At 66.5% G+C, this 367,927-nt stretch carries 314 protein-coding genes, 2 tRNA genes, 2 rRNA genes, 1 pseudogene and 1 riboswitch; of the genes and pseudogenes, 193 read left to right on the plus strand and 126 right to left on the minus strand.

What is annotated here, in order from left to right; genetic code table 11:
* The first annotated feature begins 52 nt into the window (after positions 1–52).
* Positions 53–167: ribosomal RNA gene (rrf, locus tag ACVOMC_RS05050) — 5S ribosomal RNA — on the plus strand.
* 129 nt (positions 168–296) lie between these two features.
* Positions 297–411, plus strand: a 5S ribosomal RNA gene (gene rrf / locus ACVOMC_RS05055).
* 243 nt (positions 412–654) lie between these two features.
* On the opposite strand, the gene ACVOMC_RS05060 is transcribed toward rrf (ACVOMC_RS05055), so the two are convergent.
* The 3 genes from ACVOMC_RS05060 to ACVOMC_RS05070 all read right to left on the minus strand — a co-directional run bounded on the left by ACVOMC_RS05060 (position 655) and on the right by ACVOMC_RS05070 (position 3,726).
* Positions 655–1,119 carry a PepSY domain-containing protein gene (locus ACVOMC_RS05060; protein ID WP_054660427.1) on the minus strand — a complete coding sequence of 155 codons (465 nt, stop codon included), beginning with the start codon at positions 1,117–1,119 and terminating at the stop codon, positions 655–657.
* A gap of 188 nt (positions 1,120–1,307) precedes the next feature.
* The gene (locus ACVOMC_RS05065) at positions 1,308–3,014 is read right to left on the minus strand and encodes a M28 family metallopeptidase (protein WP_481523070.1); all 1,707 of its coding nucleotides are present in this window, start codon (positions 3,012–3,014) and stop codon (positions 1,308–1,310) included.
* A gap of 58 nt (positions 3,015–3,072) precedes the next feature.
* The gene (locus ACVOMC_RS05070) at positions 3,073–3,726 is read right to left on the minus strand and encodes a DUF4097 family beta strand repeat-containing protein (RefSeq protein ID WP_481523071.1); all 654 of its coding nucleotides are present in this window, start codon (positions 3,724–3,726) and stop codon (positions 3,073–3,075) included.
* Positions 3,727–3,835: 109 nt separating this feature from the next.
* Between ACVOMC_RS05070 and ACVOMC_RS05075 the strand changes: the two genes are divergently transcribed.
* Positions 3,836–5,116, plus strand: coding sequence for a murein hydrolase activator EnvC family protein (locus tag ACVOMC_RS05075; RefSeq protein ID WP_481523072.1), 1,281 nt, complete (start codon positions 3,836–3,838; stop codon positions 5,114–5,116).
* 109 nt (positions 5,117–5,225) lie between these two features.
* The gene (locus ACVOMC_RS05080) at positions 5,226–6,644 is read left to right on the plus strand and encodes a S41 family peptidase (protein WP_481523073.1); all 1,419 of its coding nucleotides are present in this window, start codon (positions 5,226–5,228) and stop codon (positions 6,642–6,644) included.
* A gap of 45 nt (positions 6,645–6,689) precedes the next feature.
* Here the strand turns inward: ACVOMC_RS05080 and ACVOMC_RS05085 are convergent, their stop codons facing one another.
* Positions 6,690–7,013, minus strand: a complete 324-nt coding sequence (locus tag ACVOMC_RS05085) for a DUF1820 family protein (RefSeq protein ID WP_481523074.1) — start codon at positions 7,011–7,013, stop codon at positions 6,690–6,692.
* A gap of 35 nt (positions 7,014–7,048) precedes the next feature.
* Complete coding sequence (locus ACVOMC_RS05090) at positions 7,049–7,741, minus strand: rhomboid family intramembrane serine protease (protein WP_054660552.1); 693 nt, start codon at positions 7,739–7,741, stop codon at positions 7,049–7,051.
* Positions 7,742–7,957: 216 nt separating this feature from the next.
* Between ACVOMC_RS05090 and ACVOMC_RS05095 the strand changes: the two genes are divergently transcribed.
* Positions 7,958–9,409 (plus strand): outer membrane protein transport protein, encoded by a 1,452-nt coding sequence (locus tag ACVOMC_RS05095; RefSeq protein WP_057506601.1) that lies wholly within the window; start codon positions 7,958–7,960, stop codon positions 9,407–9,409.
* An 880-nt stretch (positions 9,410–10,289) separates the two neighbouring features.
* Here the strand turns inward: ACVOMC_RS05095 and putA are convergent.
* Complete coding sequence (gene putA / locus ACVOMC_RS05100) at positions 10,290–13,508, minus strand: bifunctional proline dehydrogenase/L-glutamate gamma-semialdehyde dehydrogenase PutA (RefSeq protein WP_481523075.1); 3,219 nt, start codon at positions 13,506–13,508, stop codon at positions 10,290–10,292.
* A gap of 293 nt (positions 13,509–13,801) precedes the next feature.
* Here putA and ACVOMC_RS05105 point away from each other — a divergent pair, with 293 nt between their 5' ends.
* The 6 genes from ACVOMC_RS05105 (at position 13,802) to ACVOMC_RS05130 (ending at position 18,523) form a co-directional block, all read left to right on the plus strand.
* Positions 13,802–14,275 (plus strand): DUF2244 domain-containing protein, encoded by a 474-nt coding sequence (locus tag ACVOMC_RS05105; RefSeq protein WP_054660081.1) that lies wholly within the window; start codon positions 13,802–13,804, stop codon positions 14,273–14,275.
* Between the two features lie 17 nt (positions 14,276–14,292).
* Positions 14,293–15,216: a cytochrome c oxidase subunit II gene (gene coxB, locus ACVOMC_RS05110; RefSeq protein ID WP_481523076.1), complete on the plus strand. Its 924-nt coding sequence runs from the start codon at positions 14,293–14,295 to the stop codon at positions 15,214–15,216.
* A gap of 65 nt (positions 15,217–15,281) precedes the next feature.
* Entirely contained in the window at positions 15,282–16,892 is a 1,611-nt protein-coding gene (gene ctaD / locus ACVOMC_RS05115; protein WP_481523077.1) for a cytochrome c oxidase subunit I, read from the plus strand.
* 14 nt (positions 16,893–16,906) lie between these two features.
* On the plus strand, positions 16,907–17,041 hold the full coding sequence (locus ACVOMC_RS05120) for a hypothetical protein (protein WP_275043996.1): 135 nt from the start codon (positions 16,907–16,909) through the stop codon (positions 17,039–17,041).
* Positions 17,038–17,625 (plus strand): cytochrome c oxidase assembly protein, encoded by a 588-nt coding sequence (locus ACVOMC_RS05125; protein WP_481523078.1) that lies wholly within the window; start codon positions 17,038–17,040, stop codon positions 17,623–17,625. The genes ACVOMC_RS05120 and ACVOMC_RS05125 overlap by 4 nt, the downstream gene beginning before the upstream one ends.
* Positions 17,626–17,647: 22 nt before the next feature.
* Positions 17,648–18,523, plus strand: a complete 876-nt coding sequence (locus ACVOMC_RS05130; protein ID WP_054659888.1) for a cytochrome c oxidase subunit 3 — start codon at positions 17,648–17,650, stop codon at positions 18,521–18,523.
* A 47-nt stretch (positions 18,524–18,570) separates the two neighbouring features.
* Here the strand turns inward: ACVOMC_RS05130 and ACVOMC_RS05135 are convergent, their stop codons facing one another.
* Positions 18,571–18,789 (minus strand): twin transmembrane helix small protein, encoded by a 219-nt coding sequence (locus ACVOMC_RS05135; RefSeq protein ID WP_054659890.1) that lies wholly within the window; start codon positions 18,787–18,789, stop codon positions 18,571–18,573.
* A 57-nt stretch (positions 18,790–18,846) separates the two neighbouring features.
* On the opposite strand from ACVOMC_RS05135, the gene ACVOMC_RS05140 reads away from it, so the two are divergent.
* The 5 genes from ACVOMC_RS05140 to ACVOMC_RS05160 all read left to right on the plus strand — a co-directional run bounded on the left by ACVOMC_RS05140 (position 18,847) and on the right by ACVOMC_RS05160 (position 23,210).
* Positions 18,847–19,569: an SURF1 family protein gene (locus ACVOMC_RS05140; protein WP_481523079.1), complete on the plus strand. Its 723-nt coding sequence runs from the start codon at positions 18,847–18,849 to the stop codon at positions 19,567–19,569.
* Positions 19,570–19,596: 27 nt separating this feature from the next.
* The gene (locus tag ACVOMC_RS05145) at positions 19,597–20,172 is read left to right on the plus strand and encodes a hypothetical protein (protein ID WP_481523080.1); all 576 of its coding nucleotides are present in this window, start codon (positions 19,597–19,599) and stop codon (positions 20,170–20,172) included.
* A gap of 10 nt (positions 20,173–20,182) precedes the next feature.
* Positions 20,183–21,346, plus strand: coding sequence for a COX15/CtaA family protein (locus tag ACVOMC_RS05150; protein ID WP_481523081.1), 1,164 nt, complete (start codon positions 20,183–20,185; stop codon positions 21,344–21,346).
* 4 nt (positions 21,347–21,350) lie between these two features.
* On the plus strand, positions 21,351–22,244 hold the full coding sequence (cyoE, locus tag ACVOMC_RS05155; RefSeq protein ID WP_054659329.1) for a heme o synthase: 894 nt from the start codon (positions 21,351–21,353) through the stop codon (positions 22,242–22,244).
* A gap of 156 nt (positions 22,245–22,400) precedes the next feature.
* Entirely contained in the window at positions 22,401–23,210 is an 810-nt protein-coding gene (locus ACVOMC_RS05160) for a calcium-binding protein (RefSeq protein WP_481523082.1), read from the plus strand.
* Between the two features lie 34 nt (positions 23,211–23,244).
* Here the strand turns inward: ACVOMC_RS05160 and ACVOMC_RS05165 are convergent, their stop codons facing one another.
* From ACVOMC_RS05165 to rpsU, 6 genes are all read right to left on the minus strand, one after another.
* Positions 23,245–24,219 carry a bile acid:sodium symporter family protein gene (locus ACVOMC_RS05165; RefSeq protein ID WP_481523083.1) on the minus strand — a complete coding sequence of 325 codons (975 nt, stop codon included), beginning with the start codon at positions 24,217–24,219 and terminating at the stop codon, positions 23,245–23,247.
* Positions 24,220–24,272: 53 nt separating this feature from the next.
* Positions 24,273–24,770 (minus strand): protein tyrosine phosphatase family protein, encoded by a 498-nt coding sequence (locus ACVOMC_RS05170; protein WP_481523084.1) that lies wholly within the window; start codon positions 24,768–24,770, stop codon positions 24,273–24,275.
* Positions 24,771–24,791: 21 nt separating this feature from the next.
* A complete protein-coding gene (gene dnaG, locus ACVOMC_RS05175; protein ID WP_481523085.1) occupies positions 24,792–26,525 on the minus strand; it encodes a DNA primase in 1,734 nt (577 codons plus the stop codon).
* 57 nt (positions 26,526–26,582) lie between these two features.
* On the minus strand, positions 26,583–27,479 hold the full coding sequence (locus tag ACVOMC_RS05180; RefSeq protein WP_481523086.1) for a YihY/virulence factor BrkB family protein: 897 nt from the start codon (positions 27,477–27,479) through the stop codon (positions 26,583–26,585).
* A gap of 253 nt (positions 27,480–27,732) precedes the next feature.
* The gene (locus ACVOMC_RS05185; protein ID WP_481523087.1) at positions 27,733–28,179 is read right to left on the minus strand and encodes a GatB/YqeY domain-containing protein; all 447 of its coding nucleotides are present in this window, start codon (positions 28,177–28,179) and stop codon (positions 27,733–27,735) included.
* 146 nt (positions 28,180–28,325) lie between these two features.
* The gene (gene rpsU, locus ACVOMC_RS05190; RefSeq protein WP_002808376.1) at positions 28,326–28,541 is read right to left on the minus strand and encodes a 30S ribosomal protein S21; all 216 of its coding nucleotides are present in this window, start codon (positions 28,539–28,541) and stop codon (positions 28,326–28,328) included.
* A gap of 198 nt (positions 28,542–28,739) precedes the next feature.
* Between rpsU and tsaD the strand changes: the two genes are divergently transcribed.
* From tsaD to ACVOMC_RS05210, 4 genes are all read left to right on the plus strand, one after another.
* Positions 28,740–29,777, plus strand: coding sequence for a tRNA (adenosine(37)-N6)-threonylcarbamoyltransferase complex transferase subunit TsaD (gene tsaD / locus ACVOMC_RS05195; RefSeq protein WP_057506608.1), 1,038 nt, complete (start codon positions 28,740–28,742; stop codon positions 29,775–29,777).
* 147 nt (positions 29,778–29,924) lie between these two features.
* Complete coding sequence (gene folB / locus ACVOMC_RS05200; RefSeq protein ID WP_054660366.1) at positions 29,925–30,284, plus strand: dihydroneopterin aldolase; 360 nt, start codon at positions 29,925–29,927, stop codon at positions 30,282–30,284.
* A 148-nt stretch (positions 30,285–30,432) separates the two neighbouring features.
* Entirely contained in the window at positions 30,433–31,695 is a 1,263-nt protein-coding gene (locus ACVOMC_RS05205) for a mechanosensitive ion channel family protein (RefSeq protein WP_481523088.1), read from the plus strand.
* 115 nt (positions 31,696–31,810) lie between these two features.
* Complete coding sequence (locus ACVOMC_RS05210) at positions 31,811–33,988, plus strand: glycoside hydrolase family 3 N-terminal domain-containing protein (RefSeq protein WP_481523323.1); 2,178 nt, start codon at positions 31,811–31,813, stop codon at positions 33,986–33,988.
* A gap of 59 nt (positions 33,989–34,047) precedes the next feature.
* Here ACVOMC_RS05210 and ACVOMC_RS05215 read toward each other — a convergent pair whose 3' ends face one another.
* From ACVOMC_RS05215 to ACVOMC_RS05240, 6 genes are all read right to left on the minus strand, one after another.
* Entirely contained in the window at positions 34,048–35,211 is a 1,164-nt protein-coding gene (locus tag ACVOMC_RS05215; protein ID WP_481523089.1) for a PQQ-dependent sugar dehydrogenase, read from the minus strand.
* Positions 35,212–35,292: 81 nt separating this feature from the next.
* The gene (locus ACVOMC_RS05220; RefSeq protein ID WP_481523090.1) at positions 35,293–36,573 is read right to left on the minus strand and encodes a dicarboxylate/amino acid:cation symporter; all 1,281 of its coding nucleotides are present in this window, start codon (positions 36,571–36,573) and stop codon (positions 35,293–35,295) included.
* Entirely contained in the window at positions 36,570–37,343 is a 774-nt protein-coding gene (locus ACVOMC_RS05225; RefSeq protein ID WP_481523091.1) for a L,D-transpeptidase family protein, read from the minus strand. Before ACVOMC_RS05225 ends, ACVOMC_RS05220 begins: the two co-directional genes overlap by 4 nt.
* 17 nt (positions 37,344–37,360) lie before the next feature.
* Complete coding sequence (locus ACVOMC_RS05230; RefSeq protein WP_057506610.1) at positions 37,361–38,209, minus strand: MurR/RpiR family transcriptional regulator; 849 nt, start codon at positions 38,207–38,209, stop codon at positions 37,361–37,363.
* 151 nt (positions 38,210–38,360) lie between these two features.
* The gene (locus tag ACVOMC_RS05235; RefSeq protein ID WP_054659146.1) at positions 38,361–39,458 is read right to left on the minus strand and encodes a dipeptide epimerase; all 1,098 of its coding nucleotides are present in this window, start codon (positions 39,456–39,458) and stop codon (positions 38,361–38,363) included.
* Entirely contained in the window at positions 39,455–40,915 is a 1,461-nt protein-coding gene (locus tag ACVOMC_RS05240; RefSeq protein ID WP_481523092.1) for a C40 family peptidase, read from the minus strand. Before ACVOMC_RS05240 ends, ACVOMC_RS05235 begins: the two co-directional genes overlap by 4 nt.
* 407 nt (positions 40,916–41,322) lie before the next feature.
* On the opposite strand from ACVOMC_RS05240, the gene ACVOMC_RS05245 reads away from it, so the two are divergent.
* The 13 genes from ACVOMC_RS05245 (at position 41,323) to hglS (ending at position 59,075) form a co-directional block, all read left to right on the plus strand.
* Entirely contained in the window at positions 41,323–44,319 is a 2,997-nt protein-coding gene (locus tag ACVOMC_RS05245) for a TonB-dependent receptor (RefSeq protein ID WP_481523093.1), read from the plus strand.
* A 105-nt stretch (positions 44,320–44,424) separates the two neighbouring features.
* On the plus strand, positions 44,425–45,687 hold the full coding sequence (lysA, locus tag ACVOMC_RS05250) for a diaminopimelate decarboxylase (RefSeq protein ID WP_481523094.1): 1,263 nt from the start codon (positions 44,425–44,427) through the stop codon (positions 45,685–45,687).
* Positions 45,684–46,463, plus strand: a complete 780-nt coding sequence (locus tag ACVOMC_RS05255; RefSeq protein ID WP_481523095.1) for an N-acetylmuramoyl-L-alanine amidase — start codon at positions 45,684–45,686, stop codon at positions 46,461–46,463. Before lysA ends, ACVOMC_RS05255 begins: the two co-directional genes overlap by 4 nt.
* Before the next feature lie 23 nt (positions 46,464–46,486).
* Positions 46,487–48,058, plus strand: coding sequence for a serine hydrolase domain-containing protein (locus ACVOMC_RS05260; RefSeq protein WP_481523096.1), 1,572 nt, complete (start codon positions 46,487–46,489; stop codon positions 48,056–48,058).
* Between the two features lie 474 nt (positions 48,059–48,532).
* Positions 48,533–51,424, plus strand: a complete 2,892-nt coding sequence (locus tag ACVOMC_RS05265) for a TonB-dependent receptor (protein WP_481523097.1) — start codon at positions 48,533–48,535, stop codon at positions 51,422–51,424.
* A 141-nt stretch (positions 51,425–51,565) separates the two neighbouring features.
* A complete protein-coding gene (locus ACVOMC_RS05270; RefSeq protein WP_481523098.1) occupies positions 51,566–52,312 on the plus strand; it encodes an N-acetylmuramoyl-L-alanine amidase in 747 nt (248 codons plus the stop codon).
* Between the two features lie 57 nt (positions 52,313–52,369).
* Entirely contained in the window at positions 52,370–54,454 is a 2,085-nt protein-coding gene (locus tag ACVOMC_RS05275; RefSeq protein ID WP_481523099.1) for a hypothetical protein, read from the plus strand.
* A gap of 11 nt (positions 54,455–54,465) precedes the next feature.
* Positions 54,466–55,167, plus strand: a complete 702-nt coding sequence (locus ACVOMC_RS05280) for a M15 family metallopeptidase (protein ID WP_481523100.1) — start codon at positions 54,466–54,468, stop codon at positions 55,165–55,167.
* Between the two features lie 55 nt (positions 55,168–55,222).
* On the plus strand, positions 55,223–55,603 hold the full coding sequence (locus tag ACVOMC_RS05285; protein ID WP_481523101.1) for a hypothetical protein: 381 nt from the start codon (positions 55,223–55,225) through the stop codon (positions 55,601–55,603).
* A gap of 222 nt (positions 55,604–55,825) precedes the next feature.
* A complete protein-coding gene (locus ACVOMC_RS05290; RefSeq protein ID WP_481523102.1) occupies positions 55,826–56,206 on the plus strand; it encodes an EF-hand domain-containing protein in 381 nt (126 codons plus the stop codon).
* A gap of 82 nt (positions 56,207–56,288) precedes the next feature.
* Positions 56,289–57,035, plus strand: coding sequence for an HAD family hydrolase (locus ACVOMC_RS05295; protein ID WP_057506616.1), 747 nt, complete (start codon positions 56,289–56,291; stop codon positions 57,033–57,035).
* Between the two features lie 2 nt (positions 57,036–57,037).
* Positions 57,038–57,622, plus strand: a complete 585-nt coding sequence (locus ACVOMC_RS05300; protein ID WP_481523103.1) for a hypothetical protein — start codon at positions 57,038–57,040, stop codon at positions 57,620–57,622.
* Between the two features lie 94 nt (positions 57,623–57,716).
* Complete coding sequence (gene hglS / locus ACVOMC_RS05305; RefSeq protein WP_481523104.1) at positions 57,717–59,075, plus strand: 2-oxoadipate dioxygenase/decarboxylase HglS; 1,359 nt, start codon at positions 57,717–57,719, stop codon at positions 59,073–59,075.
* A 335-nt stretch (positions 59,076–59,410) separates the two neighbouring features.
* Here the strand turns inward: hglS and ACVOMC_RS05310 are convergent, their stop codons facing one another.
* The 8 genes from ACVOMC_RS05310 to ACVOMC_RS05345 form a co-directional block, all read right to left on the minus strand.
* Positions 59,411–60,661 (minus strand): ABC transporter permease, encoded by a 1,251-nt coding sequence (locus ACVOMC_RS05310; protein WP_481523105.1) that lies wholly within the window; start codon positions 60,659–60,661, stop codon positions 59,411–59,413.
* A complete protein-coding gene (locus ACVOMC_RS05315; protein WP_481523106.1) occupies positions 60,658–61,917 on the minus strand; it encodes an efflux RND transporter periplasmic adaptor subunit in 1,260 nt (419 codons plus the stop codon). The genes ACVOMC_RS05310 and ACVOMC_RS05315 overlap by 4 nt, the downstream gene beginning before the upstream one ends.
* Positions 61,914–62,900 carry an HlyD family secretion protein gene (locus ACVOMC_RS05320; RefSeq protein ID WP_481523107.1) on the minus strand — a complete coding sequence of 329 codons (987 nt, stop codon included), beginning with the start codon at positions 62,898–62,900 and terminating at the stop codon, positions 61,914–61,916. Before ACVOMC_RS05320 ends, ACVOMC_RS05315 begins: the two co-directional genes overlap by 4 nt.
* Positions 62,897–63,883 (minus strand): HlyD family secretion protein, encoded by a 987-nt coding sequence (locus tag ACVOMC_RS05325; protein ID WP_481523108.1) that lies wholly within the window; start codon positions 63,881–63,883, stop codon positions 62,897–62,899. Before ACVOMC_RS05325 ends, ACVOMC_RS05320 begins: the two co-directional genes overlap by 4 nt.
* The gene (locus ACVOMC_RS05330; RefSeq protein ID WP_481523109.1) at positions 63,864–64,541 is read right to left on the minus strand and encodes an ABC transporter ATP-binding protein; all 678 of its coding nucleotides are present in this window, start codon (positions 64,539–64,541) and stop codon (positions 63,864–63,866) included. The genes ACVOMC_RS05325 and ACVOMC_RS05330 overlap by 20 nt, the downstream gene beginning before the upstream one ends.
* 860 nt (positions 64,542–65,401) lie before the next feature.
* Entirely contained in the window at positions 65,402–68,521 is a 3,120-nt protein-coding gene (locus ACVOMC_RS05335) for an efflux RND transporter permease subunit (protein ID WP_481523110.1), read from the minus strand.
* A 6-nt stretch (positions 68,522–68,527) separates the two neighbouring features.
* On the minus strand, positions 68,528–71,752 hold the full coding sequence (locus tag ACVOMC_RS05340; RefSeq protein ID WP_481523111.1) for an efflux RND transporter permease subunit: 3,225 nt from the start codon (positions 71,750–71,752) through the stop codon (positions 68,528–68,530).
* Between the two features lie 47 nt (positions 71,753–71,799).
* On the minus strand, positions 71,800–73,041 hold the full coding sequence (locus ACVOMC_RS05345; RefSeq protein WP_481523112.1) for an efflux RND transporter periplasmic adaptor subunit: 1,242 nt from the start codon (positions 73,039–73,041) through the stop codon (positions 71,800–71,802).
* A 210-nt stretch (positions 73,042–73,251) separates the two neighbouring features.
* On the opposite strand from ACVOMC_RS05345, the gene ACVOMC_RS05350 reads away from it, so the two are divergent.
* The 7 genes from ACVOMC_RS05350 (at position 73,252) to ACVOMC_RS05380 (ending at position 82,017) form a co-directional block, all read left to right on the plus strand.
* Complete coding sequence (locus tag ACVOMC_RS05350) at positions 73,252–74,574, plus strand: amidohydrolase (protein ID WP_481523113.1); 1,323 nt, start codon at positions 73,252–73,254, stop codon at positions 74,572–74,574.
* Positions 74,575–74,722: 148 nt separating this feature from the next.
* Positions 74,723–75,541, plus strand: a complete 819-nt coding sequence (queF, locus tag ACVOMC_RS05355; protein ID WP_481523114.1) for an NADPH-dependent 7-cyano-7-deazaguanine reductase QueF — start codon at positions 74,723–74,725, stop codon at positions 75,539–75,541.
* A gap of 95 nt (positions 75,542–75,636) precedes the next feature.
* Positions 75,637–75,936 (plus strand): LysM peptidoglycan-binding domain-containing protein, encoded by a 300-nt coding sequence (locus tag ACVOMC_RS05360; RefSeq protein ID WP_481523115.1) that lies wholly within the window; start codon positions 75,637–75,639, stop codon positions 75,934–75,936.
* Between the two features lie 50 nt (positions 75,937–75,986).
* Positions 75,987–76,469 (plus strand): hypothetical protein, encoded by a 483-nt coding sequence (locus tag ACVOMC_RS05365; RefSeq protein WP_481523116.1) that lies wholly within the window; start codon positions 75,987–75,989, stop codon positions 76,467–76,469.
* Positions 76,470–76,874: 405 nt separating this feature from the next.
* The gene (locus ACVOMC_RS05370) at positions 76,875–79,106 is read left to right on the plus strand and encodes an NADP-dependent isocitrate dehydrogenase (protein WP_481523117.1); all 2,232 of its coding nucleotides are present in this window, start codon (positions 76,875–76,877) and stop codon (positions 79,104–79,106) included.
* A gap of 235 nt (positions 79,107–79,341) precedes the next feature.
* Positions 79,342–81,072: a bifunctional isocitrate dehydrogenase kinase/phosphatase gene (gene aceK / locus ACVOMC_RS05375; RefSeq protein WP_481523118.1), complete on the plus strand. Its 1,731-nt coding sequence runs from the start codon at positions 79,342–79,344 to the stop codon at positions 81,070–81,072.
* Between the two features lie 60 nt (positions 81,073–81,132).
* Positions 81,133–82,017: an energy transducer TonB gene (locus tag ACVOMC_RS05380; protein ID WP_481523119.1), complete on the plus strand. Its 885-nt coding sequence runs from the start codon at positions 81,133–81,135 to the stop codon at positions 82,015–82,017.
* Positions 82,018–82,130: 113 nt separating this feature from the next.
* Here ACVOMC_RS05380 and rho read toward each other — a convergent pair whose 3' ends face one another.
* Complete coding sequence (gene rho, locus ACVOMC_RS05385) at positions 82,131–83,810, minus strand: transcription termination factor Rho (RefSeq protein WP_481523324.1); 1,680 nt, start codon at positions 83,808–83,810, stop codon at positions 82,131–82,133.
* Between the two features lie 288 nt (positions 83,811–84,098).
* A complete protein-coding gene (gene trxA / locus ACVOMC_RS05390) occupies positions 84,099–84,428 on the minus strand; it encodes a thioredoxin TrxA (RefSeq protein WP_057506258.1) in 330 nt (109 codons plus the stop codon).
* A gap of 198 nt (positions 84,429–84,626) precedes the next feature.
* Here trxA and rhlB point away from each other — a divergent pair, with 198 nt between their 5' ends.
* The 6 genes from rhlB (at position 84,627) to rpoH (ending at position 90,625) form a co-directional block, all read left to right on the plus strand.
* Entirely contained in the window at positions 84,627–86,279 is a 1,653-nt protein-coding gene (rhlB, locus tag ACVOMC_RS05395) for an ATP-dependent RNA helicase RhlB (RefSeq protein ID WP_481523120.1), read from the plus strand.
* A 69-nt stretch (positions 86,280–86,348) separates the two neighbouring features.
* Positions 86,349–87,035, plus strand: a complete 687-nt coding sequence (gene ftsE / locus ACVOMC_RS05400) for a cell division ATP-binding protein FtsE (RefSeq protein WP_054659484.1) — start codon at positions 86,349–86,351, stop codon at positions 87,033–87,035.
* Complete coding sequence (gene ftsX / locus ACVOMC_RS05405; RefSeq protein ID WP_481523121.1) at positions 87,032–87,994, plus strand: permease-like cell division protein FtsX; 963 nt, start codon at positions 87,032–87,034, stop codon at positions 87,992–87,994. The genes ftsE and ftsX overlap by 4 nt, the downstream gene beginning before the upstream one ends.
* A 7-nt stretch (positions 87,995–88,001) precedes the next feature.
* The gene (locus tag ACVOMC_RS05410) at positions 88,002–88,844 is read left to right on the plus strand and encodes a response regulator (RefSeq protein ID WP_481523122.1); all 843 of its coding nucleotides are present in this window, start codon (positions 88,002–88,004) and stop codon (positions 88,842–88,844) included.
* The gene (gene ung, locus ACVOMC_RS05415) at positions 88,841–89,569 is read left to right on the plus strand and encodes a uracil-DNA glycosylase (protein ID WP_481523123.1); all 729 of its coding nucleotides are present in this window, start codon (positions 88,841–88,843) and stop codon (positions 89,567–89,569) included. The genes ACVOMC_RS05410 and ung overlap by 4 nt, the downstream gene beginning before the upstream one ends.
* A 180-nt stretch (positions 89,570–89,749) precedes the next feature.
* Positions 89,750–90,625 (plus strand): RNA polymerase sigma factor RpoH, encoded by an 876-nt coding sequence (rpoH, locus tag ACVOMC_RS05420; protein ID WP_481523124.1) that lies wholly within the window; start codon positions 89,750–89,752, stop codon positions 90,623–90,625.
* Between the two features lie 93 nt (positions 90,626–90,718).
* Here rpoH and ACVOMC_RS05425 read toward each other — a convergent pair whose 3' ends face one another.
* Positions 90,719–92,050: an NAD(P)/FAD-dependent oxidoreductase gene (locus ACVOMC_RS05425; protein WP_481523125.1), complete on the minus strand. Its 1,332-nt coding sequence runs from the start codon at positions 92,048–92,050 to the stop codon at positions 90,719–90,721.
* Between the two features lie 129 nt (positions 92,051–92,179).
* Here ACVOMC_RS05425 and ACVOMC_RS05430 point away from each other — a divergent pair, with 129 nt between their 5' ends.
* Together ACVOMC_RS05430 and ACVOMC_RS05435 are read left to right on the plus strand one after the other, a co-directional pair.
* Positions 92,180–92,971 (plus strand): NYN domain-containing protein, encoded by a 792-nt coding sequence (locus ACVOMC_RS05430; RefSeq protein ID WP_481523126.1) that lies wholly within the window; start codon positions 92,180–92,182, stop codon positions 92,969–92,971.
* 43 nt (positions 92,972–93,014) lie between these two features.
* Positions 93,015–93,635 (plus strand): glutathione S-transferase family protein, encoded by a 621-nt coding sequence (locus tag ACVOMC_RS05435; protein WP_481523127.1) that lies wholly within the window; start codon positions 93,015–93,017, stop codon positions 93,633–93,635.
* 130 nt (positions 93,636–93,765) lie between these two features.
* On the opposite strand, the gene ACVOMC_RS05440 is transcribed toward ACVOMC_RS05435, so the two are convergent.
* A complete protein-coding gene (locus tag ACVOMC_RS05440; RefSeq protein ID WP_481523128.1) occupies positions 93,766–96,885 on the minus strand; it encodes a TonB-dependent receptor in 3,120 nt (1,039 codons plus the stop codon).
* Between the two features lie 723 nt (positions 96,886–97,608).
* Between ACVOMC_RS05440 and ACVOMC_RS05445 the strand changes: the two genes are divergently transcribed.
* The 6 genes from ACVOMC_RS05445 (at position 97,609) to ACVOMC_RS05470 (ending at position 107,521) form a co-directional block, all read left to right on the plus strand.
* Positions 97,609–100,071, plus strand: coding sequence for a GH92 family glycosyl hydrolase (locus tag ACVOMC_RS05445; protein ID WP_481523129.1), 2,463 nt, complete (start codon positions 97,609–97,611; stop codon positions 100,069–100,071).
* Between the two features lie 98 nt (positions 100,072–100,169).
* The gene (locus ACVOMC_RS05450) at positions 100,170–101,231 is read left to right on the plus strand and encodes a LacI family DNA-binding transcriptional regulator (protein WP_054659882.1); all 1,062 of its coding nucleotides are present in this window, start codon (positions 100,170–100,172) and stop codon (positions 101,229–101,231) included.
* 106 nt (positions 101,232–101,337) lie between these two features.
* Positions 101,338–102,582: an L-fucose:H+ symporter permease gene (gene fucP / locus ACVOMC_RS05455; RefSeq protein WP_481523325.1), complete on the plus strand. Its 1,245-nt coding sequence runs from the start codon at positions 101,338–101,340 to the stop codon at positions 102,580–102,582.
* A 6-nt stretch (positions 102,583–102,588) separates the two neighbouring features.
* Positions 102,589–103,584 (plus strand): carbohydrate kinase family protein, encoded by a 996-nt coding sequence (locus ACVOMC_RS05460; RefSeq protein ID WP_481523130.1) that lies wholly within the window; start codon positions 102,589–102,591, stop codon positions 103,582–103,584.
* The gene (locus tag ACVOMC_RS05465; protein ID WP_481523131.1) at positions 103,581–104,822 is read left to right on the plus strand and encodes an AGE family epimerase/isomerase; all 1,242 of its coding nucleotides are present in this window, start codon (positions 103,581–103,583) and stop codon (positions 104,820–104,822) included. The genes ACVOMC_RS05460 and ACVOMC_RS05465 overlap by 4 nt, the downstream gene beginning before the upstream one ends.
* Before the next feature lie 35 nt (positions 104,823–104,857).
* Positions 104,858–107,521: a beta-mannosidase gene (locus tag ACVOMC_RS05470; protein ID WP_481523132.1), complete on the plus strand. Its 2,664-nt coding sequence runs from the start codon at positions 104,858–104,860 to the stop codon at positions 107,519–107,521.
* Between the two features lie 213 nt (positions 107,522–107,734).
* Here ACVOMC_RS05470 and ACVOMC_RS05475 read toward each other — a convergent pair whose 3' ends face one another.
* Complete coding sequence (locus tag ACVOMC_RS05475) at positions 107,735–109,930, minus strand: primosomal protein N' (RefSeq protein WP_481523133.1); 2,196 nt, start codon at positions 109,928–109,930, stop codon at positions 107,735–107,737.
* Between the two features lie 422 nt (positions 109,931–110,352).
* Here ACVOMC_RS05475 and ACVOMC_RS05480 point away from each other — a divergent pair, with 422 nt between their 5' ends.
* The 4 genes from ACVOMC_RS05480 (at position 110,353) to sppA (ending at position 115,392) form a co-directional block, all read left to right on the plus strand.
* Positions 110,353–111,351, plus strand: coding sequence for a hypothetical protein (locus ACVOMC_RS05480; protein WP_481523134.1), 999 nt, complete (start codon positions 110,353–110,355; stop codon positions 111,349–111,351).
* Positions 111,338–111,904 carry a DUF3106 domain-containing protein gene (locus ACVOMC_RS05485; RefSeq protein ID WP_481523135.1) on the plus strand — a complete coding sequence of 189 codons (567 nt, stop codon included), beginning with the start codon at positions 111,338–111,340 and terminating at the stop codon, positions 111,902–111,904. Before ACVOMC_RS05480 ends, ACVOMC_RS05485 begins: the two co-directional genes overlap by 14 nt.
* Positions 111,905–112,050: 146 nt before the next feature.
* Positions 112,051–113,415, plus strand: a complete 1,365-nt coding sequence (locus ACVOMC_RS05490; RefSeq protein WP_481523136.1) for an MATE family efflux transporter — start codon at positions 112,051–112,053, stop codon at positions 113,413–113,415.
* 69 nt (positions 113,416–113,484) lie between these two features.
* Positions 113,485–115,392 (plus strand): signal peptide peptidase SppA, encoded by a 1,908-nt coding sequence (gene sppA / locus ACVOMC_RS05495; RefSeq protein ID WP_481523137.1) that lies wholly within the window; start codon positions 113,485–113,487, stop codon positions 115,390–115,392.
* Positions 115,393–115,468: 76 nt separating this feature from the next.
* On the opposite strand, the gene ACVOMC_RS05500 is transcribed toward sppA, so the two are convergent.
* Positions 115,469–115,699: a hypothetical protein gene (locus tag ACVOMC_RS05500; RefSeq protein WP_481523138.1), complete on the minus strand. Its 231-nt coding sequence runs from the start codon at positions 115,697–115,699 to the stop codon at positions 115,469–115,471.
* Between the two features lie 92 nt (positions 115,700–115,791).
* Here ACVOMC_RS05500 and ACVOMC_RS05505 point away from each other — a divergent pair, with 92 nt between their 5' ends.
* Positions 115,792–116,568 (plus strand): SDR family oxidoreductase, encoded by a 777-nt coding sequence (locus ACVOMC_RS05505; RefSeq protein ID WP_481523139.1) that lies wholly within the window; start codon positions 115,792–115,794, stop codon positions 116,566–116,568.
* On the opposite strand, the gene ACVOMC_RS05510 is transcribed toward ACVOMC_RS05505, so the two are convergent.
* The 9 genes from ACVOMC_RS05510 to ACVOMC_RS05550 form a co-directional block, all read right to left on the minus strand.
* A complete protein-coding gene (locus ACVOMC_RS05510) occupies positions 116,556–117,185 on the minus strand; it encodes a DUF4124 domain-containing protein (RefSeq protein ID WP_481523140.1) in 630 nt (209 codons plus the stop codon). The genes ACVOMC_RS05505 and ACVOMC_RS05510 overlap by 13 nt on opposite strands.
* Positions 117,182–117,853: a DUF4124 domain-containing protein gene (locus ACVOMC_RS05515; protein ID WP_481523141.1), complete on the minus strand. Its 672-nt coding sequence runs from the start codon at positions 117,851–117,853 to the stop codon at positions 117,182–117,184. Before ACVOMC_RS05515 ends, ACVOMC_RS05510 begins: the two co-directional genes overlap by 4 nt.
* Positions 117,854–117,905: 52 nt before the next feature.
* Positions 117,906–118,466 carry an L-threonylcarbamoyladenylate synthase type 1 TsaC gene (gene tsaC / locus ACVOMC_RS05520; RefSeq protein ID WP_481523142.1) on the minus strand — a complete coding sequence of 187 codons (561 nt, stop codon included), beginning with the start codon at positions 118,464–118,466 and terminating at the stop codon, positions 117,906–117,908.
* Between the two features lie 135 nt (positions 118,467–118,601).
* Positions 118,602–121,106 carry a DNA topoisomerase I gene (locus ACVOMC_RS05525; RefSeq protein ID WP_054659378.1) on the minus strand — a complete coding sequence of 835 codons (2,505 nt, stop codon included), beginning with the start codon at positions 121,104–121,106 and terminating at the stop codon, positions 118,602–118,604.
* Positions 121,107–121,298: 192 nt separating this feature from the next.
* Positions 121,299–122,228, minus strand: a complete 930-nt coding sequence (locus ACVOMC_RS05530) for an RDD family protein (RefSeq protein ID WP_481523143.1) — start codon at positions 122,226–122,228, stop codon at positions 121,299–121,301.
* Positions 122,229–122,258: 30 nt separating this feature from the next.
* Entirely contained in the window at positions 122,259–122,978 is a 720-nt protein-coding gene (locus ACVOMC_RS05535; RefSeq protein ID WP_481523144.1) for a pilin, read from the minus strand.
* A gap of 36 nt (positions 122,979–123,014) precedes the next feature.
* The gene (locus ACVOMC_RS05540) at positions 123,015–123,488 is read right to left on the minus strand and encodes a DUF494 family protein (RefSeq protein ID WP_481523145.1); all 474 of its coding nucleotides are present in this window, start codon (positions 123,486–123,488) and stop codon (positions 123,015–123,017) included.
* Between the two features lie 44 nt (positions 123,489–123,532).
* The gene (gene dprA, locus ACVOMC_RS05545) at positions 123,533–124,678 is read right to left on the minus strand and encodes a DNA-processing protein DprA (protein WP_481523146.1); all 1,146 of its coding nucleotides are present in this window, start codon (positions 124,676–124,678) and stop codon (positions 123,533–123,535) included.
* Between the two features lie 72 nt (positions 124,679–124,750).
* On the minus strand, positions 124,751–125,878 hold the full coding sequence (locus tag ACVOMC_RS05550) for a LysM peptidoglycan-binding domain-containing protein (RefSeq protein ID WP_054660421.1): 1,128 nt from the start codon (positions 125,876–125,878) through the stop codon (positions 124,751–124,753).
* A 131-nt stretch (positions 125,879–126,009) separates the two neighbouring features.
* On the opposite strand from ACVOMC_RS05550, the gene def reads away from it, so the two are divergent.
* The 5 genes from def (at position 126,010) to ACVOMC_RS05575 (ending at position 132,050) form a co-directional block, all read left to right on the plus strand.
* Positions 126,010–126,525, plus strand: coding sequence for a peptide deformylase (def, locus tag ACVOMC_RS05555; RefSeq protein ID WP_054660419.1), 516 nt, complete (start codon positions 126,010–126,012; stop codon positions 126,523–126,525).
* A gap of 114 nt (positions 126,526–126,639) precedes the next feature.
* Complete coding sequence (gene fmt / locus ACVOMC_RS05560; RefSeq protein WP_481523147.1) at positions 126,640–127,563, plus strand: methionyl-tRNA formyltransferase; 924 nt, start codon at positions 126,640–126,642, stop codon at positions 127,561–127,563.
* 4 nt (positions 127,564–127,567) lie between these two features.
* On the plus strand, positions 127,568–128,914 hold the full coding sequence (gene rsmB, locus ACVOMC_RS05565; RefSeq protein ID WP_481523148.1) for a 16S rRNA (cytosine(967)-C(5))-methyltransferase RsmB: 1,347 nt from the start codon (positions 127,568–127,570) through the stop codon (positions 128,912–128,914).
* Positions 128,915–128,934: 20 nt separating this feature from the next.
* Complete coding sequence (locus tag ACVOMC_RS05570; RefSeq protein ID WP_481523149.1) at positions 128,935–130,650, plus strand: ArnT family glycosyltransferase; 1,716 nt, start codon at positions 128,935–128,937, stop codon at positions 130,648–130,650.
* Positions 130,651–130,745: 95 nt separating this feature from the next.
* Positions 130,746–132,050, plus strand: coding sequence for an O-antigen ligase family protein (locus tag ACVOMC_RS05575; RefSeq protein ID WP_481523326.1), 1,305 nt, complete (start codon positions 130,746–130,748; stop codon positions 132,048–132,050).
* Positions 132,051–132,239: 189 nt separating this feature from the next.
* Here ACVOMC_RS05575 and ACVOMC_RS05580 read toward each other — a convergent pair whose 3' ends face one another.
* Together ACVOMC_RS05580 and ACVOMC_RS05585 are read right to left on the minus strand one after the other, a co-directional pair.
* Complete coding sequence (locus ACVOMC_RS05580) at positions 132,240–133,151, minus strand: glycosyltransferase family 2 protein (protein ID WP_481523150.1); 912 nt, start codon at positions 133,149–133,151, stop codon at positions 132,240–132,242.
* Positions 133,152–133,414: 263 nt separating this feature from the next.
* Positions 133,415–134,209: a glycosyltransferase family 2 protein gene (locus ACVOMC_RS05585; protein ID WP_481523151.1), complete on the minus strand. Its 795-nt coding sequence runs from the start codon at positions 134,207–134,209 to the stop codon at positions 133,415–133,417.
* A 104-nt stretch (positions 134,210–134,313) separates the two neighbouring features.
* On the opposite strand from ACVOMC_RS05585, the gene ACVOMC_RS05590 reads away from it, so the two are divergent.
* Positions 134,314–135,345, plus strand: coding sequence for a CDP-glycerol glycerophosphotransferase family protein (locus tag ACVOMC_RS05590; protein ID WP_481523152.1), 1,032 nt, complete (start codon positions 134,314–134,316; stop codon positions 135,343–135,345).
* A gap of 252 nt (positions 135,346–135,597) precedes the next feature.
* On the opposite strand, the gene ACVOMC_RS05595 is transcribed toward ACVOMC_RS05590, so the two are convergent.
* The 4 genes from ACVOMC_RS05595 to ACVOMC_RS05610 all read right to left on the minus strand — a co-directional run bounded on the left by ACVOMC_RS05595 (position 135,598) and on the right by ACVOMC_RS05610 (position 139,796).
* Positions 135,598–137,082 carry a PH domain-containing protein gene (locus ACVOMC_RS05595; protein ID WP_481523327.1) on the minus strand — a complete coding sequence of 495 codons (1,485 nt, stop codon included), beginning with the start codon at positions 137,080–137,082 and terminating at the stop codon, positions 135,598–135,600.
* 11 nt (positions 137,083–137,093) lie between these two features.
* Positions 137,094–137,648, minus strand: a complete 555-nt coding sequence (locus ACVOMC_RS05600; RefSeq protein WP_481523153.1) for a PH domain-containing protein — start codon at positions 137,646–137,648, stop codon at positions 137,094–137,096.
* Between the two features lie 25 nt (positions 137,649–137,673).
* Positions 137,674–138,801 carry a GTP cyclohydrolase II RibA gene (gene ribA, locus ACVOMC_RS05605; protein WP_481523154.1) on the minus strand — a complete coding sequence of 376 codons (1,128 nt, stop codon included), beginning with the start codon at positions 138,799–138,801 and terminating at the stop codon, positions 137,674–137,676.
* 74 nt (positions 138,802–138,875) lie between these two features.
* Complete coding sequence (locus ACVOMC_RS05610) at positions 138,876–139,796, minus strand: lauroyl acyltransferase (RefSeq protein ID WP_481523155.1); 921 nt, start codon at positions 139,794–139,796, stop codon at positions 138,876–138,878.
* Positions 139,797–139,859: 63 nt separating this feature from the next.
* Here ACVOMC_RS05610 and dtd point away from each other — a divergent pair, with 63 nt between their 5' ends.
* The 7 genes from dtd to ACVOMC_RS05645 all read left to right on the plus strand — a co-directional run bounded on the left by dtd (position 139,860) and on the right by ACVOMC_RS05645 (position 144,566).
* Positions 139,860–140,300, plus strand: a complete 441-nt coding sequence (gene dtd / locus ACVOMC_RS05615; protein ID WP_481523156.1) for a D-aminoacyl-tRNA deacylase — start codon at positions 139,860–139,862, stop codon at positions 140,298–140,300.
* A 90-nt stretch (positions 140,301–140,390) separates the two neighbouring features.
* Positions 140,391–142,238, plus strand: a complete 1,848-nt coding sequence (gene rpoD / locus ACVOMC_RS05620) for an RNA polymerase sigma factor RpoD (RefSeq protein WP_481523157.1) — start codon at positions 140,391–140,393, stop codon at positions 142,236–142,238.
* 171 nt (positions 142,239–142,409) lie between these two features.
* A tRNA-Ile gene (locus ACVOMC_RS05625) sits at positions 142,410–142,546 on the plus strand.
* A gap of 191 nt (positions 142,547–142,737) precedes the next feature.
* Entirely contained in the window at positions 142,738–143,217 is a 480-nt protein-coding gene (locus tag ACVOMC_RS05630; RefSeq protein ID WP_481523158.1) for a Panacea domain-containing protein, read from the plus strand.
* Between the two features lie 20 nt (positions 143,218–143,237).
* The gene (locus ACVOMC_RS05635; RefSeq protein ID WP_481523159.1) at positions 143,238–143,741 is read left to right on the plus strand and encodes a hypothetical protein; all 504 of its coding nucleotides are present in this window, start codon (positions 143,238–143,240) and stop codon (positions 143,739–143,741) included.
* 222 nt (positions 143,742–143,963) lie between these two features.
* Positions 143,964–144,125, plus strand: a complete 162-nt coding sequence (locus ACVOMC_RS05640) for a YodC family protein (protein ID WP_481523160.1) — start codon at positions 143,964–143,966, stop codon at positions 144,123–144,125.
* A gap of 141 nt (positions 144,126–144,266) precedes the next feature.
* On the plus strand, positions 144,267–144,566 hold the full coding sequence (locus ACVOMC_RS05645) for a hypothetical protein (protein ID WP_481523161.1): 300 nt from the start codon (positions 144,267–144,269) through the stop codon (positions 144,564–144,566).
* Here the strand turns inward: ACVOMC_RS05645 and ACVOMC_RS05650 are convergent.
* The 5 genes from ACVOMC_RS05650 to ACVOMC_RS05670 all read right to left on the minus strand — a co-directional run bounded on the left by ACVOMC_RS05650 (position 144,547) and on the right by ACVOMC_RS05670 (position 149,660).
* On the minus strand, positions 144,547–145,155 hold the full coding sequence (locus tag ACVOMC_RS05650) for a hypothetical protein (RefSeq protein WP_481523162.1): 609 nt from the start codon (positions 145,153–145,155) through the stop codon (positions 144,547–144,549). The genes ACVOMC_RS05645 and ACVOMC_RS05650 overlap by 20 nt on opposite strands.
* 342 nt (positions 145,156–145,497) lie before the next feature.
* Complete coding sequence (locus ACVOMC_RS05655; protein WP_481523163.1) at positions 145,498–146,886, minus strand: phage major capsid protein; 1,389 nt, start codon at positions 146,884–146,886, stop codon at positions 145,498–145,500.
* Between the two features lie 518 nt (positions 146,887–147,404).
* Positions 147,405–148,151, minus strand: coding sequence for a hypothetical protein (locus ACVOMC_RS05660; RefSeq protein ID WP_481523164.1), 747 nt, complete (start codon positions 148,149–148,151; stop codon positions 147,405–147,407).
* A 797-nt stretch (positions 148,152–148,948) separates the two neighbouring features.
* Positions 148,949–149,362 carry a S24 family peptidase gene (locus ACVOMC_RS05665; protein ID WP_481523165.1) on the minus strand — a complete coding sequence of 138 codons (414 nt, stop codon included), beginning with the start codon at positions 149,360–149,362 and terminating at the stop codon, positions 148,949–148,951.
* A 76-nt stretch (positions 149,363–149,438) separates the two neighbouring features.
* Positions 149,439–149,660 (minus strand): helix-turn-helix transcriptional regulator, encoded by a 222-nt coding sequence (locus tag ACVOMC_RS05670; RefSeq protein ID WP_481523166.1) that lies wholly within the window; start codon positions 149,658–149,660, stop codon positions 149,439–149,441.
* A gap of 111 nt (positions 149,661–149,771) precedes the next feature.
* On the opposite strand from ACVOMC_RS05670, the gene ACVOMC_RS05675 reads away from it, so the two are divergent.
* The 4 genes from ACVOMC_RS05675 (at position 149,772) to ACVOMC_RS05690 (ending at position 152,846) form a co-directional block, all read left to right on the plus strand.
* Positions 149,772–150,194, plus strand: a complete 423-nt coding sequence (locus ACVOMC_RS05675; protein ID WP_481523167.1) for an Arc family DNA-binding protein — start codon at positions 149,772–149,774, stop codon at positions 150,192–150,194.
* Between the two features lies 1 nt (position 150,195).
* Positions 150,196–151,359, plus strand: coding sequence for a tyrosine-type recombinase/integrase (locus ACVOMC_RS05680; protein ID WP_481523168.1), 1,164 nt, complete (start codon positions 150,196–150,198; stop codon positions 151,357–151,359).
* Between the two features lie 10 nt (positions 151,360–151,369).
* Positions 151,370–151,445: transfer RNA gene (locus tag ACVOMC_RS05685), tRNA-Ile, on the plus strand.
* 300 nt (positions 151,446–151,745) lie between these two features.
* The gene (locus tag ACVOMC_RS05690) at positions 151,746–152,846 is read left to right on the plus strand and encodes an NAD(P)-dependent alcohol dehydrogenase (protein ID WP_481523169.1); all 1,101 of its coding nucleotides are present in this window, start codon (positions 151,746–151,748) and stop codon (positions 152,844–152,846) included.
* Between the two features lie 42 nt (positions 152,847–152,888).
* Here the strand turns inward: ACVOMC_RS05690 and ACVOMC_RS05695 are convergent, their stop codons facing one another.
* On the minus strand, positions 152,889–153,731 hold the full coding sequence (locus ACVOMC_RS05695; RefSeq protein WP_054659063.1) for a class I SAM-dependent methyltransferase: 843 nt from the start codon (positions 153,729–153,731) through the stop codon (positions 152,889–152,891).
* A gap of 257 nt (positions 153,732–153,988) precedes the next feature.
* On the opposite strand from ACVOMC_RS05695, the gene ACVOMC_RS05700 reads away from it, so the two are divergent.
* Positions 153,989–155,482, plus strand: a complete 1,494-nt coding sequence (locus ACVOMC_RS05700; protein ID WP_481523170.1) for a SulP family inorganic anion transporter — start codon at positions 153,989–153,991, stop codon at positions 155,480–155,482.
* A gap of 32 nt (positions 155,483–155,514) precedes the next feature.
* On the opposite strand, the gene ACVOMC_RS05705 is transcribed toward ACVOMC_RS05700, so the two are convergent.
* Positions 155,515–155,979 carry a hypothetical protein gene (locus ACVOMC_RS05705; RefSeq protein ID WP_481523171.1) on the minus strand — a complete coding sequence of 155 codons (465 nt, stop codon included), beginning with the start codon at positions 155,977–155,979 and terminating at the stop codon, positions 155,515–155,517.
* Between the two features lie 239 nt (positions 155,980–156,218).
* Between ACVOMC_RS05705 and ACVOMC_RS05710 the strand changes: the two genes are divergently transcribed.
* Complete coding sequence (locus ACVOMC_RS05710; protein ID WP_054659069.1) at positions 156,219–156,614, plus strand: host attachment family protein; 396 nt, start codon at positions 156,219–156,221, stop codon at positions 156,612–156,614.
* 63 nt (positions 156,615–156,677) lie between these two features.
* Here the strand turns inward: ACVOMC_RS05710 and ACVOMC_RS05715 are convergent, their stop codons facing one another.
* The gene (locus ACVOMC_RS05715; RefSeq protein WP_481523172.1) at positions 156,678–158,426 is read right to left on the minus strand and encodes an acyl-CoA dehydrogenase family protein; all 1,749 of its coding nucleotides are present in this window, start codon (positions 158,424–158,426) and stop codon (positions 156,678–156,680) included.
* 181 nt (positions 158,427–158,607) lie between these two features.
* Between ACVOMC_RS05715 and ACVOMC_RS05720 the strand changes: the two genes are divergently transcribed.
* Both ACVOMC_RS05720 and ACVOMC_RS05725 read left to right on the plus strand, forming a co-directional pair.
* A complete protein-coding gene (locus tag ACVOMC_RS05720) occupies positions 158,608–159,534 on the plus strand; it encodes a hypothetical protein (RefSeq protein WP_481523173.1) in 927 nt (308 codons plus the stop codon).
* Positions 159,535–159,724: 190 nt separating this feature from the next.
* Complete coding sequence (locus tag ACVOMC_RS05725; protein ID WP_481523174.1) at positions 159,725–160,825, plus strand: chitinase; 1,101 nt, start codon at positions 159,725–159,727, stop codon at positions 160,823–160,825.
* 54 nt (positions 160,826–160,879) lie between these two features.
* Here ACVOMC_RS05725 and ACVOMC_RS05730 read toward each other — a convergent pair whose 3' ends face one another.
* Positions 160,880–161,197 carry an ASCH domain-containing protein gene (locus ACVOMC_RS05730; protein ID WP_481523175.1) on the minus strand — a complete coding sequence of 106 codons (318 nt, stop codon included), beginning with the start codon at positions 161,195–161,197 and terminating at the stop codon, positions 160,880–160,882.
* 116 nt (positions 161,198–161,313) lie between these two features.
* Here ACVOMC_RS05730 and ACVOMC_RS05735 point away from each other — a divergent pair, with 116 nt between their 5' ends.
* Positions 161,314–162,081: a lytic transglycosylase domain-containing protein gene (locus ACVOMC_RS05735; protein WP_481523176.1), complete on the plus strand. Its 768-nt coding sequence runs from the start codon at positions 161,314–161,316 to the stop codon at positions 162,079–162,081.
* Positions 162,082–162,110: 29 nt separating this feature from the next.
* Here ACVOMC_RS05735 and ACVOMC_RS05740 read toward each other — a convergent pair whose 3' ends face one another.
* The gene (locus ACVOMC_RS05740) at positions 162,111–162,596 is read right to left on the minus strand and encodes a hypothetical protein (RefSeq protein ID WP_481523177.1); all 486 of its coding nucleotides are present in this window, start codon (positions 162,594–162,596) and stop codon (positions 162,111–162,113) included.
* 63 nt (positions 162,597–162,659) lie between these two features.
* Between ACVOMC_RS05740 and ACVOMC_RS05745 the strand changes: the two genes are divergently transcribed.
* Entirely contained in the window at positions 162,660–164,747 is a 2,088-nt protein-coding gene (locus ACVOMC_RS05745) for an NHL repeat-containing protein (RefSeq protein WP_481523178.1), read from the plus strand.
* A 120-nt stretch (positions 164,748–164,867) separates the two neighbouring features.
* Here ACVOMC_RS05745 and ACVOMC_RS05750 read toward each other — a convergent pair whose 3' ends face one another.
* Entirely contained in the window at positions 164,868–167,972 is a 3,105-nt protein-coding gene (locus ACVOMC_RS05750) for a TonB-dependent receptor (protein ID WP_481523179.1), read from the minus strand.
* Between the two features lie 586 nt (positions 167,973–168,558).
* Here ACVOMC_RS05750 and ACVOMC_RS05755 point away from each other — a divergent pair.
* The 10 genes from ACVOMC_RS05755 (at position 168,559) to ACVOMC_RS05800 (ending at position 178,908) form a co-directional block, all read left to right on the plus strand.
* Positions 168,559–168,996, plus strand: coding sequence for a VOC family protein (locus ACVOMC_RS05755; RefSeq protein ID WP_481523180.1), 438 nt, complete (start codon positions 168,559–168,561; stop codon positions 168,994–168,996).
* Positions 168,996–169,403, plus strand: a complete 408-nt coding sequence (locus ACVOMC_RS05760; RefSeq protein WP_481523181.1) for a VOC family protein — start codon at positions 168,996–168,998, stop codon at positions 169,401–169,403. The genes ACVOMC_RS05755 and ACVOMC_RS05760 overlap by 1 nt, the downstream gene beginning before the upstream one ends.
* A gap of 328 nt (positions 169,404–169,731) precedes the next feature.
* Positions 169,732–170,877, plus strand: a complete 1,146-nt coding sequence (locus ACVOMC_RS05765) for a hypothetical protein (RefSeq protein ID WP_481523182.1) — start codon at positions 169,732–169,734, stop codon at positions 170,875–170,877.
* Positions 170,868–171,968, plus strand: a complete 1,101-nt coding sequence (locus ACVOMC_RS05770) for a hypothetical protein (protein ID WP_481523183.1) — start codon at positions 170,868–170,870, stop codon at positions 171,966–171,968. The genes ACVOMC_RS05765 and ACVOMC_RS05770 overlap by 10 nt, the downstream gene beginning before the upstream one ends.
* Positions 171,969–172,073: 105 nt before the next feature.
* The gene (locus tag ACVOMC_RS05775; RefSeq protein ID WP_481523184.1) at positions 172,074–172,745 is read left to right on the plus strand and encodes a hypothetical protein; all 672 of its coding nucleotides are present in this window, start codon (positions 172,074–172,076) and stop codon (positions 172,743–172,745) included.
* Positions 172,746–172,761: 16 nt separating this feature from the next.
* Positions 172,762–174,396: a CsgG/HfaB family protein gene (locus ACVOMC_RS05780; RefSeq protein ID WP_481523185.1), complete on the plus strand. Its 1,635-nt coding sequence runs from the start codon at positions 172,762–172,764 to the stop codon at positions 174,394–174,396.
* A gap of 177 nt (positions 174,397–174,573) precedes the next feature.
* Positions 174,574–176,193 carry a M28 family metallopeptidase gene (locus ACVOMC_RS05785; protein WP_481523328.1) on the plus strand — a complete coding sequence of 540 codons (1,620 nt, stop codon included), beginning with the start codon at positions 174,574–174,576 and terminating at the stop codon, positions 176,191–176,193.
* 296 nt (positions 176,194–176,489) lie between these two features.
* Positions 176,490–177,788: a histidine kinase gene (locus ACVOMC_RS05790; RefSeq protein WP_481523186.1), complete on the plus strand. Its 1,299-nt coding sequence runs from the start codon at positions 176,490–176,492 to the stop codon at positions 177,786–177,788.
* Positions 177,778–178,551 carry a LytR/AlgR family response regulator transcription factor gene (locus ACVOMC_RS05795; RefSeq protein WP_481523187.1) on the plus strand — a complete coding sequence of 258 codons (774 nt, stop codon included), beginning with the start codon at positions 177,778–177,780 and terminating at the stop codon, positions 178,549–178,551. The genes ACVOMC_RS05790 and ACVOMC_RS05795 overlap by 11 nt, the downstream gene beginning before the upstream one ends.
* A 27-nt stretch (positions 178,552–178,578) precedes the next feature.
* Positions 178,579–178,908: a hypothetical protein gene (locus ACVOMC_RS05800; RefSeq protein ID WP_481523188.1), complete on the plus strand. Its 330-nt coding sequence runs from the start codon at positions 178,579–178,581 to the stop codon at positions 178,906–178,908.
* A 45-nt stretch (positions 178,909–178,953) separates the two neighbouring features.
* Here ACVOMC_RS05800 and ACVOMC_RS05805 read toward each other — a convergent pair whose 3' ends face one another.
* Entirely contained in the window at positions 178,954–179,556 is a 603-nt protein-coding gene (locus ACVOMC_RS05805) for a hypothetical protein (RefSeq protein WP_054660481.1), read from the minus strand.
* A 319-nt stretch (positions 179,557–179,875) separates the two neighbouring features.
* Between ACVOMC_RS05805 and ACVOMC_RS05810 the strand changes: the two genes are divergently transcribed.
* Entirely contained in the window at positions 179,876–180,796 is a 921-nt protein-coding gene (locus ACVOMC_RS05810; protein WP_481523189.1) for an oxygenase MpaB family protein, read from the plus strand.
* Between the two features lie 419 nt (positions 180,797–181,215).
* Complete coding sequence (locus ACVOMC_RS05815; RefSeq protein WP_481523190.1) at positions 181,216–184,155, plus strand: bifunctional diguanylate cyclase/phosphodiesterase; 2,940 nt, start codon at positions 181,216–181,218, stop codon at positions 184,153–184,155.
* On the opposite strand, the gene ACVOMC_RS05820 is transcribed toward ACVOMC_RS05815, so the two are convergent.
* Positions 184,147–185,049, minus strand: coding sequence for a LysR family transcriptional regulator (locus tag ACVOMC_RS05820; RefSeq protein WP_481523191.1), 903 nt, complete (start codon positions 185,047–185,049; stop codon positions 184,147–184,149). The two genes, ACVOMC_RS05815 and ACVOMC_RS05820, sit on opposite strands and share 9 nt — an antisense overlap.
* Positions 185,050–185,194: 145 nt before the next feature.
* Here ACVOMC_RS05820 and ACVOMC_RS05825 point away from each other — a divergent pair, with 145 nt between their 5' ends.
* Both ACVOMC_RS05825 and ACVOMC_RS05830 read left to right on the plus strand, forming a co-directional pair.
* Complete coding sequence (locus tag ACVOMC_RS05825) at positions 185,195–185,944, plus strand: DODA-type extradiol aromatic ring-opening family dioxygenase (protein WP_481523329.1); 750 nt, start codon at positions 185,195–185,197, stop codon at positions 185,942–185,944.
* A gap of 138 nt (positions 185,945–186,082) precedes the next feature.
* Entirely contained in the window at positions 186,083–187,726 is a 1,644-nt protein-coding gene (locus tag ACVOMC_RS05830; RefSeq protein ID WP_481523192.1) for a Na+/H+ antiporter, read from the plus strand.
* Between the two features lie 18 nt (positions 187,727–187,744).
* On the opposite strand, the gene ACVOMC_RS05835 is transcribed toward ACVOMC_RS05830, so the two are convergent.
* Entirely contained in the window at positions 187,745–187,993 is a 249-nt protein-coding gene (locus tag ACVOMC_RS05835) for a DUF3297 family protein (protein ID WP_054660762.1), read from the minus strand.
* 143 nt (positions 187,994–188,136) lie between these two features.
* On the opposite strand from ACVOMC_RS05835, the gene ACVOMC_RS05840 reads away from it, so the two are divergent.
* Positions 188,137–188,679, plus strand: coding sequence for a DUF6630 family protein (locus ACVOMC_RS05840; protein ID WP_054660758.1), 543 nt, complete (start codon positions 188,137–188,139; stop codon positions 188,677–188,679).
* 60 nt (positions 188,680–188,739) lie between these two features.
* On the opposite strand, the gene ACVOMC_RS05845 is transcribed toward ACVOMC_RS05840, so the two are convergent.
* The 5 genes from ACVOMC_RS05845 to msrB form a co-directional block, all read right to left on the minus strand.
* Entirely contained in the window at positions 188,740–189,018 is a 279-nt protein-coding gene (locus ACVOMC_RS05845; RefSeq protein ID WP_481523193.1) for a DUF4031 domain-containing protein, read from the minus strand.
* A gap of 27 nt (positions 189,019–189,045) precedes the next feature.
* Positions 189,046–189,528: a hypothetical protein gene (locus ACVOMC_RS05850; RefSeq protein ID WP_481523194.1), complete on the minus strand. Its 483-nt coding sequence runs from the start codon at positions 189,526–189,528 to the stop codon at positions 189,046–189,048.
* 39 nt (positions 189,529–189,567) lie between these two features.
* The gene (gene motB / locus ACVOMC_RS05855) at positions 189,568–190,509 is read right to left on the minus strand and encodes a flagellar motor protein MotB (RefSeq protein ID WP_481523195.1); all 942 of its coding nucleotides are present in this window, start codon (positions 190,507–190,509) and stop codon (positions 189,568–189,570) included.
* Between the two features lie 10 nt (positions 190,510–190,519).
* Entirely contained in the window at positions 190,520–191,374 is an 855-nt protein-coding gene (gene motA / locus ACVOMC_RS05860) for a flagellar motor stator protein MotA (protein ID WP_481523196.1), read from the minus strand.
* Between the two features lie 63 nt (positions 191,375–191,437).
* Positions 191,438–191,905 carry a peptide-methionine (R)-S-oxide reductase MsrB gene (gene msrB / locus ACVOMC_RS05865; RefSeq protein ID WP_481523197.1) on the minus strand — a complete coding sequence of 156 codons (468 nt, stop codon included), beginning with the start codon at positions 191,903–191,905 and terminating at the stop codon, positions 191,438–191,440.
* A 125-nt stretch (positions 191,906–192,030) separates the two neighbouring features.
* On the opposite strand from msrB, the gene ACVOMC_RS05870 reads away from it, so the two are divergent.
* Entirely contained in the window at positions 192,031–192,435 is a 405-nt protein-coding gene (locus tag ACVOMC_RS05870; RefSeq protein ID WP_481523198.1) for a classical arabinogalactan protein 4, read from the plus strand.
* Between the two features lie 13 nt (positions 192,436–192,448).
* On the opposite strand, the gene ACVOMC_RS05875 is transcribed toward ACVOMC_RS05870, so the two are convergent.
* Positions 192,449–192,928 (minus strand): winged helix-turn-helix transcriptional regulator, encoded by a 480-nt coding sequence (locus ACVOMC_RS05875; protein WP_054659526.1) that lies wholly within the window; start codon positions 192,926–192,928, stop codon positions 192,449–192,451.
* 150 nt (positions 192,929–193,078) lie between these two features.
* Between ACVOMC_RS05875 and ACVOMC_RS05880 the strand changes: the two genes are divergently transcribed.
* Positions 193,079–194,344 (plus strand): D-amino acid dehydrogenase, encoded by a 1,266-nt coding sequence (locus ACVOMC_RS05880; RefSeq protein ID WP_481523199.1) that lies wholly within the window; start codon positions 193,079–193,081, stop codon positions 194,342–194,344.
* Positions 194,344–195,420, plus strand: a complete 1,077-nt coding sequence (gene alr / locus ACVOMC_RS05885) for an alanine racemase (protein ID WP_481523200.1) — start codon at positions 194,344–194,346, stop codon at positions 195,418–195,420. The genes ACVOMC_RS05880 and alr overlap by 1 nt, the downstream gene beginning before the upstream one ends.
* Positions 195,421–195,506: 86 nt before the next feature.
* On the opposite strand, the gene ACVOMC_RS05890 is transcribed toward alr, so the two are convergent.
* Positions 195,507–196,073: a DUF3016 domain-containing protein gene (locus tag ACVOMC_RS05890; RefSeq protein WP_481523201.1), complete on the minus strand. Its 567-nt coding sequence runs from the start codon at positions 196,071–196,073 to the stop codon at positions 195,507–195,509.
* A gap of 180 nt (positions 196,074–196,253) precedes the next feature.
* On the opposite strand from ACVOMC_RS05890, the gene ACVOMC_RS05895 reads away from it, so the two are divergent.
* The 5 genes from ACVOMC_RS05895 to ACVOMC_RS05915 all read left to right on the plus strand — a co-directional run bounded on the left by ACVOMC_RS05895 (position 196,254) and on the right by ACVOMC_RS05915 (position 201,150).
* A complete protein-coding gene (locus ACVOMC_RS05895; protein ID WP_481523202.1) occupies positions 196,254–198,269 on the plus strand; it encodes a hybrid sensor histidine kinase/response regulator in 2,016 nt (671 codons plus the stop codon).
* A gap of 63 nt (positions 198,270–198,332) precedes the next feature.
* Complete coding sequence (locus ACVOMC_RS05900; protein ID WP_481523203.1) at positions 198,333–198,626, plus strand: DUF3247 family protein; 294 nt, start codon at positions 198,333–198,335, stop codon at positions 198,624–198,626.
* 60 nt (positions 198,627–198,686) lie between these two features.
* Positions 198,687–199,748 carry a class I SAM-dependent methyltransferase gene (locus ACVOMC_RS05905; protein WP_481523204.1) on the plus strand — a complete coding sequence of 354 codons (1,062 nt, stop codon included), beginning with the start codon at positions 198,687–198,689 and terminating at the stop codon, positions 199,746–199,748.
* A complete protein-coding gene (locus ACVOMC_RS05910) occupies positions 199,745–200,452 on the plus strand; it encodes a pseudouridine synthase (RefSeq protein WP_481523205.1) in 708 nt (235 codons plus the stop codon). Before ACVOMC_RS05905 ends, ACVOMC_RS05910 begins: the two co-directional genes overlap by 4 nt.
* Positions 200,449–201,150, plus strand: coding sequence for an HAD family hydrolase (locus tag ACVOMC_RS05915; RefSeq protein ID WP_481523330.1), 702 nt, complete (start codon positions 200,449–200,451; stop codon positions 201,148–201,150). The genes ACVOMC_RS05910 and ACVOMC_RS05915 overlap by 4 nt, the downstream gene beginning before the upstream one ends.
* Before the next feature lie 85 nt (positions 201,151–201,235).
* On the opposite strand, the gene ACVOMC_RS05920 is transcribed toward ACVOMC_RS05915, so the two are convergent.
* A complete protein-coding gene (locus ACVOMC_RS05920; protein WP_481523206.1) occupies positions 201,236–201,784 on the minus strand; it encodes a DUF1415 domain-containing protein in 549 nt (182 codons plus the stop codon).
* 217 nt (positions 201,785–202,001) lie between these two features.
* Positions 202,002–202,487, minus strand: a complete 486-nt coding sequence (locus ACVOMC_RS05925) for a YajQ family cyclic di-GMP-binding protein (RefSeq protein WP_054660300.1) — start codon at positions 202,485–202,487, stop codon at positions 202,002–202,004.
* Between the two features lie 214 nt (positions 202,488–202,701).
* Between ACVOMC_RS05925 and ACVOMC_RS05930 the strand changes: the two genes are divergently transcribed.
* The 6 genes from ACVOMC_RS05930 (at position 202,702) to ACVOMC_RS05955 (ending at position 207,996) form a co-directional block, all read left to right on the plus strand.
* On the plus strand, positions 202,702–203,598 hold the full coding sequence (locus ACVOMC_RS05930; protein ID WP_054660302.1) for a DMT family transporter: 897 nt from the start codon (positions 202,702–202,704) through the stop codon (positions 203,596–203,598).
* Between the two features lie 127 nt (positions 203,599–203,725).
* A complete protein-coding gene (locus tag ACVOMC_RS05935) occupies positions 203,726–204,733 on the plus strand; it encodes a methionine ABC transporter ATP-binding protein (protein WP_481523207.1) in 1,008 nt (335 codons plus the stop codon).
* Positions 204,730–205,419, plus strand: coding sequence for a methionine ABC transporter permease (locus tag ACVOMC_RS05940; protein WP_481523208.1), 690 nt, complete (start codon positions 204,730–204,732; stop codon positions 205,417–205,419). Before ACVOMC_RS05935 ends, ACVOMC_RS05940 begins: the two co-directional genes overlap by 4 nt.
* 85 nt (positions 205,420–205,504) lie before the next feature.
* On the plus strand, positions 205,505–206,299 hold the full coding sequence (locus ACVOMC_RS05945) for a MetQ/NlpA family ABC transporter substrate-binding protein (RefSeq protein ID WP_481523209.1): 795 nt from the start codon (positions 205,505–205,507) through the stop codon (positions 206,297–206,299).
* A gap of 106 nt (positions 206,300–206,405) precedes the next feature.
* Positions 206,406–206,969 (plus strand): CcdC protein domain-containing protein, encoded by a 564-nt coding sequence (locus tag ACVOMC_RS05950; protein WP_481523210.1) that lies wholly within the window; start codon positions 206,406–206,408, stop codon positions 206,967–206,969.
* Between the two features lie 67 nt (positions 206,970–207,036).
* Positions 207,037–207,996 carry a YiiX/YebB-like N1pC/P60 family cysteine hydrolase gene (locus tag ACVOMC_RS05955; RefSeq protein ID WP_481523211.1) on the plus strand — a complete coding sequence of 320 codons (960 nt, stop codon included), beginning with the start codon at positions 207,037–207,039 and terminating at the stop codon, positions 207,994–207,996.
* Here the strand turns inward: ACVOMC_RS05955 and ACVOMC_RS05960 are convergent.
* Positions 207,894–208,532 carry an OmpW/AlkL family protein gene (locus ACVOMC_RS05960; RefSeq protein WP_481523212.1) on the minus strand — a complete coding sequence of 213 codons (639 nt, stop codon included), beginning with the start codon at positions 208,530–208,532 and terminating at the stop codon, positions 207,894–207,896. The two genes, ACVOMC_RS05955 and ACVOMC_RS05960, sit on opposite strands and share 103 nt — an antisense overlap.
* 204 nt (positions 208,533–208,736) lie before the next feature.
* Between ACVOMC_RS05960 and ACVOMC_RS05965 the strand changes: the two genes are divergently transcribed.
* The 5 genes from ACVOMC_RS05965 to ACVOMC_RS05985 all read left to right on the plus strand — a co-directional run bounded on the left by ACVOMC_RS05965 (position 208,737) and on the right by ACVOMC_RS05985 (position 214,307).
* The gene (locus ACVOMC_RS05965; RefSeq protein ID WP_481523213.1) at positions 208,737–209,309 is read left to right on the plus strand and encodes a DNA-deoxyinosine glycosylase; all 573 of its coding nucleotides are present in this window, start codon (positions 208,737–208,739) and stop codon (positions 209,307–209,309) included.
* Positions 209,310–209,480: 171 nt separating this feature from the next.
* The gene (aceF, locus tag ACVOMC_RS05970) at positions 209,481–210,857 is read left to right on the plus strand and encodes a dihydrolipoyllysine-residue acetyltransferase (protein ID WP_481523214.1); all 1,377 of its coding nucleotides are present in this window, start codon (positions 209,481–209,483) and stop codon (positions 210,855–210,857) included.
* The gene (locus ACVOMC_RS05975; RefSeq protein WP_057506210.1) at positions 210,854–211,510 is read left to right on the plus strand and encodes a hypothetical protein; all 657 of its coding nucleotides are present in this window, start codon (positions 210,854–210,856) and stop codon (positions 211,508–211,510) included. Before aceF ends, ACVOMC_RS05975 begins: the two co-directional genes overlap by 4 nt.
* A gap of 17 nt (positions 211,511–211,527) precedes the next feature.
* Positions 211,528–213,690, plus strand: a complete 2,163-nt coding sequence (gene lpdA / locus ACVOMC_RS05980) for a dihydrolipoyl dehydrogenase (RefSeq protein ID WP_481523215.1) — start codon at positions 211,528–211,530, stop codon at positions 213,688–213,690.
* Positions 213,690–214,307, plus strand: coding sequence for a DUF6624 domain-containing protein (locus ACVOMC_RS05985; RefSeq protein WP_481523216.1), 618 nt, complete (start codon positions 213,690–213,692; stop codon positions 214,305–214,307). The genes lpdA and ACVOMC_RS05985 overlap by 1 nt, the downstream gene beginning before the upstream one ends.
* Positions 214,308–214,841: 534 nt before the next feature.
* Here ACVOMC_RS05985 and ACVOMC_RS05990 read toward each other — a convergent pair.
* Positions 214,842–215,618, minus strand: a complete 777-nt coding sequence (locus ACVOMC_RS05990; protein ID WP_481523331.1) for a hypothetical protein — start codon at positions 215,616–215,618, stop codon at positions 214,842–214,844.
* A gap of 612 nt (positions 215,619–216,230) precedes the next feature.
* On the opposite strand from ACVOMC_RS05990, the gene ACVOMC_RS05995 reads away from it, so the two are divergent.
* From ACVOMC_RS05995 to ACVOMC_RS06035, 9 genes are all read left to right on the plus strand, one after another.
* Positions 216,231–216,596, plus strand: a complete 366-nt coding sequence (locus tag ACVOMC_RS05995; protein WP_481523217.1) for a hypothetical protein — start codon at positions 216,231–216,233, stop codon at positions 216,594–216,596.
* Between the two features lie 25 nt (positions 216,597–216,621).
* Positions 216,622–217,419: a F0F1 ATP synthase subunit A gene (gene atpB, locus ACVOMC_RS06000; protein WP_054660223.1), complete on the plus strand. Its 798-nt coding sequence runs from the start codon at positions 216,622–216,624 to the stop codon at positions 217,417–217,419.
* 73 nt (positions 217,420–217,492) lie between these two features.
* Positions 217,493–217,795: a F0F1 ATP synthase subunit C gene (atpE, locus tag ACVOMC_RS06005; RefSeq protein ID WP_054660225.1), complete on the plus strand. Its 303-nt coding sequence runs from the start codon at positions 217,493–217,495 to the stop codon at positions 217,793–217,795.
* Between the two features lie 112 nt (positions 217,796–217,907).
* The gene (locus tag ACVOMC_RS06010) at positions 217,908–218,378 is read left to right on the plus strand and encodes a F0F1 ATP synthase subunit B (RefSeq protein WP_054660227.1); all 471 of its coding nucleotides are present in this window, start codon (positions 217,908–217,910) and stop codon (positions 218,376–218,378) included.
* A gap of 1 nt (position 218,379) precedes the next feature.
* A complete protein-coding gene (locus ACVOMC_RS06015) occupies positions 218,380–218,907 on the plus strand; it encodes a F0F1 ATP synthase subunit delta (RefSeq protein ID WP_054660229.1) in 528 nt (175 codons plus the stop codon).
* A gap of 45 nt (positions 218,908–218,952) precedes the next feature.
* Complete coding sequence (gene atpA / locus ACVOMC_RS06020; protein WP_057506213.1) at positions 218,953–220,500, plus strand: F0F1 ATP synthase subunit alpha; 1,548 nt, start codon at positions 218,953–218,955, stop codon at positions 220,498–220,500.
* A gap of 72 nt (positions 220,501–220,572) precedes the next feature.
* Positions 220,573–221,436: a F0F1 ATP synthase subunit gamma gene (atpG, locus tag ACVOMC_RS06025; RefSeq protein ID WP_054659456.1), complete on the plus strand. Its 864-nt coding sequence runs from the start codon at positions 220,573–220,575 to the stop codon at positions 221,434–221,436.
* 38 nt (positions 221,437–221,474) lie between these two features.
* A complete protein-coding gene (gene atpD / locus ACVOMC_RS06030) occupies positions 221,475–222,881 on the plus strand; it encodes a F0F1 ATP synthase subunit beta (protein WP_054659458.1) in 1,407 nt (468 codons plus the stop codon).
* Between the two features lie 80 nt (positions 222,882–222,961).
* Positions 222,962–223,384, plus strand: coding sequence for a F0F1 ATP synthase subunit epsilon (locus ACVOMC_RS06035; protein WP_054659460.1), 423 nt, complete (start codon positions 222,962–222,964; stop codon positions 223,382–223,384).
* Positions 223,385–223,606: 222 nt separating this feature from the next.
* Here the strand turns inward: ACVOMC_RS06035 and ACVOMC_RS06040 are convergent, their stop codons facing one another.
* Complete coding sequence (locus ACVOMC_RS06040; protein ID WP_481523218.1) at positions 223,607–223,990, minus strand: GtrA family protein; 384 nt, start codon at positions 223,988–223,990, stop codon at positions 223,607–223,609.
* 81 nt (positions 223,991–224,071) lie between these two features.
* Here ACVOMC_RS06040 and glmU point away from each other — a divergent pair, with 81 nt between their 5' ends.
* Positions 224,072–225,439: a bifunctional UDP-N-acetylglucosamine diphosphorylase/glucosamine-1-phosphate N-acetyltransferase GlmU gene (glmU, locus tag ACVOMC_RS06045; protein WP_481523219.1), complete on the plus strand. Its 1,368-nt coding sequence runs from the start codon at positions 224,072–224,074 to the stop codon at positions 225,437–225,439.
* Between the two features lie 150 nt (positions 225,440–225,589).
* Here the strand turns inward: glmU and ACVOMC_RS06050 are convergent, their stop codons facing one another.
* The 9 genes from ACVOMC_RS06050 to ACVOMC_RS06090 all read right to left on the minus strand — a co-directional run bounded on the left by ACVOMC_RS06050 (position 225,590) and on the right by ACVOMC_RS06090 (position 236,036).
* A complete protein-coding gene (locus ACVOMC_RS06050) occupies positions 225,590–226,936 on the minus strand; it encodes a sensor histidine kinase (RefSeq protein WP_481523332.1) in 1,347 nt (448 codons plus the stop codon).
* 10 nt (positions 226,937–226,946) lie between these two features.
* The gene (locus tag ACVOMC_RS06055; protein WP_481523220.1) at positions 226,947–228,287 is read right to left on the minus strand and encodes a sigma-54-dependent transcriptional regulator; all 1,341 of its coding nucleotides are present in this window, start codon (positions 228,285–228,287) and stop codon (positions 226,947–226,949) included.
* A gap of 39 nt (positions 228,288–228,326) precedes the next feature.
* Entirely contained in the window at positions 228,327–229,550 is a 1,224-nt protein-coding gene (locus ACVOMC_RS06060; RefSeq protein WP_481523221.1) for an ABC transporter permease, read from the minus strand.
* 13 nt (positions 229,551–229,563) lie between these two features.
* Complete coding sequence (locus ACVOMC_RS06065; RefSeq protein WP_481523222.1) at positions 229,564–230,895, minus strand: ABC transporter permease; 1,332 nt, start codon at positions 230,893–230,895, stop codon at positions 229,564–229,566.
* Entirely contained in the window at positions 230,892–231,419 is a 528-nt protein-coding gene (locus ACVOMC_RS06070) for a nuclear transport factor 2 family protein (protein WP_481523223.1), read from the minus strand. Before ACVOMC_RS06070 ends, ACVOMC_RS06065 begins: the two co-directional genes overlap by 4 nt.
* Positions 231,416–232,639: an ABC transporter permease gene (locus ACVOMC_RS06075; protein ID WP_481523224.1), complete on the minus strand. Its 1,224-nt coding sequence runs from the start codon at positions 232,637–232,639 to the stop codon at positions 231,416–231,418. Before ACVOMC_RS06075 ends, ACVOMC_RS06070 begins: the two co-directional genes overlap by 4 nt.
* A gap of 65 nt (positions 232,640–232,704) precedes the next feature.
* The gene (locus tag ACVOMC_RS06080; RefSeq protein ID WP_481523225.1) at positions 232,705–234,009 is read right to left on the minus strand and encodes an ABC transporter permease; all 1,305 of its coding nucleotides are present in this window, start codon (positions 234,007–234,009) and stop codon (positions 232,705–232,707) included.
* 10 nt (positions 234,010–234,019) lie between these two features.
* Positions 234,020–234,733, minus strand: coding sequence for an ABC transporter ATP-binding protein (locus tag ACVOMC_RS06085; RefSeq protein WP_057506350.1), 714 nt, complete (start codon positions 234,731–234,733; stop codon positions 234,020–234,022).
* A gap of 34 nt (positions 234,734–234,767) precedes the next feature.
* A complete protein-coding gene (locus tag ACVOMC_RS06090) occupies positions 234,768–236,036 on the minus strand; it encodes an efflux RND transporter periplasmic adaptor subunit (protein ID WP_481523226.1) in 1,269 nt (422 codons plus the stop codon).
* Positions 236,037–236,251: 215 nt separating this feature from the next.
* Here ACVOMC_RS06090 and glmS point away from each other — a divergent pair, with 215 nt between their 5' ends.
* Positions 236,252–238,084, plus strand: a complete 1,833-nt coding sequence (gene glmS / locus ACVOMC_RS06095; RefSeq protein WP_481523227.1) for a glutamine--fructose-6-phosphate transaminase (isomerizing) — start codon at positions 236,252–236,254, stop codon at positions 238,082–238,084.
* A gap of 363 nt (positions 238,085–238,447) precedes the next feature.
* Positions 238,448–238,777: a hypothetical protein gene (locus ACVOMC_RS06100; protein ID WP_481523228.1), complete on the plus strand. Its 330-nt coding sequence runs from the start codon at positions 238,448–238,450 to the stop codon at positions 238,775–238,777.
* A 74-nt stretch (positions 238,778–238,851) separates the two neighbouring features.
* Here ACVOMC_RS06100 and ACVOMC_RS06105 read toward each other — a convergent pair whose 3' ends face one another.
* Positions 238,852–239,013, minus strand: coding sequence for a hypothetical protein (locus ACVOMC_RS06105; RefSeq protein ID WP_481523229.1), 162 nt, complete (start codon positions 239,011–239,013; stop codon positions 238,852–238,854).
* 229 nt (positions 239,014–239,242) lie between these two features.
* Positions 239,243–239,683 (minus strand): hypothetical protein, encoded by a 441-nt coding sequence (locus ACVOMC_RS06110; RefSeq protein ID WP_481523230.1) that lies wholly within the window; start codon positions 239,681–239,683, stop codon positions 239,243–239,245.
* Between the two features lie 519 nt (positions 239,684–240,202).
* On the opposite strand from ACVOMC_RS06110, the gene ACVOMC_RS06115 reads away from it, so the two are divergent.
* Together ACVOMC_RS06115 and ACVOMC_RS06120 are read left to right on the plus strand one after the other, a co-directional pair.
* The gene (locus tag ACVOMC_RS06115) at positions 240,203–240,802 is read left to right on the plus strand and encodes a tyrosine-type recombinase/integrase (protein WP_481523231.1); all 600 of its coding nucleotides are present in this window, start codon (positions 240,203–240,205) and stop codon (positions 240,800–240,802) included.
* Between the two features lie 12 nt (positions 240,803–240,814).
* Positions 240,815–243,067, plus strand: coding sequence for a DNA-methyltransferase (locus ACVOMC_RS06120; protein ID WP_481523232.1), 2,253 nt, complete (start codon positions 240,815–240,817; stop codon positions 243,065–243,067).
* Here ACVOMC_RS06120 and ACVOMC_RS06125 read toward each other — a convergent pair.
* Entirely contained in the window at positions 243,064–243,840 is a 777-nt protein-coding gene (locus ACVOMC_RS06125; protein WP_481523233.1) for an HNH endonuclease, read from the minus strand. The genes ACVOMC_RS06120 and ACVOMC_RS06125 overlap by 4 nt on opposite strands.
* Positions 243,841–244,212: 372 nt before the next feature.
* Between ACVOMC_RS06125 and ACVOMC_RS06130 the strand changes: the two genes are divergently transcribed.
* From ACVOMC_RS06130 to ACVOMC_RS06190, 13 genes are all read left to right on the plus strand, one after another.
* Positions 244,213–244,878 carry a recombinase family protein gene (locus tag ACVOMC_RS06130; RefSeq protein ID WP_481523234.1) on the plus strand — a complete coding sequence of 222 codons (666 nt, stop codon included), beginning with the start codon at positions 244,213–244,215 and terminating at the stop codon, positions 244,876–244,878.
* Positions 244,865–246,556 (plus strand): recombinase family protein, encoded by a 1,692-nt coding sequence (locus ACVOMC_RS06135; protein ID WP_481523235.1) that lies wholly within the window; start codon positions 244,865–244,867, stop codon positions 246,554–246,556. Before ACVOMC_RS06130 ends, ACVOMC_RS06135 begins: the two co-directional genes overlap by 14 nt.
* 279 nt (positions 246,557–246,835) lie before the next feature.
* Positions 246,836–248,296: a Wadjet anti-phage system protein JetA family protein gene (locus tag ACVOMC_RS06140; RefSeq protein WP_481523236.1), complete on the plus strand. Its 1,461-nt coding sequence runs from the start codon at positions 246,836–246,838 to the stop codon at positions 248,294–248,296.
* Entirely contained in the window at positions 248,293–248,916 is a 624-nt protein-coding gene (locus tag ACVOMC_RS06145) for a DUF4194 domain-containing protein (RefSeq protein ID WP_481523237.1), read from the plus strand. The genes ACVOMC_RS06140 and ACVOMC_RS06145 overlap by 4 nt, the downstream gene beginning before the upstream one ends.
* Positions 248,903–252,334, plus strand: a complete 3,432-nt coding sequence (locus ACVOMC_RS06150; protein ID WP_481523238.1) for an SbcC/MukB-like Walker B domain-containing protein — start codon at positions 248,903–248,905, stop codon at positions 252,332–252,334. Before ACVOMC_RS06145 ends, ACVOMC_RS06150 begins: the two co-directional genes overlap by 14 nt.
* Positions 252,335–252,339: 5 nt before the next feature.
* Positions 252,340–253,581 (plus strand): Wadjet anti-phage system protein JetD domain-containing protein, encoded by a 1,242-nt coding sequence (locus ACVOMC_RS06155; protein WP_481523333.1) that lies wholly within the window; start codon positions 252,340–252,342, stop codon positions 253,579–253,581.
* A gap of 169 nt (positions 253,582–253,750) precedes the next feature.
* Positions 253,751–254,269, plus strand: a complete 519-nt coding sequence (locus ACVOMC_RS06160) for an RNA polymerase sigma factor (RefSeq protein ID WP_481523239.1) — start codon at positions 253,751–253,753, stop codon at positions 254,267–254,269.
* A gap of 42 nt (positions 254,270–254,311) precedes the next feature.
* On the plus strand, positions 254,312–255,466 hold the full coding sequence (locus ACVOMC_RS06165; protein WP_481523240.1) for a FecR family protein: 1,155 nt from the start codon (positions 254,312–254,314) through the stop codon (positions 255,464–255,466).
* A 161-nt stretch (positions 255,467–255,627) separates the two neighbouring features.
* Positions 255,628–258,798 (plus strand): TonB-dependent receptor, encoded by a 3,171-nt coding sequence (locus ACVOMC_RS06170; RefSeq protein WP_481523241.1) that lies wholly within the window; start codon positions 255,628–255,630, stop codon positions 258,796–258,798.
* A 101-nt stretch (positions 258,799–258,899) separates the two neighbouring features.
* Positions 258,900–260,144 (plus strand): redoxin domain-containing protein, encoded by a 1,245-nt coding sequence (locus tag ACVOMC_RS06175; RefSeq protein ID WP_481523242.1) that lies wholly within the window; start codon positions 258,900–258,902, stop codon positions 260,142–260,144.
* Positions 260,128–262,245, plus strand: a complete 2,118-nt coding sequence (locus ACVOMC_RS06180) for a protein-disulfide reductase DsbD family protein (RefSeq protein WP_481523243.1) — start codon at positions 260,128–260,130, stop codon at positions 262,243–262,245. The genes ACVOMC_RS06175 and ACVOMC_RS06180 overlap by 17 nt, the downstream gene beginning before the upstream one ends.
* 57 nt (positions 262,246–262,302) lie before the next feature.
* Complete coding sequence (locus ACVOMC_RS06185) at positions 262,303–263,667, plus strand: M16 family metallopeptidase (protein ID WP_481523244.1); 1,365 nt, start codon at positions 262,303–262,305, stop codon at positions 263,665–263,667.
* Positions 263,664–265,007, plus strand: a complete 1,344-nt coding sequence (locus ACVOMC_RS06190; protein ID WP_481523245.1) for a M16 family metallopeptidase — start codon at positions 263,664–263,666, stop codon at positions 265,005–265,007. Before ACVOMC_RS06185 ends, ACVOMC_RS06190 begins: the two co-directional genes overlap by 4 nt.
* 70 nt (positions 265,008–265,077) lie before the next feature.
* Here ACVOMC_RS06190 and gloA read toward each other — a convergent pair whose 3' ends face one another.
* The 5 genes from gloA to ACVOMC_RS06215 all read right to left on the minus strand — a co-directional run bounded on the left by gloA (position 265,078) and on the right by ACVOMC_RS06215 (position 269,800).
* The gene (gloA, locus tag ACVOMC_RS06195; RefSeq protein ID WP_481523246.1) at positions 265,078–265,605 is read right to left on the minus strand and encodes a lactoylglutathione lyase; all 528 of its coding nucleotides are present in this window, start codon (positions 265,603–265,605) and stop codon (positions 265,078–265,080) included.
* A gap of 104 nt (positions 265,606–265,709) precedes the next feature.
* Positions 265,710–266,234, minus strand: a complete 525-nt coding sequence (locus ACVOMC_RS06200; RefSeq protein WP_481523247.1) for a DUF411 domain-containing protein — start codon at positions 266,232–266,234, stop codon at positions 265,710–265,712.
* A 126-nt stretch (positions 266,235–266,360) separates the two neighbouring features.
* Positions 266,361–267,527 (minus strand): copper resistance protein B, encoded by a 1,167-nt coding sequence (locus ACVOMC_RS06205; RefSeq protein ID WP_481523248.1) that lies wholly within the window; start codon positions 267,525–267,527, stop codon positions 266,361–266,363.
* Positions 267,524–269,329 carry a copper resistance system multicopper oxidase gene (locus ACVOMC_RS06210; protein WP_481523249.1) on the minus strand — a complete coding sequence of 602 codons (1,806 nt, stop codon included), beginning with the start codon at positions 269,327–269,329 and terminating at the stop codon, positions 267,524–267,526. The genes ACVOMC_RS06205 and ACVOMC_RS06210 overlap by 4 nt, the downstream gene beginning before the upstream one ends.
* A 120-nt stretch (positions 269,330–269,449) precedes the next feature.
* The gene (locus ACVOMC_RS06215; RefSeq protein WP_481523250.1) at positions 269,450–269,800 is read right to left on the minus strand and encodes a CopL family metal-binding regulatory protein; all 351 of its coding nucleotides are present in this window, start codon (positions 269,798–269,800) and stop codon (positions 269,450–269,452) included.
* 121 nt (positions 269,801–269,921) lie between these two features.
* Here ACVOMC_RS06215 and ACVOMC_RS06220 point away from each other — a divergent pair, with 121 nt between their 5' ends.
* The 3 genes from ACVOMC_RS06220 to ACVOMC_RS06230 all read left to right on the plus strand — a co-directional run bounded on the left by ACVOMC_RS06220 (position 269,922) and on the right by ACVOMC_RS06230 (position 273,554).
* Positions 269,922–271,043: a PLP-dependent cysteine synthase family protein gene (locus tag ACVOMC_RS06220; protein WP_481523251.1), complete on the plus strand. Its 1,122-nt coding sequence runs from the start codon at positions 269,922–269,924 to the stop codon at positions 271,041–271,043.
* Between the two features lie 38 nt (positions 271,044–271,081).
* Complete coding sequence (locus ACVOMC_RS06225; RefSeq protein WP_481523252.1) at positions 271,082–273,106, plus strand: M3 family metallopeptidase; 2,025 nt, start codon at positions 271,082–271,084, stop codon at positions 273,104–273,106.
* A 100-nt stretch (positions 273,107–273,206) separates the two neighbouring features.
* Entirely contained in the window at positions 273,207–273,554 is a 348-nt protein-coding gene (locus ACVOMC_RS06230; protein ID WP_481523253.1) for an SH3 domain-containing protein, read from the plus strand.
* A gap of 120 nt (positions 273,555–273,674) precedes the next feature.
* On the opposite strand, the gene fabB is transcribed toward ACVOMC_RS06230, so the two are convergent.
* Both fabB and fabA read right to left on the minus strand, forming a co-directional pair.
* Positions 273,675–274,883: a beta-ketoacyl-ACP synthase I gene (gene fabB, locus ACVOMC_RS06235; protein ID WP_481523254.1), complete on the minus strand. Its 1,209-nt coding sequence runs from the start codon at positions 274,881–274,883 to the stop codon at positions 273,675–273,677.
* A complete protein-coding gene (gene fabA / locus ACVOMC_RS06240) occupies positions 274,883–275,398 on the minus strand; it encodes a 3-hydroxyacyl-[acyl-carrier-protein] dehydratase FabA (protein ID WP_481523255.1) in 516 nt (171 codons plus the stop codon). Before fabA ends, fabB begins: the two co-directional genes overlap by 1 nt.
* 210 nt (positions 275,399–275,608) lie before the next feature.
* On the opposite strand from fabA, the gene dinB reads away from it, so the two are divergent.
* Together dinB and gph are read left to right on the plus strand one after the other, a co-directional pair.
* Positions 275,609–276,694, plus strand: coding sequence for a DNA polymerase IV (dinB, locus tag ACVOMC_RS06245; RefSeq protein WP_481523256.1), 1,086 nt, complete (start codon positions 275,609–275,611; stop codon positions 276,692–276,694).
* A gap of 49 nt (positions 276,695–276,743) precedes the next feature.
* A complete protein-coding gene (gene gph, locus ACVOMC_RS06250) occupies positions 276,744–277,409 on the plus strand; it encodes a phosphoglycolate phosphatase (protein ID WP_481523257.1) in 666 nt (221 codons plus the stop codon).
* Positions 277,410–277,508: 99 nt separating this feature from the next.
* Here the strand turns inward: gph and btuB are convergent, their stop codons facing one another.
* Positions 277,509–279,386: a TonB-dependent vitamin B12 receptor gene (gene btuB, locus ACVOMC_RS06255; protein ID WP_481523258.1), complete on the minus strand. Its 1,878-nt coding sequence runs from the start codon at positions 279,384–279,386 to the stop codon at positions 277,509–277,511.
* Positions 279,387–279,502: 116 nt separating this feature from the next.
* Positions 279,503–279,740: riboswitch (cobalamin riboswitch) on the minus strand.
* Positions 279,741–279,828: 88 nt separating this feature from the next.
* Between btuB and cobT the strand changes: the two genes are divergently transcribed.
* The 3 genes from cobT to cobS are packed head-to-tail and all read left to right on the plus strand — an operon-like array spanning position 279,829 to position 282,226.
* On the plus strand, positions 279,829–280,899 hold the full coding sequence (gene cobT, locus ACVOMC_RS06260) for a nicotinate-nucleotide--dimethylbenzimidazole phosphoribosyltransferase (protein WP_481523259.1): 1,071 nt from the start codon (positions 279,829–279,831) through the stop codon (positions 280,897–280,899).
* Positions 280,896–281,483 carry a histidine phosphatase family protein gene (locus tag ACVOMC_RS06265; RefSeq protein ID WP_057506364.1) on the plus strand — a complete coding sequence of 196 codons (588 nt, stop codon included), beginning with the start codon at positions 280,896–280,898 and terminating at the stop codon, positions 281,481–281,483. Before cobT ends, ACVOMC_RS06265 begins: the two co-directional genes overlap by 4 nt.
* On the plus strand, positions 281,480–282,226 hold the full coding sequence (gene cobS, locus ACVOMC_RS06270) for an adenosylcobinamide-GDP ribazoletransferase (RefSeq protein WP_481523260.1): 747 nt from the start codon (positions 281,480–281,482) through the stop codon (positions 282,224–282,226). Before ACVOMC_RS06265 ends, cobS begins: the two co-directional genes overlap by 4 nt.
* A 4-nt stretch (positions 282,227–282,230) precedes the next feature.
* Here the strand turns inward: cobS and ACVOMC_RS06275 are convergent, their stop codons facing one another.
* From ACVOMC_RS06275 to ACVOMC_RS06290, 4 genes are all read right to left on the minus strand, one after another.
* The gene (locus ACVOMC_RS06275) at positions 282,231–282,605 is read right to left on the minus strand and encodes a TfoX/Sxy family protein (RefSeq protein ID WP_481523261.1); all 375 of its coding nucleotides are present in this window, start codon (positions 282,603–282,605) and stop codon (positions 282,231–282,233) included.
* Positions 282,602–283,084 carry a GAF domain-containing protein gene (locus ACVOMC_RS06280; RefSeq protein ID WP_481523262.1) on the minus strand — a complete coding sequence of 161 codons (483 nt, stop codon included), beginning with the start codon at positions 283,082–283,084 and terminating at the stop codon, positions 282,602–282,604. Before ACVOMC_RS06280 ends, ACVOMC_RS06275 begins: the two co-directional genes overlap by 4 nt.
* A 399-nt stretch (positions 283,085–283,483) precedes the next feature.
* On the minus strand, positions 283,484–283,840 hold the full coding sequence (gene queD / locus ACVOMC_RS06285; RefSeq protein WP_481523263.1) for a 6-carboxytetrahydropterin synthase QueD: 357 nt from the start codon (positions 283,838–283,840) through the stop codon (positions 283,484–283,486).
* A 103-nt stretch (positions 283,841–283,943) separates the two neighbouring features.
* Complete coding sequence (locus ACVOMC_RS06290; RefSeq protein WP_481523264.1) at positions 283,944–285,347, minus strand: DEAD/DEAH box helicase; 1,404 nt, start codon at positions 285,345–285,347, stop codon at positions 283,944–283,946.
* A gap of 371 nt (positions 285,348–285,718) precedes the next feature.
* Between ACVOMC_RS06290 and ACVOMC_RS06295 the strand changes: the two genes are divergently transcribed.
* Both ACVOMC_RS06295 and maiA read left to right on the plus strand, forming a co-directional pair.
* Positions 285,719–286,708: a fumarylacetoacetate hydrolase family protein gene (locus tag ACVOMC_RS06295; protein ID WP_481523265.1), complete on the plus strand. Its 990-nt coding sequence runs from the start codon at positions 285,719–285,721 to the stop codon at positions 286,706–286,708.
* 89 nt (positions 286,709–286,797) lie between these two features.
* Positions 286,798–287,454, plus strand: coding sequence for a maleylacetoacetate isomerase (maiA, locus tag ACVOMC_RS06300; protein WP_481523266.1), 657 nt, complete (start codon positions 286,798–286,800; stop codon positions 287,452–287,454).
* Between the two features lie 83 nt (positions 287,455–287,537).
* On the opposite strand, the gene ACVOMC_RS06305 is transcribed toward maiA, so the two are convergent.
* Positions 287,538–288,671, minus strand: a complete 1,134-nt coding sequence (locus ACVOMC_RS06305) for a PilT/PilU family type 4a pilus ATPase (protein WP_481523267.1) — start codon at positions 288,669–288,671, stop codon at positions 287,538–287,540.
* 98 nt (positions 288,672–288,769) lie between these two features.
* On the opposite strand from ACVOMC_RS06305, the gene ACVOMC_RS06310 reads away from it, so the two are divergent.
* The 12 genes from ACVOMC_RS06310 (at position 288,770) to ACVOMC_RS06365 (ending at position 303,295) form a co-directional block, all read left to right on the plus strand.
* Positions 288,770–289,156 (plus strand): DUF4398 domain-containing protein, encoded by a 387-nt coding sequence (locus ACVOMC_RS06310; protein ID WP_057506367.1) that lies wholly within the window; start codon positions 288,770–288,772, stop codon positions 289,154–289,156.
* A complete protein-coding gene (locus tag ACVOMC_RS06315; RefSeq protein ID WP_481523268.1) occupies positions 289,156–290,037 on the plus strand; it encodes an OmpA family protein in 882 nt (293 codons plus the stop codon). The genes ACVOMC_RS06310 and ACVOMC_RS06315 overlap by 1 nt, the downstream gene beginning before the upstream one ends.
* Positions 290,038–290,365: 328 nt before the next feature.
* The gene (locus ACVOMC_RS06320) at positions 290,366–290,584 is read left to right on the plus strand and encodes an HP1242/YdcH family protein (protein WP_054658314.1); all 219 of its coding nucleotides are present in this window, start codon (positions 290,366–290,368) and stop codon (positions 290,582–290,584) included.
* 177 nt (positions 290,585–290,761) lie between these two features.
* Entirely contained in the window at positions 290,762–292,132 is a 1,371-nt protein-coding gene (locus tag ACVOMC_RS06325) for a pyridoxal-phosphate dependent enzyme (RefSeq protein WP_481523269.1), read from the plus strand.
* Between the two features lie 96 nt (positions 292,133–292,228).
* Positions 292,229–293,425 (plus strand): cystathionine gamma-synthase, encoded by a 1,197-nt coding sequence (locus tag ACVOMC_RS06330; protein WP_481523270.1) that lies wholly within the window; start codon positions 292,229–292,231, stop codon positions 293,423–293,425.
* 3 nt (positions 293,426–293,428) lie between these two features.
* Positions 293,429–294,211 (plus strand): ABC transporter permease, encoded by a 783-nt coding sequence (locus ACVOMC_RS06335; protein WP_481523271.1) that lies wholly within the window; start codon positions 293,429–293,431, stop codon positions 294,209–294,211.
* 101 nt (positions 294,212–294,312) lie between these two features.
* Complete coding sequence (locus ACVOMC_RS06340) at positions 294,313–295,437, plus strand: ABC transporter ATP-binding protein (protein WP_481523334.1); 1,125 nt, start codon at positions 294,313–294,315, stop codon at positions 295,435–295,437.
* On the plus strand, positions 295,418–296,839 hold the full coding sequence (locus ACVOMC_RS06345) for a class I SAM-dependent methyltransferase (RefSeq protein ID WP_481523272.1): 1,422 nt from the start codon (positions 295,418–295,420) through the stop codon (positions 296,837–296,839). Before ACVOMC_RS06340 ends, ACVOMC_RS06345 begins: the two co-directional genes overlap by 20 nt.
* A 52-nt stretch (positions 296,840–296,891) precedes the next feature.
* Positions 296,892–298,727: a glycosyltransferase family 2 protein gene (locus ACVOMC_RS06350; protein WP_481523273.1), complete on the plus strand. Its 1,836-nt coding sequence runs from the start codon at positions 296,892–296,894 to the stop codon at positions 298,725–298,727.
* Positions 298,724–299,977: a rhamnosyltransferase WsaF family glycosyltransferase gene (locus ACVOMC_RS06355; protein WP_481523274.1), complete on the plus strand. Its 1,254-nt coding sequence runs from the start codon at positions 298,724–298,726 to the stop codon at positions 299,975–299,977. Before ACVOMC_RS06350 ends, ACVOMC_RS06355 begins: the two co-directional genes overlap by 4 nt.
* Positions 299,978–299,981: 4 nt before the next feature.
* Positions 299,982–302,258 (plus strand): hypothetical protein, encoded by a 2,277-nt coding sequence (locus ACVOMC_RS06360; RefSeq protein ID WP_481523275.1) that lies wholly within the window; start codon positions 299,982–299,984, stop codon positions 302,256–302,258.
* Positions 302,255–303,295: a glycosyltransferase family 2 protein gene (locus ACVOMC_RS06365; protein WP_481523276.1), complete on the plus strand. Its 1,041-nt coding sequence runs from the start codon at positions 302,255–302,257 to the stop codon at positions 303,293–303,295. The genes ACVOMC_RS06360 and ACVOMC_RS06365 overlap by 4 nt, the downstream gene beginning before the upstream one ends.
* On the opposite strand, the gene ACVOMC_RS06370 is transcribed toward ACVOMC_RS06365, so the two are convergent.
* The 12 genes from ACVOMC_RS06370 to ACVOMC_RS06425 all read right to left on the minus strand — a co-directional run bounded on the left by ACVOMC_RS06370 (position 303,260) and on the right by ACVOMC_RS06425 (position 315,267).
* Positions 303,260–305,383, minus strand: a complete 2,124-nt coding sequence (locus ACVOMC_RS06370; protein ID WP_481523277.1) for a hypothetical protein — start codon at positions 305,381–305,383, stop codon at positions 303,260–303,262. The two genes, ACVOMC_RS06365 and ACVOMC_RS06370, sit on opposite strands and share 36 nt — an antisense overlap.
* Positions 305,380–306,504 (minus strand): dTDP-4-amino-4,6-dideoxygalactose transaminase, encoded by a 1,125-nt coding sequence (gene rffA / locus ACVOMC_RS06375; protein WP_279919831.1) that lies wholly within the window; start codon positions 306,502–306,504, stop codon positions 305,380–305,382. The genes ACVOMC_RS06370 and rffA overlap by 4 nt, the downstream gene beginning before the upstream one ends.
* A gap of 33 nt (positions 306,505–306,537) precedes the next feature.
* The gene (locus tag ACVOMC_RS06380; protein WP_481523278.1) at positions 306,538–306,903 is read right to left on the minus strand and encodes an EamA family transporter; all 366 of its coding nucleotides are present in this window, start codon (positions 306,901–306,903) and stop codon (positions 306,538–306,540) included.
* A 4-nt stretch (positions 306,904–306,907) separates the two neighbouring features.
* Positions 306,908–308,134, minus strand: coding sequence for an acyl-CoA reductase (locus ACVOMC_RS06385; protein ID WP_481523279.1), 1,227 nt, complete (start codon positions 308,132–308,134; stop codon positions 306,908–306,910).
* Positions 308,131–309,234 carry a LuxE/PaaK family acyltransferase gene (locus ACVOMC_RS06390; RefSeq protein ID WP_481523280.1) on the minus strand — a complete coding sequence of 368 codons (1,104 nt, stop codon included), beginning with the start codon at positions 309,232–309,234 and terminating at the stop codon, positions 308,131–308,133. The genes ACVOMC_RS06385 and ACVOMC_RS06390 overlap by 4 nt, the downstream gene beginning before the upstream one ends.
* Entirely contained in the window at positions 309,231–310,628 is a 1,398-nt protein-coding gene (locus tag ACVOMC_RS06395; RefSeq protein ID WP_481523281.1) for an AMP-binding protein, read from the minus strand. The genes ACVOMC_RS06390 and ACVOMC_RS06395 overlap by 4 nt, the downstream gene beginning before the upstream one ends.
* Positions 310,629–311,372 carry an SDR family NAD(P)-dependent oxidoreductase gene (locus ACVOMC_RS06400; RefSeq protein ID WP_481523282.1) on the minus strand — a complete coding sequence of 248 codons (744 nt, stop codon included), beginning with the start codon at positions 311,370–311,372 and terminating at the stop codon, positions 310,629–310,631. It lies immediately after the preceding gene.
* A 2-nt stretch (positions 311,373–311,374) separates the two neighbouring features.
* A complete protein-coding gene (locus ACVOMC_RS06405; protein ID WP_481523283.1) occupies positions 311,375–311,623 on the minus strand; it encodes an acyl carrier protein in 249 nt (82 codons plus the stop codon).
* Entirely contained in the window at positions 311,620–312,378 is a 759-nt protein-coding gene (locus tag ACVOMC_RS06410; protein ID WP_481523284.1) for a GNAT family N-acetyltransferase, read from the minus strand. Before ACVOMC_RS06410 ends, ACVOMC_RS06405 begins: the two co-directional genes overlap by 4 nt.
* Positions 312,375–313,358: a glycosyltransferase family 2 protein gene (locus ACVOMC_RS06415; protein ID WP_481523285.1), complete on the minus strand. Its 984-nt coding sequence runs from the start codon at positions 313,356–313,358 to the stop codon at positions 312,375–312,377. The genes ACVOMC_RS06410 and ACVOMC_RS06415 overlap by 4 nt, the downstream gene beginning before the upstream one ends.
* Before the next feature lie 227 nt (positions 313,359–313,585).
* Positions 313,586–314,521 (minus strand): electron transfer flavoprotein subunit alpha/FixB family protein, encoded by a 936-nt coding sequence (locus ACVOMC_RS06420; RefSeq protein ID WP_481523286.1) that lies wholly within the window; start codon positions 314,519–314,521, stop codon positions 313,586–313,588.
* On the minus strand, positions 314,521–315,267 hold the full coding sequence (locus ACVOMC_RS06425; protein WP_481523287.1) for an electron transfer flavoprotein subunit beta/FixA family protein: 747 nt from the start codon (positions 315,265–315,267) through the stop codon (positions 314,521–314,523). The genes ACVOMC_RS06420 and ACVOMC_RS06425 overlap by 1 nt, the downstream gene beginning before the upstream one ends.
* Before the next feature lie 265 nt (positions 315,268–315,532).
* Between ACVOMC_RS06425 and rfbB the strand changes: the two genes are divergently transcribed.
* The 4 genes from rfbB to rfbD all read left to right on the plus strand — a co-directional run bounded on the left by rfbB (position 315,533) and on the right by rfbD (position 319,013).
* Positions 315,533–316,588 carry a dTDP-glucose 4,6-dehydratase gene (gene rfbB / locus ACVOMC_RS06430; RefSeq protein ID WP_481523288.1) on the plus strand — a complete coding sequence of 352 codons (1,056 nt, stop codon included), beginning with the start codon at positions 315,533–315,535 and terminating at the stop codon, positions 316,586–316,588.
* 84 nt (positions 316,589–316,672) lie between these two features.
* Positions 316,673–317,560: a glucose-1-phosphate thymidylyltransferase RfbA gene (gene rfbA / locus ACVOMC_RS06435; protein WP_481523289.1), complete on the plus strand. Its 888-nt coding sequence runs from the start codon at positions 316,673–316,675 to the stop codon at positions 317,558–317,560.
* Positions 317,557–318,114 (plus strand): dTDP-4-dehydrorhamnose 3,5-epimerase, encoded by a 558-nt coding sequence (gene rfbC, locus ACVOMC_RS06440; RefSeq protein ID WP_481523290.1) that lies wholly within the window; start codon positions 317,557–317,559, stop codon positions 318,112–318,114. The genes rfbA and rfbC overlap by 4 nt, the downstream gene beginning before the upstream one ends.
* Positions 318,111–319,013 carry a dTDP-4-dehydrorhamnose reductase gene (rfbD, locus tag ACVOMC_RS06445; RefSeq protein WP_481523291.1) on the plus strand — a complete coding sequence of 301 codons (903 nt, stop codon included), beginning with the start codon at positions 318,111–318,113 and terminating at the stop codon, positions 319,011–319,013. The genes rfbC and rfbD overlap by 4 nt, the downstream gene beginning before the upstream one ends.
* A gap of 60 nt (positions 319,014–319,073) precedes the next feature.
* On the opposite strand, the gene ACVOMC_RS06450 is transcribed toward rfbD, so the two are convergent.
* Positions 319,074–320,477, minus strand: a complete 1,404-nt coding sequence (locus ACVOMC_RS06450) for a mannose-1-phosphate guanylyltransferase/mannose-6-phosphate isomerase (RefSeq protein WP_481523292.1) — start codon at positions 320,475–320,477, stop codon at positions 319,074–319,076.
* Between the two features lie 8 nt (positions 320,478–320,485).
* The gene (locus ACVOMC_RS06455) at positions 320,486–321,832 is read right to left on the minus strand and encodes a phosphohexomutase domain-containing protein (protein ID WP_481523293.1); all 1,347 of its coding nucleotides are present in this window, start codon (positions 321,830–321,832) and stop codon (positions 320,486–320,488) included.
* Positions 321,833–321,976: 144 nt separating this feature from the next.
* Here ACVOMC_RS06455 and ACVOMC_RS06460 point away from each other — a divergent pair, with 144 nt between their 5' ends.
* Both ACVOMC_RS06460 and ACVOMC_RS06465 read left to right on the plus strand, forming a co-directional pair.
* Positions 321,977–322,711 carry a CoA transferase subunit A gene (locus tag ACVOMC_RS06460; RefSeq protein WP_057506110.1) on the plus strand — a complete coding sequence of 245 codons (735 nt, stop codon included), beginning with the start codon at positions 321,977–321,979 and terminating at the stop codon, positions 322,709–322,711.
* Position 322,712: 1 nt separating this feature from the next.
* On the plus strand, positions 322,713–323,345 hold the full coding sequence (locus ACVOMC_RS06465) for a CoA transferase subunit B (RefSeq protein ID WP_481523294.1): 633 nt from the start codon (positions 322,713–322,715) through the stop codon (positions 323,343–323,345).
* Between the two features lie 50 nt (positions 323,346–323,395).
* Here ACVOMC_RS06465 and ACVOMC_RS06470 read toward each other — a convergent pair whose 3' ends face one another.
* On the minus strand, positions 323,396–325,543 hold the full coding sequence (locus tag ACVOMC_RS06470; protein ID WP_481523295.1) for a glycoside hydrolase family 99-like domain-containing protein: 2,148 nt from the start codon (positions 325,541–325,543) through the stop codon (positions 323,396–323,398).
* A gap of 54 nt (positions 325,544–325,597) precedes the next feature.
* Between ACVOMC_RS06470 and ACVOMC_RS06475 the strand changes: the two genes are divergently transcribed.
* The gene (locus tag ACVOMC_RS06475; RefSeq protein ID WP_481523296.1) at positions 325,598–326,212 is read left to right on the plus strand and encodes an alpha-ketoglutarate-dependent dioxygenase AlkB family protein; all 615 of its coding nucleotides are present in this window, start codon (positions 325,598–325,600) and stop codon (positions 326,210–326,212) included.
* Here ACVOMC_RS06475 and ACVOMC_RS06480 read toward each other — a convergent pair.
* The 4 genes from ACVOMC_RS06480 to ACVOMC_RS06495 are packed head-to-tail and all read right to left on the minus strand — an operon-like array spanning position 326,157 to position 329,662.
* A complete protein-coding gene (locus ACVOMC_RS06480) occupies positions 326,157–326,813 on the minus strand; it encodes an ABC-type transport auxiliary lipoprotein family protein (protein ID WP_481523297.1) in 657 nt (218 codons plus the stop codon). The genes ACVOMC_RS06475 and ACVOMC_RS06480 overlap by 56 nt on opposite strands.
* Positions 326,810–327,736, minus strand: coding sequence for an MlaD family protein (locus tag ACVOMC_RS06485; protein WP_054657500.1), 927 nt, complete (start codon positions 327,734–327,736; stop codon positions 326,810–326,812). Before ACVOMC_RS06485 ends, ACVOMC_RS06480 begins: the two co-directional genes overlap by 4 nt.
* Before the next feature lies 1 nt (position 327,737).
* Positions 327,738–328,550: an ABC transporter ATP-binding protein gene (locus ACVOMC_RS06490; protein WP_481523298.1), complete on the minus strand. Its 813-nt coding sequence runs from the start codon at positions 328,548–328,550 to the stop codon at positions 327,738–327,740.
* On the minus strand, positions 328,550–329,662 hold the full coding sequence (locus ACVOMC_RS06495; protein WP_481523299.1) for an ABC transporter permease: 1,113 nt from the start codon (positions 329,660–329,662) through the stop codon (positions 328,550–328,552). Before ACVOMC_RS06495 ends, ACVOMC_RS06490 begins: the two co-directional genes overlap by 1 nt.
* Positions 329,663–329,746: 84 nt before the next feature.
* Here ACVOMC_RS06495 and ACVOMC_RS06500 point away from each other — a divergent pair, with 84 nt between their 5' ends.
* Positions 329,747–331,006: a threonine/serine exporter family protein gene (locus ACVOMC_RS06500; RefSeq protein WP_054657506.1), complete on the plus strand. Its 1,260-nt coding sequence runs from the start codon at positions 329,747–329,749 to the stop codon at positions 331,004–331,006.
* Positions 331,007–331,080: 74 nt separating this feature from the next.
* Here ACVOMC_RS06500 and ACVOMC_RS06505 read toward each other — a convergent pair.
* The 3 genes and pseudogenes from ACVOMC_RS06505 to ACVOMC_RS06515 form a co-directional block, all read right to left on the minus strand.
* Positions 331,081–331,455 (minus strand): annotated as a pseudogene (locus ACVOMC_RS06505) (H-NS histone family protein); the annotation flags it as partial.
* 155 nt (positions 331,456–331,610) lie between these two features.
* Positions 331,611–333,305, minus strand: a complete 1,695-nt coding sequence (locus ACVOMC_RS06510; RefSeq protein WP_481523300.1) for a proline--tRNA ligase — start codon at positions 333,303–333,305, stop codon at positions 331,611–331,613.
* Between the two features lie 96 nt (positions 333,306–333,401).
* On the minus strand, positions 333,402–333,791 hold the full coding sequence (locus ACVOMC_RS06515; RefSeq protein ID WP_481523301.1) for a DUF4124 domain-containing protein: 390 nt from the start codon (positions 333,789–333,791) through the stop codon (positions 333,402–333,404).
* An 85-nt stretch (positions 333,792–333,876) separates the two neighbouring features.
* On the opposite strand from ACVOMC_RS06515, the gene pssA reads away from it, so the two are divergent.
* Genes pssA through rimI form a run of 3 tightly spaced genes read left to right on the plus strand, consistent with a single transcriptional unit; the run spans position 333,877 to position 335,599 of the window.
* A complete protein-coding gene (pssA, locus tag ACVOMC_RS06520) occupies positions 333,877–334,656 on the plus strand; it encodes a CDP-diacylglycerol--serine O-phosphatidyltransferase (protein ID WP_054657512.1) in 780 nt (259 codons plus the stop codon).
* Entirely contained in the window at positions 334,653–335,105 is a 453-nt protein-coding gene (locus ACVOMC_RS06525) for an alanine acetyltransferase (RefSeq protein ID WP_481523302.1), read from the plus strand. Before pssA ends, ACVOMC_RS06525 begins: the two co-directional genes overlap by 4 nt.
* Entirely contained in the window at positions 335,102–335,599 is a 498-nt protein-coding gene (gene rimI / locus ACVOMC_RS06530; RefSeq protein ID WP_481523303.1) for a ribosomal protein S18-alanine N-acetyltransferase, read from the plus strand. Before ACVOMC_RS06525 ends, rimI begins: the two co-directional genes overlap by 4 nt.
* Before the next feature lie 267 nt (positions 335,600–335,866).
* Here rimI and ACVOMC_RS06535 read toward each other — a convergent pair whose 3' ends face one another.
* The 4 genes from ACVOMC_RS06535 to ACVOMC_RS06550 all read right to left on the minus strand — a co-directional run bounded on the left by ACVOMC_RS06535 (position 335,867) and on the right by ACVOMC_RS06550 (position 341,077).
* Complete coding sequence (locus tag ACVOMC_RS06535) at positions 335,867–338,866, minus strand: valine--tRNA ligase (RefSeq protein WP_481523304.1); 3,000 nt, start codon at positions 338,864–338,866, stop codon at positions 335,867–335,869.
* A gap of 34 nt (positions 338,867–338,900) precedes the next feature.
* Positions 338,901–339,089, minus strand: coding sequence for a YqaE/Pmp3 family membrane protein (locus ACVOMC_RS06540; RefSeq protein WP_054658451.1), 189 nt, complete (start codon positions 339,087–339,089; stop codon positions 338,901–338,903).
* Positions 339,090–339,099: 10 nt separating this feature from the next.
* Positions 339,100–339,525: a DNA polymerase III subunit chi gene (locus ACVOMC_RS06545; RefSeq protein WP_481523305.1), complete on the minus strand. Its 426-nt coding sequence runs from the start codon at positions 339,523–339,525 to the stop codon at positions 339,100–339,102.
* Positions 339,526–339,604: 79 nt separating this feature from the next.
* Positions 339,605–341,077, minus strand: a complete 1,473-nt coding sequence (locus tag ACVOMC_RS06550) for a leucyl aminopeptidase (RefSeq protein ID WP_481523306.1) — start codon at positions 341,075–341,077, stop codon at positions 339,605–339,607.
* A gap of 105 nt (positions 341,078–341,182) precedes the next feature.
* Between ACVOMC_RS06550 and lptF the strand changes: the two genes are divergently transcribed.
* Positions 341,183–342,265: an LPS export ABC transporter permease LptF gene (gene lptF, locus ACVOMC_RS06555; RefSeq protein ID WP_481523307.1), complete on the plus strand. Its 1,083-nt coding sequence runs from the start codon at positions 341,183–341,185 to the stop codon at positions 342,263–342,265.
* Positions 342,262–343,365 carry an LPS export ABC transporter permease LptG gene (lptG, locus tag ACVOMC_RS06560; RefSeq protein WP_481523308.1) on the plus strand — a complete coding sequence of 368 codons (1,104 nt, stop codon included), beginning with the start codon at positions 342,262–342,264 and terminating at the stop codon, positions 343,363–343,365. Before lptF ends, lptG begins: the two co-directional genes overlap by 4 nt.
* A gap of 57 nt (positions 343,366–343,422) precedes the next feature.
* Here the strand turns inward: lptG and ACVOMC_RS06565 are convergent, their stop codons facing one another.
* Entirely contained in the window at positions 343,423–343,893 is a 471-nt protein-coding gene (locus tag ACVOMC_RS06565; RefSeq protein ID WP_481523309.1) for an RDD family protein, read from the minus strand.
* Positions 343,894–343,965: 72 nt separating this feature from the next.
* Between ACVOMC_RS06565 and xerD the strand changes: the two genes are divergently transcribed.
* The 15 genes from xerD to ACVOMC_RS06640 form a co-directional block, all read left to right on the plus strand.
* Positions 343,966–344,943, plus strand: a complete 978-nt coding sequence (gene xerD, locus ACVOMC_RS06570) for a site-specific tyrosine recombinase XerD (protein ID WP_481523310.1) — start codon at positions 343,966–343,968, stop codon at positions 344,941–344,943.
* A gap of 61 nt (positions 344,944–345,004) precedes the next feature.
* Positions 345,005–345,784 carry a DsbC family protein gene (locus ACVOMC_RS06575; RefSeq protein ID WP_481523311.1) on the plus strand — a complete coding sequence of 260 codons (780 nt, stop codon included), beginning with the start codon at positions 345,005–345,007 and terminating at the stop codon, positions 345,782–345,784.
* Between the two features lie 97 nt (positions 345,785–345,881).
* Complete coding sequence (gene purL, locus ACVOMC_RS06580; protein WP_481523312.1) at positions 345,882–349,763, plus strand: phosphoribosylformylglycinamidine synthase; 3,882 nt, start codon at positions 345,882–345,884, stop codon at positions 349,761–349,763.
* Positions 349,764–350,175: 412 nt separating this feature from the next.
* Positions 350,176–357,630 carry an ESPR-type extended signal peptide-containing protein gene (locus ACVOMC_RS06585; RefSeq protein WP_481523313.1) on the plus strand — a complete coding sequence of 2,485 codons (7,455 nt, stop codon included), beginning with the start codon at positions 350,176–350,178 and terminating at the stop codon, positions 357,628–357,630.
* A 159-nt stretch (positions 357,631–357,789) separates the two neighbouring features.
* Positions 357,790–359,655: a S8 family peptidase gene (locus tag ACVOMC_RS06590; protein ID WP_481523314.1), complete on the plus strand. Its 1,866-nt coding sequence runs from the start codon at positions 357,790–357,792 to the stop codon at positions 359,653–359,655.
* Between the two features lie 126 nt (positions 359,656–359,781).
* The gene (gene gspE, locus ACVOMC_RS06595) at positions 359,782–361,503 is read left to right on the plus strand and encodes a type II secretion system ATPase GspE (RefSeq protein WP_481523315.1); all 1,722 of its coding nucleotides are present in this window, start codon (positions 359,782–359,784) and stop codon (positions 361,501–361,503) included.
* A gap of 40 nt (positions 361,504–361,543) precedes the next feature.
* The gene (gene xpsF / locus ACVOMC_RS06600; RefSeq protein ID WP_481523335.1) at positions 361,544–362,761 is read left to right on the plus strand and encodes a type II secretion system protein XpsF; all 1,218 of its coding nucleotides are present in this window, start codon (positions 361,544–361,546) and stop codon (positions 362,759–362,761) included.
* 32 nt (positions 362,762–362,793) lie between these two features.
* Positions 362,794–363,222, plus strand: a complete 429-nt coding sequence (gene gspG / locus ACVOMC_RS06605; protein WP_481523316.1) for a type II secretion system major pseudopilin GspG — start codon at positions 362,794–362,796, stop codon at positions 363,220–363,222.
* Between the two features lie 80 nt (positions 363,223–363,302).
* The gene (gene xpsH, locus ACVOMC_RS06610; RefSeq protein ID WP_241772707.1) at positions 363,303–363,743 is read left to right on the plus strand and encodes a type II secretion system protein XpsH; all 441 of its coding nucleotides are present in this window, start codon (positions 363,303–363,305) and stop codon (positions 363,741–363,743) included.
* Positions 363,740–364,138, plus strand: a complete 399-nt coding sequence (xpsI, locus tag ACVOMC_RS06615; protein WP_481523317.1) for a type II secretion system protein XpsI — start codon at positions 363,740–363,742, stop codon at positions 364,136–364,138. The genes xpsH and xpsI overlap by 4 nt, the downstream gene beginning before the upstream one ends.
* Positions 364,135–364,782, plus strand: coding sequence for a type II secretion system protein J (locus tag ACVOMC_RS06620; RefSeq protein WP_481523318.1), 648 nt, complete (start codon positions 364,135–364,137; stop codon positions 364,780–364,782). Before xpsI ends, ACVOMC_RS06620 begins: the two co-directional genes overlap by 4 nt.
* Positions 364,779–365,636, plus strand: coding sequence for a type II secretion system minor pseudopilin (locus ACVOMC_RS06625; RefSeq protein ID WP_481523319.1), 858 nt, complete (start codon positions 364,779–364,781; stop codon positions 365,634–365,636). Before ACVOMC_RS06620 ends, ACVOMC_RS06625 begins: the two co-directional genes overlap by 4 nt.
* Positions 365,633–366,754, plus strand: a complete 1,122-nt coding sequence (locus ACVOMC_RS06630; protein WP_481523320.1) for a PilN domain-containing protein — start codon at positions 365,633–365,635, stop codon at positions 366,752–366,754. The genes ACVOMC_RS06625 and ACVOMC_RS06630 overlap by 4 nt, the downstream gene beginning before the upstream one ends.
* On the plus strand, positions 366,729–367,349 hold the full coding sequence (gspM, locus tag ACVOMC_RS06635) for a type II secretion system protein GspM (RefSeq protein WP_481523321.1): 621 nt from the start codon (positions 366,729–366,731) through the stop codon (positions 367,347–367,349). Before ACVOMC_RS06630 ends, gspM begins: the two co-directional genes overlap by 26 nt.
* The coding region (locus tag ACVOMC_RS06640; RefSeq protein WP_481523322.1) for a hypothetical protein at positions 367,339–367,927 on the plus strand (589 nt) is incomplete at its 3' end. The genes gspM and ACVOMC_RS06640, both read left to right, overlap by 11 nt.

Raw genomic sequence — 367,927 nt, forward strand, 5'->3', positions numbered from 1 at the left:
GGGATCACTCCCGGTTGCTCGAATAAAAAGCCGGCGACGCTCCAACCGTCTCCCTGGTGAAATTAGCGCTATGGAACCACCCGATCCCATCCCGAACTCGGAAGTGAAACGTAGCTGCGCCGATGGTAGTGAGGCTTAAGCCTTGCGAGAGTAGGTCATCGCCAGGGTCTTTACTAAAATCCCCGCAGCTCATGCTGCGGGGATTTGCTTTTACCAGGCTCCTTCCGCACCCGCCGCGGCAGGAACTGCACGGAAGCCGCATCCGAGCCGGCGCACTGCGCTGCTCCAACCGTCTTCCTGATGAAAACAGCGCTGTGGAACCACCCGATCCCATCCCGAACTCGGAAGTGAAACGCAGCCGCGCCGATGGTAGTGAGGCTCAAGCCTTGCGAGAGTAGGTCATCGTCAGGAGTTACCCCCAAACCCCGCTGCTCACGCAGCGGGGTTTTTTTATTGCGCCACGCCCTGCTGCAGGCCGTAAAGGACGCCGGCAACAAAAAGCCCGGCAGCGGCCGGGCTTGGGGACAGCCGCCAGAAAATGGCGTTCAGCGCGCCCGCTGCCGCATCAACACCGCATGCGCCCAGCGAGAAGCAATACCCGGGGCGGTGATGTGAAAGAGCGGGTCGGTGTGAGCGCTCGACACGGCGGCAGGCTCAGTCATTGCGGGCGGTGACGATCGTGCCGTCCTCCGGGTCGATCCGCAGCTCGACTTTGCGGCCGTTGGAATTGTCGGCTTCGGCATGCCAGAGACTGTCCTTGAACTTCAGGTCGCGGATATTGGAGAAACCCTGCGCGCTGAGGGAGGCATGGATCTCGTCCTTGTTCATGCGTGAAACGGCGGTGCCATCTTCGGGATAGATCCGGCCGCGGAGCGGGTCCACTTTCACTTCCAGGCGTTTGCCGTTGCCGCTGACCGCATGGGCTTCCCACAGGCCATCGTCGAACTGGATCTGTTTGATGTCGCGGTATCCCTGCTCTTCCAGCAGGGTCCTGACCTCCCGTTGGGTCAGACCGTTGCTGCCGGCGGCCGGATCACTGGAGGCGCTCTGCGCATAGGCCGGAACCGCGGCGCCGAAGGCGGCAACAAGCAGGGAAGTGGTGAGGATCCGAAAATGCATCGCTCGTTCTCCATTGATGGGTGGCACGGGCAATGTTGGGTGCCACGGCTCGCAGACCAGGTGAAGGAGGTGTTGCGGGGATGTGCACTGTTCAGTCTCATGAAGCCGGCGGCTTCAGGGCATGCGCTGGCGTCGCAGAACGAAAAACGGCGCCATCAAGGCGCCGTTTGAGTGGAGCGGTGGGGAGCTCAGGGCTTGCCGTTTGGCTTGCTCTTCATCATCGCGTCGCGATTGGCCTTGAACGGGTTGCCTTCGTACCAGTTCGGCCAGGCATCACCGGCGGCCAGCTGGCTGCCGACGCCGTACAGCAGTTCCAGGTCTTCGACTGCGCCGTCCAGCTTCCAGGTCGCCGGATCGTACTCGTCCTTGGGACCGTGGTAGCGCTCCTTGCCGTAGGCTTCGGCAGCGCGCTTGCCGGCTTCGGTGCCACCGTCGATCAGGTCCTCGCCGCCATCGGCATACAGCGCCGGGACACCGGCCTTGGCGAAGTTGAAGTGGTCCGAACGGAAGTAGAAGCCGCTCTGCACTGCCGCTTCGGCATGCAGGGTGCGGCCCTTTGCGGCGGCCAGCGGCTTGAGGATGTCCTCCAGTTCGGAGCTGCCGAAACCGGTGACGGTCATGTCGCGGGCGCGGCCGTTGACCGACATCGCATCGATGTTGATCACACCGGCGATCTTGTCCAGCGGGAAGGTCGGGTGGTTCACGTAGTACTGCGAACCGAGCAGCCCGGATTCTTCCAGGGTGACGGCCAGGAATACCACCGAGCGTTCCGGCGGCGTGGGCTGGTGCGCCATGGCGTCGGCGATCTCGAGGATGCCGGCCACGCCGGTGGCGTTGTCCACCGCACCGTTGTAGATGTTGTCGCCTTCTTCGCCCTCGTGCTTGCCCAGGTGATCCCAGTGCGCCATGTACAGCACGGCTTCGTCGGCGCGCTTGCCGCCGGGCAGCACGCCCACCACGTTGCGCGACTTCTTTTGCGCGATGGTGCTCTTCAGGTCCAGTGACAGTTTGGCTTTCAGCGGTTCGGGATTGAAGCCGCGCTTGCTGGCATCGCGGTAGGCCTTGTCCAGATCCAGCCCGGCTTCTGCGAACAGCTGCCGCGCCGCGTCGGCGCTGAGCCAGCCCTGTGCCTGCAGTCGCGGCTCCTTGTCCTCTGTGGCCGGCAGGTCGTACTGCGCGCCGCCCCAGGAGTTCTTCACCACGTCCCAGCCATAGGAGGCACCGGCGGTGTCGTGCACGATCAGTGCAGCCGCGGCACCCTTGCGCGCGGCTTCCTCGAACTTGTAGGTCCAGCGCCCGTAGTAGGTCATCCGCTTGCCGTCGAACAGCTTGGCGTCATCGACATGGAAGCCGGGGTCGTTGACGAACATCACCACCGTCTTGCCGGTCCAGTCCTGGCCGGCGTAGTCGTTCCAGTCCTGTTCGGGGGCATCCACGCCGTAGCCCACAAAGACCAGGTCGCTGTCGGCGATCTTGATTTCCGGCTGGCCGCTGCGGGTACCGATGACCATGTCGGTGCCGAACGTCAGCTCCTGCACCGTGCCGTCGCGCTGGATCTTCAGCACGGTGTCCGGATCGGCGGTGGTTTCGGTCATCGGCACGTCCTGGAACCAGCTGTCGCCATTGCCCGGCTGCAGGCCGATGCGCTGCATTTGGTCGCGGATGTAGTTGACCGTGAGTTCCTCGCCGTTGCTGCCTGGCGCGCGGCCTTCAAATTCGTCCGAGGCCAGGGTCTTGACCAGCTCGGCGAAGTCGGCGGCATTGATGGCGCTGGCGAACGCGTGCGCCGGGACCGCGGTCGGCAGCGCTGCTGTGGCCGGCGGTGCGGCCGCCTCCTGCTTGCAGGCGACCAGCGTGGCGCTGGCGGCCAGGCACAACAACAGTTTGCGTTGCATGAAAACTCCGGTTTGCATTCGATACCCGATTCTAGGCGCGATCGGCATGCGTCGGGACTCAGCGTGGTGCGGTCTCGCCGCTGAAGCGCTGCACGGTGGCGCCGCTGACCGGACCGATCCGGGCCGAATCGTGCACGTACAGGGTGACCTCGCGCTCGAACAGCAGCGTGCCTTCAACCACCGCGTTGGGACCGATGACGATGCGCGGCTTGCGCGGTGCGGTCAGCGAGATGTTGAACGAGGGGCGGCTGACCTTGATGCCACCTTTGACATGCGAATCGATGCCGACGGTGATATCGCCATTGACCGTTTCGATATCTCCGCCGAGCTGCGTGCCGACCAGACCGATGGCGCCATTGACGGTTTCCACGCTGCCGCCGATGCGGCTGCCGCGGTCGACAAAGATGCCGCCGTTGACGGTTTCCAGGCCCTTTTCCAATACCAGGTTGCGACCGGCGCGGATGCCGCCGTTGACGGTCTCGATCGCGCGGGCCTGCACGTTGTCGTCGATGCGCACGCTGCCGTTGACGGTCTCGACCCCGCGCACCCGCACGCCGCTGGCCAGCCGGATGCTGCCGTTGACCGTATCCAGATCGCCATAGCTGCCGTTGGCGGTGGTGTGGATGCTGCCGTTGACCTTGCTGATGTCATCGGCGGCCAGGACCAGCGGGGTGGTGGCTGTCAGGGCCAGCAGCAGAAATACACGTTTCATGCGACCTCCAGGAGGGGTATTCCGATGGACCGGAGCCGATGGCACCACGCTTGGTTACAATCCGCACCTGCCTGAAGTCATTGGAACCGCATTGCGCCCGACTTTCCACATGCGCCGCCCCGGTCAAGCAGCGGTCCCGCCCCAGTGGCGTGGCAGCTGGCTGCTGGTGCTGGCGCTGGTGAGCGGGCCGTTGCTGGCGCAGACCGCGCCGCGCGATACGGAAAAGAAGCTGCAGCAGCTGCGCGGCGAACTGAAGAGCGTTTCCCAGGAGCGCCGGCAGCTGGAAGAACAGCGGGCACAGGTCAACCAGCAGTTGCGCGAGGCCGACCAGAAGGTCGCCCGCAGCGCCCGCGCGGTGGCCGAGGCCGAGGCGGCGGTAGCGCGTGAGCAGCGGTCACTGGCCGCGCTGCAGCAGCGCAGAACCGAGCTGGAGAGCGGTCTGGCCCGCCAGCGCCAGCAACTGGCCGCCTTGCTGCGTGGTGCCTATCAGCTGGGTACGCACGCACCGCTGAAGCTGCTGCTGTCGCAGGATACCGTGGCCGATGCCAACCGCGAGCTGGCCTATCACCGTTACCTGCAGCGCGAGCGGGCGCGCTCGATCAGTGCTTTGACCGCGGACCTGCGGACCTTGAGTGAAACCGAGCAGCAGATTCTGGCGCGCAGCCAGGAGCTGCAACAGGCGCGCGAACAACAACGCCAGCAGGCCGCCGCGCTGGAACGTGACCGGCGCCAGCGGGCGACGATGCTGACGGAACTGGAGCGCCGTTACCACGATCGCAGCGAACGCGAAAAGGCGCTGGGCCAGGATGCGCGTTCGCTGGAGCGGGTGCTGGCCAACCTGCGTGCCGCCGCGGCGCGTGCCGAAACCGAGCGGCGAGCCGCGGCACGGCGAGCCGCCACCGCGCAATCCCGGCAAGCGGCGACAGGAGCCGGTTCAGCGCGCACCGGTCCGCGTGCGCCTGCGGGCAAAACGCCGCCACGGGTGGTGGCCAATGCACCGGCGCCGAAGGTCGGCGGACTGGGCTGGCCACTGTCGGGCAATCTGCTGGCCCGTTATGGCGGCCGCTTGCCCGACGGGCGCAGCAGCACCGGCGTGCTGATCGGTGCCCCGGCCGGAACTACCGTCACCGCGGTGGCCGATGGCACCGTGGTGTTTTCCGACTGGATGACCGGCTACGGCATGATCCTGATTGTCGATCACGGCAACGGTTACCTGAGCCTGTACGCGCACAACGACGCGTTGCTCAAAGATGCCGGCGCGCGGATCAAGCGCGGCGATGCGGTGGCCAAGGTGGGCAACTCCGGTGGGCAGGGCACCACCGCGCTGTATTTCGAATTGCGCCGCAATGGCCAGCCGGTGGATCCGGCCACGTGGCTGCAGCGCCAGTAACCCAGGCTGAGCGCCGCCGGCGCCGGTTCAACGGGAATTTAGCCGGGCATCGCGCATAATCGAAACGACCGCGCTTCGGGCGCGGACCTGTTTTCTCATGGAGTGGTTCATGCGCGTAGCCCGTCTTGCTGCAGCCCTGCTGTTCGCCCTGTCTCCTGCGGTCGCGCTGGCACAGAGCGCCCCGGACAAGGCTGTCAGCGCCGATGATCCCGATGCCAAGGAGTCGGTCACCTCGCGCGTGCCGCTGGATGAGATCCGCCGCTTTGTCGGGGTCTACAACGCGGTGCGTGCGGCCTATGTCGATCCGGTCGACGACAAGAAGCTGATGCAGTCGGCGGTACGCGGCCTGTTGCTGGAGCTGGATCCGCACAGCACCTATTTCGACAAGGAAGACGCGCAGGCGTTCGACGAGCAGGCCACCGGCGCCTACGAAGGCATCGGCGTGGAACTGCAGCAGCAGGAAGACACGCTCAAGGTGGTATCGCCGATCGATGACACTCCGGCTGCGCGGGCCGGCCTGCGCGCCGGTGATCTGATCATCGCCATCGATGGCCAGCCGATCAGCGCGATCGAGGCGATGGAGCCGTTGCGCGGCCCGGCGGGCAGCTCGGTGGTGCTGACCATCGAGCGCGCGGGCGAAAAGCCGTTCGACGTCAGCGTCACCCGCGAAACCATCCGCGTCACCAGCGTGCGCAGCAAGATGCTGGAGCCCGGTTATGGCTATATCCGCATCAGCACCTTCCAGGCCGATACCGGTAGCGACTTCCAGAAGCATGTGGCGCAGCTGCAGGCCCAGGCCGGCGGCAAGCTCAAGGGGCTGGTGCTGGATTTGCGCAGCAATCCGGGCGGCCTGCTCACCGCTGCGGTGCAGGTGGCCGACGACCTGCTGGAGAAGGGCGGCATCGTCAGCACGCGCGGTCGCATCTCCATCAGCGATGCGACGTTCGATGCCACTCCGGGCGACCTCATGCAGGGCGCACCGGTGGTGGTGCTCACCGATGCCGGCTCGGCCAGCGCCTCCGAAGTGCTGGCCGGCGCTTTGCGTGACAATCAGCGGGCCCGCATTGTCGGCAGCCGTACCTTCGGCAAGGGCTCGGTGCAGACCGTGCTGCCGCTGGACAACGGTGATTCGGTGAAGCTCACCACCGCGCGCTATTACACCCCCAGCGGCAAATCCATCCAGGCCACCGGCATCATCCCCGACGTGGAGCTGCAGCCCGATCCGGCCGATCTGCCCAAGGACTTGCCGGCCAGCCTGACCGACTACAGCGAGGCCAAGTTGCCCGGGCACCTGCGCGGCGATGACGAAGCGGCCGGCAGCAAGGCCGGGGTGGTGTTGCCGGGCGATGCGCCGGTGCAGGCGGCGTTGCGCGAGCTCAAGCATCCCGGCTCGGTGGCTGCCGCGGCAGTGAAGCCCAAACCGGCCGCCGCAGCCGCAGCGACGAAGCCCGCGGTTGCGGCCCGGGCCAAGCCGGAGGCTCCCGCCAAGCCGGAACAAGCCGTGCCGGCCAGCGACGGCGACAAGTAAGCGTCGCGGCGGCCCTGCATGTTGCCGGGGCCGCCGCAGGTCCGTTCAGCGCGGTTTGCCCGGCAGCGGGAACGGAGTGACCACCTTCTCGCCGGTGCTGGCATCGCGGATCGCCGACTGCCCTTTCTTCTCCACTTCCTCGATGCGCACGATGCTCTGCATCGGCAGGTGCAACACCCGGGTGTCGCCGAACTCCTGTCGCAGGCGCTCTTCGGTGGGGTCCACCACCAGTCCGTCGTGGCGGTCGAACACCAGTTCGGCCACTTCGTTGAAGCCCCACAGATGGCTGCCACCCACGTGCCGGGCATACAGCTCGTAGACTTTGCCGTGGTTGAGGAAAGTGACCTTGTACAGCGGTTTGCTACTCATGCCGCGATTATAGAATCCGCCGCAGGGGCCGGGCGCTAGAAGCCCTGGCGCTTGCGCAGACGGCGGGCGATGGCCGCGCGCACATACAGGCCGTAGACGATACCGAACAGGAAGCCGGCCAGATGCGCCGACCACGCCACCTGGCCGAAGCTGGGGCCGATATAGGCGAACACCACCTGCAGCGCGGCCCAGACGCCGATCAGCAGGAATGCCGGGGCGCGGACGAATTCCAGGAACAGCCCCAGCGGCACCACCACGCCCAGGCGGGCGCCGGGAAACAACGCCAGATAGGTGCCCAGCAATGCCGAAACCGCGCCACTGGCACCGATGATGGTCTGATCCGGCGTGTCCATCACATACAGCGCGGCCAGGTTCGAGGCCGCGCCACCGAGCAGGAACAGCAGCAGCAGCCGCCATGGCCCGAGCACGCGTTCGGCCGGCAGTCCGAAGATCAGCAGGAACACCAGGTTGCCCAGCAGGTGCGACCAGTCCGCATGCAGGAACAGCGCGGTGAACAGCCGCAACGCACTGCCATCGCGCAGCGCCGCCCAGACCTCCTGCGGGTTGCCCAGACCGGTGGACAGCGCCCCCCAGTTCATCCACAGCGACCGCCAGGCCTCGGTCGGCCGGGAGATCGACCACAGGAAGGCGATCCAGGTGACGGCAACCAGCGCTGGCACCGCCCAGCGCAGGCCGGGCTTCTTACGGGAGGGGATGGAAAGGAACATATGCCGGAAGCGTAATCGGTTCCTCGCCTAAGCGCTTCATTCGGAACAGGAAACTGAATTCGGTGCCGTTATTGTTTAGTTAAGCAAGCTGGGAGATACTGCATACGGCGTGGTATGTCGGGAGGGGTCTCCGGCTCATCGTCAAGCTATTACTGCAGTCCGTTAATGCCACCCGCATCAACGACTTTTCATCAGTTCCAGGAGAGAGCTTCCAACATGCATACCGCTTCCTCGATTGCCCGCATCACCGCTCTGGCCGTCGGCATCGCCGGCGCCCTCGCATTCAGCAACGCCGATGCTGCCGCCTTCCAGCTCAAGGAGAACAGCGCCAAGGGTTTGGGCCGTGCGTTTGCCGGTTCCACCAGCGCCTGGGGTGATGCGTCTGTGGTCGCCACCAATCCGGCCTCGATGCGCCTGCTCGACGGCCGCCAGTTCCAGGCGGACCTGAGCGCCATCAGCTTCTCGGCCGATTTCGAGAAGTTCGACGCCCGCTACAACGGCACCGGCGGCCCGGGTACCGGTGCACCGGTCAGTGGCGGCAACGGCGGTGACGCCGGCATGATCGCGCCGGTTCCGGCGGCCTATTTCCATGTGCCGTTCGGCGAGAACGACAACATGCACTTCGGCCTGTCGCTGACCGCGCCGTTCGGCTTCAAGACCGACTACGACAAGGACTGGGTGGGCCGTTACCACGGCGTGACCACCGACCTGAAGGCGGTCGATCTGGGCGCGGCATTCTCCTATGACGTCAACCCGTATGTGTCCTTTGGTGCCAGCGTGTTCGTGCAGCACCTGACCATCGAGCTGACCAACGCGGTGGACTTCGGTGCCGTGGTCAACGGCGCCGCGCAGCAGAAGGCCGCCGCGGCAGTGCTGGCCGCCGGTGGCACTCCGGCCCAGGCCGCCAACGCTGCCCGCCAGGCCTCTGGCGCTGCGGCGCAGCAGGGCTTCTACCCGGGCAGCGCCGATGGCTACGCCTCGCTGGAAGGTGACAACAATGCGGTCGGTTACGTGCTGGGCGGTACCTTCAGCCCGAGCGAAGACACCAATATCGCGCTGAGCTACCGCTCCAAGGTCGAGCACAAGATCACCGGCGGCAAGGGCAAGTTCGATGTGCCGCCGGCGGTGCAGGTCGCCCTCGGCATGCCGGGCAGCGGTCTGTTCGTACCGACCAGCGGCAAGGCTACCCTGACCCTGCCGGCGTCGCTGACCGCCAGTGTTACCCACCGGATCAACGACCGCTGGACGGTGATGGGCGATGTGACCCGTACCGCATGGAAGCCGTCGTTCGACAAGGTGACCGTGGATTTCGCATCGAACCAGCCCGACAACGTGCTGGAATTCGGCTACAACGACACCACCTTCGGCTCGATCGGTACCGAGTACAAACTGTCTGACACCATCACCCTGCGTGGTGGCGTGGCCTATGACGAAACCCCGACCAGCTATGCGCACCGTGACGTCAAGGTGCCGGACGTGACCCGCAAGTGGCTGTCGTTCGGTCTGGGCTGGACGCCGTCGGAGAAGACCGAGTTCAACTTCGGCTATACCCACCTGTTCACCAACGAGCCGGCGATCAACATCGTCTCGGCCACCGGCAGCACGCTGAAGGGCAAGTACGACGTGGGTGGCGACATCCTCGCCGCATCGGTCAACTACAAGTTCTAAGTCCGGCCGCATCTGGCCGGGATGTAGTGACCGCTACCACGTGAGCGGGAGCGCGCAGCACCGGAACAGCCCGATGCAGTAGTAATCATGAAGCCCGGGAGGTCCGCCTCCCGGGCTTCATGCGTTGTGGCGGCGGCATGCAGGCACTGTGCTGATTCAGGCTCCACGATCGACGCTTTGCCGCCTGCGCCACCGGCACCGGATTGGCAAAAGGGTCTGTTGAAGAGGTTTCCCCTTTTGTCCGTCCCTGCTGGCCTCCGTACTGTCGCTGCGCAGACCCGAGGCCTCCAAACTCGGATGTGTGAGGAGCGGGCGTTGGCGATGGTCACCTCCGCAAGCGGCGTCGCTGTCGCCCATGTGTACGTGCCCACCGGCCGGATGTTGCAGGTGACGATCCGCTGCGGCAGCGCGGCCTGGGACGGCGATCCCCACCGGCCGGTGATGACGGCTGCTTCGATCCTGTGGGGGATTTTCCGCCCCCCTCGCGGGCCAGCCCGTTGCCGTCAACGGCAGCAGCGCGCCCTCACCACGTCGGCCAGAGCGGGCCGGTGATCGACGATGAGGGCTTCAGTGACGCCACCTTTGTCGGCTTCAAGGATCGGGAGGTCGAAATCGACCAGCGGCCCCAGACCTTCAAGGACCGCGCCCCCGGATTGCCCCGCTCGAGGGGGCCGCGTGGAACGGGAGTACACGCCGGGCTTCGGCCGCAGCAGCCGTCAGCGCTACCGCGGCGATGCGTGGCGATACGCGGCGGTCCAGTGATCGGATCGGTTCGATCGACCACCGCCGGGGCCTGGGGCGTGCCTGTGAGCAGGGCTGGATGGACAACAAAAAACCCCGCTTTCGCGGGGTTCTTCGTTGCTTCCGCGCTGCGGCCGACTCAGTCGCCCAGGGTCAGCAGCGAGGCGTTGCCGCCGGCGGCGGTGGTGTTCACCGTCACCGTCTTCTCGGTGGCAAAACGCAGCAGGTAGTGCGGGCCGCCGGCCTTGGGGCCGGTGCCGGACAGGCCCTGGCCGCCGAACGGCTGCACGCCGACCACCGCCCCGATCTGGTTGCGGTTGACGTAGACGTTGCCGACGTGGACGCCGTTGGCGATGCGCTCGACGGTCTCGTCGATGCGCGAATGCACGCCCAGGGTCAGGCCGTAGCCGGTGGAATTGATCTGCGCGATCACCGCGTCGAGCTGGTCGGCCTTCCAGCGGATCACGTGCAGCACCGGCCCGAAGATCTCCTTGTGCAGCTGGTTCAGGTCCTTCAGCTCATAGGCACGCGGGGCGAAGAAGGTGCCGTGTGCGGCGGCCTCGGACAGTGGCGCGGCGGCGATCAGGCGCGCTTCGCGGTCCATGCGGGCGGCATGGTCGGTGAGGATCTGCAGCGCATCGGCATCGATGACCGGACCGACGTCGGTGGACAGCAGGCCGGGATCACCGATCTTCAGTTCGGCCATCGCGCCGGCCAGCATGGTCATCACCTTGTCGGCGATATCGTCCTGCACGAACAGCACGCGCGCGGCCGAACAGCGCTGGCCGGCGGAGGTGAAGGCCGAGCCGATGGCGTCCTTGACGATCTGCTCGGGCAGCGCCGAGGAGTCGGCGATGAAGGCGTTCTGGCCGCCGGTCTCGGCGATCAGCACGCCGATGGCGGCATCGCGCGCGGCCATCGCGCGGTTGATCGCGCGGGCGGTTTCGGTGGAGCCGGTGAAGGCCACGCCGGCCACGCGCGGGTCGGCGGTGAGCGCGGCACCGACCGTGGCGCCATCGCCTGGCAGGAACTGCAGCACGCCTTCGGGCACACCGGCCTCGTGCAGCAGCTTCACCGCGTAATAGCCGACCAGGTTGGTCTGCTCGGCCGGCTTGGCGATGACGCTGTTGCCGGCGGCCAGTGCCGCGCTGACCTGGCCCAGGAAGATCGCCAGCGGGAAGTTCCACGGGCTGATGCAGACGAACACGCCGCGGCCATGCAGCTGCAGCTCGTTGCTCTCGCCGGTCGGGCTGGGCAGCTTCTCGGCGTGGCTGAACTGCTCGCGTGCCTGCTTGGCGTAGTAGCGCAGGAAGTCCACCGCCTCGCGTACTTCGGCGATGCTGTCGGGCAGGCTCTTGCCGGCTTCCTTCACGCACAGCGCCATGAACTCGGCAATGCGCGCTTCCAGCTGGTCGGCGGCGTGTTCGAGGATGGCGGCGCGGCTGGCGGCCGGGGTACGGTTCCACGCTGGTTGTGCGGCTACGGCGTTGCTCAACGCCTGCTGCACGGTGGCGGCATCGGCGGCCTGCCACTGGCCGACCACCTCGCGCGTGTCGGCCGGGTTGGTGACCGGCTGTGCGGCGGTCGTGGCGGTGGCGCCGGGCACCAGCGGGGCGGCGTGCCACGGCTTGATGGCGGCAGTGAGCTGCCCGGCCAGCGCGCGCAGGTCGTTGTCGTTGGCGAGGTTGATGCCCATGGAATTGGTCCTGTCGTGGTTCTGGCTGCGCAGCAGGTCGATGGGCAGCGGGATCTTCGGGTGGGGAATGGACGCGAACGAGGACACCGCCTCGACCGGATCGCGGATCAGATCCTCGATCGAAACCTCGTCATCGGTGATGCGGTTGACGAAGCTGGAGTTGGCGCCATTCTCGAGCAGGCGGCGCACCAGGTACGGCAGCAGGTCCTCGTGCGAACCGACCGGTGCGTACACACGGCACGGCACATTGAGGCGGTCGGCCGGAATCACCTCGGCATACAGGTCATCGCCCATGCCGTGCAGCTTCTGGTGCTCGTAGGTGTGGCCGGCGCCGATCTGCTTGATCACCGCGATGGTGTGCGCGTTGTGGGTGGCGAACATCGGGTAGATCGCATCGCGGTGGCCGAACAGGCGCTTGGCGCAGGCGATGTAGGACACGTCGGTGTTCTGTTTGCGGGTGAACACCGGGTAGCCGGGCAGGCCGTCGATCTGTGCGCGCTTGATCTCCGCATCCCAGTAGGCGCCCTTGACCAGACGCACCTGCAGCTTGTGACCGATGCGGCGGGCCAGGTCGGCCAGGTAATCGATCGTGTACGGCGTACGCTTCTGGTAGGCCTGCACGACGATGCCGAAGCCTTCCCAGCCTTTCAGTGACGGATCGCTGACCACGGCCTCGATGATGTCCAGCGACAGCTCCAGGCGGTCGGTTTCCTCGGCGTCGACGGTACAGCCGATGCCATAGGACTTGGCCAGCTGTGCCAGTTCCAGCACGCCCGGCACCAGGTCCTTGAGCACGCGGTCGCGCTTGGCATGTTCGTAGCGCGGGTACAGCGCCGAGAGCTTGATCGAGATGCCGTGCGAGGTGGTGACGTCACCATCGGCCTTGCCGCCGCGTGCCAGGTTGTCCTTGCCGATCGCGTGGATGGCGCGCCGGTAATCTTCCAGGTACCGCCGCGCGTCCTTCATGGTCAGCGCACCTTCGCCGAGCATGTCGAAGGAGTAGCGGTAGTTGCTGTTGTCGCCCTTGTGCGAGCGTGCCAGCGCCTCGTCGATGGTGCGGCCCATGACGAACTGGTGGCCCATGATCTTCATCGCCTGGCGCACAGCCAGGCGGATCACCGGCTCGCCCACGCGGCCGATCAGTCGCTTGAAGGCGCCATGCACGTCGCGCTTGGTGGCATCGGCCAGATCGACCAGGTGCCCGGTCAGCATCAGGCCCCAGGTCGAGGCGTTGACCAGCACCGAGTCCGATTGGCCCATGTGCTTTTTCCAGTCCGCCTCGCCGAGCTTGTCGCGGATCAGCTTGTCAGCGGTTTCCTGATCCGGGATGCGCAGCAGGGCTTCGGCCACGCACATCAGCAGCACGCCTTCCTCGCTGCCCAGGTCGTACTGGCGCATGAAGGCTTCGATCGCGCCCTGGTTGCTGGCGCGGGCGCGCACGCGGCGCACCAGATCGGCGGCGGTGGCCTGGATCTGCGCCTGTTCGGCGGCCGGCAGGCGGGCCTGTTCCAGCAGTTCGCGCACATGACCGGCTTCGTCCTTGAGCCAGGCGTCGGTGATGGCCTGGCGCAACGCGGCAGGCGTCGGCGGAAGTTCCGGCGCGAGCAGGCACGGGCCTGTCGGCAGCGAAGATGCAGCATCAAAAGGAGGAGTCGAGTTCATGCGCCTGACCACAGTGGGATTTGACCATTTTAATCGGATACAGGCTTTTTCCCAGTGCCTCAGGGTGCTGCAACGGAGCTGTAAACCACTGGTATCAGGCGGATTGGGTGGCTTTCACGGGTTTTTCGTTATTTGTGCCGATTCCGTCATTTTTAATGACGGGCTTGAAGGGGTTTTGCGGGGATCCCTGTGTGCAATGCAGCATTCGCAACGATGATGAATGCAAGCTTGCCGGGGGGATTGGGCACGGCTACCATCCAGATCGTTATCCGCGGTATGGACGCGGTTGCGACATGATCCAGGTGCTTCGGTCAGTTTCCGATGGCTCACATGCGCAGCTGGTGCTGCATCCCCCACGGGCGCTTACGGCCCGGCAGTTCGTCCAGTTGTTCGCCGCGTTGGCAGGATTGATGTGGTTCACGGCCAGCCTGGCTTGGTGGTCCGGTAACCGCCTCGCTCCGGCTTTCGCGCTGTTGCACAGCTTTCTGGTGGGCGTGGCGTTGCGTGCGGTCTGGCGCAGCGGCGAGCGCCGGGAAGAGATCCGGGTAGGACCGGACTGCGTGGAGGTCCTCCTCGCGGCCGGGAGTTCACCGGTATTCCGCGCGCACCCTTACTGGGTCCGCGTGGTTGCCGAGAAGGAACGGGTCCTGCTGGTTTCCAGCGGCAGGCGGGTCGAAGTGGGGAGTTTCCTCGCACCCGCCGAACGTCGGGAACTTGCGGTGACACTTGAAGGCTTGCTCGCAACCGGCAACGGCTGCAACCGATGACGTCAAGGGTCTAGGCAATGAAGCAAAGCAGCAGGTGGGGTGGGGCGTTGAAATCCGCATTGGTCGTTGCCGCCGCGGGGCTGGCGACCTCAAGCGCGTGGGCGCAATCGGCCGATCCCGCGCCATGGCAGCTCAACATGGGCAAGGGGGTTACCCATACCGCGCAGATGGCGTGGGAAGCCCACATGGTCGCGCTGTGGGTATGCGCGGTGATCGGCGTCCTGGTGTTTGCGGCGATGGCCTACGCCATTTTCAAGTTCCGCAAGTCAAAAGGGGCGGTGGCGGCGCAGTTCTCGCACAACACCAAGGCCGAGATCATCTGGACCGTCATTCCCATCATCATCCTGGTGGTGATGGCGTGGCCGGCCACCGCCAAACTGATCGCCATGTACGACTACCGCGACTCGGAAATGACGGTGAAAATCACCGGCTACCAGTGGATGTGGAAGTACGAATATCTCGGCGAGGATGTGGCCTTCACCAGCCGCATGGACCGCAAATCCGACCAGATCCGCCAGAGCGGTGCGGTGCCGACGATGGTCACCGATCCGCACTATCTGCTGGAGGTGGACAACCCGCTGGTGCTTCCGGTGGACACCAAGGTGCGTTTCGTCATCACCTCCGATGACGTGGTGCACGCCTGGTGGGTGCCGGCCCTTGGCTGGAAGCAGGACGCGGTGCCGGGCTTCATCAATGAGCGCTGGACCAATATCGAACGCGAAGGCGTCTACCGCGGCCAGTGCGCCGAGCTGTGCGGCAAGGATCATGGCTTCATGCCGATCGTGGTCAAGGCCGTGTCCAAAGACGAATTCAAATCCTGGCTGGCAGCGCGCAAGCCGGCTGCCGCGACGCAGGACGTCCCCGCGCCCGCCCCGGCCGTGCCCGAGACCGCCCCGGCGCAACCCGAAGCCGCGCCCGCGCCAACAGCCAGCGGTGCCTGATATTCCAGCGTGCCGGCGTGACGGCCGGCGCGATGCCTGAAAACGGATAACGAGGTGTAGTTGCAATGGCGAATTCCGCAGTCGAGCACTCCGATCACCACGGGCACCAACAGGGCTTTTTCGAACGCTGGTTCTTCTCCACCAACCACAAAGACATCGGCACGCTGTATCTGCTTTTCAGCTTCCTGATGTTCATCGTCGGCGCGGCGATGAGTGTGGTGATCCGCATGGAACTGGCGCAGCCCGGGCTGCAGTACGTCAAGCCGGAATTCTTCAACCAGATGACCACCGTGCATGCGCTGGTGATGATCTTCGGTGGCGTGATGCCGGCCTTCGTCGGCCTGGCCAACTGGATGATTCCGTTGCAGATCGGCGCGCCGGACATGGCGCTGCCGCGCATGAACAACTGGTCGTTCTGGCTGTTGCCGGTGGCTTTCACCCTGCTGCTGCTGACCCTGTTCCTGCCCGGCGGTGCCTCGGCCGGTGGCTGGACCATGTATCCGCCGCTGTCGCTGCAGGGCGGCTACAACGTGGCCTTCAGCGTGTTCGCCATCCACGTGGCCGGCATCAGCTCGATCATGGGCGCGATCAACATCATCGCCACGGTGCTCAACATGCGCGCGCCGGGCCTGGATCTGCTGAAGATGCCGATCTTCGTGTGGACCTGGCTGATCACCGCGTTCCTGTTGATCGCGGTGATGCCGGTGCTGGCCGGTGCGGTGACGATGCTGCTGACCGACAAGTTCTTCGGTACCAGCTTCTTCAATGCCGCCGGTGGCGGCGACCCGGTGATGTACCAGCACATCTTCTGGTTCTTCGGCCATCCGGAGGTCTACATCATGATCCTGCCGGCGTTCGGCGTGGTCAGCGAGATCCTCCCCACCTTCAGCCGCAAGCCGCTGTTCGGTTACCAGGCCATGGTCTACGCGACCGCGGCGATCGCGTTCCTGTCGTTCATCGTGTGGGCGCACCACATGTTCACGGTGGGCATGCCGCTGGGGGGCGAGATCTACTTCATGTTCGCCACGATGCTGATCTCGATTCCGACCGGGGTGAAGGTGTTCAACTGGGTCAGCACGATGTGGGAAGGCTCGCTGACGTTCGAGACACCGATGCTGTTCTCCATCGCCTTCGTGATCCTGTTCACCATCGGCGGTTTTTCCGGCCTGATGCTGGCCATCGTGCCGGCCGACTTCCAGTACCACGACACCTATTTCGTGGTGGCGCACTTCCACTACGTGCTGGTCACCGGCGCGGTGCTGGCGCTGATCGCCGCGGTCTACTACTGGTGGCCGAAGTGGACCGGCCGCATGTACAACGAGTTCTGGGGCAAGGTGCATTTCTGGTGGACGATGGTGTTCGTCAACCTGCTGTTCTTCCCGCAGCACTTCCTTGGCCTGGCGGGCATGCCGCGCCGTATCCCCGACTACAACCCGGTGTTCGCCGACTGGAACCTGGTCAGCTCGATCGGTGCGTTCGGCATGTTCGTCACCCCGTTCCTGATGGCGGCTATCCTGCTGAGCTCACTGCGCAACGGCAAACGCGCCGAGGCCCGGGCGTGGGAAAGCGCCCGCGGACTGGAGTGGACGCTGCCGTCGCCGGCACCGGCGCATACCTTCACCGTGCCACCGGTCATCAAGCCGGGCGATCTGGCCCACGATGACGTCACCCACTGAAACAGGGGAAACAGATGGACCCTCGCCCATTGCAACCTGAGGAGCTGGCGCTGCGTCGCCGCCGCTCGCGCCGCACCGCGCTGGTGGTGGGGCTGTTGGCGGTGGCGATCTACGCCGGGTTCATCCTTTCCGGCGTTCTGGCGCATTGACCACGCCCGCGCCCAAACCCGAGCGCAATGCCGGCATGGGCCGGCTGATTGGCGTGGCGTTGGCGGTGTTTGTGCTGACCTTCTCGCTGGTGCCGCTGTACCGCATCGCCTGCGAGAAGGTGTTCGGCGTGCGGCTGGAGCGCGGTGCGAGCCCGTCGGCGGCGGCCTCGGCCGGCACCAGCAAACGCACGGTGCGGGTGGAGTTCGATGGCGGGGTCAATTCCAAGCTGCCGTGGGCCTTCCATCCGGAACGGCTGACGATGGATGTGGTGCCGGGCGAATTGAACGAGGCGCTGTACTTTGCCCGCAACGACAGCGATCGCGCGCTGGTCGGTAGCGCGGTGCCGTCGGTGGCGCCGGCGCGGGCATCGGGCTACTTCAACAAGACCGAATGTTTCTGTTTCACCGCGCAGACCTTGCAGGCCGGGGAAAAGCGCGACATGCCGGTGCGTTTCATCGTTGATCCGGACCTGCCGGCCGACGTCAAAACGATCACCTTGTCCTACACGTTCTTCAAGAATGATGCGCTGACAGAGCAGCTGGTTTCGGCCTCGACCGCGACCGCTGCGCATGCGGCCCCCTAGATCACGGACCCGGAAGCAAGCCATGGCCCACAACACCTCTGATGCCAATGTCTACTTCGTGCCGAGCCACAGCAAGTGGCCCTTCGTTGGCTCGATTTCCATGCTGGTGATGATGGTGGGAGTGGCCAGCTGGTTGAACGACGCCGGCTGGGGGCGTTGGACCTTCTTCGCCGGGGTGGCGATGATGGTTTTCACCCTGTTTTTGTGGTTCGGCGATGTCATCCGCGAGTCAGTGGCCGGGCGCTACAACCACCAGGTCGATGGCTCGTTCCGGATGGGAATGGTGTGGTTCATCTTCTCCGAGGTGATGTTCTTCGGCGCGTTCTTCGGTGCGCTGTTCTACACCCGCCAGATGGGCCTGCCGTGGCTGGGCGGTGAAGGTCACGGGGTGATGACCAACGAACTGCTGTGGGACGGCTATTCGGCAGCGTGGCCGACCAATGGCCCCGGCGATATCGGCGGGGCGTTCCAGACCATTCCGGCGTGGGGGCTGCCGCTGCTCAATACGCTGATACTGCTGAGTTCGGGCATCACGCTGACCATTGCCCACCACGCGCTCAAGGCCGGTAGACGCAAGCAGCTGTTGCTGTGGCTGGGCGCGACGGTGGTGCTGGGTTGCGTGTTCCTGTTCTTCCAGGCCGAGGAATACATCCACGCCTACAAGGAGCTGAATCTGACCCTGGGCTCGGGTATCTACGGCTCCACCTTCTTCCTGCTCACCGGTTTCCATGGCGCGCATGTGGCGCTGGGCACGATCATGCTGGCGGTGATGTGGCTGCGTGCGGCCAAGGGCCACTTCAGCCGCGACAACCACTTCGGTTTCGAAGCGGCGGCGTGGTACTGGCACTTCGTCGATGTGGTGTGGCTGATGCTGTTCCTGTTCGTCTACGTGCTGTAGGCGATGCGCCGGCCGCGTCGCATCGGGCAACGCGGCCGTGGCCGGACTCAGCCGCCGACTCCGTGCGGCTTGATCCAGCCGCTGTAGATGCCAAGGACCACCAGCAGGATCAGCGCCACCGACAGGGCGATGCGCCGGGTCAACGCGTTGACCGTGCGCTTGGTCTGGCCGCGATCGATCATCAGGTAGTAGAGGCCGGCCCCCAGATTCCAGACGATGACGATCAAGAACGCGATTACCAGCAGGGTCTTCAGCGAATCATTCATGCGCGGCTCGGCGGGTGGGAAGTCCCCGCTATATCACCTGCTCGCGGCCGGCTTGTCATGACGCGACAGCACACGGTCTTTTCCGGATGGATGCTCGCCGTCGCCGTGGCGGCGGTGTTCATGGTGCTGGGCAGTTGGCAGCTGCAACGCATGCACGAAAAGCAACACGTGCTGGCGCAACTGCCGTCGGCAAGCGCCAGCATGGTGACGCTGGCCGAGGCGGTGCGCTCGCCCGATGCCCTGCACTGGATAGAGGATCGATTGCGGTTTGTTCCGGGCACGGTGTTGCTGGACAACCAGTTGCGCGAGGGCCGCGCCGGCATCAAGGTTTACCAGGCCGCGCGGGCGGAGCTTGGTCCGGCGGTGCTGGTCGATCTTGGCTGGCTGCCGCTGCCGGCCGATCGCGCGCTGCCCCCGTTGTCCGGCCAGCAGGGCACGCACGCGCTGCGCGGGCTGTGGGCGCCCGCGCCGGCTGCCGGAATCGCGCTGGGGCCAGCCCTGGTGCCGGCGAAGCAGCCGCAGACCTGGCTGGCCACCCGTATCGATCTGCCCGCCATTGCCGCCCAGCTGGGATTGGAGCAGGTGCCGCTCGCACCGCGGGTGCTGCGGCTGGATCCGGCGCTGCCGCTGGGCTATGCGCGGGATCTGGACCTGCTGCCCAACACCTTGCCGCCCTCGCGTCACCTCGGCTATGCGGTGCAATGGTTCGCCATGGCGCTGACGGTGCTGCTGATCGCCACGCTGTTGCATGTGCGTCGGCGTCTGGCGCGCAAGCGCTGAACCCCCTCACATGGGAAGATGCCCGGCATGAATGCTCTGACCCCCGACCAGCTCGCCATACGCAACCGTGGTCGCCGCGTGCTGTTGCTGATTTTTGCGATGTTCTTCGGTTCGATGGCACTGGCCGGGATCCTGCGCTTTTCCGGCTGGACCCCGCAGATCAACCGCCATCATGGGCAGATGCTGCAACCGGCGCTGGATCTGCGCAGCGAGCGCCTGCAGTTGGTCGACGGCACTGCCTATGAATGGAATCCGGGCCAGCGCCATTGGCGCATCCTGCTGGCCCCCGACCGTGGCTGCGCCCCGGCCTGCGTCACTTTGTCGCAGCAGTTGGACAAGGTGTGGCAGTTGTTCGGCCATAACGCCGATAATGTCGAGATACTGTGGCTGGGCACGCCGCCGGAGCAGGTGGCAGCCACTCCGGCACTGAAAGTGCTGCAGCCCCAGCCTGCGTTCCGGGCCAAACTGCCGGGGGTCGATGATCCGGTCGGTATCCCGGTGTATGTGATTGATCCCAATGGCTTTGTGGTACTCCGCTATGCGCCGGGTTTTGAGCCGGGTGGATTGCGGGCTGATCTATCCAAGCTGTTGAAACTGATGTGAGTCCCGTTCGATGAATGCCTCCGCGCGTCCGGCGCTGTACCGCAATTTCCACCGCCTGGCGTGGTTCGCGCTGATCATGACCGCCAGCACCATCATGTTCGGCTCGTTCGTGCGGCTGTCCGATGCCGGCCTGAGTTGCCCGGACTGGCCGACCTGCTATGGCCGCGTCACCTGGCCGCAGACACAGATGGAAGCGGCCCAGCACGTGGCCAGCGAGATCCGTCCGCTGGAAACCCACAAGGCATGGCTTGAGCAGGTGCACCGCTTCCTGGCCGGTCTGCTGGGTGTGGAAGTGTTGACCTTGGCGCTGCTGGCGGCACGCCGGCGCAAGCGCGGCCTCGCGCAGATCATCACCGCTTCGGCGCTGGTGGCGTTGGCGATACCGCTGTATATGCGCGGCGAACATGTGGCTTCCAGCATCCTGGCCATCGGCGGTGAAGCGATTCTGCTGCTGGCGGCGCTGCGCTGGTCCAACATCGATCTGGCCCGCGCGGCGGTACTGACCCTGGCGGTGGTGGTATTCCAGGCGCTGCTGGGCATGTGGACGGTCACCTGGCTGCTCAAGCCGATCGTGGTGATGGGCCACCTGCTGGGCGGCATGCTGATGTTCGGCATGCTGGTATGGATGGCGTGGAAAGCCATCCACCTGCCGATCACGCTGGCCGAGGCGCCGCGCCTGCGCTGGTGGCTGCGCGCGGCGGTGGTGCTGGTGGCGCTGCAGATCGCGCTTGGCGGTTGGGTCAGTGCCAATTACGCGGCGCTGGCCTGTGGCGGCGGCAGTGCCTCGCTGGACAATTTTCCGCGCTGCGTCAGCCAATGGTGGCCGCAGCAGAACTACAGCGAAGGTTTCACCCTGTGGCGTGGCATCGGCGTGGACTACGAAGGCGGCGTGCTCGACGGCGCCTCGCGTATCGCCATCCAGATGGCGCACCGGATGATGGCTGTGGTGGTGGCGCTGTACCTGTTGGTGCTGTCGGTGCGGCTGTTCCGCCTGCCGGGCATGCGCGGCTGGGCGACCACGCTGGGCGCGCTGATCGTGCTGCAGGTCACGCTGGGTATTCTCAACGTCAAGCTGTCGTTGCCGCTGACGGTGGCGGTGATGCACAACGGTGGTGCGGTCGCCTTGTTGTTCGTACTGGTCACGCTGCTGGCGCGGCTGCGCGCGCCGGAGTGATGGCATGACTACAACCTGGCGCGATTACTGGGATCTGACCAAGCCCAAGGTGGTGGCCCTGATCGTGTTCACCGCGCTGGTGGGCATGTTCCTGGCGGTTCCGGCGTTGCCGACCATCGAACAGGTGCTGTCCGGCGCGCTGGGTTTCCTGGGCATCTGGCTGGCGGCGGCCGCGGCGGCGGCGATCAACCAGTTGCTGGATGCCCGTATCGATGCGCAGATGGCGCGCACCTCGTGGCGCCCGCTGGTGGTGGGCAAGGTCTCGCCGCGCCAGGTGCTGGTGTTCGCCGGTGCGCTCACCGCGTTGTCGATGACCATCCTGGTGCTGTGGGTGAACGTGATCACCGCGGTGCTGACCTTCGCCTCGCTGATCGGCTATGCGGTGATCTACACCGTGTATCTGAAGCGGGCGACCTCGCAGAACATCGTCATCGGCGGCCTGGCCGGCGCCACCCCGCCGCTGCTGGGCTGGGCGGCGATCACCGGCATGCAGGGCAGTTCCGACTGGGCCCATGCCCTGCTGCTGGTGCTGATCATCTTCATCTGGACCCCGCCGCACTTCTGGGCGCTGGCGATCTTCCGTCGCGCCGACTACGCCAAGGCCGATGTGCCGATGCTGCCGGTCACCCACGGCGTGCCGCACACGCGCAGGCAGATCCTGGTGTACTCGGTGGTGCTGGCGGTGGTGACCCTGCTGCCGGTGGCCATCGGCATGAGCGGCATGTTCTACCTGGGCGGGGCCACCGTGTTGAACCTGGTGTTTCTCTGGTACGCGTGGAAGATGCAGAACCCGCCGGACGAGATGTTCAACATGAAGATGTTCGGCTATTCCATCGTCTACCTGATGGCGCTGTTCGCTTTCCTGCTGGTCGATCACTGGCTGCTGCCGTGGCTGTGATCCCGGGCTGATGCGCCACGTATCGTTCCGCGGCTTCTGACCGCTGAACGGCAGGTCTGCACCGGTCGGGGGCACATGCGGCCTGGCCATGCCTTGAATTCGGCTGGCGCAACCGCCATCGCTTCTTCGACCCTTGATGGAACGAAGGACGCACGGATGCAGATCTGGACCCGCGTGATGGCCGCGCTGCTGTTGACCGCGGGGCTGGTCACGACGGCGCGCGCCGATGAAACCGCCATGCAGATACGCCAGCACGCCGGCGAGCATCGGCTGCTGGTACTGGGTGAATATCACGGCACACGCGAGACGCCGTTGCTGGTACGGCAGCTGGTCGATGACTACAGCCGCGATGGCACGCTGGTGGTGTTGGCGCTGGAGCTGCCGCGCAGCGAGGACGCGGCGTTGGCGGCCTATCTCACCTCCGAAGGTGATGCCGATGCGATGGCAGCCCTGCGCTCAGGGCGCTACTGGAGCGTGATCGGCGACCGCCACGACGGTCGGCGGAGCCACGACATGCTGGAGCTGATCGAAGCGGTGCGCGCGCTGCGGGTGCAAGGCCGTGCGGTGCAGGTGATCGGCTATGACCTTGTGGTCAGCACGCGCGGCAACCAGGTCCGCGATGACGCCATGGCGGCCAGACTCCGGCAGGTTTATGCGCGCATGCCGGGAAATGCGCGGATGCTGGTACTCACCGGAAATGTGCATGCCATGCGCCAGCGCCCGGCAGACGCACCACCAGAAATGCAGTTGCGGCCACTGGCCACCACGCTGGCCGATCTGGATCTGTACAGCGTGCGGCTGGACGCACGCAAAGGCAGCATCTGGGGATGTCTGCCGGATACCTGCAAATCGTTGCCGCTGCGCGATAGACCTGGCCGGGAGCTGCGCGTGAGTACCGAACCCGGCCGCCAGTACGATCTGTGGGTGTGGATGCCGGAGTTGAGCGTAGGACGGTTGCTGAAATGAGACCGCGGGGACGCGCGTACGTCGTCCCCGGCCGCTACTGCCCGTTCTGTCTGGCGTAGCGCTGCGCGATCAGCGCGCAGACTATCAGCTGCAGCTGGTGGTAGATCATGATCGGCAGCACGATCGCACCGAGGCTGCCCCCGGCGAACAGCACCTTGGCGATCGGCACGCCGGTGGCCAGGCTCTTCTTCGAACCGCAGAACACGATGGGGATCTCGTCGTAACGGCTGAAGCCCAGCCGCCGGGAGAGCCAGGTGATGCCCGGCATGGCGATGGCCAGCAGCACCACCGAGACCAGCGCGGCGGTCAGCAGGGACAGCGCCGGCGTCTTGTGCCACAGCCCCTCATTGACCGATTCGCCGAAGGCGGCATACACCACCAGCAAGACCGTGCCCTGGTCGGTGTAGCGCAGCAACGCGCGCTGTTTCTCCACCCAGCCGGCGATCCATGGTCGCAGCAGATGGCCGGCGACGAACGGCACCAGCAGCTGCAGCATGATCATGCCCACGGCGTGCAGCGGATTGGCGATGCCGCCTTCGGCGCTGGTGAGCAGGGTCATCAGCAAGGGGGTGAGGAACACGCCGAGGATGCTCGACAGCGAGGCTGCGCATACCGCCGCCGGCACATTGCCGCCGGCCATCGAGGTGAAGGCGATCGAGGACTGCACGGTGGACGGCAGCGCGCACAGGAACAGCACGCCGATGAACAGTTCCGGTGTGAGCGCCCAGCCGGCCAGGGGCTTGAACGCCAGCCCGAGCAGTGGAAACAGCAGGAAGGTGCAGCCCAGGATGACCAGATGCAGGCGCCAGTGCAGCATCCCGGCGAGGATGGATTCACGTGGCAGGCGCGCCCCATGCAGGAAAAACAGCGCCGCGATGGCCAGATCGGTGACGTGGTCCAGTCCGGTGGCTGCGGCGCCGGTCATCGGTGCGACCGTGGCAAGCGCGACCGTGGCCAGCAGGGCAAGGGTGAAGTTGTCCGGTCGCAGGCGCGACCACCAGTGCATCATCGGCAAGAGCCTCCTTTCAGGTGGATGATCAGGTGGATGAATGGCGCGCCCGCTCAGGGCGTGGGCGTCTCCAGCGTGGTGCGTACGACCGGTGCCAGCGATGTCAGGCCGGCCGCACGGCCGCGCTGGAGGGCGTCATCGATGGAGGCGCCATGGATGCGGGCCTCGATCAGCGCCAGCAGCGCGCCGGCGCGATTGGCCGACGCACAATGCAGCAGGGTCTTGCCGTCGCCCTGCTTGAGCAGGCGATCGAGCGTGCGCGCGTTGGCTTCGGTGATGTCGGTCGCGCCGCTGATCGGCAGGCGCACGTAGCGCAGTCCCAGCTGGGCCGCCAGGGCGGCTTCGTCATAGCCGCGATCCTCCTCCGGCCCGCGCAGGTCGATGACCGTGGTGACGCCGGTTGCGGCCGCCTCACGCAGCTGCTGCGCGCTGGGTTGGCCGGCGGTGATCAGGTCCGGGCGCGGCTGATGCAGGGGCGTGTCAGCGGCGAAGGCGCTGGCGCTGGCGCAGAGCATCAGCGTAAGCAGCAATGGCAGGCGGTGGATGTGCATGCAGATGTTTCCTTGCCGATGTCAGAGGCGCAGGCTGGCGCGGGTTTTTAGCAGTTCACGCAGTTCGTATTTGTCGGTGTCGTCCAGCCCCTGCTGGCGCTGTTTGGCCTGCAGTTCATCCAGCCGCTGCTGCAGCAGCTGCTTTTCCAGTTGGATCACCGCGTCCTGCAGTTCCTGCCCCCAGCTGGCCTCATCGCCGGGCAACACCTGTGCCGCCAGCTTGTGCAGGGCGGCCTGCTCCTCGCGGTCGTTGAAGTGCTCCAGCAGCGCGCCGGTGCTGATGTCCGGGCGTTGCTGCACCAGCTCCAGCAGCTCCAGCAGCAGCTCGATGCCCGGCAGGCGCAGGCCGGCAAAGGCGTGGTGGCCTTCCAGATTCATCGCCAGCGAGGGTTGCTGCAGCAGGATCGCGATGGCCGCGCGCACCAGGCTGCGCTTCTGTACCGGCACCGTGTTGCGCGCGGCAGGACGCGGCGCGGCGGGCATGGCGCCGGAGGTGCTGCCGATACCGGTCAGGCGCGCGAGTTCCTGTTTCATCAGGTCGGCAAAAGCGCCATCGGGAATCTGCGCCAGCATCGGCCGCGCGCGCTCGGCCAGGCGCGCCTTGCCGTCGAGCGTGCCCAGGTTGATCTCGCGGGTCAGCTCGTCGAAGAAGAACTGCGACAGCGGCGTGGCCTGTTTCAGGCGTGTATCAAAGCCCGCGGCGCCTTCCTTGCGCACGATGCTGTCCGGGTCCTCGCCATCGGGCAGGAACAGGAAGAACGCTTGACGGCCGTCCTTCATGCGGGGCAATACCGATTCCAGTGCGCGCCAGCCGGCGCGGCGCCCGGCGGCGTCACCGTCGAAGCAGAAATACACATCCGGCGCGTTGCGGAACAGCAGCTCGGCATGGTCCGGCGTGGTCGCCGTGCCCAGTGTCGCCACCGCCTGGGTGACGCCGAACTGGAACAGGCTGACCACATCCATGTAGCCCTCGACCACGATCAGCCGCTCGATCTTCTGGTTGGCCTGGCGCACCTGCCACAGGCCGTACAGTTCGCGCCCCTTGTGGAACAGCGCGGTCTCGGGGGAGTTGAGGTACTTGGGGCCGTCGTCCTTCTCGAACACGCGCCCGCCGAAGGCGATGACGCGGCCGCGGCGGTCGAAGATCGGGAACATCACCCGGTCGCGGAACTTGTCGTAGACGTGGCCGCGGTCGTTCTTGGAGAACAGGCCGACGCGCTCGAGCAGCTTCATGCGCCGCTCGTCCTTGCCCAGCGCATCCTTCAGCGCGCTGTAACCGTCCGGCGCGTAGCCGATGGCGAAGCGGGTGCGGGTGTCGGCGTCCACGCCGCGGCCATCCAGATAGGCGCGGGCCTTGTCGCTGCTTTCCAGCTGCTTCTGGAAGAAACGGCTGGCCGCATCCAGCGCCGAGTACTGGTCGCGGCTGTCGTCCTGCTGCTGCGCGGTGCGCGGACTGGTTTCGCGCGGGATTTCCATGCCCACACGCTTGGCCAGTTCATCCACCGCATCGAGAAACTCGAGGCGGTCGTAATTCATCAGGAAGCTGATCGCGGTGCCGTGCGCGCCGCAACCGAAGCAGTGATAGAACTGCTTGGTCGGTGAAACGGTGAACGAGGCCGAGCGCTCGTCATGGAACGGGCAGCGCGCCGCGTACTCCTTGCCCTGGCGCTTGAGCGGCACGCGCGTGCCGACCACCTCGACAATGTCGGTGCGGGCGAGCAGGTCGTCGATGAAGGCGTCGGGAAGTCTGGCCATGCGGCGAAAGAACACACCACCGTAAGGCGGTCATGGCAAAAGAGTGATGCAAGTGTACTAGGGTGCGGTGGCCCCGGCAGGCGCGGTGGCAGTCCTGCGCGCGACATGGGCGCGTTCGTCGATCACCGCGGTGATCAGTGCACCGGCGAAGAACACCACGCTGGCGTAGTAGACCCAGACCAGCATGATCACCAGTGCGCCCATCGAGCCGTAGGCGCTGCCGGGCGCGGTATTGGCCAGGTACAGGCCGATCGCGTAGCGGCCAAAGGTGAACAGCGCCGCGGTGATCGCGCCGCCGAGAAAGGCCTGGCGCCAGTCGACCGGGCGGTCGGGCAGGTAGTGGTAGAGGAAGGCAAAACCCAGTGCGTACAGCAGCAGCGTCGTGGTGTAGCCCACCGCCGGCAGCAAGGAGGGCAGTTGGGCGAAGACCACCTGCAGCGCGGTGGTGGCGACCATCGAGACGATCAGCAGAAAGCCCAGCGCCAGCACTACGCCGGCGGAGAACACGCGTTTCTTCAGCCAGCCGGCAAAGCCGTCAAAGCGGGTCGAATCGGTACGGAAAATCAGGTTCAGTGCCGCCTGCAGCTGCGCGAACACGACGGTGGCGCCGATCAACAGCAAAGCCAGGCTCCAGATCCCGGCCAGCGAGCCCAGATCGGGCTGGGCGCGGGCATTGGCGATCACGGTCTGCGCCACCGCGGCAACGCTGGGCCCGGCCAGCGACACGATCTGATCGATCAGCGCCTGCTGCGCGGGCGGATACAGCGAGGCGGTCAGCCACAACAGCAGTATCAGCAGCGGGGCCAGTGACAGCAGGGTGTAGAACGCCAGCGAGGCGGCCTGGGTCATCACATCGGTGTCGATGAAGCGGCGTACCAGTGCGGCCGGCAGGCTCTGCTGCAGGCGTTCCAGGCGGGATTTGAAGGTGTGCAAAGCGGGGCGGCTCGCTGGCATCGGTGGTCTCGGCTGAAGGCAGGGCGTTGTTCTAGCAAAAGCGGGCGTGGGCCGGGATGAAACGCCGGTGCCGGGCGTGGCGTCGGGAACTGCGTGGCGTTGCCGCCGTAGGGGCGGGAAGGCAGGGTTCCGGAGCGTGCTTCATGTTCCATACCGAGGGCTCCGGAGCGCTGTGCTGGCGGGTCTGCGGCAGTTGCGCAAACGACAAGGCCCGCGTTGGCGGGCCTTGTCGGGACAGCGCGGGCGGGCCGGTTCAGCCGGCAAAGGCCTGCTTGACCAGCTTGGACACCAGGCCCATATCGGCCTGGCCGGCCAGCTTGGGCTTGAGCACGCCCATCAGCTTGCCCATGTCGGCGGCGCTGCTGGCGCCGGTTTCGGCGATGGCGGCGGTGATGGCGGCCTGGATCTCGGCCTCGCCCATCTTCGCCGGCACGTAGCGCTCGATCACCCCGATCTCGTCGCGCTCGATGGCGGCCAGGTCTTCACGGTTGGCGGCTTCGAACTGGGTCACCGAGTCCTTGCGCTGCTTGACCATCTTGTCGAGCACGGCGATCACCGCGGCGTCGTCCAGCTCGATGCGCTCGTCCACTTCCCGCTGCTTGATGGCCGCGTTGATCAGGCGGATCACGCCCAGGGAGTGCTTGTCGCCGGCCTTCATGGCGGCTTTCATGTCATCGGTCAGCTGTTGCTTCAGGCTCATGGATCACCTCGTTGCGGGATCGGGAATACGGTGAGGCGCTGGGAATAGTCAAGCGCCGCGAACGCGAAAAGCCGGCCACGCTTGCGCGTGCCGGCTTTTACTCCAGGACGGAAGGCCAGAGCCCCCCGTTCAGGAGTCACGTACGATCAGTACAGCCGCTGACGCTTGGTAACGTCACGCGAGGAACGACGCAGCTGGCGCTTCACGGCGGCAGCAGCCTTGCGCTTGCGTTCCTGGGTCGGCTTTTCATAGAACTCGCGCTTGCGGGTTTCGGCCAGCACACCGGCCTTTTCGCAAGTGCGCTTGAAGCGGCGGAGAGCAAACTCGAAGGGCTCGTTCTCGCGGACTTTAACGCTGGGCATGGAATCTCCGGGACACAATGAAACCGGGTCACGCCCGGCGAGCCGCGCATTATATCGGCTTTGGCGAGCCATGCAAGAGGGCAGGGCCAAGCAGGTCATCCGCCTACGCGCGGCCAGTGGCGGCGAGCCCGCCGCTGCAAGGCTGCGGGCGGATCTTGATGCATCGCCAAGACCTCCGCGCAGGTCCACAATAGTGGCATGAAAGTTCTCGGTATTGAATCATCCTGCGATGAGACCGGCGTGGCGGTGTACGACACCGGCCTGTCCGGTGCGGCGGCGCTGCGCGCCCATGCGGTCTACAGCCAGATCGCGCTGCACGCTGAATACGGTGGAGTGGTGCCGGAACTGGCCAGCCGCGACCACGTCCGCAAGACCCTGCCGCTGATCCGGCAGACCCTGGACGAGGCCGGCATCGCCATGTCCGAGATCGACGGGGTGGCCTACACGGCTGGGCCCGGTCTGGTCGGCGCGCTGCTGGTGGGTGCAGGGGTGGCACGCGCGCTGGCCTGGGGGCTGGACGTGCCGGCCATCGGCGTACACCACATGGAAGGGCACCTGCTGGCGCCGCTGATGGAGGATGATCCGCCGGAGCCGCCGTTCGTGGCGCTGCTGGTGTCCGGTGGCCATACCCAGCTGATCGCGGTCGACGCGATCGGCAGGTACCGCCTGCTCGGCGAAACCCTGGACGATGCCGCCGGTGAGGCCTTCGACAAGACCGCCAAATTGATGGGTCTGCCGTATCCGGGCGGGCCGCAGCTGGCCAGGCTGGCCGAGACCGGTACGCCCGGGCGTTACAAGTTCGCCCGTCCGATGACCGACCGCCCGGGGCTGGATTTCAGTTTTTCCGGTCTCAAGACCCAGGTGTTGCTGGCCTGGCGCGACAGTGACCAGAGTGAGCAGACCCGTGCCGACATCGCGCGTGGTTTCGAGGATGCGGTGGTCGACACGCTGGCCATCAAGTGCGGACGTGCGCTGGATGCGGCCGGCTGCGATGTGCTGGTGGTCGCTGGCGGTGTCGGCGCCAACAAGCGGTTGCGCGCCAAGCTGCAGGATGCGGCGCAGCGCCGTGGCGGCCGGGTGTGTTTCCCGCGTCCGGCACTGTGCACCGACAACGGCGCGATGATCGCCTTTGCCGGTGCCCTGCGCCTGCAGGCCGGCCAGCACAGTCCGGCCGAGATCAAGGTCACTCCGCGCTGGGATATGGCCACGCTGCCGCCGCTGCACGCCGGCACATGAGCAACGCTGCGGCACAGATGGCCGTCTTCCCGATGAAGGCGGCCAATGGGCACGAAAACCCGCGTATTTGGCCAAGTGCCGTCAGCATCCACCGCAGACTCAGCAAGCTGCCGTTACCATGGCCATTCATTCACTGCGACGGATGCAATGGACAAGGTATTCATCGAAGGGCTGGAAATCGACGCCCTGATCGGCATCTACGACTGGGAGCGGCGTATCCGCCAGACGCTGGTGTTCGATCTGGAAATGGGCTTTGACAACCGCAAGCCTGCCGCCAGCGACGACATCGTCGACACGCTCAACTACAAGGCGGTGAGCAAGCGCCTGATGGAGTTCGTGCGCGCCTCCGATTTCGGCCTGGTGGAAACACTGGCCGAGCGTTGCGCGCAGATCGTGCTGGACGAGTTCAACGTGCACTGGCTGCGGTTGAAGCTGAGCAAGCCCGGTGCGGTGCGTGGCGCTCGCGCGGTCGGCGTGATCATCGAGCGCACGCGCGCGGCAGACTGAAATCCCGCCTGACTTTGCCACGTCCGGCGGTGGGCCGGGCGCGGCAGCGGCACGCCCTCCTTCTGGTCGCCACCTGCGACGGCCCGGCCCATCCGCGGCGGGGGCTGGAGGTGCGTTGCTGCAATCCCAACAAGAGGAACAACACGCGATGGCGGTAATCGGAATCCGTTGGCTGGACCAGTTGGAAAACCTGCTGGCGCCGTATCCCATGGCCTATCCGGCGGTGGTGCTGGTGGCCCTGCTGCTGCTGGCCTGGCTGGCCAACTTTCTCACCAAGCACATCCTGCTGCGTGGTCTGCGCAAGGTGATCGAGCGCTTCTCCGGCCCGCAGCACAGCGCCCATCACTCGCTGCGGGTGGTCGCCCGCCTGGCCAATATCGTGCCTTCGGTGGTGATTGCCGTCGGCCTGGCGATCGTGCCGGAACTGCCGCCGGGACTGGTCAAAGGCCTGCAGGCCCTGGCGCACTCGTGGACCGTGCTGACCATCGCGTTGGCGGTGTCGCATGCGCTGGATGCGTTCAACGCGTTCTACGAGCGCCGCGCCGATGCGCGCAACAAGCCGATCAAGGGCTTTTTGCAGGTGGCCAAGATCGTGGTGTTCGTGTTGGCCGGGTTGTCGATCGTGGCCACGCTGGCGGGAGTGAAGCTGCTGCACGTGATCACCGGCCTAGGCGCGGCCACGGCGGTGTTCATGCTGATCTTCCAGGACACCATCCTGTCGCTGGTGGCCAGCGTGCAGATCAGCGGCGATGGCCGGGTACGGATCGGCGACTGGATCGAGATGCCCAGCCAGAACGCCGATGGCGACGTGATCGACATCGCCCTGCACACCGTCACCGTCCAGAACTTCGACAAGACCGTCACCACCATCCCGACCAAGAAGCTGGTCACCGAGTCGTTCAAGAACTGGCGCGGCATGCAGGAGGCGGGCGGGCGCCGGATCAAGCGTTCGCTGTATCTGGACCAGCACAGCGTGCGGTTTCTCGATGCGCCGGGGCTGGAGCGGCTGGGCCAGTTCCACCTGCTCGACGACTACCTGGCCAGCAAGCAGCAGGAGCTGGGGCAGTGGAACGCGCAACTGGCCGCGCAGCACCCGGAGCCGGTCAACGCGCGCCGCTTGACCAACCTGGGCACGTTCCGCGCGTATATCGAGCGCTATCTGCGCAGCCATCCGGACATCAAGCAGGACATGACGCTGCTGGTCCGCCAGCTGGCGCCCACCCCGCAGGGTCTGCCGCTGGAGATCTACTGCTTTGCGCCCACCGAGTGGGCAACCTACGAACGTACCCAGTCCGATGTGTTCGACCACCTGCTGGCGATCCTGCCGGAGTTCGGTCTGCGGGTGTTCCAGGAGTCCAGCGACGCGATGTTGATGAGTGTGCGTGAGCAGCGCATGGCGCCGCGGGACTGAGCATGGCCGGTGTCGCCAGGCTGGCCGGTGGCCTGCAGGTCCGCGCTGGCCCGGCGCTTAACATGCGCGGCGCTAGAATCCGCGCTTTGCAGCTGTCTTGCCCAAAGGACTTCCGGTGGCCTCGGACCGTATCGAATCGCTGATCGCGCGCATGACCGTGGAGGAAAAGGTCGGGCAGCTGGGGGTGTTCGCCGACATGGTCCGTCCGTTCGCGCCGGACGTGAACCCGGAGGCGAACGTGCGCAACGCCGAGCAGGTGCTCGAGCAGGTGCGCGCCGGCCGGGTCGGCTCGCTGTTCAACGGTGTCGGCGCTGAAGCCGGGCGCCGCATCCAGCAGGTCGCGGTGGAGCAGAGCCGGCTCGGCATTCCGGTGATCCTGGCCGCCGACGTGATCCACGGCATGCGCACGGTGTTTCCGATTCCGCTGGGCGAAGCGGCCAGCTTCGAGCCGGAGCTGGCCCGCCGCACCGCCCGCGCCACCGCCATCGAGGCCACCGCTGCGGGTATCCACTGGACCTACGCGCCGGCGGTGGATATCGCCCGCGACCAGCGCTGGGGCCGCGGCGCCGAAGGTGCCGGCGAGGATGTGGTGCTGGGCTGCGCCTTCGCCGCGGCGCGGGTGCGCGGCTTCCAGGGCGATGACCTGCGGGCGGATGACGCACTGCTGGCCACGCCCAAGCATTTTGCCGCCTACGGCGCGGTGGCGGGCGGCATGGAATACGCGCAGGTGGATATCTCCCCGCAGACCCTGCGTGATGTGCACCTGCCGCCGTTCAAGGCGGCGTTCGACGCCGGCGCGCTGGCGGTCATGAGTGCGTTCAACGACATCAACGGAGTGCCGGCCAGCGCCAACCACGCGTTGCTGACGGGTATTTTGCGGCAGGAGTGGGGTTTTCCCGGAGTGGTGGTGTCCGATTACACCGCCGACATGGAACTGGTCGCGCACGGCTACGCCGCCGATGAGCGCGATGCCACCGCCAAGGCGTTTCTGGCCGGGCTCGACCTGAGCATGCAGAGCGGCTTCTATGCCGAACACCTGCCGGCGCTGGTCGAAAGCGGGCAGGTGCCGATGGCGCTGCTGGATGAATCGGTGCGGCGGATGCTGCAGCTGAAAGAAGCCATTGGCCTGTTCGATGATCCGTACCGCTCGCTGGACCCGCTGCGCGAAGCCGATGGTTCCCCCGTCGCCGCCCACGATGCGCTGTCGCGTGAGGCAGCGCGGCGTTCGATCGTGCTGCTGAAAAATGACGGCGGCCTGCTGCCGCTGCGCACGCGCGGGCAGAAGATCGCGCTGATCGGCCCGTTCGGTCCGGACCGCGACAACATCGAAGGCTGCTGGACGCTGTTCGGCGACAAGGCGCGCTATGTGCCGTTGGACAGCGGGCTGCGGGCGCAGCTCGAAGACCCTGCGTCGCTGGAAGTCGTGGCCGGTTGTGCGCTGGAGGCCCCGTTGCCCGGTGGCATCGAGCAGGCGGTGGTCGCGGCCCTGCGCGCCGACGTGGTGGTACTGGCGCTGGGCGAGCCGCAGCAGTACAGCGGCGAGGCGCAGTCGCGGGTGGAGATCACCCTGCCGCCGGCGCAGCAGGCGCTGGCCGAGGCGGTGGCGATGACCGGCAAGCCGCTGGTGGTGCTGCTGCGCAACGGCCGCGCACTGGCGCTGCAGGGCGCGGTCCGCGATGCGCAGGCGATCGCGGTGAGCTGGTATCTGGGGACGCAGACCGGGCATGCGGTGGCCGATGTGCTGTTTGGCCGCTACAACCCCTCGGCGCGTTTGCCGGTCAGTTTTCCGCAGGTCTCCGGACAGCAGCCGTTCTACTACAACCACCCCCGGACCGGTCGCCCGGAACTGCCGAGCATGTCCGAGTTCAAGGCGCGCTGGCGCGAAATTCCCAATGCACCGCTGTATGCCTTCGGCCATGGCCTCAGTTACACCACCTTCGCCTACGGTTCGCCGCAGTTGAGTGCGCCGCAGCTGGAGTGGAATGGCCAATTGCGGATCACCACCCGGGTCACCAATACCGGCAGCGTGGCCGGCGAGGAAGTGGTGCAGCTGTATGTGCATGACCGCGTCGCCAGCCGCGTGCGCCCGGTGCGCGAGTTGAAGGCGTTCACCAAGATCGCGCTGGCGCCGGGCCAGTCGCAGTCGGTGACGTTCCACCTGGACCGCCAGCAACTGGCGTTCACCGGTGTGGATGGCCAGTTCCGTGCCGAACCGGGATTGTTCGATGTGTGGGTATGCGCCTCCTCCGTCAGTGGCGAGGCGGTGACGTTCGAGCTGCTGGCGCCGCCCTGAGGCGGCAATCCACGCCGTGACGCATGCGCCACCGGAGTGGCGGCGCAGGCGCAGGCGGCTCAGCCGGCCTTGGGCGTGAGTTTGAGCAGCCGGCCGCCCTGGCCATCCTTCTGGTCTTCCAGCAGCCAGATGGCGCCGTCCGGGCCCTGCTCCACTTCGCGGATCCGCTGGCCCATGTCGAAGCGTTCGGCTTCGCGGGCCTTCTCGCCATCAAAGGCCACCCGCACCAGCGACTTGGACGAAAGCCCGCCGATGAAGCCGCTGCCCTGCCACTGCGGGAACAGCGCACCGTTGTAGATGATGAAACCGGCCGGTGAGATCACCTGCCGCCAGGTCACTACCGGGGCGATGAATTCCGGGCGGGTGTCATGGTCGGGAATATCGCGACCGTCGTAGTGGTCGCCGTTGGAGACGATGGGATAGCCATAGTTGCCGCCGCGCTGGATCAGGTTCAGCTCATCACCGCCCCTGGGGCCCATCTCGTGTTCCCACAGTCTGCCGTTGGCATCGAATGCCAGGCCCAGCGCATTGCGATGGCCCAGTGACCATACCTGGTCGGCCGGCGCGCCTTGGGCCACGAACGGATTGTCCGCGGGAATGCCGCCATCGTCATTGAGGCGGATGATCTTGCCCAGATTGGCCTTCATGTCCTGGGCCGGATCGAACTTCTGCCGTTCACTGGAGCTGATCCACAACTTGCCATCCGGACCAAACGCCAAACGATGGCCGTAGTGGCCGCCGCCACTGACTTTCGGGGTCTGTCGCCAGATGACCTGCGCCTCGCGCAGTTGGCCGCCGCCGTCGGCATCGAGCACCAGTTTGGCGCGTGCCACCGCCGCGCCGCGAGTGTCGCCATCGCCTTCCTCGGCGTAGCTGTAGTAGACCAGCCCGTTGCCGGCGAACTGCGGATGCGCGACCACATCGCCGAAACCGCCCTGGCCGCCATAGGCCACGGCCGGTGTGCCGCTCACCACGCCGCGGTTGCCGCTGGCAGGGTCGAAATGGATCAGCTTGCCGCCCTTCTCGGTGATGAGCAGGCTGCCATCTGGCAGGAACGTCATCGCCCACGGCTCGCGGAAGCGGGCGACGTCGGTGACGGCGAAAGGCCAGTGCGCGGCTTTCACCGCCGCGTCGGCAGCGGGATCGGGTGCGGCGGCGCAGGCGCTGGTGAACAGGATCGGGGCCAGAGCCAGGGTCATGGCCAGCAGCGTGGAACGGGGCATGGGGATCTCCAGTGGCGGGAAGCGATGTCCAGGGGCGTGTTGTACCGCATGTCGGGGCGCCGTGTCGGTGCCCCGCCTCGCTCAGCTTTCCGCAGCCGCTTGGGGATCCGCTGGCGTGTGCCTGGCGACGATGCCGGTGGCAGTGACGCCACCGGTGGCGTTGCCGATGGTGCAGAACACATCGGGGATGGTGTCTACCGCCAGCAGCACGCCCAGCGGTTCCACCGGCAGCCCCAGGCTCTGGGTGATGGGCAGGTTGTTGGTCATGAAATTGGCCTGGCCGGGCAGGCCGGTGGAGCCCATGCTGATCGCCGCGGCCAGCAGCACCGCCACCGCGTACTGCGAGGCGTGCACGTCGATGCCATACAGCCAGGCGATGAAACTGGCCACGGCGATGTACTGCGCCGGGCTGGTGATGCGGAACAGCGACACCGCCATCGGCAGCACCAGCGAGGTGAGCCCGGCCGGATAGCCCAGGCGGTTGCGCGCGCTGTCGATCATGGCCGGCAGCGAGGCCAGTGACGACTGCGTGCTGCCGGCAATCACCTGCACCGGCACCAGCGCACGGGCAAAGCGGCCGAACGGCTCGCCGGCGGCGAAGCGGGCCACCACGTACAGCAGCAGGGTGATCAGGATGTAGATCACGCACATCAGCACGATGTAGTAGCCCAGCACGCCGAGGATGCTCATGCCCACTTCGGCGCAGACCACGAACACCAGCGCAAACACGCCCACCGGTGCGGCCCACAGCACCCAGCGCACGATGGTGATCATGGTGTCGGCGATGATGCGGATGATGTCCAGGATGCGGTCGCGGCGCTCCGGTTCCTGGCGGCTCAATGCAAAGCCGAAGAACATCGCAAAGGCCACCAGCGGCAGCATCGCGCTGGAGGCGGCCGCCGCCAGCGCGTTGCTGGGGATCAAGGAGCTGATCCACTGCGCGGCGCTGGGCGGGGTGGCCGCAGTGGTGGGCGAACGCAGCGCGTCGCGGAAGGCCTGGATGTTGTCGGCATCGCGCGGCAGCAGATCCAGCAACGCCGGGGTGATGACCGCGGAGAACGCGGCCGAGCCCACCAGCAGGACCAGGAACACGATGATCGCGTTGCGCGCGGTACGCCCGGAGGCGGCGGCATTGCTGGCGGTGTTGACGCCCACGATCACCAGCGCGGTGACCAGCGGCACCACGGTCATCTGCAGGGCGTTGAGCCACAGCCGGCCGATCGGGCGCAGCACATCGGCAATCCGCAGTGCCAGCGCCGGGTCATAGGCGGTCAGCGACAGGCCCACGATTGCGGCGATCAGCAGCGCGATCAGCACCTTGACCGGGGCCGAGAGGGTGAAGCGGCGTGCGGGCGTGCTCAATGTGCGGCCTCCACCCGCGCCGGCAGGCCCCAGCCGGACTGCAGGCGTTCGTATTCGGCGTGCGGCAACAGCACAAACAGCGGGGTGGCGTCAGGCGTGAGCCAGGCCAGAAGATCGCTCATCTGCCGGGGTGCCATCGCGGTGCAGCCGGCGGTGGCTTCGCCCGCGGTGCGCCACAGGTGCGCGAAGATACAGCTGCCCTGTCCGGCCACGTTGCCCGGGTTGTGCCCGATGACGAAACCTTCGCGGTAGCGCACATCGCCGTTGTTGTGCAGGTCCAGGCGCATCGCCTCGGTGGAGCCTTTCACCGCCCCGGTGCCGACCTTGGCGGCATCGACGATGCGGTTGTACAGCGGCGAGGCCGGTACATCCATGCAGTAACTGGTGGCCAGCATCGGCTGGTAGGGCAGTGCGGTGCCGAGATGACCGGCATAACCGAACGCCGGGCCGATGGCGAAGATGCCGGCCGGGCTGCGGCCGTCGCCCTCGCGTTTCTGCGGGCCGCCGTTCTGTTGCGGATGCAGGCCGATCCCCCAGGCGCTGCCGCTGCGGCCCAGGGCCACCTCGAAACCGGCGCCGTGCGCCCGCCAGCCGTTTTCCGTGCGCTCGAACGCCTGCAACTGGCCGGAGGACGCTTCCCATGAGGGGGTGGTGACCACGATCAGCTGGCGGGCGTTGTCCAGCGGCGTGGCACTGGCGTTCGATGCAAGTCCCACGCAGGCCAGCACGGACAGCAGCCATCGGGTGGTGGAACGGAACAGAAAAGACATGGCGGCGGCTCCGGTCATCAGTTGTCGATCAGTTGCTGGATGCGTTCCTGGTTCAATGCCAGCTGCCGCTGGCGGTCCGGATTGGACTGGCACAGCAGCACGAACACGAAATCCAGCAGGTACTGCAGCGAGCAACGGTACAGCAGCTGCGCGATCTGCGGCTGCGGGTCGTGCGCGCATATCGCCAGCGCCGCATCGGCATGCGCGCGCAGCGGGTTGGCGGTATGGCGGGTGATCGACACCACCTTGCCACCGACCTCCTGGAACTGCCGCGATAGTTGCCACAGCTGCGGCAGTTTGCCGAACTCGGAAAACACCAGCATCACATCGCCCGCGCGCGCGGCCGACAGATTGGCGGTCATCAAAATCGGATCGGCGTGCTGCACGGTGAGGATGCCCAGCAGCGACAGCCGCATCGCGAACTCGCGCGCGTACAGGCCGTCGTCGCCCAGCCCATAGATGAAGACCTTCGGTGCGGTATCGATCAGCGCGATCACCGCTTCCACATCGGCCTGCGGATTGGCCGCCATGGTTTCCTCTTCGGCGCCGGCCTTGGCGCGGCGCAGGGTCTCGGCCGCCAGCAGATAGCCGCCGGCCTGCTCCTCCGGCGGCCAGCGCGTGCTCTCGCCGTTGCCGGCCGCCGCCACCGCGGCACCGACCGAATACTTCAGGTCCGGGTAGCCCTTGAAGCCCAGCTTCTGGCTGAACTTGACCACGCTGGACTGGCTGATATCCAGCGCATTGGCCAGCTGCTGCGAGGAGTAGTCGCGCAGCAGGTGGGCGTTGTCGAGGATGAAATCGGCGATGCGACGTTCGATCGCCGACATGTGTTCGCGTTCTGCGCGGATTTTCAGCAGCGGGGCCATGAGCGATCGGCGGTTGGGCTGGGGGCGACTCTACGGGATTGCGGCCGGCCGTGGCGCCTCATGGCGATGAGGGGGACGCCGCCGCGGGCAGGCCGTGGTCCGCAGACGGCAGCGGCAACCGGAGAGAGAACGGTTGCCGCTGCCATCGCGATCATGCGGCGATCATCTCCAGGCCGCGCACTTCGATGATGCCCAGGCCGGGCGCATTGGTGATGCTGATCTCCGATTCGTTGAAGATCACCCCGCCTTCGACCGGGTTGAACTGGCTCAGCGACGGACCATCCAGATCGACCTTGCTGATCGCACCGGACTTGGCCACCGCCAGGTGCACGGCGGCGGCAACGCTGATGCTCGATTCGAGCATGCACCCGATCATGCACGGCACGCCGTACAGCGCGGCGATGTCGGCGATCTTGATCGCGTTGGAGATGCCGCCGGTCTTCATCAGCTTGATGTTGATGATGTCCGCGGCGCCCTGCTGGATCAGGTCGAACACCTGGTGCGGGCTGAACACGCTCTCATCGGCCATCACCGGCGTGTTGACCCGTTCGGTGACGTACTTCATGCCGGCGATGTCGTTGGCCTTGACCGGTTGCTCGAGCAGTTCCAGCACCACGCCGGCGTTCTCCAGCGCGTTCATCGCGTACACCGCCTGCTTGGCGGTCCAGCCCTGGTTGGCATCCAGGCGCAGCAGGGCGCGACCTTCGACCGCGGCGTGGATCGCCTTGACCCGCTCGATGTCCAGGCCGATGTCCTTGCCGACCTTGATCTTCAGCGATTCGAAGCCGCGGTCCAGTGCCGACAGCGAGTCGGCCACCATCTTGTCGATGTAGTCCACGCTGATGGTGATGTCGGTGGTGATCACCGGGTCGCCGCCGCCCAGCATCTGGTACAGCGGCGCGCCGTGCAGCTGCGCCCACAGGTCGTAGATGGCGATTTCCACGGCCGCCTTGGCGCTGGTGTTGCGTTCCAGCGAGGACTGGATCAGGCCACAGATCCGGTTGAGGTTGCCGATGTCCTCGCCGATCAGGCGCGGCTTGATGAAGCTGTTGATGGCTTCGATGATCGAGCCGTGGGTGTCGCCGGTGATCACCGCCGTGGCCGGGGCCTCGCCGTAGCCGGTATGGCCGGTGTCGGTGCGCACCAGAACCACCACATCCTCCACCGATTCCACGGTGCGCAATGCGGTCTTGAACGGTGTTTTCAGTGGCACGCGGAGCATGCCCAGTTCGATGTCGGTGATCTTCATTTGGTGTCTTGCGGGCGGATGCGCTGGATGTTGGTGATGCGGTCGATATAGCTGGCGGTGTCGCTGGCCATCATCGGCTGCAGCGGGGTCACCGAGACGCCGTTGAGGCTGGCGTGCACGCGCTTGCCGTCGGCGCCATACCAGCTGCCACCGGATGTGTCGTGGATCACCCAGGTCAGGCCATTGGCGTCGCCCAGCATCATCATCACGTGGCCGGGGATGTAGACCAGGTCGCCGACCTGCAGCCCGGCGATCGCATCACTGCGCTTGGCCTTGCTGTCCTTGTCGGTGAAAGGAACGCGGTTCAAGGCCGGGCTGATCGCCTGCGCGCTGGTGTTGCGCGGCAGCAGCACGCCAAAGCTGCGGTAGATCTCCGAGACGAAGCCGCTGCAGTCGCGGGTGTCGTAGGAATGGCCCCAGCCGTAGCGCTCGCCGAGAAACTTGAACGCCTGGGTGATCAGGTTGGCCTGGGTCAGCGGCAGGTAGTCGTCGGAAGACTCTTGCGAACGCGGCAGCAGCGCCGGTGCGAAGCCGAGACTGCCATCGTCGTTGCGCACCGGCAGCTGGATCACATGGCCGGCATGGGCCTGCTGGCCGTTGACCGGCTCCATCGCCGGCCAGTCGGCCAGCACCGGCACGCGCACGCCCATCTCCAGCTGCAGGTTGGACACACGCGGTTCCTCCGGTGTGTGTGCGGTGAAGGCCTTGCCCGCGGTGATCACCCGGTACGGCCCTTGCGCGCCGTAACCGAACACCTGCCCGGCGCTGCCGATCCCGATGAAACGCTTCTCCATCCATGCCGCGTAGCGTTCGCTGGCGACGAACACCCATTGGCCGTCGGCGCTTTCATGCAGCACCGCCACCGCGTCGCCGGGGAACAGCGCCGACTCCTGGAAACGGTCGATGTCGGTGTCGCCCTGGCTGCTGAACACCCGCAGCGCCGTGGGGAAAGCACGCAGCGCGGCGCGGTGCACCACCAGCCCGTACTGGATCGGGCGGCTTGCCGGAATGCGCTCCAGCGCCAAGTTGTCGCTGATCGCGCGCAGCTGGTCGGCGCCGACCCGCTTGCCCTGCACGTCGTACAGCGGGCGGGTTGGCAGGCGGGAGATGCCGTCGATGTGCTCGCGCACCAGTACTTCCGGCAGTGTCGCCGGCAGGGCGCGCAGGTCGATGATCGAAGTGTCGAGCTGGCGCATGCGCGCGTTCTGCGCGGCGATGGCGGCGCGGTCCAGGATCAGCTTGTCGGCATCGGGCAGTTGGGCGATCCACGGCTGCGGCGCCAGCAGGCGTTCCTCCAGTCCGATGATGCCGGCGTAGGCGGGTGCCTGCGCGGCCGGCTTGGGCGGTGACAGGGTCAGCGCGAACGCCGGTCCGGCGCACAGCGCCGTGGCAAGAATCAGGGCCCGGGTCAGCGGGGCGAGGCGTCGGTGCAACAGCTGCGCCGGAATGGTGGTCATTGGAGCGTTCCCCTCTGATGGTGCCTTGGAATATTTATTCCTTTCGCCAATTAAAGCAAGAATAAATTATTGACCGGCTGTCGGGTGCGTGGTACACAGCCGTCACCACCCTGCACCAGAGAAGTGTTGCCGTGGATCCAGCCATTCGCCAAATCTTCATCCCGTTGCTTCCCGCCAATCGATGTCCGGGCGGTGCGTTGCCGGGCCTGACGGTCGGCATGTCGGAGGGAGCGACAGGCGAGCCGGGCGAGGGTGGGCAACGCGGTCGCCTGCTGGAGCGCCGGGACAGGCAGCCTTTCCGTTTCGATCAGGGGAACTCCCACTGCCAGTGACCGGCTGTGCCACGGGCAGCGGCATAACAAGTTGTTTTGCGCGGTACTTTCAATATCTGCAGGAGAGAGCAGGGGATGAACACGAAAATGTTGAAGAAAGCGGCTTTGGCGGTTGCGCTGGGCGCGTGCCTGGGGGCGTTGGCGCCGAGCGCGATGGCACAGAGTGCCACCGGTGCGATCGCCGGCCGGGCAAGTTCCGGTGACCAGATCACCATCACCAACAAGGCCACCGGTCTGACCCGTACCGTGACCGTCGGCGCCGATGGTGCCTACCGCCTGAGCCAGCTGCCGGTCGGCGACTACAGCCTGCAGGTCAAGCGTGATGGCGAGACCGACAAGGAACCGCTGGGCGTGAACGTGTCGCTGGGCGGCACCACCACGGTCAACCTCGGTGGCGCCACCGCCGGCGGCGCGGTGACTCTGGATTCGGTGCAGGTGCTCGGTTCTCGCATCGTCAACCGCGTGGACGTGTACTCGACCGAGTCCTCGTTCAACATCAACCGCGAAGAGCTTTCGCGCATGCCGGTGGACCAGAGCGTGGCCGCGGTCGCGTTGCTGGCGCCGGGCGTGGTGAGCTCGGGCTCAAGCTTCGGCGGCTTGAGCTTCGGCGGCTCCTCCGTCGCCGAGAACGTGGCCTACATCAACGGGCTGAACGTCACCGACCCCTATCGTCGCCAGGGCTTCTCGACGGTGCCCTTCAATTTCTACGAAGAGTTCCAGATCAAGACCGGAGGCTACTCGGCCGAGTTCGGCCGCAGCACCGGTGGCGTCATCAACGCCATCACCCGTTCCGGCAGCAACGAGTTCAAGGGCGGCGTCGAAGTCACCATGGAGCCCTCGGCATGGGCTTCGGCGAAGAAGGATCATTTCCATAGTGACGGCACCATCGACGAGCGCGACCGTACCAGCCGTGATCGCAGCCCGCTGACGAAGACCAATGTGTGGGCTTCCGGTCCGATCATGAAGGACAAGCTGTTCTTCTTCGCGATGTACGAGAACCGCGACAGCAAATCCCAGGACGTGGACACCACCGAGGCGTGGAAGACCAAGAGCAACAACGATTTCTGGGGCACCAAGCTCGACTGGTACATCAACGACAACAACCGCCTGGAGCTGCTGGCATTCTCGGACAAGGCCGATTCGGTCACCACCAGTTATGAGAACTACAACTGGGATACCAACCTCTTTGGTGATTCCAGCGGCCAGAGCAGCGGTTCCTCCGGTGGCGACAACTGGTCGTTGACCTATACCGGCAGCCTCACCGACAACTTTGTCGCCAAGGCGATGTACGGTGTCAACAAGCGCAGTGCCATGAGCAACAGCCCGCTGGATGCCGAGTGCAGCATCATCACCCTGGCGTCCAGCTACACCAAGAAGTACGGCCCCAAGACCAACGAGGGCTGCCACCCGACCAACGCCGCCATCAGCAGCCGCGAGGACAAGCGAGAGGCGGCGCGCCTGGACTTCGAATGGACCTTGGGCGATCACCTGGTCCGCTTCGGCATGGACCAGGAGGTGATGGATTCGGACAGCTCGGTGGTCTATCCGGGCGACGGGTTCATGTACCAGGCACTGGTGGTGAACGCCGGTAGTTCGGTCAATGGCGTGGTGCTGCCACCCGGCGTCACCGACATCATCGATGCGCGTTACAAGGTTACCGGCTCGCCGGTGAGCACCAAGGCGCAGGCGTTCTACGTGGAAGACAACTGGAACGTCACGCCGAACCTGCTGTTGAACCTTGGCGTACGCTTTGACCAGTTCCACAACAAGCTGGCTTCCGGTGCGACCTTTGCCAAGAGCAAGTTCACCGACATGATCTCCCCGCGCCTGGGCTTCAGCTGGGACGTGAAGGGCGATGGCTCGATGAAGGTGTTTGGTAACGCCGGCCGCTACTACACCCCGCTCACCAACAAGATCGCCGACTATTTCGGTGGTGGTACCACCGACGAGCACACCTACTATGCGCTCAATGGCTGGGCACAGAAGCAGAGCTCGACCGGCAATACCTACCTGGTTCCGGTGCTCGGCCAGCAGATCGGCCCGGTGAACACCGATGGCAATGCCCCGGCACCGACGGATGTGCGCACGGCGGTGGCGCGTGACCTGAAGCAGGTCTTCCAGGACGAATACATCCTGGGCTTCCAGCAGGCGATCAACGAGGAATGGTCCTACGGCGTGAACGCCACCTACCGCCGTATGACGCGTGCGGTGGAAGATGCGCGCATCAACCATGTGGAAGGCTGCGCCTGGTATTCCGGAGATTGGCCGATCATCAACCCGGGTGAAACCAATCAGCTGTGGTGCCCGGATACCGAGAGCTGGGTGACGCTGGATTCGTCCAAGGACGGCTACAAAGCCCTGGGCAGTGGCAACATCATGGGCTACAAGCGTCCCAAGCGTACCTACAAGGCGCTGGAGTTCCAGGTTGACCGTGCCTGGAATGACAAGTGGTCGTTCAATGCCAGCTACCTGCTGTCCAAGAGCGAGGGCAATATCGAAGGGCCGGTCAATTCGGATACCGGCTACAACGACACCAACCTGGTGCAGTACTACGATCACCCGGCCGTCAACGAGCGTTTCGGTGTCACCTTCAATGACGCCCGCCACCAGTTCAAGCTGCGCGGCACCTTCAAGCTCAATGAGCAATGGTCCTTCGGCAGCACGCTGTCGGCCCGCTCGGGCGGCCCGATCACCGCGTTCGGCGTGGTGTGGCCGGACGACAACCGCAATGCCGGTGGCCCGGGTGAATACAGTGGCGGTGGCTCCGGGTGGCTGTGCAAGGCCAACTGCTCGACCTGGGCGACCCGCGAGCTGGAGTATTCCGGACGCGGCGCCTTCGGCCGCATGCCCTGGGTGATCGACATGGGGGCCAGCGTGATGTGGACCTTGCCGGTGGAAGGCATCGACCTGAAGGCTCGCCTGTCGGTGTACAACCTGCTCAACCGGCAGACCGTGGTCAATGTGCACTCCCGCTACGAGAGCACCCCGGGGACAAAGATGCCTTACTTCGGCGAAGGCACCAATTGGCAGGCACCGCGCTATACGAATCTGGTGGTGACCTGGAACTTCTGAACCGGCCGCGTCCGTCAATGACGGTCCATCGGTTCTGAGATTCCCCTCCGGCGGCCCCGTGCAGTGGGGCCGCCTTTTTTCTGGAGCACTGCTTTGGAGCACGTTGTGGAAAAACATCGCCGGGACGGGTTGCCGGCCACGTTCGACCAGGTGGATCTGCCGGCGCTGGCCGCCCGCGAAGGCACGCCGCTGTATGTGTACTCGGCCCCGGCGCTGCGCCAGCGCGTGCGGGCGCTGCGGCAGGCGCTGTCCGGCCTGAACGCGGGTATCCGCTATGCGGTCAAGGCCAATGGCACCGCGGCGGTGCTGCGCCTGCTGGCCGAGGAGGGCGCGGGGGCGGACATCGTTTCCGCCGGCGAGCTGGAACGCGCGCTGCGCGCGGGCATCGCCGCGGCCGATATCGTGTTCTCCGGGGTCGGCAAGTCCGATGCGGAGATCGTGCTGGCGCTGGAAGTGGGCATTGGCCGTTTCAACATTGAATCGCGGGCCGAGCTGGACACGATCCAGCGCATCGCCGCCGCGCGTGGGCTGATGGCCACCGCCGCGGTGCGGATCAATCCGGACGTGGACGCACAGACCCACGCCAAGATCTCCACCGGCAAGGCCGAGAACAAGTTCGGCGTTTCCATCGCCGAGGCCCGCGGCTGGTTCCAGGCGCGGGCGCAATGGCCGAATGTGCGCCTGGACGGGCTGCACATGCACATCGGCTCGCAACTGCTCAGCCTGGCGCCGGTACGCGAGGCACTGGCACGCATGGCCGCGTTCTGGAAAGAGCTGGAAGCGGCGGGCCATCCCATCGCCAGTATCGATGTCGGTGGCGGACTGGGCGTGCGTTACCGCGAAGGCGAACAGGCGCCGGATGCGCGCGAGTACGCCGCGGCGATCGCGCAGGCGCTGGCCGGCTTCGGCGGCCGCATCCTGGTCGAGCCGGGCCGCTGGCTGGTGGCCGAGGCCGGGTTGCTGCTCAGCCGCGTGCTGCTGGAAAAACACGGCCAGGAACGCCGCTTCCTGGTGCTGGACGCGGCAATGAACGACCTGCTGCGGCCGACGCTGTATGACGCCTGGCACGACATCGTGCGTGTCGATGGTGGTCCGGCGTCGGTCCGCTACGACGTGGTCGGGCCGGTATGCGAGACCGGCGACACCTTCGCCACCGATCGCCTGCTGCCGCCCTGCGCGGCCGGCGAGCTGGTCGCGATCCTCGGCGCCGGTGCCTATGCCGCCTCGATGGGTTCGACCTACAACTCGCGGCCGCTGCCGGCCGAGGTGCTGGTGGACGGTGATCGCTATGCGCTGGTGCGGCGCCGGCAGACGCTGGACGAGCTGCTCGCGGCCGAGCTGCCGGCCACCGAATGGGTGCGGACATGAGCGCGGGCGCTGTGGCACGCCGATCGCGCTGGGCACGCGGCCTGCTGGCGCTGCTGCTGGTGGCCCTGGTCTCGGGCTGTGCGCATCACAATCCGCTCGCGCAGTGGGCACGCTCGCCCAACCACGACACGCGGCGGCCGGTGCTGGTGGTGCTGCACTACACCGCCGGCGAGACCGCCGAAGGCAGCCTGCGCACCCTGCAGACGGCCAACAGCAACGGGCCGGTCAGCGCGCACTACCTGCTGGGCAAGGACGGCACGCTGTACCAGCTGGTCGATGAGCGCAAGCGCGCCTGGCACGCCGGCGGCGGGCGCTGGGGCGCGATCACCGACATCAATTCGGCCTCGATCGGTATCGAGATCGACAACGATGGCCGCTCGCCGTATCCGGAGGTGCAGATCGAACGGCTGATCGTGCTGCTGGACGACCTGACCACGCGCCTGGGCATCCCGCGCAGCCAGATCATCGGCCACCAGGATCTGGCACCGGGACGCAAGATCGATCCGGGCCCGCTCTTCCCGTGGCAGCGCCTGTACCAGGCCGGTTTCGGCATCTGGCCGGATCCGGCGGCCGGCGAGCCGCCGGCCGCGTTCGATGGCTGGCTGGCGCTGGCCGCGCTGGGCTATCCGCTGGAGGATCCGGCGGCGACGCTGCGTGCGTTCCGCCACCGCTTCCGCGGCATCGACAGCGACAGCGCGGTGCTGGAGGAGGAAGACCGCCGCATCCTGCACGCGCTGACCCGGCCGCTGTTGCCGGCCGCCGCGCCGGTTCCCTGATCCATGAGCGAGGACACCTGACGATGTCGTTTACCGTCTGGCCGCGTATGGCCGCCCTGGCGCTCGCCTGCGGGCTGGCCCTTCCGTCCACCGCCGCCACGCCGGCGCCCTCACCGGCACCGGTGGAGACGCTGGTCGAGCAGGCGATGGCGCACTACCGGCTGCCCGGTATCGCGGTCGGGGTGATCGAGGACGGCCGGATCGTGCAGGTCGTCACCCGCGGCGAGCAGGCCGCCGGTCTGGGGCAGCCGGTCGATGCCGACACGCTGTTCAAGATCGCCTCCAACACCAAGGCGATGACCGGCGCGGTGCTGGCGCGGCTGGTCCAGGCCGGCACGCTGCGCTGGGAAGACCCGGTGACGAAACATCTGCCCGGGTTCCGCATGTACGACCCGTGGGTGACCGCCAATCTGCAGGTGCGCGACCTGCTGATCCACAACAGCGGCCTGGGCCTGGGCGCCGGCGATTTGATGCTGTGGCCGGAGCCGAACCGCTTCAGCCGCCAGGACATCCTCGCCGGACTGGCCCATCTCAAGCCGGTGGGCAGCTTCCGTGCCGATTACGCCTACGACAACCTGCTGTACGTGGTCGCCGGTGAGGTCGCCGCGGCGGCGGCCGGCAAGCCGTATGCGACCCTGGTGCGCGAGGAGATCTTCCAGCCGCTGGGGCTGACGCGCTGCCAGGTGGGGCAATGGTCGGCCGCGGCGGTCGGCAATATCGCCCGGCCGCATTACCGCCAGGGCGAGCGCAATATCGCCGCGGACGCCGATCCGGACACCGTGGCCGACTTCCCGTCCGCCGCGGCCGGCGGCGTGCGCTGCAGCGTCAACGACATGCTGCGCTGGATGCAGGTGCTGCTCGATCCGGCGCAGGCGCCGGGCTGGCTGGACGCCGCCCAGCGGCGCGCGCTGTGGACGGCGCACATGCCGATGCCGGTCGGCCAGCGCCTGCGCGACTGGGACAACACCCACTTCCACGCTTATGGCTACGGCTGGCGGCTGTCGGACATGGACGGCCAGTGGAAGGTCGCCCACACCGGCACGCTGTCGGGCATGTATTCCTCGCTGGCGCTGCTGCCGGACCGGCGCACCGGCGTGGTGATCCTGATCAACGGCGAGGGCGAGGCGGCCCGCACCGCGCTGATGCAGGCGCTGCTCAAGCGCTATACCGCCCCGCAGGAGGCCGGCGACGTGCTGCATTACGCCCGGCTGCTGGAGCGCGAGGCCGCGCAGCGGCGGTCGGCCGGCCAGGTGCGCCCGGTGCTGGCGCCGCCGGTGGTGGTGACGCCGGCGCAGGTCGGGGCCGATGCCGGGGTCTGGAGCGATCCGTGGTTCGGCCGGGTGACGCTGTGCCCCGGCGAAGGCGGGATGCTGTGGGTCTCGGACAAGTCGCCGGCCATGCGCGCGCGGCTGGTGCAGTCCGGTGGGCGGCGCTGGCTGCAGTGGCTGGCGCTGGGCGAAGACGCCGAGGCCTGGCTGGAGTTCTCCGGTGCCGGCACGCAGCGGCGCATGCAGCTGCGCGCGATCGATCCGGACATCGACTTCAGCTACGACTTCCAGGACCTGGAGTTCCGCCGGCTGGGGGATTGCCCCTGAGCGGGCGGGCGGCGCCGGGCAGGCACCCGGCGAATCGCCTGCTGCGGCGCACAAAAATATTTTATTTTTCTGCACCCCCAAGCTTGGGAATACTTTATTGACCGTTTGATTCAGGTCATGTTAAACAACTGTAAATCCGTGCTGTCCGTCAAGCCGCGCCGGTATTGAACGGAACGCAAGCGTCCACGCAGGCACCAGCAGCAGCCGGCCGCGGGGGCGGCAGGAGCAGGCGGGCGCCGGTCGGGCCCGGGTAGTTGCAGGTCGGGGCTGACAGGGAGGCACCCCGGGCAGTGCAACCAGGGAAGGAGGGAGACGTCCCGGGGAGGGACGTCCCTGTGATGAGTGGGCGGCCTTGTTGCCGCCATTGCAGGAGGGAGCGGTGCACGGTCGTCCTGTTTCCGGAAACGGGCGGGCAGTGGACCGGGCCGCTTCCAGAGCACCCACCGTAATGCGCCCTTTGGAGAGAAAGAGAGCATGCCCGCCTTGTCCCGTCCCGCACGTCGTCACCACCTCAGCGCCGCAGTGCTGCTTGCACTGGGCAGCCCGCTGGCCGCCTTCGCCCAGACCTCGCCGGCCACGGCTGCGGCCGGCTCGCCCGAGGCCCGCACCCTGGACCGCGTCTCGGTCACCGGTTCGCGTATCCAGCGCACCGACGTGGAGGCCGCGCTGCCGGTCACCATCATCCAGAAGGCCGAGATCGAGGCGCAGGGCATCACCTCGGCCGAACAGCTGCTGCAGCAGCTGAACATCGCCAGCAGCGGTCCGGACAGCCTGGCCGCCAACAGCGGCGTCGCCCCACCCGGAACCCGCGGCAACAACGGCGTGTCCGGCGCCAACCTGCGCGGCCAGGGCGCCGACGCGACGCTGGTGCTGCTCAACGGCCGCCGGGTCGCCGCCCATGGCCTGGCCGGCCAGGTGGTGGATCTGAACTCGATTCCCTTCGCCGCGATCGAGCGGGTGGAAGTGCTGCGCGATGGCGCCTCGGCGGTGTATGGCACCGACGCCATCGGCGGGGTGATCAACTTCATCACCCGCACCAACTACCAGGGGATCACCCTGACCTCCGGCGCCGACGTCACCCAGGAAGGCGGCGGCAACATCTACCACGCCAGCCTGCTCGGTGGCTGGGGTGATCTGGATAGCGACCGCTGGAACGTCTGGGCCGCGGTCAACGCCAAGAAGAACAAGATCCTGCGCGGCAACCAGCGCGATTTCGTCAACAGCTTCCAGCCCGAGCGCGGGCTGTCGCCGGACACGCGTGGCACCCCGTTCGCCAACATCGTCAGCGGCACCGGCAGCCTGATCGGCGGCGGCCTGCGCGACCCGGCCAGCGGCCTGACCAAGACCACGGTCAACACCCTGGATCTGCCCGGCGGTGCCGGCTGCGAGGCCGGCGGCGACATGATGGGCCCGTACGACGACAAGATCTGGGCCAGCCCCGGCGCCAGCTTCGGCTGCGCCTGGGACTATGGCCGCGCGCGCACCATCCAGCAGCCGGTGGATACCGTGCAGGGTGTCGGCCGCGCCACCTTCCGGCTCGGCGACAGCCACGAGTTCTACGCCGAGCTGATGGGCTCGAAGGTGACCTCCAAGCGCCAGTTCGAGGCGCAGCAGATCACCACCAGCATCAATGCCAGCGCCACCCAGCTCGACGCCTACGAGCTCAACGCCAACACCCAGGCCACCTACGACGCGGTCTACAACCAGCTGCAGGGCTATTTCGGCAACCAGGCCAACCTGGTCTATGGCCGGCCGATCGCCTACCGCTGGCGCTGCGAGGTCTGCGGCCCGCGCCAGATCGAGACCAGCACCAAGGCCTACCGCCTGCTGTTCGGCATGACCGGCACGCTGGGCACGTGGGATTACGATGTCGGTCTGTCGCGCGCGCAGAGCAAGGCCGAATCGACCACCGCCGGCGGCTACTACTTCACTCCGCAGCTGAAGGCCGCGCTGAAGAGCGGCCTGCTCAATCCCTTCCTGATGCCCGGCCAGGCGCAGTCGCAGGCCGGCCGTGACGCGCTGGCCGCGGCCGATGCCAGCGGCCTGCAGATCTATGAGGGCACCTCGACCACCACCACCTTCGATGCCAGTTTCAGCGGCGGCCTCGGCTTCACGCTGTGGGGTGAGGACCAGGTGCAGGCCGCGGTGGGGGTGGACCTGCGTCGCGAGGAATACGAATTCGGCGGTCCGGCCGAATGGCTGGCCGGCAATGCCTATGTGTTCGGCGTGCCGGGCGATGCGGCCAACTACATGTCGCCCAAGCAGCGCAACGTGAAAGCGGCGTTCGCCGAGTTCAACCTGCCGGTGCTCGACAGCCTGGAGCTGAACCTGGCGGTGCGCCATGACCGTTATGACGGTTTCGGTGGCACCACCAATCCGAAGTACTCGCTGAAGTGGCAGCCGATCGACTGGCTGGTGTTCCGCAGTTCCTACAGCACCGGTTTCAAGGTGCCGGACTTCGCCAAGCTGTTCCGCGGCATCACCGAGACCCAGTACACCGGTCTGGACCTGGCCGATCCGGCGACCTGCCCGCGCGGCCAGTACAACCCGGACGTGGCCGCCTGCAGCGTGCAGATCCGCCCGGACATCATCACCGGCGGCAATCCGAACCTGAAGCCGGAAGAAGCCGAACAGCGCAGCATCGGCTTCGTGCTGGCGCCGTGGGATGCCTTCAACCTCAGCGTCGACTGGTGGGAGATCGAACGCACCAACACGATCCGCAGCGGTTTCAACCTGTCCACGATGACCGCGAACTACCCGCTGTATGCGTCCAACTTCATCCGTGACGCCAGCGGCACGATCATCGCGATCGACCAGCGCTTCATCAACACCGGTGGCACGCTGACCCGCGGTATCGAGCTGGACGCCAACCTGCGTGGCGAACTGGCCGGCGGTGCCTGGAACGTGCACCTCAACGGCAATTATCTGGACACCTTCAAGACCAAGACCTTCGACAACCTGCCCTACAGCGACAACCTGGTCGGCGAGTACGAGCGCTACTTCAACCTGCCGATCAAGTGGAAGCACACCGTCAGCCTGGGCTGGGCCCGCGGCGACTGGGCGCACACGCTGACCCAGGTCTACCGGGGCGGTTACAAGGACTGGAAGCCCGGCGGCATCGTCAACGGCTACACCCCGCCGGCGTGGGATCCGAACGTGGATGCCTACACCACCTACAACTACAGCCTGACCTGGAGCGGCATGGAAAACCTGAAGGCGACCTTCGGCATCCGCAACCTGCTCAACACCGATCCGCCGTTCACCGTGCGCTATCTGGATGATGGCGACGGCGCCGGCTGGGAGGCGCGCGTGGCCGACCCGCGCGGCCGTTCGTTCAACGTGCTGCTTGAATACCGCTTCCGCTGATGCGGGCGGGATGCTGAAAGTGCGAGGGTGCCGCCGCCGGTCCGCCGGCGGTGGCACGGTTGTCGTGACAGACCCGTGCTGCGGGGCAATGCCCACCGCCGGACGGGTCGCTACTGGACCGCGGTGATGATGAGAACCCAGATGAAACTGCTGTTGCCCGTGGCGCTGGTGGCGCTGCTGGGTGCCTGCGCGCAGACCCCGTCGCGCAATCCGCTGGCGACCTGGGTGCCGTCCGCCAACCAGGACCTGCGCCGGCCGGTGCTGATCGTCATCCACTTCACCCAGCAGGACTCGGTGCAGCAGAGCCTGGACACGCTGCGCGGCCGCAACAGTGGCGGCCCGGTCAGCGCGCACTATCTGATCGGCGCCGACGGCCAGCGCTTCCAGCTGGTCAGCGACGAACGCCGCGCCTGGCACGCCGGTGCCGGCAGCTGGGCCGGATGGAGCGATATCAACTCGGTGTCGATCGGCATCGAACTGGACAACGACGGCAGCACGCCTTTCGCCGCGGCGCAGATCGACAGCCTGCTGGTGCTGCTGGAGGACCTGTGCACGCGGCTGCGCATTCCGCGCACGCAGATCATCGGCCACCAGGATATGGCGCCCACCCGCAAGCCCGATCCGGGCCCGCTGTTTCCATGGCAGCGGCTGGCCGAGGCCGGCTTCGGCCGCTGGCCGGCCGCCGATGCGCCGCCGGCACCGGCCGGGTTCGACCCGTGGACGGCGTTGCGGCTGATCGGCTATCCGCTGGAGGACCGCGCCGCCACCGTGCGCGCGTTCCGCAACCACTATCGCGGCCAGGGCGGCGAGGCGCTCGATGCCGAGGACCTGCGCATCCTGCATGCCCTGGCACCGGTCGATCTTCCGCCGCCAGCGGCAAGCCACTGAGGGGTGCCTATGTCCCGGCTGAAACCCGTCTTTTCTTCCCGTCACCGGTGCCTTGCCATGAGCCTCGCCCTGACCCTGCTGGCGGTGTGTCCGCTTGCCTCCGCCAGCGAGCGGCTGGGGCTGGTGGCGTCCGCGGAATCGACCCAGTTCGTGCAGCAGCGCGGCCAGTTCCAGCTGCACACGCTATTGACCGAGCAGCGCCATCCCAAGACCTGGAACCTCAGCGACGTGGCCGCCGCCGATCCGGCGCAGGCGCTGTCGCAGCTGCTGTCGGTGGACGAGGATGTGGCCATCGCGCTGGCGGCGCTGGCCGACGATCCGCAGCGCATGGCCGCGCTGCAGGCCGCCTCGGCGGCGGTGCAAGGTGCGCTGCGTGATGGCCACCGGATCTATTTCTACGGCACCGGCTCGACCGGGCGTCTGGCCGAAACCCTGGAAAGCGGGCTGTGGCGTCCGTTCTGGCACCGGCTGCAGGCCGATCCGGTGTGGCCGCAGCTCGCCGGGAGGCTGCCGCCAGCACTGGGCGAGCGGGTACGCGGCCAGATCACCGGCGGCGACCGCGCCCTGATCAGTTCGCTGGAAGGCTTCGAGGACCTGCCGCTGATCGGCGCGCTGCAGCTGCGCGATGACGGCATCGGCGCCGGGGATGTGGTGTTCGCGGTGACCGAAGGCGGCGAGACCTCGGCGGTGATCGGGACCGCGCTGGCCGCCGCCGACCAGCGCGGTCCCGGCACCGACCGGGTCTGGTTCGTCTACAACAACCCCGATGCGGTGCTGCGCCCGTTCGAGCGCAGCCAGCGGGTGCTCGATGACGCCCGCATCGGCAAGATCGCACTGCCGACCGGGCCGCAGGCGATCACCGGCTCGACCCGCATGCAGGCCACCACCACCAGCCTGTATGTGCTCGGACTGGTGCTGGAGGATGCGCTGCGCGCGCTGTTGCTGCCGCAGCTGGCGCCGGCCGATGCGCAGCGGCTGGGGCTGGATGCGCGCGACACCCTCGCCACCCGCCTGCGTGGCTTTGCCCGACTGCAGCAGGCCGTGGCGGCCCATGCGCCGCAGCTGGCGCGCTGGACGCAGCGCGAGGCCCAGGCCTATGCCGACGGCCATCACGCGACCTATCTGGCCGGGCAGGCGCTGATGCCGGTGTTCGTCGATGTCACCGAGCGCGCGCCGACCTTCCGCTTGGCGCCGCTGGACCGTACCGACACCGCGCCGCCGGCCTCGTGGATCCGCGTGTGGGCGCCGGTGGACACGCCGCAGGCGGCCTGGGAGACGCTGCTGCAGCGGCCGTTCCAGGGCCTGGAGGCGGCCCGTTACCGCCCCGCGTTCGAGCAGGTGGACGATCCGGCCCTGCGCCAGACCGCGCTGCGCAGCCTGGAACGCGCCGGCGGCGAACAGCAGGCGCTGTACGACCTGTCGTGGTCGGCGGACAACCGCCAGCGGCTGCCGCCGCAGCCCGGTGATCTGGGCGTGCTACTGCGCTATGCCGACGAACCGCTGGATACGCTGGCCCGGCAATGGTGGCAGACCTTCGACCGTGCCGGGGCCGGGGTGCTCACCGTGACGGTGGGCCAGCCCCGGGATGGCAGCCAATCGGTGCCGGTGCCTGCCGGTGCCGGGCCGGACATCGTGCTGGACCTGCCGAAAGGCAACGATCCGCTCGGTCTGGACCGCACGCTGGCACTGAAGATGGCGCTCAATGCCCATTCCACCGCGGTGATGGCACGGCTTGGCCGCACCGTCGGCAACACCATGACCGCGGTGCAGCCGGGCAACCTCAAGCTGATCGGCCGCGCCACCTACCTGATCCAGGCGCACGTCAATCCGGTGCTGGAGAGTGCGCGCTGGCGGCAGCGGCACGGTGCCACCGCGGCCTTGAGCTATGCCGAAGCCAACGCGCTGCTGTTTGAGGCCATCGCCCGGCGCGCGGTGTTGCCCGAAACGGGCAAACTGCCGGAAGTGGAACTGGCGATCGTCGCGGCGCTGGAGCGCCTGGATAGTGGCAACCCGCTGGACTGGCCCGGTGCCGCGCAGCAGCTGCGCGACCATGGCTTGAATGGTTATCTGCGCGGCTGGGCGGACGCCGCGCAGCGGCAGGCGCCGCCGGCCGCTGCGGTGGACAATGGACAATCACGGTGAGGGAGGCTGGCATGGTTTTTTCGCGTACCGGTGGCTGGGGGCTGCTGTTGATGGCGGCCAGTGCCGGCGCCGCCCCGGCGGTATCGCCGGCCAGTGGTCCGCAGCAGGCCGGCATGCGCGATGTGGCCACGCTGGCGCCGGGGTTCGACCTGGAGATGCGCTACGCCGGCAGCGACAACTTCACCGGCCGTCCGGTGCCCGGTTACGAGGCGCCACGCTGCTATCTGCTCGACGCCCCGGCGCAGGCCCTGGCACGGGTACAACGCGCCTTGCAGGCGCAAGGCCATGCCTTGCGCCTGTACGACTGCTATCGGCCGGTGCGCGCGGTGCAGGCCTTCGTGGCCTGGGCGCATGATCCGGCCGACCAGCAGGCCAAAGCCCGCTACTACCCGAACATCGACAAATCCCGGCTGCTGGACGGCTATATTGCCGAGCACTCCGGGCACAGCCGCGGTGCCACGGTCGACCTGGGCCTGCTCGATTGCCGCCAGGGGCCGTGTGTGGCACTGGACATGGGCACCGGCTTCGACCACTTCGACCTGAAGGCGCATACCGACAGCCCGGACATCAGCGCCGCGCAACGCGCCAACCGCCAGCTGCTGGTCGCCGCGATGCAGGCCGAAGGTTTTGCCAACTACCCGATGGAATGGTGGCATTTCACCTTCCAGCCCGAGCCCACGCCCAACACCGCCTACGACTTCCCGGTGCGGTGACGCCGGTGCCGGCGGGTAGACTGCGTGTCCCTGTTCCGGAGCGGTCGACGCGCCCATGAATCTGGTTCTGCATTTCGGCCTGCTGGGCTCGCTGGAGGCGGCGCTGATCGCGCTGGCGATCGGTTTCGTCGTGTTCGCGCTGTGGTGGCAGGTCTGCAGGCGCAACGGGCTTTCACACGGGCACGCGATCGCCTGGGCCAGCCTGATCGCCTGTGTCCTCGCCGCGGGCGTGGACAGCTGGAACCTGTTCTATCTGGGCATGGTGCGGCTGGAGTCGCCGCTGTACGCGCGCCTGGCGCTGGCCGGCATCCACGATCCGGATCAACTGGGCTTGCGGGTGCTGCTGGAAGTGCTCGGTGCGGTGATCGGCGTCGGGCTGGGTTGGTGGTGGTTCATCTCGCGCCATCAGCCTTCTGATAACAGCGATGTCGCTTAAATACCGTTGAAATCGCGTATAAGCGCGATGGGTGGAACGCTTGAATGCGCCGCTTACTTTCCTGTCACGAGGCGCTAACCGCCGCGGTAGCCGCTGCCGGTGCGACAAGGGTTAAGGCGATGTCTTTCGCTGTTTTCCAGCGACAAGACCATTCAGCCAAGGCTTGTCAGGGTTGGTTCCGCGCAGTTGACGCGCTTTTCCAAGCTGACGAGGAAATACCCGATGACCCTTCGTAATCGCACCCCGCTGTTCGCCCTGGTTGCTGTGGTGGGTTCGGCGCTGGCGCTGCCGGCGATGGCGCAAAGTGCCGCCAAAGAGCAGGCTGCCGCCGCACAGGTCCAGGCACAGCAGGCGCAGCAGCAGGCCGCCCAGGCGCAGGACGCTGCCGCGGACGCTTCCGCGCATGCGGCCCAGGCCTCGGCGGCGGCCAATGGCGGCCAGACCTGGGCCAGCATGGACGCCGACAGTGACGGCAGCATCAGCAAGACCGAGGCGCAGGCCAATGCGGGGTTGGCGCAGGTGTTCGAGCAGGCCGACAGCGACAAGGACGGCCTGCTGACCCCGGACGAGTACCGCAGTTACGTCGCGGCCCAGCAGAACTAGGCCGCCCCGCGGTGAGGGAGGAAAGGGCGGCCGCTGCCGCCCTTTTCTTTGAGCTGCCTGCGGCCGGGTTTATCCTGTGCCCATGAACAGCGCAGACATTTCCGCCATCGGCCTGGTCGGCTTCGATGGCGATGACACGCTCTGGAAGAGCGAAGACTACTACCGCGCCGCCGAGCAGGAATTCGAGAGCATCCTTGGCCACTACATCGACCTGCACGACGCCGGCACCGCCCAGCACCTGTTGAAGGTGGAGCGCCGCAACCTGGCCGTGTTCGGTTATGGCGCCAAGGGTATGACCCTGTCGATGCTGGAAGCGGCCATCGAACTGACCGGCGAGAAGATCTCCGCCACGCACCTGCACCAGATCATCGAGATCGGCCGCCGCACCCTGCAGCATCCGGTGGATGTCATCGACGGCGTGCGCGAGGCGGTGGCGGCCATTGCCGCCGACTATCCGGTGGTGCTGATCACCAAGGGCGATCTGTTCCACCAGGAGCAGAAGATCGAGCGCTCCGGGCTGCGGGATCTGTTCCCGCGCATCGAGATTGTTTCGGAGAAGGACCCCGCCACCTATGCGCGGGTGCTGGCCGAGTTCAACCTGCCGGCCGAGCGCTTCGTGATGATCGGCAACTCGCTGCGTTCGGATATCGAACCGGTGCTCGGTCTGGGCGGCTGGGGCATCCATACCCCGTATGCGGTGACCTGGGCGCATGAAGCCGAGCACGGGGTGTCGGCCGATGCGCCGCGGCTGCACCAGGCCGATACCGCCCACCAGTGGCCGGACGCGGTGCGTGCGATCGCCGCCCAGGCGGCGCCGCAGGGCCGCTGAACATGTCCGCGCCGGTGCCACAGCCTCATTCCCGGACCGGGCGCCTGCACGGCGTGCTGCTGTGGTGTGCGGCACTGATGGCTGTGCCGGGGGTGCATGCGCAAGGTCCCGCCCCCGTGCAGACGGAGACGGTCGCGCCGGCCTATGCCCCGGACACCGGTGATGCCTGGGTGGATCGCCAGCTGGCCGAAATCAATGCCTATGCCGCGCGCTATCCCGATGCGTTCGTCGATGAGCTGGCGCGCTATGCCGGCGCCCATCCGCGCTATGTGACCGCGCTGCTGCAGGAGCACGGCTGGAACGCCGGGGATATCTATTTCGCCTGCGTCTGGGGCCAGGTCGCCGGTGGCGGCTGTCGCGAGTGGGTACGCGCCCGCACGCGCCTGCCGCAGACCGGCTGGAAAGAGGTTGTGGAGAGCCGGCAGCCGGCGCCGGACAACCTGCAATGGCGCGCGCTGCGCCACGCCATCGTCGCCAGTTTCGACCACTGGGACCGGCCTATCACGCTGGATCCGCTGCTGAAGCGCCAGCTCGGTGACCGCGCGCAGCGCGACGCTGCCGCGCTCAAGGCGGCAGCCGGCGACTGAGGACACGCGGCTTTGCTGCTGTGCGGATAGGCTTTGTGACCGCTTCCGGGCGAAAATGGCCGCTTCCTTCGATTCCGCGCCAGCGCGCCTTGTCATGACCGCCGACCGTTTCGTTTCGCCCGACCATATCCGCAGCCTGTTCTCGCAGGCGATGTCGCACATGTACCGCACCGAAGTGCCGTTGTACGGCACGCTGGTGGAACTGGTGGCAGAGGTGAACGCGAACGTGCTCGCCGCACAGCCGGCGCTGGCCGAGCAGATGCAGCGCAGCGGCGAGCGCGAGCGCCTGGACGTGGAGCGCCACGGCGCGATCCGTGTCGGCACCGCCCAGGAGCTGGCCACGCTGCGCCGGCTGTTCGCGGTGATGGGCATGTACCCGGTGGGCTATTACGACCTGTCGGTGGCGGGTGTGCCGGTGCACTCCACCGCGTTCCGCCCGGTCGATGGCGAATCGCTCAACCGCAATCCGTTCCGCGTGTTCACCTCGCTGCTGCGGCTGGAGCTGATCGAGGATGACGCCCTGCGCGCGCAGGCGGCCAAAATCCTGTCCCGCCGCACCATCTTCACCGCCGGCGTGCTGCAACTGATCGAACAGTGCGAACGTGACGGCGGCCTGGGCGAGGACGACGCCTGGCGTTTCGTGGTGGAAGCGCTGGAAACCTTCCGCTGGCACAACGAGGCCACCGTGTCGCTGGAAACCTATCGCGCGCTGCTTGGCGCGCACCGGCTGGTGGCCGACGTGGTCAGCTTCCGCGGTCCGCACATCAACCACCTCACCCCGCGCACCCTGGATATCGACGCGGCGCAGGTGCAGATGCAGGCGCGCGGGCTGGCGGCCAAGGCGGTGATCGAAGGTCCGCCGCGCCGGCAGTGCCCGATCCTGCTGCGCCAGACCAGCTTCAAGGCGCTGGAGGAAATGGTGCATTTCCCGTCCGGTGCCGACAACCAGGCGGGCACCCACACCGCGCGTTTTGGCGAGATCGAGCAGCGCGGGCTGGCACTGACGCCGAAGGGCCGTGCGCTGTACGACGCCCTGTTGGCCGACGCCCGGGGTGGTGCCGGCAGTACCGGCGACGACTACATGCAGCGGTTGCAGGCCGCTTTTGCGGGTTTCCCGGATGACCACGACCGCCTGCGTCGCGAAGGCCTGGGCTACTACCGCTATGCACTGACCGAAGCCGGCCGTGCACTGCCGCCAGCCGCGCGCGATCTGCCGGCCGAAGTCCTGATCGAACGTGGTCTGGCCACCGCCGATCCGATCATCTACGAGGATTTCCTGCCGGTCAGTGCGGCCGGTATCTTCCAGTCCAACCTGGGCGGCGACGAGCAGCGCGCCTATGCCGCACGCGCCAACCGCGCGGCGTTCGAGCAGGCGTTGGGCGCGCCGGTGAGCGACGAGTTCGCCATCTACGAACGCCTGCAGGCCGAGTCGCTGGCGCAGCTGGCTGCCTGATCCGCGGCGGCGGTTCGGAACGGGCGGCTCTGGTGCCTGCAACGCCGGGACGTCTTGCAGCCAGCGGAGTTCGCTCCACTGGCTGCCGCTTGAGCGTTGGGTATTGTTGCCGCTTTTGACTCACTCCGGCGGTAGAGCCGGCCGTGCGCCTTAGAGTGATTGGAGCGAAGAGGCGCAACGTCGTTGCTTCTGTTTTCGCTCTTTCTTATCCGCTTCCTTTGCTGCGGACGGGGCTCAGGAAGAGCAAAAGCGATAGACAACAGGAACGTCACAGCAAAGTTCGGAGCAAGCGTGGTGCTGCCGCCACAAGCGCCCCGCCGCTAGGCTGGCCGAACTTACTCCTGCCGCAACGCCGCGATCGGATCCAGCTGTGCGGCCTGGCGTGCCGGGTAGACGCCGAAGGCCAGGCCGACCAGGGCGCAGAACCCGGCCGAAAGCAGCACCGGCAAAGGCGCCCACGCTACCTGCCAGCCGGCGAAGGCGGCGATCAGGTAGGCCAGTACCGCGCCGAACAGCAGCCCCAGCAACGCGCCCGCGATGCAGATCACGCTGGCCTCGCGCAGGAACTGCGCGACGACATCATTGCGGCGGGCGCCCAAGGCGCGCAACAGGCCGATCTCGCGCCGCCGCTCCAGCACGTTGGCGAGCATGATGTTCATGATGCCGATGCCGCCGACCAGCAGGCTGACGCCGGCGATGGCGCCCATCACAACCTGGAAGATGCGTTGCGTCTTCTGGTGTTGCTGGAACAGTTGTTGCGGCACCACCAGCTGATAGTCGGCGACGCCGGCATGGCGCTGGTCGAGCACGGCCGACAGCACGCTGGCGCCGGCGGCCAGCTTGTCGGGCGTGTCCAGGCGCAGCAGGAAGCGGTCGATGGGATCTTCGCGCGGCTGGAAGCGGAAGCGTGCCTGCGCGCTGGCCAGCGGCACGAACACGCGGTTGCTCTCCGAGCCCAGCTGCACACCCTCGAAATCGCGCTTGCCCAGGTCGCGGTCGGCGAGCACGCCCACCACCTCCAGCCACACATGGTTGACCTTGAGCAGCTGCCCGACCGGATCGCGGCCGGGGAACAGGCTGGCTGCGGCCTGGTGCCCGAGCACCGCCACCGATGCCAGTGCGGCATTGTCCCCGGCGGTGAGCGCACGTCCTTTTGCCAGCTGCAGCGAGGACAGCTCGAACCAGTCCGGGCTCACCCCGCTGGCCTGGGCATCGCTGCCGGCATGGTCGCTGAACACCGAGTACGTGCGGATGCGCTTTTCAGCCGCAAAGCGCTCCGCGCCGGGCACCACCTGCAGTGCCGCCTGTGCGTCGGAGAGAGTGAGCCCCAGGCTGCGGGCGCGGTTCTCGCGCAACGTGGCGTCGTCCTGCGGACGTGCCTCGGCGATCAGGTTGTGCAGGCCCAGTCCCTCGACCAATTTCAATGCCTCGCGCCGGCTGCCTTCGCCAACCGCCTGCATCGCCACGATCGCGCCCACGCCGAAAATCAGGCCGAGCAGGGTGAGCAGGGTGCGCAGGCGCCGCCGCCACAGTTCCTCGACCGCCTCGCGCCACACCTGTGGCAGTTCCGGAAGCCTGGGCTTCATTCCGCGTCCTTCTGCATGGCATCGTCCTTGTCGTCGTCGCCCGGTTCTTCGCCCGGAGCCGGCACTGGTCCTCCGGCCGAAAGCAGTACCTCCTCGCCGGGCCGCAGGCCCTTGAGTACCCTCGACCGCGCGGTGCCGCGCACGCCCAGTTCGATCTCGCGGCGGACGAAATCACGGCCTTCGCGCACCCGTACCCACTGCTTGCCGTCCTGCTGCTCGATGGCGACATTGGCCACACCGATGGCATCGGCCTCGCGCGCCAGCACGATCTTGGCCACGAAGCGCTGCCCGGGGACGAGGCCATACCGTGCGATCACCTCCGCGGGCACGGGGGCGCGCACCGACAGGTACTTCACCGGGCTCTCACGCCCCAGCGTCTTGGCCGCACTGGCCACCCAGGACAGCTGGCTGGTGAAATGCTGGTCGGGCCGGCCGAGCGGATGCAGCTCGACACTGTTGCCGGTGGCCACGCCCTGCGCCTCGATCTGCGGCAGGTCGATCTGGACCTCCATCGCCGAGGTATCGGGGAGGCTGCCGAACTCGGTGCCGGCGTGCATCGCCGCGCCGACGGTCGGCTTGTCGCCCGACCAGTTGGGCGTCAGCAGCAGCACGCCATCGTTGGGCGCGCGCAGCTCCAGCGCATCAAGGTCGGCCCGGCGATCCCTGGCAGTAAGGTCGAAGGTGGCGCGCTGCGCATCCAGCACCGCCAGCTCGGCGCCACCGCGGGTGCCTGCCTGCGCACGGCGCCACTGCAGCGTGTCCTGTTTCTCGCCCAAGTAGCGGCTGTCCTCGATCGCGTCGAGCACGTCATTGCGCGCCAGGGCCGAAAAATCGGCGCCGGCATAGCGCTGCGCGATGCCAAGCTGGACCGCGACATGCGCCAGGTCCACCGAGACCCGGCCCCGGGTCGCTTCCAGGTCGCCCTCCTTCGACATCCGGGCCAACGCATTGCGCTGCAGGTCGAGCATGGCCTGGTCGAGCTGCTGTCTGCCGTCGGGGGCGATGAAGCGGGCCAGCAGGTCGCCCTTCTTCACCCCGCTGCCTTCGGGCAGCATCCATTCGACCTGGCGGGAGGCCCAGTTGCGGCCCGGGACGTTCAGCGGCATCGGTTTGCTCGAACGCAGTTCACCTTCGCCATCGATGCTGAGCAGCAGTTCGCCCGCGGATACGATCTCCGATGCCGGGGGCACGGCGTCTGCCGCGCAACCGGACAGTGCCAGCGCGAGCGTCAACAGCAGCCATGGACGCGGGGTCATGCGCCGGCCTCCTTCGCCAGTGCGGGCACGGCCAGTTCGACGCGCACGGCTTGGCCGGGACGCAGCCGCGTGGCAGCGCTGCCGAATTCGATCACCACATCGACCACCGGGATCGGCTGCACCTGCGACTTGCTGCGCACCGCACGCCCGATGCTGGCTACCTGCCCGTGATGCGTGCTGCCGCCGCCGCCTTCGACCACGATCCGCGCCGATGTGCCCACCGACACGCGCAGCAGGTCGCGCTCGGGCAGCTGCGCGCGCACGGCCAGCGCAGCCGCATCCGGAATCTCCGCGACGGTCTGGCCCAGCCACACCTGCGAGCCGACATCGAACTTTTCGCCATTCCAGCTGCTCTTGTGCGCCATCACGCCGTCGCGCGGCGCGGTGACGGTCATCCGCGCCACCGAAGCCTGGAGTCGCGTGACATCGGCCTGCAACTGGGCGAGCTCGGAATCGACCAGGCGCCGTTCCTGCCGGCGCTGTTCCGCAGCCAGCAGTTCGCGCCGCTGAACCAGCACCATGCGCTGTTCGGCCTGGCGTCGCTCCTCCACGAGCTTGTCGTACTGCATGGCGGCGATCAGCTCGCGTGGCTGCTCGGTCTTGCGTTGCGCCTTCTCCAGCGCGGCGCGCGCTTCGGCGGTGGAAAGCCGCTCGGTGCGCTCACGCTCGGCCAGGTCGAGCAGCAGCTTCTCGCGCTCGCGCTGCTTTTCCTGCAGCTTGCTCTGCTTCTCGCCAAGGTCGCGCTGCAGCTGGCTGCTGTCGAACGCCAGCACCGGCTGGCCTTTTCGGACCGGTGAGCCATCCGGGGCGAGCTGGGTGATCTTGAACTGCCACATGCGGTCCACGGACGGCGACATCAGCTGCGCCGACTGCTGGGCGTAGACTTCGCCATCCACGCGCAGCGTGCCGCCGCCGGCGGCGGAGGCCGCAAGCGTTGCGCTGAACAGGGCCGGCAGGCACAGGCGTGCGAACGCTCGGGTCATCGTGGCGCTCCTGCGCTGGTGGCGTGTGCATCAGCGATCACGCGCACGCTCATGCCTGGCAGCAGTGGCAATTTTCCCGGGTCGAACGCGATGTCCACCGGGAAATACAGTCCGTTGCCCCACTCGGGCCGGCGTTCCGGCGCCCCGCCGATGGCGGTGATGCGCCCGGCCACATTGGTGCCGGGCACGGCATCGAACCCCAGGCGTACCGCCTGTCCGATCCGCAGCACCTGGCGGTCGGGCTGCAACGCCCAGGCGCGGACCGCGAAGCGGCTGGTCGTTGAGATCACTTCGCCGGCGCGGCTGCCCGCCATTGTCGAGGACCCCTCGTCGATGCGGCCGCCGATCCAGTTGTTGTTGAAACCATGCACGACGATGCCGTCGCGGTCGGCGCGGACTTCGGCGTTGCGCACCAATACGGTGTGATAGTCGCGCTGGACTTCCAGCTTGCGGATCTCGAGCCGGTTGTCCTCGCGGCGCCGGCGCACTGCCTCACGCGCCTCGGACAGCAGGCGCTGCTGCAACGCCACCTCGCGCGTGGCGCTGTCCAGCTCGCCCTGATAGCGATCGTGGTCGAGATCGGAGACAAGTCCCTTGGGAATCCGCGCGTCGATCCTGGCGGTGCCGAGCTTGGCCTGCGCGTCGACCAGGGCCAGTTCGGCCTCGACCGTCTTGACCTCCAGTTCGGCGATCTCCTTGTTGCCCTTGGCGCTGAGCTGCTCGATCTGCGACTCCAGGTCGGGAATCATCGCCGCCGACTGGCCCGGATCCAGGCGCAGGACGACCTCGCCCTTCTTCACCGGCTCTCCTTCCGGGATGAAATAGCGGATGACCACCGGCGAACTGTTCGACTGGGGCGTGAAGATGGCCTGGCCGTCGATCGAGCGCACCTCGCCGGTCAGCACCACCCGTGCCGCTACCGGCGCGATCATGGCCAGGCACAGCGCGGCCAGCGCCGCCCGTTCAGTGCAGCGCCGAATCATGCTCGATCCTGCCGTCATGCAGCCGTACGCGGCGTGGCGCGCGCGCGGCGATGTCGTTGTCATGGGTCACCAGCACCACGGTCTGGCCATCGCGGTGCACCTCGTCGATCAGTGCCAGCACGTCGGCCGCGCTTCGCGAGTCCAGGTTGCCGGTGGGTTCGTCGGCCAGCAACAGGGCCGGCTGCAACAGCAGGGCGCGAGCGATGGCGGCGCGCTGCATCTGCCCGCCGGAAAGCTCGCCGGGGCGGTGGTGGCGCCGGTCGGCCAGCCCGACCCGCTCCAGCAGCATGTCCGCGCGCTCCTGCGTTCCCGCAGGCGGCTGACGGTTGAAACGCAACGGCAGCAGCACGTTCTCGCGTACGGTCAGCCGGGGCAGCAGGTGGAAGCTCTGGAAAACGAAGCCGATGCGGCGGTTGCGGATGTCGCTGCTGGCCTCGTCGTCGAGCGTGGCCACGTCCCGGCCCTCGATGAGGTAGTGGCCGCTGGTGGGATGGTCGAGGCAGCCGAGGATGTTGAGCAGACTGGATTTTCCAGAGCCGGACTGACCGGTGATGGCCACGAACTCGCCTGCGCCGATCCCCAGGCTCACATCCTCCAGTGCACGCACGGTCTGCCCGCTCATGGCGTAATGCCGGTGCACGTTGCGCAGCTCTATCACGGCCTGGTCATCCTGACTGCCCCTTTGGTCCTGTGCCCGGATGCTAGCCGAAGACGTGGCGGAAAGGCCATGGTGAGGTGGCTGGCCGGGCTTGCTTGTCGGCTGGCCACCAGTGCGAGCATGCGGAAGTTCTGCTGTTGCTCGTGCTCCTGCTCTGGCCTTGCTTGTTATTCCTCCGGGCTTAGCGCGAGCCAGGCACCACAGCGGGACAGGGGTGAAGAGGCACGCGTGTCCGCGCGAAGCGAGTTGTGCGCCGTCGCCTTGGCATGCCGGATCGCCGGGCGCGGCCCAATGGATCGTGGCCCGGCCCGTGTCTGTCCTGGTTGCTACTCTTCGCACGAGAAGAAAGAAGCCATTCGCGCCACAAATGGCAGCGAGAACCTTTGATCCTGCCGATGTTGTTGTTCTGGTTCCCCCTGTGCCTGGCGGAAGTCACCTGCCAGAGCAAGAACCAATGCATGAAGGCAGGAAGCGTGTGCAGGGCTTTCGCCCCTGCCTCCGCGCGCTTCGTGCCTGCGGTACTCCGGGCTGTTCCGCCGGCAGTATCTTTCGGCGAGACATTCAGGTCTCGTCGAAATATGGCGTGTTTGTCCGCTTCGCGGTCGAGTGCAGGCCCTCCGTTGCGCGGCAGTTGCCCATCCGGCGGGGCGGAGCCGTGTTTCGCCTGATCCCGCACGAACCCGTGCACGTCGCCCTTCGGATCTTTCCCGCTGGCTCCATCGCTGGTGATGGGGACCCGGAGGTCAAAGATCAGGAGCAACGGCAACGCGTCGCGACAGCGATCTGCGTAGTGCCGGGCAACGCCCGGCAGAGGCTTTTCCTCTACGTTCCAGCGGAACGTAGACGCGTGCAGGAGACGATCAGGCCCGGGCGATGCGCTGTTGCCTGCGCGCCTTGCGCCGTGCCCGCCAGCTGCGCCAATGCTGCTGCAGGCAGGAGAAGATCACATACAGCGCCGGCGTGCTCAGCAAGGTCAGGCTCTGCGAGATCAGCAGGCCGCCGATCATCGCGATGCCCAGCGGCCGCCGCAGCTCGGAGCCTTCGCCCAGGCCGATCGCCAGCGGCAATGCGGCCAGGATCGCCACCATCGTGGTCATCATGATCGGCCGGAAGCGCACGATACAGGCCTCGCGTACCGCCTCGGCCGGCGCCTTGCCATGCTCGCGCTGCGCGACCAGGGCGAAGTCGATCATCATGATCGCGTTCTTCTTGACGATGCCGATCAGCAGCACCAGCGCGATCATCGAAATCACCGACAGGTCGGTCCTGGTGATCCACAACGCCAGCAGTGCGCCCATACCCGCCGCCGGCAGGGTGGAAAGAATCGTTACCGGGTGCACCAGATTCTCGTAGAGCATGCCCAGCACGATGTAGACCGTGGCGATGGCGGCGATGATCAGCATCAGCATCGCCGCCGGATCCATGGCCTGGCGGAAGCCGCCGCGCGCGGCCTGGCGGATGTCACCGGGCATGCGCAGGCCGTCGATCGCCGCCTTGACGATGGCATCGCCTTCGCCGCTGCTCACGCCCGGTGCCAGGTTGTAGCTCAGGTCCATCACCGTGTACTGGTTCTGGTGGGTGACCTGTGACGGTGCGAGGCCTGGCTCCTGATGTGCCAGCGCGGTCAGCGGAATCATCTGCCCGCTGCGGGAGGCCACGTACAGATCCTCGATCGCCGCCGGACTGCCGGTCTGGCTGGGCAGCGCGTTGACCACCACGCCGTACTGGTTCAGATCGGCATAGATGGTGGAGATCTGGCGCTGGCCGAACGCGCCATACAGCGCGCCGTCGATGGCGCCGATGCTCACCCCGAGCCGCGAGGCTTTCTCGCGGTCGATGACGATCTTCTGCATCAGCCCGCCCTTGTCGACATCCGAACCGACATCGCGCAGCTTGGGATTCTGCTTGAGCACCTCGACCAGTTTCGGCAGCCACTCGGCCAGCTGCGCGGCGTCGTTGCCCTGCAGGGTCACGCGGTTCTGTGCGCCTTGCGAGCCGCCGCCACCGCCGCCGTCGGACGGCAGGTCCTGGATCGCGCGCAGGCGCACATCCAGATCCGGGAACTGCGCGGCCTTGGCGCTGAGCCGCGCCACCACCACGTTGGTCGGCTCCTGCCGGCCCTCCTTCTCGGTAAGCAGTTCGATGTTGAACTGCGCGCTGCTGCCCTGGCGGCTGGAGCCCAGCCGTGCGCCGACCATCTTCACCGCCGGATCGGCCAGCAGCATGTCGCTCAGGCGGCGCTGGCGCTCGCTCATCTCATTGAACGAGACCGTGGCGGCGGAACTGGCGCGGCCCCAGATCAGTCCGGTGTCCTGCTCGGGAAACTGTCCCTTGCTGACCGCACCGCCGAGGTAGAAGGTCGCCACGATCAGCAACAGTGGCGTCAGCGACAGCAGCAACGCATGGCGCAGCGAGAAGTCCAGCGCCACGGTGTAGGTCCGCAGCATGCCGTCATGCATGCGGTCGAGCAGGCGGTTGATGCGGGTATCGCGCGCGCCCTCGGCATGCGGCTGCAGGAAGCGTGCGCATAACGCCGGGGTCAGGGTCAGCGAGACCAGCGCCGAGACCACGATTGCCGCCACCAGGGTCAGGGTGAACTCGCGGAAGAACGCGCCGATCATGCCCTGGGCGAAGATGATCGGCAGGAACACGGCGATCAGTGAGGCGGTAATCGAGACGATAGTGAAGCCGATTTCGCGCGCCCCGGACATCGCCGCCTGCTCGCGCGGCAGGCCCTCGTCGAGGTGGCGCATGATGTTCTCGATCACCACGATCGCATCGTCGACGACAAAACCAATGGCGATCACCAGCGCCAGCAGGGTCAGGTTGTTGAGGGTGAAACCCAGCGTGGTCATCAGCAGCGCGGCGCCGGCCAGCGACAGTGGCACGGTCACCGCGGCGATCAGCGTCGGCGCCAGCCGCCGCAGGAACAGCGCCATGGTCAGGATCACCATCGCCAGGCTGATCATCAGGGTGATCTGCACTTCGGCCAGCGACGCGCGGATGGTCGGGGTGCGATCGAAGAACGGGGTCAGCGTGGTGCCGGCATCGAGGTAGCCGGACAGTGCCGGCACCTCGGCTTTGACCCGGTCCACGGTCGCCACCAGGTTGGCGCCGCTGCGCAGGTACACATACATCAGCACGCCGCGTTTGCCGTTGACCCAGGCCGCCTGGTAGGCGTCCTGCTGGCCGTCATAGACGGTGGCCACATCCTTCAGCCGCACCACTGCACCGTCGTGAGTGGCGATGGCGGTGTTGGCGAAATCGGCGGCCTTGCGGATCTGGTCATTGAGCACGATCGCGGTCTGGCTGCTGCCGTCGCTCAAAAAACCCAGTGGCGAGGCCACATTGGCCGCGCGCATCGCATTGCGCAGATCATCCGGAGTCAGCCCCAGCGCGCTCATCGCGCGCAGGTTCAGATCCACCCGTACCGCCGGCGTGGAGGCACCGGCGATATCCACCTGCGACACCCCGGGCAGCTGGCGCAGGCGTTGTGCCAGCAGCGAGTCGGCCAGGTTGTACAGCTCGGCCACCGACTGTGTTTCGGAGGTCAGGGCCAGCGCGATCACCGGATCGTCGTTGGGATTGGCCTTCTGGTAGGTGGGCGTGTTGATGCCGGCCGGCAGGTCGGCCATCGCCGCGTTGATCGCGGCCTGCACGTCCTGTGCGGCCGAATCGATATCGCGGCTGGTGTTGAACATCAGGAACACCATGCTGCGGCCGTCGCTGCTGGACGAGCGCATGGTGTCGATGCCCGGTACCTGGCCCAGATGCCGTTCCAGCGGCGCGGTCACGGTGGCGGCCATGGTGTCGGCATCGGCACCGATGTTGGAGGCCTGCACGAAGATCACCGGAATGGTGAGGTTCGGCAGCGCCGCCACACCCAGCCGCAGGTAGCAGACCAGCCCGGCGAAGAACAGGCCGATCGCCAGCAGGGTGATGCCGATCGGACGTTTGATGAAGGGCGCGGAAATGTTCATCCGTGCTTACCGGGCTGCTTGCAGCCGCGCGGCGGCACGCTGCTCGCGGCGGCGCGCGGCCCATTCGGAGAAGCGCTCGAAGTACAGGTAGATCACCGGCGTGGTGTACAGCGTGACCAGCTGCGAGAGCAGCAGACCGCCGACGATGGCCACGCCCAGCGGCCGCCGCAGCTCCGAGCCGATGCCGCTGCCCAGTGCCAGCGGCAGCGCGCCGAGCATGGCCGCGGCGGTGGTCATCATGATCGGGCGGAAACGCAGCAGGCAGGCGCGGCGGATCGCGTCGTAGGCATTGGCGCCGGCGCGCTGCGCGTCCAGCGCGAAGTCGATCATCATGATCGCGTTCTTCTTGACGATGCCGATCAGCAGGATGATGCCGACGATGCCGTCCACCGACAGGCTCATGCCGCACAGGTACAGCGCCAGCAGCGCGCCAACGCCGGCCGGCGGCAGCGTGGAGATGATCGTCAGCGGGTGGATCCAGCTTTCATACAGCACGCCCAGCACGATGTAGATCACCGCGATGGCCGCCAGCAGCAACAGCACCACGTCGGTCTGGCTGCTGGAGAACTCCGCGGCGGTGCCGACGAATTGCGCCTGCATCTGCGGCGGCAGCTGCAGCCCGGCCACCGCCTTGTTGATCGCGTCCACGCCTTCGGACAGCGAGTAGCCCGGCGCCAGGTTGAACGCGATCGTCGCCGAGGGCAGCTGCTGCTGGTGGCTGACGATCAGCGGCGCGGTGCCGGGCACGGCGCTGGCGATGGCCGACAGCGGAATGCTGCCGCCGCCGCCCAGGGCGATGCCGGTATTGCTGTTGCCGATGCCGGTGGCGGTGGAGGAGTTGCTCGAACTGACCTGGCCCAGGGTGGTGGCATTGCTGCCGGTCAGCGCGCCGCTGCCGTTGCTGCCGATCGCCAGCTGGTTCATCAGTGCATCGCTGGTGCGGAACTCCGGTGCCACTTCCAGCACCACGCGGTACTGGTTGAGCTGGGTGAAGATGGTCGAGATCTGGCGCTGGCCATAGGCGTCGTACAAGGTGTCGTCGATGGTCTGCATCGGCACGCCGTAGCGGGCGGCCTTGTCGCGGTCCACCTGCACGTGCAGGGCGCGGCCGTGGTTGGCCAGGTTGTTGTCGACATCGGCCAGCTGCGGCAGCCGGCGCAGCGCGTCGGTGACGCGTGCGGTCTGTTCGGCCAGCTCGGTGCTGTCCATGTCCGAGAGCGAGAACTGGTAGGCGGTGGCGGCCACGCGCGTATCCAGGGTCACGTCCTGCACCGGCTTGAGGTACAGCGCCACGCCGGGGATATGCGCGGCAGCGGCCTGCAGCCGCGGCAGGATCACGTCCAGCCCGTCACGATCACCTCGGTCCTTGAGCACGATGCTCAGCTGTCCCTGGTTGAGCGTGGGATTCATGGTGCCGGCACCGATATAGGCGGCCACGCCGGTGACGGCTTTGTCCTGCTGCAATGCCGCGGCCACCGCCTGGGTGCGTTGCTGCATCTGCTCGAAGGCCACGTTCTGGTCGGCGATCACCACCCCGGTGACCATGCCGGTGTCCTGGTCGGGCAGCAGGCCCTTGGGGATGGCCATGTACAGCAACACGGTCAACACCACCGAGCCCAGCGCGATGGTCAGGGTCAGCGGCTGATGACGCAGCACCCAGTCCAGGCTGCGCTCGTAGGCATGCACCAGCCGCGACCACGCGTTGATCCTGCCGCTTGCCGCCGCCCGTTCGTGGGCGTCATCGCCCTCGGGCAATGCGTCGGGCTTGAGCAGGTAGGCGCACATCATCGGGGTGAGCGTCAGCGAGATCAGCATCGAGATCGACACGGCGATCGTCAGCACCCAGGCGAACTCGTGGAACAGGCGGCCGGTAACGCCGGGCATCAGGATCAGCGGCAGGAACACCGCCACCAGCGACACGGTCAGCGACAGCACGGTGAAGCCGATTTCCCGTGAGCCGACTTCCGCCGCTTCCTGGCCGTCCTTGCCCTGCTCGATGTAGCGCACGATGTTCTCGATCATCACGATCGCATCGTCGACCACGAAACCGGTGGCCACGGTCAGCGCCATCAGCGAGAGGTTGTCCAGCGACATGCCGGCGAATGCCATCACCCCGAACGTGCCCAGCAGCGACAGCGGCACCGCCACCGACGGGATCACCGTGGCCCACAGCCGCCGCAGGAACACGAAGATCACCGCCACTACCAGACAGATGGTCAGGATCAGGGTGAACTGCACATCGTGCACCGAGGCGCGGATGGTGACGGTGCGGTCGGAGAACACATCCAGCGTCACATCGGCCGGCAGCATGGCCTGCAGGCTGGGCAGGATCTGGCGGATGTTCTCCACCGTCTTGACGATATTGGCGCCGGGCTGGCGCCGTACTTCCAGCAGCACCGCCGGCTGGCCGTCGGCCCACGCGGCAATCTGGTCGTTCTCCACCCCGTCCACCACCTTGGCCACGTCGCGCAGACGCACCGGGGCACCGTTCTGGTAGCGGATGATGATGTCGTTGTAATCGGCCGCATCGCTGAGCTGGTCGTTGGTGGACAGCGTGTAGCTCTGCGTCTTGCCGTTGAGCGAGCCCTTGGGCGCGTTGACATTGGCCTGGGTCAGCGCGCTGCGCAGGTCTTCCAGGGTCATGCCCATGTTGGCCAGTTGCGCCGGGTTGGCCTGGATGCGCACGGCCGGACGCACGTTGCCGGCGATGGACACCAGCCCCACGCCGTCGATCTGCGACAGGCGCTGGGCCAGGATCGAGTCGGCCAGATCGTTGACCTCGCGCAGCGGGCGCGTGTCCGAGGCCAGCTTGAGGGTGAGGATCGGCGCGTCGGCCGGATTCACCCGGTTGTAGACCGGCTGGTAGGGCAGCGAGCCGGGCAGGGTGGCCTGGCGGATCGCCGCCTGAACGTCCTGCGCGGCGGTGTCGATGTCGCGCTCCATCGAGAACTGCAGCACGATGCTGGACAACCCGGCCGAGGAGTCGGAGGTCATCATGTCCAGCCCGGAAATCTGTCCCAGCTGCCGCTCCAGCGGCGTGGTCACCAGCGAGGCCATCGTCTGCGCGCTGGCCCCCGGATACTGGGTGGTGACGACCAGGCTGGGTGCTTCGATCTCGGGCAGGGCGGCGACCGGCAGGCGCTGGTAGCCGAGGATGCCCAGCAGCATGAGCCCGATCATCAGCAGGGAGGTGGCGATCGGGCGCCGGATGAAAATAGTCGAAAAGCCCACGGTCGGTTCCTGGTGCGGGGGAGGGAGGGCGGGTGGCGGCCGGCGCGTCAGCGCGGCGGGCCACCCCGTCCACCACGGCCGCCCTTCTGGCTGGCGGCCTTGAGCTGTTCCTCGGTCGGCGCCGGCGGCGCCTGGCCCGGGGCCAGCGCGTTGACCTTGCTGCCTTCCTTCAGGCGGAACTGGCCTTCGGTCACCACCTTGTCGCCGGGCTGCAGCCCCTCGCTGATCACCACGTGGCTGTCATCGACCTGGCCACCCTGTACGACCGGGCGCAGGGTGACGGTGTTGTCGGGCTTGATCAGATAGACGAAATCACCGGTGCTGCTGCGCTGCACGGCTTCGGCCGGCACCACCACCGCGCCGGGCAGCTCGCCCAGCTGCATGCGCACGTTGACGAACTGGCCCGGCCATAGCGTGCCATCGGCGTTGGGGAACTCGGCGCGCAGGCGGAACGTGCCGCTGCTGGCGCTGATCTGGTTGTCCACCACTTGCAACGTGCCGTCGGCGTTGACCACCGCGCTGCCCTCGCGATCGAGCGTGGCGGTCGACAACGGGCCGTTGGCCTGCGCGCTGCGCACCGCGTCGAGCTGCTGCTCGGGCAGGTTGAACAGCACATAGGCCGGCTGCAGCTGGGTGACGGTGACGATGGCGCTGCCGGCACTGACCACGTTGCCCGGATCCACCGCGCGGATGCCGGTGACACCGCTGATCGGCGAGGTGATGCGGGTGTAGTCCAGCTGCACCTTGGCCTGGTCGGCCGAGGCCTGCGCGGCGGCGACCGCGGCCTGGTACTGGGCCACCTGGTTGCGCAGCGTGGTCAGGTCGGTCTGGGCGACGAACTGGCGGTACTCGGGTGAGCTGGAACGCTCGTAGTTGGACTGCGCGGTGGCCAGCAGGGCCTGGTTCTGGCGTTTGCTGGCCAGGGCCTGGTCGTACTGGGCCTGGAAGGTGCGCGGATCGATCTGCGCCAGCAGCTCGCCCTTTTTCACCGGCTGGCCTTCGCGGAAGTTGACGCTCAGCAGCTCGCCGCCCACCTGCGGGCTGACGGTGACGGTGTTGTAGGCGCTCACCGTGCCCTGCGCGGTCACATACACCGGCACGTCCTTGCGCTCGGCGGTCACCGCGGTCACCGGCACCGGTGCGCTGTCGCGGCCACCGCCGTTGCCACCGCGCATGCCCATCGCCTGCCCGGCGGCGGGCTGCTTGCCTCCTCCCATCATCCGGTAGCCGATACCGGCCACCAGCAGCACTGCAATGACCAGCAGCACGATCTTCCAGAAACGCGACATGCAAAAACTCCTGAGGAACCGGTGGGGGAGGACAGCGGGCAAGCCGGAGAGGATAACGTCCGTACCGGCGGGTGGACCCATGACCGATGGGCTACGTGTACAGACCTGCGTATAGGGTGAACGTTCCAGCGCGGGCTTGGTTGACGCTCGTGTGCAGGGGATTTTTGACCTACATTCCGGTCTTCGAGGATTGTGCAAGGGGAAGCGTCGATGGCCCGCAAGACCGTACTGCTGTCCGCACTGCTGTGCGCCCTGTCGCCGCTGGTGGCGCAGGCCCAGGACGCCCAGCGTCCGGAAGTGGCCGCTGCCGCCGCGCGGCTGCAGCGGCAGGTGGTGGATTGGCGGCGCGACTTCCATGCCCATCCGGAACTGTCCAATCGCGAAGTGCGTACCGCGGCCAAGGTCGCCGAGCGCCTGCGGGCGATGGGCCTGACCCCCAAGACCGGGGTGGCCGTGCATGGTGTCGTCGCCATCATCAAGGGCGGCCTGCCGGGCCCGAAGATCGCCCTGCGCGCCGATATGGACGCGTTGCCGGTCACCGAGCAGACCGGTCTGCCGTTCGCCTCCAAGGCCACCGCCGAGTACCGCGGCGAGCAGGTCGGGGTGATGCACGCCTGTGGCCATGACGCCCACACCGCGACCCTGCTCGGTGTGGCCGATGCGCTGGTGGCGATGCGCGACACGCTGCCCGGTGAAGTGATGCTGATCTTCCAGCCGGCCGAGGAAGGCGCACCGCCGCCCGAACAGGGTGGGGCCGATCTGATGCTGAAGGAGGGCCTGTTCAAGGACTTCAAGCCGGAGGCGGTATTCGGCCTGCATGTGTTCTCCAGCGTGCAGGCGGGCCAGATCGCGGTGCGCGGTGGCCCGCTGATGGCCGCCTCCGACCGCTTCGGCATCACCGTCAATGGCCGCCAGACGCATGGTTCGGCACCGTGGAACGGCATTGACCCCATCGTCGCCGCCTCCGATCTGATCGGCACCGCGCAGACCATCGTCAGCCGCCGCGCCAACCTCTCCAGGCAGCCGGCCGTGCTCACCTTCGGCGCGATCAAGGGCGGCATCCGCTACAACATCATTCCCGATTCGGTGGAAATGGTCGGCACCATCCGCACTTTCGATCCGGACATGCGCAAGCAGATCTTCGCCGACCTGCGCAATGTCGCCGAACACACCGCCGCCGCGCACGGCGCCACCGCCGTCACCGAGATCTATGAGAACGACGGCAACCCGGCCACGGTCAACGACCCGGCACTGACCGCACGCATGCTGCCTAGCCTGCAGGCGGTGGTGGGCAAGGACAACGTCTATGAACCGCCACTGCAGATGGGCTCGGAGGACTTCTCGCTGTATGCCCAACAGGTGCCGGCGATGTTCTTCTTCGTCGGTTCCACCGGTGCCGGCATCGACCCGGCCACCGCGCCCAGCAACCACTCGCCGAAGTTCCTGCTCGACGAGAAGGCGCTGGACGTGGGCCTGCGCGCATTGCTGCAGGTCTCGCTGGACTACCTCCACGGCGGCACCGGCCGTCGCTGATCCGGCAGCGCGCGGCGTGCCTTGCTGTGCTGGCGGCGCGCCGGGACAGGGGGCGCTGCGTTCGAGCCGGCGCCGGAGAAGCCCGTTGGGTCTGCGCCCGGGGCGTCATATAGCGGCCGGTCAAGCGCCGGCCCCTACAATTCCGCCCATGAATACCCCTGAAAATTCCAGTCTCGGCCGCGAGGTCGACTACCCCACCCGGTATGACGCCAGCCTGCTGTTCCCGATCCCGCGTGCCGCCGCGCGTTGCCAGATCGGTCTGCACGGCCGGGCCCTGCCGTTTATCGGCGAAGACCGCTGGCATGTGTATGAACTGGGCTGGCTGGATGCGCGCGGCAAGCCCTGCGTGGCCACCGCCACGCTGTGGGTGCCGGCCACCTCGCCGAATCTGATCGAGTCCAAATCGCTCAAGCTGTATCTGAACTCGCTCAACAGCGCCCGCTTCAACAGCGCCGAATCCCTGCGTGAACGCATCACCACCGATCTGTCGAGCTGCGCCGGCGCCGATGTGCGGGTCGAGTTCGGACTGCCGCCGGTTGCCGAAGCACCGGGGCAAAGTGTCGACCATCTGGACGTGGCCATCGACCGCTACGGCCCGCCGGACGAGTCTTTGCTGCTGGCCGATGCCGAGTGCATTGTCGAAGAGACGCTCACTTCGGCGCTGCTCAAGTCCAATTGCCCGGTGACCGGCCAGCCGGACTGGGCCAGCCTCAGCATCCGCTACCGTGGTCCGCGTATCGATCGCGAAGGGCTGCTGCGTTATCTGGTCAGCTACCGTGACCATGCCGAATTCCACGAACAGTGTGTGGAACGCATCTTCCTCGGCCTGATGCACCGCTGCGCTCCCCAGGCGTTGCACGTCGAAGCGCGCTACACCCGTCGCGGCGGCCTGGATATCAACCCGCGGCGGACCACCGCCGGCGACGGCCTGTCCGCTGAAAACGCGTTCCGCGATGCCCGTCAATAATCGCTCCGACAGCACCGCCGGTTTTTACACCCGCACGATGAAACCTTAACGGGCAGCGTGCAATGGTGGCCTCCAGTTGCGAAGGAGTGACTTGGATGGGTACCGAGAAAAAGGCCGATTTTTCCGAAGTCACCGCCACGGTCAGCAGTACGGAGCAGAGCGCGCCCAGGGCCGACTTCTCCGATGTGACTGGAACGGTGGGCAGCACCGAACAACGCGTTGGCGAACAGCAGTACACCGTGCAGAAGGGCGACAGCCTTTCCCGGATCGCCAGGAACCTGCTGGGCGATGCCAATGCCTGGAAGCAGATCTTTGAAGCCAACAGCGATGTGCTGGACGACCCGGACAAGATTTTCCCGGGGCAGGTGTTGAAGATCCCGCCGCCCCAGCGCTGATCCGGCGCTCTACCGTGGTCTATTCCCCTGGTTTTTCTGGAGCCGATCCGATGAAGAAGACGTCACTGAGCAGTGTCCTGATGATTGCCGTGGTGGGTGCTGCGGCACTGGCCGGTTGCAAGAAGAAAGAAGAAACCGTCATGACGCCGGAACCGGCTCCCGCGCCGGCGCCGATGGCCGAACCGGCACCGCCTCCGGCGGCACCTGCGGTCAGCGTGACCTCGGTGACCGTGGGCAATACCGCGGCGGCGGATATGTCGGTGGCGCCGATGGCGATGCTCGCCCCCACCGACAAGATCATCGTCTCGGTGAAGACCAGCGGGACCGCCAGCAACGTGAATCTGGCGGCCAAGCTTATGTACCAGGATGGCCAGGTCGCCGGTGAGCAGAGCGCCGTGCTCAACACCACCGATACCGGCACGACCAATCTGGAATTCAGCAAGGCGAGCCCGTGGCCGGCTGGCAAGTACACCGCCGAAGTCATGGTCGACGGCAAGCCGGTTGGCATGCCACAGCAATTCGAAGTGAAGTAAGGAAAGCCGTTCCACGCCGACTCTCTCCCGGTCGTGGAATCGCATGGGCGCTGCCAACGGGCCGCGCCCTTTTTTATGGACGGCCCGGTGGCTGCGCAGTGGCCGGTGCTGTCCCCGAGTCAGACGCAACGGTTGCAATTGTGACCGGCAATCCGTGCCGCGGCATCGGGCGAGACGGCGCAAGGGCTGCGCGCAGGCGCCGGCCCCCGGGAGTTCGAGGCCCTACCTTCGCGTATGGCGCAATTTTGCCGGGACCGGCTTAAACCGCGACAATGCGGAGTGTTTTCCACCTGGTGCGCGTCGAGGTGACATCGCGGCTGGCCTCTGTGCCGATCCCTGCGTCTTGCCTCCATCGCCTGTGCCAATCCACGTTCTGCCTCCGTCAGCAAGAGAGTTCCTGCCCCCATGTCGAATACGCCGAAGATCATCTACACGCTCACCGACGAAGCGCCCTTCCTTGCGACCCAGTCGCTGCTGCCGATCGTCGATGCCTTTACCGCCACTGCCGGTATCACCGTCGAGACCCGTGACATCTCCCTGTCCGGCCGCATCCTGTCGCAGTTCCCGGATTTCCTGAAGGACGAGCAGAAGATCGGCGACGATCTGGCCGAACTGGGCGCACTGGCGACGAAGCCGGAAGCCAACATCATCAAGCTGCCGAACGTGTCCGCCTCGGTGCCGCAGCTAAAGGCCGCGATCAAGGAACTGCAGGACCAGGGCTACGTGCTGCCGAACTACCCGGACGCGCCCACCGACGAGGTCTCGCGCGACATCCAGGCGCGCTACGACAAGGTCAAGGGCAGTGCGGTCAATCCGGTGCTGCGCGAAGGCAATTCCGACCGCCGCGCGCCGCTGTCGGTGAAGAACTATGCCCGCAAGCATCCGCACCGCATGGGCGTGTGGTCGGCCGATTCCAAATCGCACGTGGCGCACATGGACGGCGGTGATTTCTACGGCAGCGAGAAGTCGGCCACCATCGCCAGCGCCGGCAGCCTGAAGATCGAGCTGGTCCAGAACGACGGCAAGACCATCGTGCTGAAGGAAAAGACCGCGGTGAAAGCCGGTGAGATCGTCGACGCCGCGGTGATGTCGCGCCGCGCGCTGGCCAGCTTCATCGATGCGCAGGTGGCCGATGCCAAGGCGCAGGGCGTGCTGTTCTCGCTGCACCTGAAGGCGACGATGATGAAGGTGTCCGACCCGATCATGTTCGGTGTCGTGGTTGAGGAGTTCTACAAGGACGTGCTGGCCAAGCACGCCGCCGCATTGAAGGAAGTGGGCTTTGATGCCAACAACGGCATCGGCGATCTGTATGCGCGCCTGCCGCAGCTGCCTGAAGCCACCCGGGAAGCGATCAAGGCCGACATCGCTGCCGAGTACGCCAAGCGTCCGGCCGTGGCCATGGTCAACTCCGACAAGGGCATCACCAACCTGCATGTGCCGTCGGACGTGATCGTCGACGCCTCGATGCCGGCGATGATCCGCGACTCCGGCAAGATGTGGAACGCCGAAGGCAAGCTGCAGGACACCAAGGCGGTGATCCCTGACCGCTGCTACGCCGGTGTGTACCAGGCCGTGATCGAGGACTGCAAGGCGCATGGCGCGTTCGATCCGGCCACTATGGGCTCGGTGCCGAACGTCGGTCTGATGGCGCAGAAGGCCGAGGAATACGGCTCGCATGACAAGACCTTCCAGATCGCCGCCGATGGCGTGGTCAAGGTCACCGACGAGGCCGGCAAGGTGGTGTTCGAGCACGCCGTGGAAGCCGGCGACATCTGGCGCATGTGCCAGACCAAGGACGCGCCGATCCAGGACTGGGTGAAGCTGGCCGTGTCCCGCGCCCGCTTGAGCAATACCCCGGCCGTGTTCTGGCTCGACGCCAACCGTGCCCACGATGCGCAGGTCATCGCCAAGGTCGAGCAGTACCTGAAGGACCACGACACCAGCGGGCTGGATATCCGCATCCTTGACCCGGTGGCCGCCACGGCGTTGTCGCTGGAGCGCATCCGCAAGGGCCTGGATACCATCTCGGTGACCGGCAACGTGCTGCGCGACTACCTCACCGACCTGTTCCCGATCCTGGAGCTGGGCACCAGCGCCAAGATGCTGTCCATCGTGCCGCTGATGGCCGGTGGCGGCCTGTTCGAGACCGGTGCCGGTGGTTCGGCCCCGAAGCACGTGCAGCAGTTCGTTGAAGAGGATTACCTGCGCTGGGATTCGCTGGGCGAGTTCCTGGCCCTGGCCGCCTCGCTGGAGCATCTGGCCCAGCGCTACGACAACCCGGCCGCCGCGGTACTGGCCAAGGCGCTGGACGAGGCCAACGGCAAGTTCCTGGACAACGACCGTTCGCCGGGCCGCAAGCTGGGCACCATCGACAACCGCGGCAGCCATTTCTACCTGGCCATGTACTGGGCGCAGGCCCTGGCAGCGCAGAATGACTATGCCGCACTGAAGGCGAAGTTCGCCCCGCTGGCCGAGGCGCTGGCCGGCAACGAGCAGAAGATCGTCGACGAGCTGGTCGCCGTGCAGGGCAAGGCCGTGGACATCGGCGGCTACTACCGCCCGGATCTGGCCAAGGCCGGCCCGGCAATGCGTCCAAGCGCAACCTTCAATGCCGCTCTGGCGACACTGAAGGGCTGAGGGACCTGGGCCTGCGCGCACAGCGCGGGCCATCGGAAGCAGCAGGCCTGCATCGCACGATGCGGGCCTTTTTCATGCGTGGCGCGGTGCGCCGGTGCATGGAATTTCGCGGGACTGGGCTCGTGCCGGCGTGTTGGCGTATGGTCGCAGCACGGGACTGGATAAGCATGCGCATGAACAGGTTCTGCTGTTTCCACGGTTGCACCGCCGCCTTGCCTCAACGGTGGCCGCAGGGATGAGTGCATCTGCCGACCAGCAAGGGCAGGCGCAGCGGCTGGCCGCGTGCATCGTGCGTGGATTCGAGGACTACCACTCGGGGTTTGCGCAGGTGACGCGCCGCGCGCGCGAGCGCTTCCAGGTGTGCGACTGGGCCGGCGCGCAGCGCGACGCGGTGGAGCGTATCGCGCTGTACGATCAATGCATCGCGCGCTGTCGACAGCAACTGGACGGGCTGCAGCAGGGGGCGGCGCCCTCGCATGCGCTGTGGGCAGAGGTGAAGACCGGTTTTGCCGCATTGATCGATACCCGTATCGACGGCGAGTTGTACAAGACCTTCTACAACACCCTGACCCGGCGCCTGTTCGCAACCCGCGGGGTGGAGGACAGCATCGAGTTCATGGCGCTGGATATCGAGCCCTCCGATGCGATCACCCATCCGGTGGCGCGGCATGTGTATGCAGTATCGGAAAACCGCCCGGCCGAGGTGTTCTCGCGGCTGCTGGGCGACTACGCCTTCGATGTTCCCTACCGTCATCAACTGCGCTGTGCGGCCGCCATCGCGGTGCGGTTGCAGGACGATCTGGCCCATTGGGGCGCCCATCCGGTGCGTGCGATCGAGCTGCTGGAAACCGTGTTCTACCGCGAGCGCCGCGCCTATCTGGTCGGTCGGGTGTTTGGCGAGCACCGTTTCTCGCCGTGTGTGATTGCCCTGGTCAATGAGGGCGACGGCATCCGCGTGGAGGCGGTGCTGAGCCGGCGGCGTGATGTGGCGCATCTGTTCGGGGTTTCGCGCAGCTACTTCCAGGCCGATCTGCCCACCGTGGCTGACGCGGTGGTGTTCCTGCGCAGCATCCTGCCGGGCAAACCGGTGGATGAGATCTACACCGTGCTGGGTCGGGCCAAGCAGGGCAAAACCGAGCGCTATCGCACCTTCTTCAGCCACTTCCAGCAGCACCACAACGAGCTGCTGGTGCATGCCGAAGGCACGCCGGGCATGGTCATGTCGGTGTTCACGCTGCCCAGTTATCCGCTGGTGTTCAAGCTGATCCGCGACCGTTTCGCCTGGCCCAAGACCATGAGCCGGCAGGATGTGGAGGACAAGTACGCGCTGGTGTTCAACCTGGACCGCATCGGCCGTCTGCTGGATGCACAGCCTTATCGCCATCTGCGCTTCCCGCGACAGCGTTTCGCACCGGCGTTGTTGCAGGAGCTGGTGGATGAGTGCAGCCAGAGCGTGCACATCGATGGCGACGAGGTGGAGATTGCGCTTTGCTATGTGCAACGCCGGTTCCGGCCGTTGAATCTGTATCTGCGCGAGCAGGGGGCCGATGCGGCGCGCGCGGCCGCGCTGGATTACGCACAAGCGATCCGTGACATGGCCTGCAACAACATCTTCCCCGGCGACATGCTGCTGAAGAACTTCGGCGTATCGCGTCATGGCCGTGCGGTGTTCTACGACTACGACGAGCTGTGCCTGGTCACCGACTGCAACTTCCGCGCCTGGCCGGCGCCGCGCAATCACGAGGAGGCCCTGGCCAGCGAACCGTGGTTCCATGTCGCCGCCAATGATGTGTTCCCGGAGCGTTTTCCGCTGTTCATGAGCTTGCCCAAGGCCCTACAGGAGCTGGTTGCTGAAACGCACCGCGACCTGTTCGATCCGGCCTGGTGGCAGGGGCTGCAGGCGCGTTTCAGGCGCGGGGAGTTTCCCGATACACCGCCGTATCCGCGTGCGCTGCGGATCGCCTAGTTGCCGCGGCTACCCATCCGGGCTGTAATCGGCGCACAGCAACCTCAAGGGAGTGTGGTGATGAAGAACTGGTTCCGGGCGATGGGATTGGCCGGTGTCGTGCTGCTGGCGACGCCGCTGGTGGCCACGGCGGCGGGTTACGGGCCGGCCGCTGTGCGCGAGCAAGTGGAAAGCAGCATGCTGGTGCGGGGAGAAGTGCAGATCGAAACCGATGGAACGGTCTCGGCGGTAACGCTGCATCGTGAAGAGAAACTGCCCCGCGGGGTAGTGACGCTGGTACGCGAGGCGGCACTGCAGTGGCGCTTCGAGCCGATCGTGGTGGAGGGCGCCGTGGTCAAGGCCATCGCGCCGATGAGCCTGCGTGTTATTGCCCGCAAAGGGGAGGGCGACAGTTTTGAAGTCGCCCTGCGGGGGGTGAATTTCCAGCGCTTCGATTCCGAGGATCCGCAGAATGTCGCTAGTCTGGACATGCCGCCACCTCGCTATCCGGAGCAGGCGTGGCGCACCGGCGCATCCGGTGATGTCTACCTGCTGGTCAGGGTCGGGCGCAATGGCCAGGTGGAGGATGCGTTTGCCGAGCAGGTGAATCTTGGCTTCCTCAGCAGCGCTGCCGAGCAGCGGCGTTTCCGGGAGCTGTTTGCGCGCAACGCGGTGGCAGCGGCCAGGCGATGGACGTTCCGTACCCCGACCACGGGAGAAACCGCATCACAGCCGTATTGGAACATCCGCGTGCCGGTGAGTTACCGGCTGAGCACGGGAACGGTGCCGCGGGAGCATGACGGGTACGGGCAGTGGAACAGCTACGTGGCCGGTCCGCGCGAATCCGCGCCATGGCGTGATGCTGCGCAGGAAGCCCACTTCTCGCCCGATACGCTGCCCGAAGGTGGCGTTTACATGGCCGATGCCAAGGGGCCGCGGCTGCTGACGCCACTGCACGGCGGTTGATTGCACGATCCGGTACTGTCCGGGGTACCCGCAGCAGGTGGCGCCCGCGTCACGCGGGCAAATGAAAAGCCCCGCGTTCGCGGGGCTTTTCAGTCGCGATCCCGGTGAAGGAATCAGCGCTTCATCGAGCCGAAGAACTCGTCGTTGGACTTGGTGTTCTTCATCTTGTCCAACAGGAATTCCATCGCCGCGATCTCGTCCATCGGGTGCAGCAGCTTGCGCAGGATCCAGATCTTCTGCAGCAGTTCCGGTTCGATCAGCAGGTCTTCGCGGCGGGTGCCGGAACGGTTGATGTCGATGGCCGGGTACACGCGCTTTTCGGCGATACGGCGGTTAAGGTGCACTTCGCTGTTGCCGGTGCCCTTGAACTCCTCGTAGATCACCTCGTCCATCTTCGAGCCGGTTTCCACCAGCGCGGTGGCGATGATGGTCAGCGAACCGCCTTCCTCGACGTTGCGCGCCGCACCGAAGAACCGCTTCGGGCGGTGCAGGGCGTTGGCATCGACACCGCCGGTCAGCACCTTGCCGGAGCTGGGCACGACGTTGTTGTAGGCACGCGCCAGACGGGTGATCGAGTCCAGCAGGATCACCACGTCCTTCTTGTGCTCGACCAGGCGCTTGGCGCGCTCGATCACCATTTCGGCAACCTGCACGTGGCGCGCAGCCGGTTCGTCGAAGGTCGAGGAAACCACTTCGCCGCGCACCGTGCGTTGCATCTCGGTCACTTCTTCGGGGCGCTCATCCACCAGCAGCACGATCATGTGGACTTCGGGGTGGTTGGTGGTGATGGCCGTGGCCACCTGCTGCATCAGCATCGTCTTGCCGGCTTTGGGCGGCGAAACGATCAGCGCACGCTGGCCCTTGCCCTGTGGCGCCATCAGATCGAGGATGCGGCCGGTGATGTCTTCCGAGGAACCGTTGCCACGCTCCAGGGTGAAGCGCTTGCGCGGGAACAGCGGGGTCAGGTTCTCGAACAGAACCTTGTTCTTCGAGGCTTCGATCGGCTCACCGTTGATGGTGTCCACGATGTTCAGCGCGAAGTAGCGTTCGCCATCTTTCGGAAAACGGATGCGGCCGGAGATATGGTCGCCGGTGCGCAGGTTGAAGCGGCGGATCTGGCTGGGCGAGATGTAAGTGTCGTCCGGACCGGCCAGGTAGCTGGCCTCGGCCGCACGCAGGAAGCCGAAGCCGTCGGGCAGGATTTCCAGCACCCCATCGGCGGCAACGCCTTCACCGTGACGGGTCAGCACCTTCAGCAGCGCGAAGATCACGTCCTGCTTGCGGGCGCGGGCCACGCCTTCGGAAATCTGCAGCTGCTCGGCCACTTCCAGCAGCTTGTGCGCCGGCATGCGCTTGAGATCGCTCAGCGAATAGACCGGGAAGCCTTCCGGCACGCTCGGCATCGAGCGGGGCGTGTAGACCTCATTGCCGCCGTCACCGGACATGCCGCCGTCATCGCGTGGGCGGTTGCGGTCACGGTCGCGACGGTTGCGGAAGCGGTCACGGCGGTTGCCCTGGCCCTGACCCTGCGCATTGTGCTGGCCCTGGCGCTGCTGGCCATCGCTGTTGCGCGGCTCGCCGCCATCGTCCTGCGGACCGCTGGATGCAGCAGCCGGTCCCTCATGGCTGCCAGAGCCGGTGGCCGGTGCGGATGATTCGCTGGCCTGAGCCTGAGCCTGAGCCTGAGCCGGCGGTGCGGCGGGCAAAGGCAATGCCGGCTGGGCCGGTGCGGAGGCTGCCGGAGCGCTGGTGTCGCTGGCTTCGACGGTCTTGGCAACGCGCGGCTTGCGCACGCGCTTCTCGACGGGCGCGTCGGTGCTCCCGGTTTCGGAAGGAGTGTTCTCGGACAAGTGCTTGATTCCTCTCGCTTGGATGTGCGAGCGCCCTGCGGGGCGGCGAACTGGTTGGGAAGGGTCCGGGCTAGAACCCGACCGGAGGGTGCGGCAAGCGAATGCTGCCGGATGTCGCGACACTAACACCGCCCAGTGTGGCGGTGCAAGATGCCGGGAAACCTTGTTGGGCCGGCATATGGCAGGCCCGGAGGGGCCGGCGGCGGACAGCCGCCGGACCTTGCCGCTTGATCAGGCCAGGGCCTTGTCGATCATCTGGCTCAGCTGGCCTTTGCCGACCGCGCCGATCTGGGTGGCCTGGATCTGGCCATCCTTGAACAGCAGCAGCATCGGGATCGAGCGCACGTGATACTTCACCGCGGTGGCGCGGTTCTCGTCCACGTTGACCTTGGCGATCTTCAGCTTGCCGTCGTAGGCATCAGCGAGCTCGTCCAGAACCGGGGAAATCATCTTGCACGGGCCGCACCATTCAGCCCAGAAATCCACCAGGACCGGTTCGCCGGATTGCAGGACGGCGGTGTCGAAGTCGGCATCGCCGACGTGTAAAACCTTATCGCTCACTTTGGAGTCTCCTGGTGCAATGCGACTACCCGTGCCGGGTTGGCCGTCGCATTGCGGTAAACTGGGGCATTCGCGTAGACATACAGGGCAGGGCCCAACGTCACGCGACCCGGCGCAGGGGCCGCAGTGTGCGACGGCACCCGAATCGATGCAAGCTGCCCGGCCACCTTGGCCGGCCGGCACAACAAAGACAGAATAATGAGCGACAAACCGCTGACCGATGTGACGTTTTCCTCCTTCGACCTGCAGCCCTCGCTGGTGGCAGGCCTTGAAGGAGCTGGCTTCACCCGCTGTACCCCGATCCAGGCGCTGACCCTGCCGGTGGCCTTGCCCGGCGGCGATGTGGCCGGCCAGGCGCAGACCGGCACCGGCAAGACGCTGGCCTTCCTGGTGGCGGTGTGCAACCGCCTGCTGACCCGTCCGGCGCTGGCCGATCGCAAGCCGGAAGACCCGCGCGCGCTGATTCTGGCGCCGACCCGCGAGCTGGCGATCCAGATCCACAAGGACGCGATGAAGTTCACCGCCGACACCGGGCTGCGCTTTGCGCTGGTCTACGGCGGTGTGGATTACGACAAGCAGCGCGAGCTGCTGCAGCAGGGCGTGGACGTGATCATCGCCACCCCCGGCCGCCTGATCGACTACGTCAAGCAACACAAGGTGGTCTCGCTGCACGCCTGCGAGATCTGCGTGCTGGACGAAGCCGACCGCATGTTCGACCTGGGCTTCATCAAGGACATCCGCTTCCTGCTGCGGCGCATGCCCGAGCGCACCACGCGCCAGACCCTGCTGTTCAGCGCCACCTTGAGCCACCGTGTGCTGGAGCTGGCCTACGAGCACATGAACGAGCCGCAGAAGCTGGTGGTGGAGACCGAAAGCATCACCGCCGACCGCGTGCGCCAGCGCATCTACTTCCCGGCCGACGAGGAAAAGCTGCCGCTGCTGATCGGCCTGCTGTCGCGCAGTGAAGGCGCCCGCACCATGGTGTTCGTCAATACCAAGGTGTTTGTCGAGCGCGTCGCCCGTGCGCTGGAAAAAGCCGGTTACCGCGTCGGTGTGCTGTCCGGTGACGTGCCGCAGAAAAAGCGCGAAAGCCTGCTCAAGCGGTTCCAGGCCGGCCAGCTGGAAGTGCTGGTGGCCACCGATGTGGCCGCGCGCGGTCTGCATATTGATGGCATCAAGTACGTCTACAACTACGACCTGCCGTTCGACGCCGAAGACTACGTGCATCGCATCGGCCGCACCGCGCGTCTGGGCGAGGAGGGCGATGCGATCAGCTTCGCCTGCGAGCGCTATGCGATGGGTCTGCCGGATATCGAGGCCTATATCGAGCAGAAGATTCCGGTTGAAGCGGTGACCAGCGAGCTGATGACCGCGCTGCCGCGTCCGGAACGCGCGCCGCTGCCCGAAGGCGAGGCCGAGGAAAGCGTGGGTGCGATTTTCCGCGAGGCCCGCGAGCAGAAGGCGGCCGACGAGGCCCGTCGCGGTGGTCGTGATGGCAAGCCGGGTGGCAGCCGTGGTGCCGATGGCAAGCCGCGCCCACCGCGCAAGCCGCGCGTGGAAGGTGAGCACAAGGCAGCCGATGCCGCGCCCAGGCCGCCGCGTCCGGCCGCCGTGGAGGCGCCGTCGGCGGCCAACAGCCCGGCCGTCGAGGGTGAGCGCGCGCCGCGCAAGCGTCGCCGTCGCCGTCATGGCCGTCCGGTCGAAGGTGCCGAAGGCGCGACCACCACGGCGCCGCCGAGCAATGGTCCCACCCAGGTGCCGGCCAAGCCGATGCGCACGGCGGGCAACGAGGCCGATTCGTTCCTGACCCGGCTGGGCCGCAAGATCCGCCGCATGTTGTCGGGCAGCTGATCGCCGTGGTCTCCGCGCCGCCTCGCAGTGGGGCGGCGCACGCGGGCCGCGCTCCGGCATAATCGCCGCATGAGCGTCCTGCGTTTTGACAATGTCACTAAACACTATGCCGGTGGCCATCCGGCGCTGGTGGATGTCAGCTTCGAGGTGGCTGCCGGCGAAATGCTGTTCGTCACCGGGCATTCGGGGGCAGGCAAAAGCACCCTGCTCAAGCTGATCCACCTGAGCGAGCGCCCCACGCGCGGAGCGGTTTTGTTCGCTGAGCGCAATCTGCTGAAGGTGCGCGGCGGCAAGGTCGCCCTGCACCGGCGCCAGGTCGGCGCGGTCTATCAGGATCACCGCCTGCTGACCGACCGCAGCGTCGGCGAGAACGTCGCCTTGCCGTTGATTCTGCGCGGTGATCGTCGCGCCGATGCGGACAAGCGCGTGCGCTCGGTGCTGGAGCGGATGGGCCTGGGGCATCGCGAGAAGGCCCTGCCCACGCAGCTGTCGGCCGGTGAGCAACAGCGCGTGGGCATCGCCCGCGCGATCGTGGCCGAACCCAGGCTGCTGGTGGCCGATGAGCCGACCGGCAATCTGGATCCGGCACTGGCGGCGGAAATCATGACCTTGTTCGCCGAACTGCCGGCGCGTGGCACCAGCGTGCTGGTGGTCAGCCATGACCTGGCCCTGCTCAAACAGATGCGCAAGCGCGTGTTGATCCTCGATCACGGCCGTCTGGTCGATGACATTTCGCCGCAGGACCTGGCCGAATGAGCGTGAGTACCCCCAACAAGCCCGCCAACAGCGCAGTGGCCGCGCCCTCGCGGCTGGGGATCTGGATCAGCCATCACCTGCACAGTGTGGTGTTCAGCCTCGGGCGTGCACTGCGCAAGCCCTGGGCGACCCTGCTGACGGTGGCGGTCATGGCGCTGGCATTGGCATTGCCGCTGGGCCTGTCCATCGCCCTGGACAACCTCAAGCATTTTTCCGGCAGCGTGCAGCAGTCGCGCGACATCAACCTGTTCCTGAAGCCGGATCTGGATGCAGCCGCCACGCAGGCCGTGGTGCAGTCGCTGCGCGGCAACGCCGATGTGGCGCAGGTGGTGGTGCGTTCGCCCGATGAAGGATTGGCCGAGCTGCGCCACAGCGCCGGGCTGGGCGAGGCGATCGATGCGCTGGGCGACAATCCGTTGCCGACCTTGCTGATCGTCACCCCCGCCCATGGCGATGATGCGGCGTTGGCCAAGTCACTGGAGGCGCTGCCGCAGGCCGATCTGGTCCAGCACGATGCGCTGTGGCGGCAACGGCTGGACGGCTGGCTGGGCTTCGGCGCGCGGCTGGTGCAGGTGCTGTCGCTGCTGCTCGGGCTGGGCGCGGCGCTGGTGGTCGGCAATACCGTGCGGCTGGATATCCAGGCCCGCCGCGAGGAGATCGGCGTGCTGCAGCTGCTCGGCGCCAGTGACGGCTTCATCCGCCGCCCGTTTGTCTATCTGGGCGCATGGTACGGACTGGGTGCCGGGCTGGTCGCGCTGGCGCTGATCGGCGTCTGCGGGCTGGCGCTGCGGCCGCCGCTGGCTGCGCTTTCTCAAAGTTATGGCAGCCCGTTCGTGCTGCATGGGCTGGATCTGTTCCATTCGGTGATGGTGCTGGTGGCGACGACGATCCTGGGTTGGCTGGGGGCATGGCTGGTGACCGGCCACTTCCTCAGGCAGACTCGCCCGACCGAAACCTGAGGCCCGCATGCGAGCGCAAGAACTTAAACATCTGATCAGTGACGCCCCGCGGGTGATGGTGGTCGATGGTTCCAAGCTGGTCCGCCGGCTCATTTCCGATGTGCTCAAGCGCGAGCTGCCGGATGTGGATGTCATCGGCTGCGCGAGCATCGCCGAGGCCCGCGAGGCATTGGCCGCCGGCCCGGTGCATCTGGTCACCACGTCGCTGGCGTTGCCCGATGGCGATGGCCTGGCGTTGGCGCGCAGCGTGCGCGAAACCGCGGCGCAGGCGTATGTGCCGGTGATCGTGGTCTCCGGCGATGCCCAACAGCATCTGGAGCAGCGCCGTTTCACCGAGTTCGTCACCGACTATTTCGACAAATCGCTGGGCCACGAGGCATTGGCGACCTTCATCCGCGGCTATGTGCAGCCTGAGCCGGTGCCCGGCGCCACTGTGCTGTACGTGGAAGACAGCCGGGTGGTGGCCGAGGCGACCAAGCGCATGCTCGAACGCCACGACCTGCAGGTGGTGCATGTGCTTACCGCCGAGGACGCGTTCTCGCTGCTGACGGCCGAATCGCTGGGCCGCACCGTGCGTCGCATCGACCTGGTGCTGACCGACGTCACCCTCAAGGGCGAGCTCAACGGGGGCGACGTGGTCGAGCGCATCCGCGTCGATTTCGGCTATGGCAAGCGCCGTCTGCCGGTGCTGGTGATGACCGGCGACAGCAATCCGCACAACCAGTCGGCGCTGCTGCAGTCCGGTGCCAATGATCTGGTGCAGAAACCGGTGGAAGAACGCCTGCTGGTGACCAAGGTGCTGTTCCAGCTGCGACTGGCACGGCTTTCCCAGCCGGTCGTGGTGCTGTGAGCGAAGCGGCATCTGCGCAGATCCAGCTTGAATCCAGCTGGAAGGCCAGGATCGGCGACTGGCTGCTGCGCCCGGACATGCGCGAGCTGGCCGCGTTCCTGCGCCAGCGCAAGGCCGCCGGCGCGCAGGTGTTTCCCCCCGGGCCGCAGATCTTCGCCGCGTTCGAGGCCACGCCGTTCGAGCAGGTCAAGGTGGTGGTGCTGGGGCAGGACCCGTATCACGGCTATGGCCAGGCCCATGGCCTGAGCTTTTCGGTGCCGCCGGGCGTGCCGGTGCCGCCCTCGCTGCTCAACATCTATAAAGAGATCGAGACCGATCTGGGCATTCCGCGCCCGGACCACGGCTGTCTGTTGCCGTGGGCGCGCCAGGGCGTGCTGCTGCTCAACGCCGTGCTCACGGTGGAAGAGGGCAAGGCCGGCGCGCACCAGGGCCGCGGCTGGGAAGGATTCACCGATCACGTGGTGGATGTGCTCAACCGCGAGCGCGAGGGGCTGGTATTCCTGCTGTGGGGCGCCTACGCCCAGCAGAAGGGCAAGGTCATCGACACCCGCCGCCACCGCGTGCTCAAGGCGCCGCACCCGTCGCCGTTGTCGGCGCATCGCGGCTTCCTCGGCTGCCGTCACTTCTCCCAGGCCAATGACTACCTGCAGCGGCGCGGGCTGGGCCCGGTCGACTGGGGTCTGCCATCGCGCCAGATGCTGGAAGCCGGGTTCACTGCTGTCTGAATCTCCTTGATGCCTGTCATATCGCGGTGGCGTTGGCTTTGCTACGGTAGGACCTGTTGGAATGCTCCTGCGTCGCGGTCGCCCATTCAGCTTTTACTGTGAATTCTGCGACAAAAACAGAACGCTGGAACTTTTTCTGTACTCAGCAGTCCAATAGTCCGACTGCTAAGATGAGGTCCTATGAGCCAGAACACCTCTACTGCCCTTGTGGCAAACAATCTCCCGATTCCCAGCGCGCTCGGTTCGCTGGACGCCTATATCGGTGCCGTGCACCAGATCCCGGTGCTGTCGGTCGATGACGAGCAGGAACTGGCGCGCCGTTTCCGTGACGAGCAGGATCTGGATGCGGCCCGCGAGCTGGTGCATTCGCACCTGCGCTTCGTCGTGCATGTGGCCCGCGGCTACAACGGTTACGGCCTGCAGCTGGGCGACCTGATCCAGGAAGGCAATATCGGCCTGATGAAGGCGGTCAAGCGCTTCGACCCGGACATGGGTGTGCGCCTGGTGTCCTTCGCGGTGCACTGGATCCGTGCCGAGATGCACGAGTTCATCCTCAAGAACTGGCGCATCGTCAAGGTCGCCACGACCAAGGCGCAGCGCAAGCTGTTCTTCAACCTGCGCAAGTCCAAGACCCGCTTGGGCTGGATGAACGCGGCTGAAGTCAGCGCGGTGGCCAAGGACTTGAACGTGTCCGAGCGCGAAGTGATGGAAATGGAATCGCGCCTGTCCGGCCGTGACATCGGTTTTGATGCGCCGACGGACGAGGACAACGACCACGCGCCGCCGTCACCGGCCGCCTATCTGGTCGCCCGCGAGGAAGACCCGTCGCAGGCCTACGAGCGCGAGGACAGCGAAGACAACCAGATGCAGCTTTTGCGCGAAGGTCTGGCCAAGCTGGACCAGCGTTCGCGTGACATCATCGCCCGCCGCTGGCTCGATGCCGACAGCAAGGTGACGCTGCAGGAGCTGGCCGACGAGTACGGTGTGTCGGCAGAGCGTATCCGCCAGATCGAGGCCAATGCGCTGAAAAAGATGAAGGCGTTGTTCGCCGCCTGATCGGCGCGATATCGCTGTGAAAAGGCAACGGCCCGGGACTTCCGGGCCGTTGCCGTTTTCGCCGGTTGTGAGCCGCATGCCGATGCCCGCGGTTTACGGCGGGGCATCGGTATGCGGCCGATCGCCGGCATGCATCCCGGCGCTCGGCGGTGTGGCTTCTTCTCCGGCACCGCTGTCGGCATCGCCGAAGATGATCCGCGCGCCACGCTGGTAGCTCCAGTACGCCACCGCCCAGTTCAACAGCACCACCAGCCGGTTGCGGAAGCCGATCAGGAACACCACGTGTGCCGCCAGCCAGAACCACCACGCCAGCACGCCCGACAGCTGCAGCCGGCCCAGATGTACGATGGCGGCCATGCGCCCGATCGTGGCCAGGTTGCCCTGGTCGCGGTAGCGGAAAGGCGCCGGTGCCGGCGCATGGCGCAGTCGCGCCTGGATGACCGTGGCCAGGTAGCGGCCCATCTGCTTGGCCGCCGGTGCCACGCCGGGAACCGGACGGCCATCGTCCTGCTGGATTGCCGCCAGATCCCCGGCGACGAAGATCTCCGGATGGCCGGGGACGGTCAGGTCCGGCTGCACCCGTACGCGCCCGGCGCGGTCCAGCGGTACGTCCAGGGTCCGTGCCAGCGGCGAGGCGGCCACGCCGGCGGCCCAGACCACCGTGCGGGCCGGAATATGGGTGTCGCCCCACGTGAAGCCGTGGTCATCGATTGAGGTGACGGCGGTGCCGGTGAGTACCTCCACGCCGAGCTTCTCCAGCTGCCGCCGCGCCTTGAGCGAGAGCACTTCCGGAAAGCTGGACAGCACCCGTGGCCCGGCTTCGACCAGGCGGACCTTGGCCGCGGCCGGGTCGATGTGGCGGAACTCGTTCTTCAGGGTGTGGCGGGCGATTTCGGCCAGGGTGCCGGCCAGCTCGACGCCGGTGGGGCCGCCGCCGACGATGGCGAAACTCAGCCAGGCGGCCTTGCGCGCCGGGTCCGGTTCGGCCTCGGCACGTTCGAAGGCCAGCAGCAGTTTGCGGCGCAGCGCCAGCGCGTCGTCGAGGGTCTTCAGTCCGGGCGCGTCGCCGGCCCATTCGTCATGGCCGAAGTAGGCGTGGGTGGCGCCGCAGGCCACGACCAGCAGGTCGTAGCCGATCCGGCTGCCATCGCCCAGCCGCACCTGTCGGGCCTGCCTGTCGATCGCCACCACCTCGCCCAGCCGGACCTCGGCATTGTGCTGGCGGCCCAGGATGTGGCGCAGTGGTGCGGCGATATCGGGGGCCGACAGTCCGGCGGTGGCCACCTGGTACAGCAGCGGCTGGAACAGGTGGTGGTTGCGGCGGTCGATCAGGCTGATCCGCAGCGCTGCACCGGCCAGCGCACGGGTGGCCCATAAACCGGCAAAGCCGCCGCCGATGACCACAAGATGGGGAACGCGCGACATGCAGGACTCCGGTCGGGGCCGGCGGACCGGCCGGGTGGGAACGACAGTCACTGGCGATCATCGCACTGATGGGGCGTGAACCGGCGATGGTCGATACTCGGGGGCCGTCCATTGCCGTGGAGCAGCGCCGTGTCCGACCCTGAAAAGCGTATCGCCGTGTTGATCGATGCCGACAACGCGCCGGCATCGAAGATCGATGAAATCCTGGTCGAGGTGGCCGCGTTCGGTGTGGCCAATGTGCGCCGCGCCTATGGCGACTGGAAGAATCCGCGGCTCAAGGGCTGGGAGAGCGTGCTGCACGAGTTCGCGATCCGGCCGATCCAGCAGTTCGCCTATTCCAAGGGCAAGAACGCCTCGGACATGGCGATGGTGGTGGATGCGATGGACCTGCTGTACGCGCGCAACCTGGACGGCTTTGCCATCGTCTCCAGCGATGCGGATTTCACCCCGCTGGTGATGCGCCTGCTGACCGACGGGGTGAAGGTCTATGGTTTTGGCGAGCAGAAGACGCCACTGGCCTTCGTCAACGCCTGTTCCAAGTTCACCTACCTGGAAGCGCTGGGCAATGACGAACCGGAGCCGGTGATCACCACGGCGCACACCGCGGCGCCGGCGGAGGCTGAAGCCACCGGCGATCCGGCACCGGCAGCACCGATCACGCCACGGCCGGGCAACGAGCTGCGCGGTGACAGCCGCCTGCTCAATCTGCTGCGCGGTGCGATCGATGCGGCCGCCGATGACCAGGGCTGGGCCAAGCTCAGTGCGGTGGGCAACCAGATCGCCAACCGCGCCTCGTTCGATTCGCGCAATTACGGCTACCGCAAGCTCAGTGATCTGCTGACGGCGGTGGGCCTGTTCGAGCTGAAGAAGGAAGGCAAGACCAGCTCGGTGCGGGTGCTGCCGCGCAAGGGCGCGCGCTGAACGCCGGCATGAGGGAGCCGCTCACACCACGGGAGGGACCCAGATGCTGAAAATCTGGGGACGGCGCAATTCCAGCAACGTGCGCAAGGTGCTGTGGTGTGCCGAGGAGATCGGCCTGCCCTATGAATCGATCGAGGTCGGCGGCGCCTTTGGCGGCACGCATACGGCCGCATACCGGGCGATGAATCCCAACGGCCTGGTGCCGGTGATCGAGGATCACGGCCTGCCGCTGTGGGAATCGAACACCATCGTGCGCTATCTGGCCGCGCGCTATGCGTTGGGCAGCCTGTATCCGGAAGAGGTGGCCGAACGCGCGCAGAGCGAGAAGTGGATGGACTGGACCAGCTCGAGCTTCGCGGTGGCCTTCCGCGACCTGTTCTGGGGCGTGGTGCGTACCGCGCCGGCCGATCGCGATGAATTGCGGATCGCCGCCGCGCTGCTGCGCTGTGGCGAGCTGCTGGCGCTGGCCGATGCCGAACTGTCACAGCGGCCATGGCTGTCGGGCGAGCGCTTCGCGATGGGCGATATCCCGCTGGGGGCCTTCGCCTATGCGTGGTTCCAGATGCCCATCCAGCGCCCGGAGCTGCCGCATCTGGCCGCCTGGTATGCGCGGCTGCAGCAGCGCCCGGCCTATCGGACCGCGGTGATGACGCCGCTGACGTAAGCGCCCGGGCGCACCGTATCGATCGGCACGCGGCCCGCGGCAGGCGATCGGCAAAAAAAACAGCCGCGCTGGAGCCAGCGCGGCTGTCGGGTGTTGCAGGTCACGCACCCGAGGGTACGGGAGCCGGGGCTTAGAACTTGAAGTTCAGGCCCAGGTACAGCTGGCGGCCGGTGTAGCTGTTGGACAGCAGGCGCGCCTTGGTGTCGTTGCCCAGGTGCACGCGCTGTTCGGACTTGGTGGCGTTCAGTACCGAGGCGGTCACCGTCAGGTCCTCGCGGATGTTGTAGGCCGCGTTGAGGTCCAGCTGGTCGTACGGCTCGGAGTAGGAGGTGAAGCCGTTGTTGAGGCCACCGACGATTTCACCACGGCGGTTGTACGAGGCACGCGCGAGGAACTTGCTGTTCTCGTAGAACACGGTGAAGTTGGCCTGGTTCTTGGCGCTGCCCACCAGCGGCGAGGAGCCGATGTTCTCGCCGTCGATCTCCACCGAAGCCAGGTTGGTGTCGTTGTAGGTGTAGTTGGCCTGGAAGCCCAGACCGAAATCGAAGGTGTACTGGCCGTACGCTTCGATACCCTGCGAGACGCCATCACGGCCGTTGGCCTGTGTGGAGTAGTTCTGCACGGTCACCGTCTGGCCGTCGACCGACATCTGCAGGTCACGCACCACCGGCACGGTGAAGTTCTTCACATCCTTGCGGAACACGCCCAGACCGGCCACGGCGCCCGGCTGGAAGTACCACTCCACGCTCAGGTCGTACTGGATGGCTTCAAACGGATCCAGGCCCTTGTTGCTGCCCGAACCGTACCAGCCCGGGTTCGGCGCGCCGCCGGCGACGCGACGGTCGTTGCTGTACTCCTCCGAGTAGTAGGTCAGGCCGCCCGGGTAGGCGATGGAGGTGTAGCTCGGACGGGCGATGACCTTGGAGGCGGCGCCACGCAGCACCACGTTGTCGGTCATGTCCCAGGCGATGTTGAAGCTGGGCAGGATGTCGGTGTAGGTCTTGTCCAGCGAGGCCATCACGTAGCTCTTCTCGCGGGCCAGCGCGTCGGGCAGACGCACAAAACCGCTTTCGCAGGTGTGACCGACCAGGCCGGCGGCGGCCGGATCGGTACAGGCCATCGGCGCACCGCTGGCGTTGTCGGCGAAATAGTCGTTGAAACGCTCGACCGAATCGCTCGACTCGGCGTGCTGCTTGGTGCGGGCCACGCGCAGGCCGACGTTGCCGCGCAGGCGCTCGGTACGGAAGTTGGCCTGGAAGTAGCCGGAGTTGACCTTCTCTTCGACGTTGTAGACGAAGTCCGACTCGCGGCGGTTGTGCATGCCGCCGTACTTGTTGTTCAGGTACTCGATGTAGGCCGGGTAGTTGATGCCCGGGAAGATGTTGGCGTCAAAACCACCGGCGATGTTGCCGATCGGCTTGGACAGGAAGAAGCCCGGCTGGGCGTCGCCGGCGGTCGGATCACAGCCCGCCTGGTAGCGGTTGTCGTCGTAGTTGCTCGGATCGGTACCCGGGCACACCCAGTAGGTGTTGCCGGTGTTGCGGTGGATCTTGCTGTCGCTGTACTTGGTGCCGAACTGGATCGAATCCAGCCAGCCGGCCTCGAACAGCTTGGTGAAGTCGGCCTGGAAGTGGTTCTGCTCCATGCTCGTCTGCATCCACGACGAATCGGTCGAGCCGGTGTCCATCTCGGCCACGCCCGCCATCAGCTGGTCCTGCAGGTCCGGCGAGAACTGCACCGACGGGGTGCCGGTGATGTCCCAGGAGGTGAACTGGTTGCCGGCCTGCCACTGGCCATCGACCTTGCGGCGCGGCTTGGCGGCGGTGCGGAAGCTCATCGACGGACCACCCTCGGACCAGGTGCGGCCGCCACCGAAGCTGGCCTTCCACAGCGTGCTGATGTCCCAGTCGATGGACAGGTCGGCGGTCTGCGACAGCGCCTTCTCGCGGCTGTAGGTGCCGGTCAGCTGCGGGGTCGGCACGGTGCAGTCGTCCGGACCCCAGCCGCCGCCCGGCAGGCCAGCGGCCGCCGCCTGGTCTTCGCTGCAGATGTAGGTCTTGCCGGCCAGCTTCTCGTACTCGGCGCCGGTGACGATGGTGCCGCTCGGATCCAGGGTGAAGCCGTTGAGCAGGCGGCCGGTTTCCCAGTTGCCGTCACCGGCCACGCGCGCCAGGTTCCATTCCGGCACCTTGAGCATGTTCTGGGTGTAGTTGCCTTCCAGCTCGAAGCGGAAGTAGTTGGCGGTCATGGTGACGTTGTCGACCGGCTTGAACTGGAACGTCAGCTGGCCGCCGGTGCGTTCACGCTTCTCGTCCTTGACCGCGAAGTTGACCGAGGTCGGCATGAAGAAGCCGGAGTAGTGGCCGCCGTTCTGGTCATAGATGCCCGAGGCGCCCCAGAACTTGGAGGCATCCGGCAGCGGGTTGCCGTTGACGTCGACCGGCGGATGCTTGGTGGTGCCGCGCTGGTTCCAGACGAAGTCGTTGATGATGTTGCCGTTGGCATCGACACGGTCGCTGTACCACTGCCAGTCTTCGGTGCTGACTTCCATGCTGCGATTGTTGCGGTTCTGCTTGGTCGCGCCGACCAGCACGCCGAAACGCTCGTCATCGCTGTGCCAGGAGTACATCGCCGAGGCCTGCGGGTCGACGCCGCTGCTGGTATCGGAGGAGGTGTACTCGACCGAGGCGAAGCCGGAGTTGGCTTCCATGTCCAGCGGACGGCGGGTGCGCAGGATCACGGTGCCGCCGATGCCGCCTTCGTCGATGCGGGCTTCCGGGGTCTTGTACAGCTCGGCGGCCGAGAGCATGTTCGACGGCAGCAGGGTGTAGTTGAACGAGCGCGAGGCTTCGTTGTTGGTTTCCGAGGAGGCGACGAAGTTGCCGTTGAGCTGGGTCAGGGTCAGGTCCGAGGCCAGGCCGCGCACGCTGACGTTCTTGCCCTCGCCACCGCTGCGGCTGATGATCACGCCCGGCACGCGCTGCAGCGCGTCGGCCACGTTCTTGTCCGGGAACTTGCCCACATCTTCGGCGGTGATCACTTCGACCACGGCGTTGGCGTCGCGCTTCTGCTCCAGGCTCTTCTCGATCGCGTAGCGGTAGCCGGTGACGGTGACGCTGTCGAGCGTGGTGGCATCGGCCGCGGCGTCCTGTGCGAACGCGCTGGCCGGCACCATGGCTACGGCAAACAGTGCGGTGGCGATCGCCGCGGACAATGCGTCGCGGCTGTGCAGCAGTGATTTGTGTTTCATGGCGCTCTCTCCCTCTCCTGGATTGAATTCGGTGTCTGTGTAAAGAATTTTTATCGATCTAAAATTTCGAGGGAAAACAGCGCGGTGAAGCCGCCGCGTTCGGCCCGGATGACGGTGGTGCCGGACGTGGCGGTTCCCTGAAATTTTTCGATCGGTAGTGACTTGTCGATTTGGATCGATCTAAACTATTGGTGGTAGATTTTTTAGCACAGCCCTTTGCTGTGTGCATGCTGCTGCGCAATAAGGCGGCAATGATCGTTGCCGCGCGGCGCGTTGTCCATTGCCGAAATGGCCGGGTCGGGGCGGAAATGCGCAAGCCCTGCCGGGCCGGGAATCGGCAAGCGCCGGACGGGCGGCGGCGCCCGTCGTCGCGGCGGGATGTTGCGCCGCAGAATGCAAATACGGGAATTGCGCGGTTTACTTGGATCGATCTAAATTCATCAGGGTCTGAATCTGGAGCGATGCAAACGCAGTCACGGCTGTCTGCGGCGGCACTGTTTCATGCTTGGTTTCCCTGTCTGATCAACACGTTGCTTGCTTTACAGGTTCGTGTGATGACGCTTTTCCAGTCCCGGTGATGCCGGTGTTGGGCGGTGCCGTTGCGGGCCTGATCCGTTTACTGATCCCGGCACTCTCTCCATCCCCCGATGGGTCGGGTATCAGCGGCCCGGTTCGCCGGGCCACCCTTTTTGCCGTACCGACATCGACCCACAGGATCCACACATGAGCCGATCGCCGCTTGCCCCCCTCGACCGTTCCGCCCGTCGCCGCGTTGCCGGTGTCGCCTGCCTGCTGGCGCTGTCGTTCGCGCCGCTGCTGCAGGCCGCGCCCACCGCGCTGGAGCGCGAGGTCAACACCTTCATCGGCAGCAAGGATGACGGCAACACGTTCCCGGGCGCATCGGCGCCGTTTGGTCTGATCCAGGTCAGCCCGATCGGCAGCCACTATTCCGGCTGGCGCTATGACGACGAGAAGATCCGCGGCTTCGGCCACTCGTTCATCTCCGGCGCCGGTTGCTGGGAGCAGGGCGGCCAGGTTTCCATGCTGCCGGTGACCGGCACGATCGGCCCCGGGGGCGATTTCGACACCGCCGATGCCAAGAGCTTTGACCACAGGAAATACGCCTCGACCTACAGCCACGACGGCGAGATCGGCCAGGCCGGCTACTACAAGGTCCGCCTGACCAGCTACGGCGGCATCGACGTGGAAACCACCGCGCGTACCCGCGCCGCCGCCGAGCGTTACACCTTCGCCGCCGGGCAGAAGGAAGGCCAGGTGCTGGTCAACGTCGGCCAGGCCAACGAGCGCCATTCGGTGATCGGCAGCGTGATCGATGTGGTCGGCGACCGCGTGGTGGAAGGCAAGCTGGTCACCAAGAGCTTCTGCGGCGGCCACCAGTACACTACCTGGTTCCGGGTCGAGTTCGACCGCCCGTTCAAGGCCCATGGTACCTGGGGCGAGGCCGGCGGCCTGCCGGGCGCGCGCCACAGCATGGAAGGCGAGGCCAAGCCCAACGGCGCCTGGCTGAGCTTCGATCTGGCCGACGGCCGCGCGGTCACCGCCACCACCGCGATCTCGCACGTCGATGCCGAAGGCGCGCGCAACAACCTGCGTGCCGATGGCATGCAGGGCGGCAAGCTGATCGGTTTCGACCGCATGCGCGAGATGTCGCAGCAGCAGTGGCGCCAGCAGCTGGCCGGGGTCAAGGTCGAAGGCGGCAGCCAGGACGACCGCACCGTGCTGTACACCGCGCTGTACCACGCGCTGCTGCAGCCGATGACCGGCAGCGATGCCGATGGTCGCTACCGTGGCTATGACGATGCGATCCATCGCGCCGACGGCTGGACCTACTACGAGTACTTCTCGCTGTGGGATACCTACCGTTCGCAGAACCAGTGGCTGGCGCTGACCCAGCCGCAGGTGGCCCGCGACATCGGCCGCACCGTGCTGGCGATCAACGAACAGGGCGGCTGGCTGCCGCGCTGGGGCTACGCCAACTTCGAAACCAACATCATGACCGGCGACCCGGTCACCCCGTTCCTGGTGGACCTGTGGCGCTTTGGTGCGCTCAAGGGCCGCGAGAACGAGGCGTGGGACGCGCTGCGCCGCAACGCCTTCGAGATGCCGCCGATCAATTCGCGCATGGCCGGCCGTTCGGGCAACGCCAGCTACCAGGCCGAGGGTTACGTGGCCTACGACCGCGCCTTCCCCTCCAAGGGTATGGACGTGGATCCGCACCACGGCGGCTCGGCGACGCTGGAATACGCGCTGGCCGACTGCTCGCTGGCGCACATGGCCGACCGTCTGGGCCATGACGCCGACGCGGCGCTGCTGCGCGAACGCGGGCGCAACTGGCGCAAGGTGTGGGATGCCACGGTGCGCGACGAGGACACCGGTTTCAGCGGTTTCCCCCGCCCGCGTGGCGAGGACGGCAACTGGTACACGCCCTCCAACGGCCACTACAGCCCGCGCTCGCAGCACGGCTTCCATGAGGGCACCGGCTGGCAGTACCAGTGGCTGGCGCAGCAGGACGTGCCGGGTCTGGTCGAGGCGATGCATGGCCGCGAGCAGGCCGGCAAGCGCCTGGATGCGTTCTTCGCCTATGACGAACTGCTCAAGGCCCCGCTGACCGCCGCGCGCAAGGAATGGGTGGTCGGCCCCTACAGCTACTACAACCAGTTCCGCTACAACCCCAACAACGAGCCGGACCTGCATGCCCCGTGGATGTACACGCTGATCGGCCAGCCGTGGAAGACCGCCACCGTGGTGCGCGCCGCGCAGCAGCTGTTCACCAACGCGCCCAACGGCGTGACCGGCAATGACGACCTGGGCACGATGTCGGCGTGGTACCTGTTCAGCGCGCTGGGCCTGTACCCGGCGGTGCCGGGCAGCGGCGAGTTCCTGCTGCACACCCCGCGTTTCAGCAAGGCGCAGATCGCCCTGGGCAACGGCCGCACCCTGAACCTGCTGGCGCCGGGCGCCGATGGTCGCGCGCTGCAGTACATCCAGAGTGTGCAGGTCGATGGCAAGCCGCAGCCGGCCGTGTGGCTGGACTGGGAGCGCCTGCAGCGCGGCGGCACGGTGACGTTCGAACTGGGCGCGCAGGCACCGGAACAGGGCTGGGGCACGGCCGTTTCCGACCTGCCGGTCTCGTTCTGCGCCGCACCGGGCAGCGTCCTGAAGTGAGCCGCCGGGTCGCCACAACCGGAGGACGGGGCACGGCCGCGACAGGTCGTGTTCAGGATCCTATAGGCTTGGCGCTCCCTGCCACCCCCGCGGACACGATGAACGACTCTCCTTCCGGCGCCAGCAGCGGCGCCCGCAAAGCCGGCCAGCGCGCCGTCACCGTCACCGACATCGCCCAGGCGGTGGGGGTGTCGCGGGCGACGGTGTCGCTGGTGCTGCGTGGCAGTCCGCTGGTCAATGTGGACACCCGTGCCAAGGTGGAGGCCGAACTGCGCCGCCAGCGTTACGTCTACAACCGCACCGCGGCCAATCTGCGCCGGCGCACCTCGTCCTCGATCGCGCTGGTGATCAACGACCTGTCCAATCCGTTCTTCGCCGAGTTCGCCTCCGGGGTGGACGAGGCGCTGGGTGACAAGGGCTATGTGACCCTGCTGGGCAGCACCGGCGAATCGCCCAAACGGCAGCAGGCGGTGCTGAGCACGCTGATGGAACACACCCCGACCGGGCTGATCCTGTCCCCGGCCGAAGGCAGCGATACCGCCCAGCTGCAGCAGGTGCTGGGCGTCAATGCCAACGTGCTGCTGTTCAACCGCGAACTGCCCGGCGCCGCGTGGGATTTCCTCACCCTGGACAACCGGCAGGGCGCCTACCTGGCGACCCGCCATCTGATCGAACAGGGGCACCGCGACATCGCGTTTTTCGGTGGCCATGGCGCCTCCAGCTCCTGCGCCCAGCGCCGTCTGGGCTACCAGCAGGCGCTGGCCGAAGCCGGATTGCCGGCGCGTCCGCACTGGCTGATCGAATCGGCACCGAACCGGCTGGAAGCGGCCGAACGCACCGGCGAGCTGTTCGAAGGCTCGGACAAACCCACGGCGGCGGTCTGCTACAACGACACCGTGGCGCTGGGACTGATGCTGGGCCTGACCTCGCGCGGTATCCGTCCCGGTACCGATTTCGCGGTGACCGGTTTTGACGATATCTCCGAGGCGGCCGTGGCTGTGCCGCCGCTGACCACCTTGACTGCCGATCCGCGCGAACGTGGCCGCCAGGCCGCGGCGTTGCTGCTGCAGCGTCTGGACACCCCCGACGCGGCACCGATGCGCACCGTGGCCCCGGTGCAGCTGCGTGTGCGCGAAAGCAGCGCAGCGCGTTTGACCTGATCCCTTTCCTTTCCCGTCATCAACCCGCAGAGGCGCTTACCGCATGCCGATTCCATCAACACCGCTGCCGTCCAGGGCATCGTCCGCGCCCGTGGTCAACACGCGGATGGCCTTGTGGGTGGCCACCAGCATCTTCTTCATGTGGGGCTTTCTCACCTGCCTCAATGACATCCTGATCCCGCACCTGAAGGCGGTGTTCGAACTGAACTACGCCCGCGCGATGCTGGTGCAGTTCACCTTCTTCGGCGCGTACTTCCTGATGTCGCTCCCGGCCGGGCGGCTGGTCGCGCGGCTGGGCTACAAGCAGGGCATCGTCGCCGGTCTGGTGATCGCCGGGATCGGCGCGCTCGGCTTCTGGCCGGCGGCGGAACTGCGCATCTACGGCGCCTTCCTCGGCGCGCTGTTCGTGCTGGCCACCGGCATCACCGTGCTGCAGGTGGCTGCCAACCCGTATGTCGCGCTGCTCGGGCCCGAGCGCACCGCCTCCAGCCGGCTGACCCTGGCGCAGGCGCTGAACTCGCTGGGCACGGCGATCGCGCCGATCTTCGGTGGCCTGCTGATCCTGGGCAACACCGTCAAGAGCGCCGACGAGCTGGCCGTGCTGCCGCTGGCCGAACAGGTCGCCTACCGCACCGCCGAAGCACAATCGGTGCAGGGCCCGTACCTGGGTCTGGGTATCGCGCTGTTTGCCCTGGCGCTGTTCGTGTTCCTGTTCCGCCTGCCGGCATTGACCGAGAACAGCGAGCAGGCCGACAGCGCTCGCCACAGCTACGGCGACGCGCTGCGCCATCGGCACCTGCTGTTCGGCGTACTGGCTATCTTCTTCTACGTCGGCGCCGAAGTGTCCATCGGCAGCTTCCTGGTCAACTACCTGTCGCTGCCCAACATCGGCGGTTTCAGCGAACAGGAAGCCACCCACTACGTGTCGCTGTACTGGACCATGGCGATGGTCGGCCGCTTCGCCGGCTCGGCGCTGCTGGTGCGGTTCTCGCCGCGCAAGCTGCTGGCCCTGTTCGCGCTGGTCAACGTGGGCCTGCTGGCCCTGACCATGGGCAGCCAGGGCAAGGTCGCGCTGTACTCGGTGGTGGCCACCGGCCTGTTCAACTCGATCATGTTCCCGACCATCTTCGCGCTCGGCATCGAGCGTCTGGGGCCGCTGACCAACAAGGCGTCCAGCCTGCTGATCATGGCCATCGTCGGTGGCGCGCTGGTGCCGTTCCTGCAGGGCCTGCTGGCCGACCGCATCGGCGTGCACCATTCCTTCGTATTGCCGTTGCTGTGCTACGGCTATGTCATTTTCTACGGCCTGGTCGGTTCCCGCTCCAGTGTCGGCAACAGCCAGGGAGGCTGAGGCCAGATGGGCAAGATTGTTTGTTTCGGCGAAATTTTGATCGATCTACTAGCGCAGCCGCCGGCCTCGCCGGAGACCCCGCGCGCGTTCCTGCAGTACGCCGGTGGCGCGCCCGCCAACGTCGCCGTTGCGGCGGCCAAGCTCGGTGCCAGCAGCCATTTCGCGGGCATGGTGGGGCGTGACATGTTTGGCGACTTCCTGGTGGAAAGCCTGGTCGAAGCCGGGGTGCAGACCGACTGCATCGTGCGCACCGACGCGGCCAAGACCGCGCTGGCGTTTGTCGCGCTGGACGCCCATGGCGAGCGCAGCTTCAGCTTCTACCGCCCGCCGGCGGCGGATCTGCTGTTCCGCAGCGAGCACTTCACCGCGGCCTGCTTCGACGACACCGCCTGCTTCCACGCCTGCTCCAACAGCCTGACCGAGCCGGCCATCGCCGAGGCGACCTTCGCCGGCATGGATCGCGCCCGCGCCGCCGGTGCGGTGGTCAGTCTGGACCTGAACCTGCGTCCGGCGCTGTGGCCGGCCGAGGTCGATCCGACCCCGTGGCTGTGGCAGGCGCTGGAACGCGCCGACCTGATCAAGCTCTCGCGCGAGGAACTGGACTATCTGGCGCAGCCGCTCGGCGCCGACGGCGATGCGCAGGTGCTCAAGCGTCTGCTCGCCGCACAGGCGCGCTGGGTGATCGTCACCGATGGCGCCGGCGCATTGCGCTGGTACACGCGCGAGGATCAGGGCGTGGTGCCGAGCTTCACCGTGAAGACGGTCGACACTACCGCGGCCGGTGACGCCTTTGTCGGCGGCGTGCTGTTCGGCCTGACCGAGCGTGGCGGGGCCGGCAGCGGCTTTGCCGCGTTCTGCGCCGATGCCGACGCCATCACCGCCACCTTGCGCTTTGCCGCCGCGGTTGGCGCGCTGGCGGTCACCCGCAAGGGCGCCTTCGCCGCCATGCCTTCTCTGCAAGATGTGCAGCAGCTGCTGCAGCAACAGGATGCCCTCGCATGACCACCACGCCCGACTTCCGCTCCCCGGCCTTCCTGCGCGCGCATATCGCCGACACGATGGCCTTCTACCACCCGCGCTGTATCGACCCGCAGGGTGGCTTCTTCCACTACTTCCGTGACGACGGCAGCGTCTATGACGCCGGCCACCGCCACCTGGTCAGCAGTACCCGCTTCGTCTTCAACTACGCCATGGCTTACCGCGAGTACGGCAATGCCGAGTACCTGGAGGCGGTGAAACACGGGGTGGATTACCTGCGCAACGTGCACCGCAATCCGGCCACCGGCGGCTACGCCTGGACGCTGCGCGATGGTGCCGTCGAAGACGACATGAACCACTGCTACGGCGTGGCCTTCGTGCTGCTGGCCTACAGCTGCGCGCTGAAGGCCGGGATCGAGCAGGGCCGTGAGTGGATGGACGAGACCTGGCAGCTGCTGGAGCGTCACTTCTGGGAACCGCAGCACGGCCTGTACCGCGACGAGGCCGACGCGAACTGGAACTTCACCGGCTACCGTGGCCAGAACGCCAACATGCACATGTGCGAGGCGATGCTGGCCGCGTTCGAGGCCAGTGGCGAACAGCGCTATCTCGACCGCGCGCTGCAGCTGGCCGACAACATGACCCGCAAGCAGGCCGCCAAGGCCGGCGGTCTGGTCTGGGAGCACTACGACACCGACTGGAACATCGACTGGAACTACAACCTGGACAACCCCAAGCACCTGTTCCGGCCGTGGGGTTTCCAGCCCGGCCACCAGACCGAATGGGCCAAGCTGCTGATGATCCTGGACCGCCATGTCGATGCCGACTGGCTGGTGCCCACCGCCGCGCACCTGTTCGACAACGCGGTGGCCTGTTCCTGGGACGAGGCACGCGGCGGCCTGTACTACGGCTTCGCGCCGGAGACCCGCCGCCAGCCGGGCATGGACGGCGCGCCGATCGGTGGCGACAGTTTCGTCTGCGATGACGACAAGTACTTCTGGGTGCAGGCCGAGTCGCTGGCCGCGGCCGCGCTGCTGGCCCAGGGCACCGGTGAGGCGCGCTACTGGCAGTGGTACGACAAGCTGTGGGCCTATTCGTGGGAGCATCTGGTCGACCACACCTACGGCGCCTGGTTCCGCATCCTGGACGCGGACAACCGCAAATACAGCGACGAGAAGAGCCCGGCTGGCAAGACCGATTACCACACCATGGGCGCCTGCCACGAAGTCTTGAATGTGGTCCGCGAGGGCGTGCCGGGCTGAGTTCCGGCGCGTACAGGACAGCCAACGGAGGCAGCATGCAACAGCGGTCGCATCAACATTTCCAAGCGGTAGCGCCGCGACTGGGCTGGGTGCGACGCGCACTGGCCGCCTGTCTGCTGTGCGGTCTGGCCGGCGCCGCGCTGGCCGCGCCGTTGCAGGCGCAATGGAGCTTCCGGCTGCTGCCGGGCGATGCGCAGCTGTCCGCGCATCCGGGCATGGATACGTGGCGTGCGGCCACGGTGCCGGGCAGTGTGCATACCGATCTGATGGCCAATGGTGTGATCGGCGATCCCTACGTCGGTGCCGCCGAGGCGGGGCTGCAATGGATCGGGCTGGGCGACTGGGAATACCGCGCGCGCTTTGATGTGGATGCGGCCACGCTAGCGCGTCCGCATGCCGAGCTGCGCTTCGATGGACTGGACACTTTTGCCGAGGTCAGCCTCAACGGCCAGCCGCTGCTGCAGGCCGACAACGCGCACCGCACCTGGCGCGCGCGGGTGGACGGGCAGCTGCGCGCCACCGGCAACGAGCTGCAGATCGTGTTCCGTTCGCCGATCCGCATGCTGCTGCCGCAGGTGCAGGCAATGCCGCACAAGATCGCCGGCAACTATCCTTCGCCCTATGGGGATGAACCCAAGGACGCGATGGTCGGCAACTTCGTGCGCAAGCCGGCCTATCACTTCGGCTGGGACTGGGGCCCGCGCTATGTCACCGCCGGGGTCTGGCGGCAGGTGCATATCGACAGCTGGGATGACCAGCGCATCACCGATCTGGCGGTGCGCACCGACGCGCTGGATGCCGAACGCGCTGCGCTGAGCGTGCTGCTGCAGGTCGAACACAGTGCGGCCGCCGGTACGGTGCCAGTGGCGCTGGCGGTGCTCGATCCGGAGGGAAAACCGGTGGCGCAGCTCCGCCGCCAGGTCGCGCTGCAGCCGGGCAGCACCACGCTGGAGCTGCCCGTCGAAATCACCCGGCCGCGGCGCTGGTGGCCGGTCGGCTACGGCGCGCAGGACCGCTACACCGTGCAGGTGCGCATCGGCAGCGGTGTGGGCGAGGCGCTGTCTTCCAGCATCCGCACCGGCCTGCGCACGGTACAGCTGCAGCGTGACGAGGACGCCGACGGCGGCCAAGGCTTTGCCTTCGTGATCAATGGCGTGCCGGTGTTCGCCAAGGGCGTGAACGCCATTCCGTTCGACGCGTTCCCGTCCCGGGTGACGCGCGAGCGCCTGCGCCGCGAACTGCAGAGCGCGCGCGACGCGAACATGAACATGGTCCGCAACTGGGGCGGCGGCTATTACGAGAGCGAGGACTTTTTTGACCTCGCCGACGAACTGGGCCTGCTGGTCTGGCAGGACTTCATGTTCGGCGGCGGCATGCAGCCCGGCTTCGATCCGGCCTTCCGCGCCAATGTGGTGGCCGAGGCGCGCGACAACATCCGCCGTCTGCGGCATCACCCCAGCATCGTGCTGTGGTGTGGCAACAACGAGGAAGAGACCGCCTGGAAGGATTGGGGCCACGGCAAGACCTTGAAGGAGGCCGACCCGGTGTTCGCCGATAAGGTCTGGCAGGGCTATGTGGAGCTGTTCGGCAACGACCTGCGCGCAGTGGTGGCCGAAGAAGGCCTTGGCGTGCCGTACTGGTCCAGTTCGCCGAGCAACGATCTGGACACCAAGGCCAACGACTCGCGGCGCGGTGACAAGCACTACTGGGACGTCTGGGGCGGGCCGGCGCTGCCGCCGACCGCCTACCTGAAGGAAACCCCGCGCTTCATGTCCGAATACGGGCTGCAGGCCTGGCCGCAGCAGTCCACGGTGGATGCCTTCGCCACGCGTGACGAGCAGCAGATCGACGGGCCGGTGATCCGCGCCCACCAGAAGTTCATGGCCGGCGAGGGCAACGCGCGCCTGCTGCATTACATCGCGATGGAATACGGCACGCCGCGCTCGTTCGCCGACTTCGTCTATCTGGGGCAGGCCATGCAGGCCGAAGGCATCGCGCTGGCCGCGCTGCACCACCGTGCCTCGCGCCCGTACACGATGGGCTCGCTGTACTGGCAGCTCAATGACGTGTGGCCCGGCGCGTCGTGGTCGAGCGTGGACTACTACGGCAACTGGAAGGCGCTGCACTACCACGCCCGCCGGTTCTTCGCCGAGGTCGCGGTGGCGGCGCTGCGTGATGAGGGCAACACGTCGGTGAGCCTGCTCAACGATGGCCTGCAGCCGCTGCCGGCGCAGTGGCGGCTGCGCGTGCTCGATTTCGACGGCCGCGTGCTGCAGCAGCGCGAACAGGCGCTGACGCTGGCGCCGCAGTCGGCTACCGCGGTGGCGCGGTTGAGCGATGCCGAACTGCTGCAGGGCGCCGACCCGCGCCGCAGCGTGGCGGTGTTCGATCTCATGCGCGACGGGACGTTGCTGGCGCAGCGGCTGGTGTACTTCACCGCCGCCAAGGACCAGGCACTGGCGGCCGGTCAGCTGCAGACCGAGCTGCGTGCGGTGGGCGATCACCACGTGCTGCAGCTGCGCAGCGCCGGGCTGGTGCGGGGGATCTGGATCGGTTTCGACAAAAACGTGGCCAGCGTCGAGGACAACGCCTTCGACCTGCTGCCGGGCCAGAGCCGCGAGCTGGTGGTGCGCGGCGCCGCGGATCTGGCGACCCTGCGCAAGGCGCTGCAGGTGCGCACGCTGGGCGACACGCTCTAGCTGCTTCCGCCCCCGACAGTTGCACCTGTTCCGGCCGGCCTGCACAGGGTCGGCCGGTGCTTTTTTTGTCTGTAGGCCGGGCAACGCCAACGGCCGCACCCGGGAAACCCCGCCGTGCCGGCATCGAGCAAATCCCGGCTGCGCTTCGCTTACCCGGGCGACAACGCGGCCTATGCGCCGGCTGATGTTGTCCGGGGTGCCGGCGGGCCGACGTCAGTAGAGATCCAGCGGGTCCACATCCAGCGACCAGCGCACGCGCCGCGCCTGCGGCAGGGCGTACACCTGCGCCATCAGCGCATCGAGCAGGCCATGCAAGGGCCGCCGCTGTTCGGCTGACAGCAACAACTGCGTGCGCTGGAAACCGGCCCGGCGCGGCATCGGTGCCGGCATCGGTCCGAAGCGCTCGACCCCGTTGCCGGCCGCGATCAGGTTTCTTACCGCGGTGAGAAAGTCGTTGGCCTGTTCGACCTGTTTGGCTTCGGCGCGCAGCAGCGCCAGATGCGCGAACGGCGGGAAGCCGGCGGCTTCACGCTGGCCCAGTTCGGCCTCGGCAAAGGCGTGGTAGCCGCCGTTGACCAGCGTGTGCAGCAGCGCGTTGTCCGGGTGGTGGGTCTGCAGCCAGACCTCGCCGGTACGTTCGGCGCGGCCGGCGCGGCCGGCGACCTGGATCAGCTGCTGGGCCAGTTTTTCGCTGGCGCGGAAATCGGCCGAGAACAGCCCCTCGTCGATGCCCACCACCACCACCAGCGTGAGTTTGGGAAGATCGTGGCCCTTGGCCAGGATCTGTGTGCCGACCAGGATGCCGGGTTGATCGCCGAGCGTGGCCAGGGTCTGCTCCAGCGCATCGCGGCGCGCGGTGGTGCTGCGGTCGATGCGCAGCACCGGGTGATCGGGAAACAGCTGCAGCAGCCGTTCTTCCAGCCGCTCGGTACCGATGCCCTGGGGCTGCAGCGCCAGGCTGGCGCAATCCGGGCAGGCCAGCGGCACGGGCGCCCGCGCGCCGCAGTGATGGCATTGCAGGCGGCGGCCAGCGCCATGCACCGTCATCGGCGTGCTGTGCAGCGGTGTGCTGCAGCGCTTGCACGGCGCGGTCCAGCCGCAGTCGTGGCACAGCAGTACCGGCGCGTAACCGCGGCGGTTCTTGAACACCAGCACCTGGTTGCCGGCCTGCAGATGCTGGCCGATCCCGGCGATCACCTCCGGCGCCAATCCATCCTGCAGCGGGCGCTTGCGCACATCGAACACGCGCACGCCCGGCGGCTTGGCATCGCCGGCGCGCTGCTGCAGGCGCAGGTGGGTATAGCGGCCGCTGCGCGCGTTGTGCAGCGATTCCAGCGACGGCGTGGCGCTGCCCAGCACCACCGGCACCTCCAGCGCCTTGCCGCGGACCAGGGCGAAATCGCGGGCTTGGTAGCGGATGCCGTCCTGCTGCTTGTAGCTGCCGTCGTGCTCTTCGTCGATGACGATCAGCCCGGCCTGCGGCAGCGGGGTGAACACCGCCGAGCGGGTGCCGACGATCACCCGCGCCTCGCCGCGGCTGGCCGCCGCCCACACCCGCGCGCGCTCGTTGTCGTTCAGGCCCGAATGCAGCGCGTGCACGGGGATGCCCAGGCGGCTGCGGAAACGGTGCAGCGTCTGCGGGGTCAGGCCGATCTCCGGCACCAGCACCAGTGCCTGCTTGCCTTGCGCCAGGCACTGGGCGATGGCCTGCAGGTAGACCTCGGTCTTGCCACTGCCGGTCACCCCGTCCAGCAGGAACGGCTGGAAACCGTCGGCGGCGTTGATCGCCTCGATCGCCTCCTGCTGCTGGGCATTGGGGGTCGGGCCGGGCTGCGTGTTGGGCTGCGGGATCAGGGCCGCAACCTCGATCCGCTCGGCGAAGCCGCGCTTGAGCAAGGCCCGCGCGGCGCTGCGCCAGTCTTCCAGCTGGTCGTCGAGCAGGTCCTCGTTGACCGCGCCGGCCTGCAGCAGCGTGGCCAGCCGTTGCGGGCGGGTATCACGGCGCAGTGCGCCTAAGCCGGCGATGCCATCCTGGGTCAGCTGCCAGGCCCAGCCGTGGGTATCGGCCAGTGGTTCGCCGCGGCGCAGCGGCGCCGGCAGCGCGGTGGCGATCACCTCGCCCAGTGGCGCATGGGTGTAGCGCGCCAGCCAGTGCAGCGAGCGGGCCAGTTCCCCGGCCAGCAGCGGCGCCGGATCCAGCCACGCCAGTGCCGGGCGCAGGGCGGCCGGATCCTCGGCCTGGCCGACGCCCTCGACCACCCCGACCAGCTCGCGCGGGCCGAACGGTACCCGCACCCGGCGGCCGACATCGCCGTCGGAGGGGACGGGACTGTTTTCCGGCGGCAGGTAATCGAACAGTTGCGGCAGCGGCACCGGCAGGGCGATGCGCAGGGTAGGGCAGGCGGGCATGGGCCCAGTTTAGCCGTTGCCGGGCAGGGGGCCGGTTCTGTTCACTTGGGTGAAAGTGCTCCGGACCAATTCATAAATGGCACGTAAACACAGGCCGTACTTGGGGATTTCCGCTTATCCACATTTATTGTGGATAACTCTGTGGGTGAGCCGGGTGCTCCACGCGCTCAAGCCGATGGGTCAAGCCTTCCGCTTAACTTGGTCAAAAAATAGCCACATAAAATAGTCTTTCAAAATCAAATACTTGTTCGTGAAACAAAAGCTAAACCCGGTCCTGGCCCAGCCCGGGCGGGAAAATCACCGCAGCGTATTGACGCTGTGCACAAGTTGCGGCAGGGCGGTCGGCGGCGGTGCTGCCGGCATGCTGGCCACGGCGGTGGCGCAGGTGCGCTGGGTATCATGCGCAGGATGATGGAGTTCACATGATGGCCGCACCCGCCCCCCTGTCCCCGGCCGCCGCCAATGCGCTGGCGGCGTTTTTGCGTGGCGTCGAGCGGCGTGCGCTGGTGGTGGCGCAATTGCAGGCCGGTGACGACGCCGTGGCCGCCCGCGCGGTGGCCGTGGCGATGCGTGCCTTTGCGGGCCATGCCGCCGATCTGCCCATGGTGGACTGGCCGGCGCGGTTCTGGGGGTTGCTGTGCAGCACCCCCCAGCTGCTGGCGCCGCCCGCGGGCGGGCAGTGGCCGGTGCCGCTGCGTCACCTCCAGCAGCTGGCCGCGGCCGACCGGCTGGCGCTGCTGCTGCGTATCGGTGCCGGGCTGGACGAGGCGATCGCCGCACCGGTGCTGGGAGTGTCGATCGAGGCCTACCGGCAGGCGCTGGCCGGGGCCTGCCCGCTCGATGCCGGCGGCTATCCCGATGCTGCCGGTTGGCGCGCGCTGGCCGAACAGGTCCAGACCCAGGTGCGCGACCTGGCAGCGGCCCGGGTGCTGCAGCTGGAACAGCTGCGCGAATCGCTGACCGGCGACGCGCCGGTGGCCAAACCGGCCGCCGCGACCGCTGCGCCGATGACCCGCCCGCGCGCGGCCACCGCGCGCAAGCCGCGTCCACGCTGGAGCTGGCGCACCTGGCTGCTGCTGTGTCTGCCGTTGCTGCTGCTGGTGGTGGTGGCGCTGTGGGCCTGGCGGGGTGGCCCGCGCGGCGCGGCGGCTGCGGCGCCGGCCGATGGCGTGTTGACCGACAACGGCCCGGTCCAGGTTGAAGCCCTGGACGATGACAGTACTCCGGCCCCGCCGGCGTCCGACGTTCCTGCCGCCGATGCGGCGATGCTGGCCGATCCGGAGCTGGCACTGGCCCGCGAGGCCGACTTCCATGCCTGGGTGGCTGCCGGCGGCCCGTTGCCGGTGGACGAATCGCAGCCGCAACCAAGCCGCCCGGAACCGGCCACCGCCGCCCTTGAGACGGTCGATGCGGAAAACTGAGCGAGTGCTGCTGGGCTGTCTGCTGTGGTTGCCGCTGGCCGTGGCCGCCGCGCCCCCGCCTGGCTTGCCTGGCCTGCCGCCGGCCGCACCACCGGCGCCAAGGACCGATCCGGCCGCCGGCTGGTCGGCGCTGGTCCCTGCGCAGCAGCGTGACCTGCGCGCGCGCTATGCCGCGTGGCGGGCGTTGCCGGAAAGCGAGCACCAGCGCATCCGCCAGGCCGCCGCGCGCGTGGCCGCTTTGTCCGCCGCCGAGCGCGACGCCTTGCGCGCGCGTTTTGCCGGTCAGGACCAGTTGCATCGCGACGGCTGGCGGCTGGGCCCGCAACTGGGCGCGCTGTATCCCAAACTGCAGCCGCTGCTGGGCTACGTGCCGGCCGAGCAGCGTGAGCCGCTGCTCACCCTGTTGCGGCAGCTCGACCCCGAGCAGCTGGCGCAGCTGACCCTGATCGCCCAGCGCACCCCGCCGCAGGACCGCGCTGAACTGCGCGCGCAGCTGCTGGGGGTGTCGGCGGCCGGCCGCGGCGCGTGGTTGCGCGAGAAAGTCGGTCACTGAACCGGCCGGTGCGGCCCGCCAGTTGATCCGTTGTTCATGGCCCGGCGCCCCGGATTGCGGCCGGCGCATGTAAAATGCGCGGCTTCCGCGACCCGGCACCTGTGCGCTTTCCGCGCCGGCCGCAGTCCGCGTCTGTCCTGTTCCTTATGTCTACCGCCACCGCCACGCCGCGCTTCCTCGACGAAGTGCGGACGACCGGTCTGCTTGCGTTGCCGCTGGTTCTGGGCCATGTCTCGACCGGTCTGATCGCTTTCGTTGACAACACCATCGCCGGCCACCACGGCACCGACACCTTTGCCGCGGTCAGTATCGGTACCGCGCTGCTGTGGCTGCCGATGCTGGTGCCGATCGGCACCCTGATCTCGCTCACCGCCTCGGTCTCGCAACTAAACGGTGCCGGCCGCGCGCGTGAAATCGGCCCGCTGTTCCGCCAGGCGCTGTGGCTGGGCGTGGGCCTGAGTGCGCTGATGTTCGTGTTCCTGAGCGGGGTGCCGGCATTCCTGCCGGCGTTCGGGATTGCCGCGGATATCGTGCCCGGGGCCACCGGTTTCCTGCATGCCATCCGCTGGGGTGTGCCGGCATTGACGCTGTATTTCTGCATGCGCTACCTCAGTGAAGGCATGCATTGGACCTTGCCGACCATGCTGATCGGCTTCGGCGGCCTGCTGGTGCTGGGGCCACTGGGTTACGCGTTGTGCAACGGCAAGGCCGGCTTCCCGGAGCTGGGCGCCGCAGGCCTGGGCATCGCCTCGGCCGTGACCATGTGGGTGCAGGCGCTGGCCTTCGCCAGCTACCTGGCCCTGACCCGGCGGTTCGCACACCTCGGGCTGTTCACGCACTTCGAGCTGCCGCGCATGGCCGCGATCTGGGACCTGTTGCGTACCGGTCTGCCGATCGGCATCACCGTGTTGATGGAAGGCGGTCTGTTCATCATCACCGCGCTGCTGATCGGCCGCATCGGCGCCACCGAGGCCAGCGCCCACCAGATCGCGATCAACGTGGCGCAGCTGTGCTTCATGATTCCGATGGGGGTGGCCGAGGCCACCACGGTGCGGGTCGGCCATGCGGTGGGCAGCAATGATCCGCTGGGGGTGCGCCGGGCCACCTGGGCCGGCTACGCCATCGTGCTGGTGACCCAGCTGGTGTCGATCAGCGCCCTGCTGCTTGGCCATGACGCGGTGGTGGGCCTGTATACCGACGACCTGGCGGTGGCGGCCTTGGCGTCGACCTTGCTGCTGTACGCGGCAACGTTCCAGATCCCCGACGGCATCCAGGTGCTCTCGGCCGGCGCGCTGCGCGGGTTGAAGGACACCCGAGTGCCGATGTTCATCGCCATGTTCGCCTACTGGGGCGTGGGCATGCCGGTCGGTGCCGGCCTGGGCCTGGGTCTGGGCTGGGGTCCGCAGGGCATGTGGGTCGGCCTGATTATCGGTCTGACCGTGGCCGCGCTGCTGCTGGGCTGGCGGCTGCGGATCAGCAGCCGGCGGCTGCTCGTCCGTGCGACACCCTGACTTGAAGCCCATGCCCGGCGCCGCCGGTTGTGGGTATCCTGCTTTGCAACAAGCCCCTCTGGAGCGTTCATGAATCCCCCCCCGATTCCGCGTCGCAACCCCATCGCCAGCTTCTTCATCGGGCTGTGGGATGTGATGAATTTCACCCGCCGGTTGATCCTCAACCTGGTGTTCTTCGGTCTGCTGTTGCTGGTGCTGATGGTGTTCGTGGCGGCGCTGGGCATGAGCGCGTCTTCGGCCAAGGTCCTGCACGAACGCACCACGCTGGTGATCGCCCCCGAGGGCCGGCTGGTGGAGCAGTACAGCACCGATCCGGTCAGCCGCGCGCTGGGCAAGGCGCTGGGCGATACCGGCGCCGAGGAGATCCAGCTGCGTGACCTGATCCGCGGCATCGAGGCGGCCAGGGACGACAAGAAGATCGAGCGGGTGGTGCTGAATCTGGACAAGCTCCAGCCCAGCGGCTTCGCCTCGATGCGCGAGGTCGCCGCGGCGCTACAGGAGCTGCGTGCGGCCAACAAACAGGTGGTGGCCTTCAGCGAAAACCTCAACCAGTCGCAGTACCTGCTGGCCGCGCAGGCCGACGAGATCTATCTGGACCCGATGGGCGGGCTGCTGCTGGAAGGCCTGGGCCGCTACCGCCAGTATTTCCGCACCGGCCTGCAGGACAAGCTGGGCGTGGACGTGCACCTGTTCAAGGTCGGCCAGTTCAAGTCCGCCGCCGAACCCTATGTGCTCGATGCTGCCTCGCCGCAGGCCAAGGAAGCGGACCTGTTCTGGATGAACGATGTGTGGCAGCGCTACCTGGCCGACATCGCCACCGCGCGCAAGCTTGACCCCGCGCAGCTGGCCGCCGGCATCGACACGCTGCCCGAAGGCATCGCCGCGGCCGAGGGCGACCTGGCCCGGTTCGCCCTGCAGCAGAAGCTGGTGGACGGGCTGAAGACCCGCGAGGAAGTCGAGGCGCTGCTGACCGAGCGCGGGGTGGCCGACAGCGATGCCGACGGCGGCTATCGCCAGATCGCGCTGGCCGACTATCTGACCCAGATCGACGCCCTCCGCTCGCCGATGGATTCGCGTCCGCAGGTCGCGGTGATCGTGGCCGAAGGCGAGATCGCCGGCGGCGACCTGCCGGCCGGGCGTATCGGCGGGGTGTCGACCTCGGCGCTGCTGCGCGAGGCGCGCGACGATGAGGACGTCAAGGCGGTGGTGCTGCGGGTCGATTCGCCCGGCGGTGAGGTGTTCGCCTCCGAGCAGATCCGCCGCGAAGTGGATGCGCTCAAGGCCGCCGGCAAGCCGGTGGTGGTGTCGATGGGCGATCTGGCCGCGTCCGGCGGTTACTGGATCAGCATGAACGCCGATCGCATCTATGCCGACGAATCCACCATCACCGGCTCGATCGGCATTTTCGGCATGATCCCGAACCTGACCCGCAGCCTGGACAAGATCGGCGTGCATACCGACGGCGTGGGCACCACCCGCTTCGCCGGCGCGTTCGACATCACCCGGCCGATGGACCCGGCGGTGGGCCAGGTGATCCAGTCGGTGATCAACAAGGGCTATGCCGACTTCACCGGCAAGGTCGCGCAGGCGCGCAACAAGAGCGTCGAAGCGGTGGACGAAGTGGCCCAGGGCCGCGTGTGGAGCGGGGCGCAGGCCAAGGAGCGCGGTCTGGTCGACGCCTTCGGTGGGCTCAAGGCCGCCGTGGCCGATGCCGCCACCCGCGCCAAGCTGGGCGAGTCCGGCAAGTACCGGGTGCGCTACATCGAAAAGGCCGCCACTCCGTTCGCGCAGTTCATGACCGGCTTTGCCGGCAGCCGCGCCGGGGCCTGGATGCTGGCCGATTCGGGTATCGCGCGGATGATGCTGGCCAAGCAGATGCCGGAGCTGGACACCCAGCTGCGCTTTGTCGAAGACGCGGTCAAAGACCGCAACGGTGCGCCGGTGAAGTCGCTGGCCTACTGTTTCTGCGGCCTGTGACCGGCCGCGCCTGATCCAACCGGGCCGCGCGGGCGGCCCCCTGGATGACCCCAGACGCCGCCCTTTCCGGGCGGCGTTACGGTTTGCGGGTATCGGCGCCGGCCGCATCCAGCGCGGCGCGCTGCGCCTTGGCGGCCTCATCCACGGCGGTCTGTGCGGCCTTGGCCTGTTCCAGCGGCTTGGCGATGGCCTCGCGCAGCGCGGTGGCTTGCGGCTCGGGAGGGCGTTCGGTGTCCGGTGGCTGCGGCTTGCCACAGGCCGAAAGAGCCGCTGTCGCCAGCAGCAGGATCAGCGCGGGAAATTTCATGGGCCGGCTCCGTGGATGACAGCGGCTATCCTAGCGCTATCGCCCAGGCGCGCCGTTTGTGGCGCTGCAGCGGCAACCACGAGGAGAACAGGGTGAACCCGCAACGCTGGCGACTGGATGGACAAACTGCCCTGGTGACCGGCGCCAGTGCCGGCATCGGCCTGGCGATCGCGCGCGAGCTGCTGGGGCTGGGCGCCGACGTGCTGATCGTCGGCCGCGATGCCGATGCGCTGGAAACCGTGCGTGATGAACTGGCCGACACCTTTCCCGATCGCGAGATCCATGCGCTGGCGGCTGATGTTTCCAGCGACGAGGACCGCCACGAGATCCTGGACTGGGTCGAAGACCACAGCGACGGCCTGCACTTGCTGGTCAACAACGCTGGCGGCAACGTCACCCGCGCGGCCAACGACTATTCCGAACAGGAGTGGCGCGGCATCTTCGAGACCAACCTGTTCTCGGCCTTCGAGCTGTGCCGTTACGCGCATCCGCTGCTGACCCGGCACGCGTCTTCGGCCATCGTCAATGTCGGCAGCGTGTCGGGCATCACCCATGTGCGCAGCGGCGTGGTCTACGGCATGACCAAGGCCGCGCTGCAGCAGATGACCCGCAACCTGGCCTGCGAATGGGCCGAGGACGGCATCCGCGTGAACTCGGTGGCGCCGTGGTACATCCGCACCCGCCGCACCTCCGGGCCGCTGTCGGACCCGGACTACTACGAGGAGGTGATCGCGCGCACGCCGATGCGTCGGATCGGCGAACCGGAGGAGGTGGCCTCGGCGGTCGGCTTCCTGTGCCTGCCAGCGTCGAGCTATGTCACCGGTGAATGCATCGCGGTGGACGGCGGCTTCCTGCGTTACGGGTTCTGAGTGGCGCAGTCGCTGTTGTTGAGCAGTGACTGCAATCGCTGGTATTCCAGGCGCAGGGTTTCGGCCCGGGCCGAAGAGGCGAAACGCCATTCGGATTCGACATTCTTCACGCGTTGGCGCCAGCTCTCGCATAGCAATGCCGGCGCGACCGGCGTGCAGGTATCGCGGATCACTTCGCAGGCATCACCGGCGCCGGTGCCCGGATTGCCGTCCAGCCCGGTGACCCGCAGGCTGATGCAGCGCGCTGGGGGCTCGCCGGTTTCGCTCAGGTAGCTGTCACCTTCGCGGGTGCGGCACTGGAACAGCGCCGGCAGCGGAACCGGTGCCTTTACCGCCACGGGCGCCGGTCCCGGCGACAGGGCGGCTTCGACCGCGGCTGGCGCTGTGGGAGCCGCAGCGGGCATCAGCCGTGGCAGCGCCGATACCGGCGCGGGCGGCGGTAGTGCCGGCGTCTCGGGCGCCTGCATCACTTTGCGGGTCTGCTGCATGCCCTTGGGGCACGGCATGTTCTGCACGGTCAGCGCGCCCCTGGCATCGGTGCAGCGGTAGAACACGACATCCGCGGCATGCAGGGGGCCGGCGGCCAGCAGCAATGCGCCCAGCAGCCAGCGCGTCATGCGCCGCCGCAATCCTGATCCAGCCGCGCCTCGATGCCGCGCTGCTCGCGCACCAGCTGCTGGCGCTCGCTCTGCAGGGCGCTGTTGTAGCGGCGGACCAGTTCCCAGCGGCGGTCTTTCAGGCGCGCGCAGACTTCCTGCGGCGGCAGCGCATGGCAGCGGTCGCGCACCAGGGTCGAACCCAGCGGCACGATCGCACCGCCCGGGTGGGGCCGGTGGTGCCCGCTGCCCGGAGTCGGGCCTGGACCTGGACCTCGCGGGCGCGGCCCATGTCCGGGATGCGGCATCCGGCCGAAGCCCCAGACCGGCACCCAGCGTGGATTGCCCTCGTTGCTGTCGCTGGTGTAACGCTCGCCCTCGGCGGTGACGCATTCGTACATCGGCTGCGGCGGCTGCACGGTGACCACCCGCACCTCACGCTCGATGACCGGCGCAGGGGCGCGCTGGAGGGGCTCTGCCGGCCGCGGCGGCGGGTCCTTGGGGCGTTGCATGTCCCGTACCTGCTGCTGGCGTGCGCCGCCGCAGGGGGCGTCCTGCAGCGACACCGCGCCGTTGGCAGCCACGCAGCGGTAGATGCGCACGTTGTCGGTCACCGCGGGCGGATCGGCCGCGCGGGCCATCGCGGCCGATGCGGTCAGGGCGCACAGCAGGAGCAGACGCGGGGACATTCCGCCATAGTGCCGCGTGGTGGCGCCGGCGCAAGCCCCGGGCACGGCGCGGTCAGTCGCGCAGCACCTGGCCGGTGGCGGCGACGCGGATGCGGGTGGGCTGGGCCAGGCCGCCGGTGGCGCCATCGAGCAGGCCATCGAGCTGGGCCAGCAGCGCCGGATCCAGCTGTTCACGGCTGCGGGCCGGCGGGGCACCGGCCAGGTTGGCGCTGGTGGACACCAGCGGCCCGCCCCAGGCGGTGCACAGCGCCTGCACCAGCGGGTGGGCGCTGACCCTTACCGCGATGCCGGTGTGCTGCCCGGTGATCCAGCGCGGCGCACGTGGGCCGGCCGGGACGATCCAGGTGTTGGCGCCGGGCCAGCTCTCCAGCACCGCCTGGCGGCGCTCGCCGGCCAGGGCCTCCAGCCGCACCCAGCCCTCGAGCTGGGCCGGATCGGCGGCCACCAGGATCATGCCCTTCTCGACCGGGCGCTGCTTCAGCGCCAGCAGCTTCAGCACCGCCGTCTCGTTGGCCGGATCGCAGCCCAGGCCCCAGACCGCTTCGGTCGGGTAGGCGATCACCGCACCGGCCTGCAATGCCGGGACGACGGTTTCCAGATCCAGTTCAATCATGCTCAGCACCGTTGGACGCGCCGCGCGGGACTGCGCGGGCGCTTGCGAGGGGGCCGCAGACAACAAGGCCGCCCATGGGCGGCCTCATGCGGAACAGCGATTATCCGCCTGCCGCGCGGGCAGGGGAAATCCCGGTCAGAACGGCGGGGCGTCGTCGACGGCCGTCGCCTTCACCGTCTTCTTGGCGACGGTTTTCTTGGTGGCTTTCTTGGCCGCGGTCTTCTTGGTGGCGGCTTTTTTGCTCGCCGCCTTCTTGGCCGGGGCCTTCTTTGCGGCGGTCTTCTTCGGCGCCGCCTCCTTCTTGACCGCGGTCTTCTTGGCGGCGGTCTTCTTGCCGAAGCCCTTGCGTACCGGCTTGCCGGTTTCGGCCATCAGCTGCTCGACCTCGGCCAGGGTCAGCGAGGCCGGCTCGCGGTCCTTGGGAATCTTGCCGTTGAGCTTGCCGTCGCTGATGTACGGGCCGAAACGGCCGTTGAGCACCTGGATCTCCGAGCCCTCGAACTCCTTGATGATGCGGTTGCGCGCGATCTCTTCCTTCTCCTCGATCAGGAAGATGGCGCGGGCCAGATCGATCTTGTACGGGTCGTCTTCCTTGGTCAGCGAGGCGTAGGTGCTGCCGCGCTTGGCGAACGGACCGAAGCGGCCGATGCCGACGGTGACTTCCTCGCCGTTGGCGTCGGCGCCCAGCTTGCGCGGCATGTCGAACAGCTTCAGCGCATCTTCCAGCGAGATCGAATAGATGCTCTGGCCCGGCTGCAGCGAGGCGAACTTGGGTTTGTCCTCGTCATCGACCGTGCCGATCTGCACCATCGGCCCGAACCGGCCGATACGCGCGCTGACTTCCTTGCCGCTGGCCGGGTCCACGCCCAGCACACGGGCGCTGCCGGCGTCGGTGCGGTCCAGCGATTCGCTCTTGTCGCTGACCAGCTCCTTGAACGGGCCCCAGAAGCGCTCCATCAGCGGCACCCACTCCTCTTCGCCGCGCGACACCGCATCGAGCTCGTCCTCGAGCTTGGCGGTGAAGTCGTAATCGACGTAGCGGGTGAAGTGGCTGGACAGGAACTTGCTGACCGCGCGGCCGACGTCGGTCGGCTTGAAGCTGCGACCTTCCATCTCGGTGTACTTGCGGAACAGCAGGGTCTGGATGATCGAGGCGTAGGTCGACGGACGGCCGATACCGTATTCCTCCAGCGCCTTGACCAGTGCCGCTTCGGTGAAACGCGGCGGCGGCTGGGTGAAGTGCTGGTCGGCGACGATGCGGTCCAGCGGCACGCGGTCGCCGGGCTTCATCGCCGGGAGCTTGCGGCCTTCGTCCTCGTCCTCGGCGTTCTTGCTGTCCTTGCCTTCCTCGTACACGGCCAGGAAGCCGGGCACCACCACGGTGGTGCCGCTGGCGCGGAACACGTGCTCGCTGCCGGCGGCCAGGTCGACGCTGACGGTGTTCAAGATGGCCGGAATCATCTGGCTGGCGACGGCGCGTTTCCAGATCAGCTCGTACAGCTTGCGCTCGTCATCGGTCAGGTACTTGCCGACCTGCGCCGGCGTGCGCAACGCCGAGGTCGGGCGTACGGCTTCGTGGGCTTCCTGGGCGTTCTTGGATTTGGTGGTGTAGGTGTTGGGCTTGTCCGGCAACGATCGGGTGCCGTAGTCGCGGGCGATCACGTCGCGGATCTCGGCCAGCGCGTCCTGCGACAGGCTCACCGAGTCGGTACGCATATAGGAGATCAGGCCGACCGTGCCTTCATCGCCGATGGCCACGCCTTCATACAGCTTCTGCGCCACCTGCATGGTCTTGCGGGTGGTGAAGCCGAGCTTGCGCGAGGCTTCCTGCTGCAGCGTGGAGGTGGTGAACGGCGCGGCCGGGCGGCGCTTGCGCTCCTTGCTGGCCACGTCGGTGACGTGCAGCGCGCCCTGCGCGGCCTGCTGGATGCGCAGCCGCGCGGCTTCGGCGGTATCACCGTCGGTGACGGTGAACTGCTCGAACTTCTGTCCGTCCAGCTTGACCAGGCGGGCGTTGAAGGGCTGCGAGGGATGCGCGCAGGCCGCTTCGATACTCCAGTACTCGCGGGCGATGAAGGCTTCGATCTCCTCCTCGCGCTCGACGATCATGCGCAGCGCCGGGCTCTGCACCCGGCCGGCGGACAGGCCGCGCTGCACCTTGCGCCACAGCACCGGGGAGAGGTTGAAGCCGACCAGGTAATCCAGTGCGCGACGCGCCTGCTGCGCATCGACCAGATCGCCGGCGATGGCGCGCGGCTGGGTCATGGCCTCCTTGATCGCCCGTGGGGTGATCTCGGTGAACACCACCCGCTGCATCGGCTTGCCTTCGGCCAGCCCGCGCTCTTTCAGGATCTCGGCGATATGCCAGCTGATCGCCTCGCCCTCGCGATCCGGGTCGGTCGCCAGGAAGATGTCGTCGGCGCCCTTGGCGGCCTTGGCGATGGCTTCCACGTGCTTCTGGTTCTTTTCGATCAGGTCGTAGCGCATGGCGAAGCCGTTGTCCGGATCGACCGCGCCCTCTTTGGGAACCAGGTCCCGCACATGCCCATACGAGGCCAGGACGGTGAAGTCCTTGCCGAGGTATTTGTTGATCGTCTTGGCCTTGGCCGGCGATTCGACGATGAGCAGGTGCTTGGGCATATCAATACTTTCTTGGGGGGAGAGCGCCCCTGATCGGGGGCGCTAGGGTGGCGCAATCGCCTGCGTTAGTGAAGCGCTGCGGCCGTTCTGGATAGATTGACGCCCGGGCAGGGGCCCGGGCGTTCAGCTTTCTTCCTTATTAGAGGAATCATGCCGGACCGGCCGCTGTCAAGCGCGCCGGCGGCACGGACCTCAACTGAACTGGCTGGCGGCGATGCCGATCATGGCCAGCAGGGCGACGATAATGACCGCCATCAGCAGCCCGAAAATCGACAGGATCACGATGGTGACGGTGCCCAGGCCGCGCTGCTGCCATTCCGGATGGTCGGTGAAGGCCCATTTGTCCACCACCAGGGTGTCGCAGATCATGTCGTGCAGACCCTGCTTGCGCTCGGTGAAGGCGGCCATCACAAAGCCGATGCACAGGATCAGGCCGCTGAGCATGGCCGCGAAGTAGCGGCCGATACCACGGGCGATGCTGATGCGCTCACCGTCCGTGCGCACCACCTTGATGCCCACGGCCATCTTGCCCAGCGTGGCCTTGCCGGCCGAGGCGTGGAAGCCGGCGTAATAGGCGGCAGCCAGGGCGATGGACAGCACGTTGGTCAGCAGCTGGATCATGATGAAACCGGCGCCCATCGCGTCGCTGCCCCCGCCGATGCCGGCCATGCCCAGACCCAGCACCATGCCGATGACCATCGCGATCACGCCGCCGACCATGCCCACGATCACGCTGTCGATGCAGTAGGCGGCCACCCGCTTCCAGAAGCCGGCGTAGACCACTTCGCCGCCGCCAACCACCGTGCCATCGCCCGGCGAGATGCTGGCCGGTGCGGTGTAGGGGGAATGGGTCTCGTCGGCTTTCTGCAGCGAAATCGGCGTGGCGGCGGTGCCGTTCTCGATGGCCACGTAGTCCGCGCGCAGGTCGATACCTGGGCTGGCCTTTTCGATCAGCTGCAGCTCCTCGGCCATGGCCGACAGGGGCTGCCACTGGTCCATGCCCTCACGCCAGACCAGCGTGGACAGGTCCAGTTCGTTCTGGCGGAATTTTCCGCGCAGGATCCCGGCCTCCACCGGACCGTGCCTCTCGCGCTGCGCATCGGCGTAATACCACTGGCTCATCGTGTTCCCCCCGTAAATGAATGGTGTGTCTCAGCTGCGGCAGTGTAGCGGCAGAAACCTGTCGTCCACGTCCGAGCTGCACTGCCATGTCCGGGCGCCGGTGTCGTAGTCCAGCCACAGTGCCTTGCCATCGAGCTGCGGACTACCGGGCTCCCGCAACTGCGCTTCCAGCCCGCAATGGCCGTTGTCGAAGCGGCCGATGCGCACGCTGGCGATGGCGTCCTGGGCATAGCTGCCGGGCGTCCGGAAACCCTCATCGTCGTTCACCGGGCAACGCCCGTTGTGCTGCACGAAATCGCTGATTTCAATCTTCAGTGGCGCCAGTTGCCCCAGGGCCAGGCTGGCTTTGGCGCGCAGCGTGTAGGACTGGTACGCAGGCAGCGCGATGGCGGCAAGGATGCCGACGATCGCCACCAGAATGACACCGCCCACCGCGGCGATGATGCCGGCGATGGCGCAGCCGGACAGGCCCGGCTTGACTGCCGGGGCGGGCGCGGGCGCGGGCGCGCTCCCCGCCGGTGTCTGCTGAAGCGGTGGTGGCAACGGTGGGGCGGCTGTCGGCGCGGCGATCACATCGTGCAGGCCCAGTTCGGCGGCATAGCGTTGCAGCGGCTGCCAGTCGCCGGCACCTTCGCGCCACAGCAGCGTATCGGCCGCGATACGGCCGGAGCGGAACAGTTCGACGATGTTGTCATCGGTCAGCGGACCGCGCCGTTCGCGGTTGCCTTCGGCGTAGAACCACTGGCTCACGGGGATGTCCTCATGCGTCCTTGCAGGCCGCGCGGCTCAATGCAGGGGTTCGGGTTCGTCGATGAACATCTGGGTTTCCATCCAGGCGTAGGCCGCTTCGGCCCCGGGCTGGTTGAACAGCACCATCAGCACGACCCACTTGAGGTCGTCCAGGTCCAGTTCGTCCTGGTCCAGCGCCATTGCACGGTCCAGCACCAGCTCACGCTGGTCTGCATCCAGGATCCGGTGATGCTCCAGGAACAGCAGGAAACCCCGGCAGTCCACGTCCAGCTTGTCCAGCTCGGGGCCATGGAACACGCGTACCGGCCAGTCGACCCGCGGCTGCGCCACGGCCGGGCGCTGCTCGGCCAGGGCGTCGAGCCAGTCGAAGGCCTTGTTGATCTCGGTGGGGCTGAATCCGGCCTGGATCAGGCCGTGCTGCAGCGAATCGCGGTCCCGGATGAGATCGGCATCCTCGCTGAAATAGTGTTCAAACAGGTACAGCAGGACGTCCAGAATACTCTCTTTCATTGCCCCTCGGCCTGCGCCAGTGGCGCTGTGGAGGTGAAGGAACTTCAGGTGCGGGTGTAGCGGCCGTGCGCCGACGACACGCTTCCTTCCAGTTCCATGACCAGCAGCATGGAGGACAGGCTGGCGGCCGTCAATCCAGTGCGCTCGATCAGTGAATCCATACCGGTTGGGTCAAACCCCAGTGCATTCCACAATCGCTGGTAGTTGATGTCCGGCAGGTCGGGTGCCGGCGCAGAACCTGCCGGCGCCTCTGCAATGGGGGCCGCCAGGCGCATTTGCAAGCCGGCGGCCAGTTCTCCGGCCAGATTAGCCACGCCTTCGAGGATATCCTGCGGTTGTGTCACCAGAATGGCGCCGTCGCGGATCAGGCGGTGGCAGCCGGCGGCCATGGGATTGTGCAGCGAGCCGGGCAGTGCGAAGACCTCGCGCCCGGCCTCGCTGGCCAGGCGTGCGGTGATCAGTGCACCGGAGCGTTCGGTCGCCTCGATGACGACCGTGCCCAGGCTCAGCCCCGCCAGCAGCCGGTTGCGGGCCGGGAAATGGCCGGTCCGCGGCGGGGTGCCGGGCGGATATTCACTGACCACGGCGCCGTGCTCGGCTACCTGCTGCTGCAACTGTCGATGATGGCGCGGGTAGCTGATGTCGGCGCCGGTGCCGATCACCGCAAACGTCTTGCCGTTGCAGGCCAACGTGGCACGGTGGGCGGCCGCGTCCACTCCGGCGGCCAGCCCGCTGGCGATGGTCAGGCCGGAGCTGGCCAGGGCCTGGGCGAAATCGCGCGCATGATCGCGCCCGCCGGCACTGGGGTTGCGGCTGCCGACGATGGCGATGGCCGGTTGCCACAGGGTGGTCGGGTCCCCATCGACAAACAGTGCCAGCGCCGGATGCGGACTGGCGCGCAGCAGTGGCGGGTAGTCGGGATCGTTGCAACCGAGCAGATGATGGTGGGGCTGTTGCAGCCACGCCTGCGCGCGTACCAGGGTGTCGTGATCGGGATGGGCCAGTGACTGGCATTGGGCGGGTGTGCAGCCGGCCTCACGCCATGCGGCGGCACCGGCGGCCAGGGCTGCTTCGGCACTGCTGAAATGTGACAGCAGCGTGCGCCGCGGTTGATGGGGACCGCCGGCCAGCACCAGTCGCAACAGCGCTTCGGTAAACGGGGGAGGTCTGGCTTGGGAGGCATCGTCCATCGGCCGAGCCTGACCCGCAAACAGCGACGGCGCCCTCGGGCGCCGTCGCTTTGTCGCGTAGGGTTTTGCCGCTTACTGCGCGTCGGGGTGCTTGAGCTCGTAACCGACGCGGGCCTGCCGGGTGCCTTCCATCACCAGCGCGTAGCTGACCTTGTCGAAGGTGCGGAACACCATTGCGTGGGCGGCATATTCGTCCGGCAACGAGACACGGCTGCCGCCGGCCTTGAGCGCATCGTCCGCGCGCGAGGTGGACTTGCTGCCTGTCACACGGTCGTTGATGTGACTGCCATTGCGCCAGATCGAGAACACCGTGCCATTGTCGATGCCATCACGCGCCCCGCCGGAGATGGCGATGACATCGCGCGGACCGCCGGAGGTGAAGGTGTCGGCCACTGCCAGCACGCGCAGATGGCCTGGCGCTGCGGCACTGGCCGGGGCGTGCGGAACGAACTGCAGGTCGTACGGGTTGGCCTGCACCGGCACGATGCGGTCACCGGCACGGACTTCGCGCCCGCTGTCTTCCAGCTTCAGGGTGGACGCCTGGACGCCGCCGCTGGCGACCTGGGTCAGTGTGCCAACGTTGACCTGGGCCAGTTCGTAGCCGAGGAACTCGCTGCGGTCACCGGTGGCCACGTAGTTCTTCCACAGGTTGCCGCTGCCGGGAACGGTATCGCCGCGGGCGTCCAGATCGTCGGTGGGCTTGGGCTGGCCGAAGCGCACGGTCGGGCGGACCACCGCGTAGCGCTGGCCCGGCTGGGCGTCCTGCAGGCCCAGTACATAGGCGTTCTGGCCGGCGCTGGCGCGCAGGCGGTTTTCTTCCAGGCCGACGACATAGGGCAGCTCCTTGAAGCTGTCCACAACGGTCAGGTTCTTCAGGAACGGCTCAACGTCCGCCAGCGGGATCGCGTTGATCGGTGCTTCCTGGCGCGGGCCGGGCTGGGCGGTGACGCGGTCCAGGTAGGCCAGGCTCAGCACGTCGCCCGGATAGATCAGGTGCGGATTCTTGACCTGCGGGTTGGCCTGCCAGATTTCCGGCCAAAGCCACGGCTTTGTCAGGAAACGTGCAGAGATGTCCCACAGCGTGTCGCCCTTCTTCACCACATAGGTGTCAGGGTGCGCGCCGTTCATATCCACGGCGACGGCGTACGTCGTGACGGTCAGCAGCGCCACGGCGGCGACCGTACGGAATTGTTTCAACATGGTTGCGATCTGCCTGATTCCCCAACAGGTTGCGGCACTATAGTGCAGAAACGGGGGCGCCGGGCAAGCGCAGGCGTTAGAATTGAGACATCTTGCCGAATTGATGCGGCATCCCCATATCCGGTATCACCATGGCCCTTCTGCCCATTCTCGAATTCCCCGATCCGCGGCTGCGTACCAAGGCGGCTCCCGTCGATGCTGCCGAAGTGACCACGCCGGTCTTCCAGCAGCTGCTCGATGACATGTTCCAGACCATGTACGAGGCGCCGGGCATCGGCCTGGCGGCCAGCCAGGTGGACGTGCACAAGCGCTTCATGGTCATCGACACCAGCGAGGAGCGCAACACGCCGATGGTGTTCATCAATCCGCAGATCGTCAGTGCCAGCGAAGGCGGCCGCGTCTACCAGGAAGGCTGCCTGTCAGTGCCCGGTATCTATGCCGATGTGACCCGCGCCGACAGCATCGTGGTGCGTTTTATCGACCGCGACGGCAAGCAGCAGGAGCTGGTCGCCGACGATCTGCTGGCCACCTGCATCCAGCACGAGATGGATCATCTGGACGGCAAGCTGTTCATCGATTACCTCTCGCCGCTCAAGCGCGAGATGGTGCGCAAGAAACTGGCCAAACAGCGCAAGCACGTGGCCTGAGTCCAGTGGTGACCCGGATGTGTCCGGGTTGCCCGTGGCGGGAGCCGTAGCCGGATCCCGCGATGCACGGCGCCGCCCTCCGGCGCCGTTGTTCTTTCCGGGAGTGGGATTGCCATGAGAATCGTTTTTGCCGGTACGCCGGAGTTCGCCGTCGCCTCGCTGGGAGCGGCCGCGCGCCAGCACGAAGTGGTGGCGGTCTACACCCAGCCCGACCGCCCGGCCGGGCGCGGCCGCGGGCTGATGCCCTCGCCAGTCAAGCTCGACGCCATCGCCCGCGGCATCCCGGTATTCCAGCCGGAAACCCTGAAAACCGCCGAAGCCCAGACGCAGCTGCGCGCGCTGCAGCCGGATCTGATGGTCGTGGTCGCCTACGGGTTGATCCTGCCCAAGGCGGTGCTGGCCATTCCCACCCACGGCTGCTGGAACGTGCATGCCTCGCTGCTGCCGCGCTGGCGCGGTGCCGCGCCGATCCAGCGCGCGATCCAGGCCGGCGATGCCGAAACCGGCGTGTGCCTGATGCAGATGGAGGCCGGGCTGGACACCGGCCCGGTGCTGCTGCGCCAGCACACCCCGATCAACGACACCGATACCGGCGGCCAGCTGCATGACCGGCTGGCGCAGCTGGGCGCGCAGGTGCTGGCCGATGGCCTGGGCCTGCTGCGCGCCGGCCTCAAACCGATCCCGCAGGTGCAGCCGGCCGAAGGCGTCACCTACGCGCACAAGCTGGACAAGGCCGAGGCCAGGCTGGACTGGGACCAGGACGCGCAAGCGCTGGCGCGCACGGTGCGCGCGTTCAATCCGTGGCCGATCGCCGAGGCCGTGCTGGCGGGTGAACGTGTGCGTATCCACGGCGCGGTGGCCATCGCCCACAACCACGGCAAGGCGCCGGGTACGGTGATCGGCGCGGCGCGTGAGGGTATCGACATCGCCTGCGGCCAGGGCGCGTTGCGCCTGCGCGTGGTGCAGCGCGAGGGCGGCAAGGCGATCACCGCGGCGGACTATCTCAACGCCCGTCGTGACCTGCGGATCGAGGGCTGAGCCGATGGCGGGTGCGACTTCCACGCCGTGGGGCAACAAGACCGCCACCGCGCAACCCGGGGTGCAGACCCGCGCGTTGGCGGCCAAGGTGCTGGCCGCGGTGATCGGCAAGGGCCGTTCGCTCAAGGCTGAGCTCGGCGCGGCGCTACCCAAGCTGGAGGACGGCCGCGACCGCGCCTTGCTGGAGGCGATCTGCTTTGCCGCATTGCGCCGGCGCACGGTCTACGACCAGGCGTTGCAGCAGTGGCTGCAGAAGCCGCTGGGCCCGCGCGATGCGGATCTGCGCGCGGTGCTGATGGCCGGGTTCGCGCAGCTGGATGTGCTCCAGCTGCCGGCACACGCGGCGCTGTCGGCGACGGTGGACGCGGCGCGCGCGCTGGGGCGCGAGCGCCAGGCCGGGATGGTCAACGCGCTGCTGCGTCGCGCCCAGCGCGAGGGTTTTGCCGACGCGCGGGCCGAGGATGCGTGGCCATCGTGGCTGCTGGCCCGGGTCCGCGAGGACTGGCCGCAGCAGGCCGACATGATCCTCAACGAGAGCCTGCAGCCGGCACCGCTGTGGTTGCGCGTCAATGGCCAGCAGCACAGCCGTGAGGCCTATCTGGCGCTGCTGGAGGCGGCCGGCATCGAGGCGTTTGGCGGACCCTTGTCGGCACACCCGGTACGGGTGGCGGGCGCGGTGGCGGTGGGCCGTCTGCCCGGCTTCGCACAGGGGGCCGTATCGGTACAGGACCTGTCCGCGCAGCAGGTGGCCGATGCCTTGCGGCCGGCGGCAGGGGCGCGGGTGCTCGATGCCTGCGCCGCACCGGGCGGCAAGTCGGCGCATCTGCTGGAGCGTGATCCTGGCCTGCAGCTGCTGGCGCTGGATGTGGATGCGCGGCGGTTGTCGCGCATCGGCGAGACCTTCGCCCGCACCGGGGTCGGTGCCCGCGCGAAGATCCAGGCCGCCGACGCGGCCGATACCGCCGGCTGGTGGGACGGGCAGCCGTTCGATGCGGTACTGCTGGATGCGCCGTGCTCGGCCACCGGCATCATCCGCCGCCAGCCGGACGTGCTGCTGCACCGCCGGCCCGATGACATCACCGCGCTGGTGGCGCTGCAGGCGCGCCTGCTCGATGCGCTGTGGCCGGTGCTGCGCCCGGGCGGGGTGCTGCTGTATTCGACCTGCTCGATCCTGCGGCAGGAGAACCAGCAGCAGGTGGCCCGGTTCCTGGCGCGCACGCCCGATGCGCGGATCGAGGCGTTGCCGGAAGGCTTCGGCCATGCAGTGGATGGCACCCGCCAGCGCCTGCCGGGCGAGCACGGCGGTGACGGTTTCTTCTATGCGCGGCTGGTGAAAACCGCCTTGACCTGAGGTCCCTATCATCGCCCTCCATGGGCGATGGGCGGGCACGGCGCGAATTCTGGTGGTTGGCGGTGACGGCCCTGCTGGTGCTCGGCGCCGGCATCGGCCTGCGTGACCCGTGGCCGTCGGACGAACCGCGCTTTGCCCTGGTCGCCAGACAGATGGTGGAAAGCGGCCAGTGGCTGTTTCCGCAGCGCGGCACCGAGTTGTATTCGGACAAGCCGCCGATACTGATGTGGCTGCAGGCGGCCGTCTACCTGCTGGTGCGGGACTGGCGCATCGCCTTCCTGCTGCCGTCGCTGCTGGCCGCGCTGGCCACCCTGGCCTGCGTGTACGACCTCGGCCGGCGGCTGTGGACGCGTCGGGTCGGCCTGTATGCGGCGTGGCTGCTGCTGTTCACCGTGCAGTTCACCTTCCAGGCGCGCAAGGCGCAGATCGATCCGCTGCTGCTGTTCTTCATGACCTTGGCCAACTACGGCCTGCTGCGGCATCTGCTGCGCGGCCCGGACTGGCGGATGTGGATGCTGGGCTGGTTCGCCGCCGGGCTGGGCATGATCACCAAGGGCGTGGGCGTGCTGGCCTTGGCGCTGCTGGTGCCGGCGTTGTTCGCGGTGGTGCGCGGCTGGCAGGGCGTGGATCTGCGCTGGCGTGACCGGCGCATCTGGCTCGGGCCGCTGGCGTTTGTCGCCGCGCTGACGCTGTGGCTGGGGCCGCTGCTGGCGGGAGTGTGGCGCGCCGACGACCCGGCCTATTACCGCTACCTGCACGACATCCTTCTGCGGCAGACTGCCGGGCGCTATCTGGACTCCTGGGATCACCACAATCCGCCCTGGTACCACCTGGGGGTGATGCTGACATTGTGGTTGCCGGCGGTGCTGGCCCTGCCGTGGGCGCTGCCGGCGTGGCGGCGCCGGTTGCGGCGCGGTGATCCGCGCTACCTGCTGCCACTGGTCTGGTGGCTGCTGCTGTTGCTGTTTTTTTCCATTCCCAGCGGCAAGCGCGATGTCTACATCCTGCCGGCGCTGCCGATGGTCTGTCTGGCGCTGGCGCCGCTGCTGTCGGGTCTGCTGCGTCGGCGCGGCTTCCGCCGGCTGCTGCTGGGTTTCACCGCCGCGCTGATCTTGCTGTTGCTGGGCGCGGGCGGCAGCGTGTTGCTGGAGGCGGAGTCGGGCCGGTTGCAGGCGCTGATCGCCCGCCGTGCGCTGGCCGATGATGCGGTGCGGACACTGGGCTGGACGCTGCTGGCGATCGGAATGTGCGGGGCCGGTGGGCTGTTGCTGGCCGGTCGGAAATGGCCGGCGCGGGTGCTGGCCTGGCTGCTGGCGTTGATCTGGGTGCTGCAGGGGCTGCTGGTCAACCCGCTGCTCAACGACTCCAGCTCCGGCCGCGGGCTGATGCGCGAGGTCGGCCGGCGGCTGGGGCCCGATGCGGAACTGGGACTGGTGGCGTGGAAGGAACAGAACCTGCTGCTGGCCGACCGGCCGGCGCGCACCTTCGGCTTCAAGCGGCCGTGGGAACAGCAGCTGCAGGCGGCGGTGGCCTGGCAGGCGCGGCAGCCGCAGCGGCGCTGGCTGCTGGTGCAGGAGAAGGCGTTGCTGGATTGCATCGGGCGTGATCGCAGCGAGCGGGTGGGGACGCTCAGCGGTCGCGGCTGGTGGCTGGTGCCGGCCACGGCGATCGAAGGCCGCTGCATCGCCACGCCTGCGCAGCGGGAGCTGGCGCGCCGCGACCAGGGGCCGCCCTGAGGGGAAGCCAGCGCGCTGCCGGCTGGCTATCATTGGCGGTTGGAACGGTTCCTCGGACGGGAATTGGTTCAGTGCCCAGGACCCAGTATCTGCCGATGGACCCGCATTTCCCCGTCACTGCCGATTCGATTCCCCGCCCGCCGGCCGCCCCGGCGCGCTGGCAACTGCTGCACCGTACCGCGACGCTGGCGCTGTTCGCGCTGCCGGCGCTGGTGATCAGCACGCCGACCAACCTGCTGCCGTTCGGCCTGCTGCTGCTGGCCAGTTCGATCGCCGGTGCCGATTACCTGTGGCTGGCCCGCCAACAGGCCGGGCGAGCCGGGCGGATTCTGCTGGTGCTGGCGCTGGTGACCATCGCCCTGGGGCTGCTGTCCCTGTGGCAGTTCGAGCATGCGCTCAAGGACGTGGACAACCGCTCGCGCTTTCTGGTGATGCCGTGGGCGCTGTTGTGGGTGTGTGCGCTGCGGCCGCCGATACAGGCGCTGTGGTGGGGCGCGCTGGCAGGCCTGCTCGCCACCTTCGCGGTGGCCGGCTACCAGGTATTCAGCGGGCTGGAGCGGGCCGATGCCTGGACCAACGCCATCGTGCTGGCCGACACCGCGCTGGTGCTGATGGTGCTGCTGGTGTTCTGCCGTCCCCCGCAGCGCTGGGGACTGATCGCGCTGGGGATGGCCGCGGGCAGCGCGGTGATCCTGCTCAGTGGCAGCCGCGGGGTATGGCCGGCACTGCTGGTGCTGTTCGTGGCCATGGCGCTGTCGGTGCGCTGGAAAACGGGCCGTTTCCGCGTCGGTGCCCTGGCCGGGCTGGTGCTGGTGGCCGCAACCGTGGTGCTGAGCGTGCCGCAGTTGCGTGAACACACCCGGCTTGCTGAGCTCAGCAGCGACATGCAGCGGATCGGCCGGGGTGATGTGGATTCATCCGCCGGGGCGCGGCTGGAGCGCCTGCAGGTGGCGTGGGATACCTTCCGCGAACTGCCGCTGACCGGGGTGGGGATCGGCCATTTCGACGATGCCATGCGACGCCTTCCCCAATGCAGCTCGCAGGCCGATCAGGTGTTCCGTTGCCACCTCGGCCATGCGCACAACGATCTGGCCGAATGGGCGGCGACCCAGGGCGTGCCGGGCCTGCTGCTGCTGCTGTGCGTCTATGGGCTGCCGCTGGGCCTGTTCCTACGTCTGCAGTTGAACAGCGAGGAGGATGGCTTCCGCGGGCCGGCGGCGGCCGGGGTGATGCTGGTGGTGAGCTACATCCTGTGCGGCATGACCCAGTCGATGTTCGCCCACCAGATCGCTGCCAGTACCTACACCGCCCTGGTGGGCGTGCTGTGCGGGCTGGCACTGGTCGACAATGCCGCGCGCGGAAGCCAGGCACCAGTTCAGCGCAAGGCAGCCAGCGGCTGACGTTTGAATAAGCCTCAACCCGGCGGCGTGACAGTCTGGGCCGTGGGCAGTGGCAGGCCCCGTGTTTGATCCGCGATCGCCCTCCGCACCGCGTCATCCGGAGGAGCCGGCAGGCGCGGTATACCGGCTGGGACTGCGCGCTTGCAGTGCACTGTCCGGCGGGCCGATCCAGCGCCGGTTCCGCGCGACTCAGAGGCGCGTGGATGCCGCAGCTTTGGCTTGGCCCGGAACCAGGTCCAGCGCCAGGCCGGCCGACAGCGCCGCCGCTCCCCATGCGGCCCATTTGATGGCGTGCCGTGGCCGTGACAGCAGGCTGTAGAACAGCGTGGCCGGCAATGCGACCAGCAGCAGTTTGGCCAGATGCCGCCGCGCCGCCGCCGCGCCGACATAACGGCGGATGGCGATCTGCCGTGACCTTGCATAGTGGAAACGCTTGATGAAGTCCGTGCGCACGCTGGGCGTGGAAGACGCGCCGCCGCGATGGAATGCCCTGGCCGCAGGTTGCAGCAGGCACTGATAGCCGGCTTTGGCCATGCGCAGGCACAGGTCGTCGTCTTCGTAGTAGAGGAAAAAGATTTCGTCAAAGCCGCCGATCTGGTGGAACGCACGGGTCCGTACCAGCAGGCAGCAGCCATGGATCCACTCGGCGCTGACCAGCCGGTCCGGTACGCGGACGCGGCCCTTCGTCTCCGGCCGGAAGAAGGCATCGCGGTGGCACAGCTGCGGTGTGCCGTTGTCACGCCAGCTCTGCGGGCCCACCAGCCCCGCCTGCGGAAACCGGGCCAGGCAATCGAGCAGGCACTGCACATCGGCCGGGGCGATGCTGCAGTCGGGGTTGAGCAGCAGCGCGAACGGGGTCTGGACCGCGGCCATCGCCTGGTTGTTGGCCGCGCCAAAGCCCGCATTGGTGTGGCGTGGGATCAGCCGCGCGTGCGGGATCTTCTGGCCGACGCGCGCGGCGGTGTCATCGCCGCTGGCGTTGTCGACGATGACCACGTTCGGAAACCGGGCCAGTGTGCTGGCCATGGTTTCCACCAGCGGCGAGGAGTTGTAGGTGACGCAGACAACGGTCACCTCGGCAAGAGAGGGGGCGGACTTCATGGAATGGCTTGGGCAGGGCAATGGCGCAGCAGCAGCGGCCGCTGCAGGGGTTGCCTGCGGGGGACAGGCAAGGGGGACGTACCGGCGTACGGAAACCTGTGCCGTGACAGCCCGTGTATTTCCACCGCAAGGGGGGCACCATTTTAACGGCCCGGGCCGGTGCCACCGGCCGGAGCGCCTGATGTTTTCCGGCTTGTTGCGCCGCGTTCAGGGTGCCTGGAGGGGCCTTCCGGCCGCGGCCCGGCAGACATGCCAGACCGTGGCTACAGCGGCTGCCCGTTGCACAGCAGCCACAGCATGATGGTCTTCTGGCGCACGTAGTTGGCGCTGACAAACGCCTCGATCAGCCCCGGCCAGCCATCCAGGAAGCCGCGCTTGACCACATAGCTGCGGAAGAAGCGCCAGGTGGGGGCGAGGATCAGTTTGCCCAGGGTCGCGCGCTTGCCACGGCTGAACTCGTGCTCGGCCATCATCCGCGCGTACTTCTGCTTCTTGTCCAGCAGTTGCAGGAAGTTGCGGTAGGGGTTATGCAGCAGGTCGCCGCGGAGCAGGGCGACCGGGCCGTCCACGGTGACCGCCTCGTGGATCTCGCGCTCGCCGCGCCAGCCGCCGTGGCGGCGGTCGAACAGGCGCAGCACGCGGTCCGGATAGGCGGTGCCATGGCGCAGGAAACGGCCGAAATATTCCGAACAGCGGGCGAAGCGGTAACCCCGCGCGCGCGTGAAGCCGGCATCGCGCTCGGCCTCGATGGCCGCGCGCAAGGTCGCATCCACCCGCTCGTCGGCATCCAGGCACAGCACCCAGTCATGTTCGGCCTGTTCGACGCAGAACGCCTTCTGGCTGCGGAAGCCGTCGAAGGCGCGCTGGATCACCCGTGCTCCGGCCGCTTCGGCGATGGCGATGGTGGCATCGGTGGAGAACGAGTCCACCACCACGATCTCGTCGCAGAACGCCAGCGACGCCAGACAGTCGCCGATCCGGTCGGCCTCGTTGAAGGCGATGATGCAGGCCGACAGGCGTGGCCGCCGGGTCGATGAAGTGGGGGCTGGGCTGGGCATGCGACCGTTCGCGCGGGGAACCGGGGGCCAAGCCTAGCAGCGACGCCGGGTACTGGCGATGCGATAATTGGCCGCCTCTGCCGCAATATCCAGGAGTTCTCCGCGTGCCACGCCACTATCTGCTGTACGGGTCCGAGCGCTACGCGCTGGCCATCCTCCGTCCGGTGCAGGCGGCGATCCGCGCGCGGGGCGACGAGGCGGCCTGGTTTTTCGACGGCCCCGGCGCGGAGGATCTGGCCGCCGATGAGACCCTGCTGAGCGTGGAGCAGGTGCGCGCGTGGAACCCGTATGCGGTGATCACCTCGTCCAACGCGGTGCCGCACTTCTTCCCCGGGGTGAAGGTGGAAACCTTCCACGGCTTCGATGCCGGCAAGCCGCGGCACATCTATATCCGCGGCTTCTTCGACCTGTACTGCACCACCGGCCCGCGCGACACGGCCGCGTTCTCGGCGCTGGCCGAGCAGATGGGGCATTTTTCGGTGGTGGAGACGGGTTTCCCGAAGATCGATCCGTTCATGAGCCAGCTGGCCGACGTGCCCGAGCCGGTGCGGCAGCCGCCGGTGATCCTGTACCACTCCACGTTCTCACCGTCGTGGAGCGCGGCCGGCATTCTTTACGACGAGATCAAGCGGCTGTCGCAGAGCGGCGAGTGGCGCTGGGTCGTCACCTTCCATCCGAAGATGGATCCGGAAATGGTGGCCAAATACCGCGCACTGGAAGGCCCGTACCTGCGCTTTGCCGATGACGACAACATCCTGGACCTGTTCCCGCAGGTGGACATGATGTGCTCGGACACCTCCTCGGCGCTCAACGAGTTCCTGCTGACCTACAAGCCGGTGGTGACCTTCAAGAACCGCCGCCCGGGCCCGCAGCTGATCGACATCGACGATCCGGCGCAGTTCGAAGGGGCGATCCGCACCGCGCTGTCGCGGCCGCCGGAGCTGATGGCCGCGGTGCGCCAGTTCGCCGACCAGCTGCACCCGTACCGTGATGGCCAATCCAGCGAGCGCATCCTCCAGGCGATCGATGCGTTTGTCGCCAAGGGCGCGCGCAACCGCAAGCCCAAGCCGTTGAACCTGTGGCGCAAACTCAAGATCCGCAAGCGCATCGGCTACTGGGGCCCGGCGCGGGTTTGAGGGTCGGCAACTTCGCCTTGCCACCAGGCTGAGGGCGAAGTCAGGTTGTAGCGACGTGGTTGTAGCCCGGTAAGCGCAGCGCACCCGGTCAGAAGGATCAACCCGATGACCCGGCTTCACGCCTGATGCCGGATCCGGAAAAGCAGGTTTTCCGCTGCCAAACTTCGACGTGACTCCAGGGTGCGCTTTACTTGCCCGGGCTACGGAACCGAGCCGCCGGGCCTTCAGCGGCCCGGATGCGTGGCGCGGCCGCTACCAGCGCAGTTTGCGCCGGGCCAGTTCGGCGCCGAGCTGGTCCAGCAGTTCCCGTGCGCGCGTCTCTTCCAGCAACCGCAGCTGCAGCGGTGGTGCGCCGAACGCGCCGGCCGTATCCAGGGTCAGTGTGGCGGTGCCGAAAAAACGGTCCAGCGGTGAACGGTCCAGGCGCAGCGCCTGCAGCTTGTCCAGCTCGGCGATGCGCCACCAGCGGTTCCACCAGCCGCCGCGCACGGCCACCCGTTGCGCGTCGATGCTGTAGCCCATGCGGCTGACCTGGCGGTGCGCCTTGAGTGCGGACCACGGCAGCCACAACAGCGGCAACAGCCCCGGCGCGCCGGTTTCATGGGTGAGCACGGCGGTCAGGATGGCCACCGGCAGCAGCGCCGGCAGGCACAGCCGCCACCAGCCGCGCGTGGAGACGGCATGCCACTGTGACGGCGGCCATTGGACCTGCGGCAGCAGCTGCTGCAACAGGCTATCGCAGGTGTCCGGCGGCGCCAGCGGCGCCAGTTCCTTCAACGCCCGGCCGTCCTTCTCGCCGGCACCGCCGGCGGCGATATCCACCCGCAGCTGGCGGCGTTTGAACAGCCGGTGCAACGCGCCTTCGCGCAGGGTCCAGGCCTGGATGCGGCGGCGGGCCACGCTGCTGCGCAGCCGGGTCAGCAGTCCGCGTTCGACAGTCAGCCGGCGGTCGGCCTCGGTCAGGCGGAAGCCGTGGTACTGGACAATGGCCAGGCCGATGGACAGCACCCGCAGCAGGACCAGTGCGAGCAGCACGACCATCAGGCCGGTGATCACCAGCGTGGGGGTGCCCAGCTGCAGCTGGCTGGCATAGCCGAACATCTGCCGGCCCTGCTGGGTGATGACATCTTCCATCGCGCGGCGCGGGAACAGCTGGTAGGCGGCGCCGACGGCGGCGGCCAGCACCACTATCGCGCGGTTGGAAATCAGCCCCTGCCGCACCAGTTCGGGCAGCGGCAAGGTGAGCAGCACGTCCGCGGCCGGCTCCTGGACCATCGCGCCGGGTGCGGCGCTGCCGCGATGGCGGATCAGGCGTTCCAGTTCCAGTGCCTGCTCCAGCTTGAGCACGCGCATCTGCGCTTCGGGTTTGTCGCCGGCGGCCGACTCCAGCCGCAACTCGGCCACGCCGAACAGGCGGTGCAGCAGGTTCTGGTGCACCACCACGTTGTGGATGCGGGCGAAGGGAATCTCGCGGCGGGTACGTTCGAAAATGCCGCTGCGGATGCTCAGGGTGTCGGTGCCGATGCGGTAGCGGTAGCTCCAGTACTGCGCCAGCGCCGAGGCCAGCACCGCCACGATGACCGCCGCGGTGATCCAGTGGTGGTACGGCAGGCCGTCGTCATCGCCGCGGCTGCCGAACACCAGCACCGCCACCAGCGGCAGCAGCAGCTGCTGGATCTGCTGCTGCAGCACGAACAGCCAGGACCACGGGTGCAGCCGGCGTTCTCCGGCGTCCATCGGCGCCGTGCTCACAGCGCGTCGTCGTCATGGTCGAGCTGGCGCGCCAGCCGGTCGCGCAGGCGTTCGGCATCGGCGTGGTCCAGGCCGGCGATGGCGACGGTGTTCAGGCGGGTGCCAGCGGTATGCACGGTCAGGGTGGCCAGCCCGGCGGCGCGCTCCAGCGGGCCACGGCGCAGGTCCAGATGCTGCACGCGCGAGACCGGTACCCGGCTCTCGCTCTGCCACAGGTGGCCACGGCGCACGCCCAGCGCCTGTGCATCCAGTCGCCAGAAGGTGAGCCGTTGCCGGCGCCAGCCGAACCAGCCTCCCCACAGCAGGCCGATGACCGCGCCCGCCGCGGCGATCAGCGGCCAGTGCGGGCTGCGCAGCACCAGCGTCAGCGCGCCGGCAGCCAGGGCCAGGGTGATCGCCATCGTCAGCCCGGCTCCAATGGCGGCGAACAGGGCGCCGCGTGACGGCAGCGGCTGCCAGTGGCCTTCAGTGACGACCGGGGCGGGAGGAAGTGCGGGGGGTTGGATCGACAAGCGAAGATTCCAGCGATGAGGCTGGAGCGAGCCTAGCATCCGCCCGCAGGCGTGTGAGCCGGGTTTACTGCGCGGCCATGATCAGCGCATCGACGTCGAGCTGATGGCCGGCGCGTACGGCCTTGGTGCGCAGGTACTGCTCGTTCTCGGCAGTGATCTCGCCGGTCACCGCCACGCAACCGACCACTTCGATGCCGGCGCTGCGCAGATGCTGCACCTTGCTCGGATTGTTGGTCAGCAGCTGGATGCGGCGCACGCCCAGCCCCCGCAGCATCGCCGCGGCACTGGCATAGCGGCGCTCGTCCGGGCCGAAGCCCAGTTGCGCGTCGGCATCGATGGTGTCCAGGCCTTCGTGCTGGTAGCCGTAGGCGCGCATCTTGGCGGCGATGCCGGTGCCGCGGCCTTCCTGGTCCAGATACAGCAGGATGCCGCCGCCCAGTTCCTTGAGTGTGCGCAGGCCGCGGCGCAGCTGGTCGCCGCAATCGCACTTGAGCGAGCCGAACAGGTCGCCGGTCAGGCAGGACGAATGCACCCGCACCGGCACGATGCCGCCCATGTCCGGAGTGCCGACGATCACCGCCACCTGGTCGCGCTGCGCCACGCCGCCGCGGAACACGGCGAACTCGCTCATGCCCACATCGCGCAACGGCACCGGCGAGCGCGTCACCAGTTCGTAATCCTGGCCGGCCTGGGCGGCCCCTTCGGCGAGGTCGGCGATCTCCAGGTGCATGCACGGGTCAAACGGTGAATCGCTGGCCGGCAGTTCCACCGCCACCATCGCCGGCAGCAACAGGCCCAGCCGCGCCAGTTCCACCGCGGCGGCATCGCGGGCGTCGCCAGCGCTGAACGGGCCTTGCGGCGGTGTGGCATCGCGCAGGTAGGCCAGCGCCGGCAGGCTGTCGAATGTCAGGCCGGCCAGCGGGATGCGGATGCCGTGTTCGGCGGCAATTCCCAGCGTCTGCGCGCGCGGCCGGGTCAGGAACAGGTAGTGCCGCTGGTCCGCGGCATCGGCGAAGGCGCTGAAGCTGGCGGCGGTGGCGCTGTCCAGGGCGATGACGGCACTGCGCCGGTCGCCATCGACGATCACCAGGGGACGCCCGGCGCGAAGCTCGGCCGCTGCCCGTTCGCAGTGGATGGCCGCAGTCTGGGGGAAACCGGCGGATGAAGTTGCAGGGGAGGGCAGGGCGCTCATCGGAAACCTAATGGGGGTCGCCGGCCGGGGATTCAATCGGCGCGGTCGGGCGACGCAGTGTTGCTGGCAACGCGTCAGTGCGGGTGTCTGGCGGTGGCGTACGGGTCTTTCTCGCCGCTGCCGGGTGGGCGCAGCGTGTAGCGTTTGTAGGTCCACTGGTACTGCGACGGGTCGCGGCGGGCGATGCGTTCGATGCCGGCATTGAGCGTGGCCGCGGCGACCTGCAGATCCGGATCGGCCATGGCCGCCGGGGCCGGTTCGACATGCAGCGCGAATTCCAGGTCCGGGCCGAGCCGCTCGCACCAGGCGAACAGCACCCTCGCACCGGTGCGTTCGGCCAGCCGGTTGACCAGGGTCATGGTCAGGGCCTGGAGGCCGAAGAACGGCACGAACACGCCGTCACCATTCTTGGGCTGCTGGTCGGGCAGGATCGCCACCGCGCCGCCATCCTTGAGCACCTTGAACAGCTGTCGCACGGCCGGACCTTCGGCGCGGACCTGGCGCACGTTGTCGCCGCTGCGTACCCGCTGCAGGAAGGCGTCGCCGGTGGGGTTCTCCGGCGGCGCGTAGACGAAAGCAAACGGGCCGCGCGAGGCCAGCCACTGGTTGAGCAGCTCCCAGTTGCCATAGTGCGGCGCCACCACGATCACGCCCTGGCCCGATGCCAGCGCCGCGTCGTACAGCGCCTGGCCGTGGCGCTCGACCAGGTGCCGTTGCAGGTTGCTCGCCGGCGGATGGGTCCACAGGTACAGCGTTTCCAGGGCCTGGCGGGCGGTGGTACGCAAGACGATGCGGTGCAGGCGCTGGCGCTCGGCCGCCGGCAGTTCCGGATACACCAGCTCCAGATTGCGCCGGGTCACCCGGCTTTCGCGGGCGTCGATGCGCCGCCACAACCAGGCCACGCTGTCGGCCAGCGAACGCTGCCACGACCACGGCAGGCGGGTGAGCACGGAGGCGAGGCGATAGTAGAGCTTGGCGGCGGTGTCCGGTTTCATGTGCCCAAGTTTAGCCGCTGCCGCGCGATGTTAAGGTTCGCCCTCCTTTTGCTAGGAGCCGCCATGCTTTCCCTGATCCAGCGTGTCACCCGGGCCTCGGTCACGGTCGATGAAACCGTGGTCGGCGAAATCGGCCAAGGCCTGCTGGCGCTGGTGGGGGTGGAGCCGGGCGATGACGCCGCGGCCCTGTCACGGATGGCCGACCGCCTGCTCGGCTACCGGGTTTTCGCCGACGATGCCGGCAGAATGAACCGTTCCCTGCGCGATACCGGCGGTGGCCTGTTGCTGGTGAGCCAGTTCACGCTGGCCGCCGACACCCGTTCCGGCATGCGTCCGGGCTTCAGCACGGCGGCGCCCCCCGACGAAGCTGAACATATTTTCAATCAACTGGTGGCCATCTGCCGCGAAAAACACGCCGCACGGGTGGAAACCGGCCGCTTCGGTGCCCATATGGTAGTGAGCCTGGTCAATGACGGACCGGTGACGTTTCTGCTCAGATCCTGACGCGCCGTGAATCCACCGCCCGGCAAGCGTTATGCTGCGCAGGTATAATAGTAGGTTCTCTTCTTTCCCCGCCGGTGGCGCGAGCATTACATGGCCAACGAACGTCCTGCCCAGCAAAACGACATCAAGCTTCTGATCAGCAAGGGCCTGGAACAGGGCTACCTGACCTACGCCGAAGTCAACGACCACCTCCCCGACGACATGGTCGATCCGGAGCAGATCGAAGACATCATCGCCCTCATCACCGGCATGGGCATCGATGTCCATGAAGTCGCGCCCGATGCCGACACGCTGGCCCTGAGCGACGGCAACACGGGCAACCGTGAAGTCGATGACACCGCTGCTGAAGAAGCGGCGGCCGCCCTGACCGCACTCGACACCGAAGGTGGTCGTACCACCGACCCGGTGCGCATGTACATGCGCGAAATGGGTACGGTCGAGCTGCTGACCCGCGAAGGCGAAATCGCCATCGCCAAGCGCATCGAAGAAGGCCTGGGCCAGGTGCAGGCCGCACTGGGCACCTTCCCGATGGCCGTGGAAACCGTGCTGGCCGATTACGAGCTGCACAAAGAGGGCAAGAAGCGCCTGGCTGAAATCATCGTCGGCTTCAACGACCTGGTGGAAGAAGAGCCGGCGCCGGCCGTGGTCGCTGAAAGCGAAGACACCGAGGCTGACACCGAGGCTGAAGAGGAAGACGACGACGTCGCCGAAGAGGAAGCCGGTCCGACCGGTCCGGATCCGCTTGAAGTTGCCCGTCGCATGGAACAGCTGGCCAGTGATATGGCCAAGTTCAAGAAAGCCCATGCCAAGGGCGACGACAAGGCCCGTGCCAAGCTGCGTGACGAGCTGGCCGCCACGTTCGTGACCTTGAAGCTGCCGCTGCCGCTGACCGACGTGCTGGTCAAGCAGTTGCGCGATGTGATGGCTTCGGTCAAGGCCCAGGAGCGCCGCGTGCTGCATCTGGCCACGATCACCGCACGCATGCCGCGCAAGGATTTCATCCGTTCCTGGGAAGGCAACCAGACCAATCTGGAATGGGTGGAAGATGCACTGAAGCGCAAGCAGAAGTGGTCCTCGGCCCTGCGTGATGTGAAGGACCAGATCATTTCCGAACAGCAGGCCACGCAGGACGTGGAGAAGGCGACGTCGCTGTCGCTGGAAGAGCTGAAGGAAATCAGCCGTGTGATGGCCTATGGCGAGGCCCGTGCGCGCAAGGCCAAGAAGGAAATGGTCGAGGCCAACCTGCGTCTGGTCATCTCCATCGCCAAGAAGTACACCAACCGCGGCCTGCAGTTCCTGGATCTGATCCAGGAAGGCAACATCGGCCTGATGAAGGCCGTGGACAAGTTCGAATACCGCCGCGGCTACAAGTTCTCGACCTATGCCACCTGGTGGATCCGCCAGGCGATCACCCGCTCGATCGCCGACCAGGCGCGCACCATCCGTATTCCGGTGCACATGATCGAGACGATCAACAAACTCAACCGCATTTCCCGCCAGATGCTCCAGCAGTACGGCCGCGAGGCCACGCCGGAGGAGCTGGCCAAGGAAATGGACATGCCCGAGGACAAGATCCGCAAGGTGATGAAGATCGCCAAGGAGCCGATCTCGATGGAAACCCCGATCGGCGACGACGAGGATTCCCATCTGGGCGATTTCATCGAGGACACCAATGTGGAGTCCCCGGTGGAGAACACGGTCAACATCAACCTGTCGGAAACCGTGCGCGACGTGCTCGGTGGGCTGACCCCGAGGGAAGCCAAGGTGTTGCGCATGCGCTTCGGTATCGACATGAATACCGACCACACGCTGGAAGAAGTCGGCAAGCAGTTCGACGTCACCCGCGAGCGCATCCGCCAGATCGAGGCCAAGGCGCTGCGCAAGCTGCGTCACCCGAGCCGTTCGGAGCAGCTGCGCAGCTTCCTGGATATCGAATGATTTCCAGGCTGTAGGGTTGAACGCGAAAAACCCCGCCCAGGCGGGGTTTTTCTTTGCCGCCCGCGCGAGGCGGTCAGCACCGGTTGGCCACTTCGGTGCAGCGGCGCTGTCCCAACGCGCACGGGCAAGTGGTCGCCCTACGCGCGCTCCACTACACTGTGCCGTCGTTGCGGGCCTATAGCTCAACGGTTAGAGCAGAGGACTCATAATCCTGCAAAGTGACGTTGCTGCTTGTTGCGAATTGACCTTTTTTTATATAAAAATCAGTTGGATGCGCTGATTTTGTAGTTGTCAATTTGTCGGGCCCTTTCCAATGATTGCCTAACATTGCTGGCAGCTTTACACAGGAATTACACGCGGTTGAAGTAGCGATGGTCACCACCATATATGTGAAGTGAGTCCTACAGTCTCTTAGCTCGTGAGATTGATGTGTGCGATATTTGCGTCGCTCCGTTAGCGCTCCCTATGTGAGCTGCCCCTCGGACTTAGGAGCCCCGCTATGACCTACTCTCCTGCCAGTGTTGCCAACTTCTTCCTTGAGCGTGCCTCAAGGGAAGGCCGAGCTATTACGCCGATGCAGCTCCTGAAGCTGGTATACATCGCTCATGGCTGGTACCTGGGATATACGGGGGCTCCGCTCATTGATGAGCAGGTGCAAGCCTGGAGGCATGGGCCCGTCATCAAGTCGCTTTACGACAGAATCAAGCATTTTGGCAGTGGTTCGGTCACCGGCTTGGTCGCCGCCAGTCCATTTGGTGGTTTACCCGCAGTAGTCGGGGAGGATGCTGCCCCGCTGCTTGACAGTGTTTGGAAGAACTATGCAAGGTTCAGCGGAATTGAGCTCTCGCAGATGACGCATTTGCCGGGTACGCCTTGGTCCATCGCGTGGCATCAGGAAGGCGGAAAGGACAAGTACTTTGCTCCGATAAGCAATGAGCTTATTAGGGAGCACTACGCTGAAAAAATTAGAGCTAACTGATATAGAAAGGCTGACGCCGAATGGCAAGCGACAAGGAAGGAAGTTCGCCAGTTTTTCCAGAGATAGCCGTTGCGGCCGATGAGGCAGAGGCGGGTTTCAAGAAAACGCCAGCAGTTGCTGATGCCGGCCCTGTGCCTGCTAGTTCATTGCGGGAGGAGTACGAGACTCAGCTCGATCTCAATCACGCAGCGCACCGAGAGATGCGATGGGTCGCCTTCTCCGCTTTGGGTGGGCTTTCGCTAGTTTTCTTCTGCTCGCTACTTTGGATGCTTCTGCGCTTTGCTAACCTGCCTGCTATTGGTGCCCTTCTCATTATGAGTAAAGACGCCAATTGGCATGTTTTAGTTCTACTTGGGGCTGGTCTAGTGGTAATTGCGGCTATCCCACTGTCGCTTTCTCTGGGGCTGATGAAGATGATCAGTGTGACTAACGAGCAAGACCCTACGGTTAGCACGCCGACGACAGAGGCTGTGAAGGCTGTAGCCGAGCTTATAAGCCATATCTACAAGTCGATAAAAGGATGAGCTCAATACTTGCTCAAGAGAACCCCGCTCCGGCGGGGTTTTTGTGGTCTCGCTCCGTGGCTGCTCGGCGTCCCTTGATCCACGCGTCTATGACGGTTTGTAGCCGAGCAGCTGGTACGCCGCTAGTGCTCTTGCCAGAGAGCCTCTCACGGCCTTGAAATACGTTCTCTTAGACGCCATCCAGCCAATGCCCATGAGGGCTAAACCAGAGCAGTGAAAGAGATGGAATTCAAGCCAGGTGATGTTGTTGTACTGAAGAGCGGTAGCCTTAGGATGACCATCAGCAGGGTGAACGATGGGACTGCGTGGTGTGAATGGTTCGACACTAATCAAGCCCCGCAAGGTAAGGCATACGACGTTGCGGTACTGAAGCTTTACGAATAAGCATCTATGGCCCCGCACCATCAGGTAGCGGGGCTTTTTGTGGGAGAAATCCTACAAGGCAAAGCGGTCACCACCGACAGATCCAGCACCGGCGCCAGGGGATGATCGTGACTTTCCGATAGCCTGAGTCGCAGATATCCCGTGGCCTACCAGACCCTACGCGAAAGCTTCGATGCCTTGGCATACGACATCTTTGCCAACGGCTACATGATGCGAGCCACTGAGCGTCTCGCCCGGGTCCAAGAGCTGTACGGGCTGGCTCTGCAGGCACTAGCCGCAGCCGAGGGTCGTGGTGACGCGGACAAGATCGCGGCTTCTATCTGCGGAGCCCTGCATCGTGCTTACAGCATTACCAGCGCGCTGGAGCAGCGTGAGACGCTCAGAGAGACATTCGCGCGACGAGAGATGTTGGCTGATCGAACTAAGCTGCAAATCGCTTGATCGTCACTTGATGCTGCGTCAGCTCTGTGAGCAGTAGCTGGCCGCCAATAGGTCCACTTCCCGGTACTGCCTTCATCTGGCGTATCTGAGCGTTTGCGACCTGGTGCAGAAACTCTTCATGAGTGTCCACGGTGATGCTGGAAAGATCCTCATCGAAGGCTGGTGCGATGTGGCCGCCGCCAATCTCATCAATGCTGAAGCCAGCACCGTCGCGTACCAGGCGCAGCGCGCGCGGTGCACCCCATTGCTGCGACCAGCCCACGAGAAGAATCTCCTGCTTGTCTGTGTGTTCGGGCTTGATTCCGTCGGCTTCGCATTGCTTCAGATAGGCAGGAAGCAGGGTGCGGGCTATGGCTGGAAGCGACTTTGTCAGCGTGTCGAAGGAATGATCACCCATGAGTGTCAGCAGCTGAATATAGAGGCTCCGCACAAACCCCAGCTCGCCGCGTGAACAGATGGCGACGTTCTCGAAGGGAAGGAGGAGGATCTTACTCGTCTCAAATTCGGTTCCATGTGCCGACGATATCGCCAGGGTATCGACCATGATCAGTGCCCTATCGGCAAGAATCACAACATTCAACAGGCTCATCAAGTGGTCCTTTTGTGGTCGAAATAGTGGGCCCTTTGAGCGCTTCAATGGAGGTATAGGGCCCCCAAGCTGGGCCGATCTGGTAGCCGATCGTCGCTCCGATGGGACCGCCAACGTAGTATCCGATGATGGATCCGATGGTTCCGCCAATTTGGGAGCCGGACATTTCAGCAACCTCTCTCTGTTTGTAGGGGGAGCCCTCCGCCTCAACCTGGCGGAGGGCTCCAAGGTGCAATCAGCGCGGACTCGCCCATGAGGATGTAGGAGCCTGGCCTTGCACTGCCGGTGTTGTTGCGGACACCGCCGGCTGGTCCGTACGGGGGCAAGTCAGCCCCGATAGCTTTAGCCCTTGATGCCCGCGATCACCGCGAAGGCCTTGGCATATGCGACCGCCACGTCGACGCGGGTGTGGCAGACGAATCCGACCTCACCGGTCGTTGCGTGGAGCTCGTTCAGCAGCTGCACGCTCACGCCTTCCCGCATGAAGAAGGTGAACAGCGAGAAGTCACCGACAAAGATTTCCGAACAGTCCGAGGACGTGCCGACGGTGAGGTCCGTCGGAATCTGGGAGCTGGTAAGGAAGTTCCAGCTGGTCAGCGCATCCGGGCGGCGCAGGGGCTGCCCAGTGGTGTCGGCGAACAGAGCCATGGTCTCGTCTTCGCGCGGCGACATGATCGCCGTGTTCGGGGCGGGGGCGTCGGCCTCCTTGATAGCACGGGCGGCATTGATCAGCTTGTTGTAGTTGGTCAGCGCGGCCCCGTTGGTGCCGTTGCCGATCGCGTGCACGCCGTCGATGTTGAGCAGGCCGCGGATCTCCGGGGCAGTGCCCGAACCCCGCAGACCAGCCCGGTCGAGCTCCTTGGCGAAGGCCTGGGCGATGGCGGTACGAAGTGCCTGTTCCAGCCCGGGAGCATCGGCCAGCAGCTCGCGGCTCACCTTGAAGCGAAAGGCCAGGCTGCGGGGGGTGATGGTGATCGATCGGAATGCGGGATCAGATTCGGCGATAGCGGCGCTTTCGTTCCGCCATGCCGCGGTCGGGATCGTGTCGGTTGCCGCGATCTTGAAGCTGTTGCTCTGGTCCTCGAGCACCGCCACGTTTGCACCCGCCTGCAGCAGGCTCGATGCCGGCACCAGGGCGTTGAGGATGCCTGGCAGCAGCACACCCGGCACCAGGTAGCCGCCGGCAGTGTTGGTGCCCTCGCTGAGCGCGTTTCGCACGCCATCCGTGGTTCGCATATTGGCGACGCCGCGGAAGAACTCGGTCAGCGACATTCCCTCACTGGACGATCCCCTCACTCCCAGCTGTGCTGCGATCTTGGAGGGGTCACGCATGTCCTGGTTGGAGATCAGCTTGCCGATCTCGCGACCGTCACTGTCGCGGAGGCTGGCGTTAGCACCGCCAAACCGTGCTTCGGCAAATTCACCAAGATCGAGTTCTTCGTCGATCAGGTCGATCACCGCGCTGGCCCAAGAAATGGTGTTCTCAATGTTCCGATTCGGGGTTTTGTCTTTGTTGAATAATTCAATATTCCCATCGCGGACCTGGTCCTGGAACAGGTTGAGTGCGCGACGAACCTTGCTGCGATCAGCTTTCGCTGCACTGGGCGAAGTGTCGGAGTTTTTCAGCACCTCATCGATGTCGAAACCGACCTTGGCAAATTCGATGCGCGCTGCAAACTGCAGATTGGGATCGGCGATTCTCTCGCGGTAATACTGTAGGCCTTTGGACATGGTCCTTCCCTTTTGATTGTGACCCGAGCAACAAAAAAGCGCGCCCGGATCAGTGCTTGACTGATCTCAGAGCGCGCCTTGGCGTGGCCTTGGCCGCAACTTAGGACCGGTGCCGGTGACACCCGTGGGGTGAGCCGTCCTGGACAGTTGCAGCGTAGCGCCTTGGCGCGCTTGTTCAATGGGTTTCGTCACATTCGGCACTTGGATCTGCTTTGTGTGATCTGCCCAGCGGAGCGCATCGCGTATGCGCCAGGCTTTCGTTCTGCATGCAGCCGAGCAGTACCGCCTTGGCCGGCCCACGTCGGCCAGCACCAGCTCACAGCTGCAATTCTCACAACGGTGGGTAAGTGGTTTCGTCACAAAAATCGGTTTTTCTCAACTGACGGTGCAAATAAACAGTTGGGCGCACGTGTCGGGATGGATGCTCGTTGGAGTTTTCCCCTCCCCCCCCGGGCCGTTGCTCAGTTCTGAGCAACGGCGATTGATCGCTGGTGATGGAGGCACACCGTTCCGTTGGCCTAAGCATCTGGACCTGCTGCAGCCATCTTCCCGGTGACTGGGCGATCCCCGTCGTCGAGCGGGTCGATGCCTGCTGATTTCATTGCCTTCACTTCGCTGTCCGATAGGCCTAGAACCTGCGCAATGTCTGCCCAACGTCGGTGGGCCTGGTCACGGCTGGCCAGCACGATCGGGCGCTCCTCAGATCTGAGGAGCGGAACCGGTTCCGGTAGCGGATCCCCACGCATGACCATGTCGTTGACCACGTCATAGGCGTCTTGCAGCAAGCGCCGCGCATCCTTGGTACTAGAGTTCCGGTAGATGAACTCGTCCAGGTTGTTCCTAACAGCGCGCGTGAACGCCGACCAGTTCTCCGGCGACTTGGCCAGCTCGTTGCTGACACGGGCGAAGCTTGGGATGCCGCGGCACATAGCCAGGAAGCGCGGGGCTGAGGGCGGCCAATCACTGCCAGCTGATCGGCAGGCGTCCAAGCCAGCGTCGATGTGGGACCGATTCAGACCGGTGAGTGTCTTGGCCCATTCGGCACCAGCAGCCGATCGCGGGTTGTCCCCGTAGGTGCTCGTCCAGGCGTTGCCGAACAGCCCGCTCATGTGAAGCCAGACGTAGTCAGCTATCAACGCGGAAGGCTTGGCCGTCGATGATGCTGCCACCTGCGGCTGATTGGGCGTCGCGCTGGTGCGCTGCTTCGATGTTTGCTTGGACGCGCTCTGCAGGGCTGAGGCTGCGGCTTGGTGGGCTTGCTGCATGGGATGCTCCCGTAACTGGGGTGGCCTTCTCGGCACGGATTCGTCTGGCAGTGGCGATGACGTAGCCCGCTGGCTTGTCGGGGTACAGGGCGTGTATTTCCAGTAGCTCGGCAGTCGTCACGCCTTCGCTGCAGGCAGCTATGAGGTTCGGGTTCTGGCTGGCGATGCGTAGGCCGGCGCGGTTCAGAGCGACAGCTGCAGCACCAGCAGGCGTGCCACACACAGCGCGCGACTCGTCCTGCCCAAGCAATCCTTCCGGTGTGCAAGATCTATCTGGAGTTACTGAAGAAGAAGATGAAGAAGAAGATGAAGAAGAAGGGGGGGGATTTAAGGGGGGTTTTTTATCCCCCCTTTGCTTCGCTGGCCTTCCCCCCTTGCTGCCGTGCTCGGCTCCTAGCTGTCCGAACTCCTTTCCAGCTTCGCCACCTGCTGCACGTCGATTCCTTACGGCCTCATCCCTGAGCATCCGGCGCGAGTAGATGACTCCTTCATCGGTCACACTGAGGACGCCGTTCCTTTCCAGCTCATTGAGCCAGACTTTCACGGACCGCTCTGAGTCGCCAACGAGTCGTGCAAGCTCTTTGGTGGACAGCGCGCGCCCTCCTGCGCACAGATGCCCGTATTGCTCAGCGCGGTGCATGATGCAGATCATCTCGATCCACAGCCCCCTAGCCCCTATCGAGCACAGCCGGAGCGATGCGTCATTGCTCCAATCGTTGGGGTAGAACTGAAATGCTGGACGCTTCATTCCAGAGCCTCACCCCCGGCGGCAGCGGAAAAGCTCGGGCCGCGGGTGCTCATGCTGATCTCCGGATCGCACAAACTTTGATCACAGCCCCCAGGATCACGAGCTCTTCGCGAGTGAGGTAGAAGCCATGCTCTGGATTGCTGGCGGTGAAGACGAGGTAAGCCATCCGGCCATCGGGGCCCGGACGATGCTGCACTCGGCGCACGATCTGCTGGTCACCAAGCTGGATCACGTAGATGCCATCCCAGCGAAAGCTGGTGACACCTACGTCCACCTGCAGAACGTCACCAATCTCAAAGCTGGGTGCATTGAGGTTGTCGCGGACGAGCACATAAGCCAGGCCCTTTGGTGGTGGCATCAGCACCGGGGACGGATAGCTATCGAGGGCGCAGGTGGTCCCTCGCACTGCAGGGGCGGATTGCCCGATTGCGCCCGGGGTGGCGTGGTGTACGATAGTATTCACGGTCAGGTCGTTCCTTGTGGGTTCGGACATGGCTTCTACGGCTCGGGCGGGTGCAACCGCTCGGGCCGTTTTCTTTTCAGCCGACACGGGACCGGCTGTCGGTCGTCTCAACGATCGATGACTCGATGTATGCGTCAAGGTCAGATCGGCGGTAGAAGCAGCGGCCGCCCAATTTCAGATAGCGCGGGCCACGCCCTTCGATCCGCATCTTGTCCAGCGTGCTGGTGGAAATTCCCAAGTACTTAGCTGCTTCTGGTCCCTTTAGGCGGTCCAAGCCCGGCGGCTGTGGGTTTGCCATGTTTTTGTCTCCAGTTATGGTTGCTCAAAAGGGACAACATTGGTCCCTTGTTGTGGAGTGGACCATTGTTGTCCGTTGCAGTCAAGGACAATTTTGGTCCATGATTCCGCCATGACCTCCGAATTCCACCAATTCAAGCTGCGTATACCGATAGATCTCATGGAACAGCTTGAGAGCGCGGCGGAAACCTCCGGCCGCTCGTTGTCAGCGGAAATCGTTTTTCGGCTTACCTCCACCCTTGAGTCTCCTATCCCGGTCTTGATTGCTAATCGCTTGCGGGAAAAGGCTCTTCTTGAGCACGCCATTGCCGAGCGCAAAGAGCGATTCGCAGCCATACCTTCAGACGCTGAAGATGATTTGGAGTCTTTGGGCAATGAGCTCTGGGACCTCTGGCGTCAACTCATGATGGTGAACGAAGCTCTGAAGGCCCTAGGGGAACGTGTCGAAGAGAGGGCGGAGGAGGATCCCGCTTGGCGGTCTCCACGGAGCAGGGAAACGAAGCCCGCTAGGGCCCGGGCTGTAAGGAAGGGGTGAGGTGGCGGCGTTCGCTAAACTGACTCGGACTGCACAGCGCGCGCTGAAGCCTGGCCAGTCGATCAGCGAGCACGGAATCAGCTACACCCGCCTGAGCAACGGCGATGGGCGCTGGTCCATCAATGTCATGGTGAGCCGCCGCCGGCATCACCAGGTGGTTGGGTTGGAGTCTGAGGGGTACACCCGCACCCAGGCTGAGGACGTGATCGCTACCCTCAAGGCGGGTAAGCGCGCGGCGGCGCATGGCGTACAGGGCAGCAGGCAGACAGCAGCTCTAACCGTCGCCCAGGCGGCTGACGACTATCTGGCTTACCTGCGCACACACGACGGGCGGGACGTTACTACTAAGGTAATGCGGTTCCGTGAGCACCTGAAACCGCACCTTGGCCAGATCCAGGTATCGCGCCTTTCTGATGACGACTGGCTGGCCTACGTGGCCAAGCGGAAGGGCGAGGGCGCAGCACCGTCGACTATCAACCGGGAGCGATCAGCACTGCTGCACATGCTCAACACGATGCGCCGGCGGAAGATGCTGGCCGCGGTGCCGCTGCTGGTGCGCCAGGCAGAGCCAGAGGGAAAACTGGTGTACCTGACGCCGGCCGAGTCACAGCGGTTGCTCAAGGCCGCGGCGAACGATCAGTCGGATCTTGCCCACCCCTTCATCATGATCACGCTCTACACCGGCCTGCGGCACGAGGCGGCTCTCAGTTTGCGGGCGAGCGACGTGGATGTAGAGCGGCGCATCCTATGGATCCGCCACGACAAGGCCGGCAGACGCGAGCAGCCGATGCCGCAGATTCTGGCCAACTACCTGGCGCGCTACACCGCCGGCATGGAGGCAGAGGGCTATCTGTTCCCTTCGCCCCGGGCCAAGTCGGGCAGGGCGTATCAGATGAACTCGATTTTCGCGCGCTGTGTGGAGCGGGCTGGCATCACCAAGCACTGCACTCCGCACACCATGCGCCACACCGCGGCGACCAATGCCGCACACGCTGGCCTTGATGCCGCCACCATCCAAATGATGGGCGGGTGGAAGACACGTGCTATGGCTGAAAGGTACACTCACGCCGCTTCGATGCGCGATGCGATGGCGGCTCTACAAGAGCAGCTTTCCGCCGACACGGTTACACCGGAATTACCACGGATACCACGGCAGACCCATTGAAACCCTTTGCGGGCCTATAGCTCAACGGTTAGAGCAGAGGACTCATAATCCTTTGGTTCCAGGTTCGAATCCTGGTGGGCCCACCATGGAAGGCACCGGGAGTTTCCACTCCGGTGCCTTTTTTGTGCGCGATGGCTTTTGGCGTGATCCCGGCATAACGTCGACGTGAGCGCGTCTGCGGGGTGTGCGGGCAAGGGGCATGCCGGCGTGGCGGGTTTGGCGCAGCCCGTGTGCGCGGGGAGGGGAACTTCCCGGCGCCCGGGGTTTGGGCTGCCTGCACCGGACCGGCGAGGTGGCTTGTGCCGTCAACAGGCCGTTACCACGCCGGGAGTATGCTCGGCCCGACCGGTGGCGGCCGGGCCCCTTCCCTCGCTGAGGAATGCATCATGAGCATGATGAAAGCTGCCGTATTCGTTGAGCCCGGGCGTATCGAGCTGGCCGACAAACCCATCCCTGATGTCGGTCCCAACGATGCGCTGATCCGCATCACCACCACCACCATCTGCGGGACCGATGTACATATCCTCAAAGGCGAGTATCCGGTCGCCAAAGGACTGACCGTCGGCCATGAGCCGGTCGGGGTGATCGAGAAGCTCGGCAGTGCGGTGCAGGGCTACACCGAAGGGCAGCGGGTGATCGCCGGGGCGATCTGCCCCAACTTCAACTCCTACGCCGCGCAGGACGGGGTGGCCTCGCAGGATGGCAGCTACCTGATCGCCAGCGGCCGCTGCGGCTGCCACGGTTACAAGGCCACCGCCGGCTGGCGCTTTGGCAACATGATCGATGGCACCCAGGCCGAGTATGTGCTGGTGCCCGACGCGCAGGCCAACCTGGCGCCGATTCCCGACGGGCTGAGCGACGAGCAGGTGCTGATGTGCCCGGACATCATGTCCACCGGCTTCAAGGGGGCGGAGAACGCCAACATCCGCATCGGCGATGTGGTGGCGGTATTCGCGCAGGGCCCGATCGGCCTGTGCGCCACCGCCGGGGCGCGGCTGCTGGGGGCCTCGACCATCATCGCCGTCGATGGGAATGAGCACCGGCTGCAGATCGCCAAGGCGATGGGGGCCGACGTGGTGCTGAATTTCCGCAACTGCGATGTGGTGGACGAGATCATGAAGCTCACCGGCGGTCGCGGCGTGGACAGTTCCATCGAGGCGCTGGGTACGCAGGGTACGTTTGAATCGGCGCTGCGTATCCTCAAGCCCGGTGGCACGCTTTCCAGCCTCGGTGTGTACTCCGAGGACCTGAAGATTCCGCTGGCGGCGTTCGCCTCGGGCCTGGGCGACCACAGGATCAACACCGCACTGTGCCCGGGCGGCAAGGAGCGCATGCGTCGGCTGATGAACGTGGTCGCGTCCGGACGCGCCGATTTCGGGGCGCTGGTGACCCACCACTACGCGCTGGACGACATCGTCGCCGCCTACGATCTGTTCTCGCACCAGCGCGACGGCGTGTTGAAGATCGCGATCAAGCCCGGCGCTTGAAGCGCTGTGCCGGGGCGGTGGAGCGCCGCCGCCCTGTTGCGGTCAGCGTCGCACCGCCAGCACCCCGTCCAGCGCCAGCCCGGTCTTGAAGCCGGCTTTCTGCAGGCGGCTGGCGACTTCGCGGGGTAAGTCGCGGCCGCTGGTGAGTTTGTTCGGCGCGCCGGTGTAGTGGAACAGTTTGCCGCCGGGGCGCAGTACGCGCGCCAGCTGATCGTAGAACACCTGCGAGTAGAGTTCCCCGGCGATCCCGAAGCGCGGCGGGTCGTGCAGCACCGCATCCATCGAGGCATCGGCCAGGTGTTCGATTTCGCGTGACACATCGCCGTGGGCCAGATGCAGCCGGCCGTGTGCGGAAGCGGCTTCCGGGTCGGGCGACCACGGGTTGAGCGTGCGCAGCCACAGCACTTCGCTGCTCTTCTCGAACGAGCGGATGCCGGCCACTCCTTCAGCAAGGCAGCAGGCGGCGAAGTAGCCCATGCCGCCGCAGGTGTCGAGCAGCTGCTTGCCCCGCGGCTCCACCAGCGCGACCTTGCGCCGCGCATCGTCCAGCGGCGAGAGCTGCGCGCTGACCAGCATCTTGATGCCGTCGATCTCGAAGGTCGGAATACCCCAGTCGGTAGGCACCAGCTTGTACAGCGCGCTGCCGAACCGCGAGGCGGCGCTGAAGGCATCGCCATCCCAGTAATAGATGGTACGGTCCTTGAGTTTGTCCGGCCACGCAAAGCGCTGTCCGTGCCACTGCCAGCCGTCCTCAGCGAGGATCACGGCGGTCTCGCTGCGGCCCAGATCGAACGAGGCGTGGATCTGTTGGGCGCCGTTGTTGAGCGCCGTCCGCAGCCGCTCGAGCAGGGGGCGGGTGAGCAGCGGGCCGGTGTAGTGGGGCATGGGAGATCGAAGCCGGGTGGCGGAGCGCCGCAGCACCGGTGGCGTTGGGAAGGGGCGTGCATCGTACCTGACCGGGCCCGCATTCAAGGTCACCCGGAACGGGGGGAAGTCGTGCCGAGGCTGGCGGTGGACTTGCGTGACCGCGGGCGAATTTTGTCCGCAGCCCAGCCAGGCCGCATAATCCGCCCCCTTTCCGGCCCGCGGGCCGCCGCCGCGCCGTCGGTTACGCGCGTCCGCTGTTCCAGGCTGCCCAATCCATGTCCTTTCTCCGATCCGAACTGGCGCAGTGGCGTGCCCATCCGCTGCGCGAGCTGCTGGCCGGCGCGGTCGCCACGTTCGCGCTGATTCCCGAGGTCATCGCGTTCTCCTTCGTGGCCGGCGTGGACCCGCAGGTGGGGCTGTTCGCCTCGTTCGTGCTCAGCATCGTGATCGCGGTGTTTGGCGGGCGCCCGGCGATGATCACCGCCGCGGCCGGTTCAGTGGCACTGGTGGCCGCGCCGCTGGTGTCCGCGCATGGGCTGCCCTATCTGTTCGCCGCCGGACTGCTGGCCGGCGCGGTGCAGGTGCTGTTCGGCGCGTTGCGACTGGATGTGCTGATGCGCTTTGTCAGCAGCTCGGTGCGCACCGGCTTCGTCAACGCACTGGCCATCCTGATCTTCGCCGCGCAGCTGCCGCATCTGGAGGCGGCCAATGCGGCGACCTGGGCGCTGCTGGGGCTGGGCTTGGCGATCATCTACGGGCTGCCATACCTGCCGCTGCCTGGCCTCCGGGTGATTCCCTCGCCGCTGATCTGCATCGTGGTGCTGAGCCTGCTGGCGGTGCTGCTGCAACTGCCGGTGAGCACGGTGGCCGATCTGGGCAAGCTGCCGGGCGCGCTGCCACAGTGGCTCGGGCTGCCCGAGGTGCCGTGGGACCTGCAGACGCTGCGGATCATCGCGATGCCGGCGCTGGCGATCGCGATGGTGGGACTGCTGGAGTCATTGATGACCGCGCGGGTGGTGGATGAGTTGACCGACACCCCGAGCCCGAAGCACCGTGAAAGCATCGGCCTGGGTGCGGCCAATATCGCCAGCAGCCTGTTCGGCGGCATTGCCGGCTGCGGCATGATCGGGCAGACCGTGGGCAACGTGAAATACGGCGGTCGCGGCCGCCTGTCCACCCTGTTTTCCGGCGTGTTCCTGCTGATGCTGATGGTGCTGCTCAAACCCTGGATGGCGCAGGTGCCGGTGATCGCTCTGGTCGCGATCATGGTGATGGTCAGCGTCTCCACCTTCGACTGGCGCAGCTTCGGTGCGTTGAGACGGCACCCGCGCCTGTCCGGGGTGGTGATGCTGGCGACGGTGGCGGTCACCCTGGGCACCCACAACCTGGCCGCCGGTGTGGGCGTGGGCGTGCTGCTCAGTGGCGTGTTCTTCGCGCTGAAAGTGGCGCATCTGCTGGATATCCGCATCGAGGACACCGACGGTGTGCGCACCTACCGGGTCACTGGCCAGGTGTTCTTCGCCTCGGCCGATCCGTTCATCGACGCGTTCGATCCACGGACCTTGCCCGGTACCCGGGTGGTGATCGACCTGGATGGTGCGCGGCTGTGGGACATCACCGCGGTGGCGGCGCTGGACAAGGTGGTCACGCGGCTGCGCCATCACGGCGCCACAGTACGGGTGCACGGCATGGACCGCCACAGCCGCGGGCTGATGCGGCGTGTGCGCAGGGAAGGGGCGTGGGCCGAGGATGGCGTCTCCGGCAGCTGAGCCGGTGCGCCCGGTTCACCCCGGCCGTGCGCTCAGCCGCGGTTGTACTCGACGAATTTGGCGAACTGCGCCAGTTCATCCAGCACGGTCTTGCCGTGGGTGAGGATCCGCATCGTGCGGTTCACGTCGTCCCAGCCGCTGTTGCCGCGCTTGCCGCCGTGGAAGACATTGTTGCGTGCCGCGCGCAGCAGGATCGCCAACGCCTGCAGTTCGAATTCGTTCTCATCGAACTCGATCTCGCGCCAGGCCAGCTTGCCGTGCGAGGTACTGATCTGCTGCTGCGGGCCGGCTTCCAGCAGCGCCAGCGCATCGGGTGACAAGGTGTAGCGGGTGCGGTTGCTGCGCACGAACTTGTCCCAGTTCGGCTCGGCCTTCTTGCCGGGCTTGTCCGACTTAAGGTAGCCGGCTTCCTTCATGCAGAACTCGAAGCGGGCGAACGCGTAGAAAAAATCGAACGCGGTGTGTTCGAGCGTGGGGGTGATATCGGTCTTGATCATGTGCCGGTCCATTGCCGAGACGGGAGGAAGTGCCGTGGCGTGCAAGGGCAGCGGAAACGGGCGGCTCGCGCCGGACCCGTCGGACAGTCGAATGACGGCGGCGAGGGCTGCCAGTGTACGGGAAGCGCCCGGTGCCGGCCTAAACGGCGTGCCGCGCCGGGTGGTCAGGGGCCGGGACAGGAGCCTCACATCGGCCCCGTTAGGCTGCGGTTCCTGCCCCAAGTCTGCAAGGTGATGAGATGTCGCTGATTCCTCAAGGTACCTGGGTTGTGGTGGCCAATGGCCGCAGCGTACGCGTGCTGCGCAATGTGGGGACCGAAACCCAACTCAAGCTGCATCAGGATCCGACCCCCACGCTGGATACGGAAAATGTCGGCCCTTCGGGCCTGCAGCCCAAAGAAAACGACACCGGTGAGGCCGCGTTTGTGAAGCTGCTTGCCGACTGGTTGAACCGGCAGGCGCTGGCACACCACTTCGAGCGGCTGGTGCTGGTGGCCGATGCGGTGTCGCTGGGTGAGATCCGGCCACAGCTGCACAAGGAGGTACAGGCGCGGCTGCATGCCGAGATCGTCAAGGACTGGACCAACATCCCTTTGGATGACATCGAGAAGGCCTTGAACGCGCAGCGCATCTGAACCGGCGTGTCTCCCCCGTCACCGCCGACCGTCGCCGGGAGCGGCCCGCGCTTTTGATTCCTCTCAGAGCACGTCGAAAGCGTAGTTGCCGCGTTCCAGTACCGAAGCGGCCAGTTGCTCGACCTGCGCGTCCTCGTTGCGCTCCAGCCCGCGCACGTTGCGGGCCAGACGGCGGCGTGCCTGGCGGGCGAACAGCCCGGCGATGGTGACCGCTTCTCCGGCGGCCGGGTGTGACTGCTTGACCAGGCTGTCGGCGCGCGAGAGCACGCACAACCCGACGAACACATCGATGGCGATATCGGCGATGCGCTTCTGCGCGTGCTGCTGTCCGGCGACGTGCTTGCCGTGCTTGCGCAGCAGCCGGTCCGAGACCTTGGACAGTTCGACCGTGTACTTCTCGCACAGCGCCGCCAGCTTGCGCAGCTCCGGCGCCAGCGGATGAGCGATGCGGTCGGTGCCATAGCCGGTGGCTTCGCGCACGCGGCGCCCGGCGTAGTCGCCGAGCACGCCGAAACCCTTGATCGGATCGTTGAAGATGCCGCCGACCGCGCTCTGCAGTTCACTCAGGGTCGCACCCACGCCCTTGAGCCCGGACAGCGCCACATACAGCCGCAGGATCTCGTTGGTGCCCTCGAAGATCGACAGGATGCGGGTGTCGCGGGTCATCTGCTCGTACGGGAACTCGCGCATGAAGCCGTTGCCGGCGGCGATCTGCAATGCCTCGTAGCAGGCGCGCTGCACCGCCTCGCTGGCAAACACCTTGCTCATCGCCGCTTCCACCGAATAGTCGCTGCGGCCGCTGTCGATCAGGTGTGCGACCATCCACACCGCGCTTTCGGCGGCAAAACAGTCCACCGTCATCTGCGCGATCTTCTCGCGTACCAGCCCGAACTCGCCGATGGTCTGGCCGAACTGGCGGCGCTCGTTGGCCTGCGCGCTGGCCAGCCGGATCAGCGCGCGCATGCCGCCGACCGCGCCGCCGCCCAGTCCGGTGCGGCCGCTGTTGAGGATGTTCATCGCCACCTTGAAGCCCTTGCCGACCGGGCCGAGCACGTTGGCGGCCGGCACGCGCACGTCAGTGAAGGCGACGGTGGTGGTCGAGGAGGCGCGGATGCCCATCTTGTCCTCGTGCGGGCCGTGGCTCACGCCTTCCCAGCCGGCCTCGACGATGAACGCGGTGACCTTGCCTTCGGGCGTGTCGGTGCGCGCGAACACGGTGTAGAAGCCGGCGATGCCGCCGTTGGTGATCCAGATCTTCTCGCCGTTGAGGGTCCAGCTGCCATCGGCGTTGCGGCTGGCCCTGGTGCGGATCGCCGCGGCGTCGGAGCCGGCGCCGGATTCGGTCAGGCAGAACGCGGCGATCATCTCGCCGCTGGCCAGCTGCGGCAGATAACGTTGTTTCTGTTCGTCGTTGCCGAACAGCAGCAGGCCCTTCATGCCGATCGAGCTGTGCGCGCCGATGGTCAGCGACACCGAGCTGTCGTGGCTGCTGGTCTGGCCCAGCACGCGCGCATAGGCGCCGTTGGACAGCTCCAGTCCGCCGTGTTCCTCGGGAATGATCAGGCCGAACAGACCCATCTCGCGCAAGGCCTGGATGAACTCCTCCGGCTGCTCGGCATCGCGGTCGTACTGTTTGAGCGCGGCGCTCTTGTCGGCCAGAAACTGGTCGATGGCCTCGGTCATCGCCCCGAGCATTTCCCGGTCGCGCTCGCGGATCTGCGGATAGGGAAACAGCACGTCCTCGGCGATCTGGCCGAAGAACAGCTGTTTGGCGGCGCTTTCATCCAGATTCTGCGATGCAACGGTATTCACGGCACGACTCCTCGATACGGCGACAACGAAGGCCGGTGCTGGCGATCCGGCGCGATAACCCGATCATGCCCCTGCCGGCGCCGATATTGGAACTCGCTGCGGTTTTGCCGGTCTGTTGCTGCTGCCAATACGCCGCGACAGGGCCGCTGACCGCCCTGTGGCCCTTGTCCCATGGAGTCGCATGCGCCCAGTCCGCTCGCCAGAACCGTTGTGGACCCATGCCGTGGCCATCCTGGCGGCGGTCGCGGTGTCTGCGCTGCTGCTGCGATTGCTGTGGCAGTGGCCGCCGGTGCGCGAATCGCGTCCGGAGACGCGTATCCAGTTGCGCTGGCTGCTGCCGGCACGGCCGGTGACAGACACGGCATTGCCCGACACCCCGTCGCCACACACGATGGCATCGCGCCAGTCGCCGCCGCCTGCGACCGTCGCGGTTGATACCGTGCCCGCCCCTGTTCCTGCCGCGGCGCCAGTCCCGGCAAGCGCGCCGCGTTCGTCGCCGTCGCTGTATGGAAGCGACGGCCAGGCGGTGCTCGCACCGGATACCGTGGGTGAGGCAAAACAGCAGAGTGCTGCCGAGCGTGTCTTCGAGCATCGCGATGAACTGGCCACGGGCGTAGGCGAGCGTGCAACGGCCAACCTGTTTTCGGGCAGGCGTGCCGGAACACGGCAGAAACGCTCGGAGAGCCTTATCTATGGTGAAGACATCCAGGCGGCTGAGGCGCGGCGGCCGCCGGATATCGCCTTCAACCCGGCGCGGCACGAACGCCCCTCGGACCTGGGCAGCGAGGCCACCGGCGATGCCTGGAAGGCTGCGCCGATCCGCTACGAGAAAGCCCCCGATCTGAAAGGGGAGGCCAGCCGCCGTATCCGTGCGGCGCTGGGTGATCTGGAGCAGCGCTATCCGCGTTGCAGCCCGGCGCTGCGCAGCCACTGGCTGGCCCCGGCGCTGGCCCAGCTGGAGGCGTTGCAGCGGGTGGAGTACCGCTACAGCCACGGCGCCGATCCGGTGGAAGCCGAACACAGCTTGCCCAGCGCCGCCGACAACGCCTACGACCAGGCGCGGCGTGCGCTGTGGGACGCCGAGCGGCGCATGAAAATGTGCACTTGAGCGGCGGACATTTCGCGCCGGCCGGCAGGCGGGGCAAGGCCAATGCCGGGCAGGTCCAGACACTGCTGGAGCCACTGCCAAGACATGGCAGGCCAAACCCGGACAACTTTTATAAGTTGATGTTTTTGAATGGTTTTAACCGGGTCGGCTGGGCCTAGAATCGGGCTTCCTTCACATCTTCCGGATTGCGATGAAGTCGATCAGTCTGCTCGCCTGCGCCCTGGCGCTGGTTTCCACCCTTGGTTGCCAGGCGCAGCCCGAGACGGCCAGCGTGCCGGCGGCGGCTGCACCCGCAGCGCCGGTTTCGCAGGCCGGCGTTGCCCCGGGTAACAGCCATCCGCTGCCCAAGCATGCGCTGATCGGCTATCTGCACAACTTCGACAATGGCATCGGCGTGCTGCCGCTGGGCCAGGTCGATGACAGCTGGGACGTGATCGTGCTGGCGTTCGCCCAGGACAAGGGCGAGGGCAAGGTGGCCTTCACCCCCGATCCGGCGCTGGATCGCGAGCAGCTGATCACCGATATCGCCGCCAAGCGCGCACAGGGCAAGATCGTGGTGCTGTCCTTTGGCGGCGAGCTGGGTACGGTGACCCTGAACACCCGGCGCGACGAGGACAACTTCGTGGCCACCACCGCCGAGGCGATCAACACGTTCGGCTTTGACGGCATCGACATCGATCTGGAGAAGATCGCCGGCGTCACCCATGGCGCACCCGTGGTGCCGCACCTGGTCTCGGCGGTGAAGCGCCTGCACGCCATGTACCCGAACCTGTACGTGTCGATGGCGCCGGAGCACCCGTATGTGCAGGGCGGCTTCGTGTCGATGGACGGCATCTGGGGCGCCTACCTGCCGCTGATCGACGGCCTGCGCGACGAGCTGGACCTGCTGCACGTGCAGCTCTACAACAACGGCGGCCTGCCGACCCCGTACCGCGCCGAGAAGTATCCCGGCGGCAGCGTGGACATGCTGGTGGGTTCGGCGAAGATGCTGATCGAAGGCTTCGAGCTGGCCGGTGGCAAGGGCCGCTTCGACGGCCTGCGTGCCGACCAGGTGGCGCTGGCGGTGCCCTCGGGCCTGCGCGCGGCCGGCAACGGCTATGCCACCCCGGCCGACATCACCCGCGCTTTCGATTGCCTGACCACTGCCAGCCAGTGTGACGAGGTCGCACCGGCGCAGCCGTACCCGACGTTCCGCGGGGTGATGACCTGGTCGATCAACTGGGATGTCACTGACGGTCGCACCTTCTCCGCACCGGTCGGTACGCATCTGCGCGCGGCCACCGCGAACTGATCGCAGGCGGTACAACGGCAACGGCGTCGCGTCCTGCGCGGCGCCATTGTCCGTTCAGTCCATCTGGAAGTGCACCAGCGTCACCGTCTCATCGGCCTGGAAGCCGGGGTAGATCTGCTGCAGCACCGCCAGCAACCCCTCCGGTGTGCGGCAGCTGGGGTCGTGCTCATCGGCCAGGTCAGCGGCGGTGAGCGTGTTGAAGTGGCGCAGCCCGGTGGTCAGCGGCACGGTGATTTCCGCCAGCCCGGGCGCGCGCTGCAGCCGTGCCAGCGGCACACCATGCCAGCGGCTGCCGCGACGGACGCTGAGGTTGCGGCCACGGTGGAACTGCGGATTCACGAACGTCAGCAGCGGGGCGGGGGACGGGTCCATGGCGGGTTCCGGGAGAGGGACGGTTCATTGTCGCGGCGGCGCCGGCCGGTTTCATCACCGCAGGTTCGCAAAACCGGGTCCAGCATCGCCTTCTCCAGTGAAAGATGCCGATCCCGATGTTGCGTGCGGTCGTCCTGGCTGTACTGCTGTATCTGCTGTGCGCGCCGGCGCAGGCCCGCACGGTATATCGCTGTGTGCAGAAAGGTACGGTGAGCCTGGCCACCGCGCCGGAGCCCGGTTCCACCTGCAAAGCCATGACCTTGGCCGACGACGCGGTGCAGACGCCCAACCTGTGGGGCAACCTGGGCGTGTTCAGCGGCACCCTGTACGAGCGCGAGCAGGACGGGGTGCTGGTCTATTCCACCCGCAACCTGCCGGGCTCGCGGCCGTACCTGCGGTTCACCGTGGCGACCCCGCCGGGCGAGCCGGCACATGAAGGTCTGGGCCGGGTGGGCCGGCCGCAGCTGGACCGGCACGCACGCCAGTTCCGCGCCGCCGCCCGTAGCACCGGGGTGGACGATGCCTGGCTGCGCGCGGTGGCCCACGCCGAAAGCGCGTTCGATGAGACCGCGGTATCGCCCAAGGGCGCGCAGGGCGTGATGCAGCTGATGCCGGAAACCGCGGCCGCGTACGGGGTGACCGATCCACTGTCGCCGGCCCAGTCCATCGCCGGCGGCGCGCGCTACATGAAGGCCCTGCTGCAGCGCTACAACGGCGATCGCACCCTGGCGGCGGCGGCGTACAACGCCGGTACCGGTGTGGTCAGCCGCTACGGCGGGGTGCCGCCCTATGCCGAAACCCGGCACTACGTGGACAAGGTGCTGGCGCTGTACAGCAAGTATCGCCAGGCGCTGGGCACGGCGCCCGAGCGGCCGGCGCTGTAGCCGCCGACTGCCCGACGGCCCGCCGACTGTCAGTCGTGTGCCGGATCGCCCAGGCGCAGCTGCCGCCAGCCGACGTGGTGCATCAGCTCGCGTACCACGACCAGTGCGGCGACGAAGCCGGGCTGTTCCGGCAATCCCACGGATCTGGCCGGCATGCCGGCCGCCACCCGGGCAAGCAGATTGAAGGCGTGTTCGACCTGTTCGATCTGCAGCACGGGCCGCGCCTGCGCCGGCAGGACCAGCAGCCCGGTCAACGGCGCCAGCACCGCGTCGGCGCAGTCCAGTTGCAGAGGTGGATGCGCGCGCAGGGCCGGGATCTGCGGCATCAGCGCATCCTCGGTGCGGGCGATAGCCCGTTCCAGCGCCGCCTCCGACGGTGGGAAACGCTGCAGGCCGTCGGCCAGCAGTGCCGTCAGCGACAGCGGCAGACAGACGTCCTCGCCATGCCCCGGCCGCAGGCGGATCGGGTCGTGCTCCAGGTGCAGCTGCATCGGCGTCTCCGGCAGGCAGGCCATCTGGCGGTTCCGCCGCCAGGCGTGAGCGTCTATCGTGCCCGGTCCGCAACGGGTTGGGTGTACATGGATCGCAAGCATTGGGCAGTTGCAGTCGCTGCCGTCACCGGCGCCGCGTTGGCGGCCACCTTCCTGTGGGCGCCGCGTGCGCCGGAGCCGGTCGGCCCGGCCGCGACCCCGCTGGGCTGGCAGGCGCGGATCGATCTGCTGGGCGGTGACGGTCTGGCCGGGGAGAACACCGGCAGCGCGGCGCAGACCCGTTTCAGTGATCCCTGGGGAGTGGCGATCGGCGGCGGAGTGGTGTTCGTGGCCGATGCCGGCGACAACAACCGCATCCTCTACCGCTGGCTGGATGGCCGCTTCCGGCTGCTGGCCGGCAGTAGCGAAGGCTTCGCCGATGGCCGGGGCGTGGCGGCCGCGTTCCACACGCCTTCGGGTATCGCGCTGGACCGGCACGGCAATCTGTACGTGGCCGACACCGGCAACCACGCCATCCGCAAGGTCACCCCGCAGGGCGAGGTCAGCACGCTGGCCGGCAACGGCACGCCCGGCTTTGCCGATGGCACGGGCCGGCAGGCGCGGTTCAACGGGCCGATGGGTGTGGCGGTCGGCACCGACGGCCGCATCTATGTCGCCGACACCTGGAACGACCGCATCCGCGTCATCGGTCCTGACGGCCAGGTCAGCACGCTGGCCGGTGGTGACCGGCCCGGCTGGATGGATGGCGCAGGCGCGCAGGCGCGGTTCGACACCCCGACCGACCTGGCGCTGGCGCCCGATGGCAGCCTGTGGGTCGCCGATCTGCAGAACAACGCGCTGCGCAGCGTCACCGCGGACGGGAAGGTCACAACGCGCGTGGGCGGCGGTGATGGCGAGCGTGTGCTGTGGGGGCCGATGACCCTGGCTGTGACCCATGACGGGGTGGCCTATGTCGGCGAGCGGTCGAGTGGACGGGTGGTGCAGGTCTCGCCGCACGGCCATGTGGTCGCCGTGGCCGGCAATGAGACGCACCGCTTTGCGCGCCCGGCCGGGCTGGCGCTGGCGCCCGATGGCAGCCTTCTGCTGGCCGATGCCGATGGCTACCGCCTGCATCACCTGCAGCGGCAACTACCGGGTACAGCGGCGCAAGTACCGCTGCTGGGGCCATCGCCGGACAATCCGTTGCCGGCCAACCAGGGCCGCTGGCCGCTGGCGCCGCAGACCGGCTGGCACGAGGTGACCGGCACGCTCGGCGAGGTGCGCGGGAATTTCAGCGGCGAGAGCCGTCACCATCTGCACAGTGGTTTCGACGTGCGCGGCGATGTCGGCCAGACCGTGCTGGCCATCGCCGCCGGCAAGGTCAGCAGCCCGGCGGCGACCTGGACGCTGGGCGGGCAGGCCGAAGGCTTCTCGCTGGACACGCTGGACTACCTCCATATGAAGGTCGGCCGCGACGCCGCCAACCGCCCGCTCGATGCCGCCCGCTTCCAGCTGGTCAACGACGACAACGGCCGCCTGGAGCGCGTGCGGGTGCGCCGCGGCACCCGTTTCCAGCCTGGCGACGCGCTGGGCAGCATCAACAGCCAGGCCCACGTGCATCTGGCGGTGGGGCCCTCGGGCTACGAGCGCAACGCGGTGCGGCTGGGCTTTGCCAACTACGCCGACCGGGTCGCACCGAGGATCGATGACATCGCCCTGCTCGACGCCAACGACCGGCGTCTGCGCGACATGGTGGATGGGCGGCTGCGGGTCGCCCGTGAGGGGGGCGGCCTGCAGCTGGTGGTGGAGGCCTGGGACCAGGTCGACCAAAACCTGCCGCGCCGCCGCCTCGGCCTGTATGCACTGGGCTACCAGATCCTGGATGCCGCCGGCCGGCCGTTGCCGGGCTACGAACAGCCGCGGATGAACATCGAATTCAACCGCATGCCACCGCAGCGCGAGGCGGTCAAGGTGGCCTACGCCGCCGACAGCGGCATCACCGTGCACGGCAGCGCCAGCACCCGTTTCCGCTACGTGCTGACCAACACCGTGCGCGATGGCGAACTGGCCAGCGGCCTGTGGCAACCCGCCGAGCTGCCGCCTGGCGACTACACGATCCGCATCAGCGCCAGCGACTACAGCGGCAACCAGGCGCGGGAGGGACGCGAGCTGCCGCTGCGGCTCACAGATTCATGAGCCCGCCCATGGGCACGGCGGTGTCCGCGTCCTGGATCGACCTGCGGGCAAAAAAAGACCCCGGCAGTGCGCCGGGGTCGAAGGTGCCGCTGTGTTCACTTGTCCGTGCTGCTTGCCTGATCAGAAGCGGTAGGACGCCGAGAGCATCATGTAACGCGGGGCCTGGCGGGCGATCGGCAACAGGTAGGTGTTGGAGACCGTGTAGCCCACGTCGGTTTCCGAGGTGACATCGACCTGGATCGGCTTCTGGTCGTTGAGCACGTTGAACACCTGCAGGCTCAGCGCCAGCCGCTCATCCAGGAACGCGGGACGGTAGGTCACGCTCATATCCAGGCCCTTGGTCCACGGCGTGCGCTTGGAGCCGGGCTTGGCGATCTGGCCGAAGCAGGTGTGATAGCTCGGGCCATAGCCGATCGGATCGGCCTCGGTGGAATTCTCGTCGATCGTGCCGTCGGGGTTGTAGAAGCCCAAGCAGCTAATCGGCGTACCCGACTGCACCCGCAGGTTGGCCGCCACCGACCATTCCGGGGTGAAGGCGTAGCTGCCGTACAGCTTCATCGAGTGGCGCCGGTCGTTGGCGAGATAGCCGTCGGCGAATTGCATGATCTGCCAGGCGTCCCAATCCTGGGTCTTGGAGATGTTGGTCTGGCCGAACTCCGACTTCACCTGGCCTTCGTTGTTGCCCTGGCTCTTGGAGTAGGTATAGGTCGCACGGCCTTCCCAGGTGCCATCGAACGGATGCTCGATGAACACGTCGATCGCCTTGTAGGTGCGTTTGACGCCTTCGCTGAAGCCCCAGTCCTTGCTGCTCATGACCACGTCGGTGCGTTCACCGGTCGGATTCCCGGCGCCATCCAGGTAGGCCAGGCTGAAGGTGTTGCTGCCACCGGGGTTGAACATGTAGCAGTAGTTCACGAACACGTTGCGCCCGTCGGCCAGCTCGGCGTTGTAGCCCGAACCCTGCGCGTTGTAGTCCACCGCACCGATATGGTCGAGCATCGTGTACGGGTCACAGACGTCGTCGATGGAGGACTTCAGGTCACGGTAGGTGAACTTGGCGCCGGCGACCCAGCGCTCGCTGATCTGCTTCTCGAAGCCCAGGATGTACTCGTCCTGGTACATGTTCTTCAGGTCCTTCGGCGCGAAGGCCAGCACATCCACCGGATCGCCATACTCGCCGTTGGAGGAAACCGGTCCCGGTGGCGGCGCACCGTTCACGCCCGGTACCGCGGTCAGGCCGGTGGGCAGACCATCGGCGTTGATGCCGGTGTAGGTGAAGTACTCATAGGTGAAGGTCGAAGCCGAGGCGCCACGGATGGCCACGTTGTTGGGCATCGCCAGGAAGTAGCGGCCGGCGTTGCCGAACACCTTCAGCGTGGCGTCACCGAACACGTCCCAGCTGGCGCCCAGACGCGGGGCCCACTGGTTCTTCGCATCCATGTACACCGCGCCGGCGTCGTTCTTGTTGGTGAACTCGTCATTGCGCAGGCCCAGCGACAGCAGCAGGTTGTCGGTGACCTGCCAGCGGTCCTCCAGATACCAGGCCTTCTGGTCCAGTGACATGTCGGTGTTGTTGAAATACTTCAGCTGGCGCACGTAGTAGCCGTTGCCACCGGGCGCACCCACGCCCAGGGCCGAGGAGATATTGCCGGCCGGATTGCTGGTACGGGCGTACTGCCAGTAGTCGGCCACCTGCGCGGTACCTTCATTGGTGGCTTCGAACTTGATGTTGTCCAGACCCACGCTGAGGGTGTGGTCGCCGACCACCCATTCCAGGTCCGCGCGCAGGCCCCGTGTCTTGTTCCTGCCATCGCGGCTCTGGTAACCGCCCTGGCGGTTGGGAATCGGCGTGCCGCCGGTGATGGCCGGGTCCTGGTTGGTGGCACCGACCACGTAGGGAATACCTGGCAGGATGCCCGGGTTGATCTGCTGGTTGGTGTACTCGTTGCTGCCGTAGGTGGCGCTCAGGGTAAGGTCGTCGCGCAGGTAGCCGGTGTAGTTCAGGATGCGGTAGTCGTTCTTCTTGATGACCGGCGTCGGCACCACTCCCAGCTTTTCGCCTTCGACGCCGGTGTCCATGTCATAGGCGTAGTAGCTGCCGCTGTAGTCGTCCTTGCTCTTGAGCCAGGTGGCAGCCAGCATGTGGTTGTCGCTGATGCTCCAGTCCAGCTTGGCATACAGGTTGTGGTCGTCGTCCTTGCCGTGCTCGGTACGCGGCGTTGCCAGCGAATTGGGATTGATGACGGTATCGCGCTTTTCCAGTTCGGCGGCGGCGAAGAAGAACAGCCGGTCCTGCACGATCGGTCCGCCCACATACGCCGCGTAGGTGGTCCGGCTGGAGTCGCCGCCCTTGCCACGGCTGTACAGCGAGCCGGCGGCATCCGGATCTTCGTACTCATAGCCGTCGGGAAGGTCGAGGTTGGGCAGGTACAGGTCCTTGCGGTCATCGCGCAGATCCTTTGGCGCCCAGGTGATTTCGCCGCCGAACTCCCAGGTGTTGGTGCCGCGCTGGCCGATCTGGTTGATCACGCCACCGTCGGAGCGGCCGTATTTGGCGCTGTAACCGCCGGTATAGGTCTCCTGCTGGGCGATGGCGAGGAACGGCAGGCCCGAGCCACCGAGATTGGAAAGCGGTTCGCCGGTGAAGAAGCCATTGATGTAATAGGCGTTTTCCGAAACGCCCGCGCCACCGAAGGACACCAGTCCGGCCAGTGCCGAGTAGCCGCCGGCACCGGCCACCGCGCCGGGAGCGAGCAAGGCGATCGCTTCGGCCGAACGGTTGATCGGCAGGCGCTCGAGTTGTTCGGCGGTGAACACGGTACGCGTGTCGACGGCGGTGAGGTCGATGGCGGCCGCCGCGGTCGCCGTGACGTTGACGGTCTCCAGGGTGGAGGCATCACCGCCGCTGGCGAAGGAGGCATTGGTACCGGCGCCGACGATCACCTTCACCTCGCGCGTGCCGATGACCTGGCCATTGCGCTGGGCGGTGATTTTGTAGTTGCCCACCGGCAGTGCGCTGATGTTGTAGCGGCCGTTGGCGTCGACCGTCACCGTACGGCTGAAGCCGCTGTCGTTGGTGACCTGGACCGTGGTGTCTCCTGCGGAGGCGGCGGGAATCGTGCCGTAGATGTTGCCGGTGGTGCTCTGTGCGTAGGCTCCCCCGGCAAGGCACAGGCTCAATGCAGCACTCAGCGTGGCGCGCTGGATCGTCTTGCGTTTGACCATCTTCTCTCTCTCCAGAAAATAGTGTTGGTACTTGCCGGGGTCCCCGTCGAACCTAAATGGCAAGTGAACAAAACCTATTCCTGTTGAGCCGAAAATTTAACCACTTCCGAGTATTTTTTTTGGGGGTGGGATTTTTTTTCCAAATTTTTCATGTTGTTACATGATTTTTTTATCGGAAGATCCCTTCGATTCTGTGATTTTCATTACGGTTGAGAAAGCGCAACCGGCACGGGATGCGCGGAAATTCGGTCCGGTCCGGTCCTCCCCGGCCGGTCTGCCGGGACTGTCGGGGAGGACCCCGCCGTGGCGTTTGGAGCGCGATCCGGATGCCGTTCTCGGGGCGTTACTCCGGTGCCAACCCGGCAGCGCGTCGCCGCTTGCTCCGCACACGGGCCGGACGGGGCTGATCGGGTTGTGATCAGCGGATGCTCATCCAGGCCGTTAACCCGGTTGGTGGCGCCTGGTCCCGGGATGCGGATTGACTCCTGGGGCCTTCACCTCGGGCATGCCGGCCAGGGTGCAAGGTCTGTCGGTGTGTTTTCACCGCAGGCTGCCAAGGCAGCTCCATCGCGAACGGACCAATACCATGAGGCTGATTCCCTACCTGGGTTTCAACAGCAACACCCGTGAGGCGATGGCGTTCTACGCCAACGCACTGGGCGGCAGGGTGGTGTCGGAGATGAAGTATGGCGATGTGCCAGACGATGGCGGGATGGATGCCGAAGGCTGTGGCGGCTTCACTCCCACCCCGGAGCAGGTGGCGCACGGCCAGGTCGAGGCCGGTGGTGCGATCCTGATGGCCGCCGCCGGCCCGGCGGCCAACGTCCAGGGTGCGACGACGATCAACGCCGATGTGGACAGCATCGAGGAGGCCGAGCGAGTGTTCACCACGCTGGCCGCAGGCGGACAGGTACACAGGGCGCTGGCCGAAACCTTCCGGGCGCAGCGCTGGGGCATGCTGGTGGACCGTTACGGCCAGCGGTGGATGGTCAACTGCATTAAGCCGACAGAGGCAGGCCCGTGATGACGGCCGTCTCCCAGAAGATCTTCGTCAACCTGCCGGTACGGGATCTGCCGGCGTCCAAGGCGTTCTTCAGTGCGCTGGGCTACCGGTTTAATCCGCAGTTCACCGATGACAATGCCGCCTGCATGGTGGTCGGCGACAGCATCTTCGTGATGCTGCTGGTGGAGGCGTTCTTCCAGACCTTCACGCCCAAGCCGCTGTGCGACGCACGCCAGCAGACCGAGGTGATCACTTGCCTGTCGGCGGCCAGTCGCGCGGCGGTGGATGCACTGGTGGACAAGGCCGTGGCCGCCGGCGGCCGCGAGCCGATGCCGGCGCGCGACTACGGCTTCATGTACCAGCGTGGCTTCCAGGACCTGGATGGCCACCTGTGGGAAATCGTCCATATGGATGGCCAGCCTGGCTGATACATCGGGTTCTTTGGACTCCAAGGCCATTCGCTTGGATCGCTTTCACTGGCGACATCGGCGGTTGAGCTCTGCCGCTGCGGCATGGTGATTCGCCTGCCAATGCAGGCAGCTCGCATAGTCATCCATCCGCTGAATTTCCATTCGAACCAAGAGCTGTTTTTCGCGTTCCGATGTCAGGAAATTTCCGACTTTCCAAAATAGTCATGAAATGTATACTTCTCAGCATTCACAAAAGTGACTGCGAGAAATTCTCGCTTCATACAGGGGTTGTGAGTTGATGGCTTCAAGGATGAAGGGCGCTCTTGCGGGCGGCTGCAGGAGCGTTATGTTCCTGTTTTTAGTGTCTCTCTGTACCTCGGCCCATGCCGATGCAGGCAAGTCGCCGGTGTACTGGGCTGGCTTCGCCTTTACCGGTGCGCAATCCGATAGCCAGAACGCCACACCGCGCACCAGCGCGGCGATCAGTGACGGTGGTATTGAGGCGCTCAACGGCAAACTGTCCAGTGCACTCGATCGCAGGCCGGCGCAGCACCTGATCCTGATCCGCGATCAACTGGCCAAACTGGATGGCAGCACCAGTGCCACTGTATTGGCGGCCGCGCTCGACCGTGAACTGGTATCGGTGGAACCGATCGCTGGACAGTACAAGGTGCTGGTGGAGGTGGCGCTGCAGGCGCTGTTCTTCGACTTCCGCGAGCGCCAGGTGATCGCGTCCTATCCGGTGACGCTGCAGCGTATTGATCTGCTGGACTATCGCCCGGACGAGAGGCAGATCAATGCGATCGTCACCGGCCTGCTCTATGGTCAGGCCGACACAGATCTGCCACAGGTGTTAGCGCAGACCTTGGCCACGGCGCTGCTGCCGAATGCGTCGGTACGTCGGCTCCAGGTCGGTGAGGTGACGTTGTCCGACGCGACGATCCAGAAGTTGCCCGATCCCTTCTGGGAGGCATCGCTGCGCGCCGGACTGGCACATGAACTTTCTAAGACATTGTCTGCCGCCACGGGCATTGGCCTGCTGCCACCGGCAGCCGGCCAAGCGATCGGCGGAGCGATGGCCGCGCGCTTTGCCGACGGCAAGGTGTACCAATTGAAGATTCCAGAAGCCGATTACGTGATCTCCTTGCAGGTCGATGCACTGAAGAATGGCGTCGTCAGTGAAACCGCAGCGATGAAGCAGATGCTGTTTGGCGCGTTCTTTTCCATCGCGGTCAAAGAGCCGTTTTCAGGCAAAGTGTTCTTCGAGCAACCGCTGCGCAAGGGTGCCACCAAGGTAGTGCCGGTTACCCAGTCGCAGGTGGACCAGTGGTCGGCCAGTTACGAAACCCTGTTGGCCGGTTTTGATGCTTTTGCCGGCGCCGCCGCCGGCCGTAGCGGGCACAAAGCCTGGCTGGATGAACAAAAGCCGGGCGGACGCCCATTGCAGCAACAGACCCAGAGCCTTCAGGAGTTGATCAAATCATGTCGTTGATTCGTGTGGTATCCGTATTTCTTCTCGCCCTGCTGGTGGTGATGCCGGTAGCGGCGCAGTCGGTCAGCTCCCGTGGCAGCGGTTCGGCCAGCTATGGTTTGCGCCTGAGCGCCGACATCCGCGCGCAAGCACTGGAAAAAGCCAAAGTCAATGCGCTTGAGGCCTATATCGCCGAGTCCGGCCCGGCCAAGTTGCGCCTGTTCGAAGCCCGCCGTGACCAGCTGATCGGACAGGTGGACCGCTATGTGTTGTCAACCGTCACCTTGTCCGACAATGAGGACAAGAAGGCCAAGCAGTACACGATCACAGTGCGCGCCGAGATCAACGCCACCTTGCTGCAGGCCACGTTGGATGGTGGTTCGGCGGTGTCGGCGGCACGCCCGGGCGAGCGTTCGCTGCTGACTTTTCTGTTCATCGCGCGCTCGCAGGACACCGTGCAGTCGTTCCAGGATAAGGAATATCGTCGCGTCGATGTGAGCCAGGGCTACGACGAAAAGACCCGCGAAGGCGATTCTTTCCGCGGCAATTCGGTCAGTACCAGCGGCAGCATCAACCAGACCGGCTCGGTCGCGGTCACCAGCGGTGGCAGCACCACCCAGCGCAGTGACAACATCACCTGGAAGGTTGCCAATGCCGCTGAAGTGAACAGTGCGATGACTGGTGCCTTCAGTGCGGCAGGCTATGAAGTGGTGGAAGCGGAATATGTCGAAGGTGAAAGCCGCGGATTGCTCAGCATCGAGCGTATCCGCAAGGATTTCAGCACCGGCAATGACCTGTCGGCCGAGACCTTGCGCAATACCGCCAATGGTGTGCGTGCGGCCGAAATCCCGTACATCGCGGTTGGCACCCTGGACGTGGGCATGCGTGATAGCGATCCGGCCAGTGGCAATGTGCGCGTGTACGTGACTGTGACCGGCAAGGTGCTGGATGTGACCGGTCGCTTCCCGCGCACGGTATCGTCGGTGGGCCCCGTGCAATACGCCGGCCTGGGGCCGAACGAATCGGTTGCTCGCACCAATGCACTGCGCGAAGCCGCCGAGCAGGCCTCGCAGCAAATGATCAACGAGTTGAACGTCAAGTCGGTGCGTTGACCGGCGCTGTCCTTGCCGGTTCGTTCGCGTTGCGTTCCAGTCGAAGCAGTTCCGATGTCCGCATGGCGGGTATCGCCATTCCGTAGAAATACACAGGGGTTTTCCATGATCCGTACTACCGCACTTGCTGTTGCCATTGCCGCCGCCGTTTTCGCTGCTCCTGCCAATGCGCAGCTGGGCAAGCTGAAGGGGTTGATGGGGGGCGACGCTTCCACCCAGAACGCTTCCGCTGGCGCTCCCGATGAAGCGGCGCAGGAAGCACTGGTCAAGCGCTTTGTGACCTCGCAATCGTATTCGCTACAGGCGCAGACCGCGTTCGCCAAGGCCTTTGGTTTGGCCGAGCAGGTACAGTTGCTGGAAGCCGAGAGCATGGCGCTGTCCAGCGGCTCGGTCAGTGTCGATGCGATGCAAAAGGCTCGTTCGCTGAGCGAGAGCGTGCAGGCCGCACTGGATGAGCGCCAGGCCCAACAGCCCGAGCTCAGTGCCGAATCCAAGCAGCACTATGCAGATGGTCTGGTGGCGTTGCTGAAGTCCGTCAGCGAAGGTCGCAGTCTGCTGGGCGAGGCGGGCAGTTTCGCTTCGGGCATGAAAAGCTTGGGTCCGACGCAGATCGCCACTGTCGGCCGCAAGCTGGTCGCCGGTGCCTGGGTGGCCAAGGAATCGCCGGGTTACGCCAAGGGTCTGTACGATTCCACCAAGTCGGCGCTGACCTTCGCACGTGCCGGCAAGATCAAGGTGCCGACGAATGCCGATTCGATGCTTGATGGCCTGAACTGAGACCGGACCGACCCGCATGAACATGTCCACACGCATGGTGTGGCTGCTGGTCTCTGCTTCCCTTCTTGGCGCATGCGCCAAGAAGGGGGAGTCGGAAGCAACGGCGGCAAAGAATGAACCGGTGTTGGCGGCAACGGAAAATGAAGCTGGTGCCCCGCGTAGCGGCCCGGACTTCGGCGGCGTGACCGAGGTTGCGCGTGAAGCTGATGGTATCGGCAGCACGCCGGAACTTGCGGTGCTGGCGGCGCTGCAGTCCGCACTCGCCCAAATCAATGGTATACGCGTGGCAGGCAATCTGCAGTCGGTGCGCGCCGGGCTGGATGTGGCTATGGACGGCAGTCATACCGGTTCGATCCGTGCCGAAGCCTTCCAGCAGCAGGTGCTCGCGGCTTCGCAAGGGGCGGTGCTCGGTTACGAGATCCTGTCTCAGGAAGAAATCGACAAGGTTGATTCGGAAACCGTCAGTCGCGTGCGTGCCAGTGATGGTGGCTTCAGTTATTCGGCTTCCGCGTCAGCTAGCGGCAGTGCCAGCGCCAAGGCGCAGGCTGGCGAAGCGAACGCCTCGGCGTCTCAGTCCTACAGCGAGAAGGGCAAGCTCAATGTCGAGCGTGGCGCCAGTGCCTATGAATCGGATCTGAGCCACAAGACATTGCGCAGCTATTGGAAGGTACGTGTCAAAGCGCGCATCGCCCAGTACCGGGCGACAGATGAAGAGGGGCGACCGAAGATCGTGGTTGCTGAGCCGCGGGTTCTGTCGCCCAGCTACGCGGTGGGGGACAGTCGTGTGGCCGCCGACGAGGTGGCGCGCGCGATCCGTGCGCGATTGTCCGATGTACTGAGTCAGACTAAGCGCTTCATCGTGCTGGATCGCGAGTTCGGTGACGAGCTGCAGGCTGAAATCGACCACATCAACAGTGGGAACGTACGTCTGGTTGACAGCGCGCGATTGGGCCAGCAACTGGCAACTGACCTGATCCTGATCCCGAGTATCGAGCGCTTCGAATACCCGCGCAGCACACGCCAGTTGCGCATGTCTGACCGTCAGGTCACCTCCTACTCCGGTGGTGGTCGCATTACCCTGCGACTATTGAATGCGTCTACCGGCGAAGTGGTGATGTCCGACAGCTTCGATCACCAACTGTCCTCCACCGGTCCGAGCACGCTGCCACGGGTGGTGGATGGCAAGGGCATGGCGGCGGCGATGATGGATTCTCTGTCGGGTCAGATCGGCAATGCCATCGTCACTGGGATTTTTCCGGTTTCAGTGGTGTCGCTCAACGGCGATCAGGTGATCCTCAGCCAGGGCGGTGATCTGTTGCAGGTCGGTGAGCGTTACCAGGCTGTGCAACTGGGTGATGAGTTGAAAGATCCTCAGACTGGCCGCTCTCTAGGACGCACGGAATCGCCGTGTTGTGTGATCCGGATCGACCGTGTTGCGATGCAGACCTCCTACGGCACCCTTGAGGACGGCAGCCGACTAGCCGACGGCACGTTTGTTCCCGGTTCGATCGAACTGCGTCACAAGGCCGGGCGTGCTACACAGGTGGTGTCCACGGCGGCAGCATCGGATACACCGCGCGCATCCGCCAAGCCACCCGCTGCCAAACGTGCGCCTGCACAATCGGCGGCAGATGAAGATCCCAACTGGTGATTGATGCAAGGGCCTTCCTCTGGGAAGGCCCTTCTGCTTCGGCGCGCTGTCGAGGGGTGAACGTCGATGGGTACGACCTCCAGCAGGGGCTGACTTCGCTTGCCTGACCTACACTCGGAACTTGGTTCAGACCATTCGAGGTGGAAAGTGAAGCAAGTAGTGATCAGCCTGTTGGCGATGTCCGTGTCCACGGCCCTGATGGCCGCCCCACCGAAGTTCGACGGCGCCCGTATCTCGGCCGACGTCAAGGAGCTTTCCTCCGACGCCTATGAGGGCCGTTCCCCGGCCACCGCCGGCGAGGAAAAGACCATTGCCTTTCTGAGCAAACAGTTTGCCGAGGCCGGCATGCAGCCGGGCGGTGACCTGAAGGATGGGAAACGGCTGTGGACCCAGGCCGTGCCGCTGCTCAAGGGCGACATCGTCGGCAAGCCGCAGCTCACCCTGACCAGCCAGGGCAAGCCGCAGACGCTGAGCCAGGGCCAGGAGATCGCCGTGCGCGCGGCGATGAACGGCCAGTCGCAGGTGGATATCCGGAACGCGCCGCTGGTATTCCTGGGCTATGGGGTGAAGGCGCCAGAGCGCAACTGGGACGACTTCAAGGGCGTGGACCTGAAGGGCAAGATCGCGGTGGTGCTGATCAACGATCCGGACTTCGAGACCGGCGTGGGTGATTTCGACGGCAAGGGCATGACCTATTACGGCCGCTGGACCTACAAGTACGAGGAAGGCGCGCGCCAGGGCGCGGCCGGCGTGCTGATCGTCCACGAAACCGCACCGGCCTCCTATGGCTGGGCGACGGTGGCCGGTTCCAACACCAACACCATGTTCGACGTGGTCCGTGACGACCCGGCTGCGGCGCATCCGGCGCTGGAAGGCTGGATCCAGCGCGACCTGGCGGTGGCGATGTTCAAGCGCGCCGGCCTGGATTTCGAAGCGCTGAAGAAGCAGGCGCAGTCGCGCGACTTCCAGCCGGTGGAGCTGAAGGGCGAGACCTTCTCGGCCCACTACGCGGTGAAGAACGAGGTCATCACCTCGCACAACGTCGCCGCGCGCCTGGAGGGCAGCACGCACCCGGACGAGACCATCATCTACAGCGCGCACTGGGACCACATCGGCGTGGGTGAGCCCGATGCGCGCAGTGATCGCATCTTCAACGGCGCGATGGACAACGCCTCCGGTACCGCCGCGCTGGTCGAGCTGGCGCGCGGTTTTGCGACCCAGCCCAGGCCGCAGCGCTCGCTGCTGTTCCTGGCGGTGACCGCCGAGGAGAAGGGCCTGCTCGGCTCGGAGTACTACGCCAGCCACCCGCTGTACCCGCTGGCCAAGACCGTGGCGGTGATCAACATGGACGGCATGTCGCCGTACAGACCGTCGCGCGATTTCGGCATCTACGGCTCGGCGAAGATGGATCTGCTGGACCAGCTCAAGGACGTGGCCAAGGCCTGGGACATCCGCTACACCCCGGATACCAAGCCCGAAGCCGGGCTGTTCTTCCGCTCCGACCACTTCCCGTTCGCCAAGCGCGGCGTGCCGGCGCTGTCGTACTCGGCCGGGCAGGACTGGATCGACGGGGGCGTGGCGGCCGGCAAGGCGGCTTCGGATGACTACACCGCCAAGCGCTACCACCAGCAGGGCGATGAATGGCAGGCGGACTGGACCTTCGCCGGCGCCGCGCGTGATCTGGAGGTGGTCTACACGCTGGGCGAGCAGCTGGCCAATTCGCGCCAGTGGCCGAACTGGAGCCCGGAAGAAGCCTTCCGCGCCACCCGTGATGCCAGCGCCGACCAGCGCAAGTAACCCGCACCGGGACGCGTGAGGGTTTGACCGAGCCCCTCTCCGGCCTGGAGAGGGGCTTTGCGTTTCCGGCCCCGCGCGGCGGGCGACGCCGGCAGACCATCGTTTCTGCGCTGCGGTCCGCACGGGGGGAGGCGAGGCGCACCAGCCCGCGCATGGGGGGCGGGCCGGCGGGGCGGGGCCGACGCTCCGTCCCGGCGGGCCGGCCTTGATCGGTGAAATCCCGGTCTGCGTCGCATCGTGCTTGTGGGAGGGTGCCGGCAGCCTATGCTCGGCGACAGTTCCCACAGAGCCCCGCCATGTTCGCCAGCCTGTTTCTCGGTTTCCGCATTCTTGCCGCCTGGGCGCTGACGCTGATCGCGGCCGGCTTCCTGTGGAGCGGGCTGTTCAGCGGCATGGACGAGGCGCCGGGCTGGATCTTCGGCCTGGCCGCGATGGTGCTGATGGGCTTTGCGCTGACGGCTATCGTCGGCCATGTGCGCCGCGTGGCGCTGGTCGCCGACCGCCTGGACGCGCAGACCCTGGGCAACCGCCACCGCCGCCAGGTGGAGCTGCCGCTGGAGGCGGGCAACGCCTTCGCCCTGCTGGAGCAGGTGATCGGCCAGATGCCGCGGATCGAACGGCTGGAGCGCTCGGTGGGCACCTTGCAGCTGCGCGCCACCCAGCGCCGCGCCGATCCCTATGGGGAGCGGCCGCCATCGCGCTGGAATCCGCTGGCGCGGCTGGCGATCAAACACAACCAGATCACCGCGCGGGTGACCCCCGGCGCCGACACCTGCAGCGTCACCCTGCTGTTCGAACCCGATGCCGGCGCCTGGCTGGACCTGCTGCTGCTCGATGAGGGCAGCAACTACGAGAACGCCGAGGCCGTCACCCAGGCGCTGAGCGGCAAGGTTGCCCGGCAGCGGCGCGAAGAACGCGAGCAGGCCGCGCGCACCGAGGCCGAGAAGGAACTCAGTGTCGCCCGCCTGAATCTGCTGCACGCGCAGGTGGAACCGCACTTCCTCTACAACACGCTGGCCAATGCGCAGGTGCTCACCCGCAGCGATCCCGAACGTGCCGAGCAGATGCTCGGCCACCTGATCCAGTACCTGCGCAGCTCGCTGCCGGGCATCGACCAGTCGCTGTCCACGCTGGGTCAGGAGCTGGAGCGGGTGCAGGCCTATCTGGAGATCCTGCGCATCCGCATGGGCACCCGCCTGACCCTGCAGATCGACGTGCCCGAGGCGCTGCACAACCTCACCCTGCCGTCGATGTCGTTGCAGACGCTGGTGGAGAACGCGATCAAGCACGGCCTGGAGCCGAAATCCGGGGGTGGCACGGTGTGGGTGCTGGCGCGCGAACTGGACGGCCGGCTGACCGTCACCGTGGCCGATGACGGCCAGGGTATGGCGACCGGCAGCACCGGCACCGGGATCGGCCTGAAGAACCTGCGTGAACGCCTGCGCCTGAGCTGCGGTGCCGATGCGTCATTGAGCCTGGTGTCGAATTTCCCCAGCGGCATGGCCGCCACCATCAGCCTGCCGTGCCAGCACCTGGAACCGGTACCGGCACCGGCCGGCGTGCCGCTCATCCCGGAGCTGCCGCATGCCTCTTGATGCGCTGATCGCCGAAGACGAGCCGCTGCTGCGCCAGGCGTTGCTGGACCAGCTGGCGCGCTTGTGGCCGGAGCTGGTCATCGTTGCCGCCTGCGAGGATGGGGCCGCGGCGCTGGAAGCACTGGAGACCCACCAGCCGGCACTGGCATTTCTGGATATCCGCATGCCCGGCGTCAGCGGCATCGACGTGGCGCGCGCGCTGCAGCAGATCAGCCCGCGCACCGAGGTGGTGTTCGTTACCGCCTACGACCAGTACGCGATCAGCGCCTTCGAACAAGGCGCGGTCGATTACCTGCTCAAGCCGGTCAGCGATGAACGCCTGTTGGCCACCCGCCAGCGCGTGCTGGCCCGGCGCTCGGTGGGGGGCGCGGACCCGGTGGTTCTGGAACGCCTGCTGCAGCAGCTGGCCCGGCAACCGGCCACGCCGCCGAGCGCACCGCCGCTGGCGTGGATCACCGCCAGCAATGGCCGTGAAACGCGGCTGGTGATGCTCGATGAGGTTCTGTATTTCCGCGCCGACAACAAATACACGGTGGTGGTGACCGCCGATGCGGAACTGCTGCTGCGCAGTTCGCTGCGCGAGCTGGCCGCGGTGCTGGATCCCCAGTGTTTCCGCCAGGTGCATCGCGCCACCCTCGTCAACATGAAGGCGGTGGCGGCGGTGAGCCGCGAGGACAGCGGGCGCGGCGTATTGCGGCTGAAGAACCGCAGCGAAACGCTGGTGGTCAGCCAGCCGTTCATGAGTCTGTTCCGCGGCATGTAAGGCCGCGCCCGTCCCAGGAGAATCGCCATGCTGTACCTGACCGTTCTGCTCGGCAGTCTGCTGTCGATGTTGGGCATCCACGGGCCCCCCGGGCAGACCTCGATCACCCGCCTCAGCGGCGAGCACGCGCTGCTCAGCCGCACCACGGTGATGGCCGGTGTCAGCCGTTTCCAATGCCTGCAAAGTGACAGCGGCCGCTGCGGCTACCGGCTCTACAACGAGCAATGCCAGGCCCGGGAGGGCGGGCAGGACTGCCGCCGCGAGCCCTTGGCCGATTTCACCCTGGTGGTGGGCAGCAGCCGCGAACTGCGCGATCTGCCCGGCGGCTTTGGCCAGCAGGTGCACATCCCCAAATGACATCGCCGCGCCAGTGCGCGGCGATGGGTAATGCGAGTGGAAGTATCAGAACGCCGGTTGCAACCGCAGGCCGTCGTCACCGATGTGGTTGAGCTTGCCCACCAGTTCCGAATGCTGTCGCATGCGGCCGAGCTCGCGCATGATGCGCACGTCCTCATGGCGCAGTTCGCGCTTGGCGGTGACAGCCTGCTTGTAGTCCAGCACTTCCGGATAGTGCTGGGCCATTTCCAGCGCCTCGCCCACGTTCTCCACGCTGTCGGCGTCGGAACTGATGCGCGCGCGGCTGTTGAAGGCCTTCATCCAGCGCTCGAAGCCGGCGGTGTGATCGAACATGTTGGCCATGAACCAGATCACGAACAGGATCGACACCCACGAGCCGAACACGATCACCACGCGGGTGAAGGTGATATGGAAATCATCGCGCCACAAATAGTTGGTGATCAGCCCCAGAATCAACAGCGAGGCGGCCTGCCAGAGCACGATGGAGGCTATCAGCCACTGGCACTTGGCCTTGGCCAGCAGGGCGACTTCCTGGCGTATCTGTTCGTCGCTCAGGTTCTTCCAGTGCGCGACCTGCTTCTCGAACGGGCTGCGATACAGCTCGTTGTCCTGCAACAGCAATCCCAAACCTTTGAACAACGCGATCATGTTGAGCTCCTTGCAGTGACTTTCTGGAACGAGCGACGGATGCGACGTGAAGCGGTCAGGCGGCTTTAGTTCTAGCACTTTCCGCTTGCTTGGCAATGGGGGGCGCGCGAAGGCGTGCGCAGCGGCGCACGAGGAGGGGAGCGGATTTTGCGGTGCGTCATCGCGCAAGTGGCGGAATGGAAAATTGAAACCGGCGGCGCATGCTGCATCTGCACACGGCGCTTCCGGCGGCTGTCGCGGCGCACCGGGTGGTGTCGATCATCGCGCATGACACCGGGGGATCTGCGACTTGCGCGACGGCAACGGTACGATAGGCGCCATGTCGCTCCTGTCCGAACGTGTTTCCTCCGCCGCCACCGCCCAGATCCGCCGCTGGGTGCTGGACGCCTTCCCGCGTGACCACAGTGGCGTGGCCTACGACGCGCCCGCCGGCGATCCGGGCTGGTTCGGCCCGGACAGCGTCACCTGGCGCATCCATTCGGAGTTTCCCGGCATGCTCGCCGGCGGCCTGTGCGCATTGATGCTGCAGTTGCTGCATCCGCGTGCGCTGGCCGGGGTCTATGACCATTCCAATTTCCGTGAGGACCTGGTCGGGCGGCTGCGGCGAACCACCAGCTTTGTCGCCGGCACCAGCTACGCGCCGGTGGCGGAAGTGGAGACGCTGATCGAACGCGTTCGCCGGATCCATGCGCAGGTGGCGGGCGTCCTGCCCGATGGCCGCCACTACCGCGCCGATGCGCCGGAGTTGCTGACCTGGGTACATGTGACCGAGGCTTACGGCTTCCTGGAAGGCTGTCGTCGCTATTGCCGGGAGATTCCGGCGGCCATCGCCGACCGCTACTACGACGAATACCGGCGCGTGGCCGAGGCGCTGGGCGCGCGCGAGGTGCCGGCCAGCCAGGCGCAGGTGCAGGCCTATTTCGCCCAGCAGCAGTCGCAGCTGCGGATGGACGACCGTTCGCGCGAGGTGCTGGAGGTGCTCAGCGAGGTGCGCCTGCCGGTGCCGCTGCCGGGGGTCTCGCGCGACCTGTTCCTGTCCGCCGGCGCGGCCCTGCTCCCGGAGTGGGCCACGCAGCTGCTCGGACGCAGCCGTGGCCAGCAGCTGCAATCCATTGTCGCCGCGCGGGTGCTGCGCAGCGTGGCACCGTTGTTCCGGATCGCCTTGAGCGACGGCATTTCCACGCGCGCGTGCCGCCGGGTGGGAGCCGATCCGGCGCTGCTGCTGCGCTGGCCGGAATAGCAGGGCCTGGTCCTTGCGCACCCGCAACGGAACGGGCGCTCCTGGGCACCCGTTCCGTTTTCCGCACCGCGCACCGCCTGGCAACTGCCGGATATTGCCCGCGCCGGCTGTAGCCGCAGCGGCAGCGCCGATAGTCCGGATCCGCCCCGGCACCATACGGCTGCCGGTTGGGCACTTGACCGTTGCAGGTAACGGCAAACCTGCCGGAAATTGCCTGTCGACTCTTCACGCGGGCGGTTGTTGTGCGGCATGCTGTGAAGGAAACGTTGCGATGGTGGCCGGGGGGCGGCGCGCAACGTTGAAAACCGTTTCTGCACGCGCACTCAACCGGTCCGTGGCGGGCGGATTTTCTGTCGCGTTCTCTGAAGACGAACCTCGCCCATGCGTGCAGCACGTGTACTGATGTCGGACAGGCACCTGTGAACCGGATCTTCGCCCATCCACTGCGAAGGATCGGCGGTATCGGAAGCGTGGCGGCGATCGTGCTGGCCCTCGTGCTGGCGCTGTTGCTGTGGAATGACCGCAGCAACCGGTTGCAGGCCGCGCAGCGGCAGAGCATGGCCATCGCCACCGGCACCGATCGCCTGCTGCGCTCGGAGCTGTCCACGTTCGAACGGACGCTGCGCGGCACCGCCAATGATGCGCGCGACTATTTCTGGCTGGCTCCCGAGGAAGCGCCGGCGTTGCTGGAGTCGGCCATCGCCGGGGTGCTGGTACGCAATCCGGACCTGGCCACGATCACCCTGGTGGATGGCCAGGGCCGGGCGTTGTCGGGCGGGAGCGGCGATCCGGGGTTCAGCCGCTGGGTCAATCCGGCGCACCGCGTGCTCAGGGGCGAGCTGTACCTGGGCAGGATGGAACGCGGACCGGACGGATCACGGCTGGTGCAGCTGGCCATTCCGGTACAGCCGGGGCAATGGCTGCTGGCGCAGGTCCGGCTGGCGGCGTTCCAGCGAATCGTTACTGGCCTGGATACCGGCCGCATGGGCGTGGTGTCCATCGGCAACCGCGATGGCCAGCTGCTGGCCCACAGTCTGGACCCGTCGCTGGTGGAGCGCACGCTGCCGCGGCCGATGCGGATCTTCCCGCCCGAGGACAAGGTGAGGGCCCGCGGTGTGGCCAACAGCCCGGTCGATGGCCTGTCCCGGATCGGCGCGATCAGCGCGCCGCGCGATTATCCGCTGATCGTGTTCGCTGGCTTGTCCTACGACGAGGTGATGGGGCCGTGGTACACCGCGCTGTATGCGGCCATCGGCCTGTACGTGCTGTACGTGGTCGGACTGCTGTACCTGATCCATATCCGCCGGCGCAGTCTGCGGCGGCAGGCGCGGCTGACCGAGGAGCTGCGCGCCGGCGCCGCCGAGCTGGCCCTGGCCCACCAGGTTGGCAAGGTCGGGACCTGGTCGGTCAGTGGTGATGGCGGCACCCTGCGCTGGTCGGCGCAAACCCAGCAGCTGTTTGGCTTGTCGACCCGGCAATCGACCTTGCCGGCACTGTATGCGCGCGTGCATGCCGAAGACCGTCCCACGTTGCGGGCCGAGCTGCAGGCGGCACTGGCCAACGGTGGCGTGGTGAACGCGCTGTTCCGCCTGGTGCTGCGCGACGGCTCCACGCGCTGGCTGTCGGCGCGCGGGGAAATGGTCAATGAGCACCGCCGCAAGCGCATGACCGGTGCGGTGGTGGATGTGACCGAACGCGTGCACAGCCAGTTGCGCGCGCAGGAAGCCGAGCGCCAGTTCCGGCTGGTGTTCGATCGCAATCCGGCGCCGTTCTGGATTTTCGACCTCCATACCCTGCGCTTCCTGGAAGTGAACCAGGCCGCGGTGCGGCAGTACGGCTACAGCCGCGACGAATTCCTTGGCATGACGATCCTGGACATCCGCCCGGCGGAGCACCGCGAGGAGACGGTTGCGTTCATCCGGGAGCTGGCCGACGGGCTGCGTCCGGCCGAGGGGGTGTTCATCCACCGGCGCAAGGACGGCAGTCTGTTCGAGGTGATCGGGCACAGCGCGCGGCTGGAGTTCGATGGCAAACCCGCGCTGCTGGTGCTGGCCGAGGACGCCAGCCAGCGGCTGGCCTACGAACGCGATCTGGCCTATCGCGCCAGCCATCATGCTGGCACCGGCCTGTTGACGGTGCGGTCGCTGGCTGACCGTCTGGACGCCGCTGGCAGCGGCTACACGGTGGTCCACGTGCAGCTGCGGGGGATCCAGATGGTGGCCGATACGCTGGGCCAGGACGCAGGCGAGCAGGTGCTGCAGGCCATGGCGACGCGGCTGGGGGCGCTGGCGGCCGGCTATGGCCTGCTGGCCCATCAGCCGGCCGAGGATTTCGTGCTGGCCATCGCCGCCGGGCACGAGGTGCAGCAGGTCCTGGACGCGTTGCTGGCGGCGGTGTCCGAACCGGTGCGCGGGCGCGATTCGCGCCACCAGCTGGAACCGCGGCTGGGCGTGGCGCGCTGTCCTGACGATGGGGAAATGGCCGAACAGGTATTGGGCCGTGCGGCGCAGGCGGCCCATGCCGCGCGCGAGAATGGCACGGTGCTGGCGCGTTTCGATGCCAGTATCGCCGCCCGTTACACCGAACGCCTGCAGCTGGCCGGGCGGATCCACACCGCCATCGACCAGGGCGAGTTCGAGCTGCACTTCCAGCCGATCTATCACGCCGCCGATCGCAGTCCGGCCGCGCTGGAGGCGCTGCTGCGCTGGCCGCAGGCCGATGGCAGCTTCATTGCGCCGGGCGATTTCATCCGTCTGTGCGAGGACACCGGGCTGATCGTCGCGTTGGGCCGCTGGGTGATCCATGCCGCGGCGCGCGCGCAACGCCAGCTGGCCGACCAGGGCTGGGGCGGGCTGCCGATCGCGGTGAACATCTCGGCGGTGCAGTTGTTCAACAGCGATCTGGTGGCCGAATTCAGCCGTGCCACCGAGGCCTGGGACCTGCCCCCCGGGGCGTTGCAGCTGGAACTGACCGAAAGCGCGGTGATGCGCAACCCGGTGCAGGCGCTGCAGACGCTGCAGGCGTTGAAGGAAAACGGTATCGGTGCGGCACTGGATGATTTCGGCACCGGCTTTTCCAGCATGTCCTACCTGCAGCACCTGCCGCTGGACTCGCTGAAGATCGACCGCGACTTCGTCTGCGATGTGGAGCGCAACCCGCGCAACGCGGCGATCTGCCGCGCGCTGCTGTCGCTGGGCCACAGCATGGGCCTGAACGTGATCGCCGAGGGCGTGGAGAGCGAAGGCCAGCTTGCGTGGCTGGCCGCGCACGGCTGCGACCAGGTGCAGGGTTACCTGCTGGGCCGCCCGATGCCGCTGGAGGCGGTGCGGGTGGCGCTGGACCAGCACCGCTCAGTCTGAGGCGGCCGTTTCCCCGCCGAGGCACTCGACCAGATAGTCGATGAAGCTGCGCACCTTCGGCGCCAGGTGGCTGCGGCTGGCATAGACCGCATGGATGCCGACCGAGGGCACTTCCCAGTCGGCCAGCACCGGTACCAGGCGACCGTCGGCCAGCGCCTCGCCGATGATGAAATCCGGCTGGGCGATGATGCCCATGCCGGCGATGGCCGCCTCGCGCAGTACCTCGCCATTGTTGGCGCGCATGCGTGGCACCAGCGCGATGCCCACTTCGCTCTGCCCGCGCTGCAGTGTCCAGCTGTCTCCGCCGGCCGAGTAGGTATAGGACAGGCAATCGTGCCCCGCCAGTTCCTGCGGGGTGGCCGGGGCGCCGCGTCGGGCCAGATAGGATGGCGCCGCGCACAGCGTGATCCGCGCCTGCGCCAGCCGCCGGGCGATCAGCGAGGGCGCCGGCTGGCGGGTGATGCGGATGGCCAGATCGAAACCTTCCTCGACCATGTCCACCAGCCGGTCGGACAGCTGCAGGTCCAGTTCCACCTGCGGATACCGCGTGCTGTAGCCGGGCAGCAGCGACGCCAGGCGGGCGATGCCATAGCTGACCGGGGCATTGATCCGCAGCCGGCCGGAGGGCTGCAGCGCCTGCGCCCCGACCGAGGCTTCCAGTTCGTCGAATTCGGCCAGCAGCTGCACGCAGCGCTGGTAGTAGGCCGCGCCGGTGCTGGTGGGGCTGACGCGCCGGGTGGTGCGGTTGAGCAGGCGTGCGGACAGGCGCTTTTCCAGCGCGGCGATCTGCCGGGTGACGGCGGCGGTGGACAGGTCCAGCGCCTCGGCTGCGGCGCTGAAACCGTTGCGTTCGACTACGGCGACAAACACCCGCATCGCATCGATCGTGTCCACTGTTTCCACTTCCGCAATAAAACGTTGCCGTCGAGGTTATTTGTTGCGTGCAATCCGCGCAATAAGCTGGCGGCTGTCCTCTTTGCTCCGGGAGTCCGCCGTGACGGACCGTCTGCCATCCCTCTACATCTCGCATGGTTCACCGATGACCGCGCTGGAGCCCGGCCTGGTGGGGCTACGGTTGGCCGAACTGGCCGCCGGCCTGCCGCGCCCGCGCGCGATCGTGATGGCCTCGGCGCACTGGCTGGGCCGCGCGCCGATGGTCTCGGCCGCCGCGCAGCCGGAAACCCTTCACGATTTCGGCGGCTTTCCCGCCGCGCTGTACCAGCTGCAGTACCCGGCGCCGGGGGCCCCGGAGTTGGCCCGGCAGGTGGCCGCGCGTCTGGCCGATGCCGGGTTGCCGGCGGTGCTGGACCCGCAGCGCGGCCTGGACCACGGCGCCTGGGTGCCGCTGCGCTATCTGTATCCGCAGGCCGACATCCCGGTGCTGCAGGTGTCGATCCAGCCGGGGCTGGGGCCGCGCCACCAGTTCGCGCTGGGCCGGGCGCTGGCGCCGCTGCGCGAGCAGGGCGTGCTGCTGGTCGGCTCGGGCAGCATTACCCACAACCTGCACGACTGGCGCAACGACGATCAGGCCCGGGAAGCGCCGTACGTGCGCCCGTTCATCGGCTGGATCGAGCAGAAGCTGCAGGCCAACGACCTGCCGGCGTTGTTCGACTACCGCCGGCAGGCGCCGTCCGCCGTGCAGGCCCATCCCACCGACGAGCACCTGCTGCCGCTGTATTTCGCGATGGGTGCGGCCGGCACCGACCAGCTCGGCGCGCAGCGCATCGATGCCGGCATCGACCTGGGGTTTCTGGCGATGGACATCTACCGTTTCCAGGGTGCCGGGTAAGCGTGTTCGCCAATGCGCGCCGGTTCCAGCTGCGCGCATCGGCATCCCGGCACGCCTGTGGTAGTTTTCCAGAGGTATTTTTCCGTCGCTGCCCGCGCCGGCAGCGCGCTGTCGTGGTGGTGATTCCCTGGAACGGGCATGCACACGATCGAAGTCGTCCTGGCGATGCTGGTGGCCGTTGTCGCCAGCGGCTATCTGGTAAGAATCCTTCCCTTTTCGCTGCCGCTGCCACTGGTGCAGATCGGGCTGGGCGCGCTGATTGCCGGGGTGTTCAAGCGCGGTCATGCGCTGGACCCGGAGATGTTCTTCCTGCTGTTCCTGCCGCCGCTGCTGTTCCTGGACGGCTGGCGTATTCCCAAACACGGGCTGTTCCGCGACAAGGGCGCGATCCTGGAGCTGGCGTTTGGCCTGGTGGTGTTCACCGTGCTCGGCGCCGGGCTGCTGATCCATTGGTTGATCCCGGCGATGCCACTGGCGGTGGCCTTCGCGCTGGCGGCGATCCTCTCGCCGACCGATCCGGTCGCGGTCGGGGCGATCGCTTCGCGGGTGCCGATGCCCAAACGGCTGATGCACATCCTGGAAGGCGAGTCGCTGCTCAACGACGCCTCGGGCCTGGTCTGCTTCAGTTTCGCGGTGGCTGCGGTGATGACCGGCAGCTTCTCGCTAGCGCAGGCCTCGCTGACCTTCCTGTGGGTGGCGCTGGCCGGCCTGGCGATCGGCGTGGGGGTGACGTACGGGGTATCCACCTTCCAGCGCTGGCTGTGGCGCAGCTTCGGCGAGGAGCCTGGCGCGGCGCTGCTGCTCAACCTGCTGATTCCGTTCGCCGCCTACCTGCTGGCCGAGGAGTTCAAGGCCTCGGGCATCCTGGCCGCGGTCGCCGCCGGTATCACCATGAGCTATGTCGAGCTGACCGGCCGCATCAGTGGCAGCATGCGGGTGCAGCGCGCCGCGGTCTGGAACACGGTGCAGTTCAGCTTCAACGGCATCATCTTCGTGCTGCTGGGCGAGCAGCTGCCGGGCATCGTCGAGCGCGCGGTCGACACCATGGCCACCAGCGGCCAGCGCAACCCGTGGTGGCTGCTGGTGTACGTGCTGGCGATCAACACCATGCTGGTGCTGCTGCGACTGGCCTGGGTATGGCTGTCGCTGCGCTGGAACCTGCTCCGGGCGCGCTGGCGTGGCGAACAGGGCACGCGCATGCCATGGCGGGTGGTGCTGGCGATGTCGGTGGCCGGTGTGCGGGGGGCCATCACCCTGGCCGGTGTGCTGACGCTGCCGCTGATGGTGCCTGGCGGTGAGCCGTTCCCGGCGCGCGATCTGGTGATCTTCCTGGCCGCGGCGGTGATCCTGGTGTCGCTGGTCGCGGCCAGCCTGGTGCTGCCGCGGCTGCTCACCGGGCTTGAACTGCCCAAGGACGAGGACAGCCGGCGCGAAGAGGACATCGCGCGCAAGGCGTCGTCCCGGGCGGCGCTGGCGGCGGTGGAGAAAGCCCGGCAGCAGCTCGGAGAGGGCCAGAGCACCGGCAGCGTGCAGCTCTACAACGATGCCGCGGCGCGGGTGAGCCTGCTGTACCAGCGCAATCTGGACAAGGGCCAGAGCCCGGACGAGGACCCGGAGAAGGTCCGGCGCATGGAGCAGGCCTATCGCAGCCTGCGCGCGGCCGGTCTAAATGCCGAGCGCGAGGAGCTGTTCCGGTTGACCCGGCGCGGGCAGATCTCCGACGAGGTCGCGCGCAAGCTGATCCGCAACCTGGACCTGCTGGAGAGCCGGCAGCGCGATTGACGCTGCCGGCGGTAACGCTTACGGCTGCGGCAGCTGCAGGAAATACGGCTCCACCGTGCCCTTGATCTTCAGCGTCATCGGGTTGCCGCGGCGGTCGCGGGCCTTGCCGGCCTGCACGCGGATCCAGCCTTCGCTGACCGAGTATTCCTCCACGTCATCGCGCTCGATGCCGTTGAAGCGGACGCCAACGCCGCGCTGCAGGGCGGCGGCATCGTGGAACGGGCTCTGCGGATTGACCGCCAGGTGATCGGGAGGGGTATCGCTCATCTTCATCATCGGTTGAAGGCCAACGTGGCCGTCTTCTGCCGCACAGGATACCTGCCGCTGCGCCCGAGCCTGAAACGCCGTGCTTCCCCGACGCCGGTGCTGCGGTCAGAATGGCGCGCCCGCCCGCAGCCAGAACAACCGCCATGCCCGACAACAGCGACTATTTCGATTTCGAGGAAAACCCCCACGACTTCGACGAGGACGACTTCGAGGCGCGGGTGTGGAACCTGCTGGTGCTGATCAACCCCGGCGACGAGGAACTGGCGCTGCAGCAGTTCAACCGCTGGCGCGAGCTGCTGGCCGAGCGCGGCGAACCGCTGGAGCCGGACAGTGACTGGCTGCCGCCGCTGTTTGCGGCCATCGGCTGGCAATCGGGTTTCGAGGTCGAGCGCGAGGATCTGGACTCGGTGATGGCCGCGGTCAGCGAGCTGGCCGCGCGCTGGAACCTGCAGCTGGACTGGGGCGGCGATCTGGATGACGAGGATTTCGCCGACCATGTCGATGGCGTGCAGCTGCTGTCCATCGCCTTCGATCGCCTGCGCGAACACGGCTACACGCTGTGGAGCGTGGATGCCGGCAGCGAGGGCTTCACCGGCTGGATGGCGCTGACCCGCGACGATGACGCGATGCTGGCGCTGTGCTCGCTGCTGAACGTGGAAGTGCGGCTGGGCAGCGATCCGTTCTGATTCCGCTTTCCCCGAGGTTCTGACGCGGCCGCTGGCTGTTTCCGCCCACCCGGCTGTCGCTCACCCTGCGCTGTACTGCGCCCGCGCGTTGGCGATGACCTGGCGCATCAGGGCGCGGTCGCGATGCCGGGAAATGGCGACCGCGCCGAGCGCGACGGCCCGGGCGTGCAGCGGCGCCGGTATGTCGTAGTGCGCCCCGCTGGGACGGTTCTGGAACGCGCGGCGGGGAATCCCGAGCTGCTGCGCCAGCGCATGCAGCTCGGGCAGGGTGTCGGCCATCAGATGCGCCCAGCGCTCGCCGCGCCAGGGATGTACCGCATCGTCGATAAAGACCGTCACCGGTAGCCTGCGGCTCAGGCCTGCGGCTCAGGCCTGCGGCTTGTCGCCGGCGTCGGCTTCAGCAGCCGGTGCGGCGTCGGTGTCGGTGCTGTCAGCCACGTCGGCTTCTTCGGCAGCCATTTCCTCGTCGCCGCTTTCGAACTCGGCCACCAGCGCGGCCAGATAGTCGTCGGCAGTCTTGCCTTCGTCGGTGGCCAGATCGTTGATCATCGCCTCCAGCTGCGGGGAGTACTCCAGGCTGACCTTGCGGCCTTCCTTCTCCTGCACGTTGGCCAGGTGCTTGAGCATGGCCAGCATCGGCACCGGGTTGTCGGCGTTGCCCATGGTCTGGCCACCGATGGCCAGCAGCCATTCGTTGCCCTGCAGACCGATGGCGGCCACCACCTGGCCTTCTTCATTCATCAGCACGGCGTGGTTTTCCACCGGCTGCTGGGCGTTCAGGCGGGCGAACGGGCGGCGCGGGGCCTGCTTCTTGCGCTGGTCGCGCTTGGCTTTGGACTGCTTGGACATGATGCTCGGGCTATGGGAAAACAGCGCCCATTGTAGGCCTCAGTCGGCGGCGGTGACCGGATCGGCGTTGCCGCCCGCGGCCGCGGCGGCCAGTGCCGGCAGCGGCAAGGTGTCGGTTTCATTCAGGGCGGCGGCCTCGGCGTCCCTGGTCATCACCACGATGCTGATCCGGCGGTTGATCGGGTTCTGCGGGTTGGTTTTGTCGAACAGCACCGAGGAGGACAGCCCGACCACGCGCGCGACCTTGGCCTCGTCCATGCCGCCTTCCAGCAGCGTGCGCCGCGCGGCGTTGGCGCGGTCGGCGCTCAGTTCCCAGTTGCTGTAGCCCAGCTGGGTCGAATAGGCGGTGGTGTCGGTGTGGCCGGTCAGGCTGATGCGGTTGGGCACCTGGGAGATGAAGTGCGACAGCTCCAGCAGGATCGCCCGGGTGTAGGGCATCAGCCGCGCGCTGCCCAGATCGAACATCGGCCGGTTCTGCTGGTCCACGATCTGGATGCGCAGGCCCTCCGGGGTGATATCCAGCAGCAGCTGGTCCTTGAACGGCTCCAGCGCCTGGCTCTTGCTGATGGCTTCCTGCAGTTCCTGTCTGAGCGCTTCCAGCCGCTGTTTCTCGCGCTCGCGTTCCTGTACCGGAGTTGGCACGGCTTGCTGCTGGTTCTGGAACGGGTCGCTGCTGTTGCCGCGCGAGATGTCGGTGGCGCCCCCCAGCTTGATCATCGAGGTGCTGGCACCGCCCGGACCGGCCATGCCCGGGGCCGGTGTGGCGCTGCTGCCGGCCAGCGGGCTGGGATTGCGGAAATACTCGGAGATCGCCGCGCGCTCGGGTTTGCTGGTGGCGGCCATCAGCCACAGCACCAGGAAGAAGGCCATCATCGCGGTGACGAAGTCGGCATAGGCCACCTTCCATGAACCGCCGTGGTGGCCGCCGTGTTTGACCTTCTTGACCCGGCGGATGATCACCGTGGGTTTGGTTTCGCTCATGACCGGCGCCTTACTTGACCGACTTCAGGTGCTGCTCGAATTCGTTGAAGCCCGGGCGCAGCGCCGAGGGCACCGTCTTGCGCGCGAACTCCAGGGCGATCTTCGGGTTGTAGCCGCGCAGGCACGCCAGCAGCGCGGTCTTGACCGATTCGTAGATGCGCGCGTCCTGCTCGGCGCGGGCTTCCACTGCCGCCGCCAGCGGGCCGACAAAGCCATAGCCGAGCAGAATGCCGAGGAACGTGCCGACCAGCGCGCCGGCGACATGGCCACCGACTTCCTTGATGTCGCCGCCGATCGAGCCCATGGTGATGACGATGCCCAGCACCGCGGCGACGATGCCGAAACCGGGCAGTCCGTCGGCGACCTTGTTGAGCACCGCGGCCGGCGCCAGCGACTCCTCGTGGTGCTTTTCCAGCTCCAGTTCCAGCAGCGCCTCCAGTTCGTGCGGCTCGATATTGGAGCCGATCATCAGCCGCAGGCAGTCGGTCATGAAGGCCATCAGGTGGTGATCGGCCTGGATCTTCGGGTAGCTGGCGAACACCGGGCTCTCGCCGGGGTTCTCCACGTGCTCCTCCAGCGCCATGAAGCCCTCTTTGCGTGCCTTGTTGAGCAGTTCGTAGACCAGGCTGAGCACGTCCAGATAATCCTGGCGCTGGTACTGCGGGCCTTTGAAGGTGCCCACCACCGCGGCCAGGGTCTGTTTGACCAGCTTGAGCGGGGTGCCGATCAGGAACGCGCCCAGTGCCGCGCCGCCGATGATCACCAGTTCATAGGGCTGCCACAGCGCGCCCAGGCGCCCGTGCGCGCCAAGATAGCCGCCCAGTACGCTGAGGATGACGACGAGCAGACCAACGATGATGAGCATGGGGCAGGCACAAGGAGGGAATCTCCCGTTGTCGGCCTGGCGCGCCAGAACTGAAGTGTGAACTCAGTCGGCGGGCAACGCTTCGGCGCCGCCGCGGCCCAGCGGGTTGGGATAGTGCTCGCCGTGGCCGGCGAAGCCCAGCGATACCGAGTTCAGGCAGTGCCGCTCGAAGGCGGGCGGCGGACCATCCGGGAAGACATGCCCCAGATGGCTGTCGCAGCGGGCGCAGACGATTTCCGTGCGCACCATCCCGTGGCTGGTGTCGCGGATCTGCCGCACATGCGCCGGATCGAACGGGGCGAAGAAACTGGGCCAGCCGGTGCCGGAGTCGAACTTGGTGCTGGAGCGGAACAGCGGCAGCCCGCACAGCCGGCAGCAGTAGACGCCCGCCCGCTTGTTGTCCAGGAATACGCCGCAGAACGGGGCCTCGGTGCCGTGGTGCAGCAGCACGCGCGCCTCGTCCGGGCTCAGACCGGCGATCAGGGTGGCGCGTTGCGCGGCGTCCGGAGGCGTGAGGTCGAAAGCGGTCATGGTGGGGGTCCGATGGGGCGATGACCCATGGTAGGCGCGTGCGGTTGGAGGGCCAAGCGGCAGCGTTCATCACTGCGCCAGCCGTTCGGGTGCATGCTCGAACCGGTCCATAAAGGGAGGCCCCCATGACCAGGTTTGCCCGCATTGTGCTGTTGCTGGCCGGCGGCCTGCCGCTGGCGGCGCAGGCGCAGCTAAAACCGGCGCCGTCGCCCACCGCCACCCGTGCGGTCAGTTTGCCGCCACCGTCCCGGCCGCAGGCCGACGACAACCGCCCGGCGGCCGAAAACGCCCCTGTGCGCGAGCGCCTGCAGCGGCCGGTGTCGCCCGCAAAACCGGCGGTGCCGATCCGGCCGGCGGCACCGGCCGTCGCCCGTCCGGTCTATGACCGCAACGGCCAGCCGCTCAACGGCATGCAGCCGGCCGGTCCGAACCGGGTGATCGATACCCGTACCGGGCGCTACTACGACACCGTGCCCAGCGGCACCGGTGAGTGGGTGGTACCGCCGCCCAGCGCCGCGCGCGGCAACTGAGCCGCGGCCGCGCTCATTCGCTGATCGGCAGGCACAGGGTTTCCTTGACTTCCTCCATCACGATGTAGCTCTTGGATTCGCGGACATGCGGCAGGGTCAGCAGGGTGCTGCCCAGCAGCTTGCGGTAGGAGGCCATCTCGTTGATGCGGGCCTTGAGCAGGTAGTCGAAGTCACCGGACATCAGATGGCATTCCAGCACGTTGGGCAGTTTCAGCGCCGCGCGGCGGAACTCCTCGAAGATGTCGCCGGATTTGTAGGCCAGGCTGATTTCCACGAACACCAGCAGGCCGGCCTTGACCGAGGACGGATCCAGCCGCGCGTAGTAGCCGGTGATCACGCCTTCGCGTTCCAGCCGCCGCACCCGCTCGGTGCAGGGTGTAGTCGACAGGCCCACGCGCTCGCCCAGCTCGGTGAAGGAAATGCGTCCTTCCTGCTGCAGGATGCGCAGGATCTTGCGGTCGATCTTGTCCAGTTCGCGGCTGCGGGTGGCCATGGCGGCTCTGCTTTTGATGAACGAAACGGGAAATTAGCCTGATTTTTCCAGTCAATACAGAAAAAACAACTGGCTTGGCCTGAATATACTGCGCCGTTCCTAGTCCCTGCTGTCCTCTGTACAGGGAATCATGTGGTCCGGAGAAAGAAAATGCGTGTTCTGGTGCTCGGCAGCGGTGTGATCGGCACGACCAGTGCCTGGTATCTGCGGCAGGCCGGCTTTGAGGTCACCGTGGTCGACCGGCAGCCGGCGCCGGCGCTGGAAACCAGCTTCGCCAACGCCGGGCAGCTGTCCTTCGGCTACACCTCGCCGTGGGCCGCGCCCGGGGTGCCGTTCAAGGCGATCAAGTGGCTGTTCGAAGAACATGCGCCACTGGCGATCCGCCCGACCGGCGATCTGAACCAGTACCGCTGGCTGTGGCAGATGCTGCGCAACTGCACCTCGGCCCGTTACGCGGTGAACAAGGCGCGCATGGTGCGCGTGTCCGACTACAGCCGCGACTGCATCAACGAGCTGCGTGCGGCCACCGGCATCGACTACGAGGGACGCCAGCTGGGCACCACCCAGCTGTTCCGCACCCAGCAGCAGCTGGATGCCGCCGCGCAGGACATCGAGGTGCTGCGCCAGTACGGCGTGCCGTATGAAGTGCTCGACCGCCAGGGCATCGCCCGCGTCGAACCGGCGCTGGCCGGCAAAACCGGCATGCTGGTCGGCGCATTGCGCCTGCCCGAGGACCAGACCGGCGATTGCCAGCTGTTCACCGACAAGCTGGCCGCGCTGGCCGCCCGGAACGGCGTGGAGTTCCGCTTCGACCAGACCATCAGCGCCATCCATGCCGACGGCGACCGCATCACCGGTGTGCGCATCAACGGCCAGCTGGAAACCGCCGACCACTACGTGCTGGCGCTGGGCAGCTACTCGCCGCAGCTGCTCGCGCCGCTGGGCCTGCAGTTGCCGGTGTATCCGCTGAAGGGCTACTCGCTGACCCTGCCCATTACCAACGCGGCGATGGCCCCGAACTCGACCATCCTCGACGAAAGCTACAAGATCGCCGTCACCCGTTTCCAGGACCGCATCCGTGTCGGTGGCATGGCCGAAGTGTCCGGTTTCGACCTGTCGCTGGAGCCGCGCCGGCGCGCCACGCTGGAGAAGGTGGTCAAGGATCTGTATCCGGAGGGCGGCGACCTGTCGCGCGCCGAATTCTGGACCGGCCTGCGTCCGGCTACCCCGGACGGCACGCCGGTGATTGGCGCCACGCCGTATCGCAACCTGTTCCTCAATACCGGCCACGGCACGCTGGGCTGGACCATGGCCGCCGGCTCTGGCCGTTATCTGGCCGACCTGATGGGCGGCAAGACGCCCCAGATCAGCAGCGAAGGCCTTGATATCTTCCGCTACGGCAAGGGACGGCACTGATGCGTCCGGCACAGGCACTGATCGACCTGGACGCGCTGCGCCACAACTACCGCCTGGCCAGGCAATTGGGCGGCGGCAAGGCGCTGGCCATCATCAAGGCCGATGCCTATGGCCATGGTGCGGTGGCCTGCGCGCGCGCGCTGCAGGACGAGGCCGACGGCTTTGGCGTGGCCTGCATCGAAGAGGCGCTGGAGCTGCGCCAGGCCGGCATCCGTGGTCCGATCCTGCTGATGGAAGGCTTCTTCGATGCGGCCGAACTGCCGCTGATCGTCGAGCACGATTTCTGGACGGTCGTGTCCTCGCGCTGGCAGCTCGAAGCGGTGGAGGCATTCAAGACCGATGCCACGCTGCGTATCTGGCTCAAGCTGGACAGCGGCATGCACCGGCTGGGTCTGTCGCCGGAAGAGTTCCGCGACGCGCATGCCCGCCTGAGCGCACTGCCGCAGGTCGGCCCGCTGGTGCTGATGACCCACCTGGCGCGTGCCGATGAACTGGACAGCAACCGCACCCGGGAGCAGCTCGATGTCTTCGTTCGTGCGACAGAAGGTTTGGCCGGTGAAACCAGCCTGTGCAATTCGCCGGCGCTGCTGGGCTGGCCGCAGTTGCGCAGCGATTGGGTACGCCCGGGCCTGATGCTGTATGGCGCCGACCCGCTGTATCCGCAGCCCAGCCCGCACGCCGCGCAGTTGCGCCCGGTGATGACGCTGCAGTCGCGGGTGATCGCGGTGCGCGAGCTGGGTGTGGGTGAGCCGCTGGGCTATGGCGCGCGCTTTGTCGCCGAGCGGCCGACACGGGTAGGTGTGGTGGCGATGGGGTATGCCGATGGCTATCCGCAGTTCGCCCCCAATGGCACGCCGGTGCTGATCGAAGGCGTGCCGGGGCAACTGATCGGCCGCGTGTCGATGGACATGCTGACCGTGGATCTGACCGATCACCCGCAGGCCGGCCACGGCAGCCTCGTGCAGCTGTGGGGCAGCGCGCCTACCATCGCCGAGCTGGCGCCGCGTTGCAACACCAGCGCCTACCGGCTGCCGTGCAGCCTCAAACGCACGCCGCGCGTCTATCTGTCCGAGTAACGAAAAGGGCCGCAGTGCGGCCCTTTTCTGTGGGGGAACCACGGCGACCGCAGTAGCGGCGTGCCGCCCGCGAGGCGGCCGGCTGCTTACCGTCCGGTCGCCGTGTCCTGGCGGAACTCGCGGCGCAGCCAGTCGTTGAGCATCCGCTTCTCATAGCGCAGCGGGTCGGTGTCACTGGGCATGCTGCTGTTGAGCAGGTACGCGGTGTCCACCAGCTTGCGCTCGCCCTGGGCGATCACCTGGCCATTGGCGTCGGTGAGGGTGAACTGCAGGGTAATACGCGGCGGATAGATGTCGCGCATGATCCGCACATCGTCCAGTCGCGGGCCGCGCCACGGCTCGTAGTCGCCGGCACGTTTGATGTCGGTGAAGGTGACGTCCAGTTGCTGTCCCGCCGGCAACTGTTTGTCGGCCTGCTTGCGCAGGTACCCGGCCAGCTGCGTCACCCAGTCGCCCCGTTCGGCATCCCAGCGGTTGCGGCTCTGGCGCAGTTCGGTGAACTGGGCCGGATCGGTCCACTGCACCTGTACCCGGCCTTCGGCGGGCAGCGCCCGCGGTGCGTCGGGCGCGGTGACGGTGCGGGGACCGGCATGGACAGTGCCCGCAGCCAGAATGCAGGCCAGTGCCACTCGGGCAAGGGTCGAAGTTTTCATGGAAATCTCCGTAGGTATAGCGTGTCTGGAGTGTGGGGCCTGCCTGGGCGCGGAACAATGCTGGTCGTGGCGCGCACGCGCGGAAGTTGCGCGGGATTCATCATCACGTTGTGTCGATAGGCCGGTGCCCAGACTGGCGCTGCTCCCGTTTGCTCCGTCTGTCCTTCCGCCGCCGGTGACATGCTCCCTTCTCCGAATCCGCCACGTCTTCCGCTGGTGCCCGTTGCCGATGCGGACCTGGAAAACTCCCTGCTCTATCAGGAGTTGATCGAAGCGGTAGGCACGGGTTTCTGCGTGGTCGAGATGGTATTCAGCGACGGGGTGCCGGTGGACTTCATCTATCGTCGGGTGAATGCCGCGTTCGAGCGCATCACCGGCTTGCACCAGGTCACCGGTCGGCGCGCCCGCGAGCTGGTCCCCAGCCTGGAGGACTACTGGTTCCGCGTGTTCGGTCGTGTGGTCGAAGAGGGCGTGACGGTGCAGTTCGAGCGCGAGGTGCCCGCGCTGGGACGCTGGTATTCGGTGGAAGCGGTGCGGCTGGGCGCCGAAGGGCAGCGCCGGCTTGGCGTGCTGTTTTTCGATATTTCCCGGCGCAGGCAGGTTGAAACCGAGCTGGCCGAGAGCGAGGCGCGCTTCAGCGCACTGGCCGACGGCCTGCCGATGCCGGTGTGGGTGGTGGATGACCTGGGCCAGCTGCGCTTCATCAACAACGCCTTCTCCACGTTTTTCGGTACCGCCAGCAACCACGTTTTTGGCGCGCGCTGGTGGCAGGGGCTGCTGCATCCGGACGAGCTGGCGCCATTTGAATACGAACTGCGCACCGCGCTGGCCGAAGAGCGTGCCTTGCACCTGAACGTACGCGTGCAGCGCCATGACGGGCAATGGCGCTGGCTGGAGATGAACGCGGTGCCGCGCTTTTCCCCGGACGGGCGCTTCATCGGCCTGGCCGGCAACAGTCCGGATATCACCGAGCGGCGTGAAATCGATAGGGCGCGCGAGGAGCTGCTGGCGGCCGAGCGCACCGCCCGCAACGCCGCTGAAAGCACCACGCGGCTGAAGGATGAATTCCTGGCCACGCTGTCGCACGAGCTGCGCACGCCCCTGACCACGATCCTGGGCTGGAGCGAGCTGCTGCTGCAGCGCATGCCGGCCGAGCATCCGATGCGCCGTGGCCTGGAGGTGATCGCCAGCAGTGCGCTGGCGCAGAAGAGTCTGATGTCGGACATGCTCGACCTGAGCAGCATGCTGCTGGGCAAGGTGCAGCTGGAGGTGGAGGTGCTGGATCTGGCCGCGCAGGTGCGTGAAGCGGTCCAGGCGCAGGCGCTGGTGGCCGAGGGCAAGGCGCAGACGCTGCTGGTGAAGGTGCCCAAGATGCGCTGTCCGGTGCTGGGCGACGCCACCCGGTTGCAGCAGGTGCTGTGGAACCTGCTGTCCAACGCGATCAAGTTCACCCCGGTGGAGGGGCGGGTGGAAGTGGCGGTGCTGCAGGCACCGGGACACTTCGTGGTCGAGGTGCGCGACAACGGGGACGGCATCGCCCCGGAGTTTCTGGAGCACCTGTTCGGCCGCTTCCGTCAGGCCGATGGCACGACCACCCGTCGCCATGGCGGGCTGGGATTGGGGCTGGCCATCGTCCAGCAGCTGACCGAACTGCATGGCGGCAGCGTTTCGGCGGCCAGCGGCGGGGCCGGCCAGGGCGCGGTATTCCGGGTGCGGCTGCCCGCACACCGCGCCGACGCCAGCCATCGGCCACGTCGCAGGGTGCAGCGTGGGCCGATCGGCGAGGACGTGATCGCGCAGCTGCCGCTGCAGGGAATGCGGCTGCTGGCGGTGGAGGATCAGCCGGATGTGCTGGCCAATATCCACCGGGTGCTGGAAGAGCAGGGGGCGTCGGTGATCACCGCCAGTTCCGCGGCCGAGGCGCTGGAGCTGCTGGACCGGCGTGGGCACACCGCCTTCGATCTGCTGCTCAGCGACATCGGCATGCCGGGTATGGATGGCTACGGTCTGGTGCGCACGCTGCGCGAGACGATGGGCGTCTCAGGCCGTGAACTGCCGGCGGTGGCGGTCACCGCGCTGGCGCGGGAGGATGACCGCCGCCGTGCGTTCGCGGCCGGTTTCCAGGCGCATGTGGCCAAGCCGTACAGTCTGGCCCAGCTGGTCGGGGCGATCCGCGACGCCAGACCACGCCACTGAAAGCTTTGCGCGGATTTCACATGAGCTGTGGGTAGTGTGATCCCCATCACCGAGGACGCTGCCATGGCTCTCTACGCGCCCCACGTCTATTCCGACCCGATGCGGATCGCCCTGCTGGAAACACTGCTGGGTGAACTGGGCGACCGCACCCGGGTCGTTCTGGTGTTGCAGGACGGCATCCAAGTGGCGGGCACGGTGACCACGCGGCCGGCGCTGCAGCACTTTGTCGATCACAACGACCAGCCGGGCGTGAACGCCACCGTGCGGCTGGATGACCTGGGGCGCTTCTCGCAGCAGCATGTGGTGTGGCTGGACAGCATCCGCGAGGTACGGCGGATGCCCGGCGAAAGCGCCTGAAGGGCCGGTTGCGGGGCGGACGGCTAGAATGGGCGGCCCTGTTCTTTTTGCCGGTTCGCAATGGCTGCCCAGCACGACGCTCCTCTGGAAACCCTCTTTCTTCCGTTTGCCGCGGGTAACCTGCGTTGGCCGCAGGGGCCGGTCCTGTTCCTGCGTGCGCGCGACGGTTGGCCGTTGCGTGAACATGCCGCCAGTGACCAGCTGGTCTGCGAACAGAGCTTCCGCCCGTTTGCCGCGGCGCTGGAGCGCAGTGGCTGGCAGGTACGTGACGAGGCCCAGGTACAGGGCGATGCCACCCGCTATGCGGCGGTGCTGGTATTGCCGCCGCGGCAGCGTGACGAGGCCCGCGCACTGTTTGCCCGCGCGGTGGCCCTGCTCGCCCCCGGTGGCATCGTGGTGGCCTGCCAGTCCAACAACGAAGGCGCCCGCTCGGGTGAAAGCGACCTGCAGCAGCTGGCCGGACTCGGCGGCAAGCTGACCAAGAGCCACTGCCGTACCTACTGGACCGCGCCGGCCGACGGCAGTCACGACGAGGCGCTGCGCAAGCGCTGGGCGGCGCTGGATGCACCGCGCACCATTGTCGATGGCCGCTTCCAAAGCCGTCCGGGCGTATTCGCCTGGGACCGGATCGATCCGGCCTCGGCGCTGCTGGTGGAGCAGCTGCCGGCGGATCTGGCCGGTCACGGCGCCGATCTGGGCGCCGGCTGGGGTTACCTGTCGGCTGAGGTGCTGGCGCACTGCCCGAAGGTGAGCGCGCTGGATCTGTACGAGGCCGAGGCGCGCGCGCTGGCGCTGGCGCGGACCAATCTGGCTGCCGCCGGCGAGCGCGCCAAGCTGGGGTTCCGCTGGCATGATGTGACCGCCGGCATCGAGGGCCGCTACGACTTCGTCGTTTCCAACCCGCCGTTCCATACTCCGGCGCGCGAGGACCGGCCGGACATCGGCCAGCGCTTCATCGCCGTGGCCGCGCAGGCGCTGCGCCCGGGCGGCAAGCTGTTCATGGTTGCCAACCGGCACCTGCCGTACGAGCAGATCCTCAATGACAGTTTCGGCAAAGTGCATGTGGCCGCCGAACGCGACGGGTTCAAGGTCATCGTCGGCACCCGTGGAGGCCGCGCATGAAGCTGGTCAAGCACATCGCCAACCTCGGCTACGGCAGCCGCAAGCAGGTGCAGGGCATGTTCCGCGAAGGCCGCATCACCGACGCCGACGGCGAGGTGCTGTATGCCGACGACAAGGTTGAACACGACCGCATCCGTGTGGATGGCGAACCGCTGGATCCGCCGCCGGGGTTGACCATCGCGTTGCACAAGCCGGCCGGCTATACCTGTTCGACCAAGGACATCGGCCGGCTGGTCTATGACCTGCTGCCGTACCGTTTCCGCGACCGCTCGCCGCTGCTCTCGCCGGTGGGGCGGCTGGACCGCGAGACCAGCGGACTGCTGCTGATGACCGATGACGGTGCGCTGCTGCACCGGATCGTGTCGCCCAAGTCGAAGCTGGACAAGGTCTACGAAGCGCAGCTGGCGCAGGACCTCCGCGGCGACGAGGGGGCACGCTTTGCCAGTGGCGAGCTGCTGCTGGAATCGGACGACAAGCCGCTGCTGCCGGCCGAGCTGGAGGTGCTGGGGCCGCGCCACGCCCGGCTGACCCTGCACGAAGGCCGCTACCACCAGGTGCGGCGCATGTTCGCCGCGGTCGGCAACCATGTGCAGTCGCTGCATCGCAGCCGCGTCGGCGGTCTGGGCCTGGACGGTCTGGACGAAGGGCAGTGGCGGCAGCTGGATGCGGCCGATCTGGCGCGGTTGTTCGGGAATCACGGCTGATGCATCCGGCCGCACTGTCCGCGCGCCCGCATGCGGTGATCTTCGACATGGACGGCCTGATGCTGGACAGCGAGCGCGCGCTGCTGGGCTGTCTGCAGCACACCGCGCGCGCGCACGGGTACGAGGTGCCGCGCAGTCTGCTGCTGTCGCTGATCGGCTCCTCCGATGCGGCCTCGCGCCAGCGCCTGGGCGAGGTCCTGGGGCTGGAGCGCACTGATGCACTGCTGGCCGCCTCCTACGCGCGCTACGACGGCATCGTCGAGGCCGGGGTGCCGCACCGGCCAGGCATCATCGAACTGCTCGAGCTGCTGGTCGAACACCAGCTGCCGCGCGCGGTGGCCACCGCCACGCGCCAGCCGCTGGCCTCGCGCAAACTCGAAGCGGCCGGGCTGCTGCGTTATTTCGATGCCGTGGCCACCAGTTCCGAGGTGGCCCACTCCAAACCGGCGCCGGACATCTACCTGCTGGCGGCGCACAGACTGGGGGTTGATCCGGCCCATTGCCTGGCGCTGGAGGATTCGCCGACCGGCGTGCGCGCCGCGCTCGCGGCCGGCATGACCACCGTGCAGGTGCCGGATCTGCTGGCACCGGATGAGCAGGTGCGGGCGCTGGGGCATCGCATCGTCGGCTCGCTGCATGAAGTGCGGCAGCAGCTGCTGCCGTGGCTGGGGGCCGCGCCGGTGCTGCAGGCTGAGTGACGCGGCAGGCGCCACCCCGACAGCGGCGGCGCGACCGTTTCCGGCCCGCGCCGTTTCAACCACCGTCCGCGCCTGGAACCGCCGCTCAGTCCCCGGCGAGCAGCGTGTTCCAGCCGTCCACGCCGAGCCTGTCGAGCGTGGCGATATTGCGTTCGACAATCACCTCCGGGTCGGGAAACGCGGCCACCGCCCGTTCCACGCTGTCTTCGCGCAGCAGGTGCAGGGTCGGGTAGGGCGAACGGTTGGTGTAATTGCTGGCGTCATCGGCCGCCACGCCGGCGAACTGGTACTGGGGATGGAAGCTGGCCACCTGCAGGATGCCCTGCAGATCCAGCGCCTCGACCGCCGCATCGGCGTTGTCGAGGAAATCGTTGTAGTCCAGGAAATCGGTCAGCACGTCCGGATGCACGATCAGCGTGGTGTCGATCTGCTCGGCCGGCGTGTCGCGCAACAGCACCAGCTCTTCGGCCAGCTCTTCCAGCAGCGCCTCGGGCGTGGAGGCATCGCTGAGCACGAAGCGCACCTGGTCCTTGACATAGACCGCCTTGGCGAACGGGCACAGGTTCAGGCCGATCACCGCCTTCTCCACCCAGCGGCGGGTCAGGGCGATGGGATCGATGGAGGTTTCGTTCATGGCGGCTACGCAGGCGGACGGGGGCAGGTGATTGTAGTGGCCCTGGACGCCTGCTGCGGCGGCGCCTCGCTGGACCGTGCCGGTGCGCATGACACGCCGTGCAGGGATGGGCACCCGGCGTACGGCAAGGATTTCCGCGGACCGGACTTCGGCGATGGGGCCGGCCCCACGCCGGAACAGGCCGCAGCAGCGCATGTGCCTGCTGCAGCCGCGTGGCTCAGTCGCGGAAGTTCTCGAATTGCAGCGGCTGTTCGAAGTCGCCCTTCTTCAGCAGCGCCATCACTTCCTGCAGGTCATCGCGCTTTTTGCCATTGACGCGCAGCTTGTCGCCGTTGATCTGGGTATCGACCTTGATCTTGGACTCCTTGATCCTGGCGGCGATCTGCTTGGCCAGCTTCTGCTCGATACCCTGCTTGACCGTGACCTGCTGGCGCGCGCCGCCCAGATTGGTCTCGATGTCGCCGAATTCCATGCAGCGGAAATCGATGCTGCGGGCACCCAGGCGCTGTTTGAGGATGTCGCCCATCTGCTTGAGCTGGAAATCGGTGGGCGCGGTCAGCTTGATCAGCTTCTCGTCTTCCAGCACGTACTTGGCGTCCACACCCTTGAAATCGAAGCGGGTGGACAGCTCGCGGTTGGCCTGGTCGATGGCGTTGGTCAGCTCGTGCTTGTCAACTTCGGAGACGACGTCAAAGGAAGGCATGAAGGCCTGCTCCCATCAATGAAAACGGTCTCCATTCTAGGCGATCGATGCCGGCCCGGTGGCGCGTGCCGGACCACGGTGCCTGCGGCTGATTGCACACCCCCGGGCACGCGGCTGATCGGTGGCGGTGGCGCGGCGGCCGCCCGGATGCGGGCTGAACACAGTGCACTGAATGGGGGTGCGCCGCGGTAGGCGCAGGACCGATAATCGCGCCATGCCTTCCACCAAATCCCCTGCGCACGCCATCCTCTGGATGCTGGCGGCTGTCGCCTTCTTTTCGTTGATGGATGCCGGCATGAAGATGCTGTCGGCCAGCTATCCCACCTTGCAGGTCACCATGTTGCGCGGTGCCGCGTCATTGCCGTTCGTGCTGGTGTGGGTGCTGGCCACCGCCGGGCCGCGCTCGATCATCCCGGTGCGCTGGGGCCTGCACCTGCTGCGCGGTGTGCTGGGCATGGTGATGATCGGCTGTTTCGTCTATGCGCTGCGCACGCTGCCGCTGTCCACCGCCTACACCCTCTATTTCGTCTCGCCGCTGCTGGTGGCGGCGCTGTCGGTGCCGCTGCTCGGTGAGCATGTCGGGCCACGGCGCTGGGTGGCGATCGGCATCGGCCTGGTCGGCGTGCTGGTGGTGCTGCGCCCGGGGGTGGAGGGCATCATCTCGCTGCCGGGGCTGATGGTGCTGGTGGCGGCGCTGGCCTACGCCATCGCCTCGGTGACGGTGAGCCTGCTGACCCGTACCGATACGTCGCAATCCATGGTGGTGTGGTTTTTGCTGATCATGGCCGTTGGTGCCGGATTGCTGGCCTGGCCGCAGTGGCAACCGCTGCAGTGGAAGCACGCGGCGCTGATCGCCGGCATGGGCCTGGCCGGCGCGCTGGGGCAGATCGCGCTGACCCGCGCGTTCCAGCTGGGCCAGGCCTCGCTGATCGCGCCGCTGGAATACACCGGTCTGGTCTGGGTGATCGGCCTGGATCTGCTGCTGTGGGGCGTGCTGCCGGACCGCTGGACCTGGCTGGGGGGGGCGATCATCGTCGCCAGTGGCCTGTACCTGCTGCATCGGGAACGCGTGCAGCAGGCCCGGCGGACCGCGCCGATGGACCATCCCTGAGCCAGGGAGGGGCGGGGGCGGTCGCTTAGAACCAAAAGGAATAAGATTCCCGGTGTCAGCACGCGCGCCGCAGCCGTGGCGCTGCTAGGCTGCACGCCCGTTCCGTCCTCCCCCGGTTGCCCTGGCAGTGATCGAGTTCCAGAACCTGCACAAATCCTATGTGGTGGAAGGCCGCGCGATCACCGCGCTGCATCCGCTCGACCTGCAGATCCACGCCGGCGAAGTGTTCGGCATCATCGGCCACTCCGGTGCCGGCAAGTCGACCCTGATCCGCCTGATCAACCGGCTGGAGGAACCCAGTGGCGGCCGCGTGCTGATCGACGGCCAGGACGCCACCGCCCTGGACGCCGACGGCCTGCGCGCGCTGCGCCGCCGCATCGGCATGATCTTCCAGCATTTCAACCTGCTGTCGGCGCGTACCGTGGCCGCCAATGTCGCCTTTCCGCTGGAACTGGCGGGCATGCCGCGGGCCGAGATCGACGCGCGCGTGGCCGAGCTGCTGCGCACCGTCGGGCTGGAGGCGCACGCGGCCAAGTACCCGGCGCAGCTGTCCGGCGGGCAGAAGCAGCGCGTCGGCATCGCCCGCGCGCTGGCCACCCGCCCGCAGATCCTGCTGTGCGACGAGGCCACCAGTGCGCTGGACCCGCAGACCACGGCCTCGGTGCTGGCGCTGCTGGGCAAGATCAACCGCGAGCTGGGCCTGACCATCGTGTTGATCACCCACGAGATGGACGTGATCCGCCGGGTCTGCGACCGCGTGGCCGTGCTCGATGCCGGGCATCTGGTCGAACTGGGCCCGGTGACCGAGGTGTTCCTGCATCCCCAGCATCCGACCACGCGCCGGTTCGTCTCCGAGTCCGAGCATGTGGATGAGGGCGAGCAGCTGCGCGACTTCGCCGCGGTGGGCGGCCGCATCATGCGCCTGACCTTCCTGGGCCAGGACACCTACGAACCCCTGCTCGGGCGCATCGCCCGCGAGACCGGGGTGGACTACAACATCCTGTCCGGGCGTATCGACCGGATCAAGGACACCCCCTACGGCCAGCTCACCGTTGCGCTGGTGGGCGGTGACGAGGACGCCGCGCAGGCCGCATTCGTTGCCGCGGGCGTGCATGTGGAGGAGCTGCGCCGATGATCATCGCCACCGCGGACGGTTTCTTCCGCCACCTGGATGCCGGCAAATGGGCCGACATCGGCCAGGCCACGATCGACACCCTGCTGATGCTGGCCGGCTCGCTGCCGCTGACCCTGGCGATTGGCCTGCCGCTGGGCGTGCTGCTGTTCCTGACCGGCTCGCCGCAGCTGCATCGCAAGCCGGTGGTGTACGGAGTGCTGGCACTGCTGGTGAACCTGCTGCGCTCGGTACCGTTCATCATCCTGATGATCGTGCTGATCCCGGTCACGCTTGGTCTGATGGGCACCTCGCTGGGCGTACGCGGGGCGATCCTGCCGCTGGTGGTGGGCGCCGCGCCGTTCTATGCGCGACTGGTGGAAACCGCACTGCGCGAAGTGGACCGGGGCGTGATCGAAGCCAGCCAGGCGATGGGCGCGACCACCGCGCAACTGGTGTTCAAGGTGCTGCTGCCCGAAGCGCGGCCGGGCCTGATCGCCGGCGCCACGGTCACCACCATCGCGCTGATCGGCTTCACCGCGATGGGCGGCGCGATCGGTTCCGGCGGTCTGGGCGATCTGGCCTTCCGCGACGGCTACCAGCGCTCGCACACCGACGTGGCCCTGGTCACCGTGGTGCTGCTGCTGGTGCTGGTGCAGGTCCTGCAGATGCTGGGCGACCGTCTGGTCACGCACTACAGCCGCAAGTGACCGGCTGATCCATCGACAATGGCGTCGTCGCCGCCTGCTAGGGTGGGGCGCTCGCCGTTTCCGTTTTTCCAGGAACCCATCCCCCATGAAAAAGCTGCTTGTCCTTCCGCTGATCACCGCCGTTCTGGCCCTGGCCGCCTGCGGCAAGCCCGCCGCCGATGATTCCAGGCTGGTGGTCGCCGCCACCGCCGTGCCGCATGCCGAGATCCTGCAGGTGGTCAAGCCGATCCTGGAAAAGCAGGGCGTCACGCTGGACGTGCGCGTGTTCAACGATTACGTGCAGCCCAACGACCAGCTGGTGCAGAAACAGGTCGATGCCAACTACTTCCAGACCGAGCCCTACCTGGACGCCTACAACCGGGACCGCAAGACCGATCTGGTCACCGTCACCGGCGTGCATATCGAGCCGTTCGGCGCCTATTCGCGCCGCGTTACCTCGCTGGACGCGCTGCCCAACGGGGCCGATGTGGTCATTCCCAATGACCCCAGCAACAACAGCCGCGCGCTGATCCTGCTGGACACCGCCGGCGTGATCAAGCTCAAGGATCCAAGCAACGCGCTGTCCACCCAGCGCGATATCGTCGCCAACCCCAAGCAGCTGAAGTTCCGCGAGCTGGATTCGGCGATGCTGCCGCGTGTGCTCGACCAGGTCGATCTGGCCCTGATCAACACCAACTACGCACTCGATGCCGGGTTGAATCCGACCAAGGATGCACTGGCCATCGAGAGCAGCGATTCGCCGTACGTGAATTTCCTGGTCGCCCGTTCGGACAACAAGGACGATGCCCGTGTGCAGAAGCTGGCCCGGGCCTTGAACAGTCCGGAAGTGAAGGCTTTCATCGAGCAGAAGTACAAAGGCGCGGTACTGCCGGCGTTCTGAGCCGTGTCCATGCTGCCGCGCACGCACTGCGCGGCGGCGACCTGCTGTGTTCCCACCCTGCACGTCCGTGTTGATCGCGGGCGGGCACTGAGCGGAATCATCGACCATGCCGTTGCTGATCGCGTTGCCCCTGGGCGTACTGGTGTTCGTGGCGATCGTGTTGTTGCTGCTGCCGCTGTCGCTGTGGCAGCGCGTTCGCAGCGGTGGCGCCCGCCGGCAGGCATGGCCGTGGCTGGTCACGCTCAATTTCTGGGCCACGCTGGCCTCCACGCTCGGGTTCGCGCTGTTTGCCACGATCGCCAGCGCATGGTGGCCCGCTGCGTGGCTGTACGCCGTTATCGGCTGGCTGGCCGGTGTGCTGCTCGGTGTGCTGGGGCATGGCCTGACCCGCTTTGAAAGCGGCCCGCAGGCACTGTTCTATACCCCCAGTACTTGGCTGGTGGCGCTGTTGACGTTGATGATCGCAGTGCGGCTGGTGGCCGGGCTGGTGCAGGGCTGGCAGGCCTCGGTCAATGGCGTGCCCTGGCCGGCGTCCGGCTGGCTCAGTCATGCCGGACTGCTGGCGATGGCGGCGGTGCTGCTGGGCTACGCCTTGATGTATGCAGCGCTGCTGCGGCGCAAGGTGCGCCATCACCTGCGTTACCGGGGATTTGACCGCAGCCCGCGCTGAGCGTCCGCCCGGTGGCGGTCCGCCAGCGGCATCGCTAGGCTGGCGCCACGTTACACGGAGATCGTCGATGGGCCTGCTGCATCTGCTGGGGCGCCGGATGGCGCACTTTCTCGCGCAACCGCGGCGTCACCAGACCCGGCCTTCGACCAGTGATCCGGCGCTGCTGGCGCGCACCCTGCAGCGCGGCGATGTGTTGCTGGTGGAGGGCAACAGCCGCTTCGCCACGGCGATCAAGTTCCTGACCCAGTCCACCTGGTCGCATGCGGCGCTGTACATCGGCGAGGAGCCGCTGGTCGAAGGCGCGCGCCCGCAGCCGATGCTGATCGACGTGGACGTGGACGTGGACGTGGACGTGGAGCAGGGCGTGCGCCGCATTCCACTCAGCGAGTTCGCCCGCCAGCACACCCGCATCTGCCGGCCGCACGGACTGGCGCCGGCGGTGGTGGACCAGCTGGTCGGCTTCCTGCGTGCGCGGCTGGGCTACAGCTACGACCTGAAGAACGTGTTCGATCTGGCCCGCTACCTGATCCGCCAGCCGCCGGTGCCTGCACACCTGCGGCGGCGGCTGATCGCGCTGGGCAGCGGCGAGCCGACCAAGGCGATCTGTTCGACCCTGCTGGCACAGGCGTTCGAGTCGATCCGCTATCCGATCCTGCCCGAAATCGAGTCGGTACTGGGCTGCGCCGGTGGCCATGAACAGCGCCAGGAGATCCTGCACATCCGCAACTACAGCCTTTACACGCCACGCGATTTCGACGTGTCACCGTTCTTCGAGGTGGTCAAGCCGCGGCTGCAGGCCGGCTTCGACTACCGCGCGCTGCAGTGGAGTGATGAAGCCCGGCCCCGCCCGGGCGGCGGAGTGCCGATACACGAAGGCACGGACCGCGAACGGCCCGTGCCTTTCTCAACCGCTATCGATGGCGATCAGAAACGGGCGCCGAGGCCGATGCCGATGGTCCACGGGTCCAGCTTCAGCTCGCCGGCATTCTGGCCGGCCACGCGCAGATCCGGGCGGGCATGCATGTAGCGGGCGTCGGCGCGCGCGAACCAGGTCGAATTGATGTTCATGTCCACGCCCACGGTGCCGATCGCGCCCTTGGCGGTTTCGATGCCGACGTGGTTGCCGGTGCCGCTCAGGCCATCGATCTTCTCGTTGCTGAAGTTCGATTCGTAGTAGCCCAGGCCGGCGAACGGCCGGAATGTGTTGTCGGCCGCGCCGAAGTGGTACTGCGCGCTCAGCGCCAGTGGCTGCTGCTCCACGCTGCCGACCTTGCCCAGGCCGTCGGCGCGGACGCGATGATTGAACTTGTCGGCCGCGCCCCACAGCTCGACGGCGAAGTTGTCATTGAAGTAGTAGCTGGCGCTCAGGGTCGGGGCCGGGCCGCCATCGACCTTGTCGATGCCATCGGCCGGATCGTTCTTCGGCTGCAGCAGGCTGATGCCGCCAACCACGGCGAAATGTTTGCCGGAAGCGGTGTCGCTGGTCGCGTCCTGCGCGAATGCGGGGGCCGACAGCGCCAGTGCGCCGAAGGTGGCAAGGCTGAGCATCTTGATGGAACGCATAGCGGACTCCTCGTACTTTCTGGTTCGGGATTGCGGTGTTGCCAGGCCCCTTTCCGCGGGGCCGGTAGAACCCTAGCCATGGCAAGATGAATCCCTTCGTACGCGACATCCGGCGTCCGCATCGATGTTCATCAAACCCAGCGCAAACCCCATGCAAACCGTGCCTTCCCGCCGAGCGTCATTCACGATGTTGTGGTGCATGTGATGGCAACCACCGTGTTGCAGGGCCTGCCCGCGCAGGTGGACGGGCAGTGCCGGGTGCTGGTGCTGGGCTCGATGCCCGGCGCGGCGTCGTTGCAGCAGGCGCGCTACTACGCCCATCCGCGCAACCGCTTCTGGCCGCTGATGGCAGCGCTGTGCGACTTCGATGCCTCGCTGAGCTATGCCCGGCGCATGCAGTGCCTGCAGCGCGCCGGCGTGGGGGTGTGGGACGTGATCGGCCAATGCCAGCGTGCCGGCAGCCTGGACACGGCCATCGTGCGCGGCAGCGAAGTGGTCAACCCGCTGCCGGCACTGCTGTCGCAACTTCCGCAGCTGCAGGCCATCGCCTGCAATGGCGCGGCGGCCCATGCCGCGTTCGTGCGCTGGGTGCAGCCGGCTTTACCGCCTTTGGCGGTTGGACTGCCGGTGTTGGCGTTGCCGTCCACCAGTCCGGCCAACGCGGCGTGGTCCCTGCCGCGTCTGCTGCAGCGCTGGCAGCAGCTGCAACCCTGGTTGATTGCCCCGGCGCGCCCTGCAAACCCAGCCCCCGCGGGCATGACCGGGCAGGACAGCTGAGACAGCCGGCAAGCCACGGATGGGGCAACGCATCGGACACGCCCGGCGTCGCCATTGACATGGCGTGCAGCTGTCCGGGGACATACGCATGCGAATTCAGTTACGGCGGTTGGCGCTACGCCCCGCTGACGCCACAATAGGAGATTCCCTCACTGTTGCTGGAGTAGTTTCATGGCCGAAATCAAGGAAGCACTTGTCCCCGATATCGGTGACTACAGCGACATTCCGGTGATCGAAGTGCTGGTCGCGGTCGGCGACACCGTCAAGAAGGACCAGGGCCTGGTCACGCTGGAATCGGACAAGGCGACGATGGAAGTGCCTTCGTCGGTAGCCGGCGTGGTCAAGGAAATCAAGGTCAAGGTCGGTGACACCCTGTCCGAAGGCAAGCTCGTGGCGCTGATCGAAGTGGCTGAAGAGGCTGCCAAGCCCGCCGCTGCCGCCGCCCCGGCCGCGCCGGCCAAGGTCGAAGCCGCCGCCGAAACCGGCACCAAGGTCGCGCCGGTGGCCGTGGCCCCGGTCGCCGACAAGCCGGCCCAGCGCGAGAGTGCGCCGGAGGCCGCGCTGCCGGCGGGCACGCCGACCAGCCCGCCGGTGCAGTTCAACGCCGAAGGCGTGCTGCCGTCCAAGGTGCCCTATGCCAGCCCGGCGGTGCGCGTGTTCGCGCGTGAACTGGGCGTGGACCTGAACCAGCTCAGCGGCACCGAGAAGGGCGGCCGCATCACCAAGGGCGACGTGCAGAAGTTCGTCAAGGCCGCGCTCAGTGGCGGGGCGCCGGCCGCCGCCGGTGGCGCCGTGGCTGCCGGTGGTGGCCTGAACCTGCTGCCGTGGCCGAAGGTCGATTTCAGCAAGTTCGGTGAAGTCGAGACCCTGCCGCTGTCGCGCATCAAGAAGATCTCCGGCGCCAACCTGGCCCGCAACTGGGCGATGATTCCGCACGTCACCCAGTTCGACCAGGCCGACATCACCGAGCTGGAAGCCCTGCGCGTGGCACTGAACAAGGAAAACGAGAAGGCCGGCATCAAGCTGACCATGCTCGCCTTCCTGATCAAGGCCAGCGCCGCGGCCCTGAAGAAATTCCCCGAGTTCAACGCCTCGCTGGATGCCAGCGGCGAGAACCTGACCCTGAAGAAGTACGTCAACATCGGCTTTGCCGCCGATACGCCGAACGGCCTGGTCGTGCCGGTGATCCGCGACGTGGACAAGAAGGGTGTGGTGCAGATCGCCCAGGAAACCGGCGAGCTGGCCAGGAAGGCGCGCGACGGCAAGCTGGGCCCGGCCGACATGAGCGGCGGCTGCTTCTCGATCAGCTCGCTGGGCGGCATCGGTGGCACCGCATTCACCCCGATCGTGAATGCGCCGGAAGTGGCCATCCTCGGCGTATCCAAGTCCTCGATCCAGCCGGTCTGGAATGGCAAGGAATTCGCGCCGAAGCTGCTGCTGCCGCTGTCGCTGAGCTACGACCACCGGGTGATCGATGGCGCCCTGGCCGCACGCTTCACCACGTACCTCTCGCAGGTGCTGGCCGACATGCGCCGCGTGTTGCTGTGAAGCCAGTCGCGTCCGCACGCCTGCTGCTGGCGACGCTGCTGGCGTTGACCACCGCCCCGGTACTGGCGGCAAGCCAGTGCGCGGCAGTGGTGGGTGAAGGCTGGCCGCCGGCGGTGGCCAACTACGGTGACGCCGCGGCGCAGCTGCTCGGCGGCGTGACCGAAGAAGGCTTGTCGCTGTTGTCGTTGCCGGCACGCGGCCCCGAGTCACAGGTGCAGTTGCGGCGCGAGCCCGGCAGCGGGCAATGGGTCGTGGTGGCGGGGCTGGCGGACAAGCGGATCTACAGCTGGAACAGTGGCAGCAGCCGTGCCGGCGTGAATCTGCGTCTGGATCAGCAGCCCGAGCTCGCCCAGGCGCCGGTGCCCGATGCGTTGGCGCAACGCCTGCTGCAGGTGTGGGCGGCGGCACTGGCCTCCAGTGAGGTGGCGCCGCGCGCGCCGGTGACCGATGGCGAGGTGGTGTCCTTCACCCTCAATGGCGCGCGCTACAGCGGGCTGCGGCCCGGCTGCGGCCGGCTTGAAGCGTTGCTGGACCAGGCCGCGCTGCTGGTGGAGCTGGCGCACAGCAAAGACAAAAAACACGAGAAGCGCTACGCCGACATCGAACGCGCGCTCGACAAGATGCATGACCGGTTCAGCGGCGACGCCGGCTGAGCCCACAGGAGAAGACAATGGCGACGATTGAAATCAAGGTTCCGGACATTGGCGATTACGACAATGTGCCGGTGATCGAAATCCTGGTCGCCGTGGGCGACACGGTGAAGAAGGACCAGGGCCTGGTCACGCTGGAATCGGACAAGGCGACGCTGGAAGTGCCGTCCTCGGCTGCCGGCGTGGTCAAGGAGATCAAGGTCAAGCTCGACGACAGGCTGTCGCAGGGCGACGTGGTGGTGCTTCTGGAGGCCGAAGGCGAGGGCGCAGCCCCGGCCGCGGCGTCCACCCCGGCGGCTGCACCGGCACCGGCACCGGCGGCGCAGCCTGCCGCTGCCGCCGCTCCGGCCGCCGTCAGTGCGCCGGTTGCCGCCGCTGCGCCGGCCGCCTCCGAGCCGATCGAGGTCAAGGTGCCGGACATCGGTGATTACCAGAACGTGCCGGTGATCGAGATCCTGGTCGCCGTGGGCGACACGGTGAAGAAGGACCAGGGCCTGGTCACGCTGGAATCGGACAAGGCGACGCTGGAAGTGCCGTCCACGGCCGATGGCGTGGTCAAGGAGATCAAGGTCAAGCTGGACGACAAGCTGTCGGTCGGTGACGTCGTGGTGGTGCTGGAAGGCGCTGCCGGCACCGCCCCGGCAGCGGCGAAGGCCGCCCCGGGTAGCAAGCCGCCGGTGACCCCCTCGCACCGCGCCCCGGACCCGGCGGTGGCCGCCCGCGTGCTGCCGATGCCCTCCAGCGGTCGCAAGGCCGACGTGGAATGCAAGATGGTGGTACTCGGCGCGGGTCCCGGCGGCTACACCGCCGCGTTCCGTTCGGCCGATCTGGGCGTGGATACCGTGCTGGTCGAGCGCTATGCCAGCCTTGGCGGCGTCTGCCTCAATGTCGGCTGTATTCCTTCCAAGGCCTTGCTGCACGCGGCCGAGATCATCGATCACGCCGCGCACGCCAATGAACTGGGCATCGAATACGGCGCGCCGAAGATCAGCCTGGACAAGCTGCGTGCCTACAAGGAAAAGGTTGTCGGTCAGCTGACCAAGGGCCTGGCTGGCATGGCCAAGCAGCGCAAGGTGCGCACCGTGCAGGGCGTGGCCAGGTTCATCTCGGCCAACGAGCTGGAAATCACCGGCGAGGACGGCAAGACCCAGCTGCTGCGCTTCGAGCAATGCATCATCGCCGCCGGTTCGCAGGCGGTGAAGCTGCCGAACTTCCCGTGGGACGACAAGCGCGTGATGGACTCCACCGACGCGCTGGAACTGGCCGAAGTGCCGGGTTCGCTGCTGGTCGTCGGCGGCGGCATCATCGGTCTGGAAATGGCCACCGTGTACAGCGCCCTGGGCGCCAAGGTGACCGTGGTCGAGTTCATGGACCAACTGATGCCGGGCGCCGACAGGGACCTGGTCAAGCCGCTGGCCGACCGTCTGAAGAAGCAGGGCATCGAGGTCCACCTCAAGACCAAGGCCTCGGGTGTGACCGCCGACAAGAAGGGCATCACCGTGACCTTCGAGGCCGCCACCGAAGGCGAGAAGCTGGCGATGGAAAGCGGCACGTTTGATCGCGTGCTGGTCGCGGTCGGCCGTTCGGCCAATGGCAGGAAGATCGATGCCGACAAGGCGGGCGTCGAAGTCACCGACCGCGGCTTCATTCCGGTCGACCGGCAGATGCGCACCAACGTGCCGCACATCTTCGCCATCGGCGACATCGTGGGTAACCCGATGCTGGCCCACAAGGCCACGCACGAGGGCAAGCTGGCTGCGGAAGTGGCTTTCGGCGAGAAGAAGGAGTGGGTGGCGCGGGTGATCCCGTCGGTGGCCTATACCAACCCGGAAATCGCCTGGGTCGGCGTCACCGAGACCGAGGCCAAGGCCAAGGGCCTGAAGGTGGGTGTGGCCAAGTTCCCGTGGGCGGCCAGCGGTCGTGCCATCGGTACCGGCCGTACCGAAGGCTTCACCAAGCTGATCTTCGACGAGGAAACCCATCGTGTGATCGGTGGTGCCATCGTCGGCGTGCATGCCGGCGAGTTGCTGGCCGAAATCGGCCTGGCCATCGAGATGGGCGCCGAGGCCGAGGACATCGGCCACACCATCCATGCCCATCCGACCCTGAGCGAGTCGGTGGCGATGGCCGCGGAGATCTACGACGGCACCATCACCGATCTGTATATTCCGAAGAAGAAGTGATGCAGACGAAGAGCCCGGCAAACGCCGGGCTTTTTCTTTGTGCCAGCCCGGTCGAATTCAGGAGCAAGAAACGCATGAAGCGGTGGTTGCTGGTGGGAATTGTGCTGATGAGTACGCCTGTTCTGGCGGAGACGGATCCGTTGCTGGGGTGTCTGGGGGCCCGGCAATGGAGCGAGCGCAACGAGGCCGCTGCAAAGGCCGCTGCTCTCGCCGCCGTGCAGCCCACTGATCCGGAACGGCGTCGCTTGCTGCGGGTTATGGCCGAGCGGGACCAGGAGGTGCGAGAGCGGGCGTTCGGCGACGGGCGCAAGCCGACGCAGGAGCTACTGGATCAGGCTGCCGCGGTGGATAGGCACAACAGCGCGGTGCTGCGTTCCTGGCTGGACGCGGGCCAGTTGCCGACGGACGCCGCAGTAGGGGCCGATGGAATGTCTGCGGTGTGGTTGCTCGCCCAGCATGCAGATGCCGATCCTGTCCTGCAGGCGAAGCTGCTCGAGCACTACGGAGCGGTACCGGACTTCGGCGGCATCGAGGGGCTAGGCTGCGCGATGCTGGTGGACCGTGTGTTGCGCGCAAGGAAAGCCGCAGCGTTATGGTTCGCAGTTCACCCAGGCTGACGCCGATAGTCCGATTGAAATGGCGCCGGTGGAGAATCCGCAACGCCTTGATGAATTGCGTGCAGAAGTCGGATTGATGCCGATAGATGACTACCGTTGTGTGATGAACAATCTCCGCATGCGTTGAGCGAGGCAGGTCGCTTGGCGCAACAGGAAGTGGGCTTCTTCTCGAAGCTTTCTTCTTCTTTTCCAGTCGAGGGGCGGGCCTGCTGCATTCGGGAAGGGCAGGGCAGGATGCGTACGCTTTGATGGAATCCCGGCGCCGTGCCGCATCCGCCGCCCGGCATGGGGGTATCGCACTGCGCGCCGTCTGGATTGCGGTGCCGGCATCGCCAGGTGCGCTGCCGTCTCCTGTCCAAGCCCGTTGCCGGGCATGGCTCGCTATTGCGGTGAACTCCCCCGCCGGGCACGGCGTGGGTGCGCGCCCTCCCTTGGCCGTGGGCAAAGGGAGGGCCGGCAGGGGCGGTCGGGCTTTGCCGATAACGCCCCTGCCGGGCGCAGCGCGGCACTAGCGCAGATCCTGGGGGGGAGATATCAGAACGACAGGCTCACGCCTGCCAGCGGGCCCTTGAACTCCTGCTTCAGGCCGATCACGCCGTCGCTGCCACGCTTGTCGGCATCGAGCTTGAACCAGTCGTAGCCGGCGAAGATGCCGAAATTCGGATTGAAGTTGTACTGCACGATGGCGTTGGCGCGACTGAGGTCGCCCTTGTAATCGTCGAAGCTGCCCCAGCGCGTATTGAGGTACTGGCCTTGCAGGTTGATCAGCCAGTGCTCCGAGGGTGTGAACGTCAGGCGCGCGCCGACCACCGGTGCGATGCCATCGGCTTTCTCGTTGAGGAAGCGGCCCTGGTAGAGGTCTCCCAGGTCGGCATGGGCATCGGCACTGACCTTGGCGTACTCGGCGCCCAGCTGCAGGCCCAGGTCGAACTGCTCGCTGTCCACCACCGAATAATCGTAGACCAGGGTCGCAACCTGGTACTTCAGCTCGCCCTTGACGAAACTGCCGGCCGGCACTGTCGTGTCACCGTAGCTGATGCCTTCGTCCAGCGTCTGGCGGCGCTTCTTGTCGTACTTGAAGTAGTCGAAGATCAGGCGCTGGCGGTCGCTGATGCGGAACAGGCCGTCCACGCGCGGTTCCCATTCCTTGCCGCCCATGCCGAAATCCTCGGACAGGTTGATCGGCTGGCCGCCGATCACGGTGCTGCCGCGGAGGGTGTTGTCGGTGTCGATGTTCATCGCGCCAAGGCGCAGTGTGAAGCGTGGATCCTGCTCAGCCGCTTGCGCCAGCGGCAGGTGGAACAGGGTCATTGCCAAGGCGCACGGCGCGATCGCTGCCAGCGGGGAGAATTTGCGCATCGTGATTGCTTTCCTGTGTTGCGTGAAAGCAATTGACTATCCCCGATCGCACGTGGCTTGCGGGTGAGCGCGAGGTGCACGCGATGTGTATGCACACAAAGTGCGGTGGGGGGGGGGGGGGGGGGGGGGGGGGGGGGCCCCCCCCCCCCGCCCGGCCGCCCCACGCCCCCGGGTTTTGGCCCCCCCCGGGGGGGGGGGGGGGCGGGGGGGGGCCCCCGTTTTGGTACCACAAAATTGGGGGGGTGGGGGGCCCCGGGGGGGGGGGGGGGCCCCCCCCTCACCCGGTCCGTCGCCCACATCGACGAGGTAATGCGCGACGGACTGCCGGTGTGACCTGACGCGAATCGCGAAGTTCCCGGCGTCGCAGTGCAGCATTCCCGCCCCGTGGGTCACCCCGATCGGGGTGTTCCAATGAAAATTCCTGAAATTGCGGCAACTTGCATAGTCATAAGGGTGTCCTGTGGCGGTTGTCTCGCAAAATGTCCCACTGCTATACTTTCACGGCTCGACGAGACGTCTTCGCGCGGCTCGGCTCTTCCTTACCATCTAGCAGGACACTTTGACGTGCTGAACTCCGTTGATGCGGGTCGGCGACTGATGTTGCGCGCTGCGGTCTATCCGCTGGCCGCAGTGGTGGTCCTGGCTCTGGCCTTCCTCTTCATGGGGCCAAAGTACGCGCTTGGCGCCCTGGTCTCGGGTGCGGCGGTGGTGGGCGGGTCGGCGCTGGCTGCGTGGGTGGGGCTCGGTGGCGGCGTTCAGGCCGCCGGTTCAGCAATGGTCCGCCTGTTCGTGGGGTTCGTGCTGAAGCTTGTGCTGATTGTTGCGGTGCTGGGAATGGCTTTTTTCTGGTGGCAACTTCCTCCTTTGGCACTGCTGGCGGCGATTCCAGTGGCGCTGATGTTCCAGGTTCTGGCTCTGGCCAGACGTTGATCGAATTCATAAAGGTTCCGGACACATGGCGGGCGAGGCTCTAACACCTACCTCCTACATCCAGCATCACCTGCAGAATCTGACCGCTCCGGTCGGTGAAGGCGGTGGTTTCTGGACGATCCACGTCGATACCATCGTCACCGCGGTCCTGATGGGCCTGGTGATGGTGTTCGCGTTCTGGATGGCGACCCGCAAGGCCACGGCCGGTGTGCCGGGCAAGTGGCAGGCCTTCGTGGAAATCTGCCTGGAGTTCGTTGACCGCCAGGCCAAGGACACCTACCACGGCAAGAGCAAGCTGGTGACGCCGATCGCGATCACCATCTTCTTCTGGATCCTGTTGATGAACCTCATCAAGATGATCCCGGCCGATTTCATCGCCATCCCGCTGTCGTGGGCTGGCGTGCACTACTGGAAGCCGGTGCCGACCGCCGACGTCAATGCCACCCTGGGCATGTCGATCAGCGTGTTCTTCCTGATGATCTTCTTCTCGCTCAAGTCCAAGGGGCTGCTCGGGTTCATCAAGGAATTCCTGACCGCGCCGTTCGGCAAGTGGATGATGCCGTTCAACCTGATCCTCAACATCGTCGAGTGGCTGAGCAAGCCGATTTCTCTGGCGATGCGACTGTTCGGCAACATGTTCGGCGGGGAAATCGTGTTCCTGCTGATCTGGGTGCTGGGTGGTGCCGGTGTGTTCGGTGCCATTGCCGGCGGCACGTTCGGCCTCGGCTGGATGCTGTTCCACCTGCTGGTGATTCCGCTGCAGGCTTTCATCTTCATGATGTTGTCCATCGTGTACCTGAGCCTGTCGGAAGACAGTCACTGAGTTACAAGCTTCAACCAGTTCCAACCTTCATCCGCTTCACTACCCTTAGCTACTTAAGTTCCCGGAGAAAACCATGTACTTCGCCGTCCTGACCAATCTCGCCCAAGTTCAGAGCTCCACCGCCCTTGCCGTCGGCATCATGATCGGCCTCGCCGCGCTGGGCGCCGGTCTGGGTCTGGCCATCATGGCCGGTAAGTTCCTGGAATCGGCCGCCCGTCAGCCGGAACTGATCCCGGTCCTGCAGGTCCGCATGTTCATCACCGCCGGCCTGATCGACGCCGCGTTCATCATCTCGGTCGCCGTCGGCCTGCTGCTGGCCTTCGCCAACCCGCTGGCCGCGACGCTGCTGGCCGAAGCCGCCAAGCTGGCCGGCTGATCCAGCTGCAGTGAGATGGCCGGTTGCCTTTGGGCAACCGGCTTCGGATGAAGGTTCGGTTGCGTCGCCGTGGCGGCGCAACCACCCCCGACACCAGCGACTGAGCGAACCCATGAATATCAATTTCACCCTCATTGCACAGGCCCTGGCCTTTGCCGCGCTGATCTGGATCATCGCGACCAAGATCTGGCCGCCGTTGATGAAGGCTATCGAGGAGCGTCAGCAGAAGATCGCTGAAGGGCTCGCCGCTGCCGACCGCAGCCAGAAAGATCTGGCCCAGGCGCAGGAGAAGGTCAACGAGGCGTTGAAGGACGCACGTGGCAAGGCCAACGAGATCATCGATCAGGCCCATCTGCGCGCCAATCAGATCGTTGAAGCCGCCAAGAACGAAGCCGTCGCTGAAGCCAACCGCCAGAAAGAACTGGCCCAGGCTGAAATCGATGCGGCCGCCAACCGTGCCCGCGAAGATCTGCGCAAGCAGGTGTCCGCGCTGGCCGTGACCGGCGCCGAAAAGCTGCTCAAGCGCGAAATCGATGCCAACGCCCACAAGGCGCTGCTCGACGAGCTGGCTGCGGAGATCTGAGATGAGCCAGGCCCTCACGCTTGCCCGCCCGTACGCCCGCGCCGCATTCGCGATTGCGCGTGAGGAAGGCAAGTTCGCGCCGTGGTCGGACGCGCTTGCGTTCTCCGCCCGCGTTGCCGCCGATCCGCGCGTGTCGGCCCTGCTGTCCAATCCGCAGCTGAGCCGCGGTGACGCCGTGGCGTTGCTGACTCCGGAAACGGCAGGCGAAAGCTACGGCCGTTTTCTGAACCTGCTGGCCGAATCGCGCCGTCTGCAGCAGCTGCCGGAAATCTCCGGGTTGTTCGAGCAGCTGCGCGCCGAAGCCGAGCATGTGGTCAAGGCCACGGTCACCTCGGCGGCCGAACTTGCTGATGACGAGCTGGAAAAGATCAAGGCTGCGCTGCGCAAGCGCTTCGGCCGCGAAGTCGAAGTCTCGACCGCGGTGGATGCGTCGCTGATCGGCGGCGCCGTGATCGACGCCGGTGATGTGGTGATCGATGGCTCGCTCAAGGGCAAGCTGTCGCGCCTGCAGACCGCGCTCGCACACTGAATTCAATTTAACGTCCGGCTTGATTGCCGGCACTAGGACTTGACGATGGCTACCACGCTCAACCCCTCCGAAATCAGCGAACTGATCAAGAACCGCATCGAGAAGGTCGCCCTGTCCGCGGAATCGCGCAACGAAGGCACCGTCACCTCGGTGTCCGACGGCATCGTGCGCATCTACGGTCTGGCCGACGTGATGCAGGGCGAAATGATCGAACTGCCGAACAACACCTACGCCCTGGCGCTGAACCTGGAACGCGATTCGGTCGGCGCCGTGGTGCTGGGTGACTACGAGCACCTGCGTGAAGGCGATGTGGCCAAGACCACCGGCCGCATCCTGGAAGTGCCGGTCGGTCCGGAAATGCTGGGCCGCGTGGTCAACGCGCTGGGCGAGCCGATCGACGGCAAGGGCCCGCTGGGCACCTCGCTGACTGCGCCGGTGGAGCGCGTGGCGCCGGGCGTGATCTGGCGCAAGTCGGTCGACCAGCCGGTGCAGACCGGTTACAAGTCGGTCGACTCGATGATCCCGATCGGCCGTGGCCAGCGTGAGCTGGTCATCGGTGACCGTCAGACCGGCAAGACCGCGCTGGCCATCGATGCGGTGATCAACCAGAAGGGCACCGGCATCAAGTGCGTGTACGTGGCGATCGGCCAGAAGGCCTCGACCGTTGCCAACATCGTGCGCAAGCTGGAAGAGAACGGCGCGCTGGCCCACACCGTGGTCGTGGCCGCCACCGCTTCCGAGTCGGCCGCGATGCAGTACATCAGCGCCTACTCCGGCTGCACCATGGGCGAGTACTTCATGGACCGCGGCCAGGACGCGCTGATCGTGTACGACGATCTGTCCAAGCAGGCCGTGGCCTACCGCCAGATCTCGCTGCTGCTCAAGCGCCCGCCGGGCCGTGAAGCCTATCCGGGTGACGTGTTCTACCTGCACTCCCGCCTGCTGGAACGTGCAGCCCGCGTCTCGGAAGAGTACGTGGAGAAGTTCACCAACGGTGAAGTGAAGGGCAAGACCGGCTCGCTGACCGCACTGCCGATCATCGAGACCCAGGCCGGCGACGTGTCCGCGTTCGTGCCGACCAACGTGATCTCGATCACCGACGGCCAGATCTTTCTGGAAACCGACCTGTTCAACGCCGGTATCCGTCCGGCCGTGAACGCCGGTATCTCGGTGTCGCGCGTCGGTGGTGCGGCCCAGACCAAGATCATCAAGAAGCTGTCCGGCGGCATCCGTATCTCGCTGGCCCAGTACCGCGAGCTGGCCGCGTTCGCGCAGTTCGCCTCGGATCTGGACGAAGCCACCCGCAAGCAGCTGGAGCGCGGCCAGCGCGTGACCGAGCTGATGAAGCAGAAGCAGTACGCGCCGATGTCGATCGCCGACCAGGCCCTGTCGATCTACGCCGTCAACGAGGGTTTCCTCGACGACGTGCCGGTCAACAAGGTGCTGGCGTTCGAAGCCGGCCTGCACGCGCACTTTGCCAACACGGCCGGTGAGCTGATCGCCAAGATCAACGACTCCGGTGCATGGAACGACGAGATCGAAGCCGCTTTCAAGAAGGGCATCTCCGAGTTCAAGACCACTGGCAGCTGGTAATCGCCCAGGCGATGACCGGCAGGAGGTGGCCAGACAGCCACCTCCCAACCAAGTAAGCAGAGCGAGCGAGAAATGGCAGGCGGACGCGAAATCAAAACCAAGATCAAGAGCGTGCAGAACACCCGCAAGGTGACGCGCGCGCTCGAAATGGTCTCGGCCTCCAAGATCCGCAAGGCGCAGGAGCGGATGAAGACCTCGCGTCCGTACGCGCAGGCGATGAAGCAGGTGATCGGCCACCTGGCCCAGGCCAGCACCGATTTCCAGCATCCGTTCCTGGTGGAGCGTGATCAGGTCAAGCGTGTCGGCTACATCGTGATCTCTTCCGATCGCGGCCTTGCCGGCGGCCTGAACAACAACCTGTTCCGCAAGACCGTCGCGGAAATGCGTGACTGGCAGGACAAGGGTGCCGAGATCGACGTGGTGACCATCGGCCAGAAGGCCGGTGTGTTCTTCCGCCGCGTCAACGTCAACATGGCCGCCTCGGTGGCCAATATCGGCGACCAGCCCAAGCTGGAAACGCTGATCGGCGTGATCAAGGTCATGCTCGACGCCTTCACCGAGGGCAAGGTCGATCGCGTGTACCTGGTCTACAACCGCTTCATCAACACGATGACGCAGAAGGCCACGTTCGACCAGCTGCTGCCGTTGCCTGCCGCCGAGACCCAGGTGGCCGCGCATGATTGGGATTACCTGTACGAACCCGATGCCGCGACCGTGCTTGAGCACGTGATCACGCGTTACATCGAGTCGCTGGTTTACCAGGCGGTGCTGGAAAATGTGGCTTCCGAGCACGCGGCACGCATGGTGGCGATGAAGGCGGCAAGCGACAACGCGAACAAGCTGATCGGAACCCTGCAGCTGGTCTACAACAAGGCCCGCCAGGCAGCGATCACCCAGGAAATTTCCGAAATCGTCGGCGGCGCAGCAGCGGTCTGACCGCGCGCAGTCAAAGCACACATTTAGAGGATGCAGCAATGAGTCAGGGCAAGATCGTTCAGATCATCGGCGCCGTCGTCGACGTCGAATTCCCGCGTAGCGACGTGCCGAAGGTGTACGACGCACTGAAGGTCGACAACACCGAAATCACGCTGGAAGTGCAGCAGCAGCTCGGCGACGGCGTGGTCCGTTGCATCGCGCTGGGCTCCACCGACGGCCTGAAGCGCAACCTGGTCGCCACCAACACCGGCCGCGCCATCTCGGTGCCGGTCGGCGCCGGCACCCTGGGCCGCATCATGGACGTGCTGGGTCGCCCGATCGACGAAGCCGGTCCGGTCGATGCTTCGGACACCTGGGAAATCCATCGCGCGGCGCCGTCGTACGAGGACCAGTCCTCGGCCACCGAGCTGCTGGAAACCGGCATCAAGGTCATCGACCTGATGTGCCCGTTCGCCAAGGGCGGCAAGGTCGGCCTGTTCGGCGGCGCCGGCGTCGGCAAGACCGTCAACATGATGGAGCTGATCAACAACATCGCCAAGGCGCACAGCGGTCTGTCCGTGTTCGCCGGCGTGGGTGAGCGTACCCGTGAGGGCAACGACTTCTACCACGAGATGAAGGATTCCAACGTCCTGGACAAGGTGGCGATGGTGTACGGCCAGATGAACGAGCCGCCGGGCAACCGTCTGCGCGTGGCCCTGACCGGCCTGACCATGGCCGAGTACTTCCGCGACGAGAAGGACGCCAACGGCAAGGGCAAGGACGTGCTGCTGTTCGTCGACAACATCTACCGCTACACCCTGGCCGGTACCGAAGTGTCCGCGCTGCTGGGCCGTATGCCGTCGGCGGTGGGTTACCAGCCGACCCTGGCCGAGGAAATGGGCGTCCTGCAGGAACGCATCACCTCGACCAAGACCGGTTCGATCACCTCGATCCAGGCCGTGTACGTGCCCGCGGACGACCTGACCGACCCGTCGCCGGCCACCACCTTCGCCCACCTGGACGCCACCGTGGTGCTGTCGCGTAACATCGCCTCGCTGGGTATCTACCCGGCAGTCGATCCGCTGGACTCGACCTCGCGCCAGCTCGACCCGCAGGTCATCGGCACCGAGCACTACGAAACCGCCCGCGGCGTGCAGGCGACCCTGCAGAAGTACAAGGAACTGAAGGACATCATCGCCATCCTGGGTATGGATGAGCTGTCCGAGGAAGACAAGCAGGCCGTGTCGCGCGCCCGCAAGATCGAGCGCTTCTTCAGCCAGCCGTTCCACGTGGCCGAAGTGTTCACCGGTTCGCCGGGCAAGTACGTGTCGCTGAAGGACACCATCCGTGGCTTCAAGGCCATTCTGGATGGCGAATACGATCACCTGCCGGAGCAGGCGTTCTACATGGTCGGCGGTATCGAAGAAGCGGTCGAGAAGGCCAAGAAGATGGCCGAAAAGGCCTAAGTCCTGCGTAGGGCGGAGTTCGCTCCGCCCTTTGCAACCTGTGGTGGGCGCTGCCCACCCAACCAGGCGAAGAGAGTTCCATGAGCACCATTCGTTGCGACATCGTCAGTGCCGAACAGCAGATTTTCAGTGGCGAAGCGACCCTGGTCGTGGCGACCGGTGAGCTGGGCGAGCTGGGCATCGCGCCCAAGCACGCGCCGCTGATCACCCGTCTGAAGCCGGGCAAGGTCGTGGTCACCACCGCTGCCGGCGAGCAGCTGGATTTCGCCATTTCCGGCGGCATCCTGGAAGTGCAGCCGCAGGTCGTGACCGTGCTGGCCGATACCGCCATTCGCGCCACCGACATCGACGAGGCGGCGGTGCGCAAGGCCAAGGAAGAAGCCGAGCGTGTGCTGGCCAACCGTGGCGAGGCCATGGAGCTGGCCGAAGCGCAGCAGCGCCTGGCCGAGGTCACCGCGCAGCTGCAGGCGCTGGAGCGTCTGCGCCGCAACCTCAAGCACTGAGGTTTGCGGACAACGCATCGAAAACGCCGGCCCTGTGCCGGCGTTTTCGTTTTGTGCGGCGCAGGGACGGGCCGGCGCGGGTGCATGCGCTCGCATGGTCACGGCCATGTCCACCCGCCACTACGGATGGTGCGGGCTGTGGCTGTGGCTGTGGTTGCGGGTGCCGGCGGGACGGTATCGGCGCTGCAGGGTGTGGCATGTACAGGCGCGGCCGCGCGGCACTCAGCGATACACCAGATGCCGGAGCAGGAAGAAGGTCACCATGGCCAGCCCGCCTTCCACCAGCGGTTTGGCCAGCCACGCCATCTGCAGACCCAGCTGCTGCGCGGTGTAGCTGACCAGCACGGTGCTGATCACGGTCATTGCCAGCCACAGCACCAGAAAGCGCGCGAAACGCTTCCAGCCGTGGCGTTGCTGCCCGTGCTTGGAGAAAGTGTAGCGGCCGTTGAGCCAGAACCCCATCAAGGCGCCACTGACCCTGCCGAGCAGATTGCCGGGCGCCGCAGGAAGTCCCAGCGAAGTTGCGGCAACGAACACCCCCCAGTCCAGCAACAGCTGTAATAGCCCGATAGCGATGTACTGGCTGCTTTGACGGAACAGACTCATCAGCGGTGCGTTTTCCCTTTTGCCTGTAATGCTAACCAGCGCAGGCTTAGAATCCGAGCATCTTTCAAGGAAGTTGTCCGCATGACCCAGCCGCTGCACGTCATCATCCTCGCCGCCGGTGCCGGCAAGCGTATGAAGTCGGTTCTGCCCAAGGTGCTGCAGCCCATTGCCGGGCGACCGATGCTGGCACACGTGATCGACACCGCGCGGCAGTTGCAGCCGGCCGGCATCCATGTGGTCTATGGCCATGGCGGTGAGGCGGTACGTGCGGCGTTTGCCGACCAGGATGACCTGATCTGGTCCGAGCAGAGCCAGCAGCTGGGCACCGGCCATGCGGTGCGGCAGGCGATGCCGGAGGTTCCCGACACCGCGCAGGTGCTGGTGCTGTACGGCGATGTACCGTTGATGCGCGCCGACACCCTCAGGGCGCTGCTGTACGGCGCGCCGCGACTGGCGGTACTGGTCGCCGAACTGGAGGATCCCACCGGTTACGGCCGCATCGTGCGCGATGCCGAAGGCAAGGTCGCGGCCATCGTCGAGCAGAAGGATGCCGACCACGAGCAGCAGCGGATTTCGACGGTCAACACCGGCATCATCACCGCCGAGTCCACCGCGTTGCGGCGATGGCTGGGCGCGCTGTCCAACGCCAACGCGCAAGGCGAGTACTACCTGACCGACGTGTTCGCCTTCGCCGCAGCCGAGTACACCGCCGCGGAGATGGTGCGGGTGGCCGATGCCCAGGAAGCGGAGGGGGCAAACGATCCCTGGCAGCTGGCGCAGCTGGAGCGGGCATGGCAGCTGCGCGCGGCCAAGGCGCTGTGCGCGCAGGGTGCACGGCTGCTGGACCCGGCGCGCGTGGAGCAGCGTGGCACGGTGACCGTGGGCCGCGATGTGCAGATCGATGTGAACGTGGTGCTGGAAGGCGAGGTCGAGCTCGGCGACGGCGTCAGCATCGGTCCGTTCGTGCGCCTGAAGGATGTCAGACTCGGCGCCGGCACCGAGGTGCGGGCGCATTGCGATCTGGAAGGTGTGGTCGCCGAAGGCGCCGCACAGATCGGCCCGTTCGCGCGTCTGCGTCCGGGCACGGTACTTGCCGAGGGCGTGCACGTGGGCAACTTCGTCGAGACCAAGAAGACGACCCTGGGCAAAGGCAGCAAGGCCAACCATCTGACCTATCTGGGCGATGCGGTGATCGGCAGCGGCACCAACATCGGCGCCGGCACCATCACCTGCAACTACGACGGGGTGAACAAGTTCCAGACCATCATCGGCGACCGGGTGTTTGTCGGTTCCAACAGTTCGCTGGTGGCACCGCTGACGCTGGAGGAGGGGGCGACCATTGCCGCCGGCTCGGTGGTCACCCGCACCGCACCCGCCGGCAAGTTGACCGTGGCGCGCTCACGGCAGCAGACCATCGACGGTTGGGTACGACCGGTCAAAAAGGGCTGAGCCGACAGACACAGGGCGCGAGCGTATCGCGCCCTGTGTCTCGGGACGACGGCGTATCCGCGCGTTGTGAATCCACCGCACGGGCGGGCGCAAGGCCGTCTGCCGCAGCGCCTGCCGGCTTCTTAGGACGTCGCCGGGCTGTCGGCGGGTTCAATCGTGCGGCAGCAGAATTGCCACGCACAGACCGCCGTCCTTGCGGTTCTGCAGCGCGATGCGGCCGCCATGGGCTTCGATGATCTCGCGGGTCAGCGCCAGGCCCAGCCCGGTGCCGTTGCGTTTGGTGGAATAGAACGGCATCAGGGCGTTCTGCAGCACCGCCTCGTTCATGCCGCTGCCCCGGTCCAGCACCTCGATACGCAGCCAGTTCGGCAACCGCGCCACGCGCAGTTCCACCGAATCGGCAGCCGCCTCCGCTCCGGCTTCGTGCGCGTTCTTGAGCAGGTTGAGCAGCGCCTGGGAAAACTGCGCCGGATCGATGCGGCTGCTCAGCTCGTCCGGCGGCGGGGTCATGCGGAAGCTGATCTGCTGCTGCAGGCCGTGCAGGAACGGTTTCCAGACCACCGTCTGCAGTTGCGGTTGCGGCAGCTTGGCAAAACGCGCGTAGCCGCGGATGAAGCCTTCCAAGTGTCGGGCACGCTCCTCGACCGTGGCGAAGATGTCCTCCAGCCGTTCGGTCTTGCCACGCCGGACCAGTTCGGCACCGGAGTGTGCCAGCGAGGCGATCGGCGCCAGCGAATTGTTGAGTTCATGGCTGATCACCCGGATCACCTTCTTCCAGGTCTGTACTTCCTGGCGGCGCAGCTCGGCGGTCAACAGGCGCAGCAGCAGCAGTTCGTGCGGACGGCCGTTGAGATGGAAGCTGCGCCGTGACAGGTGATAGATCTGCTCGTCGTCCTCGTCGCCGTCCATCGCATCGGGCTCGCGGACCGCGAACAGGCTGTCCCCGCCCCGGGCGATGGCGTTGCGCAGTTCGATGGGCATGCTTTCCAGCAGCTCATGCATGCGCTTGCCTTCGAGCTTCCAGCCACCGTGCAGCAGCTTGCGCGCGGCGGTGTTGGAGAAGGTCACCCGCTGCACACCATCGCCGCCGTTGGTGAGCAGCAGCATTGCCACCGGCGTGTTCTGCACCATGGTGTCCAGCAGCAGCTCGCGCTGAGCCAGCGCCTGGCGCTGCTCACGCAACACCTCGCCCAGTTCGCCATGGGCGCGGACCAGCTGCGCCAGTTCGTCGTTGCCGCGCCAGTGCACGCTGAAGTTGAATTCACCGTCGCGGTAACTGCTGGTGGTGCCGGCCAGGGCGCGCAGCAGCGAGCGGACCGGCGCGGTGGCGCGGCGCAGCGCCCACCACATCAGCGCCATCAGCAGCAGCGCAGAGACCAGCGCCACCACCCAGCCGCGGTCCAGCCAGTACGCCAGCAGCCAGGGGAACGCCGCCGCCAGCGCCAGCACCGGCAGCAGCCGTAGGAACAGCTTGAAGGTGAAGGAGCGTGATTTCAGCATCGCCGGCTCATTCGCGCGGAATCCCATGCCGGTCCATGCGCCGGTACAGCGCCTGCCGGCTCAGCCCGAGCTCGGCGGCGGCCTGGGCGATGACGCCGTGGGCCCGCTGCAGCGCGGTGACGATGCGGGTGCGGTCGGGTTCCTCGGCGTTCTGCAGGGCGGGCCGGGCGGAACGCGGCAGGTTCAGATCGGCCGCCTCGATGCGCGCGCCCTGTGCCAGCAGGCTGGCGCGCTGGATCACGTTGCGCAGCTCGCGCACGTTACCCGGCCAGCTGTGCCGCTGCAGCGCCTGGCCGGCCTGGGCGGACAGCGGCTTGCCGGCGTCGCCGAGGAAGTGCCGGGCCAGCGGCAGGATATCCTCGCGGCGTTCGCCCAGCGCGGGCACGGCCAGTTCGACGGTGTTGAGGCGGTAGTACAGATCCTCGCGGAAGCTGCCGTCGCGGATCATCGCCGGCAGGTCGGCATTGGTGGCGCTGACCACGCGCACTTTGACCTGACGTTCGCGGTTGGAGCCCAGCCGCTCGAAGCGTCCGGTCTCCAGCACCCGCAGCAGTTTCATCTGGCCACTGGGCGAAAGGTTGCCGATCTCGTCCAGGAACAGGGTGCCGCCGTCGGCGGCCTCGAACTTGCCCTCGCGGGCCTTGTTGGCGCCGGTGTAGGCACCGGCCTCGGCACCGAACAGTTCGGCCTCGATCAGTTCGGCGGGAATGGCGCCGCAGTTCAGTGCCACGAACGGTCCTTTGCGGTTGGCCGAATTGGCCTGGATGATCTCGGCGATCTTTTCCTTGCCGGCGCCGTTGGGGCCGGTGATCAGCACCGGCAGGTCCGAGCGCGCCACCTGGCAGGCCAGCGAGATCACCCGCTCGCTGGCCGGATCGGCGAACACCACCCCGCGCAGGTCGTAGCGCTCGTGCAGGGCCTGCTGCTGGCGCAGCTCGCGGGCGCGGCGCCGTGCCAGCTCGCGGCGGGTCTCGGCCAGCTCCAGCAGGTTGTTGACCGTGGTCAGCAGGCGGCCGTCGTCCCACGGTTTGGCCAGATAGTCGGCGGCGCCGGCTTTGACCAGCTCCACCGCGCTGTCCAGATGGGTCCAGGCGGTGAGCAGGATCACCGGCAGGTCCGGATGCGCATCACGGATGGCACGGAACAGCGCCTGGCCTTCCTCGCCGGAGGTGGTGTCGGCGGTGAAATTCATGTCCTGCAGCACCAGGTCGAACTCCTGCTCGGCCAGCATCGCCAGTCCCTGTTCCGGCGCGCTGGCATGGCGGGTGTCGATGTCGTGCAGGGAGAACAGCACGTCCAGTGCGGTGGCCACGGCGGCGTTGTCGTCAATGATCAGGATCTGCGGCATCGGCTGTCTTGGAAGGCTGGGTTCGGGCGCATCCGCACATTACACGCTGCGGGTGGCGCTGGCAGGGGGGAGTCGGGCGGCCCGCCGCGCCGGTGCGGCCACCGCCAGCTGACCCAGCAGCACCAGCAACAGCGCGGCTATGGACAGGTAGACCAGCGGCAATCGGGGCAGCTCGTAGTGATGCATCAGCCACTGGTTGACCAGCAGCGCCAACACTCCGCCGGCGAACACCCCGGCGCTGGTCAGTAGCAGATTCTCGGCCAGGAACTGGCGCAGGATCTGGCCACGGCGGGCACCGAGCGCCCGGCGGATACCGATCTGGCGGGTGCGCTGCTGGATCCAGTAGCCGCTCAGGCTGGCGATGCCGATCACGGTGATGGCCGCCACTACCGCATTGACGGTGAGCAGCAGCCAGACCGCGGCACGACGCGAGCGCAGGCCGGCCTCGCGCAGTTGTTCGTAGTCGGCGACGAGCGGTTCAAACCCGGTGGCGATCTGCCCGGCGAAGGTGGCCTGCAACACGCCGGGCACGGCCTCGAGCACGGCCTCGCGCTGCCGGGCGTCGCTGCGGATGACGAAGCTGAGCAGCGGCAGGCCGCCAGGCCGGCGCGGCAGCAGCATCGCGTACTCGGCTTTGCCATCATCCAGCTCGGTCAGCTGGTAGCGCATCAGGTGCGCGACCACACCTACCACCACGTAGTGGCCGCTGCCATCGCCGCCCGTAAACGACTGGCCGACCGGGTTGTCGCTGCCGAACAGGCTGCGCGCCAGCGCCTGGGTGAGGATGACCGGCGTGGTGGTGCTGTCGTCGTTGCCCTCCAGTTGCAGGTCGCGGTATTCGTCGGCAAGGAAATCACGGCCGGCACTGAGCTGCAGGCCCAGGGTGTCGATGAGCTTTTCGCCGAGGAAGCCGCTGACCAGCAGGTTGGGGCTGTTGGCGGATTTGAGGTCGTAGACCATGGTCAGGGTCTGCCGCATGGGGGCACCCACCACCGCCGAGGCGCGCTCCACCCCCGGAATGCGGGCCAGCGCTTCGGCCCCGCCGCGGGCCTGTGCCGCACTCCAGTTGCCACCGCCGTTGACCAGCTGGTCGACGATGACCACTTCATCGCGGGCGATACCATCGTCGGTGAGCAGCGGGGCGGCCTGCTGCGCGAGCAGGAACAGGGTGTTGCACAGGATCGCGCAGGCCACCGCGATCTGCAGCACGATCAGCCAGGGCATCAGCGGGTGACGGCGCAACGGCGAAAACAGGGGATTCATGCGGTGCTCCCGTTCAAAGCGTTTTCACCTGCAGCGCAGGCTCCTGGCGCGCGGCACGCAGCGCCGGCAGCAGGCCCACCACCACGCCGGTGAGCAGTGCCAGCAGCAACAGCAGCGTGAACAGTGGGACGTCCAGACGGGCCAGCGGCGCGTAGGCGTCGCCCTGCTGGCGCATCAGCCACAACCCGGCCAGGGTGAGCGGCAGCGCCAGCAACCCGCCCAGCAGTCCGGCCAGGGTGGATTCGACCAGGCAGGTGGCGATGATCGCGCGACGCGGCGCGCCCAGCACGCGGCGCACACCGTATTCGCTGGAGCGGCGCAAGAAGCGTGCCGCCAGCAGGCCGGCGACGTTGACCAGACACAGCACCAGCAGGCCGATCGCCAGCCACAGGTTCAGGCGCACGTTGTCGGGGACCACGCGGTTGAGGTGCAGCCATTGCGGCATGGACTGCAGCCGCGTCAGCGGCGGTCGCGGGAAGATGCCGGCGGCATGCCGGTCGGCGGCGAATGCCTGCAGGCTTTGCGCGTAGCTGCGCAGCTGGCCGGCATCGGCCAGTGCGGCCCACAGTACCAGCCAGCGGCACTGGTCCACGTTGACCTGGTCGAAGCGGAAACCCCCGAAACCGGTGTCGTCGCAGATGCGTGTACTGCTGATCTCGATGCCCGACGCCAGCGCGGCTTCGGCCGGGGCGAAGACTTCATCGCCCTCGCCACGCCAACCGGCGTCGCTGGCGGGGAGGAAGTGCGGGCGTGGCCGCGGCGCCCAGCGCTCGCTGATGCCGATGACGCGGAAGTTGCGCTTGCCCAGACGCACCTCGGCACCGGTCCCGTCCTCGCGCCCGAGCAGGCGCTGGCTCAACGCGCGGCTGATCACCACCACCGGCGTGCGTGCCATCTCCTCTTCCGGCGTCCAGTAGCGGCCGTGGCGCAACGGCACTTCGAACACCGGCAGCATCGGCCCGAGCGCGAAGGCCGCCGAGACCTGCATGCGGGCACTGCCGTCGATGCTGGCCACCGTCACGGGTGCGGTGACCAGTGCCACCTGGCGGATGTCCGGGCGTAGCTGCTGCATTGCGCGTGCATCGGCCAGCTTCCACAGCGGCGGCACCAGCGAGCCATCGCCGTAGGTGTCGCTGTCGCCGCTTTTGGCCGTTTCACGCGAGTCGGCCCAGGCCAGGTGCAACGTGTGGCTGATGCCGGGCAGGGGATCGGCGCCCAACACCGAGAGCAGCGTCAGCATCGTCATCACCGAGGCCAGTCCCAGGGCAAGGGTGAGCACCACCAGCGTCATCGTCCGCGGATGCCGCAGGCAGCCGCGCAGGCCGGTCTCCAGCGTGTAGTTCATCTCGGGGCATCCCTGCGGTCGGCGCGGTGGGCATAGCTCAGCACCCGGGTGATCCGCCATTGCCCGTCATGCAGGCGCCAGAGGATGGTGAAGTCGGCCAGGCCGTCACAGCTGCGGCTCTGGCTGTCGCAGAAGCGGTGCTGGCCACGCGCCAGTGCGCCGAAGTCCCTGATCGCGAATACCTCCAGCGTGCCGGGGACGAGCTGCCGGGTGAAATGGCCGCAGGCGAATTTGCCGGTGTTGGCCAGCATCGCCGCGCGGGTCCAGGTCACCCCGCCGGTGTCGTGGTAGAACTCCACGGCCGGGTCGAAGTAGCTGGCGTGCCTGTCCAGCTGCGCCGGATCGGCGCAGCGGTTGAAGCTGTCAAACACCGCCCGGTCGAGCGCGGCGATGGTGTCGTGCAGCGCGGTGTCGCCGGCGTCGCTGGTCTGGGCCAGGGCACCGCCCGGCGCCAGCAACAGGCCCAGCAGCGCCCGCGTCATCACCGGCCGCAGGCGCGATGGCAGGAAGAAGGACGAGATCATGCGCTGCGTGTGGCCACGGCCGGCGGAATGGCCGCCGCCCGCCGCGCCGGGCCGAACACGGCGAACTGGCCCAGCAGCCACAACGTCAGCGCGCCGACCGGCAGGTACAGCAGCGGCAGCCGCGGCAACTCGTAGCGGCCCATCAGCCACTGGTTGAGCAGGTAGGCCAGCATCATGCCGATCACGATGCCGATGCTGGCCAGCAGAAAGTTCTCGGTCTGGAAGTAGCGCAGGATCTGCCCGCGGGTGGCGCCCAGCGCACGCCGGATGCCGATCTGTTTGGTGCGTTGCTGTACCCAGAAGCTGGCGAGGCCGATGATGCCCAGCGCGGTGACCAGCAACAGCAGGCCGCTGACGATCAGCAGCATGCCGATCATGTCGCGGTCGTTGGCGAAGTACTTGGCGCGTTTCTCCTCGACGGTCTGTTTGACCCATACCAGCCGGTTGGGGTCGTTCTTCTCCAGCGTGGCTAGCGCCTGCTTGAGCACTTCGTCGCGGCGCGCCGGATCGCTGGTGCGGAGGATGTAGCGGCCGCCGTTGGCGAAGTTGGTGCGGACCGGGAAGATCAGCGAATGGGTGCGGTTGTTGTCCTGCATGTTCGGGCGCAGCAGGGTCTGCACCACGCCGACCACGGTGACCGGGATGTTGGCCATGTACAGGGTCTTGCCGATCGCATCGCCGTCGGGGAAGAACTTCCGGGCCATGGCGTCGGTGAGGATCGCCGGTGCACGCAGCGCACTGAGATCCTCCATCTTCTGCATGACGTCCATGCTGATGTACTCGTCGTGGTTGAAGTCGCGGCCGGCCAGCAGCCTCACGCCGAGGGTGTCCAGCGCGTTCTCGCCGACCATGTACTGGGCACCATTGATCGACTGCGCGTCCGGTTCGGCGCTGATGGCCAGCGAGGTGTTCCAGGAGCCGTTCTGGAACGGCAGCTGGTTGACGATGGCCGCATTCTCCACGCCGGGGATGGCGCGCAGTGCGGCCAGGTCCTCGGCGGTGCGGGCGTCGCCGTCGACCTGCGTGCCGATACCGCTGAGGCCGATCTCGACCAGGCGGTCGTCATCGATGCCGCTGGCCAGCTGCATGGCGTCGATGCGCTGGGAGACGATGAACAGCGCGTTGCAGATGATCGCGCAGCTCAGCGCGATCTCCAGCACGATCAACGCCGCGGCGGTCTTGTGCCGGGTCAGCGTGGAGAGGATGGGACGTATATCCATGAGGGTTCTCCGTGAAGCCTGGAGTAGGGAGGGAGCAAGCCGGGGGCGCGGAAGCGGGCGTCCGGTTACTGGCTTTTCAGTTGTAGCGCCGGCGCCACCTGCATCGCCCGCCAGGCGGGCAGGATGCCGGCCAGCATGCTGGCCAGCACCGCCAGGGCGAAGGTCATCAGCAGCATCGAGCCGTCCAGGTGGGCCAGCGACGCGTACTCGGCCGGCCGTTGCCGCACCGCCCACAAGCCGGCCAGCGCGAACACCAGCCCGAGCAGCCCACCGGCCAGGCCAATCGTGCCGGCCTCCACCAGGCACTGCTTGAAGATCTCCGCGCGGCTGGCACCCAGTGCCCGGCGCACGCCGATCTCCCCGCTGCGGCGCAGGAACTTGGCCAGCAGCAGGCCGACCGTATTGACCAGGCACACCAGCAGGAAGCCGAAGGCCAGCCACATCTGCAGGCGCACGTCGCCCGGCACCGCGTTGCGGTGCTCCATCAGTTCCATGACATTGCGCAGGCGGGTGTTGGCCGGGCGTTCGAAGCGGCCGCTGGCACGCTGCTGCTCGGAATAGTTGTCCAGATAGGCTTTGTAACCGGCCGCGTCCGCGGGTGAATCCAGTTCCACCCAGTACTGGATCCAGGCGCAGGGCACATTCAGCGCTTCATTGTCATTGATCGCCTCGCGACCGAAGCAGTTCATGTTGCCGCTGCGACCGAGCTTGAGTTCGCGGGAGGTGCTGAACGGGACGAACACCTCTTCGCCCGAATCGTACTTGCCCGAATACAGGTCGTAGAACTTCGGCGCCGGCGCCCATTGCTCCAGCACGCCGACGATGCGCAGGGCATTGCCCTCCACCAGCACGTCGTTGCCGACGCTGTTTGCGCCCTTGAACAGCTTGTCGTTGAGCGCCTTGCTGATCACCGCCACCCGGCCACGGCCCTGGTCGTCATCGCCGCTCCAGCCCTGTCCGAACTGGAAGGGCGTGTCGAACATCGGGAAGAAATCGGCCGAGGTGTAGCGCATGCTGACGCTGAACGGTTTGAGGGCGTCGATGCGTGGATCGACGATGCCGCCACCGCCGGTCATCATCGCCTGCCGTGGCGCCTTCCTCTGCCGCAGCAATTCCTCGGCATCGAAGCGGGTCAACTGCGATTCGGGTTCCTCACCGGGCAGGTAGCCTTCGCGCAGCGCCGGGTCCAGCTGCACGTAGAACAGCCGGTCGCTCTTGTGCGGGATCGGATCGCCGGAGAGCACCTTGAACACGGTCAGGGTGGTCATCGCCGCGCCGATCCCCAGCGCGATGGCCAGCACCATCAGCGCGGTCAGGATCCTGTTGCGGCCGAAGCTGCGCAGCGCGAGTTTGAAGTAGTAGCCGAACATGGCGGTGGCCTCAGCCTGCGATGGAAACGGGATGCGGACGGGCCAGCACCGGCTCGCGCAGCAGGTCGGTGGCCTGGCCGTCGACGATGTGCACGTTGCGCTGGGCGCGTGCGGCCAGTTCCGGATCATGGGTGACCATGACGATGGTGGTGCCCTGACTGTTGATCTCCTCCAGCAGCTCCATCACCCCGCGCGCCATCTGTGTGTCCAGGTTGCCGGTCGGTTCGTCGGCCAGCAGCAGGCGCGGGCTGCCGGCCAGGGCGCGGGCGATGGCGGCGCGTTGCTGCTGGCCGCCGGACAGCTCGGCCGGGTAGTGGCGCATGCGCGAGCCCAGGCCGACATCACCCAGCGCTTTCTCGATGCGCTGCTTGCGCTCGGCCGCGGGCATGCCGCGGTAGCGCAGTGGCACATCGACGTTGTCGAACAGGTTCAGATCGGGGATCAGGTTGAAGCCCTGGAAGATGAAACCGATCTTCTGGTTGCGCAGCCGCGAACGGGCGTCATCGCCGAGGTGGCTCACGTCCTGACCATCGAGCAGGTACTGGCCGGAGGTGAAGGTTTCCAGCAGCCCGGCGATGTTGAGGAAGGTGGTCTTGCCCGAGCCGGACGGGCCAGTGACCGCGACGAACTCGCCCTCGCGCACATGCAGGTCCAGCGAACGCAGTGCATGGGTTTCAACCTGTTCGGTGCGGAAGACCTTGGAGACGGATTGCATCTGGAGCATGGGAGGTTCCTGGGCTGAAAGGAGAAACGGAGGGTCAGTTGATGGAGACGCGCTCGTGGTCGCCGAACAGGTCGGCACCGGAGACGACGATTTTTTCGCCCGGCTGCAGACCCGAGACGATTTCCACTTCGCCCAGACTGCTGACACCGGTCTGGATCGGGCGACGGGTCGCGGTGCTGCCGGTCACGACGTAGGCGTAGCGCCCGCCGGACTGTTCGATGAAGGGGCCGCGCTCGACCTTGAGCACGTTCTTGCGGGTGTCCAGCAGGACCCGCGCGCTCATCCGCTGGCTCTGGCGCAGACCCGGCGGCTGCTGGTCGGAGAAGCGCAGGCGGGCGACCACTTCACCGTTGACCACTTCCGGGGAAACGGCCGCGATCTCGCCCGGGAACGGCTGCCCCGTGCCGCTGGTGAGCTGCGCCGGCATGCCGATCGCCAGATCGCGGGCGAAGCTTTCCGGCACCTTGATCTCGACTTCGAACTTGGACAGGTCCACCACGCCCAGCACCGGCGCGTTGGCGATGACCTGGGTGTGCTGGGTGGCCTGGACCTGGCCGACCTGGCCATCGAACGGCGCGCGCAGGGTCAGTGCATCGACCTGACGTTGCACTTCGTTCACCACCGCCTTCTGGCGTTCGGCCAGCAGACGCTTGTTGCGCGCGTCCAGATCCGCGCCCCGGCTCTGCAAGGTGGCATCGCTGCGTGCGTGCTGCAGGGTGATCTCGGCTTTCTTCAGGTCGTCCTGGGCCTTGGCCAGATTGACCTGCGGCACCGCGCCCCCATCGAAGCCGCGCTGGTAGCGCTCCAGGTCGCGAGCGGCGGCCTGTCGGTCGATGGCGGCCTGGTCGGTGACTTTGCTGGCGGTGGCACGGGCCAGGGTGGCATCGAGCGCCGCACGGCCGGCCTCGGCTTCCAGCCCGGCCAGGGTGGCCTGTTCCTGCGCCAGTTTGCTGCGCAGCTCCGGGCTGTCGATCACCGCCAGTTCCTGGCCCTGTTTGACCACGTCACCGGCCACCACCTTCAAGGTCACGGTGCCGGCGGAGATGGCGTACAGCACCGGGCTGTTGGCGGCGATCACCCGGCCGTCGGCGGCGATGTCGCGGACCAGGTCGCCGCGCCCCACCTCGGCCAGGCGCAGCCGGTCGCTGTCGAACGAGCGGCTGGCGCCCAGCCAGCTGCTGGCGACGTAGCCGATACCCGCCACTGCGACCAAGGTGGTGACAGCCGGCCACAGCCATCGCCGCCAGACGGGGCGCGGGGGCTGGGTGCTTACCTGGTCCTGGGCGGAGGTGTCACGGATCATCGGATACTTCACTGCATGGGTTGCTGTTGGTTAAGCAGATCGCGTGCCAATCACAATTCATTGAATTTGTTTGGAAATATCGGGTGTCGCTGGCTGTCCGGGTGTCCGCGGACACTGTCGCGGACACTGCCTGCGGGTCCATGGCTCGCCGTGTCCTGCGGCTGTCCGAATTGGCTGGCTTAGAATGTCCGTTCACTAACGCAAGTGGATCGACTATGTGCGGCATTGTTGGAGCGATCGCCGATCGCGATGTGGTTCCGGTACTGATTGAAGGACTCAAACGGCTGGAATATCGCGGTTACGACTCCTCCGGGATTGCCGTGCTGGATGCGGACCAGGTACGTCGCGTACGCCGCACCGGCCGCGTGGCGGAGATGGAAGCCGCGGCCGGTGCCGAGCACTTCCACGCCACGGTCGGCATCGGCCACACCCGCTGGGCCACCCACGGTGGCGTGACCGAATCCAACGCGCACCCGCACATCAGCCAAGGCGTGGCGCTGGTGCACAACGGCATCATCGAAAACCACGAAGCGCAACGCGAAAAGTTGATCGCGCTGGGCTATGTGTTCGAATCGCAGACCGACACCGAGGTCATCGCCCACCTGATCCACCATCATCTGCAGGCCGATCACGACGACCTGCTCGGCGCCCTGCAACGCACCGTCAAGGAGCTGACCGGCGCCTACGCGCTGGCGGTGATCAGTCGCAAGGAGCCGGACCGCATGGTGGTGGCCCGCATGGGCTGTCCGTTGCTGGTGGGTCTGGGCGAGGGCGAGAATTTCGTCGCCTCGGACGTGTCGGCGATCCTGCAGGCCACCCGCCGGGTGATGTTCCTGGAGGAGGGCGATACCGCCGAGCTGACCCGTCAGGGCGTGCGCGTGTTCGATGGCAACAACACCCTGGTGCAGCGCGAGCAGCGCCTGTCCGACGTGTCGCTGGCCTCGCTGGAACTGGGCCCGTACCGCCACTTCATGCAGAAGGAAATCCACGAGCAGCCGCGCGCGCTGGGCGACACCGTGGAAGCGGCGATCGATGCCGGTGGCTTCCCGGCCACCCTGTTCGGCGCCAATGCCGAAGCGGTGTTCAAGGACATCGACGGCGTGCAGATCCTGGCCTGTGGCACCAGTTATTACGCCGGGCTGACCGCGCGGTACTGGATCGAGGCCATCGCCGGGCTGCCATGCAGCGTGGAGATCGCCAGCGAGTACCGCTATCGCGCCGCCTATGCCAACCCCAGGCATCTGATCGTCACCATTTCGCAGTCCGGTGAGACGTTGGACACGATGGAGGCGCTCAAGTACGCCAAGTCGCTGGGCCACAGGCACACATTGTCGATCTGCAACGTGCCGGAGAGCGCCATCCCGCGTGCCAGCGAGCTGGTCTGCTACACCCGTGCCGGCGCCGAGATCGGTGTGGCCTCGACCAAGGCTTTCACCACGCAGCTGGCGGCGCTGTTCCAGCTGACGGTGGTGCTGGGCAAGCTGCACGGCAAGGTCGACGCCGCCCAGGAGGCCGATTACCTGGAACAACTGCGGCACCTGCCGGGCAGCGTGCAGCATGCCTTGAACCTGGAGCCGCAGATCGCCGCCTGGGCCGAACGTTTTGCCGGCAAGGCGAATGCGCTGTTCCTGGGCCGTGGCCTGCACTACCCGATCGCGCTGGAAGGCGCGCTCAAGCTCAAGGAAATCTCCTATATCCACGCCGAGGCCTATCCGGCCGGCGAGCTCAAGCACGGCCCGCTGGCGCTGGTGGATGCGGAGATGCCGGTGGTGGTGATCGCCCCCAACGACAGCCTGTTGGAGAAGGTGAAGTCCAACATGCAGGAAGTGCGCGCGCGCGGCGGCGAGCTGTTCGTGTTCACCGACCAGGACAGCAACTTCAACGCCTCCGAGGGCGTGCATGTGATCCGCACCCCGCGTCATGCCGGCGTGCTCAGTCCGATCGTGCACACCATTCCGGTGCAGATGCTGGCCTACCACACCGCCCTGGCCCGCGGCACCGACGTGGACAAGCCGCGCAACCTGGCCAAGAGCGTCACGGTGGAATAGTTTCCAACGGGGGTAGCCTGAGCTATACCGTAGTCGTGACTACCCCTCAGCTGTGGCAGCCCCGCCACACTGACGGGCACCGGGCACTGGCGGAGTTGGTCCTGCGGTTGCGGGACCAGTCGGGCTTGGAGTTCGCCCAGATCGCGGGTGAATTGAACTCGTCTGGTGAGCTTAGCCCTCGGGGCAAGCTGTTCTACCCGGAGCTTGTGTACTCTATCTACCGCAAGTGGACTTCCCGTGTGCTGCGGGAGCAACGAAACACGACGGTACATCTAAAGGAGGTCTCAATCCTTCCTGCCACCAAGTACTACATATGACTACCAAAAGGCGGCAACTTCGCCGTCCCTAGAAGGGAGTCATTGTATGGAGTACAGCATTGAATACGCAGGTTACCTAACCGCCACAGCGGCAGACCTGATCAAACAGGGTTCAGAGCGTGTAGTTGCCGATGCGTTCTCGTTCGCGGGTCAGTTCAGGAGCAGCGTGACCGTCGTTGCAAGCGACCTGGAATCAGCTCTTGCGAAAGTGCGAGAGAGTATTTCTGATGCAGAAGAATTCAAGATCGTAGGCTTCAAGGGGGTAACTACCTTTGAGCACATTTGGATCTCTCGCGCTCGTCAAAGGATCGGCAATGATTGGGTCGAAGTTTGGGAGAGCGACCGAGAAGAGGAGTCATGGATCCGCATTGGATAAGGCTGCATGGGGCGAAAGCACGCCGTAGTTCGCAGGTGACATAGCACGGACGAGTAGCAGAAGTAGTGTCTACATCACTTACTGAGCTTGATCCTGACGATGATGTACTTGGACACTGGGTCTTGAATGAAGCAGAAATCGCGGTCTTGCGTCATTCGCACCGCATCCAGTAGGCGTGCCTTCGAGATCGTGGTTCCTCCCGTGACGACTGCTCGGACGACTTCGGAGTTGTTCATCGTGCTTCCTCTCGACTTTGGTCAATGCCATGACCCTCGTGTAGTACAAGCGAACAACCGAACTCAATCAGTGATCGAAGGTACGTAGATGGATCTGTTCCGAGGCGGTTCGCGGATTCGACCAGCTTTAGGTCCAATTCGTCGGATACGCGGAAGTTCCTGATCTTGTTTTTCATGCTATTTCTCCGGTTCGCTGCGCGAGTACGCGCGTCTGCGCGTACTACGATATTTAGTCGTGCGGCTGATTCTGCTTGGTGATGTAGTTCGCCCACGCCGCTACATTCGTGACCGGCTCGATCAGATGGGCATTCACGCAGAAGTTTCGGTACTTGCCCGCCGTTGCATGGCTGTCGATCGCGCGCTTCAGTTTCGACCGCAGCGCGCCGTCCCGCCATAGCTTGTTGGCATGTGCTGCCTCGACGGCAATGAAGCCGTGATAGTGGTAATGACCAGTGGGCGAACGTTCCAGCACCCAGTCGTGGTCAATCTTGGCTCGTACTGGTAGGCAGGTTCGGACGCGATAGATGAAGTCTTGGTCCCAGTACTTCCGCATGATGTCGGAAGCCGCGTATCGGTCGTCCTGCACATAGGTCGACAGGGTTACCGCGAAGATGGCGGTGCCTTGGGTCTGGTATGCCTCGTATTTCTTCAGTAGCAGTGCTCGATTCATCGATGTTCCTTTTTTCAGACAAAACTTCTCTATAGGCAGCCAGGTTATGGCTACCTTGGTCGGGCAGTACGGGCTGACATCTCCAGTAGAAAGAAAGCCGCCGCCGGGCAAAGCGCGGGTTGGCGACCGGAAGCGTTGGGGATAGGGCAGCCGGGGCAGCCGGGGCAGCCGAAACGCTGGGTCTATAACTACTTAGGCGCCAGACGTACTACGCCGCTGGTCAGCCGACGAACGGTCGAAAACAGGTGTTCCACGGAAATGTTTCACGGAGCGCCCAGGTCTTGACATTGGGTTTTTTGGGACCCGCCCGGGACCAGGCTTGACATTGGCTTTTTTGGGCGCCGGTTGCCCCGAGGGATGGGCGTCACGGGAGCTGCGGACTCGGTATGAAATCAGGGTTCTATACTCAGTCCGCGTAAGGCATTGATGTGACAGGGGTTCTACGCGTCTCTGGCGCTTTACTTCACCTGTCCTGAGTATCAAACTAGGTCAACTCCCTAGTTTCATACTGAGTTAGCCATGGTTGGATCAGTCCGCCGCCACGCCCGAGACGTCAGTCCGAAGGACGTGCAAAGATTCTTGCGCTGGGTATCTGCCGAAGGTCGGCACAAGGAACGTAATCGGGTCATTGCCTGCCTAAGCTTCTTTGCCGGACTCCGCGCCGCCGAAATAGCTCACGCTCGGTGGCGAATGGTCCTAGATGCCGAGGGGAGGGTCGGTGAATCGCTCCGCCTGGAGAACGAGGCTGCAAAGAAGCTTAGTGGGCGGGTCATCCCCCTGAAGGCTGAAGTTCAGGATGCGCTGAACAGTTATCTCCAGTGCCTGTCTCCGCTACCGAGACGCGACGATTTCATACTTCGAAGCGAGCGCGGCGGCGCAATGCGTGCCCAGTCAATAGTGAACTGGTTTCGGGCTGTCTATGCCGACCTCGGCATCGCTGGTGCGAGTAGCCATAGCGGTCGCCGGCATTTCGTGACCATGGCTGCCAGGAGAATCAGTGAGGCTGGCGGGTCTCTTCGGGATGTCCAGGACTTGGCTGGACATCGCGCGCTTTCAACGACACAACTCTACATAGCCAAGAGCTCTGAAGCTCAACGCCGCGTAGTCGATCTTATCTAGGAATCAGCTTTCATGTCATCGTATTCGTCGTTGGTCAAGCACTTCAACAAGACTCTTGGTACCGAGTTTCAGCCATCTAGTCAGGTGGAGCAGGAAGCGCGGCGGTTTATTCAATTCGCAGCCTCAAGTGAGGCGCTTAGTTCAGCTGCGATGCGCCGCGCGTTAGTTGCCGACATCAACGCTAAGTTTCGCTTCAATGCAGCCGGCGTCAAAGCGTTCCTTGGCGTCTGCGCTAAGCAGAAGGTGGTGTTCAACTATCACGAGAAGAACGACATTGCTAAGGCGTTCGACTCATCCGACGCGGACCAGATATCCGAGCTTCTTCGGGTTAAGCGTGCGCTGGATGCTAAAAAGTGCTCGGAGCTAATGAGTGCTGTCGAATTCGTCGATGAGTCAAAGACGCTGCGTCTCCTGCACTCGGAGCTCACGTCTCCCACGTTGACGCGCAAGGATAGTAAGCCGCGTGATTGGTCACAAGAGATCCTTGAGGGGCTGTTCTGTGCATACATCTGTAGAGCTTTTGGCTCCAGGGTGCTGCACGCGTTCAACTCGGGTGTTGCGATATCGTCAGAGTATGAATCTGACTATTGGACCTATTTGAAGGGATTTGCACCGGAACTCCATTCCACTAAGCCGTCTTTCATTTTGGTCGATGCCTCGGCGTTTACTCAGCGCGAGCTCGTGCTTAAGCGTGTGGCTGAGGCGTACCAGCAATTGCCCAAATTTGGGTACGCCGCAATCTGGATCGACCCAAAGAAGTGCCAAGCACTCGGTAACGAATGGGACCTTTACACAGACATCGTCTTGTATGCAGAAAAACACTTGAAGCGGACACCGTCCAATTCGTTCTTTCGCAGCAACGAGATCGAGCGCGCAACCGCTGAGTACATTCCTTCGCTCGACGTTGGCGCAGCTGACTTTCGTGTTTGGAATGATGGCTTCTACTACCAAGACTGTTTCCTGGTGGGGGAGGTCAATACGCGACTGCTTGTCCTTCTTCAGAAGAGTGAAGCCGACGAGACGCCAGTCCCATGCCCTGGATGTCGAAGCACCAACGTGCAGGGGAATTCCTATTCGTCGCTCGGGGTGAAGAGCTGGGAATGCTGCAACATTCTTTGTCCTGACAAGAGCAAGTTTGGTCGTGGGAAGAGGTATTCCTTCGTACAGCTGCTCAAGCAGGCGGCTATCGAAGAGCCTGGCAATGACATACCTGCGGAGAGCGTAAAGAGATGGCTGAGAGACATTCAGCCCGAGCGCAGTGAGGCGGATGTTGTAGAGATGTTGGCTCGTCACTACACGCTAGCTGGAGACGCCTTGCTGGTTGACGGGTTTCCAGTTGAGGAGGGCGCCTTTCATGGGCGAAATATCGTCAAGACCATTCGCCAGGAGGTCCAGGTACCTAGTTCTGTGATCGAAGTGAAGGACTTTCCTTCGGCTTCGTTCTTCTCGCGGTACGACGTCAGTGATGGGCTCGGAGTGAGCGGACGGAATGGCGCGTCAGAAGTCACAGACGGGCTGCTTTCTGCGTTCCATGGGGAAGCCGGCGAGGTGCTTAGAGGGATTGCGGCAAGCTCGATCGACGGAGCGGTAACGTCACCCCCTTACTACAATGCCCGAGAGTATTCGCAGTGGGAGAACATCTACACCTATCTCTACGATATGCGACGGATCAATGAGCAGGTCTATCGCGTTCTGAAGCCCGGTGCCTACTACCTCTACAACATATTTGATTACTTCGATAACGAGAACAGCGTCGTCTTCTCCGCGATGGGCGAGAAGCGGCTAATCCTTGGCGCGTATACCGCGGACCTGTTTAGGCGAATCGGTTTCGACTTGGTCGGGAATGTTGCCTGGGACAAGGGTGACATCGAAGGGAAGCGCGGATTCAATGGCGGGAATTTTTCGCCGTACTACCAGGCGCCATTCAACTGCTGGGAACACATTCTTGTGTTCCGAAAGCCCGGTGCTCAGATCGATGAGATGCAGTTTCCCAGTGTCTTAAGGCAAGGCGCTGTGATCAAGATGGTGCGTGGCGAAAACACGCACGGGCATACCGCCCCCTATCCCGAAGCCATCCCAGCACTTCTCGCGGAGCGATTGCCGGCACTGTCAACGATCTTAGATCCGTTTGGCGGCAGCATGACGACTGGCGTTGCAGCGGCACGTCATGGGTGCCGCTCCATCTGCATCGAGCAGAACAGGGAGTACTTCGATCTGGGGCTTAGAAGGTTCCGCGGTCGTGTCGATCAGTTGGAGCTGGTTTAGTCAATTTCGTATCTGCCTTCTTTGGAGAGCCACACGGCGAATGCCCATGCCTCATCGAAGCGCACAGTCGCCATCGTCAAGCCGTGAGCTCGACACAAACGACTGAATGCTTCTTTTGTCCTCGGCTTCTCCGCGAGGAGAATCCACATCAGCACTGCCTGCGCAGGACCGAATGACAATCCACCCAAGACGTGTGAGGAGCGCTTGACGACATTGCACCGCTTGCAAAGGAGTTGCAGGTTGTCGAGGCGGTCCGCGTCCGTTTCAGGCAGACCTTCTTCTCGGTGCTCCTGCTTGGACTTGATGTGGTCCGCCTCTAGAAAGAGGCGCGTCCCGCAGACTGCGCACTTACCATCCTGTGCGTAGAACCACTCCATCACTGCGCGCATGGTCCCGCGGGGCGGGAAGTGTCGTTGGAAAGACGCATTCGACGCGATAGCCGTTCCAACTTGCGGGGGATTGAGCTCCCCGCAGATTGCGAGGGCGACTTCCTTCCAATCAACCATCCCGGTGTCAACAACTTCCTCGACAAAGCCTTTCCATTGCTCATCGGACCAGTCTGGAGACCGGAGTGCGGGCTTCAGCCCAGCTGAAAGGACGATCTGCAGCAGTCGGTTGCCCAGGGTGTGTCCCACGGCGTCGAAGATGACCGTGTAATCCGTCTCGGCTAGTTCGCCGACAGTGGTGATCTCGAGATTGTCCAGCTTGGACTTGCACTGAGCGCTGATGTCGAGGTCCTCGACTCGCGTTGCTGGCGTAATGACAGCTGACATGCTTCCCCCTTAAGTTCCTGGGGAAGCTAATCAGCTAGAAACGAGCAATGCAACCCTCGGCTGGGGTCAGCACGTCGACCGCGCGTCGAGGGGCTAACTAGATATGGTGCCGGTGATAGGACTCGAACCTACACGACAACGTTGCCAGTGGATTTTGAGTCCGCTTCACGGAAGATCGTGGTTGATGAGTTGCTTCCACGTAGGGTGAGTAGGAGTGTAAGTCGCGGATGTCGATTGGCGATGCGCAAAGCACGCTGTAGCGCACTTTACGGGATGTAAAGTTTACAATCTAAAGCTTTACTTTTAGCCCGTTCACATTCATGCTTAGTCCCGTGGGCTGTTCCATTTGGAACGCCGTAAAGGGGTGGTGGCATGGCGGTTTACGGGTACGTGCGTGTCTCGACGCTGACGCAGGCTAGGGAGGGCGAGAGCCTTGAGGCTCAGTCCCGACAAATAGAGGCTTACGCTGTCTCGAAGGGCTTGCAGCTGTCCGAGGGCGACATCTTCGTCGAGGCGGGCGTGAGCGGTGGGGTGGAGTTCCAAGAGCGCCCTGAAGGCGGGCGGCTTTACCAGCTCGTTCAGAGGGACGACCTAATCATCTTCCCCAAGCTGGACCGAGCGTTCCGCAACACTCGCAACGCGCTCAATGTCCTGCACGACCTGAAGGAGCGCGGGGTCCATATCCACTTCATCGACCTGGGCGGTGACGTTACCGGCAACGGCGTGGGCGCCATCGTCTTCACGATCCTTTCCGCGTTCGCCACGTTCGAGAAGGAGCGGATCGCTACCCGCATCCGTGAGGTCAAGCAGATCAAGAAGGCGCAAGGTAAGTTCACCGGAGGGCGGCGAGCTTTCGGTTACGAGGTGGTGGACCTCGTTAAAGTCCCCAAGCCTGACGAGCAGAAGATCATTGCCGAGATGCGGCTGCTCCGTAAAAAGGGTACGAGCTATCGTGGCATCGAGAAGTGGCTGAGCGAGAAGAAAGATATCAACATCTCGGCAATGGGCATCAGACATATCCTCAATGACGCGCACTAAGCCATTGCCCGTTCTGCACATATACACCCGCGTCTCCACGGCAGCACAGGAGGACAAGGGTACGTCGCTGGCTTCTCAGGAGAAGCTAGGGCATGAGCGCGCTAAGGCACTAGGGTTCGATGCAAGGGTCTGGAACGAGGGCGGCAAGAGTTCCAACCATGAAGACATCTCGGGGCGTCCGGTGCTGCAGGCGCTTGTCAACGAGGTCATGAACGGGGATGCAAAGCATATCTTCGTTTACGACCAATCGCGCCTATCGCGCAATGACAACGTCGCATCCCTGATTCGGTACCAATGTAAGAAGCATGGCGTAACGCTCTACACGAAAGACGGGACATACGACTTCACCAACGCATCCGACACGTTGATGAAGCAAATTCTCGATGCAATGGCTGAGTTCGACAACGCTGGCAGAGCTGAGCGGACGAGGTTAGGCAAGTTGCACCGTGTCAAGCAGAACCAATGGCATGGCGGTCCGCCTCCATTCGGCTATCGCCTTGATAGCAAGAAGCTGGTGGTCGAGAAGGCTGAGGCTATCAAGGTCAAGGAGATCTATCAGCGTTACGCATCTGGCGAGTCAACTCACGTCATCAAGAAGTTCTTGGACAAGAGCGGAGTGCTTCCGAGACGCGGTGGAACATGGACGCTAGGCTCCATCCTTAAAATCCTAGAGAACACGCACTACGTCGGCTACTACACGTACCGAGATAAGAAGTCGGACGAACAATTCCGCATTGAATGTAGTCCGATCGTGCCTGCTGCAATCTGGCAGGCGACGCAAGAGAAGCGGAAATCCATCCTAGAGCGGAAGGGTCAGGTCAACCGCACGAAGCATTTCTACCTCCTGCGCGATCTGATGTACTGCGGGTTCTGTAATGCCCCTCTTGGCGCAAGGACCAAGCCTGCCAAGAACGAGCACTTCTACTACTGCCCGATGAAGGAGCGTAGCTGGAGGAATGGAATCGAGCCGAAAGTGAAGCACTCCAAGAAGGATGGGTGCGGATTCGCTCGGTCGATGAACATTGAGCAGGCGGATAGGTTGGTCTGGGATGTTGTCGTTGACATCCACTCGAAGTCGAGCTTGCTCAAGGAAGAAGTGAAGAAGCGGCTAGTGGGCGGAATTGTGTCACCAGACACCGGCTACGAAGCCACTCAAAAGAAGAACGAGAAGGGCATCAAGCTGGCAGAGAAGGACCTTCAGCGCGCGGACGAAGCAATCGCCGAGCTGGAAGTGGAGCACAGGCTCGGGCAGACCGACGCCAAGCTGTATCCACAAATCATGAAGCGGCTACGCGAGCAGCGGACCTCTATCCTGGCTCGCATCGAGACGCTGCGAGAGGGTGTCAGGAACCAGGTTCAAGAGCGAAAGTGGGTCGATTGGGTAAGGGCGTTCGGTGATGAGGTCAAGCTCAAGTCGAAGCTGACGCCGGAGGAGCGGAAGGAGTACCTTCGGGGCATGATCGAGCGGATCGACGTGAAGTACCTCGCGGACACGAAGGAGCATCAGCTCGAAATTCGCTTCGTGAAGCCAATCGTGGGCGACGGACGTATCCCGCAGCAGCCCAAGGGCTATAAGTTGAGGAAGGGGTCTGCCAGTAAGCTGGTAGTGCTGCCGATGCGGGGTCCGCCGGGAAAACGGTTGACCCCCGTTGGAAACAATTCCGTTACGGTGGAGTGAGTACGGCTGTCACGGCCCTGTAACTGCGGGCGTGGAAACTCCCTCCTGCAGCCCGGTCCTCTCTCCCCCGACGCTGCGACGGAGCCCGGCCCTGTGCCGGGCTTTTTCTTGGCCGTGTGTACACGGCCGGGACCGCCGAAGACGGCGAGCAGGTGCGAAAACCGCCTGTCAGCGGCCTCCGCAGGCAGCGTCACCCCGAGGGCCGCCGGGCGGTTCCAGGCCACTGGCAATATGCCACAATCGCCGGCGCATGGCAGGAAGCTGCAGGACCCCGACGTTTTGACCACCACATCCCCCGCGACATTCCCGTCCCTGTTTTCGGTGGTGCCGGCCGGCATTTTCGGTCCGCTAGCCTCGGCCAACCGCCAGAACTACTGGGCGCTGCTGTGCCGGCTGTTCGACGAGTTCTTCGGCCCGGATGCGCCGGTGCCGCCCAGCCACGGTTTTCCGCGCCGCGAGATCACCGCGGCGATCGAGCGCTACCTGCTGACCGACGATCCCTGGGAGGACGAGGACGGACAGGCGCCGGACGCGCCGCTGAACGTGCGGGCCGCGGCGATCCACGACCGCTTCCGCGATGCCGGCTGGCTGCGCCAGGAGCGCATCGGCGCGCGCGAGATGGTGAGCATGCCGCGCATGGTGGCCGAGCTGCTGTCGGCCCTGGTGGAGTTCTGCGAACAGGGGCCGACCTTCGTCCGCGCCAAGATGGGCTCGATCGAATCCCAGCTGCAGAAGGTGACCGACGGCCATGCCGACGGCGGCATTCTCGACGAGGCCGCCGACCAGGCGCGGCGCCTGCTGGTGTCGCTGGCCTCGATGAGCCTGCAGGTGCGCGACCTGATGCCGGAGCTGAGCAGGGCCGAGACCACCGCGCAGTTCGCCCGGCAGTGGTTCGAACGCTATGTCGGCCAGCTGTTCATTGGCGACTACGCCGAGCTCCACCGTGCCGACCATCCGATGGCGCGGCGCAGCTCGATCCTGGCGATGGTGCAGCAGCTGGAGGCCGGCGCGCAGCGCGAGGCGCTGGTGGCGTGGTACCGCGACCACCTCACTGGTGGCGATGAAGCGCGCGCGCAGCAGCGCCTGTCACGCAGTCTCGGGCGCCTGCGCGAGCTGGAGCGGATCGACGAATACCTGACCCGGCTTGACGAGGACATCCGCCAGGCCAACCGCCGCGCGCTGGCCTTTCTCGACTACCGCCTGCGTGCGCCCGACAAGCTTGACGTGCTGCTGCGCCGCGCCTGCCGTGGCGTGCTGTCCGCGCCGGAGGAGGTGCTGCGCCTGCCAGTGGCGCCCGGTCCGTTGATGGACGAAAGCCGCCTGCGTCCGCCGCACCGTAAACCGGTGCCGATTCCGCGCAGCGCCAACGTCACCGCGCCGCCCACGCCCGAGCAGCTGGCGCGGCTGTCGCTGCTGCGGCGGATGAAGCGCGCGCGGCTGGTCAACGCCGAGGACATGGCGCGCTATGTCGGTCGCCATCTGCAACGCGCCGCGGTGCTCGACTCGGACGCGCTGGATATCGCCAGCATCGAGGACCTGCGCGCCTACCAGACCCTGCTCACGCTGGCCCTGCGTGGCAACCGCATCGGCGGCCTGCGCCGCGAGGACCCGCTCGGCCGGGTGCTGCGCGGCTTCCGCGTCGAACTGCTCGCTACCGGCGATACCGACACCAACGATTACCTGCGCGGCCCGCGCTTCCGCATCGTGCGGGTCGGCGCCAAACTTCCGGAAACCGCATGAAACGCAGCTGGAACACCCTGAGCCAGATGTCCAACGGCACCTACACGGTGCAGGACTTCGAGCGCGCCGCCTATCGTCTGGCCACCGAGCAGGTGCTGTACGCGGCCGACACGCGCACCCGCGTGGCCTACCACCTGGTCGAAGACCACTACTCAGATTTCGTCGCCGCCCTTGAGCCGCTGGGCATCCGCCTGGAACGCAACGCGCATTACCGCTACGTGGTGGCGCTGCCGGTGCATGGCGAAGGCACGCCGGTGACGCTGGATGAAACACTGGCCCTGCTGGTACTGCGCCAGCGGTACGACGAAGCCATGCGCCAGGGCCTGATCGAGGATCACGGCGAGGTGGTGGTGGAACTGCCCGAGCTGCAGGAAAGCTGGCAGGCGCTGACCGGCCGGGCGATGCCCGATACCGGCACGCTGCGCGCCCTGGCCCGCAACCTCAAACGCTGGGGCGTATGCCGGCTGGTGGAATCGGAAGGCGATGATCCGCAGCCGTTCCACCTGCGTGCGCGTCCGGCGATCGTGGAGATCGTCGGCGAGCAGTGGCTGCAGCGGCTGGACCAGCACAATCGCGACGACGACGGCGTGGAGACGGAGGACGACGATGCAGCAGCTTGAACGCATCCACCTGGTCCAGTTCTTCCTGTTCGAAGCGCAGAGCCTGCAGCTGGATGCCACCAGCGCGATCATCGCGCCCAACGGCGCCGGCAAGAGCGCGCTGCTGGATGCGTTGCAGATCGTGCTGCTCGGCGGCGACCGCAGCCGTATCCGCTTCAATGCCCAGGCTGGGGGCAGCCACCGCGCGCGCACCATCCGCGACTATTGCCTGGGCGTGTTCCGCACCGGCGAGGAAGGCCGCAAGCGACGCACCGCCACGACCTACATCTCGCTGGTGTTCCGTGACACCGCAAGCGGTGAGCCGCTGACCGCCGGCATCGCGCTGGGTGCTTCGGTCGATGAGCCCGAGCACCGGGTGCATGGCCTGTACCTGCTGCCAGGTGTGGCGCTGGAGCTGGACGAGCATCTGGAACGGATCAATGGCAAGGAGCTGCCGCTGGCGTGGAACACCTTCCGCGAGCACGTCACCCGTCGTTGCAAGGATGCCGGTGAAACCCCGCAGCTGCATCCCAATGCCGAACGTTTCCTGCGCGACCTGCTGCTGCGGTTGCGGGCCGGCCCGTCGGTCACTCCGGATCTGAACGCCTACCGCAAGGCGTTCCTCAATGCGCTGAACCTGCAGCGCGTGGAGGACGTGGACCTGTTCGTGCGCACGCTGGTGGCCGAGGACCGGCCCACCGACATCGCCCGTTTCCGCGCGCTGCTGGAGAGCTTCCGCCTGATCAAGGAGAAGATCGAGCAGGTCAAGCAGCGCATCGACGCGGCCGAAGGCGTGGAGCGGCAGTACGAGAAGATCGCCGGCCAGGCCACGCGCGCCGCGTCGGCGCGGGCGCTGGCGGCCGAATACGCGCGCGACCTGTACAGCGAGCAGCTGGACCAGGCCGAAGGCGCGCTGGCCGAGGCGGAGAACACGCTGGTCGATACCCGCCGTCAGCTGGCCGATACCCGGGTCGAACGCGACACCCTGCGCGAGGAGCAGGCCCGTGCCAACGCGCGTCTGCAGGGCAGCGAGGGCTACGGTGAGCAGGCGCAGCTGGACGAACTGTCCGGCCGCGACCGCGACCGTCTGGCGCAGCTGAAGAAAGACCTGGCACGTGAGCTGGCATTCGCCGGTGAGCAGTTCCGCCAGCTTGACGCGCTCGCGCTGGAGGGGGTCGACAGCGACGCATTCGCCCGTGTGCGCGGTCAGTGGGAGCAGTGGCACACCGAGTTGCTGGCGCTGTCGGCCCAGGCTGCGTTGCCGTGGACGCCGGAACAACTGTATGCACAGGCGCGGCAGGCGCTGCGCGCGGCCGCGCCGCTGCGCGAGCAGGTCGATCGCCACGCCCGCCAGTTGCACGGTGCCCACGACAAGGCCCGCGAGGCGCTGGAAACCGCGCGGCAGAACCAGAAGCGGCTGGCGGCCGGCCAGGCCGAGCTCAATCCCGACACCGTGCGGCTGATGAGCTATCTGCGCGACGCCGGCATCGATGCGCGCCCGGTGTGCGATCTGGTGCGGGTCAGCGACGGCGCCTGGCAGTACGCCATCGAGGGTTACCTGCGCAGCAATGTCGAGGCGCTGCTGATTCCCGACCAGGACGAGGAGCGCGCGGTCAAGCTGTATCGCGGGCTGTCCGGCGGGCGTGCGGTCTATGGCGTGAAGCTGGCGCTGTCCAGCCAGGCACGCAATTCGCGGGGGGCCGAAACGCCGTCCGCCGGCAGCGTCGCGGCGCTGCTGGAAGGCGTCAACGCCGATGCACTGGCGTTCCTGCGCCGGCAGCTGGGCGAACTGCGCTGCGTGGAGACCGAAGCCGAGCTGGTGCGCAGCCGCCAGGGCCTGACCCGTGACGGCCTGCTCTCGCGCGGTGGCAGCATCGAACGTCTGCGCTTGCCGGCGGCCACCGATCTGCGCATCGGCGCGTCGGACAACCGCGCGCGGTTGCGGGTGCTGCACGAGGAAATCGAGCGGGCCGAGCAGGAATTGCGGCAGATCGAGCCGCGGCTGCGTCGTGCCGATGACTGCCAGCGCGGGCTGGCGCGCTTGGCCGATGCCGACGCGGTGGCGCAGGCCCTGCACGAGCGCGTGCTGGAGCACCGTCAGGTCGCCGAGCGCTACCGCAGTGCGCAGGAAACCCGGCGCGCCGCGCTCGACCCGGATCTGCTGCATCTGTCCGAGCAGTTGCGGGAGCTGACCGCGCAACTGGGCCAATGTGAACAGCGCGCCGATGCGCTGGTCGGCAAGGAAGCGGTGGCGGCGTCGCAGCTGGAGCGCACCCGCGGCTTGCTGGAGGGCCTGCGCCAGCAGGAGGCGCTGGTGGTGCGTCGCGCGGTGGACGCCTTCGCCGATCCGGACGTCGACCCGAATCGGGTCGAGCGGCAACGCGAGGAGCTGGACGAGAAGTATCCGTCGCTGGAAGAGCGGGCCCGCCGGTGCGAGGAGCGCGCCAGGGACAGCGATGCGCAACTGGCGCGGCTGCTGCCCGAAGCCTGGAGCGGACTGGCGCAGTACGCACGCGATCACGCGCTGGAGCTGGAGTTCGATGCCAGTGCCTGGCGGCCTGCGCGCGGCCTGCTGCAGCGTGAGCTCACCCAGCTGCGCGACACCGAACTGGTGCAGTACGAAGCCGAGGCGCAGCAGGCCTACGCCACGGCGGTGGACACCTTCCGCACCGGCGTGGCCTCCACGCTGTATGACAACTTCACCCGGCTCAAGACCCAGATCGCCACCCTCAACCGCACCCTGCGCAGCAGTCCGGCGTTCTCCAACAACGAGCGCTACCAGTTCCACTACGAAGTGGTGCCGGAGTTCCGCGAGTTGCATCGCTTCATCCAGCGGGCGGCCGATATCGGTGGCGAGGACACCCTGTTTGAAAGTGCCGGGCAGGTGCCCGAGGCGTTCCGCGCGCTGGTCGAGGACAAGGCCGCGGCACATGTGGCCAATTCGCCGCTGGACGACTACCGCCGCTTCTTCCGCTTCGAGGTGCAGATCCGCCAGGAGGACCGCGTGATCGGCAGCCTGAGCGAGCGCATGCGCTCGGGTTCCGGGGGTGAGCATCGGGCGCCGCTGTACGTGATCGCCGGCGCCGCCCTGGCGGCGGCCTACGGCAAGAGCGAGGCCCAGCCCGGCGGGCTGGGATTGATCCTGCTGGACGAGTTCGGCGACAAGATCGACGCCCAGAACGCGCGCGCGATCACCGGCTACCTGCGCTCGCTGGGCCTGCAGCTGGTGCTGGCCGCGCCGGATACCGCGCAGGGCACATTGTCCGGTGTGCTCGACAGCTACATCGAGCTGTTCCGCGACGGCGAGCTGCTGCAGGCCGAACGGATCGAAGTCACCGAAGCGGCGCGCACGCTGCTGTTGTCCGACCAGTTCGACCTGCATCCGGAACTGCTCGCCGCAGAGACCGAGCGCATCGCGCGCGAGCAGGCGACTGTGTGAGCCAGATGCCGGGCGGCGGACAGGACACGCCGGCCCGGCGCGTCCTGGAACGTCTGCTGCGGCGCGCCGAGGCGGCCGCGCTGGCCGGTGACCCTCAGCCGGCCAGCTTGTCGATGACCGGTAAGCGCGATGCTGCCGAGTACCGCGCGTTGCGCGGGATGGCCGATTTCGACGCGTTCCACGGCCGTATTGCGTTGGCCGAGCGGTGCGGCGCGATCACGGTCGAACGTGATCGCCACCGTGACGACGGTGAGCGCCTGTTGCGGCTGGGCGTGCGCGATGCCGCTGCGCTTGCGCATGACCTCGGGGTTGAGCTGCTGCACGAACGGGTGGTGCGCGCCGAGGGGTTGCTGGCCCGCTGGCAGGCCTCGGCGCCGGTGGTCGCCCGGGTCCTGGCGGCGTGGCGCGGCGGCGGCAAGGTGCGTGGGAAGGGTCCGGATGCGGCCGGTGATCTGGCTGCGGCCGCGCAGGCGGTGGACACCCTGCTGGCCGCTGCGCGCAGCGACCAGATCCTGCGCAAGGCCAGCACCCGCCTGTTTGGCGACAGCAAGCGGCTGGAGGCGCTGACGCCGTGGCTGGACCTGCTGGTCACCGGTGAGCTGTTTCCCAGCGGTCTGGAGAACGGGGAGATCTGGGCGGCGTTGGGTTTGCGCAAGGAGCCGCAGCCGTTGCTGCTGGCCGGGCCGGGGGTGATCGCGCTGGATGATGGCAGTGGCCATGTACTGCCGCAGCGCTGGTTGGGATTTCCGGTGGATGCCATAGGCGGTATCACCACCGGCGCACGTGCGCTGCTGAGCATCGAGAACCTGGCCAGCTTCCACGAAGCGGCCAGCTCACGCGGCCAGGCGCCGGTGCTGCTGCTGTACACCGGCGGGATGCCGTCGCCGGCCTGGCGGCAGGCCTATGTCCGCCTGCTGGCCGGATTGCCGGACGACGCGGCGGTGTATCACTGGGGTGATATCGACCGGGGCGGCTTCCGCATTGCAGCCAGACTGGCCGAGGCGGCTTCGGACGGCGGACGCCGGCTGCGGCCCTGGCTGATGGCGCCGGACACGTTGCCGGCGGAGTACAGGGCCGCTGGCCAATGCCCCGCGCCGGCGGTGCTGGCCACGATGTGCGAGTGGGCGCGCCGTGCGGGCTGGCCCGAGGTGGCGGCCGGGCTGCAGCGCACGCCACTGCTGCTGGAGCAGGAGCGCCTGCCCCCGTTCCTGCCGTGGGCCGACGGCGCGGGAATGAACCCGGAATAAATGGAACGCCGAAGCGAGTACCCTTATGGCCTGCTGGGGGGCACTGGATATCAGCGGCCCCTGCGCCCGTTGTGTGGAGAGTATCGATGCCGTCGCCAATAGTATCCGCGTCCCCACTGCCAACCCCGGCCGATGGTCTGGGGGCTGCTGTGACGGGTGGGGGCAGCTGATGGTGCCGGCCGAGCAGGACCCGGCCGCCCGGGCGTTTGCCGCCAAGGTGGTGGAGAGCTACAGCGCCGAGCTGCAGCGCTTCCTGCGCCGGCGGGTCTATGACGCACAGGACCTGGGTGATCTGGTGCAGGAGGTCTATCTGCGGCTGCTGCGGGTGCAGAACATCGAAACCGTGCGCAACCCGCTGGCGTACATCTACGGCATCGCCGGGCATGTGGCCAGCGAGTTCAACATGCGCCAGCGACAAGGGCGGATGGTATTCGACTCGACCGTGGTCGAATCGCTGACCGAGAACCCCGAATCGCCGCAGTTCGTGGAAGGGGGCGGCTTTTTCGAGCGCCAGGTGGGTGATGCGCTGGCCCAGTTGCCGGCCAACCGGCTGGCGGTACTGCTGCTGGAGCGCCGCGAAGGGCTGGGCCATGCGGAAATCGCCGCGCGGCTGGGGCTGAGCGTGCACACCGTGAAGAAATACAGTGTGGAAGCGCTGGCGCATGTACGCGCCAGTCTGGAACGTTGAACAGGATGTGGTCCGTGCCCCGTGCCGGCATCGAGTGACATTATGAATATCTACCGCACATCGCCAGAGCAGACCCGGGAGCGCGCCGCACGCGAGGCGGCCGAGTGGCTGCAGGTCATGCGCGGCGGCCCCACGGCTGCCGAGCGTGCGGACTTCTCCCGCTGGGTGGCGGCCTCGCCGCTGCACCTGGAAGAGCTGCTGATGGCCGAGCTGGTCGAGCGCGAGCTGGCGGCCAATGGCGCACTGCAAGCGTTCGATCTGGACCAGGTCGTTGCCCTGGCGCAGGCCATGGACAACGTGGTGCCGCTGCGCGCCGAACAGCCGGCACTGGCCACCACGCCGGTGTCGTCGCCCCTGGCGCCCTCGCGCCACCCTCGCCGCCGACGCTGGGGGATGGCCCTGGCCGCCAGTGTGGTGCTGTGTGCGGCTGCGGGCATCGGGTGGCGACTGGCCGTCCCGGCCGCGTCGGCCCAGGAATATGCCAGCGCCATCGGCGAGCAGCGCACCCTGGTACTGGCTGACGGTTCCACGGTGCTGCTGGCACCGGCCTCGCACATCGCGGTGCAGTTCTCCGACGGCGTACGCGATATCGAGCTGCGCGAAGGCGAGGCCACCTTCGACGTCGCGCACGACACCGCGCGCCCGTTCCGGGTGCATGCCGGCAACAACACGGTGCAGGCCGTGGGCACCCGATTCACGGTCAACCGCCTGCCCTCCGGAACGCGGGTGGCGGTCACCGAGGGCAAGGTCAAAGTGACCGCCAGCAAGACCGGCTGGCTGCAGTCGCTGTTGGACGAGCCGCCGGCCACGATCATCGACAAGGACAGTGTCGCGCTGGAGTCGCTGGGTCGCCCGGCGGCGTTGGCCGCCGGTGAGCAGGCCCGTATTCCCCAGGGGCAGCAGGCGTTGCTGCGGATGCCGCTGGAAGTGCCCAGCGCAGCACCGGGCAGCCTGCGCCGGTTGAATTTCCGCAACGACACGCTGGCCGATATCGTCGCCGAGTTCAACCGCTACAACCCGCGTCAGATCGTGGTCGAGGACGAGCAGGCACGCCAGCAACGCTACAGCGGTGTGTTCAACGCCGATGATGCCGAATCGTTCCTGCAATTCCTGGAGTGCTGCTCGGCGCTGCGGGTCAGTCGCGAGCCCAATCGCAGCGTGGTGACGCCGCTCGCCGAGGGCACAAGCCGTCAGTAAGCCGCGGTACAGCAGGGATCCGGATTTTTTCGAAAATATTTTTGTCGGCGAGTACCCTTTTCGCCCCTTTGGACACACGGATGTAACAAGAGGCTGGTTTCGCATGGCGCGGAGCCGGTGGCTCGACATCCAGTCGATGGTTCACTCGGGGCGATCTATCTATGTGTTCTCGCAATAGCTTTCGTAAAAGTGTTCTGGTCCAGGCGGTCGCGGTCGCATTGCTGGCCGGTACCGGTACCGCTGCATTCGCACAGGAACAGGTAGCCGCGCCGGTGGCCGTTGAAGCTGCCTCGCGCGAGCTCGATATCCCGGCGCAGCCGCTGTCCTCGGCGCTGGAAGCCTTTGCCCAGCAGACCGGTCTGCAGATCGTCTACGGTACCGGCGCCACCGCCAGCAACGAACGTTCCGCGGCGGTGGTCGGGCGCTATACACCGGCCCAGGCACTGGAACAGCTGCTTGCGCCCACCGGGCTGGACCACCGCTTCATCAACGACAATACCGTCACCGTGCGCCCACGCAGGGCGGCAGGCGAGGAGGTTGCCACCGCCGATCGCGCGGGTGCCGAAACGCTGGAAACCATCAACGTCACCGGCACCTATCTGAAGAACATCGATCCGGCCTCGCCGTTGATCGTGATCGACTCGCAGCTGATCGAAAGCCGCGGCTACGCCTCCATCGAGGATGTGTTGCGCAATCTGCCGCAGAACTTCTCCAACCGCACCGGCAGTTCGCGCGCGCTGGGCGAGCTCGAATACGGCAGCACGTATGGCGATGGCCAGTCCCTGCTGGGCTCCTCCGGTGCCAATCTGCGTGGCCTGGGCAGCCGCTCCACGCTGATCCTGGTCGACGGCCGGCGCCGTGCCGCCTCGGCACAGGGGCAGGGGGCCTATACCGACATCTCCTCCATCCCGGTCTCGCAGATCGAGCGCATCGAAGTGCTCAGTGACGGCGCCAGCGCCATCTACGGCTCCGATGCGGTGGCCGGGGTGATCAACATCGTGCTCAAGCAGTCCTACGACGGCACCACCGCGCAGCTGCGCCACGAGAACTCCAGCAACGGTGCCGATGTATCGCGTCTGGACCTTGCCCATACCTTCGGTTTCAAGAGCGGCCACCTCACCGCGGCCATCGGCCGTGAGCGCACTTCGCCGGCCGACGTCAATCAGCTGATCCACGTTGGTCCGGGAGGGCGCGGTGACCTGACCGATCTCGGTGGCGTCAACGGGCGTACGCGCAACAAGGGCCAGCCTGGGGTGGTGTACGAGTCGGAAGACTATGGCATCGGCTACCACTTCATGGGCGAGGTGATCGGGGTGATTCCCGGTGGCCAGAACGGGACCGCGCTGGATCCGGACAGCCTGCTGCCCTACGACCCGGCCACGGCACCGACCATCTACGAGCGGGGTCGCATCGGCGCCAAGGTCGACAACACCCATGCCCGCTTCAGCGGCGAGCACAGAATCAACGAAGACCTGCGCCTGAGCTATGGGATGAGCTATGTGCGCCAGTTGAACAAGGAAGTCTGGTCGCCGACGCTGTTCGATTTCAACCTGTTCGAGGGCGGCTACAACGTTTACGTGCCCGAAGCCAATCCATACAACAGTTTTGGCCGCGATGTGCTGGTCGGGTATTCGTTCGCGCGCGAGTTCTCGGACATGCGTCTGAGCGAGGACCAGAAGCAGACCAATATCGATGCCCACGTCGGCATCGACGGCAAGTTGCCGTTCGCCAAGGGCTGGGACTATGAGCTGACGTTCAGCGCCGGCCGCGAGAAGGGCCGTACCGATGCGCTCGCCGACCTGACCGGCTCGATGGGCATGGACGGCTACGAACGCACCCAGGCAGTCCTGCAGGGCCTGAACGTGTTTGGCGACGGGCGGGATGAGGCGGTTGTCGCGCAGAACCGCAAGCTGCTGGAAACCCTGGTCGAGCGCTATGCCTACAACTTCCAGTCGCGCTCCAACGTGGTCGATGCGCTGACCCGCGGCGAGCTGTTCTCGTTGCCGGCCGGCAAGATCGAGGCGGCGTTCGGTGCACAGTACCGCGAGCAGAATTTTGCCCACGAGAGCAACCTGGGCGAGCGCCTGCTGGTGGAAAGCGACGGTACCTCGAAGGCGCTGTTCACCGAGATCGGCATTCCGCTGCTGAAGGACCAGCCGTTTGCCAAGCTGCTCAGCCTGACCGTGGCCGCGCGCCACGAACGCTTCCAGCAGAACGGAAAGAACGCGCTGCGTGACAGCTCCTATGGTCTTGGCCAGCTCGGCGGCTTCGATATCGAGGCGATGACCGGCACCGTCAACAACGGTGGAGACGACCTGACCGGCACCGGCACCCACGTGTCGCGCGGTTTCAGCCGCACCAGCCCGCTGGCACGCCTGTCCTGGAAGCCGCTGGAGCAACTGCGGGTGCGTGCGACCTGGGGCGAATCGTTCCTGGTGCCGCAGGCGCAGCAGCAGTTCGGCCAGTTGACCCTGGCCGATTACACCGGCCGCCTGATGTTCGGCGGCGTGCCGCTGCCCGAGGGCGTCAGCCAGGTGGTGGCGCTGACCGGTCCCAATGTCAATCTCAAACCGCAGGTGGCAACCACCAGCACCTACGGTTTCGACTGGACGCCGGACTTTGCCAGTGGTCTGCAGCTGTCGGCGACCTACAACCAGACCAAGTTCGACAACTACATCGGCGATCCGCTGTCGGGCCTGACCCTGAGCCAGGTGTTCAGCAACCTGGAAAACATGCCCGAGGGCATGTTCACGACGGGGGAGAACGGGGTGCTGCTGTGGGACAACCGCGCGGTCAACTTCCTGGGCCGCCGTTCGCGCAGCATCGACACCGCCGCCAGCTACTACTTCGGCAACGACTGGGGTGACTGGCGCGTGGAGTTCAACGCGGTGCGTACGCTGGAGCTCAGTGCGCGTTCGTTGCCGTCATTGCCGACACTGACCTATTCGGACAGCGAGCTGGGTCCGAGCAAGTGGGCCGGCGACCTGTTCGTCGGCTGGGAAGACAACTCCTGGTTCGCCTCGCTGGGCGCGCACTATTCGGCCGCGCACCGCGTGCTGTATCCGTTGTCGGCCACCGCCAACGACTACAACGATTTCACCCCGAACGAGAATCCGCGCACGCGCTCGGCCTCCTACACCACCTTCGATGCGCAGGTCGGCTACCGCAAGCTGCAGCGCGAGGGCTGGCTGGGCGGGGTGACGGCGCGGCTGGGCGTGCAGAACATGTTCGATCGCGCCTATCCGTTCGTCGACAACATCAACGGCTTTGTCTCCAACCGGGTGAACATCCGCGGTCGGGTGTTGTACCTGGATATCAAGAAAGAGTTCTGAGTCCCCCGGGCCCGCGCCCTGGCGGTGCGGGCCCTGTTTGCCTTCCCGCGGCCATTGTCACCGGTCATCCGGCGTGCCGTATCTGATTTCAAGGATTACTGATGAACCTGTTCTCTACTTCATTGCGTGCCGGCGTTCTTGCTGGCGCGGTTCTGCTGGCCCTGGGGCTGGCCGGTTGCAGCCAGGGCGAAGCGCCCGCACCGGTCCCGGCGGCCGCCGATGCCAAGCAGGCCTACAGCATCCGCGGCACGCTGGACGGATTGAAGGACGGTGAGGAAATAGCATTGCTGGTACCTTCGCAGGTGAGCGACCCGCTGGATATCACGCCGGTGGCCAAGACCACCGCGCAGGGCGGCAGCTTCGTCCTCAGCGGCACGGTCGAGCAGCCGGTACCGGCGCTGCTGCAGCTGGGCAAGCAGGGCACCGCCAAACTGGTCCTGGAAGCCGGTGAGCTGCGTATCGAAGCCGGTGAACTCGGCCCGGTGGCCAAAGGCGGGACCTATACCGAGCGCGTCTACGGCTATCTGCAGCATCCGGACTATGTGGCCGCCTACAAGGCCAACCGCGAGGCCAACCGCACCGCCTTCGCCAATGTCGATGAGACTGACGAAGAGGCGATGAAGCGGGCGCGTGCATCCACGGTGCCCGCCTTCACCCACCTGCATCAGGTGAAGAACGACTACGACCGCGCGCTGCTGGAGAGTGATGCGCCGGACATGCTCAAGCTGCTGGTGCTGTCGGAGAACTACGACTGGAAGCGCTACGACCAGGCGCGTCGCGAGCAGATGCTGGCCCAGTACGCCAAGACCCTGGGCCCGCACCCGGTGATTGCGCAGATGCGGCACGCGGCCGAGGAACACCGGAAGTCCATGCAGCTGGCCGAGAAGTTCGGCCCCGGCAAGCCCTACGCCGACATCACCGCGGTGGATGTCGATGGCAAACAGGTCAAGCTGTCCGAAGTGCTGGCCAGGAACAAACTGGTGCTGCTGGATTTCTGGGCGTCGTGGTGCGGTCCGTGCCGTGGCGAGTTCCCGCATCTGCTCAAGGTTTACCGCGAGTTCCATCCCCACGGCTTCGAGATCTACGCCGTGTCGCTGGATGAAGAGAAGCAGGACTGGGTCAAGGCCATGCACGAGGAGGGCGGCACCACCGATCTGCCGTGGATCAACCTGCAGGCGCCCGGCTTTGAAGCCTCTGCCGCACAGACTTATGGCGTCACCCAGTTGCCGCAGAACTACCTTATCGCTTCCGACGGCACGATCGTCGGCGTCGGTATGCGCGAGTGGGATGTGGAGCGCGCAGTGCGTGCGCAGATCAAGAAGACTGAAAATGCGCAGGGGCTCTGAGTTGCTGTTGCGCATACTGCTGGGCCTGCTGTTGGCAGGCCTGCTGCCCGCCGTTGCCAGTGCCCAGGTGCAGGCTTCGCTGGTCGCGGTGGAACAATCGATCCAGCCCGGTCAGCCGCTGACCGTGGCGCTGCGCATGGAACACCGTGAGCACTGGCACAGCTTCTGGAAGAACGCCGGTACCGGACTGCCCACGCGCGTGCAGTGGGAGCTGCCGGAGGGCTGGCACACCGGGGCGATCCAGTGGCCGACGCCGGTGCTGGTGCGCGACCGCGAGGGCAACATCACCGGGCACGGCTACGAGGGACTGCTGCATCTTCCGATACAGCTGACCGCGCCCGCGGGACTGCGGCCGGGCAGCGAGGTCGAGCTGAAGGCGACGGCCCGCTGGCTGATGTGCGAGACGGTGTGCATTCCGGGCAAGGCGCAGGTGTCGCTGCGGCTGCCGGTCAGCGCCGATGCGGCACAGGCCGATACGCAGGTGCAGGCGGCGCTGGCGGCGCAGCCGATGCCGGCAAGCAGTGACGGCTGGCAGCTGGCGGCCACCCGCGCGCCCGACAATCTGGCATTGCGGGTGCGTGCGCCGGCCGATATCGCCGAGCTGCATTTTTTCCCGGCCGACAGCTTCGTCTCCTACAAGATCCCGCAGACGATCGGCAACCGCGGCGCGCGCGCGCTGCTGAAACTGCCGCTGGATCCGGCCGAGCAGATGGCCGATGACGCGCGTCTGCGCGGGGTGCTGGCGTATACCGATACGCAGGGCGTCTACCGCGGGGTCCAGGTCGATGTGCCGTTTTCCAGTGAGGCCGAGGCGGCGGCACTGATCAGCCTGGACGATCTGGGCAACAGTGGCGAACCGGCCAGGGCCGATAGCGGGCCGGTGGCCCTGTCGATGACGGTGCTGCTGTTCGCGCTGCTCGGCGGCCTGATCCTGAACCTGATGCCGTGCGTGTTCCCGGTCCTGGGCCTGAAGGTGGTGGGTTTCATCGAGCAGGCCGGCAATGACCGTCGCAAGGTCACGCTGCACGCGCTGATGTTCACCGCCGGCGTGCTGCTCTCGTTCTGGGCGCTGGCCGGCGTGCTGGCCATGCTGCGCGAGGGCGGCCAGCAACTGGGCTGGGGCTTCCAGCTGCAGTCGGCACCGTTCGTGTTCGGCCTGACCCTGGTGATGCTGGCGTTCGCGTTGAACCTGAGCGGCGTGTTTGAAGTGGGAGTGCGCGCCACCAGCATCGGCTCGAACCTGCAGACGCGCAGCGGCATCGGCGGCAGCTTCTTCTCCGGCATGCTGGCCACGCTGGTGGCCACGCCGTGCAGCGCGCCCTTCCTGGCGCCGGCACTGGGCGCGGCACTGGCGTTGCCGACCGCGCAGGCGTTCGTGGTGTTCACCGTGATCGCGCTGGGTCTGTCGCTGCCGTATCTGCTGCTGTCGGTGTTCCCGAAGCTGGTGGATCTGCTGCCCCGTCCGGGCGTCTGGATGGTGACGTTCAAGCAGCTGATGGCGTTCCCGCTGTATGCCACCGTCGGCTACCTGGTGTGGGTGCTGGCCGGACAGTTGCAGGAAGCGGCGCTGTTCAACGTGATCGGCGCGCTCACCCTGGCCGCGTTCGCACTGTGGCTGTACGGGCGGGCCACCCGTCCGGGCGTGCAGGGAACGCGTGCCGGTATCGGCATGGGCGCCGCCGTGCTGGCGCTGGTGCTGGCAGTGGTGCTGGGCTGGCCGCGGGCACAGGCACCGGACCAGGTGCAGTGGGAAGCCTGGAGCAGCCAGCGCGTGCAGGAACTGCAGCGCGAAGGCCGCGGTGTCTATATCGACTTCACCGCACGCTGGTGCGCCACCTGCCAGGTCAACAAGAAGGTCGTGTTCAGTTCGGAACGGGTCCGCAGCTATTTCCGCGACCACAACATCGCCACGCTGAAGGCGGACTGGACCAATGCCGATCCGCTGATCACCGCGGAACTGGAGAAATGGGGCCGCAGCGCGGTGCCGTTCAACCTGGTCTACCGCGCCGACGGCAGTGCGCCGCAGGAGATGCCCGAAGTGCTGACGCCGGACATCGTGCTGGCCGCGTTTGAAACCCCCTCCCCCCGCAGGCAGGACTGAACGGTCATGTCTGGAATATCCACGCGCCTGGTGCGCACCTCGAAGAGAAAGCAACGAATGATTTCGCCACGCCTGCTGTGCGTCGGCCTTGCGTTCGGTCTGATGGCAGCTCCGGCTGCCTGGGCCGCACCGGTCAAGGTTGACGGTTTCACCCATATCAAGTCGATGGACGGCATCGACGAATACCGCCTGGACAGCAACGGCCTGAGCGTGCTGGTACTGCCCAGCCATGCCGCGCCGGTGGTCACCTTCCAGATCACCTACCGGGTGGGGTCGCGCAACGAGGTCACCGGCTCCACCGGTGGCACCCACCTGCTCGAGCACCTGATGTTCATGGGCAGCACCCACTACGACGCCAGCAAGGGCAACAGCGTGGACACCTACCTGGACCGCGTGGGTGCCGGCTTCAACGCCACCACCTCGATGGACCGCACCAACTACTACGCCACCCTGCCGCCCTCGGCGCTGGACGGCTATATCGCCATTGAAGCCGACCGCATGCGCGGCCTGCTGCTGCGCGAGAAGGACCGCCAGAGCGAAATGACGGTGGTGCGCAACGAGTACGAGCGCAACGAGAACAATCCCAACGGCGCGTTGATGAAGCTGATATGGAGCACCGCGTTCCAGGCCCAGCCGTACCATCATCCGGTGATCGGCTGGCGCAGCGATATCGAGAACGTCTCCATCGACAAGCTGCGCGAGTTCTACGACACCTATTACTGGCCCAACAACGCCACCGTGACCGTGGTGGGCGATGTCGAGCCGGCCAAGCTGCTGGCCACCATCGGCAAGGAGTTCGGCAAGGTGCCGCGCTCGCCGCATGCCATTCCTGAGGTCTACACCACCGAGCCGGCCCAGCAGGGCGAGCGCCGCGTGATCCTGCGACGTGCCGGCGAGGCGGGCACGGTGATGATGGCGTTCAAGGCTCCGGCCGGGCTGGATGCGGACATCCCGGCGCTGACCGTGCTGGAGCTGGTGCTGCAGGGTGGCCGTGGCAGCCGCCTGTCGCGCGCCCTGGTCGATACCTCCAAGGCGGTCGGTGTTTCCGGCGGCATGTACCAGCAGCGTGATCCGAGCCTGTTCATGCTCAGCGCGGTGCTGGCGCCGGGCGTCGAGCACGCCGAGGTGGAGAAGATCATCAACGACGAGATCGGCAAGGTCGCCCGCGAAGGTGCCGCTATCGAGGAGATCAAGCGCGTGCTGGGCCCGTACCGTGCCGATGTGGCGTTCCGCCGTGACGGCACCGACCAGGCCGCCGACTCGCTCAACGAGTACATCGCACTGGGTGACTGGACCAAGTACGCCACCTTCCTGGACGAGCTGGAAAAGGTCACCTCGGATGATCTCAAGCGCGTGGCAGGCAAATATTTCAACGCAGACCAGAGCACGGTCGGCTGGTTCGTGCCGGAGAGCAGCAAGTGAAGAACGCAAAGCGCAATCTGATGTTTCCGCTGGTGCTGGCCGCCAGCTTCTGCCTGAGCCCGCTGCTGGCGCAGGCCGGTGTCGCCGACACGGCCGTGCGTGCCGAAGCCGCGGGGGTGGATCTGATCATCTATCCGATGGACGTCAAGGACGTGGTCACCATCACCGGCGCCATGCCGCTGGGGGATGCCTTCATCGCCTCCAAGTCCGACAACCCGGCGGTGCCGACGCTGACGGCGATGCTGCTGCAGGCCGGCACCCTCAAGCGTGACAAGTTCGCTATTGCCGATGCCCTGGACAGCATCGGCGCCTCGCTGTCGATCAGTCCGGGTCCGGCCCGCATCTCGGTCTACGGCAAAAGCCTCAAGCGCGACATGCCGACCGTGGTCGATGCGTTGGCCGAACAGCTGCGCGAGCCGGCGTTCACCGCCGAGGAGCTGGCCAAGGCCAAGGTGCAGCTGGAGGCGGCACTGCGCCAGGCCAGCGAGAACCCGGGCACGATGGCGCGCGAGACGCTGATGCTGAGCATCTTCCCGCGCGGCAGCTACAACGCCCCGGTGCCGCGCGAGGACATGCTCAAGGCGGTGCCGGCGGTGACGCTGGAGCAGATCAAGGCGTTCCACAGCAAGTACTACGGCCCGGAGCACATGACCCTGGTATTCACCGGTGATGTGGATGCCAAGGCGATCGAGCAGGCGGTGACGCACGGTTTCGGTGGCTGGAGCGGCGGGGTGGATTACCTTCGCACCGCACCGGCGCGGATCAAGCCCAGGACCTTCGAGCACAGCATCGCGATGAAGGACAAGTCCAGCACCAGCGTGTTCTTCGGCCAGAGCACCGGCCTGCGCCAGACCGACGCGGACTATGTGCCGCTGATGGTGGGTGTGGACGTGCTCGGCTCGGGTTTCACCGGCCGGCTGATGGCGGCGGTGCGTGCCAAGGAAGGCCTGACCTATGGCATCGGTGGCAATCTGCTGGGCAGTGACTACATGGACGGTGGCTTCGCCATCAGCACCACCTTCGCCCCGGAACTGCTGGACAAGGGCATCGCCAGCACCCGCCGTGAACTGCTGCACTGGTGGAAGGACGGCATCACCGCCGAGGAACTGGCCGGCCGCAAGCAGGCGATGGTGGGCAGCTACCAGGTGGGCCTGGGCAACACCGATGGCATGGCCTCGGCGATCCTGGGCACCGTCGAACGTGGCGTCGGCCTGGAGTGGCTGGACAACTATCCGTCAATGATCGAATCGGTCACCCGCGAGCAGATCAACACCGCCATCCGCACCTACATCGATCCCAAGCAGATGGTGATGGTCAAGGCCGGCACCTTCGGCAAGTGATGGCCTGATTGGCAGACAACAAAGAAAACGCCGGCATTGCCGGCGTTTTCTTTTTCCATCGTCAACCCGCTCAGGCGCGCACGGTATTGGAGATGATCTCCACCCAGTAGCCGTCCGGGTCCTTGATGAAGGCCAGGCTCTTCATCCGGCCATCGCTCAGGCGCTTCTGGAACGGTACGCCCAGCGCCTCGAAGCGGGCACAGGCCGCCTCCAGCTCCGGCACCGACACGCAGATATGGCCGAAGCCGCGCGGATCGTTGTTGCCGTCATGGTAGACCGGACCGTCCTGCTGCTCGGTGCCGTGGTTGTGGGTCAGTTCCAGCACGCCGGGAATGCCGGCCATCCACAGGCGGCGCTGTGCATCGTCTTCGGGTATGGCGGTGCCGGCCGGCACATAGGCCAGGAAGTACAGGCTGAACGCGGCCTCGGGGAAGTCGCGCTGGTCGATCAGCGAAAACCCCAGCACGCGGGTATAGAAGTCCAGCGAAGCGGTGATGTCCTTGACCCGCAGCATGGTGTGGTTGAATACGAAACCGCGGGTTTCAGCCGGCGTGGCGGCAGCGACGCCGGGCTGCTCGCGCAGGGAGGAAAGGCTCATGGAAGCTCCTTGAGGGGGAATGCACAGGGCGCAGGCCTGTATTTTACGTGCGCTTCCCGGTCGCCGGATGACGGCGGCCGTAACCGCCGTCGTCCGGAATGGCATCAGGGATGCTGCGAGAACGCACGGACGCTGCCGTCCATCTGCAGCAGGCCGACGGTGAACGGCTGGCGGTAGCCGTCCGGGGATTCCATGCCCGGCGAGCCGATCGGCATGCCGGGCAGTACCAGGCCGCGCGCCTGCGGACGTTCGGCCAGCAGCTTGCGGATCGCATCGGCGGGCACGTGGCCTTCCACCACGTAACCATCGATCTCGGAGGTATGGCAGGAGTACATGCCTTCGCCGATGCCGAGGCGCTGTTTCACCGCGAGCATGTCGCCGCTGTCGTGGATTTCCACCGGAAAGCCGGCCGCCTGCATGTGTTCGGCCCAGCCGCCACAGCAGCCGCAGTTCGGATCCTTGTGGACTTTCACCAGTGGCAGGCGGTTCTCTGCCGGCGCCGCTGTGGCTGTCCCGGCAGGGGGAGAGGAGGTGCCGGAAGCCGCCGGCGGGGCGGCGTTGCAGGCACTGACCAGCAGCAAGCTGCCGATCAGTACGGCCAGGGGAAACGCTGTTGAACGGATGATCATGGAATCTGCTTCCTGGAGGGCATCACGCGCTGTGCGGAGGTGATGCGGGAGACGGTAGGGAACATGCCGAGGTAGCTGCCGGCAGTGGCGCGGGACGGGCAGCGGAGGCATGCCCGTCCCTGATCCTCAGAACCAGAAGCGCACGCCGGCGACCCAGCGCGATTCGCTGACGTATTCGCCGGCATCGCGATGCAGGTCGGCGGTGTTGCCGAAGACGCGTTCGTGGACGAACCCCACATACGGGGCGAAGCGGCGGCTGAACTCGTAACGCAGGCGCAGGCCCGCCTCCACGCTGCTCAGGCCCTTGCCGACAGCCCGGCGCGGATCGTCATCGGCGACCAGGCTGGCCTCGAGCACCGGTTGCAGGATCAGCCGGTTGGTCAGCAGCACGTCGTACTCGGCTTCAACCACCAGCTCGGCTTTGCGGCTGCCGCCCAGATAGGCCATCGCCGACATTTCGAACTTGTACGGCGCCATGCCCTGGAAGCCGAAACCGGCGCGGGTCAGGTCCGCTGCGTGCCGGTGGTTGTCATGGCGAACGCCGGCCACCGCATCCCACCACGGCGAGACCGCCCGGCCGTACAGCGCATCGACCGACCAGTCGCCCAGCGCGTTGTCACTGCGTTGACCTTCGCTGCGCAGCCACAGCCGGTTGATGTCACCTCCAAACCAGGCATCGATGCCCCACGCCTGGCCCCCGCCATGGGCGTTGTCCCAGGCTTCCAGCTGGTCGAATACCACCAGGCTGTTGAAGGCCGGGGCGTGTTCCATCGCGTGCGGCTTCATTACCGGAAACGCCGCGGTGAAATCGTCCGGCGTCAGCGCCGGGACCGGTTCACGCGGGGTATCGCTGGCGGCTTTCGGCGGCATCGCGTGCCCGGCGTGCGGATCGGCGCCGGGCGCGCTGTGATCCATCGCCGGCATGTCGTGGCCGGCATGTGGGTCGTCCTTTACCGCAGGCGGCATCGTGTACCCGGCGTGCGGATCGGCGCCGGGCGCGCTGTGATCCATCGCCGACATGTCGTGGCTGGCATGCGGGTCGTCCTTTGCCGCAGGCGGCATCGCGTGCCCGGCATGCGGATCGGCGCCGGGCGCGCTGTGATCCATCGCCGACATGTCGTGGCCGGCATGTGGATCGTCCTTTGCCACCGGCGGCATCGCATGCCCGGCGTGCGCATCGTGCGCGCTGGCCTTGGCCTGCGGTTTGCCCTGCCCGGCATGCGGATCCTGGGCGAACGCGCCACCGCTGGTGGCCAGGGCGAGGAACAGCAGGGAGTGGGGAAGTGTCTTCATGCCTCGATCCTCACTTCGCGCATCATGCCCGCTTCCATGTGGTATAGCAGGTGGCAGTGGAAGGCCCAGCGGCCCAGTGCGTCGGCGCGGACGCGGTAGCTGCGGCGGGTGCCCGGCGGCATGTCGATGGTGTGCTTGCGCAGCTGGAACTGGCCCTCGGCGTTTTCCAGGTCGCTCCATACGCCGTGCAGGTGGATCGGGTGCGTCATCATCGTGTCGTTGACCAGCACGATGCGCATGCGCTCGCCGTATTTCAGGCGGATCGGCTCGGCGCCGCCGAACGGGATGCCGTCGAAGTTCCAGGCGAACTTCTCCATGTGTCCGGTCAGGTGCAGCTCGATCTCGCGGCCCGGTTCGCGCCCATCGGGATCGGCGAACAGCGAATGCATCGCGCCGTAGGTCAGCACGCTGCGGCCGTTCTCGCGCAGGCCGATGCCCGGATCGTCCAGCTTCGGTTCGGTGGCCGAGGTCTGCATGTCCACCAGCGGATTGCCGGCCTCGCTGGGCTTGTGCTTCGGCGCCTTGTCATCCGCACCGTGATCGCCGTGGCCCATCGCCGCACCGCAGCCGCCTTCCATGCCCTTCATGCCCATGTTGGCGCCGCAGCCACCCTCCATGCCGGCGTGTCCGCCGTGATCGCCCATGTCATGGCCCATGTCGCTCATGGTCAGCAGCGGCCGTGGGTCAATCGCGGGGATCGGTGCCTGCAGACCCGGCCGCGCGGCCAGCGTGCCGCAGGCATAGCCGGTGCGGCCCATGTCCTGGGCGAAAACGGTGAAGGCATCCTGCCCGCTGGGCTCGACGATCACATCGAACGTCTCGGCCACCGCGATGCGGAACTCGTCCACGCTCACCGGATGGATGTACTGGCCATCGGCGGCGACCACGGTCATCTTCAGCCCGGGAATGCGCACGTCGAAATAGGTCATCGCCGAGCCGTTGATGAAGCGCAACAGCACCTTCTCGCCGTTGCGGAACAACCCGGTCCAGTTGCCGGCCGGCGCGGTGCCGTTCATCAGGTAGGTGTAGGTGTGGGCGTTGATGTCGGAGATGTCCGAGGGTGTCATCCGCATCCGCCCCCACATGCCGCGGTCGGCCAGAGTGTCACGCAAGCCGTCGCGGCGGGCGTCACGCAGGAAATCACCGACCGTGCGCTGGTAGGTGTTGTCGTGCATGGCCATCTTCTTCATGCGCCGGTGCAGCGCGGCCGGATCCATATCGGTCCAGTCCGACAGCAGCACCACATGCTCGCGGTCGTAGTGATATGGCGGCGGCGCCAGCGGATCGACGATCAACGCGCCATATAGCCCTGCCTGTTCCTGGAACAGCGAATGGCTGTGGTACCAGTAGGTGCCGGACTGCCTGAGCTGGAAGCGGTACTGGAAGGCCTCACCGGGGGCGATGCCGTTGAAGCTCAGCCCGGGCACGCCGTCCATGTCGGCCGGCAGCAGGATGCCGTGCCAGTGGATGGAGGTCACATCGTCGGTGAGCGTGTTGGCCACATGGATATCGACGGTGTCGCCTTCGCGCAGGCGCAGGATCGGCGCCGGCAGCGAACCGTTGACGGTGATCGCGCCACGGCTGCGGCCGGTGAAGTTCACCGCCGAACGGCCGATGGCCAGGCTCAACCGGGTGCCGCGCATCTCCATGGGGGGCACGGCCATGGCCGCGGGGGCGCCGGCGAACGCATCGGGGATGCGACCCAGCCCGGCGCCGGCGACCACACCGCCCAGGGCCAGGCCCTGCACGAAGCGGCGCCGCGACAAGGCCGGGCGCGGATCGGAAAGAAAATCGGAGGACATAGGCAACTCCCGCTCACACCGCCACGCATCAACGCGCGGCCGCATGGCCTGAACAGATCAAGAAAGACGTCACGGCGTTGCCATGACGCAGGTGTCCGCTGGGGCGCCAAAGCGCCGGGGTCAGGCGATGGGAGGGCGGTTGAGCTGTGCAGGGGCCGCGTCGTCGCGCGCCTGTGTGGATGCTGATGGCTGCGCGGTTTGCGGAACACCACTGAGAGGCGGCAGGGCCTGCGTCGGCAGCATGTTGCAGTGCTGCATGCAGTCGCAGTGCTTGCCATCGCCGCACAGTTCCATCGGTTGCGGCGCCGTGGTGTCCGCGTGCATGCCGCCTTCATCGTGACAGCAGGCGTGGTCTGCATCCATGGCCATCATCGTGGCCGGCATCGCCATCGCCGTCGCAGCCCATACCGACCCGGTCGCGCTGGCGATCAGGGAAAGGCACAGCAGCAGGGGCAGCAGGATGCGGAGCACGGGAAGCGGCGCTTGAAACAAGGGCGTAACCATAGCACTCGGCGTTGGCGGCCCGCAGCTCCCGGCGCGAAGAGTGGGGGCGAAGTAGAATCGGCTTCAGCTTTCATTGAAGTGGCGATCCATGTCCCAGCGTCATTGGGTGGCAGCGGCCATCCGCAAGATTGAAGCCGACTACAACCGTTCGGCCGATACCCACCTGATTCCGATGGACCTGCCCGGTTTTCCCGGGATCGAGGTCTATCTGAAGGATGAATCCAGCCACCCCACCGGCAGCCTGAAGCACCGTCTGGCGCGCTCGCTGTTCCTGTACGCGCTGGCCAACGGCTGGTTGCGCGAGGGTTGTCCGGTGATCGAGGCGTCCAGCGGTTCCACCGCCGTGTCCGAGGCGTACTTCGCGCGTCTGCTGGGGCTGCCATTCATCGCGGTGATGCCGGCCAGCACCTCGCCGGAAAAAATCGTCGCGATCGAATTCCACGGCGGCCGTTGCCATCTGGTGCAGCGTGCCTGCGACCTGAATTGCGAATCCGAGCGGTTGGCGCGCGAGACCGGTGGCCACTTCATGGACCAGTTCACCTACGCCGAACGGGCCACCGACTGGCGTGCCAACAACAACATCGCCGAGTCGATCTTCAAGCAGATGGCCGAAGAGCCGCATCCGGTGCCCGAGTGGATCGTCTGCAGCCCCGGCACCGGCGGCACCGCCGCGACCCTGGGGCGTTATGTCAGCTATCGCCGGCATGACACACGGATCCTGTGCGCGGACCCGGAAGTGTCGATTTTCTACGACGGCTATTGCGCCGCGCTGGAAGGCAGGCCATGGCGTGAACTGACCTGTGCGGGCGGCTCGCGGGTGGAGGGCATCGGCCGGCCGCGGGTGGAGTCGAGCTTCATCCCGACCTGCGTCGATGCGATGGTGAAGGTGCCCGATGCGCTGAGCCTGGCGGCCATGCGCCATGTCAGCGCGACGCTGGGGCGCCGTGTCGGCGGTTCCACCGGCACCAACTTCATCGGCGTGCTGTATGCGGCCCAGCAGATGCGTGCGGCCGGCCGCGAGGGGTCGATCGTCACCATCCTGTGCGACGCGGGCGAGCGCTACGCCCACAGCTACTACAACCCGGACTGGTACCGGGCGCAGGGCATCGAGGTGCAGCAGGCCGATGCGCTGATCGCCGCGGCGGTGGCCGGGCAGCCCTTGCCGCCATTGCCTTGTGCGTGGCTGGAACCGTCGCCATATAACGGGTGATCCCGGCAGTGGCCGGGCATGTATTGACGGAGCTCCCGATGACCAACCCGCTACTCGATTTTTCCGGCCTGCCGCGTTTCGATGAAATCCGTCCGGAGCACGTCGGCCCGGCCATCGATGCACTGCTGGCCCAGGCCGAAGCAGCCGTGAAGGCGGCGGAAACCGTTTCGCCGCTGAGCTGGGAGGCGTTCGTGGTGCCGCTGGACGATGCCACCGAGCGCCTGTACCGCGCCTGGGGCCAGGTCAGCCATCTGCAGGCGGTGGTGAATACCCCGGAGCTGCGCGAGGCCTACAACGCCAACCTGCCCAAGGTCACCCGTTTCGGCAGCGCGCTGGGCCAGAGCCTGGCGCTGTTCGCGCAATACAAGGCGCTGGCGGCCACCCCGGAGGCCGCCGGCTACGACGCTGCGCGGCGCAAGGTGCTGGACAACGCCTTGCGTGATTTCCGCCTGGGCGGGGCGGAACTGGACGAGGCCGGCAAGGCGCGTTTCAGTGCAATCCAGGAAGAACTCTCGGCGTTGTCGGCGAAGTTTTCGCAGAACGTGCTCGATGCCACCGACGCCTTCGCGCTGTACGTGGAAGACGAAAACGAGCTGGCCGGGTTGCCGGCCGAGGTGGTCGCCGCCTGCCGCGCGGCGGCGCAGAAGGAGGGCAGATCCGGCTTCAAACTGAGCTTGCAGATGCCGTGCTACCTGCCGGTGCAGGCCTATGCCGACAACCGCGCGCTGCGCGAGAAGCTGTACCGCGCCAACGCGGTGCGCGCCTCCGAACTGGGCGATCCGGCGCTGGACAACAGCGGCCACATCGACCGCATCCTCGTCCTGCGCACCGAGCTGGCGGCGCTGCTGGGGTTTGACAGCTACGCGGCCTATTCGGTGGCCACCAAGATGGCCGAGAGCCCGGCGCAGGTGCAGACGTTCCTGCAGGATCTGGCCAATCGTGCCAAGCCCTATGCGCAGCGCGACCGCGCCGAACTGGACGCCTTCGCCCGGGACGAGTTGGGCCTGGCCGCGCTGGAGGCCTGGGACCTGAGCTACGTCTCGGAGAAGCTCAAGCAGGCCCGCTACAGCTATTCCGAGCAGGAGGTGAAGCGGTACTTCACCGAACCGGCGGTGCTGGCCGGCCTGTTCGATGTCATCCAGCGCCTGTACGGGCTGACGGTGCAGCCCGACACCGCGCCGGTGTGGCATGAGGATGTGCGTTTCTACCGGCTGGTGGATGCCGATGGCACGCTGGTGGGGCAGTTCTATCTGGATCTGTATGCGCGCGAAGGCAAGCGCGGCGGGGCGTGGATGGACGATTGCCGCAACCGTCGCCACACCGCCGTCGGCGTGCAGACGCCGCTGGTGTATCTGGTATGCAATTTCGGCCGTGGCGCTGCGGGCAAGCCGGCGACCCTGAGCCACAACGAAGTGACCACGCTGTTCCACGAGATGGGGCATGGCCTGCACCAGTTGCTGACCCAGGTGGGAGAGCTGGGCGTGGCCGGCATCAATGGCGTGGAGTGGGATGCGGTGGAACTGCCCAGCCAGTTCATGGAGAACTTCTGCTGGGAGTGGGAGCACGTGCAGGCGATGAGCGCGCATGTGGACAGCGGCCAGCCGCTGCCCCGGGCGCTGTTCGAGAAGATGCTGGCGGCGCGGAACTACCAGAGCGGCATGTTCACCGTGCGCCAGCTGGAGTTTGCGCTGTTCGACATGCAGCTGCACAGCGGCTTCGATCCGGCCGATGACAGCGTGCTGCAGCTGCTCGAACGGGTGCGCCAGGCGGTGGCGGTGAACTTCCCGCCGGCCTGGAGCCGCTTCCCGCACCAGTTCAGCCACATCTTCGCCGGCGGCTACGCGGCCGGCTACTACAGCTACAAATGGGCCGAGGTGCTCAGCGCCGACGCCTACGCCGCTTTCGAGGAGGCGCCGGGGCGACTGGCCGATACCGGTGCCCGGTTCCGCGCCGAGGTGCTGGCGCGCGGCGGCAGTCGCAGTGCCGCGGAGAACTTCCAGGCGTTCCGGGGCCGTGCACCGAGCATCGATGCGCTGCTGCGGCACAACGGCATGGCTGCCTGAATCCCGCCCTGCGCGCGGCCGGTCCGCGCGCCGCAACCGGCTGGTCAGAGGCGGCGTTGCGCGGCAAGCTGTGCCACCGGACTTTTCCCGTATCGACGCCATGCCCCGGCTTGTTACCCGCATCGCTGCATGTGCCGCCATCATTGGTGTCGTGCTCTGGTTCCAGCCACGCATCAACGAACCGGCCGCCCAGGTCAGCAACGGCCTGAACCTGCGCAGCGCGCCGGACCCGCGTGCCGAACGGCTGGCGGTGCTGCCGGTGGGCACGACGGTGGAGGTGCAGCGCTGCCTGGATGACCTGCAGTGGTGCAACGTGCGGGCGGGCGGCAAGAGCGGCTGGGTCGCGGCCGATTACCTGATCGCGCGCAGTGACGGCAAACGGGTCCGGTTGGCCGAGGCCGGCAAGGAGCTGGGAGTGGTGATCGAGACCGCGCGACCCGGTGGTTGAGCGCCGGCGGCACCGGTCAGTGCAGTGTGCAACCCGCCGACGGGATTTCATTTCTCCGCAATCACGTAAAAAAACAGCCGCTTTCGCGGCTGTTTTTTTGGCATCAATACCGCAGCGGCTTCACACCCGGCCGAAGATCAGCGTGGCGTTGGTACCGCCGAAGCCGAAACTGTTGGACATCACCGTATCCAGCGTCGCGTCCCGGGTCTGGCGCAGGATCGGGAAACCTTCCACACGTTCGTCCAGGGTTTCGATGTTGGCCGAGCCGGCCATGAAGCCGTCGCGCATCATCAGCAGGCAGTAGATCGCCTCGTGCACGCTGGCCGCGCCCAGCGAGTGGCCCGACAGCGCCTTGGTCGAGGACAGGGGCGGTACCGACTCGCCGAACACCTCGCGCACCGCACCCAGCTCGGTCACATCGCCCAGCGGGGTGGAGGTGCCATGGGTGTTCAGATAGTCGATCGGACGGTCCAGGCCTGCCATCGCCATCTTCATGCAGCGCACCGCGCCTTCACCGGACGGCGCGACCATGTCGGCGCCGTCGGAGGTCACGCCGTAACCGACCAGCTCGGCGTAGATCTTCGCGCCACGGGCGATGGCGTGGTCATAGTCTTCCAGCACCAGCATGCCGCCGCCACCGGCGATGACGAAGCCGTCGCGGTTGGCGTCATACGGACGCGAGGCGGTGGCCGGGGTTTCGTTGAAACCGGTGGACAGCGCGCCCATGGCGTCGAACATCACGCTCATCGACCAGTGCAGGTCCTCGCCGCCACCGGCAAACATCACGTCCTGGGCGCCGTGGCGGATCAGGTCCGCCGCCGCGCCAATGCAATGGGCCGAGGTGGCGCAGGCGGCCGACAGCGAATAGCTCAGGCCCTTGATGCTGAACGCGGTGGCCAGGTTGGCCGACACGGTCGAGCACATCGTGCGCGGCACCATGTACGGGCCGACTTTGCGCACGCCGCGGTTGCGCAGCAGATCGGCCGCTTCCACCTGCCATTCGCTGGAGCCGCCACCGGAGCCGGCGATCACGCCGGTACGCACGTTGCTGACCGTCGCCTCGTCCAGGCCGGCATCGGCGATGGCATCGCGCATGGCCAGGTAGCTGTAGGCGGCCGCATCGCTCATGAAGCGCTTGAGCTTGCGGTCCACCTGCGCGGTCAGGTCGATGTCGACCTTGCCGCCCACCTGGCTGCGCAGCCCGGCTTCGGCGTGGTCGGGCAGGGCGACGATGCCGGGGCGGCCTTCGCGCAGGGCGCTGGAGACGGTGTCCAGATCGTTGCCCAGGCAGGAGGTGATGCCCATGCCGGTAATGACGACGCGACGCATCAGAAGCTCTCCGTCGAGGTGAACAGGCCGACCTTCAGGTCCTTGGCGGTGTAGATCTCGCGCCCGTCCACCAGCATGCGGGCATCGGTCTGGGCCATCACCAGTTTGCGGTTGATCACGCGGGAGACATCGATTTCGTACTGCACCAGCTTGGCGCTGGGCAGCACCTGGCCGGTGAATTTGACCTCGCCACAGCCCAGCGCACGGCCGCGGCCTTCGGCGCCCAGCCAGGTCAGGTAGAAGCCGGTCAGCTGCCACATGGCGTCCAGTCCCAGGCAGCCGGGCATCACCGGATCACCGATGAAGTGGCAACCGAAGAACCACAGGTCCGGGCGGATATCCAGCTCGGCGCGGATCAGGCCCTTGCCATGGGCGCCACCGTCCTCGCGGATGTCGGTGATGCGGTCGAACATCAGCATCGGGTCGTTGGGCAGGCGGCCCTTGTTGGGGCCGAAGAGTTCGCCGCGCGCGCTGGCCAGCAGCTGGTCACGCGAGAACGTATGCAGACGGGTCATCCGGGGTAATCCAAAGCCAGGAGCGAGTCGCCGAGCATGCGGCAGCAGCAGCGTTCAATCAAATGTTTTAACTGGACGGTTGCGTATGTTCGGCGCAGTTAGCAGCCGTTCGAGGGCTGTTGCGAGTCGTTTTAAAATGCACAATTGTGAGGACAAGTGTGCATTTAGCGACAGCAGCTATCATGTTGGCGACCGTTCCGGACTGTTGTCGTGGCCCAGCTTCGCAAGATCATCCATGTGGACATGGACGCCTTCTATGCGTCGGTGGAGCAGCGCGATGACCCCGGATTGCGCGGGCGGCCGGTGGTGGTAGCGTGGAAGGGGCCCCGGTCGGTGGTCTGTGCGGCCTCCTACGAGGCGCGCACCTTCGGGGTGCGCTCGGCGATGCCGGCGTTGCGGGCCGAACGGCTGTGCCCGGACGCGGTGTTCGTGCCGCCGGACTTCGCCCGTTACAAGGCGGTGTCGCGGCAGATCCGCGCGATCTTCCTGCAGCACACGCCGCTGGTGGAACCGCTGTCGCTGGACGAGGCCTATCTGGATGTGACCGCCTCGCCCAGCTGCGGCGGCATCGCCACCGACATCGCCCGCCTGATCCGCGCGCAGATCCGCGAGACGACCGCGCTGACCGCCTCGGCCGGCATCGCCCCGAACAAGTTCCTGGCCAAGATCGCCTCGGACTGGCGCAAGCCCGATGGCCAGTTCGTGGTGCCGCCGTCCAGGGTGGAGCAGTTCCTGACGCCGTTGCCGGTCAACCGCGTGCCGGGCGTGGGCAAGGTGATGGAAGGCCGGCTGGCGGCGCTGGGGATCGCCACCGTCGGTGATCTGCGCGGACTGCCACTGGAGCAGCTGCAGGCGCTGTTCGGCAGTTTCGGCGCCCGACTGTACAAGCGGGCGCGTGGGATCGATGAGCGCCCGGTGGAACCGGACCAGCCGGTGCAGTCCATCTCCTCGGAGGACACGTTTGCCGAGGATCTGCCGCTGGGCCAGTTCGACGAGCTGATCACCCAGCTGGCCGAGCGCACCTGGCGCGCCACCGGACGCACCGAGCGGATTGCCCATACGGTGGTGCTCAAGCTCAAGACCGCGCAGTTCCGCATCCTTACCCGCAGCTTCACCCCGGACTCTCCGCCCGGCTCGGTGGAGGAGCTGCGCGATATCGCCCTGGCGCTGTGCCAGCGGGTGCAGCTGCCGCCGGACACGCGCTACCGGCTGGTGGGGGTGGGCCTGTCCGGCTTCCGTGATCGTGCCGAGGTGCTGCTGCAGGGCGATCTGTTCCGCACCCCAGCGCTGGACTGAGCACGTCGGGCCCTGTATCGGGGCGCCGCTACAATCGACGGTTTTCTGCGTGAGGAGTGTCAACAACGTGGCCACGTCAGCGGTGATTTTCGATCTGGACGGAACCCTGGTGGACAGCGCCGGCGATATCGCCGAGGCGGTCAACCGCTGTCTGGAGGAGCTGGCGCTGGCGCGCGTGCCTGAGGCGCGGGTGCGCAGCTGGATCGGCGAAGGCGTACGCAATCTGGTGGCCACCGCGTTGCGGCACGCCGGCAGCGACCGCCCGCTGGAAACGGTGATGCCGGCCTTCATGCGCCACTACCACGCCTGCCTGCTGCGCAGCCCGCGCCTGTATGCCGGCGTGCCGGAAACGCTGCAGGCGCTGCGCGCACGCGCCCTGCCGATGGCGATCTGCACCAACAAGCCGGCGGCGCTGGTACCGCCGCTGCTGGCACATCTGGGGATCGCGGAGTTCTTCACCCATATCGTCGGCGGCGACAGCCTGCCGCAGCGCAAACCTGCGGCCGAGCCACTGTTGCACGCCGCCGCACTGCTGGGGCAGCCGGCCGGTGCGTGCCTGATGGTGGGCGATTCGGCCACCGATCTGGGCGCGGCCAACCACGCGCACATGCCGGTGGTGCTGGTGCGCTACGGCTATCCGCGGGATCTGGACCTGGATGCGGCCGGCGCACTGGCGGTGATCGACGATCTGCGCGAGCTGTTGCCCCTCGTCTGAGCGGCTGCGTCGCGGCACCGGGTTTTCGGGGCAGTCGCCGCAACAAAAATGCCCCGGTGCGAACACCGGGGCATCGTCGTATCAGCGGAGTGCTCCGCCTCAGTTCTTGCTGTTGTAGCGCAGGGTCAGCTGGTACTCGCGGCCGGGCTGGTTGTACCAGGCCACGGTTTCATAGTCGCGGTCGAACACGTTGGCGGCCTTGGCCTGCAGGCTCCACTCGGCGTTGATTGCGTATTCCACTCGGACATCGACGGTACCGTAGCCGGCCAGACGCACGCTGTTGGCGGCGTTGTCGAAGCGGTGGCCGCTGCCGGCCGCGGTCACGCCCAGACGCAGCGGGCCGAAGCTCTTGTCCACGTCCAGGCGGCCGCTGGTGCGCGCGCGGCGGGCCAGCAGGTTGTCGTAGGTGGCCGCGCCGGCGGTGTGGTCGCGCGGGTCGGTGAAGCTGGCCTGGGCGTTGAGGTCGAAACCGGCCAGCGACAGGTAGCCGGTCAGCTCGGCGCCGCGGATGCGGGCTTCGGCCACGTTGACCAGATCGAAGTTGCTGTCATAGCCGATCAGCTGGTCGATGCGGGTTTCGTAGGCGTTGAAGGTCCAGTTCCAGGTGTCGGCGTACTGGGCGATGCCGAGGTTCAGGCTCTTGGATTCTTCCGGCTTCAGGTCCGGGTTGCTGAAGCCCGGGTAGTACAGGTCGTTGAAGGTCGGTGCCTTGAAGCCGGTGCCGGCGCTGGCGGTCAGGCGGAAACCATGACCGAAGGCAAAGCCGTAACCCAGACTGCCGGTGGTGTGGTTGCCGAACTGCTCGTTGTCGTCGTTGCGCACGCTGGCCTGCAGCGAGTGGGCGCCGAAGCCGCCCTGGTATTCGACGAACATGCCGGTGTTGTCGCGGTTGTCCACATCGAACGCGGTGGTGCTTTCGATCCGGTCCTGCTGCCAATCGGCGCCGGCGCTGATCTGCTGGCCTTCGCCAAACTTGATGTCGCCTTGCACGGCGGCGGTGTCGCGACGGGTGTTGAACACGCTGGCCAGGGTGCGCGCGCCGCCGGCCGCGAAGTAGCTGTCGGCCTGGTCGCTGCTGCGGCCGAGCTGCGCGCTCAGGCGGAAGCTGTCCGAGGGCGCCCATGCCAGCTTGCCGCCGTAGACCTGCTGGCGGTTGTCGGCTTCGTTGCCGCCGAAGATGCTGCCGTCGTACTCGTTGAAGCTGTCCGAGTTCAGCATGTGGCCTTCCAGGCTCAATGCCTCGCTCAGCGCATAACCGCCGCGCACGTTGATCGAGGTGTTGCGGTAGCCGTCACGGTCCGGCTCATCGGCATAGCAGCCCGCGCCCCAGCCGGCGGCGGTGCCGCGGCAGGCGTTGATGCCGTCGGTGCTCTGGTAGCCGCCCTGGGCGGAGATCCAGCCGCGTTCGCCGCGGTTGCTGAAGCCGGCACTGGCCTGGCGCAGGTTGTGGCTGCCGGCGGTGAGCGCCAGATTCTGCTGCAGGCCCTGGCCGGCGGCGCGGGTGAAGATCTGGATCACGCCGCCAATGGCTTCGGAGCCGTACAGGCTCGAACGCGGGCCGCGCACGATCTCCACGCGCTCGATCTGGTCGACCGGCAGGTCCTGCAGGGTCGGCATGCCGTTGGTGGCCGAACCGATGCGCACGCCGTCCACCAGCACCAGCACCTGGTTGGAGTTGCTGCCACGCAGGAACAGCGAGGTGATCTTGCCGGCGCCGCCCTGGTTGGCGAAATCCAGGCCGGCCCGGCCGCGCAGCAGTTCCAGCAGCGAGCTGGCCTGGCTGCGGTCGATCTGCACGCGGTCGATCACCTGCACCGGCACCACGCTGTTCTCGATCGAGACCGGGGTACGGGTGGCGGTGACGGTGATGTCATCGAGTCGGGTCGGAGCCGGCTCGGTCGGCGCGTTCTGCGCGGCGGCAACGTCCGGCAAGGCCAAGGCAAGGGCGAGGGAAAGGGTGTGGTAAGACAGTTTCATGGAAGCTCCTGGACCTGCGCGCTCCCGCGCAGGCGGATGGGGAAGGCTGCCAGAAGAGGGAAGAAGACGGAGGTCGCGCACACGGCGCTACAGCCGCCGCCATGCCCTCCGCATCGCAACCAGTCGGCTTCCGGGCCGGTCTCCGGACTCGCAGGCGAGGCAGCCGAGGCTGCTTCCGACCAGGCGCCTTCCCGTGCCATGCACAGTGGCGGTGTTGCCTGGTCTTGTCCTGCTTACCGTTGCGGGGGCAGTGCCGGAATGGCGGACGGCTGGAATTCCAGCAGGGCGCGGCACCGGCTTCCCGTTTCAACCGTCCGGCAAGGCCGGCCGGTCACCCGAAAGTGCGCGCATTCTATGCGATCACCGCCAGGCCTGCGCAAAAGGCCGGCAACCGCGCCTGGACGGTTAAAATGCGCGATTGCATCGCAGTATCGGAACAGTCGTGACAGAAACGTGGTTCGGGCAGGCCTGTGGGCAGCCTTCGCAGGAACACCGCCAACGTGCCATCGCCCGCCAGCGGCAGCTGACCAAGCCCGAGGGCGCGCTGGGCCGGCTGGAGACGCTGGCCATCGAACTGGCCGCGCTGCAGGCCGCTGACCGGCCGCAGGCCGCGCAGGTGCCGGTGATCGTGTTCGCCGGCGACCACGGGGTTGCCGCGCGCGGGGTCTCGGCCTATCCGGCCGAAGTCACGGTGCAGATGCTGCACAACTTCGCTGCCGGGGGCGCGGCTGTCGCGGTGCTGGCGCGTGAGCTGGGCCTGCCGCTGCATGTGTGGGATGTGGGCAGCCGCGCGACCGCCCCGATCGCCGGAGTCGTCACCGACAAGGCCCGTCACGGCACCGCGGATTTCAGCACCGCCGAGGCGATGTCGGAAGTCGAATTGCGTGCCACTTTCGACGCCGGCCGGCGCGCGGTGGACCCTGTCTGCGCCGGCGGCGCGGACCTGCTGGTGCTGGGGGAAATGGGCATCGGCAATACCACCTCCGCCAGTGCTCTGGCCGCGGTGCTGGGGTCGTTGCCGCTGGAGGAGCTGGTCGGCATCGGCACCGGGCTGGACGCGGTGCGCATGGTGCAGAAGAAGAACATCATCGCCCGCGCGCTGGCCCTGCATGGCGAGGCGATCAACGCCGCGGCATCACCGGGCTGGGAAGCGCTGCGCCGCGTCGGCGGGCTGGAGATCGCGGCGATGAGCGCGGCGATGATCGCCGCCGCACAGCGCGGCGTGCCGGTGCTGGTGGATGGCTTCATCGTCTCGGCCGCCGCGTTGGCCGCGGTGCGCATCAATCCCGGGGTACGGCCGTGGCTGCTGTTCTCGCACCAGTCGGCCGAGCGCGGGCATGTCCGCCTGCTCGAGCTGCTGCAGGCGCAGCCGCTGCTGCAACTGGATCTGCGTCTGGGCGAAGGCTCCGGCGCGGCGCTGGCCTTGCCGCTGGTGCGCATGGCCTGCGCGCTGCACAACCAGATGGCCACGTTTGAAGAAGCGGCCGTGGCCGATCGTGACGGCCGCCGATGATCCTGGATCTGATGCGGCACGCGTCCACCGGGCGCCAGGGCTATCTGGACGGCCGCACCGACCCGCCGCTGGTCGACGGCGCGATGGAGGCGTTGCATCGCTGCCATGCCGGCCTGGACTGGAGCCGGGTGATCGCCTCGCCGCGCCGCCGCGCGCTGGATACCGCGCACGCGCTGCTGGCCGGCACCGACCAGTTCTGCGAGATCCATCCGGACTGGGCCGAGCTCGACTTCGGCGACTGGGACGGTCGTCATTTCGATGAGCTGCCGGCCGAGCAACTGGCCGGCCTGTATGAAGAGCCGCACGAGGTGATGCCACCCAATGGCGAGTCGTGGCAGCAGTTCCAGGCGCGCGTGGAACTGCAGTTGCAGCGGTTGATGGACGAGGACGACGGCGATGGCCGGCCGGTGCTGGTGGTCAGTCATGCCGGCGTGTTGCGGCTGGCGATCTCGCGCATCTGCGGCATGCCGTTGTCGCTGCTGTGGGCGCTGCGTATCGACTACGGCACCCGCGTGCGGTTGCGGGTGGAGCGCGGCGAGGACGGCCGGCTGTGGGGCGAGCTGCTGGAGCTGCGCCAGCCATGAGCGTGCGCCGGCTGATCCTGGCCATCCAGTTCCTGACCCGGCTGCCGACGCCGCAGGTCAAGGACTTCCGCCAGGAGGACCTGAGCCGTTCGGCCGTGTACTACCCGCTGGTGGGTGCGCTTATCGGCGTGCTGCTGGCGCTGCCGCTGTATGCGCTGGGCGAGCGGCCGTGGCTGGCCGGCGCGCTGACCCTGTTGCTGTGGGTGTGGGTGACCGGCGCGCTGCATCTGGACGGGCTGGGCGATGTGGCCGACGCGTTCGGCGCGGCGCATCGCAACCCGCAGCGTTTTCTGGAGGTGCTCAAGGATCCGCACATGGGCGTGTTCGGCGTGGTCACGCTGGTCATGCAGCTGCTGCTCAAGTTCGTGCTGCTGACCGAACTGGCCGCCAGTCCCGCCTGGTTCGGCATCGTGCTGGTGCCGGTGTGGGCGCGCTGGGGCACCTTGTGGTGGAGCCAGCGGATTCCGTCGTTGCATGGCGATGGCATGGGGGAACGTTTTTCCTGGCAGCTGCGGCCGGCGGCGATGTGGCTGTGGGCGCTGTTGCTGGCGGCGCTGACCGGGGTCTGTGCGTGGCCGCTGCTGCTGGCGTTGCTGCTGGTGCCGCTGGTCGCCTGGTACTGGCGGCGCGCGCTGGGCGGTATTTCCGGCGACTGTCTGGGCGCCAGTGTCGAGGTGGTCGAAACCCTGCTGTTGCTGGCGCTGGCGCTGTGGCCGGGCAGCGCGCTACCGTTCTGGGCGTGAGACGTCAGTCTTCGCTGAAACGGATTTCCGCGGTGCGGTCCGATTCGGCTTCCGCCGGCTCCGCGGGGGGCAGGCGGGTTTCGTGCACCGGCCCGGCGGCCTGAGTGCCGCGCGCGGCCGGCAACTCGGCCAGGGCCGCTTCGTATTCGGCGACCAGCTGCTGACGGCGGGCTTCGGGCACGTCCTGCCAATGACAGTCGACCAGCGCGCCTTCCAGCGAATACAGCAGATTCAGGCTGGGCTTGAAGCCGGCGCGGCGCACTTTCATGAACGCCGCCACCGGACCGGCGGCGACCAGGTCCTGCTGGCTGCGCAATCCCACCTGACGCAGCCATGCGGCGCTTTTCGGGCCGATGTTGCGCAGCTTGGTGGTACTCACGCCAACGACTCGACGAAGACCTGGGCGATGGCTTCCAGGCCGTGCTGGTCCTCGGCATCGAAGCGCGCGGTGACCGGGCTGTCGATATCCAGTACGCCGATCAGCTGGCCGTTATGCAGCAACGGCACCACCAGTTCCGAACGCGAGGCCGAATCGCAGGCGATATGGCCGGGGAACGCATCCACATCATCGATGCGCTGGGTCTGGCGGCTGCTCGCCGCCGCGCCGCAGACGCCCTTGTGCAGGGGAATGCGCACGCAGGCCGGCAAGCCCTGGAAGGGCCCGACCACCAGTTCGGTGCCATCGTAGAAATAGAAACCCGCCCAGTTCAGCTGCGGCAGCGCGTGGTAGATCAGGGCTGACAGATTGGCGGCATTGGCGATGCGGTCGCGTTCGCCCTGCACCAGTGCACGGGCCTGGGCCAGCAGCTGGGCGTACTGTTCCGGCTTGCTGCCGGTGAGGGAGGAGGTATTGAACATCGTATGAGTCTAGCGCCTGCGGGGGCACCGATTGTGCCAGCGGCGACAACGCTGTGGCTGGAATATGTCCGGCGGCTTGGCGATGGCGGGCGCTCACGGGCGGCGGCCGCTGCCATTGCGTTGCCTAAATGGATACCCGGTCGGCATCCCCGGGCGGACGAGGTGGCCCGCGTTGGGGTGAGCCTGCGGGCTCGCAGGTTCAGGGAGTCCGGGTGCCCGCGTGGCGGTGCGTTCGAAGGGCTCGGGCACCGGTTCCCTGCGCATATCGCCGGGGTGCAGACTCCGTACACATCTGCCGGCTGGCGGCGGCCCGTAGTGGTTGCAGGTGGCCGGCCTGCTGAAAAACGCGGGGCGCCTGCGCAATCTGGCGGTTTTCGCCGGGTCGCCGGCAGGCGTCCCTCAGGGGCCGCGGTAGCTGCAGCCGGAGGTGCAGGTCTCGTGCACGGTCACTTCGCTCAGCAGCGGCAGCGCCGGCTTCAGGCGCTCCCAGATCCACATCGCCAGACGCTCGCTGGTCGGGTTTTCCAGGCCGGGAATGTCATTGAGGTAGTGGTGGTCGAGCTGGTCGTACAGCGGTTGGAAGGCGGCTTTCAGATCGCTGAAATCCATGATCCAGCCGGTGTCCTCGCCCGGTTCGCCGCTGACCTTGAGTTCAACGCGGAACGAATGGCCGTGCAGGCGCGAGCACTTGTGGCCGGTCGGGACGTTGGGCAGCCGGTGGGCGGCCTCGAGGGTGAAAACCTTGAAAATATCCATGGCTTGATTGTATCGCTGGGGCCGGCGGGTAGGCCGGCATGGGGGATCTCGGTAAAGCGAAAGGCCGGCAGATGCCGGCCTTTCGCTGGGGGCTGCCTGCGGATCAGGCGCTGGGACGGCGCTGACCGCCACCGCCACCGCCACCCTGGCGGCGCGGCTGACCATCACGCGGGCCACTGCGTCCGGCCGCGACACGCTGGCCATTGGCCGGCTTGCGCGGACCGCCGTGGTTGACATGGCCCGCCCGCGGGCTGTCGCCGGTCGGGCGCCGCGCGGCATGGCCGCCGTTGCCACGTCGCGGCGCCTTCTGGCCACCGGGTTGCTCGGCCTTGCCCGGCGCGCTGTTGCCCCAGCGGATCGGGGTCTGCGGCACGAAACCCGGCACATCGGTGATGTCCATATCGCGACCGAGCATGCGCACGATCTGACGCAGCAGCTTGGCCTCGTCCTGCGCCACCAGCGAGATCGCCTCACCGGTGGAGCCGTTGCGGCCGGTACGGCCGATGCGGTGCACGTAGTCTTCCGGGACCATCGGCAGGTCGTAGTTGATGACCTTGGGCAGCTCGTTGATGTCGATGCCACGGGCGGCGATATCGGTAGCCACCAGCACGGTCACGCGACCGGCCTTGAAGTCGCTCAGGGCACGCAGGCGCTGGCCCTGGCTCTTGTTGCCATGGATCGCGGCGGTCTTGATGCCGGATTTCTCCAGGAACTGGGCCAGCTTGTCGCAACCGTGCTTGGTGCGGCCGAACACCAGCGTCTGCACGCGGGAATCTTCGGCCAGCAGGTGCAGCAGCAGCTCGCGCTTGCGGCTGCCATCGACCGGATGCACGCGGTGGGTGATGGTCTCGGCCACGGTGTTCTTCGGCGTGACCTGGATCTGCTTCGGGTTGTGCATGAACTCCAGCGCCAGCTGCTTGATGCTCTCCTCGAACGTGGCCGAGAACAGCAGGGTCTGGCGGTTCTGGCGCGGCAGCTTGGCCAGGATGCGCTTGATCGAGGGCAAAAAGCCCATGTCGAGCATGCGGTCGGCCTCGTCCAGCACCAGGATCTCGATCCCGGACAGGTCGATGCTGCGACGCTCCAGGTGGTCGATCAGGCGGCCCGGGCAGGCGACCAGCAGGTCCACGCCACGGCGCAGCACGTCCAGCTGGTTGCCCATGCCGACGCCACCGTAGATGCAGGCGCTGGGGATGCGCAGGTACTTGCTGTAGCCGCGCAGGCTGTCATGCACCTGGGTGGCCAGCTCGCGGGTCGGGGCCAGCACCAGCGCCCGCGGTTTGCGCGGACCGTTGCCGACCGGCTGCGGCGCGGTGCCCAGGTGCTGCAGCAGCGGCAGGCCGAACGCGGCGGTCTTGCCGGTACCGGTCTGTGCGCCAGCCAGCAGATCGTGACCTTCCAGGGCCAGCGGAATGGCCTGCTCCTGGATCGGGGTCGGGTTTTCGTAGCCCTGCTCGGAAAGCGCGCGCAGCAGGAAGGGCGCAAGGCCCAGATTTTCAAACGACATGGAGAACTCCAAAGAAAATAACGCACGCCCGCAAGGACCTGCGTTGCTGATCGATAAGATCGGCTGATCTCGGAGCGTTCCCGTAAACCGCGCTGCAAGATCTGGATGCAACCAGCGCGAAGCGCTGGCTGGAATGCGTGACGAATGGCGTCGGAGTGGGGGCGGGCGGGCGGACGGGCCAAAAGGCCGCTGGTCCTGCACCGCCGGCGGTCCCTGAGGGAAACGGACGGCCGCTGGCAGACCGCGATAGTCTAAGGGATAGTTGAGATCGGTACAAAAACACCCGTTCAGCTTTTCAAACGGACGGCTGTGTGGATGCGGGCCAATTCATTACACTTGAAACTTGTTTCTTCTGCAGACTGGACGTTCCCATGAAGCTTGGTTCCCTGAAGGAAGGCGGCCGCGACGGCACCCTGATCGTGGTTTCGCGTGACCTGACCCGCGCCGTGCGGGCCACCGGTATTGCCGCCACCTTGCAGCAGGCGCTGGAGGACTGGTCCAACCTGGCGCCGCGCCTGAACGCGCTGTACGAGGCGCTGAACGACGGCAACGCGGCCGAGGCGTTCGAGGTGGAGATGGAGGCGCTGGCCGCACCGCTGCCGCGTGCCTACGAATTCGTCGACGGCAGCGCCTACCTGCCGCACGTGGCGCGGGTGCGCAAGGCGCGTGGTGCCGAGGTGCCGGAGAGCTTCTACACCGATCCGCTGATGTACCAGGCCACCAGCGCCGGTTTCTATGGCCCGCGTGATGCGGTCAAGGTGGTCAGCGAGGACTACGGTATCGATCTGGAAGCCGAGATCGTGGTCATCACCGATGACGTGCCGATGGCGGTCACCCCGGCGCAGGCGGCCGGCCACATCCAGCTGGTGGGGCTGGTCAACGACGTGTCCTTGCGCAACCTGATCCCGGGCGAACTGGCCAAGGGTTTCGGTTTCCTGCAGTCCAAGCCGCGCTCGGCGCTGAGCCCGGTGTTCGTCACCCCCGACGAGCTGGGGGAGGCCTGGCAGGGCAACAAGGTGCACCTGCCGCTGGTCACCCACATCAATGACCAGTGGTTCGGCGCACCGGAGGCCGGCGTGGACATGCAGTTCGATTTTTCCCAGCTGGTCGCCCACGCCGCCAAGACCCGCCCGCTGTCGGCCGGCGCGATTGTCGGTTCGGGCACCATCGCCAACGAGGACACCTCGCTGGGGGCCTCCTGCTTTGCCGAACAGCGCACCGTGGAGGCGTTGCGTGACGGCAAGCCGTCTACGCCATTCATGAGCTTCGGCGACGTGGTCCGCATCGAGATGTTCGACCGTGCCGGCAACAGCATTTTCGGCGCGATCGAGCAGCGCATCGAGCCGGCCCAGGCGCCCTGATCCGGCCAACGGCGCAGGGATCAGACCGGCGGTGAGGCAAACCCCGCCGCCGGTGGCTATGGTTGAGGCATGAACAGGGAGGCATGGACATGGATGGACAGCTGAAGCTCTACAGCTATTGGCGCTCGAGTGCGGCCTATCGCGTGCGCATCGCCCTGAATCTGAAAGGGCGGGAATACGCGATCGAGCCGGTGCACCTGGTGCGCGATGGCGGCCAGCAGCATTCGGACGACTATGCCGCGCTCAATCCGCAGGAGCTGGTGCCGGCGCTGCGCCACGGCGAGCGTGTGCTGACCCAGTCGCTGGCGATCCTGGAGTACCTGGATGAGATCTGGCCCGAGCCGGCGCTGCTGCCGGACGACTCGGCCGGCCGCGCACGCGTGCGGGCGCTGGCGCAGCTGGTGGCCTGCGATATCCATCCGCTCAACAACCTGCGGGTGATGCAGTTCTTTGATCGCGAGTGGAACGTGCCGCAGGCCGAGCGTGACCTGTGGACCCTGCACTGGATGCGGACCGGCTTCCAGGCGCTGGAGGACATGCTGGTGGGATCGCAGGATACCGGCCGTTTCTGTCACGGCGACAGCCCGGGCATGGCCGACTGCTGTCTGGTACCGCAGCTGTACAACGCTCGCCGGTTCCATCTGGATCTGGCGCCGTATCCGACCCTGGTCCGGATCGAGCAGGCCTGCCTGGGGCTGCCGGCGTTTGACCGCGCCCGCCCGGAGAACCAGCCCGACGCGGCGTGATTGCCGCGGCCGCCCCGGTCCCGCGTCCAGCAATGTAAAAAGCCCCGCATCTGCGGGGCTTTTTCGTGGTCGGCCGTCCGGGCTCAGAAGCCGTGGGTGATGGCCGGTGCGGCGGCGGGAGCGGAGAAATCCGCATACGGGTCGAGCTCGCCGCTGCCGCCCTCGGACAGGCGGAACTTCAACGCCAGCCCGTCGCGCGAGTCGGCCGCACGTAGTGCTTCCTCCTGCTCGATGATGCCGTCCTTGGCCATCCGGAACAGGCACTGGTCAAAGCTCTGCATGCCCTCTTCCAGCGACTCTTCCATCGCCTGCTTGATCGCGTGCACCTCGCCGCGGCGCAGCAGGTCGCGGATCATCGGGGTGTTGATCAGCACCTCGGTGGCCGGCCGGCGGCGCCCATCCTTGCCTTTGACCAGACGCTGTGAAACCACCGCGCGCAGGTTCAGCGACAGGTTCATCAGCACGTTCTTGTGCGCGGTTTCCGGGAAGAAGTTGAGGATGCGCTCGATCGTCTGGTCGGCGTTGTTGGAGTGCAGCGTGGCTAGGCACAGGTGGCCGGTTTCGGCGAAGGCGATGGCCGCCTCCATGGTCTCGGCGTCGAGGATCTCGCCGATCAGGATCACGTCCGGCGCCTCGCGCATCGCGTTCTTCAGCGCGTTGTGGAAGGCATGGGTGTCCAGGCCGACTTCGCGCTGGTTGACGATGGACATCTTGTGCTTGTGCAGGAACTCGATCGGGTCCTCGATGGTGAGGATGTGCCCGGTGGAGGTGCTGTTGCGGTGGTCGATCATCGAGGCCAGCGAGGTGGACTTGCCCGAGCCGGTCGAGCCGACCACCAGCACCAGCCCGCGCGGGGTCATGATCACATCCTTGAGCACCTGCGGCAGGTGCAGCTCCTCGATGCTGGGGATCTTGCTCTTGATCGCACGGATCACCATGCCCACTTCGCCGCGCTGCTTGAATACGTTGACGCGGAAACGGCCGGCATCGGCCAGCGCGATGGCCATATTGAGCTCCAGGTCACGCTCGAACTGCGGTACCTGGCCCTCATCCATCAGCGAATAGGCGATTTTCTTGACCATGCCCGGTGGCAGGCCGGTATTGCCCAGTGGATAAAGCTTGCCTTCAATCTTGATATAGACCGGCGCCCCGGTGGTCAAAAACATGTCCGAAGCGTTCTTTTCGGTCATCAGCTTCAGGAAATAGCCGATATCCATGCGCAATGTTTCCCCAACAAACGGCGGCGTGCCGTTGCAAGCACGCCGCAGGCTTGACGACAATGGCCGCGCACAATCCCTCAGGCAACGGCTCCCCAATGAAACCTAGCTTCGCACAATTACGACGTTTCCTGTATGCAGTGGTTTGCAGTTTGGCCCTGTCCAGCGGTGCTTTCGCGCAGGATCCGGGCGCGGCCGAACTGCTGGCCGCACAGCAGGCGGTGGAGCGCGCCGACCGCGCCGATGCCGACCAGTACGCCGCGGACACGATGGCCATGGCCCGCCAGCAACTGGAACAGGCGCAGCGTGCCGCCGGCGACCGTCGCGAGCGCAAGCAGGTCCCGGTCCTGGCGCTGCGGGCGGCGGCCGATGCCGATTTGGCCCGTGCCCTGAGCGAGGAGGCGGTGGCACAGGCCCAGCTGGCCCAGCGCCGTGCCGAGGTGCAGCAGTTGCAACAGCAGTTGGCGACCGGGGAGGGACACTGATGGGTATCAGGAACATGCTGGTTGCCGGGCTGCTCGCCCTGCCGTTGGCGGCCATGGCCGCCGAGGATCCGGCAGTGGCGCTGTTGAACCAGCGGCTGGTGGCGCTGCAGGCCGATATGCGTACTGCCGATGTCGCGCCATTCGAGAAGCTGCAGGCGCAGCAGGCCATCGCCGCGCTGGCCAAGGCCAAGCGCCGGGAGCTGGATACGGCCCGGTACCTGGCCGAGCGCCGGGTCGCCATCGCCGAGGCCAGCGCCCGGGCGGCGGTGGCAAGGCGCGAGGTGGATCAGCTCGAGCGCACCCGTGCCGAATTGCTGATTGAAGCCAGCCGTCGGGAAGCGGCCCGTGCCCGTCAGGAGGCCGAGCGCCTGCGCGTCCAGGCGCAGATCCAGGCCGAAGAGGCCGAGCGTATGCGGCTGGCGGCCGAAGCCGAGACGCTGGCCCGCCAAGATGCCGAAACCGCGTTGACCAGTGTGGCCGGCAAACAGGCCGCGCGGCTGACGGCCGCCCAGCAGAACGCGGCCAAGCTGGCCCGCGAGGAGGCCGAACTGGTTTCCGGGCAACGCCTGCCCGGTTCGAAGTTCGACAGTCGCGGGGAAGTATTCACCCTGGCCGGCGATGCCTTTGCCGCGGGGCAGGCGGCGCTGTCGGCCGGCGCGCGCAACCAGGCCAAGGCCCTGGCCGAGTACCTGAACATCGGCAAGAAGGGCCGGGTGGTGATAGAGGGCTACGACAGTGCCAATGGCGTCGGCCAGCGGCGTGCGCAGGCGCTGAAGGATGCGCTGGTGGCGGGCGGGGTTGCGGCCAACCGTATCCAGGTGGTCGGCAAGAAAGCCGCTTCGACCCGGGCGCGTTCGGTGGAGGTGATCGTGGCGCCCTGAGCCGGGTAACTGGCTGAGATTGTTATGTTTTGGTTTGTTTTCCGTGGCTGACTGCGCCGTGTTCCAGGCATTTATCCGGCAGTTGCCAATAGCGCTTGCCGGAACCTTTTCGCAGGCGTAGGGTCAATCGTCCTGGCGGTACTTTCGCCGTCCGGACAGCGGAGGGCCGAGCCGATGCAACAGGGGCGCGAACCAGTACCGGGCAACCGCCGGCACGATAGCCGGGGGCTGACGGGTGGTTCCCTCCAGGTGCGTCTTGGCACTCCAATCCCGCAACGCCCCGTGCCGCCAGGCCGGGGCGTTTGTGTATCTGCTGAAGGAGGTAGTCATGTTTGAAGGGCAGCCGCAGAGCAAAATCGATGCGTTGATGAAAGCCGATCCCGAGTTCAAGCAGCTCTACCAGCAACACAAGAAGTTGAACAAGAAGTGCATGGATGCCGGGCTGGGTGTGCTTCCCATCGACGATGTCACGTTGGGCCAGATGAAGCGGGAAAAACTGCTGGCCAAGCAGAAGCTCCTGCGGATCTATGAAAGTGCGTTGAACTGAACCTTCCCCCCGCAATACCGCTCCTGTCGCGGGCGATGGCGGCCTACTCGTCAACCGCTGTCGTCCGCGTCACTCCGCGGGGAATGACGCAAGCACCGTCCGTTGCCTGACTTTCCGGCACATCCATCGGATAATCGACGGTCCGGCCGCAGTTGCGGCGCGATGCGAAACCCTCCGATGCCCATCCATTCCTCCGTCCTCGAACTCATTGGCAACACGCCCATCATCAAGGCCCAGCGTCTGGATGCGGGCGTCTGCGAGCTGTACCTGAAGCTGGAGAGTTCCAACCCGGGCGGGTCGATCAAGGATCGCATCGGTCTGTCGATGATCGAGGCCGCCGAGAAACGTGGTGATCTCAAGCCCGGTGCGACACTGGTCGAGGGCACCGCCGGCAACACCGGCCTGGGCCTGGCGCTGGTCGCCCAGCAGAAGGGCTACAAGCTGATCCTGGTCGTTCCGGACAAGATGAGCCGGGAGAAGATCTTCAACCTCAAGGCCATGGGCGCCGAGGTGGTGCTGACCCGTTCGGACGTGGCCAAAGGCCATCCGGAGTACTACCAGGACCTGGCCAAGACCGTGGCCGAGCAGACCCCGGGCGCCTACTTCATCAACCAGTTTGGCAACCCGGACAACCCGGCCGCGCACGAGTTCGGTACCGGCCCGGAAATCATCGCGCAGATGGGCGGCGAGCTGGATGCGATCGTGTTCGGCTGCGGCAGCTCCGGCACCATGACCGGTCTGTCGCGCGCCTTTGCCAAGCTCTCGCCCAAGACCGAGCTGGTGCTGGCCGACCCGGTCGGCTCGATCCTGACCCAGTACATCAACGAAGGCACGCTGAGCGAGAAGTCCGGCAGCTGGCTGGTGGAAGGCATCGGTGAGGATTTCCTGCCGGACATCGCTGATTTCAGCCGGGTCAAGAAGGCGTACTCGATCAGCGATGCGGAAAGTTTCCACACCGCGCGCGAGCTGCTGGGCAAGGAGGGCATTCTGGGCGGTTCCTCCACCGGCACCCTGCTGGCGGCCGCGCTGAAGTACTGCCGCGAGCAGATCGTACCCAAGAAGGTGCTGGTGCTGGTATGCGATACCGGCAACAAGTATCTGTCCAAGATGTACAACGACTACTGGATGCTGGACAACGGCTTCCTGCAGCGCCCGCAGCACGGCGACCTGCGCGACCTCATCCTGCGCCCGTACAGCCAGCGCGACACCGTGGTGGTGGGTCCGAAGGACCTGCTGACCACCGCCTACCAGCGCATGAAGCTGTATGACGTGTCGCAGCTGCCGGTGATGGAAGGCAACCAGCTGGTTGGCATCATCGACGAGAGCGACGTGCTGCTGCACGTGTACGGCGACGAAGCCCGGTTCCGCGATCCGGTGTCGGTGGCGATGGTCAGCAAGCTGGAGAAGCTGGACGTGAAGTCGCCGATCGAGGCGCTGCTGCCGGTGTTCGATCGCGGCCAGGTGGCGATCATCACCGACGGCGAGGTGTTTCTCGGTCTGATCACCCGCATCGACCTGCTGAACTATTTGCGTCGCCGGGTTCAGTAACGTCGAAATTAATGTGTGCTGCGTCAAGAATCGCCCTTTCCCGTGGGCGGTTCAGGCCAGTCTGCTAAAATTCCGCCCCCTTCGCTGGAAGCCGCCATGACGGATCACATAACGCGCAGCCAGGATGGCGAGCGCAGTTTGTCGCTTGCCACTCTGGCCATCCACGGCGGGCAGTCGCCCGACCCGAGTACCGGCGCCGTAATGCCGCCGATCTACGCGACCTCGACCTATGCCCAGTCCAGTCCGGGCGAGCATCAGGGCTTCGAGTACTCGCGCACGCACAACCCCACCCGGTTCGCCTACGAGCGCTGTGTGGCGTCGCTGGAAGGCGGTACGCGTGGCTTTGCCTTTGCCTCGGGGATGGCGGCCAGTTCCACCGTCATTGAGCTGCTGGACGCCGGCAGCCATGTGGTGGCGATGGATGATATCTATGGCGGCAGCTTCCGCCTGTTCGAGCGCGTGCGCCGGCGTACTGCCGGGCTGGACTTCAGCTTTGCCGACCTGACTGATCTGGCCGCGTTCGAAGCGGCGATCACGCCCAAGACGAAGATGGTGTGGATCGAAACGCCCACCAACCCGATGCTGAAGATCGTGGACATCGCCGCGGTCTCGGCCATTGCCAAGCGCCATGGCCTGCTCGTGGTGGTGGACAACACGTTCGCCTCGCCGATGCTGCAGCGTCCACTGGCGCTGGGTGCGGACCTGGTGCTGCATTCGGCCACCAAATACCTCAACGGCCATTCCGACATGGTGGGTGGCATGGTGGTGGTCGGCGACAACGCCGAGTTGGCCGAGCAGATGGCGTTCCTGCAGAACTCGGTGGGTGGCGTGCAGGGCCCGTTCGACAGCTTCCTGGCCCTGCGCGGCCTGAAGACCCTGCCGCTGCGCATGAAGGCGCACTGCGCCAATGCGCTTGAACTGGCGCAGTGGCTGGAAACCCACCCGGCGATTGAAAAGGTGATCTACCCGGGCCTGGCCTCGCACCCGCAGCACGAACTGGCTGGCAGGCAGATGGCGGGCTACGGCGGCATCGTCTCGATCGTCCTCAAGGGCGGTTTCGAGGCGGCCAAGCGCTTCTGCGAGAAGACCGAGCTGTTCACCCTGGCCGAGTCGCTCGGCGGCGTGGAAAGCCTGGTCAACCACCCGGCCGTGATGACCCATGCCTCGATCCCGGTGGAACGCCGCGCCCAGCTGGGCATCAGCGATGCGCTGGTACGGCTGAGCGTGGGCGTGGAGGAGCTGGGGGACCTGCAGGTGGATCTCGAGCAGGCACTGTCCGCAGGGAACGCCTGATACATGCAGAAGCACGCCAACCTGTTTTTCCTCTTCCGTCAGCTGCTCGGGCGGGAGCTCGCCGCGCGCTATCGCACCACCACCCTAGGCGTGCTGTGGCTCGTGCTGCAGCCGCTGCTGATGCTGGCCGTATACACGTTGATTTTCAGCGGCATCTTCAAGGCGCGCTGGGCCGGTGCCGAGTCCACCGCCGATTTCGCCTTGATGCTGTTCGCCGGGCTGATTCCGTTCACGTTGTTGTCGGAAGTGCTGATGACGGCGCCGGGCATCATCGCGGGGCAGCCCAACTTCGTGAAGAAGGTGGTCTTCCCCCTGCCGGTGCTTTCGGTGGTGAAGGTGGCTGCGGCCCTGACGACGGCAGGCATCGGGCTGGTGATCCTGCTGATCGCACAGGTGTGGCAATCGGGCATGCCGTCCGCATGGGTGCTTGCCTCGCCGCTGATTCTCCTTGAGATGATGCCCATGCTGCTGGCCGTGGCCTGGTCGCTGTCCGCGCTGGGTGTCTATCTGCGCGACATCGGCCAGTTCGTCGGCATCCTGAGCAGCATGCTGCTGTTCCTCAGTCCGATCTTCTTCCCGTCCAAGGCCATGCCGGAATCGGTGAAGGGCCTGATCTACTTCAATCCGCTGGTGACGCCGATCGAACAGCTGCGCGCGGTGACCGTGCAGAACCTGCCGCCGGATCCCATGGCCCTGCTTCCGCATTTCACCCTGTCGGTGATCGCGGCGCTGGTTTCCTACGCCCTCTTCCGTCGCCTGTCGCGCGGCTTCTCGGACGTCCTATGAACGGCTCGCACAACGCTACTCGCGCAGATCCCGACGCGGCGATCGAAATGCTTGCGGTGACCAAGGACTACCCCGTCTATTCCAGTCCACGCGAACGATTGATGTCGTTGCTCAAGCCTTCCGGTGACCGCGCGCGGAGAACCTTCCGTGCCCTGGACGGCGTCAACCTGGTCGTGCCACGCGGGGAGACCGTGGGCATCATTGGACGTAACGGCGCGGGCAAGTCCACGCTGCTGCAGATCCTCTGCGGCACGGTCCAGCCGACCTCGGGTACGGTGGCCATCCGCGGTCGCTTTGCCGCGCTGCTGGAGCTTGGCGCGGGCTTCAACCCCGACTTCTCCGGCCGCGACAACGTGTATCTCAGTGCGTCTCTGCTCGGGCTGGGGCGCAAGGAAGTCGATGAGAAGCTGGAGGCGATCATCGCCTTCGCCGACATCGGGGACTTCTTTGATCGCCCGGTGAAGACCTACTCAAGCGGTATGTATGTGCGCCTGGCCTTCTCGGTGGCGATCCATACCGAACCCGACGTGCTCATCATCGATGAAGCCCTGTCCGTGGGCGATATCCGTTTCCAGATGAAGTGTCTCGCGCGTATCGAGCAGATCCGCGCGCGGGGAGCGACGATCCTGTTCGTCTCCCATTCGCTGGAGCAGGTTAAGCGCTTCTGCCAGACCGCATTGTGGCTTGAAGGGGGCAAGGTCAAGCTGCATGGCGAGGCCAGCTTCGTGGCGGACCGGTTCCGCGATTACGAGCTGGGTCGTGAACTGGCGACCGATGCTGCCGTCGTCTGCCGTGAGCTGCCCGACGCCGAACGCCTTCCGGCGCACCTGGAGACGGTGGCGTTGAGTACCGACATGCTGGCGCCTTTCGAGCCGCTCAGCGTGGACATCAGCTATACCGTCACGGACGAGTCCATCCAGGGGCTCCTGCTCGGCGTTGCCATCAAGGGCATGGACGGGTTGCACATTTTTGGACCCAATACCTATCTGGAACGCGTGTCGATCCCCACCTCCCGAGGTTCGCACCGGGTCACGTACCACATTCCGTCGATGCCCCTGCTCACCGGGACGTATCGCGTCGACGTTGGCCTGTTCACCGACAAGGGCCTAGTCTGCCTGGACTACCTGACCGAGGCCAGCGTCTTCACCGTGGCCGCGCCGTATTTCAGCGAAGGCGTTGTCTACATCCCCCATGAGTGGAAGGTCCATGACTCCGACGCTGCTTGACATTCCGTTCGACCATTACCAGCGCTACGCCGCCGCTGCGCACCTGCTCACATCGCTGGGCCTGCAGAATGCGCGCATCCTGGAAGTGGGGGCCAACCGTCAGCGCCTGCTCGGGCAGTTCCTGCCGTCGGCGTCGTTCCTGTACACCGACCTGCATGCAGAGGGTGACGAAAAGGATTTCGTGGTCGCCGATGCGACCGCGTTGCCGTTCGCCGATCAGTCCTTCGATGCGGTCGTGTCCCTGGATGTGATCGAACATATCTCCGCGCATCTGCGTGCGCGTGCGATCTCCGAAATGGGCCGCGTGGCCGGCACTGCCGTGATCGTGGGCTTCCCGCCCGACCGGCCCTGGGTACAGCAGGCCGAAATCGTCGCCAACGAGCGCTGGCGCGAATTGTTCGGCGAAGATTACGTGTGGCTGCAGGAGCACAAGGAATTCGGCCTGGTCGATACCGTCGAAGTGGTGCAGGCCTTCGAGGCCGGTGGCCTGCACGTGCAGCACTTTGGCCAGGGCAACGCAACGCTGTGGTCGAGCCTCATGGGCGCTCATTTCATCAAGGTCAAGTTCCCGGAGCTGGAGCCCCTGGTGGGCGCCGCCGACCGCCTGTACAACAGCCGGGTGTTCGCCGGCGACCACAGCGACGAGCCCTATCGTGACTATTACGTGGCCGTGCGCCAGCCCGAAGCGGTTGCCCAGCTGAAGGCGCGTCCGCCGTTCCAGTCGGAGAAAGACGAGGAAGCCACGCGCCTGTTATCCGGCCTGGCCGAAGGTCTTCGCGAACTGGCGTTGCGCACGCAGAACTCCGAGCGCGAGTGGGATTCCACCGTGCGCATGCTGGACGCCTATATTGCCGACCTGGGGGTGGCCAAGTCGGAGTGGGCCGCGACCGCCGGCATCGTGCAGAGGCTGCAGGCGGCGAAGGATGCCGGAGACCAGACGCATGCGGAATGCCAACGCGACTGGGAGGCGCGGCATGCCGAACAGCAGCAGGCCATCCTCGGCGGGCAGGCCGAGTGCGAGCGGCTTTCAGCGGAGATGGCGGAAGAACGGCACCGACTGGAAGAGCAGCTGCGGGTTGAGGCGCAGGCAGCCGAGGCGCACCGCCTGCAACTGACCCAGACGATGGCTGATGCAGCGCAGGCGGCAGCAGACGAGCGCCTGCGGTTGGAGATGAAGATCGCCGACACCACGCAGAAGGCTGCCGATGAGCGCAAGCGCTTGGAGCAGCAGATCGCCGACACCACGCAGAAGGCTGCCGATGAGCGCAAGCGCCTGGAGCAGCAGATCGCCGATAACGCCGGGGCATATCTGCGGTCGCGAAAGAAATGGAAGATGGCCATGGTGGGCCTGGCGGTGTTCGGTAGTGCCGCAGGTTTTATTGTCGCTTGGGTGATCCAGTGATGAACGCCGCCGATACCTGCATGGCGTGCCGTACGAGCAAGGAGATTTTTTGATGGTGTCCAAGATTCGCAGATTGTTCGTTGCCATGTACTGGAGCCTGCGCCGCGCGCAGTCCAATGGCGTGAGTGCGGGAAGCTTGATGTCGGCCGTGATCGCTGCGTCGCGCAAGGGCCCGCGCCACCTGATCCGCAAGATATTCTCCTACGCCAGTGCGCCCGCCGCGCCGGCACCTGCGGCCACACCAGACGCCTATGCGACGTGGCTGGAGCGGCAGCCTGCCGTGGCGGTGCCCGCCAACCTAGGCTTGGTCAGCATCGTGATGCCTGTCTGCAACACGCCGGAAAGCTTCCTGCGTGAAGCCATCGAAAGCGTAGCCGCGCAGACCTATCCGCATTGGGAACTCTGCATCCACGACGACGCATCCGACCAGCCGCAGGTCGCCCGCGTGCTCGACGAGCTGGGCGCCCGGTTGCCGAACCTGCGGGTATCGCGCTCGACCACCCGCCAGGGCATCGCAGCCACCACCAATGCCGCCATCGAGCTTGCAAGCGGACGCTGGATTACCTTCCTCGACCACGACGACCTGCTGGAGCCGGATGCGCTGGCGGCCGTGGTCGCATGTCACGCGTCGCAGAACGCCCAGATCGTCTATACCGACCACGATGTGCTGGGGGACGACGGCCGGCTGCGCCACCCGTACTTCAAGCCCTACTGGAACGAAGATCTGTTCCTGTCGCAGATGTACCTGGGGCACCTGGTCAGCTTCGATGCCGATCTGGTCCGCAAGATGGGGGGGCTGCGCAGCGACTGCGATGGTTCGCAGGATTACGATCTGGTCCTGCGTTGCGTTGCTACCGGTGCCAATGTGGCACATGTGCCGAGGGTGATGTATCACTGGCGCGCGCATGCAGGCTCGACGGCCGCCAATGCGGACTCCAAGCCCTATGCCCACGATGCCGGGAAGCGCGCGCTGCAGGATCACGTGCAGCGACGTCATCCGGGCTCGCACGTGGACGATGGCAGCAATCTGTTCTGCTATGACGTGCGCTATCCCTATGCAGACAAGGGGCCGCTGGCGAGCATCATCATTCCGACCCGGGATGGCCTGGATCTCCTGCAGACCTGCGTGGAATCGCTCTATGCGAAGACCAATTACCCGGCGTTCGAGATCATTGTCGTCGACAATGGTTCCAGCAAGCCGGAAACCCTGGCGTGGCTGCGCGACATGTCCCGCCGCGCGAACTTCCGGGTGCTGGCTGCCGATGTGCCGTTCAACTGGTCTGCGTTGAACAATCTCGCCGCCCGCGAAGCGAAGGGCGAGGTCCTGGTATTCCTCAACAACGACACCGAAGTCATCGACGGCGACTGGCTGCAGCGGCTGGCCGAGAACGCACTTCGCCCCGACGTGGGCGTTTGTGGTCCGTTGCTGCTGTACGGCGACAGGACCATCCAGCACGCCGGTGTCGTTATCGGCATGGGTGGCTGGGCCGACCATGTGTTCAAGGGAGAGGCGCCGGTACACAGCCAGAATCTCTTCGTGTCCCCCGTGCTCCAGCGCCAGGTGCTCGCGGTTACCGGTGCCTGCATGGTGGTGGCGCGGGAAACCTTCGATGCCCTGGGTGGATTCGATGAGACCTTCATCGTGTGCGGAAGCGACGTCGAGCTGTGCCTGCGCGCCCGGCAGCGCGGCCTGTCCACGGTGTACGTGGCCCGTTCGGTGATGATCCACCACGAATCCAAGACGCGCGATCCGCGTGCGATTCCGGAAAGCGATTTCGTGCGCTCGGCCGAGGCGTACTCGCCGTATCGCGAAGAAGGCGATCCGTTCTTCAGCCCGAATCTGGACTACATGGCGTCTTCACCGCGTCTCCGCGGGAGCGTGCAATGAGCCGTCTGGGTCACCTGCTGCGGCGCATTGCCGCGCGCCTGGATGCGAGCGCTCCCGGTGTGCCCACGCCGAACACCCACGTTGCCGAGATCACCCCCTGTACCCCCCGGCATGACCCTTGGGAGGGCAAGCGGCTGAATCTGGTGCTGCCGTCGATCAACAAGCAGCATTACTTCGGTGGCATCCATACCGCCGTGCTGATCTACCGCGAGCTGTGCCGTTACTTCCCCGCATCGCGGATCATCCTGGTCGACAGTTCGCCGGATGAAGAAGCGCTTTCGCGCTTCTCCGACCACGTGCTGGTGCCTGCGGACCAGTCCTCCACGGCGATGCGGCAGATCGTGCCGTTCAGCGACCGCTACCAGAAGACCCTGCCGGTGGCCGGCGAGGACGTCTGGGTGGCCACCGCCTGGTGGACGGCGTATGCAGCGCAGCGCATGTCGCAATGGCAGGGCGACAACGGCGGCATTGATCGCCCGATGATCTATCTCATCCAGGACTTCGAGCCGGGGTTCTATGCTTGGTCGAGCCAGTACGCGCTGTCGCTGAGCACGTACCGCCCTGCGCGCGACATCGGCATCTTCAACACGACCCTGCTTGCGGGGTTCTTCGAGCAGCATGGCCTGCGCTACGAGAAGCGTTCGGTGTTCGAACCGGTTCTGCATGACGGGCTGCGCCCAGCGCTGCAGCAGGTCCGTGATGCTGCTGTTCCCCGCCAGCGGCGCATCGTTGTCTACGCGCGCCCGGGCACGCCGCGCAATGCATTCGAGCTGATCTGCGAGGGCCTGCGCCTGTGGGGCTGGAAGGACCCGCGCGCGAGGCAGTGGGAGGTGGCGGCACCGGGTGAACTGCAGGCCGACCTGGATCTGGGCCCGTTTGCGTTGAAGGCGCTCGGCAAGCTGGATATCGATGCGTACGCCCGGCTGCTGTCGACGTCGGCGATCGGTCTGTCCTTGATGGTCTCACCGCACCCCAGTTATCCGCCGCTGGAAATGGCCGCGTTCGGCATGGAGGTGCTGACCAACCGCTATGACAACAAGCGGCTGGACCAGACCGTGGCCAACGTGCATTCGCTCGACAGCATGACCCCCGAGGCGATCTGTGCGGGGCTTGTGGCGCTGGTGGATGCGTTTGAACAGCGCGGCATGATGCAGAGTGCCGTTGCCGGAAGCGATCATGCCCTGCTCGGCCAGGGCGAGTTCGCCCGTATTGCCAGCGACGTGCACAGCCGAGTGCTGGCAGACGACTGACTACATGGTCGCCAGTGCAGGAAACGGGCCAAGCCATGGCGTGCTGGGGCGCAACCGCGGCAGGTGGGTGGCCGCCGGCGTCCTGATCTTCATCCTGCTCTGCTCGCGCAGTGTTTCCCAGTTCCAGTTCGTCATTCTGCTGGCGGTCTCCCTGTTGTCCATGGGGTGGTTCGGTCATCGGGTACTGGCATGGCTGGGGCTGGCAAGCACAGCGCAGGGGCCTGGCCTCTTCCTGAAGGCTTGGCTGGGCCAGTTTGCACTGCTGCTGGTCTGGCTTGTCTCGGCTCCGCTGGGCTGGGCCTGGACGAGCTGGGCCGACCTGCCGTTGGCCCTGCCGTTGCTGGTCATGGCGGCACTGTCGATCAGTCTGCTGGCGCATCGAGCGCAGGCACGCGGGTTTGTGCGCAGCCTTGTGCCCTCATGCGGAGGTTCTTCGTTGCCGAGCCTGCTGGGCCTGTTCGCATTGGTCGCCACTGCCGCGCTTTACTCGCGGCGTGCCGGCGCGCTGGGGCTTGATACCCATCAGCATATTGCCTTCACAACGGCAATGTACGAAGCGGGCTATCCGCTGCTGACCGCCGGCGGCACCGCCTGGCTGGAGAAGTACCCGAAGCTGCTGCATGTACTGGCCTCACTGTGGGCCTGGCCTGGCATGGGCCATCACTTGGGGCCGTTCCTGAAGGTACAACCGGCCCTGCAGGCGACCCTGGCCGTGGTGGGGCTGACCGAACTTGTATGGGGGCGCCTGCGCTCGCGGGGGCTGTCGCCGGCGCTGTCGATGGCCGGCGGTGCACTGCTGCTTGCGGGCCTGGGTGCGCTCATGCTGCGCGGAACCACGTACTTCTATCCCGTTGCAGACCTCAACAGCACCGGGCGCCTGAGTGCGCTGGCGGTGCTGCTGCTACCCGCCTTGGCGGCCACCCTGCACGGCATGGCGCGGAACCGGCGCAGCGCCGCATTCTGCTGGGCCGCGCTGCCCTTTGCCGGGGCAATGGCGGTCAAGCTCAACCCTTCACTGGCAGTGGCCTACGCCGGTTTCTCCGTGCCGCTGTTCATCTGCGTGGCGGTGTTTCCGTGGCTGCATACGCGTGGTCTGTCCCTTCGCCTGCTGATGCCACTGCTGGGGCTGTTCACCGGAACGGTGGCCGGTGTTGTGTTGCTGCTTGCCGATCCTTACTACCTCCAGCTTGTGGCAGAAGCCGTGCCAGAGGTGCGCGAGGGGCTGCAGCAGTTCCTGGGGCTGCGCCTGTACACGCCACCTCCCGTTCCTCTGGTTGAGGGTTCACTGCCGGAAGCGCTTCGTGCAGCGGTGATCTGGGAGCTCTGGCACGGGCCTCAGCCGGCGCCCTGGATGCAGTGGATGCCCGATTCCAGCCAGTTCCTGTGGCGCGCCATCCATCCGCTCGGACATGCTCTGGCGCTTGCCAGCATTGCGGCAGGCCTGGCAGCGCTGCTCTGGCGCCGCTGGGCCGCGGAAAGCCGGCGTCTGCTGGTGTCGATTCTGGGTTGGCAGATTGGATTGCTGCTCTCGGTGCTGTGTGCACAGCGGCTTGCCAACATCGTTCTGCTCGCCCTGGGCCACAGTTCGCTGGAAGCAAGCCTGCTGAGCACCTACTCGCAGCGTTACATCGATCTGCTGGGCATGTATGCGCTGCTTATCCAGTCGATGCTGGCACTGACGTCGCTGCTACTGCTGCTGGACGCGGTGGGCGTGGGCCGCCACCTCCGTGCCCTGCCCAAGGCCAGCCTGCGCCGCGCCACCGCCATTGTGGTCGCCCTGGGGGCCCTGGCCTTTGCAATGGTGCCACCGCCTGCACCGCGGGCCAGGACCATGGGCTGGCCCTATCCGGTGGACGAAAAGCAGGTGCGGGCGTTCCAGCAGGCCGAGGCGCGTTTGCCGGAGGATGCGGTGGTGCTGGTACCGGCTTACTCGGTCATGCTCAATGGGCGCGAGGACTGGGTGCTGCCCTCTGCCAGCGTTGCGCCCTATCTTCCGTTCGGCCAGCATGACTATCTGTTCAATGTACGACTGGGGGCCGGCTATCCGTTCACGGCGCGCGATCTTCGACAGCTGCTCTGCAGCAACAAGCCCGCCGCAGCGCGCCAGCAGCTGCGCAAGCTGGGGGTGACCCATGTGTTGATTGATCGTTCCGACCGCGCAACCGATCGTGACATGCTGGAAACACGCCTGTGCATGACCGAGCTGGGCAGGTTGGGCCTGAGCGTGCAGGATGCGATTGCCGCACCGGGCGGCCTCTTCTTCTATCCGCTGCAACCATGACCGTTGCTCTCTCGCCCGACGCGCCCCAGGCCGGTCCCTGCTTACCGCGCATCGCGGTGATTATCCCGTGCTACAAGGTCACCCGCCATATACGCGGTGTGCTGGCAGCGATCGGCCCCGAGGTGACGGCCGTCTACTGCGTGGACGATGCGTGCCCCGAGGCGTCGGGGGATTTCATCGAATCGCATACGAATGACGCCCGGGTGCGGGTGTTGCGCCATGCCCGGAACAAGGGCGTGGGTGGTGCGGTCGTGACCGGCTATCAGGCTGCCATTGCAGACGGCATGGAGATCCTGGTCAAAGTGGACGGCGATGGGCAGATGGATCCGCGACTGCTGCCGTTGTTCGTGACTCCGATCGCGCGCGGGCAGGCCGACTATGCCAAGGGCAATCGTTTCTGGGATCTGGGCCAGATTAGCCGCATGCCCTGGCTCCGTCGCCTGGGCAATCTGGGGCTTTCCTTCCTGGCCAAAGCATCCACCGGCTACTGGGATCTGTTCGATCCTACCAATGGATACACCGCCATCCATGCCGCGGTCGCCGCACGCTTGCCGCTGGCAAAACTAAGCGAGCGGTACTTCTTCGAAACCGACCTGCTGTTCCGGCTCAACGCCGTGCGTGCCGTGGTGGTGGACGTGCCGATGGACGCGCACTACGGCGAAGAGGTCAGCAACCTCAGCGTAGGCAAGGTGCTGGGCGAGTTCGCCCTCAAGCATGCACGCAATTTCGCCAAGCGCATCAGCTACAACTATTTCCTGCGCGACCTGTCAGTGGCATCGCTGCAGCTGGTGGCCGGTGTCGTGCTGTTGCTCGGAGGCGGTGCCTACGGCGCTGCTCGCTGGTTCGAACTGTCCGGGGCGGGGCTGGCAGCACCCGTGGGTACGGTGGTGCTGCCTGCCATGGCCATTCTCAGTGGACTCCAGCTGATACTGGCCTTCCTCAACTACGACATCGCGCTTCGCCCGCGTGATGTCCTGCACACCCGGCTGCCGCCGCTGGTGTCAGACCAGGTGCGGCAGCGCGATATGGGTGAATGAAGCGGCTGACAGTACGAACAGCAGTAGCGCCACAGCGGTGAACAGGACGCGTCCCCACTGCGACTCACCGGTGCGCATGAACAGCGGCACCATCATCACCACCAGGCCCATTACATAGCGCCCCTGCGGCTGGAAATCATAGGTCCAGCTGTGCAGGAACGAGGCCAGCACCAGTGCCAGCCCGCAGCCGACACTGGTGATGGCCAGGGCAGGGGAGAGCGTGCGGGTGCCCAGTCCCCAGGCAAGCGCGAGCAACAGGACCCCGAGCACGCACCAGCCGACGAACCGATAGGCGCCCTCGGTGTCGAAGTACTCCATGTAGCCATAGACGCCAAAGAAGCTGCGGAACGTTCCCACGTGCCACTCCTTCGGTGCGTCGAGCAGTTGCCCGATCTGCACGCCCTTCTCCTGGAGCTTGAACCCGGAGACCTCTGCGGACAGCGTACGGGTCACCGAGGGCTTGAATGCGGGCTCGGCGAACCGCTCACGCTGCTGCTCGATCAGTGCGGTCTTGCCCGGGCCGCCGCGGTGCTTGTAGGCATCGGCCGCGATCCACGGTAGGGCCACCGCCGCCGACAGTGCGAGGGTCAGACAGATGCGACCGATCGCGGCGCGGCTGTGGGACTCGCGCAGCAGGACCCAGGCTGCATAGAAGCAGTAAAGCAGCGACAGGCCAGCCATGATGCCCACCAAGGTGAGCAGGGAGGAGCTGGCCGCAGCGGCCAGCCCCTTGCCAACACCGTTGGCGGCAACGCCGGCCAGCAGCAGCACGACCAGGGACGACGCCAGCAGGGCGCGCAGTTGCAGCGCGACGACCGACATCGCCAACGCGATGAACGCTGCGACCGGCCAGTAGTTCTTCTTCGAAAGAAGCAACAGGCCCAGGCAGGTGCAGAACACCAGCAGATGCCCCAGTGTGGCGGCGTCGAAGGGCGCGCGGCGCTGCAGGAAGCGCTGCAATGGGCCTTCGGGCATCAGTGCGATCGTGGTGGCCAGCATGCCCAGCGCGAAGGGCAGTGCATCGCCATTGAAGTAGGAGAACACGTACCAGAGCTGTGGCGTGATCAACAGCGGGATGTAGCTGCCCCGGGGCGCGCGGATCACCACCAGGCCAACGAGCATCAGCGCAAACAACGCCAGATTGAACGCGCGATAGGACAGCATCACGTCCAGGCCCAACTCGCCAAAGATCCGTGAGGTCTTTGCGGCGAACAGGTAGACAACGTTCCATTCCGAAAGATAGGTCACGCCATACGGACTGCTGGTGAAGCTGGTCGCCAGGTCCGGTGCATCCATGCGCGGCGGCGCCCAATGGTGCTGGAAATATCCCGCATCCGCGTCGTGCAGCAGTTCATCGGGGTGCACCGAACGGCCCGAAGTCGGGGAAAACATCGACATTGCGGTGCACAGCCCGAGCACGATCAGTGCCAATGCCAGGAGCGGCATGGGCCGGCGCAGGAACTGGAGGCTGATGGCTACTAGCAGGCTCAACCAGAATGCCCACCACAGCAGGTTCCACGTAGCCGGTGCTACGCCGGAATTGCTTTTCATCGGCACCGCCAGCGGGATCGCCAGCTGTGGATCGGTGGCATCGGCGGCGATCACGAACCGTGCGTGTTCCAGGCCGGGGCTGGTGTCGCGTGCCATCTGCACACCTTCCAGCTGCAGCGGGTCGGCGAGCGTCTGTCGCTCGCGCCCGCCGAAGCCAACCGCGCCGATATGCGTGAACACGATGGGCGCTGCGCCGGGATCAGGATCTATCCGGACGCCGTGCAGCGTGCCGCGTGGCAACTCGTAGCGCAGTTCGGTCTGGCCGGCCTGATAGCGCTTGATCGTGGACAGGGGCTCGGAGAGGCCCTGTCCCATGTCGAAATAGACCTGCAGCCGCCCAGGCTGTGCGCTCTCCAGGTCAATGACCAGCACCTGGCGGTTGTACGGCACGATCAGCAGGATCAGCAGCAACAGACCCGCTACCAGCATCATCAGCCCTTGCAGGCGGCGCTGCACGGACAGGCCGGAGTACCAGCCGGGCAACCCCTTGACCAGTTCCCGGGCTTCCCGCGTTGCTGAAGTGACCGGTTGATTCATGCGAGCACGTCGTCTGCAGCTGCGAAGATCGCCTCAAGGTGCTCTTCCACGCCCACCCACAGCGGCATGCGCACCAGCCGCTCACTGAGCGCGTCGGTATTGTGCAGCTCGCCATGGGTACGGCCGGCCTGAAGACCGGCCGGTGCCGAATGCAGCGGAATGTAATGGAACACGGTCTGCACGCCGCGGTTCTTCATTTCCGAGATGAAGCGGGTGCGCGCGTCGAGGTCGGGCAGAAGCATGTAGAACATGTGCGCGTTGTGCTGGCAGTCGGCGGGTACGATCGGCCGGCGCAGCCGGCCAGCCGCTTCATGCGGCGCGGCCCATTGCTGGTAACGGTCCCAGATGGCCAAGCGGCGCGCGGTGATCTGGTCTGCTTCTTCGATCTGCGCGCAGAGGAATGCGGCGGTGATCTCGCCGGGCAGGAAGGAGGATCCGACGTCCACCCAAGTGTACTTGTCGACCTGGCCGCGGAAGAAGCGGCTGCGGTTGGTTCCTTTCTCGCGCAGGATTTCCGCACGTTCGCCGAATCGGGCATCGCGGCAGAGCAGGGCGCCGCCCTCACCTGAAATGATGTTCTTGGTTTCGTGGAAGCTGAGGGCCCCCAGTTCGCCAATCGTGCCCAGTGGCCGCCCCTTGTAGGTGGACATGATGGCCTGTGCAGCATCTTCGACAATGGCCAGGCCGTGGCGGGCGGCGATGTCCAGCAAGCTGTCCATTTCGCAGGCGACACCCGCATAGTGCACGACGCAGATGGCGCGGGTGCGCGGCGTGATCGCGGCCTCCACCAGGCGCTCATCCAGGTTCAGCGTGTCCTCGCGGATATCCACGAACACCGGCACCGCCCCTCTCAGTACGAATGCGTTGGCGGTGGACACGAAGGTATAGGACGGCATGATGACTTCGTCACCGGGCTGCAGGTCGAGCAGCAGCGCCGCCATTTCCAGTGCCGCCGTGCAGCTGTGGGTCAGTAGGGCCCGCTGCGCCCCGGTGCGCTGTTCAAGCCAGGCGTGACTGCGCTTGGTGAACTGGCCGTCGCCGGACAGGTGGCCGTTGGCGTGCGCCTGCGCAATGTGCCAGAGCTCACGACCGGTCATAAAGGGTTTGTTGAAAGGAATCAAGGGTGTGCCTCGCAGGGTGGCGTTGTAGTGGTGTCAGGCGACCGATCGTGACAGCACGACCACACCCAGCATGATGATCAGCGTTCCGGCGATCTTGTATCCATCCAGCTGCTCACGGAAGATCACGCTGGCAAACAGCGCAACCAGGAAGAAATTGATTGCCATGTACGGGTAGGCCCGGCTGATCGGCATCTTGCTGATGGCCGCCATCCAGCACAGCGATGCACCGAAGGCTGCCGCAAAGGCGGAAATGACCCAGGGCTTGAGCAGCAGTTGCAGCACGTTCAACGGCTGCAGCGGCGCGGAAAGCAGGTAGCCGTGGACGCCTACCTGCCACTTCAGGATCAGCTGGCCGTAGACCGTCAGCATGATCGTCAACGCGATGAAGAGGTAGCTCATCGTCTCAGTTCCCTGGCAGGGTGATCTTGCGGGTCAGCACGTCCAGCAGGTCGGTACCGTCCCAGACCGGGTGGAAGTCGAGTGCACGGCCGAAAGGCACGATGCGGTCGATGGCACGATTACCGAGCCGGTCAAGCAGCTTTATCAGCGATTCCCGCGGGAAACCCTGCACGACGAGCGTCTGGTCGCGATCGTCCAGCTGTGGCGCCAGTGCTTCCAGCGTGTCCAACTGGACATCCACCACCAGCCCGTGGCCACTCTGCAGCTCGCGCAGGTTTCCATCGGCGCGGGCTGCATAGAGCGTAAGGGGATAGGTGCCCAGTGACGTGCCCGAATGCAGGCCATCGGAGGAGAGTGTGGCCATCAGGTGGGCATCGGTCACCCGGGCCATCATCGCGGCGGGCTCATCTGCGACGGCGCCGGATTGCGAGCGTACCGCAGGCCAGAACCGTGCACGCGCGGCCTCCACTGTTTCCTGCGCGCCAACCCAGTACAGGGTGCGGGGTGAAGAGCACGCCTGCTGGCCGAACCAGAGAACATCGTTGACGAACCGGTGGGCAAGCTGCTGCAGGTCCGCGTCGCTGCTCTGCAATACATGCGCGGCATCGATAGCTGCCACACCGAATCGATCCGGGAAGGCGAGTTCAACGGCCAACGGCGCCAGCGGCAAGGAACGAATCTTGGCGACCGTTGCGTCGCCGCCCCAGATGATCCGCGCATGGCAGCTGCGGGAGATCAACGTAGTCACCGCGTCATCATGCGGATAGGTCAGCAGCACGCTGCGCTGCAGGACGTCGGCATGCAGCCCTTCCTCGCGCATGGCGTGCAGGATCGAGACCAGTGCTTCGCGTTGGGGACTGTGCTTCTGCGACAGGCGGGCTACGTTGCGATTGCCGGCCAGCACGGACATCAGCCAGGCATAGGCGAACAACACATCGACGTTGGCCGGCGCAAGATGGAACACCAGGCCACGTGCCAACAGGTGTTCGGTGGACGGTGCCAGCAGGCGCCGCGACAGATGCTCCTGCGCCGCCGGACGGAACCAGTGTGCCAGCGTCGCCAGTTCGGGATGCTCGCGCAGCACCGGCAGCGCGAACACACGTCGTGCGAAATCGGCGACGAACGCGCGCGCCTCCGCACTGAAGGGTGACAGCGGCGGCAGCGTGGCCAGGCGCGCCAGCTGATCCGGCAGCGCTGCGTCCGCGTCAATGGAAAACAGGATCTGTGTCATGCGCGGGGTACCGTTCGTGTGTCGCTGCAGCCGCGGACTTCAACGTTCTTGATGCGGCCCAGTACGCTGAAGTGCTTCCCGAGTCGACCGCAAGGGCAATCGTCCTCGCCGTGGATCACGCCCAGGTCTTCGGTGAGCAGGCTGTGCCCCGGGTAGCTGCCAGGCAACAGGCTCAGCACCTGCACGGCACCTGCGGTTCCATTGGCCGTTGGGCTGAGATCCTGCAGGTCACGAATGATCACATCGGCATAAGCCGGTGCATGAAGATGGCCGTGCTCGCACTCGAAGAAAATCGATCCGACCTGCTCGACCATGCCGTAATAATTGTGGACGCGATCAATACCGAAGGTGCTGGAGAGCGAGGCCTTGTAAGCGGCATTGTCGACCTTCTGTTCGTCCATCTTCTTCCAGCCGCCGCCATGCACCAGCATGCTGCCTTCGGGGAAGCGCAGCGTTACGCCGTCGCGTGCGGCAGCCTGGACAAAGGACTGCCAGACGATGAAGGTGAAGCCGAACAGCAGTACCGGTTCGTCCGGGGCCTTGGCCAGCCAGTGCGCCAGTGCTGCCCAGTCGGGCTGCAACTGTTCGTCGAGCAGGTACAGATGGTCGCGGCCGAAGTTGGAGAAGCCCAGGATGCCGGCTGCGCGCGCGTTGAAGCGGCTGCGATCGCGCAGGAACGAGTCGTCGTCGACCACCAGCATGCGCATCCGGCGGTTACCGGCAAAGTGGGAGAAGATCCGCGTCAGGGCGCGGGTCTGCGCACGTGCGGTTTCCGCATCGAGGAAGATCCTCGAGACGGCAGCGCCCGTGGTGCCGCTGGAAACCAGCGTGCGCAGTACCTGGTCGTCGGCGACGCTCTTCAGGTCGATCTGCTTGAACAGCCGGACCGGCAGCCAGGGCAGCGATTCCAGCGAGTCCGCCTGGCCGCCGCGCCACAGTGCATCGAGCATGGCGCGGTAGGGCGGGCAGGACTGGTGGTGATGCCGGGTGAGCGACTGCAGGCCGTCCAGCAGCCATTCGCGCTTGGCCAGGCGGCCCAGCCCATAGACCTCCGCTTCCAGCGCAGCCGCTGCCAGTGAGCTGTCCGTGCCTGCGTTCATTGACGTGCTCCTTGCGCGGCGAGCTGCCGCAGCGACAGATAGTCGATCTTGCCGCTGGACAGCAGCGGCAGCGAATCCAGATGGATGCAGCGGACCAGCCCGCCGAACAGTTTGTAGCGCGCCTGCACCAGTTGGCGGACGTTGTCCTGCGCGGCGGGCGCATCGCCATGGCTGAATACGACCAGATCGTCGTCATTGCCCGAGCAGGCGATCTGACGGCCGAGCGCGGTCGACAGCATTGCTTCCACTTCATCGAGATTGACGCGGTTGCCGGAGATCTTCAGGAACCGTTTGGCGCGCCCGGTGATGTAATGGAACCCTTCGTCATCCACACGGGCCAGATCGCCCGTGCGAAGCAGGCCGTGCAGTTCGTCGGGGCGCGCAAGTTCTTCGCGCGAGGTGGCATAGCCCATCATGACATTGGGCCCCTCGTAGACCAGTTCACTGCTTTCCACATCGACATGCATCCGACCGCCCGGCACCGCAATGCCGATGCTGCCGATCTTGTCCAAGAGCCGCTCGGAGGGAACATAGCTGATGCGGGGCGAGGCTTCGGTCTGGCCATACATGACGAAGAACTGCAGGCCGTGGTCCTTGGCAGACTCGGCAAAATGCTGGACCAGTTCGTCGCGCAGGCGGCCACCGGCCTGGGTCAGCATGCGCAGGCTGGGCAGCTGCAGGCGCGTAAGGCCCATGCGGCGCAGTATTTCGTAGGTGGCCGGAACCCCGGACAGGGAAGTGACCGCGTTGCCGCGTGCGGCTTCCCAGAACTCGCGGGTCATCAGGCTGTCTTCGCTCAGTACCACGCAGCCACCACAGCCCAGATGGCTGTTGAGGATGGACATGCCAAACGAATAGGCCAACGGCAATGTGGTGATGGCGCGGTCTTCCGGACCCAGGCCGAGATAGGCAACGATCGATGTCGTGTTCGCGGCCAAGCCCTGCGCGGACAACCGCACCAGCTTGGATGAACCGGTACTGCCCGATGTGCTCAGCAGCAGCGCCAAGTCGCCATGCGGCGATGGGAGCGTGAGGTGGGTTTCGCGCAGGTGGATGCCCAGAGTGCCTGCGACATGCACCGTCCGGTAACCGGCCGGCGCCGTGCCCGGCATGGCAAGCCAGTCCGGCACGTACTGAGTCAGCAGCGCGTCCAGCAGCTCCGGGTCGACATCGGGCTGGATCAGCAGGGGGACCTGACGGGTACTGCGCAGGGCGCCCAGATAGAGCGCGACCGCGTCGATCGTGCTGGGCATCGCCAGCACGCCCATACCCCGCCCGGCGGGCAGGTGCACGGCCAGGGTATCGGCCAGCACGCCCAGTTCATCATAGCTGAGCGTCCGTGTTCCCTCGATGAGCGCAGTGCGATTGCCGTGCGCCAACTGCCAGAACTGCATTCAGACCACCATCTGTCCGTCGACGCCGATGATCTGGCCGGTGATGTAGGCGGAGCTGTCGCCGAGCAGGAACGCGACCAGCTCGGCCACTTCGCGCGGCGTTCCTGCGCGGCCCATGCCGATCGAGGCCAAGCGCTTGGCGTGTGCGGCCTCGGGCATGTCCCGGGTCATATCGGTGTCGATGAAGCCCGGTGAGACGGCATTGACACGGATTCCGCGCGGCGCCAGCTCTTTGGATGCCGAACGCGTCGCGCCGACTAGGGCGGCCTTGCTGGCGGCATACAGGCTCAGGCCGGCAGCGCCGTTGACGCCCATGATCGAGACCAGATTAACGATGCTGCCCTTGCCGGTGCGTGCCATAAGGCGCGACGCATACTGCATCGCCATAAGCGGCGCTTTGACGTTGACGGTCAGCACCTGGTCGATGTCTTCGGCTCGGATCATGCCAAGCAGGCCCTCATGCAGCACCCCTGCATTGTTGACCAGTCCGTCCACGCGACCGAAACGGGAAAACACCTGTTTGAACAACGCGGCAATCGCGTCCGCATCGGTCAAGTCCAGCGCCGCACACAACGGAGCGGGTGCGCCGAGTGACTCGACCTCCGCAGAGAGGCTTGCCAACGCCGCCTCGTCGCGCGCTACCAGCACAAGCTGAGCTGGCTGTGCAGCCAGATGCAGCGCGATCGCCCGTCCGATCCCGCGCGAGGCACCGGTAACTAGGATGACAGACACGGCGGTGGACATGCTCAGGCAGCCGCGCCGTGCTTACGCAGGATCTCGCGCGCCTTGCCGACCGAGCTCATGTCGATCACCTCGTCCATGTCGATCATCACGCCGAAGGCTTCTTCGAGCGCTGCGACCACGGACATGTGCGCGATCGAATCCCACTGCGGGATGGTCGCGTAGCGCAGATCGTCATTGATGGTGTCCGGGGCGATGCCCAGCACACGGGCAAACACGACGACAACTTTATCTTCGGTAACTGCATCGTTCATAGAAATTTCCTGAACCCAAACAGGGTGTTGTTGAAATGGAACCCGAGTCGGGCATATAGATTGAGGATGCCCGTGTTGGCGGCAGAGACGAGCGTGGTGCACTGCTGGATCTCCCGGGCGGCAAGGGATTCCAGGGCTGTGACCCACAGGGGCAGCGCCAGCATTGCGTAGGGTGCGGTTGCGCCGGTCAGCAGCAGTTCGGCACTGCGTTGTTCGGGATTGACGCGTTCGGCATGGAAGCCAATCGTCCTGCCGCGCGATTCTGCGACCTGGGCAAGGCCACCGGTGACAAGGTCCTCGATCCAGTTGGCGGTACGGTTGGCCGCGCGCACCGGATCGATCGCTGGATCTTCAAGGAACCTGCCGTGAGCGAAATCCGTGTCTGCGATACGGCGAAGCTCCGGGATATCCGCCGCGGTGGCCGGTCGCAGCGTCGGCAACATGCCGCGCGGAACTGTGGGCAGGTTGGCGAAACCACTGCGCGAGACGGTCAACGAGGTTTCAACGAACTGGTAGCCGTGTTGCAGCAGCGCGGCCTTCGCCACCGGAGATGTGGCATCGATGCGGCCGAACAGGTAATGCACCGACTGGCCGGCGCACCAGTGCTCGAGCTCCTCCAGCAACGGACCGGCCTGGTCGACTGCCGCGATATCCAGCACGGTGACTTCGGCGGTAACGAAGCCCAGCGCGCGCTCATCCCACGGTGTAAGACGCGCGGCAATGCTGCCCTGGCCGTGATCGAAGACGACGTTCATCGCGCTTTCCGATCATCGTTCACCGCATCGGCAACGATGTAGTAGGGGCGACGTTGCACGTTCCGGAAGACCTGGCCCACATACAGCCCGACCACACCCAGGCAGAACATCACCAGGCCACCGATCAGCCACACCGATCCGATGATCGAGGTGTAGCCGGCGACTTCGATATCCCCGTCCCACCAGCGCAGCAGGCTCATGCCGACCAGTACGAAGGCCACCAGCGAACAGACGATGCCGGTCCCGGCGACCATGCGCAGCGGCTTCTCCGAATAGCCTAGTGCGATGTTCATCGACAGCTTGAGCAATTTGCGGAGGGTGTAGGAGGTTTCGCCTACGGCGCGTGCCTGGTGCTGGACCGGGAGCTTGCCGGTACGGAAGCCGGCCCACTTGACCATCAGGGGGAACGAACGGTCGCGTTCGGGCATCTGACAGACTGCATCGATCACCTTGCAGTGGAAGATGCCGAAGTTGGCGGTTGTCGGATCCTGCGGGACGCCGGTAAGCCACCCCAGCAGGGTGAAGAAGCCCCAGGAGGAAAGTCGTTTGAGCGGTTTGTCCTGGCGTTCGATGCGCTGTGCGAACACCACGTCCAGCTGCTCGTCGATGGCTTTGCGGTACAGCGCCGGGATCTCGCTGGGCGCATCTTGCAGGTCGCAATCCATTACCACCGTCCAACGGCCCGTCGCATGCTCGATGCCGGCGGAGATCGCCGAATGTTGGCCGAAATTCCGTGACAGGCGTAGTCCGCGCAACCATGGCCTGGTGCGCGACAACTCTTCGATGCGGGCCCATGCCCCGTCGGGGCTGTCGTCATCGACGAGGATCATCTCGAACGACATGGCCATTGACGTCGCCGCAGCCTGCACCTGATCCACGAGATCTTCCAGGCACCCTTGGCACCCGTAGACCGGTGCAACCACAGAAAGCATCACGGAGTGGCCCAGGTCGGAACTCGGAGAAATGGGAGTAACGGTCATCAGATCAAGCATCCTTCGGCGCCCAGGCTCGTTGAGGGGTCGGTCGACACGTTCAAACTGCGCTGCGGCCGGCCGCGTGCAGCGCTTGATCTGGCACTCCGCAGCCCGCACGACGCCCAGTGCAAGCAATCAGACATTATAGCTTTACCGGGCGATTCGGGTCGGATTAAGCGCGACGAACGCCTCAGCCGAGCCAGCGACCGCATTAACGGCGCTGGCCCATTGGCTCACAGCGCCTTTTCCAGCTCCGGCAGGATCGCGAACAGATCCCCCACTAGACCGATGTCGGCGATCTCGAAGATCGGCGCGTCGCCGTCCTTGTTGATTGCGACAATAGTGCCGGCATCCTTGATGCCGGTCAGGTGCTGGATCGCGCCACTGATGCCGACCGCCACGTATAGTTCCGGGGCGATGATCTTGCCGGTCTGGCCCACCTGCAGGTCGCTGGGCACGTAGCCGGCATCCACTGCGGCGCGCGAGGCACCGACGGCGGCGTCGAGCTTGTCGGCCAACTGGTAGATCACCTTGAAGTTCTCTTCCGAACCGACGCCACGGCCACCGGAAACCACGCGCTTGGCGCTCTGCAGGTCCGGGCGGTCGCTCTTGCCGGCGGCCAGGCCGATGAAGCGGGTGTGCGAGGGCAGGGTGGCATCGACGTTGATGGCCTCGACCGGTGCGCTGTTGCCCTTGGCTGCTTCCGGCCACGAAGCGGCGCGAACGGTCGCCACCACGACCTGGTCGGCCGGCAGTTCCACGGTGATTATGGCGTTGCCAGCGTAGATCGGGCGCTTGAAGGTGTGCGGGCCTTCGACGCTCATCAGGTCGGAGACCTGGTTTACGCCGAGCAGCGCGGCGACGGCCGGGACCAGGTCCTTGCCGGTGGTGGTCGAGGCGCCGAACACGTGGCTGTAGCCGGCGGCGGCCTTGGCGATCTGCGGTGCCTGTACCTGGGCCAGGGCATGTGCGTTGGCCGGGTTGGCCAGGGTGAGCACCTTGCTGACGCCGGCGATCTGCGCAGCTTCGGCGGCGATGCCGGCCGGGTCGGCGGCCAGCACCAGCACGTCGATGTCGCCACCGACGGCGGCAGCGGCCGAAACGGTCTTGGCGACGGCGCTGTTGAGCTTGCCGTCCAGGTGCTCAGCGATAACGAGAATCTTGGCCATTACAGCAACCCCTTCTGCTTGAGTGCAGCCACCAGTTCGGCGGCGTCCTTCACCATCACGCCCTTGCTGCGCTTTGCCGGCGCGGCGTAGTGGTTTGTCTTGAACGTGTCGGCGGCTTCAACGCCCAGGTCGGCCAGCTGCAGGGTTTCCAGCGGCTTGGCCTTGGCTTTCATGATGTCCGGCAGCTTGATGAAACGCGGCTCGTTCAGACGCAGGTCGGTGGTGATCACCGCCGGTAGGTCGACTTCCAGCGTTTCCAAGCCGGCGTCGACTTCACGGGTGACCGTGGCCTTGCCGTCGGCGATCTCGACCTTGGAGGCGAAGGTGGCCTGCGGGCGCGCCCACAGCGTGGCCAGCATCTGGCCGGTCTGGTTGGCGTCGTCGTCGATGGCCTGTTTGCCGAGGATAACCAGATCCGGCTGTTCCTTCTCCACCAGCTTGAGCAGGGTGCGGGCAGCGGTGAGCGGCTGGATGGCCTGGTCGGTGACCACGTGGATGGCGCGGTTGGCGCCCATGGCCAGGCCGTTGCGCAGATGCGCCTGGGCGTCGGCCGGGGCGATGGTGGCGACCACCACTTCCGTGGCGAGGCCCTTGTCGCGCAGGCGCAGGGCTTCTTCCAGGGCGATTTCATCGAACGGGTTGGGCGAGAGTTTGACGCCATCGGTGACCACGCCGGAACCGTCCGGCCTGACCTGAATGCGGACGTTGTAGTCCACCACGCGCTTGTACGCGACGAGGATTTTCATCTGGTACGAATCCTTCGGTAACAGGGAATAGCGTCCGGCTCTTGGTGGCAGCAACCGGTTCGGGAAATTGGACCGCGATTCTAACTGGCCAAGCGCTTCCATGCGAATGCGTATGGAAATGCTGCGAAGCACCAAAATGCCGGATCTGCGGGCGTGTCCTATCATTCCGGAGGCAGCCGTGCGGAGCGCTGGCCTGTATGCTGTACCGCTGTGTCGGAATGCCGCGGGCGTTCCCAGGATGAATTGAAAAACAGGAGAACAGGTAGTGCCCACATGGCTTGTCACCGGCGGTGCCGGATTCATTGGCGGCAATTTTGTATTGGAGGCGGTCGCCAAAGGCGTACGCGTCGTCAATCTCGATGCCCTGACCTATGCCGGTAACCTGAAGACGCTGTCCAGTCTGGAGGGCAACCCGAATCACGTCTTCGTGAAGGGTGATATCGGTGACCGGGAGCTGGTCGAGCGCCTGCTGGTCGAACACCAGCCCGACGCGGTACTGAATTTCGCCGCGGAAAGCCATGTGGACCGCTCCATCGATGGCCCCGGCGCGTTCATCCAGACCAATGTGGTTGGCACCTTGGCGCTGCTTGAAGCCGTGCGCGATTACTGGAAGGCGCTGCCGGCCGACAAGGGCCAGGCGTTCCGCTTCCTGCATGTCTCTACCGACGAGGTGTACGGCACGCTGGGCGAAACGGGCCTGTTCACCGAAACCACCCCGTACGCGCCGAACTCGCCGTACTCGGCGTCCAAGGCGGCCTCGGACCATCTGGTGCGCGCTTTCCACCACACCTACGGGCTGCCGGTGCTGACCACCAACTGCTCCAACAATTACGGCCCGTATCACTTCCCCGAGAAGCTGATTCCGCTGGTGATCGCCAAGGCGCTGGCCGGTGAGCCGCTGCCGGTGTACGGCGACGGTAAGCAGGTGCGCGACTGGCTGTTCGTGACCGACCATTGCGAAGCGATCCGCACCGTGCTGGCCAAAGGCCGTGTGGGCGAGACCTACAACGTTGGCGGCAACTCGGAAAAGAAGAATATCGAAGTCGTGCAGGCCATCTGTGACCTGCTGGACCAGCGCCGCCCGCGTGCGGATGGCCAGCCGCGCAGCAGCCAGATCACCTACGTCGCCGACCGCCCGGGCCATGACCGCCGTTATGCGATTGATGCCTCCAAATTGAAGAACGAGTTGGGCTGGGAGCCCAAGTACACCTTCGAGCAGGGCATCGCCTACACCGTGGACTGGTATCTGGATAACCAGGAATGGGTCAACGGCGTGCTCGATGGCAGCTACCGCCTGCAGCGTATCGGCACCGTTGCCTGATGATGGACCGTTGTCGCGATATGCCTGCGCTGTCCGCAGGGCAGCCCATTGGTGGCGCGGCATCTTGAAAGAAGGACTCTGGAAATGACGCAACGTAAAGGCATCATCCTGGCCGGCGGCTCCGGCACCCGGCTGTACCCGATCACCAAGGGCGTCAGCAAGCAGCTGCTGCCGGTGTACGACAAGCCGATGATCTACTACCCGCTCAGCGTGCTGATGCTGGCGGGCATTCGTGAAGTGCTGATCATCAACACGCCGCACGAACAGGCGCTGTTCCAGCAGTTGCTGGGCGACGGTTCGCAGTGGGGCATGGATATCCAGTATGCCGTGCAGCCCAGTCCGGACGGGCTGGCGCAGGCCTACCTGATCGGCCGCGACTTCGTGGCTGGCAAGCCGAGCTGCCTGGTGCTGGGGGACAACATCTTCCATGGCCATGGACTGCGCGAGGTGCTCAAGCGTGCCGACGAGCGCGTGGACGGCTCTACCGTGTTCGGCTACTGGGTGAACGACCCGGAGCGCTACGGCGTGGCCGAGTTTGACACCAGCGGCAAGGTGATCGACCTGGTGGAGAAGCCGGAGAATCCGCGCTCCAACTACGCCGTGACCGGCCTGTACTTCTACGACGGCAACGCCAGTGCCCATGCTGCCGAACTGAAGCCGTCGCCACGGGGCGAGCTGGAGATCACCGATCTCAACAAGCGCTACCTGGCCGAGGGCAACCTGCACCTGGAAGCGCTGGGCCGCGGTTACGCCTGGCTCGATACCGGCACCCACCAGTCCCTGTTGGAAGCCTCCAACTTCATCGAGACCATCCAGACCCGCCAAGGCCTGCAGGTCTGCTGTCCGGAGGAAATCGCCTTTGGCCAGGGCTGGATCAACGCCGAGCAGTTGGAAGTTCTGGCGGCTCCCCTGATCAAGAATGGCTACGGCCAGTACCTGCACAAACTTGCCTTGCGTGGAGTTGTTCCGTGAAAGTGATTGAAACGAAGTTGCCAGGTTGCGTGGTCATCGAGCCAGCGGTGTTCGGTGACGAGCGTGGCTTTTTCTTCGAGACCTGGAATGCCGAGCGCTTTGGTCAGCACGGCCTGCCGACCCGCTTCGTGCAGAGCAACGTCTCCACCTCCGCCAAGGGTGTGCTGCGTGGCCTGCATTACCAGTGGCCGCGGCCGCAGGGCAAGCTGGTCAGCGTGCTGGAAGGCGAGGTCTACGACGTGGCCGTCGATATCCGTCGCGGTTCGCCAACCTTTGGCCAGTGGGAGGCGGTGGTGCTCAGCGCCGAAAACAAGCGCCAGTTCTGGATTCCGGAAGGCTTCGCCCATGGCTTTGCGGTGCTGTCCGAGCGCGCGGTGTTCAGCTATCTGTGTACCGAGGTCTACCTGAAGGACTTCGATGCTGGCGTGCGCTGGAATGACGCCGATATCGCGGTGGATTGGCCGATCAGTGCGCCGACCCTGTCGGCCAAGGACGAAAGCGCACCGTTCCTGAAGGACATCGCTGAAGACCGTTTGCCGGTCTACACCCCATGACGGTGCTGGTATTCGGTGGCAACGGCCAGGTCGGCCAGGAGCTGCTGCGCGCGCTGGCGCCGCTGGGGCAGGTGATCGCGACCACGCGCAGCGGCCTGCTGCCCGATGGCGTGGCCTGCGAGACGGCGGACTTCGGCCAGCCGGACAGCCTGCCGGCGCTGCTGGATCGCCTGCAACCCTCGGTGGTGGTCAACGCGGCGGCCTACACCGCCGTGGACCGCGCCGAGCAGGACGTTGAGGCGGCCTTCGCCGCCAACGCGCAGGCACCGGGCGTGATCGCACGCTGGTGCGCGGCCCATGGCGTGCCGTTGGTGCATTACTCCACCGACTACGTGTTCGACGGCCAAGGCACGGCGCCGTATCGCGAGGATGAGCCGACCGCGCCGCTGGGCGTGTATGGAACCAGCAAGCGCGATGGCGAGGACGCGGTACGGGCCGCCGGTGGTCGCCATCTGATTTTCCGCACCGCCTGGGTGTATGCCGCCCACGGAGCCAATTTCCTGCGCACGATGCTGCGGGTGGGGGCCGAGCGTGAGGAGCTGCGCGTGGTCGCCGACCAGATCGGAACGCCGACGCCGGCGGTGCTGATTGCCGAGGTTACGGCCAAAGCACTGCAGCATCCGGAGCAGCTGTCCGGCACCTGGCATCTGACCGCCTCCGGGCAGACCAGCTGGCACGGCTTTGCCGAGGCGATTTTTGCCGAGGCGGTGTCTGCTGGGCTGCTGACCAGGGCGCCGCACGTTCACGCGATCAGCAGCGCGGAATATCCCACACCCGCCCGGCGTCCGGCCTGGTCGGTACTGGACAATGCCAAACTGCAGCAGGACTTTGGCATCGTGTTGCCGCCGTGGCGGGAAGGCCTGGAGCGGGTGATCGGTCAATTGCGCGCACAGCGCTGATCGATGGAATGAAAAGCCCCGGAGTTCCCGGGGCTTTTCATATGCGGCGATCGGTGCGGGTCAGGTGCGGCCGTAGGTGTCCTCGAAGCGCACGATATCGTCTTCGCCCAGGTAGCTGCCCGACTGCACTTCGATCAGCTCAAGCGGCAACTTGCCGGGGTTGCGCAGACGGTGGGTCACGCCCAGCGGAATATAGGTGCTCTGGTTCTCGGTCAGCAGCAACACTTCCTCACCGCGGGTGACCTCGGCGGTACCGCTGACCACGATCCAGTGCTCGGCACGGTGGTGGTGCATCTGCAGGCTCAGCGTGCCGCCGGGCTTGACGGTGATGCGCTTGACCTGGAAACGCTCGCCGTTGTCGATGGAATCGTAGGCCCCCCAGGGGCGATAGACCTTGCGATGCCAGGTGGCTTCGCTGCGACCGTCAGCCTTCAGTCGGGCCACCACGTCCTTGACCTCCTGCATGCGGTCGGATCTGCCGACCAGCACCGCGTCATCGGTTTCGACCACGACCACATCCTCCAGGCCGACCATCGCGATCAGACGGTCGCCATAGGCGAAGGTGTTGTGGCAATCGATGGCGATGACATCGCCGCGATGGGCGTTGCCGTCGGCGTCCTGCGCGGACACGTCGCGCAGGGCGGTCCATGAGCCGACATCACTCCAGCCCGCATCCAGCGGCACTACCGCCGCATCGGCGGTCTTTTCCATCACCGCGTAGTCGATGGAGTCCGACGGGCTGGCCTGGAAGGCATTCGCATCCAGGCGGATGAAGTCGCTGTCGCGGCGGGCCCGCTCCCACGACGTGCGGCATGCAGCCAGGATCTGCGGCTGCAGGCGTTCGAGCTCCTCCAGATAACGGGACGCGCGGAACAGGAACATGCCACTGTTCCAGTAGTACTCGCCCGAGGCGACGTAACCCTGTGCGGTCTGCAGATCGGGCTTCTCGACAAAGCGCTCGATCGCGCGCGGACCCTCACCGGCCACTGCCTTGATGTAGCCGTAGCCGGTCTCTGGCGCGGTCGGCTGGATGCCGAAGGTCACCAGCTTGCCCTGTCCGGCGAGGCTGGCGGCCTGGGCGATGGCCTGGTGGAAGCGGGGAATGTCATTGATCAGGTGATCCGAGGGCAGCACCAGCAGCAGCGGATCTTCACCGTTGCGGCGGGCCTCCAGCGCGGCGGCGGCGATGGCCGGGGCGGTGTTGCGGCCGACTGGTTCCAGCAGGATCGCCGACGGTGCGGTACCAACCTGCTGCAGCTGTTCGGCGGCCACAAAACGATGCGATTCGTTGGCCACCACGATGGGCGCCTGCGCGGCGATATCGGCCACACGCAGCCAGGTGGCCTGCAGCATGGTGCGCTCGCCGGTCAGCGGCAGGAACTGCTTCGGGTACGCCTCACGCGACAGCGGCCACAGGCGCGTGCCGGAACCGCCGGAGAGGATGACGGGCAGGATCGGGTTCATGGAGGTCCTCAGGCGGAGATCAGGTCGGAAATCTCGTGGGTGCGCAGCGCCAGCAACGTGGCATCACCGCGGGTTTCCACGTTCAGGCGCAACAGCGGTTCCGTGTTGGAACTGCGCAGGTTGAAGCGCCAGTCACCGAAATCGGCACTGATACCGTCGGTGTGGTCCAGTACCGGCGACTGCGCGGCGAAATGCGCCATCACCCGCGCCACCGCCGCCTTCGCATCGGCGACCTTGAAGTTGATCTCGCCACTGCAGGGGAAGCGCGCCATGCGGTCTTCCACCAGTTCGGCTAGCGATTGGCCACTGCTGGAAACCAGTGCGGCGATCAGCAGCCACGGGATCATGCCCGAGTCGGCATAGGCGAACTCGCGGAAGTAGTGATGGGCGCTCATCTCGCCGCCGTAGACGGCGTTCTCGGCACGCATCTTCTCCTTGATGAAGGCGTGGCCGCTCTTGCACAGCACCGGCACGCCGCCGGCGGCTTCGACCATTTCCACCGTGTTCCAGGTCAGGCGCGGATCGTGGATGATCTTGCCGCCCGGGTTGCGGGCGAGGATGGCCTGGGCCAGCAGGCCGACCAGGTAATAGCCCTCGATGAAGCGGCCGTTGTGGTCGAAGAAGAAGCAGCGGTCGAAGTCGCCGTCCCAGGCGATGCCGAAGTCGGCACCGTGTTCGCGCACTGCCTGTGCGGTGAGCGCACGGTTCTCCGGCAGCAGCGGGTTGGGGATGCCATTGGGGAAGCTGCCATCGGGCTCGTGGCAGATGCGCACGAAATCCAGCGGCAGGTGCGGTGCCAGCAGATCGATGACGGCGCCGGCGCCGCCGTTGCCAGCATTGACCACCAGCTTCAGCGGCTTGAGTGCGGCGGCATCCACATAGCCGAGCAGGTGCTGGATGTAGGCGCTCTTGTCATGTTCGGTGCGCAGACCGCCCCGCGGCGTTTGCGCCTCGGACGTATCGGTGGCGACGGCATCGGAGATCGCGAAAAGTCCGGTATCGGAGCTGATCGGACGCGCGTTCTCCTTCACCAGCTTCATCCCGTTGTAGTCCATCGGATTGTGGCTGGCGGTGACCATCACCCCACCGGCCGCACCGAGATGATCGGTCTGGAAGTAGACCTCCTCGGTACCGCACAGGCCGATATCGATCACCTCCCGGCCCTCGCCACGCAGACCGGCGGCCAGTGCGTCCTGCAACGCCGGACTGGTCAGGCGTACGTCATGTCCGAGAACCACCGCGCCTTCCCCGAGCTGGGCCGCCAGCGCCTTGCCGACTTTCCGGGCGATGTCTTGGTTGAGTTCTTCCGGCACACGGCCGCGGATGTCGTAGGCCTTGAAGGCGGGGAGGGGCATGCATGCATCCTGCTTGAATAAAGGCGCCTAGTTTAGTCGCCTGCCGCTAAAGTTGCTGTCTACGGGCTGGACGAAGGTCCAAGGCGGCTGATCCGGGAACGCCGCTAGAATGCGTGCATCCTTGGTTATTGTGGGCGTGATGCGATGAGCGATCTCTCTACCCCGACCGGCAAGCGCGGCAAGCTGTACGCCTCGGCTGCCGAGGCGCTGGCCGGCATCGTGGCCGACGGGCAGACGCTGGCGGTCGGCGGCTTCGGCCTGTGCGGCATTCCCGAGGCCCTGATCGCCGCGCTGCGCGACAGTGGGGTCAAGGGGCTGACGGCGATTTCCAACAATGCCGGCGTCGATGGATTCGGCCTGGGCCAGCTGCTGGAAACCCGCCAGATCAGGAAGATGATTTCGTCCTATGTGGGCGAGAACAAGGAGTTCGAGCGCCAGTACCTGGCCGGTGAACTGGAGCTGGAGTTCAACCCGCAGGGCACCCTAGCCGAGCGCCTGCGCGCCGGCGGGGCGGGCATCCCCGCCTTCTTCACTGCCACCGGCTACGGCACTGTGGTGGCCGAAGGCAAGGAAACCCGCGAGATCGACGGCAAACACTATGTGCTGGAGACCGCGCTCAAGGCCGACGTGTCGCTGGTCAAGGCGTGGAAGGCCGACGAAGCCGGCAACCTGCTGTTCCGCAAGACCGCGCGCAACTTCAATCCGGCCTGCGCGATGGCCGGCAAGGTCTGCGTGGTTGAGGTGGAGGAGATCGTGCCGGTCGGCGCCATCGATCCGGACCAGGTGCACCTGCCGGGGATCTACGTCGATCGCATCGTATTGAACGCAACGCCGGAAAAGCGCATCGAGCAGCGCACCGTGCGTCAGGAGGGGAACTGAAATGGCCTGGACCCGTGACGAAATGGCACAGCGCGCCGCGCGCGAGCTGACCGATGGTGCGTATGTGAACCTGGGTATCGGCCTGCCGACCTTGGTTGCCAACCATATCCCCGAAGGCATGGACGTATGGCTGCAGTCCGAGAACGGCCTGCTTGGCATCGGCCCGTTCCCGACCGAAGCCGAAGTGGATGCCGACCTGATCAATGCCGGCAAGCAGACCGTCACCGCGCGTGCCGGTGCCAGCTACTTCGGCAGCCATGATTCGTTTGCGATGATCCGCGGCGGCCACATCAACCTGGCCATCCTTGGCGCGATGCAGGTCACCGACAAGGGCGACCTGGCCAACTGGATGGTGCCCGGCAAGATGGTCAAGGGCATGGGCGGCGCGATGGATCTGGTGGCCGGCGTGCAGCGCGTGGTGGTGCTGATGGAGCACACCGCCAAGAACGGTGAACACAAGATCCTGGCCGACTGCACGCTGCCGCTGACTGGCGTGGGGGTGGTCGATCGCATCATCACCGATCTGGCCGTGTTCGACATTACTGACAACGGCATGGTGCTGGTGGAAGCAGCACCGGGCGTCAGCGATGAGGAACTGAAAGAAAAGACCGGCGTGCCGTTCCAGTGCGTTTGAGGTAGGTTCTGCGGACCGAATTTTCGGTCCGCAGTCTTATCAACAGAGTTTTACTGGCGACGCGCATAAGCATAGCCTTGGCCAAGTGCTGCATTGGGGTGTGAGCAGCCGGATATTGCGGATGTCTCGATGATCTGGAAACCGGCGGCATGAATTACCGCACCACTTATCCGCTCGATGGCATGTGCTAGCGTGCCGTCAATCTGCCCTTTTTCAGGTTCGAATGCAGCTTCGTAAAGGTGTGCGTCCAGTAACGGGCGCAATGCCTGTAGTCGTGCCCAGAACATGCTGCCAGAGGCAAAGAAATCGTCTTTGATATCACCATCCAGCCCTAAGCGGACCTGTAGCGTTTCAAGGTGGGGGGCATTGCCGCCTAGGAACTGTGCGACTGGAAGCAGGTGCCCGGCAGGTACGATCATGCCGATATCAGGGTGTGCCTGCATATAGGCCAATATCGTTTGACTTGCTTGATCTCCAACTAGCAGATCCACCATCTCCCTGCGCCATTGATCTCCGTTGGAACGGTGGACTGAACGCTTCGTGTGCAGCTTCAGCACTACTTCCTCGCCTTCGTCGAGCAGACGATTGGCAACATGTAGGAATGGAAGAACGTCACGCCCCCGATTGACGAATGCTAATACTTCGACCTTGTCGCCAAGTTGATGTTGGGCAACAAGCTGGCGCACGTCGGCATCATGTTGATGCGTGGTGGTTATTACGATGCGTGCCTGCAGCCTGCTGGATTCAACGATGTCCAGCAGCTCGTCAAGCACGTCCATATACCACGCATGTATAACGATGCATGGTCTATGGATCAGTTGAGGCTGAGGGTTAAGCGCCTGACGGGTTGCAGCCAGCCACGCATGCCCCAGGCGGGCGTCTGGCTCAAGCACAGCGCCCTCGGCCCACTCGTTCCACGCGTTGATGAACACCAGACGGTCCGTTTGCGGGACTGCAGCAAGCCGGCTATGAATCGTAGTGCTCAGCCAATCGCGATAGCCGCGCGGCGATGCATGTAGATAGACCCTCCCTCGCCCGGAGCGACGGGCCTCGTTGTCCCAGCCCGGGTTGACGCCTGGGTAAAGCTTGTAATCTGGAAGCGGTCTAGTAGCGATTTCCTTGGCGAGTTCGCGCCAGTCACGGACATCCCCATTGAACTCCGGGTTGATCAACCACTGGTCGGCGGAAAGTGAGCGGGGATTGCTCATGTTGGGCGGAAATTCGACTGCCGCGTCAAAGCCGATGTCGCGGGGGTCGGGGCGTTCGAAGCCTTGAACATAGGCCAAGTGAATCTCGCCGATATGATTCTCCCGGCACCACTTCCGCCATCGTTTCCCCGTCGCATGGGCATCAGGCAGCAGGTTAGGCCGGTACACCAGCAGTATGGGTTTGCCATCAACTTGTAACGCCCGGCGATCACGCAGATAGGGGCTGATATGGGCGATGAAGGCCAGATCGTCCTCAGCACTATGTTGCTGTCCGATCAGGACGTCCTCATCTCGCCCATCCCAGCGTCTTGCCCAGTTTTCGTTTGCCCAACAAAGACAGAATGGCAGGTCAATACTGTCATCGGCGAGCCACTGGCGTAGCGGCGCTTCCATCAGCGTGCGGCCGCTGAACCAGTAAAAGTAGAAGCAGAAGGCGCCGATACCGTACTCGGCGGCCAAGCGCGCCTGATCACGCATGATCTGTGGCTGACCGAGGTCGTAGAAGCCAAGGTCGGCGGGCAGGCGTGGCTGGATGTGGCCTTCAAACTGCGGCAGCGCCCGGGTGACATTGCGCCACTCGGTAAATCCTTTCCCCCACCAAGCGTCGTTTTCCGGAAAAGTATGGAACTGGGGAAGATAGAAGGCCACCAGCGTTGCGGGTAGACGGGGTGGCAAGGGCACCTTTTCATAGGGCACATGACCAATAGCCGCGTCGTCGGCCCGCCAGTATAGGCGGGCTCCCGGGCGGCTTGCGTCGGGGGGGGCGTCGTCACGTCCCCGTGCTGGTGGCGGTATCCAAGCCTCGTGACGGCTCATCAGGCGTGTTCGCAGGCGATCGCGTTGCCCATCAGTCAGGGGAAGCGCACGAAACAGCGTCCGCAGCAACGGATAGAGCTTCTGTCGTAGGTGATTGTTGTTCACGAGCCAGTGACCTGCAGGTAATGAAGAGAAGAGGTCATCCGGGCTCCAATAAACATACGCAGTTGGCATTTTCCGATGTTGTAGCTTCCCCGGCAAACCTGTTGGCTGTGCTAGCGTTCGGTGATGTTGCTCCCGTGCGAATTCACTGATGCCGAGATCCGCTACCTGCACGACTGGTTGTTGCCCGTCGAGGCTGATCTTTTGCTACAAACGCTGCGCGAAGCTGCACCGTGGGAAGTCCATCGGCTGCGCATGTTCGGGCGCTGGGTGGATTCGCCGCGGTTGAGCTGCTGGATGGGCGATGCAGGCGCGTTCTATCGTTATTCCGGCGCGGATTTCGTGCCGCATCCGTGGTTGGAGTCGTTGCTGCCGCTGCGTGAAAGGGTGCAGCAGGCTGGCCAGAGTCGATTCAACAGCGTGCTGCTCAACCGATATCGCAATGGTGGTGACAGCATGGGCTGGCACAGCGACGACGAACCGGAGCTGGGCGAGCGGCCGTTGATCGCCTCGCTGAGCCTGGGAGCGCCGCGGCGCTTTCTGCTGCGCCTGCGCGATGACCATTCCTGCAAGCGGCAGTTCCTACTCGGCCACGGGGATCTGCTGGTGATGGCCGGCGATACCCAGCGCTTCTACCAGCATGCACTGCCGAAGACGCGGCGCCCGACTGGCGAGCGCATCAACCTTACTTTCCGCCAGATCCTTGAGCGGGCAGCGCCGCGGCGTCCTGCTGGCCGCTGACCAGCGTCCAGCCGATCAGATCGCCAGCCGTCCTGTCCAGCGCGGTCTCAAAGGCGCGCGCCACGCTGGGCAGCTCAGCGGAGGCAGCTGGTTCGGCAGCCAGGAACGTGCGGGAGGCGACCACGCGCTGGTCGATGCTGTGGATCAGCTTGGCATTGAGCTCGATGGTGGCCGCCGGGGTGTCGCCGCCGCGGTAATCGGCTTCGAAGCGGCGCAGGTCGGTGGTGAGCTTGTAGTCGGAGCGGATGCCGGCCGCAATGCGCGCCACCGCGTCGATCCGTCCGGAATCCTCGAAACCGCGCAACAGGGTGTCTTCGAGAATGTCGGTGGCCGGTTGCGACCAGGTCGCCCCCTTGTAGACCTCCAGTTCGCCCGGCGTCGGCCGCACATTGATGCGCGGGCTGTCGACCAGGCGCGCGGCGCTGGGCTTGGCGATGGCCAGCTGCCAGTCAACGCTGGGCCAGGCCGGATCGGCCTGCACGCGCACCTGCGGGGCATAGATGGTGGTGGATTGGCGGTCGCCGCCGGCCAGCACCGAGCAACCGGCCAGTGCCAGCGCGCACCACGGCGCGATCAGTCGGATTGAAAAGGAGAGCTTCATTTCGGTTCGAATTCCTTCGGGGCATCGCGACCGAGCAGGTAGCGCGCCGGGTTGTTCTCCAGCCGGTCACTGACCCGGCGCAGGTCGCGGATCAGTCCGCGCAGTTCGGTCAGGGTCGGGCCCAGCTGGGCCAGGCCGTCGTTGGCGAAGCTGTTGATGGCCGCGCGGTTCTCGCCGAGGATCGCATCGGCATTGCCGGCGGCCGAGTCGAGCTTGGACAGGCTGGTATCAAGCTTCTCCAGCGAGGCCGGCAGCTGCCGCAGCACGTTCTGGTCCAGATGCTGGATCGCCCCATTGGCCGTACCCAGGGTCACATTGAGGTTGCGCGCGGCATCGCGTGCTTCCAGCAGCAGCGCCCGGGTGCCTTCGTCGCGGTCGGCCAAACCGCCGCTGATGGTCTCCAGGTGGGCCAGCGTGGTGGTGATCTTGCCCACGTTCTCGTCGCTGAGCAGCTGGTCCATGCGCTCGACCACACGATTGGCCACATCGGTGATGTTCTGCAGTGCCGAGGGCGCCGTGGCGATGGTCGGAATCGGCTCGTTGCTGGCGGCCGTCAGCGCCGCTGCCTGTGGCGTGCCGCCGCTGAGCTGGATGATCGCCGGCCCGGTCAGGCTGGTGATGGCGAGCTTGGCGCGGGTGTCGGTTTTCACCGGCGTGGTGGAGTTCAGGCGCAGGCGCGCGATCACCTTTCGCGGATCCTCGGGGGCGAGTGAAAGCTCGGTGATCGAGCCCACGGCGATGCCGTTGTATTGCACCGGGCTGCCGACCGACAGGCCGGTGACAGCCTCATCGAACACCACCCGGTATTGCTGCCAGGTGCGGTCGGAGGAGTACTTGGCCGCCCATAGACCGAAGAACAGCAATGCGATCGAGATGATCAGGGTGAAGGCGCCGATCAGGACGTAATTGGCTTTGGTTTCCATATCAGGCGTGCTCGGGCAGTTGTCCGCGCGCGGCGCGGGCGCGGGGGCCGTGGAAGTATTCGCGGATCCACGGATGGTCCAGCTGTTCGATTTCGGGCAGCGGCGCGTTGGCGATCACTTTCTGGTCGGCCAGCACCGCCACGCGGTCACAGATAGCGTAAAGCGTGTCCAGATCGTGTGTGATCAGGAACACCGTCAGGCCCAGCGCTTCCTGCAGGGTCTTGATGAGCCGGTCGAAGGCGGCCGCGCCGATCGGGTCGAGCCCGGCGGTGGGTTCATCCAGAAACAGCAGGGGCGGGTCCAACGCCAACGCGCGGGCCAGGCCGGCACGCTTGCGCATGCCGCCAGACAGCTGCGAGGGCAGCTTGTTGATCGCATCGGCCGGCAGACCGGCCAGTTTCACCTTCAGCAGCGCCAGCTCGTAATGCCAGCGTTCGCTCAGTTCGGGGTGATGCTCCTTGAGCGGCACCTGTACGTTCTCGCCGACGGTGAGCGAGGAGAACAGGGCGCCATCCTGGAACAGCACGCCGGTATTGCGCTCGATCCGCAGCCGGTCGGCGGGGTCACCCGAGCGGGCGTTCACCCCCAGCACCTCGATCTGTCCGGCATCGGGTGTGCGCAGCCCCAGGATGGAGCGCATCAGCACCGATTTGCCGGTGCCCGAGCCGCCGACGATACCCAGGATCTCGCCGCGGCGGACTTCCAGATCCAGCCCCTCGTGCACGGTCTGGCTGCCGAAACGGTTGACCAGCCCGCATACGCGGATGGCCAGGTCGGGGGTGTCCGCACCATTCTTCGAGGCGATGGCCATCATTACCAGTCCATGTGCATGAACCACAGCGCGGCCAATGCGTCGAGGATGATCACCAGCGAAATGGTCTGCACCACGCTGGAGGTGGTGCGCTCACCGACCGACTGTGCGGTGCCTTCCACTTTCAGGCCTTCCAGGCAACCTATCAGCGCGATGATCAGCGCAAACACCGGCGCTTTGGACAGGCCCACCAGCATGTGTCGCACTTCGATCGTGTCATGCATGCGTGCCAGGTACATCTGTGGCGGGATATCCAGGTCGAACGCGCCCACGGTGACGCCGCCGGCCAGTCCGGCGAGCATCGCCACGAAGGTCAGCAGCGGCAGCATCACCAGCAGGGCGATCACCCGCGGCAGCACCAGCAGATCGATCGGATCCAGCCCGAGGGTCTGGATCGCGTCGATCTCCTCGCGCGCCTTCATTGCGCCGATCTGCGCGGTGAAGGCGCTGGCCGTGCGCCCGGCCAGGACGATCGCGGTCAGCAGCACCGCAAATTCGCGCAGGAACGCGATGGACACCAGTTCCACCACGAAAATCTCCGCGCCGAAGTCGCGCAGGATGGTCGAACCGAGGAAGGCGATCACCGCGCCCACCAGGTAGGACAGCAGCGCCACCAGCGGCACCGCGTCCAGTCCGACATCTTCCATGTGGCTGACGGTAGCGGTCAGGCGCAGACGCCGTGGCTGGCGCAGCAGACGGCCGAGCTTGACCAGGTTCTCGCCGAGGAAGTTGACCAGCACCACGATGTTGCGGCCGATGGCGTGGACCGAACGGCCCAGCCGCTCCAGCGCGGCGATGATGCCGTAGTCGCGCGGCGGCTTGGGACGCTCGTCGGCCACTTCCTCGATCGTGCACACCAGCGCCTTGTGTTCATCCCGGAACCGCAGCGCCTCGTCGGGGAGACCGGCCTGGTGCGCGTAGCGCAGCAGCAGCAATACCCCGGCCGAATCCAGGCCGTCGACCGCGCGTGCGTCGACGCTGCGCACCGGTGCGGTGATTTGCCCCAGCAGCTCGGTCGCCCGCAACGCGGTGGCGAGCGTCCAGCTGCCCGACAAGCGGAGCTGGCCCTCGATGTCCGGATCGAGCAGGTAGTGGGGTGGTGGGTGATCTTTCATGGGTGGCATCCGCTGCCGAGCATACCTTGTCCCTGCGTGTACAAGGATGAGTATGAATGGCGCTTCCGGGTGATACTAGCGGCCATGTCTGCCGAACCTATCGTCGCTGTCTCCAACCGGGCCACCTATGCCCAGCGTGTGGCCTTCGTTGCGGAGATCGCCGGACGTCTGCACAGCTACGGCACCACCGCGCAACGGCTGGAGGCGGCGGTGGTCGCGCTGGCGCAGCGGCTGGATCTGGATTGCGAGCCGTGGTCCAACCCGACCGGTCTGATCCTCAGTTTCAGTGATCCGACCCGGGCGATCGGTTCCAGCGATATCACCCGGGTGATCCGGCTGGGGCCCGGCGATAACGATCTGCATAAACTGGCCATGGCCGACCAGATCGCAGATGCGGTGGCCGGCGGGCAGATGAGTATCGCCCAGGGCCATACCGCGCTGCGCCAACTGGACAAGGATCCGGGTTTGCGCGGCAAGATCCAGATGCTGATGTCGTTCGCGCTCGGATCGGCGGGGGTGGCCGGGTTGTGGCGGTTGCCGTGGCTGGATATCGCCACCGCCGGGGTGACCGGCCTGCTGATCGGCCTGATGCTGTTCTATACCGATCGGCGTACCGCCTCGCGCGAAGCGGCTGATGCGCTGGCGGCGTTGCTGGCCGGATTTGTCGCGGTACTGGTGGCCACCTTTATCGGGCCGCTGAATCTGAACACGGTGATCATCGCGTCGCTGGTGGTATTGCTGCCGGGTATGGCGCTGACCAATGCGGTCAATGAACTGGCCAGCCAGCACTGGGTCTCGGGCACGGCGCGGTTTGCCGGGGCGCTGACCACGATCATGAAACTCACCGTGGGCGCGATGATCGCGGTGACCATCGCCCATTTCATCGGACTGGAGCCGGAAATCCGCGCCTCGCGCCCGCAATCGGACTGGGTGGAATGGGGGTCGGTACTGGTGGCCTCGTTCGCGTTTGCGATGCTGTTCCGCGCCAGTGGCCGGGATTATCCGTGGGTAATGGCCGCCTCGGTGGCCGGTTATGCGATATCGCGTTATGGCGGCCAGGTGTGGGGCGCGCCGGCGGGGGTGTTTCTGGCGGCGATGGCCTTGACCGCCGCGGGCAATCTGTTCGGTCGTCTGGCCCATCGCCCCGGCGCGATCGTCCGCCTGCCGGGCATCATCATGCTGGTTCCCGGCAGTACCAGTCTGCGCGGGGTATTGAGTCTGGTGCAGCAGCAAAACGTGAATGCCGGTGAATCGGCGATGCTGACCGTGGTCAATGTGGTGATGGCGCTGGTGGCAGGGCTGCTGTTCGGCAATCTGCTGATTCCGGCCCGCAATAATCTCTGACCGGCGGAGCGACGGCGGAAAAAAAACGCCGGCAGATGCCGGCGTTTGTCTATCAGGACAACCGCTCCGGCTTACTGCTGGATCAGGAAATCCTCGACCTTGCGGCCCTGTCCGGTGTATTCGGCCAGCCAGCGCGGCTGCTTGCCGCGACCGGTCCAGGTCTGCTCGGCATTGGCCGGATTACGGTACTTCGGTGCCACCTTGGGCAGTTTGCGGCCGGTCTTGGCAGTGCTCTTGGTGGTCTTGGTGGCACGCGTGGCTTTCATAGCCGGGGCGCCGGTACCGAACAGTTCCTCGATGGTGTAGCCGGCCTTCTTGGCGGCGGCGATAACCGCGGCGCGGGCCTTGGCGATCGGCTGGCGCTTGGCGACCAGGGTCTTGCGCTTTTGTGCGTCGCGGATCAGGACGGCCAGCTCTTTGGCCGACAGGTGGGACAGGTCGATACTCATCGAATAACTACTCCGGATAATGGGTGATAAGGCGGAGCCATTCCGTGGCAGCGTTCCAAAGCATAACGGGGCGGCCATGGTGATGACAAATCAAATATATGCCCGGAGGTTAAGTCCAAATGAAAAGGGCCGGAATCTGTTCCGGCCCTTTTCAATCAGAAGGCGATTTTCGCCAGCAGTGCGGTCTTGTCCAGATTCTCCGCTTCACTGGCCGAGCGGGCCCGGTACTCATAGGTGCCGGCGGCCAGGCCGCGCTCGGAAACCACGATGCGGTGCGGGATACCGATCAGCTCCATATCGGCGAACATCGCACCCGGGCGCAGGCCGCGGTCATCCAGCGCGGCGTCGACGCCGGCGGCCTGCAGCTCGGCCAGCAGCGCTTCGGCGGCGGCGACCACGGCCGGATCCTGCTTCGGATTGATCATGCATACCACCGCCTGCCACGGCGCCATCGCCGCCGGCCAGATAATGCCCGCCTCGTCATGGTTCTGCTCGATCGCCGCAGCGACGATGCGCGAGACGCCGATACCGTAGCAACCCATCGCCATCACCGTGGCCTTGCCATTGACGTCGAGCACGGTGGCTTTGAGCGCCTGGGCATATTTGCGGCCGAGCTGGAACACGTGGCCGACTTCGATGCCGCGGGTGATTTTCAGCTCGCCGCCGTCACGGGCGCGGTCACCGGCCACCACGTTGCGGATATCGGCCACTTCCGGTTCGGCCAGGTCGCGGCCCCAGTTGACGCCGGCGATATGGAAGCCGGTTTCATTGGCACCGACGACAAAATCGGCCATCGCCGCCACTTCACGGTCGGCAATCACGCGCAGGGCTTTGCGCGGATTCAACGGGCCGAGGAAGCCCGGCTCGCTGCCCAGATACTCGGCAATCTCCGCTTCGCTGGCCATGCGGTAATCGGCCAGGCCTTCGACCTTGGCCAGTTTGATCTCGTTGACCTCGTGGTCGCCACGCACCAGCGCCAGCACGAACTGGCCGTCAACGGTCATTAGCGCCACCGACTTGACCGTGCGCTGCAGGGCGATGTCCATCAGTGCGGCCACCTCCTCGCAGGTCTTCTGGGTCGGTGTGTCGATCTTGCGCAACTGCTCGCTGGCGGCCGCACGCGTAGCCGGATCGGCGGCGATCGCCGCCTCCACATTGGCCGCGTAGTCCGAACCGGTGGAGAACACCAGCGCGTCCTCGCCGGAATCGGCGATCACGTGGAATTCCTGCGAGGCATCACCGCCGATCGCGCCCGAATCGGCCTGCACCGCGCGGAACTCCAGGCCCAGGCGGGTGAAGATGCGGGTGTAGGCAGCCTTCATGTTTTCGTATTCGGCCACCAGGCTGGCGTCGTCCAGATGGAAGGAATAGGCGTCCTTCATCAGGAACTCGCGCGCGCGCATCACGCCGAAACGCGGGCGGATCTCGTCACGGAACTTGGTCTGGATCTGGTAGAAGTTGACCGGCAGCTGCTTGTAGCTGGACAGCTCCTGGCGCGCGAAGTCGGTGATGGCTTCCTCGGCGGTGGGGCTGTAGCAGTACTCCTGTTCCTTGCGGTCCTTGATTTTCAGCAGCTGGCCGCCGAACTTCTCCCAGCGCCCGGTCTCCTCCCACAGCTCCTTGGGCTGGATCGTCGGCAGCTGCAGTTCCACCGCGCCGGCGCGGTCCATCTCCTCGCGCACCACCGCCTCGACCTTGCGCAGCACGCGCAGGCCCAGCGGCGACCAGGTGTACAGGCCCGAGGCCAGCTTGCGGATCATGCCCGCGCGCAGCATCAGCCGGTGGCTGACCAGTTCGGCGTCGGCGGGAGTTTCCTTGGTGGTGTGCAGGTGGAACCGGGAAAGACGCATGGGAGAGGCTTCGCAAAACGGCGGAATCGCCTATTTTGCCAGTCTCTCCGTCCCGGTGGGGGCGCCCGTGGCTCCCGGGCGTGCCGCCCAACCGGCTCAGGTCTTGGCGGCGGGCTTGCAATAGACCGCGGCGGCCGATTCGGCCAGCTGTTTCTGCGCGGCGCGCTGGGCATCGTCCAGGGTCGCATCCGGCTTGCCGTCACCATCGGTGTCCTGCATCACCGGCGCGCTGCCGGCCAGCAGTTCCATGTTCTTGCGGGCGGCCAGGCACTGCTCGGACTGGCCGTTTTCGGCGGCCGGTGCGGCTTCCACCACGGCCGCGCCGCTGTTGGTGACGCGGCGGGTTTCATATTTCTGCCCGGTCGGTGGGCGCTCGGAATACTGGGTGACGCCGTTGGCGTCTTTCCATTTGTAGAGGTTGCCGGCGCTGGCGGTGGCGGCACTGGCGAGCACCAGCAGGCAGCAGAGGCGGGTCAGGGCACGCATGGCAACTCTCCGGAACAGGGAAAACGGGGGGAGCCGGGATTGCAGCACCCGGTGACGTGGCTGGCAAGTCGATTAAACTCCCCGGATGGACGAAATGAGACCCCCCCCGCGTTCGCGCAGCATCTATCTGCTCCCGAACCTGTTCACGACCGCCGGGCTGTTTGCCGGGTTCTACGCCATCATTGCCGCCTCCAACGGCCAGTTCGTCCAGGCCAGCGTCGCCGTATTCGTGGCGGCGGTGATGGACGGGCTGGACGGCCGGGTCGCGCGTCTGACCGGCACCAGCAGCGAATTCGGTGTGCAGTACGACTCGCTGGCCGATCTGGTCAGTTTCGGCATGGCGCCGGCACTGGTGATGTACCACTGGGCGCTGTCCTCGCTGAAGTTCGACGGCGACGTGCTGGGCCGGGTCGGCTGGTCGGTCGCGTTCCTGTATGCGGCTTGCGCTGCGTTGCGGCTGGCCCGTTTCAACACCCAGGTCGGCACCGTCGACAAGCGCTGGTTCGTGGGCCTGGCCAGCCCGGCCGCCGCGGGATTGATGATGTCCTTCGTCTGGGCCTTCGCCGATGGCGATTTGGGCTGGAGCGGCGAGGAACTGCGCTACGTGGCCCTGGGGGTGACCCTGGTGTCGGGCCTGCTGATGGTCAGCCGGATCCGGTTCTGGAGCTTCAAGGGCGGCAGCGAGAAGGGGCCGCGTTCCGAGCGCGTCCCGTTCATGGTGCTGGCGCTGGTGCCGATCGTCATTTCGATCGTGGTGCTGGATCCGGCGCGCACCTTGTTCGTGGTGGGTGTGATCTATGCACTGTCCGGCCCGGTGATGTGGCTGTTGCAGCGTTGGCGGCAGCCGGCCGGCAAGGTGCAGTGACGGAATTTTCGCCCGAGCCGGTGTGGTCGCCGCAGCAGCAGGCCTGGCTGCAGGCGATGGGCTACACGGTGTATCTGGAAGGCGGCGCGCTGGATGCGCCGCTGGTGGCTGCCGCAGCGGTACCGGAGCGGCAGTCGCCGATGGCCGAGGCCGCCCCACCGCGGCCCGCCCGCCCGGCGCCGGCACCGATGCGGCGCGCCCCTGTCGGCGACGCGCCCGAAACGCCGGTCACGGCTGCCACCGTCGCCGTGCCGGCCCGGCGGGCGGGCGGGCTGCGGATGCCCGACCGGCTGCAGATCGCGCTGTTGCGGGCCTCGGGCTTGAATCCGAATGAACCCCAGACCCGCGCGCTGATGGACAGCTGGCCGCTGGCCGAACTGCGGGCCAATCCTGCCGCCAAGCGCGCGCTGTGGCCGCAGCTGCGGGCGCTGCGGAAGCGTCCGCAATGAGTGCCTCCGCCGTGCCGTCTGCGCCGGTCCTGCGTCCGTTGCAGGAGGACGATCTGGATGCGGTGATGGAGATCGAGCTGCGCGCCTATCCGTATCCGTGGACCCGCGGCATCTTCCTGGACTGCCTGCGCGCCGGATATCCCGGCCGCGTGCTTGAAAGCGGCGGCAACATGGTCGGCTACGGGATGCTCAGTCTGGCCGCCGACGAGGCGCATGTGCTCAATGTGTGTGTCGATCCGTTGTGCCAGTCGCGCGGTTACGGCCGCCGGCTGTTGCGCGAGTTGGTGCAGCTGGCCCGTGTGCGCGGCGCCATGCGGGTGTTTCTGGAAGTGCGGCCGTCAAATGCGCCGGCTCTGGCGCTGTATGAAAGCGAGGGGTTCAACGAGATCGGCCGTCGCCCACGGTACTACCCGGCCGCCAGCGGGCGCGAGGACGCGCTGGTGATGGCGATGGAACTGGTGGACGAGGACATCAGTTCGATGCCGCCGCTCTAGGTGGCCTGGATCCCTTCGGAATCAGGCCGGATCGCCGGCCACGGGCAGCAGCGCGGACAGGATCGCCGTTTCGCGCAGGGCGGTGCTGATTGCCCCGGGGGTTGACGCTGACGTTCCTGCGGGCATGCAGCAGGGCGGCGAACAGGACCGCGCAGAACACTCCGGCGACATGGCCGATTTCGTTTGGGTATCCCGCCGCAGGCAGCGGCAAGACGTAAAGAAAACGCCGCCCGCAGGCGGCGTTTTCAGTCAGCGGAGCTGCAGGGCTTACAACTTGGCGCGCTGTTCCTGCAGGCCGGCCAGCTGGGTTTCCCAGTCGACCAGGCGCACGCGCTCCTGTTCGACCACGGCCGCCGGCACCTTGTCGGTGAACTTGGACAGCTTGGTCTGGCTCTTCTCTTTCTCCGCCGAAACGCGGGCGATCTCCTTGTCCAGACGCGCACGCTCGGCGTCCAGATCGACCAGGCCTTCCAGCGGCACCAGCAGCTTGAGCTCGCCGACCACCGCCGGGGCTACCGGCGGGCAGGCCTCATCGTTGGCCAGCCAGCTGACCGTTTCGAGCTTGAGCAGGAAGCGCAGCTGGGCGGAGAAACGCTCCACCCGGCCGCGGTCGGCCGCCGTGCCGCTCTGCAGCAGCAGCTTGATCTGCTTGGACGGCGGCACGTTCAGCTCGCTGCGCACGCGGCGCAACGCGCTGACCATGGTCTTGAACCATTCCACGTCGGCTTCGGCCTGGGCGTAGTCGCCGGCGAACTCGGCGGCGGTCGGGTAGCTGCGCAGTGACAGCGTGTCCACTTCCAGGCCCAGGCGCGGCGCCACCTGCTTCCACAGCTGCTCGGTGACGAACGGGGTCAGCGGGTGCAGCAGGCGCAGCACGGCTTCCAGCACGTACAGCAGGGTGTGGCGGGTGCTGGTGGCGTCGGTGGCGTTGTCAGCCGCTTCCAGGGTCCTGCCTTCAGCGGCACTCGTGCTTCCTTGCACAACGCCGTTGAGCGCCGGCTTGGTCAGCTCCAGGAACCAGTCGCAGAACTCGTTCCAGACGAACTCGTACAGCGCCTGCGCCAGCAGGTCGAAGCGGTAGTCGGCGAAGTGCTGCTGCGCTTCGGCCGCGACCTTGGCCAGACGCGCCAGGATCCAGCGCTCTGCATCGGTGCGCGGCTGCGGTGCGCCGCTGAAGCTCGCACCTTCAGTGTTCATCAGGGTGAAGCGGCTGGCGTTCCACAGCTTGTTGCAGAAGTTCTTGTAGCCCTCGGCACGGCCCATGTCGAACTTGATGTCGCGGCCGTGGGTGGCCAGCGCGGCGATGGTGAAGCGCAGCGCGTCGGCACCGTGGGCGATGATGCCGTCCGGGAATTCCTTGCGCGTGGCTTTCTCGATCTTCTCGGCCATCTTCGGCTGCATCAGGCCGTGGGTGCGCTTGGCGACCAGGTCGTCGATGGTGATGCCGTCGATGATGTCCAGCGGGTCGAGCACATTGCCCTTGGACTTGGACATCTTCTGGCCCTGCGCATCGCGGATCAGGCCGGTGATGTAGACGTCCTTGAATGGGATCTGCCCGGTGAAGCTGTCGGTGGCCATGATCATGCGCGCCACCCAGAAGAAGATGATGTCAAAGCCGGTGACCAGCACGTTCGACGGCAGGTAGCGCTCGAAACCGCGCTCGGCCATTGCCTGCTCGTTCGGCCACCCCAGCGTGGAGAACGGCCACAGCTGCGAGGAGAACCAGGTCTCCAGCACGTCGCTGTCCTGGGTCAGCACCACGTCGGCGCCCAGGCCGGCCTTGGCGCGGGCGTCGGCCTCGTTGCGCCCCACGTAGCAGTTGCCGGCCTCGTCGAACCACGCCGGGATGCGGTGGCCCCACCACAGCTGGCGGCTGATGCACCAGTCCTGGATGTTCTCCATCCAGTGGCGGTAGGTGTTGATCCAGTTGCCCGGCACGAATTTGATGCTGCCGTTCTCGACCAGCTCCAGGCCGCGCTTGGCCAGCCCGTCCATCTTCACGAACCATTGGGCGGTGAGGTAGGGCTCAATGATCTGGCCGGTGCGGTCGCCGCGCGGCACCTGCAGCTTGTGCGCCTTGGTCTCGACCAGGATGCCCAGATCTTCCAGCTCGGCCAAAATCAGCTTGCGTGCTTCGAATCGGTCAAGCCCGCGATAGTTTTCAGGGATTAAGTCAACAGTTCCGGACGGAAGAACTTCAGGTCCGAAGCTCTTACCTTCGACCAGAATGCTCCCGTCGGGAAGGGCTTCGTCCGCAGACTTGCTAGCACCGTCTTGCCATCTGCTCCACTTGATTCGCGCACTAGGGGTGAACAAATTGATGGGTGCGCCCATTTCCTCCTTGTGGCGCTGCCAAACCTGGTAGTCGTTGAAGTCGTGCGCCGGGGTCACCTTGACCACACCGGTGCCGAAGGCCTTGTCCACATACTCGTCGCCGATCACCGGCACGCTGCGGCCGGTCAGCGGCAGGGTCACGCGCTTGCCGATCAGGTGCGCGTAGCGGCTGTCTTCCGGGTGCACCATCACTGCGGTGTCGCCGAGCAGGGTTTCCGGGCGGGTGGTGGCCACGACCAGATAGTTGCGGGTCTCGCGCAGGGTCTCGTTGCCGTCGGCATCCACTTCGACGTGCTCGTAGCTGGCGCCGTCTTCCAGCGCGTAGGCGATCGACCACATGAAGCCGTCTTCTTCCACGCTCTCCACTTCCAGGTCGGAAATGGCGGTCTTCAGCACCGGGTCCCAGTTGACCAGGCGCTGGCCCCGGTAGATCAGGCCCTGCTCGTGCCAGCGGAGGAAGGACTCGATCACCGCCTCGCTCGGGCCCGGGTCCATGGTGAAGGTGCTGCGTGACCAGTCGGCCGAGGTGCCCAGGCGGCGCATCTGGCCTTCGATCACGTTGCCCGAATGCGCCTTCCACTCCCACACCTTGTCGATGAAGCCATCGCGGCCCAGCGAGTCGCGGGTCTCACCCTTGCCTTCCAGCGCCAGGTTGCGGCTGACCACCATCTCGGTAGCGATGCCGGCGTGGTCGGTACCGACCTGCCACAGCGTGTCGTAGCCGCGCATGCGGTGGTAGCGGATCAGCGCGTCCATCAGCGTCTGCTGGAAGGCGTGGCCCATGTGCAGGGTGCCGGTGACGTTCGGCGGCGGCAGCAGGATGGTGTACGGCTCGCCCTTGCCGGACGGCTTGAAATGGCCGGCCTTCTCCCACCCATCGTAGAGATCGGTTTCGAAGGATTTGGGGTCGTAGCTGGAGGCGAGTTGGGTCATGCGGGGAAAACCGGAAAAAGGCGGGGAAGGGAGATCAGCGGCCCAGGGCGCGCTGGATCTTCTGGTCGGTGTGGTATTGGCTGACCGCGTAAGCGGCCCAGATGGCGCCGGGCAGCCAGCCGATCAGGGTCAGCTGCAGGATCAGGCAGACAATGCCGGAAATGGGGCGGCCGATGGTGAAGAAAGCCAGCCACGGCAACAGGATGGCGATCAGCAGGCGCATGGGTAGTCCTTTACATGTCGTATTTGTTGAGCGTGTAGCCGGCGGCCTTGTACTGGCGCCAGCGCTCACGCAGCGGTTCGCGTGCGGCCGGATCGGCCGGCACCACTTCCAGCACCCGGTTGCAGGCACCCAGATAGGGCTCGTCGCGCAGGTTGATCACCAGCGGCCGCTGCGGCGCCTCGGCGCCCGGCGTGGCGATCAGCACGATGGCTTCCTCCTCGTCCACATCCTCGCCGACGATCTGGTGCGGGATGTAGGCGTCCGGGTCGAAGGACCACAGCAGCTCGTCCAGCTCCTCGGCCTGGGCGGCATCGCGCGCCAGCACCAGGGTGTACAGGTTCCCGTCGTTGGCCTTGCGGGCCAGCTCGCACACCAGCCGCAGCGGTTCGGTGAGGAAGCGCGGCTTGGCGATCAGGTAGAAATCGGCACGGGACATGAAGACTCGATGCGTGAAGAAGGAAGAGGCCGCGGACCAGGGCCGGAGGTTGCAGCCGGCCCTGGTCTGGTAACGCCTGTTACGCGATGCGGTCCAGCAGCCACTGGCTCAGCAGGCCGACCGGCCGGCCGGTGGCCATGCCGCGCTTGCCTTCATCGCTGGCCACGCCGGCGATATCCAGATGCGCCCAGCGCTGGCCTTCGGTGAAGCGCGACAGGAAGCAGCCGGCGGTGATCGCGCCACCCCAGCGGCCGCCGATGTTGTAGACGTCGGCGAAGGTCGAATCCAGCAGCGGCTGGTACTCGTCCCACAGCGGCAGGCGCCAGGCGCGATCGAACACATGCTCGCCGGCGGCCAGCAGTTCGTTAGCCAGATCGTCGTGCTTGCTCATCAGGCCGGCGGTCTGGTGGCCCAGGGCGACCATGCAGGCGCCGGTCAGGGTGGCCACGTCGACCAGCGCGGCCGGCTCGAAGCGCTGCGCGTAGGTCAGCGCGTCGCACAGGATCAGGCGGCCTTCGGCGTCGGTGTTGCCCACTTCGATGGTCTTGCCCGACATCGAGGTGATCACGTCCGAGGGGCGGTAGGCGTTGCCGTCGATGGCGTTCTCCACCGCCGGCACCACCACCACCAGGTTCAACGGCAGCTTGGCCTTGACGGCGGCGACGAAGGTGCCGATCACGTTGGCCGCGCCGCACATGTCGTACTTCATTTCCTCTATGCCGCCCTGGGTCTTCAGGTTGACGCCGCCGGTATCGAAGGTGATGCCCTTGCCGACCAGCACGTACGGCTTGGCGTCACCGCCGTTGTTCCACTTCAGCACCACCAGCTTCGGCCGGTTGGCCGAGCCGCGGGCCACGGCCAGCAGCGAGCCCATGCCCAGGGCTTCCATCTGCGCCTCGTCCAGGACCTCGGCTTCGGCACCGTCGTGTTCGGCGGCGAACTTGACCGAGGACTCGGCCAGATAGGCCGGGGTGCAGTAGTTCGGCGGCAGGTTGCCCAGCTCGCGGGCGTACTCCACGCCCGAAGCAATCGCCTGGCCCTGGGCCAGCGCGGTTTCATCGCCGCCCAGGATCGCCAGCGCTTCCAGGCCGGCCGGCTCGGGCTTCTTCTTGCCGAAGGTGGCGCTGTAGCGGTAGCTGGCGTGGTTGGCGGTGATCACCGCCTGGCGGATGTTCCAGGCCGCGTCGCGGCCGGCGACCGGCAGTTCGGCCAGGGTGAGCAGGGCGCTGCGGGTGGCGCCACTTTTCAGGGCGCGGGCGGCATCGCCGACGGCCTTGATGTACTGGGCCACGCCGAACTTGGCCGGATCGCCCAGGCCGATCACCAGCACGCGCGGGGCGGTGACGCCGGCCACATCGTGCAGCAGCGTCGAATTGCCGGTCTTGCCGCCGACATCCCCCCGCTCGACCAGCGCCTTGAGGCGTCCGCCGGCGGCGGCATCCAGCGCCTGCGCGGTCGGAGACAGCGACTTGTCGGCGAAAGCGCCAACGACGATGCAATCGAATCCGGCGGTGGCCGGGGCGGCGTGGTTCAGGGTGAATTCCAGAGACATTGATCAGATTCCGTTGCCAAATCCGTACAATCGCGGTCTGTTCATGCATGGCCGGTGTGGCCGGGCATGCCGCGGACGAAACCGAGAGTTTAAACCACCGACCCCATGGCGAAGCTTGACCGCTACCTGCTGAGCGACTTCATCCAGAGCTTTCTGGCCACTTTGACAGTCCTGCTGGTGGTGAGCGTGGGCGGCGTGCTGGTGGATATCCTCGGCCGCATCGCCGACGGCCGCATGCCCGCCGGCCTGCTGCTGTCGCAGCTGGGCCTGCAGTTCATCGCCTATCTGCCCATCATCCTGCCGCTGGCGCTGATGCTGGGCCTGGCGCTGGCCATCGCCCGGCTGTACCGGGATTCGGAAATGGCGGTGCTGACCGCCGTCGGTGTCGGTCCCCGGCGCCTGCTCAAGCCGATCCTGATGCTGGTGGTGCCGGTGGTGCTGGTGGTCGGGCTGTGCTCGTTGTGGCTGGGGCCGTGGGCCAGCCGCACCGCCACGGCGATGGTTGAAAACGCCAGCCGCTCGATGGTGGTGGCCGGACTGGAGCCGGGCCAGTTCACCTCGCTGCCGGGAGGCGGCATCGTCTATCTGTCCTCGCTCAGCGAGAACGGCACCCGCATGGGCAAGGTGTTCATGCAGCGGCAGAAGGATGGCCGGATCGACGTGGTGTCGGCCAACGAAGGTTCGATGTTCTTCGAGGGCGAGCGCCAGCGTTTCCTGCGGCTGGAAGACGGGTACCGTGTCGAGGGGCCGGAAAATGGCGCGCTGGACTACCGCCTGATGCGCTATGCCAGCAACGAGGTCGGTCTGCCCGACCGCGAGGACGCGCGGGAGCAGGATGATCCGGAAATGCTGTCCACGCTGCAGCTGTTGTCCGATCCGCGGGTGGAGGCCAAGGCCCAGCTGCACTGGCGCATCACTCCGCCGCTGCTGGCGCTGGCGTTCGCCCTGCTGACCCTGCCGCTGGCGCGCAGTGCGCCGCGGCAACAGCGTTATGGCCGGATCATGCTGGCCTTCCTGGCCTATCTGGTGGGTATCAACCTGATGATCGTGGGTACCCAGTGGCTGGCCAAGGGCAAACTGCCGGCCGCCGCCGGCCTGTGGTGGCTGACGCTGCCGTTGCTGGCACTGGCGCTGTGGCTGTACTTTCGCGACGGCCGGCTGGCCCGCCGCCGGAGGGCGGCGGCATGAGGCTGATGCCGCGTATCCATGACCTGTATATCGGTCGCACCGTGCTGCTGACGGTTGCGGTCGTCTGGATGGTGCTGCTGGGCCTGGATGCGATCCTGGCACTGTCCGGCGAGGCCAAGAATATCGGCCAGGGCAGCTACACCTTCGGCCATGCGATCGCCTGGACCGCCTATACGCTGCCGCGCCGTGCCTACACGCTGTTCCCGATGGCGGCGGTGATCGGTGCGCTGATGGGGCTTGGGCAGCTGGCCGCGACCTCGGAGCTCACCGCGTTGCGGGCGGTGGGTGTGTCGCGGCGGCGGATCGCGATATCGGTGGCGATCGCGCTGTCGCTGCTGACGGCAGTGATGGTCATCAATGGCGAGACCCTGTCGCCGTGGGCGCAGAACCGCGCCGATGCACTGCGTTCCAGTGCCCGCTACGAGACCGACATGGCCATGGCCCGCTATTCGGGATTGTGGGCCCGCGAAGGCGATACCTTCCTCAATGCGCAGACCGGTGAGGAGCAGTTGACCGAAGACGGTGCCACCCGTCTGGTGCTGCATGACGTGCGCCTGTACGAGCTGGATGCGGCCGGTCGTCTGGCCACGCTGACCTACGCGGTGACTGCGCGGCATGACGCCGGCGGCTGGGTGCTGGAGAAGGTCCGCCGCGACCGCTTCGCTGAGCGCGCGGTCACGCGCACCACGGTCGAAAGCGAGCCGTGGAACTCGCAGCTGGATGCGGCCGCGCTGGCGGCCGGTCTGGCCAAGCCGCGCAACCTCAGTGCCGCCGAGCTGCGCACCAGCATCGAGTACCGCAAGCGCAACGGGCTGGATGCGCGTGACTACGAGGACACCTACTGGGGGCGCTGGTTCTATCCGTTGAACGTGCTGGCGCTGTGCCTGGCGGCGGTGCCGTTCGCCTTCGGTTCGCTGCGCAGTGGCGGCATGGGCAAGCGGCTGTTCATGGGTATGCTGTTCGCGCTGGGCTTTTTGCTGCTGCAGATGTTCTTCAGCCGCATGGCCGGCGCGCTCAAGTTCGACTACCGCATCGCCTATGCTTTGCCGCCGATCCTGATGCTGCTGATCTCGCGCTGGCTGTTCCACCGGCGGCGCTGAACGCCGGCCGCGCGCAAATGCACGGGGCCGCACCGCCGGGGCTGTGGCGTAGCCGGGTCAGTCGCCGCGGGGGATGCGCACCAGCCGGGTGCCGCTGAGGCGGTCATGCAAGGTCAGCTTCTGCCTGTCGACCAGCGCCCACCAGAAGCCCAGTCCGCCGCACAGCAGTGACACGGTGCCGCCGAGATAGCGCAGCCACAGCGTGGACCAGCGAAGCGGCGCGCCCGTTTCGCCACGCAGGTACAGCTGCCACGGGCGCATGCCCAGGGTCTGGCCACCGCGTCGCCAGCTGATGGTGGCGTACAGGCCGGCGATGACCCAGCAGCCCAGCCACAGCAGCCATTGCAGTGCGCTGAAGGGGGCGATGTTCTCGCGCGCGCCGTGCCCGGCAACAGTGAAGCCCAGGGTGAACAGCGCCGACAGCAGCATCCACAGCGCCAGTGCCGGCCACAGGTCATAAAACAGGGCGGCCAGGCGGCGCGGCAGCAGCGCGCTGGGGCGTTCGGGGACGGCGCTCGGTTCGCTCATGGGGCGAGCATACGGGCTTGTGGCCCGCGGTTGGATGGGCGCCGGCGGCGGGCAGGTTCTATGCTGTTGCCGATGTCTTCGATCACGACTCCCGCCGAACGCCGCCAGCTGGTGCGGCAGCTGCCGCCGTTGCGCGATGCCGATGGCCGCCACATCCAGCGTTTTCTCGATGCGATCTGGGCCGAGCAGGGCCTGGCGCGGGCCTCGCTGGACAGCTACCGCCGTGATCTGGAAGGCCTGGCGCGCTGGCGCGACGGTGCCGGTGGCGGTCTGGCCGGGATCGATCGTGCCGGACTGTTCGACTATCTGGCCTGGCGCACCCGGCACGGCTGGACGGCGCGCAGCAATGCGCGCCTGCTCTCGGCCCTGCGCGCGTTCTTCGCGCTGGCGGTGCGCCGCGGAGAACGTGCCGAAGATCCGGCCGCGCTGCTGGAGCCACCGAAGCTGCCACGTCCGCTGCCCAAGGCATTGGCGGAAAGCCAGATCGAGGCGCTGCTGGCGGCACCCGATATCGGCACTCCGGTCGGCCTGCGCGACCGGGCGATGCTGGAACTGATGTACGCCGCCGGCCTGCGGGTGAGTGAGCTGGTCCATCTGCCGGCCAACGCGGTCAACCTGCGCCAGGGCGTGCTGCGGGTCACCGGCAAGGGCAGCCGGGAGCGGCTGGTGCCGCTGGGCGAGGAATCCCAGCACTGGCTGGAGCGCTATCTGGATCAGGCCCGGCCGCTGCTGACCGGCGGCAAGCCGGTGCCGGCCACGATAGACGGGCAGGTGCCGCTGTTTGTCGATGACAAACGCCAGCCGCTCAGCCGCCAGCAGTTCTGGGCGCTGGTCAAAACCTGTGCCGCCGTGGCGGGGATCGATCCGGCGAGAATCAGTCCGCACGGTCTGCGCCACAGCTTCGCCACCCATCTGCTCAATCACGGTGCGGATCTGCGCGCGCTGCAGATGCTGCTGGGGCACAGCTCGCTGTCCACCACCCAGATCTACACCCTGGTGGCGCGCGAGCACCTGCAGACGCTGCATCGCCGGCACCATCCGCGCGGATAGGCCGGGCGCCGGCGGCGGTATGCGAGAATCGCCGGGTTGCCCCTTTCTCGTCAGGTTGCCGATGTTCCGAATTGCCATTGCCGCGCTGCTGGGCGCGATCAGCCTTTCCGCCTGCGCGCAGCAGACCCCGTCGGCCCCGGCTGCGGCCACGGCCGCCGCGCCGGCCGCCGAGGGCGCGGTGGACAAGCGGGTGCGCGAGGCGCTCAAGCAGCTGGACCCGAATTTCAAGCCCGATTACATCGGCGCGGCGCCGTTTCCCGGCTTCCGCGAGGTGATCGTGTCCGGGCAGGTGCTGTACGTCACCGATGACGGCCGTTATCTGATGCAGTCGGCCCCGTACGACATCGAAAAGCGCGGCATGGCCACCAGCCCGGGCCTGCTGGCCTACCGCCGTGGTCTGCTGGACACGCTGCCGCACGCCGACCGCATCGTGTTCGCGCCGCCCAACGCCAAGTACACCATCAGCGTGTTCACCGATATCGAGTGCGGCTACTGCCGCAAGCTGCACCAGGACATCGCCGAACTCAACCGCAACGGCATCGCCGTGGAATACCTGGCGTTCCCGCGCATGGGCTTGGGCAGCAAGGACTACACCGACATGATCTCGGTCTGGTGCGCGGCCGACCGCAAGGCCGCGTTGACCGCCGCCAAGGGCGGGCAGCCGGTGCCGTCGCGGACCTGCACCAACCCGGTTGCGATGCAGTACAACCTCGGCCAGCAGCTGGGCATCAACGGCACGCCGGCGATCTTCGCCGCCGATGGCAGCCAGTTGGGCGGCTACCTGCCGCCGGCGCAGCTGAAGGCCGCGCTGGAGCGGCTGCCGGCCGCCGCCAGCCGTTGAGCGGGGCGCTGACGGCAACCCTGTGACATCCGACGGAGCCGGCCCAGTGCCGGCTCCGGTACAATGGCGGGCCCATTTCCACCATGGTCTCCCGGACATGATCGTCCTCGAGGGCGCAGCTGCCCTTTCGTCGTTCCGCCGCGAACGTCTTGAATCCCGCCTGCAGTCCATCGCCGCCGACCTGCGTATCACCGGTGCCTGGCACGTCTATTTCACCCAGACCGCCGATGCCGGCGCGGTCGACCTGGCCACGCTCGGACGCATCCTGCAGGGCCAGCCGCACAGCGCCGCCCGCGCCGAAGGCGCAGTCTCGCGCTATGTGGTGCCCCGCCTGGGCACGCTGTCGCCGTGGTCGAGCAAGGCCACCGAGCTGGTGCGTGGTGCCGGCCTGGCGATCCAGCGCGTCGAGCGCGGCACCCGCATCGACCTCACTGGCTGGCCTGCCGACCCGGCCCGGCAGGCCGCCGTGGCCAAGCTGCTGCACGATCCGATGACCCAGTCGCTGCTGGCCGACATCGACCAGGCGCAGACGCTGTTCAACAGCGTCGGCCGCGGCACGCTGGAGCGTATCGCGCTGGAGGATCTGGCCGCGGCCAACAAGCGCCTGGGCCTGGCCCTGGCCGATGACGAGATCGACTATCTGCGCCAGCGCTATGGCGAACTGGGCCGTGATCCGTCCGACGTCGAACTGATGATGTTCGCGCAGGCCAACTCCGAGCACTGCCGCCACAAGATCTTCAACGCCAGCTGGACCATCGACGGCACCGAGCAGGACCGCTCGCTGTTCAAGATGATCAAGTACACCCACCAGCAGACCCCGCAGCACACGTTGAGCGCCTACAGCGACAACGCCGCGGTGGTGGCCGGTGCGCCGGCCGCGCGCTTCCGTCCGGACCCGACCAGCGGCAAGTACCGCAGTGAAGCGGTGGTGGCCAGCGCGTTCCAGATCAAGGTCGAAACCCACAACCACCCGACCGCGATCGCCCCGTTCCCGGGCGCCTCGACCGGTGCCGGCGGCGAGATCCGCGACGAAGGCGCGACCGGCCGCGGTGGCAAGCCCAAGGCCGGCCTGACCGGCTTCTCGGTCTCGCACCTGCGTATCCCGACCCTGCCGCAGCCGTGGGAAGCGCCGCGCGCGCTGAACCCGCGCATGGCGCCGGCGCTGGACATCATGCTCGAGGGCCCGCTCGGCGGCGCCGCATTCAACAACGAGTTCGGCCGGCCGAACCTGCTGGGCTATTTCCGCAGCTTCGAGCTGCCCGAAGGCGGTATCACCCGCGCCTATGACAAACCGATCATGCTGGCCGGCGGTCTGGGCGCGATCGACCGCGTGCAGGTGGAGAAGATCCCGCTGCAGGAAGGCGATGCGGTGATCGTGCTTGGCGGCCCGGCGATGCTGATCGGCCTGGGCGGCGGTGCGGCCTCGTCGGTGGCTTCGGGCGAAAGCGCCGAAGACCTCGATTTTGCCAGCGTGCAGCGCGACAACCCGGAAATGGAGCGCCGCTGCCAGGAAGTGATCGACCGTTGCGTGGCCATGGGCGCCGACAACCCGATCAAGTTCTTCCATGACGTGGGTGCCGGCGGCCTGTCCAACGCCATTCCCGAGCTGCTGCACGACTCCAATGTCGGTGGCGTGATCGATCTGGGCAAGGTGCCCACCGACGATCCGTCGCTGTCGCCGCTGGAGCTGTGGTGCAACGAATCGCAGGAACGCTACGTGCTGGGCGTGGCGCAGGAGCGCCTGGCCGAGTTCGCCGTGATCTGCGGGCGCGAGCGCTGCCCGTTCACCGCGGTCGGCGTGGCCACGGCCGAGGAACATCTGGTGGTGGCCTACGGCGCCACCCCGGGCAACACCCCGGCCGATGCGCCGATCGATCTGCCGATGGACGTGCTGTTCGGCAAGGCGCCGAAGATGCACCGCGACACCGCCCATCCGCCGGCACCGCGCTGGCCGCAGCTCAGGACCGCCGGCCTGGATCTGCACCAGGCGGGCCTGCGCGTGCTCGCCCATCCGACCGTGGCGGCCAAGAACTTCCTGGTCACCATCGGTGACCGCAGCGTCGGCGGCCTGACCGCGCGCGAGCAGATGGTCGGCCCGTGGCAGCTGCCGATGGCCGATGTGGCCATCACCCTGGCCGGGTTCGACACCTACGCCGGCGAAGCGATGGCGCTGGGCGAACGCACCCCGTTGGCGCTGCTCAACGCCGCCGCCTCGGCGCGCATGGCCGTCGGCGAAGCCATCACCAACCTGTGCGCGGCGCCGGTGACGGCGCTGGAGACGGTCAAGCTGTCGGCCAACTGGATGGCCGCCTGCGGCCACGAGGGCGAAGACGCGCTGCTGTATGACGCGGTCAAAGCGGTAGGCATGGAGCTGTGCCCGGCGCTGGATATCAGCATCCCGGTGGGCAAGGACTCGCTGTCGATGCAGGCGCAGTGGCAGGCCAACGGCCAGACCGAGAAATCGGTGTCGCCGGTGTCGCTGGTGATCTCGGCGTTCGCGCCGGTGGGCGATGCGCGCCAGCAGCTGACCCCGTTGCTGGATCGCGACGCCGACAGCGAGCTGTGGCTGATCGGGCTGGGCGCGGGCAAGCAGCGTCTGGGCGGTTCGATCCTGGCCCAGACCCATGCCGACCACAGCCCGCTGCCGGCCTTCGCCGGCGAGGTGCCGGACCTGGACGACCCGCAGCGCCTGCGTGCGTTCTTCGAACTGATCCGCGATGCGCGTGAATCGGGGCTGTTGCTGGCCTACCACGACCGCAGCGACGGCGGCGCGTTTGCCGCGCTGTGCGAGATGGCCTTCGCCTCGCGGCTGGGTCTGGATATCGTGCTCGACGCCTGGGGCGATGATCCGTTCCGCAGCCTGTTCAACGAAGAACTCGGCGCCGTGGTGCAGATCGCCAGGGAGGACCGCGCCGCGTTCGCCGACCTGGTCGAGCGCCATGCGCTGACCGAGTGCGCGCAGCGCATCGCCCGCCCGACCACCGCCCCGGTGGTGCGCGTGCAGCTGGGCAGCGACACCCTGGTGGAATGGCGCTGGGAAGAGCTGTTCGACGCCTGGTGGTCGGTGACCCACGCCATGCAGAAGCTGCGCGACAACCCGGAAGCGGCCGACCAGGAACGTGCCATCGCCCGCAACTTCAACGCCCCGGGGCTGAAGCCCCGGCTGGCGTTTGATCCGGCCGAGGATGTGGCGGCACCGTTCATCGCCACTGGCGCCCGGCCGAAGGTGGCGATCCTGCGCGAGCAGGGCGTCAACGGCCAGATCGAGATGGCCGCCATCTTCGAGCGCGCCGGTTTCGACGCCTTCGATGTGCACATGAGCGACCTGATCGAAGGGCGCGTGCAACTGGCCGATTTCCGGGGTCTGGCCGCCTGTGGCGGCTTCAGCTACGGCGACGTGCTCGGTGCCGGCCGTGGCTGGGCGACCTCGATCCTGGAGCGTCCGGCCCTGCGCGAGGCGTTCGCGGCCTTCTTCGCCCGCCCGGACACCTTCGCACTGGGCGTGTGCAACGGTTGCCAGATGATGAGCCAGCTCAAGGACATCATTCCCGGTGCCACGCATTGGCCGAAGTTCCTGCGCAACGCCAGCGAGCAGTTCGAAGCGCGAACCGCGCTGCTGGAAGTGGTGGAGTCGCCGTCGATCCTGCTGCGCGGCATGGCCGGCTCGCGTCTGCCCGTGGCGGTGGCGCATGGTGAAGGCCGCGCCGAGTTCGCCAGCGCGGTGGACCAGGCCGCCGCCAGTGTCGCGCTGCGTTACGTGGACGGCGATGGGCGCGTGGCCGACCAGTATCCGCTGAACCCGAACGGCTCGCCGGACGGCATCACTGGCCTGACCACGGCCGATGGCCGCGTGACGATCCTGATGCCGCACCCCGAGCGCACCCCGCGCACGGTCAACCTGAGCTGGGCGCCGGCCGGCTGGGGTGAGGACTCGCCGTGGCTGCGGATGTTCCGCAACGCAAGAGTATGGTGCGGTTGATCCGCCGCCACTGAGGAAATTTCCAGCTGAATCCGGGAAACCCTCCGAAACGCCCGCAGGCCAAGGCCTGCGGGTTTTTTTATGCGCGGAATCGGGCGCGGCGGCGGCCGACAGAAAGTTGCCGCATCCGCCTGTTCCACAACGGGTTTTCATGAAATTTGTGCGCTGAATCACAAATTCACCCGTGCCCGTCAAAAACTTGACGGTAGATAAATCCTCCATTAACACTCGGCCCATCCCGCAGTCATCTCTCACCCCGGTGAAGGAGCCGCGACAGGCGTGAGCCTCTCGTGCCGGCAGGACCGGAAGCGGGATCCACAACACCTCAGGGGGATCGCCAGGCACCTGATGCCCGGTGATGGCAGCGTCTGTACGCGCAAAAACAACCAGCCGACTTGAAGGAGCAGTGACGATGAATCGGATTTATCGCAAGGTCTGGAACAAGGTGTTGGGCCAGCTGGTAGTGGCTTCGGAGCTGGCCAGTTCCCATTCCCCCGGGGGGCTCGTGGACGCGCGCCGATCCGGCGGCGGCCAGTTCCAGAGCCTGGCGGTGGCCATCGCGCTGGCGCTGGGCATAGGAGGCGGGTCATTGGCGGTGCCGGCCGCCGCGCAATCGGTCGAGGTCGGCGGCAACGCGCTGTGCATCGTGCTCAACAGCAACATCCTGGACAACTGCGTGGTCGATGGCAGCGCTACCGCCTCCGGCACCAACGCCGTGGCCATCGGCGCGGCCACGGTCGCCTCCGGCGACTACAGCGTCGCCAGCGGCGACAGCGCCACGGCCAGCGGCGAGTACGCCGTGGCAGTGGGCGCCGAAAGCCAGGCCAGCGGCGAGCAGAGCACCGCGCTGGGGGCGGCGGCGCTGGCCGCCGGGGATGGCAGCGTGGCGGTGGGCACCCTGTCCGAGGCCGATGGCATCGAATCCACCGCGCTGGGCTACTACAGCACCGCCGCGGGCACCGGGGCCACCGCGCTCGGCGCCGAAAGCGTCGCCGTGGGTACCACCGCCGCCGCGATGGGTTTCCAGGCACAGGCCAGCGCCAGTTACGCCACCGCGGTCGGTGGCTTCGCGCAGGCCGCGGGTTTCAACAGCACCGCGCTGGGCAACAGCAGTGGCGCCTCCGGTGACAACGCCACCGCGCTGGGCTCGGACGCGGTGGCCAGCGGTGATGACAGCCTCGCCGCCGGTCAGGGCGCGCTGGCCACCGGCGTGAACAGCGTGGCGGTGGGTGGCTCCCTGTTCGGACTGTTGCCGGCAGAGGCCTCCGGCAACTACTCCACCGCGGTCGGCGGCGCGGCGTGGGCACCGGGCACCAACAGCACTGCGCTGGGCAATGCATCCATGTCGATCGGCAGCAACAGCGTGGCGCTGGGCGCCGATTCGCTGGCCGAGCGCGACAACACGGTTTCGGTCGGTGATACCGGCAACGAGCGGCAGATCACCCACGTCGCCGCCGGTACCGAAGGCACCGATGCGGTGAACAAGGACCAGCTCGATGCGGTCGCGGCGGTGGCTGAAACCACCGGCAAGTACTTCCAGGCCAGCGGCAGTGCCGACAGCGATGCCGGTGCTTACGTCGAAGGCGACAACGCACTGGCGGCCGGTGAAGCGACCAACGCCATCGGTGCCGGCAGCACCGCGCTGGGGGGCGGGGCCAATGCCTTGGCCGATTACGCCACCGCGGTGGGCTTCAACGCGCTGGCGGCGGCCGGCAATGCGTCAGCGTTTGGCAGCAGCGCGCAGGCACTGGGTGAGTACGCCACCGCGGTCGGTGCCGAGAGCATCGCGGCGGGCGAATTGAGCACGGCGACCGGCGCGGCCGCGCAGGCCAGTGGGGATGGCAGCGTGGCCAGCGGCGCGCTGGCCTTGGCCGAGGGCGCCGAGGCCACCGCCGTGGGGTTCTTCAGCACCGCCAGCGGTGAAGGGGCTACCGCGCTGGGCGCGGAAAGCGTGGCCGCAGGCGATGGCGCGACCGCTGCCGGGTTCGCCGCGCAGGCGGACAACGCTTATGCCACGGCGCTGGGCAGCGAGGCGCTCGCTTCGGGGCTGCAATCCACCGCCAGCGGTTTCCGCAGCGAGGCCAGCGGTGACGGTTCTGCCGCCTATGGCGGCTACAGCGCCGCCAGCGGCTTTGCGACCACCGCGCTGGGCTATGGCGCCAGCGCGTCGATGGAATCGGCCACGGCACTGGGTTTTGGCGCCAGTGCCAGCAACTATGACGCCACCGCGGTCGGCTCCAATGCGATCGCCAGCGGCGACAACAGCGTGGCGGTGGGCGGTGCGTTCTGGGGCCTGGTTGCGACCGAGGCGGCCGGCGACTACTCCACCGCGGTGGGCGGCGCGGCCTACGCCGGCGGCTTCAACAGCACCGCGCTGGGCAACTTCAGCGCCGCCAACGGCGATGCGAGCGTGGCCCTGGGCAGCGACTCGGCAGCCAATGGCGAGAACAGCGTGGCGCTGGGGGCCGGTTCGGTGGCCGAGCGCGACAACACGGTCTCGGTCGGCGATACCGGCAGCGAGCGGCAGATCACCCACGTCGCCGCCGGCAGCGAAGGCACCGACGCGGTGAACAAGGACCAGCTCGATGCGGTCGCGGCGGTGGCCGAGAACACCAGCAAATATTTCCAGGCCAGCGGCAGCGCCGACAGCGATGCCGGCGCCTATGTCGAAGGCGACAACGCGCTGGCCGCGGGCGAGGCGGCCAACGCCATCGGTGCCGGCACCGCCGCGCTGGGTAGCGGCGCCAACGCGCTGGCCGATTACGCCACCGCGGTGGGCTTCAACGCGCTGGCGGTGGCCGGCAACGCGGCCGCGTTCGGTACTGGTGCGCAGGCGCTGGGCGAGGACAGCCTCGCGCTGGGCAGTGGCGCGATGGCATCTGATACCGGCGCCACCGCCAGCGGCGCCGGCGCGCAGGCGGCGGGCACCTTCAGCACCGCCACCGGCAACGAAGCGGTGGCGTCGGACAACCAGGCCACGGCCACCGGCTTCCGCGCCACTGCGAGCAATGCCGGTGCCACCGCGCTCGGCGGTTACAGCGAGGCCAGCGGATTCCTGGCTTCGGCGCTGGGCTACGGCGCGGTCGCCTCCAGCGACTACACCACTGCGGTGGGGGTGGGGGCCACGGCCGCCGGTGCCAGCGCGGTGGCGGTGGGTGAATCCAGCGAAGCCACCGGCGATGAGAGCGTGGCAGTGGGCGGCACCACCTTCTCCGGTTTCATTCCGGCGCGCGCCTCCGGCACCGGGGCGGCGGCGTTCGGCGCCGGGGCTTGGGCCACGGACGCGTACACCACTGCGGTGGGCTGGAACGCCTGGGCCGATGCGGCCAGCGCCACTGCGCTCGGCGAGAGCGCGCTGGCCTTCGGCGTGAACAGCGTCGCGCTGGGTGCCGGCTCGGTGGCCGAGCGCGACAACACGGTCTCGGTCGGCGATAGCGGCAGCGAGCGGCAGATCACCCACGTCGCCGCCGGCACCGAGGGTACCGATGCGGTGAACCTGGACCAGCTCAATGCGGCCACGTTCGACGCGGTCAACACTGCCCGCTATTTCAAGGCCAGCGGCGACGGCGAGGCGACCGTCATCGGCGAGAACAGCCTGGCGGCCGGTTCCGGCGCCACGGCGGAAGGCGACAGTGCGACCGCACTGGGCAGTGACAGCCAGGCGCTGGCCACTGCGGCCACCGCGATCGGCAGCGAGGCGATGGCATTGGGTCTGGGCGCCAGCGCCTTCGGCCAGACCAGCATCGCTTTTGGCGATGCCAGTGTGGCGATGGGACAAAGCGCGATGGCCTTCGGGCTGGCCGATGTGGCGATCGGTGCCTCGGCCACGGCCGCCAGCGAGAACGGAGCGGCCACGGCCGTGGGTGGGCTCAGCGCCGCGGTGGCCGATGGCGCGACCGCGGTGGGCGGCGCGGCCCTCGCCGCCGGGCTGGGCAGCAGCGCGATCGGCCGCGGTGCCGAAAGCTACGGTGAGGCGGCCGTCGCGATGGGCGCGTTCAGCACCGCCGTGGCCGATTTCAGCATGGCGCTGGGTTCGAATTCGGCGGCGGTGGCCCTCGGCAGCGTGGCGCTGGGGGCCGGTTCGCTGGCCGACCGGGTCGATACGGTGTCCGTCGGCGCGGTCGAATACGGGCTGACCCGCCAGATCACCAGCGTCGCCGCCGGTACCGAAGGCACCGACGCGGTGAACAAGGACCAGCTCGATGCGGTCGCCGCGGTGGCTGAAAACACCGGCAAGTACTTCCAGGCCAGTGGCAGTGCCGACAGCGATGCCGGCGCCTATGTCGAGGGCGACAACGCGACCGCGTCGGGCGAGGCAAGCAATGCGATCGGCGACGGCGCATCGGCCTACGGCAGCGGTGCCAACGCGCTGGCCGATGGTGCCACCGCGGTGGGCATGAACGCGCTGGCCGCGGGCCAGAATGCAGCCGCCTTCGGCCAGAACGCCCAGGCGCAGGGACCGGGTGCGGTCGCAGTCGGCGGCAATGCGGTCGATGAGAACGGCAATGCGCTGATCACCGTGGACGGGGTGCCGGTGGACACCGGCGCGACCAGTGCCGGGGTCGGCGGTACCGCGCTGGGAGCCAGTGCCAATGCCGAAGGTTTTGCCGCCACCGCGGTCGGGGTGGGGGCGCAGGCGCAGGGCGACCAGTCCACCGCCAGTGGCGCGGTGGCCAACGCGCTGGGCGACTTCAGCACCGCCACCGGCTCGCAGAGCTATGCCGAGGGCGCCGGCGCCACCGCGGTGGGTTTCAACGCGGCCGCCTACGAGGACGGCAACGTGGCCGTCGGCCGCAATGCTTCGGCACTCGGTGCGGGCAGCCTGGCCATCGGTGACGGTGCCGAAACCGGCTTCGGTTTCTTCGGCATCGGTGCGGCCAATGCGGTGGCTATCGGCAGCGGCAGCTGGGCGTTTGGCGATGACGCCACCGCGATCGGTGCGGGCGCGTGGGCCTTCGACCAGCAGACCACAGCCATCGGCAGCAATGCGGTGGCCGGCGAGGTCAACTCGGTGGCACTGGGCGCCAACTCGGTCGCCGACCGGGCCAACAGCGTGTCGGTAGGTGATGTCGGCAGCGAGCGGCAGATCACCAACGTCGCCGCCGGTACCGAAGCCACTGATGCGGTGAACAAGGCGCAGCTGGATGAAGTGGCGGCCGTGGCCGAAGTCGGCCAGCAAACGGCCAGGTACTTCACCGCCAGCGGCAGCGATGACAGTGATGCCGGCGCGTATGTGGAAGGTGACAACGCCACCGCGGCCGGCGAGGCGAGCAATGCGATCGGCAATGGCGCCTCGGCCTACGGCAGCGGTGCCAACGCGGTGGCCGATGGTGCTACCGCGGTGGGCATGAATGCCTTGGCGGCTGGTCAGAACGCGGCCGCCTTCGGCCAGAACGCGCAGGCGCTCGGGCCGGGCGCGGTGGCGGTGGGGGGCAACGCGGTCGATGAAAATGGCAACCCGTTGATCACCGCCGGCGGGGTGCCGGTGGAGACCGGCGCCACCAGTGCCGGGGTCGGCGGAACCGCGCTGGGTGCCAGTGCCGATGCCGGCGGCTTTGCTGCAACCGCGGCCGGTGTCGGCGCCTATGCCCAGGGTGCGCAGTCCTCGGCCTTCGGCGCGGTGGCCAATGCGCTGGGTGACTACAGCACGGCGATGGGCACGCAGAGCTCGGCGTCGGGCACCAGCAGCGTGGCCATCGGTGGCCCGGCCGATCTGATCCCGGGTTGGGGCTTCTTTGTCGATACCCAGGCCAGTGGCGAGGCGTCCACCGCCGTGGGCGCCGGCGCGATTGCTTCCGGCGACTACGCGCTGGCCTCCGGTGCGCTGAGCGAAGCCTCCGGCGTTGAAGCCACCGCGATCGGCTATTTCGCCTATGCGCCGGGCGCCCGTGCCAGCGCGGTGGGCGCGCAAAGCTGGGCCAGCGGTGCCAACAGCGTGGCATTGGGCTACTACAGCACCAGCCGTGGTGCGGACAGCACCGCACTGGGGGCGAACGCCGAAGCGGTGGCCGCCAACAGTGTCGCGCTGGGTGCCGGCTCGGTGGCCGAACGCGCCAATAGCGTCTCGGTCGGTGCTGTCGGCAGCGAGCGCCAGATCGCCAACGTCGCCGCCGGTACCGAAGCCACCGATGCGGTGAACAAGGCGCAGCTGGATGAAGTGGCTGGACTGGCCGGGGAAACCAGCAAGTACTTCCAGGCCAGCGGTGAGGGCGTGGCCACCGCCGGCGGCACGAATAGTGTCGCGGCAGGCGCCGGGGCATCGGCAAGTGGCAATCGCAGCACCGCCCTGGGCACGGCCAGTACCGCCAATGCGACCGGTGCGACGGCCGTGGGCGCCGATGCGTCGGCCCGCGGCACCAACAGCACCGCGCTGGGCCGGCAGACCTCGATCACCGCGACCAACGGTGTGGCGATCGGCTACGGCGCGTTCGCCAGCAACGGCGCCAATGGCATCGCGATCGGCGCCGGTGCGGGGGTTTCCGGTACCAACTCGGTGGCGCTGGGGGCCGGTTCACGGGCCACCGAAGCCAACGTGGTGTCGGTCGGCGGGGGCAATGGAGTCGACGGGCCGGCCACGCGCCGCATCGTCAATCTCGCTGCCGGCCGCATCGCCGAAGGCAGTACCGATGCGGTCAACGGCAGCCAGCTCAACGTCACCAACCAGCGCGTGGGCGCGGTGGAAACCCGGGTCAGCGATATCGACAGCCGCATCGGCACGGTGGAAGGGGTGACCGCCAACGCGGTGACCTATGACGATGGCAGCCGTGCGGTGATGACGCTGGCCGGTGCGCAGGGCACCGTCCTCGACAACGTCGCCGCCGGCAGTATCGCCGCCGGCAGCATGCAGGCGGTCAATGGCGGGCAGCTGTTCCAGTCGCTGGGCAACATGGCCAGTTTCCTGGGGGGCGGTGCCGGCATCGGCATGCAGGGCATGTTCGTGGCGCCGAACTACGTGATCCAGGGCAGCACCTACAACAATGTCGGCGCCGCCTTGAGTGCGTTGGACCAGCAGGTCAGTTCCATCAACAGCCGTATCGCGAGCAATGGGAACGGCAACGGCAATGGCAATGGCAACGGACCGCGGGGTCGCGTGGCAGGCATCGCCGCCGTGACGCCGGCCGCCGTTGCGGGCGTGGCGCTGGGTGACCAGGCCGCGGCCAACAATGTGGCCGGGACCTCCATTGGCAATGGCAGCTACGCGCATGGCCTGAACGACACGGCGCTGGGCAGCAACGCCCGGGTCGATGCCGATGGCAGCACCGCGGTCGGCGCCAATACCTATATCAGCGCCGCCAGCACCAATGCGGTGGCGATGGGGGAGGGCGCAACGGTCAATGCCGCCTCGGGCACCGCGATCGGCCAAGGGGCGAGCGTGAGTGCACAGGGCGCGGTGGCCCTGGGCCAGGGCTCGGTGGCTGACCGCGCCAACACGGTGTCGGTGGGCGCTGCCGGCAGCGAGCGGCAGATCGCCAACGTCGCCGCCGGCACCCAGGCCACCGACGCGGTCAACAAAGCCCAGCTGGATAACGGCATCACCGCGGCCAACAGCTACACCGACAACCGCTTCGGCGCGATGGCCGACAGCTTCGCCATGTACAAGGGCGAGATCGATGACCGCCTGCGCCGTACCGATCGCCGTATCGATCGCCAGGGCGCCATGAACGCGGCGATGTTGAACATGGCCACCAGCGCCGCCGGCGTGCGCACGCAGAACCGGGTGGGCGTGGGCGTCGGCTTCCAGAGTGGCGAATCGGCGCTGTCCATCGGCTATCAGCGGGCGATCAGCGAGCGCGCCACGGTGACCCTGGGCGGCGCGTTCAGCAGTGATGACAGCTCGGTCGGCGTGGGTGCCGGTTTCGGCTGGTGATCAAGCTGCGGCGGCGTCCGTCCTGGGCGCCGCCGCATGCAGAGTGCAAGGCCTGAGGGGGCAGACCGCAGGAACCTTGGCTGGGCCGGCCAACGGATTCCGCAGGAGGTTTTTGGCCAGAACTGTCGCCTGATCCATGGACTTGAAGAGGACGTCAACGTGATCAACAAGCACAACCTTCGCATCAACGCCATCGCCGCCGCGGTGCTGACCCTGACGGTGGGGGCTGCCGCCCATGCCGCGCCGCAGCTGCAGGTCAAGGAGCCGGTGCAGGCGGCGCCGGCGGCGGTCCAGAGCTCCAGCCGCATCATTGTCAAATACCGTACCGGCAGCGCCGCCGCGCGCGACCGTTCCAGCAAAGTGTCGGTGGTGCAGTCGGCGCTGTCCCGTGCCAGCCTCGGCGCAGGCAAGGCCCGTGCTGCGGCGATCCGGGCCGAGCATGTGCGCACGCTGGGGGTGGGCGCGGATCTGATGCGCCTCGATGCCCGGCTCAACCGGGCCGAGCTGGACAAGGTGGTGGCCGAAATCGCCGCCGATCCGGCGGTGCTGTACGCCGAAGCCGACGTCAAACTGCAGCGTGTGGATTCGCCCAAGGCGAAGGAACAGCCGCAGCTGGTCCCCAACGACCAGTACTACCAGACCTACCAGTGGCACCTGCACAACGCCGCCGGGGGCATCAACGCGCCGGCGGCGTGGGACATCGCCCAGGGCGAAGGCGTGGTGGTGGCGGTGCTGGATACCGGGATCCTGCCGGGCCATCCGGATTTCGCCGGCAACCTGCTGCAGGGCTATGACTTCATTTCCGATGCCGAGACCTCGCGGCGCCCCACCGATGACCGTGTGCCGGGTGCGCTGGACTATGGCGACTGGGTGGCCACGGCCAACGAATGCGGCCCCAACACCCCGGCCGAGGACAGCTCCTGGCACGGCACCCACGTCGCCGGCACCATCGCCGAGGCGACCAACAACGGGATCGGCATGGCCGGGGTCGCCTACAAGTCGCAGGTGCTGCCGGTGCGCGTTCTCGGCAAATGCGGTGGCTACCTGTCCGACATCGCCGATGCGGTGACCTGGGCTTCCGGTGGCAGCGTGGCCGGTATTCCGGCCAATGCCACTCCGGCCGAGATCATCAACATGAGTCTGGGTGGCAACGGCACCTGCGGCAGCGTCTACCAGGATGCGATCAACGGCGCGGTGTCGCGTGGCACCACCGTGGTGGTGGCCGCAGGCAACAGCGCGGCCAACGCCGGCAACTACCGTCCGGCCAGCTGCAACAACGTGGTGGCGGTGGGCGCGACCCGTATTACCGGTGGCATCGCCTCGTACTCCAACTATGGTGCGGTGGTGGATCTGTCCGGTCCCGGCGGTGGCGGCGGGGTCGACGGCAATCCGGGCGGCTATGTCTGGCAGGCCGGCTACAACGGCACGACCACGCCCACCTCCGGCGCCTACAGCTATATGGGCATGGGCGGCACCTCGATGGCCTCGCCGCATGTCGCCGCGGTGGGCGCGCTGGTGCAGGGGGCACTGGCAGCAGCCAATCGCGACATCCTCACCCCGGCCCAGCTCGAAGCGCTGCTGAAACAGACCGCGCGGCCGTTCCCGGTGACCATCCCGGCCGCCACGCCGATCGGCAGCGGTATCGTCAATGCCAAAGCCGCGCTGGACAAGGCGTTGGAGGTGCCGTGCGATCCGGCGGTGGACACCTGCGGCCCGGTCGCCACGCCGCTGACCAACAAGGTGGTGGTGTCCGGTCTGGCCGGTGCGGCCGGCAGCGAAGCGCTGTACAGCTTCCAGGCACAGGCCGGCGCGGTGCTGAGCATCCTCACCTACGGCGGTACCGGCAATGTCTCGTTGTACGTCCGCCTGGGCGAGGAGCCGAGCAGCACCGTATTCGACGCCAAGTCCGCGCGCGCCGGCAACAGCGAGACGGTGCGCTTCACCGCGCCGGCGGCGGGGACCTACTACATCAAGCTGGTGGGGGCTTCGGCCTACAGCGGGGTGAGCCTGGTGGCACGCCAGTAAGTGATCGACGGTGGTATCCGGGAACCCCGGCATTGCCGGGGTTTCCTTTATATGCGCCATCGGTTGCTGCGCGCGGACGGAACGCGCGGGCGAACTGCTAAAGTTCCGGCAACACAGGAGGATTGCGTGAACGCGGTAGCCAACGACGCCACTCTTGCGCCTGCCGAACGCATCATCCAGCTGCTGCTGGCCCAGGGCCGGCTGAAAGAGCCGGATCTGCTGCGTGCGCGGCAACTGCAGCGCGATGCCGGCGGCGATCTGCTGGGGTTGCTGGGACGGCTGGGACTGGTATCCGAGCGCGATCATGCCGACGCCTGCGCGCAGGTGCTTGGCCTGCGCCTGCTGGGGGTCAAAGACGTGCCAACCGCGCCGCCCGAGCTGGTCGAGGATGTGCAACCGATCGCGCTGCGCTTTCTCAAACAGTTCCATGTCTTGCCGCTGGGCGAGCAGCGCGGGCGTATCGCGTTGTGGATGGCCGATCCCTATGACCGCTACGCGATCGAAGCGATCCAGCTGGCCACCGGCTGCGAGGTCGCACCGGCGGTCGGCGTGCGCAGCGAGATCGCCGACCTGATCGAACGCTGGCACGGCCAGGGCCGCAGCGCGATGGATGCACTGCTGGAATCGACCGATGGCGAGGCTGCGCCGCTCGATGACATCGAGCACCTGCGCGATCTGGCTTCCGAAGCGCCGGTGATCCGGCTGGTGAATCTGCTGATCCAGCGGGCGGTGGAGCTGCGCGCCTCGGACATCCATGTCGAGCCGTTCGAGAACCGCCTGAAGGTGCGTTACCGCGTCGACGGCGTATTGGTCGATGGCGAGAGCCCGCCGGTGAATCTCACCGCCGCGGTGATCAGCCGTATCAAGATCATGGCGCGGCTCAACATTGCCGAGCGGCGGCTGCCGCAGGACGGCCGCATCATGCTGCGGGTGCAGGGCAAGGAGCTGGACCTGCGCGTGAGCACCATGCCCACCGCGCATGGCGAAAGCGTGGTGATGCGCCTGCTGGACCGCGAGACGGTGGTGTTCGACTTCCAGCGGCTGGGCTTTGACGAGGCCTTCCTGCCGCAGTTCCGCAAGGTGCTGGAGCAGCCGCACGGCATCCTGCTGGTCACCGGTCCGACCGGCTCGGGCAAGACCACCACGCTGTACACCGCGCTGAGCCAGCTCAACACCGACCAGGTGAAAATCATCACCGTCGAGGACCCGGTCGAGTACCAGCTCGAAGGCATCAACCAGATCCAGGCCAAGCCGCAGATCGGGCTGGATTTCGCCAGCGCGCTGCGCAGCATCGTGCGCCAGGACCCGGACATCATCATGATCGGCGAGATGCGCGATGTGGAAACCGCGCGCATCGCCATCCAGTCCGCGCTCACCGGCCATCTGGTGCTGTCCACCCTGCATACCAACAACGCCGCCGGCGGCATCACCCGGCTGCTGGACATGGGCGTGGAGGATTACCTGCTCACCTCCACCATCAACGGCATCCTCGCCCAGCGTCTGGTGCGGCGGCTGGAGCCGACCCACGCCTTGCGTTATCAAGCATCGCCGGAAGAAATCGAACGCTTCGACCTGCGCCGCTTCCAGCCGCAGGGTGAGATCCACCTGTACCGGCCGCAGCCCTCGGCGCTGGCACCTACCGGCTATCTGGGCCGCACGACCATTGTCGAATTCCTGGTGATGGACGATGCGCTGCGCGGTGCGGTGATGCGCAAGGCGGGCATGGGCGAGATCGAGCAGCTCGCGCGTGCGGCCGGCATGCGCACCATGTACGAGAACGGCATCGGCAAAGCCCTGCGTGGCGAAACCACGCTGGAAGAAGTGCTGCGGGTGACGGAGGACGCATGAGCCGTTGTCTGGGATCGCTCCATCCGGAGACGCATTGCTGATGCCGCTGTACCGCTACAAGGCGCTGGATACGCGCGGCGAGCTGCTCGACGGGCAGCAGGAAGCGGCCAGCGACAGCGAGGTGGTCGCGCGCCTGCAGGAACAGGGCCATCTGCCGGTCGAGGTGCGCCTGTCCAGTGGTTCGGGTGTCGCGGGCGGCGGCTGGAAGCCGTGGCGCCGGCGTCCGTTCGATGGCGCCGCGCTGGTGCGGTTCACCCAGCAGCTGGCCACCTTGCTGGGGGCGGGGCAGCCGCTGGACCGGGCGTTGTCGATTCTGCTGGAGACGCCCGAGGATGCGGCCCAGCAGCGGGTGATCGGCGATATCCGCCAGACGGTGCGCGCCGGTGCACCGCTGTCGCAGGCGCTGGAGCATCAGCACGGGGTGTTCTCGCGGTTGTACGTGAACATGGTGCGCGCCGGTGAGGCCGGCGGCAGTCTGCATGAAACGCTGCAGCGCCTGGCCGATTATCTGGAGCGCAGCCAGCAGTTGAAGGGGCGGGTGATCAACGCGCTGATCTACCCGGCGATCCTGCTGCTGGTGGTGGGGCTTGCGCTACTGTTCCTGCTCGGCTACGTGGTGCCGCAGTTCGCGCAGATGTATGAAAGCCTGGAGGTGGCGCTGCCGTGGTTCACCCGGGCGGTGCTGCAGCTGGGTCTGCTGGTGCGCGACGGGTGGATCGTGCTGCTGGTGGTGCCGGCGCTGGCGCTGCTGTGGGTCGAACGCAAACGGCGCGATCCGGATTTCCGCCTGGCCTTTGACGGCTGGCTGCTGCGGCGGCCGATGGTCGGCCCGTTGCTGGGCAAGCTGGAAACCGCGCGGCTGGCGCGCACGCTGGGCACCTTGCTGCACAACGGCGTGCCGCTGCTGGCCGGGCTGGGGATCGCCCGCAATGTGCTGGGCAACCGCGCGCTGGCCGCCGATGTCGGCGCCGCCCGTGAGGACGTGAAAAACGGCATCGGCCTGTCCACCGCGCTGGGCCGCAACGGCCGGTTCCCGCGGCTGGCGCTGCAGATGATCCAGGTGGGCGAGGAGTCCGGCGCACTGGAAAGCATGCTGCACAAGACCGCCGACACCTTCGAACAGGAAACCGCGCGGGCCATCGACCGCCTGCTTGCCGCGCTGGTGCCGGTGATCACCCTGCTGCTGGCGGCGGTGGTCGGCATGGTGATCATCGCCGTGCTGGTGCCGCTGTACGACCTGACCAATGCCATCGGCTGAATCCGGAAAATGCCGCAACTGTGGAGATTGTCATGAAACGCACCCAACGAGCACCGCACGCGCGCCGCCACCAGGCGGGCATGAGCCTGCTGGAAATCATCATCGTGATCGTGTTGATCGGCGCGGTGCTTACCGTGGTCGGCAGTCGCGTACTGGGCGGGGCGGACCGTGGCAAAGCCAATCTGGCCAAGACCCAGATCCAGACCCTGGCCGGCAAGGTGGAGAACTTCCAGCTCGATACCGGCCGGCTGCCGGCCAAGCTCGAGGATCTGGCCGCGCAGCCGGCCGGGGTCAGCGGCTGGCTGGGGCCGTATGCCAAACCCAGCGAGTTCAATGATCCGTGGGGTCATGCCATCGAGTACCGGGTGCCGGGCGAAGCCGGCCCGTTCGATCTGAAAAGTCTGGGCAAGGACGGCCGCCCCGGTGGCACCAGTTACGACGCGGACATCAGCGTCGAGTAAGACCGATGCCCACGCTGTCCGCGCCCGTTTTTCCGCATCAGCGGCCGCATCGCGCGTACCGCCGGCCAGCGGTGGCGGGCATGTCGTTGCTGGAGATGCTGCTGGTGCTGGCCTTGATGGCGGCCATTGGCCTGATCGCGGCGATGGCGATGAACGGCGGGCTGGCCGGCATGCGTCTGCGTTCGGCCGGCAAGGAGGTGGCCGCGCAGCTGCGGCATACCCGCACCCAGGCTGTCGTCAGCGGCGTGCCGCAGCGCTTCAGCATCGATCCGCGCACGCGCCGTTGGCAGGCCGCTGGCGGGCGTGATGGCCAGCTGCCGGCCGCCCTGGCGGTGCGCTTTGCCGGTGCCCGTCAGGCACAGGCGCGCACTGACGAAGGCGTGATCGGTTTTTTTGAAGACGGCGCCTCCACCGGCGGGCGTATCGAGCTGAGTTCGGGCAGTGCGGTGTGGCGGGTGGATGTGAGCTGGATCACCGGTGAGGTGAGCTCGGGCCCGGTGCGCGCGGATGCGGCGCGATGAAGCGGCAGCGCGGTTATTCGCTGATCGAGGTGATCGTCGCGTTCGCGTTGCTGGCGCTGGCGATGACCCTGTTGCTGGGCAGCCTGTCCGGGGCCGCGCGGCAGGTGCGCACGGCCGACGCGCAGGGGCGCGCGGCCTTGCATGCACAGTCGCTGCTGACGGCGGCCGGTATCGAGGCCCCGTTGGCGGCGGGACGGCGCCAGGGCGACTGGGAGCAGGGCCGCTATCGCTGGACGCTGGAGGTGACGCCTTACCTGGAGCCGCGCCAGACCGCGCCGGACGCGGCGCTGTGGCAGCTGGATCTGCAGGTGCGCTGGGGCCAGGCACCGGCCGAGCAGTTGCGCTGGCGCACGTTGCGACTGCGCAGCCCGGCGGTTGCCGAGGGGTTGCCATGAGGTCACGGTCACGTGCGATGGGCGGCTTCACCCTGATCGAAATCCTGCTGGCCACGGTGTTGCTTGCCGCCGGCATGGCGCTGGCGTTCGCCGCAGTGCGTTCGACACTGGCGGTCAGTACCCGCGGTGAGACCCTCGCCAGCGGCAACGAACGGATGCGCGCAGTCGATGGCTTTCTGCGCCGGCGCTTGAGCGCGGCGATGCCGCTGGCGATCGGCGCCGTCGATCCTGAAACCGGCACCGCACCGGTGTTCATCGGCGATGCGCGGCATCTGCAGTTTGTCGCCGAGGTGCCGGACTATCTCGGCCGCGGGGGCCCCTACCTGCATGAGCTGGAGGTTCAGGACGACGGACAGGCGCTGCGGCTGACGCTCTCGCTGACCCTGCTGCAGGCAGGCACGCGCATTGAAGAGCAACCGGTACGTGGCGCCGAGCTGCTGGTCGATGGATTGAAGGCGGTACGGTTGCGCTACCGCGGTCGTGATCCGCGTACCGGTGCGCTGATGGACTGGCAGGAGCAGTGGGCAACGCCGGCGCGGCTGCCGGTGCTGGTATCCATCGAGATCATTCCGCAGCAGGGACCTGCCTGGCCGCCGCTGCTGGTGGCCCCGCCGCAGTACGGCCGTGCCGGGGGATGGCGATGAGGTCGCGTGGCGCCGCACTGGTGCTGGTGTTGTGGCTGGTGGCGTTGCTGGCCGCCACCATCGGCACGTTCGCGCTCACCGCCAAGGTGGAATACCTGCAGGGCCGGGTGCTTGCGCAGATGGCCGCCGGTCAGCAGACCGCGCGCGCCGGTCTGGAATATGCGCTCTCGCGCCTGCGGCCCGATCCGCTGCGGCCGGCGTGGCAGGCCGATGGGCGTCCCTATCGCTGGCAGTTCGATGGCCGCACCGTGGAACTGCGGATCGTGGCTGAAACCGGCAAGGTCGATCTGAACCTGGCCGAGCGGCCCCTGCTGGAAGGGCTGCTGCGGGCGCTGGCGGTGGAGCCGGCGCGGGCCTCGCAACTGGCCGGGGCGATGGTCGACTGGCGCGACCGCGACGGGTTGCTGCAACCGGCCGGCGGTGCCGAGTCCGCAGACTATGCCGCCGCCGGTCTGCCGTATGGCGCCAAGAACGCACCGTTCGAGACTGTCGGCGAGCTGCAGCTGCTGCTGGGCATGGATGCGGCGCTGTACACGCGGCTGGCGCCGCTGGTGACGGTGTTCGGCACTCCGCAGCCGGACGTCCGTTTTGCCGCCGCACCGGTATTGACCGCAATGGGGCTGGAGCCCGCGCAGGTCATCGCCGCACGTGAGCGGGGCGCCATGGCCGTCATCGATGGAACTTCGCCCGCGCCGCCGGCATCGGCCGGCAACGGCACTTATAGTATCGACAGCCGGGTGCAGCTCGGCGGCGAGCGTCAGGTGGTGCTGCGCGCGGTGGTCCGCGCAGGCAGCGGCGCGGGGACAGGCGGCTACACGGTAATACGCTGGGAACAGGGAGCGGCGGCACGATGACGGCGGTGCGGGGAAGTCTGGAAAAGTTGGGGGCACACCTTGCACCGGGGATCGGAGGTTTCCGGCACTGGTGGTCGCGCGCCCTGCTGTCCTGGCTGCCGGCGCAATGGCGGGTCTTGCTGGGTTGTTCGGACGCGCGCCTGCTGTTGTCGCCAGCACCCGACGCGGTGCAGGTTTCGTGCTGCCGGGCCGGCCGGACCGTGCCGCTGCAGCGGCTGGTGGCGCCGGTGACACCAGCGGTGCTGGAGTCGGCCTTGCCGGCGCAGGAGCGCGCGCTGCCCCGCGTTGCGGTGCTGCCCGCCACGGCGGTGCTACGTCGGCGCTTGCAATTGCCGGCCGCGGCCGAGACCCGGCTGCGGGAAGTGGTGCGCTTCGAGATCGACCGGCAGACGCCTTTTTCCGCCGACCAGGTGTTCTTCGATGTGCGGGTGGTATCGCGTCATGGCGACGGACCGTTGGAGGTGGAGCTGGTGGTGGCGCCGCGGCAGCAGCTGGAAACGCTGATGTCGCCGCGCGAGGCCTGGGCCGGCCAGCTCGACGGGGTGGACGTGCTGGATACCGATGGCGAGCCATTGGCGGTGAATCTGCTGCCGCTGGCACAGCGCCGGCAGCGGCAGCAACCGCTGCGACGGTTCAATCGCCTGCTGCTGCTCGCGGCGCTGGTCATGCTGGTCTTGGCCGGCTGGCAGTTGCTGGACAACCGCCGACAGGCGGCCGCGGCGCTGGCCACCCAGGTCGACGGGTTGGCGGCGCGCGCGCGCGCGGTGTCCGCGCAGCGGCAGCAGTTGCAGGATCTGCTCGATGGACAGGCGTTTTTCACGCAACGCGGCACGCAGCAGGTGGCGATGACCGGGCTGCTCGACGAATTGAGCCTGCGACTGCCGGAAGACACCTGGGTTGAAAAACTGGACGTGGAAAATGGCCGCCTGCAGCTGATCGGCTTCAGTGGCAGCGCTTCGGCGCTGGTGCCGCTGCTGGAGGATTCTCCGCACTGGAAGACACCGGCATTGACCGGCGTGTTGCAATCGACGGGCGGCCGTGACCGCTTCACGCTCGTTGCCGAGCTGCAACCGCCCGTGATGGAGACCGCCGATGGCGCTGTCCCCCACACGCCGTGACCGCTGGCTGGCCCTGGCCCTGCTGTTGCTGGCGCTGGCGCTGGTCTATCTGCTGCTGATCCACCCGCTGTTCACCCGGCCGTTGCAGGAGGTGGATGCGCAGGTGGCGGCGTTGCAGGAACGCCAGCAGCGCATCGCCCTGCAGTTGCGGCAGGCGCCGCAGATCGCCCAGCGCCTGCAACAGGCGCAACAGCAACTGGCCCTGCAACCCGGGTTCATGGACGAGCTATCGCCCGAGCTGGCGGCCTCGGCGCTGGTGCAGCGACTGGAAACGGCGGTGCGCCAGGCCAGTCCGGGCAATCGCAGCTGCGCGATCAGTGACCGCTCGCCGTTGCCGGCCGATCACAGCGGGCGCTTCGTGCGCGTTGCGATCCAGGCGCGGCTGCGCTGCGGCAACCGCGAGCTGATCGCCGTGCTGCATGCCCTGGAAAGTGGCAGTCCTTATCTGGAGGTCACCCGTCTGGATATCCTCGCCCAACCCGCCGCCACGCCGCCGGGCGCCAGTGGCGGCGGACTGGATGCGGCCTTCGAGCTGGCCGGCTATCTGCGCCCGCAACCGCACGGGCCGGCGGCAGGAGCGGTGCATGCGCCCTGACGCGGCTGGATTGCGGACCTGGTGGCTGGCGACGCTGGCGGCATGGGCACTGCTGGGGTGGATCGCCACGCTGTGCGGGCTCGGCAGCCGGCTGCCGGGGCCGGCCGATGACCGGGTCGCCCCGGCCCTTCCGCGGATCCCTGCGCCCGCTCCAGACCGGCTCGGGCCGGCGGGCGATTACGCCGCCGCCACCTCGCGTCCGCTGTTCGCGCCGGACCGCCAGCCGCACCCGTTTGTTCTGGAGGCGGACGGCCAGGCAGCGACGGCGGTGCGGCTGACCGGCGTGTTGATGGCTCCGGGCACGGCGTTGGCAACGCTGACCACCGATCAGGGCCAGTCCTTGCGCCTGCGGCTGGGCGGCGAACCGGTGGCCGGCTGGCAGTTGCTGTCCCTGGCGCCGCGCAGCGCGGTGGTGTCGGGGCCGCCGGGTACCTTGCAGCTGCAGTTGCAGGTGTTCAACGGAAGCGGGGGGGGCCCCCCCCCCGGCCCCGCGGCCCGCCCCCCGGCGCCCGCGGCCCCCCCCCGGGGGGGGCACCCCCCCGCCCCCGGCGCGTTCCCCGGGGGGGGGGGGGATGCCC

This window comes from Stenotrophomonas sp. STEN014 (genome assembly GCF_056760315.1).

Bases quoted from the DNA above. Each gene is read 5' to 3' on its own strand.
- ACVOMC_RS05060 (WP_054660427.1), bottom strand. From the start codon at position 1,119: ATGCATTTTCGGATCCTCACCACTTCCCTGCTTGTTGCCGCCTTCGGC.
- ACVOMC_RS05065 (WP_481523070.1), bottom strand. From the start codon at position 3,014: ATGCAACGCAAACTGTTGTTGTGCCTGGCCGCCAGCGCCACGCTGGTC.
- ACVOMC_RS05070 (WP_481523071.1), bottom strand. From the start codon at position 3,726: ATGAAACGTGTATTTCTGCTGCTGGCCCTGACAGCCACCACCCCGCTG.
- ACVOMC_RS05075 (WP_481523072.1), top strand. From the start codon at position 3,836: ATGCGCCGCCCCGGTCAAGCAGCGGTCCCGCCCCAGTGGCGTGGCAGC.
- ACVOMC_RS05080 (WP_481523073.1), top strand. From the start codon at position 5,226: ATGCGCGTAGCCCGTCTTGCTGCAGCCCTGCTGTTCGCCCTGTCTCCT.
- ACVOMC_RS05085 (WP_481523074.1), bottom strand. From the start codon at position 7,013: ATGAGTAGCAAACCGCTGTACAAGGTCACTTTCCTCAACCACGGCAAA.
- ACVOMC_RS05090 (WP_054660552.1), bottom strand. From the start codon at position 7,741: ATGTTCCTTTCCATCCCCTCCCGTAAGAAGCCCGGCCTGCGCTGGGCG.
- ACVOMC_RS05095 (WP_057506601.1), top strand. From the start codon at position 7,958: ATGCATACCGCTTCCTCGATTGCCCGCATCACCGCTCTGGCCGTCGGC.
- putA (WP_481523075.1), bottom strand. From the start codon at position 13,508: ATGAACTCGACTCCTCCTTTTGATGCTGCATCTTCGCTGCCGACAGGC.
- ACVOMC_RS05105 (WP_054660081.1), top strand. From the start codon at position 13,802: ATGATCCAGGTGCTTCGGTCAGTTTCCGATGGCTCACATGCGCAGCTG.
- coxB (WP_481523076.1), top strand. From the start codon at position 14,293: ATGAAGCAAAGCAGCAGGTGGGGTGGGGCGTTGAAATCCGCATTGGTC.
- ctaD (WP_481523077.1), top strand. From the start codon at position 15,282: ATGGCGAATTCCGCAGTCGAGCACTCCGATCACCACGGGCACCAACAG.
- ACVOMC_RS05120 (WP_275043996.1), top strand. From the start codon at position 16,907: ATGGACCCTCGCCCATTGCAACCTGAGGAGCTGGCGCTGCGTCGCCGC.
- ACVOMC_RS05130 (WP_054659888.1), top strand. From the start codon at position 17,648: ATGGCCCACAACACCTCTGATGCCAATGTCTACTTCGTGCCGAGCCAC.
- ACVOMC_RS05135 (WP_054659890.1), bottom strand. From the start codon at position 18,789: ATGAATGATTCGCTGAAGACCCTGCTGGTAATCGCGTTCTTGATCGTC.
- ACVOMC_RS05140 (WP_481523079.1), top strand. From the start codon at position 18,847: ATGACGCGACAGCACACGGTCTTTTCCGGATGGATGCTCGCCGTCGCC.
- ACVOMC_RS05145 (WP_481523080.1), top strand. From the start codon at position 19,597: ATGAATGCTCTGACCCCCGACCAGCTCGCCATACGCAACCGTGGTCGC.
- ACVOMC_RS05150 (WP_481523081.1), top strand. From the start codon at position 20,183: ATGAATGCCTCCGCGCGTCCGGCGCTGTACCGCAATTTCCACCGCCTG.
- cyoE (WP_054659329.1), top strand. From the start codon at position 21,351: ATGACTACAACCTGGCGCGATTACTGGGATCTGACCAAGCCCAAGGTG.
- ACVOMC_RS05160 (WP_481523082.1), top strand. From the start codon at position 22,401: ATGCAGATCTGGACCCGCGTGATGGCCGCGCTGCTGTTGACCGCGGGG.
- ACVOMC_RS05165 (WP_481523083.1), bottom strand. From the start codon at position 24,219: ATGATGCACTGGTGGTCGCGCCTGCGACCGGACAACTTCACCCTTGCC.
- ACVOMC_RS05170 (WP_481523084.1), bottom strand. From the start codon at position 24,770: ATGCACATCCACCGCCTGCCATTGCTGCTTACGCTGATGCTCTGCGCC.
- dnaG (WP_481523085.1), bottom strand. From the start codon at position 26,525: ATGGCCAGACTTCCCGACGCCTTCATCGACGACCTGCTCGCCCGCACC.
- ACVOMC_RS05180 (WP_481523086.1), bottom strand. From the start codon at position 27,479: ATGCCAGCGAGCCGCCCCGCTTTGCACACCTTCAAATCCCGCCTGGAA.
- ACVOMC_RS05185 (WP_481523087.1), bottom strand. From the start codon at position 28,179: ATGAGCCTGAAGCAACAGCTGACCGATGACATGAAAGCCGCCATGAAG.
- rpsU (WP_002808376.1), bottom strand. From the start codon at position 28,541: ATGCCCAGCGTTAAAGTCCGCGAGAACGAGCCCTTCGAGTTTGCTCTC.
- tsaD (WP_057506608.1), top strand. From the start codon at position 28,740: ATGAAAGTTCTCGGTATTGAATCATCCTGCGATGAGACCGGCGTGGCG.
- folB (WP_054660366.1), top strand. From the start codon at position 29,925: ATGGACAAGGTATTCATCGAAGGGCTGGAAATCGACGCCCTGATCGGC.
- ACVOMC_RS05205 (WP_481523088.1), top strand. From the start codon at position 30,433: ATGGCGGTAATCGGAATCCGTTGGCTGGACCAGTTGGAAAACCTGCTG.
- ACVOMC_RS05215 (WP_481523089.1), bottom strand. From the start codon at position 35,211: ATGCCCCGTTCCACGCTGCTGGCCATGACCCTGGCTCTGGCCCCGATC.
- ACVOMC_RS05225 (WP_481523091.1), bottom strand. From the start codon at position 37,343: ATGTCTTTTCTGTTCCGTTCCACCACCCGATGGCTGCTGTCCGTGCTG.
- ACVOMC_RS05230 (WP_057506610.1), bottom strand. From the start codon at position 38,209: ATGGCCCCGCTGCTGAAAATCCGCGCAGAACGCGAACACATGTCGGCG.
- ACVOMC_RS05235 (WP_054659146.1), bottom strand. From the start codon at position 39,458: ATGAAGATCACCGACATCGAACTGGGCATGCTCCGCGTGCCACTGAAA.
- ACVOMC_RS05240 (WP_481523092.1), bottom strand. From the start codon at position 40,915: ATGACCACCATTCCGGCGCAGCTGTTGCACCGACGCCTCGCCCCGCTG.
- ACVOMC_RS05245 (WP_481523093.1), top strand. From the start codon at position 41,323: ATGAACACGAAAATGTTGAAGAAAGCGGCTTTGGCGGTTGCGCTGGGC.
- ACVOMC_RS05255 (WP_481523095.1), top strand. From the start codon at position 45,684: ATGAGCGCGGGCGCTGTGGCACGCCGATCGCGCTGGGCACGCGGCCTG.
- ACVOMC_RS05260 (WP_481523096.1), top strand. From the start codon at position 46,487: ATGTCGTTTACCGTCTGGCCGCGTATGGCCGCCCTGGCGCTCGCCTGC.
- ACVOMC_RS05265 (WP_481523097.1), top strand. From the start codon at position 48,533: ATGCCCGCCTTGTCCCGTCCCGCACGTCGTCACCACCTCAGCGCCGCA.
- ACVOMC_RS05270 (WP_481523098.1), top strand. From the start codon at position 51,566: ATGAAACTGCTGTTGCCCGTGGCGCTGGTGGCGCTGCTGGGTGCCTGC.
- ACVOMC_RS05275 (WP_481523099.1), top strand. From the start codon at position 52,370: ATGAGCCTCGCCCTGACCCTGCTGGCGGTGTGTCCGCTTGCCTCCGCC.
- ACVOMC_RS05280 (WP_481523100.1), top strand. From the start codon at position 54,466: ATGGTTTTTTCGCGTACCGGTGGCTGGGGGCTGCTGTTGATGGCGGCC.
- ACVOMC_RS05285 (WP_481523101.1), top strand. From the start codon at position 55,223: ATGAATCTGGTTCTGCATTTCGGCCTGCTGGGCTCGCTGGAGGCGGCG.
- ACVOMC_RS05290 (WP_481523102.1), top strand. From the start codon at position 55,826: ATGACCCTTCGTAATCGCACCCCGCTGTTCGCCCTGGTTGCTGTGGTG.
- ACVOMC_RS05295 (WP_057506616.1), top strand. From the start codon at position 56,289: ATGAACAGCGCAGACATTTCCGCCATCGGCCTGGTCGGCTTCGATGGC.
- ACVOMC_RS05300 (WP_481523103.1), top strand. From the start codon at position 57,038: ATGTCCGCGCCGGTGCCACAGCCTCATTCCCGGACCGGGCGCCTGCAC.
- hglS (WP_481523104.1), top strand. From the start codon at position 57,717: ATGACCGCCGACCGTTTCGTTTCGCCCGACCATATCCGCAGCCTGTTC.
- ACVOMC_RS05310 (WP_481523105.1), bottom strand. From the start codon at position 60,661: ATGAAGCCCAGGCTTCCGGAACTGCCACAGGTGTGGCGCGAGGCGGTC.
- ACVOMC_RS05315 (WP_481523106.1), bottom strand. From the start codon at position 61,917: ATGACCCCGCGTCCATGGCTGCTGTTGACGCTCGCGCTGGCACTGTCC.
- ACVOMC_RS05320 (WP_481523107.1), bottom strand. From the start codon at position 62,900: ATGACCCGAGCGTTCGCACGCCTGTGCCTGCCGGCCCTGTTCAGCGCA.
- ACVOMC_RS05325 (WP_481523108.1), bottom strand. From the start codon at position 63,883: ATGATTCGGCGCTGCACTGAACGGGCGGCGCTGGCCGCGCTGTGCCTG.
- ACVOMC_RS05335 (WP_481523110.1), bottom strand. From the start codon at position 68,521: ATGAACATTTCCGCGCCCTTCATCAAACGTCCGATCGGCATCACCCTG.
- ACVOMC_RS05345 (WP_481523112.1), bottom strand. From the start codon at position 73,041: ATGTCGCGTTTCTGGAAGATCGTGCTGCTGGTCATTGCAGTGCTGCTG.
- ACVOMC_RS05350 (WP_481523113.1), top strand. From the start codon at position 73,252: ATGGCCCGCAAGACCGTACTGCTGTCCGCACTGCTGTGCGCCCTGTCG.
- queF (WP_481523114.1), top strand. From the start codon at position 74,723: ATGAATACCCCTGAAAATTCCAGTCTCGGCCGCGAGGTCGACTACCCC.
- ACVOMC_RS05360 (WP_481523115.1), top strand. From the start codon at position 75,637: ATGGGTACCGAGAAAAAGGCCGATTTTTCCGAAGTCACCGCCACGGTC.
- ACVOMC_RS05365 (WP_481523116.1), top strand. From the start codon at position 75,987: ATGAAGAAGACGTCACTGAGCAGTGTCCTGATGATTGCCGTGGTGGGT.
- ACVOMC_RS05370 (WP_481523117.1), top strand. From the start codon at position 76,875: ATGTCGAATACGCCGAAGATCATCTACACGCTCACCGACGAAGCGCCC.
- aceK (WP_481523118.1), top strand. From the start codon at position 79,342: ATGAGTGCATCTGCCGACCAGCAAGGGCAGGCGCAGCGGCTGGCCGCG.
- ACVOMC_RS05380 (WP_481523119.1), top strand. From the start codon at position 81,133: ATGAAGAACTGGTTCCGGGCGATGGGATTGGCCGGTGTCGTGCTGCTG.
- rhlB (WP_481523120.1), top strand. From the start codon at position 84,627: ATGAGCGACAAACCGCTGACCGATGTGACGTTTTCCTCCTTCGACCTG.
- ftsE (WP_054659484.1), top strand. From the start codon at position 86,349: ATGAGCGTCCTGCGTTTTGACAATGTCACTAAACACTATGCCGGTGGC.
- ftsX (WP_481523121.1), top strand. From the start codon at position 87,032: ATGAGCGTGAGTACCCCCAACAAGCCCGCCAACAGCGCAGTGGCCGCG.
- ACVOMC_RS05410 (WP_481523122.1), top strand. From the start codon at position 88,002: ATGCGAGCGCAAGAACTTAAACATCTGATCAGTGACGCCCCGCGGGTG.
- rpoH (WP_481523124.1), top strand. From the start codon at position 89,750: ATGAGCCAGAACACCTCTACTGCCCTTGTGGCAAACAATCTCCCGATT.
- ACVOMC_RS05425 (WP_481523125.1), bottom strand. From the start codon at position 92,050: ATGTCGCGCGTTCCCCATCTTGTGGTCATCGGCGGCGGCTTTGCCGGT.
- ACVOMC_RS05435 (WP_481523127.1), top strand. From the start codon at position 93,015: ATGCTGAAAATCTGGGGACGGCGCAATTCCAGCAACGTGCGCAAGGTG.
- ACVOMC_RS05440 (WP_481523128.1), bottom strand. From the start codon at position 96,885: ATGAAACACAAATCACTGCTGCACAGCCGCGACGCATTGTCCGCGGCG.
- ACVOMC_RS05445 (WP_481523129.1), top strand. From the start codon at position 97,609: ATGAGCCGATCGCCGCTTGCCCCCCTCGACCGTTCCGCCCGTCGCCGC.
- ACVOMC_RS05450 (WP_054659882.1), top strand. From the start codon at position 100,170: ATGAACGACTCTCCTTCCGGCGCCAGCAGCGGCGCCCGCAAAGCCGGC.
- fucP (WP_481523325.1), top strand. From the start codon at position 101,338: ATGGCCTTGTGGGTGGCCACCAGCATCTTCTTCATGTGGGGCTTTCTC.
- ACVOMC_RS05460 (WP_481523130.1), top strand. From the start codon at position 102,589: ATGGGCAAGATTGTTTGTTTCGGCGAAATTTTGATCGATCTACTAGCG.
- ACVOMC_RS05465 (WP_481523131.1), top strand. From the start codon at position 103,581: ATGACCACCACGCCCGACTTCCGCTCCCCGGCCTTCCTGCGCGCGCAT.
- ACVOMC_RS05470 (WP_481523132.1), top strand. From the start codon at position 104,858: ATGCAACAGCGGTCGCATCAACATTTCCAAGCGGTAGCGCCGCGACTG.
- ACVOMC_RS05475 (WP_481523133.1), bottom strand. From the start codon at position 109,930: ATGCCCGCCTGCCCTACCCTGCGCATCGCCCTGCCGGTGCCGCTGCCG.
- ACVOMC_RS05480 (WP_481523134.1), top strand. From the start codon at position 110,353: ATGATGGCCGCACCCGCCCCCCTGTCCCCGGCCGCCGCCAATGCGCTG.
- ACVOMC_RS05485 (WP_481523135.1), top strand. From the start codon at position 111,338: ATGCGGAAAACTGAGCGAGTGCTGCTGGGCTGTCTGCTGTGGTTGCCG.
- ACVOMC_RS05490 (WP_481523136.1), top strand. From the start codon at position 112,051: ATGTCTACCGCCACCGCCACGCCGCGCTTCCTCGACGAAGTGCGGACG.
- sppA (WP_481523137.1), top strand. From the start codon at position 113,485: ATGAATCCCCCCCCGATTCCGCGTCGCAACCCCATCGCCAGCTTCTTC.
- ACVOMC_RS05500 (WP_481523138.1), bottom strand. From the start codon at position 115,699: ATGAAATTTCCCGCGCTGATCCTGCTGCTGGCGACAGCGGCTCTTTCG.
- ACVOMC_RS05510 (WP_481523140.1), bottom strand. From the start codon at position 117,185: ATGACGCGCTGGCTGCTGGGCGCATTGCTGCTGGCCGCCGGCCCCCTG.
- ACVOMC_RS05515 (WP_481523141.1), bottom strand. From the start codon at position 117,853: ATGTCCCCGCGTCTGCTCCTGCTGTGCGCCCTGACCGCATCGGCCGCG.
- tsaC (WP_481523142.1), bottom strand. From the start codon at position 118,466: ATGATTGAACTGGATCTGGAAACCGTCGTCCCGGCATTGCAGGCCGGT.
- ACVOMC_RS05525 (WP_054659378.1), bottom strand. From the start codon at position 121,106: ATGCCCAAGCACCTGCTCATCGTCGAATCGCCGGCCAAGGCCAAGACG.
- ACVOMC_RS05530 (WP_481523143.1), bottom strand. From the start codon at position 122,228: ATGAGCCAGTGGTATTACGCCGATGCGCAGCGCGAGAGGCACGGTCCG.
- ACVOMC_RS05540 (WP_481523145.1), bottom strand. From the start codon at position 123,488: ATGAAAGAGAGTATTCTGGACGTCCTGCTGTACCTGTTTGAACACTAT.
- dprA (WP_481523146.1), bottom strand. From the start codon at position 124,678: ATGGACGATGCCTCCCAAGCCAGACCTCCCCCGTTTACCGAAGCGCTG.
- ACVOMC_RS05550 (WP_054660421.1), bottom strand. From the start codon at position 125,878: ATGTTGAAACAATTCCGTACGGTCGCCGCCGTGGCGCTGCTGACCGTC.
- def (WP_054660419.1), top strand. From the start codon at position 126,010: ATGGCCCTTCTGCCCATTCTCGAATTCCCCGATCCGCGGCTGCGTACC.
- fmt (WP_481523147.1), top strand. From the start codon at position 126,640: ATGAGAATCGTTTTTGCCGGTACGCCGGAGTTCGCCGTCGCCTCGCTG.
- rsmB (WP_481523148.1), top strand. From the start codon at position 127,568: ATGGCGGGTGCGACTTCCACGCCGTGGGGCAACAAGACCGCCACCGCG.
- ACVOMC_RS05570 (WP_481523149.1), top strand. From the start codon at position 128,935: ATGGGCGATGGGCGGGCACGGCGCGAATTCTGGTGGTTGGCGGTGACG.
- ACVOMC_RS05575 (WP_481523326.1), top strand. From the start codon at position 130,746: ATGGACCCGCATTTCCCCGTCACTGCCGATTCGATTCCCCGCCCGCCG.
- ACVOMC_RS05580 (WP_481523150.1), bottom strand. From the start codon at position 133,151: ATGAAGTCCGCCCCCTCTCTTGCCGAGGTGACCGTTGTCTGCGTCACC.
- ACVOMC_RS05585 (WP_481523151.1), bottom strand. From the start codon at position 134,209: ATGCCCAGCCCAGCCCCCACTTCATCGACCCGGCGGCCACGCCTGTCG.
- ACVOMC_RS05595 (WP_481523327.1), bottom strand. From the start codon at position 137,082: ATGGACGCCGGAGAACGCCGGCTGCACCCGTGGTCCTGGCTGTTCGTG.
- ACVOMC_RS05600 (WP_481523153.1), bottom strand. From the start codon at position 137,648: ATGCTAGGCTCGCTCCAGCCTCATCGCTGGAATCTTCGCTTGTCGATC.
- ribA (WP_481523154.1), bottom strand. From the start codon at position 138,801: ATGAGCGCCCTGCCCTCCCCTGCAACTTCATCCGCCGGTTTCCCCCAG.
- ACVOMC_RS05610 (WP_481523155.1), bottom strand. From the start codon at position 139,796: ATGAAACCGGACACCGCCGCCAAGCTCTACTATCGCCTCGCCTCCGTG.
- dtd (WP_481523156.1), top strand. From the start codon at position 139,860: ATGCTTTCCCTGATCCAGCGTGTCACCCGGGCCTCGGTCACGGTCGAT.
- rpoD (WP_481523157.1), top strand. From the start codon at position 140,391: ATGGCCAACGAACGTCCTGCCCAGCAAAACGACATCAAGCTTCTGATC.
- ACVOMC_RS05630 (WP_481523158.1), top strand. From the start codon at position 142,738: ATGACCTACTCTCCTGCCAGTGTTGCCAACTTCTTCCTTGAGCGTGCC.
- ACVOMC_RS05635 (WP_481523159.1), top strand. From the start codon at position 143,238: ATGGCAAGCGACAAGGAAGGAAGTTCGCCAGTTTTTCCAGAGATAGCC.
- ACVOMC_RS05640 (WP_481523160.1), top strand. From the start codon at position 143,964: ATGGAATTCAAGCCAGGTGATGTTGTTGTACTGAAGAGCGGTAGCCTT.
- ACVOMC_RS05650 (WP_481523162.1), bottom strand. From the start codon at position 145,155: ATGAGCCTGTTGAATGTTGTGATTCTTGCCGATAGGGCACTGATCATG.
- ACVOMC_RS05655 (WP_481523163.1), bottom strand. From the start codon at position 146,886: ATGTCCAAAGGCCTACAGTATTACCGCGAGAGAATCGCCGATCCCAAT.
- ACVOMC_RS05660 (WP_481523164.1), bottom strand. From the start codon at position 148,151: ATGCAGCAAGCCCACCAAGCCGCAGCCTCAGCCCTGCAGAGCGCGTCC.
- ACVOMC_RS05670 (WP_481523166.1), bottom strand. From the start codon at position 149,660: ATGGCAAACCCACAGCCGCCGGGCTTGGACCGCCTAAAGGGACCAGAA.
- ACVOMC_RS05675 (WP_481523167.1), top strand. From the start codon at position 149,772: ATGACCTCCGAATTCCACCAATTCAAGCTGCGTATACCGATAGATCTC.
- ACVOMC_RS05690 (WP_481523169.1), top strand. From the start codon at position 151,746: ATGAGCATGATGAAAGCTGCCGTATTCGTTGAGCCCGGGCGTATCGAG.
- ACVOMC_RS05695 (WP_054659063.1), bottom strand. From the start codon at position 153,731: ATGCCCCACTACACCGGCCCGCTGCTCACCCGCCCCCTGCTCGAGCGG.
- ACVOMC_RS05700 (WP_481523170.1), top strand. From the start codon at position 153,989: ATGTCCTTTCTCCGATCCGAACTGGCGCAGTGGCGTGCCCATCCGCTG.
- ACVOMC_RS05705 (WP_481523171.1), bottom strand. From the start codon at position 155,979: ATGATCAAGACCGATATCACCCCCACGCTCGAACACACCGCGTTCGAT.
- ACVOMC_RS05710 (WP_054659069.1), top strand. From the start codon at position 156,219: ATGTCGCTGATTCCTCAAGGTACCTGGGTTGTGGTGGCCAATGGCCGC.
- ACVOMC_RS05720 (WP_481523173.1), top strand. From the start codon at position 158,608: ATGCGCCCAGTCCGCTCGCCAGAACCGTTGTGGACCCATGCCGTGGCC.
- ACVOMC_RS05725 (WP_481523174.1), top strand. From the start codon at position 159,725: ATGAAGTCGATCAGTCTGCTCGCCTGCGCCCTGGCGCTGGTTTCCACC.
- ACVOMC_RS05730 (WP_481523175.1), bottom strand. From the start codon at position 161,197: ATGGACCCGTCCCCCGCCCCGCTGCTGACGTTCGTGAATCCGCAGTTC.
- ACVOMC_RS05735 (WP_481523176.1), top strand. From the start codon at position 161,314: ATGTTGCGTGCGGTCGTCCTGGCTGTACTGCTGTATCTGCTGTGCGCG.
- ACVOMC_RS05740 (WP_481523177.1), bottom strand. From the start codon at position 162,596: ATGGCCTGCCTGCCGGAGACGCCGATGCAGCTGCACCTGGAGCACGAC.
- ACVOMC_RS05745 (WP_481523178.1), top strand. From the start codon at position 162,660: ATGGATCGCAAGCATTGGGCAGTTGCAGTCGCTGCCGTCACCGGCGCC.
- ACVOMC_RS05750 (WP_481523179.1), bottom strand. From the start codon at position 167,972: ATGGTCAAACGCAAGACGATCCAGCGCGCCACGCTGAGTGCTGCATTG.
- ACVOMC_RS05755 (WP_481523180.1), top strand. From the start codon at position 168,559: ATGAGGCTGATTCCCTACCTGGGTTTCAACAGCAACACCCGTGAGGCG.
- ACVOMC_RS05760 (WP_481523181.1), top strand. From the start codon at position 168,996: ATGACGGCCGTCTCCCAGAAGATCTTCGTCAACCTGCCGGTACGGGAT.
- ACVOMC_RS05765 (WP_481523182.1), top strand. From the start codon at position 169,732: ATGTTCCTGTTTTTAGTGTCTCTCTGTACCTCGGCCCATGCCGATGCA.
- ACVOMC_RS05770 (WP_481523183.1), top strand. From the start codon at position 170,868: ATGTCGTTGATTCGTGTGGTATCCGTATTTCTTCTCGCCCTGCTGGTG.
- ACVOMC_RS05775 (WP_481523184.1), top strand. From the start codon at position 172,074: ATGATCCGTACTACCGCACTTGCTGTTGCCATTGCCGCCGCCGTTTTC.
- ACVOMC_RS05780 (WP_481523185.1), top strand. From the start codon at position 172,762: ATGAACATGTCCACACGCATGGTGTGGCTGCTGGTCTCTGCTTCCCTT.
- ACVOMC_RS05785 (WP_481523328.1), top strand. From the start codon at position 174,574: ATGTCCGTGTCCACGGCCCTGATGGCCGCCCCACCGAAGTTCGACGGC.
- ACVOMC_RS05790 (WP_481523186.1), top strand. From the start codon at position 176,490: ATGTTCGCCAGCCTGTTTCTCGGTTTCCGCATTCTTGCCGCCTGGGCG.
- ACVOMC_RS05795 (WP_481523187.1), top strand. From the start codon at position 177,778: ATGCCTCTTGATGCGCTGATCGCCGAAGACGAGCCGCTGCTGCGCCAG.
- ACVOMC_RS05800 (WP_481523188.1), top strand. From the start codon at position 178,579: ATGCTGTACCTGACCGTTCTGCTCGGCAGTCTGCTGTCGATGTTGGGC.
- ACVOMC_RS05805 (WP_054660481.1), bottom strand. From the start codon at position 179,556: ATGATCGCGTTGTTCAAAGGTTTGGGATTGCTGTTGCAGGACAACGAG.
- ACVOMC_RS05810 (WP_481523189.1), top strand. From the start codon at position 179,876: ATGTCGCTCCTGTCCGAACGTGTTTCCTCCGCCGCCACCGCCCAGATC.
- ACVOMC_RS05825 (WP_481523329.1), top strand. From the start codon at position 185,195: ATGACCGCGCTGGAGCCCGGCCTGGTGGGGCTACGGTTGGCCGAACTG.
- ACVOMC_RS05830 (WP_481523192.1), top strand. From the start codon at position 186,083: ATGCACACGATCGAAGTCGTCCTGGCGATGCTGGTGGCCGTTGTCGCC.
- ACVOMC_RS05835 (WP_054660762.1), bottom strand. From the start codon at position 187,993: ATGAGCGATACCCCTCCCGATCACCTGGCGGTCAATCCGCAGAGCCCG.
- ACVOMC_RS05840 (WP_054660758.1), top strand. From the start codon at position 188,137: ATGCCCGACAACAGCGACTATTTCGATTTCGAGGAAAACCCCCACGAC.
- ACVOMC_RS05850 (WP_481523194.1), bottom strand. From the start codon at position 189,528: ATGTCCAAGCAGTCCAAAGCCAAGCGCGACCAGCGCAAGAAGCAGGCC.
- motB (WP_481523195.1), bottom strand. From the start codon at position 190,509: ATGAGCGAAACCAAACCCACGGTGATCATCCGCCGGGTCAAGAAGGTC.
- motA (WP_481523196.1), bottom strand. From the start codon at position 191,374: ATGCTCATCATCGTTGGTCTGCTCGTCGTCATCCTCAGCGTACTGGGC.
- msrB (WP_481523197.1), bottom strand. From the start codon at position 191,905: ATGACCGCTTTCGACCTCACGCCTCCGGACGCCGCGCAACGCGCCACC.
- ACVOMC_RS05870 (WP_481523198.1), top strand. From the start codon at position 192,031: ATGACCAGGTTTGCCCGCATTGTGCTGTTGCTGGCCGGCGGCCTGCCG.
- ACVOMC_RS05875 (WP_054659526.1), bottom strand. From the start codon at position 192,928: ATGGCCACCCGCAGCCGCGAACTGGACAAGATCGACCGCAAGATCCTG.
- ACVOMC_RS05880 (WP_481523199.1), top strand. From the start codon at position 193,079: ATGCGTGTTCTGGTGCTCGGCAGCGGTGTGATCGGCACGACCAGTGCC.
- alr (WP_481523200.1), top strand. From the start codon at position 194,344: ATGCGTCCGGCACAGGCACTGATCGACCTGGACGCGCTGCGCCACAAC.
- ACVOMC_RS05890 (WP_481523201.1), bottom strand. From the start codon at position 196,073: ATGAAAACTTCGACCCTTGCCCGAGTGGCACTGGCCTGCATTCTGGCT.
- ACVOMC_RS05895 (WP_481523202.1), top strand. From the start codon at position 196,254: ATGCTCCCTTCTCCGAATCCGCCACGTCTTCCGCTGGTGCCCGTTGCC.
- ACVOMC_RS05900 (WP_481523203.1), top strand. From the start codon at position 198,333: ATGGCTCTCTACGCGCCCCACGTCTATTCCGACCCGATGCGGATCGCC.
- ACVOMC_RS05905 (WP_481523204.1), top strand. From the start codon at position 198,687: ATGGCTGCCCAGCACGACGCTCCTCTGGAAACCCTCTTTCTTCCGTTT.
- ACVOMC_RS05910 (WP_481523205.1), top strand. From the start codon at position 199,745: ATGAAGCTGGTCAAGCACATCGCCAACCTCGGCTACGGCAGCCGCAAG.
- ACVOMC_RS05920 (WP_481523206.1), bottom strand. From the start codon at position 201,784: ATGAACGAAACCTCCATCGATCCCATCGCCCTGACCCGCCGCTGGGTG.
- ACVOMC_RS05925 (WP_054660300.1), bottom strand. From the start codon at position 202,487: ATGCCTTCCTTTGACGTCGTCTCCGAAGTTGACAAGCACGAGCTGACC.
- ACVOMC_RS05930 (WP_054660302.1), top strand. From the start codon at position 202,702: ATGCCTTCCACCAAATCCCCTGCGCACGCCATCCTCTGGATGCTGGCG.
- ACVOMC_RS05940 (WP_481523208.1), top strand. From the start codon at position 204,730: ATGATCATCGCCACCGCGGACGGTTTCTTCCGCCACCTGGATGCCGGC.
- ACVOMC_RS05945 (WP_481523209.1), top strand. From the start codon at position 205,505: ATGAAAAAGCTGCTTGTCCTTCCGCTGATCACCGCCGTTCTGGCCCTG.
- ACVOMC_RS05950 (WP_481523210.1), top strand. From the start codon at position 206,406: ATGCCGTTGCTGATCGCGTTGCCCCTGGGCGTACTGGTGTTCGTGGCG.
- ACVOMC_RS05955 (WP_481523211.1), top strand. From the start codon at position 207,037: ATGGGCCTGCTGCATCTGCTGGGGCGCCGGATGGCGCACTTTCTCGCG.
- ACVOMC_RS05960 (WP_481523212.1), bottom strand. From the start codon at position 208,532: ATGCGTTCCATCAAGATGCTCAGCCTTGCCACCTTCGGCGCACTGGCG.
- ACVOMC_RS05965 (WP_481523213.1), top strand. From the start codon at position 208,737: ATGGCAACCACCGTGTTGCAGGGCCTGCCCGCGCAGGTGGACGGGCAG.
- aceF (WP_481523214.1), top strand. From the start codon at position 209,481: ATGGCCGAAATCAAGGAAGCACTTGTCCCCGATATCGGTGACTACAGC.
- lpdA (WP_481523215.1), top strand. From the start codon at position 211,528: ATGGCGACGATTGAAATCAAGGTTCCGGACATTGGCGATTACGACAAT.
- ACVOMC_RS05985 (WP_481523216.1), top strand. From the start codon at position 213,690: ATGCAGACGAAGAGCCCGGCAAACGCCGGGCTTTTTCTTTGTGCCAGC.
- ACVOMC_RS05990 (WP_481523331.1), bottom strand. From the start codon at position 215,618: ATGACCCTGTTCCACCTGCCGCTGGCGCAAGCGGCTGAGCAGGATCCA.
- atpB (WP_054660223.1), top strand. From the start codon at position 216,622: ATGGCGGGCGAGGCTCTAACACCTACCTCCTACATCCAGCATCACCTG.
- atpE (WP_054660225.1), top strand. From the start codon at position 217,493: ATGTACTTCGCCGTCCTGACCAATCTCGCCCAAGTTCAGAGCTCCACC.
- ACVOMC_RS06010 (WP_054660227.1), top strand. From the start codon at position 217,908: ATGAATATCAATTTCACCCTCATTGCACAGGCCCTGGCCTTTGCCGCG.
- ACVOMC_RS06015 (WP_054660229.1), top strand. From the start codon at position 218,380: ATGAGCCAGGCCCTCACGCTTGCCCGCCCGTACGCCCGCGCCGCATTC.
- atpA (WP_057506213.1), top strand. From the start codon at position 218,953: ATGGCTACCACGCTCAACCCCTCCGAAATCAGCGAACTGATCAAGAAC.
- atpG (WP_054659456.1), top strand. From the start codon at position 220,573: ATGGCAGGCGGACGCGAAATCAAAACCAAGATCAAGAGCGTGCAGAAC.
- atpD (WP_054659458.1), top strand. From the start codon at position 221,475: ATGAGTCAGGGCAAGATCGTTCAGATCATCGGCGCCGTCGTCGACGTC.
- ACVOMC_RS06035 (WP_054659460.1), top strand. From the start codon at position 222,962: ATGAGCACCATTCGTTGCGACATCGTCAGTGCCGAACAGCAGATTTTC.
- ACVOMC_RS06040 (WP_481523218.1), bottom strand. From the start codon at position 223,990: ATGAGTCTGTTCCGTCAAAGCAGCCAGTACATCGCTATCGGGCTATTA.
- glmU (WP_481523219.1), top strand. From the start codon at position 224,072: ATGACCCAGCCGCTGCACGTCATCATCCTCGCCGCCGGTGCCGGCAAG.
- ACVOMC_RS06055 (WP_481523220.1), bottom strand. From the start codon at position 228,287: ATGCCGCAGATCCTGATCATTGACGACAACGCCGCCGTGGCCACCGCA.
- ACVOMC_RS06060 (WP_481523221.1), bottom strand. From the start codon at position 229,550: ATGAATCCCCTGTTTTCGCCGTTGCGCCGTCACCCGCTGATGCCCTGG.
- ACVOMC_RS06065 (WP_481523222.1), bottom strand. From the start codon at position 230,895: ATGAACTACACGCTGGAGACCGGCCTGCGCGGCTGCCTGCGGCATCCG.
- ACVOMC_RS06070 (WP_481523223.1), bottom strand. From the start codon at position 231,419: ATGATCTCGTCCTTCTTCCTGCCATCGCGCCTGCGGCCGGTGATGACG.
- ACVOMC_RS06075 (WP_481523224.1), bottom strand. From the start codon at position 232,639: ATGGATATACGTCCCATCCTCTCCACGCTGACCCGGCACAAGACCGCC.
- ACVOMC_RS06080 (WP_481523225.1), bottom strand. From the start codon at position 234,009: ATGTTCGGCTACTACTTCAAACTCGCGCTGCGCAGCTTCGGCCGCAAC.
- ACVOMC_RS06085 (WP_057506350.1), bottom strand. From the start codon at position 234,733: ATGCTCCAGATGCAATCCGTCTCCAAGGTCTTCCGCACCGAACAGGTT.
- ACVOMC_RS06090 (WP_481523226.1), bottom strand. From the start codon at position 236,036: ATGATCCGTGACACCTCCGCCCAGGACCAGGTAAGCACCCAGCCCCCG.
- glmS (WP_481523227.1), top strand. From the start codon at position 236,252: ATGTGCGGCATTGTTGGAGCGATCGCCGATCGCGATGTGGTTCCGGTA.
- ACVOMC_RS06100 (WP_481523228.1), top strand. From the start codon at position 238,448: ATGGAGTACAGCATTGAATACGCAGGTTACCTAACCGCCACAGCGGCA.
- ACVOMC_RS06105 (WP_481523229.1), bottom strand. From the start codon at position 239,013: ATGAACAACTCCGAAGTCGTCCGAGCAGTCGTCACGGGAGGAACCACG.
- ACVOMC_RS06110 (WP_481523230.1), bottom strand. From the start codon at position 239,683: ATGAATCGAGCACTGCTACTGAAGAAATACGAGGCATACCAGACCCAA.
- ACVOMC_RS06115 (WP_481523231.1), top strand. From the start codon at position 240,203: ATGGTTGGATCAGTCCGCCGCCACGCCCGAGACGTCAGTCCGAAGGAC.
- ACVOMC_RS06120 (WP_481523232.1), top strand. From the start codon at position 240,815: ATGTCATCGTATTCGTCGTTGGTCAAGCACTTCAACAAGACTCTTGGT.
- ACVOMC_RS06125 (WP_481523233.1), bottom strand. From the start codon at position 243,840: ATGTCAGCTGTCATTACGCCAGCAACGCGAGTCGAGGACCTCGACATC.
- ACVOMC_RS06130 (WP_481523234.1), top strand. From the start codon at position 244,213: ATGGCGGTTTACGGGTACGTGCGTGTCTCGACGCTGACGCAGGCTAGG.
- ACVOMC_RS06135 (WP_481523235.1), top strand. From the start codon at position 244,865: ATGACGCGCACTAAGCCATTGCCCGTTCTGCACATATACACCCGCGTC.
- ACVOMC_RS06145 (WP_481523237.1), top strand. From the start codon at position 248,293: ATGAAACGCAGCTGGAACACCCTGAGCCAGATGTCCAACGGCACCTAC.
- ACVOMC_RS06150 (WP_481523238.1), top strand. From the start codon at position 248,903: ATGCAGCAGCTTGAACGCATCCACCTGGTCCAGTTCTTCCTGTTCGAA.
- ACVOMC_RS06155 (WP_481523333.1), top strand. From the start codon at position 252,340: ATGCCGGGCGGCGGACAGGACACGCCGGCCCGGCGCGTCCTGGAACGT.
- ACVOMC_RS06160 (WP_481523239.1), top strand. From the start codon at position 253,751: ATGGTGCCGGCCGAGCAGGACCCGGCCGCCCGGGCGTTTGCCGCCAAG.
- ACVOMC_RS06165 (WP_481523240.1), top strand. From the start codon at position 254,312: ATGAATATCTACCGCACATCGCCAGAGCAGACCCGGGAGCGCGCCGCA.
- ACVOMC_RS06170 (WP_481523241.1), top strand. From the start codon at position 255,628: ATGTGTTCTCGCAATAGCTTTCGTAAAAGTGTTCTGGTCCAGGCGGTC.
- ACVOMC_RS06175 (WP_481523242.1), top strand. From the start codon at position 258,900: ATGAACCTGTTCTCTACTTCATTGCGTGCCGGCGTTCTTGCTGGCGCG.
- ACVOMC_RS06180 (WP_481523243.1), top strand. From the start codon at position 260,128: ATGCGCAGGGGCTCTGAGTTGCTGTTGCGCATACTGCTGGGCCTGCTG.
- ACVOMC_RS06185 (WP_481523244.1), top strand. From the start codon at position 262,303: ATGATTTCGCCACGCCTGCTGTGCGTCGGCCTTGCGTTCGGTCTGATG.
- gloA (WP_481523246.1), bottom strand. From the start codon at position 265,605: ATGAGCCTTTCCTCCCTGCGCGAGCAGCCCGGCGTCGCTGCCGCCACG.
- ACVOMC_RS06200 (WP_481523247.1), bottom strand. From the start codon at position 266,234: ATGATCATCCGTTCAACAGCGTTTCCCCTGGCCGTACTGATCGGCAGC.
- ACVOMC_RS06205 (WP_481523248.1), bottom strand. From the start codon at position 267,527: ATGAAGACACTTCCCCACTCCCTGCTGTTCCTCGCCCTGGCCACCAGC.
- ACVOMC_RS06210 (WP_481523249.1), bottom strand. From the start codon at position 269,329: ATGTCCTCCGATTTTCTTTCCGATCCGCGCCCGGCCTTGTCGCGGCGC.
- ACVOMC_RS06220 (WP_481523251.1), top strand. From the start codon at position 269,922: ATGTCCCAGCGTCATTGGGTGGCAGCGGCCATCCGCAAGATTGAAGCC.
- ACVOMC_RS06225 (WP_481523252.1), top strand. From the start codon at position 271,082: ATGACCAACCCGCTACTCGATTTTTCCGGCCTGCCGCGTTTCGATGAA.
- ACVOMC_RS06230 (WP_481523253.1), top strand. From the start codon at position 273,207: ATGCCCCGGCTTGTTACCCGCATCGCTGCATGTGCCGCCATCATTGGT.
- fabB (WP_481523254.1), bottom strand. From the start codon at position 274,883: ATGCGTCGCGTCGTCATTACCGGCATGGGCATCACCTCCTGCCTGGGC.
- fabA (WP_481523255.1), bottom strand. From the start codon at position 275,398: ATGACCCGTCTGCATACGTTCTCGCGTGACCAGCTGCTGGCCAGCGCG.
- btuB (WP_481523258.1), bottom strand. From the start codon at position 279,386: ATGAAACTGTCTTACCACACCCTTTCCCTCGCCCTTGCCTTGGCCTTG.
- ACVOMC_RS06265 (WP_057506364.1), top strand. From the start codon at position 280,896: ATGATCCTGGATCTGATGCGGCACGCGTCCACCGGGCGCCAGGGCTAT.
- cobS (WP_481523260.1), top strand. From the start codon at position 281,480: ATGAGCGTGCGCCGGCTGATCCTGGCCATCCAGTTCCTGACCCGGCTG.
- ACVOMC_RS06280 (WP_481523262.1), bottom strand. From the start codon at position 283,084: ATGTTCAATACCTCCTCCCTCACCGGCAGCAAGCCGGAACAGTACGCC.
- queD (WP_481523263.1), bottom strand. From the start codon at position 283,840: ATGGATATTTTCAAGGTTTTCACCCTCGAGGCCGCCCACCGGCTGCCC.
- ACVOMC_RS06290 (WP_481523264.1), bottom strand. From the start codon at position 285,347: ATGTCGTTTGAAAATCTGGGCCTTGCGCCCTTCCTGCTGCGCGCGCTT.
- ACVOMC_RS06295 (WP_481523265.1), top strand. From the start codon at position 285,719: ATGAAGCTTGGTTCCCTGAAGGAAGGCGGCCGCGACGGCACCCTGATC.
- maiA (WP_481523266.1), top strand. From the start codon at position 286,798: ATGGATGGACAGCTGAAGCTCTACAGCTATTGGCGCTCGAGTGCGGCC.
- ACVOMC_RS06305 (WP_481523267.1), bottom strand. From the start codon at position 288,671: ATGGATATCGGCTATTTCCTGAAGCTGATGACCGAAAAGAACGCTTCG.
- ACVOMC_RS06310 (WP_057506367.1), top strand. From the start codon at position 288,770: ATGAAACCTAGCTTCGCACAATTACGACGTTTCCTGTATGCAGTGGTT.
- ACVOMC_RS06315 (WP_481523268.1), top strand. From the start codon at position 289,156: ATGGGTATCAGGAACATGCTGGTTGCCGGGCTGCTCGCCCTGCCGTTG.
- ACVOMC_RS06320 (WP_054658314.1), top strand. From the start codon at position 290,366: ATGTTTGAAGGGCAGCCGCAGAGCAAAATCGATGCGTTGATGAAAGCC.
- ACVOMC_RS06325 (WP_481523269.1), top strand. From the start codon at position 290,762: ATGCCCATCCATTCCTCCGTCCTCGAACTCATTGGCAACACGCCCATC.
- ACVOMC_RS06330 (WP_481523270.1), top strand. From the start codon at position 292,229: ATGACGGATCACATAACGCGCAGCCAGGATGGCGAGCGCAGTTTGTCG.
- ACVOMC_RS06335 (WP_481523271.1), top strand. From the start codon at position 293,429: ATGCAGAAGCACGCCAACCTGTTTTTCCTCTTCCGTCAGCTGCTCGGG.
- ACVOMC_RS06340 (WP_481523334.1), top strand. From the start codon at position 294,313: ATGTCGTTGCTCAAGCCTTCCGGTGACCGCGCGCGGAGAACCTTCCGT.
- ACVOMC_RS06345 (WP_481523272.1), top strand. From the start codon at position 295,418: ATGACTCCGACGCTGCTTGACATTCCGTTCGACCATTACCAGCGCTAC.
- ACVOMC_RS06350 (WP_481523273.1), top strand. From the start codon at position 296,892: ATGGTGTCCAAGATTCGCAGATTGTTCGTTGCCATGTACTGGAGCCTG.
- ACVOMC_RS06355 (WP_481523274.1), top strand. From the start codon at position 298,724: ATGAGCCGTCTGGGTCACCTGCTGCGGCGCATTGCCGCGCGCCTGGAT.
- ACVOMC_RS06360 (WP_481523275.1), top strand. From the start codon at position 299,982: ATGGTCGCCAGTGCAGGAAACGGGCCAAGCCATGGCGTGCTGGGGCGC.
- ACVOMC_RS06365 (WP_481523276.1), top strand. From the start codon at position 302,255: ATGACCGTTGCTCTCTCGCCCGACGCGCCCCAGGCCGGTCCCTGCTTA.
- ACVOMC_RS06370 (WP_481523277.1), bottom strand. From the start codon at position 305,383: ATGAATCAACCGGTCACTTCAGCAACGCGGGAAGCCCGGGAACTGGTC.
- ACVOMC_RS06380 (WP_481523278.1), bottom strand. From the start codon at position 306,903: ATGAGCTACCTCTTCATCGCGTTGACGATCATGCTGACGGTCTACGGC.
- ACVOMC_RS06385 (WP_481523279.1), bottom strand. From the start codon at position 308,134: ATGACACAGATCCTGTTTTCCATTGACGCGGACGCAGCGCTGCCGGAT.
- ACVOMC_RS06390 (WP_481523280.1), bottom strand. From the start codon at position 309,234: ATGAACGCAGGCACGGACAGCTCACTGGCAGCGGCTGCGCTGGAAGCG.
- ACVOMC_RS06395 (WP_481523281.1), bottom strand. From the start codon at position 310,628: ATGCAGTTCTGGCAGTTGGCGCACGGCAATCGCACTGCGCTCATCGAG.
- ACVOMC_RS06400 (WP_481523282.1), bottom strand. From the start codon at position 311,372: ATGTCCACCGCCGTGTCTGTCATCCTAGTTACCGGTGCCTCGCGCGGG.
- ACVOMC_RS06405 (WP_481523283.1), bottom strand. From the start codon at position 311,623: ATGAACGATGCAGTTACCGAAGATAAAGTTGTCGTCGTGTTTGCCCGT.
- ACVOMC_RS06410 (WP_481523284.1), bottom strand. From the start codon at position 312,378: ATGAACGTCGTCTTCGATCACGGCCAGGGCAGCATTGCCGCGCGTCTT.
- ACVOMC_RS06415 (WP_481523285.1), bottom strand. From the start codon at position 313,358: ATGACCGTTACTCCCATTTCTCCGAGTTCCGACCTGGGCCACTCCGTG.
- ACVOMC_RS06420 (WP_481523286.1), bottom strand. From the start codon at position 314,521: ATGGCCAAGATTCTCGTTATCGCTGAGCACCTGGACGGCAAGCTCAAC.
- ACVOMC_RS06425 (WP_481523287.1), bottom strand. From the start codon at position 315,267: ATGAAAATCCTCGTCGCGTACAAGCGCGTGGTGGACTACAACGTCCGC.
- rfbA (WP_481523289.1), top strand. From the start codon at position 316,673: ATGACGCAACGTAAAGGCATCATCCTGGCCGGCGGCTCCGGCACCCGG.
- rfbD (WP_481523291.1), top strand. From the start codon at position 318,111: ATGACGGTGCTGGTATTCGGTGGCAACGGCCAGGTCGGCCAGGAGCTG.
- ACVOMC_RS06450 (WP_481523292.1), bottom strand. From the start codon at position 320,477: ATGAACCCGATCCTGCCCGTCATCCTCTCCGGCGGTTCCGGCACGCGC.
- ACVOMC_RS06455 (WP_481523293.1), bottom strand. From the start codon at position 321,832: ATGCCCCTCCCCGCCTTCAAGGCCTACGACATCCGCGGCCGTGTGCCG.
- ACVOMC_RS06460 (WP_057506110.1), top strand. From the start codon at position 321,977: ATGAGCGATCTCTCTACCCCGACCGGCAAGCGCGGCAAGCTGTACGCC.
- ACVOMC_RS06465 (WP_481523294.1), top strand. From the start codon at position 322,713: ATGGCCTGGACCCGTGACGAAATGGCACAGCGCGCCGCGCGCGAGCTG.
- ACVOMC_RS06470 (WP_481523295.1), bottom strand. From the start codon at position 325,543: ATGCCAACTGCGTATGTTTATTGGAGCCCGGATGACCTCTTCTCTTCA.
- ACVOMC_RS06475 (WP_481523296.1), top strand. From the start codon at position 325,598: ATGTTGCTCCCGTGCGAATTCACTGATGCCGAGATCCGCTACCTGCAC.
- ACVOMC_RS06480 (WP_481523297.1), bottom strand. From the start codon at position 326,813: ATGAAGCTCTCCTTTTCAATCCGACTGATCGCGCCGTGGTGCGCGCTG.
- ACVOMC_RS06485 (WP_054657500.1), bottom strand. From the start codon at position 327,736: ATGGAAACCAAAGCCAATTACGTCCTGATCGGCGCCTTCACCCTGATC.
- ACVOMC_RS06490 (WP_481523298.1), bottom strand. From the start codon at position 328,550: ATGATGGCCATCGCCTCGAAGAATGGTGCGGACACCCCCGACCTGGCC.
- ACVOMC_RS06495 (WP_481523299.1), bottom strand. From the start codon at position 329,662: ATGAAAGATCACCCACCACCCCACTACCTGCTCGATCCGGACATCGAG.
- ACVOMC_RS06500 (WP_054657506.1), top strand. From the start codon at position 329,747: ATGTCTGCCGAACCTATCGTCGCTGTCTCCAACCGGGCCACCTATGCC.
- ACVOMC_RS06510 (WP_481523300.1), bottom strand. From the start codon at position 333,305: ATGCGTCTTTCCCGGTTCCACCTGCACACCACCAAGGAAACTCCCGCC.
- ACVOMC_RS06515 (WP_481523301.1), bottom strand. From the start codon at position 333,791: ATGCGTGCCCTGACCCGCCTCTGCTGCCTGCTGGTGCTCGCCAGTGCC.
- pssA (WP_054657512.1), top strand. From the start codon at position 333,877: ATGGACGAAATGAGACCCCCCCCGCGTTCGCGCAGCATCTATCTGCTC.
- rimI (WP_481523303.1), top strand. From the start codon at position 335,102: ATGAGTGCCTCCGCCGTGCCGTCTGCGCCGGTCCTGCGTCCGTTGCAG.
- ACVOMC_RS06535 (WP_481523304.1), bottom strand. From the start codon at position 338,866: ATGACCCAACTCGCCTCCAGCTACGACCCCAAATCCTTCGAAACCGAT.
- ACVOMC_RS06540 (WP_054658451.1), bottom strand. From the start codon at position 339,089: ATGCGCCTGCTGATCGCCATCCTGTTGCCGTGGCTGGCTTTCTTCACC.
- ACVOMC_RS06545 (WP_481523305.1), bottom strand. From the start codon at position 339,525: ATGTCCCGTGCCGATTTCTACCTGATCGCCAAGCCGCGCTTCCTCACC.
- ACVOMC_RS06550 (WP_481523306.1), bottom strand. From the start codon at position 341,077: ATGTCTCTGGAATTCACCCTGAACCACGCCGCCCCGGCCACCGCCGGA.
- lptF (WP_481523307.1), top strand. From the start codon at position 341,183: ATGGCGAAGCTTGACCGCTACCTGCTGAGCGACTTCATCCAGAGCTTT.
- lptG (WP_481523308.1), top strand. From the start codon at position 342,262: ATGAGGCTGATGCCGCGTATCCATGACCTGTATATCGGTCGCACCGTG.
- ACVOMC_RS06565 (WP_481523309.1), bottom strand. From the start codon at position 343,893: ATGAGCGAACCGAGCGCCGTCCCCGAACGCCCCAGCGCGCTGCTGCCG.
- xerD (WP_481523310.1), top strand. From the start codon at position 343,966: ATGTCTTCGATCACGACTCCCGCCGAACGCCGCCAGCTGGTGCGGCAG.
- ACVOMC_RS06575 (WP_481523311.1), top strand. From the start codon at position 345,005: ATGTTCCGAATTGCCATTGCCGCGCTGCTGGGCGCGATCAGCCTTTCC.
- purL (WP_481523312.1), top strand. From the start codon at position 345,882: ATGATCGTCCTCGAGGGCGCAGCTGCCCTTTCGTCGTTCCGCCGCGAA.
- ACVOMC_RS06585 (WP_481523313.1), top strand. From the start codon at position 350,176: ATGAATCGGATTTATCGCAAGGTCTGGAACAAGGTGTTGGGCCAGCTG.
- xpsF (WP_481523335.1), top strand. From the start codon at position 361,544: ATGCCGCTGTACCGCTACAAGGCGCTGGATACGCGCGGCGAGCTGCTC.
- gspG (WP_481523316.1), top strand. From the start codon at position 362,794: ATGAAACGCACCCAACGAGCACCGCACGCGCGCCGCCACCAGGCGGGC.
- xpsH (WP_241772707.1), top strand. From the start codon at position 363,303: ATGTCGTTGCTGGAGATGCTGCTGGTGCTGGCCTTGATGGCGGCCATT.
- xpsI (WP_481523317.1), top strand. From the start codon at position 363,740: ATGAAGCGGCAGCGCGGTTATTCGCTGATCGAGGTGATCGTCGCGTTC.
- ACVOMC_RS06620 (WP_481523318.1), top strand. From the start codon at position 364,135: ATGAGGTCACGGTCACGTGCGATGGGCGGCTTCACCCTGATCGAAATC.
- ACVOMC_RS06625 (WP_481523319.1), top strand. From the start codon at position 364,779: ATGAGGTCGCGTGGCGCCGCACTGGTGCTGGTGTTGTGGCTGGTGGCG.
- ACVOMC_RS06630 (WP_481523320.1), top strand. From the start codon at position 365,633: ATGACGGCGGTGCGGGGAAGTCTGGAAAAGTTGGGGGCACACCTTGCA.
- gspM (WP_481523321.1), top strand. From the start codon at position 366,729: ATGGCGCTGTCCCCCACACGCCGTGACCGCTGGCTGGCCCTGGCCCTG.